Here is a 459594-nt window from a genome sequence, read left to right as displayed (position 1 = left end):
TTTTCAATACCAATAGTCCGGACCTCGATGTGGCGATGCTCAGGAGCGGCCATTCTCTTAAGCAAAGCGGCGGAATGACGGTCTACAAAATCAGCGGTGGCGACCACAAAGGTCTTCAAGATTTTCTCGATGGACTCGCAGGACAAGCCGGTTGGCAGTATGCGTACACGCCAGCCAGCCAGCTAAACGCAAATGTTCAGAAGGCAAAACGCTAAGTCTCTGAAGTACGGGGCGCCCTGATTGGGCGCCGCACTCTTCATGCGAGCAGACGCTGAATATGCTCCTGCAACGTATCCAAATCAAACGGCTTTGCCAGGATAGGCGCATTGCGCGTTATCGGGCTGTGGCAGTCGAGAATCTCCTGCGGGTAACCGCTGATAAAGATCACTTTCAGTTCCGGACGCAACTTGATTGCAGGCTCGGCAATCTGCACGCCGGAAATCCCACCCGGCAGGCGATAATCGGTGACCATCAAGTCCAGGTGCGGCTTGGTCGCAAGGATTTCGAAGGCCTGCTCCCCGTCGATCGCCTTCAAGACCCGGTAGCCCAAGCCTGCCAGGTACTCGCCCAGCACAAACATAATGGATTCGTCGTCCTCGACGATCAGTACGACATCTTGTGCATCTTCACTCATGGGAAGCCTTTGTCCGGTCAATTGCTGCAGTTACGACCATGGGGTCACGCAGAGGTTGCGTTGGGGTGACGATTGATTTCACTCGGCCACTTCCAGGGGCAGGCACACCCGGAACAGGGCGCCCTCACCTATCTGGCTCTCGACCTCAATCGTGCCGCCATGGGCCGCCACAATCTGTTCGGAAATAAACAGGCCCAGGCCCAGGCCGGCGGCGGAATGGTTGGCCGAAACCCGTTCGAACTGCTGGAAAATACGCTTCTGGTTTTCCTCGCTGATACCAATGCCATGGTCGCGCACCTCTACCCGCGCTTCGCCATGCTCGGTATACACCCGCACCTGCACCGGGCTCTTGGCCCCGTAGCGCAAGGCGTTGGTCAACAGGTTGGTGATCACCTGCTCGATACGGAACTCATCCCAATAACCTTCCACAGGGCTCTCGGCCTGCAATTGCATGGACGACTCGGCGGCCGCCACTTGCGGCGCGAAGTTATCGACCAGGTTGCGCACCAGTTGCGCCAGGTCGATGTGTGCCGGGCGAATCGACAACTTGCCGGTGCGGATGCGCGAAACGTCGAGCATGTCTTCGATCAGGCGGATCAGGCTCTGGATCTGGCGCTCATCGCGGTCAACCATGGCGTGCATCTTGTCCAGGGTGAACGCCGCGGCGTTGTCTCGGGCCAGGTGCATCTTGCGCAATTGGGTCTCCAGGATCAGCCCGTTGAGGGGCGTACGCACTTCGTGGGCGACAATCGACATGAAGTCGTCACGCATGCGCACCGCTTGTTCCAGCTCAGCCTGGGTGGCCTGCAGACGCGTGAGCAACAGCTCCTGCTCGCGACGGCTGCGTTCCAGTTCCTCGACTTGCAGCTTCATCGCCTTGCTTTGGCGATACAGGTCGACGAACACATTGACCTTGCTCTTGACCGCATGGATATCCAGCGGCTTGTGCAGGAAGTCCACCGCGCCGCTTTCGTAGCCTTTGAAGGCGTAGTTAAGTTCGCGGCCAGCGGCGCTGACGAACACGATGGGGATGTTCTTGGTCTTTTCAGTGCCGCGCATCAGTTCGGCCAGTTCGAAACCGTTCATGCCAGGCATCTGCACGTCGAGGATCGCCATGGCGAATTCATGTTCCAGCAACAGGGACAACGCCTCGTCGGCACTCAATGCCTTGAAGACCTGGCGATCCTCACGCTTGATCAGCGCCTCGAGGGCCAGCAGGTTTTCCGGCAGATCATCAACGATCAGCAGTTTGGCCTGGACAGTACTTAACATGGGAAAGGTTCCAGGGAAGCCAGCAATGAGCCGATTCGGCTCAAGGAAAGAATATAGTCAGGTGTGTGCAAGGCCAGGGCCGCCAGGGGCATGACGGCGATGCGTGCCTCTTGTGGGTCCTGCACGATGGTAATGCCACCCGATTGCTTGACGTGGGCCAGGCCGCTTGCGCCGTCCTGGTTGGCACCGGTCAACAAAATGGCGAGCAGGCGGGGCCCATACACATCGGCCGCCGAGGAAAACAGGTAGTCGATGGCGGGTCGGGAATGGTGCACCCGGTCTTCCTGGCTCAGGGACAGGCTGCGGTCCTGCTCGACCGACAGGTGATAACCAGGCCCGGCAAAGTACAAGGTACCCGCCTCTACGGCTTCTTTGTCCCGGGCCTCCTTGACCGGGATGTTCAGCCGCCGCGCAAAGACTTCCGCCAGTTGGCTGCGGCGCTCATCCGGCAGGTGCAGCACGGCAATGATCGGCAGGCCGAAGCTGCTCGGCAGCTGGCCGAAAATACTCAGCAACGCCTCAACGCCGCCGGCGGAAGCGCCGACGACGATGGCTTCGATCCCACGAATCGGGGTGTCTGGCGCGTCGCTCATGATTTGCGGTAGATCCGTTCCTGCTTGACCAAGGGCTCGAATTGCTTGCTGTAGGCGGAAAAATCCAGAGTTTCCTTGCTGCCCAGCACCAGAAAGCCGCGATGACACAGCGACTCATGAAACAAGCCAAACGCTCGATCTTGCAATTTTTTATTGAAATAAATCAATACGTTACGACATGAAATTAATTGAGTTTCTGAGAATACGCTGTCGGTCGCCAGGCTGTGATCGGCGAAGGTTACGTTCTCGCGCAATGTCTTGTCGAAGATCGCGTAATCGTAAGCCGCTGTGTAGTAGTCGGCAAATGAACGTTGCCCGCCGGCCTGCTGATAATTGGCGGTATAGGCGCGCACGTTCTCCAGGGAAAAGATGCCCTGCTTGGCTTTCTCCAGCGACGCCGGGTTGATGTCGGTGGCGTAGATGATGGTGCGCTCCAGCAAGCCTTCTTCACGCAGTAGGATGGCCATGGAGTACACCTCCTCCCCCGTGCTGCAGCCAGCGATCCAGATCTTGATCGACGGGTAGGTCTTGAGCAACGGCACCACTTCCTGGCGAATCGCCAAAAAGTGCGACGGGTCGCGAAACATCTCGCTCACCGGGATGGTCAAGAACTGCAGCAACTGCATGAACGCGGCCGGGTCGTGCAATACGCGCTCTTGCAGTGCGGAGATGGTCGCGCAGTCGAACTGGCGCAAGGCATGGGCCACACGGCGTTTGACCGACGCGCCCGAGTAGTCGCGAAAGTCATAGCTGTACTTGAGGTAAATCGCCTCGATCAACAGGCGCAGCTCAATATCGCTGCTCTTATCCAAGAAACACTGCTCCACTTAAATGCGTTCCATCTTCGGTAGCCATACGCGAATCAGTGAGAACAGGCGGTCCAGGTCAATCGGCTTGGCCAGGTAATCGTTTGAGCCTGCAGCCAGGCAACGTTCCTGATCGTCCTTCATGGCCTTGGCCGTCACGGCAATGATTGGCAGTTTTTTCCAGCGTGGGTCCTGACGGATCAAGGCGGTGGCCTCGTAACCGTCCATCTCCGGCATCATCACGTCCATCAGCACCAGGTCGATATCGTCCACTTCATTGAGTCTGTCGATGGCTTCCTGGCCGTTACGCCCGATCACCACCACCGCGCCTTTGTGCTCCAGGGCGCTGGTCAGGGCGAAGATATTGCGTACATCGTCGTCCACCAGCAGGATTTTGCGCCCTTCAAAGACCTTGTCGCGGCTGCGGGCGGTCTTGAGCATCTTCTGGCGGTCATGGGACAACTGGGATTCGACTTTGTGCAGAAACAGCGTGACTTCATCGAGCAGGCGCTCGGGCGAGCGCGCGCCCTTGATGATGATCGAGCGTGAGTACTTGCGCAGTTCGGCCTCTTCGTCCCGAGTGAGATTGCGCCCGGTGTAGACGATCACCGGCGGGAACGAGCAGATATCCTCGGTGGCCATGCGCTTGAGCAACTCGTTGCCGAGCATGTCCGGCAGCTTGAGGTCGATGATCATGCAGTCGTAGATATTGCTGCGCAGCAGGTCGAGGGCCTCCTGGGCAAAGCCTACGGCGGTGATCTCGATGTCATCGTCGCCGATCAGGCGGGCAATGCTGTCGCGCTGCAGGTCATCGTCTTCCACCAGCAGGATGCGCTTGACCTTCTGGGTCAACTTGGCTTCCAGGCGTGCGAACACGTCCTTGAGCTCTTCGCGGGTGGTGGGCTTGACTGCATAACCGATGGCGCCCATGTGCATGGCGGCTTCGACGCGGTCTTCCACGGAAATCACGTGCACCGGGATGTGGCGCGTGTTGGCGTGTTCCTTGAGGCGCTGCAGCACGGTCAGCCCGGAATGGTCTGGCAGGCGCATGTCCAGCAGGATGGCGTCGGGGATGTACTGCTCGGCAAGGCTGTAGCCCTCGTCGGCACCGTGGGCGACCAGGCAGTGGTAACCCAGCTCGTGGGCGAGGTCGAACAGGATGCGCGCAAAATTCGGCTCGTCTTCCACCACCAGGATGCAACGGGTGCTGAACGGCGCCTTTTCGCGGTCGTCGGCAAAGCGTGGGATCAGCTTGGCGTCGGCCACCGGCAATGGCGACACCTTGACGGGCGCCGGTGCCGGCGCGACCACCACTTGGCGCGGGGGCTCGATCGGCGCTGCGTCCTCGTCGCGTTCAACATACTGTTCCGGCAACACCAGCGTGAAAATGCTGCCCTTGCCCGGTTCGCTGGTCACGCTGATATAGCCGCCCAGCAAGGTGGCCAGGTCACGGGAGATCGACAAGCCCAAACCCGTACCGCCGTAACGGCGATTGGTGGTGCCATCGGCCTGGCGGAAGGCTTCGAAGATGCTTTCCTGTTGGTCCGGGGCGATACCAATGCCGGAATCGCGCACCGTGAAGGCAATGCCCTCCCCCGGCGCACGGGACACCGACAAGCTGACCTCGCCCTGTTCAGTGAACTTGATGGCGTTGGACAACAGGTTCTTGAGGATCTGCTCCAGACGCTGGCGATCGGTAAACAGCAGGGTTGGCGAGCCTTGCTGCACGTCCACCTGGAAGCCCAGTTTGCGGTCCATTGCCAGCGGCTCGAACATGCCGCGCAGGCCATCCACCAGGCGCTCGACGCTGGCGTTTTCCGGGCGTACTTCCAGCTTGCCGGCTTCGACCTTGGAAATATCCAGGATGTCGTTGATCAGGTTGAGCAAGTCATTGCCGGCCGAATAGATCGACTCTGCAAACTTGACCTGCTCGGCACTGAGGTTTTCCTGGGGGTTATCTGCCAGCAGTTTGGCCAGGATCAGCGAGCTGTTCAGCGGTGTGCGCAGCTCGTGGGACATGTTGGCCAGGAATTCGGACTTGTACTTGCTGGAACGCTGCAACTCATCGGCGCGGTCTTCCAGCTCCAGTTGGGCCTGGTTCAGCTCGATGTTCTTGCGGTCCATGGCGTCGCGCTGTTCGGCCAGGGTCTGGGTCTGTTCGGCCAGTTGCTCGTTGGTCTGCTCAAGTTCAGCCTGCTGGGTTTCCAGGTGGGCCTGGGACTCCTTGAGGATGCGCGACTGTTCTTCCAGCTCTTCGTTGGCGGTCTTGAGCTCTTCCTGCTGCACTTGCAGCTCTTCGTTGAGCTGCTGGGTCTCGGCCAGCACTTCCTGCAAGCGCTGGCGATAGCGCGCGGCTTCGATGGAGGTGCCGATATTGCCGGCGATCAGTTCCAGCAGTTCAATATCACGCTCATCCAGTGGGCGCAGGAAACCCAACTCGACCACGCCATTGACACGGTCGTCATCGCTGGTAGGCACTACCAATACGCTACGGGTCGCGCCCTCGCCCAGTCCCGAGCTGACCTTGAAGTAATCCACCGGCACATCGTCCAGGCGAATCAGGCGATCGTGCTGGGCGGCCTGGCCAACGATGCCTTCGTCGCTGTAGATCGACTGTTCCTGTTGTTCCTGCTCGCGGGAGAAGCCGTAGGTGGCCACGCGCTTGAGGCCGCCGTGTTCTTCGCGCACGTACAGCGCCGCGACGGCCGAGCCCATGTATTGGGCGAAGAACTGCAGGATATTGCGCCCCAGCAAGTTCAGGGTCAGTTGGCCCAGCACTTGCTCGGCCAGCTCGGTCTGGCCATTGCGCAGCCAGGCGGTTTGCTCCAGGCGCCGTGCAATCTTCTGTTGTGACGCGAGGTTTGCACTGTAACTCTTTGAAAGTGAAATTAAATTCTTCCTGCCGATGTAAGCCAGAACGCCACTCAACCCCAGTACAAATACCAGGTACAACGTGACACTGATCACCGTCGTGCGGGTGACCTCGGCGTTACGGGTGATTCGGAACTGCTGTTCCATCGCCACCGCGTCTTCGTATTCCTTGCGAATCTCATCGGTAAGCCGCTTGCCCCGGCCCGCCTTGACAGCGCCCCGGAAATCGCCGCTGTTGCGCTGCAGTTCAATCATCGACTGCGCGTAGTTGTTCCATTCGGTCTGCAAGGTTTCCAAGCGCTTGAGCCGGTCAACCTGCTGCGGGTTGTCGGCTACCAGGTCCTGCAGATTGCGCAGGTCGGCAATGATCCGCGGCTTGGCCACTTCGTACGGATCAAGGAAATGCTCGTCACCGGTGATCAGGAAGCCGCGCATACCTGTTTCCAGGTCAACCGTCAGTTTGGACGTCTCATTGAGGTTGTTAATGACGCGGTCGGTGTGCTCCACCCACTGGATCACCGAGAGCAAATAGGTAATCAGGCAGACGAAAAACACCGCGCTGAGCACGCCCACGCCCAAAGGCAGGGCCACGTTTCGGCTCAGCAGGGTACGAAAGCTTTTTTCATCGACGGACGACGCGGGTATCATGGGCATGCCTTGGCCAAATGCGGAAAAGCCGCAAGTTTGCCCGAACAACCTGGCTAAAAGCTATGTTTGTGCGTTGATTGGCCGCGGATGCGGTCAAGCGCATGGCGCCGGCCCCTTTGTGAGTCAGCACGCAAGCTGACGGGACTTTTTGCGCCGCTAAGGTCACAATGCCAGCAATTGCTTCGGAACTTGCTGGCATTGTTATCACTCACAATCTTGTTGCCTTTAAGCCCAGCGCCCTCACTGTTCAGGAAAGTTCACTATGTCCCACGCCTCCACCATCCTTGTAGTCGAAGACGACGCCATCGTGCGCATGCTGATCGTCGATGTCCTCGAAGAGTTGGAGTTCAGGGTGCTCGAAGCCGCAGACGCTGAGCAAGCGTTGGAAGTGGTGAAAGATACTGCCCAGATCATCGACCTGATGATGACCGACGTCGGCCTGCCCGACATGGACGGTAAACAACTGGCAACCAAAGCCCGCGAACTGCGCGCCACCCTGCCGATTCTGTTTGCCAGCGGCTATGCCGAAAATATTGATGTACCCGCCGGTATGCAGGTGATTGGCAAACCGTTCTCGATCGATCAATTGCGTGACAAAGTCAAATCCATGCTGTAACGCCCCTCCCCCCGTTGTCCTTTGCAGAGATTAACGTGACGTCCGGCCAATAAAACAGGAAACTCAGCGCCTTCACGCCACGCTCTCAGATAGCATTCAGGAAGGACGCAACAACATGATTGGAAAACCGACGCGCCTGCTGTTGGCGAGCCTCTCGATTTTCATGAGCTCCGGCGCCTGGGCTGACTTCACCGCAAGCCCCAGCGAAGCCCGGGCCATCGCCAAGGAAGCCTACCTGTACGGCTTCCCCGTGGTGCAGATGTACAAGACGCTCTACACCCAGGCCGTTGATAAAGGCGGTGCCCACTTCAAGGCCCCCTTCAACCGTATCGACAACAGCGCCCAGGTGCTTACCCCCAAGGACAACGCAGTTACCACCCCGAACGTCGACACGCCCTACTCGTTCGTATGGATGGACCTGCGCAAAGAACCTTTGGTGCTGACCCTGCCCAAGATTGAAGACAACCGTTACTACTCAGTGCAGTTGATCGACCTCTATACGCAGAATTTCGCTTACTTGGGCACCCGCAGTACCGGCAATAACGGCGGTCACTACATGATCGCCGGGCCCGACTGGAAAGGTCAGCAGCCGGTGGACATCGACCGTGTGGTCTACAGCGAAAGCAACATCGCCTACGCCCTTTACCGTACGCAGCTGTTTGATGACAAAGACTTGGGCAAGCTCAAGCAGATCCAGAGTGGCTACAAGGTCCAGACGCTGAGCAGTTATGTGAAGCAACCCGCGCCTGCCAATGTGCCGAAGATCCAATGGCCCAAGCCAATGGCAACCATGACCGAAGGCCCGCAACTGTTTCGCTACCTGAATTTCATGCTGGCCTTTGCCGCGCCCCAGGACAGTGAAAAAGACCTGCTGGCGCGCTTTGCCAAGATCGGTATTGCGCCGGGCGCGCCGTTCAAGGTCAACCTGTTGACTGCCGAGCAGCGCAAGGCCCTGGAGGACGGCATCGCCGATGGCCGCGCCGAATTCGCAGCGTTCAAGAAAGCCAAGGTCGATACCCACCAAGTGACCGGCGCTGACCTGTACGGCAGCCGCGACCACCTGCAAAACAACTACCTGTACCGCTACGCCGGTGCCGAGCTGGGAATGTTCGGCAACTCCAGTGATGAAGCTGCGCACTTGAGCTACGTCATCGACAGCGAGGGCAAGCCGGCCAATGGTGCGCGCCACAGCTACACCGTGCATTTTGCCAAGGACCAGTTACCGCCAGCCGATGCGTTCTGGTCGCTGACGATGTACGACGCCAAGACTAAATCGCTGGTGCCCAACCACAAGAAGCGCTACCTGATCAATTCGCAGATGCTGCCAACCCTCAAGCTCGACGCCGATGGTGGCTTGACCCTGGCGCTGCAACACCACGAGCCCCCCAAGGCTGAGCAGAGCAACTGGTTGCCGGCCCCGCCCGGCCCGTTTTATGCGGTATTGCGCATTTACCTGCCCAAGCCTGAAGTCGCCAGCGGCCAGTGGAAGCTTCCAGCGTTGACGCCGCTTAAATAATCACGGCGAATAAAAAAGCGCGGCGGGCGATAACCCGCCGCGCTTTTTTTTGACTCAGTGTTTTTTCAGTTTCACGTAAGACTGGTGCAGGTCCGATGCCCAACCGTCGATGACGCTTTTCACATCGTCGGCCTTCATTACCTGGGAGTCATTGGCCAGCGGCTTGCCGGTGCCTTTGCGCACCACCTGGGCCAGCACTTTATTGGTAGCGCCATCGAGGAACTGCGCCTCGGTGCCCAGGGTGGTTTCCTGGTCGCGAATGCCGGTGCCGGTGCTCACTGCCGCGGCCACCAGGGCGACGGGAATAAACTCATAAGGTTTGAGGCTTTCGGTCTTGCTGCTCACGGCGGTAATCGCCGCCCTTACCACGATCACCCCTGGGCCTGGGGCATTGGCCACGGGCAGTGACTGGGCCAACTCGCGCTTGAGCGCCTGGTTGTAATAGTCGTTGATGCCGCGCAACGTGCTCTCGGGAATCCGGGAGGTGGCCTGGGGCTTGGGGTAGAACTGGGTAGGCTCGATGTACACCGCCGTTTAGCGGCTCAAGTCCAGTTGTGGATCAACCCAGCGCATCACCTCTGCCCCCGACGGTGACTTGGCTTCCTTGAGCTGGCTGTAGTTGGAGAGGAACCCTGAGTATTCATTCGGTGGCACCACCTTGCTCGCGCAACCGGCCAAACCGAGCGAGGCAACGCACAGTGTGCCGATCATTAGCCTTAGCTTCATTAGTGAACTCCCTGGCGACCATCATTGTAAGAATGAGTTATAGGTATAGCCAATACTTGGGCAGTACACCTAATTTCGCTCGGAGCACGCCAATACATGCGTCAACACATTCAGGTCAAGGATGGAAATCGGAACGCACGATTCGCCCACTTATACTCATCATGAAGTCGTCTTTTTTGTCGCCATCGAAATCGAAACGCAGCAAGGTGAGGTTATGACTGGGATAATATTTCTGGGTGACGGTGAGTTGAGGGTGGGCTGCGCGCAGGGCTGAAATATCCAATTTATCCTTGCCGCTGACAAAGTCCGTTATAGCTGTGTTTTCAAAGCTGGCGGATGAGTCGTTTGCGCCGATAACGAAGGTATTTTTACCAGGCCCGCCTGACAGCCGGTTAAAGCCAGAGTTCGCCTTGACATAGAGAGTGTCATCGCCTTCGCCGCCCTCCAGTTCGTTATCCGAGTCATTCCCAATAAGAATGTCGTTGCCAGCACCGCCAATAGCCCGTTCGATGGTGACGCCGTTGGCGATCGAGACGTTGCCTATGCCTCCCCCTACATTAGAGAAGCTGCCCGATCTCAAATTGATAACCTGATCTTGCTTGAATGCGGAGAAATCGAATGTGTCTCTACCACCGGCGTCCCACACGCAAAATACCGGTAAATCATCGACTGATTCCAATTTGAATACTTCACGGTCGGCATTTGAGTTGAATCCATACGTCGTATCTCCCGTACGCGTTTGGAGGTTCGCCCCGAATTTATCTTGCATGATGGCGATATCATCCATCATCGGTGTACTTGAATATTGATTGTCTTCGCCATGGGTTTTATTAAAGCGATGGTCTGAGCGGGTTTCCAGAAAAGGACTCCTTACCGTGTAAGCCAGCGTATTTTCCGCATACTTATTTTCCGGTGTTGCGGACGTCGGGTCAGGAAGCCCCAATTTAAAGGCCGCAGCTTTTGCAATGACGTGACGGCCAAAATTATTGGGTTTTTCCAGCCCATCGGCATGGCTCTGGGTCAGCGTTACCTGCACCCTGCCGGGCTCGTCATCGGACACCGGTGCATACCAAGGGGCTTGCCACTTAAAGCTGCCATCAACCTTAAACTGCATATGATGGGATTGTGCATTGGCAGACTCTTTGAACCGGATATTTGCAGCATCGCTGAAATTATTCAGGGTCTCACGGATGACGCCTTTTTGTGTTTCTGTGAACTGGCTGGTGGTGGCGCCCGTTTCGGGACGATTGGAGAAGTCATAGGTTACCTCTGCGGAGTCCCCGGAACGCAGTGAACCCGCAAATCCGTCTGCACGTTGTGACCTCTCTAATACTTGGTCCGTGGACAATGAAACGTGGCGATGTTTAATTTGATTGCCGCGGTCGCCTGAATGAGCAATCTCGACGACGGTCCTGTGTGCATCGCTGGTGGCGTATGCCCTTGCCAACGCAGTGTTCGGATCAATATTCATGAGGTAGTCCTAAGGGAACTGGGATTTTTCTACTCGTCTGGCGGCAGACCAGTGACCTGCGTATAGGTGGTATTGCTACGCTAAACAGTTCCAGAACTGACCTCACAATTGAGGCGCAGCTCGCCTAGTAGCGTTGGCAAACATTCACCCGGGCGTGCGGCCTTCAAATGAATCGCCTTCGTTGTGTAAGGTGAAGCCTTATCCTCTTATCCGGAGCATTACATGCGCACCATCGGCCTTATCGGCGGCATGAGCTGGGAGTCCAGTGCCGAGTATTACCGCCTTATCAACCAGCGCGTGCGCGACCAGCTTGGCCCGCTGCGGTCGGCGCAAGTGTTGATGTACAGCGTGGATTTCGGCCCGGTGGAACAGGCTCAGCATGCCGGGCGTTGGGACGATGCCGCGCTGATCCTGGAAGATGCCGCGCGACGTTTGCAGGCCGGGGGTGCTGATTGTGTGGTGCTGTGTACCAACACCATGCATTTAGTGGCTCCGCGCATTGAGGCGGCGGTGTCGATTCCCTTCCTGCATATTGCTGATGCCACGGCGACGGCGGCTCTGGCAGCTGGGACCTTGACGGTAGGATTGCTGGGTACCGCGTTTACCATGGAGCAGGATTTCCTCAAGTCCCGCCTTGCCGCCCAGGGGCTCAACGTGCTGGTGCCAGACGCGGATCAACGCAGGGCGGTGCACCGAATCATCTATGAAGAGTTGTGCGTGGGCGTCATCAGTGACGCTTCGCGCCAGGTGTATCAGCGGGTGATCCAGACACTCGCGGCACGCGGCGCCCAGGCGATCATCCTCGGCTGCACGGAAATTTGCTTGCTGATCCAACCGGAGCACAGCGCCCTGCCACTGCTGGACACCACCGCGCTGCATGCGCAGGCCGCGGTGGGGTTTGCCTTACAGGGCACAGGGATCTGTGCCAAGCGCTGATTTTGTGGGCAATGCATAACCCGTGTGGGAGCTGGCTTGCCTGCGAAGGCGGTGGTTCAGTCAAAGATTCAGTGGCTGACACACCGCTATCGCGAGCAAGCCCACACAGGGATCTGTGCCCGGCGCTGATTTTGTGGGCAATGCATAACCCGTGTGGGAGCTGGCTTGCCTGCGAAGGCGGTGGTTCAGTCAAAGATTCAGTGGCTGACACACCGCTATCGCGGGCAAGCCCGCTCCCACAGGGGATCTGTGCCAAGCACTGATTTTGTGGGCAATGCATAACCCGTGTGGGAGCTGGCTTGCCTGCGAAAGCGGTGGTTCAGTCAAGGGGTCAGTGGCTGACACACCGCTTTCATCGAAGTTGTGTAGATCCCTTTGCTTACAGGATCAAGCCGATGTGCGCAGGCGCGCCATGCTGAAGGTGTCGACAAACACACCATCACGCAGGGCATAGTCGCGCAACCGCCCTTCCACTTCGAAGCCGAACTTGCGGTACAGGTTGTGCGCGGCTTCGTTGTCGGCGTAGACCGTCAGTTCCACACGGCGCAGGTTCATCCAGTTGTCGGCCACCTCCAGCGCGGCCGCCAACAGCCGCGAACCGACGCCCTTGCCCTGCCACGCGGTCGCCACGCCCATACCCAATGAGCCAACGTGGCTCTGGCGTACGCGCAAGCACTGCTCAAGCCCCAGTTGACCAATCACCTCAGTGCCCTGCACCGCCACCAGTTGCAGGCGCCGCTCGTTATCCATTACCAGTCGCTTGCGCCACATCTCAACCGACTGAAAAGGCATTTGCAGCACCTGACGGCAAACAGCCGGTTCATTGTAGAGCGCGGCGACGCCCTCCAGGTGGGCCTCGGTAAAACGCTGGATCACGATAGACGGTTCAGGCACGTGCATTGCTTTTCATCCTATGAAAGACAGGTGGCTGACCAGTGTAGAAGTTAAGTCGCCCATCTGACGAGCCGGAGTTTTCCCACCGGCCAACCAACACCATCCTGCATCTGAACGATGGCGATCCCTGCGCGCAGCGCCGATACTCAGCCCAGGCCCTGCCCCGTCAACCCGACGCTTTGGCCTTCACCCTGTGACGAGAACAACAAAAAAAGTCCCACAGAGGAACACCCATGAACCGTCTCGATCCCGCGAGCCTGTTACAGGCTTTTAGCACCCTGACCCTGGACCTGCAACGCCTGGCCCAACACCAGGACATCGAACACTTTCAACACCATGCCCTGGCGCGCCTCAACCAATTGCTGGCCTTCGACAGCGCCTGGTGGGGGCGCTCGGCGGTCATCAACGGGGTGCCGCACGAGCACAACAGCTTCCTCTACCAGTTGCCCCCCGACTATCTGGCGGACTGGCAGTCGATCCGCCATCTGGACGTGACCGTCGCACGGGTGCATGCCTCGCCCGGCGAGGCAGTGATCATCGATATGCGCGACCCCGCCAGCGGCAGCGCCTTGAACTGGTTGGGGCAACGCCACGGCTTGGGTGAATTGCTCTGTGTGATCCATATCGACGCGCAAACCCACCTCAGCCACCACCTGACGCTCTACCGCCAGCCCTCCGCGCCCACGTTCAACGCGCAGGATTGCCAGTTGCTCAATAACCTGATGCTGCATCTGGTGGCGGCGGTCTCGGCGAACCAGATCCGTACCTTGGTGGCCATGCGTGAAACCCTGACCAGCCCGCGCAATCTCGCCCTGGCGGTGTGCGACCCACGGGGAGTATTGCAATGCGCCGAGCGCGGGTTTGTCGACCTGCTGCTCAGCGAATGGCCGCAATGGTGTGGCCCCACCCTGCCGGTGCCGCTGGACGAGCGCGGGCATGACGGTAAGCACATCCATATCCAGGTGTCCCCCGTGGGCGACCAATTGCTGCTGGCCGCGCGCGTCAACCGCGCCCTGCCCCAGCTCAGCCCACGGGAAAACGATGTGGCCCAAGGCTTTGGCGAGGGCAAAACCTACAAGGAAGTGGCCCGCGACCTTGGCCTCTCACCCAATACCGTGCGCCACCATATTCGCGCCATCTACATCAAGCTCGGCGTCAAGGACAAAGCACGCATAGCGCACCTGGTGCACGCCCCGCCCGACTGACCCTGCCCGTTTCTCCCACGGTTTACCACGGTCGTTTTTTAACGGTCACGGGCTGCTGTTGCCCTTTTTTCGGCCTTCTCACACGAGACGCTTCTTCATGACTTCCACATGCTTACGTAACTTGACAGTGCTGTGCGCCACCCTGCTCAGCCTCGACAGCCAGGCCGCCGACCTCAACGCCCGCGACTTTTTCGCAGCCCCACCGGGTACCAGCCTGGGTGTGTTGTACCTGCCCGCCACACGTGCCGGGGATTTCTATGGCCCCGCCGACAGCACCGGCAAGGCCGACCTGCGGGTCAACGCCGTGGCTTACCGCCAGGTGTATTTCACCGACGCCTGCGGCACGCTGTGCACGCCGCAATTCATCCTGCCCTTTGCCGACATCAACGCACGCCTGCCCGGCGCAAACCAGCGCAGCCGCGAGCGCGGCCTGGGCGACCCACAGGTGGGTGGCACGCTGTTTTTCGTCAATGACCCCGCCTCGCGTACCTACAGCGGCCTGTTGAGCCTGATCACCGTGCCGGTGGGTGAGTACCACAGCCAAAACCCGGACGTGTCCCCCGGTGCCAATCGCTGGGGCGCCACCTTTGTCTACAACTACACCCACGGCATCGGCGACAAATGGGTACTGGAAGCCAACCTGGAAGCCCAGCTCTATGGCCGCAATGACGATTACTTCGGCAGCGAACTCAAGCAAGCGCCGCTGTATCGCTTACAGGCCTTCGCCTCGTATGACTTCAGCGCCGCCACTTACGGCGCATTGCGCCTGATCCAGGCCGACGGTGGCGCGCTACGCCTCAACAACCGCAGCCTCGACGACACCCACAAGCGCTATACCCAAGTCGGCTTCGAATTCGGGCATTGGCTCGACCGGCAGAACCAACTGATGGTCAGCCTTTCGCAAAACGTTGCGGCTTCCAATGGCTACGCCGGCACCGAGGCGTTGTTACGCCTTGTGCACGTGTTCTGACCCCTTTCCTGGAGCTTGAAAATGCCCATTTCCACCCCTGCAATAACGGCACGCTTGGCGGCGATCGTACTGTTTGCCGCCATCACCCCGACCATCCTGATGACCGCTCCCGCCGTGGCCGCGCAGTTGGCCAGCCAGTGGCAACTGAGCCCTGCGCGCATTGGCGACTTGTTTTCCGTGGAGCTGGGCGCCATGAGCCTGGCGACCTTCCCCGCCTGGTGGTGGCTCAAGCGGGTTGACTGGCGCACCGCCGCCCGGGTCGCCGCGCTGTTGTTCATTGCCGCTAACCTGCTGTCGATGCTCGCCGACACCTACGCCGTGCTGCTGGTGTTGCGCGGTGCCAGCGCCCTGGCCGGCGGCTCGTTGATGATCCTCTGCCTGGCCAGTGCCGCCACCACCGCCAACCCCAGCCGGGTGTATGGCTTGTGGGTGATGGGGCAGTTGGTCGTCGGTGCCCTCGGCCTGGTGGCGCTGCCTGGCTTGTTCGAACGGTTTGGCTTGAATGCCTGCTATCTGATCCTGGCAGGGTTGATGACCCTGCTGCTGCCATTGGCGCGGGCTTTTCCCGCTGGTAGCCCAGCGTTGCCGGCCAACCGCGAGCCGGTATTGCCCGGCTCACGCTGGAAAGCCGCCCTGGGGGTTGGCGCGGTCCTGGCCTTTTACATCAGCCTCGGGGGCGTATGGACCTTTATCGGTGCCTTGGGCGCCAGTGCCGGGATTTCGGCGCAGCACAGCGGCGAAATCCTCGCCATTGCCACCGTGATGGGCATTGCCGGGGCCGCAAGCGCCTCACTGATCGGCGCTCGCCTGCCGCGTGGTGCGCTGTTGTTGCTGGGCTACACGTCAATGGCAACAGCGGTGCTCCTGTTGCTCGGCCAGCCTGCATTACTGCGGTTCGCCCTGGCCGCGCTGCTGTTCAAGTTTACCTGGACCTTCATCCTGCCGCTGATCCTGGCCTGCCTGGCCGACCTCGATCACAGCGGCAAGCTGATGAACGCCTCCAACCTGGTCATCGGCGGAGGCCTGGCCATCGGCCCGGCGCTCGCCGGCCGCCTGATCGAAGCCAGCGGCGGGTTCAGCCTGTTGCTGCTCGGTGCTGCCGCTATCACCTTGCTGTCCCTGGTGATGATCGTCGCCAGCCGTCCCCACTCCGCCACTGAACTGGAACCGGTATGAACCTGACCACCGCATTTTTTTTCGACGAAATGAGCCTCTGGCACAGCGCCGGCGCCCATGCGCTGACCCTACCCGTGGGCGGCTGGGTGCAGCCGCCAGCCGGCAGCGGGCATGCCGAGTCACCGGAGACCAAGCGGCGTTTGAAAAGCCTGTTGGATGTCTCCGGACTCAGCCGCCACCTGCACCAGCATAGCGCGCCGCCCGCCAGTGAAGAGGACCTGCTGCGCGTCCACAGCCGTGCTTACCTGCAACGTTTCAAAGCCTTGAGCGATGCCGGCGGCGGTGAGCTTGGCCCCCAGGCACCGATAGGACCCGGCAGCTATGAGATCGCGCAACTGTCCGCCGGTTTGGCCCTGGCCGCCGTGGAAGCGGTGCTCAAGGGCCAGGCGCACAACGCCTACTCGCTGTCGCGGCCACCCGGGCATCACTGCCTGGCAGACAGCGCCATGGGCTTTTGCTTTCTCGCCAACATCGCCATTGCCATCGAGGCCGCCAAGGCCCGCAACGGGCTGGGCAAAGTCGCCGTGATCGACTGGGATGTGCACCACGGCAACGGCACGCAGTCGATCTTCGAAGAACGCGCCGATGTGTTGACGATCTCCCTGCACCAGGACGGCTGCTACCCGCCCGGTTACAGCGGCGAGCAGGATCGCGGCCGGGGTGCAGGCCTGGGCGCCAACATCAATATCCCGTTGCCGCCAGGCAGTGGTCACGCCACCTACCTACAGGCCATGGAGCGCATCGTACTGCCCGCCCTGGAGCGCTTTGAGCCGGAGTTGATCATCGTCGCCTGCGGTTATGACGCCAACGCCGTCGACCCGCTAGCGCGCATGTTGCTGCACAGCGAATCGTTCCGGCTGCTGACCCGCGCCCTGCGCCTGGCCGCCGAACGCCTGTGCCACGGTCGCCTGGTGCTGGTGCACGAAGGCGGCTACAGCGAAGCCTATGTGCCGTTCTGCGGCTTGGCGACCCTGGAGGAACTGAGCGGCGTGCGCACGGCGGCGCAAGACCCGATGCTTGAGTTTGTGCAATTGCAGCAACCCGGTGCGGCGCTGCAGGGGTTTCAAGAGCAGTGGGTGGAGCGGCTGGCGCGCGGGGTCAGCGAGTAGCTGCCAAACGCCATACCCGCGCAATGTCCGAGGCCCGCTCGCGCAACAGGCGCGGGGCCTCGTGGCAGGCCTGCTCAAGTGACATCGGCCCCGACGGCAAGGCGAACGCTGCGTCCACACCGTGGGCGTACATCTGCTCGTAGCCGTCGCCCAAGGTGCCCGCGATCACGATCACCGGCACGCCCTGTCGCTGAGCAATGCGTGCTACGCCAAACGGGGTTTTGCCACGCAGGGTCTGGGCGTCGAAGCGGCCTTCGCCGGTGATGACCAGATCGGCGCCACGCACCGCTTCATCGAGGCCAACCAGTTCAGCCACCACCTCGACCCCCGGACGAAACTGTGCACCGAGGAACGCCTTGGCGGCAAAACCCAGGCCACCGGCGGCGCCGCTGCCGGGTTCGTCGCGCACATCCTGGCGCAGCACCTGGGCGCAATGGTCGGCGAAGTGGCCAAGGGCAGCGTCCAGTTGTGCCACTTGCTCGGGGCTCGCACCTTTTTGCGGGCCAAAAATCGAAGACGCTCCGTGAGGGCCGCACAGGGGGTTGTTGACGTCGGCGGCGATTTCAAAACGCACCTGTGCCAGGCGCGGGTCGAGTTGTTCAAGGCTGATATGGGCCAGGCGTGCTAACGCCAACCCGCCCGCCGGCAGTGACTGTCGTTCGCTATCCAGTAGCTGCACGCCAAGGGCCTGCATCGCCCCCGCCCCGCCATCGTTGGTGGCACTGCCGCCAATCGCCAGGATAATGCGCTGCGCCCCGGCATCCAGCGCGGCGCGGATCAACTCACCGGTGCCGTAGGTCGTACTTGAACACGCGTCGCGCTGCCCCGGCGCGACAAGTTGCAAGCCGCTGGCCTCGGCCATCTCGATCATCGCCGTGTGGCTGTCGGCCAGCCAGCCCCAACGCGCTTCGACGGCCCCGCCCAGCGGGCCTCGGACCGTTTGCCTGCGCAGTTCACCCTTACACGCGGCGAGTACCGCATCCACCGTGCCTTCACCGCCATCGGCCATCGGGCATTGAAGCACGTGCGCATCCGGCCAGACCTGGGCCCACCCCTCGGCAATCGCCTGGGCGACGCCTGCGGCACTCAGGCTGTCTTTGAACGAGTCGGGGGCGATCACGATTTTCATGGGCTTTCTCCGGTTTTTATAACGCCCATGCTGCCAGTTGGTTGGGGCAATGACGCGGGGCCGATGCACAAGTGTGGGGCGGGTTTGTTGTTCATTCCCACAAAGTGAAACGCCGCGATAAATAAACGCCAAACCTATGGGCCCGCTTGTTTGATCTATCTGTCAGTAACGACTTGCAGCAGTGTAGGACGCATCTTTAATGCGCACGCTCCCTTGAGGCTCGCAATTGCACGCTAATAGAGTGTGGCCCAGAAGATTCCAGACAATATCAATTCGGGGGCTCCACGCCGGCCCGCAACAACGCCCTCGACTCAGGGAGAACTTCATGGCCGACACCCCTCAAATGCCACGCATAGCGCCGCTCTCTTATAACGCCCGGGGCAACCCGGTACATACCTGGACCCTCACGCCCAGCCATATCACCGACCCGGTGCATTGCATATTGCCGCCGGATGGGGTGCTGCCGGTGATTTTTGTGCCGGGGATCATGGGGTCGAATTTGAAGAGCAAGCCGGAGAAAGGAAAGGGAAAGAATAAGGCGGCTCCCGTCTGGCGGTTGGATGCGGGGTTCATGGGTAAGAATATGTGGTTGGCCCTGAACTGGATAAACAAAAAGGCGGGTATACGACAGCAACTATTGCACCCCGCCAGGGTAGAGGTCGATAACAAAGGCGCAGTTGCCGTCGATTATTTCGCACGAGTTGGCGGCGCGTGGTGGCTACCGCATGCCAGTGCATGCCTGTGGTTACAACTGGCTGGACTCCAACGAGGAGGCCGCGTCAAGGCTGGCTGAGCGTATTGATGAACTCATGCAGCAGTACGGTCGCAACTGCCAACAGGTGATTTTGGTTACCCACTCCATGGGCGGGCTGGTGGCACGGCGATGCGCGCAGCTACCGGGTATGGCCGACAAAATTGCCGGCGTCGTGCACGGCGTGATGCCCGCCATCGGGGCGCCGGTCGCTTACCGTCGCTGCAAGGTCGGCATGCGCGACGAAGACCCCATTGCCGGCGCGGTCATTGGCCCCACCGGTCAGGAGGTCACCGCTGTATTTGCGCAGGCACCCGGTGCCTTGCAATTGCTGCCCACCCAGGACTATGCCCCGGGCTGGCTGCGGCTGATTGACGAGCGCGGAGCCCCGGCTATGCCGCGTCAACCGGTAAAAGATCCTTATGAAGAGATTTATCTACGCCGCGACCGTTGGTGGGGATTGTTGCGTGAAGAGTGGTTGGCACCGAAGGATGGGGATCCGATCACTTGGGAGACATTTGCGATAAACATAAAGAAAGCGAGCAGCTTCCATCAACGCATTGCAGGGTCATACCACCCTCAAACCTATGTTTACTATGGAAACGACGATAAATATCCCAGCTTCGAAACCATCACCTGGGAGATGCGCCGAGGGTCTCGCCTCAACGGCCCCTATGCTTCAAGCCCCGACGCCTTCACGGTGTCCAGCTTGCAAATGCCCGAGGTGCGTGACGACGGGCGAAGCCCGCTGTACGTAGGCGGGCAAGCCGAAAGTGTAATGCCCCCACGCGGTGACCCCAATGCGCCAGTAAAGACCGTACAGACCAGCTATTGGGAACTGCATTGCCGTATGCAGGACGGCGCTGGCGACGGCACCGTACCGGTGAGCTCCGGCCGCGCGCCGATCAGGCAGGTCCGCCAAGGTTCTGTCCGCCAGCAAGTGCAGGCCCCAGGGTTCGACCATGAAGCGTCCTACGCCAACCCGCTCACTCAGCAATTCACCCTCTACTCCCTGATCAAGATTGCGGCGAAAGCCAAGAGGCCTCTATGCGCAGGCTGACCGTTTTTTTTACATGCCTGCTACTTGGATCGGTTGCAGGGTGCACCACCTTCAAACAACCCAGTGAACAGGAGAAACAAACCGTGCACGAATTGACCAGCAACATGCGCACCTGGGCGCTGGGCCGTGGGCTGATAGATTTGCCCGCCAGCTGGACGGGGGGCGGGGATGTGAAGTTGTACTACGGGCTGGGGGCCGATCATGCATCCGTTGAAGTGCGGGTGTTAGGAGAGGGAGTGACGCGAGAGCGGTTTGATGCTGCTGTGTACGAGCGAGCGAGTCGGATTGCTTCCGTAAAAAACTACAATCATTCCGATGTGTCGATGCTGGTATCGGCGAAAGTCGTAACGGCACAACATAGGTTATTGCAGTACTACGAGAGCGTTGAAATTGCAGACTGGTTCGTGCATGAGTCCCATCTGTTGATTGGTGACGTTTACGTCATGCTCCGCGCTGACTCCTTCAATGGTAATACCGCCCCTGTTGAAGATCGTCTGTTAAAACTTTCAAAAGAGATCTTCAAAGTCACCCCTGAAACCGCAGGCGCAGGCTTTGCACTGGACTCCATTGTCATTCGCAGTCATCACGATCAGGAGATCGCTAGTTTCGACTTTAGCCCACCAGCCTCAGATGTCTCGCTGAGTATCTATATCAACGCTCTGTCGCCTGATGATGAAGAACGCTTGCACGTGCGCACTCCCAAAGACGGGCAAATTTTTCTCGCAGGGGATTACGAAAATTTGCGGGCAAGGAAAATTACGTTGGCCGGCATGCAAGCTGAAGAGTCCCTCATCGGCTTCAGCGATGACACTCACCGTCAAATACTCTTTGTGAGCGAAAACTACCGGGACAATCCTTCGCTGGCTCGGCCTGGCATGAGCATCCGTTTGTCGGCGGGTGGCATGAAAGGAGAGCCCGTTGATCCCAACGAACCCGAAGACCTGGTGCGCTGGACCCTTCCCCAATTCGCCAACAAAGGCTACGAACGGCCTCTCTGGCAACAACCCGCGTCACCAGAACCCGTCAACCCCTCACTCACCGACTACGAAGCCATGGCCGTGTGGGACGCCATCCTCAAATCCGTACGCATCCGCTACGGCTCGGTCGTGCCCAAGCCGGACCCTTGGGCCAACATTCGCGGGCCCAGTGCCGATGAGGTTGCCGAAAACAAGCGCATCCTCGATGAGTTCATTGCCAGTTTTGAAAAACGTAAGCCGTGACATTGGGAGAACAGCTAATAACACGAATTTTAGCGTTCGCTCTGGGGCAGCAGTTGGACGCCCAGGTACAAGGCAAGCATCCCGTCGAGGGTCAGCGGGTCTACGCCGCTGAGTTCAGCGATGCGCTCCATGCGGTAGCGCAGGCTGTTGCGGTGAATGCCCAAGGCGTCGGCACACGCCTGGCTTTGCCCATCGTGTTCGCACCAACTGCGCAACGTGGCGAGCAGTTGCCCGTTGCTGTCCTTGGCCAACACCTTGCGCAACGGGTTGAGCAGCTCATCCAGGGCGTCGTCGTTGCGATGACGCCACAGCATCACCGGTAGGCGGTAACGGTTGAGGGTCAACAGGCGTGATTGGGGCAGGATATCGCGGCCATAGGCAAGCAGGTCCCCCACCCTTCGGTAACAGCGGCGCAGCCCCGCCAAGCCTTCCGCTTGCCCGCCGATGGCCACGCGCAGGATGTTCCAGCCCTGGCCGTCGAGCTTTTCCAGCAAGCGGGGATTATCGACCTGCGCCGCGGCGGGTCGGCACCACAGCAAGGAAAACTGCGCAGAACTGACGCACCAACTGTCCGGGTAACGGCTGGCGAGCCAGGCGCTCAAAGCCTCCGCCGTTTGGCCCGGGCCCAGTTCAAACAGGTACGGCGTGCGCGCCAGTTGTGGCTTGAGCCCAAGTTGCTGGGCTTCGTCCACCAGGCGCGGGGAGTCGCCGCTGTCGGCCAACAGCAGGGCCAGCAGATCATCGCAACGCTGGCGCCGCCATTGTTGCTCGGCTTGCTGGTGGCGTTGGCTGACCAGCATTTCAGCGGTCATGCGCACCAGTTCGGCATAGGTGCGCAGCCCATCCGGCTCACCGGTGATGCCCAGCACGCCGATCAGGCGTTGATCGTGCAGCAGCGGCAGGTTGATGCCCGGCTGTACGCCCTTGAGATGCTTGGCGGTCTGCCCGTCGATTTCCACCACGCGCCCATTGGCCAACACCAGTTGCGCACCTTCATGGCGAGTGTTGATACGCTCCGGCTCGCCGCTGCCCAGGATCAAGCCCTGGCTGTCCATGACATTGACGTTATGGGGCAGGATCGCCATGGTGCGATCGACAATCTCCTGCGCCAGGGCATGATCCAGCTCGAACATGGGGCTAATTTCCTGAAAAAGGTTGTTCACCGGCACAGCGCAAAGATGGCTTGACTGTGCGCCAGCACAAAGACAGTTGCCCGTCACGTCACCGAGACTGTCAGGGCGGTCAACGTTACCCTCGCCCCGCGAAAAATCATAATAAAGAGAGAATCCCATGTCACAGAGCGCCACTGCCGCACTGGCCAGCGATGACGATAAAAACGCCATCTACAAGCGCGTTACCCTGCGCCTGATCCCCTTCATCTTTATCTGCTACCTGTTCAATTACCTCGACCGGGTAAACGTTGGCTTTGCCAAGTTGCAGATGCTCGATGCGTTGAAATTCAGTGAAACCGTGTACGGCCTGGGGGCCGGGATTTTCTTTATCGGCTACGTGCTGTGCGGCGTGCCGAGTAACCTGGCGCTGACCCGGTTCGGCCCGCGGCGCTGGATCGCGTTGATGATGATCGTGTGGGGCACGCTCTCCACATGCCTGCTGTTTGTGACCACGCCCACGCATTTCTACACCTTGCGGCTGTTTACGGGTGCCGCTGAAGCCGGCTTCTTTCCAGGGGTGGTGTTGTACCTTTCGCAGTGGTTTCCGACCTTTCGCCGCGGTCGGATCATGGCGCTGTTCATGTCCGCCATTCCGGTGTCCGGCTTGCTCGGCAGCCCGTTTTCCGGCTGGATTCTCAATCACTTCGCCGCAGGCCAAGGTGGCTTGGCGGGCTGGCAGTGGATGTTCCTACTGCAAGGCATTCCGACCGTAATCCTCGGCGCCCTCGCCTATTTCTTGCTCAGTGACAGCTTCGCCAACGCCAAGTGGCTCAAGCCCCATGAGCGTGCAGTGCTGGAAGCCGACCAAGCCACGGACCTGGCGAACAAACCCAAAACCACCAGCGACTCCCTGGCCGAAGTGTTCAAGAACCCGGCGATCTGGGCGTTCGGCCTGATCTACTTCTGCATCCAGAGTGGTGTGTATGCGATCAACTTTTGGCTGCCGTCGATCATCAAGAACATGGGCTTTAGCGACAACTTGGTGATTGGCTGGCTCAGCGCGATTCCGTATCTGCTGGCGGCGGTGTTCATGCTGCTGGTGGGCCGCTCCGCCGACTTGCGCAAGGAGCGCCGCTGGCATTTGGTGGTGCCGATGTTGATGGGCGCCCTCGGCCTGGTCATTGCGGTGAACTTCGCCACCACGCCGGCCATTGCCATTCTCGGCCTGACCATCGCCACCATGGGCGCCCTGACCGGCCTGCCGATGTTCTGGCCAGTGCCCACCGCGATGCTCAGCGCGGGTGCGGCGGCGGGTGGCTTGGCGTTGATCAACTCCATGGGGCAGATGGCGGGATTTCTCAGCCCGTATATCGTGGGTTTTGTGAAGGATGCCACCGGGTCCACGGATGTGGCGTTGTACCTGCTGGCGGCGGTGATTGTGGGTGGGAGTGTGTTGGCGTTGCGGATGACGCGTACGCTCAGGGCCTGACGCCTTCAAAGTGGGAGGGAGCTTCTCCCTCCCACTTTGGTCATGTATTTACAACAGCCCGCCACCGTCGATATCAACCACTGCCCCGGTCATAAAGCCATTTTCCATAGCCAGCACATACCCCGCCGCCACTTCTTGCGCCTGTCCCACCCGCCCAACCGGCAACCCCTGGCCCGCCTTGGCAAACATCGCCAAGCGCTGCTCTTCGCCAAGCCCTGCGTAGGCCGGTGTGTCTATCACCCCCGGGCTGATCACATTGACTCGACGCGGCGCCAGTTCTTTCGCCAGTTGCTTGCCCAAGGCCTCGGTCGCAGCGTTAATGCCCGTCTTGATGAACTGCCCTGGCGCCAACTTGCGCCCCAGTTGGCCCGAGGTCAGGGTGATGCTGCCCTGTTCATGCATAAAGGGCAGCGCGTGTTGAATGGCGCGTAGTGCGCCCCAGAGCTTCACATTGAAGTTGTCCTGGGCTTCATCCAGGTCGGTTTCAATCAAAGCCTTGGCCCGTACTGAAGGCCCCGAGGTGTAGACCAGATGGTCAAACCGCCCCACGGTTTCGAACAGTTGCTTTAAAGAGGCGCTGTCGGTGACGTCCACCGGCTCGCTGTGCAGGCCGTTGGCGGAACTTGACGCCAAGCGGCGCCCAGCCAAGACCACCTTCGCGCCGCGCGCCAAGGCTGCCTGGGCCACTGCCGCGCCGATACCGCTGCTGCCGCCGATAACGATGATGGTTTTGCCGCTCAGAGAAGAGGTCATGAGAAAACTACCCGGGTCAGAAAGTGAGCGTTCATCTTCCCAGCTTGGTAATCGATGAAAAATCCGGGTAAAACGACAAGATCTTTAAAGGATTTTTATCAATGAGCTCGATTCTTGACCTTGAAGTCTTCGTGCGCAGCGCCGACACCGGCAGCCTGACGGCCGCCGCCCGTGGCCTGGGCCTCACGCCAGCAGCGGCGAGTATTGCGCTCAAGCGCCTTGAGACCCGCCTCGGCATCCGCCTGCTCGCTCGCTCCACGCGCAGCATGCGCCTGACTGAAGAAGGCCGGCGTTACCTGGACAGCGTGCGGGTGGCGCTGGAGGCGTTGTCGGAAGGCGAGCACGCCATCAAGCAACAAGGCCAGAGCCTCAGCGGTTTATTGCAGTTGGCCGCGCCCTCGGACTTTGGCCGCAATGTGCTGCTGGGTTGGCTGGACGAGTTCAAGCTGGAGCACCCTGATATCCGCTTGCAACTGTTGCTCAACGACAGCAATGCCGACTTGTTTCGCGACACCGTCGACATTGCCTTGCGCTTTGGCGTGCCGAGGGACTCCAGCCTCGTGGCCCTGCCGGTGGTACCCGATCACCATCGCATTGCCTGCGCCAGCCCTGAGTACCTGGCGCGCCACGGCACACCGCTTGAGCCCGAAGACTTGGCCCACCACAGTACGCTGCGCTATATGCGCCGGGGCCAGGCCAATAGCACCTGGTATTTCCGCCAGGGGCCGTTGCTTCAAGAAGTCGAGGTGAGCGGTGACTACCTCAGCGATGACGGCGAGATTGTCCGCCGCTGGGCGTTGGCGGGGCATGGCATTGCCTATAAGGCCAACCTGGATGTGGCCCGTGATATCCAGGCTGGGCGGTTGGTACCCCTGCTACCCGACTGGCAAGGCGAACCCGCGCCGTTCAACCTGATGTGCCCGCACCGCCTGCAAGTGTCGGAACGCGTGAAGGTTCTGCATCGATTTTTACAGGCCCGCTGCGTGACTTTGCTACGCACATGAAGAAATGCGCCCAGGGCTTGTTCCAGAGCGCTCGGGTCTGGTATTGCATCACTTACATTTTGCCTGCCATGAGGAGCTTTGCATGATTTACCGCACATTGGGCCACTCCGGGTTGAAGGTCAGCGCTCTGACCCTCGGCACCATGATGTTTGGCGAACAGACCAGCACCGAAGATTCGCTGCGCATCATCGACAAGGCCTGGGACCAGGGCATCAATTTCATCGACACCGCTGATGTGTACACAGGCGGGCGCTCCGAGGAAATCGTCGGTGAGGCGATTGCACGCAACCGCCACGATTGGGTGGTGGCCTCCAAGGTCGGCTTCGGCCCTGCCGATGGCGTGCCCAACCGCAGCGGTTTGAGCCGCAAGCGTATGTTCACAGCCCTGGACGCCAGCCTGGCACGCCTGGATACCGACTACCTGGACATCTACTACCTGCACCGCGAAGACCACGACACGCCGTTGGAGGTGACCGTATCAGCCATCGGTGACCTGATCCGCCAGGGCAAGGTCCGCTACTGGGGCCTGTCCAATTACCGGGGGTGGCGCATCGCAGAAGTGATCCGCGTGGCTGAACGCCTTGGGGTTGATAAACCCATCATCAGCCAACCGTTGTACAACATCGTCAATCGCCAGGCCGAGGTGGAACAGATTACCGCTGCAGCGGCTTATGGGCTGGGCGTGGTGCCTTACAGCCCGCTGGCCCGAGGGGTGCTCAGCGGCAAGTACGCACCGGACGTCACGCCTGAACCCGGCAGCCGTGCCGCGCGCCAGGACAAGCGCATCCTGGAAACCGAGTGGCGGGTTGAATCACTGCGCATTGCCCAGCAGATCCAGCAATACACCCAAGGGCGTGGCGTAGGGATTGTCGAGTTCGCAATCGCCTGGGTGCTGAACAATGCGGCGGTGAGCTCAGCGATCGTCGGGCCACGGACCGAGGCGCAGTGGGACGCCTACACCGGCGCGCTGGCGGTGAAGATCAGCGCCGAAGACGAGGCGTTCATTGATTCGTTGGTTACGCCGGGGCATTCGTCGTCGCCGGGGTTCAACGATGTCGGGCATTTTGTATCCGGTCGGTTGGCGCGCCTGTAGACTGCCGACGGAATAATCGGCTTTCGTGAGGACAGCGTGTCTAAAGGTGTGGTGTTATCGGTCTTGGCCTCGGTGTTGTTTGCGGTGATGTATTACTTCACATCGCTGCTTACTCCCCTGAGTGGCCTGGAAATTTTCGGCTGGCGCATGTTGCTGACCGTGCCCTGCATGACGGTGTTCATGATTGTCAGCGGTGAGTGGCGCAGGGTGTGGGAACTGCTGCGCAGGCTGGCGGCTAAGCCACGGCTGATTGGCGGCGTGCTGGTGTCTTCTGCCCTGCTCGGCGTGCAGTTGTGGCTGTTCATGTGGGCGCCGCTCAATGGGCGCAGCCTGGACGTGTCGGTGGGGTATTTCCTGCTGCCGTTGACCATGGTGCTCACCGGGCGCCTGGTCTACGGCGAGCGTCTGTCACGGCTGCAACAGATCGCCGTGGTGTTTGCCGCGCTGGGCGTGTTGAACGAGTTGTACCAGGCCGGTGGTTTTTCCTGGGCCACACTGGTGGTGATCATCGGCTACCCGGTGTACTTCGTGGTGCGTAAGTACCTGAGCACCGACCATCTGGGTGGGCTGTGGCTGGATATGGCGTTGATGCTGCCGGTGGCCTGGTGGTTTGTACAAAGCGGTGAACAAGGCTTTGCCGTGCTGGATGGGCACCCAAAGCTCTATGGATTGATTCCCATGCTGGGCCTTATCAGCGCCTCGGCGCTGGTGAGCTATATCATTGCCAGTCGCTTGCTGGCGTTCAGCCTGTTCGGGCTGCTGAGCTACGTGGAGCCGGTGCTGTTGCTGGCGGTGGCGTTGCTATTGGGTGAAGGCATCCAGGGTGGGCAATGGCTGACCTATATCCCGATCTGGCTGGCGGTGATGGTGCTGGTGTATGAAGGGTTCAAGCACTTGGTGCGTCAGCGCCGGGCTTGATGGGCGGCTTAGCGTGAATGTCGATTGCGGGGTTTCCCTACCCCTTTGTCGATTGAGTCAGACCCTGACTTCGGTCGTCGGCACTTCAGGTGTGCCGACGACTCGTTCAATGACGTTGGCTGTATTTTCCAACCTGTCTCGCCACGTACCGTAATAGGGAATGTTGCTTTGGATTTGGCTGCCTGCGCTTTCCAGCTAAGCATCCATCTCGGCCTGATCGACTCCAAACAGCTTGCCGATACGATTGTCGCGGTTCAACTCAAGCAATGTTCCTTTAACCGGGTCTTTCACGATGGTTTCGATGGAGTGGGCCACATCGTCAGGAACACCCAGCGCTTTCAGCGCGGTGGCAAGGCCATACCCAGGGCTTCTGAGTTGCTTCAGGAATTCGTCGTAAAGACCGTTTAGATTATTGGCACCCACATTGTCCAGGGCGGCACTGGCTATTTTTTTGCGGAACTCATTGAAAGTCATGGATTCAAGCGGTTTATTTTCGTTCAACCCGTTTTGAACGAAATAATGTCTGCGCGCCTTGGCGTCCTTTTTTTGGCCTGCGCCTTGCAAATTTCCATAAGCGTCGTAGCTATAGACGATGGCTTCCCCATCTGGCCGGTACCCGACATAAAACGCCTTGCCATCTGGTGCAAGTTTATAGAGCTGCGTTCGCACCAGACCGTCGACCGGAGCGGGTGGCACCGAAGCATCTTTGTTCAACCGTTCGAAAATATCACCCTTCTCATCGCCAAAACTGCCCACGACTGCATTGATGTCGCCATCAGCGAACTCGCCAAACTTCTTGTTAACCCGGTCCTCCTGCTTCGGCGCTTTATCACTGGCAAAATGCTGGGTAAATCGCTTGCGCTCGGTCGGGTCGTTGGCCACACCCTTGAGCCAGGCAGTCATCTCCTCTGCATTTTTGAACTCATGAAACGATGTCACGTCATCTTCGGGCATATACAGGACGAGATTAGGCCCCTCTTCTGTACGCGACACGCGCTTGATCACCATCATGTCGTTGGACTGAACGCCATCAACGGCAAATGTCGAAACCTGCACCTTTGGACTTCCCGGTTTGTTGGGTGACACAGCTGCCTTCGTCAGTTGATACCCTTCGGCGCTGAGTGTGCCGCCCAAGTACTCGGTTTCACCGTCATCGAGAAACTGTTTACGCGCCTGATCGACCGGGTCTGCATGACCGGTTGAAGGAACATTGCGCACAGGCACAGCCTGCTCCGTTGATATAGAGGGGCTGATCGGGCGTTGAGGGGTAGGAGCATTCACATTCATAAGAGGGCCTCTTCATAGTGGAAACGCAGGTTTTTCTGCGTCCTGCCCTCTGAGTGATATCTCAAGAAACATCTGTTCCCAATAAACCGCAGGCTATTTGCAACACGATGGATCAGGCACAAAAAAACCCGGTAAAAACCGGGCTTTTTTGCTTTAGCCAGTCATCAATCGGCGGTCAGTACACCACGACGCACCTGGTCGCGCTCGATCGACTCGAACAACGCCTTGAAGTTGCCCTCGCCAAACCCATCGTCGCCTTTGCGCTGGATGAATTCGAAGAACACTGGGCCCATCAGGGTTTCCGAGAAGATCTGCAGCAGTAGACGCTTGTCACCGGCAACCGACGAGCCATCCAGCAGGATGCCACGCGATTGCAACTGGTCCACCGGCTCACCGTGGTTCGGCAGGCGGCCTTCAAGCATTTCGTAGTAAGTGTCGGGCGGCGCGGTCATGAAGCGCATGCCGATCTTCTTCAGCGCGTCCCAGGTCTGGACCAAGTCGTCGGTGAGGAACGCGACGTGCTGGATGCCCTCGCCGTTGAACTGCATCAGGAACTCTTCGATCTGCCCGGCGCCCTTGGACGATTCTTCGTTCAACGGGATACGGATCTTGCCGTCCGGCGCGCTCATGGCCTTGGAGGTCAGGCCGGTGTACTCGCCTTTGATGTCGAAATAACGCGCTTCGCGGAAGTTGAACAGCTTCTCGTAGAAGTTGGCCCAATAGATCATGCGCCCGCGATAGACGTTGTGGGTCAGGTGGTCGATGACCTTCAGGCCAGCGCCTACCGGGTTGCGATCAACGCCTTCGAGGTACACGAAGTCAATGTCGTAGATCGAGTTGCCTTCGCCGAAACGGTCGATCAGGTACAACGGCGAACCGCCAATGCCTTTGATCGCCGGCAGGTTCAACTCCATTGGGCCGGTGTCGATGTGGATCGGCTGGGCACCCAGCTCCAGGGCACGCTTGTAGGCCTGTTGCGAGTCCTTGACGCGGAACGCCATGCCGCACACCGACGGGCCGTGCTCGGCCGCGAAGTAGGAAGCGAGGCTGTCGGGTTCGTTGTTGAGGATCAGGTTGATCTCGCCCTGGCGATACAGGTGCACGTTCTTGGAGCGGTGGGTGGCCACTTTGGTGAAGCCCATGATCTCGAAGATCGGCTCCAGGGTGCCTGGGGTGGGCGAGGCGAATTCGATGAATTCAAAGCCCATCAGGCCCATTGGGTTTGCGAGTTGGTCGGTCATGTTCGGTGCCTCATCATTCTTGTAGGTAGCAATTGATTAGTTGCGAGCAAGGATGAGGCTGGAGGGTGGCGCACAAGAGAGGCCCCGCACGCTGCGGGCGAGGAAGTCACCAAAGATGAGGGGGGAGCCAAGTAGCTTCATGGTGTCATCAGTCTCTGACGGCCGAGGCTTGCGTGAGCGCAAGTCCATATTCTTGTATGCGTAAACTGATTCTACACAGCGTAACCAGGTTTGTCCGTACTCTTATCAAATCCCCATTGCCCTGCCCCGCGCAAGGGGTTTGTTGCACAGGTAGATGCCCAGCAGGATGATTGCACCGCCCAGTAACATCAGCATCGTCAATGGTTCGTCCAGCAGCACTGCGCCGCAAATGACCGCCGTCAATGGGTTGAGGGCGATGAACACCCCGGAGCGTGTGGCACCTATGCGCCGTATGCCATCGTAATAGCCGATATCCACGATGCGAAGCGAGTCGCTCTTGATCTGCTTTTGATCTCAGGCGCCCCGTTAAACCACGCTGGCCGGAATTCGACAGGGATTTGGGGGGTAAACCGGCAGGGATGCCGGTTTAGCCGCCCCGCGCCATGGATGGCGCGTGGCGGCGGCCCCCCAAATCACTGGCGGATTACGGGCACACCGAGCCTAGGCGAGGTGCCGAGTGGTGGGGCAAGAGCGTTTTGCTTACTTTTGCGCTGTTCAAAAGTGAGCCGCCGTCAGGGCGGAACCCTAAGTGGCCGTTACCGCAGCAATGGATATGCACACAATCCGTTGACTGTGAGGCCGTCTTCGCAGGCAAGCCAGCTCCCACATTTGGACTGCGGTGCGTCAGGTAGATAAGCATCGGCTATCAGGCCGTCGCGGGAGCAAGCTCCCTCTCCACAGGTTCAGCGTCATACCAAAGTTGTGTAGATACTTATGCGCCGATGAGGCCATGACCTTGCAAGCACTCTGCGATGAACCCTTTATCCTGACTGAAGCCGGCTCGTCGGAGTTGGTGTTGCTCAGCACGTTGGAAGCGGTCAGCCGGGGCGATGGTTTGAGTGTGGTTGCGCAGGCTTCACTGCCGGAACATGCCGATTCGCGTTATGTGGCGTTGCCATTGGCGCCGCGGGTACCGCGTCGGATCGGGCTGGCGGTGCTGGATCGGCGTCAGTCTTCCCCGGCTGCCCTGGCATTCATCGCGCTGGCACAAGGGCTGTACCCCTCGCCTACTTAGTTACCGGCCTATGCGCTGCGTCCTCTCATGCGTCGCGCCATAGTCATCCAATGTGGTGAAGCGCAGCGTCGGCGTACCTCGCCACGGTACAACCCAACCCGGCATGATCAACTCGGCCGTTGAGCGCGGAGCCAGCATCGGTGGGTTTTCATGGCGGTATTCGACGCCCTCAAGATTGAGCGCCACGCTGGACAAGGTCATATGAAAGGCACTCCGGTTGCGCACCCGCAGCACCGGGCGGTCGTCTGCCAGTTGCCATTGCAGCGCCGCCACGGCATCTTCCACCCTGCCTGGCAACGCGTTGGGGCGCAGGAACAGTTTGATGCGCGTGCGAAACGCCAATTGCAGTTGATGGCTCGCCGCGTCAGTGGGCCGGATCCCCAGCACATTCAGCCAATACACCACTTCCTGAGGATCGGCCGTGGCAGTCTGCGGAACCGGATGATAGATCACCCGCAATGCGTGCGATTTGCCCGCTTCCATTCTCAGGATCGGTGGCGTGACGGTAAACGGCACGTCACTGCGTTCCGGCGTAGCCTGGGGGTCGCCTTCATCGATCCAGACTTGCACCAGCCTCGGGCTGTCCGCCTCGTTACGCAGGTTGAGGGTTACCCCCCGTGCCGCGGCCGGGTAAATGAGCCGGGTGCGATCAATGACGATTTCGGCCTGCGCTTTCGCCATAGATGCCGCCAGTGCCAGCCCAAACACACAGTTCAATAAGGCTCGGATCATTACGCCGACTACCGATAGGCCAAAGTGAAGGTCGCCAGCCCGTTGGCCGTGCCTGGGCGGACGGTGGCGCCGGTTTGTATGTAGCGTGCGGTCAAGGGAATCTGGAAGGTGCCGTTGCCGGTGCTGCCTGCCAGCCATTGATTCGGCGTGCCGATAGCGGCGGCGTCGGGGCCGTAGCTGATCAGGCGATTGCCAAACAGCAGTTGCAGCGCCACGCCCTTGGCAGTGGAGTTGGCGGTCAATGTCAGTTGGTCACTGCGATTGGCCGGTTGGGTCTGGTCGGTCAAGGTCAACAGCACATCGCTGTCAGCGCCCCCGCCACCAGCGCATTGCAAGGTGATGGTGCGGGTGGCATTGCCGGCCACGCTGCCAATGCCCTTGAACGCCCTGCTCTCCACCGCCCCCAGCGGGATTGCCACGGAGGGCGTGGAGACCGTGCAGGTGGGCTTGCTCGGCGGGCCTACTTCAATACTGCCGAAGTTGAACGCGTGGTGTGTCTCGCTGGTGTACAGGTACAAGCCCGCGAAGGTCTGCGGCGCAATGGTGCCGCCCTGGATCGGGCCGGTTACTACCAAGAACAAGCGTCCGCGCAAGCCCCACGTAGGCAAACCGGGATGGATCGGGCCACGCAACACTGTGACTCCGGTAGTCACGGTTTGCATCGGTCCGACGTCACGGTCCTGCGCCATAAACGCAAACCCGACACCTTGCACGCCGGTCAGATGAACCGGCATGACGACCCCTGAGTGGAAGAAATTACGTCCCGTCCAGGGAATCTCCCGAGCAATCCGCGTGGACGACCAATAGCGAACAATCAGGTTGGGCGGATAGGTGCACCTCAATCCGTGCGCTACCTCGACGGGGTAGCCATCCGGGTTGCCCAGGGCTTGGCCGACCACAGGGTTGGCGGGCACCGTAATGCGCGGCACCGACAGCACCGTCGGCGGCGCAGGCGTACACGTCGCCTTGGCCTGGGCATGGGGCGCGCTGGCGAGGGCGATGCAGGTCACCATGACAAGCCCTGCCAGACGTTGCGTACAGATGCTGATCATCGGCTGCTGACCTCTTCGTTGGCGGTGTTGGGGTGGCACCGGCTGACCAGTTGGTCGGCATTTTCCTGGCGGTGCCCCGGTGGCCGCGGTGGCAGACGGTATGGGATATAGCAGCGGTCACTTGCCGCCTCGGTCCAACGCACGGTCAGCGTGCCCTGGTCGGCCACGCCGCGCACAAACGCCTTGCCGGCTTGCCCAATCACCCCGACTTCCCTGCCCTGCTCGTCGAACACCTGAGCGGCAAAAGGCAGCGGCTGACCGTTGCGATGGGTCGCCTTGATCACCACCGCACGGCCACTGACGGTCTCGAACTTGACCAGCGACACTGCGCCCCCTGTCGGTACCACCGAGTGATTCGATTCCTTGAGCTCCACATCCATGGCCATGCCTTCGGGGTCGATATCCACGTCATTGGGATGGTAGGCCCGCAAGCTCGGCAACACGCCATAGCCGTATGAGTCGATGCGTACACCCCCACCGATCTGCGCGCCCTGGGCATCCGGTGCATACACCAGTGCCGACGCTTCACCGAGGCTTTGCGAGAGGGTCACGCCACCGCCATGGGCAATCAGCCCGCCGTCGGCGCTCATGGACACTTGTGCGTTGTTGCCACTCTGGCCGTAACCGGCGCGCAGGTTGGCCGTGCTGCTGCGATATCCGGCGTAGGCATTGAAGCTGGAACCGGCCTGGCTCCCCGTGCCCTGGCTGCCGGCCAGGCCGTAGTGCCCCTCTGACGCCTCGCCGAGCAAGCCATTGATACCCACTTGCTGTTGACTGCCCTTTGATTCGCCGGTGTCGCGCGACAACGCGCTGCTCAGGGTCGGCGCCGATGTGCCCTGGCCCAGCGGCATCGACAGGGTTAGCGCCAGACGATTATCGACGCGACCGGGTTGCAACGCGCGGCCGAAAAAGATCGCGTCACTGTGGTCACGATGGCTGGGTGGGTCGGCGTCGCTGACCCTTGAGCGCTGCGCCGAAATGTTCCAGTTGAGCCGCTTCCAGCGTGATCCATAGCTGAGGGTGAAGGATGTCTGGCGACCTTGCCGGCTCGCCCAGTAGTCAACCGAACTGCCGTACAGGCTCAAGGTGCCTTCGCCCAGTTGCTGGCTGATCGTCAGGTCGAGCCGGCTTTTCTGCCGGGCATAGCCCTTGATGTTCCCCTGCTGACGCGCCAGTTCCTGCACATTCAAAGCATCCGGCAGGCTCAGGTAGCCGGCCGTGGAGAAGCGGTAGGCGCCCAGCGCAAAATGGGTTCCGGAAAACGGCAGGTTCTTGTTGTAGGCCAGGCCCCAACTGTGTCCGCCAACCACCCCGTTGCCCTCGATGCGGGTGCGCGAATGCGTGGTGTCCAGGGCAAATGCGCCGATGGGCGTACTCATCGCCAACCCGGCCTTGCCCTGAAAGTAACCTTTGGAAAGCGTGCTGCCGCCATAAAGGCTCAGGCCATCGGTAAGGCCATGCTGCAAGGTGCCCTGAAATAACAGGGGGCTGTCACCGCTGACTCCGCGTTGCTGCACCTGGCCCAAGGTCGTGCTGTAGTGGGTGGCGCCCTGACGCAATAACTGTGGGGCCACTGAATACGGCACGACAAAGGTGGTGCGGCGCCCGTCCACCTCGGTGACGCTGACATTCAGGTCGCCGCCGTAGCCCGTGGGGTAAAGATCGTCGATGACAAAGGGCCCTGGGGCAACCTGGGTTTCGTAGATCGTGTAGCCGTTCTGGCGCACCGTTACCGAGGCGTTGCTGTCGGCGATGCCGCGTATCTGCGGTGCATAGCCTTGTTGCGACGGCGCCAGCATGCGGTCATCGGTCGACAGGGTGATGCCCCGCACTCGCACGCCGTCGAGGACCTGGCCGTTACTGAAGCTGTCGCCAAGGGTCAGTTGCGAACGCCAGGCCGACAAGGGCCGTTGCAGGTACGTGGCGGTGTGTTGGTAAGGCAACAGACCGCCACGGGAAGTCCAGGCCTGGCCGCCTTGGTGGCGCAGGCGCCAGTCGCCGAGGTTGACGCCGCCGTTGAGGCCCAGGTAACCCCGACCTTCCCCCGCCCCCGAAGTCACCGCTGCGGCGCTGAAGGTGTAATTGAGCAGCGCAACGTCAAGCCCCTTGTCCCAGCGGGCCGGGTCAACGTAACCGCGTGCGGCACGGCTGAGGTGAGCTTGGGGAATACTGACGTCGAGTGTAAGGGTCTCGATGTCGAGTTGGCTGCTGGCCAGGGGGATCCATTGGGTAAATTCACGGCACTGCGTGTCGGCGCTGCGTTCGTCAGGTGGCAGCACGACTCCGAGTTGGGCAAGTTCCAGCGCGCTCACGCAAGGCTGGACATCGTCCTGCCCCTTCCGGGATACAAAGCTGATTTCACGGCGCCCCACGGATTGCCCATTGAGCATCACATCCACACGATAGACGCCAGGCGCCAGTGCATTGCCCGTATTGAAACGCGAAATATCCACCGCAGTGGACAAGCCGGTGGTAAACGCCTCGATATCAAACAACAGTGGCGCGGCCTCGGCCGGCAAGCATAAGGTCGTGAACACACCCAGCGACACCATCAGCCGCGAGTTGTACAACAGCCAGGCAAACACGGGATGCCCCGTAAATGGCAGGTAAACAGACATAATCAAAACTTCAGGGGCGCTCGCTGCGGCGCGGAGAATGCGCCGTAATCATTGATGTATTTGAAATGCACCTGGGCGTCGGCGGGGATCGTCGGCAGGCTGCCGCGTACAGGCAGTTCGAGGCTGGCACCTGGTGGCACCATGCCTTCTTGTACCGGTATCAGGTGGGCGTCAGGCCGAGGGCCCAGCGCCAGTGCCACCTCGTTGAAGGTCACGTGGAAGGCCGTAGGGTTGTGTACGCGCAGTACGGCTGCGCGCTCGGTGCGCCTCAGACTCCAGCGCAGTTGCGCGGGGGCCTGGTCTGCACTGCCAGGCAAATGAGGGGGGCGAAAAAACACTTTGGTGCGGATACGAAAAGCAAACTGCAGGTGGTTTCCTTCAGGGATTTGCTCGTCGAGCTCGGCCGCGTTGACTTTAGGGGGGATTTCCAAGGCATTGAGCCAGAACAATGATTCTCGATCTGACGGCAGCGGCTCCTGGGTGTAGACCAGCCGCACCCCCTGGCTTCTACCCGGATCCAGGCGAAACACCGGGGGCGAGAGGCTGAACGGCACGTCGCTATGTGCGGGATCTGGAGTGGCATCGCCTTGATCCAGCCACACCTGGACCAGGCGCGGTGCCCGTTTATCGTCGTTGGTCAGGCGCAGGGTGATTTCACGGCGCTGCTGGGGGTAGATATGCCGTGTGCCATCGATCACCACACCCGCGTGGGCCGTGGACGGTAAGCCGGCGAGGAGTGCAAAGGTGAGGCTCGCCAGTAATGTGCGAGAAAGCATGAGTCCATCCTTCAAGGCAGGGCCTGGCGCATTGCCAGGCACCATGGCCTTGATCAGGGGAATGTAACGGAATACAGCACTTGCGTGCTGATCGGGCCGGCGGTCGCTGCCCCCGTGGCGAAGTACTGAGCCGCAAATGGCAGCGTCACCGCGCCGCCGTCTGGCACCGTCGCGGTACTCGAACTCAGGCCCAGCCGCAGGTCCAGGGGCTGGTTGGTGACGCCATCCACAATCTGTACTTCCACGAACTTTGCCGGTTCCGGCGTTGCCGGTGCCTGATTGACCAGGTTACCGGTCGCCGGGTTGATCGCCGGGCTGCTGCTCTCGAATAACACCGCGACCACCGTGTCCTTCGGGCAACTGCCGACTTGGATAAAAAATGGCTTTACCCCTGCCGTCTGCCCGGCTGCCTTGAGTGCGCTGGCCTGGACCTTGTGCAGCGCAATGGCAAAGTCCGGCCCGGCGCCAGGTGCAGCGCCTGCCCCGCCACTGATGCTGCAGGTGGTGCCAGTGATCTCACCGGTCAGGGTGATAGTGCCGTCCGCCGCGAACGCCGGTAGAGCGACAACGCTGTTAGCCATCAACCAGGCAACGGCCAGTGCGATTTTTTTCATTGCTGCAAATTCCTGTGGAGTCGTTAAAAGGCTGCAAGGCGGCTGCCGACATTCGAAAGGCACGCGCCGACCGTCCCGCCAAAATTGGGCTAGCACGGCACTGAGAGAGGCTGGAGGGATACGGTCCTGAGTCTCTTACTTCTTGCAACGATGTTTATGTTGCCTAGATGAAATCCCCGCCACAACTGACCGAACGGCTAGGTCAACCCGCTCAAAACAACTGAGCAGGCCTGCGTATTGCCATCTATCATCGGCATATCTCACTCTTTTTCTCGCGACTGACCGCCCCTATGCCCCTGACCGTCAAAGGCCCACGAAGCCGAGCCGCACGCTATTTCATCAGTGCAACCAGCGGCGTGTTGCCCATCTTGCTGGGGGTTGTGATTCTGTATTGGCAAGCCGAGCGCACCCTTGAACAAAGCACGGCGCAAACCGCTCAAGAAGCGGTGCGCCAGTTCGACTTGATGCTCGACAACACCGCCATCGCTGCCCAGGCGTTGCTGCCACTGGCCGGTAAGCCGTGTGACAGCGCCACCAAGTTGGCGCTACGTGAACAAGTCACGCGTCGGCCGTTTGTGCGGGCCACCACGCTGTCCTGGCAGAAAAACATCTATTGCAGCTCGTTGTTTGGCGGTCGCTACCAATCGCCCGTCAACCCCGACGACTACGTGGATGGGCGCCTGTGGTTGATGAAAGGCAACCCCGTCACACCCGATACCGCCCTGCTGGTGTACCGCCTGGTCCAAGGCGATCAAGGTGCGTTTGCCTCGGTTGACGGTTACCACCTCACCAACGCCTTGCGCTTGATCAGCCGTTACGCGTATTTGGTATTGCACGTCGGCCCGAACTGGCTGGGTGCCGACGGCAAAGTGCATCAAGGCGCGTTGCCGACATTTGCCGTGGCGCCACAGCGCCTGGCTTCCGAGCGCTATCAATACAGTGTCGAGGCCGGAATGCCCGAGGGTGAAGTCTGGCGCTATATGCAGGCGCGGTATCCGGCCCTGTTCAGCCTGGTGGTGTTTTTCGGGATATTGGCGGGGCTGCTCGCTCACTGGCTGCAAAAACGTTCGTCAGCGCCAACCCACGAGTTACAACGCGCCTTGGGGGCCAATGAGTTCATCCCCTATTTCCAACCGGTGGTACGCGGTGACACCCGCCAATGGGCCGGGTGTGAGGTGCTGATGCGTTGGAAGCATCCCAAAGAAGGCCTGGTGCGCCCGGACCTGTTTATTCCCCTGGCCGAAGACTCCGGCCTGATCGTGCCAATGACCCGTGCCCTGCTGCGCCAGACCGCCGCGCAACTGGCGCCGCATGCCGCGCGCTTCAGCCCAGGCTTTCATATCGGCGTGAATATCACTGCGCGCCATTGCCAGGACATGGCGCTGGTGCAGGACTGCCGGGAATTCCTCGCCGCGTTCCCACCCGGCCAGGTCACCCTGGTGCTGGAGTTGACCGAGCGGGAGCTGATCGAACCCACCGAGACCACCCGCCGCCTGTTCGAGGCGCTGCATCAAATGGGGGTCATGATCGCCATTGATGATTTTGGCACCGGCCACTCCAGCTTGGGCTATTTGCGCAACTTCAATGTCGACTACTTGAAGATCGATCAAAGCTTTGTCGCCATGATCGGTGCGGATGCGCTGTCTCGGCATATTCTGGACAGCATCATAGAGTTGTCGGTCAAGCTGGATCTAGGCATTGTTGCCGAAGGCGTAGAAACAGCCCAGCAGTGTGAATACCTCGTGGCTCAAGGCGTGGATTTCCTACAGGGTTACCTGTTTGGCCGACCATTACCCTGCGATGAATTCATTAAATCGTTGGGCATCGTGGAATAGCCTTGCGCGACCGATGATGAAAGATTGGTCTTTCTTTAAAAGACATGATTTACTCGGGCTGAATTAACTACTACAATTTTTTCTGCCTGTGCAGAACTCGCAGAAGGGTCTTTTTCGTTGACGTGGCTTAACGTTCTTGGCTTATAGCTTTGTCTGCAGTTGATATCAGCAACTACATTATTGGAGTACAGATTTTGTCCAGACTCGCCGAATTTCGCGCAGCAGAAAAAGCCCTTCAAGAGCAGCTTGCACAGCTGGAATCCTTGAAGAACGACGCTGGCCTGAAGAAAGAAATCGAATTCGAAGAAAAGCTCAAGACGCTGATGGGCAAATACGACAAAAGCCTGCGTGATGTGATCGCTATCCTCGATCCAGCGCCACGCAAAGGCGGCGCACCGGCCGCTGCCGCGCCTAAACAGCGCCGCGCACGGGTGGTCAAGGTTTACCACAACCCGCACACCGGCGAGCTGATCGAGACCAAAGGTGGCAACCACCGCGGCCTCAAAGCCTGGAAAGAAGAGTACGGCGCTGCCACTGTAGACTCCTGGCTTCGCGGCTGAAACATGTACTAAAAAATAGCCCCGCCTACGCGGGGCTTTTTTTGCTCTAACGGTTCGGAATCGAACTTAACTCAGCGTTCATGTTGTTCAAATTCGCTCAATTTGAGCGCGTCAAAGTTTCAGACTGTTACGCACCAAACTGACTTCCTCCTTGCTCGCCTCGTACGCTTGCGCCTGCCCGGCGTATGAAAAAACATAGGCTTTGTCGACATCCAGCGCACCGACTAATGTTTGCGACAATACGTGTCGACCATTCTCGGTAATCACGCAGGTAGTTTCCAACGCGTCAAGCCGACTCAATGTCGTGGAGTGCATTTTGCTGCACACGCTTTGATAACCGCCGCGGGCAAAGTCTTTCTGGATCGACTTGCGCATCTCCAGCAACACGCCAGCAAGATTAACTTTATGACCGGCCTCAATTGGCGTTCCGGTCAACTCCATGACCATCAACGTGGCGCCATTTTCATCGTTCTTGATCGCTCGCTGCCGGGACACTGCTTGGGGTTTGGCAGGGGGCTCGCCGTCAGGCACGACTTCTTCGACCTGCCAACCGCTGGGCCAATGGACCTCCGGTTCGGCGGCCAGCACAAACGGGCTGCCCAACAACACGCACACAGCACTCAACAGCGGCCTACGAAACTCGATCATTGCGAAAAACATCCAAGGTTCCAGCGGCAAAGTGTGCGGCCCGGCGCGCGCTGACCGCAAGGGTTGAGCGCGCTTTTTCATTTGGCGCAGCCGGTGCGCCTTGCGTATCATGGCCCGCCTGCATGGAGGCAGGCCGCAAGCCAATGGACCGCTCATCTCACATTTTTTCTGGAGGGCCCATGAGCCTGCACGAATTGAACACCTTCCCGGGCGTCACTGCCCAACCCGACAACGCCACGGTGAACTTCGTGTTCAACCACACCATGTTGCGGGTCAAGGACATCACCAAGTCGCTGGACTTCTACACGCGTATCCTGGGTTTCTCCCTGGTCGAAAAACGTGACTTCCCGGAAGCCGAATTCAGCCTGTACTTCCTGGCCCTGGTGGACAAGGCCCAGATCCCGGCCGACGCCGCCGAGCGTACCCAGTGGATGAAGTCGATTCCGGGCATCCTCGAACTGACCCACAACCACGGCACCGAAAACGATGCCGACTTTGCCTACCACAACGGCAACACCGACCCGCGTGGCTTTGGCCATATCTGCATCTCGGTGCCGGACATTGTCGCAGCGTGCGAACGCTTCGAAGCCTTGGGCTGTGATTTCCAGAAGCGCCTGACGGATGGCCGCATGAAGAGCCTCGCGTTCATCAAAGACCCGGATGCTTATTGGGTCGAGATCATCCAGCCGGCGCCGATGTAATAAGCACTGCGTGACGCGGAGCGTCACCGGATGCATTCCCACGCGGAGCGTGGGAACGCGCGGAGCGTGGGAACGAGAAAAACCCCATGATCGCTCATGGGGTTTTTCATTTTCAGCTCAGCATTTATGCCGGAGCAGAAGTACGGATCAGGTGATCGAACGCGCTCAACGAAGCCTTGGCGCCCTCGCCTACTGCAATCACGATCTGCTTGTACGGCACGGTGGTTACGTCACCGGCGGCGAACACGCCAGGCAGTGAAGTCTCGCCACGGGCATCGACAATGATCTCGCCACGCGGCGACAGTTCTACGGTGCCTTTGAGCCAATCCGTGTTGGGCAGCAAGCCAATCTGCACAAAGATGCCTTCCAGCTCGATGGTCTTGAACTCACCGCTGTCACGGTCCTTGTAGGCAAGGCCGGTGACTTTCTGGCCATCGCCCTTGACTTCACTGGTCAATGCGCTGGTGATCACATCCACGTTCGGCAGGCTGTAGAGCTTGCGTTGCAACACAGCATCGGCGCGCAGCTTGCTGTCGAATTCAAGCAAGGTGACATGGCTGACGATACCGGCCAGGTCAATGGCCGCTTCCACGCCGGAGTTACCGCCGCCGATCACCGCCACACGCTTGCCCTTGAACAGCGGGCCATCGCAGTGCGGGCAGAAGCACACGCCACGGGCTTTGTATTCCTGCTCACCGGGCACGCCCATCTCTCTCCAGCGGGCGCCTGTGGCCAGGATCACGGTCTTGGACTTGAGGGTGGCACCGCTTTCGAAGCGAATTTCGTGCAGCTCACCGGCATTTTTTGCCGGTACCAGGCTGCTGGCGCGCTGCAGGTTCATGATGTCCACGTCGTACTGACGCACATGGGCTTCCAGTGCGCTGGCCAGTTTCGGCCCTTCGGTTTCCTGTACCGAGATAAAGTTCTCGATGGACATTGTGTCCAGCACCTGGCCTCCAAAGCGTTCAGCCGCCACACCAGTACGAATACCTTTACGTGCCGCGTAGATGGCAGCCGAAGACCCTGCGGGGCCACCGCCAACTACGAGGACGTCGAAGGCGTCCTTGGCGCTGATTTTCTCCGCGGCTTTCTCGATACCGCTGGTGTCGAGCTTGGCGAGGATCTCTTCGAGGCCCATACGGCCCTGGCCAAAGTTGACCCCGTTCAAGTACACGCTCGGCACCGCCATGATCTGGCGCTCATCGACTTCGGCCTGGAACAGTGCACCATCAATCGCAACATGGCGGATGTTGGGGTTCAGCACCGCCATCAGGTTCAGCGCCTGGACCACGTCCGGGCAGTTCTGGCACGACAGCGAGAAATAAGTCTCGAAGCTGAACTCGCCTTTGAGGGCGCGGATCTGTTCAATCACCTCGACACTGGCTTTCGACGGGTGGCCACCGACTTGCAGCAGGGCCAGCACCAGCGAAGTGAATTCATGGCCCATGGGGATGCCGGCGAAACGCAGGCTGATATCGGCACCCGGGCGGTTGATGGAGAACGATGGCTTGCGCGCATCATTGCCATCGGTGTTCAGGGTAATCAGCGTGGAGAGGCTGGTTACGTCCTGCAAAAGAGCAAGCATTTCCTGGGATTTCGCACCGTCGTCGAGGGAGGCGACGATCTCGATCGGCTGGGTGACCCGTTCCAGGTATGACTTCAACTGAGCTTTAAGATTGGCATCCAACATACGGGCGATTTCCTGTTCATTCGGTTTATTGCAGACAAAAAAACGCCCGAGCGAATCTCGCCCGGGCGTTTTGAGGGCGGATGCAGCTTACTTAAGTGCGGATACCCGCCCTTGATACGCGTTCACAGACTTAGATCTTGCCGACCAGGTCCAGAGACGGCGCCAGAGTGGCCTCGCCTTCTTTCCACTTGGCTGGGCAGACTTCACCTGGGTGGGCAGCAACGTACTGAGCGGCCTTGATTTTGCGCAGCAGCTCGGAAGCGTCACGGCCTACACCGCCGTCGTTCAGCTCAACGATCTTGATCTGACCTTCTGGGTTGATCACGAAGGTGCCGCGGTCTGCCAGGCCAGCTTCTTCGATCAGCACGTCGAAGTTGCGGGAGATGGTCAGGGTTGGGTCGCCGATCATGGTGTACTGGATTTTGCCAATGGCTGGCGAAGTGTTGTGCCAGGCAGCGTGGGCAAAGTGGGTGTCGGTGGAAACGCTGTAGATTTCGACGCCCAGCTTCTGGAATTCGGCGTAGTTGTCAGCCAGGTCTTCCAGTTCGGTTGGGCAAACGAAGGTGAAGTCGGCTGGGTAGAAGAATACAACCGACCACTTGCCTTTCAGGTCAGCGTCGGTCACATCGACGAAGCTGCCGTTTTTGAAAGCGGTGGCTTTAAACGGTTTTACTTGGCTGTTGATGATAGGCATCGTTGACTCTCCGTCAGGGGTTAAGAAGTTGATGAGATGAATCCTACCGGCTCTTTCGGTCGATGGCTCATTGGCAAACCTGATGCTGACGATTGGCTTTCTCTATCAGGTGACGGTATTAATAGAAGAAATCTCAAATCAGCGGTTGGGTTGCCAGGGTCATGCCCAGAAACGGCGTCGCTTCAACATAGCGCATCGCGGATTTCATGTCGTTCCAGCCGACGTAACTCATCAGCGACTTCAAATCCCAGCCGCTGCGGTGCGCCCAAGTGGCAAAGCCCCGGCGCAGGGAGTGGCTGGTGTATTGCTCGGCGGGAATGCCTGCGCGCTCAAGGGCCTGGCGCAATAACGGAATCACGCTGTTGGGGTGCAAGCCCTCCTCACCCAGGTTGCCCCAGCGGTCAATGCCGCGAAATACCGGCCCGCGTACCAACGCCGAGGCACTGAGCCACTCGCTATAAGCCTGCACCGGGCACAGACGCAGCAACGCCGGGGTCTGGTAGGTCTTGCCGAGGTTTTCGCGATCACTTTTGCTGCGCGGCAAGTACAGGCTGATGCCAGCGCCCGGCACGGCTTGCACATGCTCAATGCTTAATCGGCACAGCTCATCACTGCGAAACCCGCGCCAGAAGCCCAGCAGAATCAGCGCAGCGTCGCGCTTGGCCCGCAGCAAGCGCGGTTGGTCGTGATGCTCGCTGGCCTGTTTGGCTTCAATGTCCAGGGCGGCGATCACCTGTTCCAAATGCTGGAGTTGCAAAGGCTCGGCCTGCCGCTCCCGCACCGGGTGCACGGCGCGGATGCCCTTGAGCACCTTGCGTACCACCGGCGCCTTCGTCGGGTCGGCAAACCCTTGGCTGGTATGCCACTGCGCCAAGGCCGAGAGCCGCAGCTTCAAGGTATTGACTGCCAACACTCCCGCATGCGCCACCAAGTAACGCGCCACGCTGTCGCTGGTGGCCGGCAGGAACCCTCCCCAACTGACTTCGAAATGCTCGATGGCCGCACGGTAGCTGCGGCGCGTGTTGTCACGGGTGGCGGCGTTGAGATATCGGTCCAGGTCGCTCATAGGCGTCTATTCGTACTGCTGACAGATGGATGGCGGAGGAAAACACAGGTGACACGGGATAATACGCCAATATCCCATCTGTTAAATCATGAATTTCAACGAGTTTTTAACCATGTTATAGTATGTATATACATACCATGTACCACAGTACTAAATCGACGGAGACTCCATGGCTCGCGGCGGCATAAACAAAGCAGTAGTGCAGACGGCACGCCTGGCGATCCTCGCTCGTGGCGAAAACCCAAGCATCGATGCGGTGCGTATCGAAATGGGCAATACCGGCTCGAAAACCACCATTCATCGCTACTTGAAAGAGCTGGACGAAAGCGAGACGCGCCAGACCATCACCCAAGCGCCAATTGACGATGAGCTGGGCGAACTGGTCGCACGCCTGGCCCAACGCCTGAAAGAGAAGGCCCAAGAGCCGATCGACCTGGCCCTGGCGCAATTCGAGCAACACAAAGCCGCCCTGCTCGCCCAGGTAGAAACCCTGGAAGAAGCGCATACCCAGCTCAAACAGCAATTTGATATCCAGGCGGCAGCCCTGGCCGAAGAAAGCGCGGCGCTGCAAACCGCCAGCACCAGCCTGCAGACCGAGCAAACCCGTAATGCCGGGCTGAGCCAGGCGTGCAGCGACTACGAGCTAAGGCTCAACGACAAAGACGAGCAGATTCGCTCACTGGAAGAAAAACACCTGCACGCCCGTGATGCGCTTGAGCATTACCGCAATGCCATCAAGGAACAGCGCGAGCAGGAACAACGTCGCCATGAAGGCCAGTTGCAGCAGGTTCAGGCCGAATTGCGCCAGGCACAGCAAAGCGCGCTGGTGCGCCAGGATGAAATCACCCAGTTGCATCGCGATAACGAGCGTCTACTGAGTGAGCAGCGAGTGACCGCCAAGGAATTGAATGCGCTGCAGGAGCAAACTCGCCAGGACCAGGCGCTACAGCTGAAACTCAAGGAGCAGCTGAGTCAGATCGACAGCGAGCGCACCCTGCTCCAGGAACGCCTGCGCGTGGCCGTGCAAGACAGCCAATCACGCCAGGCCGCACTGCTGGAACACCAGCAGCACAACAAGGCGCTTGAGCTGGACCTGGTCAAGGCCCAGGCAAGCATCGAGGCCCTGCGCCTGGCGGCCGTCGTTGCAACGGCGCCAGAGGCAGCAGAGCCAACCTGATCAATCCGCCACAGGCGTGCGCATGGTGACGAATTCTTCCGCCGCCGTAGGATGCACGCCGATGGTTTCGTCGAAATGCTGTTTGGTCGCGCCCGCCTTGAGCGCGATCGCCAGCCCTTGCACGATTTCACCCGCATCTGGGCCGACCATGTGGCAACCCAGCACTTTGTCGGTGTCGGCGTCGACCACCAGCTTCATCAGGGTCTTTTCCTGGCAATCGGTGAGGGTCAGCTTCATCGGCCGGAAACGGCTTTCAAAGACCTGCACGTTGTGGCCGTTCTTGCGTGCATCCTCTTCCGTCAGACCGACTGTGCCAATGTTTGGCAGGCTGAACACCGCCGTCGCGATATTGGCGTAATCCACCGCGCGGTATTGCTCGGGCTTGAACAACCGCCGCGCCACGGCCATGCCTTCAGCCAGCGCCACCGGCGTCAGCTGCACACGACCAATCACATCGCCAATCGCCAGGATCGACGGCTCGGCGGTCTGGTAGAGATCATCCACCGCGACGAAACCGCGCTCGTCCAGTTTGACCCCGGTATTTTCCAGGCCCAGGTTATCCAGCATCGGACGGCGGCCGGTGGCGTAGAACACGCAATCGGCTTCCAGCACGCGACCATCCTTCAAGGTGGCTTTGAGGCTGCCGTCGGCTTGCTTGTCGATACGTTCGATGTCGGCATTGAACTGCAAGTCCAGGCCGCGCTTGGTCAGTTCTTCTTGCAGATGTTTGCGCACCGAACCATCAAAGCCGCGCAAGAACAGGTCACCGCGATACAGCAATGAAGTTTGCGCACCCAGGCCGTGGAAGATTCCGGCGAACTCAACGGCGATATAACCGCCGCCCACCACCAGCACGCGCTTGGGTAGCTCTTTAAGGAAGAATGCCTCATTGGAGCCAATGGCGTGCTCGCGCCCTGGAATCTCAGGGATCTGCGGCCAGCCACCGGTGGCGATCAGGATGTGCTTGGCAGTGAAGCGCTCACCGTTAATCTCCACCTGATGGGCATCAACCAGGCGTGCGTGCCCTTCGTGCAATGTCACGCCGCTGTTGACCAACAGGTTGCGATAGATGCCGTTGAGGCGGTTGATCTCGCGATCCTTGTTGGCGATCAAGGTCGCCCAATCAAAGTTCGCCTCGCCCAGGGACCAGCCAAAGCCGCTGGCCTGTTCAAAATCTTCGGCAAAATGCGCGCCGTACACCAACAGCTTCTTTGGCACACAGCCGACGTTCACACAGGTGCCACCCAGGTAGCGGCTCTCCGCCACAGCCACCTTGGCGCCGAAGCCCGCGGCAAAGCGCGCCGCGCGAACACCGCCGGAACCGGCGCCAATTACATACAGGTCAAAATCGTAGGCCATTTCACTCTCCTCGGCAGGACACCAGCATACCGACTTACATGGGGCTGAAAAACGGAAAAGCCACCCGAAGGTGGCTTTCGCTTAAAACGTACCGGCAAGCGTGAATCAGTAAGCCTTGCCCGTCTTGTAGAAATGCTCGTAGCAGAAGTTGGTCGCTTCGATGTAGCCCTCAGCACCGCCGCAGTCGAAACGCTGGCCCTTGAACTTGTAGGCAATCACGCAACCGTCTTTGGCTTGCTTGAGCAGAGCGTCGGTGATCTGGATCTCGCCGCCCTTGCCTGGCTCGGTCTCTTCGATCAGCTTGAAGATGTCCGGGGTAAGGATGTAACGACCGATGATCGCCAGGTTCGACGGTGCATCTTCCGGTGCTGGTTTCTCGACCATGTCACGTACGCGGATCAGGCCATCGCCAATATCGTCACCGGCGATAACACCGTACTTATTGGTTTCGGTAGGGTTGACTTCCATCACCGCAACGATGGTGCAACGGTATTTCTGGTAGAGCTTGACCATCTGGGTCAGCACACCGTCGCCTTCCAGGTTGACGCACAAGTCATCCGCCAGGACCACGGCGAACGGTTCGTCACCGATCAGCGGGCGGCCGGTAAGGATGGCGTGGCCGAGGCCTTTCATTTGAGTCTGACGGGTGTAGGAGAACGAGCACTCGTCGAGCAATTTACGGATACCGACCAGGTATTTTTCCTTGTCAGTGCCTTTGATCTGGTTTTCCAGCTCATAGCTGATGTCGAAGTGGTCTTCCAGCGCGCGCTTACCACGACCCGTGACGATGGAGATCTCGTTCAAACCGGCATCCAGAGCCTCTTCCACACCGTACTGAATCAGTGGCTTGTTCACCACTGGCAGCATTTCTTTGGGCATGGCTTTGGTCGCTGGCAAGAAGCGAGTGCCGTAACCGGCTGCTGGGAACAAGCATTTCTTGATCATATGAGTCCTTACAAAGGGCTGTGCGTACGGAATTCGGCGCAGTCTAATCAGGCCGCAGTCACCTTACAATGGGTCCTGCTGGCGTTGCGATGTCATCATAGAGAAAAAATGTCGGCGTAAGTTCCGCTGATCCTGCAAAGCGCATCACCAACGGTCGGTCAGAACCCGACTTGGCCCCTTGTTTAAAGGGCTGCAATGGTTTTAGCACGCTTTTGCCCCCCTGGCACTGACCTGCAACAACTTGCGCCCTGCCCCGGCAATTGGCGTTATCATGAGCGCCTTGAACCAAGACCACGAGATTGCCAACAGATGTCAGAACCCAAAGGTGTAAACGGCTACCTGATCACGAAGCGAGCAGACGGCTGGCACTTGATCAATTTTCACGGCGACAGCGTTGCCGGCGTATTCGAGACCGAAAGCATGGCGATTGCCGTAGCCGAGGTGTTTGTGGATGAGGCAGGCCATGCATCGAGCAAGCGGCCGAAAACCAAGTAAGCCTCGTTGCTCTGCGAAAGCCCCGTTAAGCGGGGCTTTTTTGTGGCTGTTGACCCGCCAGCCTCACGGCCTCTGCGCCCGTAACCCGGTTAGTTGTTTCGCGCCATTAATGTCTATTGATTTTCACTGTATGTCATCCCATTCTTACAGCTATAACCCCAACTAAATTATTCTCATTTAGCAGCGTGTAGTTCATTTCTTACAGCCAAAATCAAAGTTTTGGCAAAGTGCCACATTCTTCCTATAAGTCGCGATACTGCCTGCCCACATCAATAAGCGAATGTGACGACTTACTTTTTCAAGCCGCCATCACACAATTGCTTCCGCCTCAACCGTGCGCCCAAATGGCAATACAACTAATTGGAAAGTTTTAACTTCTGATTGGTACTCGATTGGCGATCAGCCGAGTTTGCTGCCGGCCACTCTTGAGGTGAAACGTCAGCCCCACGCCAACGGGTGGCGGGGCTCTTCCATGACATTTTTATGTGGGCATCTGCAAATGAAAACTACGTTCAAAACTGCACTGTTAACCATCGGCCTGTTCGCGGGCTCCATGTCCGGCGCTCAGGCGGCAGATGGAACGGTTACCTTTCTGGGATCGGTCCACTCGGGTGCCTGCTCCATCAAGCCTGAATCGGTAGATCAGACCATTCACCTGGGCGCCATCGCCAAGCATCAATTGCAGGCAGGCGGTAAGTCCGAAGCTCGCCGTGTGCTGATTGAACTGGAAGGTTGCGACCTGACGAATCTGACTGATAACACCGTGACCACGACGTTCACGGCTGCGCCATCAACTGACGTACCTGGCGCAATCGGCACCGTCGGTACCGCAGGCCGCGTCGGCATCATGATGACCCACGGCGGCAGCCCTATCCAACTGGGTGTGGCAACCACGCCCCAGGCCATTTCCACCGGTGACAACACGCTGGAATTCGGCGCCTTTGTTCAAGGCGCGGCGACCGGCGACATCGTGCCGGGTGACTTCAGCGCGGTCACTAATTTCACCTTGGCTTATCAGTAAGTAGCCCCCCCGCCACTTCAGGGTGGCGGGGGGAACGGGTGGGAGATAACGGTGAAAAAACTCATAAGTCTGGCGATGAGCTCGTCACTGGCGGTGGTCATCAGCCCTTGGGTGTTCGCGCAGGAGCCTGCGCAAGGTGAAGGGGTCATCACGCTCGGTGGCAGGGTCGTTGACTCGGCGTGCGGGTTGGAACTGACCAGTGCCGATCAAACCATCGAGATGCCCGCCGAGCCCATTGGGCGGCTGTTGCGAAACGCGTTGGGCGAGCCACACCCCTTTGATTTGCGCCTGGTCAACTGCTCATTGACGCGCCCGGACCCTTTACGGCCGGGTGCAACGCTACCTGACTGGGAGCATTTGCGGGTCACGTTCGACGGCCCGCGCGACCGCGACGGTCGCTCTTTTGCTGCCTTCGGCGATTCACAGGGTGTTGCCTTTCACATCTGGGATTCGGCCGGCCAGGAGAGCGTGCCGGGCGAGCCGATGGCGCCGCATCCCTTGGCCGAAGGCGACATGACACTTCACTACACGTTGCGGCTGGTGGGCAACGGGTTGCCCTTGGCGCCGGGCGCTCACCGCGTCGCCGTGCGGTTCAAGTTGGAATACTTTTGAACATTGATGGGTTGCTTTCATGCTGAATGCGTCGAAGATCAAACATACGCTGCGCCCCACGTTGGTTGGCGGGCTGATGTCACTGGCAGGCACAGCCTTGGGTGCCGGGGATATCGAATTCAATACCGACGTTCTTGACCTGAATGATCGCACCAATATCGATTTGTCGCGGTTTTCGCGCAGCGGTTTCATTCTGCCCGGCACCTACACGATGCTTGTGCAGATCAACGGCCAGGCGCTTTCCGAGCAGTCGGTGGCTTTTTATCCCCCTGATGATGACCCGAAGGGTAGCCAGGCCTGCTTGTCCGCATAGCTCGTGGCGCAACTGGGCCTGAAGGCGATCGAAGCAGCCAGGCTCACTCGGTGGAAAGGCGACGAGTGCCTGGACCTTCAAGGCTTGCCAGGTGCCGAGGTCAGTGCAGACCTGGCCACCTCCACATTGAGCATCAACCTGCCCCACGCCTACCTTGAGTACAGCGCCCTCAACTGGGATCCGCCTGCACGCTGGGATGAAGGCGTACCGGGACTGTTGATCGACTACAACCTGACGGCGCAGTCCAACGCCCAGAAAAACGAGCGCACCCGCAACCACCTCAGTGGCAACGGAACGCTGGGGGCCAATGCCGGGGCCTGGCGCCTGAGGGCCGACTGGCAGGGCCGTGTCGACAGCGCAAGGGACCGTTCCGCCGGGGAACAGAAGCTGGAGTGGAGCCGCTACTACGCTTACCGCGCCATTCCTGCCTTGAGGGCGCGGCTGGTGGTTGGCGAAAACTACCTGTATTCGGACCTGTTCGACAGCTTCCGCTTTACCGGTGCCGCGTTGACGTCAGACGAAAGTCAGCTGCCCCCCAACCTGCGCGGTTACGCACCTGAAGTGGTGGGGTTGGCCAAGACCAACGCCAGGGTGGTCGTCAGCCAGCAAGGGCGCGTGCTGTATGAAACCCTGGTGGCGGCCGGCCCCTTTCGTATCCAGGACCTCAATGATGCCGTCACCGGTACGCTGGATGTGCGGGTAGAGGAGCAAGACGGTTCGGTACAGACCTTCAAGCTCAACACCGCAGGCGTTCCTTACCTGACGCGCCCTGGGCAAGTTCGATACAAGCTGGCGAGCGGGCGGCCTTCGGATCTCCAATATGGCGCTGACGGTAACTTTTTCGGCACTGGGGAGTTCTCCTGGGGCGTGAGCAACGGCTGGTCGTTGTTCGGCGGCGCCATCACCGACAACAACTACCGGGCCGCCACTATCGGCGCAGGCCGCGACCTGTTGGCATTGGGCGCGTTATCCCTGGATGTCACCCAGTCCCGGGCTGAGGTGTGGAATCAAACGCTCTCGGGTAAATCCTACCGCCTGCAATATTCGAAGAACTTTGAACAATACGACAGCCAGATCACCTTCGCCGGTTATCGGTTCTCCGATAAGAACTTCTTGAGCATGAGTGAATATTTAGACGCTCGTCATTACGGCAGGAACGGGGAACTGGCGGGCCGCGGGCAATACGACGAATTCGGTCAATATGCCGGTGAATTCAAACCTATTGGTGGCAGCAAAGCGCTGTATACAGCGACCGTTAACAAACAATTTCGCGACTTGGGCGCCACGGTCTACGCCAGTTATAACAAACAAACTTACTGGTCGCGGCCGGCTACCCAGCGCTGGAACTTGTCGGTGTCCCGCTACTTCAATGTGGGCACCGTCAAAAACATGAGTTTGTCGCTCAACGTTTATCGCACGTTGGATTACAACTACAAGGATAACGGCATGGCGCTGACGGTCAGCCTGCCATTGGGACGCAGCGGCACGCTGTCGCTGGACGCCAGCCGGGCCGCAGGCAAGAACGGCTTTTCCACGCGTTACAGCGACCGCCTCGATGAGCGCAACAGCTACCAATTGACCGCCAGCGATAATTCGGCCAGTGGCTATCTGAGCCACATGGGTGATCAAACGGACCTGACACTTGCCGCCAGCCGGCAACAAGACAGTCGCACCAGCCTCAGCCTGTCAGCCCGCGGCGGTGGCACGCTCACGTCTCACGGCGCAGCCCTGCATCGCACCAACAGCATGGGCGGCACCCGTTTGATGGTGGATACCAGCGGCGTGCCTGACGTGCCGGTGCGGGGTTACGGCTCGCCGACCCGCAGCAACGCCTTCGGTAAAGCGGTGATCGCCGACCTGAGCAGCTACCAGCGTACGGCAGCCAGCGTCGATCTGGAGAGCCTGCCGAGCAATGTCGAAGCCACTCAATCTGTCACCCAACTGACCCTCACCGAAGGCGCCATCGGTTATCGCGCCCTGGACGTGATTGCCGGTGAAAAAGCCATGGCGGTGCTGCGCCTGCCCGATGGCAGCTCGCCGCCCTTCGGTGCGACGGTCCAGAACGCCAAGCAGCAGGACACCGGCATCGTGAATGACGGCGGCAATGTCTACCTCAGCGGCATTCAAGCCGGTGAACAGATGGTCGTCAGTTGGGGCGGGAATGAGCGCTGCACCCTCACCCTTCCCGACGTCTTGCCCGCTGACGGCCTGAGCAACGCCCTGCAACTGGACTGCCGAGTCGCAGCCACCGATCAACCCTTGTCCGCGCCGGCAGAACTGACCGGCAAGCACCCCGTCACGGAGACCACATCCTCATGACCCTGTACAAACGCTTCACCCTCTCGACCCTCACCCTGCTGACGCTCGCCATGAGCCACAGCAGCCACGCTGCAATTGGCCTGGACCGTACCCGCGTGATTTTCGACGGCAGCAAGGACGCCACCAGCGTGAACATCACCAATAACAACACCCAATTGCCGTACCTGGCCCAAGGCTGGATCGAGAATGAAGAGGGCCAGAAACTCACCACACCCTTGATCGTGCTGCCCCCGGTGCAGCGCCTGGAACCGGGCAAGCAGAGCCAGGTAAAAGTCCAGGCGCTGCCGGCGGCCAAGTCGTTGCCCCAGGATCGAGAGACGGTCTACTACTTCAACCTGCGGGAAATTCCGCCACGCACCGATAAGGCCAACACCCTGCAAATCGCGCTGCAGACCCGGATCAAATTGTTCTACCGGCCTCAAGCCATTACGCCCAGCCAGCAAGACCCGTCCAACCCCTGGCAGGAAAAGCTGACCCTGACCCGGCAAGGCGAGCATTACCGGGTGAATAACCCGACGCCCTACTACGTGACCCTGGTGGATGCGCGCAGCACCAAAGAGGGCAAGACCGTGGCCGGTTTCGAGCCGGTGATGGTGCCGCCCAAAGGCACGCTGATCCTAGGCCCCACCGCCAAAGCCCTGGGCCCTACCCCTCACTTGGCCTACGTCAATGATTACGGCGGCCGTCCGCTGCTGGCCTTCACCTGCAGCGGCGAGACTTGCAAGGTCAACCTGCAAGCAGCACTGCCCAAACAGTAAGCCTGTCGCTGGAGTCAGCCATGAAGTCTCATTACATAACGGCATTGGGCGGCCTGTTACTGGCCCTTGGAGGGAGCGCGCAGGCCGAGGATATCGAGGGCATGAATGGCGTGCTGAATATTTCCGGCTCCATGCACGAAACCCCGTGCAGCCTGGAAATGACCTCGCTGCATCAGACCATTGAACTGGGCGACGTCTCCACCAGCCAGTTACTTCGGCCTGGTGATCAGGCCAACCAGGTGGCCTTCCAGTTGCGCTTTACCGAGTGCAACCGCACCGCCGGCAGTATCCGCAGTGAACGCACCGGCAACCTGACCTGGAGCGCCTTTCAACCGGTGCTGTCGGTAGCCTTTATCGCGCCTGCCGATGACGACGATTCGCGCCTGGTCAAAGTGCAAGGCATCACCGGCCTGGGGCTGCAACTGACCGACGCCCTGGGGCGGGACGTACAACTGGGCCAACGCGGCGAACCGCTGTTCTTGCCCCTGGGCGGTAACACCAAGACCTGGAACGTTCGGCCTACGCGCACCGCTGCGCCATTGACCAGCGGGGCATTCCGGGCCGTGGTGGATTTCAGGCTCAATTATGAGTAAGGGCAGAACAATGGCTAAGTCATACGGCCCCTGGGCCGTGTTAATGGGCAGCGGTTTGCTCTGGGCGCTCAGCCTGGGTGCGCAGGCCGAGACCAACCTGACCATCCGCGCGGTGATCATTGCGCCGCCGCCGTGTGTCATCAACAGCGGCAGTACGCTCGACGTGCCTTTTGGCAATGACCTGCTGACCTCGCGAGTCGACGGGGTCAATTATCGCCGTGGCGTGCCGTACACCGTCACCTGCAGCTCCCCTTTCAGCAACGCGCTGACCCTGCAACTTCGGGGCACGGGTGCCGCATTCGACAGCCGCGTGCTGGTCACCCGCAAGCCTGATCTTGGGGTAAAGCTGTTCATCAATGGCGCCGATTGGCCGCTGAACAGGGTGGTGAACTTCACCTATCCCAACGTGCCGGTGGTACAGGCGGTACCCGTCAAACGCCCGGGCAGCAAGCTGACCGGAGGCGCATTCGATGCGGCCGCCACTCTCGTGGTCGATTATCAATGAAGAGGAATGACCAATGATCTGTTGGCCGCAGCGAGCGTTGCTCGCCTTGTGCTCCCTGGGCCTGTGCAGCGTTGCATCGGCCAACCTGACGTTTAGCGGCACGCTCAACGAGCCTCCCCCGTGCACGATCGATGCGGGCAACACCATCGAGGTGGATTTTGGCGATGTCGGGATCAAGCGCGTCGACGGTGTGCAGTACCGAAAAGGCGTGGGCTACACCATCAACTGCGGCACCGACACGCTGCCATGGGCGTTGAAATTGAGTGTCAACGGCACGGCAACCACCTTTGACGGGGCGGCGGTACAGACAAGCGTACCGGCGCTGGGTATTCGGATTTTCCAGAACAACCTGCCTTTTTCACTCAATACGCCACTGGATATCAGCCTGTCATCACCGCCCGTATTGGAAGTGGTGCCGGTCAAACAGCCCGGCGCAACCCTGGCGCCCGCAAGGTTTAGCGCGGTGGCCACGCTGTTGGCCGAATACCAATAGGAGTCGAATCAATGGGACATTTACACCGTGCAGCGCTGGTATTGGCCTTGAGCCTGGCCGCCGACGCCCAAGCAGCGGACAACCTGAGTTTCAAGGGCAACCTGGTCCAGGAGGCCTGCACCCTGCGACCGGGCGACGAGGCCGTCACCCTGGAACTCTGGGACGTTACCAGCAAGCACCTGTATATCAACACCCGTTCACAGGGCAAGGACTTCAGGCTGCACCTGGAGAACTGCGACACCACCATTGGCGCCACGGTCAGCATCACCTTTGGCGGCAGGGAAAACACCGCGTTGCCCGGCATGCTAGCGCTGGATGGCGGCAGTGGCGCCTCAGGCATCGGGGTGGGCATAGAGACGCCGAGCAACAAGCCACTGCCGCTGAATTCGCCCAGCGATGCGCAGGTACTGATAGATGGCAGCAATGTGATCGCGCTTAAAGCCTTTGTGCAGGGCGAGCCGCAAGCCATCAGCGACCAGACCATCGGCCAAGGCGCGTACAGGGTGACCTCGACTTTTACGTTGGACTATCCGTAGCCGTTGCTGGCCTGAAAACCGCCGGGGCAAACCTTAACTCTCTGCCGGATGGTCACTCGCAGTGACGTTCGCACAGAGGCGCAATGAGAGATCAAAATGAAACGACTCTATGGAGCAATAGTGCTTCTCGTCCTGCTGGGTGTGACCACGACCGCGCGAGCAGCGGATTGCCGCGTGAATGGCGGCAATTGGCAATATGTTGGCGACGGCGGGATCCTGAACCTGGAGGTCCCCGTCAACGTGAGTGTCGGCTCGGACAACACCCGTATCCTTCTCGAAGGCGCGTGGCTGGAATGCCGATTTACGCCCTCACCTGCCCACCCTACGCGTATAGATTTTTGGGGGACATCGGCGCAAGCTGGCGCCCCCTGGGTGCCTGGGCCGAAATTCAACAATCAAGGCACCGGTCTACGCATAAACGGCGCGTTTTATAACACCCCGGTGCCGTTTAATATTCGGATCGCGACCATGCCCAACAACTTTGTGGCGTATCCCATCTATGTAACCCCCTATATCCTGCTGCGCAACGACCCCAGCAACCCGATCAGCGTGGTAATAGGTGACATTCTGGGCGCACTGAATCTGCACCAGACGAATAATTACAGCTTTGGAAGCACGCGGCTCGTCCTCACGTACAAAGCCGCCAACAACTTCGGCATCTCGCCGTCAACCTGCACCATCAACAATAACAACCCCATCGAGATCAACTTCGGCAATGTGCAACAGCGGGCGATCGGCACCGACCCCCTTACCACCTCGGTTCGCGCCAACCGCAGGCTCACCTATTCATGCCCCAATGGTGGGATCAACACCGACATCACCATCACCTACAAAGGCATTTCGACGTCGTTCGACGACAGGCTATTGGTGATGAGCAACCCGAACGTGGGCACCGCCCTCGTGCGTGCGGGCTCAGCGGTGAGGGTCAACGGTTCATTCCGGACCCGCATCACCAACAGCATGGGAGGCGATGATGTGACCTTTTCGCTCGTACGACGAGCGGGCGTCTTCCCTGCTGCCGGGGCGATCAGCGGAAGTGGCGTGCTGGTAATGGGCGTGCCATGACTGTTACAGACTGACTTACAGGGTGTGCAAACGCAGTACGGGTAACCTGCGACTGCACACCCGATGGCAGTTCGCTATAATCGCCGCCAACGCCCCACGACAGTGTCAGCGCCCTCTATTCCCTCTCGACGAAGATCCCTTATGAACAAAATCCTGGCACTGACCGCGGTACTGGCACTCGCCGGCTGCACCACCGCTTCCGACACCTTGCTGAAAAATGGCGAACAAGGGTTGACCATCGACTGCTCGGGCGAGGCCAATTCATGGGCCAGTTGCTACGAGAAAGCGGACGCATCCTGCGCGGGCACCGGTTACCGCATCGTCGGCACCAATGGCACGCCGGCGCTCAAGGAAAGCGACAAGACCCTGGGCCAGGACGTGGGCAACTTCAAAGGCCGCAGCGTGGTGGTGGTCTGCAAGTAATGCTGCTACAGGTGCACTTCGGCGAACTTGATCCCCAGGCCACGCAGGAGTTCGATCAGGTCATCCAGGCGCGCGAATGACTCGACCTCATCCTGCTCGTCCACCAGGAAGTAGCTGCGCCCGCCGCTCTTCTTGAAAAATACGATCCACTCGCCCAAGTCGGCGGGGTTCTGGATGACATGGGTGGCCGAAATCTGCCCTTCGGCATGGCGGGCTTTGACGTGTTCTCGTTTCATAACGGGCTTTCCAGAAAAACAAATGCCGCTCAAACCCAGGGTTTGAGCGGCATCTTTGTAGTGAATGCCCGACAGTTTAACGGATGCAGGCCGTCCCTGCAGGGTGATGGCTTTTTTTATCGGGTTTGAGGGGTGGGCCTGTGGCTCAACCGGAAATGCACTCTTCCCCTGCCTTCTTCACGTCGCCCGGGCGGATGGGCACATTGGACATGCTTTCATAAAGCTTGATGCTGCTACCGCTGGAGCGGTCTTCGATTTCAAAGATTGCCGAAGGGTCTGCCGAGAATTTCTGCGGCACGATCACCTGAATGCCGTCTTTATGGGGCTCGATCTGCGGCGGCCGACGGGTCGCCTCCAATTTGCGCACCACACACGCCGCATATTCCTGCGGCTTCTTCCCTGAGATGACCACCAATGTTGGCGGGGTCTGCTTGATATCTGCAACCGAAGCACACCCACCTATTGCCAAGGCCAGCACCAACACACTCCACTTCATACAAAAACCTCCGATAAAGACCCTACGACAGCGGGGATGGTAATTTTCTCCCACCAACGTAGGATTTATCTGTGATAACTCGGTAAATAACTGTTTTAAATTGTCGAAGTCGTCGACGACGGCCCGATAATAAACGCGCTGGGGCTGATAAACTCCATCTTAACCTACGTATCGTTCTGATTTTTCAGAAAAAGCCCTTCTGGAGACACCCCATGAAATTCATCCACCAGCGTGAGCACCTCAATGAGGGAGACATTGTCGTCATCGAATGCTCGCAGACCTGCAATATTCGCCTGATGAGTGATGCGAACTTTCGCAGCTTCAAAAACGGCGGTCGCCATACCTACCACGGCGGCGCATTTGATAAATTCCCGGCCAAGATCACTGCACCGAGCACCGGCTTCTGGAACATCACCCTGGATGTGGTGACCCGTCGCGCCATCAGCGTGACCCGCAAGCCTGCGTTGTCCCACAAGATCCGTATCGTTCGTCGTACCAGCAGCAAGCTGAGCTGACCCGAACACCTGACAGGAAAAAAGCTGTGACCACCACAACCAAATACGTCATCAAGTACAAGCTCAACGGCGAACGCCGCTTTGAATTTGCCCAGCTGCACAGCAACAGCGTCGAAGAAGCCAAGCAAGCCTTGGCGAAAATTCATGATGCCAGCGACGAAATCACCGACATCAATGTGAGCAAGGCGCTGTAAGCCATGCCGGGCCCTACCGCCGATTTGTTTGCCGATGATGCCCTGCAACAGCCTGCCGGGCGCGAGCAAATTGGCGAAGAATCCTACGTACTGAGGGGCTATGCCCTGCCCTGGATCGAGCGGTTATTGCCTGAACTGCGGCGTGTCCTGGCTCAATCACCGTTTCGGCAGATGGTCACCCCCGGCGGTTTTACCATGTCGGCGGCGCTGAGCAGTTGCGGCGAGCTGGGCTGGACCACCGACGCCCGCGGCTATCGCTATAGCCCACTCGACCCGCGCAGCCAGCAACCCTGGCCGGCCATGCCCGACACGCTGCGCCAACTGGCGGTGGCGGCGGCCACTGAAGCGGGCTTCGACGGTTTTTTGCCCGATGCCTGCCTGGTCAACCGTTACGTACCGGGAGCGAAGATGTCCCTGCACCAGGACAAGAACGAGCGTAACTACAGCGCGCCCGTGGTCTCGGTGTCCCTGGGGCTGCCAGCGATTTTCCTGTTCGGTGGCCATGCGCGCAGTGATAAAACCCAGAAGGTCTCGCTGTTCCATGGTGATGTGGTGGTGTGGGGCGGCGTTGATCGCCTGCGCTTTCATGGCGTGATGCCGATCAAGGACGGCGTGCATCCGATCATGGGCCCGCAGCGCATCAACCTGACCTTTCGCACCGCTGGGTAATTTGACCGCAAGCTTCGGAGTGTCGGGCGCGAGCGGCGGGCTTAATCTGCTCCGGAACCGTCAAGAGTGCAGGCCATGAACAACGAACACGATCCGCGCTGGGCTGCCATTATTGCCCGTGATGCCAAGGCTGACGCGCTATTTGTCTACGGCGTGAAAACCACTGGTGTTTATTGCCGCCCCAGCAGCGCCTCGCGCTTACCGCGCCCGGAAAATGTCGAGTTCTTCGACACGCCGGCGCAGGCCGAGGCCGCCGGTTATCGCCCGAGCAAACGCGCTGCTGGCGACCAGACCCAATTGGCCGCACACCATGGACAGTTAGTGGCCGAGGCCTGCCGGCAAATCGAACAGGCCGAAAACCCGCCTAGCCTGGACATGCTCGCCCGATGCGCCGGGTTGAGTCCGTTTCACTTCCACCGCGTATTCAAAGCCAATACCGGGTTGACCCCCAAGGGTTACGCCAGCGCCCTGCGTTCGCGCAGAGTGCGCGACGGCCTCAAGGGCCAGCATTCGGTGACAGACACCCTGTACGACGCGGGCTTTAATTCCAATAGCCGCTTTTATGAAGCCGCCGACCAAGTGCTCGGCATGAAACCGCGAGACTATAAAGGCGGCGGCGCCAATAACACCATCCGCTTTGCCGTTGGCCAATGCTCGCTGGGGGCGATTCTGGTGGCGCAAAGCCAACGTGGCGTGTGTGCGATTTTATTGGGCGATGATCCGGGCAAACTGGTGCGCGACCTGCAAGACCAGTTTCCCAAGGCTGAGTTGATCGGCGCGGATCAGGGTTTCGAACAACTGGTCGCCCACGTCGTCGGCTTTGTCGAGGCCCCTGCCCTGGGCCTGGATTTGCCCTTGGACCTGCGCGGCACGGCCTTTCAGGAACGGGTGTGGCAGGCGTTGCGGGAAATCCCTGCGGGCAGCACCGCCAGCTATGCGCAGATTGCCGAGCGTATCGGCGCGCCCACCTCCTTTCGCGCCGTGGCCCAGGCCTGTGGTGCCAACCACCTGGCGGTGGCGATTCCCTGTCATCGCGTGGTGCGCAGTAATGGCGAGCTGTCGGGCTATCGCTGGGGCGTAGAGCGCAAGCGCCAGTTACTGGAGCGCGAAACCCAGCCCCACAAAATGCCGCTGTCGTCCAGTGAATAAAACAGACTGGCCGGGTGCCGATTGCCCTGCTAAAACAGCGAAAAGCCCGACTAACGCTGGAGACGCACCCCATGAGCACCTGGCCAGACACCCGCATTCTTGACCTGTTGGGCATTGAGGTGCCGATCATCCAGGCGCCGATGGCTGGCGCCACCACCACCGCCATGGTCATCGCCGCCCAGCAAGCCGGCGCCCTGGGCTCCATGCCTGCCGCAGCCTTGAGCCTGGAGCAACTGCGCGACGCCTTGGCTCTCATTCGCCAGGCCAGCAACGCGCCACTCAACGTCAACTTCTTCTGCCATCAACCGCCCGATGCCGATGACGCGCGGGACCAGGCTTGGAAGGCCTTGCTGCAACCCTACTACCATGAGCTGGGCGCCGACTTCGATGCGCCAACCCCGGTGTCCAACCGCGCGCCGTTCAATGACGCAGCCTGCCAGGTGGTGGAAGAATTTCGGCCTGAAGTGGTGAGTTTTCACTTTGGCCTGCCAGACAAATCCTTACTCGACCGAGTAAAAGCCACCGGTGCCAAGGTGCTGTCATCGGCCACCATCGTCGAGGAAGCCGTGTGGCTGGAACAGCACGGCTGTGACGCGATTATCGCCATGGGCCTTGAAGCCGGTGGGCATCGTGGTCTGTTTCTCAGCGATGACCTCAACAGCCAGATCGGCTTGATGGCACTGTTGCCACAGATGGTCGACGCGGTCAGCGTGCCGGTGATTGCCGCCGGCGGAATCGGCGATGCGCGTGGCATCGTCGCCGCCTTTGCCCTCGGCGCTTCGGCCGTGCAGATCGGCACAGCCTACCTGTTCACGCCCGAAGCCACTGTAAGCGCTTCCCATCATCACGCGCTGCGCCATGCCCAGGCCAGCGAAACCGCGCTGACCAACCTGTTTACCGGCCGCCCGGCGCGGGGCATCGTCAACCGGGTGATGCGTGAGCTGGGCGCCATCAACCCGGTGGCGCCGGCGTTTCCTAAAGCCGGTGGCGCGTTAATGCCGCTCAAGGCCAAGGATGAAGCCGGTTTCAGCAACCTGTGGGCAGGCCAGGCCCTGAGGCTGGGCAAAGACCAGTCCACCTATGACCTGACACGCCAATTAGCCGAGCACAGTTTGAGCAAACTCACCCGCATCTGATCTGAGCAGCAACTTGGCACTGTACCGGCAATGGCCAACCGCTATATATTCCCATACATAGCGGTAAGCCTGCCGTACACCTTCAAGGAGTTGCCTCATGATCACCCGCGTTTCACGCCTGGCCCCCCTGCTTGCCGCCTTTGCCTTGGGTACGGCCCATGCCGATGAAGTGCAGGTGGCCGTGGCCGCCAACTTCACCGCCCCGATCCAGGCGATTGCCGCCGACTTCGAGAAAGACACCGGCCATAAACTGGTCGCGGCTTACGGTGCCACCGGGCAGTTCTACACCCAGATCAAAAATGGCGCGCCGTTTGAAGTGTTCCTCAGCGCCGATGACACCACCCCGCAAAAACTCGAAAGCGAAGGCGCTACCGTCAAGGGCTCACGTTTTACCTACGCGGTCGGCACCCTGGCGCTGTGGTCAGCCAAAGACGGCTATGTGGATGCCAAGGGCGAGGTGCTGAAGAAAAATGAGTTCAAGCATTTGTCCATCGCCAATCCCAAGGCTGCACCCTACGGCTTAGCCGCCACCCAAGTGCTGGCCAGAGAAGGCTTGACTGACAAGGTCAGGGACAAGCTCGTCGAGGGCCAGAACATCACCCAGGCTTATCAGTTTGTTTCCACCGGCAACGCCGAGCTGGGTTTTGTCGCCTTGTCGCAGATCTACAAGGACGGCAAAGTCACCAGCGGTTCGGCGTGGATTGTCCCGGCCGCCATGCATGACCCGATCAAACAGGACGCCGTGATCCTCAACAAGGGCAAGGACAGCGCCGCCGCCAAGGCCCTGGTGGACTACCTCAAAGGCCCGAAAGCGGCTGCCGTTATCAAATCCTACGGTTACGAGCTGTAAATGCCCCTGTCGAGTGCTGATTTTTCTGCGATCTGGTTGACCATCAAGCTGGCCGCACTGACCACCCTGATCCTGTTGATCATCGGCACACCGATTGCCCTGTGGTTGTCGCGCACCCGTTCCAAGTGGCGCGGCCCCATCGGCGCAGTGGTGGCGCTGCCGTTGGTGTTGCCGCCAACGGTCATCGGCTTTTACTTGTTGTTGGCCATGGGGCCCAACGGCTACGTCGGCCAGTTCACCCAGTGGCTGGGCCTGGGCACCCTCACCTTCAGTTTCGCCGGGCTGGTGATTGGCTCGGTGATCTACTCCATGCCCTTTGTGGTGCAGCCGCTGCAGAACGCGTTTTCGGCCATCGGCACGCGCCCGCTGGAAGTGGCCGCGACCTTGCGCGCCAACCCGTGGGACACGTTTTTTACGGTGATCCTGCCGCTGGCACGCCCGGGGTTTATCACCGCCTCGATCCTGGGCTTTGCCCATACCGTCGGTGAGTTCGGCGTGGTGCTGATGATCGGCGGCAATATCCCGGACAAGACCCGTGTCGTCTCGGTGCAGATCTACGACCACGTCGAAGCCATGGAATATGCCCAGGCCCATTGGCTGGCCGGGGCCATGGTGGTGTTCGCCTTTCTCGTGTTGCTGGCGCTCTATTCCAGCCGCAAAACCAAGATGGGCTGGAGCTGATCGCCATGATGGATATACGCCTGCAGCTGAAGTACTCCGCCTTCACGCTGGATGTGGACCTGCAATTGCCCGGGCGTGGCGTGAGCGCGCTGTACGGGCATTCCGGCTCTGGCAAGACCACCTGCCTGCGCTGCATCGCAGGTTTAGAACGCGCCGAACACGGTTTTGTGCAAATCAACGACGAGGTGTGGCAAGACAGCCGCAAAGGGCTGTTTGTGCCGCCGCATAAACGCGCCCTGGGCTATGTGTTCCAGGAGGCGAGTTTGTTTCCTCACCTGTCGGTGCGCGCCAATCTGGAGTTCGGCCTCAAACGTATCCCACGCCCGCAACGGCGCGTGGACATGGCTCAGGCCACCGAACTGTTGGGCATCGGGCACTTGCTTGAGCGTCACCCGCAACACTTGTCTGGCGGCGAGCGCCAGCGCATCGGCATCGCCCGCGCCTTGCTCACCAGCCCCAAGTTGTTGTTGATGGATGAACCGCTGGCGGCCCTGGACAGCCAACGCAAAAGCGAGATATTGCCTTACCTGGAACGCCTGCACGACGAGCTGGACATCCCGGTGCTCTACGTCAGCCACGCCCAGGACGAAGTGGCGCGGCTGGCTGATCATATCGTCTTGCTCAGCGACGGCAAGGCCTTGGCCAGCGGCCCTATCGGCGAAACCCTGGCGCGCCTCGACCTGCCCCTGGCGCTGGGCGACGATGCCGGCGTGGTGATCGCCGGCAGCGTCGTTGCCTACGACGCGCATTATCAGTTGCTCACCCTGCAGTTGCCCGATTGCCCGTTGCAGATGCGCGTGGCCCACGCCCCGCTGGCGGTGGGCAAACCGCTGCGGGTCAAGGTCCAGGCGCGGGATGTGAGCCTGAGCCTGCAGGCCGAAGAACACAGCAGCATCCTCAACCGCTTGCCGGTGACCGTCACTCAAACCATCGGCGCGGATAACAGTGCCCATGTACTGGTGCGTCTGGACGCTGGCGGCACGCCGTTACTGGCGCGCATCACGCGCTTCTCCCGCGACCAGTTGCAACTGCATCCGGGCCTGACGCTGTGGGCGCAAATCAAGGCAGTGGCGGTACTGGCTTAAGCATTTGGCACGACCGCAGGGCGCTGCGGTCAATCAGACATACCGGCCTGATTTGTTGCCAAGGAACCCGCCCCATGCCTGACTCTTCGTTACCCGCCGACCTGCCCCGCGACCTGCATTATGTGGATGACACCCAGCCCGGCATCCGCCGTAAAAAAGTGCGAGGCAAGTTCCAGTATCTGAACGCCAAGGGCGAGCGCATTACCGATGCCGATGAAATCAAACGCCTGAACGCCTTGGCGGTGCCACCCGCCTACACCGATGTGTGGATCTGCGCCGACCCTCGCGGCCACCTGCAAGCCACCGGCCGCGACGCCCGTGGCCGCAAGCAGTACCGTTACCACCCACGCTGGCGCGAAGTGCGCGACAGCGACAAGTATTCGCGCTTGCAGGCCTTTGGCGCCGCCTTGCCCAAATTGCGCAAACAGCTCGAAGCACAAATCGCCGAGCCGGGGTTTACCCGCGAAAAGGTATTGGCCACGGTGGTGATGTTGCTGGACGCCACGCTGATCCGCGTCGGTAATACCCAATATGCCCGCGAAAACAAATCCTACGGCCTGACCACCCTGCGCAACCGCCATGTGGACATCAAAGGCAGCGAGATCCAGTTTCAGTTTCGTGGCAAGAGTGGCGTGGAGCACCAAGTCAGCGTCAAGGATCGACGCCTGGCCCGGGTGGTCAAGCGCTGCATGGAATTGCCGGGGCAGAACCTGTTCCAGTACCTGGATGAAGACGGTGAGCGGCATACCGTCAGCTCCCAGGACGTCAACGACTACCTGCACCATCTTACCGGCGAAGATTTTACCGCCAAGGACTACCGCACCTGGGCCGGCACGGCGATGGCGCTGGCGGTGTTGCGCGAGTTAGCGTGGCAGCCCGAATCCGACGCCAAGCGGCATGTGGTGGCGATGGTCAAGGATGTCGCCCGGCAGTTGGGCAACACGCCAGCGGTGTGTCGCAAGTGCTATATCCACCCGGCGGTGCTTGAACATTTCAGCCTCGGCCAATTGTCGAAGCTGCCCAAGCCGCGAGTGCGCAAAGGCCTGAAAGCCGAAGAAGTCGCGCTGGCGATGTTCCTGGAAAAACTCGCCGAAGACTTGCCGCGAAAAGTTAAGGTGGGTTAGGCTCTGCCTCCCTTCTGACTCACGGGATGACCGCCGACGTGAACATCTAAGCCTTCCAAAATGTATCTGCAACGAGCCGCCTGGCGCGCTTGTTGGCCTGTTCGACATTTTTTTGGAGGTGCTGATGACTGACGTCAAACGGCTGCCCGCGCTTGTTTCCCTGCAACACCTGTCTTTCCAGTTCGCCAATGGCGAGACCTTGCTGGCCGACGTGAACCTGTCCATTGATCAAACGCCTACCGGTATCGTCGGGCGCAATGGACGGGGCAAAAGTATCCTGGCGAAGTTGATGGCCGGCGTGCTGCTGCCCTCCTCCGGCACCCTGAAAAAAACCGCCAATGTTGCCTATGTGCCCCAGGCTGTCGCCGTTCAACCAGGGCAAACCATCGCCGATATCACCGCAACTGCCGCGGCCCTGGCTGCCCTTGAGCGCATGGCCCAGGGCGATGCACGTCTCGGTGACCTGGAGCTGATCGACGACCGCTGGGACCTCGCCGAACGCCTGCGCCAGGCGCTGGATGCAGCGGGTTTGCCGACCCTCAGCGCCAGTACCCCGGCCGATCAACTCAGCGGCGGCCAACTCGCCAGGGTCGCGCTGATCGGGGCGTTGTTGGCGGCGCCGCAGTTACTGATTCTGGATGAACCCAGCAACCACCTTGATGCTGCGGGGCGCGATTGGCTGTTGCGTGTGTTGCGCGATTGGCGCGGTGGCCTGGTGGTGGTCAGCCATGATCGACAGTTGCTCAACGTCATGGGCCGCATCATTGAGCTGTCGCCCCTGGGCATTCAGGCCTACGGCGGCAACTACGATGCCTATCGCCAGCAACACGATACTCACCAGCAGGCCGCGATTGCCGCGTGGGAGCAGGCGCGTCTGGCCCGCAGCCGCGAACGTCGGCGCCTGCAAAAAGATCACGACGACCTGCAGCGCCACGCCGCACGCGCACGTAAACAGGCCGAGACCGCCAACGTCGACCGTTTTACCAAGGCCCGCTGGAAAAGCGCAGCCAAGGAGATTGTCAGCACGGTACGCAGTGCCCATCACGATCACAAAAACCAACTCGACGCCCAAGTGCGCCAAGCTTACGAGCGCGTGGTGGATGAGACGCCCACACTGCTCGCATTACCAGGCTCAACCGTCCCGAATGGCCGCCAATTGCTGGTGCTGGAACAGGCGCAATTACCCTGGCTTGATCCCCTGGCACCCGCCAGTTACCTGACGCTCAACCTGACAGGCCCGGTTCGCGTTGCCGTGCGTGGGCCGAACGGTTGCGGCAAATCGACCTTGCTCAAACTGCTCGCCGGCCACTGGCGGGCGGTCAGTGGCGAGTGCAACGTCGCGGTGCCCAGCGCCTATATCGATCAGCACCTGGCGCTGCTGGACGACCGACGCAGCCTTGTCGAGCAACTTAACTTGCTCGATACGCCATTGGCCGAAGCCGAGCTGCGCACACGTCTGGCGTTGTTGCAGCTGGACGCGCTGCGGGTCACGCAGCCGGCAGGGCAACTCAGCGGCGGCGAGCGTTTGAAAGCCGCGATGGCGGTAGCCTTGTGGCGTGAAGCACCGGCGCAGTTGCTCCTGTTGGATGAACCCACCAATCACCTGGATCTGGAATCGGTACTGGCGTTCGAGCAGGCCTTGAAGGGCTTTACCGGCGCGCTGCTGGCCGTGTCCCATGACGAGGCATTCTTGCAGGCGATCGAGCCGACTCACCATCTGACGTGGCACGCCACCGGCTGGCAACTGGAGCGTGTCTGAGGTCATTGCGCGGACAGGCAAAGCGTCCTACGGTAGTGGCCGGATAATCTCACCGAGGAAACCGGCCCCATGCTGCCTTCATCCCGCAAGCCTTACGCCAATGCCACGCTCGCCCATCGACAGCGCTGGCGTGGCCGCGTGGGCTTGATGCTGGTGGCCTGCCTGTCGGTGCTGGCGGGCATGACCGATGCCATCGGTTTTATGGCCAGCGGCGATTTCGTCTCGTTCATGAGCGGTAACACCACGCGCCTGGCGGTGGCCATCAGCGCGGGCGACCTGGGGCTCACCGGGCGGCTGGTGTTGTTGGTCGCTACCTTCGTGGTCGGCAATGCCTTGGGCGTATTGGTCAGCCGTTTCAGCAAGCGCCACGCGTTGCCCTTATTGCTGTGCATCGGCGCCTTGCTCTGCGCTGCGGCGTTGTGGCCTGCCACCGACACCTTGCCTGCGTTGCTCGCGGCCATTATTGCCATGGGCATGCTCAACGCGGCCGTCGAGGAGGTGAACGGATTACCGGTGGGGCTGACCTACGTCACCGGGGCGCTGTCACGTTTTGGTCGCGGGCTGGGCCGCTGGTTAATGGGCGAGCGCCGCAATGGTTGGCGCGTGCAACTGATTCCGTGGGCCGGGATGTTTATCGGCGCGGTGATCGGCGCCCTGCTGGAACAGCAAATGGGCCTGCGTGCACTGTGGGTCAGTGGTGCGTTGGCCGGGGCCTTGGGGGTGGTGACACTGTTGATTCCGCGACGCTGGCACTTGGGTTTCATGCCCCGTTGAGGTTGGGGGTGGAGGAGCTCGTTCGACGTTTAAGCCTCGACATCCGTGTACCGGTAAAGAGCCATCACGTCGAACGAGCGAGTGAATCATAAGCCAATGCCCGGCGGCTGTCCCGCCAGGCGTTTCGGAATATGACTAAGGCAACCGACTTACAGACAAGTGGCTAGTGCTGCCAAGCGACGTTTAGCCGGCATAGTGTCCTGTGCGGCATAGTAGTTGACCTTGGAGCCCGCGCCGGAGCTAAGTACATCGACAAAGTAATCGCCACCGGTGGTGTACACCGTGAAGCCACCCGCCTCGGTCGCTTCCTTGAAGCCGCCGGCATCGACGCCGAACACGCTTTCATCCTGCCAGCCGAACTGGATGCACTGGGCAACCACCAGGGTGGCTTTATCTGACGCCAGGGTTTTGTAAGGGCTGCCTGCGCGCGCCTCTTTCATCTTCGAACCGGCGCAACCGGCCAGGGCCGCCAGTATCAATGCGCCCATTACCACTTTGTGCATGCCATTGCTTCCTTGGAAAAACCGTGACTCTACCATTGTGCCGAGGCCAACTGACGCGCCCATGAACTTTGTTTCACTGTGAAGAGCCAACACGCCGCCTATAGTTGGCAGGCTCATTTTTTAGAAGTCTCCCTTCTGCCCGCCACCCCGCGGGCTTTTTTTTGCCTGGGTATCAGAGCCACCAACGCAGCAGATAGAACAGCGCCATGCTCAATAGCACGGTGGTCAATACGCTGCGTGTCCAGTACATCAACGCCACGGCGCAGATCCCGGCCAGCAGGTAAGGGTTGGTCGGGCTCAGGTTGAGCTGATGGTCCGCCAGGAAAACAATCGGCCCGCAGATCGCCGTGAGCATGCCCGGCACGGCGAAGCCCAGAAATTCACGCGCGCCGCGATTGAGCCGCACCGGCAAGCGTGGCTCGATAAACAGGTAACGGTTGAAGAACACCACCAGGCCCATGGCCACAATCATCAGGTAAATCATCGTTGCCCCACTCCCAGCCGCTTGCAGGCAAACCCCGCGCTCATCCCCAATACACCCGAGACCACCACCGCCGATTCCCAGTGCAGATAACTCAACCAGACCGAGCTCAGCAACGCGACCGCCACGCATACCACCGTGGGTACATCGCGCACCACCGGGGTGATCAAGGCGATAAAGGTGGCGGCAATCGAGAACTCCAGCCCCAATTGATCGAGGCCGGGAATGCTCTTGCCCAGCACGATGCCGGCGAGGGTGAAGAGGTTCCAGATCAGGTAAAACGTCAGGCCGACGCCCAGGGCGTACCAGCGATTGAAGGTCTGGCGGTCATAGTGGTTGACCAGGGCGAAGAACTCATCGGTCAACAAAAACCCCAGGCTCATGCGCCAGCGGGTGTTCAGCGAAGACAGGGTAGGACGCATGTGCATGCCATAGAGCAGATGCTGGGAGGTCAGCAGCAAGGTGGTCAGCACAATGGAAATCAGGCTGGCACCGCTCTTGACCATGCCAATGGCTACCAATTGTGCGGCACCGGCAAACACAATGGCGGACAAGCCTTGGGCTTGCAGCGGGGTAAATTGCGCGTCGATGGCCATGGAGCCGGCCAGCAACCCCCAGGGCGCACATGCCAGGGACAAGGGAATGACGGCGATGGCGCCGCGGGTGAAGGCGTAATGAGGTAATGCAGTGGGCATGGAAACGGCTCATCGACAGACAGTCGACAAGCATGCCAGCACCAACGAAGGCGTGTCTTGAACGATCTTGCTCAGGCGAGCTTTACCGACACCTGCTCTACCGAATCTCGCGCTTCGCGCAATTCGTAGGCATCCTGGTTCAGTCGGTGGATGGTATTGAGCAGGCGCTGGCGCAGCACTTCATCGCCGAGTTTTTCCACGGCGCGCATCAGGTCGAACGCCGCGGTTTCGTTATTTTCCGCGACGGAATCCAGGGTCTTGCGCAGGTTGCGGGTGGCTCGGGTCACGCGGGGTCTTCCTTCATCAGCAATGGGCAGGCACGTTAGGACATTTGTGTTTCATTTTAATTTCAAACAGTTGTGGTGGTTTTACAGGCGTTTGATCCATATCAACTGAAACAAGATTTGACCGGGACATACAGAAATACGTATAGACGCACTGCGTCTGAATGCAATGGGCGACAGACCACAACGGGCCAGCCTTGCTGGTGAGCCATCGGAGCTTTTATTCATGCTTGTCGCAATTGCGATTTTCCTCGTCACCATCGTGCTGGTCATCTGGCAACCCAAGGGCCTGGGCGTCGGCTGGAGTGCCACCCTGGGCGCGATCCTGGCGCTGGCGTGTGGGGTGATCAGCCTGGCGGACATTCCGGTGGTGTGGCACATCATCTGGAACGCCACCGGTACCTTTGTCGCGCTGATCATCATTAGCTTGTTGCTGGACGAGGCCGGCTTCTTCGCCTGGACAGCCCTGCATGTGGCGCGCTGGGGCCGTGGCCGCGGGCGGCGGTTGTTTGCTTATATGGTGCTGCTGGGTGCGCTGGTATCGGCGCTGTTTGCCAATGACGGTGCGGCGTTGATCCTGACGCCTATCGTGATGTCGATGCTGCTGGCCTTGCGCTTCTCTCCGGCGGCGACCCTGGCCTTCGTCATGGGCGCAGGGTTTATCGCCGACACCGCGAGCCTGCCGCTGGTGGTGTCGAACCTGGTGAACATCGTTTCGGCAGACTATTTCAAGATTGGCTTCAATGAATACGCCGCGGTGATGGTGCCGGTGAACCTGGTCAGTGTCGCCGCCACGCTCGCGGTGCTGCTGTGGTTTTTCCGCCGGGATATTCCGCAGACCTACGACCCGGCCGACCTGGATGACCCCGCCAGTGCCATCCATGACCGTGCGACCTTTCGCGCCGGCTGGTGGGTGCTGGGTATTCTGCTGGTCGGTTGTTTTGCCCTGGAACCGCTGGGCATACCCATCAGTGCGATTTCGGCGGCCTGTGCGGTGCTGCTGCTGGTAATTGCTGCCAAAGGTCATCAGATTTCCACGCGCAAAGTGCTTAAGGAAGCCCCGTGGCAGATCGTGATTTTTTCCCTGGGCATGTACCTGGTGGTGTATGGCCTGCGTAACGCCGGCCTGACCGATTACCTGGCGACCTGGCTCGACACCTTCGCCACCTACGGCGTGTGGGGCGCGGCCATGGGCACCGGGGTGCTGACGGCGCTGCTCTCCTCGGCCATGAATAACCTGCCGACTGTGCTGATTGGCGCGTTGTCCATCGAGTCCAGCCAGGCCGTGGGCGTGGTCAAGGACGCGATGATCTACGCCAATGTGATCGGCAGCGACCTGGGCCCGAAAATCACGCCTATCGGCAGCCTAGCCACTTTGCTGTGGCTGCACATCCTGGCGCGCAAAGGCATCACCATCACCTGGGGTTACTACTTCAAGGTCGGGATCGTGCTGACCTTGCCCGTGCTGCTGATCACCCTCGCCGCCCTCGCTTTGCGCTTGAGCCTCTAAAGGAGCGCCCCATGAGAGTCCTGTTCATGTGTACCGCCAACAGTTGCCGCAGCATCCTGTCTGAAGCGATGTTCAACCACTTGGCACCGTCGGGCTTCAAGGCGATCAGCTCTGGCAGCTTCCCCAAGGGGCAGGTGTTGCCACGCAGCCTGACCACGTTGCAGGCGGCGGGCATCAGCACTGACGGCCTTTACAGCAAAGGCAATGACGCCTTTGAAGACAGCCCGCCGGATGTGGTCATCACCGTGTGCGATAAAGCGGCCGGTGAAGCGTGCCCAGTGTATTTCGGCCCAGCGGTGAAGACGCATTGGGGCTTGGAAGACCCTTCCGAGGTACAGGGTAACGAGGCGCAGGTAGAGGCGGCATTCAAAGCCACCCTCGACATTATCGCTGCACGCTGCGAGGCGTTTTTTGCGCTGCCCTTTGCGAGTTTATCGTCGGATGAATTGAAGACTGAACTCCACCGCATTGCCTCAACACCACAGCCCTTGTAGGAGCGAGCTTGCTCGCGAAAAATTCATAGACACCGCGCTCATCCAGAAAACACGCGTTATCGTTGACGCTTTTCGCGAGCAAGCTCGCTCCTACAGGGGGCGCTGATTCTGTGGGCAATGCATGGCCAGTGTGGGAGCTGGCTTGCCTGCGATAGCGGTGGTTCAGTTGAAGATTCAGTGACTGACACACCGCCTTCGCGGGCAAGCCCGCTCCCACAGGGGATCTGTGCTAGGCGGTGATTTTGTGGGCAATACATAACCAATGTGGGAGCTGGCTTGCCTGCGATAGCGGTGGTTCAGTTGAAGATTCAGTGACTGACACACCGCCTTCGCGGGCAAGCCCGCTCCCACAGGGGATCTGCGCCGGGCGCTGATTCTGTGGGCAATACACGACCAGTGTGGGAGCTGGCTTGCCTGCGAAAGCGGTGATTCAGTTAAAGATTCAGTGACTGACACACCGCCTTCGCGAGCAAGCCAGCTCCCACAGGGGATCTGCGCCGGGCGCTGATTCTGTGGGCAATGCATGGCCAATGTGGGAGCTGGCTTGCCTGCGAAAGCGGTGGTTCAGTTGAAGATTCAGTGACTGACACACCGCCATCGCGAGCGTTCCTACAGAGGACGTGGTATCCCCCTCCCGGACTGACGTATGCTCTGGCACTTTCTCGAAAGGAGCTGAGTATGCTGTCGATCTTTGTTTATGCGCTGGTATTCGGCTTCGTATTTTGCCTCTCCCCCGGCGCCGTACTGGCAGAGACCCTGCGCCGCGGCTTGCTCCATGGCTTCACACCGGCCTTGCTGGTGCAGTTCGGCTCGCTGGTGGGCGACGCCGTCTGGGCCGTGATTGGCCTCACCGGTATCGCACTGCTGATCCAGCATGATGCAGTGCGGGTACCACTCACAATCATCTGCGCGCTGTACCTGGCCTGGTTGGGCATCCGCAGCCTGATTGATGCCTGGCAGTTGCCCGCAACCGACGACGCCCCTGCCAGCTCAGGCAAAAATGCGTTGGCGGTGGGCGCGGCGATTTCCCTGGCCAACCCTAAGAATATTGTCTACTGGGGCGCTCTGGGCAGCGCACTGTCGGGGATTGTCGGCACCACCCCCAGCCACGGGCAAACGCTGATGTTTTTTGCCGGCTTCATGCTGGCGTCGGTGCTCTCGTGTTTTCTGACTGCCGCCTTGGTAAACCTGCTGCGCAAAAACGCATCACCGACGTGGCAACGCGTGAGTTATGCGGCCTGCGGTTTAGTATTGATCTATCTGGCGCTACTCGCCGCGCAAGGTATATGAAGTTATTCAACCTACAACTTACGCGCGGCTCTTATCTGAACGAACTCTGAACACCGGATAATTTAATTAATCATACGTTGACATTCACTGATGCCCTGAGTAGATTGCCCGTGCCCGCAACTGGGGCCTTTTTTAAACCTCACAAAAGAAGCCAATGGACACAGTATCTAGTCGCTGTCCGAGCACCGCCTCTGCGGGCATCGGGCGCCAAACCCAGAATATGACAGGACTCGCGTTCCAGGTCCGGTAAGCTGCGCTAGAGCTTGATGCTCCACCGTAACTGCCTCACCGGTCGCCCGTCCGGTCCCGAGGTGTGTTATGACCTTCCAACTCCTTGTTTTGCCCGATACACGCACACTGGTGGCCGCCCTGCGCGCCAAGCTGTGCCGAGCACCCGTGGGCTTTTCGCCAACCCGCTCGACCTTTGCCATACCCTCCCCTCAAGTGCGCCCGGCCCCGCCGCTGGCGCACTGGCGTATCAGCCCTGAAAGCGGCCACCTGGTGCAGCACTGGGATCACGCCGACCCTCTAGACCCACAGAGACCCAAGGTTTCCAGCCTGGCGCAAGCGCGCTTGCTGTTCGGTCTTTACCTGAGCGCTCGCGCCGCCTGACCTGGCTGGAAACAACAACTTTCTTATTGATGACCCTGGAGTTCGTTATGAACAGGTCCAGTAGTAGCCCGCTGCACGTTAGTTAATTAACGCGCCGTTAGCGGGCCCTTCAGAAGTTATGTGAACACCTTATTTAAACCGATCGCGAAGTTTGCGGCTCGGCATGCTTTCGCTCGCCTGTCTGCAGGTAAGTACCGGGTATGTTTTGTCGAGAATTGGCGACAGGAGTACAGACAATGAGCGCCGTAAAAAACACGCCTCTGCACAAGAAAAATGGCACCGCCGCCGACACCAAGCTGTCGATGCGTGCCGCCCGTGAAGCCCACAATGGCCTGGCGGCCACCCTCGCCAATGTACGGGCCACCCAGGACGGCCTGACCGAACTGGACGCCTCGGCGCGCCTGCAACGGGAAGGCTATAACGAAGTCGCCCATGACAAGCCGCCGCACGCGATCATCCAGTTCCTGCAGGCATTGAACAACCCGTTCATCTACGTGCTGTTGACCCTGGGCGGCATCAGCTTTGTGACTGACTGCTGGCTGCCGATGCAGGAAGGCGAAGAAGCCGACCCGACCAAGGTCGTCATCATCATGACCATGGTGTTGCTCAGCAGCCTGCTGCGTTTCTGGCAGGAACACCGTTCGGCCAAATCCGCCGAGGCCCTCAAGGCCATGGTGCGCACCACCGCCACCGTGCTGCGCCGCGAGCAGGTTGGCGCCCAGCCCACCTTGCGTGAAGTACCGATGCGTGACCTGGTGGCCGGCGATATCGTGCAGTTGTCTGCCGGCGACATGATCCCCGCCGATATCCGCCTGATCGAGTCCCGCGACCTGTTTATCAGCCAGGCCGTGCTGACCGGCGAAGCCTTGCCGGTGGAAAAATACGACACCCTGGGCGATGTCACGCAAAAATCCGCCTCCACCCTCGCCGCCGACCAGGGCAACCTGCTGGACTTGCCGAACATTTGCTTCATGGGCACCAACGTGGTCAGCGGTCGCGCCAAAGCAGTGGTGGTGGCAACGGGGCCGCGCACTTACTTTGGTTCCCTGGCCAAGGCGATTGTCGGCTCGCGGGTGCAAACCGCCTTCGACCGGGGCGTGAACAGTGTCAGCTGGCTGCTGATCCGCTTCATGCTGGTGATGGTACCCATCGTGTTTTTCCTCAACGGCTTCTCCAAGGGCGATTGGGGCGATGCCTTCCTGTTTGCCCTGGCGGTAGCCGTCGGCCTTACCCCGGAAATGCTGCCGATGATCGTCAGCGCCAACCTGGCCAAGGGCGCTACGGCGATGGCCAAGCGCAAAGTGGTGGTCAAGCGCCTCAATGCGATCCAGAACTTCGGTTCGATGGACGTGCTGTGCACCGACAAGACCGGCACCCTCACCCAGGACAAGATCATCCTCGAGCATCACGTCAATGCCTTCGGCCAGCGCGATGACGCCGTGCTGTCCCTGGCGTGGCTCAACAGCTTTCACCAGAGCGGCATGAAAAACCTGATGGACCAGGCGGTGGTGCAGTTCTCGGAACAGAACCCCAAGTTCCAGGTGCCGTTTGCGTACAGCAAGGTCGATGAATTGCCGTTCGACTTTGTCCGCCGTCGCCTGTCGATCGTGGTCAAGGATGCCGCCGGTGACCAGTTGCTGGTATGCAAGGGCGCGGTGGAAGAGATGCTGAGCATTTCTACCCATGTCATGGAGGCCGGCGAAGCCTTGCCCCTGGATGACCGCCGTCGTGAAGCGCTACTGGCGCTCGCCAATGATTACAACGAAGACGGTTTCCGCGTGCTGGTGGTAGCGACCCGCAATATCCCTAAAGCGCTGGCACGCCAGCAGTACACCACCAGCGACGAACGCAACCTGGTGATCCAGGGCTTCCTGACCTTCCTGGACCCACCGAAGGAAACCGCAGGCCCGGCCATTGCGGCGCTGCAACAGATTGGCGTGGCGATCAAGGTGTTGACCGGCGACAACGCCGTGGTCACCAGCAAGATCTGCCGCGAGGTTGGCCTGGAGCCCGGCCAGCCGCTGCTGGGCGTGGAAATCGAAGCCATGGACGACGCCACCCTGCTGCGCCGCGTGGAAGAACGCACGGTGTTCGCCAAGCTCACGCCGCTGCAAAAATCCCGCGTGCTCAAGGCGCTGCAAACCAACGGTCACACCGTCGGCTTCCTCGGTGACGGTATCAACGATGCGCCGGCGCTGCGCGATGCCGATGTGGGTATTTCGGTGGACAGCGGCACCGACATCGCCAAGGAATCGGCCGACATCATCCTGCTGGAAAAAAGCCTGATGGTGCTGGAAGAAGGCGTGCTCAAGGGCCGCGAAACCTTCGGCAATATCATGAAGTACCTGAACATGACCGCCAGCTCCAACTTCGGCAACGTGTTCTCGGTGCTGGTGGCCAGTGCGTTCATTCCATTCATGCCGATGCTGGCGATTCACCTGCTGCTGCAAAACCTGATGTACGACATCTCCCAGCTGGCCCTGCCGTGGGACAAGATGGACAAGGAATACCTGGCCAAGCCGCGCAAGTGGGATGCGAAAAACATTGGCCGCTTCATGATCTGGATCGGGCCGACCTCGTCGATCTTCGACATCACCACCTTTGCGCTGATGTGGTACGTGTTCGCGGCCAACAGTGTGGAAATGCAGACGCTGTTCCAGTCCGGCTGGTTTATCGAGGGGCTGCTTTCGCAAACCCTGGTGGTGCATATGCTGCGCACCCGCAAGATCCCGTTCTTCCAGAGCACGGCTGCCTGGCCGGTGTTAATGATGACCTGCATCGTGATTGCCCTGGGCATCTACGTGCCGTTCTCACCGCTGGGCACCCTGGTGGGCCTGCAACCGCTGCCGCTGGCGTACTTCCCATGGCTGGTGGGCACCTTGCTGGCTTACTGCTGCGTCGCCCAACTGATGAAAACGATCTACATCCGCCGCTTCAAGCAGTGGTACTGACCCTCCCCGCCGTTCAAACGCAGGCGGCCGCCCGGTCGCCTGCGTGCAATACAAGGATTTACTCATGCGCGTGTTGATCTGTGCAGGTCGTCATTACGCCGACACCAAAAAGTCCCGCCACGTGCTGGACGCTTACCACCGCCTGCGCCCGGTGCAGGTGCTGATCCACGGCGGCAACCAGTTCCTGGGCAGTGAGATTGAGGAATGGGCACGGGAAATCGGTATCGACGTGGTGCGTTACCCACCCAATTGGCAGCGCCACGGCAAACAGGCCGAACGCCAGCGCAACCATTTCATGCTGGCCGATAGCCGCCCCGACCTAATCATCGCCCTGCCGGGTGGTGACGATACCTCGGAGCTGGTCTGCCAGGCCAAAGCCAGCGGCATTTCGGTGCTGACCGTAGAAAGCTGAATTCAAGCGAGGTGCATCATGCACAAAAAATACACGCCGGCGCGCCGCGACGGGTTTACCAAATATCGCGCACGCCACGCTCGCCACACCCTGCTGTTACTGCCGCCAGCAAAGCGCCGTGCATTGCAGCGCAACTTGATCTTTATCGGCATAACGCTAGGCCTGGTCTTTGTCGTCGCGTTGATTTCAAAAGCGCAAGCCGCAGGCGGCGCTTATGTGGTTGATGACGGTGCGATCAACGCGCCGGGGGAATGCAACATCGACGCCTGGTACAGCGCCCAGCGGCACGCGGGCAGTACCCACAACAGCAACGTGTCGCCCGCCTGCACGTTCAGCGCCATGCCTGCCGTGCAATGGGGCGCCGCGTTGTCACGGGCCACGGATGCAGGCAAAGGCGAGACGCAGATCAGCCCGCAAGCCAAGGTGCAGGTGCTGTCACGGCAAGACTTGGGCTTGGAACTGGCGGTTGCTGTCGGGGCGCATGTCGCGCTGGATCGCCATCACGGGTTTGATGGCGCAGACCTGAACATCCCACTCACATGGCAACCCCTGGCGCCCCTGCGCCTGAACCTGAACGCCGGCTGGAGCCACGCCTACAACGACGGTGATCAACAACACCGCCTGACCTGGGGCACGGGGTTCGAATATCAGTTGGCAGACGCGCTCACACTGATTGGCGAGCGCTATGGCCAGGAAGGCGGCGAACAGGCCTGGCAGGCTGGGCCGCGTTTGCACATCGGCGAATTTGTCGACGTGGACCTGCTGGTCGGGCGCAGCCTGATTGGCGATCGCGCCCAGTGGCTGACCACTGGGGCGACGCTGAGGTTCTAGGCTTTGGCCTGCTGCTCCAGATGCACCTGCAATTGCGGGTCGATTTGCAACTGACCGGCCAGGTCGTCGAGGTAATTACGCTCGGCGTCCTGTTGGTCATCGACCAGCATCACGCTCGCCAGGTAAATCTCCGCAGCGATTGCCGGGTCATTGGCATACTCGGCAAAATCGGAGGCATCCAGGGGCTTGGCGACTTCGGCGTCGAGCCACTGCTGCAATTGTGGGTCGTCGGTATGACGGCCGATCTCGGCAGAAATCATCTCCTTCTCTTGCGCATCGATCCTGCCATCCGCCTTGGCCGCCGCGATCATCGCACGCAGTACGCCGTGGCTATGGGCTTCGGCTTCAGGCCCTTCAAGCTGGTCAACGGTCTGGATAGCTTGCTGCGGTGCCGAGGCCTGTTGGCGTTGCCAGGCTTGGTACGCCTGGAACGCCGCCATCCCCAGGGACGCCAGCGCCGCGTAGTTCATCCCACCGCCGCTACGCGTCTGGGCAGTACCACCTACCGGCGCGCCGCCCAACAAGCCACCCAGGCCACCTAATAAACCACCCAAACCGCCGCCCGCCGAAGACGCATTGCCGGTGCCGGCGCCCTTCAACAACCCTCCGAGCAACCCGCCCAGGCCGCCGCCCGAAGCCCCGCCGCCTTGCTGCCCTGCACGCAACAGTTGTTCCAGTAGATCGCTGGTATTCATGGTGTCGCCCTCCGGGGCGCAATAGTGGCGTTGATCAAACATAGTCCTCCCCTGATGGAACACCATGACCGTCGGGCGGGCAAGCTTTATGATGACGCCATCACGCCGACAACGGAGAACCGCGGTGAATCGCATCGAGCATATTGCGTTGATGGCCACCTACAACCAATGGATGAACCGCAAGGTCTACGACGCCGCCAACACCCTGACGCACGCACAATTGACCCTGGACCGCCAGGCGTTTTTCGGCTCGATCCTCGGCACCTTGAACCACCTGATGCTGGGCGACACCGTCTGGCTCAAACGCTTTGCCGAACACCCGGCCAACTTTGCGGCCTTGGCGCCACTCAATGGCATCGCCACGCCCGGCGACCTCAAGCAATTGGCTTTCGCCAGCCTCGCTGAATTATCGGCCCATCGCGCCTGGCTGGATCAACTGATCATCGATTGGGCCAACAGCCTGCACGAGTCCCACCTCGACCAACGCCTGCGCTATCACAACATGCGCGGCCTGGCCGCCGAGAAGCCCTTCTTCGGCCTGCTGGTGCACTTTTTCAACCACCAGACCCACCACCGCGGCCAGGTGACGACACTGCTGAGCCAGGCGGGTGTAGATGTGGGGATCACCGACTTACTGGCCCTTATTGATTGAAGGCCGACAAGGTCAATGTGGGAGCTGGCTTGCCTGCGATTGCAGCGCCGCGGTGTGACAGACATACCTGGTGCCTGCATCGCAGCATAGGTATCTACACAACTTTGCAGACCGTAGCAGCCGACGGTAACCACGATGCGAAGCGAGCCGCTCTTGATCTGCTTTTGATCTTAGGCGCCCCGTTAAACCACGCTGGCCGGAATTCGACAGGGATTTGGGGGGTAAACCGGCAGGGATGCCGGTTTAGCCGCCCCGCGCCATGGATGGCGCGTGGCGGCGGCCCCCCAAATCACTGGCGGATTACGGGCACACCGAGCCTAGGCGAGGTGCCGAGTGGTGGGGCAAGAGCGTTTTGCTTACTTTTGCGCTTTTCAAAAGTGAGCCGCCGTCAGGGCGGAACCCTAGGTGGCCGTTACCTAAATAACGGATATGTACCCGGTCCAACTGTGTTGACTGCCAGGCCGCCTTCGCGAGCAAGCCCGCCCCCACAGTAGAATCGCGGGGTGTCAGGAAGATAGATGTCGGCTGTCAGGCCGCCATCGCAGGCAAGCCAGCTCCCACACTAATCACTTCACCTTGCTGCTCAAATTCTCCACACTGCGCTTCAACTCATCCAGGCTACGCTTGAGCCCGTCGATCTCGCCTTTCTGCCGCTCTATCGTGCTCTTCTGCTCATCCACCGTCCGCTTGAGACTCGACAGCTGGCTGTCACTGCTACTGGCACTCGAACCGTCCTTGCGCTTGAACTCATCAAACGCACGCTCCTGACCTTCCACCTTGCTTTTCAAGCTTTGCAGTTCGCTTTGACTCTGTTTTTGCCCAGCCTGCAGCGCCTCGATAGCACCCACGGAAACACCCGACGGCTTCAACACATAGGCACCGCCCACGTCCATCGAGCCGGCCGTCAACTTGTCTGAAGACGACGCACCAAACTCACCCCACCGCACCGCACTCCCCGCCTGCGCCGGGCTGAACACGGCAGTGCCCAACAAACCCGCCACACCCACGGCCATGATCCAAGCCTGCTTACGGACACTGAGCATCAAACAACTCCTTGGGAAACGCCAAAGTAGCATATCGCTATGACTGTCATTTATGGGGCTTGTTCCTGCGTTGCGTGCGTTCATCAGGACTTGGCACAAAGGCCCTGTAGATCACTGATCTGCCAAGCTTTTTCCTGCGCATCTTTATGCGGGAAAAGCGGCTTGGAGGTTGCGCTGAAGCGGCTGGATCTATATATTCCCAACCCTGTTACACCGCGCTACCGCCCGAATGGCGAAACTGGTAGACGCATGGGACTTAAAATCCCCCGCTCGTAAGGGCGTCCCGGTTCGATTCCGGGTTCGGGCACCATAGATATCAAGGGCTTGCCAGGGAAACCTGGGCAGGCCCTTATCTTTTCCGCTCCGCAATTTAAAACCCCGCTCGCCAATCCCTTCCCCGGCGTCCAGCCAAACAAAATCAGGCACTCCTTCTCGTACGCGTTGACGGCTGCAAAACGATAAGCCAGAAAAAACCCCACAGCATCAACGACGCTGTGGGGTTTTATCGCCAACCTTACCGATACCGCATCAAACCACGCTGATCATCTCTGCACTCAACTGCGCCGCATTGAACCCCACCAGGGTGACACTGCTGTCCCCCGCCAGAATTACGCTGTCACTGCCATGCTGGGTAGTGGCTCCGAGCACAGCATCGGCATTGGCAAACAGCGACTTGGCGAACACCAGCAGGTCCTGCCCGTTCTGGTGAATGTTGAAGTCGCTGATCACGTCGTGGCCGAACCCGCGTTGATCGAAAACAAACAGGTCGCTGCCCACGCCACCGCTGAGTTGGTCATTGCCCAGCCCGCCGATCAAGACGTCATTGCCGCTGGCGCCATACAGCGCGTCGTTGCCCGTGCCGCCCAGCAGTGTGTCGTTGCCCTCGCCGCCGTGCAGCAGGTCATTGCCGGCGCCACCGTCGAGCCGGTCATTGCCGTTCTGGCCGAATATCAGGTCACGCGCGGCGGTGCCTTTGAGGGTGTCGGCCAATTGGCTGCCTTCGATGGATTTGGCATACGCCTTATCGGCGCCGAACAGGCCTTCGAAGTCGAGTTTGCCACTGGTCACCGTATAGGCCGGCGTGAGGACCTCGCCAATGCCACCGAAGAGCCCGCCGAACACGGGCACGTGGCCGAGGCTGTTGGCCAGGCCGGTTTCGAACTCCACGTGTTCTACGCCGTGCAATTCCTTCAGGCCGTATTGGCCGCTGCTGTCGTTGAGAAACAACGTGCCATCGCTGAGCTTCACCGCTTCGTAGGAAGACGCGGTGCCTTTGAGGAAGACTTTGTCGTTGCCCTCACCGCCGGCGACAATATCGGTACCGGTACTCACGCGGAAACTGTCGTCACCCTTGAACCCGTCGAGGAAGTCATCGCTGCGCCCGTCCTGCAGCTTGTCCGAACTGTCGGTGCCCAGCAGGAAGGCCGGTGTGCCGTAGTGGTTGGAGGTGGCGGTCTGTTTGTCGCTGACCCAGGTAAAGCTGCGGCTGATGGCGTCGAGGTTGCTGATGACGATGGTGCTGTCGCGTTCGATGTAATCGTAGAAAGTCGATTGGGCGATACGCTGGATAGGGTTGATGAAAATGCCTTCCAGGTGCGCGGCCCACCCTGACAGGTTGGCAATCGAAAACGGACCATTGGGCCAGGTTGGTAGCGCGTAGATCGTGTCGAACAGCACGATGTTGTCGGTGGTCGAGGTGTAACTGGCGTCACTGCCTTGAAGCGCGTCGATGATGGCGCTGCCCACGTCAGTCTCTTGCCCCGTGAGGCGGTGGACCACATCGTTTTCAAAGCCGAAGTTAAAGATTCCGTCGCTGTTGCTGGACTTGGGCGACTCCATGCCAAAGTAGTCCGAATCCTTGAAAAAGCCGTCTGCCAAAGTGTCCTTGCCGATATACATGCTGTTGGTAACCGAGCCACCCTGGCTGTAGCCGGTTACCAATACATCCTTGCCGCTCAGGTTGTGGTCGGTGGCGTAATCCTTGATTGAATTGAGCAGGTAGTCGTAGCCGTTGATATAAGAGTTATCGATCATCGCCGGCCAACCCAGCAGATCAATTGGCGAGTTGGTGCCGGCAATGGAAAAACCCATTTTGACTAATTGGCCGCTGTCATCGTATTGACCAAACACTCTGGCTTGAGAACCAAAGACGCCGTCGCCGGTAAAACTTCCAGTGATGTCGGTGTGGCTGCTATCAACCTGCAGTTCGCTCGCGCCGATTTCACGCCAGCCCTTGGGCAATGCGAAGGTGTTGCCCTCGCCCAGCACAAGCCCCGGAATGTTGTAGAGCGCGCCTACGGTGGCAACACCGCTGGTATAAGTGGCGAGGGTCCAGGCATCTGAAATCAGGACGCGGGCGTCTTGCCCCTTGTAATCGAATATAGCCATGTCAGTACTCCTTGAGCCCAGCGATCAACACCGAAAATCAACGGTAATACCTGATGCGTCGGGCTAAACAATATGCATTGAAGTTGTTGTTGTGCATTCTGTTCAGGCTGCTTCGTTGCTTAATATCGAGGTTAACCATTAAGGAAGCTCGTCAACACTAGCCTAGAAGTGCCGCCTTAAAATGACCGACTATCGGATGGCAAGGGTATGTACTCAGGGATATAGACGACAAAAGCGCCATAAGCGCTGTTTGTCGAACAAGAAGTGAAGTTCCGTGTTGTTCGTGACTAATGAGTCAAAGACAATTAAGCCCTTATAGCAAGTTGTGAACTGCAATAAGGGCTCAAGCAGTTCAGGTTTCTCTGGAACTCAGGAAGAATAAACCTCAGCACGTTGGCATACAGGCTGCTTGAACCTGGGCAATTGCTGACGGGCCAGTTGTGCCTGCACGCCCGCGACCGCTTCAAGCACTCTTTGCGCCCAATGCTCATCCTGCGGGTCAACCACCACCACGCGAAAGCCATGGTCGTTGCCTTCAAGGCGCACGCCCTCGGAATCGTCCACGTGCAAATCAATATCGAAGGCCGGCGGAAATTTCGACGGGGTGTTCGACAGCCCATGCACCGTGAGGGCGTGGTTATGCCGCTCGCTATTCACTACGCCGTCGACACGGATGCCGTACAGCATCAGCCAACGCCTGATGTAGGAAGGCGCCCTGCCCGATGAGGTGTAGACCCAGATACTGCAACCCTGGCGCCGCAGCTCCCGTGTCAACGAACGGGTGCCGATACGCAGCGGTTCTCCCCACCAACGATGCGCGCAGGCCGGCAGCCAACTGCTCTCGACATCAGCGTGGTCAAGCTGGCAGGCAAGCGTGTCGTCAATATCAAAGGAGATGCGTACGCGCGGGCGCTTGGCGGCACGCGTGAGGACCGCTTGCTGGACGGCTTGCACGGCTCGGCTGGCGAGTGTTGGATACCAGCGCATTAATGGCCTCCCTGATAGATAGGCTGTGGTGTATCGCTCAAGAAAAACGCCTTGGGATCCGGGGCCTGTTCCTCCAGGAAGGCGGCGTACTTTTTCTTGATCTTGGGCAATTCATACAACGCCTTGACCCCATGTTTGGCCGAGTTGCGGATTACCGAGGAAGGATTGAAGTAACCCTCGGCATTTTCCAACGTCAGCACAAACGGTGGCAACCCGGCACGCATCAGCAGATAGCTGACGATCAGCGAGCCACTGCGGTTGTTACCTTCGATGAACAACTGCGGCTTGCTGAGGATGCGCACATACACGCCGGCCGCACGCTTCCATACCGATTCACTGCGATACGCGCAGTACCAGTTGAACAAGTCCTTGATACCGCCTTCAACGTTGTTGAAGAAGTGCTCTTCGGTGGCGGCCAGGTGCTGCGCGTATTCCACGCGGCGCGCCGGGTCGCTACCGCAGAGCACGGTGGCGTTGATCTCCAGCATCAGGTCCAGATGATGAAGGTCAAACAGGTCAACGCCCCGTGCGACATAGTCGTCAACCAGCGCATAGCCTTCAAGCACGTTGAGCAGCACTTCGTCGGTCAAGGGGTCGCGCGGCTCGGTAAATTGCGTGCTGAGCTCGGCAAAGCGGCTCTGCACTTTACGGAGCGCGCGTTCAATCGCTGACAAATCAAGACGATGCGTTGCAGACATTGGCATTCCTGGGCTGACGGTGGCGCACGTGCGGTTTTTATCGAACATAGGGACTCAGCTGAACTTGCCGCTGATGTAATCCTCGGTCATCTGTTCACGCGGGCTGCCAAAAATCTGCGCAGTCGGGCCCATTTCCACCAGGTAGCCGGTACGCGTGCCCTGGGAAATATCCACCGAGAAAAACGCTGTGGTGTCCGCCACGCGAATGGCCTGCTGCATGTTGTGGGTGACCAGGGCGATGGTGTAATCCTTCTTCAGCTCCACCATCAGTTCCTCTACCCGGCGAGTCGCAATCGGGTCGAGTGCCGAGCACGGCTCATCGAGCAACAGGACTTCCGGCTCGGTGGCGATAGCGCGGGCAATACACAGCCGTTGCTGCTGTCCACCGGAGAGCGACAGGCCGCTGACCTTGAGCTTGTCCTTGACCTCGTCCCATAGCGCCGCGCCTTGCAGGGCGTGTTTGACGCGGTCACCGAGGTCGCCTTTGTAGCGGTTCAGGCGCAGGCCGAAGGCGACGTTGTCGAAGATGCTCATGGAGAACGGGTTAGGCTGCTGGAACACCATGCCGATGTAACGGCGCACCACCACCGGGTCTACACCCTTGCCATACACATCCTGCCCCAGGAAATGCACGTGGCCTTCGAAACGAAAGCCTTTCACCAGGTCGTTCATGCGGTTGAGGCTGCGCAGTACTGTACTTTTGCCGCAACCGGACGGGCCGATAAAACCGGTGATCTTGTTTTTCTCGATCGGCACATGGCTGTCACGCACCGCCATGAAATTACCGTAGAAAATCCGGTCCAGCTTGCAGTCCATGACCACAGGCGATTGGGTGACAAACGGAGCGGCTATTTGCGCAGTTGAGACGTTCAAGATTCAGATGCTCCCGTTCTTAATACTTAGGCTTGCCGAAGATACGGCTCACAATATTCACGACCAGCACGATCATCACCAACACCAACGAGGCCGCCCAGGCGAGCTCCAGCTGGTTGTCGAAGGGCATGCCGGAAAAGTTGTAGATCAACACGGCAAGGGAAGCCGTGGGGTTCATCACCGCCAGGTCGCCGTCGTGGTAGATCCAGTAGTTGCTGAACAGCGCGGTAAACAGCAACGGCGCGGTTTCGCCTGCGGCACGTGCCACGGCAAGCATTACGCCAGTGAGGATCGCCGGCAGGCCGGTCGGCAAGATGATCTTCCAGATCACTTGGGAGCGGGTGCAGCCCATGCCGTAGGCGGCGTCCTTCATGATCTTGGGCACCATGCGCATCGACTCTTCAGCCGTCAGCACCACAATGGGCAGCATCAATACCGCCAGGGCCACGCCGCCTGCCGGTGCCGAGTAGGTGCCGGTAGTCATCACCACCAAGGCGTAGGCAAACACGCCGGCCAGGATCGAAGGCAAGCCGGTGAGCATCTTGGCGGCAAAGCGTGCAGCGTTGGCCAATTTGCTGTCCGGCCCCAGTTCGGCCAGGAAGATCGCGGCCATGATGCCGACCGGCACTGCGATCGCCGCAGCGATACCGACCATCACAAAGGTGCCGGCCATGGCGTTGCCGAAACCGCCGCCCGTCTCGAAGCCGGTGGGCGGCAGTTCGGTGAACACCTCCAGGCTCAGGCGTGCGCCGCCACGGGTGATCAGCATGTAGAGCACCGAAATCAGCGGCACACTGGCCAGCAGCGCGCCAAACCATACCAATGTGGTCAACACCAGGCTGCGCAAGGCGCGGCCTTCGAACTTGCGCTGCAGGCTAGGTACCGCGGTGATAGGGGATGTGAGATTCGTCATCATCGATTACCCCGTTGGGCGTAGAGCATGATCATGGAACCAATGACGTTCACCAGCAGGGTGATGAACATCAAGACGAGGGCGGCGTACATCAAGACCTCCACCTCGTTGGGCCCGGCTTCGGGGAAGTTCAGCGCCAACAAGGCTGCCAAGGTATTGGCCGGCGCGAACAGCGACAGGGAAATGTTGTTGGCGTTGCCCACCAACATCGCCAGCGCCATGGTTTCGCCCAGCGCACGGCCGAGGCCGAGTACCAAGGAGCCAAAAATACCGGTGGCGGCAGACGGCACCATCACCTTGAGGATCGCCTCCCAATGGGTGGTGCCCATGCCGTAGGCGGCCTGCTTGGTTTTCATCGGCACGCTGGTGAGCGCGTCCTGGGACACAGCGGCAATCGTCGGCAGAATCATGATGGCCAATACCAGCGCCGCCGGCAGCAACCCCGGCCCGCTCAAGGACGTGCCGAAAAATGGTATCCAACCCAGTTCGCTGTTCAACCAGGTGGTCAGTGGCCGAATGGCCGGGATCACCACATAGATGCCCCACAAGCCGTACACCACGCTGGGGATCGCTGCGAGCAGTTCAACGATGGTGCGAAACACGGCGGCCAGCTTGGCCGGCAGAAAGTCCTGAGTCAGGAAAATCGCCATGCTGACACCGAAAAAGCCTGCAATCAGCAGCGCGATAAAAGCGCTGTAGAGCGTGCCCCAAATGGCCGGCAGGATCCCGTACTTGCCCTGGTTAACGTCCCAGACACTGCCAAAAAGCACATCGAAGCCGTGCTTTTCCATGCCCGGCAAGGCCTTGCGCCCCACCTCGAACACCAAGGCTGCGACCAACGCCAGAATCAGTATCACCCCGATTCGCGCGAGCCCACGGAAGGTGCGATCGACCAGGAAGTCTTTGGCCGAGGGAGGTTGGCAGGCAGAATCCCGATTAACCGGTACGACGAAAGGTTTGTTCATTGGCTAATTCCGGAACAGGGGGGAAACGCCCCCGGCGCGGCAAACAGCCCACACCGAGAGCGGCCTCACGGGTGTTACTGAATGTTGGCGGAGGCTTTGCGAACCTGCTCTACCACCGATGGCGGCAGCGGGATGTACCCCATCGAGTCGGCGATTTTCTGCCCCTCGGTCAGGCTGTACTCAACCATTTCGCGCATGGCCTTGGCCTTGGCGGGGTTGCCGTTGTCCTTGCGGAAAATCATCCAGGTGTACGAGGTGATCGGGTAAGACTTGGCACCGTCCGGGTCCGGCAACCAGGCCACCAGGCTTTCCGGCATCTTCACGGCGGCCAGGGCCTCGGCGCCGCTTTCGGCGTTTGGCACTACGTACTGGCCGGCCTTGTTCTGCAACTGGGCGAAGTCAACCTTGGCCAGTTTGGCGAAGCCGTACTCGATGTAGCCAATCGCGCCTGGGGTCTGGCGTACGGTAGCGGTCACACCATCGTTCTTGGGCGATTTGATGAATTTGTCGCTGGCCGGCCAGTTGACGGTGTTGCCCTCCCCCAGCGCGGTTTTGAATTCAGGGTTAATGGTGGACAGGTGCTTGGTAAATACCGCTGTGGTGCCGCTGGAGTCTGCGCGTACCACTACAGTGATTGGCGTGTCGGTGAGCTTCAGGTCCGGGTTGGCAGCAACGATCTGTGGGTCGTTCCACTTGGTGATCTTGCCCAGGAAGATATTGGAGTAAACATCGCGTGGCAGCTTGAGGCCCTTGGGATTGCCCGGCAGGTTATACGCCAGCACGATTTCACCGGCGGTCATTGGCAGCAGTTGCACGCCTTCGGCGACCTTGGCGATGTCTTCGTCTTTCATGGCCGAGTCACTGGCGGCGAAGTCGACGGTTTTATTCAGGAAGTCCTGCACACCTGCGCCGCTGCCCTTGGATTGGTAATCCACGGTGACGCCAGCGGTCTTCTTGCTGAAATCCTTGAACCAGGTGAGGTAGATCGGTGCAGGGAAGCTGGCGCCGGAGCCGGTGAGGCGTACGTTCTCGGCGGCGAAGGTCACGGAGGAGGCACACAGGGATACCGTAATGGCGAGTGCTGCGGACTTCATCAAGCTTTTCATTAAAAGGAACTCGTTGTGGTGACGGGCTCCCGAACTGTGAAGCAGGGTTGTTACATTTTTATGAAAATTGAATGGCGAGATGGCGATTTGTCCCACTTTGCCGCCACAGGGCTGAATTTTTAGGACGTGGGTTAGTAACAAAATAAGACTAGAGTGCTGTCTTCCTTCTAGCGGCTCTGATCCAGTGGCAGGGAGCTTGGTCCCGCGACGACCGGATAGCCGACGCTGTTCTAACTGACGCACCGCGATCCAAATGTGGGAGCTGGCTTGCCTGCGATGGCGGCCTGACAGTCAACGCAGTTAGACCGTGTACATATCCATTCCTGCGGTAACGGCCACCTAGGGTTCCGCTCTGACAGCGGCTCACTTTTGAAAAGCGCAAAAGTAAGCAAAACGCTCTTGCCCCACCACTCGGCACCTCGCCTAGGCTCGGTGTGCCCGTAATCCGCCAGTGATTTGGGGGGCCGCCGCCACGCGCCATCCATGGCGCGGGGCGGCTAAACCGGCATCCCTGCCGGTTTACCCCCCAAATCCCTGGCGAATTCCGGCCAGCGTGGTTTGACGGGGCGCCTAAGATCAAAAGCAGATCAAGAGCCGCTCGCTTCGCATCGTGGTTACCGTTTGCTGCTACAGCCTACAAAGTTGTGTAGATACCTATGGCCATCGCAGGCAAGCCAGCTCCCACATTTGGACCTAAGGGTGTCAGGGAAATAGGTGCTCTACTGTCACCCCCAGGGCTAGCGGCAGCCTGCCATCAGGCTCACTTGCCTTCAGTCAACGCGTTGTAGCTGGTGAACAGGTTGCGGTAGTCCGGAATGTGGTTGGAGAACAACGTCCCCAAGCCCTCGATGTCGTTGCGCCAGTCGCGATGCAGCTCGCAGGCCAGGCCAAACCAGGTCATCAGTTGCGCGCCGTTGGCCGACATGCGAGCCCAGGCCGATTGCTGGGTCAGTTCGTTGAAAGTGCCGGAGGCATCGGTGACCACAAACACTTCAAAGCCTTCGGCCAGGGCCGACAGCGCCGGGAACGCCACGCACACTTCGGTCACGACGCCGGCAATGATCAATTGCTTCTTGCCGGTGGCCTTGATGGCCTTGACGAAATCTTCGTTGTCCCAGGCGTTGATCTGGCCTGGGCGCGCAATGTACGGCGCATCCGGGAACAGCGCCTTGAGCTCGGGCACCAGCGGGCCGTTGGGGCCGGTTTCGAAACTGGTGGTGAGGATGGTCGGCAACTTGAAGTACTTGGCCAGGTCAGCCAGGGCCAGCACGTTATTCTTGAATTTGTCCGGGTCGATGTCACGGACCAATGACAGCAAGCCGGCCTGATGGTCGACCAACAGCACCGCGGCGTTGTCTTTGTCCAAACGAACGTAAGGTGTAGACATCTTCATACTCCTGATAAATAGAGGCAGCGCCCAACATGGGCTTACCGCAAAAGGCCCCAGCGTATTTAGGTGCGCTGTGAGTCTAGTACTTCGTGGTTGTTTGCCACTTCCTGGGCCTTGATGTAGCTCTCGATCAGAAGCTGGTAGTGCGGCATGGCCTGGGTGTAGACGTTGGCCCACTCCTGGGCATCCGGGCGGTTCCAGGAACCTTGCAGCTCCGACAGCGTGCCCATGATGTCGATCGGCACGACACCGGCCTGGGCCAGGCGTGCGACGGTCAGGTCGGTGGCCAGCCTGGAGTGGTTGCCCGAGGCATCGACCACCGCGAACACCTTGTAGCCTTCATGCACCGCCGCAATGGACGGGAACGCCAGGCATACGCTGGTCAGGGTGCCGGCGATTACCAGGGTCTTCTTGCCGGTGGCTTTGACGGCAGCATGGAACTCAGGGTTGTCCCACGCGTTGATTTCGCCACGGCGAGCCACATACTGCGCGTGCGGCGCGGCTTCGTGGATTTCCGGAATCAACGGGCCGTTGGGGCCCTGCGGCACCGAAGCGGTGGTGATGACCGGTATTTTCAGCAGGGTTGCGGCCTTGGCCAGCGCGATGGCGTTGGCACGCAATTGAGGAACATCAATGTCCTTGACGATCTGGAACAGACCACTCTGGTGGTCGATCAGCAACATGGCGGTGTCAGCGGGGTCAATCGTTGGCTTTTGACCATTGAAGTTTGCAGCGTTACCTGATGCAGTCATTTGCATTTCCTCTTGCTTGGCGATACCTCCCTGGCGTGTGCGCCGGAGCTGCGCCCGGCTGTGCCTGTACTTCCTGTAAAGACACGCTTGGGCAGCGACCTGGACGTGTGTCAGCTGGCCCACCCAAAAAAACAGTGGGACCACCTTAGTCATCGCGTTCGGGGTTAGGTAGTAGCTGAAACGGGCCGCTCCATCCCAGAAATGGAACAATGCCACTGCACCGTGGCAAGGGCACTTGGACGTGCCGGTCGTTACAATGCGATCATCGGCTCATTTCCAGGCAGGTGCCTTCATGGACATCAAACAACTTAAATTCCTGATCGCGCTGGAGCAGACCCGCCATTTCGGCCAGGCCGCCGCCCGCTGCAACATCACCCAGCCCACCCTGTCGATGCGCCTGCGCAACCTGGAGGAAGAACTGGGCCTGGAGCTGGTGACCCGTGGCCAACGCTTCGAAGGCTTCACCCAGGCCGGCGAACGCGTTCTGGCCTGGGCCAGGACCTTACTCGCCGCCCACGACGGCCTGTTCGCCGAAGCCGCTGCGTGTCGCGGCCAGTTGGTCGGTAACCTGCGCTTGGGCCTGGTGCCCCTGAGCGGCTTCAACCCGATCAGCTTCATCCAGGGCTTGTCCCACAGCTTCCCGGAACTCAAGTTCAGCCTCACCTCCATGAGCTCGGACAAAATCATCGAAGCCCTGGGCACCAACCAGTTGGACCTGGGCGTGTGCTACCTGGACCACGTCAGCCCCAACTACCTGGAGTTTTTCGAACTGGGCGAGACCCGTGTCGGCCTGCTGTACGACACCCGCCACTTCCACTTCGAAGGCACGCAGATGAGCTGGGAAGAAGCCGCCGAGCTGCCCCTGGGGATGATCAGCAATGGCATGCACTACCGAAAATCCATCGACTTGAGTTTCCGCAGCCGCGGTCTCGATCCCCAGCCGATTCTGGAAAGCGACTCCACCTATCAACTGTTCCAGGCCATTCACGAAGGCTTCTGCTGCGCGATCATGCCGTTGGACAGTGGCCTGGAAAGCCCCATCGAGAACCTGGCGTTTATTCACCTGCCGGATGCCAGCGTCCTAGCGCCCTTGGGCATGGTGATGCGCAAGACCGAACCGCGCTCGGCCATCGCCGAGAAATGCTTTGCCGAGGCCAGGCAGTTGTTTGCACCCAACACCCAGGCTTAGCGGACCTGGGTTTGCAGCGCGCACAAAAAAGGCGCTCCGCAGAGCGCCTTTTTACCGCCGATTGTTTTACTGCAAGCTGACCTGACGCAGCTCGGGCTTGGCCTCGCCACCAATCATGATGCGTTTTGGCTTGGCCTCTTCAGGCACTTCACGCAGCAGGTCGATGTTGAGCAAACCGTTGGTCAGGGATGCGCCACGTACTTCGATATGGTCGGCCAAGCGGAACGACAACCGGAACGCACGTTGGGCAATGCCCTGGTGCAGGTAAGCGACCTTATCGTCGGTTTCGCGTTTTCCGCCGGAAACCGTCAATACACCCCTCTCGACCTGGATATCCAGATCCTCCTCGGTCAGGCCAGCGACGGCGATGACAATGCGGTACGCGTCGTCACCGTGCTTTTCCACGTTGTGAGGTGGATAGGAATTCGGAGCCTCGCTGCGCAGCGCCGACTCGAACAGGTCATTGAAGCGATCAAAGCCCACCGATTGACGGAACAGTGGGGCCAACGACAGGGTAGTAGCCATTTTAAAATCTCCTGAGTTTCTCCAAGTGATTTAGTACGCGACCCGGATTCGGCATCGCGTGATCAAAAATTTATGGACGCGCAAAAGGAATTCAAGAGGGCTGAAAAAAATTTTTTGTGCAAGGAGCTATCACCGAACCCCTGGTGCGGTGGCCTGTGCTCTAATCACACTGCCAGGCGTGCTTTAACCCGTGAGCGCCTGAGACAGCCCTTGAGGTACAAAAAATGAAAATGACATTCCCGGCCCTGGCATTGGGCATCCTGATCTCCCAAGGCGCTCTGGCCGCTGGAGATGGTACGGCGGCGCTGGGAGGCGGTGTCGGCGGTGTGTTGGGCAATGTGGTGGGCCAGCAGCTCGGTGGCTCGACTGGCGCAGCCATTGGCGCAGGCGTAGGTGGCGCCGCCGGGAGTGCGGTGGGTGCGCAAAAGGGTAACAAGACCGAAGCGGCGATTGGCGGCGGTTTGGGCTCGGCGGGCGGTTCGCTGATTGGCAATCGCCTGGGCGGCTCCACCGGTTCGACCATCGGCGCGGGCGTGGGCGGCGCAGCCGGTGGCGCGCTGGGTAATAATCTGGCCGATGACGAGAGCGGTCATCGTTCCGGTGGTGGCAAGCACAAAGGCAACAAACATAAGCACAAGAACAAGCACCACTGATCGTCTGGCACGACTTGCCATGTAGGAGCGAGCTTGCTCGCGAAAAACTCACAGACGCCGCTTTTATTCAGGAAGCTCGCGTTATCGTTGACGTTTTTCGCGAGCAAGCTCGCTCCTACAGTAGGCGATGACGTTTACGGTTTGCCAGGGCCAATATCCCTTTACATCGGCGTGCTGCTCACCACCCGCAACGCCAGCCCTTCATAAGCGTCCAGCGTGATCGTGAACGCGCCCTCCTCGGTCAAATCGCCTTCCACCCGCTCATTGATGATATCCACCACCGGCCCCGGTGCGATGTTGGGCAGGTGCAGGGTTTCGGTGATTGGCGTGGCACCAAAGTTCAGCGCAGTGATTTGCGTGCCCTTACCCGCCGGCAGTTCGTGAACCATGATCAGCAAGCCGGGATGCTCGACATCTGGCACCAGGATCTGGCGGCTGGCGGCGATGTCGTAGGCGCGGCGCACGGCGAGGATTTTTTGCAGTTGGGAGGCAAAGGACTCCGGGTCCTGCAGTTGGCTGTTCAGGCTGCCATACAGGCTTTTGGAACGCGGCATTTGCCCCGCCGACAGTTCGGCGTCGGGGTTCAGGTCTACCAGATCATAGGCGCCACGGTGGATCCAGCGCGTGTCGCCATCGGCCATCAGGTGCGCCACGTCTTCGGCCGCCAACGGCAACGCGCCCACCAGGTCCCAGCCGGACAAGGCAAACACCCCAGGTTGCATGGCGTTGTACATCACCAGCAGCAAGTGGATCTGGCGAATCTGCTGGATATCCGTCGGGGTGATCGCCTCCAGGTCACGAATCCCCAGGGCTGCGGTGATGATGCTGGCGGTGGTGCAGGACACGCCGTTGGTGACGAACTTGAGGTTATACGGCGCATGTTCGCCGGTCAGGCGTTCGTACATCTGCTCGCGGATATGCTCGCGCAGGATGTTGCCGGGAAAGGTCTGGCCCTGGAACAGGAAGCTGTCATGGGCGTGCAGCGTCCAGAAGTGCACCAGCTCCAGGGTCAGTTCATCGTGGTTCTGTAGCGCGTGAATCAGCGAGCCAGGGTCGATGCCGAGGCTGTGCATCTGCCGCAGCATCAGGCGCAGGAACTCGGTGTCGCCCATCAACAAAGCATGCTGGTAGGCCGGCCGGGTGATGAAGTCATAGGACAGGTCGGCGCCGCCGTGGGACATGGATGCGATGTCGTCCACAGTGAGGTTGAGCTCCTGAAAACTGAACCCGCCCGCCTTGCGAATGGCGCCGCCGAGCAACTGATTGCCGGTGATCGACAGCGGATGGCTTTCGGACCAGGCCGTGCCATCGAGCTTGCGCTCCACGCCGAGAAAGCCGTTGGCGTCCAGGCGCAGGATTTTCGCGCCCATCACATCAATGGCGTGCAACGCATCACCAATGATCATCTGCTGCGCAGCAAACGAAGGGTCAAGCCAGTTCAGCGACGGCTGGCCTTCCTTGAAGTAATGCAGGTACACCCAGCGTCGCGGCTTGCCATCCACGCCGAGCACCACCGGGGTGGCGCTCCAGTCGGTTTCCTTGACGCCGGGCTCGAAGAAAATCACCCGCTGCAATTGGCCGACGATGTAGTGCTTGTCGCGCAGTGCGTCTACCTGGGAGGGGCTGAGGTTTTGTGCATCACGCCCGTCGGCCACGTCAGGCAGCAACGGCCAGTCTTCCTCGCGGATTTCGACCATGTGGTAGAGGCCCGGATAGTCCTCATAGGCCATTTCTGCCAGGCGAAAATCCGCGCCTTTGCCGGTGTGGGACGGGATCACATCGTCGATGATCACCGCATTGTGCGCGGCAGCCATGCGCGTCAACGCCTGTAACTGCGCCTCTGTGCCCAGTTGCGGGTCGATGTCGAAGCTGATGCGGTCGAAATTGCCGTCGATGGTCGGGGTGTGCTCGGTGCCAGACAAACCACCGGACTTCTTCAACGGGCCGTTGTGAATGCCCTGGATACCGATTTTGGACAGGGTATGCCACAAGGTTTCGTCGCCCAGCGCTTCCAGCACGGTACCGCCTTCGCGGGTGACAATCGACGCGGGGTAGGCAGTGAACCACACGGACGACAAGGCCGAAGCGTCACGCGGCCGTGTCTGGGCATAGGGCTGCTGCCACAAGCGACCTTGCCCCGAATACAGCTTGGCCCGCTGCCGCGCTGCGTGGAGCATGGAATGTTGCACCAGCCAGTTCACATGATCGTTGTTCGCCGCGGTCATAAGCTCGGTACCTGTCGTGGTGAAAAGTGTCGGTGTAAGCATATGAGGGGCGCGGGCGGCATTCGTTGCATCGCATTAGAACGCTTACCCTTTAGGAGCGAGCTTGCTCGCGAAAAACTCACAGGCGCCGCGTTCATTCAGGACGCCCGCGTTATCGTTGAGGTTTTTCGCGAGCACGCTCGCTCCTACAGAAGACATTCACCTGCGCTGCCGCCTTGTGTGGCTTGCCGGTACTGCCTTGGAGTGAAGCCTGTAGAGGATTTGAACTGCCGGGTAAACGCGCTGTGGTCGGTGTAGCCGCATTGCAGCGCCACCTCGGTAATCGGCAGCTCGGTATGCAACAACCGCCGGGCATGTTCCAGCCGGACTTTCTGGATCATTTGCCGGGGCGTGAGGTGAAACACGCGCTTGCAGTAGCGCTCCAGTTGCGCCACAGAAATCCCGGCGATGCGGGTCAATTCACCCAGGGTGACGCGGCGGTTGAAATGGCTGCGGATGTGTTCGTCCACCGCCGCCAGGCGCTGATAGGCCGGGTGGGTTTCACTGGCCGATTGCAGGTCTACCGAGATCCCGGCCAGGCCGATGATCGCGCCGAGCTGGTTGTACAGCGGCCACTTGTGGGTCAGGCACCAGCCGGGTTCGCGGGTGCCGTAGAGGTGCAATTCGAGTTGATCCTCCAACACCAGGCCTTGCTTCAGCACGCGCCGGTCCTGCTCGGTATAGCCGGGGCCCAATTGCGCGGGAAACACTTCAGCGCTGGTCTTGCCCAGCAACGGTTGCAGTTGCTTGAGGCCGCAGCGTTGCACCAGGGTGCGGTTAGCGAGCACGTAGCGGGCGTCGATGTCCTTGATGAAAATCGCGGCATTGGGCAGTACATCGAGCATCGGCAGCAACTGCTCTACCCCGCTCAATAGCTGCTCGATGCTGTGGGGTCGGCTGCCCTGGAAAAGGCTCGCGAACGCGCTCTGCAACATGACTTTATCTGCCCCTTTATTCGTCGACAGCCCGCAGATTGCGCCATGGGACGAGCGCTGTCGAGCGCGGCAAATTGTGCTGAATTCGTCATCCATCGCCGCATAAAACATCAATCCTCAGCCAGGCCTGTGGGTTCAGGATAGCGCCACTGCATGCCTATCCAATAACTCACAAGAAGGCGCCGCTATGTCAGGCCAAGGCAAGTTCAAGAAACAGCTGTCACTGATGGACCTCACCTTTATCGGGCTGGGGGCCATCTTCGGTTCGGGTTGGTTATTCGCTGCCAGCCACGTGTCTGCCATCGCAGGCCCGGCCGGGATTTTTTCCTGGTTGCTCGGTGGTTTCGCCGTGCTGTTGCTGGGCATTGTCTACTGCGAACTCGGCGCCGCCCTGCCCCGCGCTGGCGGCGTGGTGCGCTACCCGGTGTACTCCCATGGCCCGTTGCTGGGTTACCTGATGGGCTTTATCACGCTGATCGCGTTTTCCAGCCTGGTGGCGATTGAAGTGGTCGCCTCGCGCCAATATGCGGCAGCCTGGTTTCCCCAACTGACCAGGGCCGGCTCCAGCGACCCGACTACCTTGGGCTGGCTGGTGCAATTTGCTTTGCTGTGCCTGTTCTTCGTCCTCAATTACCGCAGCGTGAAGACCTTTGCCATCGCCAATAACCTGGTGAGCGTGTTCAAGTTCATCGTGCCATTGCTGGTGATCGGCGTGCTGTTCACCTTCTTCAAGCCGGAGAACTTCCAGGTGCATGGCTTTGCGCCGTTCGGCTTGTCGGGCATCGAGATGGCCGTGTCCGCAGGCGGGGTGATCTTTGCCTACCTGGGACTCACGCCGATCATTTCGGTGGCCAGCGAAGTGAAAAATCCACAGCGCACCATCCCCATCGCCCTGATCCTCTCGGTGCTGCTGTCGACGGCCATCTATGTGCTGCTGCAAACCGCGTTCCTCGGCGGCGTGCCTACCGAAATGCTCGCCAATGGCTGGGCCGGCATCAGCAAGGAACTGGCCCTGCCTTATCGCGATATCGCCCTGGCGCTGGGCGTGGGCTGGCTGGCCTACCTGGTGGTGGCCGACGCGGTGATCTCCCCCAGCGGCTGCGGCAACATCTACATGAACGCCACCCCGCGCGTGGTGTATGGCTGGGCGCAGACCGGCACCTTCTTCAAGGTCTTCACGCGCATCGATGAAAAGTCCGGCATCCCGCGCCCGGCGCTGTGGCTGACCTTTGCCCTGTCGGTGTTCTGGACCTTGCCGTTCCCGTCCTGGGAAGCGCTGATCAACGTGGTGTCCGCTGCCCTGATCCTCAGTTACGCGGTGGCCCCGGTGACCGTCGCCGCCCTGCGCCGCAATGCACCCGACATGGCGCGCCCGTTTCGGGTCAAGGGCATGGCGGTGCTGGGCCCGCTGTCGTTCATCATCGCTGCGCTGATCGTGTACTGGTCGGGCTGGAACACCGTGTCCTGGCTGCTGGGCCTGCAAATCCTGATGTTTGTGGTGTACCTGCTGTGTGCACGCTGGGTGCCGACCGCGCACCTGAACCTCAAGCAACAGGTGCGTTCCTCGGCGTGGCTGATCGGCTTCTACGCCGTGACCATCCTGCTCTCCAAACTCGGCAGCTTTGGCGGTATCGGCGTGATCAGCCACCCGTTTGACACCCTGGTGGTGGCGGCCTGCGCCCTGGGCATCTACTACTGGGGCGCCGCCACCGGCGTGCCCGCCCACTTGGTGCGCCTGGAGCAGGAAGAAGACGAAAGCGAAGCCGTCAGCGACGTGCACTACAGCGCCCCACTGTCCCCGACTACCCACTGATGGAGCGCCTTATGAAACGGCTGCACGTGATTGACTCACACACCGGCGGTGAACCTACACGCCTGGTCATGAGCGGTTTCCCCGCGCTGGTTGGCGACACGATCGCCGACCAACTGGACCACCTGCGCACCCACCACGATCAATGGCGCCGCGCATGCCTGCTGGAGCCCCGAGGCAATGATGTACTGGTGGGCGCGCTGTACTGCGCGCCGGTCACACCGGGAGCGACCTGCGGGGTGATCTTCTTCAACAACGCTGGCTACCTGGGCATGTGCGGCCACGGCACCATCGGCCTGGTTGCCTCACTGCACCACCTGGGGCTGATCCAACCGGGCGTGCACAGCCTCGATACGCCGGTCGGCCCGGTCGCGGCCACCTTGCACGACGACGGCAGCGTGACCCTGCGCAATGTGCCCGCTTACCGCTATCGCAAACAGGTGCCGGTTGAGGTGCCTGGGCATGGCGTGGTGCTGGGCGACATTGCCTGGGGCGGTAACTGGTTTTTCCTGGTGTCGGACCATGGCCATGAGTTGCAGATGGATAACGTGGAGGCCCTGACCGACTACACCTGGGCGATGCTCAAGGCTCTCGAGGCCCAAGGCATTCGTGGTGCAGACGGTGCGCTGATCGACCATATCGAACTGTTCGCCGACGACGCCCACGCCGACAGCCGCAACTTTGTGATGTGCCCTGGCAAAGCCTATGACCGCTCCCCCTGCGGCACCGGCACCAGCGCCAAGCTCGCCTGCCTGGCCGCCGACGCAAAACTGGCCGCAGGAGAACCCTGGGTACAAGCCAGCATCACCGGCAGCCAGTTCCTCGGCCGCTATGAGTGGGACGGTGAACACGTACGCCCCTTCATCACCGGCCGCGCCTACATGACCGCCGACAGCACCCTGCTGATCGACGAACAAGACCCGTTTGCCTGGGGCATCTGAGCCCTTGAACAATTCAACTGAAACCGGAGTTAGCACCATGAGCGACAACATCTTCACCGGCTGCATGCCCGCCCTGATGACCCCTTGCACCGCCGAGCGCCAACCGGACTTCGACGCCCTGGTGGCCAAGGGTCGCGAGCTGATCGACATCGGCATGAGTGCCGTGGTGTATTGCGGCTCCATGGGCGACTGGCCGCTGCTCACCGAGGCCCAGCGCCAGGAAGGCGTGGCGCGCCTGGTGGCGGCGGGTGTGCCAACCATCGTCGGCACCGGTGCAGTGAACAGCCGTGAAGCCGTATCCCACGCAGCCCATGCCGCTAAAGTTGGCGCCCATGGTTTGATGGTCATTCCCCGCGTGCTGTCCCGAGGTGCTTCGGTCACTGCGCAAAAGGCCCACTTTGCAGCGATCCTCAACGCGGCCCCCAACCTGCCGGCGGTGATCTATAACAGCCCCTACTACGGTTTCGCCACCCGCGCCGACCTGTTCTTCGAACTGCGCCGCGAACACCCGAACCTGATCGGCTTCAAGGAGTTTGGCGGTGCCGCCGACCTGCGCTACGCCGCGGAAAACATCACCTCCCAGGACGACGATGTGACCCTGATGGTCGGCGTCGATACCCAAGTGGTCCACGGCTTTGTCAACTGCAACGCCACCGGCGCCATTACCGGCATCGGCAATGCACTGCCCCGCGAAGTGCTGCAACTGGTGGCCCTGAGCAAAAAGGCCGCCAAGGGCGATGCCAAGGCGCGTCGCCAGGCCCGTGAGCTGGAAGCTGCGCTGGCGGTATTGTCGTCGTTCGACGAAGGCTGCGACCTGGTGCTGTATTACAAGCATTTGATGGTGCTCAACGGCGACCAGGGTTACGCCCTGCACTTCAACGAAACCGACGGGCTCAGCGCTGCCCAGCGACGCTATGCCGAGCAGCAGTACGCACTGTTCCGCCAGTGGTATGCCAACTGGTCGGCAGAACAGAACGCCGCTTGATTCTTTGTAGGAGCGAGCTTGCTCGCGAAGATCGTTAACGATAACGCGCTCACCCTGAATGAACGCGTTGTAGGCACGTTTTTCGCGAGCAAGCTCGCTCCTACAACACCTCTTTTGTTTTTCAGGATGCCCCCATGACTCTGACAGGCAAGCTGCTGATCGGTCAGCAATCCATCTCCGGCCATCGCGATGCGATCCGGGCGATCAACCCCGCCACCAACACCCCGCTGGAACCCGCCTACGCTGGCGGGGATGAGCAGCACGTCGAACAGGCCTGCGCACTGGCGTGGGCCGCGTTCGACGCTTACCGCGAAACCACCTTGGCAAATCGTGCCACGTTGCTTGAAACCATCGCCACCCACATCGAAGCCTTGGGTGATGAGCTGGTCGAACGCGCCTGCGCCGAAACCGGCTTGCCTCGCGCACGCATTGAAGGTGAACGCGGCCGTACCTGCGGCCAACTGCGCGCTTTTGCCCGCACCGTGCGCCTGGGCGAATGGCTCGACGTGCGCGTCGATACCGCACAGCCCCAGCGCCAACCCCTGCCCCGCGCCGACCTGCGCCAGCGCCATATCGCCCTCGGCCCCGTCGCAGTGTTCGGTGCCAGCAACTTCCCTCTGGCCTTCTCCGTGGCGGGCGGCGATACCGCATCGGCACTCGCCGCCGGTTGCCCGGTGATCGTCAAGGCGCATAACGCGCACCCCGGCACCAGCGAGCTGGTGGGCTGCGCCATCGCCCAGGCGGTGAAACATTGTGGCTTGCCGGAGGGTGTGTTTTCACTGCTCTACGGCGCGGGTAACGAGGTGGGTATCGCACTGGTGAGCGACCCGCGCATCAAGGCCGTGGGCTTTACCGGTTCGCGCAGTGGCGGCATTGCCCTGTGCCAAGCCGCGCAGGCACGCCCGGAGCCGATCCCGGTGTTTGCGGAAATGAGTTCGATCAACCCGGTGTACCTGTTTTCTGCTGCGCTTGAAGCCCGCAGTGAAGCCTTAGCCGAAGGGTTTGTGGCTTCGCTGACCCAAGGCGCCGGCCAGTTCTGCACCAACCCTGGCCTGGTGATCGCCCTGCAAGGCGTCGCTCTGGACCGCTTTATTCAGTCTGCCAGTGACAGGCTCTCGCGTTGCTCGGCCCAGACCATGCTCACACCGGGCATCTTCAACGCCTACGAAACCGGTGTGAAGACCCTGGCCCAACACGCCAACATTGCCGCCAACGGCTTGCCAGCAACCGGGCCGAACCAGGGCCAGGCCCATTTGTTCGTGACCCAGGCCGAGGCGTTCCTGAACAATGAACACCTGCAAGCCGAAGTCTTTGGCGCCGCCTCGCTGGTGGTGCAGTGCCGCGATGTCGAGCAAATGCGCCAGCTGTCCGAACACCTGGAAGGCCAACTCACCGCCACCCTGCAAATGAATGACACCGACCTGCCACACGCACGGGCACTGCTGCAGGTACTGGAGCGCAAGGCTGGGCGCCTGCTGGTCAACGGCTGGCCGACTGGCGTAGAAGTGTGCGACGCCATGGTGCATGGCGGGCCCTTTCCGGCGACTTCGGATGCGCGCAGCACCTCGGTGGGCACGGCGGCGATCCTGCGGTTCCTGCGCCCGGTGTGTTACCAGGACTTCCCGGACGCCTTGCTGCCCACTGCCCTGCAGCACGACAACCCGCTGCGGCTGCGGCGCCTGCTCGACGGCCAGCGAGAAGCATAACCATGGCCGAACCCAATCAAGCAGACATCGTAGTAGTCGGCGCCGGCATCATCGGCGTCGCCTGCGCCTTGCAGTTGGCACGCCAAGGCCGGCGAGTCGTGGTGGTCGACGCGCAGGCACCCGGCATGGGCGCCTCCTACGGCAACGCCGGCCACCTGGCGACGGAGCAAGTCTTCCCCATCGCCGACCTGTCGATCCTCAAGCGCTTGCCCGCCATGCTCCTGGACCCAATGGGCCCGTTGCGCCTGGACTGGGCCTACCTGCCCCGCGCCCTGCCCTGGTTTATCCGCCTGCTGCTGAACCTGCGGCGAGCACCTTACCAACGCACCGTGGCGGGCCTTCGCGCCTTGAACGAAGGCAGCCTGGGCGCGTGGCAACGCTTGTTGCAATCGATTGGGCAAGCGCAACTGCTGCGCGAAGACGGTTCGCTATTGGTGTATGAGCGCGCCGAATCCCGCGCTGCACTGGATGCAGTGCAGCGCCGCATGACTCAGCAAGGCGTCGCCGTGGACTTCTGGAGCGGCGACGCAGTGCGCAAGGCTGCGCCGCAACTGAGCGACGCCCTACAAGGCGGTTTGTTCTTCCCGGCTACCGGGCACTTTCTGGACCCGTACACGGTGGTTGGCGAACTGGTGAACGCGGCCAAGGCCGAGGGGGTGAAATTTCTTCAGCAGCGGGTTCTGGATGCGCGCCTGGAGGGCAGCGGCGTTTCCCTGATGACCGACCAAGGCGTACTGACAGCGCAGCACGTGCTGATCGCCTGCGGCGCCCACTCGGCCAAACTCACCGCTGCACTCACCGGCAAACAAGTGCCACTGGACACCGAACGCGGTTACCACCTGATGCTGCCCCACGAACAACAGCGCCTGCCATTCGCGGTCACGTCGCTGGAGCGCAAATTCATCATGACGCCCATGACCGGCGGCCTGCGCCTGGCCGGCACGGTCGAATTCGCCGGCCTCGACCGCCCGGCCAATATCCAACGGGCCTGGCAGTTGCACCGGTTGAGCAAAGGGCTGTTCCGACATGACCTGAGCGACAGCGAAGCCACGCCCTGGATGGGGTTTCGCCCGTCCCTGCCCGACTCGCTGCCGATCATTGACCGGGTGTGCGAGGGCAAGGTACTGCTTGCGTTCGGTCACCAGCATCTGGGGCTGACACAAGCAGCGGTGACGGCCGAACGGGTTGGGCAGCTTGCGGCGGGTGAGCGGGTGCCAGAGCTACAGCCTTATCGGCTGGATCGTTTCTGAACCATGCTGTTGTAGGTGCGAAATGTTGAATAACGCATCAGCCGTTTCTTGAATTTCATCGCGCATCCATAGTTTGTGCAACCAATCGGCGGGGATAGCCTGGACGCCATAATACGCCCCCGCCAGTTGCCCAACGATTGCGGCAGTAGTGTCTGCATCATCCCCAAGGTTGGCGGCGGTGAGTATCGCGTCAGCAAAGTTGGAGGTCTGATCGAAACACCAGAATGCGGCCTCCAGCGAAGCCACCGCGTAACCTGAGCCAACGATTTGAGCAGAGGTTTTATCGCGATAATCGCCAGAGGCGATAGCCTTGACCTTAGGGGCCGACAGCACAGTGTGGGAAAAGCTCAGCACCTGCTTCTTTGGAACACCGCTCAGGGCATTGCTGATAGCCTCGGCCAGCAGCAGGCAGCACTCGATAGCCTCCTGCGCGGCATGAGTAGTTCGCGAGCTTTGCTCGGCAAACAGGTGGATGTGCGCCCTATCTGGAAAGTAAAACAACACCACAGGTGCGAGGCGCATCATTGAACCATTGCCGGCCGAATACGGATGCGTTGAGCCCGCAAAAGCGTTGCCACTTTGCTCAAATTGCTCCAGCGCTTCGCGAACCGTCATGCCGATATCAAAACACTCTCCGGTAGAACTCAAGTAGCCCCACTTCCACCAATTCAGGTAACGCCCCATCTGGTCCACCGCGTCAAAACCGCCTTTGCGCAACAGGCTTTCGGCCAGACACAGTGCCATGGACGTATCGTCAGTCCATTGGCCAGGCTTGAGACTAAACGGACCGCCGCCTAGCATATCCGTCACGGGAGAAAAGCTGCCACGGGGCATGAATTCAACGGTCGTCCCTACAGCGTCGCCACACGCCAGCCCAAGTAGGCTGCCGCGATAACGATCCAAAAGCGTGATGTCCATTGCCACTCCTTGTGAAAATCTTTCTACACACGCCAGGCTACTTGACCAACCGCTTCTCCTTCGAGGGGCGATAGCCGAAATACGCGCTGTAGCATTTGCTGAAATGGCTCGGCGAGACAAACCCGCACGCCACCAGCACATCCACTTGGGATAACTCGGTGTGCTGCAACAGGCGTCGCGCCTCAGTGACGCGCAGTTCCATGTAGTAGCGCTGCGGCGTGGTGCCCAGCTGTTCTTTGAACAGGCGCTCCAGCTGACGGCGGGAACGGCCGGCGTAGACGGCGAGTTGATCGAGTTCCAGGGGTTCTTCGAGGTTGGCGTCCATCAACTTCACCACCTCGCGCAACGGCGCGCTGACACACATATTTTCAGTGGGTTTGATACGGCGGTAGCGCGACTCTTCGAACGCCAGGATATCTTCGATGCCTTCGACCAAGGCTTTGCCATGCAGGCTCTTGATCCAGTCCAAGGCCATATGGAAAGCCCCCGAGGGGCTGGACGCGGTGAGGCGGTCGCGGTCGATCACGTAGGGCTCGCTGGTGACCTGCGCCGCCTTGGACACTTCGGCCAATGCCGGGCGATGTTCGGGATGGATGGCACAACGGTAACCCTGCAGCAGCCCCGCACGCCCGAGGAACCACGAGCCGTTCCACAAACCGGCGAGTCGCACGCCCGCTTCACCCGCGCTGCGCAGCCAATGGATAAATGGCTCGCTGGCCTTGAGTTCGGTACGAAAACCACCGCAGATCACCAACAGGTCCAAGTCCTGCAAGCTCGCCAGCATCAGGTTCGCATCCGGGCGAATGACCAGGCCCAGGTCGCTGATGACTTCGCCCTCACCCCAGCCGAAGGTGCGCGTAGCGAACAGATCGGGGCGCAACAGGTTGGCGGTCACCAGCGTATCGAGGGTCTGGGTAAACGCCGGCAAGGAGAAGTGTTCGAGCAGCAGGAAACCGACACGGGAGACCGAGGTTGATTGCTGGGGGTTATCACTGAGGTAGCGCAGGTTCTTGCCTTGCATGCCACCGCTGAACTGGCGTCTTTCCATCGAGGGTCGGCCCATGCTTATTGTTGTGCAGTGGGCGCTATCTTAGGGGCAAATGCCGTGTCTGTCTCAGGTGGCGCTCAAGGCGTGCACCGGCCATGGCGCTGATCTTGATAAAAGCTGTTCGCTTGAAAAGCCACGGCCCAGGCGCTGCGCGGTGATCTGATACGGTTTTTTCTTTTCGATCTGCGCCTGTATTGAAAAGCCCTTAAGGCGGACAATAGCCCCATCCCGACATTCCTGTCGTCCCCTTCCCCTCGGAGGCCTTATGACCAAGATGGCAATTTTCCTGTTTGGCTTTTTGGTGTTGACCATTGGCATCGGCATGTTGGCGACCATCTCGCCGGTCTAAGCCCGCATTAGTGTGGCGAGGGAGCTTGCTCCCGTGACGGCCTGACAGCCGACGCCTATCTCCATGACACCCTGCAATCCAACTGTGGGAGCGGGCTTGCCTGCGATGGCGGCCTATCAGCCGACACTTCTCTACCTGACACCCCGCGGTCCAAACTGTGGGAGCGGGCTTGCTCGCGAAGGCGGCCTGGCGGTCAATACAGTTGGATTGTGTACATATCCATTGCTGAGGTAACGGCCATTTAGGGTTCCGCCTGACGGCGGGTCACTTTCGAAAAGCGCGAAAGTAACCAAAGCGCTCTTGCCCCACCCCTCGGCACCTCGCCTAGGCTCGGTGTGCCCGTAATCCGCCAGTGATTTGAGGGGCCGCCGCCACGCGCCATCCATGGCGCGGGGCGGCTAAACCGGCATCCCTGCCGGTTTACCCCCCAAATCCCTGTCGAATTCCGGCCAGCGGGGTTTAACGGGGCGCTTCAGATCAAAAGCAGATCAAGAGCAAGAGCAAGAGCGACTCGCTTCGCATCGTGGTTACCTACGCCACCTCAGCCCAAAAACAGCATCGGATACAGTGACAACACCAACAGCCCGGCCATGGACCAGTTGAACATCCGTAACCAGCGCGGCTCACGCAACAGGTTACGCAAGCCGCTGCCACACCCCACCCACACGCACACACTCGGCAGGTTGACCACTGCAAATACCAGGGCGATCACCAGCACATTGGTGACATAACCCTCGGCCGGCGTGTACGTGGTGATCGCCCCCAGCGCCATGATCCAGGCCTTGGGGTTGACCCACTGGAAGGCCGCCGCACCGAGGAAGGTCATCGGCTTACCGTGTTCATCCGGGTTGTCAGACATGCCGCCCGCATTGGCAATCTTCCACGCCAGGTACAACAAATACGCGGCGCCGACATAACGCAACAATGTGTAAGCCCACGGGAACAGCTTGAACACCTCGCCCAAGCCCAGCCCCACACAAATCACCAACAGCATGAAGCCGATACTGATCCCCAGTGCATGGGGCATCGAACGGCGAAAGCCGAAATTCACGCCTGAGGCCAGCAACATGGTGTTGTTGGGCCCTGGGGTGATCGAAGAGACGAAAGCGAACAGCACGAAGGCTGATAACAGGCTGGTAGACATGAACATGGCGCGGCATCCAAGCGGTGGTGATGTGCCTGCGACAGTAGTGGGTTATGGCGCGCTGCGCCCCGTACAGCTAGGGGTGTATCGAGGCATACACTTGCACAGCCTTCATCGAGAAGTTGCGCTTACCGAGGCGCATCCGGAACCGGTGTGGGAACCTGCCATGCCGGTTTTTTGCCCTCCTGACTGTCGAAAACACGCCGAGCCTTACGAAAGTCCTCCACGTTTTCCACCACCCAGGTCCAGATAGGCGACATGCGAATCAAAAGCTCTCGGCCCAGGGGCGTCAGCTCGTACTCGACGCGGGGCGGAATCTCACCGAACTCGCGCCGAACCAACAGGCCGTCGCGCTCCATGGCGCGTAGGGTCTTGGTCAACATGCGCTGAGTCACACCTGTCATCTGCCGTTTTATCTCGGCATGACGCATCGCACCGTACACACCCAGCGCATGCAGAATGCCCAGTGACCAGCGGCTACCGGCGTGAGCCAGGACTTCACGCCTGACGCCATCGTCCTCTTCCCTGAGCGATTGGCAGATAACTTCTGCCTGGCTGAGCGTTTCATGATCGGTCATTTCTACCCCTGGTATCACCCGTGTGCCTTCTTATGAGCGCTGCCGAATCGTGCCAGCATGGGCTCATCTTATCGCCAACAGGTCTGCGGAGAAATCATGCCTGAAATGACCCCACTTCCCTCTCAATCGATCCTTGTTCTAGGTGCCGGCGAGCTCGGCCTGCCGGTTTTGCGCAACCTGGCGCGTGAGGCCAAACGCGCGCCCGGCTCCGCCCTCAGCGTGTTGCTAAGGGAGTCGACCATCAACACGCAAGTGCCCGAAAAAAAGGTAGAGATCGATGAGCTGCGCGGCCTGGGCATTCAGATGGTCGCCGCAGACCTGGTGAACGACTCAATCGATCAACTTGCCAAGGTCTTCGCACGCTTCGATACCGTGATCGGCTGCGCGGGCATGGTCGCGGGCCGAGAAACCCCGATGAAGCTGGCGACCGCCGCGCTCAAGTCCGGCGTGAAGCGCTACTTCCCGTGGCAGTTCGGCGTGGATTTCGAAGTGATTGGCCGGGGCAGCCCCCAGGATCTGTTCGATGCTCAGCTCGATGTGCGCGAGTTGCTGCGCGCCCAGGACAACACTGAATGGGTCATCATCTCGACAGGCATGTTCACCAGCTTCCTGTTCGAGCCGGTGTTCGAGGTCGTCGACTTCGACAACAACACAGTCAACGCCCTGGGCAGTCTGGAGAACAGCGTGACGCTCACCACGCCAGACGACATCGGCACGCTGACAGCGCAAATCGTGTTCTTCGAACCGCGCCTGCGCAATCAGATTGTCTACCTCGCCGGCGACACCGTGACCTATGAGCAGGTTGCGAGCATGCTGGAGCGTGTTCTGGATCGCCCGTTCAAGCGCAACGTGTGGACGGTTGACTACCTCATGCAGGCACTGGAGCAAGACCCCACACACCACATCAAGAAGTACCGTGCCGTATTCGCACAAGGTAAAGGTGTGGCCTGGCCTAAGGCGGTTACCTTCAACGAGCAACAGTCGATTCCGGTCACCACTGCCGAGCAGTGGGCTCGGGAAAACCTTGCAGACCATTGAAAGTCGGATTGTGAGGCCAGCCGTAAAGGCTGGCACAGGTGAAGGGACGGTTAGCGGCTTTGAGCTTCACGCTGCTGCCCAGAGGTATGTTGTTTTTTTACATACTTTCGCGACCTGAGCTCGTATTGATGGTGAATAAACCAGGCGACCAACAACAACCCGGTGACGCCAAAAACCAAGACCAATAGCTCTAGCGCAGTACCTTCATGTGAAAACATCTTTCGTTCCTCGTCCTGAAGCCGTGTGACCGAAAAACAGCCACACCGAAATTATTTGTAATAATTCAAACATTTTCAGGGTAGTCGGCAAAAGTTCAGGTGACAACCCCCAATCGGGCTATAACCCTTGATCTAGACGTGTCACTCGTCGAAAAACAGGTAAACCACAGGCAAAAAAAAAACCCCGTAGACGCTAATCTACGGGGTTTGCGCGAGCTTATTTGCTGCCAGAAGCGTCCTGCTCGACCACCATATCCAACACGTAGACCGTCGAAGGGGCATCCGCTGGCGGATTCTTCCATTCGTACTGCTTGACCCGCAACACAGTGCGCACGCCGTCATGATGCACAAAGCCTTCGATAGGCTGGTACAGCGGATGCCAGGTGTCTTGGGTCGCCAGTTGCAGGCCTGCGTCGTCATAGCGACGCTCGCGCACTTGCAGGCATTGATAGTTCGGGATCAAAGGGTGGCTGCACTTGACCGTCTTGGCCGCCACTTCCAGAAACTTGACCTCACCCTCGCTACCGTAGCGGGTCTGCGGGGTGGCCTCACCTTGCAGCTTGAGCACCGAGCCGTCCGCTGTCGTCAGTTGCAGCATCGGCGCCATGTTGTCGCCGGTGATCACCGCGCGCAGATCGCCCTTGAACAGGCGCCCTACTTGGGCGTCAAGGTCCATCAGGCTCTTGTCACAGGCCATCAACGTAGAGGCCAGTGGCTGCACCTTCACAACCCCGTCCTGATAGCGATAGCCGCCGAACTGCCGATTGCAGCCGCCGCTGATGCTCAGGTTTTTGTCACCGAAGGCAACGCGCAACTTGCGCTCGATGCCTTTGTTCATCGCCACAAGAGGCTTGCCCGACGCATCCGTTGCCGAGACCAGGCTCCAGTCGTAAGCAGATAAGGTTGGCTGGGCTACAGCGGCTGAGGTAGTTGGCATCGAAGGTGATTCTTCATGGCTTTTGGAAGGGGCGGCACAGCCTTGGATGAGTGCAGCACACACGGCTACAAGAAGAATTTTTTGTTTCATGGGTCACTCTGTCAGCTTTGATGAGTGCGGGCGTTATCTTGCGCTGGCAGGATAAGCGCGCGGCTAAAACGGCGTGAGGAGGTCGCTTGAGACCTTACTGAGCCTAGACCCAATGCGTGCTTGGCGGACCTCGTCCTTGGCCGATAGCAATCGGACATCATTTGCTTCGATCAGTTTCACGCAATGAGGGCGACGGCGGTAATGATTCGTTGCGTTCGATGGGCGCAATTCTGTACTCAGTTGCCTATACCTGTAGCTTATCTCAAGGATGTACCGATGCCTCGGCCAAAAGCAGTCAGTCATAACCGGCCGGCTGCCCTTGATGTAGCTGTGTTGTCGCCCTATCTTATTGGCATTCATGGAGGATTCTGACTGATGCCACGTGTGGGATTGATACTGACACCCGGTTTTGCGGACTGGGAATACGCTTTCATTGCTGGAACTGCGTCTGCGTTTTACGGGATCGACGTCAGGTTTTTCGCTTCTGCTACGGGGCAATTTCGCTCGCAGGGTGGATTGGCGGTAACGGTCGATAGCAGTTTGCAACAATGTCTGGACTGGAAGCCGGACGTTGTAGTCGTGATTGGAGGAATGGTCTGGGAGCGTGCAGAAGCACCCGATATTCGAGAGTTTCTTCATGCGAGCCGTTCAAATGGAGCGACAATTGCCGGTATCTGCGGGGGAACGCTGGCACTTGCCAGGGCCAGCCTTCTCGACACCGTTGCTCATACATCGAACAGCGCTGACTTCCTGCAACAGAATGCCGTAGGTTATGAGGGGCGCGCGCTTTATCGAAGCAGTCCAGTGGCTGTGGTTGCAGACCGCGTCATCACTGCTCCAGGCCCTGCACCCGTTAGCTTCACCTGCGCAGTGTTCGAAGCTGCCGGGCTATCTTGCGAGACCACTTCTCAATTCAGATCAATGTTGGCAGCGGAGCATCGGTGACTGCGCCGCCTTACAAAACAGCCGGCTAGGTGATGTGTTCGAGTGGCCGCCCATGGACAATTTTTGCCTGTTATGAACGGCTGAAATCGCCATTCAAGAAACCGGATCCCGAGAACGTCTTATCCAAGAATACTGGAAGGATTTAGCCTCGACTTGATGGCTTCGCCGCCGATAGCTGCCCAGATCAGCGCTGTGGCAATAAGTACAATGTTGGAGCACCTGAATCTGTTCAATACTCACACCGCTCGCCACCAAGTGGCGCAGCGCATATTTGCGTAGATCAAACCAGGCTTCATTATGTGTGATCTCAGGTTCGACCCAAGGCGCACTTGCCGGTGGCGCACGATGGTGGGTCCACGGCGCAGAATCGTTTTGCCAGAGATGGCTGTCGGCATGTTCAATATCTTCGACAAACTTCCTGCTCACCTCATAACAACAAGGGCCGATAGATGGGCCTATCGCTATTCTCAATCCCGTAAGAGAAGCACCTTCTTTCTCTAGCCGGCTGATCGAATGACCGAGAATGCCTGCTTTCAAACCCTGCCATCCGGCGTGGATTGCCGCTACAAGTGGTTGATCAACCGAAGCAACCAGAACCGGCAAGCAATCGGCAGTGATGATCGCTATCGCACCCTGGGCTCCTCTCGAGAATAGTGCATCGGCGACAGGACGTTCATCTCGCCCTTTCCCGTCAGCATCGACGATGTGCGTACCGTGAACCTGAGCACAGTAAAGTGTTCCTTCCGGCAGCGTTAAATTTCCCGAAGTCTCGAAACCGTGGTCCACGCCAGGGATCTCGAACAGCAACGAAGACAGGTAGGTCATGGAGCAGATCCTATCGATGGCAATCCGGGTACCGGCATATCATCCGTAAGAGGAATGGGTCAAGTTCGCATAGAACTCTGTGTTCCGGATGAGGTGAGCGCACGTTTAACGGCGTCTCAAATTTGCTGAAAAAAGGCAGGGTTGCGCAAACGATCCGAAAAATTGCGGAAGCGATGACTAAATCGAAGGCAATAAAAAACCCCGTAGACGTTAATCTACGGGGTTTCTAAGAGTGGAGGCCGAGGTCGGAATCGAACCGGCGTAGGCGGATTTGCAATCCGCTGCATAACCATTTTGCTACTCGGCCTCAAACGATCAATGCCCTTGTTGCTGACATTCACCGCATACAAACTTGAGTGGGCTATGTGAAGCTTGCCTCTACTCTAACTCATTGAATACATTGAAGTTTTTAATGCTTCGTTGCGTTCGATGGGCGCCATTATGTACTCATTTGCCTAGGCCTGCAACCCCTTGATTTCAAAAAATATTCTGCCTTGGCATCAAGGGGTTGCGCGTCTGCCCTACTCCTTCACCGTGTGGATTTGGTAGTGCGGGTCGGCCTTGATCTGGGCCTCGGTGAAGGGCAATGGGCGCAGTTTTTTCTGGGAGAAGGCTTGGGTCTGGTCCTTTGAGTAGGCGGACGCTGGGTTGCTGGACTCGGAGAATGCCAATACGCCGAGCGCGTTGGGGCCTTTGTCGTCGAAGGTGACGATTTGCAGGTAGCTGGTGCCGCTGACGACTTCGCGTTTGCCGTCGGCACGGGGCACGGTTTGCATGGCGTTGTAGATGCCCAGTTCTTGCGGGCCGCCGTGCATTGGGGTTTGGCCGGAAACTTGGATATCGCCCCAGCGGGTCTGGCCCAGTTTGCCGACCTCTGCGCTGGAGGCCAGCATGGCTTCGCGCAGGGCTTTGGCGACCGGGGCGCGGTCGATGGCGAGGCCGCTTGGGGTGGTCAGGGGGTGGGCCGGATCGAAGGCCACGCGCCAGGCGTCGGGGAGTGGCTGCAAGTGCTGCATCAGGTTGATGAAGTGCACCAGGCCTACGCCGCTGTCGAGGTTGGCGCGCTGGTCCCAGTTTTTCAGGCTGGTGCACAGCGGTTGCAGCGCATTGGCGTCGGTGCCGAGTTGGTTGGCGCAGAATGTCAGCAAGTCCGGCATGACTTGGCCTGCCAGGTACACCTCGTTGTCCATGACCATATTTTGCAGGTCGGTGATGCTGATCGGCTGTTTCTCAAGGGTTTGCAGGCGCTGGAGCGCGAAGCGCGCGCGCGGGCCGAGGCCGATGTGATCCTGGCTGATCACCGGCGAGAAGCCACTCAGCGGGGCCTTGGGGTTGGCCATCCAGGCAGAATCATTGGAGTGCTGCACGTAGTCGGTGCGTTGCAGTTGGGGCAACTGGTCGGCCGGGAAGATACCGGGCTGGGCCGCGCGCGGGTCGATGTCCCAGGCGCAGGCGCTGTGGGCGCCGTCGAGCACGATCATTTGCAGGCCGGCCCGTGGGTCGCTGCAGGTTGCCAGCTTGGCGGCGCTGACGTTGGGCACCACCGACAAGTTCATGTACAGGCTCTGGCCCTGGTCATCGGCGGCCAGGGTGTTGACCCAGGGGATACCTTGCAGGGTGTGCACCGAGTTTTGCAATTCCTTGAGGCTGCCAGCGCGGTTCATGGCGTACCACTGTTGCAGCACCCGGTCGTTGCCCAGGTTGGCGTCGCGCAGGCTGAAGGCGTAGTGGCTGTCCCAGTCGAGCTTGCCGGGCCATTGCACCACGGGGCCAAACTGCGAGCTAAAGACGGTGTGGCTCACCGCCTTTAGGCTGCCGTCGGCTTGCTTGACCTGTACCGTTACCGCCGTTTTATCCAGGGGGATGGACTTGCCGTCCAGCAGGTAACGGGTGGCGTCCTTGGGGTCGAGGGTCAGGCGGTACAGGGTGAAATGCTTGGATGTGTCCACGGTATGGGTCCACGCCACATGCCGGTTGAAGCCGATGTTCACCACGGGCAACCCTGGCAGTGCGGCGCCCATCACATCCAACTGGCCAGGGATGGTCAGGTGCATCTGGTAAAAACGCATGCCGCCCACCCAAGGGAAATGCGGGTTGGCCAGCAGCATCCCACGGCCATTGAATGAGCGGTCACGGCCCACGGCAACGGCATTGCTGCCTCGGTCCAGGGTGAAGCGCTGCTGGTTGGTTGCGGCCTGTGCAAAGGCTTTGGTACCCAGTTGCACACTGGCGGTAGCCAGGGGTGGTGCAGCCCCCACCAAGGCTTCGGCGAATTGACCGACGCCCCCTTCTACCAATAGCCTACGGGTCAACTTGACCAGGTCTTCCTTCACCAAGGGCCGTACCCAAGCGGCCTGGCACTGCGCGGGGGCGCCCTGCTCCTTTAGATAACGATTGTAGCCAGCCACGTACCCTTCGATGCGCTGCTGCATCGCTGGCGTCTGGGCTTTCCAGAATGCCGCCACGGCCTCGGGTGTATTCAGCCAGTTGAAGAACACATCACTGGCGAGGTTGTTGCGCTCCTCCAGGGTCGCTTGGTCCGGCCCGAAAAACCTGGCGCGCTGGCCATTGACCGTGGTCACCTCATTGGCCAACAGGCACAGGTTGTCCTGGGCATAGGCGTACCCCATACCCACCCCCAGCCCGCGCTCATCAACGGCGCGAATATGCGGCACGCCATAACTGGTACGGCGGATATCCGCCGACGCCTGCGTCATTTGTTCCCGTGCCGATGCGGCCAGGCTCAGCCCCAGCAACAGCCCTGCCACGCCCACTCTGGACAACCCGTTGGAAATAATCACGCCGACTCCACAGTCAAATTGAACACCCTCACACGGGATGGTTACCCCACCGTAAGAACGCACATCGACCGGAATAATTTAGCCGCACACGGCTGTATATCGTCAGCGCTTGAAAAGTGACAAACCCGATACCGACAAATTTTCTACATCCGTCGTTTCATGATTTGCGTCACTCGTTCGTCTTATTACTCAAGAGCACCATCTTTTTCCTGATCAGGCTCTGAAAAGGAGTTTTTGCATGTATAACCCTCAAGTGCCCACGGATGGACATTCAAAGGCCACAGATACTCACTTTGGCAAAGGCACACAGGCGTTCGGCAACGCGCCCGAACAGCAGGGCAACCAGCGCATCCGCCATTTGCTCAAGTGTTTCGGTTTGCGCACCAGCCTGATCCGGCTGAAGGTCATCGACGCCCTCCTCACAGCCGCCGACAACCAGCGCACCCTCGGGGTCCGCGGCGTGCACAGCCACTTGCTGGAGCTGGGCATTCCGTTGTCGTTTCTAAGCGTGCGCGAGGTGCTCAAGCGTCTGTGCAGCGAGGGCGTGATCACCCTCAACGCCGACAAGAGCTACAGCCTCCATGAAGAGGCTGCCAAGGTCCTTGAAAGCCGTGCCTGACTGACGCCCGTCAGAAGTTAGGCTTGACCTTGCGGCGCATGATGCCGTTGATCACCACGACCACCACGGCAATCGCAATCGCCAGGTACTGAAAGGTTTTTTCGCTGATCACGCCTGTGTTCTGCAGATAAGACAGGCCGAACATCGCCCCCAGTACCGCCAGGGCAATCAGAAGCGAGTATTTCAAGCGTTGCTTTTGGGTCATGACAAGTTCCTGAACTTGAGAATGTATCCACTGTGTATCGCCGCGCATGCCAAGCACATACCCAATTCTGGGGATGGCACGGGGTCGGCGGGGTCTTATGTTACAGGCGATCAATAGTTTTGGCTTGTCCGGCGCCTGACTGACTCTGTAAGGCTCCCTTGAGGATCATTAAATGCTTCGACGACTCGTGCTGCTAGTTCCCCTTCTGATCATGCTGAGCATCAGCGGCTGCTTCTTCTTCCCGCGCGGCGGTGGTTGGCATGATCACCACGATGACGGCGGCCGCGGTTACGAACGGCGCTGATCCCCTCCATCAAATTTACCTGACCCTACGTAGACACTGCGTGCGGCAAGCTGGGCAGCCCAGCATTGCCGCCACGGGCGGTACATATTCGTAAATAACATTTCAGCGGGCCTGCTCGGAACCTTCCGACGCTTTCACCCCAATTATCCGAGGCCCAACTAAGGAAGAATCATCCCTCGGATTACCATCAGGACGCCTGGGCCAATGCAATCGGAATAACTCACTTGCTGACAGGTATCGCCCACCCTCGCCTGCGCCGAGACGTCTGCGTCGATGAAACCACCCAGGCTTCTCACACCCCACAAATCTCACCCTCGGCCCAAACGCCTTCTGCTCCTGAGGTAGAGGCTATCGTGCCGGCCAGCGCGACTCGCTCTGACCTGATCAAGGGCCTGCAAATAACTGATCAACGCCTATTGCTCAATCAATACCAGCAACTCAATCAGGACATCCAGGCACTGCTGCTACGCCAGCCGACGCTCAGCAGTGTTATCGAGCAGCAACTCGCCCGCAGTTTAGGCATTACGCCTCCCCTGGACGTCTCGTCGCTGTATGTACACCGCTATCACACCGATGAGCAGGGCCAGCGCACGTTGGTCTCGGTGGAAGGCATCACCGAGGCGCTATTCAAGGCGTTGCGCCAGCTCAAGACATCTCCCGACGCTGAGCCCTCGACCAGTACCGTCGGCATGGAAGTCGGCTTTTACCGCAGCGATTCGCCAAGCGAAAGCACCCAGCAATTGCAGACTCGCGACACCCTGCTTTCAATTGCACAAACCATCGAAAAACAACTGCCCCTGAGCCTTGCCCGATTCTGGACCGAGCCACGCACGGGCGAACCCAACCCTGAGTCCCCCCAAAACGAGTTGCTGGCTATCCACCGAGAGATGCTCTCCACTCTGGCGGCCTTGGGAGTGGAAGACGGTGCGTTGACGCCCGCAGCCAAATCTTTGATCGACAAGGCATTCGAATACCCGACCCTGGAGGCTCGGGAACGCGCGATGAAAGAGGGAGACCGGCCTGGCGTCTACCCGCTCAAGCTCGAGGTGCCACGCCCGGCCGGCAGCCTGTTGGCGGGTGCCTTCCTGATCACCAGCAGCGATGGGTCGTCAGCGACACGCCCATTCAATAGCGCGCAAACCGATCGGACCCTGCTGCCTGGCCAACAGCAAGGGCTGACCGTGCTCTACACCCCCCGCGATGGCTACGAAACATTCGACAGCCCGGCCAAGGCACTTGCGGCACTGCGTCAACGCATCAACGACGACCCCGATGCCGCGCAGCAATTACTACAGAGCCTGCCTATAGAAGTTCAGCGGAGCTTGAAAGATGACTGGCAAACTCATCTGAGCCAGAACCTCTCCCCGGTGAAGGTTGACGTGATTGCAGCAGGTGTACCGCAATTGTTGGAGCGCCAGCGACAACAGGTGAGCAACGAACTACAAGCGCTATATGACTCGCAAAGCCAAGAACCGATATTAGTAGACCCTTGGCGACACCTGTTGACTGAGAGAGGCCTGCATGAAGCCGCCGACCTAGGGTGGCATTTCGACGGCGATAACGCCTTGTTGACGCGCACGCAATGGCTGGACAGCCGATCACACAATCAGGACGCTCGCCAGGCGCTGGACCAAAGCCTTGGGAACCAGAAAAACTGGCAATACCTGGCTCAAACACTCAACGAGTCCATCCAGACATTGCCGGAAAAACCCACAGCGCGGGACGTGTCGGCCATTTTGAAAAAAACGCCGATGAATATCGCGCCAGACTCCGGCCATTACCAATCCTATATACGCGCACCTGGCATGTCCGTAAGCGTTGAAGCGTTCCTCACTGAAAACGGCTTGCCATTGCCCAAGACCCTCGACGACCTACTGGCCTTGGCGCAAACCGCGAACGTTCGAGCGCAGCAGCACCCCTTGGGCAATTTCGCAGGCGCCCTGTCATGGCCACTGCCCCTGAGTGTTGAAAACCAACGCGAACTGTTCAACGTGGTCGCATGCAACAGCGCCGGCCTGGAGGGCTTGCCGTTGCAAAATCCCAGCTGGGGCGCATTGGACTACCTGGCCAGCGCCGTATCGCTGTCGCCAACCGACATGCAAGACCCCGCCAAAGCGCTGGAAAAACTGCTCGGCTCGCCCCGTTACAAGGCCTTGGGCGAAGCGATCCAAAACAAGATCAATGGCATAGCCACCCACAGCAGTATCAACGATTACGTATTGGCGGCGATCCATTTGGGGCTTGATCACGAGTCCATCGACCACCCCAGTGGAAGCCGTGTCGCAGGCTTCGATCTCGCTGCCGATACATTCTGGAACAAGCCGCCCTCAGACATTATCAGCGCCCTGGCGGAGCACCTGAGTACCAGCGGCAAGACCTCCACGCAGACAGCTGCATTGGGCGCGCGCTTGCTGTTGGGACGTGTCGCCCCTCAGTTCTTGGTCAAAGATATTCCTGCCATCGTCACTGTCGGCAGCATGGCGTGGGCGAATCTGTGCCTGGCAGTCGCCCGCATCGAAGCACAAACGCCTGGCAAGGCTGCGTCGATGAGTTTCGGTGAAGTCATGCTGGCAGCCGAAGACACACCGCCGGCCAGCGAAGCGGTACAGAAAGCGGTGCTGATGGACTGGGCAGTCGCCAATCAAATTACCCATGTCGACCCAAGTGGGGATTACACCCAAGAGAACATCGAATACGCCCGTACGGTGTTCAACCGGCAACTGGATGCTTTGAAAGTCATGTCCGAACGGCTTGAAACACCGATGCCCAATCGAAGGGCCATGGCATTGGCTCTGCTCAAAGAGAAATTCGGCGGTGATATCGATTTTGAAGAAAAATGCCTGCGCATCAACTACGGGCATGAATCCATCGGCCCTCGATTCGGCCCCGCCCATTCAATGCTGGACCTCACCATGGAAGGGATGAAACTCGATGAGTATTGGCAACGCACGGATGGCGCCACAATCAGCAAGCAAACGTTTGACGACTTTGTCGCGCTCACTCGTGATAAAGCTCAATACAACGTTGTGAGCGAGTTCAACAAAAAATTCACCGAGGTCACCAACCTTTACAAAGACATCAACAAAGATCTGGTGATGAACGCTATCACGCACTTGCCTCTGGAGGACCGAACCCAACTTAACTACGGCAAAATCCGGTTCTTCAAAGAAAATTCCTACAGGGTCTCTTACATTCCATTTGTCGGTGAAAAACTGTTCCATTCGAGCGCCACGATTCGAGTGCAAACCGAGCTCAATGGGAAAAAGCAGTCGTACTTGTTTGACACCGAGAAAGGCACCATTCAAAAAACTGGATCACACCCAGCCGACCACAAACCCGTCACTTTCTCGGACGAAGTCATCAGGGTCGAGGAGTATTCTCCTAATCCAGCCAATACCTCTTTCGAGCATGAGAAACCGCTGTATCACGGCAGTAATCAGAACCACTTCCAAAACCATCGAATTCAGGAGGTGGCAGAAACGGTCGTGAAGGGTCTGGGGATCGACAGTGACGCCGTCAGGCGCCTGGCCGAAGGCAGAACGGCCAGGGAACAACAGCGTGACACCCTCACCACGATAGGCGAATTTTTGCTGGATCTTATCCCCCTCAGATCCGCCATTACCCATTTTCGCAACGGCAACATAAAGGACGGTGCCATAGACTTGACGTTTGATTTGTTCGGCTTCCTCACTGCGGGCGTGGCCATGGTCGGAAAGTTGGCAAAAGCCGTCGGAAAAACCGGCAATGCGCTCGCCAAAGTCGCCCGCAGCGGCCGAATCATTGGGGCGACCGCCTTCAGCGCATTCAACCCGCTGGGTGGTCTGGGTGACTTGACGATAGGCGCAGGCAAAGTACTGATGGAAGGTGCAAGCGCCGCCCGCGCGGGTGTTCAACGAGTGCGCGGCATGGCCACAGGCGGTGAGCTGGTTAAAGCGAGCACGCGTTATGAAGCTGCGGCGACGGGCTTGTTCAAAGTCGGTGAGCAACAGGTGCAAGGTTCGGCCATCAAGCACAACGGCAAATGGTATGCCTACGATGCGATGACACAAAAGCCCTACGGCGCGGCCAGGGAGTTTTCCCCGGCGGATCTACTGATGCCGCCCTCGCCTAACCTGCATGATACGACGACGAGCAGCCGCAATGGCGTACGTCATAACCCACTAAGCAGGGCGTCTCGCCCCTCCAAGGCCGTCAAGAGGGTGCCGCTACCCGAGGACGAATACGCGACGAGCCGCAGCACGAACGGTTATCTGGTCCTGGATCATTTCACACCCAATAGAATTAAACAGACACGGGAAAAGTTTGTATTGGAGAAAAGCGGTTATTTACAAGACGCGGCCAAGGGCGAGAGGCCGCGCGCTGCAACAGTGCCTGATATCGAGGATGCACTGACGCCCAACCAGACATTTGAAAAGGCGTTGGAAAATACCGATGTACTGGTGCTGGGAGAAGATCACACTGAAGTTGCAGGCCTGATTGCACTACGCGACGGAATGAAAACATTCCATGAAAAGGGCGTCAGCGCCATTTACCTGGAAGGTACGACACTCGACCCGTATGGCCTGCTAGACGATCGTTCGTTCCGACACGCTCTGAAGCGACGACCCGGGGGTGAAAAAATCTATGAGGAACTGATAACGGAAGCCGAAAAATATGGAATCGAATTACTGCCGCTTGAGCACAAGTTTTTGACAAGGCACTCCGATACTCCTGGCTATTTCGAAGGCCTGGGTAAACTTGATAAAAACTCCCCCGAGTATCTGGCATTGTCCAAGCAACGTCTTGAGGAAGTGAACTATTACGGTGCCAGGCAGATAATGAAAAATGAACTCGGCGGAAAATCCGTGGTGTTGGTAGGCCGCTCGCATATGAATACGGCCGAGGGTGTTTATGGTATCGCGGAGTTAACCGGTGGCATCGGTATTGGCGTCTATCAAAAATCGGATATCGCCCACAGTGGAGGCCGTAAAGCGGGCGCTACCCGTGACACCTCAGTGAGAATATCCAGCAGAGATGACACTGTCGGCGATTTGCAGATTGACATAAAAGCGTAAGCACCGGGTAAACCGTTGGGGCTCGCGCCCCAACGTGGCACGTCGGCTGCTTCACATGGCGACGTTCAAGCCATCAACCGCCATGCACCCACCGCTGGTGCAACCCACGCGCAAACGCATCCAGCGCAAACCCCAGCACCCCGATCACCAGCACCATCGCCATCAACTCCGAGTAAGCGAGCCGATCACGGGTGTCGAGAATGTAATACCCCAGCCCCGCACTGACCCCAAGCATTTCGCAAGGCACCAGCACGATCCACAGGATACCGATGGCCAAGCGTACGCCGGTCAGCACATGCCCCACCACGCCTGGAATGACCACCCGGCGTAACGTCTCCCAACGCGTGGCACTCAAGCTCTTGCTTAACTGCAACCAACGCGGGTCGAGCTGACGTACGCCCGCTGCGGTGTTGAGCATGATCGGCCAGACGGCGGCAAAGGCCAGCAGGAAGTAGATTGGCTGGTCGCCCACGCCCATCAGCATCACCACGATCGGCATCCAGGACAGCGGCGATATCATCCGCAGAAACTGGAACGCCGGCGTGGTCGCCGCCTCCAGGTTACGCGAACTGCCCACCAGCAACCCGAGCGGTACGCCCACCAACAACGCGAGAAACAACCCGACAAAAATACGCTTCAGGCTCACGGCGATATGCAGGTACAACTCACCGCGCCCGAGCAATTCCCACAGACTGCTGGCGGTGGCCGCCAGGGAAAAGCGCGCCGACAGGCCATCGGCCTCGCCAAACACGTTCACGCCCAGCCACCACAGCAGCAGCAAACCCGCCAAGCCACTCAGCCCCAGCCACCAGCCGGGGATTCTGCTGTTGTTCAAACGCCGATCTCCTCGTGCCGCTCATAGCCTTCCGGCAAACCGAAGGTCTGCATGCCGCCCACGGCTTCGATCGCGTTGCGCACGAAGCGGTCGTCTACCAGGTCCTTGGCCACGAAGGCTGGGTCCAGGCCGGCGAGGAATTTTTTGTCGCCTTCGATCAAGGTGTCCTTCAAGCGCCGCACCAGTTCTTCGGTGTAGCTGGGGAACGGGTACGGTTGGAAGTCGATGCGATGCTCGTCCCAGTTGGCATGCTGGATCGCGCCGCTTTTCAAATAGGCGTCCCGGTCGCTGGCAGCCGGCGCCAGAACTTTGCTCAACACCGGCTCGGCATGGGGCGTGTAACGGTTATCGCCGCTCTTGGACAGTAGCAGCGCCGCCTCACCGCGGTGGTCACGGGTCCACACCTGAGCCTTGACGATGGCGTTCACCACCTTTTGCGACCACTCCGGGCGGTTGGCCAGGTCGTGCTCATGCATGAACACCACGCAGCAGGCATGGTTGCGCCACACGTCGCCAGTAAAGCGCTGCACACGACCGACCTTGAGGTTTTCTGCCAGGGCGTTGAACGGTTCGGCGACGATGTAGCCGTCGATGCGTTTGCTGGCCAAAGCCGGAGGCATGTCCGAGGGCGGCAACACGATCAGGTTGACCTCATTGGCGGCAATCGAACTGCCGGTGGCGCGAGTGACCGGGGTGAGGCCGTTATCGCGGAACAGTTGCTGCACCACCACGTTATGGATCGAGTACCAGAACGGAATCGCCACCGACTTGCCGCCCAGTTGCTTCACGTCGGTAATGCTTGGCGATACGGTCAAGCCTGAACCGCCCACATGGTTCCACGCCACAACTTTGGCTGGCACCTTACTGCCATAGCGCGCCCATACGGTCATCGGCGACAACAGGTGTATGACGTTGACCTGGCCGGAGATAAACGCCTCGATTACCTGGGCCCAACTGCGCAACAACACCGGGCGCTCGGCCTTGATGCCTTCGGCTTCGAACAGGCCGTTGTTGTGGGCCACCAGCAGTGGCGTGGCGTCAGTGATAGGTAGGTAGCCAATGCGCACCGGCGCGTCGGGCTCGTTGGCGGCACGCGCCTGCAAGCTGCTCAGCAGAGGCAAGGCGCCGGCGGCACTGAGCACAGCGGAAAGCTTTAGAAAGTCACGGCGCGAGTGGGTCAGGTCATCCAGACACATGGGTAAACTCCTGTTGTTCAAGGGGGTTGGGTTGAGGGCGGCTCGCCTGCCGTAAGGTTTTCAAAATCTCGATACGCAGCGCACCGATGGCCTCGACCTGTTCTTCCCGAGGGTGCGGCAAATCAATAGCCCACTCGCCCAGCGTCCGCGCCGGGCGGTTACCCAGTAGCAGGATGCGGTCCGACAGCAGCAGCGCTTCGTCGATGTCGTGAGTGATCAATACCGCCGCCGAGCCCTGCTCACGATTGACCTTGAGCAACAGGTGCTGCATATCGGCGCGAGTCACTTCATCCAGCGCGCCGAAGGGTTCATCAAGCAGCAACACTTGCGGCTGACGCGCCAGGCAGCGAGCCAATGCCGTGCGCTGGGCCATGCCACCGGACAATTGCGCCGGGAACTGCTGGCGCGCAGGTTCCAGCCCTACCGCCGCAATGGCGTGGTCGACACGCCGGCGGCGCTCTTCAACACTCAAGTGCGGTTGGCGGGCGAAATCCAGGCCGAAGGCAACGTTCTTTTCCAGGGTCAGCCAAGGCAGCAGGCTCGGGTCTTGAAAGGCCACCACCACGCGCGGATGCGGGCCGCTCAATGGCTCGCCCAATACCTGCATACGGCCCGCCTGAGGTGCCTGCAAGCCGGCCAGCACCCGCAGCAGGCTGGATTTGCCCACGCCGCTAGGGCCCAGGATCGACACCACTTCGCCCGGTTGCAAGTGCAAGTCGAAGCCTTGCAGCACCGGCCCACTGCCATACCCCAGGCAAATACCCTGGGCCGTCAATACCGCCTGGCTCATAGATTGGCCTGGCGATGCAGCTCGGTACGCAGTTGCACCAGGCTGGGCGTTACGATCGGCACAAAGGCCGACTCGCGCCAGCGCCGGGCAAAGCCGCTGCCGTGGGCGGTCAAATAGGCCTTGCCACCGCTGGCTTGCAGTTCAAGCTGCACGGCGCTGGCGGCGGTTTCGGCCAAGGCGATGCGCAGCTTGAACAGCGGTATAGGCTCGGCGGTAAAACGCCCGGCCAACAGCCCGTTTTTAAGCTCGCTGACCAGATGATCCAGGGTCACGCGCAGGGCTTCCAACTCTTCGCGCAGTACGGTGCGACTGGCACCCAAATGGTGAGCCACTTCGGCTAGCGAACGCCGGGCCAAGCCAATCGACATGCCGCACTGCAAGCCCAGGAACGCCGGGCGTACCGCGGGCAGGAACTTGCGCGCATCCTCGTGCAGCAACCACTCGCGACTCAGCTCCACGCCTTCCAGGCCAAGCGCTGCGGTGTTGCTCGATTGCAGCCCGAGCAGCTCCAGGTCGCGTGAACGCTGCAACCCGGCCACCGAATCCGGAATCGCAAGGATAAACGGCGCGCCGCCGCCCGCATGCTCGATGGCCGCTGCAGCGACAAAGCCATTCTTGCGCAAGTTGGTCACCCAATGCAGGCGACCGTTGAGGGTCCAACCGTGGTCGTTGGGCTCGGCGCTGATCTGCAACGTTTCGATACCCGACAGAAACTTCATCGCATTCGACAGCCCGGTGGCACCGGCCAACTTGCCGCTGAGCAGGTCTGGCATCAGTTGCTCGCGCAGGCGCTGATTGGGGCTCTGCAGCAAGTACTCGATAAACGAGCGCTGGCCCCAGCACACAAACGCCGCCGCCAGGGAATGGCTGGCCACATTGGCGATGGCCTCGACCGCCCCCGCCACATCACCGCCCAGGCCGCCCAATTGAGTGGGCACGCCGATTTTCAGAATATTGGCTTCTGCCAGCCGCGGCAGCACTTCCTGTGGATCGCAACTGCCCACGTCCAGGGCCTGCGCTTGAACATCGAGCCAACGGCTCAAGATTGGGTCAAGCATTCATGTCTCTCCTTTTACAGCAGGTGGGCCAACGCCGAATCAGTTGGCCGGTTTTTCCCAACGGTATTGCGCCAGCTCCGGGTTCAGCGGGGTGCGGGCAAACACGTTAGCGAAGTTGCACAGGGTTGCCAGGCTGACACCCAGGATGACTTCCAGCGCGTGGCCGTCGGTGTAGCCGGCAGCGCGGAACGCTTCGAAGCCTGCGTCACTCACATCCCCACGGGTGGCGATCACTTCACGGGTAAAGGCGGCGAGTGTCTCATAGCGTGCGTCAGGCAATTCACCGCGGCGGCGCAGGGCCTCGATCACTTCCTCCGGCAGCTTGGCTTTGTTGCGGGCAACTGCGGTGTGCCCGGCGACGCAGAAATCACACCCGTGGCTGGTGGCGGCAATCAGCTGCACCACCTCACGGTCGGCCAGGCTCAGCTCGGCCTTCGCATTCAAGCCGGAGACGGTGATGTAGGTTTCCAGCGCAGCCGGTGCGTTGGCCAATACCCCCAGCAGGTTAGGAATAAAACCCGAGCCTTTGAGCGCGTTTTCCAGGAAGGGTTTGGCGGCCTCCGGGGCAGTTTCGGGGGTGAGCAGCGGTACGCGGGACATGAAGTGGACTCCTGTTGGGTTTGAATGCCCCAGTCTGTTGGTTCTAAAAAAAGCGCTCAATAGGCTAAAGTAGCGATTACTTGCTCTTGAGTCTTTCCATTAGATGAATTCGTCCAGCGTCCTTGTCGATTGGTTATTAGATAGCCTCGAACTCAACACCAGCTTGTTTCACGTCGGCCGCTATTGCGGTGACTGGCACGCGAGCACCCACGGCCTGGCACAGGCGAGCTTCCACTTGATCGTGCAGGGCGAATGCTGGCTGCATATCGACGGCGATCCAAGGCCACAACACCTGAATAATGGTGACGCGGTGTTTCTGCTGCGAGACTTTGCTTTTCGCCTGTCCGGCCAAGCCACGGCAGCCGGCGCCCAGGAGTGCCCACGCCGCGCAATGCTGCCCCTCGACAGTACGGCCACCGACGGAGTGGGATTAGTCTGCGGTTTCTTTCACTTCCAATCCGGCTTGTCGACACTCATTGTCGACACCCTCCCCAGCTGGATCATCCTGCGCGCCGGCGACCCGTCGCTGATGGCTGCACGCAACCTGTTCGAATTGATCCTGCAAGAATGCGCACGCACGCCGGCGCCCTCTTCCGCTTTGCTGGAGCGCCTGTGCCACCTGCTGTTCCTGTATGTGTTGCGTCAGCAAGTGCTCGACAACACCGAGCTTGGCGGCCTGGCGGCGCTAGGCCGGGCTCCTGCGTTTGCGCATTTGCTGGAGCAATTGATCGCCCGCCCCGCCGAGCCCTGGAGCCTGGAAAGCATGGCGGACTGCACGGGGTTGTCGCGCTCGGCGTTTTTCAAGCGCTTCAGCGAATTGTGCGGGCAGTCACCCGGGCAAGTACTGCTGATGATCCGCATGCGCCACGCCTGTGGGTTGCTCAAGGCGGACCAGACCGTGGCCGAGGTGTCGCTGGCGGCCGGGTATCAGTCGGTGGCGGCGTTTACCCGAGCCTTTCATAAAGTCACCGGGCAACAGCCTGGCGCCTATCGCAGGGCGCAAGCCTAGCCGTGTAAACCCGTGCCGGGCCGGGCGCACAACTGCACCAGCCAATCGACAAACACCCGCACCCGCTGCGACAACTGCCGATGGGGCGGGTACAACGCTGTCAGCGCCATTTTCGGTACTGCTACATCGGCCAGCACCTGCACCAACGTGCCCTCGGCCAGTTGGCGCAGCGCGTGATAACGTGGCGCCTGGATCAGCCCATAGCCGGCTTCGCACGCAGCGAAGTAACCGGCGGAGCTGTTTACGGCAACCACCTTCTTCAGGTTGATCGGGCGCAACTCGCTGCCCAGCAGAAATTCCAGGCCAAACCGTTTACCGCTGGCACTGGAAACGTACTCGACCATTTGGTGACCCGCCAACTGCTCAAGGCACAAGGGCGTGCCCATGCGCGCAAGGTACGCGGGGCTGGCCAGGGTCAGTTGTTCCATCATCGCCAAGGGGCGCGCCACCAGCGATTCGTCCAGGGCCGGACCACCGCGCAACACGCAATCGACGCCTTCGCGTATCAGATCTACCGGGCGGTCGTTGAGGCCGATCTCCAGTTCGATCTGCGGGTACAGGGCGGTGAATGTGGGTAAAGCCGGAATCACGATCAAACTGCCAATGCCTGAGGGCATATCGATACTCAAGGTGCCGCGGGGGTTCTGGCGCTGCGTGGAAAACACCGCCTCGGTTTCCTCAAGATCGGTCAGCAACTGCACACAACGTTGGTAGTACGCCGCGCCATCCAGGGTCGGGCTGACGTGGCGTGTGGTGCGCTGCAGCAGTTGCACGCCGAGATGGGCCTCCAATTGCTTGATCAAAATGGTCACTGAGGCGCGTGGCAATTGCAGGCTGTCGGCGGCCTTGGCAAACCCGCCCAATTCGACAATCCGAGTAAACACGCGCATGGCGTTAAAACGATCCAAAAGAGTGCTCCTGCAAGGATTGTTTAGATATTACAAACAGTGATAGCACTTTTAGCGGGTTTATCTGCATTTTTTCAAGGGCAACAATGGGCCCTCATCACAAGGAGCGCCCCTATGCACACTCGACAACTCGGTAAAAACGGCCCGCATGTGTCTGCCATTGGCCTTGGCTGCATGGGCATGACCGATTTCTACACGCCCGGCACCGACACCACCGAGGCCACTGCAACCTTGCACCGCGCCTTAGAGTTGGGCGTCAACTTTCTCGACACCGCTGACATGTACGGCCCGCACACCAATGAGCAATTGATCGGCAAGGCCATCGTTGGCAAGCGGGACCAGGTCTTCCTGGCCAGCAAATTCGGGATCGTGCGCGACCCCGCCAACCCCGTAGTACGCGGCGTGAATGGCCGGCCCGACTATATCCGCAACGCCATCGACGGCACCTTGCAACGCCTCGGGGTGGATACGCTGGACCTGTACTACCAGCACCGCATCGACCCGGACGTGGCCATCGAAGAAACCGTCGGCGCCATGGCCGACCTGGTGAAACAGGGCAAAGTTCGCTATCTGGGCCTGAGCGAGGCGTCTGCCGTTACCCTGGAACGAGCGCATAAGGTCCATCCTATCAGCGCCCTGCAAAGTGAATATTCGCTGTGGAGCCGTGACCAGCAAGACAACGGCTGCCTCGCCACCTGCCAACGCCTAGGCATCGCGTTTGTGCCGTACAGCCCGTTGGGCCGTGGCTTTCTAACCGGCGCGCTGAAAAGTCCGGATGATTTCGGTGCTGATGATTACCGGCGCTTCAGCCCGCGCTTTCAGGGCGAGAACTTTGCGAAAAACCTGCAGCTGGTCGAACAGGTCAAGGCCCTGGCGGCAGACAAAGGTGTGACGGCCGGACAACTGGCGCTGGCCTGGGTATTGGCCCAAGGCGATTACATCATCCCGATTCCCGGCACCAAGCGGCGCACCTATCTGCAAGAGAATGTGGAGGCGGTGTCGATTTCCCTCAGCGCGCAAGAACTGGCTGCCCTGGATGCGATTTTCCCTGCCGATGCAGCCGCAGGACTGCGTTACCCCAAGGAAGTGCTGGCCATGCTGGATATCTAGCGCCTGCTGAAAACCTTTGTGCGGGCCGTTCTGAGCGGGATTGATGAACGGCCTGCCGACTCCCGTGCAAAGCGCAGGAGTCAGACTATTCTCACAGCTCCTAGTGTAAAAACCGCCACACAGGAGGTGTGTCATGCACGCGACTGAGCATTCGGTCCGCTTGGAGCAGATCAGTCAGGAGCGCTTCATCCAGGCGCCGATCGACGCGGTTTATGACTATGTCACCCAGCCCGACCGCTGGCACGAGTGGCACCCCACCTCCCTCAGCGCCGACACCGGCACCACCGGTTCATTACCGGTCGGCACGCGCTTTACCGAAATCATCGACCTGCTGGGCATACGCGTCCCCATGAGTTACCGCGTACAAATCGCCCGCCGCCCCAGCGAATTCAAGACCATGTTCACCTCCCTGGCGGTTGACGGTTCCATCCATTATTTCTTGCGCGCTCATCAGCGAGGCACGCTGTTCAAGCGGGTGCTGACTTACGAGACCGAACTGCAACTGGCGTCTTTGCATGAGCGCATGGTCACGTTATCGGCGATTGCATTGGACAGGCTCAAGCAAAGGCTGGAAAACCAGGGCTTCGTATAATTTAGAAACATTACAACGGCGTCACAATGCAAACACGCCCGCAAAAGCAGGGAGAATGCCCGGCTTATTGCCGCGCCTTCAGTGAGACCCACGATGAAAACCCCATTGCGACTGGCCCTGCTCAGTGCCCTGTTCACCACCACCCTGGCCCAGGCCGCCGAGCTGATCCCCATCGACGTCCACCGCGACGCCAACTGCGGCTGCTGCAAAAAATGGATCAGCCATTTGGAAAGCAACGGATTCAAGGTCAACGACCACGTTGAAGCCGACATGAGCGCGGTGAAACAACGCCTGGGCGTCGCGCCACGCCTTGGCTCGTGCCACACAGCGGTCATCGACGGCAAATTCGTCGAAGGCCACGTGCCCGCCGAACAGGTCCTGGCTCTGCGCAAGCGCGACGACCTGCTGGGCCTTGCCGCACCGGGCATGCCCTTGGGCTCGCCAGGCATGGAAGTGGATGGACGCAGCGAGGCCTATCAAGTCATAGGCCTTACCCGTGAGGGCAAAGACGTGGTGGTAGCGGACTACCCGGCTCACTGACCGGTGTTGATGGGTTACCTGGGGCTGTTCGCCGCGGCATTTGGCGCGGCGACGTTATTGCCCCTGCAATCGGAAGCCGTGTTGGTGGGCCTGCTGCTCAGCGGGCATTACAACCTGTGGCTGCTGCTGGGCATAGCGACTTTGGGCAACGTGCTGGGCTCGGTAGTCAATTGGCTGCTGGGCCGCTCGGTGGAACGCTTCAAAGAGCGACGCTGGTTCCCGGTCAGCACCAGGCAGCTGGACAAGGCTCGCGGCCATTACGCGCGCTGGGGGCACTGGACGTTGTTGCTCAGTTGGGTGCCGATTATTGGTGACCCGCTGACATTGGTGGCTGGGGTGATGCGTGAGCCGTGGTGGCGGTTTTTGCTGCTGGTGACTCTGGCCAAGGGCGTGCGTTATGGCGTGCTGGCGCTCATTACTCGGTAGTTGACCGCCCGTCGCCACTGTCATTTCTCACAGCTAGACGGTTATCACCTTCTCATATTTGCTGACCCTGTTTGGCACGTTTTCTCAAATCAGCCTGAAGGGTCACCCCCATGTCCGATAAACGCTCAGACAGTCCACCCATCCTGCACCCACCACGCATCATAGGCCTGGAGCCGCCGCCCTACAACGACAACACGGTACGCCCCCTTCCCGAACTCCTTGCTGATGTAGGGGTTGGTATACGCAGCCTCGAAAACCGTTTGTTGATTACCTTCGAGAGCTGGACCCAGAAGCGAGTCGGCGATACTTACGAATGGTATATGGGAGACCGGCGTTTTCCGGTCGCCTGGGGGGAAATTTTTGCTGGCCAGGAAACGCAGCCACGCTACCAACTGTCGGTACTACGCGAGCATGTACCGTTAGGTAGGGTGTTCCCCTGCTATGGCCTGGTCAGGCGTAGCGGGTCTGGCACTGAAATCACATCGCAGGAAGAAACCTGGTTCTTGAAAGATACCCGGCCAGGTGGCGTGGATCAGGACCCAGGCCTCCCCTACCATTCGGCGCTGATCCTTCACCTGCCAGAGGACCTGAGTGACCCAAATGCCGAGCTCGACAGCGTCCGCGCAAAAGAGGGTGTGCTCATTACCATTGATCACTACCCCGAAGCATATGTAGGTGACACCATCGAGTTGTATTGGAACGGCCATTTGGTGGAGCTGTCGTTGGACGCGGATCAGGCTGAGGGGCTCAAGCCTATCGAGGTGTTTGTCAAGCCGGATGTCATCACCTTGGGCGGTAGCGGCCTGCTGAGTATCCGATTCCGGATCTATGACTTGGTGCTGAACTTCTCAGGGGAAGTGCGGCAGTGGTCTCAGGTCGTAAACCTGAAAAGTAACCTGGATCCAAACGCATTCATGCGCCCCCACTTCTTGGTGGATGGCGCAGACATTGATCGTAATGACGTCGATTTCGATCAGTACGCACAGAGTCACTTCGAACTCGAAGTGATTGTGCCCACACGACTCTCCAATGGCGCCACAACGCCAGCAGGCGCTCAGATCGTAGCCACCATCGAGGGCACACGCGCAGATAAAACGAAAGTCACCGTCACACTGCCAGCGTTTGCCGCCCGGCCCGGGCGTTCGGCCTATACCACCGTCGAGAACAGCATCCTCGAAGACCTGATCAACGGTTCGATGAGAATTTCCTACAAACTGCAATTCCCGCTGGGCACTGAGATTGGCTATTCCGCAGGTCTGACTGTCACAGTTTTCGGTACTGTTTCCAACATGCCTGCGGTTGAAATCGAGGAAAACGAGGGCGGCTTGATTGATCCGACCGAGCCCTACCTCAAAGTCAACTTCCCGGTCTTCACACCTTACAATCCGAACTATCACGTCACCTTGCGCTTTGAGGCCCACCAACCCGGCGGCGGCCTGGTGTTTTATGAACAAACCCAGCAGGCGGGTGACCCTCCACCGCCCACAAAATTTCGGATTGTGTCCCCTAAAGATTTCTTACAGTTTGACGGGCTCGGGCCGATCGACGTCTTTTATCGTGTCAATGATGGTGTGACCACGGTACAGGACGCCGGTGTGCTGACGGTGCGTGAATCCGAGCACCTGATAGTAGAAATAGGCGAACGTAGCGCCGACCTGCCTGCGCCGCAGATTGAAGGCGTAGATGAAAATGGCAACCTCGATCCGACCGATGTAATTTTCCAGGTCAATGCCACTCTGCCCTATGCCTTTATACCAGGTGACACTGTGGTGTGGCGCTGGGTTGGCTCTGGTGTAGATGGCAGCACAGGCGGCACAATTAACGTCGTTGTAGCAGGAGAGATTTCGTTTGCGGTAGCTCGAAAGTATGTCGACTTGAATAACAACGGCACCATTCGCTTTAGCTATTCCCTCATACGCGGCAACCAACCACTGCGCTCTGAAACACTTGACGTGACAGTCGGTAAAGCAATAGGTGTACTGCCAAGGCCGGAAGTGCTTGAAGCCTCGCGATACCCAGACCAACTAAGACCGGAGGCCGCAACAACCGGAGCGACGATTGAAGTATCGTTCCTGACCATGTCGCCCAGCGACCGGGTCATGGCAGTGTTCAGTGGCACACCGGGCATCGGCACTTATGAAGACACTCAGAATGGCAACACCTCAAGAACGTTGCACTTTGACGTACCGAGCGAAGTGGTAGGCGCTAACATTCTTTCCGAAGGTCGCTTGATTACCGTGCAGTACTTTGTGCTGCGCGGCACACGGAGAATACCGTCGCCCATACTGGATCTGCTGTTACTGCCCCTGACCACGCTACCGACCCCCACCATCGAAGGGCATGATAGCCCGGTACTGGTGGTTTCCCAGCTCACTGGCCAGGAGCGCACCCTGATCAATATCTGGCTCTTCATTCACCGTTTTCAGCGGATATGGATGACATATAAAGGTATCTACAGCGATGACATGCCTTACCGTGAGGATACGTACAGCGAGAATTTAGTAACGCCTGAGGGCGAGAGTCTGGGCATCATGCCTCCCACGCCGCCGGATCTGCGCAGGCTCAAGGATGGATCGACGCTGACCATCGATTTCTGGGCCAGTTTTGATCGTAGTACCAACAAAACCAATGCAGTGCACTTCCGTCAACGCACGTACACCATTCAGGCACTATCAGGAGTTTTGCCGCACCCCTTTATCAATGGCACCACCGATACCGGGCCGAATGTGACAGTCGACCCGCTGCCAATTGAACACAATACGACGGTGACCGTACGGTATACCGGTATGAGTGGCCAAGATTTCATCACGCTTGTATGGACTTTTGCCGACGGCAGCAGTCATTCGGCTGGTCTGCCTGGGCTGGATGGCGGCACCGTGGTGTTCAATCTCACCGCTGATAAAGTCTTGCATCGCAGCGTATACAGTACGGTATGCCTGACATATTCCGTGGCGCGCACAGGCGTGCCTGATCCGATTGCGTCGCAGGTGCAGACGGTTTGGGTCAATGCAATTCCTGCGGCAGACTTACCGCAGCCACTCGTCAACAATGTCAACGACGGAGACACGCTGGACCTGGCGAGTTTTGCTGGCGACGCCAAGGGGTCAGTAAGTAAATGGCCTTTGAGCGATGAAGATCAACTGACGTGGATGGTGTTGAGCGCTGAGGGAATTGAAGATTTAACCGTGTTCGAGGGCAAGGCGATTAACGCCACGGAGGCTGCGAATGGATTGAAAGATCAAGCAGTGCTGCGTAGTTGGTTGGCCAGGGTGCCGAATAACAGCCAGATCACGGTCAAATTCTGGGCGGCTTATAACCGCATTAACGACAAAAGCCGTGCAGTGGCTTTCCCCAGCACCCAATACACCCTTGCTCTCGGTAATACACTTATCGTCTGGCCAGACAGAATCAGGCACAGTTCGTATATGTATAGGTTGGGAGATTACCCCAACATTGTCGCTACCAGCACGTCACGCAATACGACACAAGTGAACGTATCAGGCGGCACCGCGCCCTATCGTTTCTCGTCCAGTAAAAGTAATGTGGCCGCTGTCGATGCAAATGGAGCGGTCTCAACACGGGGTAATGGGGTAGCGATTATCAGCATTACCGACTCGTCAAGTCCGCCACAGGTCAGGACAGTTACTGCCTCGATTGAAAACGTGATCTGGGTTTACAACAATGGCTCGGGAACGTTCGATCAAATGTTTAACAGTGCCGTTGATAGAAACATGTCATTGCCTTATCTTGAGCAACAAAAGTTAATGCAAGAGCAGTATGCTGGTCGTTGGCCAATGGCAAATAATTACTATTGGTCGCGCTCACGTCAGCGTGAAGAATTTGGGATTGAGTTCTTTTGGACGACCAATCTGGCCTCGGGGGTAACGGCATGGTTCGCCAATGTTCCCAGCAATACTTTTAATGCGGTAGCTATAGACCAGTTTAAATACGAAGATTAGCCGGAGTGATGAAAAGGGACGAATCTATTCTATTTATGGGTTCGTCCCTAGCCCCGATAAATTCCGGGAGCGTTAAAGCAGTTACGCCTCAAAGCGGACGCCAACGACTTGCCCGTCCACAGCCCTGCTGCTAGATGTTAATTTTCACTTAATCCCCTCCCGACAGCATCCGATTACTCCATTCGGAACCCCGCCCATGACTTCAGTCCGCGCCCTATCCATCGCTACCCTACTGAGCCTCAGCGCCTCCTACGTGTTCGCCTCCAGCGAAGGACGCGTCTACGGCCCTGAACTCCAAGGCTTCCAATACCCTCACCCTCTCCAACATTTCAGCTTCCAATCCCAAGGCAAATCCCTGCAAATGGGCTACATGGACGTCCCCGCAACCGGCACTCCCAACGGTCGCAGCGTGGTGCTGATGCACGGCAAGAACTTCTGCGGTGCCACCTGGGAAGGTTCGATCAAGGCGCTGAGTGACGCCGGTTACCGCGTCATCGCCCCGGACCAGATAGGTTTTTGCTCCTCCAGCAAGCCCGACCATTACCAGTACAGCTTTCAGCAACTGGCGACCAACACCCATCAACTGCTGGAAAAGCTCGGCATTCAAAAGGCCACGGTGATCGGCCATTCCACCGGCGGCATGCTCGCCACGCGCTATGCGCTGATGTACCCCCAGCAAACCGAACAGCTTGGGCTGGTGAACCCCATCGGCCTAGAAGACTGGAAAGCCTTGGGCGTGCCTTACCAGAGCGTCGACCAGTGGTATCAGCGCGAGCTGAAGCTGAGCGCCGACGGTGTACGCAACTATGAGCGCAGCACCTATTACGGCGGGCGCTGGAAACCTGAATACGAGCGCTGGGTGGACATGCTCGCAGGCCTGAACAAAGGCCCGGGGCATCTGCAGGTTGCCTGGAACTCGGCGTTGATTTACGACATGATCTTCACCCAGCCGGTGTACTACGAGTTCAAGGACTTGCAGGTGCCCACCCTGCTGCTGATCGGCACCAGCGACACCACCGCCATCGGCAAAGATGTGGCGCCGCCGGCGGTCAAGGCCAAAATCGGTCATTACGAGGTACTGGGCAAGCAGGTGGCCAAGCTGATTCCCCGCGCCACGTTGGTGGAGTTCCCCGGCCTTGGCCATGCGCCGCAGATGGAAGAACCTGAACAGTTTCATAAAGCCCTGTTGCAGGGGTTGAAGGCCCTTTAATTCCACCTTTTCGAGGCCCGCGTGCATGTCGATACAGATAGCAGTGATGGATGATTGGCAGCACGTGGCCAGTAACGTGGTGGATTGGTCGACACTGGACAGCGTAGGCAAGGTGCATTTTCTCCACGACTACCCCGCCGATACCGCCACCATGATCGAGCGCTTGAAGGGATTCGAAGTGATTTGCCTCATGCGCGAACGCTCAACCTTTGACAAAGCCTTGCTGCAAGGGCTGCCCAAGCTCAAATTGCTGGTGACCGGCGGCATGCGCAATGCCGCCATCGACCTTTCCGCAGCCAAGGCCCTGGGCATTCAGGTGTGCGGCACCGACAGTTATAAGCACGCCGCCCCGGAACTGACCTGGGCGTTGATCATGGCCTCTACGCGAAACCTGCTCGCCGAAGCCAACTCGCTGCGCGCAGGTGGATGGCAGGTCGGCCTGGGCGGCGACCTGCATGGCAAGACCCTGGGCATCCTAGGGTTGGGCAGTATTGGCCAGAAAGTCGCAAAGTTCGCCCAGGTGTTTGGCATGCGGGTGATTGCCTGGAGTGAGAACCTCACGCCTGAGCGTGCGGCGGAATCTGGGGTGACCTGGGTCAGCAAGCGCGAGCTGTTTGAGCAGGCGGATATCCTGACCATCCACCTGGTGCTCAGCGAGCGCAGCCGTGGCCTGGTGGATGCGCAAGCCTTGGCCTGGATGAAACCCAGCGCGCGGCTGGTGAACACCGCGCGCGGGCCGATTGTGGATGAGCAGGCGCTGGTGCACGCGTTACGCAGCGGTCGCCTGGCCGGGGCAGCGCTGGATGTGTATGCCGAGGAACCGCTGCCGGCTGACCATCCATTTCGCCGCTTGCCCAATGTGCTGGCTACGCCACACGTGGGGTATGTGAGCGAGCAGAATTACCGGCAGTTCTATCAGCAGATGATCGACGATATCCAGGCTTGGGCCAGCGGTGTGCCCATTCGCGGGCTCAGCTGACGCACCATTAAAGTGCAATCTTGGTGGCTCGCGAAAAACGCCGACGATAACGCGGGCATTCTGGTGTTACGTGGCGCTCTCTGGTTTTTCGCGAGCAAGCTCGGTCCTACAGGGGGCAGGGTGGCATATCGTTAAAAGTTTTTTGTCCTACAAAATCTGCATGAAAACCCAGCAGGCGCTGGGATCTGTCCTAGACTCATGACCGATGGGTCCGTTCCAAAACAAAAACCCCGCAAAAAATCTAAACTTTCGAAACCTGCCGCTGGTCAAGTTTTAGGTAAGGGCGAGCACGCGCGCTTCAGGCCGAATGCCCGCTCATCCAATCTTTTTTAGCCGACGTTGCAACTGGCATACGCCTTGCCAGCTTGTATAGCGCTTGTGTGCCTGGCCGCAGGATGCGGTCACTCGGAGCTGATGGCAGCGGGCCATTAGCCAACCAACAGATGGGAGTGCATTATGATCAGTGCCGCAGTAGATACTCAGGGAGAGCGTTTTAGTCAGCCGGCAGGAGGGCCAAAGTCTTTGGCCGACCTGCCCAACACTGTGCGGCCGGTCGTGAGTCAGAATCCGAATCGAAAGAAAGTCTTGTTTGTCACCTCCGAGTTCGCGGACCTGGTGAAAACCGGTGGCCTGGGCGACGTCTCCGCTGCCCTGCCCCGCGCCATGGCCCACCTACATGATGTGCGGGTGCTGATTCCGGGTTACCCACAAGTGATGGAAAGCGACAACCCGATTCATATCGTCGGTGAACTGGGCGGCCACGCTGCGTTGCCACCGTGCAAGATCGGGCGCATGGACCTTGCGGACGGCCTGGTCATTTACGTGCTGATCTGCCCCGAACTGTATGAGCGCGAAGGCACGCCCTACGGCGCCAACAACGGCCGCGACTGGCCGGACAATCATATTCGCTTCGCCCGCCTGGGCCTGGCCGCCGCCGACATGGCCGCCAACCTCGCGCAAATCCACTGGTGCCCAGACCTGGTGCACGCCCATGACTGGCCTGCGGGCCTGGCTCCGGCGTACATGCACTGGCGTGGGTCACGCACGCCCACCCTGTTCACCATTCATAACCTGGCCTACCAAGGCGTGGTCAGCCTGGCCTCGACGCCAGAGCTGGGCATTCCGCCCCACGCCCTGCAACAAGAAGGCATGGAGTTCTACGGCAAGATGTCGTTCCTCAAGGCGGGAATGGCGTATTCCAGCCATATCACCACCGTGAGCGCCACTTACGCCCAGGAGATCACCACCCCGGAATTCGGGTGTGGCCTGGATGGCTTCCTCGCCAGCAAGACTCAACAGGGGCTGCTCAGCGGCATTCCCAACGGTATCGACGAAAGCTGGGAAACCTCTACCGACACGCACCTGATCCACAACTTCAATATCGGCGACTGGGAAGGCAAGGCTATCAACGCCGCCCATGTGCGCGAGCTGTTTGAGCTGCAGCCATCGAGTGGCCCGCTGTTCGCGGTGGTCTCGCGCCTGGTCTACCAGAAAGGCCTGGACCTCACCGAAGCCGTCGCCAGTTTCATCGTCGAAAACGGCGGCCAGATTGCGATCATCGGCCGTGGCGAACCGGAAGAAGAGCAGGCCATGCGCGAATTGGCACTGCGCTTCCCAGGCCAAGTGGGCGTACGCATCGGCTTCAATGAGACCGATGCCCGCCGCATGTTTGCCGGCAGCGATTTTCTGCTGATGCCGTCGCGCTACGAGCCTTGCGGCCTGAGCCAGATGTATGCGCAACGCTTCGGCTCGTTGCCGGTGGCGCGTAATACCGGCGGGCTGGCGGACACCATTGAGGATGGCGTCACCGGCTTCCTGTTCAATGAATCCACCGTGCAAAGCTACGAAGAGGCGCTGCGCCGCGCCTTCAAGGTGTTTGCCTTCCCCGGTCTGCTCAATGCCATGCGCAGCCGTGCCATGACCCAGCCGTTCAACTGGTGCCAGGCCGTGGAACCCTACGCCGAACTCTACGAACAACTGGTGGCCAAGGCCCTGGGGAAATCGAACAAATAGCGATTGGAACAACTAAGGGAGGTCTTCATAGATGCCGTTACGGACTCTGGAAACCTGGCCCCACGGCGCAATCATGCTGGACGCGCACCGCACGCGCTTTGCGTTATGGGCGCCAGACGCATTTTATGTCAGCGTTGAATTGGAACAGGGTAAAACCATCGTCATGCTGCCCCAGGCCGGTGGTTGGTTCGAAGTCGAAGTCGCGTGCCCTGCCGGCACGCTCTACCGCTTTAATATCGATGGCGAAAACACGGTGCCCGACCCTGCTTCCAGGGCCCAGGCGCTGGATGTGCATGGCTGGAGCCGGGTGGTTGACCCCCTCGCCTACCAATGGCGCCACAGCCAGTGGCAAGGCCGCCCCTGGCACACGGCGATCATCTACGAGCTTCACGTCGGTGCCATGGGCGGCTACGCTGGCGTCGAGAAACACCTGCCGCGCCTGGCCGAGCTGGGCGTCACCGCGATTGAATTGATGCCTCTGGCGCAATTCCCCGGCGAGCGCAATTGGGGCTATGACGGCGTGCTGCCCTACGCACCCCACGCCACCTACGGCACGCCCGAGCAACTCAAGCAACTGATCGACAGTGCCCATGGCCACGGCTTGGCGGTGATCCTCGATGTGGTCTACAACCACTTCGGCCCCGATGGCAATTACCTGGGCCAGTACGCCCAGGGTTTCTTCCAGGAAGACGTGCACACGCCCTGGGGCGCTGGCATTGATTTCGAGCGCCGTGAAGTGCGGGATTTCTTCCTCGATAACGCCCTGATGTGGCTGCTTGAATACCGTTTCGACGGCCTGCGCCTGGATGCTGTGCACGCCATCGACAACCCCGGGTTTCTGCAAGAACTGGCGCAACGGGTACGCCAGCAAGTGGACGGCGGGCGCCACGTGTGGCTGATGCTGGAAAACGAACTGAACCAGGCCAGCCTGTTGCAGCACGATTTTGACGCGCAATGGAATGATGACTTTCATAATGTGCTGCATGTGTTGCTCACCGGTGAAACCGACGCCTATTACAGCGACTTTGCCGAACAGCCCACCGCCAAGCTGGCGCGCTGCCTGGCCGAGGGGTTTATCTATCAGGGCGAGACCACCCGCCATGGCCATGCACGCGGTGAATCCAGTGCGGATTTACCCCCCAGTGCCTTCGTGGCGTTCCTGCAAAACCACGACCAGGTCGGCAACCGCGCCTTGGGCGAACGCCTGCACCAGCTGTGTTCGCCCGAGGCGCTGAAAGCGGCGACTGCCCTGCTGTTGCTGTGCCCCATGATCCCGATGCTGTTCATGGGCGACGAGGTAAATGCCGCCGAGCCCTTTCTGTTTTTCACCGACCATCATGGCGAATTGGCCGAGGCCGTGCGTGAAGGCAGGCGCAATGAGTTTGCCGACTTCGCGGCGTTTCACGACCCCGAGCAACGCCAGCGCATCCCCGACCCCAACGCGCTGCAAACCTTTTTGCAATCGATGCCCTCCTTCGTCGAAAACGACCACACCCAGCTCTACCGCCACCTGCTGAGCCTGCGTCACGCGCACGTGGTGCCGCACTTGCCCGGCACCGTGGCGCTCGGGGCGCACGTGCTGGCCGACCGCGCCGTCACCGCGCGCTGGCGCCTGGGCAATGGCCGTGTGCTGCAGATCGACCTGAACCTGAGTAAGCAGCCCCTGGACCATCCGGCGCCCCAGCCGATTATTTTCCAAACGCCTGCCCAGCAAGGTGCGCACTTACCGCCCTTGAGCGCACGCGTTTGCTTATCCCCTGTTGGAGAAATGCTTTGAGCGAAGCGAACCTGGAAATTCTCGCCAGCCGCGCGGGCCTGGCCGTCGATTGGATCGATGCCAACGGTCGCCCGCAGCATGTAAAGCCTGACGCCCTGCGCGCCGTTCTCAAAGGCCTTGGGCACCCGGCCGACAGCGATACCGAGATCGACGCCAGCCTGCAGCAACTTGAGCAGGCGCAGCAAGACACCCACCTGCCACCCTTGATGACCACCGACAGTGGCGCGGGCCTGGACCTGGCGCGTTACTTCGCCCCGGACACCCCGTGCCGCGTCAGCCTGGAAGGCGGCGAAACCCTGGAGCTGCGCCTGGACGGCGAGGCCGTGCTGCCCGGCGTCATTGCCCTCGGCTACCACCAGGTGCATATCGACGGGCAAACCTTCACCCTGGCCGTCGCGCCCAGCCATTGCTACAGCGTGGCCGACGCGGTCGACAGCCAACCCGCTCGCGCCTGGGGTCTGAGCGCCCAACTGTATGCCTTGCGCCGCCTCGGCGATGGCGGTTTTGGCGACACCCTGGCCCTGGAACACCTGGTGCGTTCAGCCGCCGAGCGCGGCGCCGACGCCGTGGCAATCAGCCCGATGCACGCGATGTTCAGCGCCGACACCGAGCGCTTCAGCCCTTATTCACCCTCCAGCCGCCTGTTCCTTAACAGCCTGTATGCCTCGCCGGCGTGCATTCTCGGTGAACGTGAAGTGCGTAACGCCATCGAGGCTGCCGGCTTGGCCGACGAGCTGCATGCCCTGGAACAGCTCACGCTGATCGACTGGCCTGCCGCCGCCAAAGCCAAGCAACGCCTGCTGCGAACGCTGTATGAAGACTTCCGCCACGGCGCGCATCCCCAGCATGCCGACTTCCAGAGCTTCCGCCAGGCCGGCGGCGAAGCCCTGGAAAACCACTGCCGCTTCGAAGCGATACAGGCCCAGCGTGCCGCCGCTGGTGAGGACCTGGACTGGCGCCAATGGCCCGAAGCCTGGCGCACGCCGCAAAGCCCGGCCCTGGCGCAGTTCGCCGAAGACAACCGCGATGAAATCGGCTATTTCGCCTTCACCCAATGGCTGATCGCCCGCAGCCTTGAGCGCGCGCAACAAGCCGCCCGTGGCAGCGGCATGGGCATCGGCCTGATCGCTGACCTGGCAGTGGGTGCCGACGGTGGCGGCAGCCAGGCCTGGAGCCGCCAGGATGAACTGCTGGCCGACCTCACCGTGGGCGCGCCACCGGACATTCTCAACCGCGCAGGCCAGGGCTGGGGCATCTCGGCCTTTTCCCCCGAAGGCCTCAAGCGCAATGGTTTTCGCGCCTTTATCGAAATGCTGCGGGCCAACTTCGCCCATGCCGGCGGCTTGCGCATCGACCATGTGATGGGCTTGCAACGCCTGTGGGTGATCCCCCTGGGCGCATCACCCCGCGAAGGTGCCTACTTGTATTACCCGGTAGACGACCTGCTGCGTCTGCTCGCCCTGGAATCGCACCGCCACCAGGCCATCGTCCTCGGTGAAGACCTGGGCACCGTGCCCGACGGCCTGCGCGAGAAGCTCAGCGCCCGCTCGATCCTGGGCATGCGTGTGCTGCTGTTCGAACAGAACCATGACGGCCAGTTCAAGCCCATCCTCGATTGGCCCGACAACGCCTTGGCCACCACCAGTACCCACGACTTGCCCACCCTCAATGGCTGGTGGCACAGCCGCGATATCGAATGGAATATCCAGCTCGGCCTGATCGATGCGCCCACCGTGGACCAATGGAGCGAACACCGCCTGCGCGAACGCCAGGCACTGCGCCAAGCCTTGAGCCAGGACCCGCAGAACTTCATCGATGAGATCCGCAACGACACCGACCATATGATCGACGCCAGCGTGCGTTACCTGGGCCATACCCGCGCGCCCCTGGTGTTGTTGCCCCTGGAAGATGCTTTGGGCATGGAGGAGCAAGCCAACCTTCCAGGTACCCTCGACACCCACCCCAATTGGCGCCGCCGTTTGCCCGGCGAAGCCGCCAGCCTGCTCGACAATGACAGCGCCGCGCGCCGCCTCGAACTGCTGGCCGTGGCGCGCAACCAAGCCTATGAGCGTGACCGATGAACGCACTGCCCCTGCGCGCCACCCAGCGCCTGCAATTTCATAAAGGTTTCACCCTCGATGACGCGGTGCCGCTGGTGCCGTATTTCGCCCAACTGGGCATCAGCCACCTGTATGCCTCACCGCTGTTGAGCGCCCGCGCCGGCTCCATGCACGGCTACGATGTGGTCGACCCGACCCGCGTCAACCCGGAGCTGGGTGGCGAAGCGGCGTTGCGTCGCCTGGTCGCCGCGCTGCGTGAGCACGACATGGGCTTGATCCTCGATATCGTCTCCAACCATATGGCCGTGGGCGGCGCGGATAACCCTTGGTGGCTGGACCTGCTGGAGTGGGGCCGCCTAAGCCCCTACAGCGAGTTCTTCGACATCCAGTGGCATTCTCCCGACCCGCTGCTCAAGGGCCAGTTGCTGATGCCCTTTCTCGGCAGCGATTACGGCGAAGCCTTGCAGAGCGGCACGCTCCCGCTCAAGTTCGACGCCGCCCAGGGGAGTTTCTATGTCGAGCATTACGAACACCATTTTCCGATTTGCCCCCGGGACTACGGCCTGATCCTGGGCAACGATGAGTTACTCAAACCGCTGGCCGAACGTTTCGCCGCCCTCGCCTATCAGCACGACGCCTACGCCGAAGCCGCCACGCTCAAACAAGCCTTGGCCGAACGCGCCAGCGAGCTGCTACCCGCTATTGAACAACGCCTGGCCGCATTCGACAGTCGCCAGCCCGAGGGCTTCGAGCGCCTGCATCACCTGCTTGAACAACAGACCTATCGCCTGGCCAGTTGGCGCACCGCCGCGGACGACATCAACTGGCGGCGCTTCTTCGACGTCAATGAGCTGGGCGGCCTGCGGGTCGAGCGCGCAGCGGTGTTCGAAGCCACCCATGGCAAGATTTTCGAGCTGATCAGCGCGGGGCTGGTCGACGGGCTGCGCATCGACCACATCGACGGCCTCGCCGACCCTCGTGGCTATTGCCGCAAATTGCGTCGGCGGGTGGATGCGCTGTCACCCCAGCGTCACCTGCCGATCTTTGTCGAAAAGATCCTGGGCGAAGGCGAAACCCTGCGTGAAGACTGGCAGGTGGATGGCACCACCGGCTACGAGTTCATGAACCAGTTGTCATTGCTGCAACACCATCCCGAAGGTTTTACGCCGCTGGCCGAGATGTGGACGCGTTACAGCGACCGGCCTTCAGCCTTCGGCGAAGAAGCGCGGCTGGCGCGCCAGCAGATCCTCAATGGTTCGTTGGGCGGCGACTTCGAAAGCGTGGCCCAGGCCCTGCTGCAAGTGGCCCGCGATGATGTGATGACCCGCGACCTGACCCTGGGCGCCATTCGCCGGGCCTTGCAGGAACTGATCGTGCATTTCCCGGTGTACCGCACCTATATCAGCGCCAAGGGCCGCAGTGCGGACGATGACAAGGTGTTCCAGCAGGCCATGGAGGGTGCGCGCAGCACCCTCAACGAAGGCGACTGGCCGGTGCTCGACCACCTGGAGCAATGGCTCGGCGGCCAGCCCTGGCGCAATCGCCCGGTGGGCCGCGCGCGCAAGATGCTCAAGCATGCCTGCGTGCGCTTCCAGCAACTGACCTCGCCCGCCGCCGCCAAGGCCGTGGAAGACACCGCGTTCTACCGTTCGGCAGTGCTGTTGTCGCGTAACGATGTGGGTTTCAGTACCGAGCAATTCAGTGCGCCGCTGGCCGATTTCCATGCAGCCAATCAACAGCGCCTGAAGACCTTCCCTGGCAACCTGCTGGCCACCGCTACCCACGACCACAAACGCGGCGAAGACACCCGCGCACGCCTGGCGGTACTCAGCGAGTGCGCCCCCTGGTATGCCGAACAGGTCGAGCACTGGCGCCGCCTGGCCGAACCTTTGCGCGAGAGCGCCGAGAGCCCCTCGGCGGGTGATGAGCTGATTCTTTATCAGGTGCTGCTGGGCAGTTGGCCGCTGGAGCCCAACCCCGATCTGGAGGCGTACCAGCAACGCCTGTGGCAGTGGCAGCAAAAAGCACTGCGCGAGGCCAAGTTGCAGAGCAGTTGGAGCGCGCCCAACGACGCGTATGAACAGGCGGTGGACGGGTTCCTCAAGCGCCTGCTGCTCAGTGAGGCCGGTGCGCCGCTGCGCAGTGCCCTGGACAGCGCCGCCCAGGCCATCGCTCCCGCTGGCGCCCTGAATGGGCTGGCGCAAACCTTGCTTCATCTGACCGTGCCGGGTGTGCCGGATATTTACCAGGGCGATGAGTTCTGGGACTTCAGCCTGGTCGACCCGGACAACCGTCGCCCGGTGGACTTCGCTGCGCGCCAACGTGCATTGCAGGCACCACCGGACATCGGCGAACTGTTGTTCAACTGGCGCGACGGGCGTATCAAACAGGCAGTGATCGCCCAGGTGCTGGGCCTGCGCAAAGCCTGCCCCGAGCTGCTGCGCCATGGCAGCTACACACCGCTGGAAGTGCTGGGCCAACACGCGGAACGCGTGGTTGCGTTCTACCGTGAACATCAAGGCAAGCAGTTGCTGGTGGTGGTGCCGCGCTGGACTTATCTGCTGCTTGAAAACGGGATGTTTCCCCAGATTAATGCGCAGGTTTGGGGCGATACGCGGGTGAAATTACCGTTCGCCGCCCCTGCACAAAACTGGAAGGGACTTTTTCAAACGGGCGTAGTCACACCCAACAAGGAGCTGTTGATCAGCGCTGCCCTGGGGGATCTCCCGGTCAATGTCTTTATCAATCCTGATAATCAAGAAAGCTGAAAATTTTCTGTGAGGAGTTTGTGATGAGTAAAGAAGACAAACGCATTCGCGAACTGGCGCATCAGATCTGGGAGTCTGAAGGCAAGCCCGATGGCGCCCATGATCGCCACTGGGAGATGGCGCGCAAGCTGGCCGAAGCCGAGGCGCTGACGCCAAGCAAGCCCAAACCGGCCGCCAAGCCAAAAACCGCGCCCAAGGCTGCGGCCAAGCCCAAGCCGGCTGCGCCTGCCGCCGCCAAGCCTGCGGCAAAGAAACCCGCCGCGCCGAAGAAGCCCAAACCGCCCGCCCCATGATTTCTCGGGCCTGCAGCACGCAATGCGCGCTGCAGGCCCTTTTCCGTCCATGCCATGCGCTGAAGCACCGTCAGTACGGCGGCGTTCGGCCCGAAAAAAGACCCCTTGCAGGAGCAACTCGATGAGCAAACCCGACAACACCACAGCGACGCCGGATCATGAGCCGTCGCGGATCCGTGAAGGTTTGCCCTTCCCCCTCGGCGCCACCTGGGATGGCCTGGGTGTGAACTTTGCGCTGTTTTCCGCCAACGCCACCAAAGTGGAGCTGTGCCTGTTTGACGATACCGGCGAGGTTGAGCTGGAACGCATCGAACTGCCCGAATACACCGACGAAATCTTTCATGGCTACCTGCCCGATGCTCACCCTGGGCTGATCTACGGCTACCGCGTATACGGCCCGTATGACCCGGCCAATGGTCACCGTTTCAACCACAACAAGCTGCTGATCGACCCCTACGCCAAGCAACTGGTGGGCGAACTCAAATGGTCCGAAGCGCTGTTTGGCTACACCATCGGCCACCCGGACGACGACCTCAGTTTCGATGAGCGCGACAGTGCGCCCTTCGTGCCCAAGTGCAAGGTCATCGACCCGGCGCACACCTGGGGCAACGACCAACCGGTACGGGTGCCGTGGGACCGCACGATCATCTATGAAACCCACCTGCGCGGCATCAGCATGCGCCATCCTTCGGTTGGCGAATCAGTGCGAGGGACCTGCGCCGGCTTGATGGAAGATGACGTACTCAAGCACATCCGTCAGTTGGGCATTTCCTCGGTCGAGCTGTTGCCCGTGCACGCCTTCGTCAACGACCAGCATCTGCTGGAAAAAGGCATGACCAACTACTGGGGCTACAACAGCATTGCGTTCTTCGCCCCCGACCCGCGCTACCTGGCCAGCGGCAAGATCGCCGAGTTCAAGGAGATGGTCGCGCACCTGCACGAGCAAAAGCTGGAAGTGATTCTGGACGTGGTCTACAACCACACCGCCGAAGGCAACGAGCGCGGCCCGACCCTGTCCATGCGCGGCATCGACAACGCCTCTTACTATCGGCTGATGCCCGACGACAAGCGCTTCTACATCAACGATTCGGGCACCGGCAACACCCTGGATCTGAGCCATCCGTGCGTGCTGCAAATGGTCACCGACTCCCTGCGTTACTGGGCCACCGAGATGCACGTGGACGGCTTCCGCTTCGACCTGGCGACCATCCTCGGGCGCTACCGCGATGGGTTCGATGAGCGCCACAGTTTCCTCGTGGCTTGCCGCCAGGACCCGATCCTGCGCCAGTTGAAACTCATCGCCGAGCCCTGGGACTGCGGCCCCGGCGGCTACCAGGTGGGCAATTTCCCGCCAGGCTGGGTGGAATGGAACGACCGTTTCCGCGACACCGTGCGGGCGTTCTGGAAAGGCGACGACGGCCAACTCGCCGACTTCGCCGGGCGCATGACCGCTTCGGGCGAGATGTTCAACCACCGTGGGCGCAGGCCGTACAGCTCGGTGAACTTCATCACCGCCCACGACGGCTTCACCTTGCACGACCTGGTGTCGTACAACGACAAACACAACGAGGCCAACGACGAAAACAACCAGGACGGCAGCAATAACAACCTGTCCTGGAACCACGGTGTCGAAGGCCCTACCGACGACCCCGAGATCAACGCGCTGCGCCTGCGCCAGATGCGCAACTTCTTCGCCACCCTGCTGCTGGCCCAGGGCACGCCGATGATCGTCGCCGGGGACGAGTTCGCTCGCACTCAGCACGGCAACAACAACGCCTATTGCCAGGACAGCGAAATCGGCTGGGTCAACTGGGACCTGGACGATGACGGCAAGGCCCTGCTCAAGTTCGTCAAGCGCCTGATCAAGTTGCGCCTGGCGTACCCGATCCTGCGGCGTGGGCGCTTCCTGGTGGGCGACTACAACGAAGACATCGGCGTGAAGGACGTCACCTGGCTGGCGCCGGATGGCAACGAGATGACCACCGAGCAATGGGAAGACAGCCAGGGCCGTTGCCTGGGCATGCTGATGGATGGCCGCGCCCAGGAAACCGGGATTCGCCGCGCCGGGGCCGACGCCACCTTGCTGCTGGTGGTCAACGCCCATCACGACCTGGTCAATTTCCGCCTGCCGCCGGTGCCGGAGGGCGAGTTCTGGACCTGCCTGCTCGACACCAACGACCCGGCTGTGCGTGGCCAGGAGCGCTTTGATTTCGAGCACGAGTACGCGGTCACCGGTCGCTCGCTGCTGCTGTTTGAACTGCAGCACGAAGGCGAGGTGTGAAATGGCCTTGCACGGTTTCCTTCGGGGCTACCGGGGCTATGCCGACACGCAAGCCCTGGGCAATGCGCTGAGGGCCCTTCAAGAGGAAGGCCTTGATCAACTGCCGTTGCCGGGCAGCGGCGATACCCTGGCCCGCTTGAGCCAATTGGCTCAGGTGGCCGGGCATGACCTGCGCCTGTGCAAGTTGTTCGAAGGCCATACCGATGCGCTGGCGATCATTGCCGAACTCGACAGCCCCTTGCCGCCGCTGGGCAGCACCTGGGGCATGTGGGCAGCCGAGCCGCCGACCGCCAAGGTGCGCGTGCGCCGCGACGGCCAGCGATTGCTCGTCGAGGGGCGCAAAGCCTGGTGTTCCGGTGCGGCGGTGGTCAGCCACGGCTTGCTGACGGCCTGGGACGAAGAGGACCGCCAGCAACTGGTGGCCGTGGCGATGGATCAGCCCGGCATCACGGTGACGGATGAAGGTTGGAAGGCGGTGGGCATGGCGGCGACCGGTAGCGTCGACATCCTGTTCAGCGCCGCCAGGGGGATTGCCGTGGGTGGCCCGGGCGACTATCTGTCTCGCCCGGGCTTCTGGCACGGCGGCATCGGCATCGCCGCGTGCTGGTACGGCGCGGCGCAACGCCTGGGTGAAGTGCTGCGCGCCCAATGTGCCACGCGTGCGGAGCCCCATGCGCTGGCCCACCTCGGCGCGGTCGACAGCGCCTTGAACAGTGCCGCCTGCGTGTTACGCGCCAGCGCCGCGCAGATCGACCGCCAGCCACGCGCCGATGCGCGGCAACTGGCGCAACAGACGCGCGCGTGTATCGAAGATACGGTGGAGCAAGTGATCCACCATGTGGGCCGTGCGGTCGGCGCCGGGCCGTATTGCAAGGACCCGCACTTTGCCCAGTTGATGGCGGATTTGCCGGTGTATGTGCGGCAAAGCCATGCCGAACGCGACTTGGCCGCTTTGGGCGAACACGTCGCTGGCGCGCCTACAGGGAGATGGGAGCTATGAGGCCCAATCCGATTGTTGGCCAGGGCACACCGTTAAGCCACTGGCAAAACTCTGAACGGTTGGCCGAGTTGCCACACATCAGCGTGGCGCAGTTGGTGCCGCCAGGGCATCGAGCGGTGATCGTCGCCCCGCACCCGGATGATGAAGTGCTGGGAAGCGGCGGCTTGCTGCAAGGGTTGGCTGCATTGGATCGCCCCATCCAGTTGATCTCCGTCACCGACGGCAGCGCCAGCCACCCTGGCTCCCGGCGCTGGCCGGTGGAGCGCTTGAGCGTGGTGCGCCCGCAGGAATCAGCCCAGGCCCTGCACCGCCTTGGCTTGCCGCTGCACAGTTTGAAATGGCTGCGCGGCGGGTTTGCCGACAGCCATGTGGCCGAGCGCGAAACCCAGCTGTGCGAGTTTATCCAGCGCCACCTCAAGCCCAACGACGTGGTGTTCGCCACGTGGTGCGAGGATGGGCATTGCGATCATGAAGCCGTGGGCCGCGCCAGCGCCAAGGCCGCCAAGGCCGTGGGCGCAGTGTTGTGTGAACTGCCGGTATGGACCTGGCACTGGGCCACCGCCGAAGACCACAAAGTGCCCTGGCATCGGGCGCGCAAAATCCCGCTGACCGCCGAGCAAGTGGCGCGCAAACGCCATGCGATCCACGCCTTTGCCAGCCAATTGGAGGGCGACCCGCAAATCGGCCTGCCTCCGGTGCTGGCGCCCTATGTGGTGGAGCGCTTGCTGCAACCTTTTGAAGTGGTGTTCGTATGAGTGTGGCAACCCCCTACTTCGACCAATTGTTTGCTGGCAATGACGACCCCTGGGCTTTTCGCCAACGCTGGTACGAACAACGCAAGCGCGCCCTGACCTTAGCCATGCTGACACGGCCGCGCTATGCGTCGATATTCGAGCCGGGCTGTGCCAATGGCGAACTGAGTGCCGAGCTGGCGCCACGTTGCGACCGCCTGCTGTGTTGCGACACTGCAAGCGCTGCGGTGCGGCTGGCACAGGCGCGGCTGGAGCGTTTTGCTCATGCCCGCGTGGAGCAGCGCCGCCTGCCGGAGCAATGGCCCAGCGGGCAGTTCGAACTGATCGTATTGAGTGAGCTTTGTTACTACCTTGATGCAAATGATTTGAATCGTCTGATCGATTGCGCCCTCGCCTCCTTGACCGCTGACGGTCAACTCCTGGCCTGCCATTGGCGAGCGCCCATTGACGGTTGCCCGCAAACCGCCGAACAGGTGCACACCGTGCTGCAACAGCGTCTGGGTGGAGCACCGTTGGTGCAGTACCAGGACCCGGACTTCCTGCTCGACCTGTGGAGCCTCGACGGCACCTCGGTCGCTCGCCACGAGGGCTTACGATGATCGGTATTCTGATCCCGGCACATAACGAAGAAGCCTGGTTGGATGATTGCCTGAGGGCTGCGCGAATCGCCGCCGACCATCCTGGCTTGCTGGGTGAAGCGGTACAGATTCTGGTAGTACTCGACAGTTGCAGCGATGCCAGCGCGGCGATTGCCCAGGCGCACCAGGTGCATTGCCTGCACGTGCAGGCCCGCAATGTGGGGCATGCCCGCGGCGTGGGTGCACGGTACTTGCTGGAGCAAGGCGCGCGGTGGATTTCCTGTACCGACGCCGACAGCCGCGTCGCCCCTGACTGGCTGGTGGCCCAACTGGCTCAAGGTTGTGACGCGGTGTGCGGCACAGTCACCGTAGACGCCTGGAGCGAAGGCTTCGACCCGGCGGCGCAGATCCGCTATCACCAGGCCTACCAGGCCCGCGACGGGCATCGGCATATCCACGGTGCCAACCTGGGCGTGAGTGCCCGCGCCTATGTAGAGGCCGGAGGGTTTGAACCGCTGGAATGCCACGAGGATGTACAGCTGGTGCGTGATCTGGAGCGTTGCGGCGCCTCCATCGCCTGGAGCCATGCACCACAAGTGGTGACCAGTGCACGCCTGGATTGTCGGGCTGAGGGTGGGTTTGGGGACTATTTGAAGAGCTTGATGCAGGCTGGGTGAAAACGAAAAAGCGTTTAACCGCAGGGGGCTGGGGCGCCGTCATCGCAGGCAAGCCAGCTCCCACAGGGATCTATGCCAGGCGCTGATTTTGTGGGCAACACATGACCTGTGTGGGAGCTGGCTTGCCTGCGAAGACGTCGGCCCAGCAAACATCGCATCCAAAGTTGTGCAGACATCCATGCCTGTCTATGCTCCTAACGCCTCGCACAGCACTCACCCCAGCGGAGCCTGCGGTGAAGACAAGAGCGTCGTCCCGTCAACGGGGTACGACCCGGTATCAACCGACAAGGATGTGACACCCATGAAGCCTGCCTCCTTAAGCGAAGGCCGCCGCGGCCCCGCGCAAATCTGGAACAGTGCGCCGCAGTTGGCGCAAACCCCCATCATCTCCCTGAACACCCTGGTACCGCGCGGCGCTCGCGTGGTGGTGATCGCCCCGCACCCGGGCGATGAAGTGCTGGCGTGCGGCGGTTTGCTGCAACTGCTCAGCACCCAGGAGCATCCACTGCAATTGATCTCCATCACCGATGGCAGCGCCAGCCATCCGGGCTCTCAAGTATGGCCGGCCAGCCGCTTGAGCGTGGTGCGCCCCCAGGAAAGCGCCGAGGCCCTGCGCCGATTGGGCATGCCCTTGCACAGCCTGAAATGGATTCGTGGCGGGTTTTGTGATGACGCCCTGGCCGCCCGTGAACAGCCCATGAGCCAATTCATCGCGCGCTACCTGCAACCCGGCGACGTGGTGTTTACCACCTGGCGCAACGACGGCAATGACGACCACGATGCCGTTGGCCGCGCGAGTGCCAAGGCGTGCAGCCTGGTGGGTGCGCAGTTGTATGAACTGCCGATCTGGGCCTGGCATTGGCCAGCCCGGGAAAGCGCGGTAATACCCTGGCAACGTGCGCGCAAGGTCCGCCTGGACACCTGGGCCGTCGCGCGCAAGCTGCACGCCGCCCATGCCTACGCCAGCCAACTGGTGGGCGACCCGCAGATCGGCTTACCACCGATGCTCGCGCAAATATTGCTGGAACGCATGCGCGAGCCCTACGAAATCCTGTTCACCTGAACACCCCCCTGTAGGAGCGAGCTTGCTCGCGAAAAACCTCAACGATAACGCGGGCTTCCTGAATAAACGCGGCGCCAGTGAGTCTTTCGCGAGCAAGCTCGCTCCTACAGAGTTGGGGCTTTTACCTACAGACTCAATCTGCCAAACTGATGCGAATAATTATCAACAGATTTATTATTCGCCACGGACGGCGCTTGGGGAGCCCTACTTTCATGTCTGTGCAACAATGCGGCGGCAACGTTTTTACACCCAGTCTGATGGCAATCACTATCGCTCTAGCAACCTCCAATGCGGCCATGGCCGCCGACGCCGAAGCCCCGGCCACCATTGAGCTGGGCGCCACCCAGGTCTCCGGCCAACAGCTTGGCGCAACCACCGAAGGCAGCGAGTCGTACACCACCGGCTCGATGAAGACCGCAACCAAACTGCCACTGACCCTGCGCGAAACCCCGCAGGCCGTCACCGTGATCACGCGCCAGCGCATGGATGACCAGGCCATGACCAGCATCAACGACGTGGTCAATGCCACGCCGGGGCTGTTCCTCAATTACTCCAACGGCCCTGGGCGACAAGGCTTTACCGCACGCGGTTTCGACATCGACAACCTCATGTATGACGGTATACCCAGCGGCTACAACGGTGCCTCGGTAGGCGCCCAGCCGAACCTGGCAATGTTCGACCGTGTCGAAGTGGTGCGCGGCGCTACCGGCCTGGTGACCGGCGCGGGCAACCCTTCGGCCGCCATCAATCTGATCCGCAAGCGGCCACTGGACGAGCAGAAAGTCACGCTCACCGGCGCCGTCGGTAGCTGGGACGACTACCGTGGCGAACTCGACGCCTCCAGCCCACTCAATGACAGCGGCACCTGGCGCGGTCGCGTCGTCACCTCTTACCGGGATGCCAACAGCTTCATCGACAAGGCTGAACAGGATCACGGCCTGTTCTATGCCGTCACCGAAGCCGACCTGGGCGAAGACACCACCCTGACCCTCGGTTACTCGAACCAGAAGGACAAGACCAACTACTTCTGGGGCGCTTCGATGGTCGGCCTGGATGGCCGCCACCTGGACCTGTCGCGCTCTTACAACCCAGGCACCGACTGGGAGAACAAGGACCAGGAAATCAACACCGTTTTCGCCGAGCTGCGCCAGCGCCTGGCCAACGACTGGAGCCTGCAGGTCAACGCCAACTACGCCGAACAGAACGCCTTGTTCTCCGGCTCCTACCAATCGCGCTGGACCAACAACACCCTGGCCCGCACCGTGTACCAGGCCAGCTACGATGAAAACCAGGCCGGGCTCGACGCCTTTGCCAGCGGCCCGTTCGATGCGTTCGGCCGTACCCATGAACTGGTGGTGGGCGCCAGCAAGCGCATCTACGACATGACCACCCACAACTACAGCCCGTACGACCTCAACTGGCCGATCAACGCCGGCAAGCCGAACTTCACCCGCACCAACAATGTGCGCGAAGTCACCACCCAAGACGGTTTCTACCTGACCAGCCGCCTGAGCCTGGCTGACCCGCTGAAGCTGATCCTCGGCGCTCGCCTGGACTGGTATGACTACGACAACCGTGATGCCGCCGGCGACTACAAGGTCACCCGCAACCTCACCCGCTACGCCGGCCTGATCTACGACCTGGACGACCAGCATTCGGTCTACGTGAGCTACAGCGACATCTTCACGCCGCAAAAAGAAAAGAGCACAGCCGGCACCCCACTCAAGCCCATCGTCGGTAAAAATTATGAGGTTGGCGTCAAAGGCGAATACTTCGGTGGCACGCTCAATGCCAGCGTGGCGCTGTTCCGCGTCGACCAGGAAAACCGCGCCGTGCCGGTGGTGGTGCCCAATTGCCCGCAGGCGTCCTGTGCCGAAGCCTCGGGCGAAATCCGCAGCCAGGGTATCGACTTCGAACTGCAAGGCGCCTTGACCGAAAACTGGCAGGTCGGCGGCGGCTATACCTATGCGCGCACCCACACCATCAAGGACGACGCCAACCCGCAGAAGGTCAACAAGCAGTTCGATACCGACATCCCGGAACATCTGTTCAAAGTGACCACCCGCTACAACTTCCAGGGCCCGCTGGAAAAACTCCGAGTCGGCGGCAATATCTCCTGGCAGAGCCGCATGTACAACGACATCAAGCTCGCGGACGGCAGCAACTATCGGCTCCAGCAAGGCGGCTACGCCGTCACCGACTTGATGGCGGGCTATCGGGTCAATCAGCACCTGGACCTGCAGCTCAACGCCAACAACATCTTTGATCGCCACTACTACCAGTCCATCTCCAACTCAGTGACTTATGGCGGCGACTCCTATGGCAGCCCCCGCAACATGATGCTGACTGCCAAGTACAGCTTCTGAGCCTCACGGCAACCTCGGCTGCCCGTTCGGGCAGCCGTTCTTAAAGTCGCGCACCCGCATGCCGATAACGCGTGGGTAACCGGCGACAATCCTGAACATCTGCTTGACTCCACAGCGGCGCGCCTGTGTGGCACACCGCGTGCTTGCTTGACCTCGACGCCCCCTCTCATGGAGTAAGAGTGAATGCCCGTCCGTTTTCTAGAGCACTATCGCAAGGCCGACCGCATCATGCTGGCACTGATCTGGCTGATGTTGCTGTTCTCCCTCGGCCTGGCGTTCTGGCACGACACCCTCATGCAGGCCGTGATCGTCGGTGGCGGCACCGGCGTGGTGCTCACAGCGCTGTACCGCGTCATCGGCGGCACCCGCGTGATGCGCTGTGCATTGGGCGCCGGTTTGATGGTGATGGCGGCGTTGCACATCAACCAGGCGCACGGGGTGATCGAATCCCACTTCGGCATTTTCGCGCTGTTGGCAGTGCTGACCTTCTACCGTGACTGGCTGCCCATCCTGGTAGCGGCGCTCACCATCGCGGTGCATCACGTGGTGTTCCATGCCTTGCAGCATCAGGGCTTCCCGGTGTTTGTGATGGAGCATCACGGCGGCTGGACGATGGTTTTCGTCCACGCCTTTTATGTGGTGATGGAGACCGTCGCCCTGCTCTACCTCGCCGTCCATAGCCAGGCCGAAGCGGTAGAGAGCCAGGAAATGCTGGAGAAGATGCTCGCCGTCACCTCGCAGTTCACCGTGGAAACCGCCCAAGGTGAAGGCAAGGCCCACGTGTCCCTCGCCAAGCGGTTCGACCACTTCCTGCAGCAACTCACCCACCTGATCGACGGCGTCGCCCGCGACTCCCATGGCCTGGGCGAACTCGGCCAGGAACTGGCCAGCGCCAGCGGCACCCTGGAAAAAGGCGCACGGCATCAATTGGCACAGATCGGCGAGATGACCGGCTCGATGCAGCGCATGGAACACGCCATGGGCCACATTACGGTGCAAGTCGAACAGGCAGTGGAACACGCGGGCCAGGCCAGCCAGCAGATTGTGCGCGGCCAGGAAAGCGTCGGCCGCGCCCAGCATGAAATCAGCCAACTGGCTTCGCGCATCAACGGCACGGAGTCGACTGTGGAATCCCTGGCGGTGCAGGCCGAACAAATCGGCTCGGTGCTGGAAGTGATCAGCAGCATCGCCAACCAGACCAACCTGCTGGCCCTCAACGCCGCCATCGAAGCCGCCCGCGCCGGCGAGCAAGGCCGTGGCTTTGCCGTGGTGGCCGATGAAGTGCGTAGCCTGGCCCAGCGCACCGCCCTGTCCACCCAGGAAATCAAAAGCATCATCGAGGGCCTGCAACACGGCAGCCGCCAAGCCGTCGAAGCCATGCACGCCAGCCGCGAAGGTGTAGAGCGCTGCGTTGCAGACAGCCAAGAGGCCGTGGACATGCTACGGGCGGTAGGCGAGGACATCGCGCACATCGACCAACTCAACGGCCACATCGTCACCACCACCCGCGAGCAGACCTCGGCCAACCTGGAGATCGTCGAGCGCTTGCAATCGGTGCAAAGCATCGCCCAGAACACCGCCGACGACGTCGAGACACTCGCGCGCAGCAGCGAACGTCTGCCACCGATCGCGGTGCGGCTGGATGCGTTGGGGCGCAGGTTTCATCCTTGAGCGTGTGGGAAATGGGCAGGCACGGATACGCTACACTCGCGGCCTAAGATACGAGCCACGGAGGCCACCATGAGCACTGCCGGTAAAGACAGACAGATCGACAATATCGAATTCAACGTAAGCGACATCGCCCGCAGTAAAGCCTTCTACGGCGCTGCATTCGGCTGGACGTTCGTCGACTACGGCCCCACCTACAGCGAATTCAGCGATGGCCGGCTCACGGGCGGTTTCACCACCGGCGAGCCTGTGCGACCGGGCGGGCCCTTGGTTATCTTGTATGCCGATGACTTGGACAGTGTGCAGCAGCGGCTTCAACAGCTGGGCACGGTGATTACGCGCCAGACGTTTTCGTTTCCAGGAGGCCGCAGGTTCCACTTCACCGATCCAGATGGGTATGAACTGGCGGTGTGGAGCGTTGCGCTGTGATCCAGCGCTTTAGCTGTATCGTTGAAGCGCGACAGCTCCGACGGAGAATAAATTGTGTTGAGGGAGTCTTTTCTAGATTCAAAGCTGTTGCAGCTTGCGCTGCAAGCGGGTCATTAGCCGATTGACGATCAGCTTGTGCGCCGGCCCCACCGGCAGCATGTAGAGGCGCCCAAAGGTGTTGTGGGTGATCACCGATGAAGTGATCGTAAGCACATGATCAGCAAGTGAAAGGCAAATCATCACATCCAGGTGCCGGTCACGCTCGGTCAGCACCAGCCTATCCGGCGCGCAGTCCTCCACCAGGAAAAAATCAAGCCGCTCACCCGCTTGCACCGTCACGCGCCGATTGCCGGAGAACCCGCCGATGCGCTTTACGCCAAACCTTGAAGAAATCCCATCTCTGATCCGAAAGGCCAATTTTAACAGCGGTCCCGTTTCGGCGGTCATGATGTTCCAGGCATCCAGCGCGCTGATCTCAGTCGACAATGGCACCGACCTGCAATCGTAATAATTGAGTTCAGACGGTGCACCCAACGTGTGACTGACAGAGTGAGTCGCCAAGATTTTTTCGTCCATGATCAAAACCGGGATTGGCATCATAACGCTTCAAGCGAAATGCTGCGCTAAGCTAGACAGGGTCTGTGGAACTCAAGCGGAGTACCCATTATGGAATACGACGAAAAACGGATTGAGGAAACCGTACTTGCCCTGCTGACCACCTTCAGTTTTGATAAGGGCAACTCATGGAAAGGTTACGACTTTCAGATAATGAACCGACTCCATGAGCAAGGCTTTATCCGAAATCCGGTAAACAAAAGCAAATCCATTTGGCTGACGCCGGAAGGCTTGGAACGGGGCCGGCACATCGCAGATCAATTGTTTGGTGCAGCACCTGAAGCCGAGCGCTTATCCAACCCGGACACCTGAAGCGCTAGCGGAGCTTAAGCCCAGCCACGAATTGTTAAACCGCGCTTTATGCCGTTATCCTCCAGCCCCCCGACCTGCCAACCCGGAGCCGCCATGGACCTCGCCACCCTCGCCCTCTTCCTCCCCGCCTGCTTCGCCCTGAACATGGCCCCCGGCCCCAATAACCTGCTGTCGGTGAGCAACGCTACCCGCTACGGTTACCGCACTTCCTGCCTCGCCGGTCTCGGTCGCCTGTTGGCCTTCGCTGGCATGATCGCCCTCGCTTCCGCCGGGTTGGCGGTGGTGCTGCAAACCTCAGAGTTGTTGTTCTACGGGATCAAGATTCTCGGCGCTGCGTATCTGTTTTACCTGGCGTATCAGCTATGGCGCGCAGACCCGCAGCAGCAGGTAGAAACCGCGACGAGCAAGGTGGGCCTGTGGGCCTTGGCACGGCAGGAGTTTCTGGTGGCGGCGGGCAACCCCAAAGCCATCCTGATCTTCACCGCCTTCCTCCCGCAATTCGTGGTGCCCGGCCAACCCGTCACTGCGCAATTTGCCCTGCTGGGTGTGATGTTCCTGGCTTTGGAATGGGTCGCCATCAGCGCCTATGCCTATATGGGCCTGCATATGCGCCGCTGGTTTGCCGAGCCCAAGGGCACGCGTCTGTTCAATCGCTGCTGCGCGGGTTTGTTATCAGCGGCGGCGGCGGTGTTGTTGACTGCGCGCAGGGCATGAGTGAGGTGGGAGTGCCCCTGGCAGCCGACGCCGATCTAACTGACGCGGCGCGATCTAAATGTGGGAGCTGGCTTGCCTGCGATGGCGGTGGTTCAGTTGAAAATTCAGTGACTGACACACCGCCTTCGCGGGCAAGCCAGCTCCCACAGGGGATCTGTGCCAGGCACTGATTTTGACGGCAATGCATGACCAATGTGGGAGCGGGCTTGCTCGCGAAGGCGGCCTGGCAGCCGACGACGATTCAACTGATGCCCAAGTTGCGTAGATACCTGTGCTATCTCAACGGCAAACCATACCTCACCTCCACCAGCGCAACACCGCCCCTTTCAAGATCGCGCTCAGTCCCGGCCTCCTCCACACACCCGCCCGGCGATAAAATCGAATAGCCCGTTCATTACCGGCCAAGACCCACAGCGTTAAACGCTCATAGCCTTGCGCCAATAGATCCTGCAAGCCGGCTTTCCACAAGGCCAGCCCGACGCCGGTGTACCAATGCTCGGCGAGCACGTAGACAGCCATGACCTCACCTACATTTGCCTGCACAGCGTCTTCATCACGGCTGGCGCCCACAGCTATCCAGCCAACCACTTGCTGGCCCACCTCGGCAACCCATACCGTCGACGCGCCCAAGGCAAGCGAGCGAACCCAATGGGCTTCGCGCCTAGTCAGGGTTGCTTGCAACCCGCTCAAGAACTGGGAGGGCATCAAGTCACGATAGGCGTCTTGCCAACTGCTGATATGCACTTGGGCAATGGCTTTTGCGTCGGCGGGTAAGGCCCTGCGAATCATGGAAGTGCTCCTGAAATACGGTTATTTCAGTATGCATGCCCGTCGATGACAGAAAGCCCTGCGCTGAACACCGCCCAATATCAATACCAACCCCAATGTAGGAGCGAGCTTGCTCGCGAAAAACTTCAACGATAACGCGGGCTTCCTGAGTGAACGCGGCGCCTGTGGGTTTTTCGCGAGCAAGCTCGCTCCTACAGTTGCAGGGCGATTCCGGCGTCGATGAAGCACGCCGAGCCCCACGTGAAAGCTCCAGCCAACATCAGCCCTTGGTCAAATCCACCAAAGGCGTCTGCCGCACCTCAGTCTCCCGCCCACCCTGAATCTCGCTGACCTGCTTCAAAGCCTTATCAACAGCCGCCTTATCCGCCAACAAGCTGTAGCTGATACGGAACTGCTTATGTTCCTTCGCCCCGATCGTAGGCACCAGGTTCAATGGCCGCTGATAACGACGGTTGTACGAAAAACTCGTCCCCGGCTCCAACCCCGTCACATAACCCTGCCCTTGGGTATCAGTGTTCTTCCACAGCGAAAACACCGGCAGTGTCTGCGTATTGAAACCCACCGAAACCCCCAGGCTGCCGGCCTTGTTATGCAACACCGTCAAGGTATCGCCCTTGGCATCGGCATACGGCACCACGTTGTAGACCGTTTCGTCATAGTCCTTGGTCGGCGCACGGTAGGTTTGCCAGTCGGCCAGTTCGCCCTTGGCCTTGTCGTTAAACGGCGACACCTGCTTCACTGGCGCAACGAAACGCGCGCCCTGCTCCAGGAATGGGGTGCTGAAGTTACTGTGATACAGCGCCTGATATTCCTTCGGATAATCGCCATTGTTGGTCAGCGTGTCGTTGAGGGCGAACACCACACTGCCGGGCTCGGTGACCAGTTCGGTCGCAACAGAAAAATCGACCTTCTTGAACGCCTGCTCTTTCAACTCGCCGCGCAGGGTGATGGCGTACGGCGGTTTTTCATCGATATGCAGGGTGACTTTATTCGCAGGAATATTGGCCGCCCGCCCGTGCAGGGTCAGCAACTCGCCGTTGTCGATGCCAGGGTGCCCGACCCATTCGTAGCCGCAGCGGGTGACCAGCTCATTGAAACCCTCCAGCCAACCCAAACCACCACGGCCATTGAGTTCGATAAAGGACGGATTCACCACTTCCTTGACCGGCGAATCCCAACCCATACGCACATCGCCAACCGACGCCTGCAACACGTTCATGCCACGCGTCGGCACTACCGAGAGCTTCATCGTGCCGTTATCGATATCCACGATGCTCACGCCCTCCTGTCGGCCACCGTGCAAAGTGCGCAGGGTAACGCTGAAGGGTTTGTCGGTTTGGATGCCGAGCTGCTGGCTGGTGACCTGCCAGTTCTGGGCGGCTTTGTCGGTATCGAGCAGCACGTAATCCCAGGCCATGGCGTGGGAGGCGGCAGAGAATGCGCTGAGGGCAACGATGAGTTTTAGCGGGGTCATGGCGGTGGCCTTTATTGGAGTTGTTTGCGTTTTATAAACTCGATGAAACGTTTCAGCAAGCTTAAAAGACGAGACCGTGTGTGGAAAGGCCATGAAGCAGGTGGAACAGATCAGGAGGTCAAGGCGATGCGCTTGCGGGCAGGCTGGAACGAAAACGCGAGTGGGCGGTGTATGAGCTTTGGTCCATCCGTGCCGGATACAACCTTGCGTTGACTCATTGGCTGCAATCGGCCAGAAGCGGACGCTCTCCAGAGTCCCTATACATAGTTGATTGCCAAGCTAATCCCTAAGCTCGAATTGCTGAAACCCCACGCGCCTGACGTAAACCCAAAAGTCATCCTTTGGCTCATATTGCTCCATGCAAACACTTTGATCCTGGCACAGTTCATCTTCGTCGATCAGGATGCGATCCCAATCGAAGTCAGGGTTCTTGGAAATGGTATAGCTAGGGTAAGGTTTGTCGAGATCGAAGTGGATCGAGTACACGAACAACGGAGATTCCCACGGCATGTGGGTTTCGTACAACCGCATCAGTTCGGGCATCTGTGCTTTACAGTGCTGTTCGGCAAACCTCAATGCCTGGGGCAAATCATCCCACGTAGCCTTGACCGCGCGTTGCGCAGCGGCGAGCCTGGCGTAAGGTGGCTCGTCATTGTGGTGCTGGACGTAAATCAATCGGCTGCCGAACTGGAATTCGCATTGCCAGACACCCGAGGGAGCACGCCAGTGACCAAGCATGGATTCGGTCAGTAGATTGATGTCCATATCGGTACCACAGATGGAAAGGTGCTCAGTTTACCCTCTCAAATATCAGCCTGGGAATGCGCAGGCGTTTGGGCTATTTGTCCGACATCCATGGGGTGTGACCGGCAGCAATGGGTCGAAAACTGCCGATCGTGAACGGCGGAAATCGACCCGAAGCGTGGTAATCCACAATTTCTGGCTCTAGGCAGTGCCAGCAAACGTCTCGGTTAGGCGTTTGATTGTTCCAGGCAGCTTGCATAGTGCTGTATCGCCATTCGATACCCATCAGTGCCGAACCCTGCGAGCACGCCTTTGGCAACGCGTGACACGTAGGAAAAGTGCCTGAAATCTTCACGCCTGTGGACATTTGAGATATGAACCTCAATCACCGGTACCTCGGCTGCAATCAATGCATCGTGGATGGCTGCCGATGTATGGGTCCATGCTCCTGGATTGATCACAATCCCCGCTATCCTTCTACGTGCGTGGTGAATCCATTCAATCATTTGCCCTTCGTGATTGGTTTGCTGAAACTCAATTACAAGCCCAAGTCCTTCGCCGTACTGACGACACGTCTGCTCAACGTCGGCCAATGTTTCCGACCCATACACCTCGGGCTCTCTCAATCCCAACATGTTCAGGTTAGGGCCGTTCAAAACCAGGATGGTTTTCATCATTTAATCCTCGCGAGTCGCTTCAATTCTTTACGGTACCCATGGCTGCCAGACGTGCCTTATGATATTCGCCGGCTTCTGTGGATTGGGCATCGCGGTTACCGAGGTCGGCTGTAGGAATTCGAGAGGTCTCGGGCGCGCACCAGGCCGCGATACCAGCTAGCAACGTGCACACACAGGCGATCCCACCGACAATCAAGGGTATGTTTTCAGTCCCTGGGCCTGCGATCAGGGCAAACAGAGCAGGTAACATTGCGGTGATGAACAGTCCGCTGTTTTGCGAAATTGCCATTCCCGACACGCGGTAACGTGTTTCAAATTGCTCTGGGAAGAAGGATGGGAACACCGCGTTGTAGCCCTGGTAGATCATTCCCCACATCAGCAGTGAGGCGCCGAAAGCGAGCGGGAGGCTGTGAATGCTGATTGCGTATAAATAAGCAAAGGACATCAGCCCGCAACCAAAGGCGCTTGCGATGATCAGAGGCCGGCGCCCAACCTTGTCAGAAAGATTGCCCACGAAAGGGATGCACAGCACCGCCACGATATTGCCAACGACCGGGATCCACAGGTACACGCTTTTATCGAAACCGATGCCATAGGCAGGTTGCACCGCATAGGCCGCTCCAAACACGGTCGTAATGACTGGAATAACATTCATCAACGAAACCCCAACGACCACCAGCATGCCTCTCCAGCTGTGTTTGAAAGCTCCGATAATCGGCGATTCAGACTTCTCATCTTTCTTTGTCTGATCTACGAATACTGGCGGTTCCTCAACTTCCCGGCGAATGATAAAGCCAGCGATCAGCACCACAGCGCTCAAAAGAAAGGGAATACGCCAGCCCCAGCTATTGAAGGCTTCATCGGACATGAAATAGGCCAGAGGCAGGAAAATGGCTGCTGCGAGAACCTGACCTGCCTGTACCCCTTGAAGTGTGTAGCTGCCGAAGTATCCTCTTCGCCCTTGGGGTGCATGCTCCAGAATCATTGAGCTGGCTCCCGAGATCTCTCCCGCTACAGCAAACCCCTGCACCAGTCGCAGTACTACAAGCATGATAGGCGCCCATATACCAATCTGGTGGTAGGTCGGCAGCAGGCCTACCGCCATGGTGGCGAATCCCATCAGGAACATGCATAGCAGCAGTACGTTCTTGCGCCCTCGAGTATCACCCCAGTGCCCCAAGAAGAACGCGCCGATAGGGCGAGCAATGTACCCAACCCCGTAAGTCGCCATAGCCGCCACGATGGCAATCTTTGGATCGGTTGAGGGGAAGAAGAGTTGTGGAAATATCAGTGCTGCCGCTTGGGCATAGATGAAAAAGTCGTAATACTCCAACGCGGAGCCGATCCAACCACTCGCGGTGGCTTTCTTGGCTTGCTTGGAACGGTGCTGCTCTGTCGCTGTTGCTGTGTTCATCTGACTACTCCAGATATTGTTTTTATAGGCCTGGCCGGGCAGCAAAAACCGCCCCTGGTACACGCAAAACAGGGCATGACTGGAAGCCATGCCGGGCTCAAATACGGTCGATTTCTATGATCGAGCCGCTTTTTGCGGCCTGTGAAATAGCCTCAGTGATGATCAGATTCCGCAGTCCGTCGCGCACGGAGACCAAAGGCGTTTCCGTGCCTCGTATGACGTTGCAAAAGTGCTCAAGCTGGATCTCAAGGGGGTCTGTGCGGTCGACAGCGCAGTGGCCCGTTTGGAAGGGCTTCCACCATGATCTGTCTTCGGCCTTCACGTAGTATTTGAGACGCATTGTGGGCACTGACAGTGAGCCGTTCTTCCCACTGATGATGTAGCAATCCTCATCCTCGTAGGACGGATAGCTAGCGTTTTCTTGCGATGTTTGTTCCCAACTGCGGGCACATCCGGTGCTATCGGAAAGCAAGAAGGAACCGAGAGCTCCATTCTCAAAGCGCAGGCCGATACACACGGTATCTTCAACAGGAAATCCACGTGCGACACTCGACTGCATTGCTTGAACAGCAACAATTTCGCCGCACAGCGAACGCAGGTTGCCGATCTCATGGATCATATTGATCAAGATAGGGCCACCGCCTTCCTGGCGTCGCCAAATGGCAGCGTCGAAATAGTCATCTGGTTTGTAAAACAGAGCGCTGCCTTGCACGGCAACGATGTCTCCAAGAATGTCGTCACGGATGATCTCTCGCGCCTTGGCAAGAATTGGGCTATGCGCTCGATGATGTCCTACGAGCAGCTTGGCGTCAGTTGCATCGGCAACAGCGAGTAACCGCCTGCCCTCCTCAACGCTGTGCGCCACCGGCTTCTCTATCAGCGCGGCAACACCAGCCTCAATGCATTGCAAAGTCTGTTCGACATGTAGGGCGTTTGGAGTGGCGAGAATTACGCCATCAGGCTTGTCCTCGGCGAAACAATCCAGAAGATTTTCATACTGCGAGGCGCCCAGTGAGTCTCGGTAGGAGCCATCAAGTTCGAACGGATCGATAACGGCTGCCAGTTCGCAAGAAGAACTCGCTTGGATGAGTTCGATATGGCGTCGACCGATGAGGCCGGCACCCGCTACCGCAATTCTGATTTTGGACATGCTTTGATCTTCGCGAGCGTTATTGTTTTAAATCTCGACGTACTGAAGTCGTGATTCGATCTGCTAGGATCAAGGCTACTATCAACGCGCAAAGCTATAATTGAGCCATATGGAAAATCAGAATTCTCCATTAGTAAATAATGATCCCTTCCTGAGGGATCTGCTTCTGTTCTCAGTCATCGCGAAACGTGGAAGTTTTAGCGCGGCCGGGACAGAGCTTGGAATTTCTCCCGCCCATGTCAGCAAGCGTGTTTTGGCGTTGGAAGAAACGCTGAGCTGCAAGCTCTTTAACCGGACAACCAGACGGGTTTCGATCACCAAAGATGGCGAAACGATGCTCGTTTGGGCCCAGACAATCATGGACAACGTCAATGGGATGCTGGAGACATCACTGGGTGACCGGGTCGAGCCCAGAGGCACTCTGCGTATCAGCACAAGCCAGCGAATGGGACGATTTCACATCGCTCCAGTTCTGGCCTTGCTTCGTAAACGCTACCCAAAATTAGAGGTGTGGCTTGAGCTGGTTGACCGTCGAACTGACCTCATTGGGGAGCAGTTCGACATCGATATCCGAGTTGGAGAAGTTAACGAGCAAAATCTGATTATTCACAAAATCGCAGATAGCCAGAGGATTCTCTGTGCTGCTCCGAGTTACCTGGAAGAGCGCGGTAATCCAAACTCTGTGAGCGAGCTTCAACGCCACGATTGCCTGTTGTTTCGTGGGAGGGATCAAAGCTTTGGTGTATGGCGGCTCGAGGGGCCAAACGGTCTTGAGTCGGTGAAAGTCACAGGGCCGATGGCGTCCAATCACAGTGATGTCGTTCGAGAGTGGGCGCATGATGGTTTCGGCATCATCATGGCATCAACCTGGGATGTGGCCCCGAGCATCAGGAATGGGACACTCATTCGCATTCTGCCTGAACATTTCCAGCCGGCGAATGTGTCCGCAGTCACTACGATTCGGGCTTCTGGCTCGATGAAGATCAGGGTATGCCTGGAGTTTCTGAGTGCACACCTGAGTTCTGGCCCTTACGCGCTACGAAATGGCTAAGTCCCAGAGGGTGTCGCTACGACCGGCAGTTATTGGCCGAAATCCGCCGTTCAGCCCCCTCCTCCCCAAAAATCCCGCCCCTCAACCCCCACACTTCTCCACCAAAAAATCCACAAACGCCCTAACCCGCGCCGGCATCGCCCCTCCCCCGACAAACACCGCATGAATCGGCTCCACATCCCCAGGATTAAACTCCTCCAGCAACGCCACCAACTCCCCCCGCCTCACCTCCTCCACCACACTAAACGCGCCAATCCTCGCCACCCCCGCCCCCAGCTTCGCCAACTGCGCCAATGCCTCACCACTATTGCCCTCAATCGTCCCCGCCACTTTCAACGAAAACTCCCGTCCCTCCACCCGAAACGGCCAATCCGGGGCCGCTCTGCGGAAGTTAAAGCGCAGGCAGTTGTGCTGCAGTAAATCCTGCGGCGTCACGGGGGTGCCATGCCGTGCCAGGTACTCCGGTGAAGCAACGATAACCTGCCCAGTAGAGCCGATAAGGCGAGCAGTCAGTGGGCTGTCGGCGAGGGTGCCGAAGCGGATGGCGACGTCGGCCTGGCCGCCGAGGATGTCTACGACTTCGTCGCCGAGCATCAGGTCGACGACGATGGCGGGATAGCGGGCGCTGAAGGCGGCGACCAGGGGGACGATGGTCATGCGACCGTGTGCCAGTGCGGCGCTGACGCGCAGGCGGCCGCGGGGCGCGCCCTGGTCGGTGATGGCGTCTTCGACTTCGGCCATGTCGGCGAGGATGCGCCGGGCGCCGCGCAGGTAGGCTTCGCCTTCGGCGGTGAAGGTGATGGCGCGGGTGGTGCGCAGCAGTAAGCGGGTGCCGATGCGCTGTTCAGTGCGGGTGATGATGCGGCTGATGGCCGATGGCGTCAGCCCCAAGGCCCTTGCCGCACCCGACAGGCTGCCGTGCTCGGCGACCATGGTGAACACCTCCATCTCTCCCGACCGCCCGCCGATGTCCATTTGTGCCTCCTGCGCAAAGCTGTAGTTCCCAACCAAGGGCTACTGCTGCAAAAGGCAGGATTGTAGCATTTGGCTCACAGATGAGGAGTCACCCATGCGTATCAATCCACCCCTTGTAGCATTGTCCGTCGGTGCCTTTGGCATCGGGGTCACAGAGTTTGCCCCTATGGGCATGTTGCCCGGTATCGCCGCTGATCTTGATGTCTCCATTCCCGCTGCGGGGCTGTTGGTGAGCGCCTACGCCATGGGCGTGTTGATTGGCGCGCCGATCATGACCCTGGCGACGGCCAGGGTACCCCGCCGCTATTTGCTGATCGGGCTGATGGCGATTTTTACCCTGGGTAATTTGCTGTCGGCGTTGGCCAGCAACTACCAGACGCTGATGATCGCCAGGCTGGTGACGTCGCTCAATCATGGGGCGTTCTTTGGGATTGGCTCGATCGTGGCCGCAAGCCTGGTGGCGCCCGAGAAGCGCGCGGGGGCTGTGGCGGCGATGTTCATGGGGCTGACCCTGGCAACCATTGGCGGCGTGCCCCTGGCGACCTGGTTTGGCGAGAACTTTGGTTGGCGCACAGCGTTCTGGGGCATCAGTGGGCTTGGCGCAGTGGTGATGGCGGCGCTGTGGTGGGCCTTGCCCAATGCGCCGGCCCCTAAAGGTGGCGGGCTGATGGCGGAAATTCGTGTGCTGGGTCGCGGGCCTGTGCTGGCGGCGTTGGCGCTGACCGTGGTGGGCTCGAGTGCGATGTTCACGGTATTCACCTACATCGCGCCGATTCTGCGAGACGTCACCCACGCTTCGACCAACTTCGTCACCGGGATGCTGGTGCTGTTCGGCATCGGGCTCACCCTGGGCAATGTGTGGGGTGGCAAGTCTGCGGACCGCTCGGTAGACCGCACCTTGATCATCTCGCTGGTGGTGTTGATTGCCGTGCTGTTGGCCTTCTCGGTGCTCATGCAATGGCCGCTGCCTGCGGCGTTGTCGATCCTGCTGTGGGGCGCTGCCAGCTTTGCCCTGGTGCCGCCGTTGCAGATGCGGGTGATGGAGGCAGCAAAGGATGCGCCTAACCTGGCTTCGGCGATGAACATCGGTGCGTTCAATTTTGGGAATGCGATTGGTGCGGCGTTGGGGGGTGCGGTGATCAATGCTGGGCTGGGCTACCCGGCGATTTCACTGGCAGGCGCGATCATGGCTGGGCTGGGTTTGCTGATGGTATTGGGGTTGAGCTGGCGTGCGCGGCGGGCCGATTCACGCTCTGGCAGAGAGGCGGTGCAAGCCTGAGCAGCATCGCAGGTTGTTAGTCTAGACTTCATGCACCTTCCAACCCGAGGAGCCTTGCGATGAACAACAAGAATACGATCTGCCTCTGGTACAACGGCGATGCCCTGGAGGCAGCGACCTTCTACGCCAACACCTTCCCCAACAGCGCAGTAAAGGCCGTACACCGTGCCCCTGGCGACTACCCATCCGGCAAGCAGGGTGATGAGTTGACCGTGGAATTCACCGTACTGGGTATCCCCTGCGTGGGCCTCAATGGCGGCCCCATGTTCAAGCACAGTGAGGCGTTTTCCTTTCAGGTGTCCACGGATGACCAGGAGGAAACCGACCGCTTGTGGCATGCCATCATCGACAACGGTGGGCAGGCAAGCGCTTGCGGTTGGTGCAAGGACAAGTGGGGGCTGTCGTGGCAGATCTCACCGAGGGTGTTGGTCGATGCGGTTACCAGTAAAGATCCTGCCGTCGCCAAGCGTGCGTTTGAGGCGATGATGAAAATGACCAAAATCGACATCGCTACCATCGAAGCCGCGATTGCCGGGAACTGAACTGTGGGAGCGGGCTTGCTCGCGAAGGCGATGTATCCGCTAGCACATGTGAAAACTGACCCACCGCTTTCGCGAGCAAGCCCGCTCCCACATGAAGGCATAGGTATCTACATAACTCTGCAGCTCTCAACGGTAACCACGATGCGAAGCGAGTCGCTCTTGATCTGCTTTTGATCTTAGGCGCCCCGTCAAACCACGCTGGCCGGAATTCGACAGGGATTTGGGGGGTAAACCGGCAGGGATGCCGGTTTAGCCGCCCCGCGCCATGGATGGCGCGTGGCGGCGGCCCCCCAAATCACTGGCGGATTACGGGCACACCGAGCCTAAGCGAGGTGCCGAGTGGTGGGGCAAGAGCGTTTTGCTTACTTTTGCGCTTTTCAAAAGTGAGCCGCCGTCAGGGCGGAACCCTAAGTGGCCGTTACCGCAGGAATGGATATGTACTCGGTATAACTGTTTTGACTGTCAGGCCGCCTTCGCGAGCAAGCCCGCTCCCACAGTTGGGTCGTGGGGCGTCAGGTAAATAGGTGTCGGCTGGCAGGTCGCTATCGCAGGCAAGCCACACAGTTTGATCGCGGGGCGGCAGGTAGATAAGTGTCGGCTGTCAGGCCGTCGCGGGAGCAAGCTCCCTCGCCACAGGGTCAGCGTCGCACCAACGTTGTGTAGATACCTATGACCATCGCAGGCAAGCCAGCTCCCACATTGGATCGCGTGGCGTCAGGTAGATAGGTGTCGGCAATCCGGCAAGCCAGCTCCATCGTTGGTTTTCAGCGCAATCCTGGATTGCGCGCCCTCCCCCCATGCGGCAAAAAAAGTCATCCAACGGACGCCCGGTTGCGACACCGGCGATACCGGCCTATGTTCCAAGCCATGCTGTTTTTTTACTGTCCCTCGCCCTACGCCCATCCCGTAACCAGGAGACGACATGCCCACGCCTTCACGCCCTGCCGTACTTGAGCTAATCGGCAACACCCCGCTGGTCAAAGTCAGCCGCTTCGATACCGGCCCCTGCACGCTGTTTCTCAAACTGGAATCGCAAAACCCCGGCGGTTCCATCAAGGACCGCATTGGCCTGGCGATGATCGACGCTGCCGAACGCGACGGTCGTTTGCGCCCTGGCGGTACCATCATTGAAGCCACCGCCGGCAATACCGGCCTGGGCCTGGCGCTGGTGGGCCGGGCCAAGGGTTATCGGGTGGTGTTGGTGGTGCCCGACAAGATGTCCACGGAAAAGGTCCTGCACCTCAAGGCCATGGGCGCCGAGGTGCATATCACCCGTTCCGATGTGGGCAAGGGCCATCCCGAGTATTACCAGGACGTGGCAGCGCGCCTGGCCAAGGATATTCCAGGCTCGTTCTTCGCCGACCAGTTCAACAACCCGGCCAACCCCTTGGCCCACGAGACCAGCACCGCGCCGGAGATCTGGGCGCAGACCCAGCACGACGTGGACGCCATTGTGGTGGGCGTCGGCTCGGCCGGCACCCTCACCGGTTTGACGCGGTTCTTCAAGCGCGTGCAACCCGAACTGGCCATGGTGCTGGCCGACCCGGTCGGTTCGGTGATGGCCGAATACAGCCGCAGCGGCAAGCTGGAAACCCCTGGTTCCTGGGCCGTGGAAGGTATTGGCGAAGACTTCATCCCTTCGATTGCCGACCTGTCCAGCGTGCGCCACGCCTACTCCATCAGTGATGCAGACAGCTTCGACCACGCCCGCCAATTGCTCAAGGCCGAAGGCATCCTCGGCGGCTCATCCACCGGCACACTGCTCGCCGCGGCCTTGCGCTACTGCCGCGAGCAAACCGAGCCCAAGCGCGTGGTCACCTTCGTCTGCGACACCGGTACGCGCTACCTGTCGAAGGTTTACAACGACCAGTGGATGAACGACGCCGGCCTGTTGCAGTACAAGCACTACGGTGACCTGCGCGACCTGATCGCGCGCCGCTTCGAAGACGGCCGCGTGATCAGCGTAAGCCCCGACGACACCCTGCTCACCGCCTTCCAGCGCATGCGCCTGGCGGACGTGTCGCAACTGCCGGTGCTGGTCGATGGCCAGACCCTGGTGGGCGTGATCGACGAGTCCGACATCCTGCTGGGCCTGCACCACGACGCCGCAGATTTTTCCATGACCGTCGCCAGCGCCATGACCAACACCCTGCACACCCTGGCCCCCAACGCCAGCCTGGCCGAACTGCAGGCTGAACTGGATCGCGGCCTGGTCGCCATCATTGCCGACGCCGCAGGCTTTCATGGCCTGATCACCCGCGTCGACCTGCTTAACCACCTACGGAGATCCCTTGCATGAGCCAGCCCGATAAAAGCGCGTTTGCCACCCGTGTGATCCACGCCGGGCAGTCACCCGACCCGACCACGGGCGCGCTGATGCCGCCGATCTACGCCAACTCCACCTACCTGCAAGACAGCCCCGGCGTGCACAAGGGCTTTGACTATGGCCGTTCCCATAACCCCACGCGTTTCGCCCTGGAACGCTGCGTGGCCGACCTTGAAGGCGGCAGCCAGGCGTTTGCGTTTGCCTCGGGGCTGGCGGCAATCTCCACCGTGCTGGAACTGCTGGATGCCGGCGCGCATATCGTCTCGGGCAACGACCTGTACGGCGGCACTTTCCGCCTGTTCGACAAGGTGCGCCAGCGCAGTGCCGGGCACCGTTTCAGCTATGTCGACCTCAGCGACTTGTCGGCGTTTGAAGCGTCATTGCAGGACGACACGCGCATGGTCTGGGTCGAAACCCCAAGCAACCCGCTGCTGAGCCTGACCGACCTGCGCGCCGTGGCCCGCATCTGCCGTGCCCGCGGGATTATCTGCGTGGCCGACAATACCTTTGCCAGCCCCTGGATCCAGCGCCCGCTGGAGTTGGGCTTCGACCTCGTGGTGCACTCCACCACCAAATACCTCAATGGGCATTCTGATGTGATCGGTGGTATCGCTGTTGTCGGTGACAACGCTGAATTGGCCGAACGCCTGGGTTTCCTGCAAAACTCCATCGGCGCCATCGCCGGGCCGTTCGACGCCTTCCTGACCCTGCGCGGGGTAAAAACCCTGGCGCTGCGCATGGAGCGCCATTGCAGCAATGCCCTGGACCTGGCCACCTGGCTGGAGCAACAGCCGCAAGTGTCACGGGTTCACTACCCGGGCCTCAAATCCCACCCACAGCACGACCTGGCGAAACAGCAGATGCGCGGCTTTGGCGGGATGATTTCAGTGGACTTGAACAGCGACCTGGCCGGCGCGACGCGCTTTCTGGAAAACGTGAAGATCTTCGCCCTGGCCGAGAGCCTGGGGGGCGTGGAAAGCCTGATCGAGCACCCGGCGATCATGACCCATGCCAGCATCCCGGCGGCGACGCGAGCGCAATTGGGGATTGGCGATGGGCTGGTGCGCTTGTCGGTGGGGGTTGAAGATGGGGAGGATTTGCGCGCCGACCTGGAGCAGGCCTTGGCCCACATCTAACCGCCATGATCGTTCCCACGCTCTGCGTGGGAATGCAACCCAGGACGCTCTGCGTCCCCAAGCGTGACGCAGAGCGTCACCGGATGCGTTCCCACGCTCTGCGTGGGAACGATCAGTGTGGGTCAGCCTTGGGTGATGTTGGCTCGCGCCGTATGCAGCTTCTTGTAGCTGTCGATCAAGCGCAAGTGCCGGTCCAGGCCTTCCAGCTTCATGCTGGTCGGCGTCAACCCGTAAAAGCGCACGCTGCCGTTGACCGAACCGATCACCGCGTCCATGCGCTCATTACCGAACATGCGCCGGAAGTTGGCCTCGTAGTCAGCCAGTTCCAAGTCGTCATCCAACTCCATCTCCAGCACCGCGTTCATCGCCTGGTAAAACAGGCCGCGCTCAACGGTGTTGTCGTTGTACTGCAGGAACATCTCCACGCACTCCTTGGCCTCTTCATACTGCTGCAAGGCCAGGAAGATCAGCAGCTTGAGCTCCAGGATGGTCAGTTGGCCCCACGCCGTGTTGTCATCGAACTCGATGCCAATCAGCGTGGTGATATCGGTGTAGTCGTCCAGTTCGCTTTCTATCAGGCGCTCGACCAACGCCTGCAACTCTTCCTCGTCGAGGCGGTGCAGGTTGAGGATGTCTTCGCGGAAAAACAGCGCCTTGTTGGTGTTGTCCCAGATCAGGTCGTCCACCGGGTAGATTTCCGAGTAGTCCGGCACCAGGATCCGGCAGGCGGTAGCGCCCAGGTGCTCATACACCGCCATGTACGACTCCTTGCCCATGCCTTCGAGGATGCCGAACAGCGTGGCGGCTTCCTGGGCGTTGGAGTCTTCGCCCTGGCCGGAGAAGTCCCACTCGACGAATTCATAATCAGACTGAGCACTGAAGAAGCGCCACGACACTACGCCGCTGGAATCGATAAAGTGCTCGACGAAGTTGTTCGGCTCGGTGACCGCCTGGCCTTCGAAGGTCGGCTGCGGCAGGTCGTTCAAGCCTTCGAAGCTGCGGCCTTGCAGCAGCTCGGTGAGGCTGCGTTCCAGCGCCACTTCCAGGCTGGGGTGCGCGCCAAACGAAGCGAACACGCCGCCGGTGCGCGGGTTCATCAAGGTCACACACATCACCGGGAATTCACCGCCCAGGGACGCATCTTTGACCAGCACCGGAAAGCCCTGGGCTTCCAGGCCTTCGATGCCCGCCAGGATGCCTGGGTACTTGGCCAACACGTCGGCCGGTACGTCCGGCAGCGCAAATTCGCCTTCGATGATTTCGCGCTTCACCGCCCGCTCGAAAATCTCCGACAGGCACTGCACCTGGGCTTCGGCCAAGGTATTGCCGGCGCTCATGCCGTTGCTCAGGTAGAGGTTTTCGATCAGGTTGGACGGGAAATACACCACCTCACCATCGGACTGACGCACGAACGGCAGCGAGACAATGCCACGGGCCTCGTTGCCGGAGTTGGTGTCGAACAGGTGTGAACCACGCAGCTCGCCCTCGCGGTTGTAGACTTTCAGGCAGTAGGCATCAAGGATTTCACTCGGCAGCTCATCGTTGGGGCCCGGCTGGAACCAACGCTCGTCGGGGTAATGCACGAACGGCGCGTTGGCCAGGTCCTCGCCCCAGAACTGGTCGTTGTAGAAAAAGTTGCAGTTCAGGCGCTCAATGAACTCACCCAGCGCCGACGCCAGCGCGCCTTCTTTCGTCGCGCCTTTGCCGTTGGTAAAGCACATCGGTGAATGGGCGTCGCGGATATGCAGCGACCACACGTTGGGCACGATATTGCGCCACGAGGCGATCTCGATCTTCATGCCCAGGCCGGCGAGAATCGCCGACATGTTGGCGATGGTCTGCTCCAGCGGCAGGTCCTTGCCGGCAATGTAGGTGCCCGCCTCGGACGTGGAATTGGGCATCAACAACGCCTGGGCATCGGCGTCGAGGTTCTCGACTTCCTCAATCACGAATTCCGGCCCGGCCTGCACCACCTTCTTCACGGTGCAGCGGTCGATGGAACGCAGGATGCCTTGGCGGTCCTTGTCGGAGATGTCCGCGGGCAACTCGACCTGGATCTTGAAAATCTGGTTGTAGCGGTTTTCCGGGTCGACGATGTTGTTCTGCGACAGGCGAATATTCTCGGTGGGAATATTGCGCGTCTGGCAGTACAACTTCACAAAGTACGCCGCACACAACGCCGACGAAGCCAGGAAGTAGTCGAATGGCCCCGGTGCCGACCCATCGCCCTTGTAGCGAATGGGCTGGTCGGCAATGACCGTGAAGTCATCGAACTTGGCTTCAAGCCGAAGGTTGTCGAGAAAGTTGACCTTAATTTCCATGCGGGCACACCAGAATAACGAGCTAAACAAATTGGCCGCCATTATGAAGCGTTTCGCCGGGAAGTCTCAGGGTTTTGCGTATCGGCTGCCGATCGGTGCTAACGTCCAACCTGTGGGAGCGGGCTTGCTCGCGAATACGGTCTATCAGTGACTTGTGTATCAACTGACAGCACGCATTCGCGAGCAAGCCCGCTCCCACATTTGGACTGCGTGATACCCGCTGGATAATGTTCACCTCTGCCAGGACAGGCCATGGAACCGATAGCGACGAACGCCGCACTGTTGATCATCGATATGCAAAAAGGCATGGCCGATCCCACCCTTGGGCGCCGCAACAACCCAGACGCTGAGCTGCACATACAGCACTTGCTCAATGCGTGGCGCCAGGCGCAACGCCCGATCATTCATGTGCGGCATATCTCCCGCTCTGACGCTTCGGTGTTCCGGCCAGGCCAACCTGGCTGTGAGTTCCAGGATGCGTTGCACCCCCTGGCCCACGAACATGTGGTGGAAAAAAACGTACCGGATGCATTCAGCGCCACGGGCCTGGAGCGCTGGCTACACGTGCGCTCGATCCAGCAGTTGGTGATCGTTGGCGTCATCACCAACAATTCAGTGGAATCCACCGCACGCTCGGGAGGCAACCTGGGGTTCGACGTGATCGTGGCGGAGGATGCGTGTTTTACCTTCGACCAAACCGACTTGTCGGGGCGGCTGTGGGCCGCTGAAGACGTGCATGCGCTGTCGCTGAGTAACTTGGCCATGGACTATGCCAGGGTGTTCCAGACGAGTGAAATCCTGGCCAGTCATTAACAAAGCAGACATGCATCAGGGCAAACGCACGCTGGCGGCCGCTTGCGGGCCTGAGCGGTTAAAACACCCCAGCATCCTCCAGCATTTGCGATAACGCCTGCGGCCATACCGTATCGCTCGTTGCGCGCAGCGCCTCTGCCGACCACCAGCGATGGTCCGCCATCACCTGGGCCTCCTGCTGCGTCCACTCGGCCCTGGATAACGCCTCGCTGGGCGCATGCACAACGAAGTACCGCTCAACCGCCAGCACCGTTTCGCCGCAGGGTAGCATCAAGGTCACGTTGCGCTCTGCTACACATTCCCCGACGCTGCTCACCGTGATCCCCGTTTCTTCGCGCAACTCACGAATCGCGGCACTGTGAAAGGTCTCCCCGGCCTCAACGCCACCGCCCGGTGTGGCCCAGTAATCCTGGCCGGCCAAGGCGCCTTCTTTGTGCACGAAGCGAAACAGCAACACTTGCTGTGCAGGGTTTATGACCAGTAATCGTGCGGCTTTGCGTTCACGCATCTGATTGATTCCTTTCTATGACGGCCGAATTCATCCAGCTCAGAAACGCCCGCAGGCGTGTCGTAAATGCCTCGCCCTCGGCGCTCGGGTTGCGTGCCTCAAACAGGAAATAGGCGATTTGCACGCGCATGGTCGGGTAATGCTGAACAAACAGCCCGACGTACTCTTCCAGGGTTTGCGGCCAGGTTTGCGCATCTTCCGCTCGCAGAGTGTGGGTGGCGCGGATCAAGGCCCGCGACGCTTCCCGCTGCAAGCGATGGCGTACGTGCTCAGTGCTGGCCTGTTCGATACCTACCAGATACCCCGTGAGCGCCTGTTCAAAATCGCCGTTGACCGCCAGGGCGATGGCGCGAGACGGGCGAAACGGTTCGAAGTGCAGCGACAGGTCTTCGCCCCAGAGACAGCAGCAATGATGTTTGAGCCAGAAGCCCCAACGGTTTCGGTTCTCGGGCGCCAACACCTGGGCGCGGTGGCCGATATCAAAGTCGATCTTGGTGACTTGGGGATGCCGCTGCTCCAACGCGAGTCGGGCCGACTCCAATTGTTCAAGCACGGGCGCATCCGGTGGCTCGACCAGTATCAGGGAAAGGTCAAGATCAGAAATGCCGATCTCACCTTCGCCCCGTGCGATGCTGCCATACAGGTAAATCCCGTGCAGCCCCAGTTCAGGCCGGGACAAGGTAGCGCAGATGTCCGTCAGCAGGGGCTGGAACTCGGGTTGTATAGGCCCATCGGCAACGGTGAGGATATAGCCGTCGACATCAATGCCTGCAGGTTTTTGAGTGTTCACGATGCGATCTTGCCGCAGAGCAGATGCGGAGTGGGCATAACGCTATTCCTCATATCGGGCCAGGAAGGATGAGTCATATAGCCGCTGTGGTAAACGTATCTACATAACTTTGTGGGCTGTAGGCACAGACGCTAACCACGATGCGAAGCGAGCCGCTCTTGCTCTTGATCTGCTTTTGATCTTGATCTTAGGCGCCCCGTTAAACCACGCTGGCCGGAATTCGACAGGGATTTGGGGGGTAAACCGGCAGGGATGCCGGTTTAGCCGCCCCGCGCCATGGATGGCGCGTGGCGGCGGCCCCCCAAATCACTGGCGGATTACGGGCACACCGAGCCTAGGCGAGGTGCCGAGTGGTGGGGCAAGAGCGTTTTGCTTACTTTTGCGCTTTTCAAAAGTGAGCCGCCGTCAGGGCGGAACCCTAGGTGGCCGTTACCTAAATAACGGATATATACCCGGTCCAACTGTGTCGACTGCCAGGCCGCCTTCGCAGGCAAGCCAGCTCCCACAGTTGGATGGTGGGGTGTCAGGTAGATAGATGTCGGCTGGCTGGCCGTCACGGGAGCAAGCTCCCTCGCCACAGGTTCAGCGTCGCACCAAAATTGTGTAGATACCTAGGCATATGCAGGGGAACGCCGGATCGAAACACACCTCGAAACGCCCTCCCAGTGAACTTTCTCACAAGCGCCATGCTCCTTTCCTATGCGAAGTCAGCGCGCCCTGAGTCCAGGGTGCAGAACGATAAGGAGCCGCCACCACCATGACTACCCTCCCCACTTACCCCGTCGTCAGGCCCGGGCCGTTGCACGGGACTTTGCTTGCCGGCACCGTGCCGTTGTTTCTCGGAGCCTTGCTCAGTGATATCGCCTACGGCCAGACCTACCAGATTCAATGGGCCAATTTCGCCTCCTGGCTGATCGCAGGAGCCTTGGTGTTCTGTGGTTTTTCCCTGCTGTTTGCACTGGTCAACCTGGTGCGTGCCGAACACAAGGGCGGGCGCCCGGTGGCGTACTTCCTGCTGTTGCTGGGCACTTGGGTGCTTGGGTTGGTCAATGCCTTCCAGCATGCCAAGGACGCCTACGCCATGATGCCCACCGGCTTGATGCTGTCGGCGATCGTCACCGTGCTGGCGATTGTCGCCACCTGGATCGGCTTGACCAACCTGCGCTCAGGAGCTGCCCGATGAAACCACTCAACACACTGACCCTGCTCAGCGCCGCCCTGTTGCTGAGTGCCTGCGGCGGCGAAGGTGACAAGACCCAGGCGCGCGGCCCAGACCCCAAGCTGCCTGAGCAACAAAGCAGCCTGTTGCCGAGCATGAAGATTGCCGAGCCCACCCCGTGGGGCGATCAAAAGCCCAAGGTGCCCGAAGGCTACAGCGTGACCGCTATCGCCACTGACCTGGCGATCCCACGCCAGACCCTGGTGCTGCCCAACGGCGATATCCTGGTGGCCGAAGGCCGTGGCGGCAGCGCGGCCAAGCTCAAGCCCAAGGACGTGATCGCCAGTGTGATCAAGGCCCAGGGCAACACCAAGGTCAAGGGCGGCAACCGCCTTACGCTGCTGCGTGACGCCGACGGTGACGGCACCTATGAACTCAAGACCGTGTTCGCCGATAACCTCAACGCCCCCTACGGCCTGGCATTCGCCGACGGCAAACTGTATGTGGCCAACCAGGATGCACTGGTGCGTTTTGACTACGCCGACGGCCAGACCAAGGCCAGCGCCCCGCCGGTCAAAGTCACCGACCTGCCGGCGCAGATCAACCATCACTGGACCAAGTCACTGGCCGTGAGTGAGGACGGGCGCCAGCTGTATGTGGGCATCGGTTCCAACAGCAACATCACCGAGCGCGGCATGGAAGTGGAGATCGACCGCGCAATGGTCTGGCAGATCGACGCGGCCACCGGCGCGCACAAACCCTACGCCACGGGCCTGCGCAACCCAACGGCGCTGACCATCCAACCGGGTTCCGGGCAACTGTGGACGGTGGTCAACGAGCGCGATGAACTGGGCCCCGACCTGGTACCGGACTACCTGACGTCGGTGCGTGAAGGTGCCTTCTACGGCTGGCCCTACAGCTACTGGGGCCAGAACGTCGACCCCCGCGCACAACCGCAAAACCCGGCCAAGGTGGCCGCGGCGATCAAGCCCGATTACAGCCTGGGCTCCCACGTGGCCGCGCTTGGCGTGGATTTCTCCATCCCCGCCCTGGGTGAAAAATTCGCTGACGGCGTGTTTGTCGGCGAGCACGGCAGTTGGAACCGTGACAACCCAGTGGGCTATAAAGTGATCTTCGTACCGTTCAGCAACGGCAAACCGGCGGGCGAGCCCATCGACTTTGCCACCGGCTTTCGCGGCGACGACGGCAAAACCCGTGGCCGCCCGGTTGGAGTGACCGTGGATCCCAAAGGCGCGCTGATCATTGCTGACGACTTGGCCAATACTGTTTGGCGAGTCACACGTAACCAATAATCGAGGAACGACGCAACGGGGTAGTGAGACTGATGTATAGGCTGTCTGATCCAACCTGCTGTTCGGCTGTCAGGCTGACATCGGGCGCACACAAGGTCTGTGCCAGGCGCTGATTCTTTGGGCAATACATAACCAATGTGGGAGCTGGCTTGCCTGCGATTGCGGTGGTTCAGTTAAAGATTCAGTCACTGCCCCACCGCCATCGCGGGCAAGCCCGCTCCCACAAGCCCACCGTCGTATATTTGATACCTAACCGTTACCGCAACACAGCAGCAGCCCCGCTACACGCCTGCCCCGCCCGCTCGCAGATCTCCCACCCGCCACCCAGCGCCTTATAGATCCCCACCACCGCCAAACGCTGTTCCGTGCGCGCTGCGGTCAACGCGCGGCGGCTGGTGAAGTCGGCACGTTCGGCCTCAAGCACATCCAGGTACACGCCCTCGCCTTGCGCAAACCGCTCGCGCGCAAAGCTGGCGGCCTCACGATTGGCGGCCGCCTCCAGCAGCCGCAAGCCCAGGGTGTTGCCGGCCGTGCGGTTGGCCTGGAATGCATCATCGGTTTCCTGCAAGGCCCGCAACACAGTCTGGTCATAAGCGATCAAGGCCGCCTGGGTGCGCGCCTCGCTGGCGGCAATCCGCGCACGTACGCGCCCGGTGTCCAGCAGCGACCAGCGAATCACCGGCGCGATAAAGTTCGACTGCATGCCCGCATCGCCCAGGGCGCTGAGGCTTCCGGCCAGCAAACCGATGGAGCCCTGCACCTGAATGTCCGGATACAAGCCAGCGGTTTCCACGCCGATCTGCGCGGTCGCGGCCGCCAGCGTGCGTTCGGCCGCAGCAATGTCGGCGCGGCGCGCCAGCAAGCCGGCTGGGTCTCCCACCTGCAGCGTGCGCAGGTTCAAGGTTTCACGCCCAGGCCGGGCCTGCGGTGGCTTGAACCCTTGAGGCGCCTGCCCCAACAACACCGCCAACGCGTTGGTTGCCTTGGCGCGACGTCGTTCCAGGTCAGGCGCGACCGCCTCCACATTGCGCAACAAGGCTTCGGCGCGCAGCCGGTCGAATTCGGTGGCGGCGCCGACGCTGACCATCTGCCCCACCAGGCCCAGGCTGTCGCGCTGGCTCTGGCTGATATCCGCAACCACGGCCTGTTCGGCTTCGATGCCTTGCAGGTCAAACCAGGTGGCCGCAACAGTCGCCGCGACGCTCGCTTGCACGTTGCGCAATAACGCCTGACGCGACCCCGCCTCGGCCTGGGCCGCCTCCACCGAGCGACGCACGCGGCCAAACAAGTCGATTTCCCAGGCCGCATCCACCGCCGCGCGGGTGGTTTCAATGGAGCGCTGCTCGCCGAACGGGGTCTCGACCTCGCTGCGCTTGCGGTGCTCGTAGCCCAGGGCGGCGCCGCCGCTGGGCAGGAAGCCTTGGCGGCTTTCACGCAGCAGCGCCTTGGCTTCGTCCAGGCGCGCGGCGGCGATGCCAATGTCGTGGTTGGCCGCCAGTGCCTGCTGGATCAATTGGCTCAGTGCCGGCTCATCAAACACCTGCCACCACTGCACCTCCACCTCGCCCGGACCCAGCCCGGCGATGGGCGCGCCAAAGCTCGTCGCCCGCTGCGCAGCAGGCAGCACCGGCGCGGAATAGTCCGGCCCCACCGAACCGCAACCGGCCAGCAGGGTCAACGACAACACAAAAGCTGGATACGCCTGTTTCATGATGCGCTCTCCTTTAGCTGCACCTTCGGGCTCGCCCCCTGACGCTGCACACGCAGCGCCAGGCTGCGCATCACCACATAAAACACGGGCGTGAGGAACAGGCCGAACAGCGTCACCCCCAACATCCCGGCAAACACCGCCACCCCCATGGCATGGCGCATCTCGGCGCCTGCCCCACTGGCAAACACCAGCGGCACCACGCCGGCGATGAACGCCAGGGACGTCATCAAAATAGGCCGCAGGCGCAATTGGCAGGCGTGGATCACCGCCTCCAAGGGGCTGGCGCCTTCAGCTTCGAGGCTGCGGGCAAACTCGACGATCAGGATGGCGTTCTTCGCCGCCAGGCCCACCAGCACCACCAACCCGATCTGCACGAACACGTTGTTGTCGCCGTCTACCAGCCACACGCCGAGGATTGCGCTGAGCAGGCACATGGGCACGATCAGCAACACCGCCAACGGCAGCAGCCAACTGTTGTACTGCGCGGCAAGGATCAGATACGCCAGCAACACACACAGCGGGAAAATAAACAGAGCCGATGACCCGGCGAGCTTTTGCTGGTAGGTCAGGTCCGTCCATTCATAGGTCACGCCCTCGGGCAGTACCTCCTGGGCCAGACGCTCCATGAGCGCAACCGCCTGCCCGGAACTGACCCCTGGCATCGCGCCGCCAGAGATATCCGCCGACGGATAGCCGTTGTAGTGAATCACCCGGTCAGGCCCCGAGCTCGGCGTGACCGTGACAAACGCCGACAACGGCAGCATGTCCCCAGCGGCGTTGCGCACCTGCAGACGGCCAATGGCTTCGGCCTGCATGCGGTGGTCCGCATCGGCCTGGGCCGTGACTTTGTAGGTGCGGCCAAACCGGTTGAAGTCGTTGACATACAGCGACCCCAGATAGACCTGCAGCGACTCGAACACATCCGCCAGGCGCACGCCCTGGCTCTTGACCTGGGTGCGGTCGATGTCGACATTCAGTTGCGGCGCGTTGACGTCCAGGCTGGTCATCAACCCGGCCACCTGGCCTGACTCGGTGGCTTTGGTCATCAGCATTTGGGTCTGCTGCACCAACGCCTCAAGCCCCACTCCGCCACGGTCTTCGACCTGAAGCTTGAAGCCCCCAGTCACCCCGAGCCCCGGTACCGGCGGCGGTGGGAACACGCCGAGGAAACCGTCGGGGATGCTCGCAAACTTGGCTTGCAGGCGCCCGGCAATAGCGACCGCTGTCATATCCGCCGAGGTGCGTTCTTTGAACGGATCAAGCATGACGAACATCACCGCCGCATTCGGGACGTTGACGAAGCCATTGACCGACAGCCCCGGGAACGCCACCACACTCTCGACCCCCGGCTCGTCCAGGGCGATTTTCGACATTTGCCGCACCACCGCATCGGTACGCTCCAACGAGGCCGCGTTGGGCAGTTGGGCGATGCCGACCAGGTAGTACTTGTCTTGCATCGGCACGAAGCCGGCCGGTACCGCGTTGAAGCCAAACCAGGTCAGCGCGAGCAAGCCGCCGTAGGCCAACAGCGCCACGCCGCGACGGCCGACGACCTTGCGCACGGTATTGCCATAGGCTTGCGGCGCACGCTGGAACGGCCGGCCCAGCACCTCCAACAGCCGCGTGGCGCGACCGCGCAGGCTACGCGGGTCATGCACCACGGCGGCATGCCGTGGCCGCAGCAACAGGCCGGCCAGCGCCGGGCTGAGGGTCAACGAGTTGACCGCCGAGAGGATGGTGGAAATCGCGATGGTCAGCGCAAATTGCCGATAGAACTCACCTTGCAGGCCACTGAGAAACGCAGTGGGAATGAACACGGCCGCCAGCACCGAGGTGATCGCAATGATAGGGCCAGTAACCTCGCCCATCGCTCGCCGCGCAGCCTGCATCGGCTCCTCGCCGTTCTCGATATGGCGCTCGACGTTCTCCACCACCACAATGGCATCGTCGACCACGATGCCAATCGACAGCACCAGGCCGAACAGCGACAAGGTGTTGAGGGAGAAGCCCATCAGGTGCATGACGGCGAAGGTGCCGATGATCGACACCGGCACGGCCATCAAGGGGATCAGCGACGCGCGCCAGTTGCGCAGGAACACCACCACCACGATCACCACCAGCAGGATCGCTTCCATCAGCGTGATAGCGACCGATTCCAGGGAAGCGCGCACAAACACGGTGGGGTCATAAGCAATCCGCGATACCAATCCTTCGGGGAAGTTGGTTTGCAGGCGCTGCATGGTATCGCGCACCGACTGCGCCACATCCAGCGCGTTCGCCCCCGGGCTCTGGATGATTTGCAAAGCCACCGCAGGCTCGCCGTCCAACAGGCTGCGCAGCGCGTAGGCATCGGCGCCCATCTCGATACGGGCCACATCGCGCAAACGCGTGACCTGGCCGTTATCGCCGGTGCGAATGATGATGTCGCCAAACTGTTCTTCGTCGGTCAGGCGCCCCAGGGTATTGACCGTGACTTGGAAGGCCGCAGTGGAATCCGGCGACTGGCCGACCGAGCCCGCCGCCACTTGCACGTTCTGCTCGCGCACGGCAGCAATCACATCGCCGGCGGTCAAGCCACGGGCGGCGATCAGGTCCGGGTCGAGCCACAGGCGCATGCTGTATTCACCCGCGCCCCACACCAGCACATCGTTGATCCCCGGCAGGCGCGACAGCTCGTCGCGCACCTGAAGGTAGGCGTAGTTGGAGATGTACAGCGGGTCATAACGCTGGTCGGGGGACAGCAGGTGGACCACCATGAGGATGTCCGGCGAGGTCTTCTGCGTGACCACGCCCAGGCGCTGCACCTCTTCGGGCAAGCGCGGCAGAGCTCGCGACACACGGTTTTGCACCTGGATCTGGGCCATGTCCGCATTGGTGCCCTGGGCGAAGGTCGCGGTCAGGATCATGCGGCCATCGGTGGCCGACTGCGAGGTCATGTAAAGCATGCCCTCGACCCCGGTGATCACCTGTTCCAGCGGCGCTGCCACTGTCTCGGCAATTACCTGCGGGTTGGCCCCCGGATACGACGCGGTCACTTGCACCGTAGGCGGCGTGACGGCCGGGTATTCGCTCAACGGCAAATGGAAGAAGGCCACGATGCCGCCGATCATCATCAACACCGACAGGACGATGGCGAAGATCGGTCGGTCAATGAAAAAGCGTGGGAAGCTCATTGCACGCCCCCCACTGCCAGCGGCGCCTCAAGCGGCTTGCCCTCGATGCTGGCAGCCAGTGGTGTTACCTGCATGCCGGGGCGCACCAGGCCTTTGACGACAATGCGCTCGCCCGGTTGCAGACCCTGTTCGACGACCCGCAGGCCGTCAACCACCGGGCCCAGTTCGACTGGGCGGTATTCGGTCTTGTCACCTTCACCGACGACCAGCACATAACGGCGACCCTGGTCGGTGCCGATGGAATGGTCGGCAATCAACACCCGGGGTTGCGCCGCGCCGGTGTCCAGCTTGACCTTGGCAAACAGCCCAGGCGTCAAGCGCCCATCCGGGTTCGCCACCACCGCACGTACGCGAACCGTACCTGTCTTGCGGTCGGCCGAGTTGGCCAGAAAGTCCACGCGCCCGGCCCGTGCATAGGTGGTGTCGTTGAGCATCGCCACCATGACCTTGGCAGCGTTTTCGCCCTTGGTCCCGGCGTGCTGCCGCGTCGCTGCCAACGAATGCAGGTAGGTGCGTTCGTCCACGTCGAAGTACACATGCAAGGGGTCGATGGAGACAATTGTGGTCAGGGGTGTTTCCCCACGGGTGACATAGTTGCCTTCCGTCACCAATGCGCGGTCGATGCGCCCGCTGATAGGCGCGGTGACGCGGGTGTAACTCAGGTCCAGTTGGGCCGTATCCAGCGCAGCCCTGGCCGCCTCAACCTGAGCCCTGCCGGCATTCAACGAGGCAATGGCGGTGTCGAGGCGATCACGTGCCACCACCTTCTTGGCGTACAACTGCTCGGCGCGGCCATGCTCGGCCTGGGCCAGTGATGCATTGGCCTCTGCCTCGCGCAAACGCGCCTTGGCGGCGTTCACTGCCGCCTGGAACATGCGCGGATCGATCACAAACAACGGGCTGCCCTTGGCCACGAACTGGCCTTCGGGCACGCTGACACTTTGCAGATAGCCACTGACTCGCGGGCGCAATTGAACCTGGTCGATGGCGGTCAACGAACCGGTGTACTCCACAAACGGCGTCACCGCCCGCGCCACCACCTGGGCCACCGGCACGCCGGGTGGTTGGGCGGCTACGGCTGGCGGCGCCTTGTCCGAGCATCCGCCCAGCGTTAACGCTACGGCCAACGCCCCGGCAATCAGGCTTACTGGTTTGGTGTACATCGTTCACCCTCCTTGGAATTTTCAAGACAAATCGACACGTGGGGTTTTTATCCGGCTTGCCATACTGGGAAGGTCAAGCGCTATAAAACCGGGGGTGTGTTTTGTCTGAGAAATATCTGGAGGGTTAAACAGGTAGGAGCGAGCTTGCTCGCGAAAAACTCACAAGCGCCGCGCTTATTCAGGAAGAACGCGTCATCGTTGACGTTTTTCGCGAGCGAGTTCGCTCCTACAGAGGAGCTCCATCAGGTCCAGGCGACCACCAGCAAGCCTGCGCCCAACACCAGGCACAACGGCGAGTAAAAATACGTATCCAGGCGAGCAAACTTCGACCCGCCGACCTTTTTGAAAAACCCCACCAGCTCCGAATCCCCTATAGCTCGGGCAAACATCAGCACGGCAATCGCACTGATGCCCCACTGCAACGCCCCATGGGACACCGGCGAGAAATACAGCCCGGCGCGCAGGCACACCAGCAAGGCAATCGCCACCAGCCCCATCGCCACCAGGAAGGTGCCCAGCGCCGACGGTTTGAACGCCGGCCGGGGCCCGCTGGCAAACTCTCCGGGCAGTTGCGGGATAGCGGCCAGGCTACCGAGCTTGCCACCCGCAGCCCAATACAGATGCACCATGCTGATGAAGGTAAAGACCCCGACGATCCATCGCGCAATCACAAAGCTCATGGCCGGCGCTCCCTAAAAATGTGCGAATGAGGATAGTCGCCCTGAGATTTTTTGCAGGCATTTCGTCGGTCGCTGATGATAAAGTGCCGCCCCATGAAACTCGCCCGTGCCGACCGCTCGCTCATTGCCTGGATGCTCTACTGCTGCGTCCTGTTCAATGTGTTCGCCTGCAGCATTGGGCATGGGCAGATGGTGGGGATGCAGCTCAACGGCATCAGCGGCCAGTTCTGCACGGTCGACCCACGCACCCAGGCGCCGCTGCCCAGCAATTCTACGGATGAGAGCCTGCCCACGCTGTCGAAGGCGTTTGGTTGCCCGCTGTGTTCTACCGGCGGCATGGGCCCGGCGCTCAACTCCCACCTGAATGTGGCCGTGCTGCCGCAACCCCATGCGCCGCCTGCTGCGGTGGTGCTTGCCGCTGACATTCCTGCCCGCTTCACCTGGCCTGCGGCTAATCCGCGCGCGCCACCTGCCTTCGCCTGATCCCTGCGCTTTCTGATCTGCATTGCCTCGTTTCCGTAAGGAGTACGGGTGGCTGTGCGTTGTTTTCGAGCCAAGTTTTCAGGATTCAACCATGAAACATTTACCCCTGTTGGCGGGCCTGTTCGGCTGCCTGCCTGTTTGCGCCTCGGCCCTTGAGCTGGCGCCGACCACCATTGATGGCGAGCAAAGTGCCGAGCCAGGCCTGGCCCTGGACCAATCCAGCGGCATGGCCTCGCGCCTGGGCCTGAGCGTGCGGGAAACCCCGGCGTCAGTGGCCATCGCCAACCGCAACGATATCGAGCGCCACGGCGCCAAGACCTTCCGCGATGCGGCCAATACCCTGCCCGGCGTCAACGCCAGCGCGCCGCCCGGGTTTGGCGGGTTTGTCTCGTACCGAGGGTTTACCAGCAGCCAGATCACCCAGATGTTCAACGGCATCAATATCGCCACCGGCCTGGCGCGGCCGGTGGATGCGTGGATCTACGACCGCGTCGAACGGGTGGGTGGCCCCTCCTCCTTGATCAACGGCGCAGGCTCCGTGGGTGGCTCGCTGAACTACGTGACCAAGCTGGCAAGCCGCGAGGAACAGGCCGTCGAAGGCCAACTGAGCTATGGCAGCTACGACACCGCTGGCATGGCGTTCGGCCTCAACCATGCGCTGACCGAACCCGGCGCCGAGGTGCAGCATTACGCCCGCCTGGATGTGAGCCGCAACACCAACCACAGCTACATCGACCGCGACCAGCGCGATGCCTGGAGCGTGGCGTTTTCACTGCTCAGCGACCTCACCCCCAATCTGTCCCACACCCTGGCCCTGGAATATCAGGACGAACATGAAGACAGCCCGTACTGGGGCACGCCGGTGCTCAACCCCAAGGCGGGTGAACTGAAGATCGACAAGCACAACCGCTTCAATAACTACAACGTCGCCGACGGGCGTTATGAGCAACGCACGATCTGGGCACGTTCAATCATCGACTACCGGATCAACGACAGCACCACGCTGAAACACACGCTTTACCACCTCGACAGCCAGCGCGACTACCGCAACCTGGAGACTTACCAGTACAACGCCGACAACAGCGCGGTGAACCGCTCGACGGCCTACCAGGTGCGGCATCAGGGCGAGCAGAACGGCAACCAGTTCGAACTGCGCCATGACACCAGCGTGTTCGGCCTTGCCACCACCTGGTCCGGCGGTTTTGAGTACAAGGTCAACAGCACCACCAACAGTCCCTTGAACGTGCCGGGCAAAAGTAGCGTGGACCCGAACCACTACGACCCAGGGCGCTTCTATGATATTCCCGGTACCCAGCCAGGTTTCGTCAAGGACAAAACCAACCAGGTGACCACCAAGGCACTGTTTGTGGAGAACCGCCTGGGGCTGACGGACAAGCTCTCGCTGCTGACCGGGCTACGTTATGACGCTATCGACCTGGACGTGACTAACCATCGCACGATCACCGCCACCAACCCGCGGCACTTCAAGCGCAGTTGGGAGCCGGTAACGGGTCGGGTGGGCCTGACCTATCAGTTCATCCCGTCTGCCAATGTCTATGTGCAATACAGCACCGCCGTCGAACAGCCCAATACCACGACCCAAGTGTTCGACGTGTCCACCGGCAAGCAATGGGAAATCGGCAGCAAGTTCGATTACCTGGAAGGTCGGGGCTCCGCTACGGTCGCGGCCTACAAGATCGAACGCAAGGATTTTGCCGTCACCGACCCGCTGGACCCGACCAACAGCATCCCGGTGGGCGCGCAGTCGTCCAAGGGCATCGAACTGGCCAGCTCGTTGCGCATCACCCCGAGGCTACTGGCCGAAGGCAACTTCGCCTGGGTGGATGCGCAGTATGATGAGTTCAACGAAAAAACCGCCAGCGGCGCCGTGGTGTCGCGCAAGGGCAATACGCCAACCAACGTGCCCAAGCGCGTGGGCAACCTGTGGCTGACCTACGACTTTGCCGAGGACTGGCAAGGTGGCGTGGAGGCGCGCTACGTTGCCCAGGTGTATGCAGACAATGCCAACACCCAGACCGTGCCGGCGTATACGCTGTTTGGCACGTTCCTGCGCTATAAGCTGGATGCGAACACCTCGGTCACCGGGCGGGTGCGTAACCTGACCAACGAGGTGTATGCCGAGTTTGCCCATGTGTCGCCGGCGTATTATCTGGGGTCACCGAGGACCTTTGAGCTGGCTGTACAGACCAAGTTCTAACGCTGCAACGACCGTTGACTTGAAATGCAATTGAATGTGGGAGCTGGCTTGCCTGCGATGACTGAGTGTCAGACAACCTATTTTTAGGCTGACCCACCGCTATCGCAGGCAAGCCAGCTCCCACATTTTGATCTTCACTGGATACAAAGACCGTCGCTTACTTGAGGCTCGCCTCGACCTTCTGCGCCACATCGTCCGTCAACCAGGCCTTCCACACCTGTGGATGTTCCTTGAGAAACGCCTGGGCCACTTCCCTAGGAGGCGTGTGACGCTCACTCATCGTCGCCAAGGCTTTATTGAGCGGATCGATGGGAAACTCGACCTTCTCGAAGAACTCGGCAATTTGTGGATGTTCCTGCTGGAACGGCGTCGATACGCCAATGCTCAACTTGGACGCCAACGAGCGTGTCGGCTTAGGGTTCGGGTTGTCGGCATCGGTCAGGGTCTTCCACGCGTCTGCATCAAATGGCGGCTCTTGCAGCTGGATCAATTTGTAGCGCCCCATCAATGGGGTCGGCGACCAGTAGTAGAACAGCACGGGCTTGCCCCGGCGAATCGACGAAGCAATCTCCGCATCCAGCGCCGCGCCCGACCCGCTGCGGAAGTTCACGTAGCTGTCGTCCAGGCCATAAGCCTTGAGCTTCTGTTTGTTGACCACTTCGGAGGTCCAGCCGATGGGGCTGTTGAGAAAGCGCCCCTTGCCTGGGGATTCAGGGTCTTTGAACACGTCCTTGTAACGCGCCAAGTCCTGTACGCTTTTCAAATCCGGTGCCAGGGGTTTGAGCCCTTTTGACGGGTCACCCTTGACCACGTATTCCGGCACCCACCACCCTTCGGTGGCGCCTTTGACGATATCGCCCAGGCCCGCCACCTTGCCTTCGGCTTCAGCCTTGACCCACACCGGGCTGCGGCCTGCCCACTCCTCGCCGATCACCTGGATATCATTCTTGGCCAGGGCGGTTTCCAGGGTGATGGTGGTGCCCGGCAAGGTGTCGGTGGGCAGGTCATAGCCCTTCTCGACGATAAAACGCAGGACTTCTGTGATCAGGCTGCCGCTTTCCCAGTTCAGGTCGGCAAAATGCACCGGCGCCTGGGCAGCCGATACCGGCAATGACAGACTCAGGGTTGTCAGGCCCGCCGCCAACAGTGACTTCAATCCTTTCATGCCTTTGCACCTCGCGTTTTCGCAGTCATGGCGAACGGCTTTGCTGCGAATGCGCGAAGCCTCTGAATAGTTAAGTCAACTCAACTGTAGTAGAGGTTCCAAAGGACAAAGAGGCACAACGTGTTTAGCGCCTACTCGCTGGCCTTGAAGGTCACCAGCTCACCCTTGCGCCACTTGGCGGCTTTGCCCGTCACGGCCTTCAGGGTTTTGGTCAACCCTTCCTGCAATTGCTCATGGGCGGCGAATACCAGCATTACGCTGTGGCCTTCCTTGAACACAATGCCCTGGCCTTCGTTCGATGACACAAAGGCATAGTCGCCGAGGCCGTAAACGGTCAACTTGATATCGCGAAACCTCAATTCGAACTTGCCACCTTCGCGGCTCGGCAACACCGAGGCGCGGAAATGGTCACCCACTTTGAGTTCCAGGCGCGGCTTGTCATCCACGACCAGCGCCGTTTCGGTATCGATCTCGGCGATATAAATACCTTCCGGCGTCTGTTCAGTGATGTAGACAAACCGAGATTGAAACTGCTTGACCAACTTAGCGCGCAAATCACCCAGCACGAATAACGCGTGCATATCCAGATTACTGACTGCCAAGGAAACGCCCCCACATCAAAAAAGCGCTGGCCGCCGAAGCGAGCAGCACAAAAAAATCGCCGTTACGACACGATCACAGCGTCATTAAAAAACTGAAGAGAACGCGTAAGGCTAGTACAGACATCTGCGGACGACCTCATAAAGGGTCACCCGGTGGTACAGCAAATCACAGGTTCAACGACCCGAGAATACAGGTCGACCAACTTCAGAGAATAACCCGATTAAAAATGCAGTTTTCCGACACTCAACACAAAAAAATACGCAAGGCATGGAACCAGTCGCGAACTGCCGACGACAATACTAAAACAGCAACAGGGGTCAAAACCACCGCAAATGCTAACCACAGGCCAATAAGATCGATCGACAGGAGCTGAGCATGCAACGACGTCAACACGACGCTACGTCTTTCCACACTCGTTCATCATGTCCAGACGAACGCCAATACTACTGCTTGCTTAACCTTGACGGGTACTCCAATTCAGTGCTGTACCAAGTTGTACCGGCAGGAAAGAATTTTTTTCATATTCTTGAAGTGCCCAGCGGCAGGATCAAGGGTTTTCGCAGCGATCACAACAAGGCCTGTGAACTGGCCAAGACTCTGGAAGCAAAGCTGCACGCTCGTTGCGGTCAGGTCGTTTCGTCACCTGGCTGACTTTACTGCGCCACCGCCCCTCAACAACTGCCATACTGGCCCGTCCATTGAAGTTTGCCCCCTGCGGGTCAGGTTTCATCAACGCAGTTACCTTGAAGGGAAAGCTATACGTGACGGAATTTGATATTGGCGAATTTATTATCCACGGTGATGCGAGGGAAGTAGACGGCGAGTTTCAAGCGGTCATCATCATGCGGGCCAAACCGCCGCTGAACAAGGTCACCGCGCACCAGGTGGAAAAAGACCGCTGGTTCAAAACCGCCGACGCAGCTGCCGTGGCAGGCAAAGAAGCGGCCCAGGCGCTGAAAGCCGCCGTGGATTGCGGCGCGCTCAATTCCTGACAATCCGATAGAACTCTGGCGTCCCCTACCCCTCACATGCATGACGATAAGCCCGCATGGAGAACGTTATGGACACCACCCCCCCAACCCTTGAAACCCTGTTCGAACAACTGGGCCTGGATTCCAGCCAGGAAGCTATCGAGCGTTTCACCGCTGAACATCGCCTGCCCGATGAGGTAAAACTCATCGACGCGCCGTTCTGGAGCGAACAGCAGGCGAACTTCCTCAGGGAGCAATTGCACGTCGACGCAGAATGGGCGCCCGCCGTGGATGACCTCAATGCACTGCTGCATGAGCCTCCCCGCATGTGATCAATGCAGGCTGTCTGACGTTTCACTGCGCAACAGCGCTTGCCAGGCAGCCTGGCATTCCTGCGCCTCATCCCGGCTGGCGAATGCCGTACCGCGCTGCTCACCGTTGAGCAACACCACCCAGCAGGCTCGCTGGCCCATGGCACGCAGAGTTTCGGGTACGCCACTGCCGATCATCACGGCCACATCGACTTTGTTTTGCATGGAGCTTCTCCGTAGCATTAGTTAGCTGGCTAACAATGTTGGCCATGCTACGGTTTTATACCAGTTGGAAAAAGCTATCTTCGGAATAGCTTCATTGCATAAACAGCAACAATGTAGAGACCGGGGCGGCCAGCTCGAGAGCCGCCCCCATTCACCGCATCAGGCTTGACGCTGGTGCTTGTCGATCTGCTCGTGGCGCTCTTGCGCTTCGATGCAGTACTTGGTGGTGGGGCTGATCAGCAGGCGCTTGAGGCCAATAGGCTCGCCGCTGTCGTCACACCAGCCGAAGGAATCTTCCTTGATGCGCTCCAGGGCGCGCTCAAGTTGCGGCAGCATGCGCTGGTCGCGGTCAATGGCATTCACCAACCAGGTGCGCTCTTCTTCCACGGAAGCCGCGTCAGCCGGGTCGGCCGGGGTGTCCAGGCTTTCAATGGCGATACGGTTCTGCTCAATGCGCTCGTGGTGTTCCACTTTCATGTCTTGCAGCAACTTCTCGAAAAAAGCGTGCTGTTCGGCATTCATGTAGTCATCCGCCGGCATGGCCAGCAACTTTTCCTTTGTCATTGATTTCTCTATAAAAAATACGTGCATTAAGGCGAATAAGGGAGCGTTCCGCAAGGCCTGTGCAGGTCTCGGAAGGGCGCCGTCCATTTCAAGCGCCACCCGGCACTCAATTTACGAGGGGCGGCAGTCTAAGGCCGACTTGAGGGCGCAGCAACTGAAAAGACAGGCATTTTTTCCCGATCAACCCCCAAAAGCACCAGGACGGGCTTGGCGAATGGTCATCGGAGTGCGTTTATAGCAAGAAATTCAGTGTAGTGGAGCTATATAGAAGACAAACGGTTGAAAGGGCCTGCCCCCCCTGTAGGAGCGAGCTTGCTCGCGAAGCATTCAAGGACACCGCGTTCAATCAGATAGCCCGCGTTATCTTTGCAGCTTTCGCGAGCAAGCTCGCTCCTACAGGGGGCAGGTACTCAGCGCTTGAGCTTGCGCTTGTTGCGGTATTGGTCGATCACCACCGCCACCACAATGATCAGGCCCTTGATGATGTCCTGGATATACGCATCCACCCCGACAAAGGTAAACCCGCTGGCCATCACCCCGAGGATCAGCGCGCCGATCACTGTGCCGGTGATGCGCCCCACCCCGCCCGCCAGGCTGGTACCGCCGATCACCGCAGCAGCAATCGCATCCAGCTCGTAGGACATGCCCATGCCGGCCTGCCCCGTCGCTGCACGTGCCGAGGCCACCACGCCGGCCAGGCCCGCCAGGAGACCAGCGATGCTGTAGACAATGATCAAGTGGCGCTTGACGTTGATCCCCGAGGTACGCGCCGCCTGCATGTTGCCGCCAATGGCATAGGTGTACTTGCCATACTTGGTGTAACGCAGGGCAATGTGGAAGATCACTGCCACCACCAGGAAGATAATCACCGGCATGGCGCCATGGCCGATTGCTGTGTAGGAGTCCGAGAGCATGCTCACCGGCTGGCCTTCGGTGTAGTAGCGCGCCAGGCCACGGGCCGAGACCATCATGCCCAGGGTCGCGATAAACGGCGGGATGCCGGTGACCGCGATAATGCTGCCGTTGATCGCCCCCGCTAAAAGTCCCACGCCCAAGCCCATCGCCACCGGGATCCACACCGGCAAGTCGGTGAGGGAAGGAAACACCGCCCGGGAAAAGTCAGAGGTTTGCGCCAGGCTGGCGGCAATCATCGCGGACAAGGCCAGCACCGAGCCGGACGATAAGTCGATACCCGTGGTGATGATCACCTGGGTCACACCGATGGCCAAAAGGCCAATGATCGACACCTGCAGGATCATCAGTACCAGGCGCTGGGAGTTCATCAGAAAGCTCTGGTCGCGCACGATCCAGCCGAACAATTCAAACACCAGGCCGATACCGATCAGCACCAGGAAGATACTCAGCTCGGTGGGCATGCGTCGACGGTTCTTGACCGGTGCGGTTGCCGGCTTGTTGTCTGTTATTGCGTTCATAACCCATCACCTTCTTATTCTGTAGATCAGTGGACTGCGGTCATCCCGGAAGCCAACTGCATGACTTTTTCCTGGGTCGCCTCGGCGCGATCCAGGGTGCCCATCAGCTCACCTTCGTGCATCACCATCACCCGGTCGCTCATGCCGAGCACTTCGGGCAGTTCGGAGGAAATCATGATCACCGCCATGCCTTCGCTGGCGAGGAAGGCGATCAAGCGATAGATCTCGGCCTTGGCGCCCACATCGATGCCACGCGTTGGTTCATCCAGGATCAGCAAGCGGGGGTTGGTCATCAACCAACGCGCCAGCAAGGCCTTTTGCTGGTTGCCACCGGACAAGGTGTCGATGCATTGCTCCAGCGAAGGGGTTTTCACCCGCAGCTTCTTGCACATATCTTCACACAGGGCGCGCAAGGCTTTCTGCTGGATAAAACCGTTGCCCGAATAGTGTGGCAACACCGCCATCTCCATGTTCTCCAGCACCGACAGGCACGGGAACAGACCGCTGAGCTTGCGGTCCTCGGTCAACAGCGCAAAGCCTTTCTCGATGGCCATATGCGGGTCGGTAATGCGCACCGCCTTGCCGTCCAGGGTGATTTGCCCGCTGGAGCTTGGGGTGATGCCAAAAATGGTTTCCGCCACGTTGGTGCGCCCGGAGCCCATCAGCCCGGCGATACCGAGGATCTCCCCGGCGTGCAGGTCGAACGATACGTCCTTGAATACGCCGTCCAGGCTCAGGTCGCGCACCGACAGCAGCAGGTCACCAATCGGCGTCTCGCGCACCGGGAACAACTGGCTCAGCTCACGCCCGACCATCATCGAGATCAGGCTGTCGCTGTTCATGCTGTCGGCCCGTTGCAAACCGATGTATTGGCCGTCGCGGAATACCGCCACTTCATCGGCGATGGCGAACACTTCGTTCATCTTGTGGGTGATATAGACGATGCCTTTGCCCTGGGACTTGAGGTCGGCAATGATCGAAAACAGGTGGGCCACTTCCTTGTCAGTAATGGCCGAGGTGGGTTCATCCATGATCAGGATGTCGGAGTCATAGGACACCGCCTTGGCAATCTCGACCATCTGCCGTTCGGCAATGCTCAGGTTGCCGACCTGTTCTTCCGGGTCGAGGTTGATGCGCAGGCGCGCCAGCAACTCGGCAGTGCAGCGGTGCATTTCGCGGTGGTTGACCATGTGCAGGCTGTTGAGCTGTTCGCGGCCGATCCAGATGTTCTCGGCGATGCTCATATGGGGCATCAGGTTGAGTTCCTGGTGGATCATCGCGATCCCGGCCTTTTGCGCGGCCAGCGGCGTTTCAAAGGTGATCGGCTTGCCACGCAGGCGAATCTCGCCGGCGTCGGGCTGGTAGATGCCGGCGATGATCTTCATCAGCGTCGACTTGCCCGCACCGTTCTCGCCCATCAACGCCAGCACGGTGCCGGGGCGCACCCGCAGTTGCACATCGTCCAGGGCTACGACACCGGGAAAGCCTTTACTGATGTTGAGGATTTCCAGCAGGTAGGGTTCGTCCAGCGCCAGCGCCGGGTGGGCGGCGGGCTGCGACGTGGCGGCTTGAGCAAGCATAGGGAGGTACTCCATCTGCAGGGCGGCCGTGACCGCCCTGCCAGCTTTTGTTGTTATGTCGGGGCTACTTGAAGTCTTTGACGTTGTCCGGGGTGATCAACTGGAACGGGATCACCACGTTCTGCTCGACCGGCTCGTTCTTGGCCATCTTGCGCGCCGCTTCCACCGAACCCACCGCCTGGCCCTTGGCGTCCTGGAAGGCCGACACGGTCATGTCGCCCTTGGTGATCGCGTTCAAGCCATCGGGCGTGCCGTCGACACCGGCAATCAACACGCTGCCTTTTTCCTTGCCGGCCGATCGCAGGGCCATGGACGCACCGATCGCCATCTCATCGTTGTTGGCCAGCACCGCATTGAACTCCCGGCCCTGGGTCAGCCAGTCGTTGACCAGGGTCATGCCCCTGTCACGCAACCAAATGCCGGTTTGTTCCTGTTCGATCTTGATGTCCGGGTACTTGGCCAGCACTTCCTTCACGCCCTTGGTGCGGTTGGTGGTGGAGTTGTTCGCCAGGTCGCCCAACAGGATCACGATCTTGCCCTTGCCGCCGAGCTTTTCCGCGATGTACTGCATTTGCAGGCGCCCGGCCTCGACGTCATCGGAGGTCACGGCTACCACGTCCTTGGGCAGGTCTTTCTGGTCTGGGCGACGGTTGACGAACACCAGCGGAATGCCCGCCTTGGTGGCGGCACTGATGATGTTCTTGGTCGACGCGGTATCGACCGGGTTAACGATAATCGCATCGACCTTCTGGCTGATGAAGTTCTCGACCTGGCTCAACTGCTTGACCACATCGGCGCGGGCATCTTCGAACTGCAGTTGCACGCCATCGCCTTTTGGATAGGACTTGGCTTGCTTGTCCATGTCCTCGCGCAGGTAAGTGAGGAAGGTGTCATCGAACGCGGACATCGTCACGCCCACCTTGAGGTCGGCGGCGCCGGCAACGCCACTGGCCAGCAGCATGGACAGGGCCAGGGCGGTAAAACGGATCGGGGTCTTCATGAACGGTCTGTCTCCACTTTCTTGTTGGTTTTGTTCGACGTAGCGTTGATCAGGACTCGGCGGTCAGTCGCACCACCGGCGCGCCAGGAATGCAGCACACCAGCGCGCCCTGGTTTTCGACGCACAGTACATTCAGGAAGGAGAAGTAGAACGGCCGGGCGCGGGGCAGTCCGCGTGGCGCTTGGAGGGGGCGTAAAACTCGCAGTACAGCGTTGAAGATTTTCATCTGACGGTACCTGGTTGTTTTTGATCTTGTTTTTGTTGAGTCGCCCGTTGGTTCCGGGACGTACTTTATGCAACCTGGAAAAGACTGTATTAGAAAATAATTTCCATATCAACTTGTTATAGAATTTTATTCTATTTTTGTCGAAACCACCTGCTGGCGCTCGGCGCTCAGCCGCGCGGCGTCCAATATACGGGTGGTTTCCAGGGCATCATAGGCGTTGACCGGCAGCGGCCCCTGCCCCATCACGGCGGCTTGCAACTGGCGGTAGAACTGGGTCCAGCAGCCTTTCTCCGACGGCACCCGCTCACGCTCCGACCCTTGTTCAAACCAGCCCCAGCGTCGGTGTTCCTCAGCGCCCCAGTGTTCACCTTCGGTTTTCGGCGACTTGCCGGCCAGCAGCGCTTCTTCCTGGCCGTCCAGGCCGTCGACGGTGTAGCAACCCAGGCTGCCACTGACGCGAAAGCGCGGCGCCTGGCTGTTCTGCAACGCGTTGCCCCATAGGTGCGAAATCACGCCGTTGGCGTGGGTGAGGGAGACAAAGAAGCCGTGGTCCACGGTGGGATGTTCAGGGGTGTAGTGCAATTGGGCGAATACCCGGTCCACCGGGCCGAACAGTTGCAACGCCTGGTCCACCAGATGGCTGCCCAGGTCGCGCAGCCAGCCGCCACCGCTGGCATTGCCGACGGCCTGCGGGCTGTAGCGCTCCACGCGGGATTCAAAGCGGGTAATGGTGCCCAGGGCGCCGGCGTCGATCAGTTTGCGCAGGGTCAGGTAATCCGAGTCCCAGCGCCGGTTCTGATAAACACTGAGCAACGAGCCCTGGCGCTCGGCAGCGGTAATCAGGGCCTGGGCTTGTTCGGCGTTGGCGGCAAAGGGTTTATCGCTGACCACCGCCACCCCATGCTCAATCGCTTCCAGCACCAAGGCCGGGCGACCTTTGAGCGTGGTGGAAATCACCAGGGCATCGACGCCGGCTTCGACGATCTGGCCGATGGAATCGAAGGCTTTGACACCGGGAAGATCAGTACTCAATTGCTGGCAACGTTCGGGTGAACGCGTCACCACACCGACAAAGGTGGCGCCAGGCAGGGTGGCGATCAGCGGCGCATGAAAAAAGCGCCCACCGTGGCCGTAGCCCACTAGTCCGATTCGCATGCTTAACTCCTTATATGAAGTGCAATCCATTCCTAATGTGTGCGGGCTTGCTCGCGAATGCGGTGTATCAGCTAAGGCATTTGTATCTGATAGACCGCATTCGCGAGCAAGCCCGCTCCCACACAGACTGCATTCCAATGTTGGATAGTGGTTAGCCGTAGAAGCGCGGGCGATCCGGCAGGCTGACTTTCACAATCTGCCCACTGCCCTGGGCTTCAATGCACGCATCCGCCGCCACCGCCGCCGCAAACCCATCCCACGCCGACGGCCCGCCGACTTGCCCGGCCAGCACGCTGTCGATAAACGCCTGCAACTCCACGTCATAGGCACCGATAAACCGATCCTTCCAATCCATCAGGATTGCGTTGGACAGCTTCGCCTCGCTGCGCAGTTGCACCTGGGACGGCTCCGGCAACTTGGCGATGCCGCTCTCCCCCACCACTTCACACTGGATGTCGTAGCCGTATTGGCAGTTCACAAACACTTCCACGTCGATACGCGTGCCTTTGGCGGTTTCCAGCAGCACGATCTGCGGGTCACGCAGGTGCGCCAGCGCCTTGCTGGTCTTGCGTGGGAACACCACCTGCACGGATACGTAGTCGTCGTTGAGCAGCCAACGCAGCACGTCCAGCTCATGGATCAGGGTGTCGGTGATCGCCATGCCGGTGTTGTAGTTCTCGCCCACCGTGGGGTTGCGGTGCGCGCAGTGCAGCATTAACGGCTCGCCGATCTGGCCGCTGTCGATCACCGCCTTGAGGGCGCGGTAGCCTTGGTCGTACGGGCGCATGAAACCGACTTGAACCAGGCGTTTGCCGTGGGCCACTTCGGCCTCGACAATGTTGCGGCAGCCCTCGGCCGTCACCGCCAGGGGTTTCTCACAGAACACCGGTTTGCCGGCGGCAATCGCGGCCAGCACAAATTCTTCATGGCTCGGCCCCCAGGACGTCACCAGTACCGCTTCGACCTCTGGTGAGTTGATCAACGCATGGCCGTCCGGGTACACCTCGGCGTCCAGCTTCAAATCCGCCACCACCTGGGCCGCCTGCTCAAGGTTGATATCGGTGACGGCCACTACCTGGCTGTTGAGCAAGGCCTGGCTGCAACGACGAATATGGTCCCGGCCGATGGCGCCCGTACCGATCACTCCAAGCTTCAAAGACATGCAAACACTCCTCTTGTTGTTAGTACTGCCGGGCCTTGGCCAGGTGTTCATTGAGTTTTTTTGCCGCTGCATTCGTGCGTTCACTGGTGGACACTTGCGCCACCCCCACCCGCCACCACGACAGGTAGCCGTGGACCATGGTCTTGGGCAGCACCTTGATATCGATGAGCGTGGAGACGGTTTGCGTGCGGGCATCGGCCAGCGCCGCTTCCAGCTGTTCCAATGTGCTGACCTTATAGGTCTTGCAGCCATAGGCCGCCGCACTCATGGCGAAATCCACCGGCACCAGGCCACCGTCGAGCTTGCCGCTTTCGGGGTTGCGGTAGCGGAACTCGGTGCCGAAGCTGTCCATGCCATTGCCGATCTGCAGGTTGTTGATGCAACCGAACGCCATGTTGTCCAGCAGCACCACGTTGATCTTGCGCCGCTCCTGAATCGAGGTGGCCAGCTCCGAGTGCAGCATCATGTAGGAGCCATCGCCAACCAGGGCGTACACCTCCTTGCTTGGCTCCGCCAGCTTCACGCCCAGGGCGGCGTTGATCTCGTAGCCCATGCATGAGTAGCCATACTCGACGTGGTAGGTGTTGACGCCCTTGCTGCGCCAGGCGCGCTGCAAATCGCCGGGCAGGCTGCCGGCGGCGGCGACGATGATTGCGTCATCGGCCAGGCGCGCATTGAGCACGCCGAGCACAGCGCTCTGGGTCAGGCACGAACCGGTCAGCTCGATGAATTCGCGCAGGACGGCACGGTCCAGGTGGTCGTCGACTTCGGGGACGAACTCATCACCCAGGTATTGCACCTGATGCACGCGGTCGACTTCGGCATCGAGTTGCGCCTTGGCGTCGGCGATCTGCTCGCCCCAGCCCGAACGGTAATCGCCCAGGGCAGTGGCCAGTGCTTCAAGGGCCACTTTTGCATCGGCCAGCACTTGCACGCCGTCCAGCTTCAAGGCATCGGCTGGGCTGATATTGAGGTTGAGAAACTTCACCTCGGAGTGCTTGAACAGCGATTTGGACGAGGTGGTGAAGTCGGTATAACGGGTGCCGATGCCAATGATCAAATCGGCCTCGGGCGCCAGCAGGTTGGCCGCCAGGCAGCCGGTTTCGCCGATACCGCCGACATTCAGTGGATGGCTGGACACCACGGCGCTCTTGCCCGCCTGGGTTTCGGCGAAGGGAATATCGAAACGCTCGGCAAAGGCTTGCAACGCTGCGTTGGCACCAGAGTATTTGACCCCGCCGCCGCAAATGATCAGCGGCTTGCGCTTGCCGCCAAACGCCGCCAGCGCGTCGCCGATCATGGCGCTGGTGGCCGGGCGTCGGTCGATGCGGTGCACGCGTTTTTGCAGGAAGTAGTCGGGGTAGTCCCAGGCTTCGGCTTGTACATCCTGGGGCAAGGCCAGGGTCACCGCGCCGGTTTCGGCCGGGTCGGTCAGCACGCGCATGGCGTGGATCGCCGCGGTCATCAGTTGCTCGGGACGGTTGATGCGGTCCCAGTACTTGCTCACGGAACGGAAGGCGTCGTTGGTGCTGATGCTCAGGTCGTGGAACTGCTCGATCTGCTGCAACACCGGGTCGGGCTGACGGCTGGCGTAGACATCGCCGGGCAGCAACAGCAAGGGGATGCGGTTGGCAGTGGCAGTCGCTGCGGCGGTGAGCATATTGGCCGCGCCCGGCCCGACCGAGGCTGTACACGCATAGATCTTGCGGCGAAGGTGTTGCTTGGCAAACCCGATGGCGGCATGGGCCATGCCTTGCTCATTGCGGCCCTGATGCACCACCAGGTCGCCGCTGTCCTGCTCCAGGGCCTGGCCGAGGCCCAATACATTGCCATGCCCGAAAATAGTGAATACCCCGGCGACAAACTTGCTCTGTACGCCGTCGACTTCGATGTATTGGTTGTCCAGGAACTTCACCAGGGCCTGGGCCATGGTCAATCTTGTTGTGGTCATGTTCGCACCTTGTATGAATGCAAATCTGTCGATCAGCGGCTTTCCAGTGTGGGAGCGGGCTTGCTCGCGAAGGCGGTGTGTCAGTCACCTGATTCATTTGCTGGCCCGCCGCATTCGCGAGCAAGCCCGCTCCCACAGGTTGGCCGGTGTCAGGTCAGGGGCTTTTGCAAATACGCCATGCTGCTGCCCAACGCCTGCCGGATATCCGCCAACCCATGCACGCTTTCGGCAAACGGCTCGAACGACAAGTAGCCGCTGTAACCGGTGCTCAGCAAGGTCTCGATCTGCGCCGCATTGCCGAGGATATCGTCCTCGCCCACCAGCACGCGGTGGCCATCGCGGATCGAGTCGAGCGGCGCCTCGCGGTCTTCCACGCCCGAGATATGCACCAGGCCGGTCAGTTCCGGGAAGAACTCATGCTCGCCGGCCAGGTGATGGTGGAAGGTGTCGTGTACCACCCGGAATACATCCAGGCCACCGATGGCCTTGATGGCGTCCACTGCCACGCGCTTGCGGCGCAGAGCGGATACCGTAAAGCCCAGGGGCTCGATGAAACCGAGAATCCCGTACTCGCGCAGGATCAACGCCAGTTCGCTCAACGCCGTGCGCAAACCGGCGGCGCGCTGCGCGTCGTTGCGCGTATCGCCAGGCTGATTGAACGGGCACATCACCAAGCCTTCGGCCCCGCACTCACGGGCGTAGGTGGCCAGTTCGATTGCCTGGGCACGGCGCTCGTCGTTCCACACATCAAAGGGGTACAGCGCGTTGATCGACAGCACCTTGATGCCCTGCGCTGCGCACAACTCGCGCACGCGGCTGGCGGGCGTGCCGTATTCGATTTCGCGGTTCTTGAGGTCGTTGCGGATCTCAATGGCCTCGCAGTTAAGGGCCGCCGCCAACTGAATAAAATCCGGCAAAGACAGGTTGGGTGCGACCATGCGGTTAAGGGCAAAACGTAGCGGCGACTTCATTGTTGTTGTTCTCCGTCCAACACCGTTTAGAGGTCCAGCAGCCAGCTGTGCTGCGGGTCGTTATGGAAATGCCAGGCGCGCTTGGGGCCAGCCATCACGTTCAGGTAATAAGACTCGTAGCCGTACGGCACGCTGACCGGGTGATAGCCCTTGGGCACCACCACCAGGTCGCTGTTTTCCACGGCCATGGCCTGGTCGATGCTGCGATCGTCGGTGTACACGCGCTGGAATACAAAGCCCTGGGGCGGGTTGATCTGGTGGTAGTAGGTCTCTTCCAGAAAGCTCTGGTGCGGCAGGTCGTCGGTGTCGTGCTTGTGCGGCGGATAACTGGAGGAATGCCCCGACGGCGTACGTACTTCCACTACCAGCAGCGAATGGGCCGGCTCGCTGTCGGGCAGGATGTCGCACACGTAGCGGGTGTTGGCGCCTTTGCCGCGCACACTGCGCTTGCACTGCTCGGGTCGGATCAAACGCGGGGCAAAACCCGTAGCACCCGGCGCTGCGCAGACGGCAATCTGCACATCGCTCAGGGCCGTGACCCGGGCATCAGTGCCCGGCGGCAAATAGGCGGCGAACGGTGACTTGTCTTCGAACACCGACTGGCGATCACCCAGGTTCTGCCAATTGAAGCCTTCGCCTTCAATATTCACCCGACCGCTGAGCAGCACCAGGCACAGCTCCTGATCCCCCGCACTGACCGGCAGGGTTTCGCCCAGGCTCAGGCGGTACGCGGCAAAGCCTACGTACTCCAGGCGCCCCGCTTCCAGCGCCACCATGGTTTGCCCGCGTTTGCTGCTTTTGACCAACAAGCTCATCACTCAAGTCCTCTGGTTGAGAAGCGCACGCAGGGTGTCGTAACCCTTCTTCGCGTAGATATAGCTGGGCGCCACGGCCGGGTCCTGCTCGGCTTCCACCACCAGCCAGCCCTTGTAGTTCGCTGCGATCAACACATCCAGCAACGGTGCGAAGTCGATATCTCCATCGCCGGGCACGGTAAAGGTGCCGTTGACGATGCAGTCCGGGAAGCTCCACATCTGGTTGCGCGCCAGTTGCACCACGGGTTTGCGTACGTCCTTGAAATGCACATGGCAGACGCGGTCGATATGCTTGCGCAGCACCTCGATGGGTTCACCGCCGCCCATGTAGCAGTGGCCCGAATCGAACAGCAGGCCGACTTCCGGGCCCGTGCGTTTCATCAACTGGTCGATGTCGTCGGGGGATTCGACGTAGGCGCCCATATGGTGGTGGTAGGCCAGACGCACGCCCTGGGACAAGGTGAAACGCGCCAGTTCAGTGAGTTTGTCGGCGTAAGCCTGCCAGGCCTGTTCACTGTGAAAACGCGGGCGCTCGATCAGGCGGATGCGCGAACCCTGGATCGAGTCGGCCACTTCGCCGTATACCAGCACCGAGGCGCCGTTGTGTTTGAGCAGTTCGACATGGGCGGCAATCGCCTCGATTTCTTCAGCCACCGAACGCCGGGCCAGGCGGCTGGAGTACCAACCGGACACCAACGCCAGGTCATAGGGGCGCAGCACGTCAGCGACGCCCTGGGCATCCTTTGGGAACTTGCCGTTGAGTTCAAAACCTTCGTAGCCGATGTCCTTGCCTTCGCTCAGGGCCGTGCTCAGCGGGGTTTCACCGCCGAGGGCCGGGAGGTCGTCGTTGCTCCAGGAGATCGGGTTGATGCCAATTCGGATTGCGGGCATGGCTGCACCTTTATTATTCAAGTCGCTTCTCAACTGTAGGAGCGAGCTTGCTCGCGAAAAACGCAAGGGCAGCGCGTTTCGCCAGAATGCCCGTGTAATCGTTAACGATCTTCGCGAGCAAGCTCGCTCCTACAGGTATCGGTCATGCATCAGGTTCGGGCGTTGAGCCAGGCGTTGATGAGCTGTTCGAAGGTCTGCTGCACCTGCTGGATCAGCGTTTCGTCATCAATCTCCCCCGCCATCCACGCCCGGCTCGGCTCGTGGAAGATCGTGCGGCCCACGGCAAACCCACGGCAGGTGCTGCTCTGGCTGGCTTGCTTGAAACCATCAGCGAGAAATTCGGGCGAAGCATTCAGGCCCAGCAACACCACGCCACGGCAGTAGGGGTCGCGTTCCTGGATCAGTTCGTCGAGCTTTTTCCAGTCTGCGGCCGACTGGGTTTCGATCTTCCACCAGGCCGGGTAGATGCCCAGGTTGTAAAGGCGCTTGAGGCTGCGGTAGAGCACGTCCGGGTAAGTGGACGGGTGATCCTTGGGCGGGATGACTTCCAGCAGCAGTTCGTGGCCACTGACCAGCGACGCCTCGTACACCGCCTTGAGTTGCGCTTCCTGTTCCAGGCGCAGCATCGGCTCGTCATCGGGGTGAAATTGCACCAGGCACTTGATGATCTGTTCCTGAGGCCAGGCAATCAGGTTGCTGCCAATCGAGCGCCCGTGCTCGAACGCCAGGGGCCGCGAGTTCTGCACTTCCACCGGGCGAGCGATCCACCAGCCGCGACCGCTGGCGGCGTTGAGTGCATCCTGGCCAAAGCGTTGGTCGGCGAGCAGGCCCACATCGGCCTCGACGCCCTGCTCGCTGAGTTTGCGCTCCACGCGTTCGATGGCCTGGATAAACAACTGCTTGATGTCGCTGATACGCTCAGGGGCCTGGCCGCCTTTTTGCGCCAGTTCCACCAATTGCCAACGGTGGTCGAAGGCAAACACGAACAGTTGCTTCCAGGCCTTGCGCGGCACCGTGACACGGTGCAGGCGTTGCAGGGTCACGTCCTGGTCCGGCCGGGTGATGGGCACCGGGCTGTTGAACAGGTAATCGAGTTCGGCGGGCGTCGGCATCGCCGGCGCACAGGCGTGGCGTGACACCACCAGGCCGCCACAGGCATTGGCCAACTGGCTGCAACGTTCATCGCTGGCGTCATTGATCCAGCCGCTGAGAAAGCCCGACATAAAGGCATCACCGGCGCCCAGCACGTTGAGCACTTCAACGCGCACACCGGGGTAGATCGCCCCGTCTTCCAGGCGCGCGGGAATCGCGCCGTGGATCACCGTGCAGCCCTGGGGGCCGAGCTTGACCACCAGGGTGGCTGGGGTCAGTTCACGCACAGTGCGCAGGGCCGTGAGCAGGTCTTCACTGCCTCCGGCGATGAGGAATTCTTCTTCGGTGCCGACGATCAGGTCGAAACGCGGCAGGATCTTCTGCACGTGCTGGCTGACATTCTGGTCGGCGACGAAACGGGTTTCGCCATCAGCCTTGCCCGCCAGGCCCCACAATACGGGGCGATAGTCGATATCCAGCACGCGCTTGACGTTGTGCTTGGCCGCGTAGTCCAGGGCCTGGAGGCTGGCTTTGTACACGCCGTCGGTGGAGAAATGCGTACCGGTGATCAACAGCGCCTTGCTGGAGGCAATAAAGGTTTCGCTGATGTCTTCGGCGCGCAGAGCCATGTCGGCGCAGTTTTCGCGGTAGAACACCAGGGGGAAGGTTTCACGGTCTTTTAGGCCCAGCAGCACCAGGGCGGTGAGGCGCTCCGGGTCGACCTTGATGCCGCTGACATCGCAGCCTTCGCGGGCCAGGGATTCCACCAGGAAACGGCCCATATGGTCATCGCCTACCCGGCTCAGCATTGCCGACTTGAGCCCAAGCCTGGCCGTGCCGAAAGCGATATTGGCGGAGGAACCGCCGAGGTACTTGGCGAAGCTGGACACATCTTCAAGCCGCGCACCGACTTGCTGCGCATAGAGATCGACGCCCAGGCGCCCGAGGCAAATCAGATCCAATTGACGCCCACTGGCAAAACGAGTCTGGCCCATGCTGGCTCCTGTTATTTTTATCAGCCTGCGTTGTGCCGCCGTGGCGACGGCAAACGCTCTTGGTGGGAGCAGACTAGAACGTCCGGAGGCAGCAATCAATATTTATTCCATAATTATTTTATGTGGAATATTTTTTCCAATACTTCAGGATAGAGGCACGCCAGCGCCCGTGCATCGTTTCAGCAGGCCACGCGGGCCGTGATGCCGGGGTATTTTTTTGCGCCTACCCTGTAGACTTGCGCCACCTATCAGCGCATCAGACGAACACGCCAGAAGGATTGCCCATGTCCCGCACCGATCCCGAGACCACCCTGGAAGAAACAGTCGCCAGCCCTCCGGTCAATGCCGAACGCCTGTTGCAGCTGATCACCGACGAATACGAGAGCCTGCCGCGCCAGCTCAAGCGCATCGCCAGCTACATGAGCCAGCAGAGCGACCGGATCATGGTCGACCGCATCAGCGACATCGCCCGCGAGTGCGAAGTGCACCCCTCGGCCATCGTGCGGTTTTCCCAGCGTTTCGGCTTCAGTGGGTTCAGTGAGATGCAGGCGCTGTTTCGCGAGGCGTATACCCACAAGACCACGCCGGTACAGAACTACCAGCAGCGCATCCGCAGCATGATCGCCAACAAATCGCAGAAGGCCAGCGGCGGCGACCTGGCGCGCGAGTGCGTCAACGCTACCCTCTCGGGCATCGAACGCCTGGGGCTTGAGCTGGACGATGCGGCTTTCGAGAAAGCCGTGGACCTGGTGGTCAATGCCGACAACATCTACGTGGTCGGGGTGCGCCGCTCTTTTGCGGTGGCCGACTACCTGGTCTACAACCTGCAGCACACCAACAAGCGCATCCATTTGATCTCGGGGCTAGGTGGCAGTTATCGCGAGCAGATGCGCAGCGTGCGCGCCAATGACCTGGTGATCGCCATCAGCTTCACGCCCTACGGCAAAGAGACCCAGCACTGCTTGCGCATCGCGCAGCATCACCAGGCCAAGACCCTGATCATCACCGACAGCAACCTGTCGCCCCTGGCCAAGCGGGCGAACGCGGTGCTGTTGGTCAATGAAGGTTCTTCGTTTGCTTTCCGCTCGTTGAGCGCCACGCTGTGCCTGTGCCAGGCGTTGTTCATTGCGGTGGCGTATCGGTTGGAATTGAAGGTGGATGAAATCCATGAGCAGGTAGGATTCGACGACTGATAAGGCTTGCCCTATCTGCCCTCTGTAGGAGCGAGCTTGCTCGCGAAAAACCACAACGATAACGCGTACTCCCTGAGGGAACGTGGCGCCTGTGAGTTTTTCGCGAGCAAGCTCGCTCCTACAAGGGGGAGCGAGCCAGGAGTGGGTTTAGTGCATGAAAATCGCGATCAGGATGATCACCGGAATCGGCACGCCGAGGAACCACAGCAGTAATGAGCGCATCATGTTCTCCTTGAATTAACGAACGTAGTTTTCGGTTTCGACGTACACCACGGCATCCCGGCGGCGACCGCCGAAGGTGGCAGCAAAGCTGGCGAAGAACGCCCCGATGAGCAGCGCTACAAAGGTCCACAGCGAGGTGTAGGCCGCCACTTTCGCCGCGGTCTCAGCAGCCTGCTTGGCCTTGAGCTTGGCGTCTTCAACGGCTTTGCGCGCATCGCCGTACACCTTGTCGATACGGGCTTCGGCATCGGCCTGGCTCAGGTTGGTACGCTGGCTGATCAGTTGAGCCAGGTAGGCGCGATCTTCCGCTGCCAGTTGGCCATCGTTGCTCAATGTACGCGTCAGGATGCGACCGACCACGGCATGCGCCGCATCATCGCTGACCGCCGCTGGGCGATCATCGCGGAACAGGCTGTCGACGTAATAACCGAAGTCACCGCTGTCGGCACCCTTGGCCGCACTGCCCGCCGCCTGGGTGAGGCCGCTGGCCGCGCCCGAAGCCACACTCGCACCCGCTTTCACGCCGCCGCTGACCACACTGCTGACCGAACCGACCACCAGCATCGCCGTGATCAATGTGGCCACTGCCCACGCCAGGAAACCATGGGCGGTATCGCGAAAGTACACCTCGTCGCCGTGCATATTGGCCCACTTCACTCGCAGCCGACCGGCGATGTAACCGCCCAGGCCAGAAGCGACGATCTGGGTGAACGCCAGCCAGACAATCGTGGAAATGCCAAGGCCCTTGGCGCTGATACCGCTGTCCGCCCACGGCGACACCGCCGAAAAGCCCAGGCCGAAACCCAGCAACACCAGGATCAATGACAAGGCGGCCGCCGCAGCGGCCCCGGCAAAAATCGCCCCCCAGGAAACCCCGGAGAGCGTGCTTGACTCTTGCAGCGTGGATGAGGATGTGATCATTGTTATTTTGCTCCAGGCACGAAAAATGATGTTACAAGTCTCAAAACGGACAGTGCAGGCAGCGTGCCAGTCGCCGATAAAATTAAATTCCTTTGATTTCAATTACTTATTTAAATTGAACTTAGCCACATCATGCAGGTTGCAATAAACGATGCTATCAGGCGGGCGTAATGCACTCCCCTGTGGGCTGGCTTGCCTACGATATCCATAGGTCTCTACACAACTTTGTAGCCTGTAGCAGCCACCGGTAACCACGATGCGAAGCGAGCCGCTCTTGATCTTGATCTGCTTTTGATCTCAGGCGCCCCGTCAAACCACGCTGGCCGGAATTCGACAGGGATTTGGGGGGTAAACCGGCAGGGATGCCGGTTTAGCCGCCCCGCGCCATGGATGGCGCGTGGCGGCGGCCCCCCAAATCACTGGCGGATTACGGGCACACCGAGCCTAAGCGAGGTGCCGAGTGGTGGGGCAAGAGCGTTTTGCTTACTTTTGCGCTTTTCAAAAGTGAGCCGCCGTCAGGGCGGAACCCTAAGTGGCCGTTACCTAAAATAACGGATATGTACCCAGTCCAACTGTGTTGACTGTTAGGCCGCCTTCGCGAGCAAGCCCGCTCCCACAGTTTGATTGTGGGGTGTCAGGTAGAGAAGTGTCGGCTGGTAGGCCGCCATCGCAGGCAAGCCAGCTCCCACAGTGTTCGATGTAGTGTCAGTTTCAGGAAGATGAAGTTTTATTTAGGAAACATTCAGCAACTTCTTGGCAAAATGTCGCCACTTCTAGTGTGAACGCTCACCAGGTAATCCTATGACCCGCATTTTGACCATCGAGGATGACGCCGTAACGGCCCGCGAGATTGTCGCCGAGCTGAGTAGCCATGGACTGGACGTAGATTGGGTGGACAACGGCCGCGAGGGCCTGGTCCGCGCCGTGAGTGGTGATTACGACCTGATCACCCTCGACCGCATGCTGCCCGAACTCGATGGCCTGGCCATCGTCACCACGTTGCGCACCATTGGGGTGTCTACGCCGATCCTGATGATCAGCGCCCTCTCCGATGTCGACGAACGCGTGCGCGGCCTGCGTGCCGGCGGCGATGACTACCTGACCAAGCCGTTCGCCTCGGATGAAATGGCCGCCCGTGTGGAGGTGTTGCTGCGGCGTAAAAGCACGGTCCAGGAGTTCGAAACCGCCCTGCGCGTGGCCGACCTGGAACTGAACCTGATCAGCCGCGAAGCCAGCCGTGCCGACCAGCCGCTGACCCTGCTGCCCACCGAATACAAGTTGCTTGAATTCCTGATGCGCAATACTGGGCAGATCCTGTCGCGGATGATGATTTTCGAGGAAGTCTGGGGCTATCACTTCGACCCAGGCACCAACCTGATCGACGTACACATTGGCCGTCTGCGCAAGAAAATCGACCCACCGGGCCTCACGCCGCTGATCCGCACGGTACGAGGCTCGGGTTATGTCATTGCTGAACCCCTCTAAAGGCTGGCGCTCTTCCAGCAGCCGCTTGCTGGCGCTGTACAGTTCGTTGTTCGTGGCCTGGAGCTGCATCCTCATGGGGGTGCTGTACTACGAGGTGTCGGGCTACCTCAGCGACTTGTCGCGCCATTCCCTGCTGCAACGCCAGCACCTGTTCCAGCGCTTTGACGGCGAAGAGCTGGTGGAGGCGCTCACCACAAGCATGACCTTCGACATGAAGGGCGTGGACGCCTATGGCCTGTTCGATGAGCAATTTCGCCCCTTGAGCGGGCCGATCCGCGCCGTACCACCCGATCTGCCGCTGGACGGCAAAATCCACGCCCTGACCAATTGCGTGCAATCCGATGACCCCAAACTGCCCAAGGACAGTTGCGACGCGGTGGCCACCCACACCGAAGACGGCCGCTGGCTGGTGTTGGTGCGCGCCAACGGCTCGTTGTTCGGGGTCACGCGGATCATCTGGCACGCCCTGCTGTGGGCGCTCTCTTTGACCATCATCCCCGGCGCTGCCGGCTGGCATCTGCTGCGCCGTCGCCCGTTGCGGCGCATTCGCGGGATACAGGCCAGCGCCGAGGCCATTGTCGCCGGCGACCTCACGCACCGCCTGCCGCTGTCCGACCGACGCGACGAACTGGACATGCTCGCGGCCATCGTCAATGCCATGCTCGACCGCATCGAAAAACTGATGAACGAGGTCAAGGGCGTGTGCGACAACATCGCCCACGACCTGCGCACCCCGCTCACCCGCTTGCGCGCCCAGCTGTACCGCATCAAACAACAAGCCGAAGAAGACTCGGCCCACGCGGTAAAACTCGATGACGCCATCGCCGAAACCGACACGCTGATGGCGCGCTTTCGCGGGCTGCTGCGCATCTCGGAACTGGAAGACCACCAGCGCCGCTCGGGCTTCCTGGTACTGGACCCGCTGCCGTTGCTGCGCGAGCTGCATGACTTCTATCTGCCCCTGGCCGAAGAAGGCGAACTGGAGCTGGTGTTACAGGCGCCCGACTCACTGCCGTGGATTACCGGTGACCGTGCGCTGCTCTTCGAAGCCCTGGCCAACCTGCTGAGCAATTCGATCAAGTTCACCCCGCCCAAGGGCAAGGTGATTCTGCGGGCGGTCAATGACCTGGGCAGCACGCGCATCGAAGTGCTCGACTCCGGGCCAGGCATTCCAGCCGCCGAGCGCGCGTCGGTGTTCCAGCGTTTCTATCGGGTCGATGAGAGTGATCAGCAAGGCGGGTTTGGTTTGGGACTGTCGATTGTGGCGGCGATCATCAACTTGCATGGCTTCAAGCTGGAAGTCGGCACCAGTGAGCTGGGCGGCGCCCGCTTGGTGCTCGAATGCCGCCAGCAACTGATGCCGGAATAGAACCCTAACGCAATGTAGGAGCGAGCTTGCTCGCGAAAAACTCACGGGCGCCGCGTTTATTCAGCAAGCGCGCGTTATCGTTGGCGTTTTTCGCGAGCAAGCTCGCTCCTACATAGGTGATGAGTATCAAGGCATCTGGCGCTATAACACGCTGCCCATGGCCTTGATCAACGCCGGGTCACGCGCATAAATATCCGGCGCGTAAACCAACTCGCCCTGGCGATCCACTTCCACGGTCCAATACCCCAACAGCACTGGTACCGGCGTGGCCAGCCTGAACTCATGGGTCTCGCCGGTCGCCAGCAGCTCATCGGTGCGGGTGCGTTCGGCCGGTGTTACCAGCAGGTCGCGCAATAACAACGGTTGCTCGACCCGCACGCATCCCGAACTGAACGCCCGCGGGCCCTTGGTGAACAAGGGTTGGCTGGGGGTGTCGTGCAGGTACACCGAATACGGGTTGGGAAAGCGCATCACAATCTTGCCCAACGGGTTACGCGGGCCGGCCTGCTGGCGCAGCAGGATATTGCCCGGGCGTGCCCAGTCGACCTGGTCGGGGGTCAACGGATGCCCTTCGGCGTCGAGCACTTGCAGGTTTTGCTGGCGCAGGTATTCAGGATTGAGACGGATGGCCGGCAGTTTGTCCTCGCGCATGATGGTCGGCGGGATGGTCCAGGTGGGGTTGAGGGTCAGCCGGGTGATGCGCGACTTGAGCAACGGCGTCTGGCGTTCGGCACGGCCTACTTGCAGACGGGTTTGCCACACCGGGATGCCGCTCTGGTACACGCTCAGTTGCGCAGCGGCCACATTGACCACGACGCCTTCAGGCTCCAGGTCCTGGGCCAGCCAGCGGAAACGCTCCAGGTTGATGCGCAGCTGTTCACGACGCATCGTCGGGCTGATATTGAGTTCGGCCACGGTGCCGGCACCGATCACACCGTCGGCCTGCAACGAGTGGCTGAGCTGGAAGGCCTTCACCGCCTTGACCAGTTCGCCCTGATATTGCTTGCCGTTGCCGCTGGGCAACTGGGCCAGGTAGCCACCGCTGTGCAGGCGCCGCGCCAACTCCGGCACGCGGGGGTCGTTCATCCCCGGGCGCAACAGCGCGCCCTCGGCGATCGGGTCCCACTGGGGCAGCGGTTGCTGGCGCACGCCGGCATAGGCATTGCGCAGGCTGCGGTACAAATCGGCGCTGGGCCGCGCCTGATCGAAGGCTTGGGCCATGTCGTGCAGGCCGGTGGCGGCGAACGCCAGTACCTCGGTATTCGGGTCGCCACTGGGTGGCTGGGAGTGCCAGAGGGGCTCAAAACGCGATTGCTGCAGGCGCCCGTAGTGCAAATCCTGCAGGGCTTGCAGGTACTGCTGGCTGTTGGCGATATCGCTGCACAGTACGTTGGCCGTTGCATCCGTCGCAGGCAAGCTATAGTGGGTGGGGTCCAGGCCATCGTCGGCAAGCATCAGCAACTGGGCATGCAAGGCTTGCCGGCGTTCGTCAGCCGCCCATAGCGGGGCATCGCCCTGCTGCTGGTAAAAGGCTTGCAGGCGCGCCAACGCGGCGGCATCGATACGCGGCGCAAGCTGCGGGCAGACACTGGTCAACTGCGCCAAGGCCTGTTGCAGCGGCGCCAGCGCGACCGGCGCGGGGGTGGTGACGGGCAAGGGTTCAACCGGCAGCGTTTGGGCTGTAGCGACCAATGGTGCAACGAGCAGGCAAATGCTCAAGTAACATGCGTGTTTTTTGAACAATTGACTTAGCTCCACTCCACAGCGGGGACTCGACTGTAGATGCTGACTTTTATACGCAGGCACAGGCTAACCAGCCTGGGCTTGATCACCGGGTGCCTGGCTTTATTGAGCAATGTTGCGCTCGCCGCCAATGGCACCTCTCCTTCCCTGTATAGCAGCCTGGCGCGCTCGGCTCCAGAACTCAATCCCACCGTCCTCAAAAGCGCCCTGAGCGCCGTGCAGTGCGCGGTCAATAACGGCGAGGAACGTTCCGATCGCCTAGCGGTTATTGACTACTCCCAGCCCTCGACCGCCCGTCGCCTGTGGATCTTCGACCTGCGCAAAAAGACCCTGGTTTTGCGCGACCTGGTGGCCCATGGCGCCAAGTCCGGGGAAAACTTCGCCACCCAGTTCTCCAACCTTGAAGGCAGCCATCAGTCGAGCCTGGGGTTGTTCCGCACCCAGGAAAGCTACCTGGGCGCCCATGGTTACTCGTTGCGCATGGACGGTTTGGAACCCGGCTTCAATGACCAGGCCCGCGACCGCGCCATCGTGATCCATGCCGCCGACTACGTCAGCCCGTTGTGGAGCAAGCGCGAAGGCCGTATCGGCCGCAGCCAGGGTTGCCCAGCCGTGCGCCCGCAAGTTGCCCGTCAAGTGGTGGACAAGCTCAAGGACGGGCAGTTCATGTTTTCGTGGTACCCCGACCAGCGCTGGCTGAAGTCATCGACCTACCTCAATTGCAAACCCCAACAGGTGGCGAGTAGTCGTACAATCCGTGGCGGATAGCCTGTCCCCATAGATAAAAGAGAGCGTCGCATGCTTCTACACACCTCCACCTGGATCGAAATCGGGCAGTTCCTGGAACGCAGCCGCACGGTGGTGATTCCCATCGGCTCCAACGAACAACATGGCCCCACCGGCCTGTTGGGCACTGACTGGATGTGCCCGGAGATCATCGCCCACCACGCCCAGAAGCACGCTGACATCCTCGTCGGCCCGACCTTCAATATCGGCATGGCCCAACACCACCTGGGCTTTCCCGGCACCATCTCCCTGCGCCCTTCCACCTTTATCGCTGCGATTGGCGACTGGGTGCGCTCGCTGGCCGGGCATGGTTTCGAAAAGATCCTGTTCCTCAACGGCCACGGCGGCAATATCGCCACGATTGAAGCGGCGTTCTCAGAGCTGTACGCCGAAGCCAGCTTCGCCCGCCGCCCGGCCGGTTTCGCGCTGAAGCTGGTGAACTGGTGGGACCTGGAGGGCGTCACTGACCTGGCCCAGCGTCAATTCCCGGTCGGGCATGGCAGCCACGCCACGCCGTCGGAAATTGCCGTGACGCAGTGGGCGTATCCGGACTCGATCAAGTCTGCCGAGTACTCACCGCAAATCGCCAACACCGGCCCGATCCGCGAAGCGCTGGACTTCCGTGCGCGCTTCCCTGACGGCCGCATGGGCTCGGACCCGGCGTTGGCCACCGTGGAGAAAGGCGGTGAGTTGGTGGCGTTGGCGGCGCAAGGGCTGGTCAAGACTGTCGACAGCTTCAGCAACGAAGCCAAACCCTGATCCAAATGAGGCCAATACCCTGTAGGAGCGAGCTTGCTCGCGAAAGACGTCAACGATAACGCGGGCTTCCTGAATAAACGCGGCGCCTGTGAGTTTTTCGCGAGCAAGCTCGCTCCTACAGGGGGTCAGAGGTTGCCCCCCGCCCACATTTGGGTTTGCATTGTGTGCCGGGGTTTATTTGCAATCCTGCGCGGCCTGCTCAAGCCGTGACGGCTTGATCGCCGAAGCCAACGGCTTGCGCTCATACAGGAACACCTTGGTGCCGTCCTGGGACTTGTAGGCCTCCAGCACATCATCGGCGGCAATCTTGCTGGTCAACAGCACCTTGGCGTGACGCGAGTTCTGGGTGACGGTCGAGGTGATGCCGTGCTTTTCCAGCTTGGGCAGCACGCATTGCACATAGCCGTCGGGGGTTTTATCGGTTTGCAGGGTCAGCGATGGGGCATTGGGCGCCGTGATACAGCCGGTCAGCAATAACGAAGCACAAGCCAGGGCCGGGGCGAAGAAAGAGCGCATATACATTCCTGAAAATAACCAATAGGGTTCACAACCATTCGCGGGTCAACCTGCGCGAACCAGGGCCTTGAGCGACGCATCGAACTGCCTCAGGGCATCTTGCTGTACATCGCGTTGTTGCTCGATCAGTGCAGCAATCTCTGGCGCCGCCTTGTCGTGCACCCACACGGACGGCACGTGCTTGTCCACCGAGCCTTCGGCTTTGGCGATAAACTGCAGGTTCGCATCAAAGAAGCGTGCGACAAAGCGTGCTTCGACCCGGTCATTACGCTGGGTCAGCAATTGGTTATGGGCATCGAGCACCACCACCACATCCGGGTGCGCCTGCACCAGGGCATCCAGGCTGCTATAGACCGTCACCGAGACAAAAGTGCCCTGCAACGAGTGCATCAACCAGTCGATCGCCAGTTCCGGGTCGGAGCTGTTGACGAACGCCTCGCGAATCCGCCCATCCAGCGCGTCCTTGGCGCCGTTCAGCGCCATGGCGTGGTAGCGTTCAAGGTAGCTGAGGTTGTCGCGGGTGTTTTCACTGAACAACACCCCCACCGACTGGCCACGCTGCAGGGAGTCTACGCTACCCACCAGTGGCAGCAAATGGCCTGTACGCACTTCATCGGCCATCGCCGGGGTGGTCATGACCGCGGTGCCCAGCATCAGGGCCATCAAAGCCAACTGGATAATCGTCCTCATCGCGCATTTTCCTTGGGCTGCGTCTCGATGTGCAGATTCTGCGCGTTTGGCGAAAAAACAGAACTTGTGATCCTTGATGGTGACTATCATTTGAACCGATAGTGTCAGGCCGCCCATAAAATCTATAAGGACCCCGCCATGAAGCCCTACCAGAAAATCTTCGATCGTATCCGCGAGGCAGTACTGCCAGAGTTTCGCGAGCGAGTCGCCGACTACCTGGTCGAGTACGAAACCGTGTTGCTGGACTCAGACGCCGACGCCGCGCAAAGCAGCGCCAGCGCCCATCAACTGCGCGGCTACTTGCGCGGCTTGAACACCATGCGCGTGCTGGGCATGGCCGATTGGGAAGACCTCGACCGGCGGGTTGCCCAGCAGGCAGAGTTAAAGCGCGGGGCGTCGCAGCTCGACCCACTCGCGCACTGACGGCCGCTGCCACTGGCGCTGCGCGTAGGCCACCAACTGCGCCGGCACAGCGTCACCGTTGAGGATCAGGCGATTGAGCATCACCGCCAGGTCCACATCGGCAATCGACCACTGGCCGCACAGGTACTCGCGGTTATCCGCCAGCAAGGCTTGCGCGGCGCTGATCAACTTGGTCGCGGCGGCTTGAGCCTCTGCTGACAATGGCGGCCTCTTCTGCCCACAGAACACCACCAGCGTCGAGCGCTCCTGGCGAATCGGCAGCAGGTCGCTGCGCAGCCACGCCTGGACCTGTCGCGCCCTCGCCCGCTGCTGCACATCCGCCGGGTACAGGCTGGTTTCGGGGTAGGCCTGGTCCAGGTACTCGGTGATGGCCGAAGATTCCGACAGCGCAAAATCACCGTCTACCAGGGTCGGCACGCGCTGGGTCAGGGAGCGCAAGGCGAAATCTGTCGCCTGGTTCTGCCCGGCATCGAGGTCCAGGGTGAGGGTCTCGAATGCCAGGCCTTTTTCGCGCAAGGCGACAAACACCGACATGGCATAGGGGCTGGTAAACAGCGAATCAACGTAGAGGTTCAGCGGGCCTTGGCTCATGGGCAATCTCCTGGGGTGAGCAATAACGCTACGAGATCCGGGCCGATAAAGACAATGCAGGGTTTTTATGGGGGCATTCCTGGCGGGAATAGCGCCGGTAGTGGCAATATTATGGCTACCGCTGATTTTCAAGGAAGGAACAGCACATGAAACAAGCAGTTGTGGTTATCCACGGTATCGGCGAGCAGCGCCCAATGGACACCTTGCGCGGCTTTGTCGAAGCGATGATCCCCACGGACACCCCCGAGGGCAAACCTCTGTACTGGAGCAAGCCGGATCGGCTGTCGCGCAACTTCGACCTGCGCGTACTGAAGTCCTCGGGCCGCACCTCGACGGATTTCTATGAGTACTACTGGGCCCACAAGATGCAGGGCACCAAGCTCGGCCATCTGCTGGGCTGGCTGTGGGACATCTTCAAGCGCCCGCGGCGCGACATTCCCGACGCTATCGTGCCGATCTGGCGCAGCACGCGCTGGACGGTGCTGGTATTACTGCTATTGATTGCCAGCGGCGCACTGGCCGCAGCCTGGGGTCAGTTGCCCGTCAACGACAACCCCTTCGCGCTGATCCCCCTGCTGCTCGCGGCCATGGGACTCGGGCTGCGCTATTCGGCGCTGGCGTACCTGGGAGACGCCGCACGCTACTTAAGCCCCAACCCGCAGAACGTGGTGGTGCGCGAGCAGATCCGTGCTGATGGTGTAGACCTGCTGCGCGCCCTGCACAATCAGGGTGACTACGAGCGCATCATCGTCGTGGGCCACAGTTTGGGCAGCGTGATTGCCTACGACATCGTCGGCTACCTCTGGCACGAATACCACGACCAACTGACCCAACTGAACCCCAGCAACCGTGAGCTGGCGGCCCGTTTTGCCAACCGCGAACCGCTGCAACCGGTGGTCAAGGAGGCCCTGCCCGCAGCCGGCGCCTTGCTGGACGGCAGCCTGGGCAGCCTGATGAATTTTCGTCAGCAACAGGCCGAGGCGTTTGTCGAACAGCGCGGCCTGGGCAACCTGTGGCGCATCACCGACCTGGTCACCGTCGGCAGCCCGATGGCCCACGCCAGCCTGTTATTGGGCCGCAGCGTCAGTGACTTCCAGCAGCGCATGGAACGCCGCGAAGCCCCAGCCTGTCCGCCCACCCAAGACACCCAAGGCTACGGCTACAACGCCCGCCAACCGCTGATGCTCGGCCAAAAGCCCTTCACTCCGCACTACCTGCACCACGCCGCAGCCTTTGCCGTCACGCGCTGGACCAACCTGTACTTCCCCGCCCCCTTCGGCGTATTCGGCGACATCGTCGGCGGCCCGGTCAAGCCGGTGATGGGCGGCGGCGTGCTGGACTTGCCGGTGACCGTGGGCAATGGCAAAGGCTGGCTGGCCAGATCCTGGCTCAGCCACACCCATTACTGGAGCGAACGCGGCGGTACACAGGGTTACCTCGACGCGCTGGGCAAGGATGAACAGGCGATCACCCAAGGCCCGCGCCCTTCGGCCACTGAAGCGTTGCGTTGGGCGATTGACCTTAAGGGGGTGCGGCGGTTTCGCAGTGTTGGCGCCCAGCAAAGCCTGGCGCCAGAACACGCCTAACCGGCGAATCCACCGGCCTTGAGGAAGGCGAGCTCTTCATCGGTGCTCGCCCTGCCCAACACCCCATTGCGATGCGGAAACCGCCCGAACCGCTCGATGATATCGGCATGCTCCTTGGCCCAGTGGTAAGTGCTGGCATCCAACTGCTGGTTCAGGGTAAGGGAGCGTTGCTGGTCCTGCGGGTCTTCCGAATGTTCAAAAGGCAAATAGCAGAACGCACGTAACTGAGGTTCAACCTGTTGATCCAACCCCGCGTCCACCATCTTTCGCGCATACAACCGGGCCAGCGGGTCGGTGGCGAACATGTGCGCCGTGCCGCGAAAGGCGTTGCGGGGGTACTGGTCCAGCAGGATCAGTAGCGCCAGCGCGCCATCCGCCGTGGTCAACCAGTCTTCGAGTTCACGCCGCGCCGCCTGCATATGGGTGGCGTGGAAGCTGTCACGAAAGGCTGTATCGAACGCCTCGTCCTTGGCGAACCAGCGCTTGGGCCCCGCCTGTTTCCAGAACGCGATTACCGCTTCGGCCGATTGAGGGGTCATGCTTACCTCGCTTAATGTTATAGAATAACGTCAATATTGTGCCTGCGTGTGATCCTTAACTTATGACTGACGCTATGACTTTACGCAAACGCCTGCTGTCCATCGACGCCCTGCGCGGCCTGGTGATCCTGTTTATGTTGCTGGACCACGTGCGTGAAACCTTCTTGCTGCACCGCCAGGTCAGCGACCCCATGAGCATCGACAGCACCGAGCCTGCGTTGTTTTTCAGCCGCACCCTGGCCCACCTGTGTGCGCCGGTGTTTGTGCTGCTCACCGGATTGTCGGCATGGCTGTATGGCCAGAAATACCAAGGCCGTCGCGACGTGTCGGCATTCTTGTTCAAGCGCGGGCTGTTTCTGGTGGTGCTGGAGTTCACCCTGGTCAACTTCGCGTGGACCTTCCAACTGCCGCCCAGCGTGATCTATATGCAAGTGATCTGGGCCATCGGCATCAGCATGATCGCCCTTGCCGCGCTGGTCTGGCTGCCGCGTGCCTGGCTGATCGGATTGGCGCTGGTGATTATCGCCGGGCACAACCTGTTGGATGGGCTGCACTTTGCAGCGGGTTCGATGTGGCATGTGCCGTGGACGATCTTGCATGAACGCAACTGGATTGAAGTGTCTGACAACCTGCGCCTGCGCACCACCTATCCGGTGCTGCCATGGATCGGTGTGATTGCCCTGGGTTACGGCCTCGGGCCATGGTTTGCCAATGCCGCGCTGCCGGCTGTGCGTCAGCGTTATTTGCTGATTGCGGGGGTGGGCGCGTTGGTGGGCTTTGGGCTGTTGCGCGCGCTCAATGGCTACGGCGAACAGCCTTGGCAGGTGTATGACAGCGGCGTGCTGACGCTGATGAGCTTTTTCAACATCACCAAGTACCCGCCTTCGCTGTTGTTCCTGGCGTTGACCCTGGGGATTGGCTTGCTGTTGCTGCTGGCATTTGAACGCGCCGGGCATAAGCGCTGGATCGGCGTGCTGGCAGTGTTCGGCGCGGCGCCGATGTTCTTTTATCTGTTGCACCTCTACGTATTGAAAATCCTCTATGTCGCCTGCGTCGCGTTGTTTGGCCTCAACCATGGCAATTACTTTGGCTTCGACGGTATCGGTGCGGTGTGGCTGGCAGCGCTGCTGTTGCCGATTGCCCTGTACTTGCCGGTGCGTTGGTTCGCCGGCCTGAAAGCCCGGCGGCGCGACCTGGCGTGGCTCAAATACCTCTGACCTGATGCAGGGGGCAAATATTGCCCCCTTCCCTTGTAGGAGCGAGCTTGCTCGCGAAAAACTCACAGGCGCCGCGTTCATTCAGAAGATACGCGTAATCGTTGGCGTTTTTCGCGAGCAAGCTCGCTCCTACCGTTTGACTCGGCACGCAGTTGGCGAGCGGCGGTGACCATGTGGATGAGCGCCGCCTCCGTTTCCGGCCAGCCTCGCGTCTTCAAGCCGCAATCGGGGTTCACCCATAGACGCTCTGCCGGAATCCGCTTGGCGGCCTTGCGCAGCAAGTTGGCCATTTCCGAGGCATCCGGCACCCGTGGCGAGTGGATGTCGTAGACGCCCGGGCCGATCTCATTCGGGTAGGCGAAGGCTTCGAACGCGTCGAGCAGTTCCATGTCCGAGCGTGAGGTTTCGATGGTGATCACGTCGGCATCCATGGCGGCGATGGACTCGATCACATCGTTGAATTCGCTGTAGCACATGTGGGTGTGGATCTGGGTTTCATCGCCCACGCCACTGGCACACAGGCGGAACACTTCGGTGGCCCAGTCCAGGTAGTGCTGCCACTGCGCCTGGCGCAACGGCAAGCCTTCACGAAAGGCCGCTTCGTCGATCTGCACGATCTTGATGCCGGCCGCTTCCAGGTCCACCACTTCGTCACGAATCGCCAGGGCCAGTTGCCGGGCCTGCATTTCGCGGCTCAGGTCTTCCCGTGGAAACGACCACATCAGCATGGTTACCGGGCCTGTGAGCATGCCCTTCATCACTTTGTCGGTAAGGCCTTGGGCATAGCGAATCCACTCCACGGTCATGGCTTTGGGACGGCTCAGGTCACCGACAATTACCGCAGGTTTCACGCAGCGCGAACCGTAACTCTGCACCCAGCCAAAGCGGGTGAACGCGTAGCCATCCAGTTGTTCGGCAAAGTACTCGACCATGTCGTTACGCTCGGCTTCACCATGCACCAGCACATCCAGGCCAAGGTTTTCTTGCACCTCAACGGCATGCTTGATCTCACTGTGCATGGCTTCGACGTATTCGGCGTGGCTCAACTTGCCGGCCTTGTAGGACTGGCGCGCCAGACGGATCGACGCGGTCTGTGGGAACGAGCCGATGGTGGTGGTCGGGAACAACGGCAGGTTAAGCCCGGCCCGCTGTTTTTCGATGCGCTGGGCAAACGGCGACTGCCGCTGGCTGTCCTGTGCGGTGATGGCCTCTACACGCGCTTGAACAGCAGGCTTGTGAATGCGTGGCGATGCAGCGCGAGCTGCCTGAACGGCGCGGCTTTCTGCCAGGGCGGCGAGTACGTCAGGTGCTGACGGTTGGTCAACCGCCTTGGCCAGCAGCGCCACTTCCGCGCACTTTTGCACGGCAAAGGCCAGCCAGCTTTTCAGTTCGGCATCCAACTGGTCTTCGCGCTCAAGATCCACCGGGCTGTGCAGCAGCGAGCAGGACGGCGCGACCCACAGGCGATCGCCCAACTTCTCATGGGCGTGCTGCAAGGTGGCCAGGGCTTTTTCCAGGTCGCAGCGCCACACGTTTCGGCCGTTGACCACACCCAGGGACAGCACCTTGTACGCTGGCAGGCGGTCGAGGATGGTCGGGTACTGGTCCGGCGCACGCACCAGGTCGATATGCAAGCCATCCACCGGCAAGTTGGCGGCCAGGCCGAGGTTTTCTTCCAGGCCGCCGAAGTAAGTGGCCACCAGTTTTTTCAGCGGGTCGCGCTGGATCAGGTTATAGGCGCGCTCAAAAGCGTTCTTCCACGCCTGGGGCAGATCAAGCGCCAGGATCGGCTCATCGATCTGCACCCACTCCACGCCCAATTCGGCCAGGCGCTGGAAGATCTGACCATACAGCGGCAGCAGTCGCTCGAGCAGGTCGAGCTTGTCGAAGTCAGCGCCCTTGGCCTTGCCCAGCCACAAGTAGGTCAGCGGGCCGATCACCACCGGCTTGACGCGGTGCCCCAGGTCGAGCGCTTCCTGGACCTCTTCGAACAGTTGGTCCCACGCCAGGTGGAATTGCTGATCGACGCTGAACTCCGGCACCAGATAGTGATAGTTGGTATCGAACCACTTGGTCATCTCCTGGGCATGGGCACCGCCGCAGCAGCTGTCGCTGACGCCACGGGCCATGGCGAACAAGGTATGCAGAGTGGCCTGGCCATCGGCCGGGCGGAACCGCTCAGGGACCACGCCGAACATCAGCGAGTGGGTCAGCACCTGGTCGTACCAGGCAAAATCACCCACCGGCAACAGTTCGATGCCGGCTTGCTGTTGCAGCGCCCAGTGGGTGCTGCGCAAATCACGGCCAACAGCGCGCAGGCCGGCTTCGTCGAGCTCACCCTTCCAGAACGCTTCCTGCGCTTTTTTCAGTTCACGATCGCGTCCAATGCGTGGAAACCCGAGGGAATGAGCGACTGCCATGACTTACAACTCCGATGGTGTGATTGATGGCGGTCATTGTCGGCAGTGGGGCGTCTTGAGACAAACTCATTTTGTTCTAGATCATCACAAGATTTACTCATGTTTAGGTGGGCCTGATTTTAGCGGCGCTACGGTAGAGGTTGTGGTGCCAGGGCCGGCGTCATCGCGGCCTCGCTTAGGCTCGAGCGCTCCCACAGTTTGGGCGGGGTGATTCTTATGAACGGTCATACTTACGCCCTATGCTTAACGTGGCGCGCAAAATCCGCCGGCTAACCTTTCGATCTGTTCCAAGTGCGGGCACAATGCGTGTCCTTTTTTGGCAGGCACCGCCGCAGGCTCTCAAAAATGATCAAAACGCCGTACTACCTCATCGATAAACAGAAGCTTCTGGTCAACATGCAGAAGATTGCCTACGTGCGCGAACAGTCCGGCGCCAAGGCTCTGCTGGCGCTCAAGTGCTTTGCTACCTGGTCGGTATTCGACCTGATGCAGCAATACATGGACGGCACCACCTCGTCGTCGCTGTATGAGTTGAAGCTTGGTCGCCAGAAGTTCGAAGGTGAAGCGCACGCCTACAGCGTGGCCTGGGCCGACGATGAAATCGAAGAGATGCTGGAGAACTGCGACAAGATCATCTTCAACTCCATCAGCCAGCTGCAGCGTTTTGCCGAACGCAGTGAAGGCAAGACCCGCGGCCTGCGTGTGAACCCGCAGGTGAGCAGCTCTGACTACCTGCTGGCCGACCCGGCGCGCCCGTTCAGCCGCCTGGGCGAGTGGGACCCGGTGAAGATCGATGGCGTGATCGACCAGATCTCCGGTTTCATGTTCCACAACAACTGCGAGAACGGCGACTTCAGCCTGTTCGACAAGATGCTCGGCACCATCGAAGAACGCTTCGGCGCGCTGTTGCATAAGGTCAAGTGGGTCAGCCTCGGCGGCGGCATCCATTTCACCGGTGAAGGCTATGCGCTGGACGCGTTCTGCGCGCGGCTCAAAGCCTTCTCCGAGAAGTACGGCGTGCAGGTCTACTTGGAACCCGGCGAAGCGGCGATCACCAACAGCGCCTCCCTGGAAGTCACCGTGCTCGACACCCTCTACAACGGCAAGAATCTCGCCGTGGTAGACAGCTCCATCGAAGCCCACCTGCTGGACCTGCTGATCTACCGCCTCAACGCCAAACTGGCGCCGAGCGAGGGTGAACACACCTACATGGTGTGCGGCAAATCCTGCCTGGCCGGGGACATCTTCGGCGAGTATCAATTTGATCGTCCGCTGGCCATCGGCGATCGGCTGTCGTTCATCGACACCGCAGGCTACACCATGGTCAAGAAAAACTGGTTCAACGGTCTGAAAATGCCGTCCATCGTAGTGAAACAACTCGACGGTACAGTCGAGGTGGTTCGTGAATTTGGTTACGACGACTACCTGTCCAGCCTGTCCTGAGCTGGCGGATAAAGGAGAGATAAAGCAATTGAAAAAGAACGTTCTTATCATTGGTGCAGGAGGTGTCGCCAAGGTGGTGGCCCACAAGTGCGCGCAGCACAACGACGAACTCGGTCGTATTGCTATCGCGTCGCGCAACATCTCCAAATGCCAGGCCATCATCGACAGCGTCAAGGCCAAGGGTAGCCTCAAGGTTCCCGCCGATATCCAAGCCTTCGCGCTGAACGCCCTGGACGTGGAAGCGACCAAGGCCCTGATCCGCGAGACCGATTCGCAGATCGTCATCAACGTCGGCTCCGCCTTCCTCAACATGTCGGTACTGCGTGCCTGCATCGACACGGGCGTGGCTTACCTGGACACCGCCATCCACGAAGAGCCGGGCAAGGTCTGCGAGACCCCGCCGTGGTACGGCAACTACGAGTGGAACCACCTGCAAGAGTGCAAACAGAAGAACATCACCGCCATCCTTGGCGTGGGCTTCGACCCAGGTGTCGTCAACGCGTACGCCGCGCTGGCGCAGCAACAGCATTTCGACCGCATTGATTCGATCGACATTCTCGACGTCAATGCCGGCTCCCATGGCAAATACTTCGCCACCAATTTCGATCCGGAAATCAACTTCCGCGAATTCACCGGGCAGGTGTGGAGCTGGCAGAACAGCCAGTGGACCAGCAACACCATGTTCGAAGTCAAACGCACCGACGACCTGCCGGTAGTCGGTTCGCAGAACCTCTACCTCACCGGCCACGATGAAGTGCACTCGCTGTCGAAAAACCTCGACGTGCCCAACGTGCGTTTCTGGATGAGCTTCGGCGAACACTACATCAACGTGTTCACCGTGCTGAAAAACCTCGGCCTGCTCTCCGAACAGCCGGTCAAGACTGCCGAAGGCCTGGAAGTGGTGCCGTTGAAAGTGGTCAAGGCCGTGCTGCCCGACCCGTCTTCGCTCGCCCCGGGCTACACCGGCAAGACCTGCATCGGTGACCTGGTCAAAGGCACCAAGGATGGCCAGCCGCGTGAGATGTTTATCTACAACGTGGCTGATCACGAAGAGGCCTATGCCGAAACCGACAGCCAGGGCATCTCCTACACCGCAGGCGTACCACCGGTAGCCGCTGCGCTGCTGGTGGCGCGTGGCGAGTGGGATGTCAAGCACATGGCCAACGTCGAGGAACTGCCGGCTGAGCCGTTCCTCAAGGCGCTGGATGTGATGGGCTTGCCGACGCGGATCAAAGACGAGCACGGTGATCGGGCCTGGGATGCGACTGCCTGATAGGCCATAGCTGACCGAGCAAAAGAATGCGCCCCTAGGGGCGCATTTTTTGTTTGGGCTCACCCACAGTTCAAAGAACAATACAGATTCAAAATGTGGGAGCGGGCTTGCTCGCGAAGGCGGTGTGTCAGTCACTGAGTTTTCAACTGAACCACCGCTTTCGCAGGCAAGCCAGCTCCCACATTGGCCATGTATTGCTCACAGAATCAGCGCCTGGCACAGATCCTCTGTGGGAGCGGGCTTGCCCGCGAAGGCGGTGTGTCAGTCTCTGAGTCTTCAACTGAACCACCGCTATCGCAGGCAAGCCAGCTCCCACACTCGTTTTGTATTGCCCACAGAATCAGCGCCTGGCACCGATCCCCTGTGGGAGCGGGCTTGCCCGCGAAGGCGGTGTGTCAGTCAATGATTTTTCCACTGAGCCACCGCCATCGCAGGCAAGCCAACTCCCACAATGAGTCGCCGGTGTATCCGGGGCTTCGGTTCATTCCAGGTTCCGCACCGGACTATTCAGCGCCCTTGAGCACTGCAACAGCACCGGGGCTCACATTGGCGCAGGCGTGGCCTGGTATAGCTTGTTGGATCGGTTGAACCTCAGTTAAATCGCCAATCACTCTTACAACTGTCAACTCCAACAGGTTACCGCCTAGGGGAATGCCGTTAGTCTGAGTGAGCCCGTCATCGATTGGCTCACCCATTCACCATGTGCGAAAGGATTCGTCCATGAAACGGCAAACCTCTTCAAACACCCTCACGGCACGCTTGGCTGGCCTGGTCTACAGCACCTGCTGCTACCTGGTGTTCTTATTCACCCTGCTGTACATGATGGGCTTCGTAGGGGCTGTGGTCGTGCCCAAACACATCGACTCCGGCGCGCGCATCGACTGGGCGCTGGCACTCATGATCAATGCGTCACTGATCATTGTGTTTGGTGTCCAGCACAGCACCATGGCGCGTAAACGTTTCAAGCGCTGGCTGGCAGTCTTCGCCCTGGCAGCGGTGGAGCGTTCCACCTATGTGCTGCTCTCCAGCCTGATGCTCGCGCTACTGTTCTGGCAGTGGCGGCCTATTACGCACACCGTTTGGGAGATTGACGCCGACTGGGCCAAGGCACTGTTGACCGGCCTATACTGGCTGGGCTGGGGCATTGTGGTGCTGGCAACCTGTTTGATCAGTCACTTCGAGTTGTTCGGGCTGAAGCAGGCCATTGATCGCTGGCGCAACGCCCCACCGTCAGGCCTGACATTCCGGACGCCGCTGCTCTACAAAGTCGTGCGTCATCCGCTGTACCTGGGCTTCCTGATCGCCTTTTGGGCAACGCCGCATATGACCGTGGGGCATCTGCTGTTTGCGCTGGGGATGTCGGCGTATCTCTTCATCGGCGCCCGTTTCGAAGAACGGGATTTGGTGGCGCTGTTTGGTGAGCGGTATCGGCGCTATCAGCGTGAGGTGGGCATGATCGTGCCACGCCTCAACAAACCCCGCCGCTAACCCACTGTAGGAGCGAGCTTGCTCGCGAAGATCGTCAACGATAACGCGGGCAACCTGGATGACCGCAGGGCCTGGGCGTTTTTCGCGAGCAAGCTCGCTCCTACAGTGGGGTAAGGTCTCGGACCTTTCCCACAGTTGTTTCAGGTTATCGCTCGGAACTTCACTGACTAACCTCTGGGCCGTCGCTGCCAATTCAGCGGCCGGATTTGACCGTCCGACTCCCAACTGCATCTGTGCCACATCGAATCAGGCGTTTTCTTTACGCCTGCTGTATCGTGTCGCGGCAGCTGTACGCGGGATACCTCCGGGTATGCCGGGCTCCTTGGGACCGGTCGGTCAACCCGCGTATAGCTGCCACCCTAATTCGTTTGACCGCGAACGGTGGCAGCTCCATATCCCTTGGAGTTTCACCATGATCAAAGACAGCCCCAACCCACCAGAACAACTCTTCAATGTGCGCCCCGGCCTAGGCACCGAAACCCTGCTGATCAACGCCTCCCAGGATCTAGCCTCCATCAGTGACATCGCTACTCATCTAGCCTTTGAGATCGACGGTACCCAACGCAACGTAGCGCTGGGCATCTGCCGCATGCTCGAAGGTGTGCAGTTGCTTGTGGACAAGGCGCTGGATGACACCCACCCAGCCACTTGATCTGATGCTCGCGCCGCGCCCTTAACCACTGTAGGAGCGAGCTTGCTCGCGAAGATCGTCAACGATAACGCGGGCAACCTGGATGACCGCAGGGCCTGGGCGTTTTTCGCGAGCAAGCTCGCTCCTACAGTGATCGATGGCACTGAAAAACCGCTATCGCAGGCAAGCCAGCTCCCACAAGAACAATCTCAAAACACCGACCACCCAATCCGCTCACTCAACAATTCCAACGCCTTCATCCCCGCCAGCGAATTGCCTGCTGCGTTCAACTCCGGCGACCACACGCACACCGTAAACTGTCCCGGCACCACCGCAACAATCCCGCCGCCGACTCCGCTCTTGCCCGGCAGGCCCACGCGGTAGGCAAAATTGCCCGCCTCGTCATATAGCCCGCTGGTGGCCATGATCGAATTCACTTGCTTGGTCTGGCGCGCCGTCAGCACCTGCTCGCCACTGTGGGCACTCACGCCTTCGTTGGCCAGAAAGCTGAACGCTCGGGCCAGGTCCAGGCAGCTCATCTGCAACGCGCAATAGTTGAAGTAGCTGTGCAGCACTGCGTCCACATCGTTATGAAAATTGCCGAACGACTTCATCAGGTAGGCCATGGCCGCATTGCGCGCACCGTGCTGGGCTTCCGATTCGGCCACGACGCTGTTGACCAGGATCTGCGGGTTGCCCGACAGGCGCCGGACAAAATCGCGCATCGACAGAATCGGCACGGCGAAGCGTGACTGGTTGATGTCGCAGATCACCAGCGCGCCAGCGTTGATAAAGGGGTTGCGCGGGCGGCCACGTTCGAACTCCAATTGCACCATGGAGTTGAACGGCTGCCCCGAGGGCTCATGGCCCAGGCGTTCCCAGATGGTTTCGCCACCATGGTCGATGGCCTGCACCAGGCTGAAGACCTTGGAAATGCTCTGCACCGAAAACAGCGTGTCGGCATCACCGGCGCAGTAAGCCGCGCCGTCGTTGCCGTAGACCGCAATGCCAAGTTGGTGAGCGGGCACGTCGGCCAGCGCGGGAATGTAATCGGCAACTTTGCCGAGGCCGATCAAGGGGCGCACTTCGTCGAGAATCGACTCCAGCAGCGCCTGCATAGCTTGTCCTGTCATCTTTGTTTGAATCAGTGATAAACGAGGCGCGGAGGATACTTCAGTGGGCGCGCAACACCCACACAATCTCTACCACCCGCTCGGCAACCACCACGTAGATCAGGATCAACAACAGTTGCAACGCCAAGTGATAACGCAACTTGGCCAGCCGGCGAATGCCGTCGCTGACGTTCAACAACATCAGCAGCGTCGACAGCACAATCAAGCCCCACCCCGCGACGCTGGAAGCAAACAGACCGATCAGCAAATCGTGCGGCCCCACCAGCGCGTTGGTCCCCGCCGCAAACAACAGCGCGCAGACCAACAGGTTCTTGACGTTGTCGAAAATCTGCGTGCTCAAATCGTTTTCCAGCAACGCCAGATACCGTGTCCATAACGTGCGCATGCTTGATTACCGAGTGGGAAGGCTCGTCAATCAAGGTAGTTCAATTGTGGACGCTGTCGAGCTCTGGCCAGACTTAGAAATGCGCCACATCCGACACTTCTGCGTCCAGCACATCCTGGGCCAGCGCCCAGGCGCGGTCCTTGGACTCCACCACCAGCAGCGGGTAGCCCCAGGCTTTGCCGAACGTCACGGCGAAGGGCTTGAGAGCCAGGCGCTTGGCGGCGCTGGGCTCCACCTGGATCATGCCTTTGACGTAGGCGCGCAAGGCCGCTTTGTTTTTCTTCATCCAGATAGAGGCGCGCTTGCGCTCTTCGTGGGCGTGTTCGTGATTGTTTTCATCCACGGCTTTTTCGTGCAGCAGCAAGAAGGGCTGCTCACGGGCCAACAAATGTTCGAAGGTCAGTAAGGCATCTTCCGGCCCGCCGTCGTCAGGCGCGTCGAACAAGATTTTCACCACGGGGAAAGTTGAACTGTCGAGTCGCATGGCAAAGCTCCTTGGATGAGATTGGTTCTCATAATAGAGCGCAGGACGCTGGACAGCATTGCACACAATAGCCAGAATATTTCGCAATCCAGCCAAGGCAGTTCCCACCATGGTTCATCACCGCCTCGACCAGTACGACCCCTGCCGGGTTCGCGACGCCGCCGCCATCCCTCGCTCGATAGTGGCCGTGGGCGCTTCGAGTACCTCCGAACGCTGGGAACATACCCCTCACCACCATCAACACGGGCAGTTGATCTACACCTTGCGCGGCGTGGTGCATTGTGTGATCGAGGCGGGTATATGGATCGTGCCGCCGCAATGCGCGTTGTGGATTCCCGGCGGAGTGACCCACGCGGCCCGTGGCGCTGGCGAAGCAGACGTGTATTGCCTGTTGATCAACCCGGACGCTGCCAGCGCCCTGCCCCAGCAATGTTGCACGCTGTCGGTGTCGCCATTGCTGCACGAATTGATCGGCAAGGCGGTGAGTTTCCCGCAGCTCTACGACGAAGACGGCGCCCAGGGCCGGCTGGTGGCGACGTTACTCGACGAGTTGGCCCTGGCCCCCATCGAGGCCCTGCATTTGCCGATGCCCCAGGACCCTCGCTTGCATCGGCTGGCCAACAGTTTATTGGCCAACCCCGGCGACAAATCCACCCTGGGCGAATGGGCCGTGCGCATCGGCATGAGCGAACGCAGCATGACCCGCCTGCTGCTGGAAGAGATCGGCCTGAGCTTCGGTCGCTGGCGCCGGCAGTTGCATGTGATCCTTTCACTGCAACGCCTGGCCAACGGCGAGAGTGTGCAGAGCGTGGCGCTGGACCTGGGTTATGAAAATGCCAGCGGGTTTATCACCATGTTCCGCAAGGCCATGGGCCAACCGCCGGCGCGTTACCTGGCGGACCGCACGGGCGCGCCGAGCCCGGCAGCGCAACCCAGCATTGCGATGCGCGAGGCTGTTTGATCGTTCCCACGCTCTGCGTGGTAATGCCTCGTGTGCCGCTCCGCGTCACGCTTAGGGACGCAGAGCGTCCTGGGCTGTGTTACCACGCGGAGCGTGGGAACAATCCAACTCAGTTCTTGTAGTCGGTATCTGTTCGCTCAAGCTGGCGCACCAGCGCATTCCAATGCCGCGCTACGCCTGGGCCTTCACCGTTGCTGAATACCTTGGCCTGCTGCTCAACCTTGGCCACCACCTCTGCCGGTGGGAAGATCAACTCGGCATTCCCCGCCGCCTGTGCCGCGATCTGGATATTGCAGGCCCGCTCCAGGCTTTGTAGTTGCTGGAAGGCATGCTCGACGCTGACGCCGCCCGTCAACAAGCCGTGGTTACGCAGGATCATCACACTCTTGTCGCCCAGATCCGCCACCAGCCGTTCACGCTCATCCAGGTCCAGGGCCACGCCCTCATAACCGTGGTAAGCCACACGCCCCGAGAACGCGATAGCGTGCTGGGAGATGGGCAACAGCCCCTGCTTTTGCGCCGACACCGCAATACCATCGCGGGTGTGGGTGTGCAGCACCGCTTGCAAGTCATGGCGTGCGCCGTGGATGGCGCTGTGGATCACGTAACCGGCGTAGTTGATCCCCAGGCCCATGGGGTCATCGACAATGGTGCCGTCCAGATCGACTTTGACCAGGTTGGAAGCGCTGATTTCGTCGAACAACAGCCCAAAAGCATTGATCAGGAAATGCGCCTCGGGCCCTGGCACCCGCGCCGAGAAATGCGTGTAGATATGATCGGTCCACTTGTATAACGCCGCCAGTCGATAGGCTGCGGCCAGCTTGACCCGCACCTCCCACTCTTGCGGTGTGACTCGCTGGCGCACATTGCTGGAGACACTGGAAATCGGCGTGACGCTGCTCATGGCAAATCTTCCTGGATGGCCTAAGGGGGCTTACAGGCAAGACTAGGGGATGGTCATAAATAATAAAAAGCACATTTTAATCTAAGCTAATTATTATATTTATTTATAAAAAAGCAGCAGTGGCAGCTTTCAGGCCGCCACGGGAGCAAGCTCCCTCGCCACCGATCAACTCAGCAGGTTCAACGCCCGTTGTTGAGCGTCTCGTTGATTGCACCCGTTTGCCGTTCAATGTCCTTGATCGAGGTCGGCGTCACGACTTTGTCGATGGTTTCGGTCTTGGGATTCGCAGGTTCAAGCGTCTGCCCTTTGGTGGCCTCGGCATTACCTTTTTGCGCGTCTTCAGAGCTGATGGGTTCGGGGGTTTTATCGGTAGTCTTATGAACGGTCACAGTGCAATCCTCCTGGCAATGGCGGGCCGCTGAGATGACGGCCCTGTGCAGCAGAACCCTGCGAATCCGGATTGGTTCAAGTCAATTGTCCTCCCTCACCACTGGGCAAAAAAGCGTAAAAAATTTTAAACCTTTTACGCCCCTCTCCATTCAACAGTCAGGTAACGGCATCCCGCCATTTCCAAGGAGAGACACCATGAAAACTCGACTGATGAAACCGATGGGCCTTACCTTCATGCTGATCGCAGGCTCGATGTCCACCGCGATGGCGGCGACCTCCAACGACTTCGTCGACAGCGCCGCCGAGGGCGGTATCACCGAGGTGGAAGCGGGCAAGCTGGCCCTGGAAAAAAGCAGCTCGGCGGACGTGAAGACCTTTGCCCAGCATATGGTTACCGACCACACCAAGGCCAATCAGGAACTAATGGCCCTGGCGAAAAAACTCGATATCGAAGTCCCCGATGACGCCGCGCTCACCGACCAGGCGAAGAAAGCCATTCTGGAAATGCGCGATGAGTCGTTCGACAAGGCCTACGCCAACAACCAGGTAGCGGCCCATGAAAAAACCGTCGAACTGTTCAAGAAAGAAGCTTCCTCCTCGGACAATCCCGAGTTGAAAGCCTTCGCCTCCAAGACCCTGCCCACCCTTGAAGCGCACCTGAAAATGGCCAAGGAACTGCAAACCAAATACGCCCATTAATCGATCCATGACCCAAGGAGACACTCGACCATGAGCTCGCAACTCAACGGCAAGCACATCCTCGTCATCACATCCAACACAGGCATTGAGCGCGACGAGCTGCTCAAGCCGCTGGAGACACTGCGTGGCTACGGCGCGACCGTGACGCACGCCTCCAGCAAAGGCGGCACCACCCAGACATTTGTCGGCGACACGGAAAAAGACCAGACCGTGGAATCCGACGTGCAACTGTCGGATGTGGTCAGCGCCGATTTCGATGCGCTGGTCATCCCGGGCGGCACGGTGAATGCCGATACACTGCGCCAGGATGCCGCCGCGCTGCGCTTGATCAATGAATTCGTGCAGGCCGGCAAGACCATCGCGGCGATCTGCCACGGGCCATGGACACTGATTGACGCCGGGGTGGTCAAGGGTAAAACCCTCACCGCCTATAAAAGCGTGCGCATCGACCTTGAAAACGCCGGCGCTGCCAGCGTGGTGGATGCCGAGGTCAAGGAGTGCCAGGCCAATGGCTGGACCTTGATCACCTCGCGCACGCCCGACGATCTGCCGGCGTTCAATCAGGCGTTTGCCAACGCCGTCGGCGGTTGATCGGTTGATCGGTTGATCGGTTGACCGCAATGAACACAGGCGCCCCATGGGCGCCTGTTTTTTATCACTCACCGCTTCAGCTTTTACGCTGCTGCGCCATCTCACGCTTGGGCCCGAACATCGCCCATGCAATCAGCCCCAGCAACGGCACGAACACCAGCACCACCACCCACAACCCCTTGGTCTCCCATCCGCCAGTACTGCGTAAAACGATATTGATCGCCCAGAGTTCCAAGAGCAGCAGAATCACCGCCAACACGATCCAGATATATTCTATTTGCATGATTCACCTCCTGAAGTCTAAGCGTTAGGTCAAGCAGATGCGCCAAGGGTTCCATTGGATTTTCAAGCCACGCTTTAAGGCCTGCGCCGTTGCGCTGGAGCGTCAGCGCCGGTTGGGCGTTGTGCAATGTCGCCGCAACCCGACCATGCAAGCTGCACGACAGCAAAGCGCATAAGAAAACCCAACCAATTGATTTTAAACATATTTTTAGATCCTTAAAATTGGTACGCCTGATGCAACCCTCCTCACCACGAGGCGTGCGCTTCGATACGCCCGAACACCATCCGTGAGGTTTTATATGAATGCCATCGACCTTCTCAAAGCCGACCATGAACGCGTCAAGACCCTGCTGACCCAGTTGAGCGAATCCACTGAACGCGGGGTAAAAAAACGTACCGAGTTGCTGGCCAAACTCGAAATGGAAATCACCCTGCACACCCAGCTTGAAGAAGAGATCCTCTACCCCGCGTTCAGAAAAGCCGGGGGCAAGGAGCAGGACATCATGTACCACGAAGCCAAGGAGGAGCACCGTACCGTCGACTCGCTGGTACTGCCGGACTTAAAGAAAACCGACCCATCGTCCACCGAGTTTTCCGGTCGCGTCAAAGTGGTCAAGGAGCTGCTTGAACACCATATCGAAGAGGAAGAAACCGAGATGTTCCCACAAGTTAAAAAGCTCTTGGGTAAAGCCCTTCTCGAGGAGCTGGGGGCTGAGATGGAAGCGATGAAGGCCGCGCACAAAAAAACCATGGCGAGAAAACCTCTGGCGGCGTGATGGCCTTCGGCTCGCTATCAGGTTCGGCGCTTCATGGCACCGGCAGCCAACCGCTGAAGGTGCCTTGCGCATTCAATGGGCACCAGGCGAAATCCCAGGCGGGCGCCGGCAATGCCGGCTGCTGCGTGGCTATCGAAGGGCGGCCCTTCCAATCGAACAGGGTGCAATCGCGCCAGCTCAGAACAATGCCTGCCGCCGGGCTGTCGTCGTTGAGCACCCAACGCGCGGCCGCGGCGGCCATGAAGGCTTCGATCGGTTCCTCATCGATCTGCGTGCGGTACGCCGAACTCAGTAACCAGCGGCATACGTTCAGATGGTAGGTCCAGTCCAGCGGCGGCTGGTTGCGATAGGCCCAGGTCATGAAGGCGCGAAACAGGTTCAAGCCCTCCGGTGGGTCGAGCTTGAGCAGCGCCGGGCAGATATCAAACAAGCTATGCCAATGAGGCAGCAGGCGCGCGTCCAGATGCACGAAACAGCGCGAATTAATAGGGTAATCAGGCAGCGCCGGCTGCGCACGCAGGCGCCGCGACGCCTTGCTGACCAGGCGGCTGGCGCCGGCAGGCAATTGAGGGTTCATAAAACGTACTCACCATCGTGACGAGAGAATGCCTCCTGGTGACAGGAAGCCCAAGGCACACGTCAGGATGCGGGAGAAGCGCGAGGGTTGGCCGAAGGCCACGAATAGCGAGGAGGCGCCTTGTTGCGCCGCTCATGGGCGACACGTGGGGTTTGCGTGAGACCGAGCAGCCAGGCCAGGCCGATCAGGAACACCAGGGCGACGGTAACCGCGTTGCACACCGGGCAGGCAAAGTAGTTCGAGATGTTGCTGGAAGACGGGGTTGCCAACCCTTTGTCGGAAATGGGCGACTGGCCGCCGTCCACCGAACAGAACAGCCCACCGATGCCGTTGAGCTGCTGGCCCATCATCTGGCCATGCCCCAAACCGCAGGCGAACAGGTTCATCAGCACGCAGAAGTACAGGGCCCAGGCGATCAGTGAGCGGTCAGAGTGGCGCAATTTCATGGCGGCGACTCTACCACCGAAGCCACAAAAGGACGAAATGCGCCGCGCCCCTGTGGCAGAACGTCGCAGATTACGCGCACGGGCCAGGGTTGCTAGACTCTGCACCCTTCTCGTTACTCCTTTTCAAAGCCTGGTGGGGCAGCTCTACTGCCTTGCAGGCGTTTCACAGGATGCACAGTTGATGAGTACGTTATTCACCCGCCGCAAAGTGCTGACCGGCATGGGCCTGTTGGGCCTGGGCAGCCTGCTGGGCGGCTGTGACTACAGCCCCAAGCTGAACTTCAAGTACGGCAAGGACCTCAGTGACAAGATCATGGGCCGCACTTTCAAGCTCAAGAATACTGACGGCGAAACCGTCACCTTGAGCTCGTACCGCGGCCTGATGCCGGTGGTGTTCTTCGGCTTCACCCAGTGCCCGGCCGTCTGCCCGACCGCCCTGGCCCGCGCCGCCCAGGCCAAGAAACTGATGGGCCGCGATGGCAAGATCATGCAGGTGGTGTTCATCACCCTGGACCCCGAGCGCGACACCCCCGAGATTCTCAACAATTACGTCAAGGCCTTCGACCCCAGCTTCGAAGCGCTCTACGGCACCCCGGAAGAAATCGCCGTGGCCGCCAAGGAGTTCGGGATCTTTTATGAAAAGATCCCCGCCGGCGACACCTACACTCTCTCCCACACCGCCACCAGTTTCGTGTTCGACACCCGTGGCAACCTGCGCCTTGGCTTGCAGGCATCCCTTACCGCTCAAGAGTGCGCAGAAGACCTGCTCACCGTCATGGAGGTCTGCTAATGACTGCCGTTCAACACCTCAAGCGTCTCACCCTCGGCCTCACCCTGCTGGGCCTCGCCGCCCACGCCAGCGCCCAAGTACAAGTGACCGACGCCTGGGTGCGCGCCTCCGTACCGGGCCAGCCATCCAGCGGTGCCTTCATGACCCTCACCGCCGACAGCGACAGCAAACTGCTGAGCGTCGCTTCGCCAGTGGCCAAGGACGTGCAGATTCACGAGATGAGCATGAAGGACGACGTGATGCGCATGGGCCCGGTGGATGCGGTGGCCCTGCCGGCAGGAAAAGCCGTCAAGCTCGACCCGAACGGCTACCACGTGATGCTGATGGGCCTGAACGCTCAGATCAAGGAAGGCGACCAGGTGCCGCTGACCCTGACGGTGCAAGATGCCAAGGGTGAAAAGCAGGCTGTCGAAGTGAAGGCAACGGCCCGTGGGTTGGATGGTATGGACCATAGCAAGATGGACCATAGCAAGATGCATTGAGTAGGCCGCTTTTTCTCCCACGTCCCCACGATGCGAAGCGAGCCGCTCTTGATCTGCTTTTGATCTTGATCTCAGGCGCCCCGTTAAACCACGCTGGCCGAACGCAGGCTTGAATTCGTGGGTAACCCGGCAGGACGCCGGGTTAGCCGCCCCGCGCCATGGATGGCGCGTGGCGGCGGCCCACGGATTCAAGACTGTGTTCGGGCACACCGAGCCCAAGCGAGGTGCCGAGTGGTGGGGCAAGAGCGTTTTGCTTACTTTTGCGCTTTTCAAAAGTGAGCCGCCGTCAGGGCGGAACCCTAAGCGGCCGTTATCGCAGCAATGGATATGTACACAATCCAACTGCGTTGACTGCCAGGACGCCTTCGCGAGCAAGCCCGCTCCCACAGGTTGATCGCAGGGTGTCAGGTAGATAGGTGTTGGCTGTCAGGCCGCTATCGCAGGCAAGCCAGCTCCCACAGTTGGATCGTGGGGTTGAACGCTTTCGGTACGCAATCCCTCGAGCCCTTGACCGATGGCGCTGAACTGACCCAATTGCGCGCTGCATTCAAGCGCAATTCATAACCCGCAACCGCTTCACCATCGGTACACACGCCAGCACCAACCCGGACGGGGAGCGATACACCGCCTGCTCATCGCCCACATACCCGCACGCTCTATAAAAACTCACCGCGTTCAGCGTCGCATCCAGCACCACCTGCTCAATCGCCTGCTGCTGCGCCACGTGCTCCAAGTGAGCAAGCATCGCCTTGCCAAACCCTCGCCCGCTGAATACGGGCAATACAAACAAGGCGCCGAGTTCATGGTTGGCAAGATCCAGCATGCCAGTGGCAACAGGTTCGCCATTGAACCATCCCATGTAGAACTGTTTTTCCATCAGCGCGCCGTAACCATCACTGGCCCGACCTCTGGTCCAAAGCGCCATTTGTTCAGCGCTATAAGCGCCAATGCATTGGCCGAGAATGGCCTCACGACGAATCTCAAACGCACGCTCGGCGTCGTCCGGCGTGGCACGTTTTATCTCCAGCATCGCAAGCTCCTTCCATGACCTCAAACTGCCATTAGCCCATTTGTGCTAATCGACCCTACCTCACCGCGGCGCTATATTCCGCGGCACTTCCAACGTTCTCACCAACACCGCGCATTCAGTGCGCGTGGGTTTGTTGCGCGTTGGAAAAACCAAAACAACCCCAAGGAAGAAGCACCATGAAACTCCTCTCCCCTGTCACTCGCCTTGCCCTGTTGGGCGCCCTGATCATCGGCGTCGCCGGTTGCAGCAATATCAAGCCTACCGAAGACCATCTCAAGAAGCTGTCGGAAACCAATCTGGGCGAACCCGTAAAGCGTATCTCCAATGTGCGCAGCGATTCCATGAGCACCTACTATGTAGCCAACACCGCGTCCGGCGAATACAACTGCTCCGTGCCCAGCGGGGCCAGCGGCGGCCTATTTGCGGTCGCCAGTTTTGGCCTGATGAAGCCTGCCGCCTACTGCCAGCCAAAAGGCGCGCGCGGCAATGCAATGACGCCGTTCATGCAGTAATTTTTTCCTGGCTGAGCTCACGCAGGGTGCCGCGCAGTTCCGTAGGGCGTACCGGTTTGGACAGAATAGCAATCTGACGGTCGTGCAACGCCGCTTGGATTTTCTCCACGTCGTGCCCGGTAAGGATCAGCGCTGGCACCGCCCAGCCACGTTGCTCGCGTAGCTGGTCGATGCATTCGATGCCGGTGGCATGGTTGCCCAGGTCATAGTCGGCGACGATGATGTCACAGTCGCTGACCAAACCCTGCCCCGTGGACTCGGCCTGCACTTGGCACCCCCAGCGCTCAAGCAGGGCCTGGGTGGCGAGCAGCACGTTGTAGTCATCTTCCACCAGGCACACCTTAAGGCCGGTGAGCAGGCCGGCTTGGCGTGCATCGTCGCGCAACGCCGGTTGGCGCGGCGCGGCCGCCAGGGCCAAGCCATGCAAGCTGACAGAAGTGCCATGGCCAACGCGCGAGCGCAGGCTCACCTGCAACCCCATCAATTGCCCCAGGCGCTTGACGATGGACAGCCCCAGGCCCACGCCTTCAACGTCCTTGTCACGCAGTTGACGCACGCGATAAAACTCTTCGAAGACTTTTGAAAGATGCTCCCTGGCAATCCCCCGCCCCTGGTCGTGTACCTCGATTACCAAGCCGTTATCGCGCACACGCACACCGATCAGCACCGGTCGCTGCGCGCCGTATTTGAAGCAATTGGAGAGCAGGTTCTGCACCATGGTCGCCAGCATGCCCGGATCGACCAACACCCAATGGGCGCAGGGGCGCAAGCGCAACTCCACCCCCGCCCAGCGTGCAGCCTCGGCGTTCTGGCGCACCAGGTCGGCGAGAAATTCGCCCAGGTGGATCACTTGGTACTTGGGCAACAGGCGACCGTTGTCGAGGGTGTAGAGGTCGAGAATCGAACGGAACAATTGCGAGACGTTAAGCAGAGAACGGTCGATATTGTCCACCAAGCGCTGTTCGTCCTCCCCCAAGCGGGCTTCGCGCAGGCAGGCGGTGAACAGGCCGATGGAGTGGATCGGCTGGCGCAGGTCATGGCTGGCCTGGGCGAGAAAGCGGGATTTTTCCAGGTTGGCAGCGATCGCTTGCTCGGAGGCCTTGCGCGTGCGCTCCAGCAGAATATGCGCATACACCGGGATCACCGTGCTGGTGATCATCAGCATCAGCACCATGAACGGCTGCGCCTGCCACAGCGGCGTAAGCTGATACACGATCAACAACGCCAGCAACGCCAGCGCCGTGGCAATCGCCAGGTAGCGCGAACCGTAGCGCATGCCATTGCCCAGGTTCACCCAGACCATCACCGCATACAGCGGCAACGCCGCTTCACCCCCCACCACCAGGCCGAACGAAGTACCGGTGTAGTCGTGGATCATGCCGAAGATCCGCCGCGCCGGGTAATGCCCGGGCCAGCGTGCGATCACCTGGCGAAGCACGATGGACGCCAGCAGGAACACAAAGATATAGAGGATCACCGGCAGGTAGGTGTCCAGCGATTGCCCAGGTAGGAAACCCAGTAGGCTTATATACACAATGGCGATGGTGGCCACCACGATGCGCAGGTTAGCCTGATCGAGTTCAGAGTTGGTCTCAAGACTCATCGTCATATCCCTGACCTATCATCTGTAGGAGCGAGCTTGCTCGCGAAAAACGTTAACGATAACGCGTTTGACCTGCAAGTACGCGGTGCCTGAGCCTGCTTCGCGAGCAAGCTCGCTCCTACACCGACGGTAAATAAATTAGCATGCCTGGACGAAGGCCTTGCCCCAGGAAGGAGCACACAATGACCGGCCGAATCATCATCGCCGACGACCACCCCATGTTTCGTGAAGGCATGACGCGCACCGTGCAGCGCCTGCTACCGGGCGCGGTGGTGCAGGAGGCCGGCGACCTGGCCACGGTGAATGCGTTGCTGTGCGAAGCGGGCGAGGTCGATACCTTGATCCTGGATTTGCGCTTTCCCGGCCTGACCTGCATCAGCCAACTGGCCGAACTGCGCCAGCAACTGAAACGCACCACCTTGGTCCTGGTGTCGATGGTCGACGACCCCGCGCTGATCGAACAGGTCATGGCCCTGGGCGCCGACGGCTTTATCGGCAAGAACATCGCCCCGGATGAGATCGGCCAGGCCCTGCTGGCGATCCGCGAGGGCGAAGTGCTGGTCAAGTTCGCCCCTTCAGGCCTGCTGCCGCTCGACACCCACACCCTCACCCCACGTCAGCAGGAAGTGCTGCGCCTGATTGCCCAGGGCAAGACCAACAAGGAAATTGCCAAGGCCCTGAATATCTCGCCGTTTACCGTGCGTATCCATGTGTCGTCATTGTTGCGCAGCCTGAATGTCCCCTCACGCGCTGCAGCTGCGGTGAAGTATTCCGGCGAGTTCTAGGCGCCTGCGCTGCTCAACGCTGCGTGGGAATACGAATATCGCCTCCACGGCATTGGCTTTTCACACTGCGCGGGCAACCTGCAAACGCCAGGTCCTTGGTCAGGCACACCCGCACTTCCGACAGCACCTGACCCTTGCAGATCACCGCCATCCCGTGGTTGCCCATGCGTGGGTTGCTCTCGCGAAACAGCGCTTCGATCTCTTTGGCCTGCAATGACGGCGGCGTATTGAACGGCTGCAGCTGCTGCGGGATCACCACCGCACCAAGCGCCACATCGGTCTTCTCCAGATACTCCAACGGCGGCAGCCCACTGCAGGTGCCATGCTTGGCCCACTCATGCTTGAGCAATGCACGGGTGGGAAACAGCGCCGCGCCCTTATCCATTTCTGCCTCGCTCAAGTGCGTCTGCGGCGTACAGGACGCCGGCCACCCTCCCCGCACGTATTGCGGCCACAAACCGTGCAACACAAAACCGTAGCCCTTGCCCGAGCATTGCTCGTTGCCTGGGTGCGTGAGGCAAAACGTGGGTGACCACGATAGCGACAGCACATAAAAATCAAACTCGCCCGACTGCCCTTGGCTGCGTGGCGCCGCCGTTGCCGCGGTGGCGATCAGCAGCCACAACACCATCCAGTATTTCATCCCGGTATTCCTTCAAAAGAGTGAAGCCTTACGCTATCGCCACGACTAGGGATGCTGGGAGTAACGGTGTAGCACCTTATCCAAGATGATATCGGTCTTCAGCGCCTCGATGGCCAGCGAGGGATGCTCGGCCTCGCCACGAATATGCGCGTTCATGTTCAGCACATGGTGCCATTGAATATGGGTGTGACACGGCACTTCCAACACTTCGGTGGTCTCGCCTTCAAGTCGCAGCGGTTGGTCGTCGAACACCGAAAATTGAATACGGCCGCGACTGCCGATCAGTTCGACACGGTCTTCGCGGCGGTCTGCCACGAAGTTCCAGCAGCCCATGCCCAGCGCACCGCTGGCGAATGTCCAACAGGCTGTCACTGCGTCTTCTGCCGCGTAGCGTCCCGCCTGTCGCGCCGAAAAGCCTGAGACCTCAACGATATCGCCAGCCAGGTACTGGAACAGGTCAAACCCATGGCTGGCCAGGTCGGCAAAGTAACCGCCACCGGCAATGGCCGGGTCGGTGCGCCAATTGGCGGCGTCGGTGTCTGTTGCGGCAGCTGGCTTGCACAAGGTCCAGGTCAGGTGGCGCAGCTCACCGATACGGCCGTCCTGCAGCCAGGTGCGCACTTGCTCAAAACGCGGCAATGAACGCCGGTAGTAAGAAACAAACAGGTGCAGCCCGGCGCGCTCAAAGGTGCGCTGCATCAACGCGCTCTGTTCAGCATTCAGCGACATCGGCTTTTCGACGCAACAATGCTTGCCCGCCGCGGCCACCCTCAGGGCGTACTCAAGGTGACTGTCGGGCGGGGTGGCGATGTAGACCGCCTCCACCTCGGGGTCATCGATCAAGGCCTGGGCGTCGGTATAGCTGCGGGCAATGCCATGGCGCGCTGCATAATCGCGCACCGCCTCGGCACGCCGCCCCATCACGGCTACCAATGCCGAACCCGGCGCTTTATAGAAAGCCGGTCCACTCTTTAACTCAGTGACACTGCCACAGCCGATCATGCCCCAGCGTATGGTCTGCATTAAATGCCCTCGTTCCAATTCGTCAATCGGGCAGTATCCACATACCGGCCCCGGCGCGCTATAACCACTTAGCATGACAATTGCATTACACTTTTATGACATTCATCCGGCACGGGGGCACACTCGATGAAAATTAGGGCAACCGTCATTTGCGAACATGAGGGGCACATCCTCTTCGTGCGCAAGGCCAGATCAAAATGGGCATTGCCCGGCGGGAAAGTGGAAGCAGACGAGCGCCCGGTAGGCGCGGCGGAACGCGAATTAGAAGAAGAAACCGGGTTAAACGTGGACGGCTTGCTGTACCTGCAGGAGCTCAAGGCCCGCGACACCGTCCACCATGTGTTTGAGGCATCGGTAGTCAATATCGACGAGGCACGGCCGTGCAACGAGATTGTCGATTGCCAGTGGTACGCCTACAGCGCCCTGGATGAGCTGGACACCACAGACGCCACGCGCCACATCGTCAAATCCTTCCTGCGGCGCCTCTGACGCCCTGGACAGAACCCACCGCAGCAAACCCACGGCGCCCGGCCTTTATCTCGGTACGCAACTCACCAATCAGGTTGGAGATGGCACGGATGCTGTCCAGGCCCTCGGGCGATACGCAGGTCAGCAGCAAGTCGACACGGCCGGACATGGGCTCGAACACGCTGATGCGCAGTGAGCCGTCGCTGTTAACGCAGCACTCACACGCAAGCGGCAGGAAGCCTGAGGCCATGATGCGGTTGAATTCGGTGATGGAAATCATGATCAGCCCCCCCGTCCCTGGGTTCTACCCGATTGAGGTGATGCAAGCAGCATAGATAAGGTTTTGCCGGCCACCGGACAATTAATGCAAAAGTGTTAGCCAGCCCTCATTTTGTCGGGCCTGGCGGGCCATGAACTGCAAACCAGGATTAAATCGCAGGCAAAAAAAATCCCAAGTAGCTGATGGAAACTTGGGATTTAAAAATGCATAAACCGTGGGAGGTGAACGCCCGGCTATATTAACGACTGTAAAAACATGTAACAAGATTATTTTAATCCTTTCGTCGGATTGAAAGTGTCGTAAGCCCTTCAATAACCACATGTTTTTTAAGGTAGAAGGCTGTAGCCATGCCACTTTGGTGCAAGTAACGGCTATAATCCCACGTATAAAAAAGGGTTATTAATCCGGTGCACTTTTAAGTAACTGTTCACTTAACTGTTTGCACGTTTCTTCAAGCGCCTCGCGGCTGGAAGCGGTGGCACCCACCACGGCCTCCAGGTGACGACACAGCGTCAGGCGTTCCGTGGCCTCTTCGCGTTGGCGGTCGACCTTGGCGTTAAGGTGAATGAAATAGAACCCCAGTAACACCGCAACAACCAGCACACCCACCGCGAAGTAGCGCAAGCTGTTGGACGATGGAGGCTCTGGGGCATTCATGGCCTTATGGCGCCCTGCTCTTTTCATAGCGCACATCATCGCCATCGACCGGCCCCACGACGGACCAGCCCAGGCGCTGATAGAACCCATTGGCACGGATTTCATCACGCCCATCAGTTACCAGGTACAGCGTGTCGTGGCGCTCAAACAGCGCCGCCTCGGCCACCGCCATCAGTTGACGGCCCAGGCCAAGCTTCTCGTGTGAGGGCAACACGAACATCGCGAATACTTCGCCTTCATCCAGATCGACCATGGAAAACCCCGCAGCCTGGCCGTCCACTTGCGCAATCCAGCCGCAAGGGGCTGCGTGCAACGTTTCGCGCAACACCTGTGGGGTAATCCCCAGGTCAGCCATCTGTTCCAGGCTCAGGTGGTTTTGCACCACCGCGGTGCGAATCGCGCACAGCGTGTCGACGTCATCGGGTGTCGCCGCTCGAATCAGCACTTGCATACAGGCCTCCATGAAGAAGTGCGCCATTGTATGCAAATACTCACACAGGGTTTGTCGTGGATTTGTAAAGGCCTCACAGCGGGTGCGGGGCTACGAATTACTTGCGCGCGACCTTGTAGCGCAGGCAATCCTGATAAAAGCTCTGACGAATCGCCTCCGGCTTGAGCCTTGAATGACTGTCATAAGTCTGCTCGGTGATACCCATGGCCATCATGCGCATCCACGATTTGTTGAACTTGAGGGTCTGGATCTTCTGCCGGGCGGCGTACAGCGAAACGCCGGATAACTTGAGCTCCTGAGCCCTGGCGGCCGTGCCGGCGCCCCAACTGCACATGTACTTGTCACCTTCGCGCAATTCCCTGGCCTGCGCGACAGTCGCGCCGCCGGCCAGGGAGCAGGCAATCAGCATCATTCCCACAGAGCGCATTTGCATCCTCACCTAACCACCTGAAAATAAAAGTGATTTTGGCGAGGATTTTGTTACAAAGGGGCCATTAAATTGCCTTACTGCGCAAAGCGACTCGCGGATGCTTCCTATCAAGGCTTGAGTTCGAACAGCGCCGGCATTGGCGGCCACTCCGAGGGCACTTTGCGAAAGCGGCTAAACCCGGCCGCTTGCGCCATCTGGCGGGCACGCTTCTCGCCCATGAACGCCCCCAGCCCCGCCCCACCATGGGACAGTGAACAGGTCATGCAATAGAGGGTGCTCTGCGGGTACATGACGCGCCCGAACAGGTTCATGTTCTCGTGCAGCTCTTCGGACAGGTTGAGCTCCACCATCAGGTAAGTGCCGTCTTCGGCCGTTGCTGCGCGTAAATCCTTGAGCATCTGCTGAGGGTCGGTGGCATCGTGGATCACCACAAAGGTGGTCACGAAGTCGAATTGCTGGCCGCGCAAGGCATCGGAGTCGTTCACCTCGAATTGCACCCGGTCACCCACACCAGCCGCCTCGGCGTTGGCCCGCGCCAACTCGATGGAAGGCAAGTGGAAGTCGCAGCCGACAATGCGCGCCTCAGGATAGGCCTTGGCCATGGTGATCGCCGCCAGGCCCGCGCCGCAGCCAAAATCCAGCACACTGCCGCCGGTCTTGAGCTTCTCTTCGACGCCATCCAGGGACGGGATCCAGTGCTGGACCAGGTAGTGCTTGTACCAGGGCATGGTCATGCGCTCCATGCCTTTCCAGGTTTCCAGCGGGAACGCCTCTTCAGCACAACCACCACCATGACGGAAGGCCTCGATGACCTTGGGCGCCATGCTCACGAACGGCACGCTCAGTTGAATGATGCCGCCGGCGAAATACGGCGAGTCTTCATCGGCCAGCACTGGCACAAATTCAGCTGGCATCTGGTAGCGGCGAGTTTGCGCGTCGTAGGTCACGTAATTGCCGGTGGCCATGCTGCCCAGCCATTCGCGCAAGTAACGCGCGTTGTAGCCGGTCTTGTGCGCCAACTCCTCTAGGGTCACCGCGTGGCCGTCGGCCAATGCCTTGAACAAGCCGAGCTGGTCGCCGATGTAAAGCATGGCACCGCGCAGCGTGTTGCCGTAATCCTCCATGATGCGCGCCGAAAATTGCTGGACCTTGGCTTTATCAACTTCCATAACGTTGGACATCTGTCGCTCCTTGGTGAATTTACAAGTCTGTTCAGAGATCAATGATCAGTGGCCGGCGAGCTTGGCCAGCACGTTGTCAACGATGCGTTCGGACATGCCCAGGTGAGTCCGGGGTTCGAACAGCCGCGCCAGGGCGCCGTCATTCATCACCGCGAGCACCCGCGCATCGGCCTCGATCGCCTCGCGGATCGACACGTGGTTGCGCTGGCTGGCCTGGGACACTTCGAAGATGATCTGGTAGGCGCTGCTCTTGCCCAGCTTGCGCGCCATTTCGAACACCACGGCTTCGGTGCAGATGGCATCACCATAGGCCTGGGCGGTGCCTTCCATCTTCTGCACATTCACGGTGAGCCCGTCGATGGTCTCGGTCAGAATCGAGAGTGCCATCAGCGCATAGTGGGAAACGTCCGCGACCGCGCACCACTCCAGCCGGGTACCGCGGTAATCGCGCTCATGCTCAAGAATCATCGCGTCCAGCGCGAGCATGACCTGGGCCTTGGCCAGCCGCGCCAACACCACCACCTGCTCGCAACCTTCAGGGTTGCGTTTGTGCGGCATGGTGCTGCTGCCGATCTGCTGGTCGCTCCAGCCCACTTCCACTTCAGCGATTTCCCAGCGATTGAGCGTACGAATTTCATCGGCTACGCGAGCCAACGAGGCGGTGACCATGGCCAGGGTGCTGACGAACTCCGCAACGCGGTCACGGGACACATGCCAGCCCGCCAGGGGTACTTGCAGCGACAAGCGCTGGGCAAAACGCTCCAGCATCGGCATGGCGTCCGGGCCGAACGCCGCCATGGTGCCGACCCCGCCGAACAACTGCACCACCAGCACCCGCTGGCGCGCCTCGGCCAGGCGCTGACGGTGGCGCAACAGCTCATCGATCCAGCCGGCGACCTTCAGCCCGAAGGTGGTTGGCAAGGCGGGAATCGAGTGGGTCCTGGCGACCATCAGCGAGTCACGGTGCGCATCAGCCAAGGTCGACAACTTGCCCAGCAAGGTCTCCAGCGCCAAGTCCATCGCATCAAGCACATCGCGCATTTCCAGGGACTGAGCGGTGTCCTGGATGTCCTGGGTGGTAGCGCCGTAATGCACGTATTCACGGGCAGTGGGGCTGCAGTTTTTTTGCAGGGCGCTCAGCAATGGCATCAGCGAATGCCCAGTGGCCGCCACGCCCTCGGCCAGTTGGCGCACATTGATGCCTGACAGCAATGCGGCCTTTTCGATCTCCAGGGCCGCCTCGCGCGGGATGATGTTGACGTCGGCCTGGGCCATGGCCAGCGCGGCTTCCACGTCCAGCCAGCGTTGCAGGCGACAATGACTGCAGAAGATCTTGCGGCTCTGCGGGCCGGCATAACCCGAACCGTGGGTTTTCGAGTCAAGGATATGGCTGTGTTCGTGGCGGCATTGCTCGCCGTCATGATCAAAGCCCGGGCGGTCCGACCGTGCGGTGCAAGATGCACGGGCGGTCACTTCCAATGTTTGCGCATCCATCACATACCCTCCATCGCGTACTGGGACTGACTGGTATTGCCTGGGGTTGCCTTCGTCGCTTCAAGGCCATGGCCGCAAGCGCGAGGCAGTGCTTTAGTTGCCACCAAATCGACCATCTCGGCCGCCAGCCCCGTGTAGGTCGTCGGGTCAAGCAGGTCATCGAGCGTTTGCGGGCTGAAACAACCCTGCAGGCGCGAGTCGCCAAGCAGTGCGTCGCGAAAGCAGACGCCTGTGTCTTGGGCTTGCAGGGCGATGTCGTGCACCAGGTGGTGGGCCGTCTGCTTGCCGCACCGAGGCGCCAGCGCGAGCATCACCCGCTCCGACAGGATCAGCCCGCCCAGTAAATCCAGGTTGCTGCGCATGCGCGCTTCACGCACCTCCAGCCCCGCCAGCAGCAAGCCCTCCATACGGGCGAGCAAGGCGCCGGCGTAAATGAACAGCTCCGGCAAGGCCGCCCATTCGATGCGCCAGGTGGTGCCGTCACGCTCGTGCAACTGGAACGCGGCGTCGGTCAGCGCAACCATCTGCGCGCGCACCAGCCGCGACAGCGCGCTGATCAGGTCCACCGTCGACGGGTTTTGCTTGTGGGGCATGGTGCTGCTCCCCACCTGCCCTGCCCGCCGGCCTTCGCGCACTTCGTCGATCTCGGTGCGCTGCAGGTGGTAGATCTCATTGGCGACACGGCCCAAGGTTGCCGACGCCTGCACCAGCAACCACGCCGCCTCCAGGATGCGGTCGCGGGCACTGTGCCAACTGCTCAACGGCGCCGCCAGGCCAAGGCTTTCCAGGGTGCGGCGCTGCACATCCAAACCCTGCGGGCCAAGCCCGGCCAGGGTGCCCACGGCGCCGGTCAGGTTACCGACCATCACCCGCGCATAGGCTTCGTCAAAGCGTTCAAGGTGCCGATCGAGCTCATCGACCCACACCGCCACTTTGTAGCCAAACGTGGTGGGCAATGCCTGCTGTCCATGAGTCCTGGCGACCATCGGCGTGTGCTTGTGGCGCAAGGCGAGCGTGAGCAAATGCCCACGGATCCCGCGCAAACGCTGCACCACCAGGCCCCAGGCATCGCGGATTTGCAGGATGAGGCCGGTGTCGAGGATGTCCTGGGTGGTGACGCCGTAATGCACGTACTCACCCAACCCATCGGCGCATAACCGCTGCAAGGCGCGTAGGGTCGGCACCAGGATGTGCCCGGTTTCCAGGCTCTCGCGCCCCAACGCGTCGAGGTCCAGCAGTTCCACGCTGGCTACCCGGGCAATCTCCCGGGCGGCCTCCTGGGGGATGATGCCCATCTGCGCCTGGGTCGCCGCCAGCGCAGTTTCAACATCGAGCCACTTCTGCACCTGATTGGCATCAGAGAAGATCGCGGCAAATTCCGGGGACGAGTAAGCGCCCCCGTGGATACGGGATTCAGTGATATGACTTGGCATGTCGAGTTACTCGCGTTGTCCTAAGGAGGGCTACTTCACGCGTTGCACTTGTTCCCAGACTGCATCGTAGTAAGCCCGCTCCAGCCGGAAGTGCTCGGCCAGGGACGTGAGAAACGCGTTCTGGAACCCGAGGTCCGGAATACGCCGTGAGATCAGCGCCCATTCACGCTTGGCCCGTGGCGGCACCAGGCTGATATGCACTTCGTAGTACTCCGCGTCATCCTGGCTCAAGCCCGCATTGCGCAGGGCGTTGTACAACTTGCCGTGGTTGCCCGGCACCACCAGTTCGGTGATGTAGAACACCGCCAGGCCCCAGCCGACATCGGGGTTGCGGAAGCAACGTGCGCGGTTGTTGAGGTAGGCGATTTCCTCGGGCATCGTCGAAAGAGCCTCGAAATCGGCATTCAGGCCTACGGCGGCGAGTAGCTTGGCCAACAGCTTCGGGTGGGAACGCTGCTCATCCTCTTCGCCCAACTCGCCGTAGAGATAACGCGCCAGGGCAGCCGCTTCGTCCACGTCAGTCAGGTTGACCAGCAGGTCGGCGGCGTCCCGGTACAGGCGGTAAGTACGGAACCATTGGTGGCGCAAAAACACCTGCAGCTGCTCGCGAGAGGCTTTGCCTTCAAACACATACTGCGACATCGGATGGTTTTCCCGCGACTGCGCGGCAATCTGCTCTTCCAGGCGTTGCTGGAAACCGGCCTCGGACAAGGGCGATGCCAGGTCGGCTGACGGCATGAAACGCTCTTGCACACTATAGACGGCATTGGCCAGCCAGCGCCGGGTCGAGGCGGTGGCCACGTCATCGCTCAGCGACAGGATGTACAGCAACTGCTGGCACTGCGCTGCATTGGCGGCGTCGCCACGTTGGCCGCTCTCGCACAGGGCGCGCAGCATATTGGCGGCAATTTCGATGCGATTGAACGTCGCGTCCGGCTTCAAGGCTTCCGCCAACAGACGGGCTTCGGCCGTGTGGATATTCTGCAATTGCGGCAGGGAAAAATTACGTGGGCTCATCATGTGCTCCATTATTTTTGTTCTGGGATCGCAGGTCGTTCAGGCAGACAGGCGTTGGGCCTGCATCTGCTGCCACAAGCTGTCGAAGTAGGCCTTGTTGATTTCGAAGTGGCGCTTGAGTGCACGCATAAACGTGCGCTGAAAGCCCTCCTCGCTGGCGAACTTGGCAATCAGGGCCCACATTTCCTCGGTGTCGATCTCATCCTGGGTGCCATGCAAACGGTGGAATTCGCTGGGCTGCTCTGGAACGTCGAGGCGCTGCAACAGCTCGTAGATGCGCCGATGGTTGACGCAACTGACGGACTCGACCGCATAGAGCAGCGCAAGGCCCCAGGCGACATCCGTGTGGCGCACACAGCGAATGCGATTATTGAGGTAGGCCTTTTCCAACGGATGCAGCGCGGGAAAGTCGATGGCCAGCGGAATATCGAAATACTCCATCAGATGAGCCAGCATCGCCGGGTGCGAACGCTCCGGCGTCTCAGCCCCTGCTTCACCGTAGAGGTTGCGGTAAAACACCGAGGCATCTTCGATGGCTTCGAAGCGAAAGGCCAGTTCGGCCAGCAGGCTGTAGAAATTGTAGGAACGGGTCCAGTGATGCTCCAGGAAGAAGCGCACATCCTGCACCGGCGGCGTCCCTTGGAACAGATGCACCGACATCGGGTGATTGACCCGGCTGCGTGCAGCGATTTCAGCGTCAACCTGCTGACGGAACTCCTCCACCGGCAACGCGGTGAAGCCCGGCACGTCGGCGGCGAACTCATCTTCGACGCGGTAAACCTCGCTGGCCATCCAGCGCCGGGTCGGTTCGGTGCGCGGGTCACCGGGAATGTGCAATTGCAGCAAGGCTGACTGATAGTGCGCGTAGGCGTCGGCGTCTCCCGACAGGCCTTGCCGAGCCTGTGCGAGCAGCGCTTCCAGCGCGCGGGTGACCTGGGTGTAATTGGCGCCAGGTTCCAAGGCATTCGCCATCAGCCGCGAGGCGTTGGTGAAGAGATCGGAATCCGAGCGTTGTTGCAGGGCAGCAGTATCCATTGATAACCCCTGAATCTTGTTTTTGTGGTTGGGCGTACTCGGAAAAAAGCCTAAAGGTTCCCGTAGTGGCAAGGTCAACACCTGTAGGAAAATTCTTTCAAAGGCGTGGAGATAGGCCGATAGCGCCACCCAACCACAGGTATAAACACAACCCTGCAGCCCCCAACGGTAACCACGATGCGAAGCGAGCCGCTCTTGATCTTGCTCTGCTTGTGATCTTGCTCTGCTTGTGATCTTGATCTGGCTTTTGATCTTAGGCGCCCCGTTAAACCACGCTGGCCGAACGCAGGCTTGAATTCGTGGGTAACCCGGCAGGACGCCGGGTTAGCCGCCCCGCGCCATGGATGGCGCGTGGCGGCGGCCCACGGATTCAAGCCTGCGTTCGGGCACACCGAGCCCAAGCGAGGTGCCGAGTGGTGGGGCAAGAGCGTTTTGCTTACTTTTGCGCTTTTCAAAAGTGAGCCGCCGTCAGGGCGGAACCCTAGGTGGCCGTTACCGCAGCAATGGATATGCACACAATCCAACTGTGTTGACTGTCAGGCCGCCTTCGCGAGCAAGCCCGCTCCCACATTTGGATTGTGGGGGTGTCAGGTGGATAGGCGTCTGCTGGGAGGCCACCATCGCAGGCAAGCCAGCTCCCACAGTTGGACCGCAAGGTGTCAGTTAGAGAAGCGTCGGCCATCACACCAACGCCCTGCGCTCCCGCACAAAGCGTGGCAACTGATCCCCAGGCAGCGCCTTGCTGAAATACCACCCCTGAATAAACAACTCAGGCCCATGACTCAAGAACGCCAACTGCTCAGCCGTCTCCACCCCCTCTACCACCACACCCAAATCCAAGGCCTCGCAGAAGCGCAACATACCGGTCAGCACCTGGGCGCCTTTAGGGTCACGCTGGGCCACCACAAAACTGCGGTCAATCTTGATGAAATCCACAGGAAACTGATGCAAGTAACTCAGCGCAGAAAACCCAGTGCCAAAATCATCCAGATAGACCTTGGCCCCCATGCCCTGCAGCTTCTGGATGGTCTGGCGAGTGGCCGGGATATCACTGACCAGCGCGTCTTCGGTAATTTCCACTGACACCTGCCCTCGGGCCTGGGCAAGAATTTCCACCAGGCGGTCGCCATAGGCGGCGTCCTTGAGCGTGGCGCTGGAAATATTGATGGTCATCGGCAGTTCAAAACCCACCTTCAGCCATTTCTGATACTGACGCACGGCCTGGGACGCCACCCACACATCCACGTCCGGCATCAGCCTGGCGTGCGCCAGCCATTGCAGGAACTCCCAGGGCGAATGCACCGTGCCCTGGCTGTCCCGGGCACGCATCAGCGCCTCGCAGCCGGTGCACAAACCGGTGCGGGTGGAGACCTGGGGTTGAAACTCAAGGTAGAACTCGTAATCACTGATCTGCTGGATGCGGTTCAACTCAGCGGCCTGGCGGGCCAAGGTCTGGTGAGTTGCCAGCACCGGGTCGAACTCCAGCAGGCGGCCTTTCTCTTCGAGGCCGCGAAACGTCATGTCCAGGGATTTGAGGTACACCGTACCGCCATCGCTGGACTGGCGATGAATCGCCCTGACGTAGGGCGCATACACCAGCGTACCGGCCGTCAGCAGAACGACCTGCAACACCACCGCCGCCACGTCGCCGTGGGTGCTGAGGTAGGCATTGAGCAGCACCGGGGCGGTAAACGGCACGCTGGCCACCGCGGGCGACACCCAACCCAGTTGAACCACCATCAACGCCACCATCGCGTTGAACGCCGGTACCAGTAGAAACGGTATGAACAGGCGCGGGTTGAGAATGATCGGCAAACCGAACAACAGCACCTCGCTGACATTGAATAACGACAACGGCAAACTGGCCACCGCCAGCAAGCGCATGGACTGGCTCTTGGAAAACAGCAGGATCGCCAACAGCAGGCATAAGGTTGCGCCCGAACCACCGATAAAGGCAAAACTGCCCAGCAAGCCGTTGTTGAGCAGGTACAGCACCGGCTCCCCCGCCGCCAACGCTACGCCATTGAGCGCCACCGCCTGGTCCAAGGCATCGAATAACGGCTGCATGGCATACACGCCGTGAATGCCGAAGAACCACAGCAGCGAATTCATCAGAGTGACAAACAACCCACTGCCGTAAGGCGCCTGCAACGCATCAAGCACCTGCGGCCCCTGGATTTGCGCCACATGGGGGATCAACAGCAGCAACGACAACACCGCCACCAACGCCAAGGCTGTGAGTGCGCCAGGCACCACCATGTTGATGGTGCCCTTGAGGTTATGGCCGACCAGGTCTTGGTTGACCAGGCGCGTCCAACGAAAGCGATGCAGCCAGGCAATGGCCGGCACATTGATCAAGGGCGAAGCAATGGCAATAAACAATAAAAACGTGGCCGAAGCACGTGGGTACTCACGCAGCACGAAGGTGGCGACCACCACATGGGCCAGGCACAGAAACGCGACCGGCAGCTGTGGCAGACGGTGTTGAATCGCCAACATATAACCGATGGAGGCCGCGACCAGCAGTGGGATCACCGAACTGATCTGTTTATGCAACTCCGCCAGGAAACTCACCACCTGCGGATCGAAACCCAGCGCCTGGGCGCATTCGGACAGAATCAGGAAACCGGCGGACACCAACAGGCACGGCAGGATCCACAGCAGTCCTTCACGAATCGCTCGCAACGACTCCGTACTGGCCAGGACTGCCAGGCGCTGGGTCAGGAAAAGTTTGAACAGGGTGTGCGCCATGGGCCGTCCTCTGCCTGTCACCGACTGCCGCTGAAGATCAGGGCCGGAAACACCCGCTAACGCTACACGCCCTGATAGCCGAAGCGAAAGCCTTTATGCCCGTCCCCGCCCGGCTTTTTTGCCAGTGAATGCCGGGTTGCTAGACTAAATCCTTACAGATTTATCGAACTTTCTGACTTGAATCATCCCCTAAGGCTGTCTGAGTCGGTATCATCCGCACGTTTTGTGCGTGTTATACGATGTTACAACCTGTCTGATAATGGGTACGCACTCAGGGAATCTTGCCTGGAACGACAACAGGCCAAAGGAGAGAACCTCACTATGCAAGACAAGCGCTCAAGTAACATGCGTCCTCTATTTGTCACCATCCTGCTGTGGTTGTGCAGCGTGGTGTTGCTGTTTGTGATCAAGAACGTCATTGAGTTGTTTACCGGGCCTGTGGCTGAAACCTGGGTAGACCTGGCCCTGGTGCTGGTCGCCTACCTGATGTTTTTCTTGCTCGCGCCGTTGCAGAACTGGATGCGGCGCAGGTCGCGCAAGCGTGCTCGCCATCACCTCAACGCACGCACGTCCGATAGCAGCTCCCACCCTTCTCATTAAGGTGTCTACCTATGTCGGCACCTAACGACACTCACCAGCTCGCACTGGACAGATTCCTGCGCGAACAACCGCAGGTCGCTGCCGAGCTGGACAGCCTTAACCCACTGGTAGCCCAGGCCAGGGGCGAAACCCTGGCGCAGTATCGCGCCGAACGGCTGCATGAGGCTTTCGAAGCGTACGCTGAACAGCAAAAACTGTTCGCCTGGGAATTGACCCTCAAGCTGACGGCCGACTCCACCGAAACCTTCGAGGCTCAGCGCCGCGAAGTGCATAAAGAAGTCGCGCAAATGGCGGGCATGGACTGGGCGCAGTACTGCCAGTTGCACGGCTTGGCCGTTTGACCTTTGCCCTACATGCACCAGCGTGCTCGGTTACGCCCCATGACGTGACGCAACTCGGCGACCGTTATGCTTCGGTGCTGCGGGTCTATCGCCAACGCGGCCTGTAACGCTGCCCAGCAATGCCTGGGCAACTGCGCGGGTCGGGGCAGCCGGTCTGTAAAGGCGCGCTTGCCAACGCGACTGCCGTGGGCCAGTTCGTACAGGATGCAGGCCACGCCGTAAAGGTCGGCGGCAGCGGTCAGCGCACCGCCGGCCAACAGTTCCGGGGCGGCGTAGGCAGGTGTCCAGGCATTGAAACGACTGCGGCTGACACTCGGCAACCCTACGGCAGCCTCTGCTTGAGCATGGCCCAGGCCAAAATCGAACAAGCGCACGCCCTCCTCGCCCACCATGACATTGGCGGGTTTGACGTCACCGTGCAGAACATCTTGCTGGTGGGTGTAAACCAGCGCATCCAGTAACTGCAAGGCGATAGGGCGCAACTCCCGCCAGGGCAAGCCATAGGGGCACTCCAGCAGCAGGCGGTCCAGCGTCACCCCTTGTAGCAACTCCATGGTGAAAAACGCGACGTGGCTGTGTGTATCGACCTCAAACGAAAACACCCGTACCACACGCTCATGCCGAAGGCTGCGGGCCAAGGCAAACTCGCGGTACAACAACACATGGGCGTCGGGGCACTGGGAAATGGGTTCGTCGAGTAGCTTGATCGCTACCTTGGAACAGGGTTCGCCCAACTGCTCGTGCAACAGGTCGCGCGCGCGGTACACCCTGCCCATACCACCGCTGCCCAAGACACGTTCAAGGTGATAACGCCCAGCCAATAAACGGGAAGATGAAGCTGTCGAGTTCAAGGCTGCACCACGACCGCGGTCAGGTCATCACGTACCGGCCTGCGCAACGCCCCTGCAAATAGCCGTTCCACTGCCCGTTGAGGCGTGCCCATGCTCAACGCCCGCCCCAGGTCAACGTGGCTGAGGCCCTGATACAAGCCATCACTGCACAACAAAAACACGTCCCCTGGGCGGGTGCGCAGTTCCAGTACTTCAAGGTGCAAACGCGAGCGCGCGCCAACGGCCCGGGTCAAGGCCCTGGCACCCGGGTAGGCCTGGGCTTGCGCCGCACTCAACTGCCGCTCGTCCATAAGGCGCTGCAGCAGCGAGTGGTCCTTCGACAACTGATAAAGGCTCTGGTCGCGCCATAGATAGCAACGACTGTCCCCCGCCCATAGGCAGGCTGCCCGGCCCTTCTCCAGCAACAGGGCAACCACGGTGCTGCCCATCGTCACGTCACCGCTTGCACCAGGCTCTGTCCATGCGCGCCTCACCCCTTGGTTGACGTCCTGCAACCTGTGGCGAACCGCCTGGATACGTTGGTCAAGGTTGCCGTTCGCCGACACTGACGCCAACTGGCTGACCACCCACTGGCTGGCGACATCCCCGTGCCGATACCCGCCCATGCCGTCCGCCACCGCCCAGCAACCCGCGCGCGGGTTGTCCAGGAACGCATCCTCATTGCGCAACCGCGCCTGGCCTCGCTGCGTGCGCCCGGCGCTGCGCCACGGGGCTTCCATCGGAGTCACAGCTGCTCCGGCAGGCGAAAGGTGCGCCATGTGTCCATGTCAAACGGACCGGGCGTACGCTGGCTGGTGAGCCGGTAATTGGCGCGCAGGCCGGCGAGGTCTGCCTTGAGGATCTGTATATTTCGGCCACTGGCGGGCTCTTTCTGCAGCAGATCCAGAAACCGGAACAACGACCACGCCCCGGTGTTCTTTTCGATACCCAAGGGTCGCTGCTCCGTGCCTCTCTCCAGAACGAGGCTGCTGCGCCCATTGTCTGCATCGGTGGGCCAATGGAACGCCATGGGTACGATCGGACCGTGGCGATACTCCAATTGCTGGTCGCCAAACCGCAGGATCGCACGGCTGACCGATGGGTCCAGGCTGTAGGGCGCCAAGGTGAATCGCACAGATAACTCCCCCGCGTCTTCGGTAAAAAAGCCGCGGCGGATGACCTGAGTTTTCATCAATTGCTCCAGCAGCGCACGCGAAACCGGCAAACTCTGGCCATCCAGCCCACGCAGTCGGTAGCGGCTGCCGTCGACGCTGATAAAAGGCCGCAGGTAGCCCTCATAAAAGCGCGCCATTACCCCGCGTGGCTTGAAGAACTCCTGAAAATCGTGAAGGGCGACCTCACTGCTGGCGTGCGCATTGAATGGGTAACGTCGGCCTATCGCCTTGGCGTAAAGGCTATGCACCTCGCTCTGATAACGTTGGTTGACGTGCACATAGGCCTGTTCCAGCAGATGCCGCCAACTGTCATCGGCCACACCTTCGAGCCAGCCGGCAACGGGCAGCGGCAGGCGCGCGGCGGCGTCACGCAGATTGCCCAATGCATCCTGCTGGCCCTCCATGCGCTGCCTGGCGCGCAGGAAAGCCGCCTGCTCGGGTGCGCTGTCACGGTTCAATGCCGTCAGTTGCAGGTGTACTTCATCCAGCAGGCGCAACGCCTGAGTCAGCTCTACGCCGGGGTTTTGCTGCTCATCCAGCAATTGATGCAAAGGCTCAAAGCGGCGCTGCAAGGCGCGCCGCGGCGCCTCGACAATAGCCGTCTGCCCTGCCGTCAACCGCGACTTGGCCATCTCGCCCAGGTCTACCGACTGCTGGGCCACTTTGTCCAGCAGCCCATGGCCTGGCAACAGGCGCGTGTTTTCACGCACCTGTTGCAACAGACGAATCAAGGGCGATTGCGCTGACGTCAGGTTCATCAGTTGCTCGGCATCCTGGCGCAGGTTGTCGGTCTCTTGCAGCCTGACTCGGCCAAGCGCATCGTTCCAGGCATCGGCATACTCGCTGAAATAGCGCTGCTGCAATTCAGCCATCAGGCGCCGCAAGTCCTGAGGCCCCAGGTCGGAGCCCTGCCCGAGTACCCAGTTGTCCTGGGTGATGGCGTTGACCAAGCGCGGGCCCTGCGCCTCGAAGTACTGCACATAGCGTTTGGTATAGAACCCCGGCACAGGCGGGTCGACAGCGGCGAACACCTTACCCTCGGCCAGCCGCAACGGCTCCAGGCTGCGCGCTTGTTCGCGCAATACCCGATAGACCCCATCGGCCAACGATTCGCCCCTCAGCGCTTCACGGGCCTGCGCCACCCGCTCTTCGTTGAGCGGCACCACAAACGGTTGCTCCAGCAGCCGGGCAAGGTGCGTATTAAGGCGCTTCTGTGTCGGCATATCCCCGGCAAACCGCACCGACCAAAGGCTTGCGATATGTTCTGCCAGCCAGGTCGTGTCACGGCGCTCGCGCAGATTGAGCATCAGGTAGGCACGCAGGTCGTCGAGCAGTCGTTCCCTGTCCCCCAGGCTAGCGAGTACCTGTTCTTCCAACTGGGCGGCTATCCAGGCCAGCAATAGCTGTTGCAGCGCCTGATCATAGGCTTGATCGACGCGGGGACGGCTCAGTTCACCCTGATACAGCCCGGTGCGCTCCACCAGGCGTACATCTGCCGGCCCCGGAAAAACCTGGGTCGCCGCCAGTCGCGCGTCCAACAGCGCCAACAGCGCCGTGCTTTCATCGTTGGCCGCAAGGGCGAGCGGCGGGTGTGAGGTCAGCGCCGCCAATTGCGCCAAGCGTTGGTGGTTGACGGAGTAACTGTGCCCCCATAGCCCGCCGACACCGCCAATAACCAGCGCCGCAGCCATCGCCTGCGCGCCCTGGCGCCAACGCAGACGTTGCTGTTCCTGAGCCTGCAAACCCGCAAGGTCGGCCTCGGCGAAGATCACCTGGCTGAACAGGCCCTGCACAAAGCGCGGGTGCCTGCCATCGGCGCAGGTCAAGAAGAACCCTCGCAAACCGTTGATGGGTTGGTAGCGATGAGCGCAAAACGCCATGTCAACGAACAGGCTGACGCGCTCCCCCATTCGTGCTGCCTGCTGGGGAAACTCCAGCATCTGCCCACGTCGCTCGACATTGCGCTCCTGATGCAATCGCCCAATCAGTTCACTGTTCAAGCGTTGCAATAATCGCTCGACCGCCTGACGAACCAGCGTCGTGTCAGTCCCCTCTGCGCAGGCATGCAGGTGCTGCCCAAGCACACTGTCGGCACTTTCTCCAAGGGGTGAGTCGAAGTACTCAGCGAATCCCGGCAACTGGTCGGCGTGGGTCAACACCAGGTAAATCGGCACATCCACATGCAGCGTCTGTTGGATCTCCTGCAAGCGCGAATGTACGCGGCGGGCATGATGATCCAGGTCGTATTCAGTGGCGCTCGCCAGCGTATCGGCCGATAACGTCACCACCACACCGCTGAGCGGGCGCACTCGGCGACGCCGCCTAAGCAGTTGCAGCAAGGTAGCCCAACCTGCGGCGTCCACTGAACGGTCGGGCTGGGTAAGGTAGCGTCCCGGGGTGTCGATCAGGACACTTTCGTCGCCGAAATACCAGTCACAATGGGCACTGCTACCGATCGGCCGCGCTTGCGCGTGATCCAGCGCCAGCGGTAAGCCCGCTGCCGCCAGCAACTGCGTCTTGCCACTGCCCGGTTCACCGATCAACAGGTACCAAGGCAACTCATGACGCCAACGTGCGTTACGCTCTCCATAATGGCGGGACGTCTTGAGCAGGTGCACGGCTTTCTTGAACCGACTGCGCAGGTGTCGGCGTTCGTCCTCCACCCCCGTCATCGGCTGCTGGCGCGCCTCGCGCTCCGGCCTTTGGCGCCAGGCGGCAAAACCGGGCCCCGCAAACGCCATCGCCAGTCCCCATAGCAAGAACACACTGCTGATGGTGACCAGCCGCGCAGTCGCCCCGGCCCAGATACGGTGGTCATCCACCGCCAGCAGCGGCCCCAAAAACCACACCATTGCCGCACAGGACAGCACCAGCAACAGGCTCCACACCCAAATCCTGCCCAGCACGGTGCCCATCCCCTTGAAGAATGCGATCATTCAATGCTCCCAGCGTTTACAAAGGCGTGCGGAGCAGATCCGACGCCGACAGTTGAAGGGGTTGCAGCGCGTGCGTACGCTCGTTGCTCAGTACCCAGGCAAACCCTGTGTACATCGCCAGCACACATACCAAGGTGAGGCCGACCCACCAAGTGGCAGGGATGACACGCACCCGCTTGCGCCGTTCGGCCTTTGGCTGGGCAGGCAGTAGCGCTACCGCCGCCGGTTCCCCACGTACATGCCTGATCTGGCGATACAACGCATCGCGCACCGCCTCAAGTTGCGACACGCCCCGCTCCATCACCCGGTATTTGCCTTCGAACCCCAGGGACAGGCACAGGTACAGCAACTCCAGCATCGCCAGGTGCTTCACCGGGTAGCGCGTGAGGCGCTCCAGCAACTGGAACACTTTTTCGCCGCCAAAGGTTTCGTTATGAAAGCGGCTCAACAGGCTCATCTTCGACCATTCGCTTTGCGCCCCCCACGGGGTCGTCACCACCGCCTCATCGATCACGCTGCACAACACATAGCGTGCCGACATGACCTGGCTGTTCTCCACGCCGCCCTGCAAGGCGCGGGTTTCGAACTGAGTCACCGCCAACGCTAACCGATCGTTGAGTGTGCCCAGGTTTTCACGGCCGGAGCAGACCCTGAGTCCTATAACTTCAAACAATACCGCCCAGGCTGCGGCAACCAGCGGGTTGAGCCCTGCCTGAAAGCTCTGGGTATCGAGCCTGTGGCCGGCGTAGATCATGCGGTCTTGCAGCTGTTCGTAGCGCGGCGGCGACGGGAAATCCGTCAACGGCCCCTGGGCAGGCTCATGAGTCTCCCGGTCGAGCAGGACGGTTTTTTCATCCTGGGTGTATTCACTGTCCATGGCATTCAGTTCCTGATGGCCCAGAAGTCGAGTTCAAGCCCGGTGAATTCACCCCCTACGTGGAAAGCGAAACCACCCGACTGCTCCAGCTGCGCGATATCACGGGGGCTCATATCGAGCATGAAATAGGTCTTGCCGGCATGGAACGGAATCTGTCGCGGCGCCACTGGCAAGGGTTTGACCTTGATACCGGCCAAGTGCAGGTTGACCAACTCGCGTATGCGCTCAACCGGCGCGACTTTCAGGTGTGCTGGCAGGCGCTGGCGCAGTTCCTGCGCCTCACACTGCGCAGTGGCTGCCAGGATGAAGGTGGCGGTGCCCAGCAGTTTCAACTCGCTGACCGGGCATACCAGAACGCCGTATTGGCGTGGCTGCAATGTCAACTCGATCGCCTGTTGCTCCAGCACCACCGACAGCGCCATGCGCAACTGCGCCATCAGAGCGCGAAAACTGGCGCCCTGATCACCGTGTTGGTAATGAACATCCAACTGCGCGCGTTTGCTGTCAGTGGTGAAGGTTGATAGCTCCCCAAGCAGCGACACCAGCGCACGGAACACCGCTTCGGGCCGCACCCGCGCCTGGCTCAGGCAGTGGCGCAGTTCCAGCTCGCTACGATTGATCACTTGCAGCATCAGGAAATCGGCGATGTGCGTGCCTGCGGCTGTGCTTTCGCCACGAATGCGCGCCGCGATGGCATCGCCCCGGCTGGCAAGCAGACCAATTACCTCCTTGAGGCACGACGCCACGTACCCGTGCTCCTGCACGAAGATAAACGTCGGGATGAACGCCGTATCCAGATTCACGCCGCCTTCACTGCTGGCGTCCAGTACCTGGGCCACCTTGAGCTTGACGAAGTGCTGGTCACCCGGCTGTTCACCCAGCATAAGACGTAAATCCGGGCGCGCGCAGTGGATTCGGCAACGCGTATCCACGCCCACGTTGGAGTCTCCCACTTCCACTTCACAGCTGAGGTAGCGCGCCAACACCTCGCTTTGCGCAGGCTGGCGGACCTCAAGGTGACTGCCGCTGGCCAGCGGCAGCGCCAGGTAAACCCCTTGCGTGCCTGCATCCTTTGGCACCTGCAGCACCAGCGGCTCCATGGCGGCATTCAATTCAAACAGGCTGCCGTCCGGTAACACGCCACTGGCCTGGTTGACCACCAGTTTGCCCAGCTTGAGGTACTGCGTATTGAGTTCGAGCGTGAGCAAACCCCAGGTGTCACTGCCCAGCAGGCGGGTCTGATTGAGCTGCTGCTGGTAATAACGGTCGTTGTGCTGCAAGTGCTGTGGCCGCAACAGCATGCCTTCCTGCCAGATGACTTTATGAACCTGCATGTTATTGCTTCTCCGCAGCAGCGAGCGGCTCAGCAACACGTATACCGCCCTGGTCCAGCACCAGCTCGGCACGGTTGCGTTGCTGCACCGTCAAGGGCACCAGCCGCCGCCATTGCACATGGGGCAAGTCTCGATAAGCGGCCAGCACGCCCACAAAACGGCTCTCAGGAGCGATGCGCAGTTTGAGCGCCAGCCGGTCACCCGGGCGCAGTTCAACCTCCTCGCTGCCGACCCAGTCCTTGGGCAGCGCCTGCTGGGCGTTGCCATACAGGCTGAAGAAGTCGGCATGTTCAAAGGCGACGCCATGGCGCAGTTCGATCAACTGCACCACCACGGGAGAAGGACGACCGTGCAGGTCCGGGTTGACGTGCTCGCTGGCGGTCAGCACCACATCCAGCTTGGTCAGCGTGGAGAATGGTGAGACGGCACTGCAGCCCGCCAACAGCCCGCACAAGAGCAACAGCGAAACAAGGGTGGCTCGATACATGACTATCATCCTGGAAAATCCATGTGCAGGCTGGAGAGCAGGCGCAACTGCTCCTCATAGGCTTTGGCGAAGTCGCCGCCCAACGGGCGATCGTTCAGCTGTTCTTGCGCCACTACACGCTGGTAGTGACGCTGGTAGGCCCGCCAATGCCCGCCATCGGGGAAAAACCCGGCCGATTTGCCCTGGGACTCAAAGCACCCCAACAGGTGGCTGGGCTCAAAAGCCGCGCGGGCGTTACGTATGGCGCTTCGACAAGCGGCCAGCAGCGCAACCTGATGCACCTGCAGTTCTCGGTGCACCTGGGCAATGGCGCGCACGGCAGGCAGTTGCCCCAACTCCCGGGTATCGAGCATCGCGGCCAACGCAGCATCGGTATCGCTATGCATTTTCAAGGGGTTCTGGCCCATGCCCTGACTGGCGAACGCCGCCGTACCCAATTCGTTATTCAGTTCTTCCCGAGTGCGCAAACCGTGTTGCAGCCCTTCGATCGTCACCCGAAACAAGCGTGCCACCTTGATCGCCAGCGCCTCCCGGGCCGGCGTGTCGAGGGCCGTAAGGTCGACGCCCAGGACCGCTGCAAATTGTGACCAGAACACCTCGTCGGTTGACGGCGTCATCGCAACAGCGGGTACGGCGGCAACCTCTATCGAAGGGGCTTGCTGACGCGGCAAGGCCACGTGCTCGCTATCGGCCCCAAAGTGATCTGCCCATATCGCTTGCTCATCGGCGCTCTTGTTCAAGGCCTCCAGATCATCCGAGGTGGACTGCATCTGGCGATCAATGTCCAAGCCGTGCAGCGGGTCCAGCGACAGGAAAGCGTCATCGGGGATCGGTACTGCCGCGGTCGTCAGCAACTCGTCGCAAGGTCGCGTCGATTCCAGCAGGCGCGCACGTATCGTCAACACCCCCAGCTCGAAGACGTCACCGTCACTGATCAATCGCGCCTGCCCCTTGCGCAGGCGTTCGGGACTGTTGGCCAGTCCTATACCGTTGCGGCTGATATCCGTGAGGAAATAACGGCCTTCACGGTAACCGATCAACCCATGATGGCTGGAGAGTACGCGGCTGGCGTCAGGGATCACCCAGTCACATCCAGGGCCGCGCCCGATCACGCCGCCTGCACCGTCAAATACTTTGCGGGCCAAAAGTAGGCTCTTGTCGCTTTCGCACGCGCAGACCTCAAACACAAGCTGCAGCTTCATGCCCTCTCCTTTCAGCGGCCACGAATGATCGCCTGCGGATCACCCAAGGGGTGGTACTCGGCATCATCGAACACATAGTTGGCGTTACAGCCCCCCAACAAACACATCACCAGCACGACGACGTGCCACGGACGATCAGGCATCAGGCTTCTCCCCCAGTAAAAATCGAGTGCGTCATTCAGCGTTCCTCCCGGGCATCACCAAAGGGAATGTTCAAACGGGCCAGGCGGTAAAGCAGGGTACGCCGGGCGACCCCAAGCTCCCGCGCGGTTCGGGTGCGATTGCCGTGGTTCTTGTGCAGGCAGTCGAGCAGGAACGTGCGCTCCACTCGCTCCATACGTTGGCGCAGCGTCACGTCATCGGGAGTGGCCGGCTTTGGTGCCAGGGGCAGCGCCAGGTGCTCGGGCCGAATCACGCGGTCGTCACACAACAACACGGCGCGCTCCACCAGGCATTTGAGCTCGCGCACGTTGCCGGGAAAACCGTGGCTGGAGAGCTGATCGAGGGCGGTATTCGACCACTCGACAGGTGGCCTGCCCAACGCTGCGCACACCTTGACCGTGAAATGGCGCGCCAGTTGCAGCACATCGCCGTCTCGCTCGCGCAGGGCCGGCAAGGTGATGGGGAACTGCGCAAGGCGGTAATAGAGGTCTTCACGAAAGCGCCCTTCGGCGACCATCGCCGCGAGGTCGCGGTGGGTCGCGGCAATGATTCGCACGTCGACCTTGTGTGCCGCACTGGCACCCAGCGGGCGAACCTCACCCTCCTGCAATACCCGTAGCAATTTGGCTTGCAAGGGCAGCGGCATATCGCCGATCTCATCCAACAGCAACGTACCGCCATGTGCGGTGTCGAACAGCCCCGCGTGATTGCGTTCGGCACCCGTGAACGCGCCTTTGCGGTAACCGAACAGCTCGCTTTCAAGCAACCCTTCCGGGAACGCCGCGCAGTTTTGCACCACAAACGCCTTGGCCTTGCGCGGCCCGGCCGCGTGAATGGCCCGGGCCACCACTTCCTTGCCTGTGCCGGTCTCGCCCTGCAGTAGCACGGTGTAAGGGGTGTTCAAGACTTTACTGATCAGCCGGCACGCCTGCTCCATTGCCGCACTGGTGCCAATCAGGCCGTATGCACCAGCCAAGGGTGTGTTGCATTCGGGCTGTGTGCCAACGTTGGGCTGCCCATCGCGCAGTACGCGCAACTGATTGACGGCGAAGCTGCCCAAATGCCCCAAGGAGGGAGCGTAGCCTTGCAGCTGGGCCGGGTGTTGGCTGGCGCATACCAGCACACCAGTCATGCGTTCGCATCGGTTGAACAGCGGCACGCTTAATAGTGCCCGCCAAGGTGTCGCCAATGCTGGCAGGAAACCCGTGTCATGGCCGCTGCCTTGCACATCCTCCAGGCTCAACGCTGTGCCCTGGGTCAAGGTGTCGTGCAGCAACTGTTGGGAATGCTGACCAGGCCGTGAAGGCACTACGGCGAGCGACGGAACCTGGGCAAGATGTTGGGCGATCAGTTCAAGCCCGCCGGTCACTTCATCGAGCAGGTACAACTGGCTGACGTCGCACTGGCTCAGCCGGGCCACCGCGCGGACACATACGTCAGGTAACGCGTGTTCATCACGCTCGAACCCCAAGCGTGCGAAACAGGCAGACAGTGCGTCGATCATGTGTTGCAAATCCCTGTTCATCATGTCCATTCATTCCTTGTGAAAATTGCCGGTTAGCGTGACGACGCCTTCGGCCCGCTCGCGCCCCAACCAGGTGGTCCAGCCCAAGCGGCAAACCGTGTTTTCGCCAATGTGCAGGGCTCTGATCTGCGCCTGTGCCATTACCAAACGCAGGTCGTATTCCAACGGATCGCGCAGGGTCAGGCGCACCAGCGAGCGCAGCGGCTCACAGGCCTTTCCCGTGGGCAGGAAGTCGTGAAAACGCTGCCACCCCAACGCGCGGACATGCACCCTGAACTTGCCACTGCGGTCAGCGACGCGGCGCCCCAGCACAAGGTCCTCGCCAAGCACACTGTTGGCCCGTCCAAGGTCATTGCGCTGTACCTGGCTGACCTCGACCTGGCGTTCAACCCACTGCTCGATAAACAACGCGTCGTGCTTGAAGTAGTAACGCAGGACCGACTCGATCAACGCCGCCGAGTGCACACGCACACTCAGCAGGCCCAGGTAGGGCAGCAAGCGCTTGCAATCGAGCTGGCAAGCGCCACGGATCGCGGCACCACCCAGCCCCGTCAAGGCAAACATCTGCTCGGAAAAACCGTCATTGGCGCCTGCCCGGAAACACGCCCGATAGCGGTATTTGCGCCAGATCGGGAGCATCAGCCGGTGCAGGCGATGATGGAACAGATCGAGGAAGTCTCGAGTCGGGTTGCCGCCCGGCTGTTCGGCAAATGCCTGCTCACCATAAAACGCAGGCAGTGGGGACCCGGCGCCAAATAACCCCAGCACATTGAGGCGCAGGCGTGCGCGCAAATGTCCGTGTTCCATAAAGAACTCCACTCGGTCAATATCGTGCGCGGCAAACCCCAAGCCAGGGTTGGCCTGGAACTCCAACTGGTCGTACAGCGCGTCCTCATCCAGCAGCGGATGAGCCTCACGCAATCGCTCGGTGACCTGCAAAACCGCCTGGAACAGCGTGTATTCACGGATACCCCGGCAAAGTTGATTTAGAGCAGGGGTTGCTGCCCGATCCGGGATGGCCATAGATACACGTCTCCTTGTGTGCTGATGACACGCAACTCGTGATGGGAATTGAGGCTGGCATAAAGCGCAAAGAACTGATTGAGGACCGAAGCGAATACAAACAAGTCGCCCTGACCGACAAAGCCCTGGGAATCGACGGTCAGATCGACCCGCACACCTCGCACGGGCAACCCACGATGCAGGCGATCAATCGCCTCATGACGGATGGCGCGCAACGCCCCCAGTCTTTTCTGGCTGACCTTCAGCGCCTGGCGATCGTAATAACGCGGCAGGTCGTAGGTTTCGAGAATCACTCTCAAGGCGTTGATATCGGTCAACGACAAATAGTTGAGCGACATGTTGCTGATGAGCTTCCACAGAAAATTCTGGTCCAGGGGCGGCGAGTAGCTCGCCGTTGGCGCGGTGATATTGCCGAACGTCAACGACTCCGGTGTCTGTTCGCCTGGCTGGTTGATGTCGCCTGCACGTAATTGCCGTGGCAGGTTGCAATTGGTACAGGTCAGTTCGACCGACAGGGTTTCCTGGCCCTGTTCGCGGCGATTGCCGAACCCCATCCAGGTGTCGAGCCCGGCATGTTGGACCGACGAACGTTGGCGAATGCTGTAGCTGGGCGGTGCCGCCAGAGGCTCACTGTTGCAATCATGTTCAAACGACTCGAACGGCACGTAGGTTTGATAGCCCAAACCACCGGGGCGCCAGCCTGTGACCTTATCCACGGAAAATACGCTGGCATTGCCTGGCGTGTATTCCCCAGGCACCAGGAGGTACTCGTCCTGTTTACCGTCCAGGCGAATGGGAACGGCATCCTGGGTAAACAGGTTGACGATGGGCGTGCAATACAGCTTCACGTTATCCAGGGTAGGACGCAGGGGCTCACGGCCCTGGGTGCGAAGTTCGAAACGCATCACCAGGCCGTGCGCCTGCCGGAGTAACTCGTGAGGCAACGTGTGCAATACCTCCAGGCCTACGACATCGACAAACAGGTACTTCTCGGGAAACGCGAAGTACTCCTGCAAGTGCCGATACCCCTCCAGGGTGTTCTGCGGATAAGGAATCAACGCCTGGTCTGGGGCAAACCCCACCGGCCGGACCTGGTTGGCATTGAGCCGCAGCGTCATGGGTTGGCCATCGCCGGCGTTGATCGGCAGACCATCGTGATCCACGAGCTGCAGGCTGATGCCCTCCAGGTGGCGCAATAGGCTCAGATACAGGCCCTGACTGATGTAATGGTCACCGGCCAGGTGCAGTCGCAGCGAATCGAATATCAACTCACTGAAGCTGCCGTCGACACTCATGCGCAGGCGCAAGTCCAACCAGGCCCCTTCGCCCTGGCATCTGTATTCCAGGCCATTGAGCTGCAACGGCATGACGTCGGTGGCATAACAGGTGCGGAACCGGCAACGCTCTCCCTGGATGGGTGCGCTTTGCACAGCAGTGTCCCGGGCCACCCGAACGCTGGGGCCGGCACGTTTCAACGGGTCGAATTGCAGGATGCTGAAGGCCGGTATCGGCCTCATGTAATGGGGCCAGAGCAGGTGCATCAATGAGTGCGTCAACTCCGGCAGTTCGTCATCCAGCTTCTGGCGCAGGCGCCCGGTCAGGAATGCAAAGCCCTCCAGCAAGCGCTCGACATCCGGGTCCTGGCCGGCTTCGCCAAGAAACGGCGCCAGGGCGGGATTACGCTCGGAAAAACGCCGCCCCAGTTGGCGCAGCGCGCTGAGTTCGCTTTGGAAATAACGGTCAAGCGCCATCGGCACAAACCTCAACCCGCCCGGTATCGGTAAGGCGCGCGTGGAACACCACGGGATGCAGGGCACCCTCAATTATCCGCTCAGCCTCAATGGCGAATGCCAGGGACAAGGAGTCACGCACAACCGGCAGCAGCCTGACACGTACATTCGTCAGCCGCGGCTCATACGCCTGGATAAACCGTTCGATATGCAGGCGCGACTGACTCAAGGATTCATGCAAGCTGAGCCGCATGTCATTGAGGTCAGGCAAGCCATAATCAGGCAGCGTCCGGACACTGCCCGCACGAGTGCTGAGCATTTTCCCCAAATGTGCGGCAATGGACGCCACGGCGGCGCCCGGGTTGGACGCACCACGCTCAAGGCGTTCGAAAAGGCTGTTGTGCTCAAGCATGCCCTGGCCTCTGCTCATTCTTTATCGAGCTTGCCGACCAGGGACAACGTGAAGTCTGCCCCCATGTATTTGAAATGCGGGCGTACCGTGACGTTGACCCGATACCAGCCAGGCTCTCCCTCGACATCGCTGACCACAATGCGCGCGGCACGCAAGGGGCGACGCCCACGCACCTCGGCACTGGGGTTTTCCTGGTCCGCGACGTATTGGCGAACCCATTTGTTGAGTTCCAACTCCAGGTCCGTGCGCTCTTTCCATGCGCCCAACTGCTCCCGTTGCAGCACCTTGAGGTAATGAGCCAGACGGTTGACCACCATCATGTAGGGCAATTGAGTGCCCAAGCGGTAATTCAGCTCTGCCGCCCTGCCCTCCTCACTGATGCCAAAGGATTTGGGCTTCTGCACGGAGCTGGCGGAAAAAAACGCTGCGTTGTCGCTGCCCTTGCGCATGGTCAAGGCGATGAAACCTTCTTGTGCCAGTTCGTACTCACGCCGGTCCGAAATCAGCACCTCCGTAGGAATCTTGGTTTCGATCTCGCCCATGCTCTGGAAATGATGCAGCGGAAGATCTTCAACCGCCCCGCCGCTTTGCGGGCCAATGATGTTGGGGCACCAGCGAAAGCGCGCAAAGCTATCGGTCAGGCGAGTGGCGAAGGCGTAGGCGGTATTGCCCCACAAGTAATGCTCGTGGCTGTTAACCACATTCTCCTGGTAGGCGAAGGTCTTGACCGGGCACTCAAGGGGGTCATAAGGGGTGCGCAGCAGAAAGCGCGGTACGGTGAGGCCAATATATCGGGCGTCTTCGCTCTGCCGGAAACTTTGCCATTTGGCAAACTGCGGGCCTTCGAAATGGTCCCGCAGATCCTTCAGGTCGGGTAACCCGGTGAAGCTTTCCAAGCCGAAGAAACTCGGCCCCGCCGCAGCGATAAAGGGTGCGTGGGCCATGCCGGCGACGCTGGATGCGTATTGCATCAGTTTCACATCGGGTGCGCTGGGCGAAAGAAAGTAGTTGGCAATGATCGCGCCCACCGGCTGGCCGCCAAACTGGCCGTATTCGGCGCTATAGACGTGTTTGTACAACCCGGACTGGGTAATTTCCGAGGAGTCTTCAAAATCATCCAGCAGGTCCTGGCGCGAGACATTCAACAGCTCGATCTTGATGTTCTCGCGAAAATCGGTGCGCTCAACCAGCAACTGCAAGCCTCGCCACGAAGCCTCCAGTGCCTGGAACTCCGGGTGGTGAAGAATCTCATCCATTTGCTCGCTGAGCTTGGTATCGATCTCGGCGATCATCCGGTCGACCAGGCGTTTTTTTACCGGTTCGTCACAATTGTGTGGCTTGACCAGCTCTGCGATAAACGCCGACACCCCGCGCTTGGCGATGCCATAAGCCTCGTCGTCGGCGCTGAGCAATGTCTGGGAAATGATGTTATCGAGGATGCTACCGCCTTCGATAACCTGTACGGGTTGCGGGCCGTGTTGAATCGTGGTCATGGTGTCAGTGTCCTTTTACTGAAAATGTCAGGCTTGGGGCCTATCCAGCCCCAATTCGGCGAGCACTCGTGCGCGCGAGTCGCCATTGGCCAGCGTCCGCTCGATAGCGTTGCGAAAGCTGGGCGTATTACCCAGCGGGCCCTTGAGCGCCACCAATGCCTCACGCAATGCCATCAATTTTTGCAATTGCGGGATCTGCTCCACCAGGTTCGCGGGGTTGAAGTCCTTCATCGCGCTGATCCGCACCTGGACCGGCAACTCTTCCACGTCGGTTGCCTCCTGGAGGCGGTTGGGCACGCTCAGCGTCAGGCTCAATGCTTGCTTGGCCAACACCTCGTCAAAGGTGTGCTTGTCGATGCCGATGGGCTTGCGATCTTCAAGTTTGCGCGGGTCCGGGCGCAGGGAAAAATCCCCCAGCACCAGCAGCTTCAACGGCAGTTCGACGTCTTCCTGAGCGCCACCGACGGCGGGTTTGAAGGTAATGTTGATGCGTTCCTTTGGGGCTACCGAACCGTCTTTGGCCATGGTGCTTTTCCTTTTTGATGAGGCACTATTCAAGTACTGCTTCCAGGTCGAAATGGCACAACCGGCGATGCAGGGTGTCTTTTGCGTCTTGTACGGATTGGTTTTGTGGCAACAGGTCGTAGCAGCGATACAGCAGCTGGCCGACTTGCACGGCCAGCTCCGGCTCCCAACTTTCCAGGCCCGTGCGCTGTAACTGCAGGTCGAGTTGTTCCAACTGGATCCTGGCCAGGTCATGCTTGCCGGCCGCCACACACAACCTGGCCAGCGCCAGGTGCCAATGAAAGCGCGCTCGATCACCGCACGCCGCCAGCAGCCCTTGCTTGAGCACACCCACTGCAACCTTGAGGCCGTCCTTGCGCAGGCAAGGCATCACCGCTTGCAACGCCGCTTCCCAAGGCTGGGCGACGCTGTCGACGACAACACTGGAGGGCTCAGGCTTGCGTATGTGACGCATCACGTGAAGCGCGATCCACTCACCTGTCGCGGGGTCAGCAAAGGGCGTGCCGTCCTCGAACCGATACTCAGGCAGGTTCGGCAGGCGATGCAGCAGCAGAGCGAATTGCATTTCCAGTTCGGTCATGGCCAGCTCTGCGTGCAAGGCCTCCAGGCACTCCCAGACCATGCGCAACCCATCGAACCAGAACATTGCACCGGCCAGGCTGACCTCAAGCTCAAGCAACAGATCGGCGTAATGGCCTTGGCTGAAGCGGTCTTGATAGCGCTTGCGCTTGTCGCCAGCCAATGGGCGCAGCGCCGTGACCCGCTCACTATTGGCATCGGGATAATTGACGAGCATCAACCACGCCAGGGTTCGGCCCAGGCGCAAGGCACGCGGGTCGGTGGCATCCTGACGCAACCACCAGGCACATAAAGGCCGAGCCTGCTCCTGCAATGCGCGCAGCCGTTTGTGCGCGTCTTTTTCGTTATTGAGCGGTTGCTCGGGCTCTAGCAGCGCAGTTCGCGTTGGCTTGACCTGGGCAATGACGCCCGCGACGCCGCCAGGTTCGGCTGTAGCCTGGGCCAAACGCGCCGACAGCTGCCGGCGAACCGGCAACAGCAACGGCGCCTCGCTGCCAAGCTGTTCGCCCCATAGCCGATCAAGACATTCCAGGTGTTCCAGCAGCGCTTGGCATAAAGGTCGTTGATCCTCGAGTGGGACGTTATGCGCACACGCTTGTTCAAGGCGCGACACCAACCAGCCAAACGCCGCAATGCGGGTACGCAGCTTAACGGGATAGACCTGCGCCCAATGATGCTCGCAGAGTTCACGCAACACACCGAGTCCCGCCAGCAACCCAGCAAATGAATCACGCTGGTACAGGGCCCAGGCCAACCAGGCGGCGACGCGCAGATCCTTTGAATGCTCACGCAGAATGCACTCACTGATTTCGCTGATCTTCTGCCAATCCGGCAGGCCCGCCCCATGAATGGAGTGCGCCTTGCCCAGCTCGGCTTCCAGCACTTCAAACTCACTTGAATAGCGCATATCACTGCCAACAAAACTGCTTGGCGAGCACGCTGTCCGTGCAAGTTCTAAGTAATAGGCATATTGCTTTTCTGAATAAACCATTTTGGGCTGCACACAACCATCCAAGGCAAAGTAGGCAAAATTAACATCATTGTTAAACCGCCCTTGAACTTCCGCTCAAAACACATTGAAGTGAGCGAACCTTAGCCACGAAAAAAACAATCAGCAAGTAACAGAACGGAACTTAAGAAACATCCTACACCGCCTGAAAATAAAGGCCTGCGCAGCTATTTGCGCAGCCCACCCAAGCGAAACCCATCATCCACAGCCTAAAACCATGCATTTACAAAACATATGACGTGAGCAACTAAATGCGCATATGCGCGCAACTAATTACGCTAAAAACCACCCACAGCACTACAGCAAACGCTCAATAAAGTATGCTGAGTCTTTTTCGCCCTTATTTCATTGAGCCTCACACTTTCAGGCACGCTTCTTGTTATAGGAACCTGCCCGGTCAGCGCTCTCGCTGCCCGGCAATACCTACTCAATCAGGCAAGGAAACCCGTCATGCCCACACCCGCGTACCTCTCCATCACCGGTGTCAAACAAGGTTTGATTACGGCAGGCACATTTACCCAGGACTCGGTAGGCAACATTTATCAGGAAGGCCATGAGGACCAGATTCTGGTGCAGGCGTTTGCTCATCAGGTAATCATTCCCCGCGACCCGCAGTCGGGCCAGCCGACCGGTCAGCGCGTGCATAAACCGCTGATGATCAGCAAGGTTTTCGATAAATCCTCACCCTTGCTGTTCAGCGCCCTGACCACCGGCGAAGAAGTGTCCTGCCGCCTGGAGTGGCTGCGCACCTCCTCGGCCGGAACCCAGGAGCACTACTTCACGATTGAACTGGAAGGCGCCACCATCGTCGACATCCAATCGCGCATGCCCAACTGCCAAGACCCAGACAACGCCCACTTCACCCATCTGGAGGATGTGCACTTCACCTATCGCAAAATCATCTGGACTCACGAAGTCGCCGGAACGTCCGGCTCGGACGACTGGCGCAGCCCAGTGACGGGTTAAACGAGCAGTAACGACGGTAACCACGATGCGAAGCGAGCCGCTGTTGATCTTGATCTGCTTTTGATCTTGATCTCAGTCGCCCCGTTAAACCACGCTGGCCGAACGCAGGCTTGAATTCGTGGGTAACCCGGCAGGACGCCGGGTTAGCCGCCCCGCGCCATGGATGGCGCGTGGCGGCGGCCCACGGATTCAAGCCTGTGTTCGGGCACACCGAGCCCAAGCGAGGTGCCGAGTGGTGGGGCAAGAGCGTTTTGCTTACTTTGCCGCTTTTGCAAAGTGAGCCGCCGTCAGGGCGGAACCCTAAGCGGCCGTTACCGCAGCAATGGATATGTACTCGGTATAACTGCGTCGACTGTCAGAACGCATTCGCGAGCAAGCCCGCTCCCACATTTGGATCCTGGGGTACCAGGTGGATAGGCGTCGGCTGGGAGGCCGTCATCGCAGGCAAGCCAGCTCCCACATTTGGATTGTGGGGTGTCAGGTAGATAGGCGTCGGCTGGGAGGCCGGCATCGCAGGCAAGCCAGCGCCCACATTTGGATCCTGGGGTACCAGGTGGATAGGCGTCGGCTAGCAGGCCGGCATCGCAGGCAAGCCAGCTCCCACAGGTTCAGCGTCGCGACACACAGGCCCCATCCCAACCGGACAAACCAGCTCAATCGCAGTATGGTTGCCCTCTCACCACTCCCCAGGAAACACCGGTAATGCTGTTTGTCGTCATGCTCGGGGGCAAGCACCCGCAGGCCAGGATCGAAGTACACGATGTGGTATTCGCAGTGGCCGACACCCTGCAAGCCACCTATCCGCAATTACGCGACGCCTGGTTTGGCAGCCCCAAAGGCGTACACATCGATTCATGGATGGCCGTCGATGGCGTCGACGGCTGGAAGGTTGAACTGAGCCACCTGGCGCCCCACAGCGATGCGCCGCGCTTGTACTTCATCAACCTCGGTGGCTACGAGGCTAATAGCTTCGGCGAAGCCCATCACTACCTGCTGGTGGTCGCCCATCACAAACAAGAGGCCATGCGCAAAGGCAAGCAACAGATGCAGAGCCACTGGTCCCAGGCCCACACCGACGCGGTGCTGGATATCGACGATTGCCTGCCCATCGACCTGGTGGACGGCCGCTATATTCACCTGGTGCAAGCGGCGCACCGACCGATCGTGCAGCGCAACGACTATCTCGTGCTGCCTTGAACCGGCATGGCCTAAACAGTGGCGACTTAAAACCCAGTGGAACTTTGCCGAGAAATAACCGCCTGAATCCGGTACGCTCACCGTTTTTTACTCTAGGAGTTACTCACCATGGCCAAAGCCACCGCCCGTCACATCCTCGTTGCCACTGAAGACAAGTGCAACGAACTCAAAGCCCAAATCGAAGGCGGCGCTGATTTCGCAGAAGTCGCTAAAGCCAACTCCAGCTGCCCATCCAGCCGCCAAGGCGGTGATCTCGGTTCGTTCGGCCCAGGCCAGATGGTCAAGGAATTCGACACCGTGGTCTTCAGTGCCCCGGTCAACACCGTGCAAGGCCCGGTGAAGACTCAGTTCGGCTACCACCTGCTGGAAGTCACCAGCCGCCAGGATTGATTCAATCTGCGCTGATGCTATAAACAACGGCCCGCCCTTTGGTGGGCCGTTGTGCATCTGATGACTGGCGATGCCCAGGCCGTTAGCGTACAAATCCTTATTATTCTTTACCCGGCGCTCAAGGCTGATAATGCGATTGGCTTTTTCATCTCTGCTCTGTTCCACCCTGGCATTGCTAATGGCCAGCACTGCGGTGATCGCGGCCCCGCAAACCTACTTGACGGTATACGGCGAGCCGGCCAAGTACGCCGAAGGTTTCAGCCATTTCGACTACGCCAACCCCAACGCCCCCAAGGGCGGCAGCCTGCGGCGTTCGGCGCTGGAGGTGGGGCGCTTTGACCATGTGCTGCCCTATATCGACAAAGGCATCGGCGTGTCCCAGGTCGACGGCTGGGTGTACGCGCCCTTGGCGTTGCGCTCGCTGGATGAGCCTTACACTGTCTATGGCCTGGTGGCGCAAAAGATGGAACGCGCAGGCGACGGCCTGTCGCTGCGCTTCTACCTGAACCCCAAGGCGCGTTTTGCCGATGGCACGCCCATTACCGCGCAAGACGTGCGCTACAGCTTTGACGTGCTGATGACCCAAGGTAGCCTGCGCTATCGCACGTTGTTTGCCGACGTCAAACACGTCGAAGTCGAAGGCGAACGCCAGGTGCGCTTTGACTTTTCCAGCAACGAAAACCGCACCCTGCCCCTGGATATCGCCACCTTGCCGGTGTTCCCCGAGCACTGGTGGAAGACCCGCGACTTTGCCAACGGCGGCGGCTACGAAGCCCCGCTGGGTAGCGGCCCTTACAAGGTCAGCAAGATCGACTCCGGCAGCACCATCACCTTCACCCGCGACCCCGACTGGTGGGGCAAGGACTTGCCGGTCAGCCGTGGCCTGTACAATTTCGATCACTTGAGCCTGGAATACTTCGGCGACACCGAAGTGGCACGCCAGGTGCTGCGCGGCGGTGCCTACGACTTCAACCGTGAATTCTCTGCCACTGGCTACTCCATCGGCTACAACGGCCCGGCCCTGGACGATGGCCGCTTGCAGCGCGCGCATCTGGCCAAGGAGATGCCGCAGCCGGCCCAGGGTTATGTGTTCAATGTGCAAAAACCGATGTTCAAGGATCGCCGCGTGCGCCAGGCCCTGGCGATGCTGTGGGATTTTGAATGGGCCAACCGCCAGATGATGCGCAACCTGTACATTCGACAGCAGAGCTATTTCTCCAATAGCCCATTGGCCGCCAGCCAGTTACCCACTCCGGAAGAACTGGCGATCCTCGAACCCCTGCGCGGGCAGGTTCCCGACGAGGTGTTTACCCAGGTGTTCAAGGCCCCGGTCACCGACGGCAGCGGCATGATCCGCGATAAACAGCTGCAAGCCTTGGCCCTGCTGGAAGACGCCGGCTGGAAACCTGTGGGCGACAAACTCGTCAATGCCCAGGGCGAGCCGCTGGAATTCACCTTTCTGAATGTGCAGAACGGCCTTGAGCGCCTGTTGCTGCCCTACAAGCGCAACCTGGCGCAGATCGGCATCACCCTGAACATCCGCCGCATCGACTCCTCGCAATACGTCAACCGCCTGATGGCCCGCGACTACGACATGATCGTCACGGGCTTCCCGGTGACCACCTCGCCCGGCATGGAGCTCTATAACTATTTCGGTTCTGCCGCCGCGTTCGATTCGGGCGCCAACAACTACATCGTGCTCAAGGACCCGGCCGTCGATACGCTGATCCATGGCCTGGTCAAGGCCGACACCCAGGCGAAGATGCTCACCTATGCCCACGCCCTGGACCGCGTACTGCAATGGAACTACCTGTGGATCCCCAACTATTACCCACCGGGCACCTCGGCCGCGTGGTGGAACCGTTTCGGGCGCCCGGCCATCGAGGCAAAAAACGACGAAGCCCTGGAAAGCTGGTGGGAAGTCAGCCCCACCCCGCTGACGAACGAACAAATGCAGGCTGAGTTGAAAAAACGCGGAGAGGCCCACTGATGTTTGCCTATATCGTACGGCGCCTGCTGCTGATCATCCCGACGCTGGTGATCATCCTGTTGGTGAACTTCGTAATCGTGCAGGCCGCGCCCGGCGGGCCGGTGGAGCAAGCCATCGCGCACTTGCAAGGCATTGGCGGCGGTGGTGTGGCGGGCGCATCCGGCGAAGGCATCAGCGGCTCGCGGGCCAGCCGCGGCCTGGACCCGAAGCTGATCAAGGACATCGAGAAACAATACGGCTTCGACAAATCCGCGCCGGAACGCCTGTGGTTGATGCTCAAGAACTACGCCCAACTGGACTTCGGCAACAGCTTCTTTCGCGGCGCGACGGTGACCGACCTGATTTTGGAAAAGATGCCCGTCACCATTTCCCTCGGCCTGTGGGCCACGCTGATCACCTACCTGGTGTCGATCCCGCTGGGCATACGCAAGGCCGTGCGCCATGGCAGCAGCTTTGATATGTGGAGCAGCACGGCCATCGTCATCGGTTATGCGATGCCGGCGTTCCTGTTTGCGATGTTCCTGATCGTGGTGTTCGCTGGCGGCACCTCGCTGAACTGGTTCCCGGTACGCGGGCTGGTCTCGGAAAACTTTGCCGAACTGAGCACCGTGGGCAAGATCGCCGACTACTTCTGGCACTTGGTACTACCGGTCACGGCATTGGTGATCGGCGGCTTCGCCACCTTGACCATCCTCACCAAGAACTCGTTCCTCAATGAAATCACCCGCCAGTACGTGGTCACCGCCCGCGCCAAGGGCTTGAGCGAACGCCGGGTGCTATACGGTCACGTGTTCCGCAATGCCATGCTGCTGGTGATCTCGGGGATTCCCCAGGCGTTTATCAGTGTGTTCTTTGCCGGCTCGCTGCTGATCGAGGTGATCTTCTCCCTCGATGGCCTGGGCCGCATGAGCTACGAGGCGGCGGTGTCCCGGGACTACCCGGTGGTGTTCGGTTCGCTGTTTATCTTCACCCTGTTCGGCCTCTTGATAAAACTCATCGGTGACCTCTGCTACACCCTGGTGGACCCGCGTATCGACTTCGCCGCGAGGAACGCCTGATGCTCAACCTGTCTCCCGTGGCCCGTCGGCGTTTCGAGCGTTTCAAGAAAAACAGGCGTGGCTGGTGGTCGCTGTGGCTGTTTATCGGCCTGTTCATACTGACCCTGGGCGGCGAGTTGATCGCCAATGACAAACCGCTGGTGCTCAGTTTCAAGAACGAGCTGTATTTCCCGGTGTTCAAGCGCTACACCGAGCAGCAGTTCGGCGGGCAATTGCCGTTCCAGGCGGATTACCGCAGTGACTATGTGCAAAAGCTGATCAAGCAGGATGGCGGTTGGATGCTGTTCCCACCGATTCCGTTCAGCGATGACACCCCCAACTACGAACTCACCCGCCCTGCCCCGAGCCCGCCGTCGGCGGTGAACTGGCTGGGCACCGATGACCAGTCCCGCGATGTGTTGGCGCGGGTGATCTTTGGCGCACGGGTGTCAATCCTGTTTGCCCTGGCCCTGACTGCCATCAGCGCCGTCATCGGGATTGCCGCCGGCGCGCTGCAGGGGTACTACGGCGGCTGGGTGGACTTGCTCGGGCAACGCATCCTGGAGGTGTGGTCTGGCCTGCCGGTGCTGTACCTGCTGATTATCCTGTCGGGGTTTGTCGAGCCGAATTTCTGGTGGTTGCTGGGGATCATGGCGCTGTTTTCCTGGCTGGCCCTAGTGGACGTGGTGCGCGCCGAGTTCCTGCGCGGGCGCAACCTGGAGTACGTCAAGGCCGCACGCGCCCTGGGCCTGGGCGACGGCAAGATCATTCGTCGGCACATCCTGCCCAACGCCATGACCGCGACCCTCAGCTATTTGCCGTTCATTTTGACCGGGGCGATTTCCACCTTGAGCGCCCTGGATTTCCTTGGCTTCGGCATGCCCGCCGGCAGCGCGTCCCTGGGTGAGCTGATCGGCCAGGGCAAGCAGAATCTGCAAGCGCCGTGGCTGGGCTTGACGGCGTTTTTCACCTTGGCGCTGATTCTGTCGTTGCTGGTGTTTATCGGCGAGGCACTGCGTGATGCCTTCGACCCCCGCTCATGAGTGACTGCGTATGAACCTGATCGAAATCCGCGACCTGTGCGTCGCCTTCAACGGCCAGACCGTCGTGCGTAACCTGAGCCTGGACGTGCGCCCCGGCGAGTGCCTGGCGCTGGTGGGCGAGTCGGGCTCGGGCAAGTCGGTGACGGCCCATTCGATCCTGCAACTGCTGCCGCAAGCCGGCACCGAAACCCTGGGGTCTATCAAGTATCGCGGCCAGGAACTGATCGGCGCCTCACCAAGCACCCTGCAAAAATTGCGCGGCAACCGCATTGCCATGATTTTCCAGGAGCCGATGACCTCGCTGAACCCGCTGCACAGCATCGAAAAGCAGATCGGCGAAACCCTGCTGCTGCACAAGGGCCTGGGCGGCAAGGCGGCGCAGGCGCGCATCCTCGAACTGCTGGAACTGGTGGGCATCCAGAAACCCCAGGAACGGCTCAAGGCCTACCCCCATCAATTGTCCGGCGGCCAGCGTCAGCGGGTGATGATCGCCATGGCCCTGGCCTGCGAGCCCGAACTGTTGATTGCCGACGAGCCCACCACGGCGCTGGACGTGACGGTGCAGCGCAAGATCCTGTTGCTGCTCAAGTCTTTGCAACAGCGGTTGGGCATGTCGCTGCTGCTGATCAGCCACGATCTGAACCTGGTGGGCAGTATCGCCCAGCGGGTCTGCGTGATGCGGGCCGGGGAAATCGTCGAGCAGGCCGACTGCCAGGCCTTGTTCACCGCACCGCAGCACCCCTACAGCCGCCTGCTGCTGGACGCCGAGCCCTCGGGCGATGTGCTGTGCAGCGAGCCGCGTGAGACGGTACTGGAAGTGGATGACCTGAGCGTGCAATTCCCCCTCGGCGGCGGGCTGTTCCGCGCCAAGACCTACCTGCGCGCGGTGGACGGCATCAGCCTCAGCGTGCAGCGCGGCAAGACCCTGGGGATTGTCGGTGAGTCCGGTTCCGGCAAGTCGACCCTGGGCCAGGCGATCCTGCGCTTGCTCGACTCCAGCGGCAGCATCCGCTTTCAGGGTGAGGCCCTGGACCCGCTCAACCATCAGCAGATGCGCCCATGGCGCAAGCAGATGCAGGTGGTGTTCCAGGACCCCTATGGCAGCCTCAGCCCGCGCATGTCGGTGCAGCAGATCATCAGCGAGGGCCTGGAAGTGCACGCACCGTGCAGCCTGGCCGACCGCGAAGCGCAAGTGATCCAGGTGCTCAAGGACGTGGGGCTGGACCCTGCCAGCCGGCATCGTTACCCCCATGAGTTTTCCGGTGGCCAGCGCCAACGCATCGCCATTGCCCGCGCCCTGATGCTCAAGCCCGCGCTGATGCTGCTCGACGAACCCACCTCGGCGCTGGACCGTACGGTGCAGAAACAAGTTGTGGCGCTGCTGCGCGAGCTGCAGGACAAATACGGCCTGACCTACCTGTTTATCAGCCATGATTTGGCGGTGGTGCGCGCCATGGCCCATGACATGATCGTGGTCAAGGATGGCAAGGTGGTGGAGCGTGGCGCCAGCCATGATGTGTTCGAATCGCCCCAGCACCCGTACACCAAAGAATTGCTGGCTGCAGCGCACATCCCCTTGTGATGATTAACAGGATTCTGCCTCCATGAGCACTAGCCTCAAGGACTACCAACAGGTTCGCGGCCTGGCCATCCAGTCACTGTTCGAGATCATCGAGCAGTCCAGCGAAGGCACGGTCATCGTCGACCGCGATGCGAATATCGTGTGGATGAACGAGCGTTACGCCAAGCGTTTTGGCCTCAAGAGCGCCGACCAAGCCATCGGCCAGCCGTGCGAGCAGGTGATTTCCAACAGCCTGCTGCGCCAGGTGGTGCGCAATGACCGGCCGATCCTGCTGGACATCCAGGACACCCCCAAAGGCCCGCTGGTGGTGATGCGCCTGCCGATCCACGACGAGGCCGGGGCGGTGATCGGCGCAATTGGCTTTGCGCTGTTCGATGAACTGCGCAACCTGTCGCCGCTGATCGAGCGCTACCTGAGCATGCAACAGGAGCTGGCCTCCACGCGCTCACTGCTGCGCTCGCGGCAGAGCAAATACAACTTCGCGCACTTTATCGGCACCAGCGCGGCGAGCCTTGAGGTCAAGCGCCGGGCGCGGCGCAGTGCGAGTGCCGAGTCGCCGGTGTTGCTGCTCGGGGAAACCGGCACCGGCAAGGAGCTGCTCGCCCAGGCCATCCACGGCGCATCGCCTCGGGCGCACAAAGCCTTTGTGAGCATCAACAGCGCGGCGATTCCCCATGACCTGCTTGAAGCCGAGTTTTTCGGCACTGCACCCGGTGCGTTTACGGGTGCCGACCGCAAGGGTCGCCCCGGCAAGTTCCAGATAGCCCAGGGCGGCACGCTGTTTCTCGATGAAATCGGCGATATGCCGCTGCCCCTGCAAAGCAAATTGCTACGGGTGTTGCAGGAAAAGGAATTCGAACCGGTAGGCTCCAACGAGATGCTGCACAGCGATGTGCGGGTGATTGCCGCGACGTCCATGGACCTGGAAGCGGCGATCAAGCGTGGCGAGTTTCGTGCGGATTTGTATTACCGCCTCAACGTATTGCCGATCCAGGTACCGCCGTTGCGTGAACGCCTGGAGGATATTCCGGCATTGAGCGAGGCGATCCTTGAGGAGTTGCGCAGCCAGCACGAGCTCGACCGCGATGCTTTGGCGCTGTTGGCCCAGCACGCCTGGCCGGGGAATATCCGCGAGTTGCGCAATGTGCTGGAGCGGGCGGCGCTGTTGAGTGATGACCTGATGCTCAATGCCAGCGACCTTCGCGCAGCGATTGGCACGTTCAGCCCGGTACAACGGGGCGCGGTGGCGGCGGTCGAGGGTGAAACCTTTGCGGCGGCGCGGGAGCGCTTTGATCGGGAAGTGATTGCGGGGGCGCTCAAGGCCTGTGACGGCAATGTGGTAGAGGCGGCCAAGCGGTTGGGGCTTGGGCGGTCGACGTTGTATAAAAAAATGCTGGTGCTTGGACTAACTTAGTCTCAAATTAGAGACATCATTCCCAACATCAAGACAATCTTATGTGGGAGCTGGCTTGCCTGCGATAGCGCTCTAACAGTCATCCCTTTCAAGGTCTTCGGTAAAATCCCCTGAAATTTCATTCAGGGATCCCAAACGATGTGGGCCGATGTTCTAGCGCGTTTCGAGAAAAAAGCACCCGCCAGCGTCATGGCCAAATTGGCGCTGGAACAAGCTATTGCACCTGAGTGGGTCGATCAGGTCTTCGAAGAACATCGGCAACGGCAGTATTCTCGTGAACTACTGTTCTCGACCATAATCAAGCTGATGTCCCTTGTTTCATTGGGCTTGAAGCCATCCCTGCACGCCGCTGCGCGGCAACTGGAAGATCTCCCTGTCAGCTTGGCGGCGCTTTACGACAAAATCAGTCGTACAGAACCCGAGCTATTGCGCGCTCTGGTCACCGGTAGTGCGCAACGACTGACTCCAACCATCAAAGAACTGGGCTGCACGACGATGCTGCCGGACTGGCAGGTTCGCGTGGTAGACGGCAATCACCTGGCATCCACTGAGAAGCGTCTGGGGGCTTTACGCCAGGAGCGAGGTGCGGCTCGTCCCGGTTTTTCGGTAGTGGTCTACGATCCTGATCTCGATCAGGTCATCGACCTTCAGGCATGTGAGGATGCCTACGCCAGCGAGCGTGTTTGCGTGTTGCCTCTGTTGGCTAATGCTGAACCGGGCCAGGTGTGGCTGGCTGACCGACTCTACTGCACGCTCCCGGTAATGGAAGCTTGTGAGCAGGTCCAGACGTCCTTTGTCATTCGCCAGCAAGCCAAACATCCACGCCTGATTCAAGAGGGTGAGTGGCAAGAACCCGTGCCCGTGGAAACAGGCACTGTGCGTGAGCAGATCATCCAGGTCAGAGGCGGTTACCAATGTCGGCGTGTCGAACTGACGCTTCATTCGCCAACAGACTCGGGTGACAGCAGCTTGATGTTCTGGAGCAACCTGCCTGAAAGCGTCAGCGCTGAGCAGATCGCGCAACTCTATCGCCGCCGCTGGAGCATTGAAGGTATGTTCCAGCGACTGGAAGCGATCCTGGAAAGTGAAATCGAAACTCTCGGCAGCCCAAAGGCCGCCTTGCTCGGGTTCACTACGGCAGTGTTGGCCTACAACGTCCTGGCTGTACTCAAGCGAAGCGTGGAGCAAGCCCATCGGGAGACCCAGCCTGATGGCTGGGAAGCCTCGATCTATCACTTGGCGGTCCAGGTCAGGAGTGGTTATGAGGGAATGCAGATTGCACTGCCCTCGGAATATCTTCCCGCCATCCCTGTGGAAAAGTTGGCCCAGCGTTTGTTGGAGCTGGCCAGAAACATCCAACCCAAACAAGTTGCGAAAAGTCCCCGCGGCCTCAAGGTGCCTAAACCCAAGACATGGGTGCAAGGCACGGCGGTGAATGCGCATGTTTCAACGGACAGGGTAATCAAGGCTGCCAAAACGAAAAGACCTTGAAAGGGCTGGCTCTAACAGTGCCCTACAAGCCAGCTGAACCACCGCTATCGCAGGCAAGCCAGCTCCCACAAGGATCTCCACTCGTCTCTCGATTGAGACTGTCTTCTGAAAAACCGTCGTCAACAGCCAATAAATCTTTATATATCAACAAGTTATAAATATGGCACACATCTCGCTATAGCTCCCTCCCAAAGCGTCACCCACAACAATAACAATCCGATGGAGACACACCATGAGTGTGATCATTGCCCTGGCCGCGCTCGCGCTGCTGATGCTGGCCGCCTACCGTGGCTATAGCGTTATCCTGTTCGCCCCCATCGCCGCCCTTGGCGCTGTGCTGCTCACCGACCCGTCCGCCGTCGCCCCTGCCTTTACCGGGGTGTTCATGGAAAAGATGGTCGGTTTTATCAAGCTGTATTTCCCGGTCTTCCTGCTCGGTGCGGTGTTCGGCAAGCTCATTGAGCTGTCGGGGTTTTCGCGCTCGATCGTGGCCGCTGCGATCCGCTTGCTCGGCACGCGCCAGGCGATGCTGGTGATCGTGCTGGTCTGCGCCCTGCTCACCTACGGTGGCGTGTCGCTGTTCGTGGTGGTGTTTGCGGTGTACCCGTTTGCCGCCGAGATGTTCCGCCAGAGCAATATCCCCAAGCGCCTGATCCCGGCAACCATCGCCCTTGGTGCGTTCTCGTTCACCATGGACGCCCTGCCCGGCACGCCGCAGATCCAGAACATCATCCCCAGTACCTTCTTCAACACCACCGCCTGGGCGGCGCCGTGGCTGGGGCTGATCGGTACGATCTTCGTGTTCTGCGCCGGCATGCTCTACCTCGCACGCCAGCGCAACAAGGCCCAGCGTGCCGGTGAAGGCTATGGCACCGAGTTGCGCAATGAGCCGGAAACCGCCGACAACCTGAGCCTGCCCAACCCGTGGCTCGCGCTGTCGCCGCTGATCCTGGTGGGGGTGATGAACCTGTTGTTCACCCACTGGATCCCGCAGTGGTACGGCAAGACCCACAGCCTCAGCCTGCCGGGCATGAGCGCGCCGGTGACCACCGAAATCGCCAAGCTAACCGCGATCTGGGCGGTGCAGGCAGCGTTGCTGGTGGGGATTATCGTGGTGCTGGTGTTCGGCTTTTCGGCGATCAAGAGCAAGCTGGCCGAAGGCAGTAAAAGCGCGGTAAGTGGTGCATTGCTGGCGGCGATGAATACCGCCTCGGAATATGGGTTTGGCGCCGTGATCGCCTCGCTGCCGGGTTTTCTGGTACTGGCGGACTGGCTCAAGGGCATCCCCAACCCGCTGGTCAACGAAGCGATCACCGTGACCTTGCTGGCCGGTATCACCGGCTCTGCTTCCGGGGGCATGAGCATCGCGCTCGCCGCGATGTCCGAGAGCTTTATTGCAGCCGCCCACGCGGCCAATATCCCCCTTGAGGTGCTGCACCGGGTCGCGGCCATGGCCAGCGGCGGCATGGACACCCTGCCCCACAACGGCGCGGTGATCACCTTGCTGGCGGTCACCGGGCTGACCCACCGCGAAGCCTACAAGGACATTTTTGGTATCACGATCATCAAGACCCTCGCGGTGTTCGTGGTGATCGGTACTTTCTACGCCACCGGCATTGTGTGAGGTTTTCATGACGACTTTGAATGGCAAGACCGCCCTGGTCACCGGCTCCACCAGCGGCATCGGCTTAGGGATAGCCCTGAGCCTGGCCAAGGCCGGCGCCAACCTGATTCTCAACGGCTTTGGCGACGCCAGCGCGGTGATCGCCCAGGTGCAGGCGTTTGGCGGCAAGGTCGGGCACCACCCGGCCGACGTCAGCGACCCCGCGCAGATCGCCGACATGCTCGCCTACGCCGAGCGCGAGTTCGGTGGCGTGGACATCCTGGTCAACAATGCTGGCATCCAGCATGTGGCGGCGGTGGAAGACTTTCCGGTGGAACGCTGGGACTCGATCATCGCCATCAACCTGTCCTCGGTGTTTCACAGCACTCGGCTGAGCTTGCCGGGCATGAAGGCCAAGGGATGGGGGCGCATCGTCAATATCGCCTCGGTGCACGGGCAAGTCGGCTCAGTGGGCAAGGCGGCGTATGTGGCGGCCAAGCATGGGGTGATCGGCCTCACCAAGGTGGTGGGCCTGGAAACCGCCACCAGCAATGTGACCTGCAACGCCATCTGCCCGGGCTGGGTGCTGACGCCACTGGTGCAGAAGCAGATTGATGATCGTGTGGCCACCGGGGTCGACCCACAGCAGGCACAGCAGGATCTGCTGGCGGAGAAGCAGCCGTCACTGGAGTTTGTGACGCCGTCGCAGTTGGGCGAGCTGGTGTTGTTCTTGTGCAGTGAAGCCGGTGCCCAGGTGCGCGGCGCGGCCTGGAACATCGATGGCGGCTGGCTGGCCCAGTAAACCCGTGATGATCGTTCCCACGCCCTGCGTGGGCACGCAGACCGGGGCGCTCCGCGCCCCAAAAGCGGACGCAGAGCGTCCAGTCAGGCATTCCCACGCGGAGCGTGGGAACGAGAAGAGGCAGCTTATGTCCGACATCCTCTGGCAACCCTCCCCGGAACGCATCGCCAACACGCGCATGGACCAGTTCCGCCGCTTCATCAACCAACGGCACGGCGTACAGCTCCACGACTACCCCGCCCTGCACCAATGGAGCATCGACCAGCGCCCGGACTTCTGGCAGGCGATTGTCGCGTTCTTTGACGTGCAGTTTCGCAGCCCGCCCAGCGTCACCCTGATCGAAGACGTCGAGATGCCCAGCGCCCATTGGTTTCCCGGCGCCACCCTGAACTTTGCCGAACACCTGTTGCGCCGCCGCGATGATCACCCTGCTGTGGTGGCTGTCAGCGAAGACGGCCAACGCGAACAATTGAGCTATGCCCAACTGGCAGAGCACGTTGCCGGCCTGCAAAAAAGCCTGCGGGCGGCCGGGGTCGGCATGGGTGACCGGGTGGCCGCGTGTATGCCCAACACCTGGCAAACCCTGGTGGGCATGCTCGCCACCACCAGCCTCGGTGCTATCTGGTCGTGCTCCTCGCCAGACTTCGGCACCCAGGGCGTCATCGACCGCTTCGGCCAGATCGAGCCCAAGGTGCTGATCACCTGCGCAGGCTACCGCTATGCCGGCAAGCGCATCGACCAGAGCGCCAAGCTCAATGAAATCCTTGAGCGCCTGCCCTCCCTGCAACAGCTGATCATCGTGCCGTACGCCAAGCCCGAAGCGCAGGCTGGGGACTACACCACCCACGCCCACGTCGCGCTGTGGGACGACTTCTACAAAGCCTGTGGCGAACCGGAATTTGTCGCGGTGCCGTTCGATCACCCGCTGTATATCCTTTATTCCAGCGGCACCACCGGCATCCCCAAATGCATCATCCACGGCACCGGCGGCGTATTGCTGACGCACCTGAAGGAACACGGCCTGCATGCCGACCTGAACCGCGATGACTACCTGTTCTACTACACCACCTGCGGCTGGATGATGTGGAACTGGCTGGTGTCGGTACTGGCGATCGGCGCCACCGCGGTGCTGTACGACGGCTCGCCGTTCCACCCCGGCCCCGAACGCTTGCTCGACCTGATCGATGCGGAAAAAATCAGCGTGTTCGGCACCAGCCCCAAATTCCTCGCCACCCTGGAAAAGTCCGGGCTGCAACCGCGCCTGAGCCACGACCTGGGCAGCCTCAAGGGCCTGATTTCCACTGGCTCGCCACTGTCGCCCCAGAGTTACGACTACGTGTACCGCGAGATCAAGGCTGAGTTGTGCCTGTCGTCGATGTCCGGCGGAACCGACATTGTCTCCTGCTTTGTGATCGGCAACCCGGTGCTGCCGGTGCGGCGCGGTGAGATGCAGTGCAAGAGCCTGGCCATGGCCATCGAAGTGTGGGACGACCAGGGCCGGCCCCTGGTCGCAGAGAAAGGCGAACTGGTGTGCACCCGGCATTTCCCTGCCATGCCCATCGGGTTGTGGAACGACCCGCAGCAGCAAAAACTGCGCGCTTCGTATTTCAGCCAGTTCCCCGGCGTGTGGGCCCAGGGCGACTATGCCGAGCAACGCGCCAACGGCAGCCTGTTGATTCATGGGCGTTCCGACGCGGTGCTCAACCCCGGCGGCGTGCGTATTGGCACCGCCGAGATTTATCGCCAGGTGGATAAAATCCCGCAGGTGCTGGAAAGCCTTGCCATCGGTCAACGTTGGCAGGACGACGTGCGCGTGGTGCTGTTTGTACGCCTGGAGGACGGGATCGAACTGGACGAGGCGCTGCAACAGCAGATCCGCCAGGTGATTCGCGCCAACACCACACCGCGCCACGTGCCGGCGAAGATCCTCGCTGTCACGGATATCCCCCGCACCATCAGCGGCAAAATCGTCGAATTGGCGGTGCGCAATGTGGTGCATGGCGAGCCGGTTAAAAACACCGATGCCCTGGCCAACCCCCAGGCGCTGGAGCAATTTCGCGACAGGGCTGAGCTGGCCGATTAGATGAAAGGTTTCAGCGTTGACGCAGCGTTTTGAAGAAAAACCCTCAAGGCATGCTATTTTTCGGGGGTAGTCACCCGTTGTCGTTCCTTGGGACAATAGGTGTTGTCATTTTTCAAAGCGTCACGCTCAGGGCTTTTTATGAATGGAACATCCACCGGTAGCGAAGCCGCTGCGTTGATCAAGCGGCTGGACTGGGCACAAAGCCCACTCGGTGAGGCCAGTGAGTGGCCGCAAAGCCTGCGCACTGCCGTCGATATCGTCGTGCATTCGCCCATGCCGATGGTGCTGCTGTGGGGCCCGCAGCTCACGCAACTCTATAACGATGGCTTTGCCCACCTGATTGGCAGCAAACACCCCGGCGCCCTGGGCCAGCCGGCGCACCACACTTGGCCGGAGCTTGAAAGCTTCGCCGCGCCGGTCTACGACGCGGTGCTCGGCGGCCAGGTGCGCACCTTCAGCGAGCAACGCTTTGTGCTGCACCGCCAGGGCTGCGATACCGAAATCTGGCTGGACCTGACCTACAGCCCGGTGCGCGACGAAAGCTGCCGGGTGGCCGGCATTCTGGTCACAGCCATTGAAACCAATGAGCGGCGCAGTAAAACCCTCGAACTGCAACAGCGTTCCGAAGAAAGCCTCAAGGCCCAGCACAACACCGAGCAACGCCTGCAACTCGCATTAGCAGCCACCGACGCGGTGGGCACCTGGGATTGGGATATCGGTGAAGACCGTTTCATTGCCGACGCCCATTTCGCCTACCTGCATGGCGTCGACCCCAACGATTCAAGCCTGCTGCCCATCAGCGCCTACCTGCACGGCGTGCATCCCGAAGACCGGGGCACGGTGACGCGCAGCATCAAGCATTGCATCACCCATGGCACCGAGTACGCCGAGGAATACCGCCTGCAACAGGCCGATGGCCAGGTGCGCTGGGTGTTCGCCCGTGGCCGCTGCTACAAGGATCATCACGGCAGGCCGGCGCGGTTCCTCGGCGCCGCGCTGGACCTCACCGAGCGCAAAAACACCGAGCAGGCCTTGCGCCAGAGCCAGACCGAGCTGCAACTGATCATCAACGCCATGCCCGTATTGATCGGCTACGTTGACCACGACCAGCGCTTTCGCCTCAACAACAGCGCTTACCTGGAGTGGTACGGCAAGACGCCCCAGGAACTGTACGGCAAGACCATCCGCGAAGTGCTCGGCGACGAAGTGTATGCCGGGCGCGCAGACAAGATCGCCGCCGCGCTCAAGGGCAAGGCGTGCAGCTTCATGACGGTGACGCCTCATCGCGATGGCCGCCCGCGCCATGCGTTGATGAAGTACCTGCCGCGCTTTAGCAATGACGGCTCGGTGAATGGTTTCTACATCTTTGTGATCGACGAGACCGAACGCAAGCTCACCGAAGAGGCTCTGCGCCACCTCAACGAGAACCTTGAAGAACGCGTGGCTCAGCGCACCCAGGCGCTGGCCGAGGCCAACCAGCGCCTGCAAAACGAGATGTTCGAGCGCGAACGGGCCGAAGATGCCCTGCGCCATGCGCAGAAGATGGAAGCGGTCGGCCAGCTCACCGGCGGTATCGCCCATGACTTCAACAATATGCTCACCGGCATCATCGGCAGCCTGGACCTGATGCAGCGTTACATTGCCGCCGGGCGCAGCGACGATATCGGCCGCTTTGCCGATGCCGCCGTGTCCTCCGCCCATCGTGCCGCCGCCCTTACCCACCGGCTGCTGGCGTTCTCGCGGCGCCAGTCGCTGGACCGTCGCCCTACCGACCCCAACCAACTGGTGGCGTCCCTGGAAGACCTGTTCCGGCGCACCAAGGGTGCGCATATCGAGCTCAAGGTCCAACTGGGCAAAGACATCTGGCCGGTGAACACTGACGCCAGCCAATTGGAAAACGCCCTGCTCAACCTGGTGATCAACGCCCGCGACGCCATGCCCGACGGCGGCGAGCTGCTGATCGAAACCGCCAACAGTTACCTGGACGGCACCGACATCACCACCCTGGAACCGGTCAAGGCCGGCGATTATGTGATGCTGGGCGTGAGCGACAACGGCAGCGGCATGGCGCCGAAAATCCTCGCCAAGGCGTTCGACCCGTTCTTCACCACCAAGCCCATCGGCCAAGGCACTGGCCTTGGGTTGTCGATGATCTACGGCTTTGCCCAGCAGTCCGGCGGCCACGTGACCATCCAGAGCGAACCGGGCCAGGGCACCTGCGTGCGCCTGTACCTGCCGCGTTTGTATGGCACGGCGCTGGAAAGCAGCCTGCCCACCAGCCTGACCGAAGCACCCGTGGCCCTGGCCGGTGAAGCGGTGGTGGTGGTCGAGGACGACCCGGCGGTGCGTATGCTGGTGGTCAATGTGCTCGACGAACTGGGCTACACCGCGCACCAGGCGGCGGATGCGCGTGCGGCGCTGCCGTTGCTGGAGTCGGATTTGCGTGTGGACCTGTTGGTGACCGACGTTGGCCTGCCCGGCATGAACGGCCGGCAACTGGCGGAAATCGCCCGCCAGCATCGCCCCGGCCTGCGCGTGCTGTTCATGACCGGTTATGCCGAGAAAGCCGCCGAGCGCCAGGGGTTCCTGGAAGACGGCATGGACATGGTCGCCAAGCCCTTTTCCATTGACCTGTTGGCCAACAAAATCCGTAGCATGATCGGCGCCGAGACCTGAGTTCAGGCATAATCGCGCGCCGTCGCACAGCTGGTAGAGCCCCATGAAAGCCCAAGCCCGTCATATCCTGGTGAAAACCAGCGAAGAAGCCGAACAACTCAAGCAGCGCATTGCCAAGGGCGAAGCCTTTGATGTGCTGGCCAAGAAGTACTCCACCTGCCCGTCGGGCAAGCGCGGCGGTGACCTAGGCGAAGTGCGGCCCGGGCAGATGGTGGGGGCCATTGATGCGGTGATCTTCAAGAAGCCGGTGAAGGTGGTGCACGGGCCGATCAAGAGCAAGTTTGGGTATCACCTGGTGCAGGTGTTTTACCGCGATTGATGGGGCTGCTTCCGATCGTTCCCACGCTCTGCGTGGGAATGCCTCACTGAACGCTCTGCGTCCACTTCTGGGACGCGGAGCGTCCCGGGCTGCCTTCCCACGCGGAGCGTGGGAACGATCAGTGACGGGGGATCAGCGCCCCCGGCACCTGAATCACCCGGCTCGCCAACCGATGCCCCGCCGAGGCAGCTTCTTGCGGCGAGCCACCTTTGAGCCGACAAGCCAAATACGCCGCGCTGAACGAATCCCCCGCCGCCGTGGTGTCCACCACCTTCTCCACCTTCAACGCCGGCACCGCAAAGCGCTCCCCCGCGCAACGAATCAGGCACGCATCCGCTCCGCGCTTGAGCACCACTTCTGCAATCGACGGGTACGCCGCGAACACCTGCTCGCTATCCTCATAACCAAACAACGCGCGTTCGTCATCCTCGGTGAGCAAGGCAATGTCCACCTCGGCCAGCACCCTGCGATACGCCTCACGGGCCGTTTGCACATCGGCCCACAATCGCGGCCGGTAGTTGTTATCGAACACCACCTTGGCCCCGCGCTGGCGGGCTTCGATCAGCACCTGCAGTAAGCGCTCACGTCCGATATCTCCCAGCACCGCCAGGGTAATACCGCTCAAATACACCACGTCATAGCCCGGCAAAGCCGCCAGGACCGGCTCGGCGGCCGGCGTAGTGAAGCAGTCGCGCACGGCCGCTTCGTTGCGCCAGTAGAGGAATTTACGTTCGCCCTGGGCATCAGTCTGGATGCAGTACAAGCCCGGCAGGCGCCCAGGCAGGCGCTGGACCATCCCCAGGCCAAGGCCTTCGGCGTGCCAATGCTCACACATGGCATCGCTGAAGCTGTCATCGCCCAGGGCGGTGACGTAGTCAACGCTGCCGGCATCGCCCAGTTCGCGGCGCAGGTACACCGCGGTGTTCAGGGTGTCGCCGCCGAAGCTCTGGTGCAGGCTGCCGTCGGCGCGGTGTTGCAGTTCGATCATGCATTCGCCGATGAGGGCGATGTGGGGGTGGGTGTTCATGGCAGAGTTCTCTGGTGTGCTGGAGGGCCCCATCGCGGGCAAGCCCGGCTCCCACACTTGACCCTACTCCAACTGGAGGAATGCAGTCGAATGTGGGAGCTGGCTTGTCGGGTCGCCGCATCGCTGCGATAGCCGCGACGCGGTCTAGAAGCAGGTACGCAGAGACTCAACCACCTGCAACTGCTCATCCACCAGGCACCCCACCTGCCATTTATCAAAGGTCAGGCAAGGGTGGGACGTACCAAAGGAAATGATGTCGCCAATACGCAATTCAACCCCGGGCGCCACGGTCATGAACGCATGCTGGTCCATCACCGCCGTGACCTTGCACCCGCTCACATCATCACCTTGCGCCGGCACAATCCCGGCCCTGTAGCGCTTGAGCGGCACCGGCAAGCCGGCGTCGTAGGCCACGTCGCGCTTGCCCAGGGCAACCACCGCAAAACCAGGCTCCGGCAACGACTGCACATGCGCCCAGACTTCCATTGCCGGGCGCAGGCCCTCGTTGAGGTCGCTGCGGCGTTCGAGTACGCAGCACTGCGCTTCTTTGTAGATGCCATGGTCGTGGGCCACGTAACTGCCAGGGCGTAACACGCTGAGGAAGCGGCCGGCGGCGTTCTGCGTTTCGAACGACTCGGCGATCAGGTCGTACCAGGCCGAGCCCGATGCGGTGATGATTGGCTTGGGCAGGTCGAACAGGCCGCTGTCTTGCAGCTCGACCGCCAGGCTCACCAGGCTGGCGGCAAAGTCGCGAATGCCACTGACGGCATGCTCGCCGTGGATCACGCCTTCGTAACCCTCGATACCGGTCAACGCCAATGCCGGCTGGGCCTGGATCGCCTTGGCCAGCTCACGCACTTCTTGCTCGCTGCGACAACCGCAGCGGCCACCGACCACCCCGTACTCGATCATCACGTTAAGGCGCTGGCCACGGGCGGCGAAGAACAGGCCCAGGTCGGCAACGTTGTCCGGGTGATCGACCATGCAATGGAAGTCAAAATCCTTATCGGCCAGCAGGTCGGCGATCAAGGCCATGTTCGGCGCGCCCACCAACTGGTTGGCCATCAGCACACGACGCACGCCGCTGGCGTAGGCGGCGCGGGTCTGCACGGCGGTAGCCAGGGTGATGCCCCAGGCCCCGGCCGCGATCTGGCGCTGGAACAACGCGGGCATCATGCTGGTCTTGCCGTGGGGCGCCAGCTCGGCACCGCTGCTGCGGACAAAGTCCTGCATCCAGCGGATGTTATGTTCCAGGGCGTCGCGGTGCAGCACCAGGGCCGGCAGGCTGACATCGCGAACCACATGGGCACCGACGGCGGCGGCACCTTTTTCAACGGCATTGAGGGCAGACATGGAAAACTCCTATTCGTTGATGCGCCGGGCCAGGCTGTTGGCGCTGTCGATCAGTACCCGGCGATAGTCGTGGTAGTTTTTGCTGGCATCGGCCCGGGGGGCGACGATGCACAGGGTCGCGATGCTGATGCCCTGGGCATCGCGCACCGGGGCGGCAAAACAATGGGTGAAGGTGTCGGCCACACTGTCGAAGGAGAAGAACCCATCCAGGCTGGCCTGGCGGATCTGCGCCAGGAAAGTGTCCAGCGGCAGGCGCAGGCCGTCCGGCAGGATGAAGTCGTCGGGATCGATCAGGTCGACGATCTGCTGATCGCTCAAATGCCCCAGCAACAAGCGCCCCGAGGCGGTCCAGGGAATGGGGGCGTTTTCACCGATATCCGAAGAAATACGGAAATGCCGCTGGCCCTCGCGCATCAGCGCCACCGTGTATTTGCGCCCGTTGAGCAGGCACATCTGCGCGGTTTCGTGGGTCTGGCTGACGATCTCCTGCAAGGCGTGGTCGGCCTCGCGGGTCAGGTCGAAGTGGCGCAAGTGTGCCTGGCCGAGGAAATACAGCTGACGGCCCAGGTACACGTGGCCGTCCTTGCCCACGGTCTCCAGGATGCGCCGCTCCAGCAACGACGCCACCAGTTCGTAGACCGTGGATTTGGGGCTGCCGATGCCGCTGGCAATATCATTCGGGCGCAGGGGCTGGCCGATTTCCTTGAGAAAATCGAGGATATCGAACGCACGGTCCAGGCCTTTGGCGCGGCGTTTGATGGTGTCTTCGGTCATGGCGGTTCTGGCCCCGTCAAGTTGTTGGGTACGACACAATTCCCCTGTGGGAGGGGGCTTGCCCCCGATGAGGGAGTGTCAGTGAATACATTTTTGACTGACACACCGCTATCGGGGGCAAGCCCCCTCCCACAATTGATTTGTCGTGGGTTTAAAGTGGGTATTCAGCCCTTTTTCTTGTAGGCCACGCAATCGATCTCGACTTTGCAATCGACCATCATGTTGGCCTGCACGCAGGCGCGCGCCGGGGCGTGTTCCGGGGTGAAGTACTCGCCGAACACCTTGTTGAAACTCCAGAAGTCCCGTGGGTCTTCCAACCATACGCCCACCCGTACCACGTCCTTGAGTTCGTAGCCGGCTTCTTCGAGGATCGCCACCACGTTGCGCATCGTCTGGCGGGTTTGCTCGATGATGCCGCCATTGATGATTTCACCGTCCACCGCAGGTACCTGGCCCGACACGTACAGCCAGCCATCGGCTTCCACAGCGCGGGCGAACGGGCGTGGCTGGCCGCCACCTGCGGTGCTGCCGGTGCCGTAACGAGTAATGCTCATAAAGTTGCTCCTTGTTAAAAACGAATGTTCTTGAGAAATTCCGCCAGGCGCGGCGACCGCGGCCGCTCGAAGATGTCCTTCGCACTGCCCTGCTCTTCAATGCGGCCCTGGTTCATGAACACGATCTGGTCCGAGACCTCATAGGCAAAGCGCATCTCATGGGTGACCAACAACATGGTCATGCCCTCCTCCGCCAACCCCTTGATCACGCTGAGCACTTCGCCCACCAACTCCGGGTCGAGGGCCGAGGTGACTTCATCGAACAGCATCAGGCTGGGGTTCATGGCAATGGCCCGGGCAATCGCCACACGCTGTTGCTGGCCGCCGGACAGTTGGCCGGGAAAGTGATTACGGCGCTCCAGCAGGCCGACGCGGTCCAACCATTTTTCGGCCAGGGCTACCGCCTCATCCTTGCTCATCTTCTTGACCTTGAGCAAGCCGAGGGTAACGTTCTGCAGCGCGGTCAAGTGCGGGAACAGGTTGAATTGCTGAAACGCCATGCCGGTCATTGCACGGTGCTGGGCGATCACCCGCTCCGGGTGGCGTACGCGCTTGCCGCCGACATCGCTGTAGCCGATAGACTCACCATCCAGGGTGATCTGCCCGCCTTGGAACTCCTCCAGCAAGTTCACGCAGCGCAGCAAGGTGGTCTTGCCCGAGCCGCTGGAGCCGATCAACGTCACCACATTGCCGCGCTGCATGGACAGGTCGACGCCCTTGAGCACTTCCACCTGGCCGTATTGTTTACGCAGGCCACGAATGTCCAGCAGCGCTGGGTTGGTTTGAGCTTGGTTCATGGCAAGGCCACCCGCTTTTCAATGTAGCGCCCGAATAATTCGATGGCGTAGTTGATGACAAAGAACAGAAACCCGGCGAACAGGTAGAACTCCAGGGTCATGAAGGTACGCGCGATCACCTGCTGGGTACTGAGCAACAATTCCGCCACGCCGATCACTGACAGCAACGTGGAGGCCTTGACGATTTCCGTGGAGGAGTTGACCCAGGTCGGCAAGATCTGCCGCAGCGCCTGGGGCAACAGCACGTAGCCCAGGGACTGGTAAAAGGTCAGGCCAATCGCCTTGCCTGCTTCCAATTGCCCACGGGGAATGGCTTGCAGCGCGCCGCGCACGATTTCCGACACATGGGAGCCACAGAACAAGGTCAGCCCAACCGCACCGGCCTGGAACGCACTGATTTGCCAGCCCAGGGCCGGCAGCATGTAGAAACACGCCAACACCAGCACAAACACCGGCGTGCCACGGATCAAATCGACGTACAGACGGAACGGCGCGCGCATCCAGAATTTGCCGTAGGTCAGGATCAGCCCGGCGACGATGCCGATCAGGGTGCCAAAGACAATCGCCAGCGCCGAGACCGCCACACTGGCCTGGAAGCCAGCCCAAAGGGTCTCGCGGGCAATCCACAATTCATGCAGCCAACTGGGGGATTCGTACATGGGGACCCTTCCTCAGCGACGGATAGCCAAACGCTGTTCCAGGTAACGGAGCAGCATGGCAATCAGGTAACAGGCAGCCACGTAGAGCGCGGTCGTGACCAGCCAGGTTTCAATCACCCGGTAGCTTTCGACGTTGATCTTGCGGGCGTAATAGGTCAGCTCCGGCACCGCGATCGCAGCGGCCAGGGAGGTGTCCTTGAACAGCGAGATAAAGTTGTTCGACAGCGCCGGCAGCACGTTGCGCAGCATCACCGGCACGGTGATGTAAGCGCGGATCCGCCACTCGCCCAGGCCGATGGCCAGGCCGGCTTCACGCAAACCCTTGGGAATATTCACCAGGCCTGCGCGGAACACTTCGGTGAGATAGGCACCGGCATACAGCGACAAGGTGATGATGAACGAGGGGATCTTATCCAGGCGAATACCCAGGGAGGGCAAGGCGAAGTAGATCAACAGGATCAACACCAGGATCGGGGTGTTGCGCACCACCGTCACGTACACCGAGGCAAAAATACGCAGCGCGCGGTGCCTGGAGAGCATGGCAAACGCCATCAACAGGCCGATCACGCAGCCGATGGCGATCGACAGCAACGCCAACTGCAACCCCAGGCCGAGCCCCGCCAGCAAGGTGTCGAAATCACGCCAGACGGCGGCAAAGTTCAACTGATAGTTCATGGTCAGCAGCACCTGAAGGGGGCGCGCTCAAGCACGCCCCTATTGTTGCGGGTCACTTGAATTCCACGGGAAAACCAATCGCCGGTTCTGGCAGGTCCACGCCGAACCACTGCTTGAACGACGCTTTGTAGGTGGGGAACTCCACACCGGTCATGGCTTCGTGCAGCGCGGTATTGACGAAGTTCAGCCAGTCCTGGTCGCCGCGCTTGACCGCGCAGGCGTAGGTTTGCGGGCTCCAGGCATAAGTGGGGCTGCGATAACGACCGGGGTTCTGCACCATCAGGTATTTGACCGAGGATTGGTCGGTGGCGGCGGCATCGGCGCGGCCTGAGTTCACGGCCTGGTACATCAGATCAACGCTGTCGTACTGGTCGACCTTGGCCTTGGGCAGCGCCTGATGCACCAGCTCTTCGGCATACACGTTCTGCAGCACGGCCACGGTAACGTCATCGCCCGCCGCCTGCAGGTCTTCGATTTCCTTGTACTTGCTGTTGTTGGGCAACAGCAGGCCGACGCCTTCACGGTAGTACGGCAGGGTAAAGGCTACTTGCTGTGCGCGGCTGGCGGTAACGGTGATGAACTGGCAGCTCATGTCGACCTTGTCGGTGAGCAGGTTGGGAATGCGTGCGTCGGACGACTGCACCACAAACTCCACCTTGCTCGGGTCATTGAACAAGCCTTTGGCCACGATGCGGCCGATGTCGATATCAAATCCCTGCAACTTGCCATCCGCTCCCTGGAAGTGCCACGGCGCATTGGTACTGCCTGTACCTACGATCAAGTGCCCGCGCTTGAGCACATCATCAAGCTTGCTGTCCGCCGCCTGCACCACGCTGGCGAGGCAAGCCGATGAGGCGACAAGAAAAACACACGCTTTGAATACGGAAGGTCGGTGATGCATGACAAGCACTCCAGGGATTGTGTATTCCGCTATACCGGAACTTGGTATGTAACAACGGAATAGACAGCAGAAAGTGTGCCACAGACGCCGGAGGAAACCTATGGGGGCAAGAAATGCGTTAGGGATCAGGGAGATAGTGATTGGAGCGGTAAGCAGCGTTGCGCCGTCATCGTAGGGCTGTGCTACGCAACGCCCCACAAGGGTGTTACGCCGCACCCAGACGGGTCGCCTCGAAGTGCCCCGCACCTGTGAAGGTTGACAGTAGACGGTGACAACCCACTGGCCTAGCGTGGGCAAAAACCAACACGGCAGGCAGGGGGATCGACATGGGAGTCGCCACGCGCAGAATTTCCAGCGCCAAAGAGTTTGGATGGGTGCTGAACACGCCCCGCCCAGTGTTTATTCTGTTTTTTTCAGAGCAATGCCCCGCTTGCGCGCAGGCATGCCATTTATTCGAACAGACCGCGTGGAAGCATCCGTGGATCGTCAGCCTGTTACTCGACTGCGCCCATACGCCGAGGCACCCTGACGTGACAGGCACCCCGACGCTGCTGATCTACCTGAAGGGCGCCCTGGAACAAAAACACAAAGGCTTCGGCCCTCTTGAAGAACAAGAGCAGTACGTGAAGGACATCTTCAACCGATATGACCTGAGCAAGGGCGCAAGTGCACCTGCGTCACTCGACGCTCCTCCACTTCAGCCACCGTCAAACGCCAGCCTTCATGCTCCAGGCTATCGCCCACCACCGGCAGGCGGTCAAGCAGGCTCATCACCAAACCCGCCAAGGTCTGATAATCCTCGGTCGCCACCGCCTTGAAGCCCGTGCGCTGACGCACCAGATTAAGGTTCAAGGCACCATTGGCACGGAAACCTTCGCCGTCCTCGACAATGTCCGGCCCTTCGATTTCGCTGGCATCGGGCAATTCACCGGCGATGGACTCCAGGATATCCGTCATGCTCAACACCCCCATGAAGTCGCCGAATTCGTTGATCACGAAGGCGATGTGGGTGGACTCCTGGCGCATCTGCTCCAAGGCATTGAGGATCGAAAAACTCTCCAGCAGGTTGATCGCACGACGCGCCAGGTGCTCCAGGTTCGGCTCGTTGCCGGCCAGGTACTCCTTGAGCAGTTCCTTCTTGTGCACAAAACCCAGGGGCTCATCCACTGCACCGTTACGGATCAACGGCAGACGCGAGTAGGACGAATGCATCAGTTTCAGACGGGTCGCCTCGGGGTCGTCCGCCAGGTCGATGCAGTCAACCTTGGCCCTTGGGGTCATCAGGGTGCGAATCGGCCGCTCGGCCAGTTGCAGCACGCCGCTGATCATCACCCGTTCACGTCGGTCAAACAGCGGGCCCTGCGCAGCATCCGGCTCACCCAGCAGGTCGGCGACCTCTTCACCCACCTCTTCCACCGCCAGGCTGCGACCGCCCAACAAGCGCATCACCGCATGGGCGGTACGCTCACGCACTGGCAACACACCTTGGGCCGATTTCTTGCGACGGGCGCGGGCGATCTGGTTGAACACCTCGATCAGAATCGAGAAACCAATGGCCGCGTACAGGTAGCCCTTGGGAATATGGAAGCCCAGGCCTTCGGCGGTCAGGGCAAAGCCGATCATCATCAAGAAGCCCAGGCACAGCATGATCACGGTCGGGTGCGCATTGACGAAACGGGTCAGCGGCTTGCTCGCCACGATCATCAGGCCGATGGACACGATCACTGCGATCATCATCACCGCCAGCTCGTCGACCATGCCCACAGCGGTAATCACTGCGTCTAGGGAGAACACCGCATCCAGCACCACGATCTGCGCGACGATCGGCCAGAACATTGCGTAAGCGACGTTGCCCTTGTGTTGCGCCACATGGCCTTCAAGGCGCTCATGCAATTCCATGGTGGCCTTGAACAGCAGGAATATACCGCCGAACAGCATAATCAGGTCACGCCCGGAGAAGCTCTTGTCGAACACCTCGAACAGCGGCTGGGTCAGGGTCACCAACCAGGAAATACTCGCCAACAGGCCCAGGCGCATCAACAGCGCCAGGGACAAGCCGATCAACCGCGCACGGTCACGCTGCTCCGGCGGCAACTTGTCTGCCAGGATCGCGATAAACACCAGGTTGTCGATACCCAGCACCAGTTCCAGCACAATCAAGGTCGCAAGGCCAAGCCAGGCCGTGGGATCCGCTAACCATTCCATTTATAAATTCTCTGTCTTTAAAGGGTTCAGAACGCCAGGCACGGCAAAGTGCGGTCAGAAGACCGGGACAAGGTTAGTTGACGGAATACGGGGTGCTTGAGCGGAAACAGCGACAGCGGTGGTCTTGGGGAAAGACGACTGGGAGGCTCCGAGAGGGTGTTCATGCAAGTCCTGAAATGACAAAAGGACTTGAATCCTACATTCGAAATACAAATTTCCCACAGCGCAAAACTATTACAAAACCTGTAAACCGCTATCAGAAGCACAGCAACTCTTGTGGGAGCTGGCTTGCCTGCGATGCGGGCACCTCGGTGCATCAGGTAGACCGGGTCGATGCAATCGCAGGCAAGCCAGCTCCCACAGAAAGCCTGCCCCCCCCTGCCAGATAGACGACTCATCAGGTTTTGCGAGTGGCATCATCCAGCGCCAAGATGGTGTGGGCATTGGTGACGGTGGTCGCCAGCGTATTGATCACGCCCGAGCGCAACGCCCCCAGGGTCGCCGCCGCCTTGGTGTTCTCACTGGCAATCGCCACCACATCCGGGATGCGAAACAGCTCCTGCACCGTCAACCCGATCACGCGCCCCTGGATGGCGTTGACCGCCGGCTGGCCGTGTATGTCGATAAAGTCATAGCCCATCATGTCGCCCACGGTGCCAGACAAACGCGCCTGGGCGATTTCCTGGGGCGAGAACCAGCCCATGCGCACCATGTTGCTGTTCTCGCTCATGTCGCCGATGCCGATCAGGGCAATATCGGCACGCCGGGCGCGGTCAAGGGTCGAACGCACCGTGTCGTTGTTGATCAGCACCCCGCGCAGCTCGGGGTTGGCCACCAGGGCCGGGGCGTACAGGCTTTCACTCTCGCCACCAAAGCGCAGGGCCAGGCGTCGGCAGATGTGGTCAGGGTTCATGTACTCGCCGGCCTTGAGCGAACCGCCGATGGCACACACGAAGGTGCAGTTGCGGGTCACCGGCAGAAACACGTTGTCGGCCACCGCGCCGACGTTACGGCCCATGCCCACGGCCACGATCATGCCGTCGCCCAGGGTCTTGTTGAGGTAGTTGGCCACCAGGCTGGCGACCGCCGAGCGTTGGGTGTCGGGGTCGCTGTGGTCGACGGCGATCAAGGCGCGGTCGAGCTTGAAGCGCTCTACCAACGCCCGCTCCAGCTCGTTGTTCATCGCCGGATGCTGCAACACGCGCACCTCGACAATCCCTTCATCGCGCGCACGCTTGAGCAGGCGGCTGACTTTGGCCCGCGACAGGTCAAAGCGCTTGGCGATGGCCTCCTGAGTGACGTTCTCAAGGTAATAGAGCATCGCCACTTCGGTCATCTGATCGATATCACTGGCCATGCGCTGGGTACTGTCACTCATGGGGACGGGCTTCCGTTTCGGCGTCAAAGGCGCATTCTCCCGACTCTTGCCCCGCGCCGTCCACTACTGATGCCCATCGCGCTCAATCGCATTGATGCGCTCGACCTTGGCCCCGGACCGCGCCGCTTCGAACTCCGAGGCCAAAAACGCGCTGACGATGCTTTTGGCCAACTCCGCGCCGATGACTCGCGCACCGATGGAGAGGATTTGCGCATCGTTGCTCTTGCGCGCCCGCTCCGCCGAATAGGTGTCATGGGCCTGGGCCGCACGGATGCCCAGCACCTTGTTGGCCGAGATGGCCATGCCTATTCCGGTGCCGCACACCAGCACGCCGAGGCGCTGTTGCCCGGCATTGATGGCAGTGGCCACGGCCAGGGCAATGTCCGGGTACAGCACCGGCGCCATGGAATGCGTACCGAAGTCGGTCACTGGGTACCCCAACCCCTCGATATGGCGCTTCAACAGCTCTTTGAGCTCAAAACCCGCTTCATCACATCCGATAGCCACCGGAAAAGGTGTGTTCATGGCGCCAAACTCCACTGATCAAATGATCATTTAGTGAAATATCTCTCACGCATTTCGCAAGCATTCGCCCCTTCCTGTCAAGCGAGATTTAACTGACCCGTCAGTCAAAGCCCCATATAAAGGCAATAATCGCATCACAGATGAGAATCACACCTTTCAAGTGAAAGAGATTGACTGATCAGAATTTCATTTGATACACATATGATCACAGCGAAACATGACTGTGCGACCTAATAAGAATTCACAGCACGAGGACACGCCGATGGCCACGCCATTACTGCTCCAGGCTGAACACGTCGCCAAGGCTTATGCCGGGGTGCCTGCCCTGCGTGACGGGCGCCTTGCTCTGCGCGCTGGCAGCGTCCACGCCCTGTGCGGCGGCAACGGTGCTGGCAAGTCGACTTTCCTGGGCATCCTGATGGGCATCACCCAGCGTGACGCTGGCAGCATTCTGCTCAACGGCGCACCGGTGCAGTTCAATCGGCCAAGTGAAGCCTTGGCCGCGGGGATCGCGATGATCACCCAGGAGCTCGAACCCATCCCCTACATGACCGTCGCCGAAAACATCTGGCTGGGCCGCGAACCGCGCCGCGCCGGTTGCATCGTCGACAGCAAGGCCCTCAACCGCCGCACCCGTGAACTGCTCGAAAGCCTGGAGTTCGACGTCGACGCCACCAGCCCCATGCACCGCTTGAGCGTGGCGCAGATGCAACTGGTGGAAATCGCCAAGGCGTTCAGCCATGACTGCCAGGTAATGATCATGGACGAGCCCACCTCGGCCATCGGCGAGCGCGAGGCCGAAACCCTGTTCAAGGCCATTCGCCGCCTTACCGCACGCGGTGCCGGCATCGTGTACGTGTCCCATCGACTGAGCGAACTGGCGCAGATCGCCGATGACTACAGCATCTTCCGTGATGGCGCCTTTGTGGAAAGCGGGCGCATGGCCGATATCGACCGCGACCACCTGGTGCGCGGCATTGTCGGCCAGGAACTGACGCGCATCGACCACAAGGTGGGCCGCGAATGCGCGGCCAGCACCTGCCTGCAAGTCGACCACCTGAGCCGCAACGGTGAATTCCACGACATCAGCCTGCACCTGCGCCGTGGCGAGATCCTCGGCATTTATGGGCTGATGGGTTCCGGGCGCAGTGAATTCCTCAATTGCATCTACGGCCTGACCGTGGCGGACTCCGGCAGCGTTACCTTGCAAGGCAAACCCATGCCCATCGGGCAGCCCAAGGCAACCATCGACGCCGGCATGTCGCTGGTCACCGAAGACCGCAAGGACAGCGGCCTGGTGCTGACCGGCAGCATCCTGTCCAACATTGCACTGTCGGCCTATAAGCGCCTGTCGAGTTGGTCGCTGATCAATGCGCGCAAGGAAGCACAGCTGGCCGAGGAGATGGTCAAGCGCCTGCAGATCAAGACCAGCTCCCTGGAGCTGCCGGTGGCGTCCATGAGCGGCGGCAACCAGCAAAAGGTGGTGCTCGCCAAATGCCTGTCCACGGAGCCGGTGTGCCTGCTCTGCGATGAGCCCACCCGCGGCATCGACGAAGGCGCCAAACAGGAGATCTACCACCTGCTCGACCAGTTCGTGCGCGCCGGCGGCGCAGCCATTGTGGTGTCGTCGGAAGCCCCGGAACTGCTGCATTTGAGTGATCGCATCGCCGTCTTCAAAGGCGGCCGGCTGGTCACCATCAGCACCGACACCGCCCTTTCCCAGGAAGCCTTGTTGAGTCTTGCCTCATGAATGCCAAAACCATCGTCGCCCCCGTTACCGCCGCGCCGCGCAACCGCCTGCGCCTGTCCCTCGACCGCTTTGGCCTGCCGCTGGTGTTTATCCTGCTGTGCGTGGTGATGGCGTTTTCCAGCGAATACTTCATGACCTGGCGCAACTGGATGGACATCCTGCGCCAGACCTCCATCAACGGCATTCTCGCCGTGGGCATGACCTACGTGATCCTGACCAAGGGTATCGACCTGTCGGTGGGATCGATTCTGGCGTTCGCCGGCTTGTGCAGCGCCATGGTCGCCACCCAGGGTTACGGCCTGTTGGCGGCGGTCAGCGCGGGGATGTTTGCCGGCGCGATGCTCGGCGTGGTCAATGGTTTTATGATCGCCAACCTGTCGATCCCGCCGTTCGTGGCCACCCTCGGCATGCTCAGTATCGCCCGGGGCATGACCTTTATCCTCAACGACGGCAGCCCGATCACCGACCTGCCCGACACCTACCTGGCCCTAGGCATCGGCAAGGTCGGCCCGGTGGGCGTGCCGATCATCATCTTCGCCGTGGTCGCGCTGATCTTCTGGATGGTACTGCGCTATACCACCTACGGCCGTTATGTGTACGCGGTGGGCGGCAATGAAAAAAGCGCGCGCACCTCCGGCATTGGCGTGCGCAAGGTGATGTTCTCGGTGTACGTGGTCTCGGGCCTACTCGCCGGGTTGGCCGGCGTGGTGCTGTCGGCACGCACCACCTCTGCCCTGCCCCAGGCCGGGGTTTCCTATGAGCTGGACGCGATTGCCGCAGTGGTGATCGGCGGCACCAGCCTGTCGGGCGGTACCGGCAGCATTGTCGGCACCTTGTTCGGGGCACTGTTGATCGGCGTGATCAACAACGGCCTGAACCTGCTCGGTGTGTCCTCCTATTACCAGCAGGTCGCCAAGGGCCTGATCATCGTGTTCGCAGTCCTGATCGACGTGTGGCGCAAGAAGAAACGCTGAAGAACGACCCATAACAATAACCGGAGTTCTACTTATGAAACTGGGTACCACCCTGGCCGCTGCGGCGGCCCTCTCCCTGCTCGCCAGCAGTATCGCCCTGGCCGCCGATGGCAAGCCCTACAAGATCGGCGCGGCCGTCTATGGCCTCAAGGGCCAGTTCATGCAGAACTGGGTCCGCGAGCTCAAAGAACACCCCGCGGTCAAGGATGGCACCGTGCAGTTGACCGTGTTCGACGGCAACTACGACGCCCTGACCCAGAACAACCAGATCGAAAACATGGTGACCCAACGCTACGACGCGATTCTGTTCGTGCCGATTGATACCAAGGCCGGCGTCGGCACCGTCAAGGCCGCCATGAGCAACGACGTGGTGGTCATCGCCTCCAATACGAAAGTAGCCGATGCCAGCGTGCCGTATGTGGGTAACGACGACGTGGAAGGCGGCCGCCTGCAGGCCCAGGCCATGGTCGACAAGCTCAATGGCAAGGGCAACGTGGTGATCATCCAGGGCCCGATTGGCCAGTCGGCCCAGATCGACCGGGAAAAAGGCGAGCTGGAAGTGCTGGGCAAGCACCCGGACATCAAGATCATCGAAAAGAAAACCGCCAACTGGGACCGCGCCCAAGCCATGACCCTCACCGAAGACTGGCTCAACGCCCACCCCAAGGGCATCAACGGCGTGATCGCCCAGAACGACGACATGGCCCTGGGCGCCGTGCAGGCGCTGAAGTCCCATGGCCTCACTTCCAAGGATGTGCCCGTGACCTCTATCGACGGCATGCCGGATGCGATCCAGGCGGCGAAAAAGGACGAAGTCACCACCTTCCTGCAGGACGCCCAGGCCCAGTCTCAAGGCGCATTGGACGTGGCACTGCGCGCCCTGGCCGGCGAGGACTACAAGCCACAGTCGGTGATTTGGGAGCGCTATGCCAAGGACCTGAAATGGGCCGATGGCACGGCCAAGAACTACATCCTGCCCTGGGTGCCGGTGACCAATGCCAATGCGGATGCGCTGTACAAGCAAGTCAGCGGCGGTAAGTAGCCAGTGGCTTGAAACACCGTCCACTGTGGGAGCTGGCTTGCCTGCGATGCAGGCACCTCGGGGCATCAGGTAGACCGGGTCGATGCAATCGCAGGCAAGCCAGCTCCCACATTGGACCGAGTTCTACCTTTTGATCTGTATGGGGAGTCATTCATGTCTGGTTTCTGGAACCAAGCCTTCGACCTCAGCGGTCGTTGCGCGGTGATCACCGGTGGCGCCGCCGGCATTGGCCTGGCCTGCGCCACCTTGCTGGCGGAACGCGGCGCCCGAGTGGCGTTGCTGGACCGCGACCCGGCCGTGGTCGAGGTGGCCGCCGGCCTGGGTGCCGGGCACCTGGGTATTGCCGTCGACCTCGGCCAGATCGGCCAGATACAACCCACCATCGACCGCGTATTCGCCCACCTCCAACGCCTGGATTACCTGATCAACAGCGCGGGTGTGGTGCTGCTGGACAAAGCCATTGAGGTGACTGAAAGCGCCTGGGACACCACCCTGGACATCAACCTCAAGGCCAGTTTCTTCGTGGCCCAGGCCTGCGCCAGGCATATGCTCGCCCAAGGCAGCGGCCGCATCGTCAACCTGGCGTCCCAGGCCGCCGTGATTGGCCTGGACCGTCACGTCGCCTACTGCGCCAGCAAAGCCGCGATCGTCGGCATGACCAAGGTGTTGGCCATGGAGTGGGCGCCGCAGGTGAACGTCAACGCCATCTCCCCCACCATCGTCGAAACTGCCCTGGGCAAAAAAGCCTGGGCCGGCGACGTAGGTGAGCGGGCCAAATTGCAGATCCCGGCGGGCCGCTTTGCCCAGCCGGAAGAAATCGCCGGGCTGGCGCTGTACCTGCTCAGCGATGCTGCGCAGATGATCACCGGTGCCAACATGGTGATCGACGGCGGCTACAGCATTCAGTAATTCATCGTTATGTCGTGAGGTTTTGTCATGTCCACCGTCACCGAACGCACACCTGAACAACTCGCCCCAAGCATCCCGAAAACCATGCAGGCCGTGGTCTGCCACGGCCCGGAAGACTACCGCCTGGAAACCGTCGACGTGCCCATCCCCGGCCCCGACGAGATCCTCACCAAGGTCGAGCTGTGCGGCATTTGCATGGGCGATATCAAGACCTATCGCGGCGCGCCGTCGTTCTGGGGCGACGCCGAGCAACCGCGCTACGTGAAGCCACCGATGATCCCCGGCCACGAGTTCGTGTGCCGCGTGGTCGCCCTTGGCCCGGGCGCCGAGAAGCGTGGCGTGGCCGTGGGTGACCGGGTGATCTCCGAGCAGATCGTGCCGTGCTGGGGCTGCCGCTTCTGTAACCACGGCCAGTACTGGATGTGCCAGAAGCACGACCTGTATGGCTTCCAGAACAATGTGCAGGGCGCCATGGCCCAATACATGATCTTCACCAAGGAAGGCATCATCCACAAAGTGCCGGAATCCATCGCCCCCGATGAAGCGATCCTGATCGAACCCCTGGCCTGCTCGCTGCACGCGGCGGAGCGCGCCAACGTCGACCATGACGACATCGTGGTGGTCGCCGGTGCCGGCACCCTGGGCCTGGGCATCATCGGCGCGGTGCGGTTGCGCAACCCCAAAAAGCTCATCGTGCTGGACATGAAACCCGAACGCGCCGCCCTCGCCCTGCGGATGGGCGCCGACGAAGTGTGGAACCCGGCCGAGGTGGATGTGCTGGCGAAAATCCGTGAGATCACCGATGGCTATGGCTGCGACATTTATATCGAGGCGACCGGGCACCACAAAGCGGTAAACCAGGGCCTGGCGATGCTGCGCAAGCTGGGGCGCTTTGTCGAATTCAGCGTGTTCAATGACGAGGCCACGGTGGATTGGTCGATCATCGGCGACCGCAAGGAGCTGGATATTCTCGGCTCGCACCTGGGCCCGTATATGTACCCCAGGGCCATCGACTTTATCGGCAACCGCAAGATCGACATGCGCGACGTGGTGACCCACAAGTTTGCGCTGGCGGATTTCAAGGAAGCGTTTGCGGTGATGGAGCGCGGCGATAAATCGCTGAAGGTTGTGCTCGAACCCTGAAAGTTTGCCCAACCGCTTTTACTGTAGGAGCGAGCTTGCTCGCGAAGAACTCAAGGCCGCCACGCTGAATCAGACAGCCCGCGTCATCGTTGGCGTTTTTCGCGAGCAAGCTCGCTCCTACAGTTAATAAAAACAACAGGAACCCGCGTTATGAATCGAGTCATCAACGATCCCGACCAAGTGGTCGAAGACATGCTGCGCGGCATCCTGGTCGCGCACCCCCAATTGCGCCAGTACGAGAGCAACCCACGGGTCATCGTCAAGGCCAAGCCCTCAGCCCAAGGCCGCGTCGGCATTGTCACCGGCGGCGGCTCCGGGCATGAGCCGGCGTTCCTCGGCTATGTTGGGCCAGGCCTGGTGGATGCGGTGGCCGTCGGCGAGATTTTTTCCTCGCCCACCGCCAAAAGCTTTTTCGACGCCTTCCGCGCCGCCGACCATGGCGCAGGCGTTGCCTGCCTGTATGGCAACTACGCGGGCGACAATATGAACGTGAAGCTGGCGATGAAAATGGCCGCCAGCAAAGACATGCGCATCCGCACGGTGGTCGCCAACGACGACGTGGCGTCCGCGCCCAAGGCCGACATCGCCAAGCGTCGCGGCGTGGCCGGGGAAATCTTCATGTGGAAGATCGGCGGTGCCGCCGCTGCCCAGCATTACGACCTGGACGGCGTGATTCGGGTGGCACAGAAAACCGTCGACCACTGCCGCTCGATTGGTATCGGCCTTACACCCTGCACCATCGCCGCGGTGGGCAAGCCCAACTTTCAGATTCCCGACGGCCAGATGGAATTGGGTATCGGCCATCATGGCGAACCGGGCATTGAAGTCATCCCGATTGAACCGGCCGCAGCCATGGCCGAGCGCATGCTGGCGCCGATCCTCGCCGACCGCGATTTCAGCCAGGACGACAGCGTGGTGGTGCTGGTCTCAGGCCTCGGCGCCACGCCGGTGATGGAGCTGTATATTTTCTACGCCGAGGTCGAAAAGCAGCTCAAGGCCAAAGGCTTGAAGATTCACCGCTGCTACGTGGGCAACTACTTCACGTCCCTGGAAATGATGGGCGTGACCTTGACCCTGCTCGGCCTCGACGCTGAGCTGAAAACCCTGATCGACCAACCCTGCCGCTCCATCGGCATGACCCAGGCGGAGTGAACCATGAGCCAGTATTTTTCCACCCATGATGGCAGCGCCATCGTCGCCGACCTGGTCAGCGTCATCGTGGCCAACCGTGAGTACCTCAGCGAAGTCGACGGCGCCATAGGCGACGGCGACCATGGCATCAACATGGCCAAGGGTTTTGCCCATTGCGGCCGTACGATCGAAGGCCGCCAACTGACCCTGGCCGAAGCCCTGGACGAACTGACCCTGAGCCTGATGGAAGGCATCGGCGGCTCTATGGGGCCGTTGTATGGCAGCCTGTTTATCGGCATGGCCGACGAAGTGCGCGGCTGTGACGACATCGACGCCGCCACCTTTGCCCACCTGCTACGCGGCGGCTTGACCTCGTTGCAGGACATCACCGAAGCGGGGGTGGGCGACAAGTGCCTGATGGATACGTTGATCCCGGCGGTGGAAGCGTTTGAACGGGCGCAGGCGTCGGGAGCGTCGTTCAACGATGCACTCGATGCGATGAAAAGCGCTGCTTCTCAGGGGCGGGATTCGACCAAGGACCTGGTGGCCAAGATTGGCCGGGCCAGTCGTTTGGGAGAGCGTTCGCTGGGGGTGCTGGATGCGGGGGCGGTGTCGTGCTGCCTGATCCTTACGCAGTTGGCGGACTCTATCCAACCTCGCCTTGTCTGATCTCACCTGTAGGAGCGAGCTTGCTCGCGAAAAACGTCAACGATAACGCGCGCTTGATGAATGAACGCGGCGCCTGTGATTTTTTCGCGAGCAAGCTCGCTCCTACAGGGTATTACGGGTTACCAGAACCGCTGCTGAGTCAAGCGGCTCCACCAGGTAAACAGCACCCGGTCCACCGAACCGCTGGCCGCCAGGCCAACGCGCTCTTGCAGGCTCTTACGCTCGGCATAGTGCAGGTGGAACACTTCGGCAGTTTTTGCCTTGGTCGTCAGGTATTCATCGCTGGTTTGCAGCTCATCGACCAATTGCTTGTCGAGCGCGGCAACACCCAGCCACACTTCACCGGTCGCCACCTCGTCAATCGCCAACTGTGGGCGGTAACGCGAAACGAAGTTCTTGAACAACTGGTGGGTAATGTCCAGATCTTCCTGGAACTTCTCCCGGCCCTTCTCGGTGTTTTCGCCGAACACTGTGAGCGTGCGCTTGTACTCACCGGCGGTCAGCACTTCAAAGTCGATGTCGTGTTTTTTCAGCAGGCGATTGACGTTGGGCAACTGCGCCACCACGCCAATGGAGCCGAGAATGGCGAACGGTGCGCTGATGATCTTCTCGCCGATGCACGCCATCATGTAGCCGCCGCTGGCCGCCACTTTGTCGATGCACACGGTCAATGGCACGCCGGCCTGGCGGATACGCGCCAGTTGCGAAGAGGCCAGGCCATAGCTGTGCACCATGCCGCCGCCGCTTTCCAGGCGCAACACCACTTCATCCTTGGGCGTGGCCAGGCTCAGCAGCGCGGTGATTTCATGGCGCAGGTTTTCGGTGGCCGAAGCCTTGATGTCACCGTCGAAATCCAGCACGAATACCCGTGGCTTGGCCTCGGGCTTCTTCTTGTCTTTCTTCTTTTCGGCTTTGCTTTCAGACTTGCGCAGGGCCTTGAGCTGGTCTTTGTCGAGCAGGCTCGACTCCAGACGCTCGCGCAAGCCCTTGTAAAAATCATTCAGCTTGCTGACCTGCAATTGGCCGGCGGATTTACGACGACCTTTGCTGCGCAGTGCTGCAAAGCTGATCAGTACCACCAGAATAGCGACCACCAGGGTGACGGTCTTCGCCAGAAAGCTCGCGTATTCGGCCAGAAAATCCATATGTCTCCTTAAAAAAAGCACTGCGCCAGGCGCGGATGGCCCCAGCATACCGACGCCACCGCGAAGGAGCCAGTGATCAAACCGCCAGCAGGCGGGCTCCAACGCGCTTTTAAAACAAGCGTATGTTTTTTCATTGACAGCTCGCAGGCATCCTCATAACCTCGCCAGACTTTCAACGTACCGGGAAAACGGACGTGGGCAGCATTTATCTGATTCGACATGGCCAGGCCTCCTTTGGTGCAGACGACTATGACGTCCTCTCGCCCGTTGGCGTGGAACAAGCGCAAGTGCTCGGTCGCCACCTGGCAGACCTGGGCATTGCCTTTGACCGCTGCATCGCCGGCGACCTGCGTCGCCAGCAGCACACCGCCAGCGCCACGTTCGATCAGTACCGCGCCCTGGGCTTGCCGGTGCCAGCATTGGAAACAGACAGTGCGTTCAACGAGTTCGACGGCGAAGCGATTATTCGCGGCCTGTTGCCCGACCTGCTCGGCAGTGAACCGGATGCCGTGCACATCCTGCGCAATGGCCCGCAGAACCGCAGCGAGTTCCAGCGCATTTTCGCCCTGATCATCGAACGCTGGCTGGCCGGCACCTATGACCCACCGGGGCTGGAAAGCTGGCTGGGGTTTGTCGAGCGGGTCCAGGGTGGCTTGCAGCGCATCCTTGAAGCCGCGAACCACACCGACAAAATCGCCGTATTCACCTCCGGCGGCACCATCACCGCCCTGCTCCACCTGATTACCCGAATGCCTGCCGCCCAGGCCTTCGACATGAACTGGCAAATTGTTAACACCTCGCTCAACCACCTGAAGTTCCGTGGTCGCGAGGTGGCACTGGCTTCCTTCAACAGTCATGCCCACTTGCAACTGTTGAAGGCGCCGCAGCTCATCACTTTCCGATGAACTGCGGCCAACCGTGACCCCAAGGTCACTGGACTCTACCCTTAAGGATCGAAACCATGACTGACGTAGCTAAAGCAGTAGAAGCAATGAAAGCCAAATTCAACCCAAGCGCTGCCGAAGGCTTGGACCTGGTATTCGGTTTCCGTATCGACGACACCAAGAATTTCTCGCTGGTAGTCAAGGACAAGACCTGCGAACTCAAAGAAGGCGAAAACCCTGACGCTCAGGTCACCCTGGTGATGGACAGCGAAACCCTGGAAGGCATCGTCGATGGTTCCACCGACGGCATGCAGGCCTTCATGGGCGGCAAGCTGCGCACCGAAGGCGACATGATGCTGGCGATGAAGCTGAGCGAGCTGTTCCCTTCCTGATTCACGGGCAACCTTGAATGCTGATCCCGCCTCACCAGGCGGGATTTTTTTTGCCTGCATTCTCGCAGTGAATAAAGCCCTCTGTGGGAGCTGGCTTGCCTGCGATGGCATCCACTCCCTTTTCCGGACACACCGCGGCGCCTGTATCGCAGGCAAGCCAGCTCCCACAGAAAAGCAAATCCGCAGGGGTGCTCAGGGTTTTGGTTGCAACAGTAACGCCACCAACGCACTCCAGCCGGTCTGGTGTGAAGCCCCCAACCCTCGCCCTGTCTCCCCATGAAAATATTCATGGAACAACACCAGGTCACGGCTGGCCGGGTCCTCCTGCAATTGCGCATACCCCGCCATCGACGGCCGCACCCCGTTTTCATCCCTGAGAAACAACCGCGTCAGCCGCTCGCTGAGGCTGTCAGCCACCTCCTCCAGTGACGCCAGATACCCACTGCCCGTCGGGTACTCCACGGAAAAATGCTCCGCGTAATAGCGATGAAACTCGCGCAACGATTCAATCAGCATGTAGTTCACCGGCATCCACAGCGGCCCGCGCCAATTGGAGTTGCCGCCGTACAAGCGTGAGTCGGATTCACCGGGTTGGTAACTGGCACACAGGGTGTCGCCATTCATCTTCAGCGCCAGGGGCTGCTCAGCAAAGGCCTTGGACAGGGCGCGCACGCCAAAGGCCGACAAGAATTCCTGTTCATCGAGCATGCGCCGCAGCAAATCCTTGGTGCGTTCACCGCGCAGCAACGCCAGCAACAGGCGGTTGCCCTGCCCAGGTTCAGTCCAGCGCGAAACCAGCTTGGCCAGGTCCGGCCGGTGATGCATAAAACCCAGCAGGCGCTCGCGCAAGCCTTCCAGGCCCTCATGCTCGCGCTGTTCCAGCACCAGCACCGCGAACAGCGGCATTAACCCGACGATGGAGCGCAGGCGCACCGGTTCGCTCTGGCCATCAGGGCGGTGCAGCACGTCGTAGAAAAACTGGTCCTGCTCATCCCACAAGCCTTCGGCGCTGTCATCGACGCGGTTGATGGCACCGGCGATGTAGAGGAAATGCTCGAAAAACTTCACAGCAATGTCCACATACACCGCATTGCGCTTGGCCAGTTCCAGGCCGATGCGCATCAGGTCCAGGGCATAGGCCGCCACCCAGGCGGTGCCGTCGGCCTGGTCCAACTGGTAGCCCGGCGGCAACGTGGCCGAACGGTCGAACAAGGCAATATTGTCCAGGCCCAGGAAACCGCCCTGGAACAGGTTGCGGCCCTCGGCGTCCTTGCGGTTGACCCACCAGGAGAAATTCAACAACAGTTTGTGAAAGATCCGCTCCAGAAAATCCATGTCACCCACGCCGGTCAGCGCCTTGTCCTGCTGATACACGCGCCAGCTGGCCCAGGCATGCACGGGCGGGTTGGCGTCGTCAAAGCGCCATTCGTAGGCCGGCAACTGGCCGTTGGGGTGCATGAAGCGGTCCTTTATCAACAACAACAGCTGTTGCTTGGCGTAACCGGGGTCGATCAGCGCGATGGCCACCGCCTGGAAGCCTTGATCCCAGGAGGCGTACCACGGGTATTCCCAGGTGTCGGGCATGGAGAGGATGTCGAAGTTGGACAGGTGCCGCCAATGGGTATTGCGGATGTGCAAGCGCTCGGGCGGTGGCGCCGGCTGGGCCGGGTCACCGTCGAGCCACTGGTTCACGTCAAAATAGTACAACTGCTTGGACCACAGCAGGCCGGCCAGGGCCTGGCGTTGCACATTGCGCGCATCGTCATCGGCAAGGTCCTGTTGCAAGACCGCGTAGAAGTCATCGGCCTCCTGGCGGCGCTGTTCGAACAGCTTGCGCGCATTGACATCGGGCGCGTCCACAGGCGCAAAGCGCAGGTAAAGGGTTTTGCTTTCCTGGCCCGCCAGTTCAAGGGTGAAATGCGCGGCCACTTTGGTGCCCGCGTCCCGGCGAATGGCCGACTCAAGCCCGCCCACCACGTAATCGTTGATCCCATCCTTGAACGGTCCCGGCGCCGGTTGCCCTTCCAGTTTGGGTCGGTTGGTCTGGTTTTCACAGAACAGCCATTGCACCTCATCCTGGCCCCAGGCGCTGAGGTGGCGATCATCGAGTTCATGGTGGCGGGCCAGCACTCGCTCGCCGTCCAGCGTCAAGCTGGGCTTGGGTGCATCGAGGGTCCAGCTCCAGTCATTGCGCGCCCAGAGCTGAGGCAGTACCTGCAGGCGTGTGGGTTGGTCCGAACGGTTATGCACGGTGACGCGCATGAAGATATCGTCGGGCTGATGCTTGGCGTATTCGACGCAGATGTCGCAGTAGTGGTTGTCTGCAAACGCACCGGTATCGAGGATTTCATACTCGGTATCCGTCAGCCCACGACGGGCGTTTTCGGCGATCAGGTCGGCGTACGGAAAGGCCGCATGGGGGTATTTGTAGAGCATGCGCATGTAGGCATGGCTCGGTACGCCATCGACGAAAAAGTACAGTTCCTTGACGTCTTCACCGTGGTTGCCTTCGGCGTTGTTGAGGCCGAACAGGCGCTCCTTGAGGATTGCGTCGCGCTCGTTCCACAGCGCAAGGCCCAGGCACCAACGTTGGGCCTTGTCACTGAAACCGGCCAAGCCGTCCTCGCCCCACCGATAGGCGCGGCTGCGTGCGTGCTCATGGGGGAAGTAGGCCCAGGCATCGCCGTCGGCGCTGTAGTCTTCGCGCACCGTGCCCCATTGGCGTTCACTCAAGTACGGGCCCCACTCGCGCCACCGCTCGGCGTGTTGCGTTGCCAGGCGCTGGCCTTCAATGGTGCCCAGCAGGTTGGTTGCGGGTTTGGCCGTCATCGGGTCCTCCTTCACCTACACAGTGAGGCGCAGTGTAGAGCGCAATGACGCCCGCTTGCACATGAAGACTTGGACGCAGGGTCAACTCATTCATTTGCAGAATGAAGTCCAGAGGAATCTTCGTTTGCAAGCCAGCCGGCGGCTCAACAAAATCAGGCAAAGGCCACGTTCATCGCTCCAGTCATCAGGAATTTTTCTATGCACGCCACCGCCCATGTCAGCCCCGACGAGATCCGCAAGGGTTTTTCCAAGGCCATGTCCGACATGTATCGAGATGAAGTGCCCTTGTATGGCGCGCTGCTGGAATTGGTGGCCGAGACCAATGCCCGCGTGCTCGACAGCGAACCGGCCCTGGCGCACCAACTGCAACGTACCGGCGAAATCCAGCGCCTGGACATGGAACGCCACGGCGCCATCCGCCTGGGCACCGCTGCGGAACTGGCAACCATCAGCCGTTTATTCGCGGTGATGGGCATGCAACCGGTGGGCTACTACGACCTCACCCCCGCCGGCGTGCCCGTGCATTCCACCGCCTTTCGCGCCGTGCATGAACACGCGCTGCAAACCAGCCCGTTTCGCGTGTTCACCTCATTACTGCGCCTGGAACTGATCGAAAACCCCGACCTGCGCGCCTTCGCCGAAAACGCCCTGGCCAAGCGCTCGATCTTCACCGCCGAAGCCTTGGCCTTGATCGAACAAGCAGAAACCCAAGGCGGCTTGAATGCCAGCGATGCCGAGGCCTTTATCCGCCAGGCCCTGGAGACGTTCCGCTGGCACCACACTGCCACGGTCACCGGCGCCCAGTACCAGCAACTCAGCGACCAGCACCGCCTGATCGCCGACGTCGTCGCGTTCAAGGGCCCGCACATCAACCACCTCACCCCACGCACCCTGGACATCGACCAAGTGCAGGCCGCCATGCCCGGCAAAGGCATCACCCCCAAAGCCGTGATCGAAGGCCCACCCCGGCGCCAGTGCCCGATCCTGCTGCGCCAGACCAGCTTCAAGGCCCTGGACGAACCCATCGCCTTCACCGACGCCCACGGCAGCCACAGCGCGCGTTTCGGCGAAATCGAACAACGCGGCGTCGCGCTCACGCCCAAAGGCCGCGCCCTGTACGACCAACTGCTGAACGCCGCCCGCGATGAACTCGGCGCGTTTCCCACTGAGGCCAACGCTGAGCGCTATGTGCAATTGATGGAACAGCACTTCCAGGCCTTCCCCGATAACTACCCGCAGATGCGCGAACAGGGCTTGGCGTATTTTCGCTACTTCGTCACCGACAAAGGCCTGGCAGCACGCGGCCAGGCCCGCACATTGGAGGCGATGGTCAATGCCGGCCATGTGGCGGTGGAACCGCTGGTGTACGAGGATTTCCTGCCGGTCAGTGCGGCGGGGATTTTCCAGTCAAACCTGGGGGATGGTGCGCAGAGTCACTACGCGGGCAACTCCAACCGAGCGGCCTTCGAACAGGCGCTGGGCCGCAGGACGATTGATGAGTTGCAGTTGTATCAGCAGACGCAGCAGCGCTCTATGGATATATGCGTTGAAACGCTGTTGAAATGACTGAACGCCAGGCGCCACGGCCTTAATGGTAACCACGATGCGAAGCGAGTCGCTCTTGATCTGGCTCTTGATCTGCTCGTGATCTTGATCTCAGGCGCCCCCCCAAATCACTGGCGGATTACGGGGACACCGAGCCTAAGCGAGGTGCCGAGTGGTGGGGCAAGAGCGTTTTGCTTACTTTTGCGCTTTTTAAAAGTGAGCCGCCGTCAGGCGGAACCCTAAGGGGCCGTTACCGCAGCAATGGATATGTACACAATCCAACTGTGTCGCCTGTCAGGCCGCCTTCGCGAGCAAGCCCGCTCCCACATTTGGATTGTGGGGTGCCAGGTGGATAGGCGTTGGCTGGGAGGCCGGCATCGCAGGCAAGCCAGCTCCCACAGGCAGCATTTTCATGCCGACCGATTCGGCCCTGTATTGCAAAATTCTGAGGATGCCCACCCGGCTCAACAACGCAATCCTTGCGCCGCAACAAGCCCCAGAGCCGAGTGGACGGGGCGCATCATAAGGAGTGAAACGGCACTTGTCCTCCAGACAATTCTGAACAAATGTGCACATTCCAAATGTGTGACGAGGGATTGCTCAACCCAGCCGCCCCACAATTTCGTCTTTGACCAATAGCCGTTTCTTCTTCAGCTTTTCCACATCCTCATCGCTGGCACTGGCTTTTTCCGCTTTTAGCACCTCAGCGTCGGCGTCGTCGTATTGAGTGAGCAGCGCATCCAACCGTTTGTCCTGCGCCCTGCGTTCGTGAACAACTTCCTTGCTCAACCCCAAGTCCTGATACAGGTCGTGTTTCACTGGCATGGCGTACCTCCACAGATTGATCGATGGTCTACGCCCTTGAAGCTAGCCCATTCCAACCGGTCTTGTCATGTTCGGGGTCAATACATTCCCGTTCGTCGCAGCGCACACGATAGGATCAAACCTTTGCCCCACCCTGCCCTCCACTGTAGATCGCCATCCCAGGGAGAACGGTTTTATGAATCACGTTGCCACTGCTGCCGACACCCAATGCATCAATACCCTGCGCACCCTGGCCATGGATGCCGTGCAGAAGGCCAACTCGGGGCATCCGGGCACGCCCATGGGCCTGGCGCCGGTGGGTTATACGTTGTGGAGTCGCTTCCTGCGTTATCACCCCGAGCATCCCGACTGGCCCAACCGTGACCGTTTTGTGCTGTCGGTGGGGCATGCCTCGATGCTGCTGTATTCGCTGTTGCACCTGGCCGGTGTGGTGGAGATCGATGCCCATGGCCAGCGCTCGGGCCAGCCGGCCGTCAGCCTGGACGATATCAAGCAGTTCCGGCAGATCGGCTCCAAGACCCCAGGCCATCCCGAATACCGCATGACCACCGGCGTGGAAACCACCACCGGCCCGTTGGGCCAGGGCTGCGCCAACAGCGTCGGCATGGCCATGGCCGAGCGCTGGCTGGCTGAGCGCTTCAATCGCGACGGCCAGGTGCTGTTTGACTACGATGTCTACACCCTGTGCGGTGACGGCGACATGATGGAAGGCATCAGCAGCGAAGCCGCGTCCCTGGCCGGGCACTTGAAGCTCGATAACCTGTGCTGGATCTACGACAACAACACCATCAGCATCGAGGGCCACACTGAGCTGGCGTTCAGTGAAGACGTGATCCAACGCTTCCAGGCCTATGGCTGGCACACCGTGCACGTCACCGATGCCAATGACTTGCAGGCGTTGAGCGTGGCGCTGGAAACGTTCAAGGCCAATACCGGCGCCCCCACCCTGATCGTGGTGGACAGCGTGATCGGCTACGGCTCACCGCACAAACACAACACCGCGGCGGCCCATGGCGAGCCACTGGGCGAGGACGAGATTCGCCTGACCAAGGCCGCCTATGGCTGGCCGCAGGATTCAAGTTTCCTGGTGCCCGAAGAGGCTCGCACAGTGTTGCGCGACGCCCTTTACGAACGCGCCGAGCCGCTGTACGCCGAATGGAACCAGACCCTGGCGGCCCTCGACCCGCAACGGGCCGATGAACTGCAACGCATGCGCGCCGGGGAAATGCCCGAGCAATGGCAAGCACACCTGCCCAGCTTTGCCGCCGATGCCAAAGGCGTCGCCAGCCGCGCTTCGGGCGGCGAGGTGTTGAATGCCTTCGCCCAACAGATCCCCTGGCTGCTGGGCGGTTCGGCAGACCTGTCGCCCTCGACCAAGACCAACCTCACCTTCGACGGTGCCGGGCGTTTCAGCGCGGATGACTACAGCGGGCGCAACCTGCACTTCGGTATCCGCGAACACGCCATGGGCGCGATTGCCAATGGCATGGCGCTGTCCTACCTGCGGCCGTACACCTCGACCTTCCTGGTGTTCAGCGACTACATGAAACCGCCGATCCGCCTGGCGGCGATCATGGAGTTGCCGGTGATCTTCGTGTTTACCCATGACTCCATCGGCGTCGGCGAAGATGGGCCGACACACCAACCTATCGAACACCTCACCCAATTGCGCGCCACCCCGGGGCTGTTGACCCTGCGCCCAGGCGATGCCAATGAAACCCTGGAACTGTGGAAGGTGGCACTGGCACAAACCCATCGGCCCAGCTGTATGGTGTTATCGCGCCAGGCACTGCCGACCCTCGACCGCAACCACTATGCCCCTGCCTCCGGTGCGGCCAAAGGTGCCTATGTGTTGGCCGGCGCGGATCAACCGCAAGTCATCCTGATCGCCACCGGCAGCGAAGTCAGCCTGGCGGTGGCCGCGTATGAGCAGCTCAAAGACCAAGACATTGGCGCTCGCTTGGTGTCGATGCCCAGCTGGGAGCTGTTTGAAGACCAGGATCAAGCCTACCGCGACAGCGTCCTGCCACCGGCGGTAAAAGCCCGCGTAGTGGTGGAGCAGGCAGGGCCCTTGGGGTGGGACCGCTACGTCGGGCAGACCGGCGCCAAAGTGGTGATGCACAGCTTCGGCGCCTCGGCCCCGTTGGCCAAGTTGCAGGAGAAGTTCGGGTTTACCGTGGAGAATGTGGTGAAGCTGGCCAAGGAGCAGATCCAGCACAACAAACGTATGTAAGGGGAACACCACAATCCCCCTGTAGGAGCGAGCTTGCTCGCGAAGAACTCAAAGGCGCCGCGTTCATTCAGGCAGCGCGCGTTATCGTTGACGTTTTTCGCGAGCAAGCTCGCTCCTACAGGCTAGATAAGGCGCGGTGCGGCTGTGTGTGCTCTTGGCAACCTGGTGGGGCGTACCGCACGCCACCACCTTCCCGCCCAGGTCCCCGGCCCCCGGGCCGATATCAATCACCCAGTCACTCTGGGCCACCACGCGCATTTCGTGCTCCACCACAACCACCGTATGCCCTGCCTCCACCAAGTGATTCAACTGGCTGAGCAAACGATCGACGTCCTTGGGGTGCAAGCCGGTGGTCGGTTCGTCCAAGACATACAAGGTGGCGCCCCGGGCGTTACGTTGCAGCTCGGTAGCAAGCTTGATGCGTTGGGCTTCACCGCCGGACAGCTCGGTAGCCGGCTGCCCCAGGCGCAGATAACCCAGGCCGATATCGCGCAGCACGACTAACGAACGCAGAATGCCCGGTTGCTCGGCGAACACCTGCACCGCCTGCTCCACCGTCAGCCCCAGCACCTGGGCGATGTTCAAGCCCTGCCATTTGATCGCCAGGGTATCGGGGTTATAGCGCGCGCCGTGGCAGGTCGGGCATGGCGCGTACACGCTGGGCATGAACAGCAATTCAACGCTGACAAAACCTTCACCCTCACAGTTCGGGCAACGGCCCTTGGCGACGTTGAAGGAGAACTGCCCGGCATCGTAGTCGCGCTTCCTGGCCGCTGGCGTGGCGGCGAACAGTTTGCGCACGTTGTCGAACAGCCCGGTGTAGGTCGCCAGGTTGGAGCGCGGCGTGCGGCCGATGGGCTTCTGGTCCACCTGCACCAGGCGCTGGATGTGTTCCAGCCCGGCGCTGATGCGCCCGCCACTGGCTTGCGGTGCGGCATCCTCCAGGCTCGGTTCGTCGTCGCTTTCCAGCACGCGCCCCAGGCCCGTGCCCACCAACTCCAACAGCGCCTGGCTGACCAGGCTGGATTTGCCCGAGCCGGAAACTCCCGTCACTGCGGTGAAACAGCCCAGCGGGAAATCCACGTTCAAATTGTTCAGGTTGTTTCGCGTCACGCCCTCCAGCTTCAGCCACCCGGCCGGCTCGCGGCTTGGCGCATTGGTCGGGCCAGGTTGAGCAAACAGGTATTCGCGGGTCTGCGAGGCCTCGACATCCGCCAACCCTGCGGGCGGCCCGCTGTACAGCACTTGCCCGCCATGCTCGCCGGCAGCCGGGCCCACGTCGATCAGCCAGTCGGCGCGGCGCATGGTTTCCAGGTCATGTTCCACCACAAACAGCGAATTGCCTGCGGCTTTCAAGCGATCAAGCGCAGTGAACAATGCCTCGCCATCGGCCGGGTGCAGACCCGCCGAAGGCTCATCGAGCACATAAATAACGCCGAACAACTGCGAACCCAATTGGGTGGCCAGGCGCAGACGCTGCAGCTCGCCGGACGACAAGGTCGGCGTGCTGCGCTCCAAGGACAGATAACCCAGGCCCAGCTCGATCAACGTATTGACCCGCTCGAGCAAGTCCTGGGCAATGCGTTGGGCCGCCAGGCGTTTTTCCACCGACAGCTTCATGGTGTCTTGCCCCGCTGCCACCGGCCGCAGCAAGTCAGCCAATTGGGCCAGGGACAGTTGCGACAACTCGCCGATATCCACCCCGGCAAACTTCACCGACAGCGCCGCCTGGGTCAGGCGTTTGCCCTCGCACAATGGGCAAGCACTGCCTTGCATGAACTGCGATACACGCTTTTTCATCAGCGCGCTTTGGGTGTGGGCGAAGGTGTGCAGGATATAGCGCCGGGCGCCGCTGAAGGTGCCTTGGTAACTGGGCTCCAACTTGCGTTTCAACGCCTCGCGGGTCTGTTGCGGGGTGAAGCCGGCGTACACCGGTACGGTGGGGGTTTCTTCGGTGAACAGGATCCAGTCGCGCTGCTTTTTCGGCAAGTCGCGCCATGGGATGTCCACGTCATAGCCCAGGGTCACAAGGATGTCGCGCAGGTTCTGGCCCTGCCACGCCAACGGCCAGGACGCCACTGCACGCTGGCGGATGGTCAACGACGGATCGGGCACCATCAGCGCCTCGGTCACTTCGTACACACGGCCCAGGCCATGGCATTGCGGGCACGCGCCTTGAGGCAGGTTCGGCGAGAAGTCCTCGGCGTACAACATGGCCTGCCCTTTCGGATAACGGCCGGCGCGGGAGTAGAGCATGCGGATCAAGCTCGACAAGGTGGTGACACTGCCCACCGACGAGCGCGCACTGGGTGTACCGCGTTGCTGTTGCAGGGCCACAGCAGGCGGCAAGCCTTCGATGCTGTCTACATCCGGCACGCCGACCTGGTCGATCAGGCGCCGCGCATAGGGCGCCACCGATTCGAAATAGCGGCGCTGGGCCTCGGCATACACGGTAGAAAACGCCAGGGACGACTTGCCGGAGCCAGACACGCCGGTAAACACCACCAGGGCGTCCCGGGGAATATCCACATCGACATTACGCAAGTTATGTTCACGGGCGCCACGCACCCTGACGAAGCCCGTTTGCTGGGCGGTGAGCGGCGGGATGTTGCGCGGTGATGTCATGGGCAACCTTGTCTTGCGCTTAGCACCCTGCGCACGCGTTGGGTCAGGGCATCGGGGCTGTAGGGTTTGCTCAGCAGGTGGATATCGGCGCTGAGCAGATGATTGGAAGACAGAATGTCGCGGGTGTGGCCGGAGGTAAACAGCACCGGCACCGGCGGGTTCTGCGCGCGGGCCCAAGTGGCCAGGTCGGTGCTCTTGACCCGGCCGGGCATCACCACGTCGGTAAAGATCAGGTCCGGCGACACGCCGCGCTGCAACACTTGCATCGCGCGGTCGCCATCCTCGGCGGTCAGTACGGTATAGCCCGACTGCTGCAGCAACTCGACCACCGTCAGGCGTACGCCTTCATTGTCCTCGACCACCAGGATGGTTTCCTGGCCGCTGCCTTGCGGATCCGCATCACTGTCGTCGTCGAAGCATTCAGGCTCCAGGCAGTGGGGAAAATACATCTGCACCACCGAGCCCTTGCCCTCCTCGCTCCACATGTCCACATGCCCGCCGCTTTGGCGCACAAAACCGAACACCATGCTCAGGCCCAGGCCGGTGCCGTGGCCTTCGCGCTTGGTGGTGAAGAAGGGTTCGAATGCACGCTTGAGGGTTGCCTCGGACATGCCCACGCCGGTGTCGGCCACTGCCAGGCGCACGTACTCGCCGGGCTTGATGCTTTTACCCACGCAATCGTCCGGGTTGAGGATGACGTTTTCCCCGGTGATGCGAATCACGCCCTCGCCCTGCATGGCATCCCGGGCATTGATCGCCAGGTTGAGCAGCGCATTTTCCAGCTGGTTGCGGTCGACATTGATGCACCAGGAATCCTGGGGCAGTTGCACGTCGATATGAATGGTTTCCCCCAGCGCCCGTTGCAACAGCTCGCCCAGGCCGGCGTAGATGCGCTGCGGGTTGTACACCGCCGGCGACAAGGGCTGGCGACGGGCAAAGGCCAACAATTGCGAGGACAGCTTGGCCCCACGTTCCACGGCGGCGATGGCCGCGGTGACGCGACGTTGCACCTGGGGGTTGTCCGGTTCATGCCGGGCGAGCAAATGCAGGTTGCCGGCGATCACTTGCAGCAAGTTATTGAAGTCATGGGCCACGCCACCGGTCAGGCCGCCAATCGCTTCCAGCTTCTGTGACTGGCGCAACTGGTCTTCGGCGGCCGACCGCGCCTGCACTTCAGCGGCCACGCGTTGCTCCAGATTATGGGTGAGCTCCTGGCGCACCCGCTCGGACTTCACCAGCTCGGTGGTTTCCACCACAATCGCCAGCACCCCGGCCGGCTGCTGGTTGTCCCCGGCCACGGGGCTGTAGTAGAGGTCCAGCCACGCGCTTTCCGGTTGGCCGTGACGCGATAACACCAGCTCCTTGTTATTGAACGACAAGGTGCCGCCCGCCAGGCACGTATCCACCACATGTCGATTGAACTCGGCCACTTCCGGCCAGCCCAGTTCTACCGGTGTGCCCAACAGGTAGGGATGGCGCCCGCCGGCAAATACCGAATAGCTGTCGTTGTAGATCATGTACCCCGCCCGCCCCCACAGCATCACCATCGGCACGGGTGAGGCCAGCATCATTTGCACGGTGCACGCCAGGCTCGTGGACCACTGATCCAAGGGGCCAAGGTCGGTACTGGACCAGTCAAACGTGCGAATCCGCTGGGCCATTTCGCCGGCCCAGCCTTCACAGCCGTGGGGGTTGGATAAAAATTGCATGATTGGGCTCTGTGCGGGGACAAGACAGTCGCAAGTTTTGGAGCGCGCCAGCGGTGGATGGTTTCATCTTGAATACACAGGAATACAGAAACTACTGAACTCAATGAAAATCCCGGCTGCGCACCACAATCCCCTCCAGCAGCGGCGTCAAATCGGTGAGGCGCCCCGCGATCAAATGCCGCACCTCGCCCACCGCCTCCCAACGGCCGTCCACCTTGAGCAAACGCGAGCCCACCAGCGCCTGGCGCTGACGCTCGGCCAGGTCGCGCCAGACCACCACATTGAGGTTACCGAACTCATCTTCCAGAGTGACAAAGGTCACGCCGCTCGCGGTGCCTGGGCGCTGGCGGCCGGTGACCAGCCCGGCGACGCTCACGTTGCGCCCATGTTCCACCATCAGCAACTCCTGGGAACTGCGGCAGCGGCGCCGGCGTAACTCGGCGCGCAACAACGCCAGGGGATGGGGCCCCAGGGTGGTACCGAGGCTAGCGTAATCGGCGTGCAAGTCCTCGCCTACCGTGGGCTCGGGTAATGCCACCCGCGTTTCATCGGGGCTCGGCAGGCCGGCAAACAAGCCCAGTTGCTGATGCACACCGGCCACGTCCCAGCGCGCCTGATGGCGGTTGCCGGCCAGGGCGCGCAAGGCCCCGGCGTCCGCGAGCAGCGCCTGGGCACGTGCATCCAGGCCGGCGCGGGCGTCCAGATCAGCGATGTCGCTGAACTGTCGACGCTGACGCACCGCTTCGATACGCCGCCCATCCTCCTCGCGAAACCCCGAGATCATGCGCAGGCCCAGGCGAATCGCCGGTTGCTGGCCGTCAATGGGCTCCAGGCTGCAGTCCCAGTCACTGGCCTGCACATCCACGGGGCGGATCTGCAAGCGATGGCGCCGCGCGTCCTGCAGGATCTGGTCCGGGCTGTAGAAGCCCATGGGCCAGCTGTTGATCAAGGCGCAGGCGAAGGCCGCCGGCTCATGGCATTTGAGCCAGCAACTGGCATAGGTCAGCAAGGCGAAACTGGCGGCGTGGGACTCAGGGAAGCCATAGCTGCCAAAGCCCTTGATCTGCTCGAAAATCTGCGCGGCAAAGGCCTCGGTATAGCCGTTTTTGAGCATGCCGGTGCGCAGGCGCTGCTGATGGGGTTCCAGGCCGCCATGGCGTTTCCAGGCGGCCATGGAGCGGCGCAACTGGTCGGCCTCGCCGGGGCTGTAGTCGGCGGCGACCATGGCGATTTGCATCACCTGTTCCTGGAACAGCGGGATGCCCAGAGTGCGCTCCAGCACGGCTTTCAATTGCGGCGACGGATAGATCGTGGGTTCTTCATTGTTCCGCCGCCGCAAGTACGGATGCACCATGCCGCCCTGGATCGGCCCGGGGCGCACAATGGCAACCTCGATCACCAGGTCATAAAACGTCTGCGGCTTGAGCCTGGGCAACATCGACATCTGCGCCCGCGACTCGATCTGGAACACACCGATGGTGTCGGCCTTGCTGATCATGGCGTAGGTGGCCGGGTCTTCCTTGGGAATCGTGGCCAGGCTCAAGTCCCGGTGACGATGCCGGCGCAGCAAATCGAATCAGCGGCGGATCGCGCTGAGCATGCCCAGGGCGAGGATGTCCACCTTGAGCAAACCGACGGCGTCGAGGTCGTCCTTGTCCCACTGGATAATGGTGCGCTCGGCCATGGCCGCATTTTCCACCGGCACCAGGGTGTCCAGCGGGTATTCGCTGATCACAAAGCCGCCAGGGTGCTGGGACAGGTGCCGGGGAAAACCGATCAGTTGCTGGGTGAGCGTCAAGACCCGGCGCAGCAGTGGGCTGTCCGGGTCGAAGCCGCTTTCACGCAGGCGCTCCAACGGTGGCGCTTCATCGCTCCAGCGCCCGCAGCAATCGGCCAAGGCGTTGATCTGGTCTGCCGGCAGCCCGAGGGCCTTGGCCACATCACGTACTGCGCCTGTGGCGTGGTAACTGCTGACCACCGCCGTCAAGGCTGCACGGGTGCGGCCATAGCGCTGGAACACGTATTGCAGCACCTCTTCGCGGCGTTCGTGCTCAAAATCCACGTCGATATCCGGCGGCTCGTTGCGCTCTTTGGACAGGAAACGCTCGAATAGCAGGTTGGTCAGGCTCGGGTTGATTTCGGTGATGCCCAGGGCAAAACACACCGCCGAGTTCGCCGCCGAACCACGGCCCTGGCACAGGATCGAACGGCTGCGGGCGAAGCGCACAATGTCATGCACGGTGAGGAAATAGCTTTCGTAACCCAGCTCGCTGATCAGCTGCAGCTCACGCCGGATTTGCTGCAAGGTCTTGTCGTCGATGCCTTCGGGCCAGCGCTGGGCGATGCCTTCTTCGGTGAGGGTGCGCAGCCAGGATTGGGCATCATGGCCCGCGGGCACCAGCTCGCGTGGATAGTGATAGCGCAACTGGCCGAGGTCGAAAGTGCAACGCCGCGCGATGACGAGGGTTTCGTCCAGCAAGGCCTGGGGGTACAGCGCCGCCAACGCGTCGAGGCTGCGCAGGTGGCGTTCGCCATTGGGGTGCAGGCGCGTGCCGGCTTCGGCCACCGGCACATGGTGGCGGATGGCGGTCATGGTGTCTTGCAGGGCCCGACGGCCCCGCGCATGCATATGCACATCGCCACAGGCCACGGCAGGGATTTGCAGGCTGTGGGCCAGTTGCAAGCGCTGTTGCAGATGGCGCGCATCGTCCTGGCCACAGTGCAGGTGCACCGCCAGCCACAGGCGCTGGTCGAAGGTACGGCGCAGCCAGTCGAGGCTGGCCTGGGTGTCGCTGTCTTGCGCCACCCACAACGCCAACAGGCCGGGCAGCGGTTGCTCGAAATCTTCCTGTAGCAGGCGATAGCTGCCCTTTTCAGCCCGCCGCCGCGCCAGGGTGATCAGTCGGCACAGGTGCTGGTAACCGCTCAGGTTCTCCACCAGCAGCACCAGTTTCGGGCCGTTTTCGATGTGCATTTCACTGCCGATAATCAGCGGCAAGTCCACGGCCTTGGCGGCTTGCCAGGCGCGCACGATGCCCGACAGCGTGCATTCATCGGTGATCGCCAGGGCGCTGTAGCCTTGGCCCTTGGCGCGCTCGAAGAGCTCCAGCGCACTGGAGGCGCCGCGCTGGAAGCTGAAATTGGACAGGCAGTGCAGCTCGGCATAACTCATGCGTCACCCCTCCCCTGTAGGAGCGAGCTTGCTCGCGAAAAACCCGAGGGCACCGCGTTCATCCAGGTTTCCCGCGTTATCGTTGACGGCCTTCGCGAGCAAGCTCGCTCCTACAGAAGGTGGCGGCTCAAGGGGGCTCATGCAAACCACCCTTGCAACCACAGCCCATCGCCTTGCCCCACCGCGCGATAGGCCCAACCCTGCTGGCCGGCGCGGGTCTGGACCAGGTAATAGTCGCGGCGCACATCGGCGCCATCCCACCAGCCGGACTCGATGCGCTCCGGCCCCATCAGGATCTGTACACCGTGTTCGGCCAGCAAGGTCGGTTGTGGCAATAACCAGCCTGGGCGCCGGACCTTGTTCAAGCTCGGGCACGGCTGGCTGTCAGTCGCGGCCTGCCAGGCACATTCGGGGCGGTGGTCGGCCTGAAAACGCAGGCCCTGCACCGCCTCATCCCCCAGGCGCGCACGCAGGCGTTCGCGCAATTGCTCCCACGGCAGGGTTTGTTGCGGGCGGTCGTCGAACAGGTCCTGGCGTTGCGGCACGAACACCGGCAAGTCCTCGGCCACCAGGCGCACACCCCGCACCGGCGCGGTGACCTGTACCTGTTCCAGGCGCCCACGGGCCAGTTCGAACAGCATCGAAGGTTCGCGCTCGGCGCTGAGCAGGCCCACCTTGATCACACTGTCGTGTGCCTGGGCATGTTCCAGGTGCAGGTCAAAGCGCTGCACGCCACTGTCGCGGCCGCACAGGAACGCCGACAGGTCGCCGGTCAAGCGCCGCAAGGGGAACAACAGCGCCTGGTGGGATTGCACGTCGAAATTCAACTCGATGCGTGCATCGAACTGGTCGGGCGGTTGATAAAAATCCAGGGCCAATGGCCGCTGCCCGCTCAGGGCGTCGAGGTGCTTGAGCAGGCTGGCGTCAAAGCGTCGCGCCAGGGTATGCCGGGGCAAGGCCTGCACCTGGGCCAGGGCGCGCAGGCCCATGCGCGACAAGGCGGTGGCGGCCTGGGGTTCAAGGCCCGCGCGGTCGATAGGCAACGACGCCAGGGCCTGCATCAAAGCGCTGTCATCGGCCACGGCCAGGCCGTCGTAGCCGTTTGCCAATACCCGCGCCGCCGCCGGGTTGGGCGCAGCGACGATGCGATGACGAAAGCCAAGCTCGGTCAGCTCTTTGCGCAAACGCGCTTCGAGTTGCGGCCAGGGCCCGAACAGGCCCAGGCTCGATTCGATCTCGAACAACAAGGCCCGTGGGTAATACAGGCTGACCTGGGAACTGAAACGATAGGCCCAGGCGGCCAGAAACTGCTGCAGGCGCTCGATCTCCAACGGGTCGTATTCGACACAGGCAAACTGCTTGGCCAGGGCATGGGCTGCCGTCAACGATTGCCCGGGGCGCAGGCCCAAGGCGCGGGCGGCGGCGTTGACGGTTTGCAACACGCGCCGCTGCGGCGTGCCGGCCAGCAGCGCCAGCGGCTGCTCGGGTTCGGGGTGCACACGCTGTGCCCCGTCCAGCGCCAATTGCGGGAAGACAATACACACCCAACGCATGGCAACCTCAATGCCCCGCCAGGGCAATCGGCGCCGGATGGGCCAGCCCGCCACGGCACTTGAGCACCCGCACTTGCGCGGGCCTGGCCTCGACCGCCAGGCGCAGGGCGGCGGGCGAGGCATTGATCGCCTCGCTCAGGGAGCGCCAGGCAAACGCCAGGGTCTGCCCGGTTTCGGCCGCTACCTGCAAACGCCGCAAGGCACGATCATCGGCCTTGCGCGGCCAGCACAACACCGCACCGCAACTGCCCGAACGCAGGCATTGCTCCACCGCCCACAGCGCGTCGCGCTCCTCGGCCCGGATAATGGACAACTGACGCACATCCACCCCGGCGTTCTGCCACGCATGGGGATAGGGGGTATAGGGCGGCGCCACCAGCACAATGCGCTCGCCTAGGGCCGACAAGCGCGCCAGTGTGGGCAGCACCAGTTGCAACTCGCCCACCCCGTCCTGGGCCATCAGGATTTCACTCAAGGCCGATTCCGGCCAGCCGCCACTGGGCAGCACCGCATCCAGCGCCGCCAGCCCCGTGGGATGTACGCTGGCCGGTGGCGCGGCGGGCCGGCCCTTCCAGACTCGCCCGCCATTGAACAGCGAGTCCAGGGCAACCACGGCGCCCATCAGCCTTGCCTCACCAGGCCGCAGAACACGCCTTCGATGGCCAGGTCCTGCTCGGGCCCGACCACGATGGGTTGATACGCCGGGTTGCGCGGCAACAGGCGAACCCTGTCGCCGTGGCGCTCGAAACGCTTGATGGTGACGTCGCCGTCCAGGCGCGCCACCACAATCTGTCCGTTCAAGGCTTCGGCAGTGCGACGCACGCCCACCAGGTCGCCATCGAGAATGCCATCTTCAATCATCGAATCGCCCTGCACTCGCAGCAAGTAGTCGGGGGTTTTGGCGAAGGTGGCGGGGTCCAGTTGCAAGCGGCTGTGCACCTCGGCATCGGCGCCAATCGGCCGACCGGCCGCCACACGGCCAAGCACCGGCACATCCAGCCACTCGGGGCGCGCCGGTTGGTTGAGCAAGCGAATGCCACGGGCCTGGTTGGGGTTGACCTCGATAAAGCCGGCTTCAGTCAGCGCCACCACATGCTTGCGGGCGACGCTGCGCGAGGCGAAGCCGAACGCCTCGGCGATCTCGGCGAGGCTGGGAGGCTGGCCTTGTTGCGCGATGCGCTCGCGGATGAAGGTCAGGATGGCAGTGCGGCGGGGAGTCAGGTTAGTCATGGAGTACATTTGTACTCCTGTGGGAAATTTCTGACAATAACCGTCAGTCTGCTCGTTGCCACATACCTGCGGGCTTGCTCGCGAAAGCGGTGGGTCAGTTGTCACATGTGCTAGCGGATACACCGCCTTCGCGAGCAAGCCCGCTCCCACATGAAGGCATAGGTATCTACATAACTCTGTAGGTTGTAGCCGACGACGGTAACCACGATGCGAAGCGAGCCGCTCTTGATCTTGCTCTTGATCGCTTTTGATCTTAGGCGCCCCGTCAAACCACGCTGGCCGGAATTCGACAGGGATTTGGGGGGTAAACCGGCAGGGATGCCGGTTTAGCCGCCCCGCGCCATGGATGGCGCGTGGCGGCGGCCCCCCAAATCACTGGCGGATTACGGGCACACCGAGCCTAAGCGAGGTGCCGAGTGGTGGGGCAAGAGCGTTTTGCTTACTTTTGCGCTTTTCAAAAGTGAGCCGCCGTCAGGGCGGAACCCTAAGCGGCCGTTACCTAAATAACGGATATGTACCCGGTCCAACTGTGTTGACTGCCAGGCCGCCATCGCAGGCAAGCCAGCTCCCACAGTTTGATTGCGGGGTGTCAGGTAGATCTGGGTCGGCTGCCAGGCCGTCACGGGAGCAAGCTCCCTCGCCACAGATTTAGCGTCGTACCGAAGTTGTGTAGATACCTATGCACATGAAGGCATACCTCACCACCCCTCTTTCAACATCCGCAACTCCAGATGCTGCAACAACATAATCGTCTTGCCATCCACAATCTCCCCACTCTGCACCATCGCCAGTGCCTGCTCGAAGCCCAGCTCCAGCACCTCGATATCCTCGCCCTCTTCTTCCAGGCCACCACCCGCCCCCACTCGGTCACCTGGCTGATATTCGCCGATAAAAAAGTGAATCCGCTCGGTTACCGATCCCGGGCTCATGAACGCCGCGTAGATTTTTTCCACATGCCCCACGCGATAGCCGGTCTCTTCCTCGGCCTCCAGGCGGATGCGCTCTTCGGCGCTGGCGTTGTCGAGCAAACCGGCTGCCGCTTCAATCAGGTAGCCGGGGTAATCGTTGACGAACGTAGGCATACGGAACTGGCGAATCAGCAACACCGTGCGTTGTGCGCGGTTGTACAACAGGATGGTCGCCCCGTTGCCCCGGTCATACACCTCGCGGGTCTGGGCTTGCCAACTACCGTCGCGACGGCGCAGGTCGAAGCTGTATTTCTTCAGCAGGTACCAGTTGTCCGAGAGGGTTTCTTCGGCGGTGATGCGCACGGGGCTGTTATTCATGTGTGGGCCTTTACAGGTGGGGCAGGTTCAAGCCGTCCACCCTATCAATCCGCACGAGGATTGTTCAATGCTGTAACACTTTCATCGGCCACGATCGTCGCATTAATGCCTGCCCACCCAGGCCATCTGGTAAAACCCGTGCTTCACCTTTGTTCTGGAACCTTCATGTCTTCTGCTTCTATCCCTCGCCGGGGCCTGCGCTGGTTTGTCTGGCTGTGCATGGCGGTGTTGATCGTCGGCCTGCCAGTCGGCTGCGCTGTGCTGCAACACAAAGAGCGCGAACTTGTGTTTCGCATCGAGCCGGGAACCGCCGGCTGGTACACCGGCTTGCCCAAGGCGGTGCAGGAATTTGAACTCAAGCCCGCCAGTTTCAAAGCAGGGCAAAACATTCATGGCTGGTGGTACCCGGCAACCAACAAAGACGCGCCCGCCATCCTCTACTTGCACGGGGTACGCTGGAACCTCACGGGCCAATTGTTTCGCATCGAGCAATTGCATGCCCTGGGCTTTTCGGTCCTGGCCATCGACTATCGCGGCTTTGGCCAAAGCCAGGGCGACCTGCCCTCGGAAGCCACGGTGTACGAGGACGCGCGCATTGCCTGGGAGCGTTTCCAGACCCTGCAACCAGACCCCAGCAAGCGCCTGATCTACGGGCACTCCCTGGGTGGCGCGGTCGCCATCGACCTCGCCGCCGAGCTGGGCAAGCAGGTGCCGCTGCCGGTGCGTGGGCTGGTGATCGAGTCCACCTTCACCTCCCTGGCGGATGTCGCCACGGCCGTTGCCAACACCTCATTGCCGGTGCGCTGGTTGCTGTCGCAGAAGTTCGATTCCATCGACAAGATTGCCGACATCCACATGCCGCTGCTGGTGGTCCACGGCCTCGACGACCGCTACGTACCGCCGCGTTTCAGCCAGCAGTTGTTCGAAGCCGCCCAGCAGCCCAAGCACCTGTTGCTGGTGCCAGGCGCCAGCCACAACAACAGCATGAACCTGGCTGGGCGCAGTTATGGCCAGGCGCTGGAAAACCTGATGCGCACCAAGATGCCCGCCCAGGTGGTGACACACTCCACAGGCCGCGATAACGCCTCGTAAATACGCTTTTCGACACTGGGTTCGCGCTTGGCTGTCAAGCGCAAACCCTGGCCATGTTGGCCCGAAATGCAAGTTGATCAAATAATGATCTTCGCGGAAATCGCCAACGCTGCCGGGCCTTCGCAAAGTTATCCACAGAGATACCCACGGTTTTCGTGGACAACTCTTTTTATATTTTTGCGTTTTTTTTGCTCAAGCCGTGCTTCCAGGAAAGGTACCGGGCAACAGGATTTCGCGATTCACCTCGCGTATATCCTTATAGCCACAGAGCGCCATGGACACGTCCAGTTCGCGGGCGATGATATCAAGCGCCTTGGTCACGCCCGCCTCGCCCATCGCCCCCAACCCATACAAATGCGGGCGGCCGATCATGGTGCCCTTGGCGCCCAGTGCCATGGCCTTGAGCACGTCCTGGCCGGAACGGATCCCCCCATCGAGCCACACTTCAATGCGGTTGCCCACGGCTTCGACAATCGCCGGCAATTGGCTGATGCTCGACGGCGCGCCATCAAGCTGGCGGCCACCGTGGTTGCTCACCACCAACGCATCGGCACCGCAATCGGCCGCCAAGCGTGCATCCTCCACATCGAGAATGCCCTTGATGATCAGCTTGCCGCCCCAACACTTTTTGATCCACGCCACATCGTCCCAACTCAGGCGCGGGTCAAACTGCTGGGCGGTCCACGACGACAGCGAACTCATGTCGGCCACGCCCTTCACATGCCCGACAATATTGCCAAAGCCGCGCCGCTGAGTACCCAGCATGCCCATCACCCAGCGCGGCTTGGTCATCATGTTGAGGATATTCGGCAGGGTCAGCTTGGGTGGCGCGGACAGGCCGTTGATCAAGTCTTTGTGGCGCTGCCCCAGAATCTGCAAATCCAGGGTCAGCACCAATGCATCCACCCCGGCAGCCTTGGCGCGCTCGATCAACTGCTCGATAAAACTGCGGTCGCGCATCACATACAGCTGGAACCAGAACGGCTGGCCGACATGCTCGGCGATGTCTTCCAGCGAACAGATACTCATGGTCGACAAGGTGTAGCGCAGCCCGAATGCGACAGCGGCACGGGCAGTGAGGATTTCACCATCGGCATGCTGCATGCCCGCCAGGCCGGTCGGTGCCAGCGCCACGGGCATGGCCATGTCCTGGCCGATCATACTGGCGCGGATCGAACGCTCGTCGATATTGCGCGCCACCCGTTGGCGGAACTTGATACGTGCAAAATCCGTTTCGTTGGCGCGGTAGGTGCTCTCAGTCCAGGAGCCGGAATCGGCGTAGTCGTAGAACATGCGGGGCACACGCTTTTGCGCCAGCTTGCGTAAGTCTTCGATGGTTGTGATCAACGGCATCGGGTCACCTCTCCCTGAACTGAACACAGAGAGTAACCGGCAGGAGCGTAGGCAACCAGCCGTTGCGTTTAGAGGGTCTGGCGATTAATCTCGCACAAACCCGCAATAAAGCGCACAAACATGCACAACACCCATCAAGCCATCGACCTGCCTTCCCTGCGCAAGCAGAAGATTCTGTTGTTGCTGGAACGCGACGGCAAGGTCACCGCCTCCGAGTTGGTCGAGCATTTTGCCGTGTCCCAGGACACCATCCGCCGCGACCTCGGCGAACTCGCCGCCGCCGGCCTGTTGCAACGCGTACACGGCGGCGCCCTGCCCCGGCCCAAGGATACCGGCAAGGATTTCTTTACCCGTGTCGGCGAGACCGACGAGGTCAAGCGCCACCTCGCACGCGTAGCGGCGGACCGGGTTAAAGACGGCCAGATTGTGCTGTTCGATTCCGGCTCCACCACCTTGCAGATCGCGCAGTGCTTGCCCCATGCACTGCACCTGACCGTGGTCACCCCCTCACCGATGATCGCCATCGCCCTGGCCGACCATCCGCACGTGAAGATCATCCTGGCCGGCGGCCCACTCAACCCAGCCACCCTCTCCACCGGCGGCCATGAAGCGGTGCGCCTGATCCAGAGCGTCAAGGCCGACCTGTTGTTCACCGGGGTTTGCGCACTGCACCCGCAAGTGGGCATCACCTCGCTGCACTTTGGTGAAGTGGCCGTCAAGCAAGCCTTGCTCGACAGCGCGTCCCACGTCATCGCCGTGACCACCTCAGACAAGCTCGGCGCAGTGGAACCCTTTGTGGTTGCGCCGTGCAGCCGTATTCATACGCTGATTACCGAGCGGGACGCGCCGGATGTGCAGGCGTATGAACAGCTGGGGCTGCAGGTGCAGCGAGTGGACGTGCAGTGATGCAACCCTTGCTCGCTCCTACAAAAAGGGCAAGCCAGCCATCTAGGAACGGTAACCACGATGCGAAGCGAGCCGCTTGTGATCTTGATCTCAGGCGCCCCGTCAAACCACGCTGGCCGGAATTCGACGGGGATTTGGGGGGTAAACCGGCAGGGATGCGGGTTTAGCCGCCCCGCGCCATGGATGGCGCGTGGCGGCGGCCCCCCAAATCACTGGCGGATTACGGGCACACCGAGCCTAGGCGAGGTGCCGAGTGGTGGGGCAAGAGCGTTTTGCTTACTTTTGCGCTTTTCAAAAGTGAGCCGCCGTCAGGGCGGAACCCTAAGGGGCCGTTACCGCAGCAATGGATATGTACACCATCCAACTGTGTTGACTGTCAGTCCGCCTTCGCGAGCAAGCCCACACAGTTGGATTGTGGGGCGTCAGGTAGATAGGTGTCGGCTGGGAGGCCGTCATCGCAGGCAAGCCAGCTCCCACAGTTGGATCGTGGGGTGTCAGGTGGATAGGCGTCGGCTGGCAGGACGTCAGGCAGCGCTGCGAATCTTGTGCAAAGCATCCGCCACCCATTGACCAAACGCATCCACCGGCCCTTGCAAGTTGCCGAGAAAATGCGGATAGATCAGCCACAAATCCATCACCGGCTTGAAATCCTTGAGAGGCATCGCCGCCAAGTGCTCGCGATGAGCACTACGTTCCAGCAACGGACGTGGCACCAGGCCAAGGCCCAGGCCATCAGCCACCAGCCCCAGTTGCAGTTCAGTGCCAAAGGTTTCCAGGTTCACCCGCAGCGCCAGGCCCTGGTCAGACAAGGTGCGCTGCAACCCCGCACGGAACCCGCAGCCGTCCGGGTTGAGAATCCAACCGCTCTGGTACACGTCCGCCAGCTTGCAAGGTTTCTTCGGCAACTGCGCCTTGGCACAGACCACCACCAACTCCATCTTGCCGATGGACTCACCCACCAGGTTGTCCGGGAAGATCTTGCCCGCAGGGAACAACGCCACCGCCGCATCCAGTTCACCGCGCTCGATCTTGCCGACTAATTGGCTGCCCCAGCCGGTGGCAACCTGGGCGCGCAAGTCGGCGTATTCGCTGCGCAGGTGCTTGAGCGCGTCCAGCAGCACCACATCGCCGATGGTCTGCGGTACACCCAAGCGCAGCACGCCGGTGGGCGGAGCATCGGTGGCCACCAGTTCGCGCAGGGCATCCATCTCGCGCAGGATCAACCGGCATTGTTCATAAACGCGGGTACCGATCAGCGTCGGCTTGAGCGGCTTGGTGTTGCGGTCGAACAGCTCCACCCCCAGGGCCTGCTCGAAGTTCTGCACGCGGCGGGTGATGGCTGGCTGGGTCAGCTGCAACGACGCGGCGGCATGGCTGATGGACTGGCAACGAATCACTTCGACAAAGGCATCGATATCGTCAATTTTCATTTGGGCCGCACATACAGATCAGTCATTAAGATGTGCGTGAAGCATAGTGGCCGCACACAGGTCTGGATAGCCCACCCTGCGATCAATAACGTCTAACACTATTCAAACCGGTTCTAAATTACCTTCGGCTATAAGCTAATCATTAAAAAATAGCATATTAAAAATAAACATTATGCTTATATAAAAGCACACCAACAGCCCGATGGAATGGTCATGACCCAGGCCCGACACCCCGAGAGACTCAGAGCCTTCATAGGCGCCCTGGCGGAATTGATCGACGGCAACCCGCGTGAAGGCGACCTGCTGCACCGTGGCGGCAAGCTGCTGGCGCAACTGGTCAGCCACGATGATTGGCTGCCCGACGAGTTCGCCCAGCCCGACCCGGAGCGCTACCAGCAATTCTTGCTGCATGCCGATTCGCGCCAGCGCTTCAGCGTGGTCAGCTTTGTGTGGGGGCCAGGGCAACGCACGCCGATTCATGACCACAGGGTGTGGGGGCTGATCGGCATGTTGCGCGGGGCGGAGTTTTCCCAGGGGTTTGCCCGGGCGCCGAGCGGCAGCCTGGTAGCGCAAGGCGAACCCGTGCAATTGCTGCCGGGCCAGGTCGAGGCGGTGTCGCCCAAGGTCGGCGATATTCATCAGGTCAGCAATGCCCACGACGACCAGGTGTCCATCAGCATCCACGTATACGGCGCCAATATCGGCGCGGTGCGCCGGGCGGTGTATCAACCCGACGGCAGCGAAAAACTGTTTATCTCCGGTTATTCCAACGCCTATCTCCCGAACATCTGGGACCTGTCCAAAGAAAAGAGCCCTGCCCTATGACCACCCTATCGACCCGCAGCTTTGCGCAGATTCGCCAAGCCCTGTTGGCACGCGAAGAAGTCGCCCTGATCGACGTACGCGAAGAAGCGCCCTTTGCCGAGGCCCATCCGCTGTTCGCCGCGAATATCCCCTTGTCCAAGCTGGAGCTGGAGGTGTACGCGCGCATTCCACGCCGCGATACCCAAGTCACCCTGTACGACAACGGCGAAGGGCTGGCCCAGCGCGCCGCCGAACGCCTGGTTGCACTGGGCTACACCCAGGTCAGCCTGCTGGAGGGTGGGCTGGACGGTTGGCGCCGGGCCGGTGGCGAGCTGTTTATCGACGTCAATGTACCGAGCAAGGCGTTTGGCGAACTGGTGGAGAGCCAGCGCCACACACCGTCCCTGGCCGCCGAAGAGGTCCAGGCCTTGCTCGACAGCCAGGCCGATGTGGTGGTGCTCGATGCACGGCGTTTCGACGAATACCAGACCATGAGCATCCCCACGGGCATCAGCGTGCCGGGGGCCGAGTTGGTGTTGCGCGCCCGTGAGCTGGCGCCCGATCCGGCCACGCGCATCATCGTCAATTGCGCCGGGCGCACTCGCAGCATTATCGGCACCCAGTCGTTGATCAATGCCGGCCTCCCCAACCCGGTGGCGGCCCTACGCAACGGCACCATCGGTTGGACCTTGGCCGGGCAGACCCTCGCCCATGGGCAGACGCGCCGCTTTGCACCGACCTCGGAAAACCATCGCCAGTTGGCCGCCCAAGAGGCCCGTGGTGTTGCCGACAAAGCCTCGGTAAAACGTGCAACCCTCAATGATCTGCAGCGCTGGCAACAGGACGCGACACGCACCACTTACCTGTTCGATGTGCGCACCATAGAAGAATTCGAAGCCGGCCACCTGCCGGGCGCCCGCGCCACCCCGGGCGGGCAACTGGTGCAGGAAACCGACCACGTTGCCAGTGTGCGCGGTGCGCGCCTGGTACTGGTGGACGACGACGGCGTGCGCGCCAATATGTCCGCGTCGTGGCTGGCCCAGTTGGGCTGGCAGGTGTACGTATTGGATGACCTGCAAGCGGAGCACTTCAGCGAGCGCGGCGCATGGGTCGCGCCAGTACCGCCAGCGCCCCAGGCCGAACTGATCAGCCCCCACACCCTTGCCGACTGGCTCGGCCATGGCGACACCCTGGTGCTGGACTTCACCGCCAGCGCCAACTACGTGAAACGTCATATCCCCGGCGCCTGGTGGGTGCTGCGCGCGCAACTGCCAGAGGCTCTGGCCAAGGTACCGAGCGCCCAGCGCTATGTGTTGACCTGCGGCAGCAGCCAACTGGCGCGCCTGGCGGTGCCGGAAGTCGAGGCGCTCACCGGCAAGCCGGTCTTTTTGCTGCAGGACGGCACGGCCGGCTGGATCCAGGCGCAACTGCCTCTTGAGTCAGGCGAAAGCCACCTGGCGTCCCCGCGTATTGACCGCTACCGCCGCCCTTACGAAGGCACCGACAACCCACGGGAAGCCATGCAGGCTTACCTGGATTGGGAGTTCGGCCTCGTGGAACAACTGGCCCGCGACGGCACCCATGGTTTCTACGTGATCTGATTCACCGCAGCACCGTTTCGCTCAACCGACCCCTTCTCCAGGCGGAGGTACTTTCCTTTACCTAACGCCTGGAGTTTTGCCCATGCTGTACGCCATTGCATTCAAACGCCTGTTGCTGGGCACTGCCCTCGCCTTCGGCCTGCTTTCCACCGTCCAGGCTGGCGACCTGCAACCGCTGCGCGTGGCCAACCAGAAATCCACGATCAAGGCGCTGCTGGAAGCCTCGGGCGAAAGCCAGAACGTGCCCTACGAGATCAAATGGTCGGAATTCCCCTCGGCCTCGCCCCTGGGCGAAGCGCTGAATGCCGGTGCCGTGGATGTCGGCGCCCTGGGCGATGCCCCTTATGTGTTCGCCCTTGGCGCCGGCGCCTCGATCAAGGTGATCAGCATCATCCATGCCGAAGGCCGTAACACCACCGCGCTGCTGGTGCCCAAGGATTCACCGATCAAGACCGCGGCCGACCTCAAGGGCAAGAAAATCGTCACCGGGCGCGGCTCCATCGGGCATTACCTGGCGATCAAGGCCCTGAACGATGCCGGGCTGACCACCCAGGATGTGCAGTTCATCTTCCTGCTGCCCGCCGAATCCCGGCTGGTGCTCGACAACGGCACCGCCGATGCCTGGGCGACATGGGACCCTTACACCACCGTGGTCACCTCACAAAGCAAGGCTCGCGTGTTGGTCAGCGGCAAGCACCTGCTGAGCAATCACCTGTACTTCGCCGCCACCGGCCAGGCCATTGCCGACAAGCGCGTGCAACTGGACGACTTTGTCGCCCGCATTGATCGCGCCTACGCCTGGGCCAACACCCATCCCGAGGCATACGCCGCTGCCCAGGCCAAGATCACTGGCCTGCCACTGGCCGTGCATATCGAAGTGGCCAAAGACACCCACCTGTCCCCCGTCACGATTGACGATACGGTGATCCACGGCCTGCAAGCCACCGCCGACACCTACGTAAAAGAAGGCCTGCTGAGCAAACACATCGACGTCTCCCAGGGCTTCGATTCCAGCTTCAACGCCAAGCGTATCCCCCTCGAACAAGCCTCGCGCTAAGGAGCAGAACATGAGCAAGCCACGTCAATTGAAACTCGGTGCCATGGTGCACGGCGTCGGCCACGGTTGGGGCGAATGGCGCCACCCGCAGGCACAACCGGACGCCAGCACCAATTTCGGCTTCTACAAGCAGCAGACCGCACTGGCCGAAGCCGCCCGGTTCGACTTCGTGTTCATCGCCGACAGCCTGCATATCCACCCCAAGTCCAGCCCCCATTACCTCAACCGTTTCGAGCCGCTGACGATCCTCTCGGCCCTGGCCGCGCTGACCACTCACATCGGCCTGGTCGCAACCGTGACCGTCAGCTACACCGAGCCTTACCAAGTGGCACGCCAGTTCGCCTCGCTGGACCATATCAGCGGCGGCCGCGCCGGCTGGAACGTGGTCACCTCGTGGCTGAGTGGCACCGCCGATAACTTCGGCAAGGCCGAGCACCCGCCCCACGCCGTGCGTTATCGCATCGCCAAGGAGCATTTGAATGTGGTCAAGGGTCTGTGGGATTCCTGGGAGGACGACGCCTTTGCCTATAACAAGCACAGCGGCGAATTCTTCACCCCGGGCAAGTTGCATGCGCTTAACCACAAGGGCGAATTCTTCTCGGTCAAAGGCCCGCTGAACATCGCGCGCTCGCGCCAGGGCCAACCGGCGATTTTCCAGGCGGGCACTTCGGAGGATGGGCGTAACTTTGCCGCTGAAAACGCTGATGCGATTTTCGTGCATGTGGAAACTATCGACGAAGGCAAGGCCTACAGCGCCGACTTGAAACGCCGCGCCAAGGGCTTTGGCCGTGACCCGGACAGCCTGTCGATTTTGCCGGGTATTCGCCCGATTGTCGGGCGTGATGCCGCCGAAGTGGAAAGCCGCTACCAGCAAGCCGTGGCGTTGGTCACCGTGGAAGACGCCATCGTCGCCCTCGGCCGGCCGTTCAACGACCATGATTTCAGCCAGTACCCGCTGGATGCGCCCTTCCCCGAACTGGGCGACCTGGGCGCCAACAGCCAGAAAGGTGGCTCCGAGCGTATCAAGCAACTGGCCCGTGACGAAGGCCTGACCCTGCGCGAAGTGGCCCTGCGTTTCTCGCGGCCCCAGCGCGACTTTGTCGGCACCCCGGGACAGGTCGCGGACGCGATCCAGACCTGGTTCGAGAGCGGCGCCAGCGATGGTTTCATCATCAATTCGGTGCTGCCGGATGGCTTGCAGTATTTCACTGAGCTGGTGGTGCCGGTGCTTCAACAGCGGGGGTTGTTCCGTACCGAGTACAGCGGCCATACGTTGCGCGACAACTTGGGTCTCAAGGTACCAGCGAACCGCTACAGCGTGATCGAAGCCACCGAACAAGCCCTGGCCTGAAGGCTCTCCCCTGTAGGAGCGAGCTTGCTCGCGAAAAACTCAAAGGCGCCGCGTTTATTCAGGAAGTACGCGTTATCGTTGACGTTTTTCGCGAGCAAGCTCGCTCCTACAGGTGTTCAGGGCTTGCCACCCTGCCACACTTTTGCCCGAGTACAGACCTATGACTCAACCGTCTCTCAAGGCTGTGGAAGCCGTCGATTTCGACGCCCTGCTTGACCACCTCAGCGCCGAGCTGGCCAGTACCGCGCCCCTGTATGACGAAAGCGGCGCCTTCCCCCACGCCAATTTCAGGCTGTTGCACCAACACCACCTCATCGCCCTGACCGTGCCGAAAAAACTCGGCGGCGGTGGCGCCAGCCTGGCCCAGGCGCGCAAGGTCATCAGCGCCATCGCCAAGGGCGAACCGTCCACGGCATTGATCCTGGTGATGCAGTACCTGCAACACGCACGCCTGCAAGACAACCAGAGTTGGCCCGCACACCTGCGCGTGCAGGTCGCGCAAGAGGCGGTGCAAAACGGCGCGCTGATCAATGCCCTGCGTGTCGAACCCGACCTGGGCACCCCGGCCCGTGGAGGTTTGCCGGCCACCACCGCGGTGCGCACCGCCGAGGGCTGGCGGATCAGCGGGCGCAAGCTCTACTCCACCGGCAGCCATGGCCTGAGCTGGTTCAGCGTGTGGGCGCGCAGCGACGACGCCGACCCACTGGTAGGCGCCTGGCTGGTGCCCAAGGCCAGCCCCGGTGTCAGCATCATCGACACCTGGGACCACTTGGGCATGCGCGCCACCTGCAGCCATGAGGTGGTGCTCGACAACGTTCTGGTGCCCCTGGACCATGCGGTTAGCGTCAGCCCCTGGAGCGCCCCGCAAGCGGAGCTGGATGGCGAAGGCTTCCTGTGGATGTCGGTGTTGCTGTCGTCGGTGTACGACGCCGTGGCTCAGGCGGCGCGGGACTGGCTGGTGCACTGGCTGGACGAGCGCAAGCCGTCAAATCTCGGCGCGGCATTGTCTACCCTGCCGCGTTTTCAGGAGACCGTCGGCCATATCGACACGCTGCTGTTTGCCAACCGCAGCCTGCTCGACACTGCCGCTGCGGGCCACACGCCAACGGCCAATGCCGCACAGGTGAAGTACCTGGTGACCGGCAATGCAATCCGTGCGGTCGAGCTGGCCATCGAAGCCTCGGGCAATCCTGGCCTGTCACGCCATAGCCCACTGCAACGGCATTACCGCGATGTGCTGTGCAGCCGCGTCCACACTCCGCAAAATGACGCCGTGCTGCAAGGCGTCGGCAAAGCGGTGTTCAACCAGCGCCAAAAGGAACGCACATGAGCCAGGTAATTGTTGCCAGCCAACTGGACGAAGACTTCAACCAGGTGATTCGTGAGCGTCTTGCGCCACTGCACCCCCAAGCCCAGGTAATCGGCGTGCCGGTCGGTGTGCCCAGTGACTTGCCGCCCCACGCCAATATCCTGCTGCTGCGCCCGATCAATGTGCGTGGCTACACCGCCCCCGACACCCCGCCACCGGGCTGGCCCTACGGCGCACGGTGGGTGCACCTGGTGTCGTCGGGTATCGACTTCTACCCCCAGTGGCTGTTCAACGGCCCCCCCGTGACCACTTCCCGCGGCAGCGCCGCCGATAACCTGGCCGAGTTCGCCCTGGCGGCGATCTTTGCCGCGTCCAAGCATTTGCCGGATATCTGGGTAAAGGATGCTCAATGGCAGTTCACCGCGCTGCGCCCGCTCAAAGGCACCACGCTGGGCCTTTTGGGCTTTGGCGCGATTGGCGCAAGCCTGGCGCAAAAGGCCCTGGCACTGGGGCTCAAGGTCGTGGCGCTGCGTCAAAGCACAACGCCGTTCGGCCTCGATGGCGTGGAAGCGGCCAACGACATCCACGACCTGTTTGCCCGCGCCGATCACCTGGTGGTGGCGGCCCCCTTGACCGAAGCGACGCGGCATATCATCGACCGTAATGTACTGGCCAGCGCCAAGCCGGGGCTGCACCTGATCAACATTGCCCGCGGTGGCCTGCTCGATCAGCAAGCGCTGTTGCACGCGTTGGATAACGGCCAGATCGGCCTGGCTTCCCTCGACGTCACCGAGCCAGAGCCACTGCCCGACGGGCACCCGCTGTACAGCCATCCGAGGGTAAGGCTGTCGCCGCATACTTCGGCTATTTCGACCAACAGCAAGGAAGAAATTGCGGATACGTTCCTGGCAAATCTGGAACGGTATGTGGCGGGCCTTGAGTTAAGGAACCTCGCGAATGCTTGACGGCTTGCTCGCGAAGGCGGCGTGTCTGTCACTGAATCTTCAACTGAACCACCGCCAGGAGAAACTCATTTGATGCGGTAGTGGAAGGTATTGCGCACCGCCGGCACGGCAACAGCCTTGCCATCGACGATTCTCGGCTGGTAGCGAAAAGTATTGGCCGCCGCCAATGAGGGCCGAATGAACAACGGGTGGCAGCCGTCGAGCACCTTGGGGTTTTCCACGTGACCCTGGGTGTTGACGGTGTACTCCACTGAGCAGTCGCCTTCGATGTTCTTGTCCAGGGCGCGTTCGGGGTAGTCGGGGGCGGCCTTGCTCAAAGGCTGGTATTGGCGACTGTCGAATGCAGGGGCAGGCGCAGGCACGGGGGCTTGGGCTTTTTCCGCAGCGGCACGCGCCTGGCTCAGGCGTTGCTGTTCCAACTCACGATTGCGCTGCTCGGTCGCCAGGCGCTGCTGTTGTTGCTCCAGTTTCTTTTCTTCCACCCGCTTGCGCGCCAGGGCTGCTTTCTCGAGCTTTTGCGCCTGGAGCTGGGGATCGACCGTCGGTTTGGTCGGTACCGGGATAACAACAGGTTCTGGCAGCGCGGCAGCGACGGGCTCAGGTGTCGGCGCCGGCGTTGGCGTCGGCGCTGGTAAAACCACCAACTGCGTGTGCATCACCCGTGGCGCATCCACCCCTGGTCGTTCCGTTGACCAGCCCAGCATCAACGCCACTGCCACCGCACCATGCAGCGCCACGGCCAGACTCGCTGCCAGGCTTTTGCGCCAGAAACCATCGTTGTTAGGCGCAAAGCCCAATGCCGGACTGCGCATGCTCATCGCCGTCATTGTGGGGCCTCGGTGACGAGCCCAAGATGGCTGACACCGCCCTTCTGCAGCACCGCCATGGCCGCCACCACACGGCCGTAACCGGCATTGTCGTCAGCGCGGATATACACCTGGGTATCGCTGCGCGCCGCCACCACCTGCATGACTTTGGCGCTCATTTCTTCCAGCGTCACCGCACTGTCGGTCTGCTGGCGGGTATCCAGCTCGTCACCCAGGTTCCAGTAGTAGCCACCGTCGGCCTTCACCGATAACGTCAGGATCTGCTGGCGCGTATCGGTAGCCAGCGCCTCGGCGGCGACCTTGGGCAGTTCGATCTTCACGCCCTGGGTGAGCATGGGCGCGGTGACCATGAAGATCACCAGCAGCACCAGCATCACGTCGATGTAGGGCACCACGTTCATCTCGGCCTTGGGCCCGTGCTTGCGTTGCGGCCTGGTCAACATCGCTTTGCTCCTTGTTCAGGCGGCCACGGCCAGGTTGTTCGAGGTACCGCGCAGCGTGCGGTGCAGGTGCACTTGCAGCTCATTGCCAAAAGCGTAGTAGCGCGTAAGCAAGGTCTGGCTGCGTGCCGCAAAGCGGTTATAGGCGATCACTGCCGGAATCGCCGCAAACAGGCCAATGGCCGTGGCAATCAAGGCTTCGGCAATGCCCGGTGCCACGGTCGATAGCGTGGCCTGCTGCACTTGCGACAAGCCAAGGAACGAATTCATGATGCCCCACACAGTCCCGAACAGGCCGATATAGGGGCTGACCGACCCCACCGTCGCCAGAAATTGCAGACCCTTTTCCAGCTCCAGTTCCTGCTCGGTGATCGCTACTTGCAAGGCGCGCTCCACCCCCTCGAGCACGGCCGGATCGTGGTGGTGCAGGTGCTGGTATTCCTGCATGCCGGCAATAAAGATCGGCGCGACACCGCCCTCGCCTGCCTGCACGGTTTCGCGATACAAGGGCTGCAGGTCCGACGCCACGCGAAAGCGCGCCAGGAAGCCGTTAAGCTGCCGTTCCAGGCCACGCAGCACACCGCTGCGCTGAATGATCAGGTACCAGCTGAGCAAGGACGCCAACAGCAAAGTGATCATCACGGCCTTGACCAACAGGCTGGCGTCGCTGATCAAACTCCAGATCGTCATATGTTCCATCGTCGCGTGCATGGTGAAGCTCCTATTCGATTAAAAACGGATGACTGCGTGATGACAGCTCAAGGCAATTTCAACGCGCGGCTCACCTCGGCCCAGGGCACGAACTTGAAGTTCTGGGCTTGCTCGGGCATGCGCTTGCGCCCGTCCTGCACCACCAGCATGCCCTGGCTCCATGGCCCACCGAGGTTGACGGCAGTGACCTCCAGGCCATCGGTTTCCGAGGCGCCATCAATGCCGGCGGCCGCATTGAGGCCAACGCGCAAGGCGCCGCGCACAGCGAATGGCGGCTCGGCGTCCAGCACCAGGTAGCTGTCATTGCCTTGGCTGGAGACCACCAGGTAATCCCGTGCGGGGCTTTGATACAGCGCCAGGCCTTCGACGTCCGCGTGCAGTTGCGCGCCGACTTTGATCACCGAAGTGAGCGTGGCCGGTTGCTCGGCACGGGCATCCATCGCCCACACGCCCACATCTTCCTCACCGATGAACAAGCGTTGGCGCTGGTCATCGGCCACACAGCCCTCGGGTTGGCTATCGACCTTGAACTGGCGCACCAACTCGCCCTGCACACGGCCAGCCGGTGCACTCAGGCGGTATTGCAGGAAGGTGCCGTCCTTGTCATTGGCAAACGCGTAAAGCTCGCCGCTGGCGGGCTGGTACAGGCAGATGCCGTAGATCTCCTTGAGTGGCGTGGGGACCTCACCGGCTTCACGCAGCTCGCCGCTCTGACGGTCGATGCTGAACAGGCTCAGGCTGTTGCGGTCGCGGTTACTCGCCACGGCCAGGTCGACGGTGTGCGTACCCAGTTTGAAGCCTGGGCGTAGGTCGACATTGTTCAGGCGCCCCACTGCCAGCTCCTGCAGCAACTTGCCGTCGAGATCGTAGGCCAGCAGGCCCTGTTTCTTGTTGGTCCCCAGCACACGACTCTTGGCGGGCGTGTCCGGGTGAATCCAGATGGCCGGATCATCCGCCGCGTCGCCTTGGCGACCCACGGGTTCGGTCTGGCGCAGGGCGGCGACTTGCGCAAGTATCGGCGCAACCGGCACCGGCGTGGCCTGCCAGTCAAGGCGGCCCTGATAGAGCTGCTCGCTGTCGTCGTCCCGCACCAGCACCTGCCGGCCCTGTATCACCAACTGCTCCGGTTCCTTGAGGCCCGGCAAAGCCAGGCTGGGTTGCTCAACCCAACGTTCCCCGACTTGCTGGAACAGGTGCAATTGCGCGGTTTTCGGGTCCAACGCGAGCATCCCGCCCGGCACCAGCGCCATGGTGCCTGCTTCCCGCGCGGGGTCGTCGAACAGCGCCACGGGCGTGCGTTTCACCTCAGCTTCCGGGTGCACCGGGTAGGCCCACCAGCCGACGTTTTGCTCGTTCACCACCAATCGCTCGGCCGCATCATCCACTTGGCAGTACTGCGCCGATGGCGGCAGTGGCAGGCTGCGAACACGCTGCGCCTGGGCCAGCAGGGTCGAACCATTGCCCACCAGCCACTGCTCGCCCTTGCCCTCTTCACCGACCAGGAACACAAACAGGTTGGCCGCCGAATCGCGATAGAGGCACAGGCTATTTACCGCAAAGTCGCGGGTCGGCACGTACAGCGGCGCACCCCAGGTTTTGCCGGCGCCATCGAGACCGATCAGCAAGGCCTGCTGGCGGTCGTTGTCGAGGCTGGCGATCAGCGATTGAGTGCCGGCGACGCGGGTGTCGAGGCTGCTGAAACGGCCCTTGAACCGGGCCAGTTCGGCGCCTTTATCGTCGAGCAACAACAGGCCGTCGCGGGCACTGGCGGCCACGCGCTGGGTACCGTCGGGCAGGAAGGCCACGGCTTGGGCATTCAGGCTGGGTGCCCAAGGGGTCAACGCCAGCTCGGTGGCGAACGCATTGCCGCTGGTTACCAGCGCAACCAACAGGCACAGCTTGGAAATTCTCATGAACAGGCAATCCTTCGAAAACAATAGAGATCCCGTTTGGGACGGCTTGCCCTGATGCCCTGTAGGAGCGAGCTTGCTCGCGAAAAACGCACAGGCGCCGCGTTCATTCAGGCAGCACGCGTTATCGTTGAGGTTTTTCGCGAGCGAGCTCGCTCCTACAGGGGGGGGCAACGGTTAGAAATGGGTGAAGGTCAGGCCCAGCTTGTAGGTGGGGCCGTACTCTTCGTACTGGCCGTTGTAGCTGCGGTGGCCGGTGTAGACGAAGTACGACTCGTCGGTGAGGTTCTGTGCCTCGAAGCTGACCTGCAGGTTTTTGGTCAGTGAGTAGCGCGCGCTGAAATCGACGAAGGTTTGCGCGTCGACGTGCAGGTCATGGGCCTTGTCGTTGATCGACGCCAGCTCGTACAAATAAGCCGATTTGTAGTTGGCCGAGAGGCGCAGGCTGAGCTTGTCGTCTTCCCAACCGAGCATCAGGTTGCCGACCGTGTCGGACTGGTTGGGCAGGCTGATGTTGCGCTTGCGATTGCGCCCGCTGGCACTGTCGAAGCCCTCGATGTCCGCGCTGGAACGGCTGAAAGTGCTGTTGGCGCCGATCATCAGGCCGTTCCACGGCGCAGGCAGCCAGTCGAACTTCTGTGAATAGGCCAGTTCCAGGCCATAGAGCTTGGCGCTGTCGCCGTTGGCAAAGGTGTGCGCCTCGGCGAAGTTGGCCCAGGCACCGGTACCGGCCACGTCGGTGTTGTAGACAAAGTTCTGGATGTCTTTGTAGAACACGAAGGCCGACACGGTACCGGCACGGCCCATGAAATGCTCGATGCCCAGGTCCAGATTGCTTGATTCCAGCGGCTTGAGGTCTGGGTTGCCGAAGGTGGCTTCGTCATCGTCAATCACAAAACCCGGGGCCAATTGGCCAAAGGTCGGACGCACCACCGATTTGGTCCAGGCGGCGCGTACCTGGGTGTTCTTGTCAATCTGGTAGCGCGCATGCAGGCCCGGCAGCCAGTGGTGATAACGGCGCTTGGTCTCGGTGGCGCTGAACTGGCCGTCCGTGGCGCCGGTGCCCTTGGCTTCGAACTCAGTACCCTCGTAACGCATGCCGGCGATGAAGCGCCAGTCGTCAATATCGACGGTGTTCATCAGGTAGCCGGCGTTGATGTCTTCGCGAATGGTGAAGTCGTTGACCGTGGATTCGGTGGGGTCATAGAAGTCATCGCGATTGAGGCCACCGATCAACTGGCGGATATTGCCAGCGCTGATGCCTGGGCCAAAGCGGCCGAGGCGGTAGTCGACGTTGCCCTTCTGGAACTGTGTGAGGTTGAGTTGGTCGTCGCTCAAGCCCTGTTCATCCAGGTCCTTGTAGACCCAGGCCTCCAGGTCATTGTCCTTGTGGCGCCGGCTGACCTTGCCGCCGAACTTGAACTGGGATGCGTAACCGCGCAGGTCATAGTCGCGGGCCAGGTCCAGGCGCAGGTTTTTCTCGGTGTCCTGGGTGTGCTGTTTTTCCCAGTCGACTTTGTCGAGGCTGAAATTAGCGGGGTCGTAGAAACCGCTACCCACGATCGGGCGCGGCTTGGACTTGTCGTAGAAGCCGCTGTCGGCAAAGTCACCGCCGTCGAAGGTCGCACCGGCAATATGCCCCGGGCTGTCTTCGCTGGAACGGCTGTAACCAGCCTGGCCGCTCAGGGTCCACAGGCCGAGCATGCGTTCACCGCCCACTACGTAGGATTGGATTTCTTGGGTTTCCTCGCGGTTCTTGAGCTTGCGTTTACCCTCGGCTTCGCCCAATTCACCGGGCGCCTGCGGGTCAGCGAACTCGAGGCTGGCGGCGTTGCGGGTTTCGGTGTCTTTGTAGCGACTGTAGAGCGTGCGCAGGTAGTAGCTGCTCACGTCATCGGGCTTGTAATCGAAGTTAAGGCCGCCACCGGCGCGTTCACGACTGATGTCGTAGTCGCGCTGCTCGAATTCGTTGAGCCGGGCGCCGTTGCTGAAGTCCCAGGCGCCGCCGGTTTCGACGTTGTCCGAGCCAAAATCACGCTTCTGCCAACTGAGCGCCGCGGCCACGCCAAAATTGTCGATACCGTCGCCGAGACTGAACCGGTTACTGGCGGCGCCGGAGAATTTCGGGCTGGTCTGGTGCGTGTTCTTGTCGTAACTGGCCTCGGTGCTGCCGGTGTAGAACAGGCCTTTGTGATCGAACGCCGACAGGCTCTTCACATCAACGGTGCCGCCGAGGGAGTTGGCGTCCATGTCCGGTGTGAGCGTCTTGATCACCGACAACGACTGCACCAATTCCGAAGGCAGAACATCGAGGGCCACGGCACGGCGCTCGCTCTCGGGGGATGGCACCAGCGTGCCGTTGATGGTCACGCTGTTGAGGTCCGGGCCCAGGCCGCGCACGCTCACAAAGCGCCCCTCGCCCTGGTCACGCTCAACACTGATGCCCGGCAAACGCTGCACCGCCTCGGCAACGTTCTCATCCGGCAACTGCGCGACGCCGTCAGCATGCACCACGCTCTTGATGCTGTCGGAAGAACGCTGCTCCTTGAGGGCGCTGTCGATCGCAGCGGCTTGGCCGACCACATCGACATGCTCGGTAGTGGCCGCTTCGGCAGCATTGACCCGCTCGCAGGCTATCGCCAGGGCCAAGGCGGTAAGCGTAAAGCTGACGAGCCCGGTGCGCTTGTACATGAAACCCTCCCCAAGAATCCGTTGGCGCCAGGCAAGAGGCCCGGCAACTGGGAGGGCACGCTAGGGATGGGGCGTGACGGTTCTGTGACAGGGTTGCGGGCAGAGCCTGTCAAAGCGGGGTTTACAAGCTTGTGGAGGGCTCAAATGAGCTGAAATGACCTCGGTCAGAGGTGGGAGCTGGCTTGCCTGCGAAGGCGGTCGACAGTAACCACGATGCGAAGCGAGCCGCTCTTGATCTTGATCTGCTTTTGATCTTGATCTCCGGCGCCCCGTTAAACCACGCTGGCCGTAATTCGACAGGGATTTGGGGGGTAAACCGGCAGGGATGCCGGTTTAGCCGCCCCGCGCCATGGATGGCGCGTGGCGGCGGCCCCCCAAATCACTGGCGGATTACGGGCACACCGAGCCTAAGCGAGGTGCCGAGTGGTGGGGCGAGGACCTTTTGGTTACTTTTGGGTCCTTCCAAAAGTGACCCGCTGTCAGGGCGGAACCCTAAGTAGCCGTTACCGCAGCAATGGATATGTACCCAATCCAACCGTGTTGACTGCCAAGCCGCCTTCGCGAGCAAGCCCGCTCCCACAGTTGGATGGTGGGGGGTCAGGTGGATAGGTGTCGGCTGAGAGGCCGTCATCGCAGGCAAGCCAGCTCCCACATGGGGTCCATGTTCAGCATGAAAAATGCACCGAGGGCATGAGCTGATTCGACCCTCCCACCCCGTCATCCAACCGTCACATCCATCTGCTGTGCTGGCGCCCATTACTCATTCGCCCAAGGACCCGTGGCCATGTTTTCCGTGCTCAAACCCCACCGCTGGAAACTCGCGTTGCTACTGATCGCCGCCAACCTCGGACTGATCCTGCACCTGGCCTGCGGCGAGCTCAAAAGCATCAGCGAATGGGTATGGCTGGATATCATCGGCGAAGGCGGTTCGGCGCTGCTCGCGCTGATCTGGCTGGGCCTGGTATTGAAAAGCCGCCCCGCCGGACGAGTCACCCAATACCTGGCACTGGGGCTGTCGTGCATCTTTTTTTCCTGGTGGATCGACAGCCTCGACGAATTCATCCGCCTGCCTGACAGCATCTCCTGGGATCACTGGCTGGAGTCAGGGCCCATGCCGGTGGGCATGATCCTGCTGACAATTGGCATCTACCACTGGCACCACGAACAACTGGCGATCAGCGCACAGATGGAAAAACGCGAGCGGTTGTTTCGCGAGCATCGGCTGTTCGACAAACTCACGCCCCTGGCCGGTGCCGACTACCTCAAGCGCCAACTCGCCGACAGCCTGCGCGACAGCCAAGAGCAGCAACAACCGCTGTCGCTGCTGGCCTTGGACCTGGACAACTTCGCCGCCATCAACCAGGCCTACGGGCATGCCGAGGGTGATGCGGTGCTACAGGCGGTCAGCCATGTGCTGTTGCTGAACCTGCGCCGCCAGGACCTGTTGTGCCGCCTGGCAGGCGATCGTTTTGTGGTGCTGCTGCCCAACACCGGCGAGCGCCAGGCCCAGGGCCTGGCGCTGGAGTTGCAACACGCGGTGCAGAGCCTCGCCCACAAGACCCGGCAACAGGGCGAACGCTTGCAACTGGCGGCCACCACAGCGGTGGTGATGGCCTTGCAAGAGTCACCCCTTGAGCTGCTCAAGCGGCTGAATATGGGCCTGGCCCGGGCCAAGCAACCCCTTGCGAAAAGCGCCTGAAATGGCCGTGAAAACCAGCTGGTATGAAAACGACAGCCGCTTCATCCCCGGTCATTATCAACCCGCCACGTTGATCGACCTGGGCTTGTCCCGGGACATCGACAGCCATCGCCTGCTGCGCGGCACCGGCTTGTTCCACGAAGACATCCTGGCCGGCAACGCGCGGTTAAGCCCGCAGCAGTTCCTGGGTTTGATCGGCAACAGCCGCAAATTACTGGATGCCGATGACAGCAGTTTCCTGTTTGGCCAGCGCCTGCTGCCCGGCTACTACGGCGCCGCGAGCCATGCGCTGGGGCATGCACAAAACCTGCATCAGGCGCTGGATATCCTGGTCCAGCAACAAGTGCTGCTCAGCCCGCTGGTCACGCTGCAACTGGAGCTGGATGAGCACCACGCCTACCTGTACTGGTTGGACAGTTGCGGCGCTGGCGAACATTGGCGCTTTCTGCTCGAAGCCAGCATGACTTCGCTGGTCGCCATGAGCCAATGGCTCAGCGGCCAGCGCTTGCCGTGGGTGTGCAGTTTCAGCCATGCCGAACCTCGGTATGTCGAGCAATACTGGGTGCATCTGGGCGAACACACGCGCTTCGAACGCCCGCTGGATATGATGTGCCTCCCCCGTGAATACCTCACCCACAACTGGCCGGGGGCTTCGGCCACGGCGGGCCAGGTCGCGCGCCAGCAAGCCGTTGAACAAATCGAGCAACTGGGCTTTGCCACAAGCTTTCTGGACTGCCTCTACGGCTACCTGCGCGAACACGTGCGCCAGCCACCGAGCCTGGAACAGGCCGCGCACACCTTCGCCATGAGCCCGGCCACGCTAAAGCGCAAGTTGCAACGGCACGACACGGGTTATCAGCAACAGGTCGACCGGGTGCGCAAGCACGTGGCGTTGCACCTGTACCAGGCAAAGGGCTTGAGTAACGAGGAAGTGGCGGCGTACCTGAACTTCAACGATGCGGCGAATTTTCGGCGCTCGTTCAAGCGGTGGACGGGCAGCACGCCCAACCTGATCCGCCAACTGTTCAGCAGCCGCTAGCCAGGCGTTCGCGCAGGAACTCCACCAGCGCTTGCACCGGGCGTGAACTCTGGCGGTGCTGCGGGTACACCGCCGACAGGGTCAAGGCCTCAGGCGCGAAGTCTTCCAATACCTTGACCAAACGGCCGTCCTTCAAGGCCTCGCTGACAATGAACGTCGGTAGATAGGTAACACCCAAACCGGCAATCGCGGTGTCGCGCAGCAGGTCACCGTTATTGACACGCATGCGCCCGCTGACGCTCAAGGCTTGCAACTTGCCTTTGAAACGCCATTGCACCTGGCGGCCGTGGCCGTAAGGCAGGCAGTCGTGCGTGGTTAAATCTTCGGGTTTCAATGGCGTGCCCCGCAGTGCCAGGTAGTCGGGGCTGGCGCAATATACCCGCTCGATAGCGGCAATCCGCCGAGCGATCAGGGTGGAGTCTTCCAGGGTGCCGATGCGCAGCACCAGGTCGTAGCCCTCGCCGATCAAGTCCACCGGGCGGTCGCTCAGGTCGACTTCAACGCAAACCTGCGGGTGCTGGCGCAAAAACAACGGCAGCAGGCAACCCAGGTGCGCCATGGCGAACGACAAGGGTGCACTGAGGCGAATGGTGCCTCGCGGCTCGCTGTTCTGACCGGCGATGCCCTGCTCCACTTGCTCCACCTCACCGAGCAGGCGCAAGGCCGACTCGTAGTAACTCTGGCCCAGCGGCGTGACGTCCAGGCGCCGTGTGGAGCGGTTGAGCAAGCGCACGCCCAGGCGCTCTTCCAGTTGGATCAGGCGGCGGCTGACGAATTGCTTGGACAAGCCCAATTGCTCGGCGGCGGCGGTAAAACTGCCGGATTCCATGACCTGGCAGAACAGGCGCATGTCTTCGAAGGGGTTCATTGTCGCTTCTCAGGGGACGATGGGCTGTTTTATAGCCTGTCAGTGGCCACACCACAAACCAAAATGTGCACCCAATCAAATGTGGGAGCTGGCTTGCCTGCGATAGCGGTGCATCAGCCAGCAATGCTGTTGACTGATACACCGCTATCGCAGGCAAGCCAGCTCCCACAGGGTTTTGCGGTGTTTTACAGAGCAGGTTACTTGGCTGCGAACGCCGAGTAGCTGTTCATCAGGTTGCGGTAGTTAGGGATGCGCGGCGAGAGCAGGTTGGCCAGGCCTTCCATGTCGTTGCGCCAGTCCACTTGCAGCTCGCAAGCCACGGAGAACCAGTTCACCAGTTGCGCACCGGCGGCAGTCATGCGAGCCCAGGCGGCTTGTTGCACGGTTTCGTTGAAGGTGCCGGAAGCATCGGTGACCACGAAGACCTCAAAGCCTTCGTCAAGGGCACACAGGGTCGGGAACGCCACGCACACATCGGTGACTACACCGGCAATGATGATCTGCTTGCGGCCGGTCGCCTTGACGGCCTTGACGAAATCTTCGTTGTCCCATGCGTTGATCTGGCCAGGGCGCGGGATGTACGGCGCGTCGGGGAACAGTTCTTTGAGCTCAGGCACCAGCGGGCCGTTGGGGCCGCTTTCAAAGCTGGTGGTCAGGATGGTCGGCAGGTTGAAGAACTTCGCCACGTCGGCCAGGGCCAATACGTTGTTCTTGAACTCGTTGGGGGAGAAATCCTGCACCAGGGAGATCAGGCCGGTCTGGTGATCAACCAACAGCACAACAGCATCGTCTTTGTTCAAGCGCTTGTAAGTCATGGGTAACTCCTTTGGGGATGGGGTGTTTTTCAAAAAGCAAAGCAGGAGCAGCCGAACGCACCCCAGAAACCCTGGAAGTCGCTGACGGGCACGCTGGAAAGGCGCGCTTTTTCATGGCTGTGGGCATGCACACCACAAGGGCCGCTGCACTGGTGAACCTGGGCCTGCATCGGCGACGTCGAGCGCCAGTGCCCTGGCACCTTGGCCACCGGCGACCAGTCGGGCAGCACCGGTACCCGTGGCGGGGCGAAATCTTCGAAGTCGCCAGCGCCGTACACGACCTTGCCGCCGACCACTGTCAGCACCGACTCGATCCACTTGATGGCTTCTTCCTCGACACTGAAAAAGTCCGCCGACAACGCGGCGACATCCGCCAGTTGACCGACCTTGATCTGGCCTTTCTTGCCCTGCTCGGACGAGAACCAGGCGCTGCCGTGGGTGAACAACTCCAACGCGGTAAGGCGCGGCAAGCCCTCGGCGTGCAGCTCCAGGCCGCCGACGGTACGGCCGCTGACCATCCAGTACAGCGAGGTCCAGGGGTTGTAGCTCGACACGCGGGTGGCATCGGTGCCCGCCCCTACCGGCACGCCTTCGGCCAGCATGCGCTTGATCGGCGGCGTGGCTTCGGCGGCCTTGGCGCCGTAGCGCTCGACAAAGTATTCGCCCTGGAACGCCATGCGATCCTGGATCGCAATACCGCCACCGAGGGCACGCACACGCTCAATGTTTTTCGGGGTGATGGTTTCGGCGTGGTCGAAGAACCACGGCAAGCCATTGAACGGGATGTCGCGGTTGACCTTCTCGAACACGTCGAGCATGCGCGAGATGGACTCGTCGTAAGTAGCATGCAGACGGAACGGCCAGCGCTGTTCCACCAGATGGCGTACCACCGGCTCCAGCTCCTGTTCCATGGTCAGCGGCAGGTCCGGGCGGGGTTCGAGGAAGTCTTCGAAATCCGCCGCCGAGAACACCAGCATCTCGCCGGCACCGTTGTGGCGCAGGTAGTCATCGCCCTGGTGCAGGGTGACGCTGCCGGTCCAGTTCTTGAAGTCGCTGAGTTCTTCCTTGGGCTTCTGGGTGAACAGGTTGTAGGCGATGCGCACCGTCAACTGTTGGTCCTTGGCCAGTTGCTCGATCACCGCGTAGTCATCGGGGTAGTTCTGGAAACCGCCGCCGGCATCGATGGCACTGGTCAGGCCCAGGCGATTGAGTTCACGCATGAATTGGCGGGTGGAGTTGACCTGGTATTCCAGGGGCAATTTCGGGCCTTTGGCCAAGGTCGAGTACAAAATCATCGCGTTAGGCCGTGCCACCAGCATGCCGGTGGGGTTGCCGTTGCTGTCGCGCACGATCTCACCGCCCGGCGGATTCGGCGTGTCCTTGGTGTAGCCAGCCACCCGCAGGGCTGCGCGGTTGAGCAAGGCGCGGTCGTACAAGTGCAGCACGAACACCGGCGTGTCCGGGGCGGCCTGGTTGAGCTCTTCCAGGGTGGGCATGCGCTTTTCGGCGAACTGGAATTCGTTCCAGCCGCCCACTACGCGTACCCATTGCGGCGTGGGCGTGCGGTCGGCCTGGTCCTTGAGCATGCGCAAGGCATCGGCCAGGGACGGCACGCCTTCCCAGCGCAGTTCAAGGTTGTAGTTCAACCCGCCACGAATCAGGTGCAAGTGCGAGTCGTTGAGGCCGGGAATCACGGTGCGGCCCTTGAGGTCGATGACCTGGGTGCCGCTGCCGCGCAGGGCCATGGCTTCGCCATCGGTACCCACGGCGACAAAGCGCCCTTGGTGGATGGCCACGGCGGTGGCGCGTGGGTTTTCCCGGTCCACGGTGTGGAACTGGCCATTGAACAGAATCAGATCGGCGTTCATAGGGTTTCCTTTACAGAGGCTTCAAGCCAGGGAGCGAACAGGCGGGTGGCCGCCGGCATCAGCAGGTACACCACCAGCAACACGATGGTCAGGGTGACCAGGAAGGTGGAGACCACGTAATTGGACAGAAACGGGTGCAATCGCAGGATCGGCCCCCAGATAAACGGCAGCAACAAGGTCTGCGGCAGGATCACAAACAGGCTGACCACCGCCTGCTTCCAGCGCGGCGGCTTGGCACCGCCCTCGGCCTGGGGCGCGAACCAGAATTCATTGGCCGCGCCGATTTCGGTCTGGTCGCCGTCCGCAAGCATGGGCGCGGCTTCATCGATCAGGGCCTGGCGTTGCGGGGAGCCGAGCCACAGCTCAAGGGCGTTGGTGGAGCTATAGCGCAGTACGCAAGTGAACAGCGCCATGCCGTTTTGCTGGCTGCGCACCACGTCAACACCCAGGTGCCCAGGGCGTTCGCCCGCGATGCGCACGATGCGGCGCAGCCAGGCTTCGTACTCAACTTCAAAGCCGGGTTTGACCCGGTGCTTGACGACCAGGGTGACGACTTCGTCGGGGCTGGTGTTGACGGTTGAATCCATGGCTGAGTGCTTCCCCGGGGTATTGAACGATGGGGAGAGTCTGGCCCGTTGAGCGGTGGGGAGAATTGGATGTATGTGCTGTTTGGCTTTCAGTGAGCGCTGGCATGCCACAAGGGCCTGAAAACAAAACAGTAACGGCCTCCCCCGGTACCGCCGGTGACCCCGTGCGCCCTACCAACAGGCTGACAGATCGCGGGGCGAATTTTTATTCGGTTGGCATTTGGGTTTTCCCCAGTGCAAGGTTTACCGATAGCCACCCATTCACGGCCGTCTCTCCGGCCTCGGCGAACACGTGCTCCAGTAACTTCACTTGCTCGCGACGCAATGACTGTTCAAGACGCAGCCCAGCATCGGTCAGTTCGAGCAACCGTTTACGCTTGTCGCTCTGCGACTCGATACTGTTTACCAGGCGCATTTCGATCACCTGGCGCAGTGGCGTGTTCAGCGCTTGCTTGGTCACTCCGAGCAATGCGAGCAACTCCTTGACGCTCAAGTTCGGATAGCGAGAGATAAAAAACACAATGCGCTGGTGCACGCGACTCAAGCCGCGGCGCTCAAGCATACCGTCGGCCTTGGCAGTAAAGGCGCGGTAGCCGAAGAAGAACGCTTCCATGGCCTGCTGCTGGGAATCGCGATTTTTAAGGTCAAGCATGTTGACTTATCCTTTCCAGTCGTCGTAATTTCGGTCAAGCAGTTTGACTAATTCTAATAAACCTTTCCAGCGGTGACCTTCATGGCTTTTTCCGAACGTGTTTCGCGCCTTAAAAGTTCTTTGATCCGTGAAATCCTTGCCGCTGCCCAGCGTCCGGAAGTGATGTCGTTCGCGGGAGGTCTTCCGGCTGAGGTCATGTTGCCAAAAGTCGATTGGGCTCAGATGCCCGTCTCGATGGGCCAGTATGGTACGAGTGAAGGTGAGCCAGCTTTGCGTGAAAGTTTGGCCACTCAAGCGCGAGCGCTAGGTGTGCCATGCGAGACAAGTCAGGTCCTGGTCGTCAGTGGTTCCCAGCAAACTCTCGATCTGGCTGCAAAGCTCTATCTCGACAAGGGCACCGAGATTCTGCTCGAAGCGCCAACCTACTTGGCCGCGCTCCAGATTTTTCAGCTCTTCGGTGCTGATTGCATCACCGTCCCGCTGGAGGCTGATGGCCCGAACCTGGAGACACTGCGCTCTCGCCTGGAAAAACACCGGCCGGCATTTATCTACTTGATCCCGACTTTTCAAAACCCATCTGCCGTACGCTACAGTGAGGCTAAACGCGACGCCGTGGCGGCTTTGCTTGATGAATTCGGTGTGACGCTGATCGAAGATGAACCCTACCGGGACCTGACTTTCGACGGCGGCAGTGCCACGCCGATTGTAGGTCGCCTGAAAAAGGCCAGCTGGATTTACACCGGTACTGTATCGAAAACACTGCTGCCTGGTTTGCGGGTCGGTTACCTGATTGCCAGCCCTGATCTATTCCCGCATTTGCTACGGCTCAAACAGTCTGCCGACCTGCACACCAACCGCGTGGGTCAATGGCAAGCGTTGCAATGGATCGGAACAGAACGCCTTGCGCACCACTTGGCTGAATTACGGGACTTCTACCGGCTTCGGCGGAACGCTTTTCAGATAGCACTGGAAACCCATTTTTCCGATCTGGCCGATTGGAATGTGCCACAGGGCGGGCTATTTTTCTGGCTGACCTTAAAGCGGCCCCTGGATACCCGCACGCTGCTCAAGGCCGCGCTTGCAGCAGATGTGGCGTTCATGCCAGGCGAACCATTCTTTCCAGATCCGGACAATAACCCAGGGTATTTGCGGCTGAACTTCAGTCACATCGATCCAGCACGACTGGACGAAGGCCTCAAACGCCTGGCCGCTGTGGTGCACAATGCCCAGCAAGAGCAAACACAACGCGCGTAACCGCATCGTCTACACCTTATAAAAATGTAATGGATAGCCCACAGCTCGCTGGAGCACTCTAGCGCTGTGAGCGCGTTGGCTGGCAGGCCGCCGCCGGAGGAAGCTCTCCCGCCATATGCTCCGCAATCCTGCCCCTCAGCCACCGCTCCGCCGGGTCGTTGTCATGCACCCCGCTCCACACCATCGACAGCTCCGCCGCATCAATCGCAAACGGCGGGTCCTCGGCGCGCAGACGTGTGCCTTCGGTCAACGCGCACGCGGCGTAATCCGGCACGGTGGCGATAATCTGCGTCCCCGCCAGCAACGCCCGTAACCCGCTGAACTGCGGCACCGCCAGCACCACGCGGCGCGAGCGGCCGATGCGGGCCAGGTCCAGGTCGATATTGCCGCTCAGGTCACCGGAGAACGACACCATCGCATGGGGCCTGGCGCAGTAGTCATCCAGGGTCAGCGGCGCCTCGCCGTCATCGCCGCGCAGGACCTTGCAGGGGATATCGCGCAGTTTCTTGCGCTTGGCATTGGCCGGCAAATCGGTGGTGTAGCTGACCCCCACGGAAATTTCACCGCTGGCCAGCAGCGAGGGCATCAACAGGTAATTGGCGCGGCGCACCACCACGATGATGCCCGGCGCTTCTTCGCGCAGGCGGCTGAGTAACGACGGAAACAGCCCGAACTCCGCATCATCGGACAGGCCGATGCGAAACACCGCGCAGCTGGTGGAGGGGTCGAAATCCTTGGCGCGGCTGACGGCGCCCGAAATGGTGTCCATGGCCGGTTGCAGCTCCTTGAGTATCGCCAGTGCACGCGCGGTGGGTTCCATGGCGCGGCCGTTGCGCAGCAGCAACGGGTCGTCGAACAAATCGCGCAAGCGGCCCAATGCGGCGCTCACGGCCGGTTGGCCGATAAACAGTTTTTCGGCGACCCGGGTCAGGTTTTTCTCGAACATCAAGGCTTCGAAAATCACCAGCAGGTTCATATCGACACGGCGCAGATCGTTGCGGTTCATGGGCGCTATCCAAACGTTTTCCAGGGGGCCAGGGAAGCATGCCCTGCACACCAGGGATTGCATAGCTGTGCTGTCTTTTCCTGCACCGCACCTGGCGAAATTAACAACGATTAACTCGTCAGCCAGGCGGCCCGGCAACAAGATGAAGCGCGTCTACACTGCACCCATCCACCGGGAACGTTCCCATCGACTGCGGATATTTGTCATGGCCCGACTCGAGCAATATGCCCCCCGGTTGCCCGCCACCGGTGGCCTGTGCCCCCGGCGTGAGCGCATCGCCAAGCAACTGATCCTTGCCAACCTCGGCGAAAGCCTGGCGATCGCCGACCTGGCCCAGGCCTGCGCCTTGTCGCGCAGCCACTTTTCCCGCGCCTTCAAATGCACCACCGGGCTGTCGCCCCAGGAATGGATTCGCCAGCAACGCATCCAGCGCGCCAAGGAATTGATTACCGGCTCGTCCCTGAGCCTCACGCAGATCAGCCTGGAATGCGGCTTTTGCGACCAGGCACACTTTTGTCATATGTTCACCCGCAGCGAAGGCGTCAACCCGATGACCTGGCGAAACCACCACTCGCGCAGCAAACCTGATGTGATCGCTGCCTAGTGGTCTGCACGTACCTGGAATATGCTGGCCGCTCTCTTCCTCCAGAACCTGGGCAGCCATGAATGACTTGAGCGACCAGGCCGTGCATTTCGGCCCCTACCGCATCCATCCGCGCCAGCGCCTGGTGCTGGAGGCCGGCCGCCCGCTGCGCCTGGGGCGGCGGGCGGTGGACATCCTGCTGATCCTGCTGGAGCACGCAGGCAATGTGGTGAGCAAGCAGGAGTTGATCGCACGGGTCTGGCCCAAAAGTGTGGTCGAAGACGGCAACCTGCGGGTGCACATGGCCGCGTTGCGCAAGGCACTGGGTGACGGCCAGGCCGGGCAGCGCTATATCGTCACGGTCGCCCAGCGCGGCTACAGTTTTGTTGCGCCACTGAGCATCGAACCCATGACGCTGCCCACCGACGGTGCGCCCCAACGCCCCAGCCATAACCTGCCCCTGCGCCGCACACGCATGATCGGCCGCCAAGCGCTGATCGACGCCCTGGTGCAACAACTGCCGCAGCAACGTTTCATCACGCTGACCGGTGCCGGTGGCATCGGCAAGACTACCGTGGCCTTGCGCGTCGCCGAATTGCTGATCGGGCATTACCGCGACGGTATTCACCTGCTGGACCTGGCGCCGCTCAGTGCAGCGTCCATGATCCTGCCCAACCTGGCCGCCCTGCTCGGCCTGACACCGGGCGAAAATACGGCCCTGGCCAGCCTCGCTCGCAGCCTGCAGGCACGCCAGATGCTGCTGGTGATCGACAACTGCGAGCACCTGCTCGACGACATCGCCCTGATCAGTGAAACCCTGCTGCGCCATGCACCGCACCTGCACATCCTCACCACCAGCCGCGAAGCCCTGCGCGCCGAAGGTGAATATGTGCAGCGCCTTGAACCGCTGGCCTGCCCGCCCGCCACCGGCAACCGCGCCCAGGCCCTGGGTTACCCGGCCATGCAATTGCTGATCGAGCGCGCCATGTCCCACCAGGAGAGCTTTGCCCTCAGCGACGCTGAACTGCCCCTGGCGATTGATATCTGCCAGCGCCTGGACGGCATTCCCTTGGCCATCGAACTGGTGGCCGCGCAAATCGAACGGTTTGGCTTGCCGGGCCTGTTGGTGCAGATGGAAGACAACTTTCGCCTGCTGACCCGCGGGCGACGCACTGCCCTGCCCCGCCAGCAGACCCTGCGCGCCACGCTCGACTGGAGCTTTGACCTGCTCACCGAGTGCGAACAAATCTGCCTGCGCCGCCTGGCGGTCTTCCGGGGCGGCTTTAGCCTGGTCAGCGCAGCGGCGGTGATCGCCGGGGAGCAAGTGGCCCCCGCCGAAGTGCTGGGCTCCATCACGCAACTGGTGGCCAAGTCGTTGTTGAATGTGGAGGCCAGCGATGACGAAATGGTCTATCGCCTGCTGGACATCACCCGCACCTATGCCCTGGAAAAGCTCAGCCAGGCCTGCGAGTTGCCCGCCACGCGAGAACGCCATGCCGCACGCTGCCTGGCGCTGATGGAACAGGCCCAGGCCGACTGGGACTTGATCGCCACGCAGCCGTGGATCGACCGCTATGCACCGCTGCGCGAAGACGTGCGCGCCGCTCTCGACTGGGGCTTTGCCGATAGCGGTGCGCAGTTGCTGGCTATCCGCCTGACGGTCAGCGCAATGCCCCTGTGGCAAGAACTGTCGTTGCTGCGTGAACACGGCGGCTATGTGGATCAGGCGCTGGCGCTGATCGATCAGGTCACCGCGCCTTGCACCCAATTGACCCTGCAACTGCAATTGGCCCTGGGCAGCCTCTCCTATCACGCCATGGGCGCTGCGCCTCGGACCATTGCAGCATTCGAGGGGGCCGCACGTCTGGCCGAGGCGCGCCAGGATCGTGCCGGCCAGTTGCGTGCGGTCTCCGGGCTGATGGCGGTGAACCTGTGTGCCGGGCGCTACGGTCCAGCGCAGGAGCTGAGTGTGCAGTTCGAACGCCTCGACCCACGCAACGAGCCGTTGCTGGACCTGAGCGCCCAGCGGCTGCGTGCGCTGGGCCAGCATTACACCGGTAACCAGGCCCTTGCGCGGCACCACGCCGAGCAGGTGCTGCAGCGTATGTCCCAAAGCGGTCACGTGAACCGCTTTGCCCTCGGGGTTGGCGTGCAATACGACCAGAGCGTCGCCTCCTTGACCGTGCTGGCGCGAATCCTGTGGTTGCAAGGCTTTGCCGATCGCGCCTGGCGCACCGCCAGCCAGGCATTGGAGTTGGCGCTGCAGATCAACCACGGCACCTCGATCTGCTACACCCTGGCCCTGGCCGGGGTGGTGATCGCCCGCTACAACGGCGCCGAAGACGATGCCCAAGCCCTGCAACGGCTGCTGCTGGAGCAGTCGCACCAGCATTCGGTGCAGTTGTTCCAGACCTGGGCCGGGCATTACGCCGGTATTCTTGGCCACCCGGATTGGCAAGGCCTGGGCCTGATCCAAGACACCTTGATCACCTTCGGTACCCATGCGGTGGATGCGCCCACCCTGGAGCGCGCGCGCAGTGGTGCGGCGGGCTGGTGCGCCCCGGAGATTCTGCGGGTGTACGCCTTGCAGCTAGAGGATGAGCACGCCGCCGAAGCCCTGCTGCTGGAAGCGCTGGGCCTGGCGCACCAGCAAGGTGCCCTGGCCTGGGAGCTGCGCTGCGGCGAATCCCTGGCGCAATTGTGGCAACAGCAGGGGCGCATTCAGCTCGCCAGGGATTTGCTCGGTTCAATCCATGCACGCTTCAGCGAAGGCTTTGACACCCAGGATCTACTGCGCGTGCGCTGCCTGCTCGACGAGTTGCAGGACAAACGGCCGGCCTGAGAACGCGCCCAGGCAAGGCGCGTAGCCTTGCTGCAAACGCTCGACCTGACGCGGGTCGCGCAGTTGCCCCAAAGCGTAGCTGCGCACACAGTTGAGCAGCCGATAGCGCGCTGGGCCCAGGCCGGGCTCGACGCTCAGCAACGAGACGTTGACCAGGCGTGCCAGCAGGTAAGACAGGTCGGCATGTTCAAGCTCGGTACCGGCCACCATGTCACTCAGGCCAGGTAAGGTGACCGCCATCTTGAACAGGCTCAGTTGCAGAAACAGCCAGCACTCCGGCAGGCTCAGGCGCTCGTAGCTCCAATCCAGGGCCGCGGTGAGTGAGCGATGGCGCTCCACCGCCGTGCGCCGCCCGCGGGCCAGCACTTGCAAGCCCGTGCGTACTTGCATCTGCACACCGCCGATGCCCAACGCATCCACCTGGGCGGCCGCCAATTCCAGGGCCAGCGGCAGGCCGTCCAGGCGCCGACACAGGTCGCGCAGCGGCGCCAAATCCTGGGGCCGCAAATTAAACCCCTGCTGATTGGCACGCGCACGGGCAACGAACAGCTGCACCGCAGGACAGGCCATCGCCTGTTCGACATTGGCCGACGGCGACGGCACCGCCAGCCCAGGCACGCGTACCACCCACTCGCCAGGGGCCAGCAAGGCTTCGCGACTGGTGATCAGCACGCTGATGCCAGGCGCCGTCTCGCGCAGCGCACGCAGCAGCTGTCGACAGGCGCCCAGCAGCAGGTCGGCGCCGTCGAGTATCAGCAGCAACTGGCGCGAGGCCAGGCGCCGGCCCAGTTCGTTGAAACTGTCGGGCGTGGAATGCAACTGCAGTACCCTGGCGAGGCTGCCGAGCAATTCGCTCGGCGCTTGCACAACGGCCATGTCGAGCCACCATACGCCGTCGCGATAACGCGGCAATCCCCGCTCGGCCAGGGCCAGGGCCAGTGTGCTCTTGCCAATGCCGGCTACGCCGGTGAGGGTCAACAAGCGCTGCACGGCCAAACGCCGCGCCAGCACGCCCACCAGTTCATCGCGCCCCCACACCGGGCTCAGCCGCGCCGCCAGGTTGTGCTGAGGCAACGGCGTCGGCAGCGCGTCCTGCGCAGGCGCAGCGAAGCAGTAACCGCGCTGGGGGTGATTGAGGATCCAGCGTTGGCCGTCCAGGGCGCGACGCAATGCGGCAATGTGCACGCGCAGGTTGCTCTCTTCGACGACGCTGTTGGGCCACACCCGCTCGATCAAGGTCGCCTTGCTGATGAAATGCCCGGGGGCTTCGAGCAGTACCGCAAGAATATCCAAGGCTCGCCCGCCCAGTGGTACCGGCCAGCCCGCCTTACTGACCAGGCGCTGCTGCCGATGAAAGGTGTAGGGGCCAAAGCTCACCGCCGTAGCATTTTGCATGTCCGTCACAGCGCTGAAACACCCGTGCTTGAGTGCCTGCGCATCCTTTTTCCATGGGCTCGACGCTATCTTGCCAGTTGGCGATGACAGGACAATGCTGGCACGGGGAGCGATACGGACAATCGGGTGCCTGAGACGGACATGCTGTCGTTAACTGAACTGTTGTCGGTATTGGGTAGGGTTCAAACCGAGCTTTTCGCTGAACAGAAAGCGCATATGCCGCACGCTGCCAAAACCTGCGTGGAAGGCCACGGTCTTGAGCGGCAGGTCGGTGGTTTCCAGCAAGTGTCGGGCCCGGTCGATACGGGCGCCTTGCAGAAACGCCATGGGCGTCATCTGCACGTCCTTGGCGAACAGCCGCGCAAAGTGGCGCGCGCTCATGCCTGCCAGCTCGGCCATGGACTCGATGGTAAAGGGCTGATCCAGATGCGCCAGCACGTGGTTCTGCACACGGGTGATCGGGGTCTCTTGCGGCGCCACGGCAGCAGTCATCGGGCTGAACTGGGCCTGGCCGCCCTGGCGCTTCATCACCACCAGCAGCACCTTGGCCACGTCCACCGCCACTTGCTTGCCATGGTCCTGGGCCACGACCGACAGGGCCAGGTCGATACCTGCGGTGACGCCACCAGAGGTGATCAGGCGCCCGTCCTGCAAATAGATGCGATCGGTCTCGACAATGGCGTTGGGAAACGCCTTGATCAACCGCTCGGTGTAGTGCCAATGGGTGGTCACGCAGTGCCCGTCGAGCAAGCCTGCGTGGCCGAGCACAAAAGCGCCGGTGCAGATCGAGCCAAAACGCCGAGCCCGTGGCGCCGCCGCTTTGAGCCAAGGCAACAACGCGGGATGGCATTCGTTATAGGCGCCGGGGCCGCCGGGCACCAGCAGCAGGTCATAGGCCGCCTGGGCCTGTTCCAACAGCAGATCGGTCTGCACGCTCACGCCGTTGGACGCCCGCAACGGGCCGGGCTCGGTGCCGATGGTCAGGATCTGGTAGTGATCGGCCGCCGGCAAGTAGCGGTTAGCAATCGAAAACACTTCCAGCGGCCCGGCCATGTCGAGCAGCAGGAAGTCCGGGAACAGCGCCATGGCCACGGTTTTCATAAGCGGGAAATGTCCATCGAAAAGGAGTGCGGCGAGCATTATGGCACGACTTTAACTGTCAACCTGAAAGCGACAGTTATTCTATTTTCATCTTCTTAATCAATCATTCGTTAACCATTAACCTTCTCCTCAACGCAAGCGCCCTGCATCTCGCAGCCCGCGCTCACTTGAGGACTGGACCATGCTGACCCTTCGCAAAGCTTCCGAACGCGGCGCCGCCAATCACGGTTGGTTGAAGTCGTTCCACACCTTCTCTTTCGCCAACTACTGGAACCCCAAGGAGCAGGGTTTTTCCGACCTGCTGGTGATCAACGATGACCGCGTCGCCGCAGGCAAAGGCTTCGGCCAGCACCCGCACCGCGACATGGAGATCTTCTCCTACGTGCTTGAAGGTGCGCTGGAACACAAGGACACCCTGGGCACCGGCTCAGTGATCCGCCCCGGCGATGTGCAACTGATGAGCGCCGGCAGCGGCGTGGCCCACAGCGAGTTCAACCATAGCCAGCGTCATGGCGTGCACTTCCTGCAAATCTGGATCGTGCCCAACGAAGCCGGCGCCAAACCGCGCTATCAGCAAGAGCATTTCACTGAAGCGCAAAAACGTGGGCGCTTGCAGTTGATCATCTCGCCGGAGGGCGCCAACGGTTCGCTGAAAGTGCGCCAGGACGCACGGGTGTATGCCGGCCTGTTCGACGCTGACGAAAGTGCCCGCCTGGAACTGGCACCGGATCGCTACGCCTACATCCATGTGGCGCGCGGCAGCGTGGAACTTAACGGCCAGCGCTTGCAGGAAGGCGACGGTGTACGCGTACGGGACGAACGCCAGATCCGCCTGAGCCATGGTGAAGACGCCGAAGTGCTGGTGTTTGACCTGCGCCCCAACGAACTGCCGCAAATGCCATGACGGCCGCAGTGATGGTCCCGCCAGCGGGACCATCGTTGGCGTCGATAGTCACCATCAGCGCAATGAAGTTCTCTTAAAAAATGCAACGCGTAACATCAAACCCATGCCAAACGGCACCCAACTAAAACACTCGGAGCACACCATCATGAAACGCCAACTCTTGCTTAGCCTCGCTTTCTCGGTACTCGCTGCAAACGCTTTTGCCCACCCGGTTGTCGCTGAAGGCGGCGCGGATCGCCTGATAGAAACCCGCGTTGCCGAAGGTGGCGCGGATCGCCTGCAAGAACGTGGCCTGGCTGAAGGCGGTGCCGATCGCCTGCAAGAACGTGGCCTGGCTGAAGGCGGTGCCGATCGCTTGCAAGAACGTGGCCTGGCTGAAGGCGGTGCCGATCGCCTGCAAGAACGTGGCCTGGCTGAAGGCGGTGCCGATCGCCTGCAAGAACGTGGCCTGGCTGAAGGCGGTGCCGATCGCCTGCAAGAACGTGGCCTGGCTGAAGGCGGTGCGGATCGCTTGCAAGAACGCGGTCTGGCTGAAGGCGGTGCCGATCGCCTGCAAGAACGTGGTCTGGCTGAAGGCGGTGCCGATCGCCTGCAAGAACGTGGTCTGGCTGAAGGCGGTGCCGAGCGCTTGCTGAGCACCCACGTATAACCCCGCACTGTTGGCGGGACACCCCAAACCGGCCTGATCAGCCGGTTTTTTTTCGTCTTCAATTTCTACATCACACTCCCCCCCGTAACCACGATGCGAAGCGAGCCGCTCTTGATCTTGATCTGCTTTTGATCTCAGGCGCCCCATCAAACCACGCTGGCCGGAATTCGACAGGGATTTGGGGGGTAAACCGGCAGGGATGCCGGTTTAGCCGCCCCGCGCCATGGATGGCGCGTGGCGGCGGCCCCCCAAATCACTGGCGGATTACGGGCACACCGAGCCTAAGCGAGGTGCCGAGTGGTGGGGCAAGAGCGTTTTGCTTACTTTTGCGCTTTTCAAAAGTGAGCCGCCGTCAGGGCGGAACCCTAAGTGGCCGTTACCGCAGCAATGGATATGTAAACAATCCAGCTGTGTTGACTGCCAGTCCGCCTTCGCGAGCAAGCCCGCACAGTTGGAGTGCGGGGTGTCAGGTAGAGAGGCGTCGACTGGCAGGCCGTCATCGCAGGCAAGCCAGCTCCCACAGTTGGATCGTGGGGTGTCAGATAGAGAGGTGTCGGCTGACAGGCTCCCACAGTTGAATCACGGGGCAGTCAGAAACTTCTTGCGATACGCCGCCGGCAGCATCCCCACCCGTTGCTGAAACAACCGCCTAAACGAATTACTGTCCTCATAACCCACCGCATACGTGATGCTGTCGAGCGTCATCCGTGTCGACTCAAGCATCTGCTTGGCACGCTCCAGACGCAGGCTCTGCAGATAACCAATCGGCGTACACCCCGTGGCTTCCTTGAAGCGCCGCTTGAAATTACGCACCCCAAAGCCAAAGCGCTGGGCAACCTCGTCGATCACCAATGACTGCGCAAAGTGTTGCTCCAACCAATGCTGCACACGCAGGATCTGCGCATCACCGTGGCTCTTGGGCAGCGACCACATCGCGTAGGCCGACTGCTCAGTGCGCCCAGCATCGATCAGCAAATACTTGCCACAGGTATGAGCCAGCTCCGGCGAACCGAAACGGCGGATCAGGTGCAGCATCAAATCCATTGCCGCCGTAGCGCCCCCGCAGGTGATCAGGCGATTGTCTTCGCAGAGGATCTGCCCCTCATCCAGGCTGACCTGGGCATACCGACGCCGGAAGAACCCGGCAAATGCCCAGTGAGTCGTCGCACGCAAGCCGTGCAATAACCCGGTCTCGGCCAGCATGAAGGCCGCCGTGCACATCGAAGCCAACACAGCGCCCTGCCCATGCTGCTCACGCAACCAGGGGCCGTAGGCGGCGAACGTCGGCAGGGCTTCCTTGAGGGTAAAGAGAAACCCGGGAATCAGCACCAGGTCGGTGTGCGCGATCTGCGCCAGTGAACCGTGCACCTGCAGGCATTGCCCACCCCATAGCGTCACCGGCTGGCCGTCCAGGGACGCGAGCGTCACCTCGAAGGGTGGGCTTTGCGCGAACAGATTGGCCGCACTGAGCATTTCCATGGCCAGGGTGGCACTGGCAGCGGAACACTGATCGGCCAGGAGCAAGGTAACGTGCATGTAAGAACTCCGACTTGCACTTTTCGCATGTAATAAGTCATTTACGCATCTACCTTAGCCGATTCCGCCCCCGTACAGTGCGGCCATTGATCAACTGTCTGGCGTCTTTATGAATCTCTGGTTTCGATTACTGCACATGCTGTTGCGCCGCCCCTGGCGCAAACCGGTTCACGGCCTGGCCACCACGGTGGTGCGCATGCGCGTCTGGCCGCTGGACCTGGACCTGAACCGGCATGTCACCAATGGCCGGTATTTCACCCTGGCCGATGTGGCACGCATGGATTTTGTGCTGCGCACGGGCGCTTTTCGCGTGGCGCTGCGTCACAAGGCTATGCCGATAGTTGGCGATACCTGGGGCAAGTTCCGTCGGGAATTGAAGCTGTTCGAGGCATTCGACGTGCACACCCGCATTCTCGGCTGGGACCACAAGTGGAACCTGATGGAGCACCGCTTCGTCAGCAATGGGCGGGTGGTCGGCGTGGTGGTGATGCGCGGGCTGTTTCGCTCCGCCAAGGGCACCCTGCCCCCGGCTGAATTTATCCGCGAGCTGGGCTTGGACGACACTTCACCGCCGATGCCGCAATGGTTGTGCGACTGGGCACGCAGTTGCGATGAGATGAGTGCGCAATTGCGCGAGGAAGAGCAGGTTTAAAAACCCCGGCTAAGCCTCGCGTTTGAGCTTCAAATGCCGCGCATACCATGGCCGCTGCGGTACACGTTTGAACAGGCCCTTGAGCAGCTCTTCATCGGCACCGAAGGTAATGCGCAGGGCCAGCTTCATGATCTCCGGATCCATTTCCATCGAGCGCCCCTGCTGCAGCCCCGGCGTGGTGCTGCAGCCGTGGGTGTCCGGGCCCAGCCACGGGTCGCCTATTTCGACCCAGCGGCCTGGCGCGAACCAGGCCACGCCGTTGACTTCCAGTCGGCTCACCTCGCCTGGGTTGAAGCGCTCGTGGGCACGAAACCAGTCTTCAATGCGGTCATCGATCCAGCCGTGGAAATGCCAGAACACCGGGTTTACATGGGATGAAAACGGGTCGCCCAGAAAGTCGTTCTCCGGCGCATACCAACGTGCGGCAAAGTCTGCGGGGTCACGGGCGAAGGGTACCGGGGCGCCGTTGGACGGGTCGCGGGGCACCGAGGCCCAGCGCATATGCAGCCAATCGTGCAGGCCCAGTTCCATTTCCGAGCCCAGTTGGCCCAGGCTCAACTTGGCCAGGTAGCGCGGATCGCGGTACTGGGATTCCCACACCTGGAAGTTGCTGTGGTAGGTCTCGGCCGCCTTGATATCGCTGACCCACTGGGTGTAGTCGGCGTCATCCGGCGCCGACCAACAGGGCGGCAGCGCGAAACCGTCGTGGTTGTCGAAGTAGCGCACAAAGCCCAGGCGATCGCGCTCCAACGGCGGTTGCGGCTCGGGGAAGTGCGGCCAGGACGGCAAGTCCTGCATGGAGCGTGCGGTGCCGAGCATATGGCGGTGCATGAAAAAGAAGTCGATGCCCGAGCCATTGCGGTCCTTGCGCTTGCCGCGAGCGTCGCGCTCCTGGCCACGGGGCCCGGGCTGCCAGCCGATGCCGCGCAGGGCTTCGCGTTTTTCTTCGGAGAGCTTGTGCCACTGGTCGCGGGTGGCGTGCCACAGTTGGTGGAACAGCCGGTGCTCGGGAGAAATCAGCCAGGCCAGCAAGGTCGGGTTGAGGCCGATGCGCTGGCGGGCTTCGGGGAACAGTTGTTTGTGGGCGATAAAACGGTTGTCGCGTTCGGTCAGCGCCAGGGGCCGCTCAAGGTCGAGGATGTACCCGCTGAGGGTGGCGCTGCCGGCATTGCCGAAATCGGCCCAGACTTCATCCAGGGTCATCTTGAATTCATAGGCCGGCGCGCCGCCGGCTGAATCGCGGTCGATCAAGCGCCAATAAAGCACGGCGCTCTCGCCCGTCAGTAGGTCGCCCAAGACGCGGTAACGCGGCTCGCCGTCGGCGCGCAATTGCTCGGCGGTGTCCAGGTAACCGCGCAGGCCACGCCCACGGGGGGCGATGTCGAGCAGCAACTCCAGGCCTTGCAGCGGCAGGCCCGCAAGGCCGGCATCGCGGCCTTCCAGGCGCAGGCTCCAAACGCCCCGCAGGGTGTTCGCCAGGTGCTGGCCCTGGGTGTCGGCGAGGTCGACCGTGGCTTCGCCGGGGGTGATGGGAAACGCTTCTTCCCGTGTCAACTCGCGATGGGCATAAAAGGCCGCGGGCACGGCTGCACCAGTCAGCGCCAGGCCTGCGATGAACCCACGTCGAGAGATTGTCATTGGCTACCTTAGGAAACGGCTTGATCAGAGCTAGAACGTTTGCAGCCCGACGAAATTTACCGCCCTGCCCCCGCCACCTAAATTTCCCCCGCCATCGCTCGTTCCTCCCTGATAGCAAAGGCCTCAACTGACTGAGATGGCAATGACAAAATCACGTTCGAAAAAGGCGCTGTATATCGGCCTGCCGCTGGCCCTGGCTATCGGCGCCGGGGCGGGCTTTCTGGTCTGGGATCAGTGGTTCAAGGGCAACGCCGGCTACCCGCTGGAGGTGATCAAGCAGGCCAATGAAATGCAGGATCGCCTGTTGTCATTCGACAGCCACATCACCCTGCCCTTGGATTTCGGCACGGCGGGCAACGAGGCCGACAAGGATGGCAGCGGCCAGTTCGACCTGGCCAAGGCCGCCCGCGGTCGATTGTCGGGCGCCGCACTGACGATCTTCGGCTGGCCGGAAATCTGGAACGGCGATAACGCTCCGCACAAACCCACCGATGGTTTTGTCGAAGAGGCCCGCCACGAGCAGGAGGTGCGCTATAAGATCATCTCCGGCATGGTGCGTGACTTTCCCAACCAGGTGGGCATCGCCTACATCCCGGACGATATGCGGCGCCTGCACGGCGAAGGCAAGTTCGCGATTTTTATCAGCATGCTCAACGCCTACCCCCTGGGCAATGACCTGAACCAGCTGGACCTGTGGGCCGCACGCGGCATGCGCATGTTCGGGTTCAGCTACATCGGCAATAACGCCTGGTCCGACTCGTCGCGCCCGCTGCCGTTTTTCAATGACTCCCCCGACGCCCTTGAAGGCCTGTCGCCGATCGGCCAGCAAGCGGTGCATCGCCTCAATGACCTGGGGGTGATCATCGACGTGTCGCAGATGTCGACCAAGGCCCTGGAGCAGGTCGCGCAGTTGAGCCGCACGCCGATGGTGGCGTCCCATTCGGCGCCTCGGGCGTCAGTGGATATCCCGCGCAACCTCAGCGACAAGGAACTGCAACTGATCAAGAACAGTGGCGGCGTGGTGCAGGTGGTGGGCTTCCCCGCCTACCTGCGCCCCTTGAGCCAGCCGACCCAGGACAAGCTCAATACCTTGCGCGCACGTTTCGACCTGCCGCCACTGCCGAATCTGGCCATGGCCCTGATGCCCGGCGATGCAATCATTGCCGCCTGGCCCGAGCAACGCTTCGGCCAATACGCCAGCGCGCTGTACGGCATTCTCGAGGAAGAACCCAAGGCCACCCTCAAGGATCTGGGCGATGCCATCGACTACACCGTGCGCAAGATCGGCATCGATCATGTCGGCATTGCCTCGGACTTCAACGACGGCGGCGGCCTCCAGGGCTGGGAGAACGTCGGCGAGGTGCGCAACGTCACTGCCGAACTGATCCAGCGCGGCTACTCCGAAGCCGATATCGCCAAGCTGTGGGGAGGCAACTTCCTGCGGGTGTGGGACCAGGTACAAAAAGCCGCCAAGCCATTGGCCAATCGCTAACTACCATGAAGTAAGTCCATGACCGACCGCCGTACATTTCTCAAGCAGGCCGGCGTCTTTGCCGCGAGCCTGCCGCTGGGCACCGCGTTGCTGCCTCAGGCAGTGGCCGCCGTTACGAACGACCCATGGACGGGATTGAAACAGCTGTTCAACCAGGACCCGAGCTACCTGCACTTTTCCAACTTCCTGGTGGCCTCGCACCCAAGGCCTGTGCGCGAGGCCATCGAGCGCTACCGCCAGCAGATCGACCGCAACCCTGGCCTGGCCATGGACTGGGACCTGCAGGAAACCTGGAAGCGTGAGGGCCAGGTACGCGAGTGGGCCAGCCGCTACCTGAACGCCACGCCAGCGCAGATCGCCCTGACCGGCAGCACGTCCGAAGGGCTGGCGATGATCTATGGTGGGATCAAGGTGCGTGCCGACCAGGAAATCCTCACCACGGTGCATGAGCACTACGCCACCGCGTTCAGCCTGGATTTCAGGGTGCGCAAGGAGCGGACCCAGGTACGTAAAATACGCCTGTTCAACAACGCCCATCAGGTCTCGGCCGACGAGGTGCTGGGCAATATCCAGCGCAATATTCGCCCCAATACGCGCGTGCTGGGCATGACCTGGGTGCAGTCCGGCAGCGGCGTGAAATTGCCCATCGGTGAGATCGGCAAGCTGGTGGACGAACACAACCGCAACCGTGACGAGCCAGATCGCCTGCTCTATATCGTTGATGGCGTGCACGGCTTCGGCGTGGAAGACCTCGACTTCCCGAGCATGCAGTGCGACTTCTTCATCGCCGGCACCCACAAGTGGATGTTCGGCCCGCGCGGCACCGGCCTGGTGTGCGCCCGCGAGACCGAAAACAAATACGTCACACCGATGATTCCGACCTTCTCCGAAGACAAGGACTTCGCCACGACCATGACGCCCGGTGGCTACCACGCCTTCGAACATCGCTGGGCCGCCGATGAAGCCTTCAAGTTGCACCTGCAACTGGGCAAGGCGCCGGTGCAAGCGCGTATCCATGCCCTCAACACCGAACTCAAGGACCAACTGCTGGCCCACCCGCAGATCGAACTGGTCACGCCGCGCAGCCCCGAGCTGTCAGCGGGTTTTACCTTTTTCCGAGTCAAGGATCAGGACAGCGATGCCGTCGCGGCCTACCTGATGAAAAACCGCGTGGTGGTGGACGCGGTGGACCGTGACGTTGGCCCGGTGATTCGCACCTCACCGGGCCTGCTTAACAACTCCGATGAGATCCAGCGCTTCATGGCCCTGCTGAGCCAGCGGTTATGACCCCTTTTCCCTTTGAACGAGATGCCTCCATGATTCCATCCCAACTCAAACCCCTCACCGCACTGGCACTCACCGCCCTGTGCGGCGCCTTGCTACCCGGCCTGGCCCAGGCCGCTACCCCACAACCTGGCAAGGTGTTCAAAGACTGCAAGGACTGCCCGGAAATGGTGGTGCTGCCCGCCGGCACCTTCACCATGGGCACGCCCGAAGACGAAGTGGGCCGCGAGCCCGACGAAGGCCCGATGCATGAGGTGACCTTCGCCAAACCGTTCGCCATGAGCCGCTTCCATATCACCGCCGGCGAATGGGACAGCTACGTGCGCCAGACCGGAGTCAAGATTGCCAATGGCGACGACCGCCCCGGCCGCGAATGCATCGCCAGCAAGCCGCGTTACCCCCAGGGGCCACGTCAGCCGGCGGTGTGCATGGACATGGACGACATCAAGCAGTACGTGAGCTGGTTGTCGAAGAAAACCGGGCATAAGTACGACATGGTCAGCGAAGCCCAGCGTGAATACGCCGCCCGCGCCGGCACCAGCGGCCCGTTCCCCTTCCCGTTCGACGAAGGCAAGGGCTACAGCATCGCCCAACACGCCAACACCTACGGCCCCGCGGACGGCTACAGCTATTCGTCGCCCGTGGGCAGCTACCCACCGAATGCATTTGGCATGTATGACATGCACGGCAACGTGTATGAGCGGGTGGCTGACTGCGAGCACCCCAACTACGTCGGCGCGCCAACGGATGGCAGCGCCTGGGTGGAGCCCAACTGCGAGGCCTACCAGATTCGCGGCAATGACTGGGGCGAGGCGCCGGTGTTTTCACGCTCGGGCAATCGCAACAACATCTACCCGCAGACGCGCGGGGATTGGATCGGCTTTCGCGTAGTACGCGAGCTCTAACACCTTGTAGGAGCGAGCTTGCTCGCGAAAAACGTCAACGATTACGCGTGTTTCCTGAATAAACGCGGCGTCTGTGAGTTTTTCGCGAGCAAGCTCGCTCCTACAAGGTTCCAGCACGCATGTTCAGCCTTGTTTGGCCAACAGCTCCAAGCCTTCATGCAGCGCCGGGAACAGGCTGTTGTTGAAGTTGTTCCAGCGCAGTTCAAGGATGGTGTCCTCAGGCGAAATCTCGGTCTTGAGCACGTCGTGGAACACCTCTCCCGAATCGATGCCGTTATCCACGTAGTGGAATGACGCACCGGTCCAATACAACGGCTCGCACGCCTGCGTCGCTTTGCTCGCCCAGTCGGTGATTGCCTGCCCACGTGCGCCGTACAGCGCATTCCAAGTGGCGTACGCCCCACGGCGTTCGTACGGCGACTCGAGGCGGGTGATGCCCGGATGAATGTTCATGATGCGCCGCGCAAACGGCGCACCTGGGCGCACCAGTTCGTCGAGGATCACCAGCAAACCATCCAGCACCACGATGTCAGCCTTCAACTCCACCAAAGTGTCATGCAGGCGACGCTCGAAATCCTGCTTGCCGGCGACATGCTCGGCGCTGCCCCGTGGCAGGCGACGATAGGTTGACGGCACGCTCAGCAGCAGGTCATTGACCAACGTGCCCTGCACACGTAAATCCGCCGGATACAGCCACTGACGCCCCGGCTGGTAAGCAAAGCCATAGTCCGCCACCAACTGCTGGTCACGCGGGTTTTGCTCATCGTCGTCATACACCACGCCCACCAGGTTGTAAGCCTCGCCCAGCGGCGTGTCGTTGAGCGAGCCCACCAGAAACTCCAGCACCGATTTCATATAGCGCTCGTGGTCTTTATAGGCCACCGGCTGCCCCGCCTTGTCGGCGGCGGCATTTCTCAGGGACCAGACATACACCAGGTTCTTTTTCGTCATGTGTTTCGCTCTCGCTCAAAGGGCCACGCACGGCATTGATGCACGTGCGCCTACAGAACAAGAACGAACCAGGCCCCGGGCAATTTATCGCCCACGGCCACCGCCCGGCACGCCGCGCTAAATAGTCACGGCACAGCTTCGTTTGTCATGGGTAAGGGTCTGTGTGCCCAGCCCCCCTCTTTTTCACTTTCCGGGAAGTATTTATGACCGACCCCAAGCGCGGCGCCTTCAAAGGTTTGCTCGCATTGCTCAGGCCCTTTCGTACCATCGTGACGGTCTCCGTCGCCCTTGGCATGGCGGGTGGCCTGGCCATTACCTTGCTGCTGGCGACGATTAACACTGCGCTGCATTCGTCTACCGGCATGACGCACGGTGTGATTCTGACCTTCGCTGCGCTGTGTGCGCTTGCCCTGGTCAGCTCGATCGTCTCAGATATCGGCACCAACTACGTCGGCCAACGCATCATCGCCGCACTGCGCAAGGAGCTGGGAGAAAAGGTGCTGTCAGCACCTATCGAACAAATCGAACGCTACCGCACCCACAAACTGATTCCGGTGCTGACTCACGACGTCGACACCATCAGTGATTTCTCCTTTTCTTTCACCCCGCTGGCCATCGCCAGTACGGTGACTTTGGGCTGCCTGGGATACCTGGCGTACCTGTCGGTGCCGATGTTCCTGATGATGATCGTGGCGATTTTAATCGGCACGTCCGTGCAGTACGTCGCACGCTCTGCTGGGATCAAGGGTTTTGAAGCAGCTCGCGACCAGGAAGATGAGCTGCAACGCTACTACACCGCAATCGCTTCTGGCGCGAAGGAGTTGCGCATTCACAGGCCTCGCCGCTACCGGATGAATACCCATCGAATCCAGGCTACCGCTGATCGCATCAGCGATATCCAGGTTCGCTCGGTGAACATCTTCATTGTGGCCAAGACCTTCGGCTCCATGCTGTTCTTTGTGGTCATCGGCTTGGCGCTGGCGTTCCAGGCGTATAACCCAAACCCCGACCCGGCTGTGATTACCGGCTTTGTGCTGGTACTGCTGTATATGAAGGGACCGCTTGAACACGTGGTCACCGCCTTACCGATCGTCAGCCGCGCGCAGATCGCGTTCTCGCGCATCGCTGAATTGTCCGACCGCTTTTCGTCGCCCGAACCGCATTTGCTGCTCGAAGACAGCGAAGCACCAAAACCGGTGGTCCACAGCCTGGAACTGCGCGACGTAAGCTACAGCCCCCCACCCGTGGAAGGCAGCGAGCCGTTCCACCTGGGACCTGTCAACCTGAGCATCAAGCAAGGCGATATCGTGTTTATCGTCGGCGAGAACGGCTGCGGTAAAACGACGCTAATCAAGCTGCTACTGGGGCTTTATCAACCGCAGTCGGGCGAGATCCACCTTAACGGCGAGGCAGTGATCGCTCCTACCCGCGACGATTACCGCCAGTTGTTTACAACAGTGTTCGCCGACTATTACTTGTTTGACGACCTGGTTCAGGGCGGCGGGCAGCAATCGATGGACAGTGCGGCCCAATACCTGGAACGCCTGGAGATTGCGCACAAAGTGACCATCAAGGACGGCTCATTCAGCACCACCGACCTCTCCACAGGGCAACGCAAACGTCTCGCCTTGGTCAATGCCTGGCTGGAAGAGCGTCCGGTACTGGTGTTCGATGAGTGGGCTGCAGACCAGGATCCGGCTTTCCGGCGAATCTTCTACACAGAGCTGTTGCCGGATCTCAAGCGCTTGGGCAAGACCATCATCGTCATCAGCCACGACGATCGCTATTTCGATATCGCCGACCAACTGGTGCGTCTACGCGCGGGCAAGGTGGTGCCTGAAATGGAACCCGCTTGAATTTTTTTTCCGGTTTAATGAAGGAGGAACGTCCCATTAAAGTTAATGAGAACCAACCTCAATAAATACCTATAATCTGCTAACCAAAAATACAGAAGTGAACGCATCCATGTCAGTACGACTCGGTCTCAGCCCCCTGAGCAAAGCGCTGTCCATGCGACGGGCCATGAGCTTTAACTTGAAACCCTGTACGCTTGCCCTTGCGATCTCCCTGCCCATCGCCGGTTACGTACAAGCCCAAGAGATCGACGTCAACATTCCAGCCCAGCCACTGGGAGCGGCGCTGCAGGAGTTTGGCCGCCAGACCAATCTGCAGGTGCTCTACAGCCCGACGGATGTGCAAGGCAAAAGCAGCAATAGGGTAAAGGGCAAGCTGGCACCGACCCGGGCTATCGCCGCCCTGCTCCAGAACACCGGCGTCAGTTACGGGCTGCAGGGCACTACCATCACCATTACGGCCCGTGCCAGTGAATCTTCCACGCTGGAATTGGGTGCAACCCAGGTTAGCGCCAACCAGTTGGGTACGGTGACCGAAGACTCAGGCTCCTATACGCCGGGCACTATCGCCACCGCTACGCGAATGGTACTGACCCCACGAGAAACACCTCAGTCGATCAGTGTTATCACACGCCAGCACATGGATGATTTTGCGCTGACCTCTATCGATGATGTGATGCGTCATACGCCAGGCGTCACTGTATCGAGGCTCGACAGCGAGCGGACCCAATACTTCGCACGTGGGTTTTCGATCGAAAACTTTCAATATGACGGCATCCCAACCCTGCGTAACGCGGCTTATTCGTCTGGCCAGACCCTGACGGACATGGCGATCTACGACCGTGTTGAAGTACTCAAGGGTGCCAATGGCTTGTTGTCCGGCGCCGGGGCCCCCGGGGCAACGCTCAACCTGATCCGTAAAAAGCCAACCAAGGACTTCAAGGCCAGCCTCGAATTGGGGGCGGGCAGCTGGGATAACTACCGTTCCCAGGTCGACGTCAGTGGGCCACTCACACAAAGCGGCAATATCCGCGGCCGTGCGGTGGCTGCTTATCAGGACAAGCACTCGTTCCTGGACCACTATGAACGCAAAACCAACGTGTATTTCGGCACGATTGAAGCCGATCTCAGTGAAGATACCCTGCTGACTGTCGGATTCGATTATCAGAACAGCGACCCATCCGGCGCAGGATGGGCAGGCAGCCGTCCGTTGTTTGACCGTAGCGGTAACCGCATCGACGTAAAGCGTTCGTTTAACAGCGCTGCCAAGTGGAGCAGTTGGGAGCAGTTCACCCAAAGCGCGTTCGCCACGCTGGAGCACCAATTTGCCAATGACTGGGTGGTCAAGGGCCAATACACCCATCAATTCAGTGGTTACGACGCACAGATGGGGTCGATCCAGACAGGCCCATTCGTAGCCACCGGCATGTCGACGCTTTATGCGAACAAATTCACCGGTGATACCCGCGCCGATTCCGGCGATATTTACGCCAGCGGCCCGTTCAGCTTGGGTGGTCGGGAACACGAACTCGTGGTGGGCGCCTCTGCGTCTAACTCCCACTGGAAGGGCAAAAACTACGCCAACCCGATTCACGCTAATGAACGAATCGTCGACTTCTGGAACTTCGACGGTGATTTCCCCAAACCCGACTGGGGCGCAGTGACCCAGAGGTTCGATGAAACCACCCGACAAACTGCCGGCTACGCGACTGCACGCTTGAACCTTACCGATGATTTTAAAGTGATCCTCGGCAGTCGCGTGGCCAATTATTGGTTGACAGGCACCAGCGACAGTACGGAAACCGGCAAACTGATTCCCTATATCGGCGCCACTTACGACCTCAACGACAACTTTACCGCCTACGCCAACTACACCGAAATCTTCTACCCACAGACGGCGCGCGACCGGGACAACAAGGTACTGGAACCCGATGAAGGCAAGAACTACGAACTCGGTGTGAAAGGCGAGTTCTTCGACGGTGGGCTGAACACCAGCCTGGCCTATTTCGAAGTGCATGAATCCAACCGCGCGGAATCTGACACCGAATACAACGCCAACCCGACCAACCCAGCGATCAACGATGCCTCCAGAGGCATCAAAGCCAAGACCAAAGGTTTCGAAGCCGAGCTGTCCGGTGAACTTGCACCTGGCTGGCAAGCCCAGGCGGGCTATACCCACAAGGTCATCCGGGACGAGCACGGTGATAAAGCGTCAACCCTGGAACCCCAGGACCAGATCAGCTTCTTTACCACGTACAAGCTCAGCGGCCCGCTGGACCGCTTGACCATCGGCGGCGGCGCTCGCTGGCAGGGTAAAACCTGGCAATCGGTCTACAACAGCGCGAAATCTCGATCCGAAGACGTTCGCCAGGAAGCCTACTGGGTGGTCGACGCCATGGCCAAATACCAGTTCACCGACAAAGTCTCCACGACACTGAACGTCAACAACCTGTTCGACAAGCATTACCTCACCAACATTGGCTTCTTCAACACCGGCTATTACGGCGATCCGCGCAATGTCATGCTAACCACTCGCGTGGACTTCTGACTCCGGCGCTGCCGTTCGAGCAACCCAACCCCCGCTAATCGGCGTAATGCCGTTCAGTTAAGGCTTTTTGTAGGAGCGAGCTTGCTCGCGAAAAACTCACAGGCGCCGCGTTCAATCAGGAAACACGCGTTATCGTTGAGGTTCTTCGCGAGCAAGCTCGCTCCTACAAAGGGCGATATACGCTTAAGTGAACAGCATTACGCCAATCGGCGGGGGTTTTGTTTGGCCCCGCCAAACCTGGTCACTATCTGAGACTGCAAGAGAAACACCGGTACGAAGCCGGTGTTCCAAGCCCGAACGCCAGGCCTCACTTGCGTATGACGCGCTTTACCGCGGATACAAACGAAGCGATGAACTCAGGGTTGTGGACGATCTTGTCATGGGTCGTATCGATCACCACCGAAGCCTCAACCCCATGGCCAATGCCTGCTTCAAGCGCCGTGCCAATAACGTGGCGATCCACTTCGGACTTGCTTTGAGCGGCCCACCAACAGCTCACTGGCGCGGCAATGCTCACGTAGTCGGCCTCTTTCAATCGCTCATCCAGCGCAAGTTTCAAAGCCCATGAAACATCCAGCTCTCCACCCTGCTGCAACTCACTGCGCAGGCTGGTGAACGTCTCGCCCAGGAACGAATCGGCCCACTCACAGAACATCGCCCACTGTTGATCAGCTGTGGCGCCGCCGTGCTCGACATCCCGCCAGGCATGGGCAATGGCCTGTGCAGCATCAGGGAACATCACCGCCAGCAATGCCACACGCCGGTCCACTAACGTATCGCTGATTGCCGCTGGCTCGGCAATGGGACTCAAGGATTTTTCCCTTTCCCAGAACGCCGTGACACGCAAGGGTGGAGGCGCATCGATACACCCCACAAACGCGACTTCCGCGCCCTGCTCTTCCAGGACCGCCGCCACCTGCAACGCCAGATTGCCTCCCAGCGACCAACCTCCGAGGTAATACGGCCCCTGCGGCTGAGCCACCTGAAGCTGCCGGGCATATTCGTCGACCATCGCATCCCAGGTCGGCACTTCGCTCAACGGATCAACCAATGCACGGCAAATGACGCCGCGTACCGGCATCTCCAGGCGCAGCGCCATGCCAATGGCTTTATAGCAGTGTGCCGAACCGAAGCTTGGATGAAACAGGAACAATGACGGGACACCCTGATGGCCGTTCAGCTCAACAATCAGCGAATGATGAACCCCATCCGGTGCATCGCTTGCCAGAGCCCTGACGGTGGGGCGTGTCATCAGTTGGTTGACCGTGAGCACCAACCCGCAGTGAGCAGCCAGGCGTTCTTTCACCACCAGAAGCAGCAACGAGTGCCCACCCAGCTCGAAGAAGTTATCGTCAAGGCCCACACGCTCAACACCCAGCACTTGCTGCCAAACCTGCGCCACCTGTTGTTCCAGCGCTGTGAGCGGCGGCGCATAGTCGCGGTGCTCTGTACCCGCTTCAGGACGCGGCAGCGCCTTGCGCTCCAGTTTGCCGTTGGGGCTGAGCGGCATTTTCTCCAACAACACCCATTGGGCGGGCACCATAAAGGCCGGCAGGTGGATTGATAAATAGCCGCCAAGGGCTTCACGCCACTGAGGCACAGTCTCGTCAAGTACCACATACCCAACCAGTTGAGTGCCATCGAGCGCCACGACTGCCGCTTCACGTACCAGTTGATGTTCAAGCAGGCGTGCCTCTATCTCACCCAGCTCGATGCGCAGGCCACGCAGCTTGACTTGATGGTCGATACGCCCGGCGTATTCGATCACCCCATCAGGGCGGTAGCGCGCCAGGTCGCCGGTACGATACATCCGCTGCCCCACCCCGAAAGGGTTCGCGACAAAACGCTCGGCCGTCAACGCAGGCCGACGGTGATATCCGCGCGCCAGCCCTTTCCCCGCCAGGTATAACTCGCCGAGCACGCCGACGGGTACAGGCTCCAGGTTAGCGTCCAGTACATGGCAACCCAGGTTTGCGATGGGTTTGCCAATGGGCACGGCATCTTTGCCCTCATCGACACAGGTCCAGTGGGTGACGTCGATGGCCGCTTCCGTGGGGCCATAGAGGTTGTACAACCGGGTCTTGGGCAGCTTCGCAAATACCTGGGACTGCGCGTCGACGGGAAGTGCCTCACCGCTGCAAATGATGCGCTGTACACTGGTGCAACGCCCCACTTGGCCGTCCTGCAAGAAGGCTTGCAGCATCGACGGCACGAAGTGCAACGTCGTGACACGTTCGCGCACGATCAGGTCGACCAACTTTCTCGGATCGCGATGATCGTCGGGCAGCGCCACCACCAATCGGGCGCCGCTGAGCAAAGGCCAGAAAAACTCCCACACCGACACATCAAAGCTGAACGGTGTCTTCTGCAGCACGGTATCGCTGGCGTCCAATGCATAGGCTTGTTGCATCCAAAACAAGCGATTGGCCAGGGCTGAATGACTATTTCCCGCGCCTTTAGGCTTGCCGGTCGAACCCGAGGTGTAGATCACATAGGCAAGGTTTTCACCGCCGACCGCCACGTCGGGGTTCACCTGGCTGTATGCACTCAGCCAGGCGTCATCAAGATCCAGGTCAATACGCACCACATTGTCGGCCGTCGGCAGATTCACGTGCGACTGGCTCAACAGCAGCTCTACCGCACTGTCCTCAAGCATGTAGGCCTGACGCTCCTGGGGATAGTGCGGGTCCACAGGCACATAGGCGCCCCCGGCCTTGAGGATGGCTATCAAGGCCACGACCATCTCAACGGAGCGCTCCATCGCCACGCCCACCAGACTATCGGGGCCGACACCGTAAGCGATCAAGGCATGGGCCAGGCGGTTTGCGCGATGATTCAAGGCCGCATAGGTCAATTGTTCTGTGCCAAACACCAGGGCAGGCCGGTCCGGAGTACGTTCGGCGTGCTCTTCAAAGCAATGATGCACCTGCTCGAGAGGGTAATCAGTGGCGGTCGCATTCCAGGCATCGACCATCTGCCAACGCTCTTGGGCATCCAGCAGTGCCAGCGAATTGATCGAAGCGTGCGGCGCCGCAATCATTTCATTCAATAGGCGCTGCCAGTGATGCGCCATGCGTTCGATGGTTGTGGCCTCGAACAGGTCGGTCGCATAGCCAAATGAAGCCTGGATACTCGAACCCTCCTCGCAGACATTCAAGCTGAGGTCGAACTGCGCCGTGCGGCTTTCCCACTCCAACCCTTCCAGTATGAGACTGGATGCCTGTGCCTCGCTGTCGCTGCCGGCCCCTCGGTTCTGATGATTGAACATCACTTGGAACAACGGGTTGTAACTCAAGCTACGCTCAGGACGCAGTGCTTCAACCAACTGTTCAAAGGGTAAGTCCTGATGCGCCTGGGCCTCGAGTACCCGCTGACGAGCCTGGCGCAACAGCGTCAGAACAGTGGTGTGCTCGTCGATATCGGCTTTCAACACCTGGGTATTGACGAAGAACCCGATCAGACGCTGCGTCTCCACCCGGTTACGGTTCGCTGTCGGCACACCTACACGGATATCCCGCTGCCCGCTGTAGCGATACAACAGCGCCTGGAAGGACGCGAGCAGCAACATGAAACTGGTCGCCCCCTCGCGCTGGGCCACAGTTCTGACACCCGCAGCCAGTGCGTCATCCAGTACCAGCTCCAGGGACGCGCCGCGATAGCTCTGTACAGCAGGACGCGGGCGATCCAACGGCAACTCCAGTACGGGTTGCTCACCACCGAGCAGCTTGAACCAGTATTCCAGTTGCCGCTCCTTCTCCCCTGCTTCCATCCAACTGCGCTGCCAGAGGGCGTAGTCTGCGTACTGGATCGGCAAGGCGGGCAAGTCAATCCCATGTCCATGGCTGAGAGCGGTATACGCCTGCACCACTTCTTGCACCATGACTTGCATCGAACCGCCGTCGGAGATGATGTGGTGCTGCACCAGCACCAACACGTGCTCCTCCTCGGCCAGGCGCAGCAATGTGATGCGTAACAGCGGGCCTTGTTCAAGATCGAAGGGGCGCGCAATCTCTTGTTCAATCCGCGCTTTGAGGTGGCCTTCATCGATCTCCTCAGGTGCCAGGACGATCGAAAATCCTGGCAGCACCGCCTGCTGCGTGACCTCACCGACCCGTCGAAACCGCGTGCGCAAACTTTCGTGTCGCGCGATCAGGTACTCAAAACTCTTCTGTAGCGCGGCGATATCCAGGCGTCCCTTGAGTCGCAAGGCACTGGGAATATGATAAGCGGCACTGTGCGGGTCCAACTGCCAGAGGAACCACTGACGCTCCTGGGCGTACGAGAGCGGCAATGCAGCCGCTTCAAGCCGCACTTGCGGAATAGGCAGGTTCGCGGGGGAAACACCCTCCTGCAACATCCTCTGCAGATAAACCTTGCGCTGCTCCAGCCCCAGGCCGATAAAGCGCTTCATGATTTTCTGAGCCATCTGGCTATCCATTACACCTCCTCCATTTCGTCGAGGAGCGAATCCAGGAACGACAATTTTTCTGTACTGACACGGGTGCCCTGCCCCTGCAGGTGGTCTGCTAGCAGTTTGAACTGAGCATGCTGGAACAGCTCATGCACGCTGATCTTCACCCCCAATTCCAACTGAATGCGTGACATCACATTGATCACCAATAGCGAGTGCCCGCCCAGCTCAAAGAAATTGTCGTTGAGGCCTACCTGTTCGACGTCCAGCACGTCTTGCCAGATCCCTGCCAACTGTTTCTCAAGATCGCTTTGAGGTGCTACATACTCGCTCTGCGATACTTGGTTACCAGGCTCGGGCAACGCTTTGCGGTCCAGCTTTCCACTGGGGCTCAACGGCATGCTGGGTAGGCGCACGAAGTATTTGGGCACCATGTAGTCCGGCAGTTGTGCCTGCAGGGCGTCGCGCAGTGTCTGGTTGTGCTCGGGTTCGTCAGAGGCCGACGGCTGGGCAACGTAGTAGCCAACCAATTGGCCGCCGCCGCTGCCCGAGCGCAGAATCACTTCGGCGTGCGCCACTTGTGCCTGACGCAGCAGCAAGGCGCGCACTTCCTCCAGCTCCACACGGAAGCCGCGAATCTTGATCTGCTGATCCAGGCGTCCCAGGTACTCCAAGGCGCCATCATCCCCCCAGCGCACTCGGTCGCCTGTGCGGTACAAGCGCCCTCCCGCACTGCCGAATGGGTCGGCAATAAAACGCTCGGCCGAAAGCCCCGCACGCCCGAGGTAACCGCGAGCCAAGCCTTCTCCGCCAACGCACAATTCTCCGGCAACGCCGGCAGGCACCGGGTTCAGGTCACCGTCCAAGACCCGACAAACCACATTGCCCAAGGGCCGGCCGATCGGCGAACGCGCGCCGTCCTCCAAAGAGCATGCCCACCACGTTGCATTGATCGTCGTTTCAGTCGGGCCGTAACGGTTGTGCAGCTCAACGGCCGGAAGGGTCCGCAGGATCTGATTGCGCAGTTCAGCACTCAGCGCTTCGCCACCAGAGAACATTCGGCGCACATGCACGCACTGCGCAACACCCGGCGTGTCCATGAACAGCTGCAGCAACGAGGGGACGAAGTGCAACGTGGTTACGCCGAATGCCTGGATCAACTCCATCAGGCGCACCGGGTCCCGGTGTTCGCCCGGCGCCGCTATCACCAGCCGGCTGCCGCTGATCAATGGCCAGAAACACTCCCATACCGATACGTCAAAACTCATCGGGGCCTTTTGCAGCAACACATCGTCGGCCTGCAAATGGTAGGTTTCCTGCATCCACGCCAGACGTTGTGCCAATGCGTCATGTGTCACCCCCACCCCTTTAGGGTTGCCAGTGGTGCCTGAGGTGTAAATCACATACATCAGGTTCTGGCCGCTCACCGCAACCTGCGGATCGGCATCGCCGCCGGCACTCAACCAAGCTTGATCACCGTCCAGGCTCAGGCACTGCACGCCTTCAGCCGGCGGTAGGTCCAGGTCCGACTGAGTCAGCAGCCATTTAACGCCACTGTCCTTGAGCATGTAGGCGAGGCGTTCTTGCGGATAGTCCACGTCAAGCGGCACGTACGCGCCGCCAGCTTTGAGAATCGCCAGCAAACCCGCCAGCATGTCGAAAGAGCGCTCCAGCGCGATACCCACCAGCGAGTCAGGACCCACGCCTTGTTTTATCAATCCGTGCGCGAGGCGGTTGGCGCGCCGGTTCAACGCATCGTAGGTCAATTGCTGGTCGTCAAAGATCGCTGCGATTGCCTTTGGCGTACGGCGTACTTGCTGCTCGAATTGGTGCTGGACAAGACTGTAAGAGCCGCTATTGACCCCTCCATTGCCTTGCGCCATCAGCGCCCGGTGCTCCGGCGCTGTCAATAGCGTCAATTGCGCCAGCGCCTCCTGCGGCCTGGCAACCATTGCCATGATCAGATGCAGTAAATGTTGATGCAGGCGTTCAACCGTAGTCGCCGCAACTTGGCCAAGGTCATAGGTGTAGTGCAGGCTAAGCGTTTCACCGGAACCGACGGCAATCGACAAGGGGTAATGCGTCTGCTCGCGACTCTTCACCTCGCCGAACCGAACCCCCAGCGGGGCACCCTGCTCCAGGACCTCTGATACCGGATAGTTCTCAAACACCAGAATGGTGTCGAACAACGCCTCACCGCCCAATCCGGCCAGGCGCTGTAGCTCGAACAACGGCGTGTGCTCGTGCTCGCGCAATGCAAGATTCTGTCGCTGGACTTGCTGCATCCATTGCGCCGCGGTCATGTCTGGCCGAGGTGTTGCCACAACCGGCAGTGTATTGATGAATAAACCGACCTGCTGCTCCACGCCGCGCAGGTCCGCGGGACGTCCCGAGACGGTGGCACCGAAGGCCACGGTGTCCTGCCCAGTGTAGCGTTGCAACAGTAATAGCCAGGCCGATTGCACCAAGGTGTTGAGCGTAATCTTCTGCCCCTGGGCAAATGCTTTTAGCCTGGTCATCTGCGCCACTTGCAGCTCATGCGCGTACTCCCCAAGGCACGATGCAGTCTGCTCCGTGTTGCGCGGCAGTGCCTGGAACAACCGTGTCGGTTCGTCCAGATTGGCCAGTTGCGTCTTCCAGAAGGCTTCGCGCAGGGTTTTATCCTGGGACTGCACCCACTCGATGAAGTCGCGGTAGCGCGTGAGCTGAGCTTGCGGAGTCACGCCTGCGTAACGCTCCAGTACTTCGCCGAGCAGCTGGGAACTGCTCCAGCCATCCATCAAAATATGGTGGCTGGTGTAGATCAACTGACAACGCTGCGGCCCGGTGTGGGCCAGTGCGATACGCACCAGCGGCGGATGCTCCAGGTTGAAACCTTGTACGCGTTGCGCGTCGGCCAGACGGTCCAGCATCTGCTGCTGCCCGGCGCCCTCAGGACATTCGGTTTCAATAAACGGCAACTGCACGTGGCGATGCACGACTTGCAATGGATGCTCCAGGCCGCCCTGCCAGATAAAGCCAGTACGCAGGATGTCATGGTTATCCAACGCGGCCTGCCAGGCATCGCGAAAGCGCGGAACATCCAAGCCATCTACGTCCACGCGCATCTGGTTAACGTAATCACCCGCCTGCGGTTCATACAACGCGTGAAACAACATGCCTTGCTGCATGGGCGACAACGGATAGACGTCTTCGGCGCCCGCCAATTCGAACTGCTCCAGTTGCGCTTGAGTGAGCGCGGCCAGCGGGAAGTCGGACGGCGTCGCCCCCTGATGGGATGACAGGCAGCAATGCTCGATCAGTTGCTTGAGTTCTTGTGCATACGCGTCAGCCAACCGCTGCACAGTGGCTTCACTGAACATTTCACGGCTAAAGCTCCAACTCAGGTTCAGCTCACCGCCGTAGACCTGGCCGTTAATCTCCAGCCAGTTACCCAACTGGGCCTGCTCGCTTTGTTCAGGCCCAGCCTCCTCGCCCGTCGGAGTAAAAAAGGCCCCCGTGGCATCCTCTTCGAAGGTCCCGTCGAACTGGCCCAAGTAGTTGAACGTAATGCGCGGCTGTGCCAGCCCGCTCAACACCTGCCGAGCATGATTATCACCCAGGTAGCGTAGCGCGCCGAAGCCGATGCCTTTGTCCGGCACCGCGCGTAACTGCTCCTTGATCCCCTTGATCGAATCCGCAAGGTTCGCCGCCGGCGTCAACGCCAATGGGTACATACTGGTGAACCAGCCGACAGTGCGGGTCAGGTCCATATCGTCGAACAGATCTTCACGGCCATGGCCTTCCAATTTGACCAGTAGCGAATCACTGCCTGTCCAGCGGGTAATCACGCGGGACAAGGCGGTCAACAGCAAATCGTTGACCTGTGTGCGATACGCCGCTGGCGCCTCTTGCAAGAGACGACGGGTAAAGGACTGATCCAGGTGGGTGGTCACAGAAATTGCCAGCGCGTTATTCAGGCCACCCTGCGGGTTGTCGCATGGCAGACCGGCATCGGCGCCCTGCAATTGTGTTTGCCAGAATCGCAGCTCTTCCTGCAATGCCGGGCTCTGTGCATGGGCCTGCAAGCGTTTTGCCCAGGCCTGGGTTGAACTGGTCTTGGCCGGCAATGCAATTGCCTGCCCGCTTTGACGCTGGGTATAGGCGGTCTGCAGGTCCTCGAGCAGAATGCGCCACGAAACGCCGTCCACCACCAGGTGATGGATCACCAGCAATAGTCGTTGGGACGCATCCGGCAACTCAACCAGCACCGCACGCATCAACGGTCCTTGCGCCAAGTCCAGACTGCGTTGTGCCTCCCGGCCTAGAGACTCAAGCGCCCCAACAGTTTCCAAGTGCCTGTGCCAGAGCAGATCGCCGTATGAGGCTACATCGCGATACTCAGCCTTCCAATGGCCCGATAACTGACTGAAGCTCAGGCGCAATGCGTCGTGATGCTCGATCAACGCCAACAACGCAGCGTTCAAGGTCGCTTCATCCAACCGTGTACCGGGGCGTAGCACCACGGACTGATTCCAGTGGTGACGTTCGGCAATGTCTTCCTGGAAAAAGTACTGATGAATCGGCAACAGCAGTGCTTCACCCGTGGCCAAGCCTTGCTCGATGATGAGCCCCTGCCCACCTGTCTGAGCGACGGCCGCCAGGCTCTGTACCGTTTGATGCTGGAACAGATCCTTGGGGGTGAAGCGAATACCGATCTGTCGGGCACGGCTGACCACCTGGATCGAGATGATCGAGTCGCCGCCCAACTCAAAGAAGTTGTCATTCAACCCCACACGCGGCAGGCGCAGTACATCGGCCCAGAGGCTGGCAATCTGCTGTTCCAACCCATTCTGTGGCGCCACATACACCTGCTGCAATTGGCTGGCATCCGGCTGTGGCAAGCCTTTGCGGTCGAGCTTGCCGTTGGGCGTCAGCGGCATTTGTGCCAGAAACATGAAATGCGCCGGCACCATGTAGTCCGGTAAGCGAGCCTTCAGTACACGACGCAAGGCATCACGGAACTCAACCTCGTTAGCTTGAGTGGCGGCAGGCACCACGTAGGCCACCAGTTGCTTTCCATTCGGCCCCTCTTGGGCGACCACTACGGTTTCGCCCACGCTGTCCTGTTCACGCAGACGCGCTTCGATCTCACCCAACTCAATACGGAAACCCCGGATCTTCACCTGATGGTCAACACGCCCCAGGTAATCCACCACGCCATCCGCACGCCCACGGGTCAGGTCGCCGCTGCGATACACGCGGCTGCCCGGTTTGCCGAACGGGTCCGGTACGAAACGCTCGGCAGTCAGTGCCGGACGCTCCAGGTAACCCCGGGCCACGCCCTCACCGCCCAGGTACAGCTCGCCGGCCACGCCGATGGGTTGCAGGTTCAGTTGCGCATCCAGCACGTAGCCACTGCGGTTGCCCAACAAGGTGCCGATGGGCGCGTAGACGGCGCCACATGGGTCGCCTTTACGGGCCTTCCACAGCAGTGGCGTAACCACGGTTTCGGTCGGGCCGTAGCCGTTGAACAGGTATTTGGGTTTCAGCGCGCGCCACGCCAGGTCATAGCTGGCTTGAGCAACGGCATCACCACCAAAGCAATACACCCGCACCGGCGGTGGGTTGCCGTCGCGCTCGGCGTGTTCGGCCAACTGTTGCAGGTACACCGGCGGGAACACCGCCATGGTCACGTTGTGGCGATGCATCTGCTCGTAGGTGTATTCCGGCAGCCATAGGCTGTCATCACGGATCAACACGCTGGCGCCGTTGATCAGCGGGTGCATCCAGCCTTCGTGGGAGCCGTCGAAGGCAAACGACATGAAGTGCAGTTCGCAATCGCTTGGTGAGGTTTCATAACGCTCGCCAGTGGCGATGATATGCGCCACCAACGGCCCGTGGGACACCGCCACGCCCTTGGGCAAGCCGGTGGAACCGGAGGTGTAGATCACGTAGGCGAGGTTGTCACCGTCCAGCGCCACATTCGGCGCTGTATCGCTGTAACCGGCCCATTCTTCGGTGCGATCAATGGCCAGGGTATCCAGGCCCTCAGGGACCGGCAGTTGCTGCAACGCACGGCTGTGGGTCAGCAGCAATTGCGCACGACTGTCTTGCATCATGTACAGCAGGCGATCACGTGGGTATTCGATATCCAGCGGCACATACACGCCACCGGCTTTCATCACCGCCAGGAACGCCACCATGCTCTCGGCACTGCGCGGCATGGCGATGGCCACCCGCACTTCCGGGCCGACGCCACGGGCAACCAGGGCATGGGCCAGGCGGTTGGCCTGGCGATCCAGCTCGCCATAAGTCAGGGTTTGCGCGTCGAATTTCACGGCAATTGCTGCCGGATTCTCGCGGGCACGGTCGGCCACGAGCTCGTGCACCAGGCGCTGGGCCGAAAAGCCTGAGTCGGTACGATTGCAAAGCTGCAGGATATGCTGCTGCTCGTCGACACCGAGCAGGTTCAACTGGCCAATCGTCTGCTGCTGATCGGTAACCAACGCCCGCAACAGGTTTTGCCAATGACGAGCCATGCGTTCGATGGTGGCAGCGTCAAACAGATCGGTGCTGTAACCCAGGGAGGCCCAAAGCCCGTCACGGCTGTCATGAGCATCCAAGTCCAGATCAAAGTGAGCCGTGCGGCTTTCCCAAGTGAGGTTTTCAAAACGCAGTTGCGTGAATGTCGGCGCATCGACGGTGGGTCCGTCGGCCTGGTAATTGAACATCACCTGAAACAGCGGGTTGAGGCTCAGGCTGCGCTCCGGTTGCAACGCCTCCACCAGTTGCTCGAACGGCAGGTCCTGATGAGCCTGGGCTTCCAAGGCGCGCAGACGTACCTGAGCCAGTAACTCGCGCACGGTGGTATGCCCGTCAATGTCAGCCTTGAGCACTTGGGTATTGACGAAAAAGCCGATCAGACGCTCGGTCTCAACCCGGTTTCGATTGGCAATCGGCACGCCGACGCGGATGTCTTGCTGGCCGCTGTAACGATGCAAGAGGGCTTGGAAGGAAGCCAGCAGCAGCATGAACATCGTCACGCCTTCAGCCTGGGCCACCCCTTTAAGGTCTGCAGCGAGCGTGGCCGGCAGCAACACCTCCAAACGTGCACCACGATGGCTTTGCTGGGCCGGACGCTGATGATCGAACGGCAACTCAAGGACCGGCTGTTCACCGCCCAACAAGTCACGCCAATAGCTCAGTTGCCGCTGCTGTTCCCCGGCCTCCATCCAGTCGCGCTGCCATAGGGCGTAGTCGACGTACTGGATCGGCATTTGCGGCAGCTGCAGGTCCCGGCCTTGACTGTAAGCGGCGTACAACTGCATCAGCTCCTCGACCATGACTTGCATCGACCAGCCATCGGAAACGATATGGTGCTGCACCAACACCAGTACATGTTCCTGCGCAGACAGGCGCAGCAAGGTCACGCGCAACATCGGCCCCTGCTGTAAATTGAACAGCCGTGCGATCTCCGCTTCGACCCGCATTTGCACATCGGCCTCTTCCACCTCGGCCAACACGATAGAGACAGGGGCGCACGCTTGAATGACCTGCACGGCCCCCTCGTCCGTCTGCTGCACATGTGTGCGCAAGCTTTCGTGGCGTGCCACCAGGGCATCAAAACTGCGCTGCAAGGCAGCAATATCGAGTTGGCCGTGCAGGCGCAATGCGCTGGGGATATGGTAAGCAGCGCTGTCAGGGTCCAGTTGCCACAGGAACCATTGGCGCTCCTGGGCATATGACAATCGCAACGGCTGATCACGATTGGCCACTCGCATCGGCGGCGCCGACGGCGCTGCGTGCGCCGTGTCAGCCACCACGCTGGCCACAAAGCCTTGCAGACGCGGCTGCTCGAACAGGCTGCGCAGCGGCACATCACGCCCAAACAACTGACGCAACTGCGAGATGACTTGCATCGCCAGCAACGAATGCCCACCCATTTCAAAGAAATGGTCCGTCAACCCCACTCGCTCGACGCCCAGAATCTTGGCCCACACGGCCGCCACTTGCTGTTCCAGCGCAGTCACCGGTGCGACCCATGCCTGCTGTAACTGGCTGACATCCGGTTTGGGCAGGGCTTGGCGGTCGAGCTTGCCGTTGGGGTTGAGCGGCATGTGTTCCAGGAACATCAGATGCGCTGGCACCATATAATCAGGCAGTTGCTCGCGTAGCACGCGTTTAAGTGCGTCGGCGTCTTGGGGGTCGGCCACCAAATAGGCAACCAGCTGGTTATCGGCCGCCAGAACCAGGGCTTCACGCACGCCCTTTTGGGTTTGCAATAGCGCTTCGATCTCTCCAAGCTCGATGCGAAAACCGCGAACTTTTACTTGGTGGTCTACCCGGCCTACATACTCGATAACACCGTCAGCGCGGTAACGCGCCAGGTCGCCGGTGCGATACAGACGAGCGCCGCCACCACCCAATGGGTTAGGCACAAAGCGTTCGGCGGTCAGCGACGGGCGGTTCAGGTAAGCACGGGCCAGGCCGCAATGGCTGGCGATATACAACTCACCCACTGCACCCAGTGGCGCCAGGTTCAGGTCGCGGTCCAACACATACAACCCACGGCCCGGCAGCGAGCGGCCAATCGGACTGGCTGTGCCAACGATGTCTTCACCCGTCGTACAGTCCAGTACGCTTGAGACCACGGTGGCCTCGGTCGGGCCGTAGGTGTTGAGCAGCCGTACATGCCCCAGACCGGCTTTCAACCATTGAGCCGGGCCTTCCAGCGGCATCGCTTCGCCACCAATATGGACCTGACGCAGCGCGCCATACGAACGTGGCCCCGCCGCCAGGCAGTCAAGCAGGAACAAGTTCCAATAGGCTGTCGGTAAGTCTGCCAGGGTAATGCCCTGAGCGATGATTTCAGCATACAGCCGTGCGCTGTCCCACAATTGGGCGCCACGCAAGACGACGGTGGCCCCATGGGTCAATGCCGGGTAAAGCTGCTCGACGAAGCCATCGAAGTTCAGGGTCGAGAATTGCAGCACGCGATCATCAGGCACCAGACGGGAATAATCGGCGGCGATGCTGGAAAACTCAGTCAGCGCCGCATGATTGATCGCCACGCCCTTGGGTTTGCCGGTGGAGCCGGATGTGTAAATCACATAGGCGAGGTTCAGTGGGTCCACTGTCACCTGCGGGTCATTTTGCGCACAGCGTTGCAACGCCTCTTCGGCGCGATCTATGTCCAACCGTGCAACATCACCAGGCAACGCCAGCTGCTGCGTGGAGTGGCTCAGCACCAAACGTACATCACTGTCTTGCAGCATGTGCAAAAGGCGCTCGCGTGGGTATTGCGGATCGAGTGGCACATACGCACCACCGGCCTTGAGGACCGCCAACAGGCTAATGATCATGGCAAACGAGCGCTCTACCGCGACCCCAACCATCACCTCGGGGCCGACGCCCTGGCCGATGAGGTAGTGGGCCAACTGGTTGGCCTGGCAATTCAACTGGGCGTAGGTAAGCGACTGATCGTCAAGGCAGAGCGCGACGGCCTGCGGCCGCTGCTGCGCCTGCACTTCAAACAAGCTATGAACACAGCTTGCAACTTCTGACGCGGCGGCGCTGTTGTTCCAGTCGCCCAACAGTTGCCGCTGCTCTTGACTGGCCAGCATCACCAGCTGGTCGATACGCTGCTGCCCAGCATTGGCGAGCGTATGCAGGAGGGTTTGCCAGTGCATCGCCATGCGTTCGACGGTGGCCGGTTCAAACAGGTCGGTGGCGTAAGTCCATGAGGCGCAGAGTTTTTGATCGACTTCCTCGGTGTCCAGGCTGAGGTCGAACTGCGTACTCTGCTCTTGGAACGACAGCGCCTGCACGGCCAGGCCCGGCAATAGATGCCCGCCACTGGATGCGCGCCCCTGGACCTGGTGATTGAACATCACTTGGAATAAGGGGTTATGGCTCAGGCTGCGCTCAGGTTGCAACGCCTCCACCAGTTGTTCGAACGGCAGGTCCTGGTGGTTCTGAGCCTCCAGCGAACGCTGTTTGACCTGGGCCAGCAACTGACTGAACGTCATCTGCCCATCCATATCAGCCTTGATCACCTGGGTATTGACGAAGAAGCCGATCAGGCCCTCAGTCTCGCCACGGTTTCGGTTGGCGTTAGGCACACCCACACGGATATCGGATTGACCGCTGTAGCGATACAGCAAGGTTTGGAACGAAGCCAGCAACAGCATGAACAGGGTGACGCCCTCGCGTTGCGCCAAGGCCTTGAGGCTGGCGGCCAATGCAGGCTCCAGCACAACATCATGGCGTGCGCCCCGGTAACTCTGCCGGGCTGGGCGCGGATGATCCAAAGGCAACTCCAGCACCGGTTGCGCGCCACCCAACTGTTGGCACCAATAAGCAAGCTGACGCGCTTTCTCTCCGGCTTCCATCCAGCTGCGCTGCCACAGGGCATAGTCGGCATACTGGATCGACAACGGCGCCAACTGACACTCAAGGCCTTGGCTGAAAGCAGCGTAGAACTGCATCAGTTCTTGCACCATGATCCCCATTGACCAGCCATCCGAGACAATGTGGTGCTGCACCAGCACCAGCACATGTTCGCGTTCGCTCAGGTGCAACAGGCTCAGCCGCAATAACGGACCGTGCCGCAAATCGAATGGCCGCATAATTTCTGCCTGCACATTGGCCTGCAACTGCGCTTCGTTCACAGCGCGCTCAGCCATCTCTATGTGCGCATGTTCCAGTACCACTTGGGAGCGGCTTTCACCGTCCAGATTCAAGCGCGTACGCAAGCTTTCGTGGCGCGCCAGCAAGCTGTCGAAACTGCGCTGCAACGCCTGCTTGTCCAAACTGCCGCTGAGGCGCAATACGCCAGGAATATGGTAAGCAGTGCTTTCTGGGTCCAGTTGCCAGAGAAACCACTGGCGCTCCTGGGCATAGGACAGCGGCGTAGCCTGGCCGGCCTCGCGCACCGAGGCAATCGGCAGCTGAGCGAAACTCATGCCCCGGGTTTGCAGGCGCTGATAAAACTGCTGGCGCTGCTCCAGAGGCAAGCGAAGAAAGCGCGACACCAGGTCGATATTTGGGTTGGAAAGCATGGTTCAAATCGCCTCTAGTTCGCTCAAAAAGTCACGAAGATCATCAAAGTCTGCCGCGGTGCCGGCGCGGAAAGTGGCAGCAGCCTGGACATAGGCGCGCAAGGAATCGGTCTGGAACACTTCCACCAGCGGCACTTCCAAGCCCAGCTCGGCCTGGACGCGGGACGTGATCTGGATAGCCAACAAAGAGTGGCCGCCGATTTCGAAGAAGTTGTCGTTCAGGCCCACTTGCGGCAGGTGCAGGATGTCGGCCCAGATCGCAGCAATCTGCTGTTCAAGCTCGGTTTGCGGCGCCACGTAGTGTTGTTGCAGTTGGCTTGCGTCCGGCTCGGGCAGGCTACGGCGGTCGAGCTTGCCGTTGGGCGTGAGTGGCATCTGCGCCAGGAACACGAAGTACGCTGGCACCATGTAATCCGGCAGGCGTGTTTTCAGAGCGCGGCGCAGGGCGTCGCGCCATACGGCTTCGTCACCCACCGACTCTACCGGTACGACATAAGCCACCAATTGCTTACCGGTCGGGCCGTCCTGAGCCACCACCACGGTTTCACCGACATTGTCCTGTTCACGCAAACGCGCCTCGATTTCCCCCAGTTCGATACGGAAGCCCCGGACCTTCACCTGATGGTCAACACGCCCCAGGTAATCCACCACGCCATCCGCACGCCCACGCGTCAGGTCGCCGCTGCGATACACGCGACTGCCCGGCTTGCCGAACGGGTCCGGTACGAAACGCTCGGCAGTCAGTGCCGGACGCTCCAGGTAACCCCGGGCCACGCCCTCACCGCCCAGGTACAGCTCGCCGGCCACGCCGATGGGTTGCAGGTTCAGTTGCGCATCCAGCACGTAGCCACTGCGGTTGCCCAACAAGGTGCCGATGGGCGCGTAGACGGCGCCACATGGGTCGCCTTTACGGGCCTTCCACAGCAGCGGCGTAACCACGGTTTCGGTAGGCCCGTAGCCGTTGAACAGGTATTTGGGTTTCAGCGCGCGCCACGCCAGGTCATAGCTGGCTTGAGCAACGGCATCACCACCGAAGCAATACACCCGCACCGGCGGTGGGTTGCCGTCGCGCTCGGCATGTTCAGCCAACTGTTGCAGGTACACCGGCGGGAACACCGCCATGGTCACGTTGTGGCGATGCATCTGCTCGTAGGTGTATTCCGGCAGCCATAGGCTGTCATCACGGATCAACACGCTGGCGCCGTTGATCAGCGGGTGCATCCAGCCTTCGTGGGAGCCGTCGAAGGCAAACGACATGAAGTGCAGTTCGCAATCGCTTGGTGAGGTTTCATAACGCTCGCCAGTGGCGATGATATGCGCCACCAACGGCCCGTGGGACACCGCCACGCCCTTGGGCAAGCCGGTGGAACCGGAGGTGTAGATCACGTAGGCGAGGTTGTCACCGTCCAGCGCCACATCCGGCGCTGTATCGCTGTAACCGGCCCATTCTTCGGTGCGATCAATCGCCAAGGTATCCAGGCCCTCAGGGTCCGGCAGCTGCTGCAACGCACGGCTGTGGGTCAGCAGCAATTGCGCACGACTGTCTTGCATCATGTACAGCAGGCGATCACGTGGGTATTCGATATCCAGCGGCACATACACGCCACCGGCTTTCATCACCGCCAGGAACGCCACCATGCTCTCGGCACTGCGCGGCATGGCGATGGCCACCCGCACTTCCGGGCCGACGCCACGGGCAACCAGGGCATGGGCCAGGCGGTTGGCCTGGCGATCCAGCTCGCCATAAGTCAGGGTTTGCGCGTCGAATTTCACGGCGATTGCTGCCGGATTCTCACGGGCACGGTCGGCCACCAGCTCGTGCACCAGGCGCTGGGCCGAAAAGCCTGAGTCGGTACGATTGTAAAGCTGCAGAATGTGCTGTTGCTCGTCAGCACCGAGCAAGTTTAACTGGCCAATTGTCTGCTGCTGATCAGCAATCATTGCCTGCAACAGGTTTTGCCAGTGCAGTGTCATGCGTTCGATGGTGGCGGCATCAAACAAGTCTGTGGTGTAGCTCAGGGAAGCATTCAACTGGTCCTCGGACTCCTCAATATCCAGGGTCAGGTCGAATTGCGCTAGCGCTTCATCCCAGCTCACCGGGCTCATGTGCAACTGCGCCAAGCGCTGCAAATGGCGGCCGGACAGGCTGATATGGTGGTTGAACGCCACCTGGAACAATGGGCTCAGGCTGAGGCTGCGTTCAGGTTGCAGGGCCTGCACCAGTTGCTCGAACGGCAGATCCTGATGGGCCTGGGCCTCCAACGCGCGCTGCTTGACCTGTGCGAGCACTTGGCGAACGGTGGCATGCCCGTCGATATCCGCCTTGAGTACTTGGGTGTTGACGAAAAAGCCAAGCAGGCGTTCGGTCTCGACACGGTTGCGATTGGCGATCGGCACGCCGACACGGATGTCCTGCTGGCCGCTGTAGCGATGCAGCAAGACTTGATAGGACGCCAGCAACAGCATGAACAGCGTGACGCCTTCGCACCGGGCCAGGTGCTTGAGGCTATCGACCAACGGCGTCGGCAGCGCGATATTCAAACGTGCGCCGCGATGGGTCGGCACGGCTGGACGCTGGTGATCAAACGGCAACTCCAATACTGGCTGCTCACCGCCGAGCAGATCGCGCCAGTAATCGAGTTGACGAGCCTTTTCCCCAGCCTCCATCCAGTTGCGTTGCCACATCGCGTAGTCGGCATATTGGAAAGGCAGCGGCGGCAGGTCCAACGCCTGACCTTGGCTGAACGCGGCGTAGAGTTGCACCAGTTCGTCGACCATTATTTGCATCGACCAGCCGTCAGAGATGACGTGATGCTGCACCAACACCAACACGTGTTCCTCTGGAGCCAAACGCAACAGGCTGATGCGCATCAGCGGGCCCTGGCGTAGATCGAATGGCTGGGTGATCAACGCTTCGACCATCGCCTTCAACCCTGCCTGATCGGCGTCCATTGAGGCTATCGGAATGCGTGCCTGCGGGCTGATGACTTGTACCGTGCCCTCGGCGGCCTGATGCAGATGAGTACGCAGGCTTTCATGACGCATCACCAGCGTATCGAAGGCGCGCTGCAAGGCGGCCTTGTCCAGGTGCCCGGTGAGGCGCAGAGTGCTCGGCACATGATAGGCGGCGCTCGCGGGGTCCAGTTGCCACAGGAACCATTGACGCTCCTGGGCATAGGACAACAGCAAGGGCTGGTCACGCGATACCGCCGTCATCTTGGGTGCCGAGTCACTCTCGTAGCCCAGGGCAGTAACGAAATCCGCCAGCAACGGCTGCTCGAACAACGTCTTGAGCGCCACCTCGATACCCAAGCCATGGCGCACGCGGGACACAACCTGCGTCGCCAACAGCGAGTGTCCGCCCATTTCGAAGAAGTGATCACTGAGACCAACCCGCTCGCAACCCAGTACCTGCGCCCAGATCGCAGCGACTTGCTTTTCCACGACACTCACCGGTGCAATCCAGTGGGCCAGTGGCTGGCTGACATCGTGCTTGGGCAGTGCAGCGCGGTCCAGTTTGCCGTTGGGGCTCAGGGGCAACCGATCGAGCAATACCAGATGCGCGGGCACCATGTAGTCCGGCAATTCCTTGCGAAGGCGAGTCTTTAGCTGTTCACGCAAGGCGTCCCACGCTGGTTCGGACAGCGTCTGTTTCGCCACAATGTAGCCCACCAACTGGTTATCAGCGGCGATCACCAAGGCTTCGCGCACACTGGCCTGGGCCAGTAGTCGCGCTTCAATTTCGCCTAATTCAATACGGAAACCACGCACTTTCACCTGGTGGTCGATGCGCCCCACGTACTCGATCATGCCATCGGCGCGGTAGCGTGCCAGGTCGCCGGTGCGGTACAGGCGCCCCGCCCCACCGGTGCAGAATGGATCGGGGATGAAACGGTGCGCCGTCAGGCCGGGGCGATTGAAATAGCCGCGCGCGAGCAACGGCCCACCGATCACAAGTTCGCCCGCGACCCCCACCGGCACCGGATTGAGGTTGGCGTCCAGCAGGTAGATGGCGCGCCCATCAAGCACCCGCCCGATAGGCATCATCGACGGCAAGGCTTCACGCCCTTCCACGTAGGTTGCGCAATCAAGCGCGGTGACGGTCACCGTCGCCTCAGTCGGACCATAAGTGTTGAGCAGCCGCACAGGCTGCAAGCCTGCTTCGCGCCAAGCATTCAGCCCTTCCGGTGGCATCGCTTCGCCACCAATGTGCAATTGGCGCAAGCGCCCGTAATCGCGCGGGCCCCGCTCGGCAAAATCGCGCACCAGTTGCAACCAGTAGGCAGTGGTCAGGTCGACCACGGAAATGTCGTGGTCAAGCAGCTGCTGGTAGAAGGTGTCGCTGTCCCACAGCTCGCCGCCACGTACCACTACAGCTGCACCACAGCACAAGGCCGGGTACAACTGCTCGACGAAACCGTCGAAATTGAAGGTGCCAAATTGCAGCACACGATCATGAGGCGCCAGTGCAAACAACTCACTGAACACTTCCACATGCCGTGCCAGGGAAGCATGGTCGATACCCACACCTTTGGGCCGGCCGGTAGAGCCTGAGGTGAACATCACATAGGCCAGGTTGCCGGGCTGGGCACGCGGCGATGGATTTTGCGCGCTGTAGTCAGCAAGCCAGCCGGGCGCATCTTCCAAGCACACCAGGGCCAGGTTGTCGGTGATCGGTAATCCTTCGACCAGTGGCTGCTGGGTCAGCAGCAGTTTCAGGCCGCTGTCCTCGATCATGCATTGCAGGCGATCGGCCGGGTATTTCGGATCCAGTGGCACATAGGCGCCGCCGGCCTTGAGCACCGCCAGCAGGCCTATAATCATTTCCAGGGAACGGTCCACCGCGACACCCACTAAGCTGTCGGCTGCGACGCCCAAATCGATCAGCCGATGAGCGAGGCGATTGCTGCGCATGTTGAGCTGGGCGTACGTCATGCGTCGCTGATCAAGGATCAGCGCGACGTTATCCGGATAAAGCTGCGCCTGTTGCTCGAAGCGCTGTAACACGCTGGCCTGTGCCGGTTGAGCGACGTGACGCGGATTCCAGTCATGGACCACACGCAGATGTTCATGGGCAAGCAGCAAAGGGATAGCGCCGAGGGCTTGCTGAGGGGAGTCGACAAACTGCTGCAACAGACCTTGCAGGTACGCCGCGATGTGTTGCACCGCATCGGTGGCAAAATCCGCGCACAGGTACTCCACGTGCAGGTTCAAGCGCTGGCCGCCATGTACGGTAAGAGTCAGTGGGTAGTTGGTACGTTCCTGATGGCTGACGCCGCTGAAGCGTAGCCCGCCCTCGTGCGACTGCTGCAGACTCTTGGCCACCGGAAAGTTTTCGAACACAACCAAGGTATCGAACAGCGCTTCACCGGCCGAACCCGCCCAGCGCTGGATATCAAACAGCGGTGTGTGCTCATGCTCGCGCATTTGCAGGTTAAGCGCCTGTATCGTGCTCACCCAGTCGATGACACTCTGCGCCGGATTGGCCGCCGCGATCAGCGGCAAGGTGTTGATGAACAGGCCGACCTGCTGCTCGACGCCCACCGACTGCGCCGGCCGCCCCGATACCGTCACCCCGCAGGCCACGCTGGCCTGGCCGGTATAGCGTTGCAGCAACAATAACCACGCTGATTGCACGAGCGTGTTGAGCGTTACTTGATGAGTTCGGGCGAAGGCGACCATGCGTCGGGTCTGTTCCTCATCCAGTTCGCAGTGAACTTCCCCATATTCACCGGCACTCTGCACTGCGGTCCTGGTCACGCTGCGCGCAAGGTGCGTCGGTTCGTCCAGCTGCTCCAAGCGTTGACGCCAGAACCTCTCCCCCGCCATCGGGTCCTGTTGCTGCAACCAGGCAATGTGCTGGGAAAACGCCGCGCCAACCGGCGGCAAGGTCTGGCCCTTGCAGGCTTGCAGTACCTCGTTGAGCACCAGCGCGTTACTCCAGCCGTCCATCAAGATGTGGTGGCTTGTGTAAATCAGGTGCCAACGATCTTCGGCGCTACGAACCAGTGCCACCCGCAATAATGGCGGCCGGGCCAGTTCGAAGCCTTGGCGGTGATGTTCGGTGGCCAGGCTATCCAATGCTGCGCCAAGGTCTTCACGCCCGCGCCAGTCGTATTCGGTAAACGGCAGGCTGACCTGACGATACACCACTTGCAGGGCCTGCCCCTGGTCGTCCTGCCACACAAATGCAGTGCGCAACATGTCATGCCGCGCCAGTACCTGCGCCCAGGCGCTCTGGAACTGCGCCACATCGATACCCTGCACATCGGCGCGCAGTTGACCGACGTAGATATCACCCTCGCCCTGCCGATAGAGGCTATGGAACAACATGCCCTGCTGCATCGGCGAGAGCGGATACAGGTCTTGCACCTGGCGTGCCGGCAGCGCCAGCTCGTCCAATTGCTGTTGGGTCAGTCGGGCCAAGGCTACATCGGCCGGAGTGAGAGCGCCTTGTTGCGGGTCGATGCAATGCGCAATCAATGCCAGCAGCTCTTGCCGATAATCATCCGCCAGCCGCTGAACAGTCGCCGCCTCGAACATCTCTCGACTGAACCCCCATTGCAGCGACAGCTCACCGCCATAGACCTGTCCTTCCACCGTCAACCAGTTGGCCAGCGGTGCCTCTGGATCCTGGGCCTGGCCACTGCCCTGGCTGGCCGGCACGAACAGTGCCGATTCGTTGAACTGGCGGTCGAACTGGCCCAGGTAGTTGAACGTGATGCGCGGCGCGGCCAGGGTCGACAACGCTTCGCGGGTGTCAGGCGTGCCGAGGTAACGTAACAGGCCGTAGCCAATGCCTTTGTTCGGTACGGCGCGCAGTTGCTCCTTCACCGACTTGATCGCCGCCGACAGTTCGCCTTCGGCCTGCAGGCGCACCGGGTACAAGCTGGTGAACCAGCCGACGGTGCGGCTCAGGTCGATATCGTCGAACAGGTCTTCACGGCCGTGACCTTCCAGCTGGATTAGCGCAGCCGGTTGCTCGCTCCAACGGCTGATCACCCGCGCCAGGGCGGTCAGCAACAGGTCATTGACCTGGGTGCGATAGGCCGCTGGTGCGTCTTGCAGCAAGCGGCGGGTTTGCTCGGCATCGAGGCGCGTTTCCAGCTTGGCGCCCAGGCGGTTTTGCAGGCCGCCTTCGGGGTGATCACACGGCAGTTCCGCGTCGACGGACTGAGCTTGCCAGTACGGCAGTTGCTCATCGAGGGTCTGCGCGTGGCTGTGCAACTGTTGCGCCCAGTGCTGGTAGGCACTGGTTTTCGCCGGCAGTGCCTGTTCGCGGTAGGCCTGTTGCAGGTCTTCAAGCAGGATGCGCCAGGACACGCCATCCACCACCAGATGATGGATCACCAGCAGCACACGTTGGCTGCCATCGGCCATGCTCATCAACACGGCGCGCAACAGTGGGCCTTGGGCAAGGTCAAGGCTGCGCTGGGCTTCATCACACAGCGCCGCCAACTCGGCGTCGGTGCTGGCCTGGCATTGCCACAACAGCGGTTCGCTGACGTAGGCGGCATGGCTCTGCTGCCAGCCGTCAGCCTGCTGCACAAAACGCAGGCGCAAGGCGTCGTGATGCTGCATCAATCGCGCCAGCGCTGCTTCCAGGCGTGCCGGCTCAAGCATCTCGCCGGGTACCAGCAACAAGGATTGATTCCAGTGATGCCGCGCCGGGATCGGCTGGTCGAAAAAGCTGTGCTGCACGGGCGTCAGCATGACCTCGCCGCTGACCGGGCCCTGGTCGATCAGGCTGACCTGCTCGAAGCTGGCCGCCAGCGCCAGGCTGCGGATGCTCTGGTACTGGAACAGGTCACGCGGACTCAGGCGAATACCGGCCTGACGGGCGCGGCTGACTACTTGGATGGAGATGATCGAATCGCCGCCCAGCTCGAAGAAGTTATCGTCCTGGCCGACCTGCTCAACGCCCAGCACATCGCTCCAGATGGCGGCCAGGGCTGTTTGCAGGTCGCCTTGTGGCGCCACAAACGCCTGTTGCAATGCCCCGTCCGGCACTGGCAACGCCTTGCGGTCGAGCTTGCCGTTGGCGGTCACCGGCAGCTTGGGCAGCGCAATGAAATGCGTCGGCACCATGTATTCCGGCAAGCTGCTAAGCAACCAGGCCTTGAGGTCCGTTGGCGCCTCGCCTGCGTGCACCAGATAGGCGACCAACTGCTTGCCGCCATGTACCAGCACCACGGCTTCGCGCACGTGTGGATGCTGCATCAGGCGTGCTTCGATTTCGCCCAGCTCGATACGCAAGCCACGCAACTTGACCTGATGATCGAGACGGCCAAGGTATTCGATCACCCCATCGGCACGTTGGCGCACGCGGTCACCGGTGCGATACAGGCGTTCGCCCGTCACGAACGGGCTAGACACAAAACGTTCGGCGGTCAACGCCGGGCGTCGGTGGTAACTGCGCGCCAGACCAACGCCGCCCAGGTAGAGTTCACCGCTGACGCCAGCCGGCACCGGGTTGAGTTGCGCGTCCAGCACGTAGGTGCCGAGGTTGGCGATCGGGCGGCCGATGGGCACGCTGTCGGCGCCTTCGTCGATGCAGGTCCAGTGCGTGACGTCGATGGCCGCCTCGGTCGGGCCATAGAGGTTGTACAGCGCCGCAGTCGGCAACTTGGCGAACACTTGCTGTTGCGCATCCAGGGGCAAGGCTTCGCCGCTGCAGACGATACGCGTGAGGCTTGCGCACGCCTGTACGCCCGGTTCATGGATAAACGCCTGCAGCATCGAGGGTACAAAGTGCAAGGTGGTGATGGCGTGCCGGCCAATGGTGTCAATCAGGCGCGCCGGTTCACGGTGCTCCCCAGGCGCCGCGACCACCAGGCGTGCGCCGGTCATCAGCGGCCAGAAGAACTCCCACACCGACACGTCGAAGCTGAACGGGGTTTTCTGCAAGACCGCGTCATTGGCACCCAGGCCATACGCCTGCTGCATCCAGCTCAAGCGGTTGACCAAGGCGCGATGGCTGTTGCCGGTGCCTTTGGGCTTGCCGGTGGAGCCCGAGGTGTAGATCACGTAGGCCAGGTTAAGGGCATGCAAGGCCACATTCGGCAATTCGCTGCTGTAGCCGTCGAGCCATAGCGCCGGCTGGTCCAGGGCAATCACCTGGATACCGGCGACGGGCAGCGACGCCAGCAGGCTCTGCTGGCTGAGCAGCAGTTGTATGCCGCTGTCTTCGATCATGTAGGCCAGGCGTTCCTGGGGGTACTCAGGGTCGAGGGGCACGTAGGCGCCACCGGCCTTGAGAATCGCCAGCAGGCCAACCACCATCTCGATGGAGCGCTCGATGCAGATGCCCACCAGCACGTCCGGCCCTACGCCCTGCTCGCCCAAGGCATGGGCCAACTGGTTGGCGCGCGCATCCAGTTGGGCGTAGGTCAAGGTGGTGCTACCGAACACCAGCGCCGGTGCATCAGGGCTGCGCCGCGCCTGGTCTTCGATCAGGTGATGAATGCCGCGTTCGGTCGGGTACGTCTCGGCGGTCTGGTTCCAGCTGTGAACGAGCCGTTGCTGTTCATCCGCATCAAGCATGGGCAATTCGCCGATGCGCTGTTCGCCATCGAGCACCATGGCCTGCAGCAGGCGGGTCCAATGCCGGGCCATGCGCTCGATGGTGGGCGTATCGAACAAGTCATTGGCGTAGGTCAGCGCGGCATGCAGGGTGCCGGACTTTTCGTAGGTGTCCAGGGTCAGGTCGAACTGGGTGGTGCGGCCTTGCCATTCCACCAGGGCCAATTCCAGCCCCGATGCGGTACTGACCGAGGCGATGTCGGCGACTACCGGCTGATGGTTATACATCACCTGAAACAGCGGCGTGTGGCTCAGGCTGCGCTCGATTTTCAGCGCTTCAACCAGACGTTCAAAGGGCAACTCCTGATGGGCCTGGGCGCCCAGGGCATGCTCCTTGATACCTTGCAGCAACTCGGCAACCCGCGTTTGCCCGGTCAGTTCGGTGCGCAACACCTGGGTGTTGACGAAGAAACCGATCAGCCCCTCGACTTCGGTTCGATTGCGATTGGCAATCGGCACACCGACGCGGATATCGCCCTGGCCGGTATAGCGGTGCAGCAGCACATTGAAGGCGCCGAGCAACAGCATGAACAGGGTGACGTTGTGTTTTTGCGCGCAACTGCGCAGTTGCACGGCCAGCGCCGGCTCAATCGCGAAGTTATGCCGTGTGCCCTGGTAGCTGGGCATGGCCGGGCGTGGGTGATCAGTGGGCAGTTCCAATACCGGATGCACATCACCCAGGCGAGCCTGCCAGTACTCCAACTGACGCGCCTGCTCGCCCGCTTCCAGCCAGCGGCGCTGCCACAGGGCGTAGTCGCTGTACTGGATGGGCAGCGCTGGCAGTTGGGGCGTTTCGTTGCGTTCATGGGCGTCATAGCAACGGATGAATTCGTCGATCAGCACGTTCATCGACCAACCGTCGGAGACGATGTGGTGCAGGGTCAGCAGCAGCACGTGTTCCTGCTCGGCAAGCTTGAGCAGTTGCAAGCGCAGCAGTGGCCCATGTTCCAGGTCGAACGGCAACAGCGATTGACGGGTGGCGGCGGCGTTGACGGCCTGCTCCCGCGCGTCGACGGCCAAGGCGGTGAAGTCCAGGTGCTCGACGGTCACCGACGGCTCCACCGCCACCTGCGCCAGCCGCTCATCGGCCTGACGCTGGAACACTGTGCGCAGGGTTTCGTGCCGCGCCACCAGGCTGGCGAACGCTTGCTCCAGCGCTGGCAGGCTCAACACGCCACTTAAACGCACCGCGCCGGGCAAATTGTAGGCGCCGCTGGCCGGGTCCAATTGCCATAGAAACCACATGCGCTGCTGTGCGTAGGACAGCGCCTGGCGGTCCTCCACCTCCACCCCTGCCGGAATCGGAAACCTTGAAAAATCCACGCCTTCTTTCTGCAAGGCTTGCAGGAACAATTGGCGTTTTTCCAGGGGCAGCCCGATAAACCGGCGAGCAAGTTTCAAGGAGTCTTCAGCATTCATTTCTTGGAATCCGGGGCAATAGGCGGGAAGCACAAAGGCACGTCGTCCCTATAAAACGAACCGGGCGGGGAAAAATTAGCGAGGGGATGGGTGGCGCCGAGGGAGCTGTCATCAGGGGTTACATCAATCCCCGGGAAGCAACGCGAACCTGAGCTAGGATTGACGAACACCACTTTTTGCAACTACATTTAGTTACACACAGGGAACGCCGTGTCCAAAAATGAAAAGCTGCTCGCCAAACCGCTCAATGAGCACATGGCATTTACCTGGTCTGAGCTCGTCACGTTATTACGCCGATTGGGATACACACAGATTGAAGGGGCCGGAAGCCGGGTCAAGTTCGACATTGGCGACCCCAGTGCAATGATCACCCTGCACAAGCCTCACCTCGGCAACGAACTGAAACACTACATTCGGCGCCAGATCATCGAACAATTGAAATCAGGAGAACTGATTCAGTGAACAACCAACTGAAACACAAAGGCTACATCGGCTCCATCGAAGCCAGCCTCGAGGACAACTGCCTGTTTGGTAAAATCCTGTTCATCAAGGCATTGGTGAGCTATGAAGGCAAAACTGTGGCTGAACTGGACGCAGCCTTCCGTGGCGCGGTGGATGATTATCTCGCTACCTGCCAGAGCCTGGGGCACACGCCGGAGAAACCGTGCAAAGGTTCATTCAACGTACGCGTCGGGCATGACTTGCATTTGGCCGCTGCCCTGGCGGCAAACCGTAAGAAAGTGACATTGAATGATCTCACGCGTCAGGCGCTGAACGAGTTTCTGCAGCATCATTACCCAGAGCCATGCCCAACGATTGGCTGACTAGCCCAACCGCCGGTAACCCAACACCGCCGAGCCCGCTACCACCGCCCCCGCCGCCAGCGCCACCCAGAACCCGCTGGTGGCGCCAAAGTGGTCGATCATCCACCCCGAACTGGCGGCGCCAATGGCCACGCCGATGCTCAGGCCGGTAATCAGCCAGGTCATGCCTTCGGTCAGGCGGCTGGCCGGGACGATCTGCTCCACCATGGCCATCGACACAATCAAGGTGGGCGCGAAGAACAGCCCGGAGATAAAGATCGCAGCGGCCAAGCCGGGAATATTGCTCACCAGCAGCAAGGGCAAGGTGGTCAACGCCGTGGCTACGCCGCAGTACAGGAACTGGCGTGGCAACGATGCCTTGAGTTTGAGGGCACCGAAGGCCAACCCGGCCAGGCACGAACCAATGGCATACACCGACAGCACGATACTCGCCGCCGCCGGCTGGCCCTGATACTGGGCGAAAGCCACGCTGACCACATCCACCACGCCGACGATCACGCCCATGGCCAGCAGCAGAATCATCAGGATCAATACCGACGGCGAAGCAATCAGCCAGCGACCGTGCGCCCCCTGATGCGCGTGTACCGGAGGCTCGGTTTGCCGTTGCAGCACAAAGGTGGTGACGCCCACCGCGAGCAACAGCGCCGCTACCAAGGGCCCGGCTTCTGGAAACACCGCCACGCTCAACCCCACCGAAATGGGTGGGCCGATGATGAAGCACACCTCATCGAGTACCGACTCCAGGGCAAACGCGGTTTGTAGCCTGGGCTGGCCACGGTACAACTCGGTCCAGCGCGCCCGCACCATGGCCGACATATTGGGCATGCAGCCCGCCAGCGCGGCGAACAGAAACAGCGTCCAATTCGGCGCCTGCAACCGCGTACACAACAGCAACATCAAGAGCGCGCCGCCGCCAATCAGCGCGGCAATCGGCAGCACCCTGCCCTGGCTGTAGCGGTCCACCCAACGCGACACTTGCGGCGCGCAAATCGCCGTGGCCAAAGCAAACACCGCCGCCACCGAACCGGCCAGGCCATAGCCGCCATGCACCTGGGACAACATGGTGATCAGGCCGATGCCGGTCATGGATATCGGCATACGCGCCAGCATGCCGGCGAGCACGAAGGCCCGGGCACCGGGGGCCTGGAATAATTCGGCGTAGGGGTTCGCCATGACGTTAATGCCTTCTTTGCTTCAAGTTGCGCAGCTTTTTATCACACCAACCGCTTGATCTGCTTATGCCGCCACACCAAGCGGTAATAGGCGATCTGCAACACCAGCATCGCCAGGTAGGTCACCGGAAATGCCATCCACACCCCTTCCAACCCGAAGTGGGCGTTGAACAGATAGGCCATTGGCAGTTCCACGCAGAGTACACAGAAGATCGAGATCGCTACCGGCATCAGCACCACGCCGCTGGCGCGCATGATGCCGCCGATCACCGCCTGGAAGCCGAATACCAGAATGCTCCAGAGCATGATGTGCAGCAGGTGTTCGGCCCGCACCCGTGCGCTGTCGTCGGTGATGAACAGGCCCAGCAACCAGTGGGACAACCCGTAGCCGAGCACGATCAAGCCACCGGTGAGGCACAGGTTGATCACCAGCCCAGTGCGCAGGATCGGCCCGATGCGCTCCAGGCGCCCGGCGCCAATCGCCTGGGCACCGAGGATCGAGGCGGTGATGGCAATCGACAGCGCTGGGAACTGCACATAGTTGACGATCTGCGTCACCGCGCCATAGGCCGCCGTGGCCTGGGAACCGTGGCCGTTGACCAAGGCCAGGATGACCAGCTCCGACAGCGACAACACCACCATCTGCAAGCCCGTCGGCAGGCCGATGCGCAGGACTTTGCCGAGGATGACGCGGTCCAGGCGCAAGGCGGCAAGCAGCTCGCGGTCTGGCGCCATCACGTGGTTTTTGTGGCGCAGGCGCAGGACCAAAAACAGCATCGCCAAGGCGTTACCCACCAGCCCGGCATACACCGCACTCTGGATGCCCATGGGCGGCAGGCCGATCCAGCCGCGAATCAGCGCAGGTGTCAGCAGCAAGCCCACCAGGGTGGAGACCATCAATGCCAGGAGCGGCGAAATCGTGTCGCTAACCCCGCGCAGCAGTTGGGTATAGAGGATGAACACCAGCAGCAACGGCATGATCAACATCATCATCTGGGCGTAGCCCACCGCATCGTCGAGCACGTCCACCGGGGTGCCCAACGCTTGCAACGCCGGGCGCGCAAACAGGCTGCCCAGCACGGCGGCCACCAGGCCCACCAATGCGCCCAGGGTCAGAGTGGCACCAGTGATCGCCTTGACCATTCCGGTCTCCTGGGCGCCCCATGCCTGGCCGATCAGTACCGAGGCGCCCGCCCCCAGGCCGATCACCAGAGCGATAAAGAAAAACACGATGGGAAACATCCCCGACACCGCAGCCAACGCCTGGGTGCCCAGCATTTGCCCAACGTAAATGCCGTTGAGGGTACCGGAAAAGCTTTGCAGGAAATTGGACAGCACCATCGGTGCCAGGAACAACAGGTAGATTTGCCACAGCGGACGTTGCAAAGGGTTTTGCATGAAAAACGGGGCCTCGAATGACGAAAGCGTCTCAGGGTTATACCGTAACTGGATCCAATATGCTGTTGTGAAGGCTCGGGTTAACCCCCAAAGGTCTGCGAAGGCCTGCGCAACGTCGGATCAAACGGATTGAGGCGCGGCCCGATGGCCGCCGCCTCGCGCTTGAGCAACTCCACCACCATCGGCAGGCGGCTCGGCCCCAGGCGGTCGCTGATGGTCGCCACGCTCAACGCCGCGACCGCATACCCGTCGCGGTTGAGGATCGGCACCGCCAGCCCCGCCATGCCTTCCAGCACACCAGTGTTGCGTGCCGCGTAACCGAGGTGGCGCACGTTCTCCACTTCGGAGCGCAGCAGCACTTCGTCATACAGGTGGAAGTCCTTGAGCCGTGGCAGGTTGTAGCGGATCACCGTCTCGCGCTCTTCCTCCGGCAGAAACGCCAGGATCGCCAGGCTGCCCTGCCCCACGCCCAGGGCCACGCGCCCGCCGATATCACCGGTGAAGGTACGGATCGGGTAAGGACCCTCGCTGCGGTCCAGGCAAATGGCGTCAAAGCCTGAGCGCGCCAGCAGGAACAGCGAGTCCCCCAGCGAAGCGCTCAGGCGCAACAGGCTGGGGCGCACCAGGTCACGCAGGTTGCCGGTCTTGCCTGCGTTGGCCGCCAACGCGAAGAACTCCAGGCTCAGGCGATAGCGTTTGCTGCGGGCATCCTGCTCGACCATGCCTTCGTCCATCAGGCTACGCAGCAGGCGATGGGTGGTGGGTTGGGACAAGCCCACCTGTTGGGCGAGCTGGGTAACCCGCTCGCCACCCTCCGGTACCTCCCCCAGCGCTCGCAGCACGGCAAACAACCGGGACACGCTGCCCGCACCGATATCCTTACCGTCGTTATTCCGCTCAGTGGAATCCATAACACCTAATCTCGTTAATAATTCTGCTCAATGAATAAATCTTAAAATAGTAGTCCACTGAGTGAAATTCTATCTTCCGCCCATCCTAGTCTTCGTCCTAATCTGCGTCCACAGGGGCGAAATGAACAACAACCGGCAGCCGACTTGAGATCGAGCGCCAACGCACCGGCACCACTTTTCGCATCTGCCCAAAACAAGAAAGCGCGTTTTTGACGCGACTGAATAAAGGTGGAACGCAAACATGGCATTTCTCCAACTCAAGGCCTTGAGCAAACGCTATGGCGCCGTCGATGCGGTGGTCGCCACTGATCTGGCGGTGGAACAAGGCGAATTCGTTTCCCTGCTCGGCCCTTCAGGCTGTGGCAAGACCACCACCCTGCAAATGATCGCCGGTTTCGTCGACGTCAGCGGTGGCCAGATCCTGCTCGACGGTCGCGACATCACCCACGCCAAGCCCGCCAGCCGTGGCCTGGGCGTGGTATTCCAGAGCTACGCGCTGTTCCCGCATATGAGCGTGCGCGACAACGTCGCCTTCGGCCTGAAGATGCGCAAGGTGCCAGCGGCCGACATCGCCACCCGCGTCAACAGCGTGCTGGAGCTGGTACGCCTGGCTCAACATGCCGAGCGCTACCCCCGCGAGCTGTCCGGTGGCCAGCGCCAGCGGGTGGCCCTGGCCCGTGCGCTGGTGATCGAACCGCCGGTGTTGTTGCTCGATGAGCCGCTGTCCAACCTCGACGCCAACCTGCGTGAAGAGATGCAGTTTGAAATCCGGCGTATCCAGTGCGCGGTGGGCATCACCACCTTGATGGTGACTCATGACCAGGCCGAAGCCCTGTCCATCAGCGACCGCGTGGTGGTGATGCAGGCCGGGCGCGTGACCCAGATCGACGCGCCCTACAAGCTCTATGAACACCCGCGCACGCGCTTTATCTCGGACTTCGTCGGCAAGGCCAACCTGCTGGCCGGCGACTACGACGCGCTCGGCATCCCTCAAGTGCGCCATGACGGTGGCAAAGGTGAACTGACCCTGAGCCTGCGCCCGGAAAAAATCCAACTGGTGGCCGCGGGCACCGGGCGCATGCAAGGCGCAGTGCTGGACCGCTACTTTTTCGGCAGCCAATGGCTGTACCGCGTGCACACCGCCCTGGGCGAAATCACCGTTGTGCGCAGTAACGACGGCAGCGCGCCCTTGGCTAACGGCGCGGTGGTGGGCCTGCAATGGCAGGCCGATTTGCTGCGCGTACTGGCGGCCGATGAGGTGCACCCATGAGTCGCGGCTACCTGCTCTCGCTGCCTGCACTGGTGCTGTTTGCCGGGCTTTTGATCATGCCGCTGGGCCTGACCCTGGTGCTGTCGTTCAATGTGTTCGACTACCAAGTGGGCGTAAAGGCCGATGAGTGGACCTTGGCCCATTACGGGGCGCTGTTGAGCGACGCCTACTTCTACGAGATTTTCTGGCGCACCTTCTGGATCAGCGCCCTGGTGACACTGCTGTGCGTGGTGATCGGCGTGCCGGAGGCCTACATTCTCAGCCGCATGGGCACGCCGTGGCGCTCGATCTTCCTGATCGTGATCCTCACGCCGCTGCTGATCTCGGTAGTGGTGCGTGCGTTTGGCTGGAGCCTGCTGCTGGGTGCCGACGGGCTGATTAACCAAATGATCCAGGCCCTCGGCGGCAGTCCGATGAAGCTGCTGTATACGCCCTTCGCCGTGATCATCGCGTTGGTGCACGTGATGCTGCCGTTCATGATTATCCCGGTGTGGACCTCGCTGCAAAAACTTGACCCGTCGGCCGAACAGGCAGCGTTGTCCCTGGGCGCCAGCCAGGCCACGGTGATGCGCAAGATCGTATTGCCCCAGGTGATGCCCGGTGTGCTGTCCGGCACCTTGATCGTGTTCGGTTTGGCTGCCAGCTCCTTTGCGATCCCCGGCCTGCTGGGTGGGCGGCGCCTGAAGATGGTCGCCACCGTGGTGTACGACCAGTACCTCTCGGAACTCAACTGGCCCATGGGCGCGACCCTCGCGGTGGCGCTGCTGTTGGTCAATCTGCTGATCATGCTGAGCTGGAACCGCATGGTCGAAGGCCGCTACAAAAAGTCCCTGGGGGTTTAAGCGCATGTCTAGAAACGGTCCTTTGGCCCTCGGTTTCCATGCCATGGTGGTGCTGTTCATGATGGCGCCACTGGTGGTGGTGTGCCTGGTGGCGTTCACGCCAGAGAACACCTTGAGCCTGCCCACGTCGGGCTTCTCCCTGCGCTGGTTTCGCGCGGTGTTCGAACGCGCCGACTTTATCCAGGCGTTCTATAACAGCCTGATCCTGGCCTTCACCGCCGCCACCCTGGCGACCCTGATTGCGGTGCCGGCGGCCCTGGCGATCAGTCGCTACTCGTTTGCGGGGCGCAACTTCTTCAGTGCGCTGTTCCTGTCGCCCATCATCATTCCGCACCTGGTGCTGGGGGTGGCGATGCTGCGCCTGTTTGCGCTGATGGGCGTGAACGGCAGCTTTACCTGGCTGATGCTCGCACACGTGGTGATCATTACCCCCTATGTGTTGCGCCTGGTATTGGCGGCGGCCATTGGCATTGATCGCAGTGCCGAGCAGGCCGCCGAATCCCTAGGCGCTGGGCGCTTTACGCTGTTCCGGCAGATCACCCTGCCGATGATTTTGCCCGGTGTGGCCGGTGGGTGGTTGCTGGCGTTCATCAACAGTTTCGATGAAGTGACCCTGTCGATCTTCGTCAGCTCGCCGGCCACGCAAACCCTGCCGGTGCGCATGTACGTGTACGCCACCGAGTCCATCGACCCGATGATGGCGGCCGTGTCGGCGCTGGTGATCGCATTGACGGCAGCGACCATGATTGTGCTCGACCGGGTCTACGGCCTGGACCGCGTGCTGGTGGGGAAACACTGATGGCCTTGTTCAAGCGACTGAGCGAAACCCAACGCCCTGCCCTGGCCTTCACCCTCGATGGCCAGCCCGCCACGGGGTTGCTCGGCGACACCCTGCTGACCGCCATACTGACCTGCGCCGAGCACCTGCGCGGCAGCGATTTCAGTGCCGAGCGCCGCGCCGGGTTTTGCCTGATGGGCGCGTGCCAGGATTGTTGGGTGCGCCTGGCGGATGGGCGGCGGGTACGCGCCTGCTCGACCCTGCTGGAAGAAGGCCAGGCGATCAGCCGTGATCCGGGGCGCCAGCCATGAAGCCGGTAGTGATAGTGGGAGCAGGCCCGGCGGGAATCAGTGCGGCGCGCACCTTGCTCGACCATGGCATCACACCGTGCCTGGTGGATGAGAGCCCGCGCGGTGGCGGGCAGATTTATCGGCGCCAACCCCCAGGGTTCCAACGCACTGCCCGGCAGATCTACGGATTTGAAGCGCGCAAGGCCCAAGCCGTGCACCGCACCATGGATGAACTGGCAGCGCTGATCGACTACCGGCCGGACACCTTGGTGTGGAATGCCGAGAATGGTCGTCTGGACATGCTCAATAACGGGCGCGCCGACAGCCTCGAATACGCGCAGGTCATTGTCGCTACCGGCGCCACCGACCGCATCCTGCCTGTGCCGGGCTGGACGTTACCCGGCGTCTATAGCCTGGGCGCGGCGCAAATCGCCTTGAAGTACCAAGGCTGCGCGATAGGCGAACGTGTGGTGTTTTGCGGCTCCGGGCCGTTGCTCTATTTGGTTGCTTACCAATACGCAAAGGCCGGTGCCAAGGTGCTCGCTGTACTCGACAGTGCACCGCTGAGCGCCCAATGCCGTGCCTTGCCGGCGCTGCTCAGGCAACCGGCGACCCTGGCCAAGGGCATGTATTACCGCGCCTGGCTGACCGCCCACGGGATTCCCGTGCATCAGGGCGCAATGCTCAAGCAGATCGATGGCGACCAACGGGTACGCGGCATTCGCTGGGGCGACCAGACCCTGCCATGCGATGCGGTGGCCTTCGCCCATGCCCTGCGCAGCGAAACGCAATTGGCGGACTTGCTCGGCTGTGAGTTTGCCTGGAGCAGCCTCAACCGCGCCTGGTTGCCACAACGCGACAGCGCCGGGCGCAGCAGTGTCGAAGGGGTGTACCTGGCGGGCGACGGCGCCGGAATAATGGGCGCCGATGCTGCGCAAATGGCCGGCGAGTGTGCTGCGCTGGCGCTGCTGGAAGATACCGGCGTCGCAGTCGACCCGCACCGCCGCGTCACACTGGAACGGCAGTTGGCGCGTATCCAGTGCTTTCGCCAGGGCCTGGAAACCGCGTTCCCCTTCCCCGAGCACTGGGCCGCGCAGGCGCCCGATGACCTGATCCTGTGCCGCTGCGAAGAGGTCAGCGTCGGCGAGGTGCGCGCCGTGGTGGATGAAGGTCACTGGGAAATCAACCGGGTCAAAGCCCATTGCCGCGTCGGCATGGGCCGCTGCCAGGGGCGAATGTGCGGGTTGGCGGCGGCGGAAATCGTTGCCGAGCGTAGCGGGCGTGACCTCCCCCAAGTTGGGCGCTTGCGGGGCCAGGCGCCGATCAAGCCGCTGCCGTTTGGCGTGCAGGTGCAGCCATGATCGACGTCATCGTCTTGGGGGGCGGCATCGTCGGGGCTTCGGCGGCCTTGATGCTCGCCCAGAAAGGCCAGCGTGTGGCCCTGGTAGAACGGGATTTTTGTGGCTCGCATGCGAGCGGCGTCAATTACGGCGGCGTACGGCGCCAGGGGCGGCCCTTGCATCAGTTGCCGCTGTCGCAACGCGCCCATCAACTGTGGGCCGACCTGCCCGGGTTGATTGGTATCGAGGGTGAATACGTGCGCTCCGGGCATTTGAAGCTGGCACGCAGCCTTGGGGATTTTGCCGCACTGCAAGCCTACGCCGAGCAGACCCGTGGCTTCGACCTGGGCTTGCAGCTGCTGGACCGCAGCGAGTTACGCAGGCGTTTCCCCTGGGTGGGCGACGTGGCAGTGGGCGCCTCATTGTGCCCGGACGACGGGCATGCCAACCCGCGCCTGGTGGCCCCGGCCTTTGCCCGTGCCGCCCAGCGCCACGGCGCTGCGGTGTACGAGCAAGCCGAGGTAATCGGCATCGAGCACGACAGCCGGCTGTTCCAGGTGCACTGCGCTAACGGCCTGCACTTGCAAGCGCCATGGCTGCTCAACTGCGCGGGCGCCTGGGCCGGCAAGGTCGCCGCGCAATTGGGCGAGCCGGTGCCGATCATCTCGGCGCACCCGGCGATGCTGGTCACCGAGCCGCTGCCGGGGGTGATGACCGTCAGCACCGGCGTCGAGGGTGGCGGCATCTATGCGCGGCAAGTCGCCCGTGGCAACTGCATCCTCGGCGGCGGGCGCGGCTTTGCCCTGGGCCCGCAGCAGGCCAGGCCGGGCCAGGCGGCGGTGCTGGAGATTCTGCGCAATGCTGGCGAACTCTACCCCTTTCTTCAGGGTGCCCAGGCCATTCGCACCTGGAGTGGCACCGAAGGTTACCTGCCTGACCACGAACCGGTGATCGGCCCCAGCAGTACCCAACCCGGCCTGCTCCACGGTTTCGGCTTTGCCGGCGCCGGGTTCCAGCTCGGCCCCGCCGTCGGTGAAGCCTTGGCAGAGATCGTCTGCGACGGCAGCAGCCGCCAACCCATCGAAGCGTTTTCCATCCGTCGTTTCCAAGCCTGAGAGGAAAAAACCCATGCAATCACGTCTCGCGTTGTCCTGCTTGTCCCTCGCCTTGCTCACCGGCACGGCCCATGCCGCACCCACGCTGTACCTGGGCATGAACGGCGGCACCATGGAACGGGTGTACGCCGACAAGGTGCTGCCCGCCTTCGAAAAGGCCAATAACGTCAAGGTCGTGATCGTACCTGGCACTTCCTCGGACATCCTCGCCAAGGTTCAGGCCAACAAGGCCAACCCGCAGATGCATGTGATGTTCCTCGACGACGGCATCATGTACCGCGCCATCTCCATGGGCCTGTGCGACAAGCTCGCGCCGAGCCCGCCGCTGGAACAGATCCCGGCCAAGGCCCGCATCAAGGACGAAGCCGTGGCCGTGACCCTGGGCGTCACCGGCCTTGGCTACAACGCCAAGATGTTCAAGGACAAAGGCTGGGCCGCGCCCACCTCATGGATGGACCTGGCCGACCCGCGTTTCAAGGACAAAGTGGTGTTCCAGTCCCTGGCTTCCTCCACCTTCGGCCTGCATGGCTTCCTGATGTTCAACCGCATCCAGGGTGGCGATGAAACCAATGTGGAACCGGGCTTCAAGGCCTGGCCTACGAGCGTGGGCCCCAACGTGCTGGAATACATCGCCAGCTCCGCGAAGATCTCCGAGATGGTGCAGACCGACGAGGCCGCGATCTTCCCCCTGACCCCGACCCAGGTCGCCACGCAAAAGCTGCTCGGCATACCGATGGAGTACGCGCAGCCCAAAGAAGGTGCGGTGGTGCTCAACGTGGCCGAATGCGTGATCGCGCGCAATGACCAGCCAGAACTGGCGCAAAAGCTCGCAGCATTCCTGCTGACCGCCGAGGCCCAGGCGCCGGCGTTGGAAGAAGGTGACCAGATCCCGTCGAACCCGACTACCCCCACCACCGACAAAACCCGGGCGCGGGTGGAAGCCATGCAGGGTTATTTGCAAACGGCCATTTCGATTGATTGGGACCAGGTCAACCAGGCACGGCCAGAGTGGAATGCGCGGTGGAGTCGCTCGATTGAACGTTGAGGCTTAGCCTTGCGCAATCAGGGCCAGTTCTTCGCGGGTGCGGCTGATGTGTGCACCGGCCTTGAGCAATTCGTCGACGGCCTGTACACCGCCCTCCTCGCTGATGCTGCGGCACGCCGGCAAATGCAGAACGACGTGCAAGCCGGCCTTGAGCAATTGCAACGCGGTAGTCTTGACGCAGTAGTCCAGCGCCAAGCCGCCGACGATCACACGAACCACGCCGTGGGCCTTGAGGTACTCGATGACGCCAGTGGACAGCTTGTCGTGCAGGTCGTGATAACAGGCGCCATAGGGGTGCAGGTCGGGTTCGACACCTTTCCAGATGAAGTAGTCGTAGTCATAGGGCGTGGGCAACTCATCAAGCAAGGAGAACCCCTCGGTGCCCGGCACACAGTGGCTGACCCAGGTCACATCGGCATGGGCCAGGCCAGTGGGTTGCAGCATCTCGCTGTGCTGCGCGACCACCCAGGGCGCGTGGGGGGTGTGGGCGTCCTTGCTGCCAATGCGGTGGCCGGCGAGGCTGGCCATGTAGTTGAGTTCGGCGCCAATGTGGTCGCCACCGGCTACCGGCAATTCGTTGGGGCATAAAGGTGTGAAGCTCTTCTGGGCGTCGACGTCGAATGAAGCGATGGCGGCTTTCGAAAGGCTCATGGTCGTTCTCTGGTGGTCTGCACGTACGACCGCCTCAGGGCGAGCGTAGAAAAGGTGAAGTATGGGACAGTTTACTGCGTGGATCGATGCGTTGCTGACTCACCCTATTCTCAATAACGCTGAAGCTCAAAGGTGGGCTTGCCTGCGATGACCACAGGTATCTACACAACGCTGTAAAGGTGGACGGTAACCACGATGCGAAGCGAGTCGCTCTTGATCTGCTTTTGATCTTGATCTCAAGCGCCCCGTTAAACCACGCTGGCCGAACGCAGGCTTGAATTCGTGGGTAACCCGGCAGGACGCCGGGTTAGCCGTCCTGGGCCAAGGATGGCCCATGACGGCGGCCCACGGATTCAAGCCGGAGTGAGGGCACACCGAGCCTAAGCGAGGTGCCGAGTGGTGGGGCAAGGGCGTTTTGCTTACTTTGCCGCTTTTGCAAAGTGAGCCGCCGTCAGGGCGGAACCCTAAGTGGCCTTTACCGCAGCAAGGGATATGTACACAATCCAACTGTGTTGACTGCCAGGACGCCTTCGCGAGCAAGCCCGCTCCCACAGGTTGATCGTGGGGTGCCAGGTAGATAGTTGGCGGCTGTCAGGCCACCATCGCAGGCAAGCCAGCTCCCACAGTTGGATCAGCGTCAACCGCTAGTTCATCCAATTCCCGCCATCAACGTTATAGGTCTGGGCCACCACATAGTCGGCCTCCGTCGACGCCAGGAAGATCGCCATGCCGGTCAGGTCTTGCGCCGTGCCCATCCGCCCAAACGGCACCTCATCGCCTACACGCTTTTTCTTCTCGCCAGGCGCCAGCCCTTCATGCCTGGCGAACAACGCATCCACCCCATCCCAATGCTCGCCGTCCACCACACCGGGGGCGATGGCATTCACGTTGATGCCCTGCTTGATCAGGCTCAACCCCGCCGATTGCGTCAGGCTGATCACCGCCGCCTTGGTCGCACAATAAACCGCCACCAAGGGTTCGCCCCGCCGCCCAGCCTGGCTGGCCATGTTGATGATCTTGCCGCCATGCCCCTGGCTGATCATCTGTCGGGCTGCGGCCTGCAGGGTGAACAAGGTGCCGGCAACGTTGATCGAAAACAGCCGTTCAAAGCTGTCACGGGTGATGTCGACGATGGGGGCCAGGTCGAACAAGGCGGCGTTGTTGATCAGGATATCGAGCTTGCCGGCGTGGCTCACCACTGTGGCGATGGCTGCGTCGATGGAGGCTTGGTCGGTGACGTCCATCGCCACGGCGTAAGCCTGGGGGCCCAGTTCGGCGGCAGTGGCCTGGGCCCTTTGCAGGTTGATGTCAGCAATGGCCACCGTGGCGCCTTCAGCGATGTAAGCCTGGGCAAACGCACGGCCAATACCCCGCGCCGATCCGGTGATCAGCGCGCTTTTGCCTTCGAGTCGTTTCATGGGAGGGTCCTGTAAAGGTTATTGCCGGTAGCCGGTGAGTGCCGCCGAGAACAGCTTGCCGACCTTTGTTGTTGAGCTTCGATTACAGCAGCTTGGCCTGCCATCTCACAAACGACTGGCGAAGGCTCGGCTGATACTTTTTTAACCGCAGGCATAGGATCAAAAAAGTATCAGCTTCAGGCGAAACCGGGGCTAGCGCACCGATTGCCAGTGCGGGTATTTTGGGGCGATTGCACCCTCACAAGAGGCAGCACCATGCCCATCAGCCCCGCCACCCTGTTCGAGCACCGCCCTGCGGAACTTGAGGTGATCCTGCCCGAACCGGAACATGGCTTTCGCTGGTTCGAACATGACTATCCCTATGAATTGGCGCGCTGGAACCATCACCCTGAATTCGAAATACACCTGATCCGCCAAGGCAGCGGCAAGTTGGTGGCGGGCGACTATATCGGTGCGTTCGGCGCCGGGCATGTGGCACTGATCGGCCCTGGCCTCCCCCACGACTGGATCGGCGACCTGGCCTCCGGCGAACACCTGCACGGGCGCGATGTGGTGCTGCAATTCGACGGCGCCGCCCTCCTCGCCCTGCGCACCACCCTGCCTGAGCTCGGTGATTTACAGCCACTGTTTGAACGGGCGCGCCGGGGCATCGAATTCACCGGCGAGACCGCATCGGGGGCGGCACGGCTGATGGAGGCCATCGGCAGCGCCCAGGGCTTGCAACGCCTGACCCTGTTCCTGCAACTGCTCGACACCCTGAAGAATGCTCCGCCTTCACAGGCCAAAACCCTGGCCAGCCCTTGCTACGCACCCACTTTGGACGCGCGCAGTGCCCAACGCATCAACAAGGCGTTTGACTACCTGATGCGGGAGCTGACCGGCGATGTACGCCTGTCGGACATCGCCCGGCAACTGGACATGAGCGAACCGGGCTTTTCGCGGTTTTTCAAACGCAACACCGGTCACGGTTTTATCGACCTGATGCGCAAGTTCCGCGTGCAGCGTGCCTGCCGCTTGCTGTTGCACAGCCAGATGTCAGTGGCGGACATCTGCTTTGAGGTGGGCTACGCCAACCTGTCGAATTTCAACCGCCACTTTCGTATCGAAATGCACCAGACGCCGAGTGAGTACCGGCGGCAGGCCGCACTTCAAGTATTCAACTGAGCCAGTGCCTTCTGTGCCAGGCGAGCAACCTGCAACTCATTCATGGCACGCTCGCGCTCCTGGTCTTCCAGAAACCAGGCGGCGGACAACCCGGCATGAGCCACTACCCATTGCAACAATCGCGGACGCGAGAGGCTGGCCGCCTGGGCGATAACCTCGACCTGGCGGCTGAAACGCAGCGGGTCGCTACTGGTCGGCAAATCCGGGTTGCAGATCAAATTAGCGTAATCGTAACCGCGCTCGCCCATCACCCGCTTGGGATCAATCGCCAGCCAGCCCCGCGGGCCAAAGTCGAGGATATTGTCGTGATGGCAATCACCGTGCAGTACCACCACCTCCTGTTGCGCAGCCAGCAATGTGCGGGCCATCGTCGCGCAGTCGCGTAAGTCGCCGCCCTCCTGGTCGGCGGCGTGCCACAAGGAACTGAACCACTCATCCAGCCCAACCAACCCTTCAGGCGGCGACGCACGAGGCGCATGCAGTCGGGCCAGGGTGGCGCAGGCTATCTGGCTGGCTTCATCGTCCTGGCCATTGAGGGCCATGCGCATCAAGGAACCTGGCCCCGTGGCGCGCTCCATCAACACGGCGGTGTGGTCATGGGCGAATACGCGTGCCGCGCCGTCACCTGCCCACCAGCTCAACAGGCGGCCGCCGAGTTTTTCTTCAGGGGTATGGGCAATTTTCAGCATCGCCGGCACGCCTTGCCAGCGCACCGGCAAGAGGTGGCTGCCCGGTGTGACGATAGGCTCTCCATCGGCACTCAGGTTCCAGGCACGCAGGTAGTGTTCGAACATCGGGTTCCTCCACAGGGTTGGCGCGTCAGGATGACAGAAAACCCACTGTTTTCCTGACCAAAGCGTCGGCAAATTCGTCTTTTTTCTAAACAGTTCAAGCCATTGAGCCAAGTTGGTACAGCCTGTGCAAACGTTTGCGGAACGAACTTGACCGCCAAGTTCACTCCTACCCGTCTGATCGGGCTTAAACCGCGTAAGAATAAGGACTTTCAATGCACCCCACCTCAAAGCCTCGCGCTTGTCTTGGCGCTTCTTTGCTACTGGCCGCCGTTACGGGAGTACTCAGTGCACCCATTTTGGCGCAGGAAAAGCCCGTGGATGACTCAGCACAGGGCGAAACCCTCAGCCCTGAAGCCAACCCCCCGGCGAAAAAAGGCGTCTATTTGTCCGAGTGGTTCAACCAGGACCTTACGCTGATCGGCAGCAAAGACATCAGTTTCGGCCCCAAGCCCCAGGATGACGTCTACCTGGAATACGAGTACTTCGGGCGCAAAGGCCCCTTTGAGTTGTACGGCTATATCGATGTGCCGAAGATCCTCACCATCGGTAACAGTAATGACAAAGGCGTGTGGGACCATGGCTCGCCGGTGTTCATGGAGCATGAACCGCGGATCTCCATCGACTACCTCGCAGGACGCAGCCTGGCGATCGGCCCGTTCAAGGAATGGTATGTGGCCTTCGACTGGATCTACGACCACGGCAGCCGCAAGGAAAACCGCGCCAACACCCTGTACAGCGGCCTGGGCACCGATATCGACACCCACTCGCGGGTCAACCTGTCGGCCAACTTCTACGGGCGCTACCAGTGGGAAAACTACGGCGCCAGCAATGAGTATTCCTGGGACGGCTACCGGGCGCAGATGAAGTACATCGTACCCATAGGCAAGTTCGACAACGGCGCCTCGCTGACCTACATCGGTTTTACCAACTACGATTTTGGCTCGGACCTGCACAAGGACAACCCGGCGCGCACCGCCAACTCCCTGGTGGCCACCAACGTGTTGCTGTACTCGTTTACCCACCTGCGCTTTACCCTGGTCGGCCGTTACTTTCATAACGGCGGCAACTGGGAGGACGGCAGCGAGTTGAATTTCGGCGAAGGCAACTTCCGCGCACGCTCCGACGGCTGGGGTTACTACGCCGGCGTGGGCTACCAATTCTGATCAAGGAGCTGTAGATGAACGCATTGACCCGTATCTCGCTGGCCGCAGGCCTGGCCCTATTGCCCCACGTGGTGCTGGCGGATAACCCGACGCCGATCAAACCCAAGGTGATGCTGATCACCATGTTCGCCCCCGAGGCGCAAACCTGGATCGACCGCCTGGCCCTCAAACAAGAAGTGCGCGTACCGGGCCTGTCCGCCGAATACCCGGTAATTCGCTGCAACGCCCAGGACGTGTGCCTGTTGGTGACGGGCATGGGCCAGACCAACGCGGCCGCGTCCACCCTGGCGCTGGCACTGTCGCCCAAGTTCGACCTGCGCCAGAGTTACTTCCTGGTCGCCGGGATCGCCGGCATCAACCCCAAGCACGGCACCATCGGCACCGCCGCCTGGGCTCATTACCTGGTGGAGTTCGGCACGCAGTGGGAGCTGGATTCACGGGATGCACCCAAGGACTGGCCGACGGGCTATATCGGGATCAACACCAAGGGCCCCAACGAAAAACCCCCGCTGGACTACAAGACCGAAGTGTTTGAGCTCAACCAAAAGCTGCAAGCCAAGGCGTTTGCCTTGTCGCACAAGGTGGAACTGACAGAAAGCAAAGAGTCCGCCGCCTGGCGCAAACACTACCCCGCCGCCCCCGCCAACCAGCCGCCGCAAGTCACGCGTTGCGACACCCTGGCGGGCAACACCTGGTTTTCCGGTACCCGGTTGAGCGAACGTGCCGAAGTCTGGACCCAGTTGCTCACCGACAACAAAGGCGAATACTGCACCACCCAACAAGAGGACAACTCCACCTACGAAGCGCTGCTGCGCGCCAGCCGCGAAGGCTTGCTGGATATCCAGCGCCTGGCCGTGGTACGCGCCGGCTCCGACTTTGACCGGCCTTATCCGGGCTACAGCGAAGTGGACAACCTGCTCAAGTATGCCGACCAGGGTGGGTTTGTACCGGCGCTGGAAAACCTGTATCGCACGGGTAATCCGTTGGTGCAGGCGATTGTGAAGAACTGGTCGGCTTGGGAAAAAGGCGTTCCCGAGGTCGAGTGAAGATGATCGTTCCCACGCTCTGCGTGGGAATGCCGCTTTTGACGCTCTGCGTCCGCTTTGAACGTTTGGCGCAGAGCGCCGCTGGATGCATTCCCACGCGGAGCGTGGGAACGATCAGGGTAGGAAAATGATTTTGTCGGGGCTGCCGCTGTTCACTTCTGCATAGCACTGAACCCCGTCCACCAACGCCACTTCACGCAACCCCGTAGGCAGCGGCAACAGGCCTTCATCAAAGAAGCGCCCAAACGCCTCCAACATCACCGCGCATTGTTCGCAGCTATAGAGCAACGAGTTAACCCCCACCACCGAACCACCCTTGCGGTACAGCGCCAGGGCCGGTAACTGCACGTGGCCGTCAACCGGGGCGGCGATGATGGCGATGCGGCCGAACGGTGCCAGCCCTGCCACCGCGGCAGGCAGCCAGAAACCGGTGGTGTCAAAGATCACGTCGGCGCCGCCCTTGAACACAGCCTGCACTTGCGCGCCCAGAGCCTCTGGCTTGCCCAAGGCAATCGCGTCCAACCCTTGAGCCTGCAACAACTCGAGCTGATCGGCCTTGCGCACAGCCGCCAGCACCTGCGCGCCGCGTATCTTCGCCAACGCCAGCGCCGCACTGCCGACCGCACCGTTGGCGCCAATCACCAGCAAGCGCGTGCCCTGGCCAACGCCACTGCGTTCCAGGGCATCCCAGGCGGTGGTATAGGGCACGCCGAGGCTGGCCGCCTGGGCAAAGCTCAAATGCGCGGGTTTGTGCGCCACGCCCTTGGCGGATACGCGCAGGTATTGGGCATGGGAACCGTCAGCGAAAAAACCCAGGTCGCGACCGGTGCCCCAGACTGCCTGGCCGAGCAGTGCCTGCGGGCCCTCCACCACCACGCCGGCAAAATCACGCCCTGGGATGCGTGGCAGCGTGGTGTAGGGGAAGCGGCCAAGCACGTTTTTCACGTCGCTGGGGTTCAGGCCCGCAGCGTTAATCTGCACCAGCACTTCGCCGGCAGACGGCACCGGCACGGGCACCTCCACCAGGCTCAGGTGGGCGAGGTCGCCGGTGGCGGTAAATTGCAGTGCGTTCATCGAGGGCATCCGTCGAAGGGAAAAGGGATCAGGACAACCAACCACTGACCAACTGTCGCGCCATGGGCCAGAGCTTTTCACCGAGCAGCATGCCCATCAGGCCGACCAGTGCGATAGCGGGCGGTGCCGGTGAGCGGAAGTCCAGCACGCCGTAGATCACGCCGACAAACAGGCCGATGGCCAAGGAAATCAAATAGCTCATGAAGGCTGCGCCCGGTGGATTGATGGGCTCAGTCTAGGGCGCGCCTACCGTGGGTATCGGCCAAGTGCTTCAGGATTTCGGCCAACTCCGGTACTGCGACGGCGACACGCCCAGTTCGCGTCGGAACATGTCGCTGAAGCTGCTGGGCGAGTAACCCAGGGTGCGCGCTATGCCGCTCACCGACTGGCCTTGGATCAACTCCGCAGCCGCCGTGGCCAACTGCACCTGACGGCGCCACTGGGCAAACCCCATACCCAGGTGCTGCTGGAACAACCGCGCCAGGGTACGCACGCTGGCGCCCGCCGCCTCGGCGTGCTGCTCGAACGGGATGTCCAGGGAGGGCGACGCCATGACCGCCTGGCACGCATTGATCAGCCGACGATCCGCCGCCACCGGCATGGCAATGCGAATAGACGAGCGACGTGCGCGTTGCAACTCCAGCAGGGCCAGGCCTACGACAGCCTTGTAGTAGGCCGCATCGCCGTGATCGCCCTGCTCCACCAATGTCACGATCAACTCCCGCAACAAACGGCCCACTTCGATCACCTGCACCTGGCTGTCCAGCGTCGCCGCCAACGCCGGGCGCAGGTAGATATTGCGCATTTGCAAATCGGAGACCACGCGGATCCCGTGCTCCACCCCCGGCGGCAACCACACCGCGCGCTGGGGCGGCACCACCAGGGCCTCATGGGGCGTCTCGACCCACATCACCCCGCTCATGGCGTAGAGCAGTTGACCCCAATCGTGACTGTGCGGCTCTACGTACAACCCACGCGGGTAGGTACGCGCCAACGGTTGCACGGGAACGGCGTGATCAGTGAGGTCGGGAGGCGCGGCCAGGGCCATGGCGGGTACACATCAATCAAGGACGGGCGACCATGGTAAAGACTGGTCGCCTGCAAACGAACTGTTTTTACTCATCCTGCAGGCACCGGGTGCCCGGGCCTGCAGGTCAATCCTGTCAACCGTGGGCCGACTTGGCGCATTCGCAGCCCGTCGCTGCGGCGCATGGCTCACCGTGCGCATGGTGCTCGGCACAGCCCTGGCAGCAATAGCCCTTGCCGTCTTTCATGATTGCGTCAGCGCCCAATACACATTTGCAGTGAGGGCAAGCACAGGTTTGATCTGGCATGGTCAGACTCCTTTTTCATGGTCGTCCGATGCAGCGAGCGCCGCACCTTAAGCAGTGACCTTGGGCAAGCAAGCATGGTTCAGCGCCGTCAGTCGGCCCGGCGGCTATTGCTGCGGTACATGAACACCAACGCCAGGGCGAGCAACAGCATGGCGAGGATACGGCTGCCCGACAGCTCGATCGCCGGGTTGCCCAGCCAGCCAAAGTTGTCGATCAACATGCCCATGCCCAATTGCCCGACGATCACCGCCACCGTGGCGACGGCCGTGCCGACCACAGGTACCGCGCCGACCATCACCATCATGTACACCACGCCAAACAGGGCACCGGTCAATTGCCACTTGGGCACCTCCAGCAGGCTGACGGCCTGGGCCGGCTCGAAGAAAAATATCAACAGCGCCGTGGTCAGCGCGCCCACCGCGAAGGTCAACAGACTGCTGCGCAACACCCCCACAGTCTGGCCCAGACGCCCATTGATAGCGGCCTGCACACTCAGCACCGCACCCGCTGCAATCACCAGCACCAACAACATAAACAGATTCATCGCCTTAACCTCGTGCAATCAGAATCAATGCCGCCACAATCAACGCCAACGCGATCCAGCGCTCACCATTGACCCGTTTGCGCGCCGTGCCGAACCAGCCGAAGTGGTCGATCAACACGCTCTTGCCCACCTGGCCCGAGAGGATCGCGATCATGGTCATCGCGATACCGATATGCGGTGTGGCCAGGGTTAGCACCACCACGTACATCGGCCCCAGAAACCCGCCGATCAGCTGCCAGCGCGGCAACTGCGTGAATGCCGGGCCCTTTTGCGGGCCGCTGAACAGCAGCAGTAAAAACAAAATCGCCGTGCCAACGCCGAAGATGCTCAACGTCGCCCACAAATGCCCGACCTGCGCGCCCAATGGCCCGAGCAACCCGGCCTCCACCGACAGGCCCATGCCCGCCAGAATTACCAACGGCAACAGCAGCAGCCGTAGAAGGTTATTGCTCGGCCTGGCCTGCGCCAGCCCCTCGGTAGAACGTGCCTGCATACATCACCCGCGTATCAAGAAAGAAAAACATGGCGCGTATTATCCGGTGGCCGTGCTGTGCGATAAATGGGAGCATGCGTACAACACCTTTGCGCAAAACGCACAGCCTGGAGAGATGATGCAGGGCTTGAATGAACTGAGTTTCAAGGCGCTACGCCTGTTTGTGGCCGTGCTGGACCAGGGCAGCTTTTCTGAAGTGGCCCGCCGCGAAGGCCTGGCGCCCTCCTCCATTTCGCGGCAGATCCAACTGATGGAACAGGCCGTCGGCCAGCAATTGCTCTATCGCCATACGCGCGCCGTCAGCCCCACCGAAGCCGGCCGCCTGTTGGGCCGTCACGCACGCTTGCTACTCGAGCAGTTGGAGACGGCGAACCAGGCCCTGCAGGAGCAAGACAGCGAACCCAGCGGCCTGGTGCGCATCAACGCGCCCATGGTGTTCGGCCAGCGCCACCTTTCACCCTGGCTGGGAGCGCTGTGCCGGCGCTACCCGAAGTTGCAGCTGGATATCCAGCAGACCGACACCTTCGTCGACCCGCTGCAAGATGGCACCGACCTGCTGTTTCGCATCGGCGTGCTCAACGACTCGGGCATGCAGGCGCGCATCTTCGCGCCGCAACGCTTTCGCATCGCGGCCAGCCCTGCCTACCTGGCCCAGCACGGCACGCCGCGCCACCCCGACGAACTGGCGCACCACCACTGCCTGGCCTACAAAGGTATCACCGGCCAGGAGCGCTGGTTCTTCCGCCGCGGCCAAGGCGACTGGACACCCTACAGCGTCAGCGGCCCCATCACCGGCAACCACGCCGACACCCTCACCCACGCCGCCGAACAAGGCCTGGGCCTGGTGGTATTTCCGTCCTGGCTGATTGGCGAAAGCCTGCGCGCCGGTACCTTGCAGGCGGTGCTCGGCGAATACGAAGTGGCGACAACCCTGGAGCCCCAACAGATCGCCGCGTTGTGGCCGGGCAGCCGCAGGCTCTCGCTGAAGGTGCGCACGGTGATCGACTATTTCGTGGAGTGTTTTGGGACGGTGCCGTATTGGGATCGGTGACGGAGGTTGGCGCTGCTGAACGGCGCCAGTGAAGGAATATTCCTAGTAGGGAAAGTAGGCTCGTTCTGATTTTGGGGGCCAGTATTTCTGGGGACGGTGCGCTGGGGCAGACTTTGGCAACGTCCACTACCGAGATACCGACATGAACGCTACGTGTTCGACACTGACTGTCTCACTCAGCCAAGCAAAAGCCGATTTTTTGAAATTGGCTCATCAGGCCAGCACTGGCCAGGTGATAACTATCACCAGAAATGGAGTGGCATTTGTCCAGCTTTTGGCTGTGCGAAAGGCTCCTCAACGCCGGATAGGAGCGATGAAAGGGAAACTGATTATTCCTGATGACTTTGATACACCGCTTCCTGACAGCCTGCTTCGGGAGTTTGAGAAAAAGAGCACATGACTCAACCCTAGCTCAGAACAACCACTGCCCAATCAACCAAGCATTCGCCCCACTGATGACCGCGAACAGAAACCACGCCAGCAGCCGTGTGGGTAGCCGGTTGACGAACGGCCCCATCAGTTGCTTGTCGCCGGTCATGCGGATCAACGGGTACAACGCAAAGGGCAACTGCAGGCTCAGTACCACCTGGCTGAGAATCAGCAGCTTGCCGATGGCATCGTCGCCCATCAGCCATACCCCCAGGAACGCCGGGATCAGCGCCAGCCCACGGGTAATCAGGCGGCGCTGCCAGCAGGGTATGCGCAGGTTCAGGTAACCCTCCATGATCACTTGCCCGGCAATGGTGCCGGTAAAGGTCGAACTCTGGCCCGAAGCCAACAAGGCGATACCGAAAAGGATGCTGGCGAAAGCACCGCCGACCAAGGGGTCGAGCAGGTGATAGGCGTCCTGGATTTCCACCACATCGGTATGGCCGGTCTTGTAGAAAGCAGCTGCGGCCAGCACCAGAATCGCGGCGTTGACCAACAGCGCCAAGGCCAGGGAGCCGATGGTGTCGATACGCGCCAGCTTGACCGCGTCCTGCTTGCTCGCCAGGTCCTTGCCGATCAGGCGGGTCTGCACGATAGAGGTGTGCAGGTAGAGGTTATGGGGCATGACCGTAGCGCCGAGGATGCCGATGGCCAGGTACAACGGCGCCGCATCGCTGATGGCCGACAGTGACGGGGTGAACCCGCTGAGCACATCCGGCCAATAGGGTTTGATCAGCACCAGCTCGATGAAAAAACACACGCCGATGGTGGCGACCAGCGCCAGCATGATCGCTTCAAGGCGGCGAAAACCACGATTTTGCAGGGCCAGGATCAACAGCGTGTCGAATGCCGTGATGACAATGCCGGTGGTCAGCGACACGCCGAGCAACAGGTGAAACGCCAGGGCGCAGCCGAGCACTTCGGCAAGGTCGGTGGCGATGATGGAGATTTCCGCCAACACCCACTGGGTGCGAGCAGAACGCTGGCTGTAGCGCTCACGGCACAGTTGCGCCAGGTCCTTGCCGGTGGCGATGCCCAGCCTTGAACACAGGCATTGCACCGCCATCCCCGCCAGGCTGGCCAGCAGCACCACAAACAACAGGCTATAGCCGTAGCGTGAACCGGCTTCAATGGCCGTTGCCCAGTTGCCGGGGTCCATGTAGCCGATGGAGATCAACAGGCCGGGGCCAGCGAACATCAACACCCGTTTAAAAAACGAGGCCTTGGGATCAACAGCGACAGAGCCGGCCACTTCCGGCGGGCAAAACGGAGCGGTAGCGATTTTTGGCAGGCTGAATTTCACGCGGTATTCCAGGCAAATACACAAGACTTGGGCAGCAGCTTATCAGTCGGTGGCGACCGTGCGCATCACCGTCTCCCGTGGCAGGTCAAACGCTTCCACCACTTGCACCACCAGATCCAGCTCCTGGTTAAGCGCCTCGCGCTCCATGCGCTGACGAATCACGCCGATCACCAATACCGCCAAGGTGGTGATCGAATACGCCGGGCCGGAAAACGCCCGAACACCGCTGACCAGCAACATCGCCGCAGCCAGCGCCTGGCCCACCACCGGAATCGCCGTCGCCGCACCGCGCCGCAGGATAAACCCGGTGAGCCCGGCCAACGCCGTGCCGCTCAAAGCTGCGGTAGCCGAACGGCCCACATCCAAGCGGTTGAACAACCCCTGCTCTTTTTGTGCAGCGGCCTGGAGCTCGGCCTCGAACGCCTGACGATCAGCGCGGCTGAGTTTGTCCTTGTACTGCTCGATCAGTGTTTCTGCGACCTGCCCTTCGATCTCTGCCAGCGCCACATGCTCAAGTGGTTGGTCGAACTTGATGCCCAGGCGTTGCGCCACGTCTTCGGCAATCTGGCGATAGCCCACGCCATGGCCACGGGCCAGGTTCATGAAGCTGTCGCCGCCCATGCGCTGCAACTCAATGGCCAGTTTCAACGGTTCGCGCACACTGGCATCAATCGCGGCACTGCGCTTTTGCGCCATCAGTTCGGCAAGAAACTTCAGCTCCTCCGGCCGCGCTTGTACCAATGCCGGGTACAGGTCCACGTCCGCTTCGGCAAACCGCACGTCACTGCTGCGCGAGTCCACACGGATCATGCCGCGCCGCTCCTGCAGCAGGTCGGTGTACTGCACCACCGTCTTCAACTGCGGCCAATAGGCGGCATGATCGAAGCTGGCCAGGTGCACATTGGTCACCTTGGCCTTGAGGGCCGGCGTCACGTCAATCGCATAGCGGCCAATGCAACGCTCGGTATCGGGCTTCATGGCCAGCGCCCAGTCCTTGCTCGAATGGCAGTTGATCAACCGCCCCTTGAGCGGCGCCGACACCTTGTCCCAGGGGCTCGAGGTACAGATCGCGCCGCCCATCAACAACAGGTTATTCAACGGCAGTTCGCGAGCGATCTCGGGGCTGGCCAGCAGGCTCTTGACCAGAATGCGCGCGCCCAGGGAATGGCCGATCAGGTTGATGCGTCGAACCGGCAGCGACTGGTGGTGCAGGTAACCGGCCAATTCTGGCAACAAGGTCTTGGCCACTTCATCCACCCGCGCCTCGACGCTTTTGTAATGGTCAAGGAAATAGGCAATGGCCTTGCCCACGCCCACCGTCGCCGCGCCCAGGCCGCCACCGCCGAGCAATGAGGCGAGCACGTCCTTGAACGGTGCAAACAGGTTTTCCAGAAAATGCCCCGCCGGCCAGAACAGCATCAGGTTGGTCGAGCCTTCGATAGCCGCCAACTGTTGCTTGAAATTGCCCAGTTGCTGGCGGTTGAAGAACGCAGAGTAACCGTGAACATAGAGATTGAGCACATCCCCCTGGGGCTCGCCACACAGGACGAACGTGGGCTTGCGGGTGCGGTGCATTTCATCCCACTGGTGTTGCATAGAGCGGCGACTCCGGGTGACGGGATGGCGATAGTAACAAACAGAGGCGATCAGAAAGGTGAATCCTGACCGACGTTTGCATAAGGGCCTGGCCAAAACAGTATTCAACCAAGACCAAACACTGCGCGACTGCTTAAACTGACTGGCGGGACATGGTAAAACAGGGCCCAGCCCCTTCACCGGAGACCGCCACCATGACAGGCAAACTTGAACAACCCGAGCAATTGAGCGTGGTCATGGGCGCAAACTTCTGCACCTTGAGCCAAATTGAGCAACTGACCAGCGCATGACCGCACTCTCCCCGCTTGGCCAACCCCGCACTCTGGTGTTCCTGACCTACCCGCACATGGGCCTGCTCGACCTGACCGGCGCGCAAACGGTGTTCTGGGCCGCGACCAAGGCCATGGCCGAGCGCGGTTTGCAAGGTTATGTGTTGCACAACGCCAGCCTGGCGGGCGGGCTGATGCCGACCGCCGAGGGCTTGAGCGTCGACACCGTCGCCTTGGCACAGTTTGACCCCGCTGCCATCGACACCCTGGTGGTACCCGGCGCGCCGGCCATTGAGCAAGCCATGCTGGAAAATACCGCGCTGGTGGACTGGTTGCGCAACGCCTCCGGCCAGGCGCGACGGACCGCCTCGGTGTGCAGCGGCACGTTTTTGCTGGCGCTGGCGGGCTTGCTGGAGAGGCGCCGCGCGGCAACGCATTGGGCCATGTGCGAGCTGCTCAAGCAACGTTTCCCGAGCATCGAGGTGGACGTGGACGCGATCTTCGTGCAGCAAGGCCAGGTGTGGACCTCGGCGGGCGTCAGCGCCGGGATCGACCTGGCGCTCGCGCTGGTGGAGGCTGACTGCGGGCGCGAAGTGGCGCTGCAAGTGGCACGCGAATTGGTGGTGTTCCTCAAGCGCCCCGGTGGCCAGGCGCAGTTCAGCCAGGTGCTGCAAGCGCAAACCGCCGACAGCGCCAGCTTTGATGCGCTGCATGCGTGGATCAGCGACAACCTGCGCGACAGCGACCTCAGCGTCGAGCGCCTGGCCGCGCAGAGCCATATGAGCCCACGCAACTTTGCCCGGGTCTATAAGCAAAAAACCGGTCGCACCCCGGCCAAGGCCATCGAACTGTTTCGCATGGAAGCGGCGCGCCGCATGCTCGAAGACTCCCAGCGCAGCATCGACCAGATCGCCGGGCTTTGCGGGTTTGGCGATGAGGAACGCATGCGCTGCACCTTCCACCGCCACCTGGCCATCTCACCCCGCGACTACCGCGAGCGCTTTTCCCGCTAGGCCGGCAGAGGTGGCAGTCATCCAGGGTTATATGTCCTTTCGGACAGGCCCTGCTGCTTTTACAGTGATCCGGCAATGCCTTGCGGCTTATCTGGTCTCTGGAGCAACCCCATGAAACAACATATTCTGATCATTGGCGCCGGGTTCGGTGGCGTGTGGAGCGCCTTGAGCGCGGCTCGGCTACTGGATAAACACGACCGCAACGATGTGCGCATCAGCCTGCTCGCACCCCAAGCGGAGCTGCGTATCCGCCCGCGGTTCTACGAGCCCGATGTACATACCATGCTGGCCCCGCTTGATGCGCTGTTCGACGCCGTAGGCGTGACCTTTGTGCAAGGCACCGCCGACAGCATCGACGCCACTAATAAGCAAGTGACCTACCGCAACGCGGCCGGCATCCCGGCCACCCTCGCCTACGATCGCCTGGTAGTGGCCGCCGGCAGCCGCTTGAACCGCCCCGGCATGGACGGCATCGAGCATGTGTTCGATGTGGATCAGATCGAAGACGCCGCGCGCCTTGAGGCCCATATCAAGGCCCTCAAAAATCTGCCCGACAGCCCGGCCCGCAATACCGTGGTGGTGGCCGGCGGCGGCTTTACCGGTATCGAGACCGCCACCGAAATGCCGACGCGCCTGCGGGAGGCGCTGGGTGAAACGGCCAACATCCGTGTGATCGTGGTAGACCGCGGGCCACAGATTGCCGCGTCGATGGGCGATGGTATACGCCCTTCGATCATCGAAGCCAGCCAGGCACTGGGGCTTGAATGGATACTGAACACCTCGGTCGCCTCGGTGGACGCCGGTGGCGTGACCCTGGCGGATGGGCAGCGGATTGAATCAAGCACCGTGATCTGGACCATCGGCTTTCGTGCCAACCCGCTGACCGAACAGGTGAGTGCCACCCGCGATCCCCAGGGCCGCCTGCACGTGGACGCCAACCTCAAGGTCAAGGGCCAGGCCGCCATCTTTGCCGCCGGCGACGTGGCCTACGCCGCCACAGACGAGCTGGGCAACTTCGCTGCCATGTCCTGCCAGCACGCCATCGCCCTGGGCCGCTACGCCGGCAACAACGTCGCCGCCGATCTGATCGGCGTAGCCCCCATGGCCTACAGCCAACCCAAATACGTCACCTGCCTCGACCTCGGCGCCTGGGGCGCGGTGTACACCGAAGGCTGGGACCGTCAGCTTAAGCTGGTGGGCCAGGAAGCCAAGGACCTCAAACAGCAGATCAATAGCGTGTGGATCTACCCACCGGCGGCGGATAGAAAGGTGGCGTTGGCGGCGGCGGATCCGTTGATCCCGGTGGCGTAGGATCGAAGGCAAGCCTCAATGCCAGTCAGTTAAGCGAACACAATGCTCAAGGCAATGAAGATCAACTGTGGGAGCTGGCTTGCCTGCGAAAGCGGTAGTGCAGTAACAGATGCAGTGACTGACACTCCGCCTTCGCGAGCAAGCCCGCACACAGTTTGATCGCGGAGCATCAGGTAGGTATGTGTCGTTTATCGGACCGCCATCGCAGCATAGGTATCTACACAACTTTGTGGGCTGTAGCAGCAGACGGTAACCACGATGCGAAGCGAGTCGCTCTTGATCTGCTTGTGATCTTGATCTCAGGCGCCCCGTTAAACCACGCTGGCCGGAATTCGACAGGGATTTGGGGGGTAAACCGGCAGGGATGCCGGTTTAGCCGCCCCGCGCCATGGATGGCGCGTGGCGGCGGCCCCCCAAATCACTGGCGGATTATGGGCACACCGAGCCTAAGCGAGTTGCCGAGTGGTGGGGCAAGAGCGTTTTGCTTACTTTTGCGCTTTTCAAAAGTGAGCCGCTGTCAGAGCGGAACCCTAAGTGGCCGTTACCGCAGGAATGGATATGTAGCCGGTATAACTGTGTCGACTGGTAGGCCGCCATCGCAGGCAAGCCAGCTCCCACATTTAGCCTGCAGTTATCCGGATCAGCTTGGCGTCGGGGCACCACCCTGCCCAAACCGCCGAATCGCCAGGCAATACCCCACCAACGCCAACCCCGCCAGCAAACCGCCCGCCGCGCCGATCCAGGCGAAGCCGAAGTGGCTGCCCACCCAACTGCCCATCAACGCGCCACCGCCGATGCCGATGTTGTAGATCCCGGAAAACATCGCCATGGCCACATCGGTGGCGTCCGGTGCCAGCACCAGCACCTTGGACTGCATGGCCAGGCCAAAGCCCATGATCGCCATGCCCCAGAAAATGCTCAGCCCCACGAGGTAAGACTCGGCGCCGCTCAACGGCAGCATCAGCGCCAGGCACGCGGCCAGGATAGACACCGCTCCGATCACAAACAGGTGGGGGTTGAAGCGATGCACCAGGCTGAACAGCAACGAGCCGATGATGCCAGCACCACCGAACACCAGCAGGATCAGGGTCACAGCACTGCCGCCCAGGCCGGCGACGCCTTCGACGAAGGGTTCGATGTAGCTGTAGGCGGTGAATTGGGCAGTGACGGTCATCGCCGTCAGCACGTAGAGCGCCACCAGCGCCGGACGCTTGAACAACAGCGGCAGGCTGCGCAGGGAGCCGGAGTTCTGGCTGGGCAGCAGCGGCAAGGTGCGCGCCAGCCAGAACACCAGCGCGGCGGCGAACGCGGCGATCACCAAAAAGGTAGTGCGCCAACCCATGGCCTCGCCCAACAGGCGGCCCAAGGGAATGCCCAGCACCATCGCCAGGGATGTGCCGGTGGCCAGCAAGCCAAGGGCCTGCACCTGCTTGCCCTCTGGCGCCAGGCGTACAGCCAGGGAAGCCGTGATCGACCAGAACAACGCATGGGCCAGGGCGATGCCGACCCGACTGACCATCAGCAAGCCGAAACTGGTGGCGACGCTGGAGAGGATATGGCTGGCGATAAACAGACCGAACAGCACGATCAGCAATTTGCGCCGTTCGACGTTGCGGGTCAGCAGCATCACTGGCAGCGAGGTCAGCGACACGATCCACGCATAAATGGTGAGCATCAGGCCGACGCTGGCCACGGGCATGTCAAAGCTGGCGCCGATGGCGCTGAGCAGCCCGACGGGGACGAATTCGGTGGTATTGAACACAAACGCGGCCAGCGCGAGGGCGATGACCGGTTGCCAGTTGGCTTGGGGGGTTGCGGCTGAAAGGCTCATTGACGGGCGCGGTACTCTGACGATGATCAAGCGGCCACCCAGGACAAGCGCCGCCGCCGAGCATTCTATAGGTTTCTCGCACCGCTGTTGCTGCGGATCGTCGCCCGAAGGCCTACGGCGAAGTCATGGTAATGATGTAGTTGCCTGACTGGATGAGCTTGCCGGCGCGGTCTACCAACACGTAACGCTGATCGTAATAGCGCCCCTCGCCGCTGTCCGCCACCAGCCGCACATGGGGTGCGTCGACACTGACCACCGGCGCGACACTGCGCACCTCGATGCGGCTACCACGAGTGGATTGGGCACAGCCGCGCAGTTCCATCACCGAACCGCTGCGCGCATTTGTCGCACACCCTGACTCGACAATCGCGCCGCTGAACCTGATGGTGCCCTGCCCCACGGTTTGTGCGGCGCCGCAGGTACTTGCCCACAGCCCCAGAAGGCCAGTCATTACCGCTACACGATGAACGTTCATGCCGACACTCCTTCTTGGGTTAGTTAAGAAGTAAGTCGTCGGCACGCCGGTTAACTTGAGCTTATTTACCCGCGAATGAGAGGTGCGTCACGGATCCACCTGCCCCATCAACTCAGGAATGCTCTCCGGCCGCTGGGCATAGCGTTGGGCCAACGCCGCGCAGACCATCAACTGGATCTGGTGAAACAGCATCAACGGCAGGATCAACACGCCCATGCTCGCCCCGGCAAACAGCACCTGTGCCATCGGCACGCCCGTCGCCAGGCTTTTCTTCGAACCACAGAACAAGATGGTGATGCGGTCCTCCTGGTTAAAGCCAAACGCCTTGCCCAGCACCGTGGATGCCACCAGCACCAGGGCCAGCAGCACGCAGCAGGCCACCACCAAGCCGCCCAATTCCCACAGCGGGATCTGGTGCCAGATGCCTTCGTTGACCGCCTCGCTGAAAGCCCCGTAGACCACCAGCAGAATCGAACCTTGATCGACAAATTTGAGCCAGGCTTTGTTACGTCCGACCCAGCCACCGATCCAGCGGCTGGCGATCTGCCCGGCAATGAACGGCAGCAACAACTGCACGCTGATTTTAACAATCGCATCCACTGTGGAGCCGCCATCTCCGTGCACGTTGAGCAGCAGCGCTACCAGCAGCGGTGTCAGGAAGATACCGAACAGGCTGGACGCCGCCGCGCTGCAGATAGCCGCAGGGATATTGCCGCGGGCCAGGGACGTAAAGGCAATCGCCGATTGCACGGTGGCCGGCAAGGCGCAGAGGTAGAGCATGCCCATATACAGCTCGTTGCCGATCAACGGCGACAGCAGCGGCTTGAGCGCCAGGCCCAGCAGCGGGAACAGCACGAAGGTCAGGCTGAACACCAGCAGATGCAGGCGCCAGTGGCCGGCACCGGCGACGATGGCCTTGCGCGACAGCTTGGCGCCATGCAGGAAAAACAGCAGCGCGATGGCCAGGTTGGTGACCCAGCCGAACGCCACGGCAGTCTGGCCGCTGGCGGGCAGCAGTGAGGCGAGGATCACGGTGGCGATCAGGGTGAGGGTGAAGTTGTCGGGCAGAAACCGGGGCCGGGTCATAAGCAATTCTTCCAGGGGTTGCCAAGAGCGTCGCGACGACTCTAACGTAACCACCTGTTACCGACTAACGCCAATGAGCCAGTATATGCCGCCTAAAGGACATGAAAAAGCCGTTCGCCGCAGCGTGCCTGGGCTTTCCAGCCTGCCACGGCCGGTGTACGGGCGCACTGAGTCCTTGCCCAATCGGGCGCTGACGCGACGGCACAGTCATCCGTGGGTGCAGTTGTCCTACGCGATTTCCGGGGTATTGGAGATCCAGACCAGCGTCGGACGTTTCGTCGCACCACCCCAGCGCGCGGTGTGGATCCCGGCCGGCATGCCCCATCGGGTATTCAGTTCGCCCCATACGGAAATGCGCAGCTTGTACCTCGATTGCAGCGTCACCGCCTGGGCCGCCGAGCGTTGCCAAGTGCTGGAGGTGAGCAGTTTGTTGCGCGAGTTGATCCGCAACTTCAGCCAACTGCCGGTCGAATATACCGAAGACGGGCCAGACGGACGCCTGGCCCAGGTACTGCTCGACCAACTCGCCGCCGCGCCCCAGGTGGATTTGATGTTGCCGCTGCCTCACGACCCGCGGCTGCGGCAGATCTACCGCAGCCTCAACCTGCACCCCGAGCAACAGACCACGTTGGGCGAGTGGAGCCGCAAGCTGGGAGTCAGCGAAAAAACCCTCAGTCGGGTGTTCCTGAGTGACACCGGGCTGACGTTCCGCGCGTGGCGCCAGCGCCTGCGCCTGTTAAGCGCCCTGCCCGCCCTGGAACAAGGCGAGCGGGTGACGGATGTGGCATTGGGCTGTGGCTATGAATCGACCTCAGCCTTTATCAATGCGTTTCGTCAGCAGTTTGACTCCACCCCCGGTGAATTCTTCCGCTGACCCTTTCCCACGATGCAAATAATCCCCAAACCCACGCTCGGCTGGTATTGTGCCGCGCTTTGAAACACAGCAACCGACTGCGAGGAAATGGACGTTGAACACTGACGAAAAAATGACCGGGGACCTGTTCGAGGTTGATAAGCGCCTGTCACTCAAGCCCGTGGTGGACTTCAACGCCTACCTGCGCAGCGCCTTCGGCGACGGCCCTTGCACCTGCGTGCGCTGCACGGCCAGCGGTGGTGATGAAAGCGGCTATGAGTTCCAACACACCTTCACCTTCGAGGGTAAGCCCGTGCACCGCCGCTTCGCTTCGACGGCGGGCAGTGATGTACTGATGGCGTTGAAAAAGGCCTGGTTGTCGTACACCAAGGCCGAGCTGCCGCTCAGTGGTGTGTTGGCGCTGGATACGGTGAAGGAATTCGTCGAGCCGCAGTTGCACAAACGCCTGGCGCCGTTGTTTGTGGCCAGTGGGCTGGTCAAGGATGTCGACGGCGAACTGCGCATCCAGCCGCAAGCCATGGCCTGACACAGGCTAATGTTGGGGGGAACACATCTTTCTAGGCAAAGAAGATCCAATGTGGGAGCTGGCTTGCCTGCGATAGCGGTAGTGCAGTAACAGATGCAGTGACTGCCACACCGCCATCGCAGCATACAACTCTGTGGGCTGTAGGCGCAGTCGGTAACCACGATGCGAAGCGAGCCGCTCTTGATCTGCTCTTGATCTTGATCTCAGGCGCCCCGTCAAACCACGCTGGCCGGAATTCGACAGGGATTTGGGGGGTAAACCGGCAGGGATGCCGGTTTAGCCGCCCCGCGCCATGGATGGCGCGTGGCGGCGGCCCCCCAAATCACTGGCGGATTACGGGCACACCGAGCCTAAGCGAGGTGCCGAGTGGTGGGGCAAGAGCGTTTTGCTTACTTTTGCGCTGTTCAAAAGTGAGCCGCCGTCAGGGCGGAACCCTAGGTGGCCGTTACCGCAGGAATGGATATGTACACAATCCAACTGTGTTGGCTGTCAGGCCGTCTTCGCAGGCAAGCCAGCTCCCACAGTTTGATTGCTGGGTGTCAGGTAGATTGGCACCGGCTGTCAGGCCGCCATCGCAGGCAAGCCAGCTCCCACATTGGTCAGGTATTGCCCACAGAATCAGCGCCTGGCACAGATCTCCTGTGGGAGCGGGCTTGCCCGCGAAGGCGGCGTGTCAGTCACTGAATATTCAACTGAACCACCGCTATCGCAGGCAAGCTCCCATATTTTCCCGGGTATTGGCCTAGAAACCAGGAACGCCTTGTACGCGCAACTCAGGCGTCAGTTCGTCCAGCGGTTCGGTCAGCGGCCGCTCGTTCCCACCCGGCAGCAGGATCACCTTGCGGCATTCCTCCTCGGCTTTATCAAACAGCTCATACCCCCGCGCCGCCTGCTCCAAGGGCAGCCTGTGAGTGATGATCGCCTCCGGGTGCAGATGCCCCAGCTCGATATGCTCCAACAACTCCGGTAAGAACCGCTGCACATGGGTCTGGCCCATCTTGAAAGTCAGGCCCTTGTCGAAGGCATCGCCAAACATAAAGCCATGGATAAACCCGGCATACACCCCGGCAACGCTCACCACGCCACCGCGGCGTACAGCGGCGATGCACTGGCGCAGGGCCTTGCCGCTGCTGCCCTCGATCTTGAGGGCCGTGAGCAGGGTTTCCGTGGTGCTGCCCTTGGCCTCGAAACCTACCGCATCCACCACGCCATCGACGCCGCGCATGCCGGCGGTCTGGCGGATGATGGTGTCAGCCGGGTCCTCGTCTTCTTCGAAATTGATCGGGATCACACCGTACATTTTCTGCGCATAGGCCAAACGGTACGGATGGTCGTCGACCATGAAGATCTGCTCGGCGCCCAGCATCTGCGCGCACGCCGCACTGAGCAGGCCCACCGGCCCGGCGCCATAAATCGCCACACTAGAGCCTTTGCCAATGCCCGCATTGGTCACTGCCTGCCAAGCAGTAGGCAGGATATCGGAAAGGAACAGCACCTTCTCATCCGCCAAAGTGCCAGGCACCTTGAACGGCCCGGTGTTGGCCTTGGGCACCCGCACCCACTCCGCCTGGCCGCCGGGAATGCCGCCATACAGACGGCTGTAGCCGAACAGCGCGGCCCCCGGTGGAATGGCTTTTTTATTCAGTATCGCACCGCGCCCATCGTTGGTGGTTTCGCAGGCAGCAAATTGCTGGAGCTGGCAGAAAAAGCAATCGCCACAGGCAATCACGAACGGAATCACCACACGGTCGCCAGCTTGCACAGCGGTGACGGCCGGGCCGGTTTCTTCGACGATGCCCATGAACTCATGGCCGAAGATATCGCCGTGCTCCACGGTCGGGATCTTGCCGCGATACAGGTGCAGGTCCGAGCCACAGATCGCGGTGGCGGTGACCCGCAGAATAATGTCGTCGGGTTGTTCAATGATCGGATCGGGCACGGTATCCACCTGCACCTTGTGTGCGCCCTGGTAAGTCATCGCTCGCATGCTCTGCGCTCCTGCCGTTGAGGGGTTACTAATTAAGGACAGAGCAGCCCCTCAGTGTTCCTTCGACGTAGAGCGACACCCGATCAATGGTCGCCGCGCGTCTGGGCCAACAGCAGGTCGACTACCTGGCGCACGCTGGCAAGCGCATCGGCGCCGCTGGCCTGGGCCTGGGCGTGCCAACGCAACTGTTCGGTCGCGCTGTTGCCGCGTTGCAGCAAGGCATCCAAGGTGTCGAACAACAGCGGCTCGCCCATGGCCTCTGCGGTGGCGGCAAAGGTCTGTCGGGCGTATTGCAGCCATTGCTCAGCGCTGCCCAGGGTGCCGGTGTCGTCCAACGCAAAGGTGCCAGCAGCCCCATACCGCTTGGCCTGCCAGCGATTTTCCTTGAGCAGCCAGCGCGCTTCGGTACTGAACCTGGCGCCAGGGCGTTGCATCGCGCAGGCATGGGTGACCATCACTCGAAACAACGTGGCGAGGGCCAAGGCATCAGACAGCCGTGGGCAGGCGTCAGTCATGCGCAGTTCCAGGGTGGGGTAACGCGCCGCGGGGCGGATGCCCCACCAGCCATTGCCATCGGCCTTGATCGCGCCAATGCGCTGCAACAGGGCCAGGTAGCGCAGGTACTCGGCCCAGTCGCTAAAGTGCTCCGGCACGCCCATGCGGGGCCACTCGTCGCACGCGGCCTGGCGGTAGCTCATAAAGCCGCTGGGTGCGCCGTCCCAGAAGGGGGACGAGCAACTGAGCAGCAGCAACAACGGCAACCACGGCGACACCTGGTTCATCACCGCGATGCGGTCCAACGCCTGCGGCACCTGCACATGCACATGCAGCCCGCACAACACACTGCGCCGCGCTACGTATTGAATATCGTCGAACAGTTGCCGGAAATGCGCCTGATCGGTCGGCCGTTGCCCACGCCAATCGGCCAGCGGGTGGCTGCCGGCGCACACCACACCGAGACCGAACTCAGCCAGGGATTGCGCCAGGTTGCCGCGCCCAGTCGAGAAATAATCCGCCGCTTCGGCGCTGGAGGTAAACACCGGCGAGGCCGCCTCGATCTGACCTTGGAACATCTCAAAGGAGAAGCCCGCGCCAATCGCTTCGCGGCAGGCCGCCAGCACCGCCGCAGACGGCTCGCCGACCATCTGACGGCTGTGCAGGTCGGTGATGAAGTATTCCTCTTCAATACCAAAGGTGAGCATCGGCATTCAGCGCAATCGGGTGACAGTCAGCGCGACCACGGCAATGCGCTCCACCTGCTCATAGCCTGGCTTTTCCAGTTCTTCACCAAAAACGTCCGGGTCCAGTTCGCGGTAGGTCCAGCCGTAGGCGTCGCTGCCCAACAGTGGCTTGACCGCCTCCAGGAAGGGATCGCTGCCGGCCACCATCGCCACCCCGGTATACAGCAGCAGGCTCCCGCCCAGGGCCAGGCGCCCGATGGACTCACTGACAATGCGCAATGACAACTGCTCGCCCAGGGCGCCACCGCCATGGCGATAGGCGCGCTGACGGTCATCTTTCATGTACGGCGGGTTGGCGACGATCAGATCGAACTCGCCCTCCACACTGGCTAGCACGTCACTGTGGTAAACGCTGAGGTTATTCAACCCGGCCAGCTCGGCATTCACCGCGGTCATGCGCAGGGCGCGCGGGTTGATGTCCACTGCCAGCACCTGGGCGTCATGCCGGGCTTTAGCAATCACCAGCGCGCCGACGCCAGCGCCACAGCCGATGTCTACGGCGCGCTTGAGGGGCTCGAAACGCTGTTGCAGGTAGCCTTCGATTACCTGGGCAAAGCGGTAGCTGTCGGGGCCGAAAAACACCGCGTCCGCCTGGTCGGTGGGATAAGGCGAATGAGCGAACAACAGACCGTCGAGGCTCGACCAACGCACCGTGCTGCGCCATAGCGCGCCGTGTTTTTCGATCACGCCCGCTTGCTGCAACTCCTCACGCAAGGCCTCGGGCAACAGACCTTGATCGAACGGCATCGACCACCCGAACACATCGCGCAGCGTCATTGCCAGGGGCGTCGCCAGCCGCCGGTAGACACGCTCGTGGGTCAAGGGCGTTGGTGTGATAAAGCGATAACCGCCCTCCTTCAACCCCCGGCCCAGGTTCAACAAGGCACGATCAGCCAGTTGTTGCGCAGACATAGGCACATTCCTTAGCGCAGGCGCGCACGCAGTTGGATAAAGCGGCGAGTGGCATACAGCCCGGCAGGCGTGCAATGACGGCGTGCCGACAGCCATGGGATCAGCGCATTGAGCTGTTGCACATCGGGCAAGTTGCACAACGACTCCGCCAGGGCCTGGGTATCCGGGTCCGCCGGTCGATGCTGCTCGCGGGAAAACCGGCTACCGCGTCCCGGCCGTACGGGCGCCACGCGTTCGCTGGCCACCCATTCACCGGCGATCCAGTCATGGATCAGTTGTTTTTCATAACCGCTGAATACCCCGAACATCGCGGCGCCAGCGCCCTCGATCAATTGCCAGAAGCGGCTGTTGGCGGGGTCCTGGTTGTGCTGGATCCAGCCTTTGTCTTCCAGGGCCTTGAGGAACGCGCCGATCTGCCCAGGCCGGGCCAGCCATTGGTTGACGGTCTGGCCTTCGAAGCGGCAATAGTCCGAATGCATGTGCTGGCCGAAGGCGCGCTTGCGTTCGAGCATCGCCACCACTTGGTCCTGCAGGTTGAACTGTTTGATGACAGACGTGGTACCCAGGCCCAGATCATTCAGACGGTAGCCTGCGGCCACCCGGCGATAGAAGTCTGCCCTGCCCTCGCCCAGTGGCAACAGGTTCAGCACCGATTGTGCGGCCTTGCAGGCGTGGCCACTGCTGGCGTTGTCGATGGTGACATGCAGCGTGAAGTAATAAGGGTCGATGCCCAACTCACTGAGTTCATAGGCGCTGATCAACAGGTGCAGCGGCAGTTGCTCGTAACCCAGGTTGAAGCCAATGACCTCCGGCAGGAACTCGTCGGCACACACACCCAGCGCCAGTTGCAGCGCGCCTTGCAGGTAATGGTCATCCTCAAGGCCGGCTTCGCTGTCGGCATCGTGTTCGCTGAGCAACTTGCGGTAGATCACCACATGGTTCTGCGCGGCTTCACCGTCGCCCAATTCTTCCAGGTAAGTGGTGAGCAGGCCGTCAAAGCGCTGGTCTTGCCAATAGCGCAGCAAGCCGTAGAGCCAGGCACCGTCCACCTGTTTGGTCGGCGCCACGCACTGCAGGAAATACAACGCATGGGCCTTGTTCTGGAAATACCGCCGCGGCCCACCGTTTCGGCGCTGTTCCAGATAATCGGCATAGGCCTGGGCCACCTCGGCGCAGCGCTGCTCGACCCAGGCCAGCAGCTGTTCGGGCGCCTCTGGCAAGTCGCAATCGGTTGCCTCTACCAGGGCCAATTGATCGTGCAGGTATTCACGCGCCAGTTCGGCGGCGTCTTGGGTTTCGCCATGCAGCTGTTGGTAGACCCGTTGATGGCGGCCCTGGGCCGAATCAGTGAGAGAGGCCGGCTGGCCAGACAGCGCTGTAAGGAGTGTCATGATGGCAGTTTCCGCAAAGTCCGTTACAACGGGCCTCCCACAAGGTGGCCCCGCAAGAGCGCTTGAAAAACATGCGCTTCTAAGATGCAGAACCTTGAGAGGTGCGGAAAATTCAGATGGGATTGTTAACCTGGAGACAAGCGGTCGCGGTGTTATTGCGATGGGGGCATTGGATCAATAGTCGTGCCCAACGCGATATGAGGGGAAATCAGGGATACTCCTGCCGAGCGTGCAACACGTTGACTATCTCGATGCGCTCCGCCGTTACTCGATACACCAGGACGTAATTGGGGTGAACGACGACCTCCCGAGTGCCGGGCACACGCCCGTTCGGATACAGGTAAGGATGCTCGGTCAGTGGCAGAGGCGCACCTTCAAGGCGTGTCTTGATACGGCGCGCAGCCCCAGGATTCTCTGCTGCAATGAAAGTAACGATGTCAATCAGGTCGCTGATAGCCTCATCAAGCCAAACAACACTCAACATCAGGCTTTGACCCTCTGCTTGCGTTCTGCTTCAAGAATAATCGCCTCAACCCTCGCCATGACTTCGTCATGGGGTACACCGGGTCCGGGGTTGGCCAAGCTTTTTTCGACTTTGGCGCGAAACCAAAGATCATGGCTACTTGCCTGCTCCTCAGTTTCAAATTCGGAAACAATTGGGGAAAGTGGAACACCCATGAGATGACCTCCTGTATGAATGCTCAGCAGTTTAGTCCCAAGCTAGCAGGCTGTCTCGGACCACCAGATGAAATGCAGGTGGCTCACCCACAAACAAAAAAACACAACGGCACGCCAGCGTGCCGTTGTGTTCCGCTCATTCAGCGAAATTACTTACGCGCCGCCTCCCACTGCTTGAGCAGGTCGTTGTAGTTCACGGTTTCGCCCTTGGGCTTCTCGTTGGCCAGTTTCGGCTTCGGCGCACCCGGCTGGTCGAACCAGTATTGCGCGTCACGCTCGGGGTTCATTTTCGGGCCGCACACCGGTTGCACCTTGGAGCGTTCCAGGCGCGTCATGATCGCGTCCTGCTCCTTGGCCAGGTTGTCCAACGCCTGTTGCGGGGTTTTCTCGCCGCTGGCCGCTGCGGCGATGTTGCTCCACCACAGTTGCGCCAAGCGCGGGTAGTCCGGCACGTTGGTGCCCGTCGGGGACCATTCGGTGCGGGCCGGGCTGCGGTAGAACTCCACCAGCCCCCCGAGTTTGGGCGCCATGTCGGTCATGGCCTGGGAGTTGATATCGGACTCACGAATCGGCGTCAGGCCAACGATGGTTTTCTTCAGCGACACGGTTTTGGAGGTCACGAACTGCGCATAGAGCCAGGCCGCGAGTTTCTGCTTCTCGGGTGTGGACTTGAGGAAGGTCCAGGAGCCTACGTCCTGATAGCCCTTCTTCATGCCTTTTTCCCAATACGGCCCGACCGGCGACGGCGCCATGCGCCACTTCGGCGTACCGTCGGCATTCACCACCGGTAAGCCCGGCTTGACCATGTCGGCGGTAAACGCGGTGTACCAGAAGATCTGCTGAGCAATGTTGCCCTGGGAAGGCACCGGGCCGGATTCGGAGAAAGTCATGCCCGCCGCTTCCGGTGGCGCGTAGGCTTTCATCCAGTCCACGTATTTCTGCGTGGCGAATACGGCTGCCGGGCCGTTGGTGTCGCCGCCACGGGTGACGCTGGAGCCCACCGGGTGGCAGTCCTCCACACGAATGCCCCACTCGTCCACCGGCAAGCCGTTGGGCAAGCCCTTGTCGCCGCCGCCGGCCATGGAGAACCAGGCATCGGTGAAACGCCAGCCCAGGGACGGGTCTTTCTTGCCGTAGTCCATGTGCCCATAAATGCGCTTGCCGTCGATTTCCTTGACGTCTTCGCTGAAGAACTTGGCGATGTCTTCATACGCGGACCAGTTCACCGGCACACCCAGGTCGTAGCCGTATTTCTCCTTGAACTTGGCCTTCAGCTCCGGCCGCTCGAACCAGTCGGCGCGGAACCAGTAGAGGTTGGCGAACTGCTGGTCGGGCAACTGGTAGATCTTGCCGTCCGGCGCGGTGGTGAACGACAGGCCGATAAAGTCTTTGAGGTCCAGGGTGGGCGAGGTGAAATCCTTGCCTTCGTTGGCCATCAGGTCGGTGATGGATTCGGTCTTGCCGTAGCGAAAGTGCGTACCGATCAAGTCGGAATCGTTGACCCAGCCGTCATAGATGTTCTTGTCGGACTGCATCTGGGTTTGCAGCTTCTCCACCACGTCGCCTTCCTGCAGCAGGTCGTGGGTCAGCTTGATGCCGGTGATTTCACTGAAGGCCTTGGCCAGCACCTTGGACTCGTACTCGTGGGTGGTGAGGGTTTCCGACACCACGTTGATCTTCATCCCACGGAACGGCTCCGACGCCTTGATAAACCACTTCAACTCCTCCAGCTGTTGGGCTTCGGTAAGGGTCGAGGGTTTGAACTCGCTGCCGATCCATTTTTTTGCGGCATCTTCATACGCATCGGCCCAGGCCGAAGCGCTCAAACCACTGAGGGCCAGTACGGCAGCCAATGAAATGCTATGTCGCAGCTTATTGTTTTTATTCAACATAGAGACCTCCAGGTTAATTTCAAACGGGGCTATCGGCAACCACCTCCCTTGTAGGAGCGAGCTTGCTCGCGAAGAACGCAAAGACACCGCGGGCTACCAGGAGCACTGCGTTATCGTTGACGATTTTCGCGAGCAAGCTCGCTCCTACAGAGGTGTGCACAGCTAGCCCCAACGCATCACACTCAACAGCCATACCAGGGAGAGCGCGGACGCCACCCAGATGCTCCAGTCGGTAACGCCAATGACCAGCAAATGCAGGTAGGCGCTGCCGAGCAGACCGATAAACAAGCGATCGCCACGGGTGGTGCTGATCGGCAGCAACCCGCGCCGGGGGATACTCGGCGAACGCAATTCCCAAGTGGTCATGCCCGCCAGAATCAGGGCAATACCGCCAAAGAACAGCGCTGTGGGGGTGGTCCAGGCCATCCATTCCATCATCGACTCCTCTAGACCCGGCCCAGGGCAAAGCCCTTGGCCACGTGGTTGCGAACAAACCAGATCACCAGCATGCCCGGCAGGATGGTCAACACCCCCGCCGCTGCCAGCACGCCCCAATCAATGCCGGAGGCCGACACCGTGCGGGTCATCACCGCTGCGATGGGCTTGGCGTTGACCGAGGTGAGCGTGCGCGCCAGCAGCAGCTCGACCCAGGAAAACATAAAGCAGAAAAACGCCGTAACGCCGATACCGGAGCCAATCAGCGGGATAAAAATCTTCACGAAAAACTTAGGAAAACTATAGCCGTCGATGTAGGCGGTTTCGTCGATTTCCTTGGGTACACCGGACATGAAGCCTTCCAGGATCCACACCGCCAACGGCACGTTGAACAGGCAATGGGCCAAGGCCACGGCGATGTGCGTATCGAACAGGCCAATGGATGAATACAGCTGGAAAAACGGCAGCAGGAACACTGCCGGCGGCGCCATACGGTTGGTGAGCAGCCAGAAGAACAGGTGCTTGTCACCCAGAAAACGATAGCGCGAGAACGCATAGGCTGCCGGTAGCGCCACGCTCAGGGAGATCACCGTGTTCAGGCTCACGTAGTACAGCGAGTTGAGGTAACCGGTGTACCAGCTTGGGTCGGTGAAGATCACCTTGTAGTTGGCCAGGGTGAAATCCTGCGGAAACAGGGTCAGGCCGCCGAGGATTTCGGTGTTGCTCTTGAAGGACATGTTCAGCAGCCAGTAGATCGGCACCAGCAGGAACAGGATGTATATCAGTAATGGAATCAGCTTGCGTTTGCTCATGTTGGCGGCCTCAGCGGTTGGCGTCGGAATGAGTCATGGCGGTGTAGAACAGCCAGGACACCAACAGGATGATCAGGAAGTACACCAGGGAAAACGCCGCCGCCGGGCCCAGGTCGAATTGGCCGACGGCCATCTGGGTAAGCGTCTGACTCAGGAAGGTGGTGGCGTTACCCGGCCCGCCGCCGGTGAGCACGAAGGGTTCGGTGTAAATCATGAAGCTGTCCATGAACCGCAGCATCACCGCGATCAGCAGCACGCTTTTCATCTTCGGCAACTGGATATGTCGGAACACCGCCCAAGCCGATGCACGATCAATCCGCGCAGCTTGGTAGTACACGTCCGGAATGGCCCTTAAACCTGAGTAGCACAGCAGCGCCACCAATGAGGTCCAGTGCCACACATCCATGACCAGCACGGTGACCCAGGCGTCCATGGTGTTGGCAGCGTAGTTGTAGCTGATGCCCATGGCGTTGAGGGTCGAGCCCAGCAGGCCGATGTCGGCACGGCCAAAAATCTGCCAGATGGTGCCGACCACGTTCCACGGAATCAGCAACGGAATGGCGAGGATGATCAGCACCAGCGAGGACCAGCGGCCCTTGGTGGGCATGGTCAGGGCGATGGCGATGCCCAACGGGATCTCAATGAGTAGCACGCAGGCCGAGTAGATGAACTGGCGCAGCAGCGAATCGTGCAGGCGTGGGTCGAGCAGCACCTGCTTGTACCAGTCGGCCCCGACGAAATAGCGGCTGGACTGATCGAAAATGTCCTGCACCGAATAGTTGACCACCGTCATCATCGGGATCACCGCACTGAACGCCACCAGCAGGAACACCGGCAACACCAGCCACCAGGCCTTGTTGTTCTGCACCTTGTTCATGGCGCCACCTCCAGCAGGTAATCGTCGGCGTAGAGCATCAGCCATTGCGCGGGGAAACTGATGGAGGCCTTGCCTTCCGGCACCGGCTTGTCCTCGGCCAGGCGCACCTTGAGCGTGGCGCCGTCGAGGTTGAGGGTCATGATCTTGTAGGTGCCGAGGTCTTCCACATGGACGACGTCGGCTTGCAGGGCGTCAGGGTTGTGCTCGTCCCACACGTGGATAAATTCCGGGCGGATACCAACCTGGAGTTTTTTGTAGTCAGTGGTGTTGAGACGTTGCTGCAACGCTTCGGACAGTGGCAACAGGGTATTGGCGAACCCTACACCGCCAGACTTGGCCTGCACCTCGATCAGATTCATCCCAGGGCTACCGATGAAATAACCGACAAAGGTGTGGCTGGGCCGCTCGAACAATTCACGCGGCGTACCGAACTGCACGATCTGCCCGCCATACATCACCGCGATCTTGTCGGCGAAGGTGGAGGCTTCCAGTTGATCATGGGTGACATAGACCATGGTGATATTGAACTGCTCATGGATCTGCTTGAGCTTGCGCCGCAGTTTCCACTTCAGGTGCGGGTCGATCACCGTCAGCGGCTCATCAAAGAGAATGGCCGACACGTCATCGCGTACCAGGCCACGGCCCATGGAAACTTTCTGTTTTTCGTCGGCGGTGAGGTTGCGGGCTTTTTTGCTCAGCAGGTTTTGCAGGTCGAGGACTTCGGCGATCTCCTGCACCTTGCTATGGATTTTCGCCTCGGCCATGCCCTGGTTGCGCAGCGGGAACGCCAGGTTGTCGAACACCGTCATGGTGTCGTACACCACCGGGAACTGGAACACCTGGGCGATATTGCGTTTCTCCGGGGTGAGCTCGTTGACCACCTGGGTATCAAACAGTACCTGACCTTCGGACGGGCTAAGCAGGCCGGAAATGATATTGAGCAGCGTGGACTTGCCGCAGCCTGACGGCCCGAGCAAGGCATAGGCTCCGCCCTGCTCCCACACATGGTTCATTTCCCGAATGGCGTAGTCTTCTGGCCCCGCGGGCGCAGGGCTGTAGCTATGGGCCAGGTTGCGCAAATGGATCTCGGCCATCAGGCAACCCTCGCGACACGGCGCCCGGGGGCCTGGACCAAGCGGCCCTGACCATCGAACACAAACAGTTTGTGGGTGGGGATATACACGCGGATCGGCGCGTCGACATCGTACTCATGCACCCCCGGCAGGTGCAGCACCAGCAGGAAATGCTCACTGCGCACATGCAGGAAGGTTTCCGAGCCGCTGATCTCGGCGACTTCCACGGTCACCGCCAGCTCCAGGTCATCATCGTTGCTGGGCACCAGGCTGATATGGCTGGGGCGCACGCCAAAGCGGAAATCGCCTTCGCCGATGGGCCGCAGGTCAACATTGAGTGGGAAATGCACGAAATTGGCGAAGCTCACTTCGTTGCCGCTGATGCGCCCTGGCATCAGGTTGATCGGCGGCTCGGAGAACAGCTCAGCGGCGAGCACGGTTTGCGGCTGGTGGTAGACCTCGGCGGCCTTGCCACTCTGGATCACCCGCCCCTCGTGAAGAATGGTGGTGGTGCCGCCCAAGGCCAGGGCTTCGTTGGGCTCGGTGGTGGCATAAATGGCGATGGTGTGGCGCGCCTTAAACAGTTCGCGCATTTCCTGGCGCAGCTCTTCGCGCAGTTTGTAGTCCAGGTTGACCAGCGGTTCATCGAACAAAATCAGTTCGGCGTCCTTCACCAAGGCGCGGGCCATGGCGGTGCGTTGCTGCTGGCCACCGGACAGCTCCAGGGGGTGGCGCTGCAGGAATTTCTCGATGCGCAGCATCTTGGCGGTTTCCAGCACCTTGCTCTGGATCACCTCATTGGACACACCGGCCTGGCGCAACGGCGAGGCGATGTTCTCGAACACGGTCATGGTCGGGTAGTTGATGAACTGCTGGTAGACCATCGACACATTGCGCAGGCGCACCGGCTTTTGCGTGACGTCCACGCCGTTCATCAGGATACGGCCGCTGTCGGGCTTGTCCAGGCCGGCCATCAGGCGCATCAGGCTGGTCTTGCCGGACAGGGTGCGACCGAGCAGGACGTTGAAAGAACCGGCTTCGAACCGCAGGTTGGCGTCGTCGATCCAGGTTTGGCCGTCGACAACGCGGGAGACATGTTCCAGGGTCAATGACATGACACGACCTTTTTTATTATTGGAATGAATCTGGTCCATTGTCAGAGCGAGTTTCGTGCCAAAACCGCAAGCGCTTGATGTGTAAGGAAATGGGTGAATCATGATGTTCAGGAGTGAACAATCCGGCTGAACAACTGAACACTGCCGGGGTTGACAATGAACAGTTGTGAACAACACTCTCATAACCAACACAGACTAAATGTGGGAGCGGGCTTGCTCGCGAATGCAGTGGGTCAGTCAATCATCGGTCGACTGATACACCGCATTCGCGAGCAAGCCCGCTCCCACAGTTTGAATCGGTTTCTTCAGTTAGATATGCAAAAACAATAACAATAAAAATGAAGGTCGCACGATGGCCGAACCCTTGACCCACGACACCCTTATCCAGGAATCCTGGCGCCGTTGCCGCGCCTATGGCCTGGACCACCAGAGCGCCCCCAGCTTTGACCAACTGCCCGCCGAGGGCATTCGCCAACTGCTGGAAAGCCAGCATTCCCTGGTACAGACCACCCACCAGGAAGTGTTGCCCTACTACGAAAACATTCTCAGCAATTCCAACTGCCTGATCATGCTCGCCGACAATCAGGGCCAGGTGCTGACCTCGTGGGGTACCCAGCGGTTTATCGAACCCACGCTGGCCCGTGGCTTCAGCCCCGGCGCCAGTTGGATGGAACGCGCCAGCGGCACCAATGCCATCGGCACCGCGCTGGCCTGCGCCCAGGCCGTGCATATTGAGCACGATGAGCACTTCCTCAAGGCCAACCGCTTCATGACCGGCTCCGCAGCGCCGATTTTCGACGCCCAGCGCGAAATCATCGCCGTGCTGGATGTGTCCAGCGACAGCTACCTGCCGCCCTCCCACACCCTGGGCATGGTCAAGATGATGAGCCAGACCGTGGAAAACCGGCTGATCCTCAACCTGTTTCGCGGCGAACACTTCCAACTGACCTTCAACACCGGCTTGAGCAACCTCGACAGCCAATGGGCCGGCCTGCTGATCTTTGATGAAAGCGGCCAGGTGCTGTCGGCCAATCGGCGTGCAGATAACCTGCTGGGCATCAGCCTGTCGCGGGTGATGATCGACAGCCTGTTCAAGGTCTCGCTGCTGGAGTTGCTCAACCAACCGGAAGGGCTGCCCTTCGCCTTGCACGCGGCGGGACGCAATAGGTTTCAGTGCCTGTTGAAGCGGCCCAAGCAGATGCCGGTGCAGGCCCGGGTGTTCAGCCAACCGCCGCCGCCAGCACCGACCTCGATCAACCTCCAGACCCTGCATTTTGGCGATGTGCGCGTGGAAAAAGCCGTGCGCCAGGCCGAGCGCCTGCTGGAAAAAGACATTCCGTTGTTGATTCACGGCGAGACCGGCGTGGGCAAAGAGGTGTTCGTCAAAGCCCTGCACCAGGCCAGTTCCCGCAGCCGGCAGGCGTTGATCGCAGTGAACTGTGCGGCGATTCCCGCAGAGCTGGTGGAATCGGAACTGTTCGGCTACGAAAAAGGCGCCTTCACCGGCGCCAACCAGAAAGGCAGCATCGGCCTGATCCGCAAGGCGGACAAGGGCACGCTGTTTCTCGACGAGATCGGCGATATGCCGCTGCCGACCCAGGCCCGCCTGTTACGGGTGCTGCAAGAACGCTGCGTGCAACCGGTGGGCAGCAGCGAGGTGTTCCCGGTGGATCTGCGCATCATCTCGGCGACCAACCGCGCCTTGCGCGAGCTGGTGCAGGCTGGGCGCTTTCGCGAAGACTTGTACTACCGCATCGGCGGCCTGACCCTGGAATTGCCGCCGTTGCGCGAGCGTACCGACAAGCAGGCGCTGTTCCAGCAACTGTGGCAGCAACACCGCGAGCCGACGCAATGGGCCGGGCTGAGTGCCGAGGTGCTGAGGCTATTTGAGCAACACCTGTGGCCGGGGAATTTACGCCAGGTGAGCAGCGTGTTGCAGGTGGCGTTGGCAATGGCCGAAGAGCAGCCGATCCGCGCAGAGCACCTGCCCGATGATTTCTTCGTGGATTTGCAGGCGACGCTGCCGCAGTCCAAACCCGAACACCTGGATGAACGCCTTGACCTGAACCAGCGCCTGGAAGCCGTGGGCGGAAATATTTCCCACCTGGCGCGGGAGCTGGGGGTGAGTCGCAACACCCTGTACAAGCGCCTGCGCCAGCACGAAGGCTGATTTAACGCCAGCTCCAGGAAACGCCGGTGTAGATACCCCGCCCATCAGCGGGGGTTGAACGTGCAGCGTCCATGCCGTTGTCGTCGTAGCCCGGCGTGACGGTGTTGGCGTAGCGGCGGTTGGTGAGGTTGCGCAGGTCGACCCAGGCTTGCCAGTCCTGCTTGGGCGCGTCGTAGCCGAAGGTGGCGCCGAGGGTGGTGTAGGCCGCCGCGTAATAGGAATTGGCGTAGTCCACCGCTACCCGTGAGGCATGCTCGGTGTTGAAGCTTGTGTAGAAACCCGTCGGGTGGCTGTAGCGCAATTGCGCCTGGTAGTAGTGCTTGGGAATGCCGGGCAAGGTGTTGTCGCCGAAGCGGTCGTCATCGCGGTAGTGGAAGTCGCTGAAGGTGTAGGCCTGGCGCAGGTCGAGCTTACCGCTGCGGCCGCCGTCCCACAGCGGGCTGAGCAGGCTCAGCTCCACACCCTGGTGCACGGTGGGGCTGGCGTTGGATTCGGCGATGATGGCGCTACTGTTGGCGGTTTGGGCCTGGGTTTCCACGGAGAGCAATTCGTGACGCACTTCGGAGCGGTAGAGGGCCAGGTCCCACTGGCCGAGCCATGCTTCACCGCGCCCGCCGATTTCCAGAGTGGTGGCGGTCTGATTACGCAGCTTCACGCCTTCGCGCTGTAACCCCGTGGCTGCCCCACTGCCCTTGCCGAAATATTTGTTCGCCCCCCAGATCATCGACCATGCGTGCGGTGGCTCTACCGAGCGGCTCAGGTTGCCGTAAATCTGCAGCTGCGGGGTGAAGTCGTAACGCAGGCCAATGCGCGGCGCGTAATCCCAATCATGCTGACTGATCGGCGCCTGGCCGTCGGGATACGTGACCTGGGTTTCGCGGCGCGTGTAGATGGCGGCGAGGCCGGTGGTCAGCCACAGATCCTCCACCAGTTCCAGCTCATTGCCTACATGCAGCACGGTATCGGAGCCCAGATAGCTGTAGTCGCGGGTCTTGGTGCCCGGGGCATAAATGGCGGTGTTGCCCGCAGGGATGCGGACGTATTCCGACGCGCCATTGTTCGGCATCGCCTGGGTGGTACGCAGGCCCACGGTGGTGGTGCTGGCATGGCCGAACAGGCTGTCCTGGCGGATGTAATTCAGGGTGCCGCTGATATCGGTGTAGGCGACCTTGAGGCGGTTGGTGCCTTCGCGCAGGTCCATGGGGTAATCGTGGTAGGCCAGTCCGACCTCGACCCGTGAATTATCGTCCAAGCGCAAGGTGGTTTTGTTGGCGATCCAGGTGGAGCCCGGTTGCAGGCGTTTTGAATCGCGGGCGGCATTGAGGCTGTTGGCGGCACGCGGATCATGGCTGATCTGGTCACGCGTGAGCCTGCCGGGAGAATCGTTGGTGGTTTCGCGATAACGCAAATAGAAGCGCGTTTCCAGGTCCGGGTTAAAGCGGTAGCCGAAGTTGGCAGCGATGCCCTTGCCGCTACCGGCGCTCTGGTGCTGATAACCGTCGGATTCCGAATCGGTGAGGCTGATGTAATAGTCGGCGTCCCCCAGCACTTGCCCCGAACTGACTTCACGTTGAGCATAGCCGCGACTGCCGACCTCATAGCGCACTTGCAGCTTGGGCGCGTCCAAGCCGGTGCGGGTGACGTAATTGACCGCACCGCCCAAAGCCAATGCACCCTGATCGAACCCGTTGGCGCCACGCAGCACCTCTACCCGGCTTTGCCACAGCGGGTCCTTCAGCTCATAAGGCGTACCACCTGGGCCGGTAAGCGGCAGGCCGTCGAACATTTCATACAGGCCGGAGGCATGGGCACCGGGGGCGCGGTTCAGGCCCGAGCCACGGATGGACACCTTCACCCCTTCGTTATTGGCCGCTTTGGCGTACACACCAGCCTGGTATTTGAAGACATCCTCGTTGCTGCTGACCCGCCCCTGTTGCACGCTGTCCATATCGATGTAATTGGTGCCACCGGGCACGCTTTTGAGCTGCGCCTGGGCGATTTCTGCGGCGCTGGCCTCGGCCGTGGTGACTTCAACCGGCGCCAATTGCAGGCCTTCGGCCTGTACCAGCGAGCTGAGGGTCAAGGCGGCAAAAATAAACGGGGGGTGGCGCAGCAGCATTGGGGGCAGGTCCTTGGAATCCGGGAACGTGCCGGGCCAAGCCCACCACGCGAACAGTGATGGGAAGGCAGGCACGCCCGTCGAGTCACTCCTTAATGACGGACAGGGGCGTATCAAAAACAGGGATGAATCATTTAGCCATCGGTAGTTGCCAATGCCCGCAGCAGATCATCTGCATCCGACCCCGGCGCAAAGCGAAAGCCATACATTTCGTCAGTGGCGAGAATCTCCCCCAAGGTGTCGCGCAACTGGGCTTCCGTGGGCGAGTCACGCAATAACTTATGCGCCGGCAGCAATAACTCGGCAGACACGCCCTGGGCCGTCGCGGCGTCGATCACCGCATAGAGGATAAACCGCAAGCGTATTTCGCGATCCGTGGGCCAAACCGTTTTTCGTTTACCCAAGGTAGGGCCTCGTGTTTAAGAAAAATCCGAGGCTATTGCCCGCAGGCAAGCGTTTCAAGCCACAGGAGGCAAGATAGGCCGCTTCCTACAGCGGAAAGGGAAACACCGCACTGATTGGTCGATGCGACGGGCCTCACTGCACCGGCAGGAAATTCATCAGCAACAAGCTTTGTGCGTAATTGAGGCCGATACGTCGGTAACGCTCATCGAGGATTTGGGTCAGCAGGTCCAAACGCGCGACGATCTTGCCGAACTCAACAGCAAAACTGAGGTTACTGCCCTCCTCCGATATTTCATTGGAAAACAACAGCAACACGCCATTGGCATCCTGACGCTGGCTGAGCAGCCAGGTGGCCTTTTCGATATTGCGCGCGGCATTGCTGACAAACTGCGGGTTGATCGAGTCGGTCACATAAAACTGCGTGCGCCCGCCGTGGGCGGTCACGAGCATGCTGCCAATCGCATAGATGAACGCGCCGACGCGGTCGCCGCGAAAGTCGGGGCTCAGGGAATAGCTCAGGGCAGCCAGGTCACGCCGGTCACCCAGTGCGGGCAAGGGTTGCCGATTTTCGATGGCCTTGCGGATTTGCCGGGCGGCGGTCACCGCATCCGGATAGCCCGATTGACGCCATTGGTTGGGGTTGCGCAGGTAGAGCTTGCTCATCAGCAAGTAGAGGCTTTGCAGGTTGTCACGCATGCCCAAGGTGGCCATGCGGTCGACGCTGGTCTGGAAGAACTCATCGGGCTTGCCATCGCTGAACTGCCTGGCGATATCGCGGCCCTGTTGTTGGCTGCAGCCTGTTGCGCAGAGCGCGAAAACCGCAACAAGCAGCAGCGGCCATCGGGAGGTGGAAACAGTTGACGTTCGATCCATCGGCACCGTGTCTGATCTGTGGGCCACGCGCAGGAGTCGGGTGGCTGGGACAGGGGTAGATCAGCAAAATGCAAAAAAGTGCAGCGGTGCGGGTCGGATCAGCATAGGACTACAGCAACGAGGTGAACGAGACCACGCTACCCGAGCCATCAAGCGCCCACTCTGTAGGAGCGAGCTTGCTCGCGAAAAACTCACAGGCGCCGCGTTCAATCAAGAAACACGCGTTATCGTTGACGTTTTTCGCGAGCAAGCTCGCTCCTACAACCGCATTACGGCACAGGGCCGGGCTCGTTTGCCTGAACGCCTTCAGGTGTCGGGATGTTCACTTGCTACGGAATCGGCCGCGTCTACATCCGACATGTCTTCCTCAAGCGGTGCCTCGTCGTCCGGCGGCAGCGGGACATTGTCCTCATCGCGCCGAGGGTCATGCCCTGTCTCGTTATCGGTGCCCCGGGTAACCGCTTGCTGGGAAATGTTGCCTGGGGCTTTTTCGTTGATTTCCATGCTGGCTCTCTCCGTTTATCGCTCGGGATATCCGTGCTTAAGATTGAGAGGTAGCAACGGATGAAGAGTGCCGGATGTTAGACGAATGGCGGTTCGTCTTTGAAAGGTATGAATGCGACAAACAGCATTTGTTTGATTATCAGCACACCCAGACCCCAGAAACGCAAAAGCCCCGCTTTCGCGAGGCTTTCGTGTAAATCTTGGCGGGAAACCAGGGATTCGAACCCTGGAGACGCTATTAACGTCCGCCGGTTTTCAAGACCGATATGTAAACTCAAGCGGGCCGGTGTGTTGAAGGCGGACAGCGTTCCATAACTCGCAGTTAGCTACCAATCTACAAGCCTTATTCTGCAAGGGGCGCGATTTTAGTTTGGGAACTGTTTTTGCTCCCACCCGGCGCTTGCAGCTTGAACAGAACCTGCGGAGGCTCTGACGATGAAATCGTCGCCCCCCGCTTACCGGTTTCACGCCGTATCAAAGTTGATTGGGCCGGTTCCAACCACCCACTCGTCACCCAGGTAGCGTGGCTTCAATGGCATACGCCCAGGCATATCCTGGTGAATATGAAGCCAGTACCCAGACCGATCAGACTTTGCAACGATCTCAACCACAAACTGACTTGCGTCGTCGACCGACCATTTAATGGCGGCGGCCATTTTTGCGTTGTTGCTTGTAGATCGAGAGGCCATAGCGAATACCTTTCAGAGGAAAGGTATCGATAGGCTAACCCCAGTTCACAAAAATAAAACTGCCATTTGTCGTCTTCGCCGATGGATGCCGTATCCATGCCTAAGTGGTTATCTTTTAAACCGATCCTTTCTTCGAGTGCAGCACAAACGCTCGTAAATGAGTCAATGCGGCCGTTTCAGGGGCCAGGCCACGCAGAGTAGTAGCCCGGTGACTACCATCAGGAAGGTAAACAATCAGCTCATCTCCTTCCACGTAGTAGCTGCTGGTGTACGTAACTCCGCCATGATCAAAACTGATTTCTTCTTCCATAAACCGCACCTGTATTAGTGAGCGTTCAACCGTGCTACCAAAAGCTTTCTATCTGCCTGGTCATCTAGGACGTGCATTTTTCTATGACAATTAGGGCAAAGCGCTACAGTATTTTCCACCGTATCGGCTCCACCGTGTACGAGCCATTCAATGTGGTGCGTCTCGAGATAGGGAGCGCCATCCCTCCTATTGAATGGTGCAGCTTCCTGGCATAAATCACACTGCCCCTTTGACCTGCGCTTTGCATGCTCTGCGACCCAGGGTGAGCGTTGATACTGCGTAACTCTGGTATTGCGCTTTCCCACATTGACTCGACCCTGCCGCCGAGCAAGAACCTCAACCTCGCCGTCACTCAATTTACGAGCCCTCTTTTCTTTGAGCTGGCTCAGTTGTTTCAGCGTGGTGTCTGGAATTGCCGGCGGAACACCCGACTTTAAGCGCAGTGGGAAGATCCAAACGAAACGTTCTTGATCTTCTACATCCAGCTGCATCTCCTGGTAAGGCTTGTCAGCCAGAAGCACCTCACCGATATAGGTATAGGTCTTGGCCGTAAAAACCTCGAACAAATGAACGCTAATGCCATTGAAACCCGACTCATTCAACGTCCTGTTTTGGTTGAACTCCAACGACTGGCTTCCAATTTGCCCCATGCCTGTGTAATGCAGCACATCATCAACCCAGCGATCGTCATAAATTGACGCCACGTGATTGGAGACAATAACAAGGGTGTTGGTCCGATTCGACCGGCGCATTCCTCCTTGAGGACTGCAGAGAAAATGTAGAATCAGATCGTCGTTGTTGAGGTTGGCACCTGGCGCAGGGGGAGCAAAATTAACCATATTGTCGGATGATCTCTTCGGCAATGGGGATATCGGCAGGAGCTAAGTCGTAGCTCAGCAGTTCGTAAGGCCCCACCCACTCATATAAGTCATGGACCTGTAAGGTGAACTGCGTAGATTTCAGTTCGACCAAAATGGCGATTAGCTCGATGGTGCCGCCGGGGTAGCTATAGGTCGTGGTAATGAGAATTTCGCCTGCGACAGAAGCAACGCATAGCTCCTCATCTAACTCTCGGACGATGCATTCTTGAGGAGTTTCCCCCTGCTCAACTTTTCCACCAGGGAACTCCCACATGCCCGCAAGGCTCTGCCCTGGAGCCCGACGAGAGATAAGGATTTTTCCATCGAGATAAACGACCGAGGCGGCCACCTGTTTTTTCATACTGCGGGCCTTTTCGCCAAGTCCGAGGGACACATAGAAGCCAGATCGCCATCATCACATCGGATTTACTCAATCGCAAATTATTGAGTGCCATTGCACACGGTCTCTCCGCTATTGGCTGGCGCGGCAACTGAAAATAGCGCCTGAATCGTATTCGCAACGCCTGGAATGACGACTCAACTTCACGGTATAACCACTCCTTCTTTTTTGATAGGAGAGCCCTCGCTCTGAGATCAGCCCAATGCCCACTGGCAACGCACCTGCAACCGAAAACAGTCGACGACATGGCGTGTTCCGTAAACCAATGCGGTGACAGAGGGAATGGGGAAGCGTTAAAGTAGAAAAATTTCACTCAAGGGTAGTCGCAAATGAAAATTTTTATTAGTTGGTCCGGGGATACCAGTAGACGAATTGGCGAAGCATTCAGAAACTGGCTACCAATGGTGCTGCAAACTGTCAAGCCTTATTACACGCCATCAGATATTGATAAAGGCATGCGATGGTCCACTGATATAGCAGGAGAGCTTGAGTCGTCCTCAGCAGGTATTTTTTGCGTAACCCCGGAAAATATAAACAGCCAGTGGCTGATGTTTGAGGCTGGCGCAATATCCAAACAGGTCGGGAACTCTTTAGTCTGTCCAATTCTGTTCGGAATGGAAACAAGCGACTTATATGGCCCATTAACTCAATTCCAAACAACCCTATTCAACAAATCCGACATTAGAAAGCTAATTTTTAACTTAAACAAATCTAACGAAGGGAACGTTCTGGTCGAAAATATCCTAAGCCATGTCTTTGACCAGTTCTGGCCAGATCTTGAGCAGCAGATTCACGAAATACTTAAAGCAAGCCAGGAAAACACACCCACTCAAACTAAGCCTCGCGATGAAAGAGACCTACTTGAAGAAATTCTTGATATAACCAGAGCTTTAGCCATACAGAAAACCGGTGGTTTCAAAGCGCACGACGAACTTAACATGCTAGTATCTGACTTCTTGGCAAGCTTCTCAGCAGTTTTTGGTATGGACTGGGAACACACCAAAATATGTCTGGAACATGGAGACATGTTCATAAGAGAATATGGATCTTTTATTACACCAATGGTCGCAGATGAAGAAAATAATTGGGCAAATCGAGCATCTCTCCTTAGAGCCTATCGCACACTTATTGAATACATTGAAACTCACAAGATAGATATACGTACTAATTTTTAAACTGCAGCCCAGTTGCCAGAGCTTAAATTCAAACCCAACTGTGTAGGGGATGAGGGGTAAGCTCGTGGTTGCTGCCTCTAATGCCCGTCTACATCAGGTTGTATAAATGGCATAACGCGAGCAGAGTAAGGTGTTCGCAGGCAGCAATCGGCCAAACGCAGCCCGTGGACACCCTAATGGCGAAACAGTAGCTTATGTTGCTAGCGGGCGAGAAACACTCAACAGCGGATCATCCCGCCCATGCCGCGTTTCACTTTGGACGATGTCGAGAAATGGGACCGAAAACTGAAGAGTTGATCTGCATTCTTGATCAGCTTGCAATCGTGCTCGAAAGCGATGGAGCCACCCGCTGGAGCTTTTGGATGCGTAAGGCAAGGGCACTATTGCTGGATTCTGATTACTCTGGGATTGAGTATCTACTGTCAGCCTATGGCGGAATGGGCTCATTAAATGATCTCATTCTTGGTCAAAGCTATGTCGATGGCGTCCTTTCTTGGAATCCAGGTCATGTCGAGCTAAACGAAAAATTCATTGAGTTGCGCAACAACGCCCAACAGCTCGCCAACGCAATAAAACTGTCTCAAACTTGATCAGGCACCCAAACAATGCCCCCGCAGCCACGTTTGTGCATTCCCTTCGCGTCAAACCTTAGACGGCAATAGATGAACCCAACTCTCGACACGGCAGCCAATGGACATCTGACACTCAGTTTCAACGAGTTGTCAGACGCTTGTTGGCTTTCGCTAGCTGAAAACCTGATCAAACGCCGAGGATTCAAACGATTGGGTTCATCTGTCATAGGCGTTGATGAAAAAATTCACCAGAATTTCCAATGTGCTGAGTTCAGCCTCGCAGCTGGCTGGGACAATTGGTCTGGGCATTATTTGCTATCAGACTCAGTGGCGGGCGATGTTTTTCTGCAGAAGCTATTCGACTATCTCAGCTCCTGACAGGCGACTCAAGTCATTCGCTCCGCTTACTGGGAATGCGCGCCTGGGCGTTCGAGAACGTCTGCAATGGGTCGGTTCCGGTCTTTCTCGAACGGCTACAATCGACCCACATCAGACGTCGAGGGCCCTAGTTATGTGCCGCTCAGCAAACGATTTCGCACCGTGCTTCAGCGGCCTGTACTCGTAATGTCAGACCAGACTCGAAGCGCATGACAAGGTGATGATCTGGTTGGATGTTATCTGTGAGGTAGAAGGTTTGTGTCTCAGCACTGGACTCCACCGCCCCAATCGAATGAAGAACATTACCGTCACTGTCAACCGGGTTTCCATCCCGGCCACTCGCTGAAAAGTAGTCAACCTCATGGAAGCTGATAGTAATCTTGCGTGCTTCTTCAGGCGGCACCCCAGCGTCACTCCGTCGAGTAAAGCTAAGTACAACCGACCGATCCACGATGTCGTAATTAATGGCGCTGGCTTGATAGAAGTTATGCAGATCGTATGCACGGCCGTGAATCTCAACCTCGATATGCCCGAACACGAAACCATGGAATTGCATTGATTAGCCCCTATGATACTAACGGTATGCGTGCATCGTACTGCATCATCGCAATGGCCGCTTTTGGCCGTTTGCTGCCTGTCGTGACGAGCAGCAAACGGCCAGAAGCAGACATTCAAACCGCTAGCCAAATACACTGTCGAGAAGATCGCATTCAGAAATTTTGGTGCAAGTGTGAAGCCAAGGAAAAGGGAGGATTCATGAGTCTTGATCTATGCTTGGAAGCTGATAATACGCTCACAATTTCGACGCTGAGCAAAGCACTTGCGAATGCTGGTGCCTGGGAAATAGAGGTCGCAGGAAATGGGCTATACGCTGAATTTAACTCGGGACTTAAATTGAGTACCAAAGACGTACTCGATGACCCTACGATTTATGCTGAGAATACAATGGGTATCGCCTTCCCTGTCGCGGTGCGTTGCACCATCAGAATAAAAGGGCCCGAACCAGAGGGGGAGTCGGCTATGGAAGATTTGGATAAAATCGCTCAGTCCATATTTCAATCGTGTTCGGCCTTCTTTCTTATTAGCTTTCAGTTCGAACAAACCTTGTACTGGCGAGATGCGACAGGACTGCATCGTCCTTGAGGTAGGTGCCTGCGCGTCCTCTTTCAAACATTTCTGAATGGTGTTTTTCGGACGAAAGCGGCCCTGAATTGAGGAGCTGCTTTTGGCCGTTGCTGCTCCTCGGGGTAACAGGCCAGATGCTAAGACGGAACGTATCGGAAGAGTGTTATGACAAACAGCAAAAAGCCGCAACACTGCACGATCTGCGCACGCCTACTCGACAATCCGGAAGATCCCCTATCAGGCAATACCGGCGGGGATTGCTGGGCATGCATAGGCGCTATCGAGGCGGAAATGGGATGCGCAGAGTCGCTCGACTACGTACGCCAAGAATACGAGGCAGGACTTCGGCCTGGCTGGATCGATCCGTTCAAGCCATAACTCGAAAGCTGGATTACGACTGCTTTGAGTCGTAAGCAGCCTCTCGCTACGTCGCATCGCTCACACCCCGATTGTGTAGGAGTATGTGGAGAATTTTAGGGGATAGGCCCGTGCTCGCGGGTTGCGACGCCCGCTTAAGGCAGGTTGCATAAGTGCATAATGGGCATTAGATGGCATAGAATGGCGTATGGTTTGCCCCATTTTTGCCCCAGATATGCTCGAGCTCGCTTTGTTTCCTGCGGGTGCCCCTACGATCTTTAATCTATACACCCCTAAAACTCTTTAATCCGAGCCTACAGCCACCCTGCATTTGGTACGCTAGCACCTCACACGTGCCAAGAACCAGGGAGCGGCCCTCATCAATGCCAGCCAATAAAAAACACCATTACGTCCCGAGGGTATATCTTAAAAACTTTTCATCTAACGAAAAGACAATAAATTTATACAACTTGAGCAGAGACATTGTTATTCGTGAGGGAAAACTAAAATCCCAATGCTATCGCGATTATCTTTACGGCGAGGAAGACAAACTGGAAAAAGCTCTTGGACTGGTTGAAAACCAAGCAGCTAAACTATTCCGAAAAATTCGAAGAGAGCTGAAACCACCTCAAGCTGAAAGCAATGACTTCGTAAATTTTC

The 459594-nt window shown here is 60.6% G+C and carries 399 protein-coding genes, 2 tRNA genes and 7 pseudogenes (2 of these 408 only partly in view); 193 read left to right on the top strand and 215 right to left on the bottom strand.

Annotated elements, in window-relative coordinates; translation table 11 throughout:
• On the top strand, positions 1–215 hold the 3' portion of the coding sequence (locus tag CRN80_RS23690; RefSeq protein WP_098951456.1) for a hypothetical protein. 4525 nt of this gene lie to the left of the window's left edge; the window shows 215 of its 4740 coding nt (coding positions 4526–4740); its start codon lies beyond the left edge, outside the window; the stop codon is at positions 213–215.
• Positions 216–256: 41 nt separating this feature from the next.
• Here CRN80_RS23690 and CRN80_RS23685 read toward each other — a convergent pair whose 3' ends face one another.
• From CRN80_RS23685 to CRN80_RS23665, 5 genes are all read right to left on the bottom strand, one after another.
• Positions 257–634: a response regulator gene (locus CRN80_RS23685; RefSeq protein WP_032897270.1), complete on the bottom strand. Its 378-nt coding sequence runs from the start codon at positions 632–634 to the stop codon at positions 257–259.
• A 78-nt stretch (positions 635–712) separates the two neighbouring features.
• Positions 713–1906, bottom strand: a complete 1194-nt coding sequence (locus tag CRN80_RS23680; protein ID WP_032897268.1) for a hybrid sensor histidine kinase/response regulator — start codon at positions 1904–1906, stop codon at positions 713–715.
• Positions 1900–2499: a chemotaxis protein CheB gene (locus tag CRN80_RS23675; RefSeq protein ID WP_032897266.1), complete on the bottom strand. Its 600-nt coding sequence runs from the start codon at positions 2497–2499 to the stop codon at positions 1900–1902. Before CRN80_RS23675 ends, CRN80_RS23680 begins: the two co-directional genes overlap by 7 nt.
• Complete coding sequence (locus tag CRN80_RS23670; RefSeq protein WP_171905487.1) at positions 2496–3326, bottom strand: protein-glutamate O-methyltransferase CheR; 831 nt, start codon at positions 3324–3326, stop codon at positions 2496–2498. The genes CRN80_RS23675 and CRN80_RS23670 overlap by 4 nt, the downstream gene beginning before the upstream one ends.
• Positions 3327–6824, bottom strand: coding sequence for a response regulator (locus CRN80_RS23665; RefSeq protein WP_098951455.1), 3498 nt, complete (start codon positions 6822–6824; stop codon positions 3327–3329).
• A 262-nt stretch (positions 6825–7086) separates the two neighbouring features.
• Here CRN80_RS23665 and CRN80_RS23660 point away from each other — a divergent pair, with 262 nt between their 5' ends.
• Together CRN80_RS23660 and CRN80_RS23655 are read left to right on the top strand one after the other, a co-directional pair.
• Positions 7087–7440, top strand: coding sequence for a response regulator (locus CRN80_RS23660; protein WP_032897262.1), 354 nt, complete (start codon positions 7087–7089; stop codon positions 7438–7440).
• Between the two features lie 115 nt (positions 7441–7555).
• Complete coding sequence (locus CRN80_RS23655; protein ID WP_032897260.1) at positions 7556–8956, top strand: DUF1254 domain-containing protein; 1401 nt, start codon at positions 7556–7558, stop codon at positions 8954–8956.
• A gap of 54 nt (positions 8957–9010) precedes the next feature.
• Here the strand turns inward: CRN80_RS23655 and CRN80_RS23650 are convergent.
• Together CRN80_RS23650 and CRN80_RS23645 are read right to left on the bottom strand one after the other, a co-directional pair.
• Positions 9011–9682: pseudogene (locus CRN80_RS23650) on the bottom strand (DUF3313 domain-containing protein).
• Between the two features lie 115 nt (positions 9683–9797).
• A complete protein-coding gene (locus CRN80_RS23645; RefSeq protein WP_098951453.1) occupies positions 9798–11153 on the bottom strand; it encodes a M10 family metallopeptidase C-terminal domain-containing protein in 1356 nt (451 codons plus the stop codon).
• Positions 11154–11375: 222 nt separating this feature from the next.
• Between CRN80_RS23645 and CRN80_RS23640 the strand changes: the two genes are divergently transcribed.
• Entirely contained in the window at positions 11376–12089 is a 714-nt protein-coding gene (locus tag CRN80_RS23640; protein ID WP_098951451.1) for an aspartate/glutamate racemase family protein, read from the top strand.
• A 387-nt stretch (positions 12090–12476) separates the two neighbouring features.
• On the opposite strand, the gene CRN80_RS23635 is transcribed toward CRN80_RS23640, so the two are convergent.
• Complete coding sequence (locus CRN80_RS23635; RefSeq protein WP_098951449.1) at positions 12477–12989, bottom strand: GNAT family N-acetyltransferase; 513 nt, start codon at positions 12987–12989, stop codon at positions 12477–12479.
• Between the two features lie 227 nt (positions 12990–13216).
• Between CRN80_RS23635 and CRN80_RS23630 the strand changes: the two genes are divergently transcribed.
• From CRN80_RS23630 to CRN80_RS23615, 4 genes are all read left to right on the top strand, one after another.
• Complete coding sequence (locus CRN80_RS23630) at positions 13217–14188, top strand: helix-turn-helix transcriptional regulator (protein ID WP_098951448.1); 972 nt, start codon at positions 13217–13219, stop codon at positions 14186–14188.
• Positions 14189–14285: 97 nt separating this feature from the next.
• Entirely contained in the window at positions 14286–15158 is an 873-nt protein-coding gene (locus CRN80_RS23625; RefSeq protein ID WP_098951446.1) for a transporter, read from the top strand.
• A 21-nt stretch (positions 15159–15179) separates the two neighbouring features.
• The gene (locus tag CRN80_RS23620; RefSeq protein ID WP_098951444.1) at positions 15180–16334 is read left to right on the top strand and encodes an MFS transporter; all 1155 of its coding nucleotides are present in this window, start codon (positions 15180–15182) and stop codon (positions 16332–16334) included.
• Positions 16331–17443, top strand: a complete 1113-nt coding sequence (locus CRN80_RS23615; RefSeq protein ID WP_098951443.1) for a class II histone deacetylase — start codon at positions 16331–16333, stop codon at positions 17441–17443. The genes CRN80_RS23620 and CRN80_RS23615 overlap by 4 nt, the downstream gene beginning before the upstream one ends.
• On the opposite strand, the gene CRN80_RS23610 is transcribed toward CRN80_RS23615, so the two are convergent.
• Entirely contained in the window at positions 17433–18572 is a 1140-nt protein-coding gene (locus CRN80_RS23610) for a glycerate kinase (RefSeq protein WP_098951441.1), read from the bottom strand. The two genes, CRN80_RS23615 and CRN80_RS23610, sit on opposite strands and share 11 nt — an antisense overlap.
• Positions 18573–18897: 325 nt before the next feature.
• Between CRN80_RS23610 and CRN80_RS31845 the strand changes: the two genes are divergently transcribed.
• The 3 genes from CRN80_RS31845 to CRN80_RS23600 are packed head-to-tail and all read left to right on the top strand — an operon-like array spanning position 18898 to position 21603.
• Positions 18898–19365 (top strand): hypothetical protein, encoded by a 468-nt coding sequence (locus CRN80_RS31845; protein WP_256588545.1) that lies wholly within the window; start codon positions 18898–18900, stop codon positions 19363–19365.
• Positions 19298–20383, top strand: coding sequence for a triacylglycerol lipase (locus tag CRN80_RS23605; protein ID WP_256588544.1), 1086 nt, complete (start codon positions 19298–19300; stop codon positions 20381–20383). The genes CRN80_RS31845 and CRN80_RS23605 overlap by 68 nt, the downstream gene beginning before the upstream one ends.
• On the top strand, positions 20371–21603 hold the full coding sequence (locus CRN80_RS23600; RefSeq protein WP_098951440.1) for a T6SS immunity protein Tli4 family protein: 1233 nt from the start codon (positions 20371–20373) through the stop codon (positions 21601–21603). Before CRN80_RS23605 ends, CRN80_RS23600 begins: the two co-directional genes overlap by 13 nt.
• A gap of 29 nt (positions 21604–21632) precedes the next feature.
• On the opposite strand, the gene CRN80_RS23595 is transcribed toward CRN80_RS23600, so the two are convergent.
• Positions 21633–22736 (bottom strand): sugar diacid recognition domain-containing protein, encoded by a 1104-nt coding sequence (locus CRN80_RS23595; RefSeq protein ID WP_098951438.1) that lies wholly within the window; start codon positions 22734–22736, stop codon positions 21633–21635.
• A 157-nt stretch (positions 22737–22893) separates the two neighbouring features.
• Here CRN80_RS23595 and CRN80_RS23590 point away from each other — a divergent pair, with 157 nt between their 5' ends.
• On the top strand, positions 22894–24204 hold the full coding sequence (locus CRN80_RS23590) for an MFS transporter (protein ID WP_098951436.1): 1311 nt from the start codon (positions 22894–22896) through the stop codon (positions 24202–24204).
• A gap of 48 nt (positions 24205–24252) precedes the next feature.
• On the opposite strand, the gene CRN80_RS23585 is transcribed toward CRN80_RS23590, so the two are convergent.
• On the bottom strand, positions 24253–24957 hold the full coding sequence (locus CRN80_RS23585; protein WP_098951435.1) for an SDR family oxidoreductase: 705 nt from the start codon (positions 24955–24957) through the stop codon (positions 24253–24255).
• A gap of 101 nt (positions 24958–25058) precedes the next feature.
• Between CRN80_RS23585 and CRN80_RS23580 the strand changes: the two genes are divergently transcribed.
• The 3 genes from CRN80_RS23580 (at position 25059) to rarD (ending at position 27972) form a co-directional block, all read left to right on the top strand.
• Positions 25059–25961 carry a LysR family transcriptional regulator gene (locus CRN80_RS23580; RefSeq protein WP_098951433.1) on the top strand — a complete coding sequence of 301 codons (903 nt, stop codon included), beginning with the start codon at positions 25059–25061 and terminating at the stop codon, positions 25959–25961.
• Positions 25962–26043: 82 nt separating this feature from the next.
• Positions 26044–27054, top strand: coding sequence for an aldo/keto reductase (locus CRN80_RS23575; protein WP_044273895.1), 1011 nt, complete (start codon positions 26044–26046; stop codon positions 27052–27054).
• Positions 27055–27090: 36 nt separating this feature from the next.
• Positions 27091–27972 (top strand): EamA family transporter RarD, encoded by an 882-nt coding sequence (gene rarD / locus CRN80_RS23570; RefSeq protein ID WP_098951431.1) that lies wholly within the window; start codon positions 27091–27093, stop codon positions 27970–27972.
• 57 nt (positions 27973–28029) lie between these two features.
• On the opposite strand, the pseudogene CRN80_RS23565 reads toward rarD, so the two are convergent.
• From CRN80_RS23565 to CRN80_RS23555, 3 genes and pseudogenes are all read right to left on the bottom strand, one after another.
• Positions 28030–29190: pseudogene (locus tag CRN80_RS23565) on the bottom strand (dermonecrotic toxin domain-containing protein).
• A gap of 233 nt (positions 29191–29423) precedes the next feature.
• Complete coding sequence (gene hppD / locus CRN80_RS23560; protein ID WP_032897233.1) at positions 29424–30500, bottom strand: 4-hydroxyphenylpyruvate dioxygenase; 1077 nt, start codon at positions 30498–30500, stop codon at positions 29424–29426.
• Positions 30501–30746: 246 nt separating this feature from the next.
• Positions 30747–30953 (bottom strand): annotated as a pseudogene (locus CRN80_RS23555) (EamA family transporter); the annotation flags it as partial.
• A gap of 460 nt (positions 30954–31413) precedes the next feature.
• On the opposite strand from CRN80_RS23555, the pseudogene CRN80_RS23545 reads away from it, so the two are divergent.
• A pseudogene (locus CRN80_RS23545) lies at positions 31414–31716 on the top strand (LysR family transcriptional regulator substrate-binding protein); the annotation flags it as partial.
• Here CRN80_RS23545 and CRN80_RS23540 read toward each other — a convergent pair.
• The 5 genes from CRN80_RS23540 to CRN80_RS23520 are packed head-to-tail and all read right to left on the bottom strand — an operon-like array spanning position 31717 to position 37508.
• A complete protein-coding gene (locus tag CRN80_RS23540) occupies positions 31717–32397 on the bottom strand; it encodes a molecular chaperone (RefSeq protein ID WP_169918344.1) in 681 nt (226 codons plus the stop codon).
• Positions 32398–32456: 59 nt separating this feature from the next.
• Entirely contained in the window at positions 32457–33500 is a 1044-nt protein-coding gene (locus tag CRN80_RS23535; protein ID WP_098951426.1) for a fimbrial protein, read from the bottom strand.
• Positions 33497–36118: a fimbria/pilus outer membrane usher protein gene (locus tag CRN80_RS23530; RefSeq protein WP_098951424.1), complete on the bottom strand. Its 2622-nt coding sequence runs from the start codon at positions 36116–36118 to the stop codon at positions 33497–33499. The genes CRN80_RS23535 and CRN80_RS23530 overlap by 4 nt, the downstream gene beginning before the upstream one ends.
• Positions 36119–36120: 2 nt before the next feature.
• Positions 36121–36894: a molecular chaperone gene (locus tag CRN80_RS23525; protein ID WP_098951422.1), complete on the bottom strand. Its 774-nt coding sequence runs from the start codon at positions 36892–36894 to the stop codon at positions 36121–36123.
• A gap of 53 nt (positions 36895–36947) precedes the next feature.
• A complete protein-coding gene (locus CRN80_RS23520) occupies positions 36948–37508 on the bottom strand; it encodes a fimbrial protein (RefSeq protein WP_032897223.1) in 561 nt (186 codons plus the stop codon).
• 290 nt (positions 37509–37798) lie between these two features.
• Between CRN80_RS23520 and CRN80_RS23515 the strand changes: the two genes are divergently transcribed.
• Together CRN80_RS23515 and CRN80_RS23510 are read left to right on the top strand one after the other, a co-directional pair.
• Positions 37799–39343 carry an EAL domain-containing protein gene (locus tag CRN80_RS23515; RefSeq protein ID WP_032897221.1) on the top strand — a complete coding sequence of 515 codons (1545 nt, stop codon included), beginning with the start codon at positions 37799–37801 and terminating at the stop codon, positions 39341–39343.
• A 194-nt stretch (positions 39344–39537) separates the two neighbouring features.
• Complete coding sequence (locus tag CRN80_RS23510) at positions 39538–39903, top strand: histone-like nucleoid-structuring protein, MvaT/MvaU family (protein WP_003191298.1); 366 nt, start codon at positions 39538–39540, stop codon at positions 39901–39903.
• A 111-nt stretch (positions 39904–40014) separates the two neighbouring features.
• Here the strand turns inward: CRN80_RS23510 and CRN80_RS23505 are convergent, their stop codons facing one another.
• Entirely contained in the window at positions 40015–40551 is a 537-nt protein-coding gene (locus tag CRN80_RS23505; protein ID WP_098952676.1) for a DUF4946 domain-containing protein, read from the bottom strand.
• 179 nt (positions 40552–40730) lie between these two features.
• Between CRN80_RS23505 and gloA the strand changes: the two genes are divergently transcribed.
• A complete protein-coding gene (gene gloA / locus CRN80_RS23500; protein ID WP_098951420.1) occupies positions 40731–41252 on the top strand; it encodes a lactoylglutathione lyase in 522 nt (173 codons plus the stop codon).
• Between the two features lie 124 nt (positions 41253–41376).
• On the opposite strand, the gene ahpF is transcribed toward gloA, so the two are convergent.
• From ahpF to CRN80_RS23485, 3 genes are all read right to left on the bottom strand, one after another.
• Positions 41377–42942, bottom strand: coding sequence for an alkyl hydroperoxide reductase subunit F (ahpF, locus tag CRN80_RS23495; protein WP_032897220.1), 1566 nt, complete (start codon positions 42940–42942; stop codon positions 41377–41379).
• Between the two features lie 130 nt (positions 42943–43072).
• A complete protein-coding gene (gene ahpC / locus CRN80_RS23490; protein ID WP_003191303.1) occupies positions 43073–43636 on the bottom strand; it encodes an alkyl hydroperoxide reductase subunit C in 564 nt (187 codons plus the stop codon).
• Between the two features lie 133 nt (positions 43637–43769).
• Positions 43770–44702 (bottom strand): site-specific integrase, encoded by a 933-nt coding sequence (locus CRN80_RS23485; RefSeq protein WP_032897218.1) that lies wholly within the window; start codon positions 44700–44702, stop codon positions 43770–43772.
• A 169-nt stretch (positions 44703–44871) separates the two neighbouring features.
• On the opposite strand from CRN80_RS23485, the gene CRN80_RS23480 reads away from it, so the two are divergent.
• Entirely contained in the window at positions 44872–45879 is a 1008-nt protein-coding gene (locus CRN80_RS23480; protein ID WP_098951419.1) for a DNA-binding protein, read from the top strand.
• Here the strand turns inward: CRN80_RS23480 and gorA are convergent, their stop codons facing one another.
• Positions 45880–47238 carry a glutathione-disulfide reductase gene (gene gorA / locus CRN80_RS23475; protein ID WP_032897214.1) on the bottom strand — a complete coding sequence of 453 codons (1359 nt, stop codon included), beginning with the start codon at positions 47236–47238 and terminating at the stop codon, positions 45880–45882.
• Positions 47239–47343: 105 nt separating this feature from the next.
• Entirely contained in the window at positions 47344–48183 is an 840-nt protein-coding gene (gene galU, locus CRN80_RS23470) for a UTP--glucose-1-phosphate uridylyltransferase GalU (RefSeq protein WP_003173830.1), read from the bottom strand.
• Positions 48184–48492: 309 nt separating this feature from the next.
• On the opposite strand from galU, the gene CRN80_RS23465 reads away from it, so the two are divergent.
• From CRN80_RS23465 to CRN80_RS23415, 11 genes and pseudogenes are all read left to right on the top strand, one after another.
• Positions 48493–48678: a hypothetical protein gene (locus CRN80_RS23465; protein WP_003191311.1), complete on the top strand. Its 186-nt coding sequence runs from the start codon at positions 48493–48495 to the stop codon at positions 48676–48678.
• A gap of 499 nt (positions 48679–49177) precedes the next feature.
• On the top strand, positions 49178–49699 hold the full coding sequence (locus CRN80_RS23460; RefSeq protein ID WP_032897213.1) for a fimbrial protein: 522 nt from the start codon (positions 49178–49180) through the stop codon (positions 49697–49699).
• A 51-nt stretch (positions 49700–49750) separates the two neighbouring features.
• Positions 49751–50311, top strand: coding sequence for a fimbrial protein (locus CRN80_RS23455; protein WP_032897212.1), 561 nt, complete (start codon positions 49751–49753; stop codon positions 50309–50311).
• A gap of 19 nt (positions 50312–50330) precedes the next feature.
• Positions 50331–52943: pseudogene (locus CRN80_RS23450) on the top strand (outer membrane usher protein).
• Positions 52940–53701, top strand: a complete 762-nt coding sequence (locus CRN80_RS23445) for a fimbria/pilus periplasmic chaperone (protein ID WP_098951417.1) — start codon at positions 52940–52942, stop codon at positions 53699–53701. Before CRN80_RS23450 ends, CRN80_RS23445 begins: the two are co-directional and overlap by 4 nt.
• Before the next feature lie 20 nt (positions 53702–53721).
• The gene (locus CRN80_RS23440) at positions 53722–54294 is read left to right on the top strand and encodes a fimbrial protein (RefSeq protein ID WP_098951415.1); all 573 of its coding nucleotides are present in this window, start codon (positions 53722–53724) and stop codon (positions 54292–54294) included.
• Between the two features lie 10 nt (positions 54295–54304).
• On the top strand, positions 54305–54799 hold the full coding sequence (locus CRN80_RS23435; RefSeq protein ID WP_098951414.1) for a fimbrial protein: 495 nt from the start codon (positions 54305–54307) through the stop codon (positions 54797–54799).
• Positions 54800–54812: 13 nt separating this feature from the next.
• Positions 54813–55292 carry a fimbrial protein gene (locus CRN80_RS23430; protein ID WP_098951412.1) on the top strand — a complete coding sequence of 160 codons (480 nt, stop codon included), beginning with the start codon at positions 54813–54815 and terminating at the stop codon, positions 55290–55292.
• Between the two features lie 11 nt (positions 55293–55303).
• Positions 55304–55828, top strand: a complete 525-nt coding sequence (locus CRN80_RS23425; RefSeq protein ID WP_032897202.1) for a fimbrial protein — start codon at positions 55304–55306, stop codon at positions 55826–55828.
• Positions 55829–55924: 96 nt separating this feature from the next.
• The gene (locus CRN80_RS23420; RefSeq protein WP_098951410.1) at positions 55925–56893 is read left to right on the top strand and encodes a fimbrial protein; all 969 of its coding nucleotides are present in this window, start codon (positions 55925–55927) and stop codon (positions 56891–56893) included.
• 141 nt (positions 56894–57034) lie between these two features.
• Positions 57035–57316 carry a hypothetical protein gene (locus CRN80_RS23415; RefSeq protein ID WP_032897198.1) on the top strand — a complete coding sequence of 94 codons (282 nt, stop codon included), beginning with the start codon at positions 57035–57037 and terminating at the stop codon, positions 57314–57316.
• Positions 57317–57321: 5 nt separating this feature from the next.
• Here the strand turns inward: CRN80_RS23415 and CRN80_RS23410 are convergent, their stop codons facing one another.
• Entirely contained in the window at positions 57322–57552 is a 231-nt protein-coding gene (locus CRN80_RS23410) for a hypothetical protein (protein ID WP_032897196.1), read from the bottom strand.
• A gap of 145 nt (positions 57553–57697) precedes the next feature.
• Entirely contained in the window at positions 57698–58048 is a 351-nt protein-coding gene (locus tag CRN80_RS23405; protein ID WP_003191317.1) for a hypothetical protein, read from the bottom strand.
• Positions 58049–58260: 212 nt separating this feature from the next.
• On the opposite strand from CRN80_RS23405, the gene CRN80_RS23400 reads away from it, so the two are divergent.
• The 11 genes from CRN80_RS23400 to CRN80_RS23350 all read left to right on the top strand — a co-directional run bounded on the left by CRN80_RS23400 (position 58261) and on the right by CRN80_RS23350 (position 67984).
• On the top strand, positions 58261–58563 hold the full coding sequence (locus CRN80_RS23400; RefSeq protein WP_003191319.1) for a DUF1883 domain-containing protein: 303 nt from the start codon (positions 58261–58263) through the stop codon (positions 58561–58563).
• A gap of 26 nt (positions 58564–58589) precedes the next feature.
• Positions 58590–58757: a hypothetical protein gene (locus CRN80_RS31285; protein ID WP_098951408.1), complete on the top strand. Its 168-nt coding sequence runs from the start codon at positions 58590–58592 to the stop codon at positions 58755–58757.
• 3 nt (positions 58758–58760) lie between these two features.
• Positions 58761–59426, top strand: coding sequence for a DNA oxidative demethylase AlkB (gene alkB, locus CRN80_RS23390; protein WP_032897194.1), 666 nt, complete (start codon positions 58761–58763; stop codon positions 59424–59426).
• Between the two features lie 75 nt (positions 59427–59501).
• A complete protein-coding gene (gene ada, locus CRN80_RS23385) occupies positions 59502–60575 on the top strand; it encodes a bifunctional DNA-binding transcriptional regulator/O6-methylguanine-DNA methyltransferase Ada (protein ID WP_098951406.1) in 1074 nt (357 codons plus the stop codon).
• A gap of 71 nt (positions 60576–60646) precedes the next feature.
• Positions 60647–61711 carry a nitronate monooxygenase family protein gene (locus tag CRN80_RS23380; protein WP_098951405.1) on the top strand — a complete coding sequence of 355 codons (1065 nt, stop codon included), beginning with the start codon at positions 60647–60649 and terminating at the stop codon, positions 61709–61711.
• Positions 61712–61808: 97 nt separating this feature from the next.
• The gene (gene modA / locus CRN80_RS23375; RefSeq protein ID WP_047710915.1) at positions 61809–62561 is read left to right on the top strand and encodes a molybdate ABC transporter substrate-binding protein; all 753 of its coding nucleotides are present in this window, start codon (positions 61809–61811) and stop codon (positions 62559–62561) included.
• The gene (gene modB / locus CRN80_RS23370; RefSeq protein WP_098951403.1) at positions 62562–63242 is read left to right on the top strand and encodes a molybdate ABC transporter permease subunit; all 681 of its coding nucleotides are present in this window, start codon (positions 62562–62564) and stop codon (positions 63240–63242) included.
• A 5-nt stretch (positions 63243–63247) separates the two neighbouring features.
• Entirely contained in the window at positions 63248–64327 is a 1080-nt protein-coding gene (modC, locus tag CRN80_RS23365) for a molybdenum ABC transporter ATP-binding protein (protein ID WP_098951401.1), read from the top strand.
• Positions 64328–64401: 74 nt separating this feature from the next.
• The gene (locus tag CRN80_RS23360; protein WP_032897185.1) at positions 64402–65451 is read left to right on the top strand and encodes a DNA topoisomerase IB; all 1050 of its coding nucleotides are present in this window, start codon (positions 64402–64404) and stop codon (positions 65449–65451) included.
• Between the two features lie 124 nt (positions 65452–65575).
• The gene (locus CRN80_RS23355; RefSeq protein ID WP_098951400.1) at positions 65576–67210 is read left to right on the top strand and encodes an ABC-F family ATP-binding cassette domain-containing protein; all 1635 of its coding nucleotides are present in this window, start codon (positions 65576–65578) and stop codon (positions 67208–67210) included.
• 69 nt (positions 67211–67279) lie between these two features.
• The gene (locus CRN80_RS23350) at positions 67280–67984 is read left to right on the top strand and encodes a YoaK family protein (RefSeq protein WP_098951398.1); all 705 of its coding nucleotides are present in this window, start codon (positions 67280–67282) and stop codon (positions 67982–67984) included.
• Positions 67985–68133: 149 nt separating this feature from the next.
• Here the strand turns inward: CRN80_RS23350 and CRN80_RS23345 are convergent, their stop codons facing one another.
• From CRN80_RS23345 to CRN80_RS23330, 4 genes are all read right to left on the bottom strand, one after another.
• Complete coding sequence (locus CRN80_RS23345; RefSeq protein ID WP_056783319.1) at positions 68134–68487, bottom strand: hypothetical protein; 354 nt, start codon at positions 68485–68487, stop codon at positions 68134–68136.
• Between the two features lie 172 nt (positions 68488–68659).
• Entirely contained in the window at positions 68660–68971 is a 312-nt protein-coding gene (locus tag CRN80_RS23340) for an AzlD domain-containing protein (RefSeq protein WP_098951396.1), read from the bottom strand.
• Positions 68968–69663 (bottom strand): AzlC family ABC transporter permease, encoded by a 696-nt coding sequence (locus tag CRN80_RS23335; RefSeq protein ID WP_014718528.1) that lies wholly within the window; start codon positions 69661–69663, stop codon positions 68968–68970. Before CRN80_RS23335 ends, CRN80_RS23340 begins: the two co-directional genes overlap by 4 nt.
• 71 nt (positions 69664–69734) lie before the next feature.
• Positions 69735–69950: a hypothetical protein gene (locus CRN80_RS23330; RefSeq protein WP_003191339.1), complete on the bottom strand. Its 216-nt coding sequence runs from the start codon at positions 69948–69950 to the stop codon at positions 69735–69737.
• A 223-nt stretch (positions 69951–70173) separates the two neighbouring features.
• On the opposite strand from CRN80_RS23330, the gene CRN80_RS23325 reads away from it, so the two are divergent.
• The 7 genes from CRN80_RS23325 to CRN80_RS23295 all read left to right on the top strand — a co-directional run bounded on the left by CRN80_RS23325 (position 70174) and on the right by CRN80_RS23295 (position 78047).
• The gene (locus CRN80_RS23325; protein WP_032897175.1) at positions 70174–71457 is read left to right on the top strand and encodes an arsenic transporter; all 1284 of its coding nucleotides are present in this window, start codon (positions 70174–70176) and stop codon (positions 71455–71457) included.
• A gap of 11 nt (positions 71458–71468) precedes the next feature.
• Positions 71469–71951: an arsenate reductase ArsC gene (locus CRN80_RS23320; protein WP_098951394.1), complete on the top strand. Its 483-nt coding sequence runs from the start codon at positions 71469–71471 to the stop codon at positions 71949–71951.
• A 678-nt stretch (positions 71952–72629) separates the two neighbouring features.
• Positions 72630–73241, top strand: a complete 612-nt coding sequence (locus tag CRN80_RS23315) for a LysE family transporter (protein ID WP_032897173.1) — start codon at positions 72630–72632, stop codon at positions 73239–73241.
• 318 nt (positions 73242–73559) lie between these two features.
• A complete protein-coding gene (locus tag CRN80_RS23310) occupies positions 73560–73853 on the top strand; it encodes a hypothetical protein (protein WP_098951392.1) in 294 nt (97 codons plus the stop codon).
• 236 nt (positions 73854–74089) lie between these two features.
• A complete protein-coding gene (gene mgtA, locus CRN80_RS23305; RefSeq protein WP_098951390.1) occupies positions 74090–76804 on the top strand; it encodes a magnesium-translocating P-type ATPase in 2715 nt (904 codons plus the stop codon).
• A 64-nt stretch (positions 76805–76868) separates the two neighbouring features.
• Positions 76869–77216: a DUF2493 domain-containing protein gene (locus CRN80_RS23300; protein WP_003191350.1), complete on the top strand. Its 348-nt coding sequence runs from the start codon at positions 76869–76871 to the stop codon at positions 77214–77216.
• A gap of 18 nt (positions 77217–77234) precedes the next feature.
• Positions 77235–78047 carry a hypothetical protein gene (locus CRN80_RS23295; protein WP_032897170.1) on the top strand — a complete coding sequence of 271 codons (813 nt, stop codon included), beginning with the start codon at positions 77235–77237 and terminating at the stop codon, positions 78045–78047.
• Here CRN80_RS23295 and CRN80_RS23290 read toward each other — a convergent pair.
• Positions 78044–78742, bottom strand: a complete 699-nt coding sequence (locus CRN80_RS23290) for a tellurite resistance TerB family protein (protein WP_032897916.1) — start codon at positions 78740–78742, stop codon at positions 78044–78046. The genes CRN80_RS23295 and CRN80_RS23290 overlap by 4 nt on opposite strands.
• A 124-nt stretch (positions 78743–78866) precedes the next feature.
• Between CRN80_RS23290 and CRN80_RS23285 the strand changes: the two genes are divergently transcribed.
• Complete coding sequence (locus tag CRN80_RS23285; protein WP_098951388.1) at positions 78867–79394, top strand: DinB family protein; 528 nt, start codon at positions 78867–78869, stop codon at positions 79392–79394.
• A 566-nt stretch (positions 79395–79960) separates the two neighbouring features.
• On the opposite strand, the gene CRN80_RS23275 is transcribed toward CRN80_RS23285, so the two are convergent.
• Complete coding sequence (locus CRN80_RS23275) at positions 79961–80437, bottom strand: hypothetical protein (RefSeq protein WP_098951386.1); 477 nt, start codon at positions 80435–80437, stop codon at positions 79961–79963.
• Between the two features lie 223 nt (positions 80438–80660).
• Here CRN80_RS23275 and CRN80_RS23270 point away from each other — a divergent pair.
• Positions 80661–80747, top strand: a tRNA-Leu gene (locus tag CRN80_RS23270).
• Positions 80748–80965: 218 nt separating this feature from the next.
• Here the strand turns inward: CRN80_RS23270 and CRN80_RS23265 are convergent.
• The 9 genes from CRN80_RS23265 to CRN80_RS23220 all read right to left on the bottom strand — a co-directional run bounded on the left by CRN80_RS23265 (position 80966) and on the right by CRN80_RS23220 (position 90509).
• Positions 80966–82825, bottom strand: coding sequence for a calcium-binding protein (locus CRN80_RS23265; protein ID WP_098951384.1), 1860 nt, complete (start codon positions 82823–82825; stop codon positions 80966–80968).
• Positions 82826–83194: 369 nt separating this feature from the next.
• Positions 83195–83812, bottom strand: a complete 618-nt coding sequence (locus CRN80_RS23260) for a hypothetical protein (protein WP_032897162.1) — start codon at positions 83810–83812, stop codon at positions 83195–83197.
• Positions 83812–84510 carry a hypothetical protein gene (locus tag CRN80_RS23255; protein WP_032897161.1) on the bottom strand — a complete coding sequence of 233 codons (699 nt, stop codon included), beginning with the start codon at positions 84508–84510 and terminating at the stop codon, positions 83812–83814. Before CRN80_RS23255 ends, CRN80_RS23260 begins: the two co-directional genes overlap by 1 nt.
• A gap of 54 nt (positions 84511–84564) precedes the next feature.
• On the bottom strand, positions 84565–85326 hold the full coding sequence (pstB, locus tag CRN80_RS23250; RefSeq protein WP_019817112.1) for a phosphate ABC transporter ATP-binding protein PstB: 762 nt from the start codon (positions 85324–85326) through the stop codon (positions 84565–84567).
• A 76-nt stretch (positions 85327–85402) separates the two neighbouring features.
• Positions 85403–86296, bottom strand: coding sequence for a phosphate ABC transporter permease PstA (pstA, locus tag CRN80_RS23245; protein WP_014718563.1), 894 nt, complete (start codon positions 86294–86296; stop codon positions 85403–85405).
• Entirely contained in the window at positions 86296–87261 is a 966-nt protein-coding gene (gene pstC, locus CRN80_RS23240) for a phosphate ABC transporter permease subunit PstC (RefSeq protein WP_098951383.1), read from the bottom strand. Before pstC ends, pstA begins: the two co-directional genes overlap by 1 nt.
• 74 nt (positions 87262–87335) lie before the next feature.
• The gene (gene pstS, locus CRN80_RS23235) at positions 87336–88367 is read right to left on the bottom strand and encodes a phosphate ABC transporter substrate-binding protein PstS (RefSeq protein WP_098951382.1); all 1032 of its coding nucleotides are present in this window, start codon (positions 88365–88367) and stop codon (positions 87336–87338) included.
• Between the two features lie 760 nt (positions 88368–89127).
• Complete coding sequence (gene ycaC / locus CRN80_RS23225; RefSeq protein WP_003191542.1) at positions 89128–89754, bottom strand: isochorismate family cysteine hydrolase YcaC; 627 nt, start codon at positions 89752–89754, stop codon at positions 89128–89130.
• Between the two features lie 65 nt (positions 89755–89819).
• Positions 89820–90509 carry an isochorismatase family protein gene (locus CRN80_RS23220; RefSeq protein ID WP_032897157.1) on the bottom strand — a complete coding sequence of 230 codons (690 nt, stop codon included), beginning with the start codon at positions 90507–90509 and terminating at the stop codon, positions 89820–89822.
• A gap of 292 nt (positions 90510–90801) precedes the next feature.
• Between CRN80_RS23220 and CRN80_RS23215 the strand changes: the two genes are divergently transcribed.
• Positions 90802–91698: a LysR family transcriptional regulator gene (locus tag CRN80_RS23215; RefSeq protein WP_003191544.1), complete on the top strand. Its 897-nt coding sequence runs from the start codon at positions 90802–90804 to the stop codon at positions 91696–91698.
• A 66-nt stretch (positions 91699–91764) separates the two neighbouring features.
• Here the strand turns inward: CRN80_RS23215 and CRN80_RS23210 are convergent, their stop codons facing one another.
• Positions 91765–92223 carry an Hsp20 family protein gene (locus CRN80_RS23210; RefSeq protein WP_003191546.1) on the bottom strand — a complete coding sequence of 153 codons (459 nt, stop codon included), beginning with the start codon at positions 92221–92223 and terminating at the stop codon, positions 91765–91767.
• Between the two features lie 224 nt (positions 92224–92447).
• Here CRN80_RS23210 and CRN80_RS23205 point away from each other — a divergent pair, with 224 nt between their 5' ends.
• Positions 92448–92876 carry a glycine zipper domain-containing protein gene (locus tag CRN80_RS23205; protein WP_034135058.1) on the top strand — a complete coding sequence of 143 codons (429 nt, stop codon included), beginning with the start codon at positions 92448–92450 and terminating at the stop codon, positions 92874–92876.
• A 161-nt stretch (positions 92877–93037) separates the two neighbouring features.
• Here CRN80_RS23205 and treS read toward each other — a convergent pair whose 3' ends face one another.
• Entirely contained in the window at positions 93038–95101 is a 2064-nt protein-coding gene (treS, locus tag CRN80_RS23200) for a maltose alpha-D-glucosyltransferase (protein WP_098951379.1), read from the bottom strand.
• Positions 95102–95286: 185 nt separating this feature from the next.
• On the bottom strand, positions 95287–96075 hold the full coding sequence (locus CRN80_RS23195) for an AraC family transcriptional regulator (protein WP_032897151.1): 789 nt from the start codon (positions 96073–96075) through the stop codon (positions 95287–95289).
• Between the two features lie 187 nt (positions 96076–96262).
• Here CRN80_RS23195 and CRN80_RS23190 point away from each other — a divergent pair, with 187 nt between their 5' ends.
• The 5 genes from CRN80_RS23190 to CRN80_RS23170 all read left to right on the top strand — a co-directional run bounded on the left by CRN80_RS23190 (position 96263) and on the right by CRN80_RS23170 (position 102767).
• The gene (locus CRN80_RS23190) at positions 96263–97888 is read left to right on the top strand and encodes an APC family permease (protein WP_098951377.1); all 1626 of its coding nucleotides are present in this window, start codon (positions 96263–96265) and stop codon (positions 97886–97888) included.
• Positions 97889–97899: 11 nt separating this feature from the next.
• On the top strand, positions 97900–98826 hold the full coding sequence (locus CRN80_RS23185; protein WP_098951375.1) for a 4-hydroxyproline epimerase: 927 nt from the start codon (positions 97900–97902) through the stop codon (positions 98824–98826).
• A 37-nt stretch (positions 98827–98863) separates the two neighbouring features.
• Positions 98864–99811: a dihydrodipicolinate synthase family protein gene (locus tag CRN80_RS23180; RefSeq protein ID WP_032897145.1), complete on the top strand. Its 948-nt coding sequence runs from the start codon at positions 98864–98866 to the stop codon at positions 99809–99811.
• Between the two features lie 134 nt (positions 99812–99945).
• Positions 99946–101517 carry an aldehyde dehydrogenase (NADP(+)) gene (locus tag CRN80_RS23175; protein WP_098951373.1) on the top strand — a complete coding sequence of 524 codons (1572 nt, stop codon included), beginning with the start codon at positions 99946–99948 and terminating at the stop codon, positions 101515–101517.
• 2 nt (positions 101518–101519) lie between these two features.
• Positions 101520–102767 (top strand): FAD-binding oxidoreductase, encoded by a 1248-nt coding sequence (locus tag CRN80_RS23170; protein WP_098951371.1) that lies wholly within the window; start codon positions 101520–101522, stop codon positions 102765–102767.
• Here the strand turns inward: CRN80_RS23170 and CRN80_RS23165 are convergent.
• The 5 genes from CRN80_RS23165 to CRN80_RS23145 form a co-directional block, all read right to left on the bottom strand.
• Positions 102738–103685, bottom strand: coding sequence for an ADP-ribosylglycohydrolase family protein (locus CRN80_RS23165; protein ID WP_098951370.1), 948 nt, complete (start codon positions 103683–103685; stop codon positions 102738–102740). The two genes, CRN80_RS23170 and CRN80_RS23165, sit on opposite strands and share 30 nt — an antisense overlap.
• Before the next feature lie 37 nt (positions 103686–103722).
• Positions 103723–104706, bottom strand: a complete 984-nt coding sequence (locus CRN80_RS23160) for a GlxA family transcriptional regulator (protein ID WP_098951368.1) — start codon at positions 104704–104706, stop codon at positions 103723–103725.
• A gap of 93 nt (positions 104707–104799) precedes the next feature.
• Positions 104800–105057: a hypothetical protein gene (locus CRN80_RS30970; protein WP_138183568.1), complete on the bottom strand. Its 258-nt coding sequence runs from the start codon at positions 105055–105057 to the stop codon at positions 104800–104802.
• A gap of 566 nt (positions 105058–105623) precedes the next feature.
• Entirely contained in the window at positions 105624–106232 is a 609-nt protein-coding gene (locus CRN80_RS23150; protein ID WP_044274166.1) for a LysE family translocator, read from the bottom strand.
• Between the two features lie 122 nt (positions 106233–106354).
• Positions 106355–106804: a helix-turn-helix domain-containing protein gene (locus tag CRN80_RS23145; RefSeq protein WP_044274169.1), complete on the bottom strand. Its 450-nt coding sequence runs from the start codon at positions 106802–106804 to the stop codon at positions 106355–106357.
• 96 nt (positions 106805–106900) lie between these two features.
• Here CRN80_RS23145 and CRN80_RS23140 point away from each other — a divergent pair, with 96 nt between their 5' ends.
• The gene (locus CRN80_RS23140) at positions 106901–107842 is read left to right on the top strand and encodes an aromatic alcohol reductase (protein WP_098951364.1); all 942 of its coding nucleotides are present in this window, start codon (positions 106901–106903) and stop codon (positions 107840–107842) included.
• Between the two features lie 435 nt (positions 107843–108277).
• Here CRN80_RS23140 and CRN80_RS23135 read toward each other — a convergent pair whose 3' ends face one another.
• Positions 108278–108997: an META and DUF4377 domain-containing protein gene (locus tag CRN80_RS23135; RefSeq protein WP_256588538.1), complete on the bottom strand. Its 720-nt coding sequence runs from the start codon at positions 108995–108997 to the stop codon at positions 108278–108280.
• Positions 108998–109462: 465 nt separating this feature from the next.
• On the opposite strand from CRN80_RS23135, the gene CRN80_RS23130 reads away from it, so the two are divergent.
• A complete protein-coding gene (locus tag CRN80_RS23130) occupies positions 109463–110032 on the top strand; it encodes a DJ-1/PfpI family protein (protein ID WP_032897123.1) in 570 nt (189 codons plus the stop codon).
• A 93-nt stretch (positions 110033–110125) separates the two neighbouring features.
• On the opposite strand, the gene pgeF is transcribed toward CRN80_RS23130, so the two are convergent.
• The 3 genes from pgeF to CRN80_RS23115 all read right to left on the bottom strand — a co-directional run bounded on the left by pgeF (position 110126) and on the right by CRN80_RS23115 (position 113658).
• On the bottom strand, positions 110126–110857 hold the full coding sequence (gene pgeF / locus CRN80_RS23125) for a peptidoglycan editing factor PgeF (protein WP_098951361.1): 732 nt from the start codon (positions 110855–110857) through the stop codon (positions 110126–110128).
• A gap of 233 nt (positions 110858–111090) precedes the next feature.
• Positions 111091–111164: transfer RNA gene (locus CRN80_RS23120), tRNA-Cys, on the bottom strand.
• Positions 111165–111378: 214 nt separating this feature from the next.
• Positions 111379–113658 (bottom strand): acylase, encoded by a 2280-nt coding sequence (locus CRN80_RS23115; RefSeq protein ID WP_098951359.1) that lies wholly within the window; start codon positions 113656–113658, stop codon positions 111379–111381.
• A gap of 238 nt (positions 113659–113896) precedes the next feature.
• On the opposite strand from CRN80_RS23115, the gene CRN80_RS23110 reads away from it, so the two are divergent.
• On the top strand, positions 113897–114277 hold the full coding sequence (locus CRN80_RS23110) for a hypothetical protein (protein WP_003191568.1): 381 nt from the start codon (positions 113897–113899) through the stop codon (positions 114275–114277).
• A gap of 10 nt (positions 114278–114287) precedes the next feature.
• Here the strand turns inward: CRN80_RS23110 and CRN80_RS23105 are convergent, their stop codons facing one another.
• Positions 114288–114482, bottom strand: coding sequence for a hypothetical protein (locus tag CRN80_RS23105; RefSeq protein WP_014718591.1), 195 nt, complete (start codon positions 114480–114482; stop codon positions 114288–114290).
• Between the two features lie 172 nt (positions 114483–114654).
• Here CRN80_RS23105 and CRN80_RS31840 point away from each other — a divergent pair, with 172 nt between their 5' ends.
• Together CRN80_RS31840 and CRN80_RS23100 are read left to right on the top strand one after the other, a co-directional pair.
• A complete protein-coding gene (locus CRN80_RS31840; RefSeq protein ID WP_256557817.1) occupies positions 114655–114786 on the top strand; it encodes a hypothetical protein in 132 nt (43 codons plus the stop codon).
• A 224-nt stretch (positions 114787–115010) separates the two neighbouring features.
• Positions 115011–119840, top strand: coding sequence for a membrane-targeted effector domain-containing toxin (locus tag CRN80_RS23100; RefSeq protein WP_138183567.1), 4830 nt, complete (start codon positions 115011–115013; stop codon positions 119838–119840).
• 73 nt (positions 119841–119913) lie between these two features.
• Here the strand turns inward: CRN80_RS23100 and CRN80_RS23095 are convergent, their stop codons facing one another.
• Genes CRN80_RS23095 through CRN80_RS23075 form a run of 5 tightly spaced genes read right to left on the bottom strand, consistent with a single transcriptional unit; the run spans position 119914 to position 124319 of the window.
• Positions 119914–120675 carry an ABC transporter permease gene (locus tag CRN80_RS23095; protein ID WP_098951356.1) on the bottom strand — a complete coding sequence of 254 codons (762 nt, stop codon included), beginning with the start codon at positions 120673–120675 and terminating at the stop codon, positions 119914–119916.
• The gene (locus CRN80_RS23090; RefSeq protein WP_098951354.1) at positions 120672–121871 is read right to left on the bottom strand and encodes an ABC transporter substrate-binding protein; all 1200 of its coding nucleotides are present in this window, start codon (positions 121869–121871) and stop codon (positions 120672–120674) included. The genes CRN80_RS23095 and CRN80_RS23090 overlap by 4 nt, the downstream gene beginning before the upstream one ends.
• Positions 121858–122661, bottom strand: coding sequence for an ABC transporter ATP-binding protein (locus CRN80_RS23085; RefSeq protein WP_098951352.1), 804 nt, complete (start codon positions 122659–122661; stop codon positions 121858–121860). The genes CRN80_RS23090 and CRN80_RS23085 overlap by 14 nt, the downstream gene beginning before the upstream one ends.
• Positions 122658–123719: an acyl-CoA dehydrogenase family protein gene (locus CRN80_RS23080; protein WP_003191576.1), complete on the bottom strand. Its 1062-nt coding sequence runs from the start codon at positions 123717–123719 to the stop codon at positions 122658–122660. Before CRN80_RS23080 ends, CRN80_RS23085 begins: the two co-directional genes overlap by 4 nt.
• 39 nt (positions 123720–123758) lie before the next feature.
• Positions 123759–124319 (bottom strand): carboxymuconolactone decarboxylase family protein, encoded by a 561-nt coding sequence (locus CRN80_RS23075; protein ID WP_032897108.1) that lies wholly within the window; start codon positions 124317–124319, stop codon positions 123759–123761.
• Between the two features lie 103 nt (positions 124320–124422).
• On the opposite strand from CRN80_RS23075, the gene CRN80_RS23070 reads away from it, so the two are divergent.
• Positions 124423–125328: an AraC family transcriptional regulator gene (locus CRN80_RS23070; RefSeq protein WP_098951350.1), complete on the top strand. Its 906-nt coding sequence runs from the start codon at positions 124423–124425 to the stop codon at positions 125326–125328.
• Here the strand turns inward: CRN80_RS23070 and CRN80_RS23065 are convergent.
• Positions 125325–126236 (bottom strand): LysR family transcriptional regulator, encoded by a 912-nt coding sequence (locus CRN80_RS23065; protein WP_098951349.1) that lies wholly within the window; start codon positions 126234–126236, stop codon positions 125325–125327. The genes CRN80_RS23070 and CRN80_RS23065 overlap by 4 nt on opposite strands.
• A 114-nt stretch (positions 126237–126350) precedes the next feature.
• On the opposite strand from CRN80_RS23065, the gene CRN80_RS23060 reads away from it, so the two are divergent.
• The 21 genes from CRN80_RS23060 (at position 126351) to CRN80_RS22960 (ending at position 154777) form a co-directional block, all read left to right on the top strand.
• Complete coding sequence (locus tag CRN80_RS23060; RefSeq protein ID WP_098951347.1) at positions 126351–127346, top strand: aldo/keto reductase; 996 nt, start codon at positions 126351–126353, stop codon at positions 127344–127346.
• A gap of 133 nt (positions 127347–127479) precedes the next feature.
• A complete protein-coding gene (locus CRN80_RS23055; RefSeq protein WP_098951345.1) occupies positions 127480–127938 on the top strand; it encodes an SRPBCC family protein in 459 nt (152 codons plus the stop codon).
• 93 nt (positions 127939–128031) lie between these two features.
• Positions 128032–128478: a DUF411 domain-containing protein gene (locus tag CRN80_RS23050; protein ID WP_032897098.1), complete on the top strand. Its 447-nt coding sequence runs from the start codon at positions 128032–128034 to the stop codon at positions 128476–128478.
• Positions 128479–128481: 3 nt separating this feature from the next.
• Entirely contained in the window at positions 128482–128904 is a 423-nt protein-coding gene (locus tag CRN80_RS23045) for a YqaA family protein (RefSeq protein ID WP_032897096.1), read from the top strand.
• A gap of 110 nt (positions 128905–129014) precedes the next feature.
• On the top strand, positions 129015–132863 hold the full coding sequence (locus CRN80_RS23040; RefSeq protein ID WP_098951343.1) for a hypothetical protein: 3849 nt from the start codon (positions 129015–129017) through the stop codon (positions 132861–132863).
• 196 nt (positions 132864–133059) lie between these two features.
• Complete coding sequence (locus tag CRN80_RS23035; RefSeq protein WP_098951342.1) at positions 133060–134073, top strand: alpha/beta fold hydrolase; 1014 nt, start codon at positions 133060–133062, stop codon at positions 134071–134073.
• Positions 134074–134098: 25 nt separating this feature from the next.
• Positions 134099–135052, top strand: a complete 954-nt coding sequence (locus CRN80_RS23030) for a D-2-hydroxyacid dehydrogenase family protein (RefSeq protein WP_098951340.1) — start codon at positions 134099–134101, stop codon at positions 135050–135052.
• A gap of 456 nt (positions 135053–135508) precedes the next feature.
• Positions 135509–137065 (top strand): glycogen synthase GlgA, encoded by a 1557-nt coding sequence (gene glgA / locus CRN80_RS23025; protein ID WP_078467083.1) that lies wholly within the window; start codon positions 135509–135511, stop codon positions 137063–137065.
• Positions 137066–137096: 31 nt separating this feature from the next.
• Complete coding sequence (gene treZ, locus CRN80_RS23020) at positions 137097–138842, top strand: malto-oligosyltrehalose trehalohydrolase (protein ID WP_098951338.1); 1746 nt, start codon at positions 137097–137099, stop codon at positions 138840–138842.
• Positions 138839–140923, top strand: a complete 2085-nt coding sequence (gene malQ, locus CRN80_RS23015; protein ID WP_032897086.1) for a 4-alpha-glucanotransferase — start codon at positions 138839–138841, stop codon at positions 140921–140923. Before treZ ends, malQ begins: the two co-directional genes overlap by 4 nt.
• Positions 140920–143670: a malto-oligosyltrehalose synthase gene (locus CRN80_RS23010; protein ID WP_098951336.1), complete on the top strand. Its 2751-nt coding sequence runs from the start codon at positions 140920–140922 to the stop codon at positions 143668–143670. Before malQ ends, CRN80_RS23010 begins: the two co-directional genes overlap by 4 nt.
• 23 nt (positions 143671–143693) lie before the next feature.
• Entirely contained in the window at positions 143694–143963 is a 270-nt protein-coding gene (locus tag CRN80_RS23005; protein ID WP_003191595.1) for a DUF2934 domain-containing protein, read from the top strand.
• A 121-nt stretch (positions 143964–144084) separates the two neighbouring features.
• On the top strand, positions 144085–146244 hold the full coding sequence (gene glgX / locus CRN80_RS23000) for a glycogen debranching protein GlgX (RefSeq protein ID WP_032897080.1): 2160 nt from the start codon (positions 144085–144087) through the stop codon (positions 146242–146244).
• 1 nt (position 146245) lies between these two features.
• A complete protein-coding gene (locus tag CRN80_RS22995; protein WP_098951334.1) occupies positions 146246–147244 on the top strand; it encodes an acyl-CoA dehydrogenase family protein in 999 nt (332 codons plus the stop codon).
• A complete protein-coding gene (locus tag CRN80_RS22990) occupies positions 147241–147999 on the top strand; it encodes a PIG-L deacetylase family protein (RefSeq protein ID WP_098951333.1) in 759 nt (252 codons plus the stop codon). The genes CRN80_RS22995 and CRN80_RS22990 overlap by 4 nt, the downstream gene beginning before the upstream one ends.
• Entirely contained in the window at positions 147996–148595 is a 600-nt protein-coding gene (locus CRN80_RS22985) for an SAM-dependent methyltransferase (protein WP_098951331.1), read from the top strand. The genes CRN80_RS22990 and CRN80_RS22985 overlap by 4 nt, the downstream gene beginning before the upstream one ends.
• Positions 148592–149251, top strand: coding sequence for a glycosyltransferase family 2 protein (locus tag CRN80_RS22980; RefSeq protein ID WP_056783580.1), 660 nt, complete (start codon positions 148592–148594; stop codon positions 149249–149251). The genes CRN80_RS22985 and CRN80_RS22980 overlap by 4 nt, the downstream gene beginning before the upstream one ends.
• A gap of 301 nt (positions 149252–149552) precedes the next feature.
• Positions 149553–150314 carry a PIG-L deacetylase family protein gene (locus CRN80_RS22975; RefSeq protein ID WP_098951329.1) on the top strand — a complete coding sequence of 254 codons (762 nt, stop codon included), beginning with the start codon at positions 149553–149555 and terminating at the stop codon, positions 150312–150314.
• A gap of 212 nt (positions 150315–150526) precedes the next feature.
• Positions 150527–152680: a TonB-dependent siderophore receptor gene (locus CRN80_RS22970; protein ID WP_098951327.1), complete on the top strand. Its 2154-nt coding sequence runs from the start codon at positions 150527–150529 to the stop codon at positions 152678–152680.
• Positions 152681–152863: 183 nt separating this feature from the next.
• On the top strand, positions 152864–154351 hold the full coding sequence (locus tag CRN80_RS22965) for a methyl-accepting chemotaxis protein (protein WP_098951325.1): 1488 nt from the start codon (positions 152864–152866) through the stop codon (positions 154349–154351).
• 69 nt (positions 154352–154420) lie between these two features.
• Positions 154421–154777, top strand: coding sequence for a VOC family protein (locus CRN80_RS22960; RefSeq protein WP_032897068.1), 357 nt, complete (start codon positions 154421–154423; stop codon positions 154775–154777).
• Between the two features lie 78 nt (positions 154778–154855).
• On the opposite strand, the gene CRN80_RS22955 is transcribed toward CRN80_RS22960, so the two are convergent.
• Positions 154856–155377, bottom strand: a complete 522-nt coding sequence (locus CRN80_RS22955; RefSeq protein ID WP_098951323.1) for a DUF2867 domain-containing protein — start codon at positions 155375–155377, stop codon at positions 154856–154858.
• Between the two features lie 66 nt (positions 155378–155443).
• Between CRN80_RS22955 and CRN80_RS22950 the strand changes: the two genes are divergently transcribed.
• The gene (locus tag CRN80_RS22950; RefSeq protein ID WP_032897066.1) at positions 155444–155704 is read left to right on the top strand and encodes a DUF6429 family protein; all 261 of its coding nucleotides are present in this window, start codon (positions 155444–155446) and stop codon (positions 155702–155704) included.
• A gap of 93 nt (positions 155705–155797) precedes the next feature.
• Positions 155798–156418, top strand: coding sequence for a LysE family translocator (locus CRN80_RS22945; RefSeq protein ID WP_098951321.1), 621 nt, complete (start codon positions 155798–155800; stop codon positions 156416–156418).
• Between the two features lie 274 nt (positions 156419–156692).
• On the opposite strand, the pseudogene CRN80_RS22940 reads toward CRN80_RS22945, so the two are convergent.
• The 6 genes and pseudogenes from CRN80_RS22940 to CRN80_RS22915 form a co-directional block, all read right to left on the bottom strand.
• Positions 156693–157207, bottom strand: a pseudogene (locus CRN80_RS22940) (N-acetyltransferase family protein).
• A 259-nt stretch (positions 157208–157466) separates the two neighbouring features.
• The gene (locus CRN80_RS22935; RefSeq protein WP_098951319.1) at positions 157467–158681 is read right to left on the bottom strand and encodes an aldose 1-epimerase family protein; all 1215 of its coding nucleotides are present in this window, start codon (positions 158679–158681) and stop codon (positions 157467–157469) included.
• A 279-nt stretch (positions 158682–158960) separates the two neighbouring features.
• Positions 158961–159446, bottom strand: coding sequence for a hypothetical protein (locus tag CRN80_RS22930; protein WP_098951317.1), 486 nt, complete (start codon positions 159444–159446; stop codon positions 158961–158963).
• Between the two features lie 206 nt (positions 159447–159652).
• On the bottom strand, positions 159653–160102 hold the full coding sequence (gene aroQ, locus CRN80_RS22925) for a type II 3-dehydroquinate dehydratase (RefSeq protein ID WP_032897054.1): 450 nt from the start codon (positions 160100–160102) through the stop codon (positions 159653–159655).
• Between the two features lie 19 nt (positions 160103–160121).
• Positions 160122–161516, bottom strand: coding sequence for an MFS transporter (locus CRN80_RS22920; protein ID WP_098952674.1), 1395 nt, complete (start codon positions 161514–161516; stop codon positions 160122–160124).
• A 97-nt stretch (positions 161517–161613) separates the two neighbouring features.
• Entirely contained in the window at positions 161614–162666 is a 1053-nt protein-coding gene (locus tag CRN80_RS22915) for a Gfo/Idh/MocA family protein (protein WP_098951315.1), read from the bottom strand.
• Positions 162667–162775: 109 nt separating this feature from the next.
• On the opposite strand from CRN80_RS22915, the gene CRN80_RS22910 reads away from it, so the two are divergent.
• On the top strand, positions 162776–163717 hold the full coding sequence (locus tag CRN80_RS22910; protein ID WP_069558916.1) for a LysR family transcriptional regulator: 942 nt from the start codon (positions 162776–162778) through the stop codon (positions 163715–163717).
• A gap of 81 nt (positions 163718–163798) precedes the next feature.
• On the opposite strand, the gene CRN80_RS22905 is transcribed toward CRN80_RS22910, so the two are convergent.
• A complete protein-coding gene (locus CRN80_RS22905) occupies positions 163799–164692 on the bottom strand; it encodes a LysR family transcriptional regulator (RefSeq protein WP_098951314.1) in 894 nt (297 codons plus the stop codon).
• 94 nt (positions 164693–164786) lie between these two features.
• Here CRN80_RS22905 and CRN80_RS22900 point away from each other — a divergent pair, with 94 nt between their 5' ends.
• From CRN80_RS22900 to CRN80_RS22880, 4 genes are all read left to right on the top strand, one after another.
• Positions 164787–165971 carry an MFS transporter gene (locus CRN80_RS22900; RefSeq protein ID WP_032897045.1) on the top strand — a complete coding sequence of 395 codons (1185 nt, stop codon included), beginning with the start codon at positions 164787–164789 and terminating at the stop codon, positions 165969–165971.
• 59 nt (positions 165972–166030) lie between these two features.
• Positions 166031–166513 carry a VOC family protein gene (locus tag CRN80_RS22895; protein WP_098951312.1) on the top strand — a complete coding sequence of 161 codons (483 nt, stop codon included), beginning with the start codon at positions 166031–166033 and terminating at the stop codon, positions 166511–166513.
• Between the two features lie 922 nt (positions 166514–167435).
• A complete protein-coding gene (locus CRN80_RS22885; RefSeq protein ID WP_060764260.1) occupies positions 167436–168812 on the top strand; it encodes a cystathionine beta-synthase in 1377 nt (458 codons plus the stop codon).
• Positions 168809–169975: a cystathionine gamma-synthase gene (locus tag CRN80_RS22880; RefSeq protein ID WP_098951308.1), complete on the top strand. Its 1167-nt coding sequence runs from the start codon at positions 168809–168811 to the stop codon at positions 169973–169975. Before CRN80_RS22885 ends, CRN80_RS22880 begins: the two co-directional genes overlap by 4 nt.
• 122 nt (positions 169976–170097) lie before the next feature.
• On the opposite strand, the gene CRN80_RS22875 is transcribed toward CRN80_RS22880, so the two are convergent.
• Positions 170098–172296, bottom strand: coding sequence for an OsmC domain/YcaO domain-containing protein (locus tag CRN80_RS22875; protein ID WP_098951306.1), 2199 nt, complete (start codon positions 172294–172296; stop codon positions 170098–170100).
• 252 nt (positions 172297–172548) lie between these two features.
• Here CRN80_RS22875 and CRN80_RS22870 point away from each other — a divergent pair, with 252 nt between their 5' ends.
• Positions 172549–173109 carry a cysteine hydrolase family protein gene (locus tag CRN80_RS22870; protein WP_098951304.1) on the top strand — a complete coding sequence of 187 codons (561 nt, stop codon included), beginning with the start codon at positions 172549–172551 and terminating at the stop codon, positions 173107–173109.
• A gap of 58 nt (positions 173110–173167) precedes the next feature.
• Here the strand turns inward: CRN80_RS22870 and CRN80_RS22865 are convergent, their stop codons facing one another.
• Together CRN80_RS22865 and CRN80_RS22860 are read right to left on the bottom strand one after the other, a co-directional pair.
• On the bottom strand, positions 173168–173617 hold the full coding sequence (locus CRN80_RS22865) for an NUDIX hydrolase (protein WP_098951303.1): 450 nt from the start codon (positions 173615–173617) through the stop codon (positions 173168–173170).
• Positions 173610–174407, bottom strand: coding sequence for a nucleotidyltransferase domain-containing protein (locus CRN80_RS22860; RefSeq protein WP_098951301.1), 798 nt, complete (start codon positions 174405–174407; stop codon positions 173610–173612). Before CRN80_RS22860 ends, CRN80_RS22865 begins: the two co-directional genes overlap by 8 nt.
• Before the next feature lie 757 nt (positions 174408–175164).
• On the opposite strand from CRN80_RS22860, the gene CRN80_RS22850 reads away from it, so the two are divergent.
• Together CRN80_RS22850 and CRN80_RS22845 are read left to right on the top strand one after the other, a co-directional pair.
• The gene (locus CRN80_RS22850; RefSeq protein ID WP_098951297.1) at positions 175165–175590 is read left to right on the top strand and encodes a DUF2231 domain-containing protein; all 426 of its coding nucleotides are present in this window, start codon (positions 175165–175167) and stop codon (positions 175588–175590) included.
• On the top strand, positions 175587–176879 hold the full coding sequence (locus CRN80_RS22845) for a sorbosone dehydrogenase family protein (RefSeq protein WP_098951295.1): 1293 nt from the start codon (positions 175587–175589) through the stop codon (positions 176877–176879). The genes CRN80_RS22850 and CRN80_RS22845 overlap by 4 nt, the downstream gene beginning before the upstream one ends.
• A 256-nt stretch (positions 176880–177135) precedes the next feature.
• Here CRN80_RS22845 and CRN80_RS22840 read toward each other — a convergent pair whose 3' ends face one another.
• From CRN80_RS22840 to CRN80_RS22825, 4 genes are all read right to left on the bottom strand, one after another.
• Positions 177136–178590: an efflux transporter outer membrane subunit gene (locus CRN80_RS22840; RefSeq protein WP_098951294.1), complete on the bottom strand. Its 1455-nt coding sequence runs from the start codon at positions 178588–178590 to the stop codon at positions 177136–177138.
• The gene (locus CRN80_RS22835; protein WP_098951292.1) at positions 178587–181763 is read right to left on the bottom strand and encodes an efflux RND transporter permease subunit; all 3177 of its coding nucleotides are present in this window, start codon (positions 181761–181763) and stop codon (positions 178587–178589) included. The genes CRN80_RS22840 and CRN80_RS22835 overlap by 4 nt, the downstream gene beginning before the upstream one ends.
• Positions 181760–182926 (bottom strand): efflux RND transporter periplasmic adaptor subunit, encoded by a 1167-nt coding sequence (locus CRN80_RS22830; RefSeq protein WP_098951290.1) that lies wholly within the window; start codon positions 182924–182926, stop codon positions 181760–181762. Before CRN80_RS22830 ends, CRN80_RS22835 begins: the two co-directional genes overlap by 4 nt.
• A 242-nt stretch (positions 182927–183168) precedes the next feature.
• Positions 183169–183606, bottom strand: a complete 438-nt coding sequence (locus CRN80_RS22825) for a DUF3995 domain-containing protein (RefSeq protein ID WP_003191649.1) — start codon at positions 183604–183606, stop codon at positions 183169–183171.
• A 93-nt stretch (positions 183607–183699) separates the two neighbouring features.
• Here CRN80_RS22825 and CRN80_RS22820 point away from each other — a divergent pair, with 93 nt between their 5' ends.
• On the top strand, positions 183700–184089 hold the full coding sequence (locus CRN80_RS22820; RefSeq protein ID WP_032897017.1) for a DUF2946 domain-containing protein: 390 nt from the start codon (positions 183700–183702) through the stop codon (positions 184087–184089).
• Between the two features lie 91 nt (positions 184090–184180).
• The gene (locus CRN80_RS22815) at positions 184181–186307 is read left to right on the top strand and encodes a TonB-dependent siderophore receptor (protein WP_098951288.1); all 2127 of its coding nucleotides are present in this window, start codon (positions 184181–184183) and stop codon (positions 186305–186307) included.
• Between the two features lie 157 nt (positions 186308–186464).
• Here CRN80_RS22815 and CRN80_RS22810 read toward each other — a convergent pair whose 3' ends face one another.
• Both CRN80_RS22810 and CRN80_RS22805 read right to left on the bottom strand, forming a co-directional pair.
• Complete coding sequence (locus tag CRN80_RS22810) at positions 186465–187472, bottom strand: ABC transporter substrate-binding protein (RefSeq protein ID WP_098951286.1); 1008 nt, start codon at positions 187470–187472, stop codon at positions 186465–186467.
• A 131-nt stretch (positions 187473–187603) separates the two neighbouring features.
• On the bottom strand, positions 187604–188053 hold the full coding sequence (locus tag CRN80_RS22805; RefSeq protein ID WP_044274081.1) for a hypothetical protein: 450 nt from the start codon (positions 188051–188053) through the stop codon (positions 187604–187606).
• Positions 188054–188450: 397 nt separating this feature from the next.
• On the opposite strand from CRN80_RS22805, the gene CRN80_RS22800 reads away from it, so the two are divergent.
• The 3 genes from CRN80_RS22800 (at position 188451) to CRN80_RS22790 (ending at position 189378) form a co-directional block, all read left to right on the top strand.
• Positions 188451–188726 (top strand): hypothetical protein, encoded by a 276-nt coding sequence (locus CRN80_RS22800; RefSeq protein WP_098951284.1) that lies wholly within the window; start codon positions 188451–188453, stop codon positions 188724–188726.
• Between the two features lie 110 nt (positions 188727–188836).
• On the top strand, positions 188837–189067 hold the full coding sequence (locus CRN80_RS22795; RefSeq protein WP_003191661.1) for a hypothetical protein: 231 nt from the start codon (positions 188837–188839) through the stop codon (positions 189065–189067).
• A gap of 68 nt (positions 189068–189135) precedes the next feature.
• On the top strand, positions 189136–189378 hold the full coding sequence (locus CRN80_RS22790; protein ID WP_098951282.1) for a DUF2789 domain-containing protein: 243 nt from the start codon (positions 189136–189138) through the stop codon (positions 189376–189378).
• On the opposite strand, the gene CRN80_RS22785 is transcribed toward CRN80_RS22790, so the two are convergent.
• The 13 genes from CRN80_RS22785 to iolC all read right to left on the bottom strand — a co-directional run bounded on the left by CRN80_RS22785 (position 189379) and on the right by iolC (position 203417).
• A complete protein-coding gene (locus CRN80_RS22785; protein ID WP_098951280.1) occupies positions 189379–189582 on the bottom strand; it encodes a hypothetical protein in 204 nt (67 codons plus the stop codon). It abuts the gene before it with no gap.
• Positions 189583–189741: 159 nt separating this feature from the next.
• Entirely contained in the window at positions 189742–190146 is a 405-nt protein-coding gene (locus CRN80_RS22780; RefSeq protein ID WP_003191666.1) for a TraR/DksA C4-type zinc finger protein, read from the bottom strand.
• A gap of 410 nt (positions 190147–190556) precedes the next feature.
• A complete protein-coding gene (locus CRN80_RS22775; RefSeq protein WP_003191668.1) occupies positions 190557–191579 on the bottom strand; it encodes an ABC transporter permease in 1023 nt (340 codons plus the stop codon).
• 26 nt (positions 191580–191605) lie between these two features.
• Positions 191606–193159, bottom strand: a complete 1554-nt coding sequence (locus CRN80_RS22770) for a sugar ABC transporter ATP-binding protein (RefSeq protein WP_032897009.1) — start codon at positions 193157–193159, stop codon at positions 191606–191608.
• Between the two features lie 64 nt (positions 193160–193223).
• Positions 193224–194159, bottom strand: coding sequence for a sugar ABC transporter substrate-binding protein (locus tag CRN80_RS22765; protein WP_014718766.1), 936 nt, complete (start codon positions 194157–194159; stop codon positions 193224–193226).
• Positions 194160–194208: 49 nt separating this feature from the next.
• Entirely contained in the window at positions 194209–194385 is a 177-nt protein-coding gene (locus CRN80_RS31280) for a hypothetical protein (protein WP_003191673.1), read from the bottom strand.
• A 126-nt stretch (positions 194386–194511) separates the two neighbouring features.
• Complete coding sequence (locus tag CRN80_RS22760) at positions 194512–195540, bottom strand: Gfo/Idh/MocA family oxidoreductase (protein ID WP_098951278.1); 1029 nt, start codon at positions 195538–195540, stop codon at positions 194512–194514.
• Positions 195541–195691: 151 nt separating this feature from the next.
• On the bottom strand, positions 195692–196702 hold the full coding sequence (locus CRN80_RS22755; protein WP_003191675.1) for a Gfo/Idh/MocA family protein: 1011 nt from the start codon (positions 196700–196702) through the stop codon (positions 195692–195694).
• A 19-nt stretch (positions 196703–196721) separates the two neighbouring features.
• Positions 196722–198653: a 3D-(3,5/4)-trihydroxycyclohexane-1,2-dione acylhydrolase (decyclizing) gene (gene iolD / locus CRN80_RS22750; protein WP_098951276.1), complete on the bottom strand. Its 1932-nt coding sequence runs from the start codon at positions 198651–198653 to the stop codon at positions 196722–196724.
• A gap of 149 nt (positions 198654–198802) precedes the next feature.
• Positions 198803–199624 (bottom strand): TIM barrel protein, encoded by an 822-nt coding sequence (locus CRN80_RS22745; RefSeq protein WP_098951274.1) that lies wholly within the window; start codon positions 199622–199624, stop codon positions 198803–198805.
• Positions 199625–199650: 26 nt separating this feature from the next.
• Complete coding sequence (iolB, locus tag CRN80_RS22740; RefSeq protein WP_032897000.1) at positions 199651–200439, bottom strand: 5-deoxy-glucuronate isomerase; 789 nt, start codon at positions 200437–200439, stop codon at positions 199651–199653.
• 3 nt (positions 200440–200442) lie between these two features.
• Positions 200443–201330: a myo-inosose-2 dehydratase gene (gene iolE / locus CRN80_RS22735; RefSeq protein WP_098951272.1), complete on the bottom strand. Its 888-nt coding sequence runs from the start codon at positions 201328–201330 to the stop codon at positions 200443–200445.
• Positions 201331–201479: 149 nt separating this feature from the next.
• Positions 201480–203417 carry a 5-dehydro-2-deoxygluconokinase gene (gene iolC / locus CRN80_RS22730; RefSeq protein ID WP_032896997.1) on the bottom strand — a complete coding sequence of 646 codons (1938 nt, stop codon included), beginning with the start codon at positions 203415–203417 and terminating at the stop codon, positions 201480–201482.
• A 284-nt stretch (positions 203418–203701) separates the two neighbouring features.
• Here iolC and CRN80_RS22725 point away from each other — a divergent pair, with 284 nt between their 5' ends.
• On the top strand, positions 203702–204610 hold the full coding sequence (locus CRN80_RS22725; RefSeq protein WP_003191682.1) for a MurR/RpiR family transcriptional regulator: 909 nt from the start codon (positions 203702–203704) through the stop codon (positions 204608–204610).
• A gap of 237 nt (positions 204611–204847) precedes the next feature.
• Here CRN80_RS22725 and CRN80_RS22720 read toward each other — a convergent pair whose 3' ends face one another.
• Entirely contained in the window at positions 204848–205753 is a 906-nt protein-coding gene (locus CRN80_RS22720) for a hypothetical protein (RefSeq protein WP_014718774.1), read from the bottom strand.
• 801 nt (positions 205754–206554) lie between these two features.
• On the opposite strand from CRN80_RS22720, the gene CRN80_RS22710 reads away from it, so the two are divergent.
• Positions 206555–207238 (top strand): response regulator transcription factor, encoded by a 684-nt coding sequence (locus CRN80_RS22710; RefSeq protein ID WP_003191687.1) that lies wholly within the window; start codon positions 206555–206557, stop codon positions 207236–207238.
• Positions 207216–208607 carry a HAMP domain-containing sensor histidine kinase gene (locus CRN80_RS22705; RefSeq protein ID WP_032896996.1) on the top strand — a complete coding sequence of 464 codons (1392 nt, stop codon included), beginning with the start codon at positions 207216–207218 and terminating at the stop codon, positions 208605–208607. Before CRN80_RS22710 ends, CRN80_RS22705 begins: the two co-directional genes overlap by 23 nt.
• A gap of 141 nt (positions 208608–208748) precedes the next feature.
• Here the strand turns inward: CRN80_RS22705 and CRN80_RS22700 are convergent, their stop codons facing one another.
• Positions 208749–210350 (bottom strand): murein L,D-transpeptidase, encoded by a 1602-nt coding sequence (locus CRN80_RS22700; RefSeq protein ID WP_098951269.1) that lies wholly within the window; start codon positions 210348–210350, stop codon positions 208749–208751.
• Between the two features lie 39 nt (positions 210351–210389).
• Between CRN80_RS22700 and CRN80_RS22695 the strand changes: the two genes are divergently transcribed.
• Together CRN80_RS22695 and CRN80_RS22690 are read left to right on the top strand one after the other, a co-directional pair.
• Positions 210390–211118 (top strand): murein L,D-transpeptidase catalytic domain family protein, encoded by a 729-nt coding sequence (locus CRN80_RS22695; RefSeq protein WP_098951267.1) that lies wholly within the window; start codon positions 210390–210392, stop codon positions 211116–211118.
• Between the two features lie 30 nt (positions 211119–211148).
• Positions 211149–211895 (top strand): creatininase family protein, encoded by a 747-nt coding sequence (locus tag CRN80_RS22690; RefSeq protein WP_044274105.1) that lies wholly within the window; start codon positions 211149–211151, stop codon positions 211893–211895.
• 174 nt (positions 211896–212069) lie between these two features.
• On the opposite strand, the gene CRN80_RS22685 is transcribed toward CRN80_RS22690, so the two are convergent.
• Complete coding sequence (locus CRN80_RS22685) at positions 212070–212411, bottom strand: hypothetical protein (RefSeq protein ID WP_032896991.1); 342 nt, start codon at positions 212409–212411, stop codon at positions 212070–212072.
• Positions 212412–212456: 45 nt separating this feature from the next.
• A complete protein-coding gene (locus CRN80_RS22680) occupies positions 212457–213101 on the bottom strand; it encodes an ATPase (RefSeq protein WP_098951265.1) in 645 nt (214 codons plus the stop codon).
• Positions 213102–213239: 138 nt separating this feature from the next.
• Here CRN80_RS22680 and CRN80_RS22675 point away from each other — a divergent pair, with 138 nt between their 5' ends.
• A complete protein-coding gene (locus CRN80_RS22675) occupies positions 213240–213524 on the top strand; it encodes a hypothetical protein (RefSeq protein ID WP_098951263.1) in 285 nt (94 codons plus the stop codon).
• Here the strand turns inward: CRN80_RS22675 and yfcF are convergent.
• The gene (yfcF, locus tag CRN80_RS22670) at positions 213483–214115 is read right to left on the bottom strand and encodes a glutathione transferase (RefSeq protein WP_098951261.1); all 633 of its coding nucleotides are present in this window, start codon (positions 214113–214115) and stop codon (positions 213483–213485) included. The two genes, CRN80_RS22675 and yfcF, sit on opposite strands and share 42 nt — an antisense overlap.
• A 146-nt stretch (positions 214116–214261) precedes the next feature.
• Here yfcF and CRN80_RS22665 point away from each other — a divergent pair, with 146 nt between their 5' ends.
• On the top strand, positions 214262–215701 hold the full coding sequence (locus CRN80_RS22665; protein WP_098951259.1) for a hypothetical protein: 1440 nt from the start codon (positions 214262–214264) through the stop codon (positions 215699–215701).
• Here the strand turns inward: CRN80_RS22665 and CRN80_RS22660 are convergent.
• Entirely contained in the window at positions 215698–216240 is a 543-nt protein-coding gene (locus CRN80_RS22660) for a DUF924 family protein (RefSeq protein WP_098951258.1), read from the bottom strand. The two genes, CRN80_RS22665 and CRN80_RS22660, sit on opposite strands and share 4 nt — an antisense overlap.
• A gap of 62 nt (positions 216241–216302) precedes the next feature.
• Here CRN80_RS22660 and CRN80_RS22655 point away from each other — a divergent pair, with 62 nt between their 5' ends.
• A complete protein-coding gene (locus CRN80_RS22655; RefSeq protein ID WP_098951256.1) occupies positions 216303–217457 on the top strand; it encodes a DUF1624 domain-containing protein in 1155 nt (384 codons plus the stop codon).
• Positions 217458–217534: 77 nt separating this feature from the next.
• Here the strand turns inward: CRN80_RS22655 and metE are convergent, their stop codons facing one another.
• Positions 217535–219877 carry a 5-methyltetrahydropteroyltriglutamate--homocysteine S-methyltransferase gene (gene metE / locus CRN80_RS22650; RefSeq protein ID WP_098951254.1) on the bottom strand — a complete coding sequence of 781 codons (2343 nt, stop codon included), beginning with the start codon at positions 219875–219877 and terminating at the stop codon, positions 217535–217537.
• Positions 219878–220222: 345 nt separating this feature from the next.
• Between metE and CRN80_RS22645 the strand changes: the two genes are divergently transcribed.
• The 4 genes from CRN80_RS22645 (at position 220223) to CRN80_RS22630 (ending at position 224733) form a co-directional block, all read left to right on the top strand.
• On the top strand, positions 220223–221320 hold the full coding sequence (locus tag CRN80_RS22645) for a carboxynorspermidine decarboxylase (RefSeq protein ID WP_032896982.1): 1098 nt from the start codon (positions 220223–220225) through the stop codon (positions 221318–221320).
• A 28-nt stretch (positions 221321–221348) separates the two neighbouring features.
• Positions 221349–222593: a saccharopine dehydrogenase family protein gene (locus CRN80_RS22640; protein WP_098951252.1), complete on the top strand. Its 1245-nt coding sequence runs from the start codon at positions 221349–221351 to the stop codon at positions 222591–222593.
• Positions 222594–223313: 720 nt separating this feature from the next.
• Positions 223314–224081: a methanethiol S-methyltransferase gene (mddA, locus tag CRN80_RS22635; RefSeq protein ID WP_098951250.1), complete on the top strand. Its 768-nt coding sequence runs from the start codon at positions 223314–223316 to the stop codon at positions 224079–224081.
• A 412-nt stretch (positions 224082–224493) separates the two neighbouring features.
• A complete protein-coding gene (locus tag CRN80_RS22630; protein ID WP_098951248.1) occupies positions 224494–224733 on the top strand; it encodes a DUF6124 family protein in 240 nt (79 codons plus the stop codon).
• A gap of 188 nt (positions 224734–224921) precedes the next feature.
• On the opposite strand, the gene glsB is transcribed toward CRN80_RS22630, so the two are convergent.
• The 3 genes from glsB to CRN80_RS22615 all read right to left on the bottom strand — a co-directional run bounded on the left by glsB (position 224922) and on the right by CRN80_RS22615 (position 226714).
• A complete protein-coding gene (glsB, locus tag CRN80_RS22625; RefSeq protein WP_003191719.1) occupies positions 224922–225830 on the bottom strand; it encodes a glutaminase B in 909 nt (302 codons plus the stop codon).
• Between the two features lie 55 nt (positions 225831–225885).
• A complete protein-coding gene (locus tag CRN80_RS22620) occupies positions 225886–226230 on the bottom strand; it encodes a hypothetical protein (RefSeq protein ID WP_003191720.1) in 345 nt (114 codons plus the stop codon).
• A gap of 73 nt (positions 226231–226303) precedes the next feature.
• Complete coding sequence (locus CRN80_RS22615; RefSeq protein ID WP_098951246.1) at positions 226304–226714, bottom strand: hypothetical protein; 411 nt, start codon at positions 226712–226714, stop codon at positions 226304–226306.
• A 109-nt stretch (positions 226715–226823) separates the two neighbouring features.
• Here CRN80_RS22615 and CRN80_RS22610 point away from each other — a divergent pair, with 109 nt between their 5' ends.
• Positions 226824–227675, top strand: a complete 852-nt coding sequence (locus CRN80_RS22610) for a helix-turn-helix domain-containing protein (protein ID WP_098951244.1) — start codon at positions 226824–226826, stop codon at positions 227673–227675.
• Positions 227676–227784: 109 nt separating this feature from the next.
• Here CRN80_RS22610 and CRN80_RS22605 read toward each other — a convergent pair whose 3' ends face one another.
• On the bottom strand, positions 227785–228579 hold the full coding sequence (locus tag CRN80_RS22605) for a class II aldolase/adducin family protein (protein ID WP_078803246.1): 795 nt from the start codon (positions 228577–228579) through the stop codon (positions 227785–227787).
• A gap of 179 nt (positions 228580–228758) precedes the next feature.
• The gene (locus CRN80_RS22600) at positions 228759–228968 is read right to left on the bottom strand and encodes a hypothetical protein (protein ID WP_098951242.1); all 210 of its coding nucleotides are present in this window, start codon (positions 228966–228968) and stop codon (positions 228759–228761) included.
• Positions 228969–229164: 196 nt separating this feature from the next.
• On the opposite strand from CRN80_RS22600, the gene CRN80_RS22595 reads away from it, so the two are divergent.
• The gene (locus tag CRN80_RS22595) at positions 229165–229668 is read left to right on the top strand and encodes a DUF4142 domain-containing protein (protein ID WP_098951241.1); all 504 of its coding nucleotides are present in this window, start codon (positions 229165–229167) and stop codon (positions 229666–229668) included.
• 30 nt (positions 229669–229698) lie between these two features.
• Positions 229699–230259: a type 1 glutamine amidotransferase domain-containing protein gene (locus CRN80_RS22590; protein WP_098951239.1), complete on the top strand. Its 561-nt coding sequence runs from the start codon at positions 229699–229701 to the stop codon at positions 230257–230259.
• Positions 230260–230335: 76 nt separating this feature from the next.
• Here CRN80_RS22590 and CRN80_RS22585 read toward each other — a convergent pair whose 3' ends face one another.
• Positions 230336–230542, bottom strand: coding sequence for a hypothetical protein (locus CRN80_RS22585; protein WP_032896961.1), 207 nt, complete (start codon positions 230540–230542; stop codon positions 230336–230338).
• A 298-nt stretch (positions 230543–230840) separates the two neighbouring features.
• On the opposite strand from CRN80_RS22585, the gene CRN80_RS22580 reads away from it, so the two are divergent.
• Complete coding sequence (locus CRN80_RS22580; protein WP_098951237.1) at positions 230841–231317, top strand: hemerythrin domain-containing protein; 477 nt, start codon at positions 230841–230843, stop codon at positions 231315–231317.
• A gap of 31 nt (positions 231318–231348) precedes the next feature.
• Here the strand turns inward: CRN80_RS22580 and CRN80_RS22575 are convergent, their stop codons facing one another.
• Both CRN80_RS22575 and CRN80_RS22570 read right to left on the bottom strand, forming a co-directional pair.
• Positions 231349–231894 carry a putative natural product biosynthesis protein gene (locus CRN80_RS22575; RefSeq protein ID WP_098951235.1) on the bottom strand — a complete coding sequence of 182 codons (546 nt, stop codon included), beginning with the start codon at positions 231892–231894 and terminating at the stop codon, positions 231349–231351.
• 62 nt (positions 231895–231956) lie between these two features.
• The gene (locus CRN80_RS22570) at positions 231957–232340 is read right to left on the bottom strand and encodes a DUF2946 domain-containing protein (RefSeq protein WP_098951234.1); all 384 of its coding nucleotides are present in this window, start codon (positions 232338–232340) and stop codon (positions 231957–231959) included.
• 181 nt (positions 232341–232521) lie between these two features.
• Between CRN80_RS22570 and CRN80_RS22565 the strand changes: the two genes are divergently transcribed.
• Positions 232522–233130 (top strand): SCO family protein, encoded by a 609-nt coding sequence (locus CRN80_RS22565; RefSeq protein WP_003191741.1) that lies wholly within the window; start codon positions 232522–232524, stop codon positions 233128–233130.
• A complete protein-coding gene (locus CRN80_RS22560; RefSeq protein WP_032896953.1) occupies positions 233130–233612 on the top strand; it encodes a copper chaperone PCu(A)C in 483 nt (160 codons plus the stop codon). The genes CRN80_RS22565 and CRN80_RS22560 overlap by 1 nt, the downstream gene beginning before the upstream one ends.
• Before the next feature lie 547 nt (positions 233613–234159).
• Here CRN80_RS22560 and CRN80_RS22550 read toward each other — a convergent pair.
• Complete coding sequence (locus tag CRN80_RS22550; RefSeq protein WP_098951232.1) at positions 234160–234642, bottom strand: GNAT family N-acetyltransferase; 483 nt, start codon at positions 234640–234642, stop codon at positions 234160–234162.
• A gap of 176 nt (positions 234643–234818) precedes the next feature.
• Here CRN80_RS22550 and CRN80_RS22545 point away from each other — a divergent pair, with 176 nt between their 5' ends.
• A complete protein-coding gene (locus tag CRN80_RS22545) occupies positions 234819–235154 on the top strand; it encodes a hypothetical protein (protein WP_032896950.1) in 336 nt (111 codons plus the stop codon).
• On the opposite strand, the gene CRN80_RS22540 is transcribed toward CRN80_RS22545, so the two are convergent.
• Positions 235144–236757 carry a hybrid sensor histidine kinase/response regulator gene (locus CRN80_RS22540; protein WP_098951230.1) on the bottom strand — a complete coding sequence of 538 codons (1614 nt, stop codon included), beginning with the start codon at positions 236755–236757 and terminating at the stop codon, positions 235144–235146. The genes CRN80_RS22545 and CRN80_RS22540 overlap by 11 nt on opposite strands.
• A gap of 182 nt (positions 236758–236939) precedes the next feature.
• On the opposite strand from CRN80_RS22540, the gene CRN80_RS22535 reads away from it, so the two are divergent.
• Positions 236940–237542 (top strand): response regulator transcription factor, encoded by a 603-nt coding sequence (locus CRN80_RS22535; RefSeq protein WP_032896946.1) that lies wholly within the window; start codon positions 236940–236942, stop codon positions 237540–237542.
• Between the two features lie 13 nt (positions 237543–237555).
• On the opposite strand, the gene CRN80_RS22530 is transcribed toward CRN80_RS22535, so the two are convergent.
• Entirely contained in the window at positions 237556–238185 is a 630-nt protein-coding gene (locus CRN80_RS22530; RefSeq protein WP_098951228.1) for a ribonuclease T2, read from the bottom strand.
• A gap of 45 nt (positions 238186–238230) precedes the next feature.
• Positions 238231–239208, bottom strand: coding sequence for a Gfo/Idh/MocA family protein (locus CRN80_RS22525; RefSeq protein WP_098951226.1), 978 nt, complete (start codon positions 239206–239208; stop codon positions 238231–238233).
• A gap of 126 nt (positions 239209–239334) precedes the next feature.
• Here CRN80_RS22525 and CRN80_RS22520 point away from each other — a divergent pair, with 126 nt between their 5' ends.
• The gene (locus CRN80_RS22520; RefSeq protein ID WP_032896941.1) at positions 239335–239697 is read left to right on the top strand and encodes an NUDIX hydrolase; all 363 of its coding nucleotides are present in this window, start codon (positions 239335–239337) and stop codon (positions 239695–239697) included.
• On the opposite strand, the gene CRN80_RS22515 is transcribed toward CRN80_RS22520, so the two are convergent.
• The 10 genes from CRN80_RS22515 to CRN80_RS22465 all read right to left on the bottom strand — a co-directional run bounded on the left by CRN80_RS22515 (position 239672) and on the right by CRN80_RS22465 (position 250405).
• The gene (locus CRN80_RS22515) at positions 239672–239956 is read right to left on the bottom strand and encodes a DUF1652 domain-containing protein (RefSeq protein WP_050499511.1); all 285 of its coding nucleotides are present in this window, start codon (positions 239954–239956) and stop codon (positions 239672–239674) included. The genes CRN80_RS22520 and CRN80_RS22515 overlap by 26 nt on opposite strands.
• A gap of 399 nt (positions 239957–240355) precedes the next feature.
• On the bottom strand, positions 240356–240613 hold the full coding sequence (locus tag CRN80_RS22510; protein WP_098951224.1) for a hypothetical protein: 258 nt from the start codon (positions 240611–240613) through the stop codon (positions 240356–240358).
• Between the two features lie 4 nt (positions 240614–240617).
• Positions 240618–241064 carry a GNAT family N-acetyltransferase gene (locus CRN80_RS22505; RefSeq protein ID WP_098951222.1) on the bottom strand — a complete coding sequence of 149 codons (447 nt, stop codon included), beginning with the start codon at positions 241062–241064 and terminating at the stop codon, positions 240618–240620.
• A gap of 97 nt (positions 241065–241161) precedes the next feature.
• Complete coding sequence (locus tag CRN80_RS22500) at positions 241162–241491, bottom strand: hypothetical protein (protein WP_032897908.1); 330 nt, start codon at positions 241489–241491, stop codon at positions 241162–241164.
• A gap of 110 nt (positions 241492–241601) precedes the next feature.
• Positions 241602–242675: a class I SAM-dependent methyltransferase gene (locus tag CRN80_RS22495; protein WP_044273072.1), complete on the bottom strand. Its 1074-nt coding sequence runs from the start codon at positions 242673–242675 to the stop codon at positions 241602–241604.
• A 45-nt stretch (positions 242676–242720) separates the two neighbouring features.
• Positions 242721–244169, bottom strand: coding sequence for an adenylosuccinate lyase family protein (locus tag CRN80_RS22490; RefSeq protein WP_032896933.1), 1449 nt, complete (start codon positions 244167–244169; stop codon positions 242721–242723).
• The gene (purB, locus tag CRN80_RS22485; protein WP_098951220.1) at positions 244169–245602 is read right to left on the bottom strand and encodes an adenylosuccinate lyase; all 1434 of its coding nucleotides are present in this window, start codon (positions 245600–245602) and stop codon (positions 244169–244171) included. The genes CRN80_RS22490 and purB overlap by 1 nt, the downstream gene beginning before the upstream one ends.
• Before the next feature lie 30 nt (positions 245603–245632).
• Positions 245633–246619 carry an HOASN domain-containing protein gene (locus CRN80_RS22480; protein WP_032896929.1) on the bottom strand — a complete coding sequence of 329 codons (987 nt, stop codon included), beginning with the start codon at positions 246617–246619 and terminating at the stop codon, positions 245633–245635.
• Between the two features lie 39 nt (positions 246620–246658).
• Entirely contained in the window at positions 246659–247654 is a 996-nt protein-coding gene (locus CRN80_RS22475; protein ID WP_098951218.1) for an HOASN domain-containing protein, read from the bottom strand.
• A gap of 681 nt (positions 247655–248335) precedes the next feature.
• Entirely contained in the window at positions 248336–250405 is a 2070-nt protein-coding gene (locus CRN80_RS22465; RefSeq protein ID WP_098951217.1) for an EAL domain-containing protein, read from the bottom strand.
• Positions 250406–250750: 345 nt separating this feature from the next.
• Between CRN80_RS22465 and CRN80_RS22460 the strand changes: the two genes are divergently transcribed.
• Both CRN80_RS22460 and CRN80_RS22455 read left to right on the top strand, forming a co-directional pair.
• Positions 250751–251005 (top strand): hypothetical protein, encoded by a 255-nt coding sequence (locus CRN80_RS22460; RefSeq protein WP_223816885.1) that lies wholly within the window; start codon positions 250751–250753, stop codon positions 251003–251005.
• Positions 251006–251016: 11 nt separating this feature from the next.
• On the top strand, positions 251017–251346 hold the full coding sequence (locus CRN80_RS22455) for a DUF6388 family protein (RefSeq protein ID WP_003191771.1): 330 nt from the start codon (positions 251017–251019) through the stop codon (positions 251344–251346).
• Between the two features lie 8 nt (positions 251347–251354).
• On the opposite strand, the gene CRN80_RS22450 is transcribed toward CRN80_RS22455, so the two are convergent.
• The 15 genes from CRN80_RS22450 to tssA are packed head-to-tail and all read right to left on the bottom strand — an operon-like array spanning position 251355 to position 268627.
• Positions 251355–252197 (bottom strand): serine/threonine-protein kinase, encoded by an 843-nt coding sequence (locus CRN80_RS22450; protein ID WP_003191773.1) that lies wholly within the window; start codon positions 252195–252197, stop codon positions 251355–251357.
• Positions 252194–252916: a PP2C family serine/threonine-protein phosphatase gene (locus CRN80_RS22445; RefSeq protein WP_098951215.1), complete on the bottom strand. Its 723-nt coding sequence runs from the start codon at positions 252914–252916 to the stop codon at positions 252194–252196. The genes CRN80_RS22450 and CRN80_RS22445 overlap by 4 nt, the downstream gene beginning before the upstream one ends.
• Positions 252917–252921: 5 nt before the next feature.
• The gene (gene tssM, locus CRN80_RS22440; RefSeq protein ID WP_098951213.1) at positions 252922–256287 is read right to left on the bottom strand and encodes a type VI secretion system membrane subunit TssM; all 3366 of its coding nucleotides are present in this window, start codon (positions 256285–256287) and stop codon (positions 252922–252924) included.
• Positions 256288–256303: 16 nt separating this feature from the next.
• Positions 256304–257164 carry a type IVB secretion system protein IcmH/DotU gene (gene icmH, locus CRN80_RS22435; RefSeq protein WP_098951211.1) on the bottom strand — a complete coding sequence of 287 codons (861 nt, stop codon included), beginning with the start codon at positions 257162–257164 and terminating at the stop codon, positions 256304–256306.
• 5 nt (positions 257165–257169) lie between these two features.
• Positions 257170–258498, bottom strand: coding sequence for a type VI secretion system baseplate subunit TssK (gene tssK / locus CRN80_RS22430; protein ID WP_098951209.1), 1329 nt, complete (start codon positions 258496–258498; stop codon positions 257170–257172).
• A gap of 1 nt (position 258499) precedes the next feature.
• The gene (gene tssJ / locus CRN80_RS22425; protein WP_032896913.1) at positions 258500–258985 is read right to left on the bottom strand and encodes a type VI secretion system lipoprotein TssJ; all 486 of its coding nucleotides are present in this window, start codon (positions 258983–258985) and stop codon (positions 258500–258502) included.
• Between the two features lie 5 nt (positions 258986–258990).
• Positions 258991–260187, bottom strand: coding sequence for a type VI secretion system-associated FHA domain protein TagH (gene tagH / locus CRN80_RS22420; protein ID WP_098951208.1), 1197 nt, complete (start codon positions 260185–260187; stop codon positions 258991–258993).
• Positions 260188–260198: 11 nt separating this feature from the next.
• Positions 260199–260330 (bottom strand): hypothetical protein, encoded by a 132-nt coding sequence (locus CRN80_RS22415; protein ID WP_032896909.1) that lies wholly within the window; start codon positions 260328–260330, stop codon positions 260199–260201.
• A gap of 35 nt (positions 260331–260365) precedes the next feature.
• Positions 260366–261877, bottom strand: a complete 1512-nt coding sequence (locus tag CRN80_RS22410) for a sigma 54-interacting transcriptional regulator (protein WP_098952672.1) — start codon at positions 261875–261877, stop codon at positions 260366–260368.
• Between the two features lie 6 nt (positions 261878–261883).
• Entirely contained in the window at positions 261884–262897 is a 1014-nt protein-coding gene (tssG, locus tag CRN80_RS22405; protein ID WP_098951206.1) for a type VI secretion system baseplate subunit TssG, read from the bottom strand.
• Positions 262861–264648: a type VI secretion system baseplate subunit TssF gene (tssF, locus tag CRN80_RS22400; protein ID WP_098951204.1), complete on the bottom strand. Its 1788-nt coding sequence runs from the start codon at positions 264646–264648 to the stop codon at positions 262861–262863. Before tssF ends, tssG begins: the two co-directional genes overlap by 37 nt.
• The gene (tssE, locus tag CRN80_RS22395; RefSeq protein WP_098951202.1) at positions 264638–265039 is read right to left on the bottom strand and encodes a type VI secretion system baseplate subunit TssE; all 402 of its coding nucleotides are present in this window, start codon (positions 265037–265039) and stop codon (positions 264638–264640) included. The genes tssF and tssE overlap by 11 nt, the downstream gene beginning before the upstream one ends.
• 14 nt (positions 265040–265053) lie before the next feature.
• On the bottom strand, positions 265054–266532 hold the full coding sequence (gene tssC, locus CRN80_RS22390; RefSeq protein ID WP_056788160.1) for a type VI secretion system contractile sheath large subunit: 1479 nt from the start codon (positions 266530–266532) through the stop codon (positions 265054–265056).
• Positions 266533–266559: 27 nt separating this feature from the next.
• On the bottom strand, positions 266560–267057 hold the full coding sequence (tssB, locus tag CRN80_RS22385) for a type VI secretion system contractile sheath small subunit (RefSeq protein WP_098951200.1): 498 nt from the start codon (positions 267055–267057) through the stop codon (positions 266560–266562).
• Between the two features lie 25 nt (positions 267058–267082).
• Complete coding sequence (gene tssA, locus CRN80_RS22380) at positions 267083–268627, bottom strand: type VI secretion system protein TssA (RefSeq protein WP_169918279.1); 1545 nt, start codon at positions 268625–268627, stop codon at positions 267083–267085.
• Positions 268628–269095: 468 nt separating this feature from the next.
• On the opposite strand from tssA, the gene CRN80_RS22375 reads away from it, so the two are divergent.
• From CRN80_RS22375 to CRN80_RS22300, 14 genes are all read left to right on the top strand, one after another.
• Positions 269096–269611 (top strand): Hcp family type VI secretion system effector, encoded by a 516-nt coding sequence (locus CRN80_RS22375; protein ID WP_014718214.1) that lies wholly within the window; start codon positions 269096–269098, stop codon positions 269609–269611.
• A 702-nt stretch (positions 269612–270313) separates the two neighbouring features.
• A complete protein-coding gene (locus tag CRN80_RS22360) occupies positions 270314–270808 on the top strand; it encodes a DUF1543 domain-containing protein (protein ID WP_098951194.1) in 495 nt (164 codons plus the stop codon).
• Between the two features lie 108 nt (positions 270809–270916).
• Entirely contained in the window at positions 270917–271198 is a 282-nt protein-coding gene (locus CRN80_RS22355; RefSeq protein ID WP_003208024.1) for a peptidylprolyl isomerase, read from the top strand.
• 130 nt (positions 271199–271328) lie between these two features.
• Positions 271329–273188, top strand: a complete 1860-nt coding sequence (locus CRN80_RS22350; RefSeq protein WP_098951193.1) for an extracellular solute-binding protein — start codon at positions 271329–271331, stop codon at positions 273186–273188.
• Positions 273188–274246 (top strand): microcin C ABC transporter permease YejB, encoded by a 1059-nt coding sequence (locus CRN80_RS22345; protein ID WP_005788805.1) that lies wholly within the window; start codon positions 273188–273190, stop codon positions 274244–274246. Before CRN80_RS22350 ends, CRN80_RS22345 begins: the two co-directional genes overlap by 1 nt.
• Positions 274246–275268 carry an ABC transporter permease gene (locus CRN80_RS22340; protein ID WP_032896898.1) on the top strand — a complete coding sequence of 341 codons (1023 nt, stop codon included), beginning with the start codon at positions 274246–274248 and terminating at the stop codon, positions 275266–275268. Before CRN80_RS22345 ends, CRN80_RS22340 begins: the two co-directional genes overlap by 1 nt.
• A 10-nt stretch (positions 275269–275278) precedes the next feature.
• Entirely contained in the window at positions 275279–276850 is a 1572-nt protein-coding gene (locus CRN80_RS22335; protein ID WP_098951189.1) for an ABC transporter ATP-binding protein, read from the top strand.
• A gap of 22 nt (positions 276851–276872) precedes the next feature.
• Positions 276873–278264 carry a sigma-54-dependent Fis family transcriptional regulator gene (locus CRN80_RS22330; protein WP_098951187.1) on the top strand — a complete coding sequence of 464 codons (1392 nt, stop codon included), beginning with the start codon at positions 276873–276875 and terminating at the stop codon, positions 278262–278264.
• A 189-nt stretch (positions 278265–278453) separates the two neighbouring features.
• Positions 278454–279755, top strand: coding sequence for an IS4 family transposase (locus CRN80_RS22325; RefSeq protein ID WP_098952670.1), 1302 nt, complete (start codon positions 278454–278456; stop codon positions 279753–279755).
• Positions 279756–279987: 232 nt separating this feature from the next.
• On the top strand, positions 279988–281379 hold the full coding sequence (locus CRN80_RS22320) for a GntP family permease (protein ID WP_003191810.1): 1392 nt from the start codon (positions 279988–279990) through the stop codon (positions 281377–281379).
• A 7-nt stretch (positions 281380–281386) separates the two neighbouring features.
• Positions 281387–282160, top strand: coding sequence for a 3-hydroxybutyrate dehydrogenase (locus CRN80_RS22315; RefSeq protein ID WP_003191811.1), 774 nt, complete (start codon positions 281387–281389; stop codon positions 282158–282160).
• Between the two features lie 127 nt (positions 282161–282287).
• Positions 282288–284243 (top strand): acetoacetate--CoA ligase, encoded by a 1956-nt coding sequence (locus CRN80_RS22310; protein WP_098951185.1) that lies wholly within the window; start codon positions 282288–282290, stop codon positions 284241–284243.
• A 138-nt stretch (positions 284244–284381) separates the two neighbouring features.
• Complete coding sequence (locus tag CRN80_RS22305; RefSeq protein WP_098951183.1) at positions 284382–286919, top strand: PAS domain-containing protein; 2538 nt, start codon at positions 284382–284384, stop codon at positions 286917–286919.
• 43 nt (positions 286920–286962) lie between these two features.
• Positions 286963–287238 carry a peptidylprolyl isomerase gene (locus tag CRN80_RS22300; RefSeq protein ID WP_003174397.1) on the top strand — a complete coding sequence of 92 codons (276 nt, stop codon included), beginning with the start codon at positions 286963–286965 and terminating at the stop codon, positions 287236–287238.
• 118 nt (positions 287239–287356) lie between these two features.
• Here the strand turns inward: CRN80_RS22300 and CRN80_RS22295 are convergent, their stop codons facing one another.
• The 11 genes from CRN80_RS22295 to rpiB all read right to left on the bottom strand — a co-directional run bounded on the left by CRN80_RS22295 (position 287357) and on the right by rpiB (position 298086).
• A complete protein-coding gene (locus tag CRN80_RS22295; RefSeq protein ID WP_098951182.1) occupies positions 287357–288265 on the bottom strand; it encodes a sugar kinase in 909 nt (302 codons plus the stop codon).
• 144 nt (positions 288266–288409) lie between these two features.
• A complete protein-coding gene (locus CRN80_RS22290; protein WP_098951180.1) occupies positions 288410–289618 on the bottom strand; it encodes an amino acid deaminase in 1209 nt (402 codons plus the stop codon).
• Positions 289619–289627: 9 nt separating this feature from the next.
• Positions 289628–290392 carry an IclR family transcriptional regulator gene (locus CRN80_RS22285; RefSeq protein WP_003191821.1) on the bottom strand — a complete coding sequence of 255 codons (765 nt, stop codon included), beginning with the start codon at positions 290390–290392 and terminating at the stop codon, positions 289628–289630.
• 164 nt (positions 290393–290556) lie between these two features.
• The gene (locus CRN80_RS22280; RefSeq protein ID WP_032896881.1) at positions 290557–290946 is read right to left on the bottom strand and encodes a RidA family protein; all 390 of its coding nucleotides are present in this window, start codon (positions 290944–290946) and stop codon (positions 290557–290559) included.
• Positions 290947–290960: 14 nt separating this feature from the next.
• Positions 290961–291743, bottom strand: a complete 783-nt coding sequence (locus tag CRN80_RS22275; RefSeq protein WP_098951178.1) for an amino acid ABC transporter ATP-binding protein — start codon at positions 291741–291743, stop codon at positions 290961–290963.
• Entirely contained in the window at positions 291740–292402 is a 663-nt protein-coding gene (locus CRN80_RS22270; RefSeq protein ID WP_034135844.1) for an amino acid ABC transporter permease, read from the bottom strand. The genes CRN80_RS22275 and CRN80_RS22270 overlap by 4 nt, the downstream gene beginning before the upstream one ends.
• Before the next feature lie 12 nt (positions 292403–292414).
• Entirely contained in the window at positions 292415–293077 is a 663-nt protein-coding gene (locus CRN80_RS22265; protein WP_003191828.1) for an amino acid ABC transporter permease, read from the bottom strand.
• A 52-nt stretch (positions 293078–293129) separates the two neighbouring features.
• The gene (locus tag CRN80_RS22260) at positions 293130–293978 is read right to left on the bottom strand and encodes a transporter substrate-binding domain-containing protein (RefSeq protein WP_098951176.1); all 849 of its coding nucleotides are present in this window, start codon (positions 293976–293978) and stop codon (positions 293130–293132) included.
• Positions 293979–294614: 636 nt separating this feature from the next.
• Positions 294615–296183, bottom strand: coding sequence for a TerC family protein (locus CRN80_RS22250; RefSeq protein ID WP_098951174.1), 1569 nt, complete (start codon positions 296181–296183; stop codon positions 294615–294617).
• Positions 296184–296580: 397 nt separating this feature from the next.
• Entirely contained in the window at positions 296581–297561 is a 981-nt protein-coding gene (locus CRN80_RS22245; RefSeq protein WP_003191835.1) for a sugar-binding transcriptional regulator, read from the bottom strand.
• A gap of 63 nt (positions 297562–297624) precedes the next feature.
• Entirely contained in the window at positions 297625–298086 is a 462-nt protein-coding gene (gene rpiB / locus CRN80_RS22240; protein ID WP_044274312.1) for a ribose 5-phosphate isomerase B, read from the bottom strand.
• A 262-nt stretch (positions 298087–298348) separates the two neighbouring features.
• On the opposite strand from rpiB, the gene CRN80_RS22235 reads away from it, so the two are divergent.
• The 7 genes from CRN80_RS22235 (at position 298349) to dhaL (ending at position 305704) form a co-directional block, all read left to right on the top strand.
• A complete protein-coding gene (locus CRN80_RS22235; RefSeq protein ID WP_098951172.1) occupies positions 298349–299836 on the top strand; it encodes a sugar ABC transporter ATP-binding protein in 1488 nt (495 codons plus the stop codon).
• A complete protein-coding gene (locus CRN80_RS22230) occupies positions 299833–300810 on the top strand; it encodes an ABC transporter permease (protein WP_003191840.1) in 978 nt (325 codons plus the stop codon). The genes CRN80_RS22235 and CRN80_RS22230 overlap by 4 nt, the downstream gene beginning before the upstream one ends.
• Before the next feature lie 34 nt (positions 300811–300844).
• On the top strand, positions 300845–301852 hold the full coding sequence (locus CRN80_RS22225) for a substrate-binding domain-containing protein (protein WP_098951170.1): 1008 nt from the start codon (positions 300845–300847) through the stop codon (positions 301850–301852).
• Between the two features lie 153 nt (positions 301853–302005).
• Positions 302006–302761 carry an SDR family oxidoreductase gene (locus CRN80_RS22220; RefSeq protein WP_098951169.1) on the top strand — a complete coding sequence of 252 codons (756 nt, stop codon included), beginning with the start codon at positions 302006–302008 and terminating at the stop codon, positions 302759–302761.
• 27 nt (positions 302762–302788) lie between these two features.
• Positions 302789–303904 (top strand): zinc-binding dehydrogenase, encoded by a 1116-nt coding sequence (locus CRN80_RS22215; protein ID WP_098951167.1) that lies wholly within the window; start codon positions 302789–302791, stop codon positions 303902–303904.
• 150 nt (positions 303905–304054) lie between these two features.
• Positions 304055–305056: a dihydroxyacetone kinase subunit DhaK gene (locus CRN80_RS22210; RefSeq protein ID WP_032896864.1), complete on the top strand. Its 1002-nt coding sequence runs from the start codon at positions 304055–304057 to the stop codon at positions 305054–305056.
• 3 nt (positions 305057–305059) lie between these two features.
• Positions 305060–305704, top strand: a complete 645-nt coding sequence (gene dhaL / locus CRN80_RS22205; RefSeq protein ID WP_098951165.1) for a dihydroxyacetone kinase subunit DhaL — start codon at positions 305060–305062, stop codon at positions 305702–305704.
• 119 nt (positions 305705–305823) lie between these two features.
• Here dhaL and sohB read toward each other — a convergent pair whose 3' ends face one another.
• Together sohB and CRN80_RS30940 are read right to left on the bottom strand one after the other, a co-directional pair.
• The gene (gene sohB, locus CRN80_RS22200) at positions 305824–306849 is read right to left on the bottom strand and encodes a protease SohB (protein ID WP_098951163.1); all 1026 of its coding nucleotides are present in this window, start codon (positions 306847–306849) and stop codon (positions 305824–305826) included.
• Between the two features lie 8 nt (positions 306850–306857).
• Positions 306858–307070 (bottom strand): hypothetical protein, encoded by a 213-nt coding sequence (locus CRN80_RS30940; RefSeq protein ID WP_138183563.1) that lies wholly within the window; start codon positions 307068–307070, stop codon positions 306858–306860.
• Here CRN80_RS30940 and CRN80_RS22195 point away from each other — a divergent pair.
• On the top strand, positions 307044–307754 hold the full coding sequence (locus CRN80_RS22195; protein WP_047711066.1) for a histidine phosphatase family protein: 711 nt from the start codon (positions 307044–307046) through the stop codon (positions 307752–307754). The genes CRN80_RS30940 and CRN80_RS22195 overlap by 27 nt on opposite strands.
• Positions 307755–307810: 56 nt before the next feature.
• Entirely contained in the window at positions 307811–308125 is a 315-nt protein-coding gene (locus CRN80_RS22190) for an SCP2 sterol-binding domain-containing protein (RefSeq protein WP_014718185.1), read from the top strand.
• A gap of 192 nt (positions 308126–308317) precedes the next feature.
• On the opposite strand, the gene CRN80_RS22185 is transcribed toward CRN80_RS22190, so the two are convergent.
• Positions 308318–310954 carry a glucosidase gene (locus CRN80_RS22185; RefSeq protein ID WP_098951161.1) on the bottom strand — a complete coding sequence of 879 codons (2637 nt, stop codon included), beginning with the start codon at positions 310952–310954 and terminating at the stop codon, positions 308318–308320.
• A gap of 198 nt (positions 310955–311152) precedes the next feature.
• Here CRN80_RS22185 and CRN80_RS22180 point away from each other — a divergent pair, with 198 nt between their 5' ends.
• A complete protein-coding gene (locus CRN80_RS22180) occupies positions 311153–312520 on the top strand; it encodes a VOC family protein (protein ID WP_098951159.1) in 1368 nt (455 codons plus the stop codon).
• Between the two features lie 579 nt (positions 312521–313099).
• Here CRN80_RS22180 and CRN80_RS22175 read toward each other — a convergent pair.
• Positions 313100–313324, bottom strand: a complete 225-nt coding sequence (locus CRN80_RS22175) for a DUF465 domain-containing protein (protein WP_014718181.1) — start codon at positions 313322–313324, stop codon at positions 313100–313102.
• A 175-nt stretch (positions 313325–313499) separates the two neighbouring features.
• On the opposite strand from CRN80_RS22175, the gene tkt reads away from it, so the two are divergent.
• Positions 313500–315557 (top strand): transketolase, encoded by a 2058-nt coding sequence (gene tkt / locus CRN80_RS22170; protein ID WP_098951158.1) that lies wholly within the window; start codon positions 313500–313502, stop codon positions 315555–315557.
• Positions 315558–315638: 81 nt separating this feature from the next.
• Here tkt and CRN80_RS22165 read toward each other — a convergent pair whose 3' ends face one another.
• From CRN80_RS22165 to CRN80_RS22130, 7 genes and pseudogenes are all read right to left on the bottom strand, one after another.
• A complete protein-coding gene (locus CRN80_RS22165) occupies positions 315639–318182 on the bottom strand; it encodes an excinuclease ABC subunit UvrA (protein ID WP_098951156.1) in 2544 nt (847 codons plus the stop codon).
• Positions 318179–319891, bottom strand: coding sequence for an ATP-binding protein (locus CRN80_RS22160; RefSeq protein WP_098951154.1), 1713 nt, complete (start codon positions 319889–319891; stop codon positions 318179–318181). The genes CRN80_RS22165 and CRN80_RS22160 overlap by 4 nt, the downstream gene beginning before the upstream one ends.
• 100 nt (positions 319892–319991) lie before the next feature.
• Positions 319992–323063, bottom strand: a pseudogene (locus tag CRN80_RS22155) (error-prone DNA polymerase).
• Positions 323064–323200: 137 nt separating this feature from the next.
• A complete protein-coding gene (locus CRN80_RS22150) occupies positions 323201–324616 on the bottom strand; it encodes a DNA polymerase Y family protein (RefSeq protein ID WP_098951153.1) in 1416 nt (471 codons plus the stop codon).
• Positions 324617–324623: 7 nt separating this feature from the next.
• A complete protein-coding gene (gene imuA, locus CRN80_RS22145) occupies positions 324624–325238 on the bottom strand; it encodes a translesion DNA synthesis-associated protein ImuA (RefSeq protein ID WP_003191873.1) in 615 nt (204 codons plus the stop codon).
• A complete protein-coding gene (gene lexA, locus CRN80_RS22140; protein ID WP_020301598.1) occupies positions 325238–325855 on the bottom strand; it encodes a transcriptional repressor LexA in 618 nt (205 codons plus the stop codon). Before lexA ends, imuA begins: the two co-directional genes overlap by 1 nt.
• Before the next feature lie 689 nt (positions 325856–326544).
• Positions 326545–327132 carry an NUDIX domain-containing protein gene (locus tag CRN80_RS22130; protein ID WP_098951149.1) on the bottom strand — a complete coding sequence of 196 codons (588 nt, stop codon included), beginning with the start codon at positions 327130–327132 and terminating at the stop codon, positions 326545–326547.
• A 165-nt stretch (positions 327133–327297) separates the two neighbouring features.
• Here CRN80_RS22130 and CRN80_RS22125 point away from each other — a divergent pair, with 165 nt between their 5' ends.
• Positions 327298–328224: an alpha/beta hydrolase gene (locus CRN80_RS22125; RefSeq protein ID WP_032896836.1), complete on the top strand. Its 927-nt coding sequence runs from the start codon at positions 327298–327300 to the stop codon at positions 328222–328224.
• A gap of 192 nt (positions 328225–328416) precedes the next feature.
• Here CRN80_RS22125 and CRN80_RS22120 read toward each other — a convergent pair whose 3' ends face one another.
• Positions 328417–329577, bottom strand: coding sequence for an alpha-hydroxy acid oxidase (locus tag CRN80_RS22120; RefSeq protein WP_098951147.1), 1161 nt, complete (start codon positions 329575–329577; stop codon positions 328417–328419).
• A 120-nt stretch (positions 329578–329697) separates the two neighbouring features.
• Between CRN80_RS22120 and CRN80_RS22115 the strand changes: the two genes are divergently transcribed.
• The gene (locus CRN80_RS22115) at positions 329698–330483 is read left to right on the top strand and encodes a DeoR/GlpR family DNA-binding transcription regulator (protein ID WP_032896832.1); all 786 of its coding nucleotides are present in this window, start codon (positions 329698–329700) and stop codon (positions 330481–330483) included.
• 524 nt (positions 330484–331007) lie between these two features.
• Here CRN80_RS22115 and CRN80_RS22100 read toward each other — a convergent pair.
• Complete coding sequence (locus CRN80_RS22100) at positions 331008–331913, bottom strand: LysR family transcriptional regulator (RefSeq protein WP_032896831.1); 906 nt, start codon at positions 331911–331913, stop codon at positions 331008–331010.
• Positions 331914–332126: 213 nt separating this feature from the next.
• Here CRN80_RS22100 and CRN80_RS22095 point away from each other — a divergent pair, with 213 nt between their 5' ends.
• The 6 genes from CRN80_RS22095 to CRN80_RS22070 all read left to right on the top strand — a co-directional run bounded on the left by CRN80_RS22095 (position 332127) and on the right by CRN80_RS22070 (position 339000).
• A complete protein-coding gene (locus tag CRN80_RS22095) occupies positions 332127–332738 on the top strand; it encodes a cysteine dioxygenase (protein ID WP_032896829.1) in 612 nt (203 codons plus the stop codon).
• Entirely contained in the window at positions 332735–334318 is a 1584-nt protein-coding gene (locus tag CRN80_RS22090) for a rhodanese-related sulfurtransferase (protein WP_098951141.1), read from the top strand. The genes CRN80_RS22095 and CRN80_RS22090 overlap by 4 nt, the downstream gene beginning before the upstream one ends.
• 82 nt (positions 334319–334400) lie before the next feature.
• Positions 334401–335375 (top strand): ABC transporter substrate-binding protein, encoded by a 975-nt coding sequence (locus CRN80_RS22085; protein WP_098951140.1) that lies wholly within the window; start codon positions 334401–334403, stop codon positions 335373–335375.
• A gap of 10 nt (positions 335376–335385) precedes the next feature.
• The gene (locus CRN80_RS22080) at positions 335386–336726 is read left to right on the top strand and encodes an LLM class flavin-dependent oxidoreductase (RefSeq protein WP_098951139.1); all 1341 of its coding nucleotides are present in this window, start codon (positions 335386–335388) and stop codon (positions 336724–336726) included.
• Positions 336727–336886: 160 nt separating this feature from the next.
• Positions 336887–338056, top strand: coding sequence for an acyl-CoA dehydrogenase family protein (locus CRN80_RS22075; RefSeq protein WP_098951138.1), 1170 nt, complete (start codon positions 336887–336889; stop codon positions 338054–338056).
• Positions 338053–339000, top strand: a complete 948-nt coding sequence (locus CRN80_RS22070) for a D-isomer specific 2-hydroxyacid dehydrogenase family protein (RefSeq protein ID WP_098951136.1) — start codon at positions 338053–338055, stop codon at positions 338998–339000. The genes CRN80_RS22075 and CRN80_RS22070 overlap by 4 nt, the downstream gene beginning before the upstream one ends.
• A gap of 65 nt (positions 339001–339065) precedes the next feature.
• Here CRN80_RS22070 and CRN80_RS22065 read toward each other — a convergent pair whose 3' ends face one another.
• The 5 genes from CRN80_RS22065 to CRN80_RS22045 all read right to left on the bottom strand — a co-directional run bounded on the left by CRN80_RS22065 (position 339066) and on the right by CRN80_RS22045 (position 345579).
• Positions 339066–339827: an energy transducer TonB gene (locus CRN80_RS22065; protein ID WP_098951135.1), complete on the bottom strand. Its 762-nt coding sequence runs from the start codon at positions 339825–339827 to the stop codon at positions 339066–339068.
• Positions 339824–340270 (bottom strand): protein TolR, encoded by a 447-nt coding sequence (gene tolR / locus CRN80_RS22060; protein WP_098951133.1) that lies wholly within the window; start codon positions 340268–340270, stop codon positions 339824–339826. Before tolR ends, CRN80_RS22065 begins: the two co-directional genes overlap by 4 nt.
• A gap of 15 nt (positions 340271–340285) precedes the next feature.
• The gene (gene tolQ / locus CRN80_RS22055; protein WP_032896820.1) at positions 340286–340978 is read right to left on the bottom strand and encodes a protein TolQ; all 693 of its coding nucleotides are present in this window, start codon (positions 340976–340978) and stop codon (positions 340286–340288) included.
• A gap of 47 nt (positions 340979–341025) precedes the next feature.
• The gene (locus CRN80_RS22050; protein WP_098951131.1) at positions 341026–342891 is read right to left on the bottom strand and encodes a phytase; all 1866 of its coding nucleotides are present in this window, start codon (positions 342889–342891) and stop codon (positions 341026–341028) included.
• 174 nt (positions 342892–343065) lie between these two features.
• Positions 343066–345579, bottom strand: coding sequence for a TonB-dependent receptor (locus CRN80_RS22045; RefSeq protein ID WP_098951130.1), 2514 nt, complete (start codon positions 345577–345579; stop codon positions 343066–343068).
• A gap of 784 nt (positions 345580–346363) precedes the next feature.
• Here CRN80_RS22045 and CRN80_RS22035 point away from each other — a divergent pair.
• The gene (locus CRN80_RS22035; protein ID WP_098951128.1) at positions 346364–347278 is read left to right on the top strand and encodes a GGDEF domain-containing protein; all 915 of its coding nucleotides are present in this window, start codon (positions 346364–346366) and stop codon (positions 347276–347278) included.
• A 1-nt stretch (position 347279) separates the two neighbouring features.
• On the top strand, positions 347280–348317 hold the full coding sequence (locus CRN80_RS22030; protein ID WP_098951127.1) for an AraC family transcriptional regulator: 1038 nt from the start codon (positions 347280–347282) through the stop codon (positions 348315–348317).
• Here the strand turns inward: CRN80_RS22030 and CRN80_RS22025 are convergent.
• The 5 genes from CRN80_RS22025 to CRN80_RS22005 all read right to left on the bottom strand — a co-directional run bounded on the left by CRN80_RS22025 (position 348304) and on the right by CRN80_RS22005 (position 353107).
• Positions 348304–349185, bottom strand: coding sequence for a LysR family transcriptional regulator (locus tag CRN80_RS22025; RefSeq protein ID WP_056783867.1), 882 nt, complete (start codon positions 349183–349185; stop codon positions 348304–348306). The genes CRN80_RS22030 and CRN80_RS22025 overlap by 14 nt on opposite strands.
• A 197-nt stretch (positions 349186–349382) precedes the next feature.
• Positions 349383–350000: an isochorismate family cysteine hydrolase YcaC gene (gene ycaC, locus CRN80_RS22020; RefSeq protein WP_003191905.1), complete on the bottom strand. Its 618-nt coding sequence runs from the start codon at positions 349998–350000 to the stop codon at positions 349383–349385.
• A 29-nt stretch (positions 350001–350029) separates the two neighbouring features.
• Positions 350030–351868 carry an amidohydrolase gene (locus tag CRN80_RS22015; RefSeq protein WP_098951125.1) on the bottom strand — a complete coding sequence of 613 codons (1839 nt, stop codon included), beginning with the start codon at positions 351866–351868 and terminating at the stop codon, positions 350030–350032.
• Positions 351865–352455, bottom strand: coding sequence for an antibiotic biosynthesis monooxygenase (locus tag CRN80_RS22010; RefSeq protein ID WP_098951123.1), 591 nt, complete (start codon positions 352453–352455; stop codon positions 351865–351867). The genes CRN80_RS22015 and CRN80_RS22010 overlap by 4 nt, the downstream gene beginning before the upstream one ends.
• A 205-nt stretch (positions 352456–352660) precedes the next feature.
• Complete coding sequence (locus tag CRN80_RS22005; RefSeq protein WP_032896805.1) at positions 352661–353107, bottom strand: MarR family winged helix-turn-helix transcriptional regulator; 447 nt, start codon at positions 353105–353107, stop codon at positions 352661–352663.
• A gap of 81 nt (positions 353108–353188) precedes the next feature.
• On the opposite strand from CRN80_RS22005, the gene CRN80_RS22000 reads away from it, so the two are divergent.
• A complete protein-coding gene (locus tag CRN80_RS22000) occupies positions 353189–354361 on the top strand; it encodes a PLP-dependent aminotransferase family protein (protein WP_032896804.1) in 1173 nt (390 codons plus the stop codon).
• A 58-nt stretch (positions 354362–354419) separates the two neighbouring features.
• Here CRN80_RS22000 and CRN80_RS21995 read toward each other — a convergent pair whose 3' ends face one another.
• Positions 354420–355367, bottom strand: coding sequence for a LysR family transcriptional regulator (locus tag CRN80_RS21995; protein ID WP_050499506.1), 948 nt, complete (start codon positions 355365–355367; stop codon positions 354420–354422).
• Between the two features lie 205 nt (positions 355368–355572).
• On the opposite strand from CRN80_RS21995, the gene CRN80_RS21990 reads away from it, so the two are divergent.
• Positions 355573–355971, top strand: a complete 399-nt coding sequence (locus CRN80_RS21990; RefSeq protein WP_003191911.1) for a helix-turn-helix domain-containing protein — start codon at positions 355573–355575, stop codon at positions 355969–355971.
• Between the two features lie 58 nt (positions 355972–356029).
• A complete protein-coding gene (locus tag CRN80_RS21985) occupies positions 356030–358792 on the top strand; it encodes a winged helix-turn-helix domain-containing protein (RefSeq protein WP_098951121.1) in 2763 nt (920 codons plus the stop codon).
• On the opposite strand, the gene CRN80_RS21980 is transcribed toward CRN80_RS21985, so the two are convergent.
• Both CRN80_RS21980 and CRN80_RS21975 read right to left on the bottom strand, forming a co-directional pair.
• On the bottom strand, positions 358739–360187 hold the full coding sequence (locus CRN80_RS21980) for a winged helix-turn-helix domain-containing protein (protein WP_098951120.1): 1449 nt from the start codon (positions 360185–360187) through the stop codon (positions 358739–358741). The two genes, CRN80_RS21985 and CRN80_RS21980, sit on opposite strands and share 54 nt — an antisense overlap.
• A 150-nt stretch (positions 360188–360337) precedes the next feature.
• Positions 360338–361288: a GlxA family transcriptional regulator gene (locus tag CRN80_RS21975; protein WP_032896801.1), complete on the bottom strand. Its 951-nt coding sequence runs from the start codon at positions 361286–361288 to the stop codon at positions 360338–360340.
• A gap of 181 nt (positions 361289–361469) precedes the next feature.
• Here CRN80_RS21975 and CRN80_RS21970 point away from each other — a divergent pair, with 181 nt between their 5' ends.
• Together CRN80_RS21970 and CRN80_RS31830 are read left to right on the top strand one after the other, a co-directional pair.
• Positions 361470–362192 carry a pirin family protein gene (locus tag CRN80_RS21970; protein ID WP_034127388.1) on the top strand — a complete coding sequence of 241 codons (723 nt, stop codon included), beginning with the start codon at positions 361470–361472 and terminating at the stop codon, positions 362190–362192.
• Between the two features lie 145 nt (positions 362193–362337).
• Positions 362338–362841, top strand: a complete 504-nt coding sequence (locus CRN80_RS31830) for a hypothetical protein (protein ID WP_098951118.1) — start codon at positions 362338–362340, stop codon at positions 362839–362841.
• Positions 362842–363420: 579 nt separating this feature from the next.
• Here the strand turns inward: CRN80_RS31830 and CRN80_RS21955 are convergent.
• Positions 363421–364377, bottom strand: a complete 957-nt coding sequence (locus CRN80_RS21955) for a GlxA family transcriptional regulator (RefSeq protein ID WP_098951115.1) — start codon at positions 364375–364377, stop codon at positions 363421–363423.
• Between the two features lie 109 nt (positions 364378–364486).
• Here CRN80_RS21955 and CRN80_RS21950 point away from each other — a divergent pair, with 109 nt between their 5' ends.
• Positions 364487–365029 (top strand): thioesterase family protein, encoded by a 543-nt coding sequence (locus CRN80_RS21950; protein ID WP_032896798.1) that lies wholly within the window; start codon positions 364487–364489, stop codon positions 365027–365029.
• Positions 365030–365038: 9 nt separating this feature from the next.
• Here the strand turns inward: CRN80_RS21950 and CRN80_RS21945 are convergent, their stop codons facing one another.
• Positions 365039–366667 carry a PvdJ/PvdD/PvdP-like protein gene (locus CRN80_RS21945; protein ID WP_098951113.1) on the bottom strand — a complete coding sequence of 543 codons (1629 nt, stop codon included), beginning with the start codon at positions 366665–366667 and terminating at the stop codon, positions 365039–365041.
• A 142-nt stretch (positions 366668–366809) separates the two neighbouring features.
• On the opposite strand from CRN80_RS21945, the gene pvdM reads away from it, so the two are divergent.
• From pvdM to CRN80_RS21930, 3 genes are read left to right on the top strand one after another with little or no spacing between them, the layout of a single operon-like run.
• Positions 366810–368159, top strand: a complete 1350-nt coding sequence (pvdM, locus tag CRN80_RS21940) for a pyoverdine-tailoring dipeptidase-like protein PvdM (RefSeq protein WP_098951111.1) — start codon at positions 366810–366812, stop codon at positions 368157–368159.
• Between the two features lie 18 nt (positions 368160–368177).
• A complete protein-coding gene (locus CRN80_RS21935) occupies positions 368178–369446 on the top strand; it encodes an aminotransferase class V-fold PLP-dependent enzyme (protein ID WP_098951110.1) in 1269 nt (422 codons plus the stop codon).
• A gap of 29 nt (positions 369447–369475) precedes the next feature.
• Positions 369476–370348, top strand: a complete 873-nt coding sequence (locus CRN80_RS21930; RefSeq protein ID WP_098951108.1) for a formylglycine-generating enzyme family protein — start codon at positions 369476–369478, stop codon at positions 370346–370348.
• Between the two features lie 123 nt (positions 370349–370471).
• Here the strand turns inward: CRN80_RS21930 and CRN80_RS21925 are convergent, their stop codons facing one another.
• Complete coding sequence (locus CRN80_RS21925) at positions 370472–371299, bottom strand: N(5)-hydroxyornithine transformylase PvdF (protein WP_044274493.1); 828 nt, start codon at positions 371297–371299, stop codon at positions 370472–370474.
• A 203-nt stretch (positions 371300–371502) separates the two neighbouring features.
• Here CRN80_RS21925 and CRN80_RS21920 point away from each other — a divergent pair, with 203 nt between their 5' ends.
• Together CRN80_RS21920 and CRN80_RS21915 are read left to right on the top strand one after the other, a co-directional pair.
• Entirely contained in the window at positions 371503–373155 is a 1653-nt protein-coding gene (locus CRN80_RS21920) for a cyclic peptide export ABC transporter (RefSeq protein ID WP_032896790.1), read from the top strand.
• Positions 373156–373309: 154 nt separating this feature from the next.
• Positions 373310–375700, top strand: a complete 2391-nt coding sequence (locus tag CRN80_RS21915) for a TonB-dependent siderophore receptor (protein WP_098951106.1) — start codon at positions 373310–373312, stop codon at positions 375698–375700.
• Between the two features lie 307 nt (positions 375701–376007).
• Here the strand turns inward: CRN80_RS21915 and CRN80_RS21910 are convergent, their stop codons facing one another.
• From CRN80_RS21910 to CRN80_RS21900, 3 genes are all read right to left on the bottom strand, one after another.
• Complete coding sequence (locus tag CRN80_RS21910; protein ID WP_098951104.1) at positions 376008–380138, bottom strand: amino acid adenylation domain-containing protein; 4131 nt, start codon at positions 380136–380138, stop codon at positions 376008–376010.
• The gene (locus CRN80_RS21905; RefSeq protein ID WP_371861813.1) at positions 380138–391057 is read right to left on the bottom strand and encodes a non-ribosomal peptide synthase/polyketide synthase; all 10920 of its coding nucleotides are present in this window, start codon (positions 391055–391057) and stop codon (positions 380138–380140) included. The genes CRN80_RS21910 and CRN80_RS21905 overlap by 1 nt, the downstream gene beginning before the upstream one ends.
• A 99-nt stretch (positions 391058–391156) precedes the next feature.
• Positions 391157–402154, bottom strand: a complete 10998-nt coding sequence (locus CRN80_RS21900) for a non-ribosomal peptide synthetase (RefSeq protein WP_098951101.1) — start codon at positions 402152–402154, stop codon at positions 391157–391159.
• A 210-nt stretch (positions 402155–402364) separates the two neighbouring features.
• Between CRN80_RS21900 and CRN80_RS21895 the strand changes: the two genes are divergently transcribed.
• Together CRN80_RS21895 and CRN80_RS21890 are read left to right on the top strand one after the other, a co-directional pair.
• Positions 402365–402616, top strand: a complete 252-nt coding sequence (locus CRN80_RS21895; protein WP_098951099.1) for a type II toxin-antitoxin system HicA family toxin — start codon at positions 402365–402367, stop codon at positions 402614–402616.
• A complete protein-coding gene (locus CRN80_RS21890) occupies positions 402613–402978 on the top strand; it encodes a type II toxin-antitoxin system HicB family antitoxin (protein ID WP_014718824.1) in 366 nt (121 codons plus the stop codon). The genes CRN80_RS21895 and CRN80_RS21890 overlap by 4 nt, the downstream gene beginning before the upstream one ends.
• On the opposite strand, the gene CRN80_RS21885 is transcribed toward CRN80_RS21890, so the two are convergent.
• From CRN80_RS21885 to CRN80_RS21875, 3 genes are all read right to left on the bottom strand, one after another.
• The gene (locus CRN80_RS21885) at positions 402979–404151 is read right to left on the bottom strand and encodes an MFS transporter (RefSeq protein WP_098951097.1); all 1173 of its coding nucleotides are present in this window, start codon (positions 404149–404151) and stop codon (positions 402979–402981) included.
• 41 nt (positions 404152–404192) lie between these two features.
• The gene (locus CRN80_RS21880) at positions 404193–405548 is read right to left on the bottom strand and encodes an MATE family efflux transporter (protein ID WP_098951096.1); all 1356 of its coding nucleotides are present in this window, start codon (positions 405546–405548) and stop codon (positions 404193–404195) included.
• An 80-nt stretch (positions 405549–405628) separates the two neighbouring features.
• The gene (locus CRN80_RS21875; RefSeq protein ID WP_098951094.1) at positions 405629–406459 is read right to left on the bottom strand and encodes an IclR family transcriptional regulator; all 831 of its coding nucleotides are present in this window, start codon (positions 406457–406459) and stop codon (positions 405629–405631) included.
• Between the two features lie 241 nt (positions 406460–406700).
• Between CRN80_RS21875 and CRN80_RS21870 the strand changes: the two genes are divergently transcribed.
• Genes CRN80_RS21870 through CRN80_RS21840 form a run of 7 tightly spaced genes read left to right on the top strand, consistent with a single transcriptional unit; the run spans position 406701 to position 413139 of the window.
• On the top strand, positions 406701–407729 hold the full coding sequence (locus CRN80_RS21870; RefSeq protein ID WP_098951092.1) for an ABC transporter ATP-binding protein: 1029 nt from the start codon (positions 406701–406703) through the stop codon (positions 407727–407729).
• Positions 407726–408571: an ABC transporter permease gene (locus tag CRN80_RS21865; RefSeq protein WP_098951091.1), complete on the top strand. Its 846-nt coding sequence runs from the start codon at positions 407726–407728 to the stop codon at positions 408569–408571. The genes CRN80_RS21870 and CRN80_RS21865 overlap by 4 nt, the downstream gene beginning before the upstream one ends.
• 4 nt (positions 408572–408575) lie before the next feature.
• A complete protein-coding gene (locus CRN80_RS21860) occupies positions 408576–409370 on the top strand; it encodes an ABC transporter permease (protein WP_044274510.1) in 795 nt (264 codons plus the stop codon).
• Positions 409370–409660, top strand: a complete 291-nt coding sequence (locus CRN80_RS21855; protein ID WP_098951089.1) for a (2Fe-2S)-binding protein — start codon at positions 409370–409372, stop codon at positions 409658–409660. Before CRN80_RS21860 ends, CRN80_RS21855 begins: the two co-directional genes overlap by 1 nt.
• Positions 409657–411000, top strand: coding sequence for an FAD-dependent oxidoreductase (locus CRN80_RS21850; RefSeq protein WP_098951087.1), 1344 nt, complete (start codon positions 409657–409659; stop codon positions 410998–411000). Before CRN80_RS21855 ends, CRN80_RS21850 begins: the two co-directional genes overlap by 4 nt.
• A complete protein-coding gene (locus CRN80_RS21845; protein ID WP_098951085.1) occupies positions 410997–412094 on the top strand; it encodes an FAD-binding oxidoreductase in 1098 nt (365 codons plus the stop codon). Before CRN80_RS21850 ends, CRN80_RS21845 begins: the two co-directional genes overlap by 4 nt.
• A 13-nt stretch (positions 412095–412107) precedes the next feature.
• Positions 412108–413139, top strand: coding sequence for an ABC transporter substrate-binding protein (locus tag CRN80_RS21840; protein WP_032896768.1), 1032 nt, complete (start codon positions 412108–412110; stop codon positions 413137–413139).
• 3 nt (positions 413140–413142) lie between these two features.
• On the opposite strand, the gene CRN80_RS21835 is transcribed toward CRN80_RS21840, so the two are convergent.
• Both CRN80_RS21835 and CRN80_RS21820 read right to left on the bottom strand, forming a co-directional pair.
• The gene (locus tag CRN80_RS21835) at positions 413143–413790 is read right to left on the bottom strand and encodes an isochorismatase family protein (protein ID WP_032896766.1); all 648 of its coding nucleotides are present in this window, start codon (positions 413788–413790) and stop codon (positions 413143–413145) included.
• Between the two features lie 644 nt (positions 413791–414434).
• Complete coding sequence (locus tag CRN80_RS21820; protein WP_098951084.1) at positions 414435–415208, bottom strand: L-iditol 2-dehydrogenase; 774 nt, start codon at positions 415206–415208, stop codon at positions 414435–414437.
• 255 nt (positions 415209–415463) lie between these two features.
• Here CRN80_RS21820 and CRN80_RS21815 point away from each other — a divergent pair, with 255 nt between their 5' ends.
• The gene (locus CRN80_RS21815) at positions 415464–416372 is read left to right on the top strand and encodes an AraC family transcriptional regulator (protein ID WP_098951082.1); all 909 of its coding nucleotides are present in this window, start codon (positions 415464–415466) and stop codon (positions 416370–416372) included.
• Here the strand turns inward: CRN80_RS21815 and CRN80_RS21810 are convergent.
• Entirely contained in the window at positions 416357–417166 is an 810-nt protein-coding gene (locus CRN80_RS21810) for an aminoglycoside phosphotransferase family protein (RefSeq protein WP_098951080.1), read from the bottom strand. The genes CRN80_RS21815 and CRN80_RS21810 overlap by 16 nt on opposite strands.
• Positions 417167–417378: 212 nt before the next feature.
• On the opposite strand from CRN80_RS21810, the gene CRN80_RS21805 reads away from it, so the two are divergent.
• Positions 417379–418329, top strand: a complete 951-nt coding sequence (locus CRN80_RS21805) for a nucleoside-specific channel-forming protein Tsx (RefSeq protein ID WP_098951078.1) — start codon at positions 417379–417381, stop codon at positions 418327–418329.
• Positions 418330–418343: 14 nt separating this feature from the next.
• Complete coding sequence (locus CRN80_RS21800; protein ID WP_098951077.1) at positions 418344–419375, top strand: purine nucleoside permease; 1032 nt, start codon at positions 418344–418346, stop codon at positions 419373–419375.
• A gap of 114 nt (positions 419376–419489) precedes the next feature.
• Here CRN80_RS21800 and CRN80_RS21795 read toward each other — a convergent pair whose 3' ends face one another.
• From CRN80_RS21795 to CRN80_RS21770, 6 genes are all read right to left on the bottom strand, one after another.
• Positions 419490–420449, bottom strand: a complete 960-nt coding sequence (locus CRN80_RS21795) for a zinc-binding alcohol dehydrogenase family protein (protein ID WP_098951075.1) — start codon at positions 420447–420449, stop codon at positions 419490–419492.
• Positions 420450–420477: 28 nt separating this feature from the next.
• The gene (locus tag CRN80_RS21790; RefSeq protein ID WP_080751109.1) at positions 420478–420651 is read right to left on the bottom strand and encodes a DUF1427 family protein; all 174 of its coding nucleotides are present in this window, start codon (positions 420649–420651) and stop codon (positions 420478–420480) included.
• A 69-nt stretch (positions 420652–420720) separates the two neighbouring features.
• Positions 420721–421497 carry a helix-turn-helix transcriptional regulator gene (locus CRN80_RS21785; RefSeq protein ID WP_098951074.1) on the bottom strand — a complete coding sequence of 259 codons (777 nt, stop codon included), beginning with the start codon at positions 421495–421497 and terminating at the stop codon, positions 420721–420723.
• 115 nt (positions 421498–421612) lie between these two features.
• Positions 421613–421783 (bottom strand): putative metallothionein, encoded by a 171-nt coding sequence (locus CRN80_RS21780; RefSeq protein WP_019816816.1) that lies wholly within the window; start codon positions 421781–421783, stop codon positions 421613–421615.
• Positions 421784–421871: 88 nt separating this feature from the next.
• Complete coding sequence (locus tag CRN80_RS21775; RefSeq protein ID WP_044274535.1) at positions 421872–422327, bottom strand: DMT family transporter; 456 nt, start codon at positions 422325–422327, stop codon at positions 421872–421874.
• A gap of 4 nt (positions 422328–422331) precedes the next feature.
• On the bottom strand, positions 422332–422820 hold the full coding sequence (locus tag CRN80_RS21770; protein WP_032896751.1) for a DMT family transporter: 489 nt from the start codon (positions 422818–422820) through the stop codon (positions 422332–422334).
• A gap of 118 nt (positions 422821–422938) precedes the next feature.
• Here CRN80_RS21770 and CRN80_RS21765 point away from each other — a divergent pair, with 118 nt between their 5' ends.
• Together CRN80_RS21765 and CRN80_RS21760 are read left to right on the top strand one after the other, a co-directional pair.
• Positions 422939–423871: a LysR family transcriptional regulator gene (locus CRN80_RS21765; RefSeq protein ID WP_098951072.1), complete on the top strand. Its 933-nt coding sequence runs from the start codon at positions 422939–422941 to the stop codon at positions 423869–423871.
• Between the two features lie 142 nt (positions 423872–424013).
• A complete protein-coding gene (locus CRN80_RS21760; protein ID WP_032896748.1) occupies positions 424014–424271 on the top strand; it encodes a type II toxin-antitoxin system Phd/YefM family antitoxin in 258 nt (85 codons plus the stop codon).
• A gap of 12 nt (positions 424272–424283) precedes the next feature.
• Here CRN80_RS21760 and CRN80_RS21755 read toward each other — a convergent pair whose 3' ends face one another.
• Both CRN80_RS21755 and CRN80_RS21750 read right to left on the bottom strand, forming a co-directional pair.
• Positions 424284–425603: an Nramp family divalent metal transporter gene (locus CRN80_RS21755; RefSeq protein ID WP_003191984.1), complete on the bottom strand. Its 1320-nt coding sequence runs from the start codon at positions 425601–425603 to the stop codon at positions 424284–424286.
• 42 nt (positions 425604–425645) lie between these two features.
• Complete coding sequence (locus CRN80_RS21750; RefSeq protein WP_098951070.1) at positions 425646–427199, bottom strand: DUF726 domain-containing protein; 1554 nt, start codon at positions 427197–427199, stop codon at positions 425646–425648.
• A gap of 286 nt (positions 427200–427485) precedes the next feature.
• On the opposite strand from CRN80_RS21750, the gene CRN80_RS21745 reads away from it, so the two are divergent.
• Entirely contained in the window at positions 427486–428481 is a 996-nt protein-coding gene (locus CRN80_RS21745; RefSeq protein ID WP_098951068.1) for a GlxA family transcriptional regulator, read from the top strand.
• Between the two features lie 111 nt (positions 428482–428592).
• Positions 428593–429792 carry an NAD(P)/FAD-dependent oxidoreductase gene (locus CRN80_RS21740; RefSeq protein WP_098951066.1) on the top strand — a complete coding sequence of 400 codons (1200 nt, stop codon included), beginning with the start codon at positions 428593–428595 and terminating at the stop codon, positions 429790–429792.
• Between the two features lie 640 nt (positions 429793–430432).
• Here the strand turns inward: CRN80_RS21740 and CRN80_RS21730 are convergent.
• From CRN80_RS21730 to CRN80_RS21720, 3 genes are all read right to left on the bottom strand, one after another.
• A complete protein-coding gene (locus CRN80_RS21730; RefSeq protein WP_078467624.1) occupies positions 430433–431623 on the bottom strand; it encodes a sugar transporter in 1191 nt (396 codons plus the stop codon).
• A 112-nt stretch (positions 431624–431735) separates the two neighbouring features.
• Positions 431736–432098 (bottom strand): type 1 fimbrial protein, encoded by a 363-nt coding sequence (locus CRN80_RS21725; protein WP_032896739.1) that lies wholly within the window; start codon positions 432096–432098, stop codon positions 431736–431738.
• An 87-nt stretch (positions 432099–432185) separates the two neighbouring features.
• Positions 432186–433184, bottom strand: a complete 999-nt coding sequence (locus CRN80_RS21720; protein WP_098951063.1) for a bile acid:sodium symporter family protein — start codon at positions 433182–433184, stop codon at positions 432186–432188.
• 85 nt (positions 433185–433269) lie between these two features.
• On the opposite strand from CRN80_RS21720, the gene CRN80_RS21715 reads away from it, so the two are divergent.
• Positions 433270–434058: a helix-turn-helix domain-containing protein gene (locus CRN80_RS21715; RefSeq protein ID WP_032896737.1), complete on the top strand. Its 789-nt coding sequence runs from the start codon at positions 433270–433272 to the stop codon at positions 434056–434058.
• A 94-nt stretch (positions 434059–434152) separates the two neighbouring features.
• Positions 434153–434584: a hypothetical protein gene (locus CRN80_RS21710; RefSeq protein ID WP_032896736.1), complete on the top strand. Its 432-nt coding sequence runs from the start codon at positions 434153–434155 to the stop codon at positions 434582–434584.
• A 742-nt stretch (positions 434585–435326) separates the two neighbouring features.
• Here the strand turns inward: CRN80_RS21710 and CRN80_RS21695 are convergent.
• The 12 genes from CRN80_RS21695 to CRN80_RS21640 all read right to left on the bottom strand — a co-directional run bounded on the left by CRN80_RS21695 (position 435327) and on the right by CRN80_RS21640 (position 446997).
• Positions 435327–436571, bottom strand: a complete 1245-nt coding sequence (locus CRN80_RS21695) for a zinc-dependent alcohol dehydrogenase (protein WP_098951060.1) — start codon at positions 436569–436571, stop codon at positions 435327–435329.
• 83 nt (positions 436572–436654) lie between these two features.
• The gene (locus CRN80_RS21690) at positions 436655–437773 is read right to left on the bottom strand and encodes a carboxylate-amine ligase (protein WP_098952669.1); all 1119 of its coding nucleotides are present in this window, start codon (positions 437771–437773) and stop codon (positions 436655–436657) included.
• 6 nt (positions 437774–437779) lie between these two features.
• Positions 437780–438724: a class I SAM-dependent methyltransferase gene (locus CRN80_RS21685; protein ID WP_098951058.1), complete on the bottom strand. Its 945-nt coding sequence runs from the start codon at positions 438722–438724 to the stop codon at positions 437780–437782.
• Positions 438725–438735: 11 nt separating this feature from the next.
• Complete coding sequence (locus CRN80_RS21680; protein WP_098951056.1) at positions 438736–440115, bottom strand: iron-containing redox enzyme family protein; 1380 nt, start codon at positions 440113–440115, stop codon at positions 438736–438738.
• Positions 440116–440323: 208 nt separating this feature from the next.
• Positions 440324–440599: a type II toxin-antitoxin system RelE/ParE family toxin gene (locus CRN80_RS21675; protein ID WP_044273978.1), complete on the bottom strand. Its 276-nt coding sequence runs from the start codon at positions 440597–440599 to the stop codon at positions 440324–440326.
• A complete protein-coding gene (locus CRN80_RS21670; protein ID WP_044273976.1) occupies positions 440599–440793 on the bottom strand; it encodes a hypothetical protein in 195 nt (64 codons plus the stop codon). The genes CRN80_RS21675 and CRN80_RS21670 overlap by 1 nt, the downstream gene beginning before the upstream one ends.
• A 149-nt stretch (positions 440794–440942) precedes the next feature.
• Positions 440943–442685 carry an ABC transporter substrate-binding protein gene (locus CRN80_RS21665; RefSeq protein WP_003192009.1) on the bottom strand — a complete coding sequence of 581 codons (1743 nt, stop codon included), beginning with the start codon at positions 442683–442685 and terminating at the stop codon, positions 440943–440945.
• A gap of 162 nt (positions 442686–442847) precedes the next feature.
• Positions 442848–443120: a DUF2160 domain-containing protein gene (locus tag CRN80_RS21660; RefSeq protein ID WP_014718862.1), complete on the bottom strand. Its 273-nt coding sequence runs from the start codon at positions 443118–443120 to the stop codon at positions 442848–442850.
• 11 nt (positions 443121–443131) lie between these two features.
• Positions 443132–443932: a carbohydrate ABC transporter permease gene (locus tag CRN80_RS21655; RefSeq protein WP_003232361.1), complete on the bottom strand. Its 801-nt coding sequence runs from the start codon at positions 443930–443932 to the stop codon at positions 443132–443134.
• 10 nt (positions 443933–443942) lie between these two features.
• Positions 443943–444809 carry a carbohydrate ABC transporter permease gene (locus CRN80_RS21650; RefSeq protein ID WP_005789024.1) on the bottom strand — a complete coding sequence of 289 codons (867 nt, stop codon included), beginning with the start codon at positions 444807–444809 and terminating at the stop codon, positions 443943–443945.
• Positions 444806–445903, bottom strand: coding sequence for an ABC transporter ATP-binding protein (locus tag CRN80_RS21645; RefSeq protein WP_098951054.1), 1098 nt, complete (start codon positions 445901–445903; stop codon positions 444806–444808). The genes CRN80_RS21650 and CRN80_RS21645 overlap by 4 nt, the downstream gene beginning before the upstream one ends.
• Positions 445903–446997 (bottom strand): ABC transporter ATP-binding protein, encoded by a 1095-nt coding sequence (locus CRN80_RS21640; protein ID WP_003192018.1) that lies wholly within the window; start codon positions 446995–446997, stop codon positions 445903–445905. Before CRN80_RS21640 ends, CRN80_RS21645 begins: the two co-directional genes overlap by 1 nt.
• A gap of 352 nt (positions 446998–447349) precedes the next feature.
• On the opposite strand from CRN80_RS21640, the gene CRN80_RS21635 reads away from it, so the two are divergent.
• Positions 447350–449167 carry a sigma-54-dependent Fis family transcriptional regulator gene (locus CRN80_RS21635; protein ID WP_098951053.1) on the top strand — a complete coding sequence of 606 codons (1818 nt, stop codon included), beginning with the start codon at positions 447350–447352 and terminating at the stop codon, positions 449165–449167.
• A 1-nt stretch (position 449168) separates the two neighbouring features.
• Here CRN80_RS21635 and CRN80_RS21630 read toward each other — a convergent pair whose 3' ends face one another.
• From CRN80_RS21630 to mutT, 7 genes are all read right to left on the bottom strand, one after another.
• On the bottom strand, positions 449169–451286 hold the full coding sequence (locus CRN80_RS21630) for a TonB-dependent receptor domain-containing protein (protein WP_098951051.1): 2118 nt from the start codon (positions 451284–451286) through the stop codon (positions 449169–449171).
• 134 nt (positions 451287–451420) lie between these two features.
• Positions 451421–451690 (bottom strand): hypothetical protein, encoded by a 270-nt coding sequence (locus CRN80_RS21625; protein ID WP_032896723.1) that lies wholly within the window; start codon positions 451688–451690, stop codon positions 451421–451423.
• A 133-nt stretch (positions 451691–451823) separates the two neighbouring features.
• Complete coding sequence (locus tag CRN80_RS21620; RefSeq protein WP_098951049.1) at positions 451824–452564, bottom strand: hypothetical protein; 741 nt, start codon at positions 452562–452564, stop codon at positions 451824–451826.
• Positions 452565–452870: 306 nt separating this feature from the next.
• A complete protein-coding gene (locus CRN80_RS21615; RefSeq protein ID WP_032896718.1) occupies positions 452871–453068 on the bottom strand; it encodes a hypothetical protein in 198 nt (65 codons plus the stop codon).
• 804 nt (positions 453069–453872) lie between these two features.
• Positions 453873–454067 carry a hypothetical protein gene (locus tag CRN80_RS30930; RefSeq protein WP_138183561.1) on the bottom strand — a complete coding sequence of 65 codons (195 nt, stop codon included), beginning with the start codon at positions 454065–454067 and terminating at the stop codon, positions 453873–453875.
• A gap of 14 nt (positions 454068–454081) precedes the next feature.
• The gene (locus tag CRN80_RS21605; protein ID WP_256588530.1) at positions 454082–454906 is read right to left on the bottom strand and encodes an HNH endonuclease; all 825 of its coding nucleotides are present in this window, start codon (positions 454904–454906) and stop codon (positions 454082–454084) included.
• On the bottom strand, positions 454899–455288 hold the full coding sequence (mutT, locus tag CRN80_RS21600) for an 8-oxo-dGTP diphosphatase MutT (protein ID WP_098951043.1): 390 nt from the start codon (positions 455286–455288) through the stop codon (positions 454899–454901). Before mutT ends, CRN80_RS21605 begins: the two co-directional genes overlap by 8 nt.
• Positions 455289–455656: 368 nt before the next feature.
• On the opposite strand from mutT, the gene CRN80_RS21595 reads away from it, so the two are divergent.
• From CRN80_RS21595 to CRN80_RS30925, 3 genes are all read left to right on the top strand, one after another.
• Positions 455657–456502 (top strand): TIR domain-containing protein, encoded by an 846-nt coding sequence (locus tag CRN80_RS21595; RefSeq protein ID WP_098951042.1) that lies wholly within the window; start codon positions 455657–455659, stop codon positions 456500–456502.
• Between the two features lie 272 nt (positions 456503–456774).
• Entirely contained in the window at positions 456775–457092 is a 318-nt protein-coding gene (locus CRN80_RS21590) for a hypothetical protein (protein WP_098951040.1), read from the top strand.
• 72 nt (positions 457093–457164) lie between these two features.
• Complete coding sequence (locus CRN80_RS30925; protein ID WP_138183560.1) at positions 457165–457452, top strand: hypothetical protein; 288 nt, start codon at positions 457165–457167, stop codon at positions 457450–457452.
• Between the two features lie 142 nt (positions 457453–457594).
• On the opposite strand, the gene CRN80_RS21585 is transcribed toward CRN80_RS30925, so the two are convergent.
• Positions 457595–458008, bottom strand: a complete 414-nt coding sequence (locus CRN80_RS21585) for a hypothetical protein (protein WP_098951038.1) — start codon at positions 458006–458008, stop codon at positions 457595–457597.
• Positions 458009–458034: 26 nt separating this feature from the next.
• Between CRN80_RS21585 and CRN80_RS21580 the strand changes: the two genes are divergently transcribed.
• Entirely contained in the window at positions 458035–458595 is a 561-nt protein-coding gene (locus tag CRN80_RS21580; protein ID WP_256588528.1) for a hypothetical protein, read from the top strand.
• A gap of 722 nt (positions 458596–459317) precedes the next feature.
• Positions 459318–459594: the start of a DUF4238 domain-containing protein gene (locus CRN80_RS21570; protein WP_098951036.1), read on the top strand. Its footprint extends 839 nt past the window's final position; 277 of the gene's 1116 nt are visible here — the first part of the coding sequence; it begins with the start codon at positions 459318–459320; its stop codon lies beyond the right edge, outside the window.

The organism is Pseudomonas sp. FDAARGOS_380, from assembly GCF_002591235.1.
Lineage (GTDB): Bacteria > Pseudomonadota > Gammaproteobacteria > Pseudomonadales > Pseudomonadaceae > Aquipseudomonas > Aquipseudomonas salmasensis.
This window is presented reverse-complemented; position numbering and strand designations above follow the sequence as displayed.

What these genes read in the sequence shown, in the direction of transcription:
- CRN80_RS22285 (WP_003191821.1), bottom strand. Translation starts at nt 290,392, where the DNA reads ATGACCGAAGACACCATCAAACGCCGCGCCAAAGGCCTGGACCGTGCG.
- CRN80_RS22770 (WP_032897009.1), bottom strand. Translation starts at nt 193,159, where the DNA reads ATGCTTGCTCAAGCCGCCACGTCGCAGCCCGCCGCCCACCCGGCGCTG.
- CRN80_RS21880 (WP_098951096.1), bottom strand. Translation starts at nt 405,548, where the DNA reads ATGCAAAACCCTTTGCAACGTCCGCTGTGGCAAATCTACCTGTTGTTC.
- CRN80_RS21945 (WP_098951113.1), bottom strand. Translation starts at nt 366,667, where the DNA reads ATGACAATCTCTCGACGTGGGTTCATCGCAGGCCTGGCGCTGACTGGT.
- CRN80_RS21900 (WP_098951101.1), bottom strand. Translation starts at nt 402,154, where the DNA reads ATGAATGCTGAAGACTCCTTGAAACTTGCTCGCCGGTTTATCGGGCTG.
- CRN80_RS23430 (WP_098951412.1), top strand. Translation starts at nt 54,813, where the DNA reads ATGATCTGTTGGCCGCAGCGAGCGTTGCTCGCCTTGTGCTCCCTGGGC.
- CRN80_RS23535 (WP_098951426.1), bottom strand. Translation starts at nt 33,500, where the DNA reads ATGATCAGCATCTGTACGCAACGTCTGGCAGGGCTTGTCATGGTGACC.
- CRN80_RS22965 (WP_098951325.1), top strand. Translation starts at nt 152,864, where the DNA reads ATGCCCGTCCGTTTTCTAGAGCACTATCGCAAGGCCGACCGCATCATG.
- CRN80_RS23190 (WP_098951377.1), top strand. Translation starts at nt 96,263, where the DNA reads ATGTCAGGCCAAGGCAAGTTCAAGAAACAGCTGTCACTGATGGACCTC.
- CRN80_RS23645 (WP_098951453.1), bottom strand. Translation starts at nt 11,153, where the DNA reads ATGAATATTGATCCGAACACTGCGTTGGCAAGGGCATACGCCACCAGC.
- modB (WP_098951403.1), top strand. Translation starts at nt 62,562, where the DNA reads ATGCCCCTGTCGAGTGCTGATTTTTCTGCGATCTGGTTGACCATCAAG.
- CRN80_RS23105 (WP_014718591.1), bottom strand. Translation starts at nt 114,482, where the DNA reads ATGACCCAAAAGCAACGCTTGAAATACTCGCTTCTGATTGCCCTGGCG.
- CRN80_RS22910 (WP_069558916.1), top strand. Translation starts at nt 162,776, where the DNA reads ATGGAAAATCAGAATTCTCCATTAGTAAATAATGATCCCTTCCTGAGG.
- CRN80_RS21905 (WP_371861813.1), bottom strand. Translation starts at nt 391,057, where the DNA reads ATGAGTTTCGCTCAGCTGCCGATTGCCTCGGTGCGCGAGGCCGGCCAG.
- CRN80_RS22705 (WP_032896996.1), top strand. Translation starts at nt 207,216, where the DNA reads ATGTCATTGCTGAACCCCTCTAAAGGCTGGCGCTCTTCCAGCAGCCGC.
- CRN80_RS22375 (WP_014718214.1), top strand. Translation starts at nt 269,096, where the DNA reads ATGCCCACACCCGCGTACCTCTCCATCACCGGTGTCAAACAAGGTTTG.
- CRN80_RS23005 (WP_003191595.1), top strand. Translation starts at nt 143,694, where the DNA reads ATGAGTAAAGAAGACAAACGCATTCGCGAACTGGCGCATCAGATCTGG.
- CRN80_RS22540 (WP_098951230.1), bottom strand. Translation starts at nt 236,757, where the DNA reads ATGAGTCTTGAGACCAACTCTGAACTCGATCAGGCTAACCTGCGCATC.
- CRN80_RS22465 (WP_098951217.1), bottom strand. Translation starts at nt 250,405, where the DNA reads ATGGCGCACACCCTGTTCAAACTTTTCCTGACCCAGCGCCTGGCAGTC.
- CRN80_RS22605 (WP_078803246.1), bottom strand. Translation starts at nt 228,579, where the DNA reads ATGAGCAGCGTCACGCCGATTTCCAGTGTCTCCAGCAATGTGCGCCAG.
- pstB (WP_019817112.1), bottom strand. Translation starts at nt 85,326, where the DNA reads ATGGACTGCAAGCTGGACCGGATTTTCTACGGTAATTTCATGGCGGTG.
- CRN80_RS21745 (WP_098951068.1), top strand. Translation starts at nt 427,486, where the DNA reads ATGACCGCACTCTCCCCGCTTGGCCAACCCCGCACTCTGGTGTTCCTG.
- iolC (WP_032896997.1), bottom strand. Translation starts at nt 203,417, where the DNA reads ATGGGCCAGACTCGTTTTGCCAGTGGGCGTCAATTGGATCTGATTTGC.
- CRN80_RS21675 (WP_044273978.1), bottom strand. Translation starts at nt 440,599, where the DNA reads ATGTTGAGTGTTGTTTGGCTTGATGAGGCTATCAGCGACCTGATTGAC.
- CRN80_RS23110 (WP_003191568.1), top strand. Translation starts at nt 113,897, where the DNA reads ATGTATAACCCTCAAGTGCCCACGGATGGACATTCAAAGGCCACAGAT.
- CRN80_RS22300 (WP_003174397.1), top strand. Translation starts at nt 286,963, where the DNA reads ATGAAAGCCCAAGCCCGTCATATCCTGGTGAAAACCAGCGAAGAAGCC.
- CRN80_RS21845 (WP_098951085.1), top strand. Translation starts at nt 410,997, where the DNA reads ATGATCGACGTCATCGTCTTGGGGGGCGGCATCGTCGGGGCTTCGGCG.
- CRN80_RS23030 (WP_098951340.1), top strand. Translation starts at nt 134,099, where the DNA reads ATGTCGATACAGATAGCAGTGATGGATGATTGGCAGCACGTGGCCAGT.
- CRN80_RS21765 (WP_098951072.1), top strand. Translation starts at nt 422,939, where the DNA reads ATGCAGGGCTTGAATGAACTGAGTTTCAAGGCGCTACGCCTGTTTGTG.
- CRN80_RS21685 (WP_098951058.1), bottom strand. Translation starts at nt 438,724, where the DNA reads ATGTCTGCGCAACAACTGGCTGATCGTGCCTTGTTGAACCTGGGCCGG.
- CRN80_RS31845 (WP_256588545.1), top strand. Translation starts at nt 18,898, where the DNA reads ATGGCCGACACCCCTCAAATGCCACGCATAGCGCCGCTCTCTTATAAC.
- tssG (WP_098951206.1), bottom strand. Translation starts at nt 262,897, where the DNA reads ATGGCCATCCCGGATCGGGCAGCAACCCCTGCTCTAAATCAACTTTGC.
- CRN80_RS22720 (WP_014718774.1), bottom strand. Translation starts at nt 205,753, where the DNA reads ATGATCACATCCTCATCCACGCTGCAAGAGTCAAGCACGCTCTCCGGG.
- CRN80_RS22085 (WP_098951140.1), top strand. Translation starts at nt 334,401, where the DNA reads ATGCTGTACGCCATTGCATTCAAACGCCTGTTGCTGGGCACTGCCCTC.
- CRN80_RS22610 (WP_098951244.1), top strand. Translation starts at nt 226,824, where the DNA reads ATGGTTCATCACCGCCTCGACCAGTACGACCCCTGCCGGGTTCGCGAC.
- CRN80_RS22005 (WP_032896805.1), bottom strand. Translation starts at nt 353,107, where the DNA reads ATGCTTGACCTTAAAAATCGCGATTCCCAGCAGCAGGCCATGGAAGCG.
- tolQ (WP_032896820.1), bottom strand. Translation starts at nt 340,978, where the DNA reads ATGCACGCGACGATGGAACATATGACGATCTGGAGTTTGATCAGCGAC.
- CRN80_RS22820 (WP_032897017.1), top strand. Translation starts at nt 183,700, where the DNA reads ATGAAACTCGCCCGTGCCGACCGCTCGCTCATTGCCTGGATGCTCTAC.
- CRN80_RS22000 (WP_032896804.1), top strand. Translation starts at nt 353,189, where the DNA reads ATGGCTTTTTCCGAACGTGTTTCGCGCCTTAAAAGTTCTTTGATCCGT.
- CRN80_RS23405 (WP_003191317.1), bottom strand. Translation starts at nt 58,048, where the DNA reads ATGAAGTGGAGTGTGTTGGTGCTGGCCTTGGCAATAGGTGGGTGTGCT.
- rpiB (WP_044274312.1), bottom strand. Translation starts at nt 298,086, where the DNA reads ATGAACACACCTTTTCCGGTGGCTATCGGATGTGATGAAGCGGGTTTT.
- CRN80_RS21800 (WP_098951077.1), top strand. Translation starts at nt 418,344, where the DNA reads ATGAACGCATTGACCCGTATCTCGCTGGCCGCAGGCCTGGCCCTATTG.
- CRN80_RS23520 (WP_032897223.1), bottom strand. Translation starts at nt 37,508, where the DNA reads ATGAAAAAAATCGCACTGGCCGTTGCCTGGTTGATGGCTAACAGCGTT.
- CRN80_RS23685 (WP_032897270.1), bottom strand. Translation starts at nt 634, where the DNA reads ATGAGTGAAGATGCACAAGATGTCGTACTGATCGTCGAGGACGACGAA.
- CRN80_RS22830 (WP_098951290.1), bottom strand. Translation starts at nt 182,926, where the DNA reads ATGTACACCAAACCAGTAAGCCTGATTGCCGGGGCGTTGGCCGTAGCG.
- CRN80_RS23425 (WP_032897202.1), top strand. Translation starts at nt 55,304, where the DNA reads ATGGGACATTTACACCGTGCAGCGCTGGTATTGGCCTTGAGCCTGGCC.
- CRN80_RS22500 (WP_032897908.1), bottom strand. Translation starts at nt 241,491, where the DNA reads ATGCGCTCTGTGGGAATGATGCTGATTGCCTGCTCCCTGGCCGGCGGC.
- CRN80_RS22935 (WP_098951319.1), bottom strand. Translation starts at nt 158,681, where the DNA reads ATGACCCCGCTAAAACTCATCGTTGCCCTCAGCGCATTCTCTGCCGCC.
- CRN80_RS23530 (WP_098951424.1), bottom strand. Translation starts at nt 36,118, where the DNA reads ATGTCTGTTTACCTGCCATTTACGGGGCATCCCGTGTTTGCCTGGCTG.
- CRN80_RS23135 (WP_256588538.1), bottom strand. Translation starts at nt 108,997, where the DNA reads ATGCCAACTACCTCAGCCGCTGTAGCCCAGCCAACCTTATCTGCTTAC.
- CRN80_RS22960 (WP_032897068.1), top strand. Translation starts at nt 154,421, where the DNA reads ATGAGCACTGCCGGTAAAGACAGACAGATCGACAATATCGAATTCAAC.
- pstA (WP_014718563.1), bottom strand. Translation starts at nt 86,296, where the DNA reads ATGACGAATCTCACATCCCCTATCACCGCGGTACCTAGCCTGCAGCGC.
- CRN80_RS23540 (WP_169918344.1), bottom strand. Translation starts at nt 32,397, where the DNA reads ATGGCGAAAGCGCAGGCCGAAATCGTCATTGATCGCACCCGGCTCATT.
- CRN80_RS22800 (WP_098951284.1), top strand. Translation starts at nt 188,451, where the DNA reads ATGCAACGACGTCAACACGACGCTACGTCTTTCCACACTCGTTCATCA.
- CRN80_RS23175 (WP_098951373.1), top strand. Translation starts at nt 99,946, where the DNA reads ATGACTCTGACAGGCAAGCTGCTGATCGGTCAGCAATCCATCTCCGGC.
- CRN80_RS22260 (WP_098951176.1), bottom strand. Translation starts at nt 293,978, where the DNA reads ATGCATCACCGACCTTCCGTATTCAAAGCGTGTGTTTTTCTTGTCGCC.
- CRN80_RS22810 (WP_098951286.1), bottom strand. Translation starts at nt 187,472, where the DNA reads ATGAAAGGATTGAAGTCACTGTTGGCGGCGGGCCTGACAACCCTGAGT.
- CRN80_RS22335 (WP_098951189.1), top strand. Translation starts at nt 275,279, where the DNA reads ATGAACCTGATCGAAATCCGCGACCTGTGCGTCGCCTTCAACGGCCAG.
- CRN80_RS23635 (WP_098951449.1), bottom strand. Translation starts at nt 12,989, where the DNA reads ATGCACGTGCCTGAACCGTCTATCGTGATCCAGCGTTTTACCGAGGCC.
- CRN80_RS21920 (WP_032896790.1), top strand. Translation starts at nt 371,503, where the DNA reads ATGACCGACCCCAAGCGCGGCGCCTTCAAAGGTTTGCTCGCATTGCTC.
- CRN80_RS23525 (WP_098951422.1), bottom strand. Translation starts at nt 36,894, where the DNA reads ATGCTTTCTCGCACATTACTGGCGAGCCTCACCTTTGCACTCCTCGCC.
- CRN80_RS22765 (WP_014718766.1), bottom strand. Translation starts at nt 194,159, where the DNA reads ATGAAGACCCCGATCCGTTTTACCGCCCTGGCCCTGTCCATGCTGCTG.
- CRN80_RS21615 (WP_032896718.1), bottom strand. Translation starts at nt 453,068, where the DNA reads ATGGAAATCAACGAAAAAGCCCCAGGCAACATTTCCCAGCAAGCGGTT.
- CRN80_RS23350 (WP_098951398.1), top strand. Translation starts at nt 67,280, where the DNA reads ATGCTGCCTTCATCCCGCAAGCCTTACGCCAATGCCACGCTCGCCCAT.
- CRN80_RS22150 (WP_098951153.1), bottom strand. Translation starts at nt 324,616, where the DNA reads ATGCGTTGGGTGTGTATTGTCTTCCCGCAATTGGCGCTGGACGGGGCA.
- CRN80_RS23170 (WP_098951371.1), top strand. Translation starts at nt 101,520, where the DNA reads ATGGCCGAACCCAATCAAGCAGACATCGTAGTAGTCGGCGCCGGCATC.
- CRN80_RS21670 (WP_044273976.1), bottom strand. Translation starts at nt 440,793, where the DNA reads ATGGGTGTTCCACTTTCCCCAATTGTTTCCGAATTTGAAACTGAGGAG.
- CRN80_RS21750 (WP_098951070.1), bottom strand. Translation starts at nt 427,199, where the DNA reads ATGCAACACCAGTGGGATGAAATGCACCGCACCCGCAAGCCCACGTTC.
- CRN80_RS22985 (WP_098951331.1), top strand. Translation starts at nt 147,996, where the DNA reads ATGAGTGTGGCAACCCCCTACTTCGACCAATTGTTTGCTGGCAATGAC.
- CRN80_RS22880 (WP_098951308.1), top strand. Translation starts at nt 168,809, where the DNA reads ATGAGCCAGCCCGATAAAAGCGCGTTTGCCACCCGTGTGATCCACGCC.
- CRN80_RS22835 (WP_098951292.1), bottom strand. Translation starts at nt 181,763, where the DNA reads ATGAGCTTCCCACGCTTTTTCATTGACCGACCGATCTTCGCCATCGTC.
- CRN80_RS22535 (WP_032896946.1), top strand. Translation starts at nt 236,940, where the DNA reads ATGACCGGCCGAATCATCATCGCCGACGACCACCCCATGTTTCGTGAA.
- CRN80_RS21695 (WP_098951060.1), bottom strand. Translation starts at nt 436,571, where the DNA reads ATGCGAGCGATGACTTACCAGGGCGCACACAAGGTGCAGGTGGATACC.
- CRN80_RS23195 (WP_032897151.1), bottom strand. Translation starts at nt 96,075, where the DNA reads ATGTTGCAGAGCGCGTTCGCGAGCCTTTTCCAGGGCAGCCGACCCCAC.
- CRN80_RS22475 (WP_098951218.1), bottom strand. Translation starts at nt 247,654, where the DNA reads ATGGATACTGCTGCCCTGCAACAACGCTCGGATTCCGATCTCTTCACC.
- CRN80_RS21790 (WP_080751109.1), bottom strand. Translation starts at nt 420,651, where the DNA reads ATGAGCTATTTGATTTCCTTGGCCATCGGCCTGTTTGTCGGCGTGATC.
- CRN80_RS21995 (WP_050499506.1), bottom strand. Translation starts at nt 355,367, where the DNA reads ATGAACCGCAACGATCTGCGCCGTGTCGATATGAACCTGCTGGTGATT.
- CRN80_RS22360 (WP_098951194.1), top strand. Translation starts at nt 270,314, where the DNA reads ATGCTGTTTGTCGTCATGCTCGGGGGCAAGCACCCGCAGGCCAGGATC.
- CRN80_RS23610 (WP_098951441.1), bottom strand. Translation starts at nt 18,572, where the DNA reads ATGAAAATCGTGATCGCCCCCGACTCGTTCAAAGACAGCCTGAGTGCC.
- CRN80_RS22865 (WP_098951303.1), bottom strand. Translation starts at nt 173,617, where the DNA reads ATGCGTGAACGCAAAGCCGCACGATTACTGGTCATAAACCCTGCACAG.
- CRN80_RS21580 (WP_256588528.1), top strand. Translation starts at nt 458,035, where the DNA reads ATGCGTGCATCGTACTGCATCATCGCAATGGCCGCTTTTGGCCGTTTG.
- tolR (WP_098951133.1), bottom strand. Translation starts at nt 340,270, where the DNA reads ATGTTGACCAGGCCGCAACGCAAGCACGGGCCCAAGGCCGAGATGAAC.
- iolE (WP_098951272.1), bottom strand. Translation starts at nt 201,330, where the DNA reads ATGCCCGCAATCCGAATTGGCATCAACCCGATCTCCTGGAGCAACGAC.
- CRN80_RS23515 (WP_032897221.1), top strand. Translation starts at nt 37,799, where the DNA reads ATGCCCCTGACCGTCAAAGGCCCACGAAGCCGAGCCGCACGCTATTTC.
- CRN80_RS21935 (WP_098951110.1), top strand. Translation starts at nt 368,178, where the DNA reads ATGACCGACCGCCGTACATTTCTCAAGCAGGCCGGCGTCTTTGCCGCG.
- purB (WP_098951220.1), bottom strand. Translation starts at nt 245,602, where the DNA reads ATGCCAAGTCATATCACTGAATCCCGTATCCACGGGGGCGCTTACTCG.
- treZ (WP_098951338.1), top strand. Translation starts at nt 137,097, where the DNA reads ATGCCGTTACGGACTCTGGAAACCTGGCCCCACGGCGCAATCATGCTG.
- CRN80_RS23465 (WP_003191311.1), top strand. Translation starts at nt 48,493, where the DNA reads ATGTCAGAACCCAAAGGTGTAAACGGCTACCTGATCACGAAGCGAGCA.
- galU (WP_003173830.1), bottom strand. Translation starts at nt 48,183, where the DNA reads ATGATCAAGAAATGCTTGTTCCCAGCAGCCGGTTACGGCACTCGCTTC.
- CRN80_RS22805 (WP_044274081.1), bottom strand. Translation starts at nt 188,053, where the DNA reads ATGCACGCGTTATTCGTGCTGGGTGATTTGCGCGCTAAGTTGGTCAAG.
- CRN80_RS31830 (WP_098951118.1), top strand. Translation starts at nt 362,338, where the DNA reads ATGAAACGCCAACTCTTGCTTAGCCTCGCTTTCTCGGTACTCGCTGCA.
- imuA (WP_003191873.1), bottom strand. Translation starts at nt 325,238, where the DNA reads ATGGGCGCCGTGGTTGCCCTGGACTCGCTGTTCAATGGCGGGCGAGTC.
- CRN80_RS22355 (WP_003208024.1), top strand. Translation starts at nt 270,917, where the DNA reads ATGGCCAAAGCCACCGCCCGTCACATCCTCGTTGCCACTGAAGACAAG.
- CRN80_RS22080 (WP_098951139.1), top strand. Translation starts at nt 335,386, where the DNA reads ATGAGCAAGCCACGTCAATTGAAACTCGGTGCCATGGTGCACGGCGTC.
- CRN80_RS22220 (WP_098951169.1), top strand. Translation starts at nt 302,006, where the DNA reads ATGTCTGGTTTCTGGAACCAAGCCTTCGACCTCAGCGGTCGTTGCGCG.
- CRN80_RS21680 (WP_098951056.1), bottom strand. Translation starts at nt 440,115, where the DNA reads ATGACACTCCTTACAGCGCTGTCTGGCCAGCCGGCCTCTCTCACTGAT.
- CRN80_RS23090 (WP_098951354.1), bottom strand. Translation starts at nt 121,871, where the DNA reads ATGTGTCTGGATGACCTGACCCACTCGCGCCGTGACTTTCTAAAGCTT.
- CRN80_RS22675 (WP_098951263.1), top strand. Translation starts at nt 213,240, where the DNA reads ATGAAGCCCTACCAGAAAATCTTCGATCGTATCCGCGAGGCAGTACTG.
- CRN80_RS22995 (WP_098951334.1), top strand. Translation starts at nt 146,246, where the DNA reads ATGGCCTTGCACGGTTTCCTTCGGGGCTACCGGGGCTATGCCGACACG.
- CRN80_RS22620 (WP_003191720.1), bottom strand. Translation starts at nt 226,230, where the DNA reads ATGCGCACGTTATGGACACGGTATCTGGCGTTGCTGGAAAACGATTTG.
- CRN80_RS22695 (WP_098951267.1), top strand. Translation starts at nt 210,390, where the DNA reads ATGCTGACTTTTATACGCAGGCACAGGCTAACCAGCCTGGGCTTGATC.
- CRN80_RS21805 (WP_098951078.1), top strand. Translation starts at nt 417,379, where the DNA reads ATGCACCCCACCTCAAAGCCTCGCGCTTGTCTTGGCGCTTCTTTGCTA.
- CRN80_RS23460 (WP_032897213.1), top strand. Translation starts at nt 49,178, where the DNA reads ATGAAAACTACGTTCAAAACTGCACTGTTAACCATCGGCCTGTTCGCG.
- CRN80_RS22645 (WP_032896982.1), top strand. Translation starts at nt 220,223, where the DNA reads ATGATCAAAACGCCGTACTACCTCATCGATAAACAGAAGCTTCTGGTC.
- CRN80_RS21820 (WP_098951084.1), bottom strand. Translation starts at nt 415,208, where the DNA reads ATGAAACGACTCGAAGGCAAAAGCGCGCTGATCACCGGATCGGCGCGG.
- CRN80_RS22050 (WP_098951131.1), bottom strand. Translation starts at nt 342,891, where the DNA reads ATGAGAATTTCCAAGCTGTGCCTGTTGGTTGCGCTGGTAACCAGCGGC.
- CRN80_RS23295 (WP_032897170.1), top strand. Translation starts at nt 77,235, where the DNA reads ATGCACAAAAAATACACGCCGGCGCGCCGCGACGGGTTTACCAAATAT.
- CRN80_RS21925 (WP_044274493.1), bottom strand. Translation starts at nt 371,299, where the DNA reads ATGACGAAAAAGAACCTGGTGTATGTCTGGTCCCTGAGAAATGCCGCC.
- modA (WP_047710915.1), top strand. Translation starts at nt 61,809, where the DNA reads ATGATCACCCGCGTTTCACGCCTGGCCCCCCTGCTTGCCGCCTTTGCC.
- CRN80_RS22900 (WP_032897045.1), top strand. Translation starts at nt 164,787, where the DNA reads ATGCGTATCAATCCACCCCTTGTAGCATTGTCCGTCGGTGCCTTTGGC.
- CRN80_RS23145 (WP_044274169.1), bottom strand. Translation starts at nt 106,804, where the DNA reads ATGACCGATCATGAAACGCTCAGCCAGGCAGAAGTTATCTGCCAATCG.
- CRN80_RS22505 (WP_098951222.1), bottom strand. Translation starts at nt 241,064, where the DNA reads ATGCAAGTGCTGATTCGAGCGGCGACACCCGATGACGTCGACACGCTG.
- CRN80_RS21810 (WP_098951080.1), bottom strand. Translation starts at nt 417,166, where the DNA reads ATGTTCGAACACTACCTGCGTGCCTGGAACCTGAGTGCCGATGGAGAG.
- CRN80_RS23180 (WP_032897145.1), top strand. Translation starts at nt 98,864, where the DNA reads ATGAGCGACAACATCTTCACCGGCTGCATGCCCGCCCTGATGACCCCT.
- ahpC (WP_003191303.1), bottom strand. Translation starts at nt 43,636, where the DNA reads ATGCCTATCATCAACAGCCAAGTAAAACCGTTTAAAGCCACCGCTTTC.
- CRN80_RS23600 (WP_098951440.1), top strand. Translation starts at nt 20,371, where the DNA reads ATGCGCAGGCTGACCGTTTTTTTTACATGCCTGCTACTTGGATCGGTT.
- pstC (WP_098951383.1), bottom strand. Translation starts at nt 87,261, where the DNA reads ATGAACAAACCTTTCGTCGTACCGGTTAATCGGGATTCTGCCTGCCAA.
- CRN80_RS22560 (WP_032896953.1), top strand. Translation starts at nt 233,130, where the DNA reads ATGACTGCCGTTCAACACCTCAAGCGTCTCACCCTCGGCCTCACCCTG.
- CRN80_RS22870 (WP_098951304.1), top strand. Translation starts at nt 172,549, where the DNA reads ATGGAACCGATAGCGACGAACGCCGCACTGTTGATCATCGATATGCAA.
- CRN80_RS23595 (WP_098951438.1), bottom strand. Translation starts at nt 22,736, where the DNA reads ATGTTCGAGCTGGATCATGCCCTGGCGCAGGAGATTGTCGATCGCACC.
- CRN80_RS30940 (WP_138183563.1), bottom strand. Translation starts at nt 307,070, where the DNA reads ATGTCGAATCAGATAAATGCTGCCCACGTCCGTTTTCCCGGTACGTTG.
- CRN80_RS23400 (WP_003191319.1), top strand. Translation starts at nt 58,261, where the DNA reads ATGAAATTCATCCACCAGCGTGAGCACCTCAATGAGGGAGACATTGTC.
- iolB (WP_032897000.1), bottom strand. Translation starts at nt 200,439, where the DNA reads ATGAGCTTGTTGGTCAAAAGCAGCAAACGCGGGCAAACCATGGTGGCG.
- CRN80_RS23660 (WP_032897262.1), top strand. Translation starts at nt 7,087, where the DNA reads ATGTCCCACGCCTCCACCATCCTTGTAGTCGAAGACGACGCCATCGTG.
- CRN80_RS22445 (WP_098951215.1), bottom strand. Translation starts at nt 252,916, where the DNA reads ATGGAAGCCCCGTGGCGCAGCGCCGGGCGCACGCAGCGAGGCCAGGCG.
- hppD (WP_032897233.1), bottom strand. Translation starts at nt 30,500, where the DNA reads ATGACCGACCAACTCGCAAACCCAATGGGCCTGATGGGCTTTGAATTC.
- CRN80_RS22950 (WP_032897066.1), top strand. Translation starts at nt 155,444, where the DNA reads ATGGAATACGACGAAAAACGGATTGAGGAAACCGTACTTGCCCTGCTG.
- CRN80_RS21620 (WP_098951049.1), bottom strand. Translation starts at nt 452,564, where the DNA reads ATGGATCGAACGTCAACTGTTTCCACCTCCCGATGGCCGCTGCTGCTT.
- tssK (WP_098951209.1), bottom strand. Translation starts at nt 258,498, where the DNA reads ATGCAGGTTCATAAAGTCATCTGGCAGGAAGGCATGCTGTTGCGGCCA.
- gloA (WP_098951420.1), top strand. Translation starts at nt 40,731, where the DNA reads ATGAGCCTGCACGAATTGAACACCTTCCCGGGCGTCACTGCCCAACCC.
- CRN80_RS23585 (WP_098951435.1), bottom strand. Translation starts at nt 24,957, where the DNA reads ATGACCTCTTCTCTGAGCGGCAAAACCATCATCGTTATCGGCGGCAGC.
- CRN80_RS23290 (WP_032897916.1), bottom strand. Translation starts at nt 78,742, where the DNA reads ATGAATACCAGCGATCTACTGGAACAACTGTTGCGTGCAGGGCAGCAA.
- CRN80_RS22130 (WP_098951149.1), bottom strand. Translation starts at nt 327,132, where the DNA reads ATGAATAACAGCCCCGTGCGCATCACCGCCGAAGAAACCCTCTCGGAC.
- ycaC (WP_003191542.1), bottom strand. Translation starts at nt 89,754, where the DNA reads ATGTCTACACCTTACGTTCGTTTGGACAAAGACAACGCCGCGGTGCTG.
- CRN80_RS23615 (WP_098951443.1), top strand. Translation starts at nt 16,331, where the DNA reads ATGAACCTGACCACCGCATTTTTTTTCGACGAAATGAGCCTCTGGCAC.
- CRN80_RS22680 (WP_098951265.1), bottom strand. Translation starts at nt 213,101, where the DNA reads ATGAGGACGATTATCCAGTTGGCTTTGATGGCCCTGATGCTGGGCACC.
- CRN80_RS21775 (WP_044274535.1), bottom strand. Translation starts at nt 422,327, where the DNA reads ATGAATCTGTTTATGTTGTTGGTGCTGGTGATTGCAGCGGGTGCGGTG.
- CRN80_RS22595 (WP_098951241.1), top strand. Translation starts at nt 229,165, where the DNA reads ATGAAAACTCGACTGATGAAACCGATGGGCCTTACCTTCATGCTGATC.
- CRN80_RS22570 (WP_098951234.1), bottom strand. Translation starts at nt 232,340, where the DNA reads ATGAAATTGCGCCACTCTGACCGCTCACTGATCGCCTGGGCCCTGTAC.
- CRN80_RS21990 (WP_003191911.1), top strand. Translation starts at nt 355,573, where the DNA reads ATGGCCCGACTCGAGCAATATGCCCCCCGGTTGCCCGCCACCGGTGGC.
- CRN80_RS22210 (WP_032896864.1), top strand. Translation starts at nt 304,055, where the DNA reads ATGAATCGAGTCATCAACGATCCCGACCAAGTGGTCGAAGACATGCTG.
- CRN80_RS23255 (WP_032897161.1), bottom strand. Translation starts at nt 84,510, where the DNA reads ATGTCTGCAACGCATCGTCTTGATTTGTCAGCGATTGAACGCGCGCTC.
- CRN80_RS22945 (WP_098951321.1), top strand. Translation starts at nt 155,798, where the DNA reads ATGGACCTCGCCACCCTCGCCCTCTTCCTCCCCGCCTGCTTCGCCCTG.
- CRN80_RS23085 (WP_098951352.1), bottom strand. Translation starts at nt 122,661, where the DNA reads ATGAGCCAGGCGGTATTGACGGCCCAGGGTATTTGCCTGGGGTATGGC.
- CRN80_RS22180 (WP_098951159.1), top strand. Translation starts at nt 311,153, where the DNA reads ATGCACGCCACCGCCCATGTCAGCCCCGACGAGATCCGCAAGGGTTTT.
- CRN80_RS22415 (WP_032896909.1), bottom strand. Translation starts at nt 260,330, where the DNA reads ATGCCTGATCGTCCGTGGCACGTCGTCGTGCTGGTGATGTGTTTGTTG.
- CRN80_RS22350 (WP_098951193.1), top strand. Translation starts at nt 271,329, where the DNA reads ATGCGATTGGCTTTTTCATCTCTGCTCTGTTCCACCCTGGCATTGCTA.
- CRN80_RS22885 (WP_060764260.1), top strand. Translation starts at nt 167,436, where the DNA reads ATGCCCACGCCTTCACGCCCTGCCGTACTTGAGCTAATCGGCAACACC.
- CRN80_RS21955 (WP_098951115.1), bottom strand. Translation starts at nt 364,377, where the DNA reads ATGCACGTTACCTTGCTCCTGGCCGATCAGTGTTCCGCTGCCAGTGCC.
- CRN80_RS23160 (WP_098951368.1), bottom strand. Translation starts at nt 104,706, where the DNA reads ATGCAAGGCAAGAACCTGCGCTACCTCAGTGATAACCCCCAGCAATCA.
- glgA (WP_078467083.1), top strand. Translation starts at nt 135,509, where the DNA reads ATGATCAGTGCCGCAGTAGATACTCAGGGAGAGCGTTTTAGTCAGCCG.
- CRN80_RS23075 (WP_032897108.1), bottom strand. Translation starts at nt 124,319, where the DNA reads ATGTCCCGCGTACCGCTGCTCACCCCCGAAACTGCCCCGGAGGCCGCC.
- CRN80_RS21665 (WP_003192009.1), bottom strand. Translation starts at nt 442,685, where the DNA reads ATGTTGAATAAAAACAATAAGCTGCGACATAGCATTTCATTGGCTGCC.
- CRN80_RS22030 (WP_098951127.1), top strand. Translation starts at nt 347,280, where the DNA reads ATGGCCGTGAAAACCAGCTGGTATGAAAACGACAGCCGCTTCATCCCC.
- CRN80_RS30925 (WP_138183560.1), top strand. Translation starts at nt 457,165, where the DNA reads ATGAACCCAACTCTCGACACGGCAGCCAATGGACATCTGACACTCAGT.
- CRN80_RS23345 (WP_056783319.1), bottom strand. Translation starts at nt 68,487, where the DNA reads ATGCACAAAGTGGTAATGGGCGCATTGATACTGGCGGCCCTGGCCGGT.
- icmH (WP_098951211.1), bottom strand. Translation starts at nt 257,164, where the DNA reads ATGGACAGTGAATACACCCAGGATGAAAAAACCGTCCTGCTCGACCGG.
- CRN80_RS22235 (WP_098951172.1), top strand. Translation starts at nt 298,349, where the DNA reads ATGGCCACGCCATTACTGCTCCAGGCTGAACACGTCGCCAAGGCTTAT.
- CRN80_RS22160 (WP_098951154.1), bottom strand. Translation starts at nt 319,891, where the DNA reads ATGCAATTTTTATCCAACCCCCACGGCTGTGAAGGCTGGGCCGGCGAA.
- CRN80_RS23620 (WP_098951444.1), top strand. Translation starts at nt 15,180, where the DNA reads ATGCCCATTTCCACCCCTGCAATAACGGCACGCTTGGCGGCGATCGTA.
- CRN80_RS22265 (WP_003191828.1), bottom strand. Translation starts at nt 293,077, where the DNA reads ATGAACTATCAGTTGAACTTTGCCGCCGTCTGGCGTGATTTCGACACC.
- CRN80_RS22590 (WP_098951239.1), top strand. Translation starts at nt 229,699, where the DNA reads ATGAGCTCGCAACTCAACGGCAAGCACATCCTCGTCATCACATCCAAC.
- CRN80_RS21585 (WP_098951038.1), bottom strand. Translation starts at nt 458,008, where the DNA reads ATGCAATTCCATGGTTTCGTGTTCGGGCATATCGAGGTTGAGATTCAC.
- tssE (WP_098951202.1), bottom strand. Translation starts at nt 265,039, where the DNA reads ATGCTTGAGCACAACAGCCTTTTCGAACGCCTTGAGCGTGGTGCGTCC.
- CRN80_RS21645 (WP_098951054.1), bottom strand. Translation starts at nt 445,903, where the DNA reads ATGGCCGAGATCCATTTGCGCAACCTGGCCCATAGCTACAGCCCTGCG.
- CRN80_RS22550 (WP_098951232.1), bottom strand. Translation starts at nt 234,642, where the DNA reads ATGCTGGAGATAAAACGTGCCACGCCGGACGACGCCGAGCGTGCGTTT.
- CRN80_RS21725 (WP_032896739.1), bottom strand. Translation starts at nt 432,098, where the DNA reads ATGAACGTTCATCGTGTAGCGGTAATGACTGGCCTTCTGGGGCTGTGG.
- ycaC (WP_003191905.1), bottom strand. Translation starts at nt 350,000, where the DNA reads ATGACTTACAAGCGCTTGAACAAAGACGATGCTGTTGTGCTGTTGGTT.
- CRN80_RS23205 (WP_034135058.1), top strand. Translation starts at nt 92,448, where the DNA reads ATGAAAATGACATTCCCGGCCCTGGCATTGGGCATCCTGATCTCCCAA.
- CRN80_RS22175 (WP_014718181.1), bottom strand. Translation starts at nt 313,324, where the DNA reads ATGCCAGTGAAACACGACCTGTATCAGGACTTGGGGTTGAGCAAGGAA.
- CRN80_RS23215 (WP_003191544.1), top strand. Translation starts at nt 90,802, where the DNA reads ATGGACATCAAACAACTTAAATTCCTGATCGCGCTGGAGCAGACCCGC.
- CRN80_RS21740 (WP_098951066.1), top strand. Translation starts at nt 428,593, where the DNA reads ATGAAACAACATATTCTGATCATTGGCGCCGGGTTCGGTGGCGTGTGG.
- CRN80_RS23420 (WP_098951410.1), top strand. Translation starts at nt 55,925, where the DNA reads ATGAAACGACTCTATGGAGCAATAGTGCTTCTCGTCCTGCTGGGTGTG.
- CRN80_RS22125 (WP_032896836.1), top strand. Translation starts at nt 327,298, where the DNA reads ATGTCTTCTGCTTCTATCCCTCGCCGGGGCCTGCGCTGGTTTGTCTGG.
- CRN80_RS23640 (WP_098951451.1), top strand. Translation starts at nt 11,376, where the DNA reads ATGCGCACCATCGGCCTTATCGGCGGCATGAGCTGGGAGTCCAGTGCC.
- CRN80_RS22905 (WP_098951314.1), bottom strand. Translation starts at nt 164,692, where the DNA reads ATGGACATCGGCGGGCGGTCGGGAGAGATGGAGGTGTTCACCATGGTC.
- CRN80_RS21860 (WP_044274510.1), top strand. Translation starts at nt 408,576, where the DNA reads ATGTCTAGAAACGGTCCTTTGGCCCTCGGTTTCCATGCCATGGTGGTG.
- CRN80_RS22075 (WP_098951138.1), top strand. Translation starts at nt 336,887, where the DNA reads ATGACTCAACCGTCTCTCAAGGCTGTGGAAGCCGTCGATTTCGACGCC.
- CRN80_RS22215 (WP_098951167.1), top strand. Translation starts at nt 302,789, where the DNA reads ATGTCCACCGTCACCGAACGCACACCTGAACAACTCGCCCCAAGCATC.
- CRN80_RS21840 (WP_032896768.1), top strand. Translation starts at nt 412,108, where the DNA reads ATGCAATCACGTCTCGCGTTGTCCTGCTTGTCCCTCGCCTTGCTCACC.
- CRN80_RS22515 (WP_050499511.1), bottom strand. Translation starts at nt 239,956, where the DNA reads ATGATTTCCATCACCGAATTCAACCGCATCATGGCCTCAGGCTTCCTG.
- CRN80_RS22015 (WP_098951125.1), bottom strand. Translation starts at nt 351,868, where the DNA reads ATGAACGCCGATCTGATTCTGTTCAATGGCCAGTTCCACACCGTGGAC.
- CRN80_RS22035 (WP_098951128.1), top strand. Translation starts at nt 346,364, where the DNA reads ATGTTTTCCGTGCTCAAACCCCACCGCTGGAAACTCGCGTTGCTACTG.
- aroQ (WP_032897054.1), bottom strand. Translation starts at nt 160,102, where the DNA reads ATGATGAAAACCATCCTGGTTTTGAACGGCCCTAACCTGAACATGTTG.
- CRN80_RS21980 (WP_098951120.1), bottom strand. Translation starts at nt 360,187, where the DNA reads ATGCAAAATGCTACGGCGGTGAGCTTTGGCCCCTACACCTTTCATCGG.
- CRN80_RS21660 (WP_014718862.1), bottom strand. Translation starts at nt 443,120, where the DNA reads ATGGAATGGATGGCCTGGACCACCCCCACAGCGCTGTTCTTTGGCGGT.
- CRN80_RS22990 (WP_098951333.1), top strand. Translation starts at nt 147,241, where the DNA reads ATGAGGCCCAATCCGATTGTTGGCCAGGGCACACCGTTAAGCCACTGG.
- CRN80_RS22915 (WP_098951315.1), bottom strand. Translation starts at nt 162,666, where the DNA reads ATGTCCAAAATCAGAATTGCGGTAGCGGGTGCCGGCCTCATCGGTCGA.
- CRN80_RS23275 (WP_098951386.1), bottom strand. Translation starts at nt 80,437, where the DNA reads ATGCTCAGTGTCCGTAAGCAGGCTTGGATCATGGCCGTGGGTGTGGCG.
- CRN80_RS22845 (WP_098951295.1), top strand. Translation starts at nt 175,587, where the DNA reads ATGAAACCACTCAACACACTGACCCTGCTCAGCGCCGCCCTGTTGCTG.
- CRN80_RS23320 (WP_098951394.1), top strand. Translation starts at nt 71,469, where the DNA reads ATGAGAGTCCTGTTCATGTGTACCGCCAACAGTTGCCGCAGCATCCTG.
- CRN80_RS22070 (WP_098951136.1), top strand. Translation starts at nt 338,053, where the DNA reads ATGAGCCAGGTAATTGTTGCCAGCCAACTGGACGAAGACTTCAACCAG.
- CRN80_RS22580 (WP_098951237.1), top strand. Translation starts at nt 230,841, where the DNA reads ATGAATGCCATCGACCTTCTCAAAGCCGACCATGAACGCGTCAAGACC.
- CRN80_RS22480 (WP_032896929.1), bottom strand. Translation starts at nt 246,619, where the DNA reads ATGAGCCCACGTAATTTTTCCCTGCCGCAATTGCAGAATATCCACACG.
- CRN80_RS21910 (WP_098951104.1), bottom strand. Translation starts at nt 380,138, where the DNA reads ATGGATAGCCAGATGGCTCAGAAAATCATGAAGCGCTTTATCGGCCTG.
- CRN80_RS22930 (WP_098951317.1), bottom strand. Translation starts at nt 159,446, where the DNA reads ATGGACATCAATCTACTGACCGAATCCATGCTTGGTCACTGGCGTGCT.
- mddA (WP_098951250.1), top strand. Translation starts at nt 223,314, where the DNA reads ATGAAACGGCAAACCTCTTCAAACACCCTCACGGCACGCTTGGCTGGC.
- CRN80_RS22305 (WP_098951183.1), top strand. Translation starts at nt 284,382, where the DNA reads ATGAATGGAACATCCACCGGTAGCGAAGCCGCTGCGTTGATCAAGCGG.
- CRN80_RS23010 (WP_098951336.1), top strand. Translation starts at nt 140,920, where the DNA reads ATGAACGCACTGCCCCTGCGCGCCACCCAGCGCCTGCAATTTCATAAA.
- CRN80_RS22785 (WP_098951280.1), bottom strand. Translation starts at nt 189,582, where the DNA reads ATGCAAAACAAAGTCGATGTGGCCGTGATGATCGGCAGTGGCGTACCC.
- ada (WP_098951406.1), top strand. Translation starts at nt 59,502, where the DNA reads ATGAACAACGAACACGATCCGCGCTGGGCTGCCATTATTGCCCGTGAT.
- CRN80_RS23055 (WP_098951345.1), top strand. Translation starts at nt 127,480, where the DNA reads ATGCACGCGACTGAGCATTCGGTCCGCTTGGAGCAGATCAGTCAGGAG.
- CRN80_RS31840 (WP_256557817.1), top strand. Translation starts at nt 114,655, where the DNA reads ATGCTTCGACGACTCGTGCTGCTAGTTCCCCTTCTGATCATGCTGAGC.
- CRN80_RS21915 (WP_098951106.1), top strand. Translation starts at nt 373,310, where the DNA reads ATGCGACGGGCCATGAGCTTTAACTTGAAACCCTGTACGCTTGCCCTT.
- CRN80_RS21760 (WP_032896748.1), top strand. Translation starts at nt 424,014, where the DNA reads ATGAACGCTACGTGTTCGACACTGACTGTCTCACTCAGCCAAGCAAAA.
- CRN80_RS22330 (WP_098951187.1), top strand. Translation starts at nt 276,873, where the DNA reads ATGAGCACTAGCCTCAAGGACTACCAACAGGTTCGCGGCCTGGCCATC.
- CRN80_RS23360 (WP_032897185.1), top strand. Translation starts at nt 64,402, where the DNA reads ATGCCTGACTCTTCGTTACCCGCCGACCTGCCCCGCGACCTGCATTAT.
- CRN80_RS23480 (WP_098951419.1), top strand. Translation starts at nt 44,872, where the DNA reads ATGGCTCGCGGCGGCATAAACAAAGCAGTAGTGCAGACGGCACGCCTG.
- CRN80_RS22575 (WP_098951235.1), bottom strand. Translation starts at nt 231,894, where the DNA reads ATGAACCCTCAATTGCCTGCCGGCGCCAGCCGCCTGGTCAGCAAGGCG.
- CRN80_RS21730 (WP_078467624.1), bottom strand. Translation starts at nt 431,623, where the DNA reads ATGAGCCTTTCAGCCGCAACCCCCCAAGCCAACTGGCAACCGGTCATC.
- CRN80_RS21870 (WP_098951092.1), top strand. Translation starts at nt 406,701, where the DNA reads ATGGCATTTCTCCAACTCAAGGCCTTGAGCAAACGCTATGGCGCCGTC.
- tssM (WP_098951213.1), bottom strand. Translation starts at nt 256,287, where the DNA reads ATGATCGCATTCTTCAAGGGGATGGGCACCGTGCTGGGCAGGATTTGG.
- CRN80_RS23435 (WP_098951414.1), top strand. Translation starts at nt 54,305, where the DNA reads ATGGCTAAGTCATACGGCCCCTGGGCCGTGTTAATGGGCAGCGGTTTG.
- CRN80_RS22760 (WP_098951278.1), bottom strand. Translation starts at nt 195,540, where the DNA reads ATGCGAATCGGACTAGTGGGCTACGGCCACGGTGGGCGCTTTTTTCAT.
- CRN80_RS22520 (WP_032896941.1), top strand. Translation starts at nt 239,335, where the DNA reads ATGAAAATTAGGGCAACCGTCATTTGCGAACATGAGGGGCACATCCTC.
- CRN80_RS22775 (WP_003191668.1), bottom strand. Translation starts at nt 191,579, where the DNA reads ATGAACGCAATAACAGACAACAAGCCGGCAACCGCACCGGTCAAGAAC.
- CRN80_RS21835 (WP_032896766.1), bottom strand. Translation starts at nt 413,790, where the DNA reads ATGAGCCTTTCGAAAGCCGCCATCGCTTCATTCGACGTCGACGCCCAG.
- CRN80_RS23665 (WP_098951455.1), bottom strand. Translation starts at nt 6,824, where the DNA reads ATGATACCCGCGTCGTCCGTCGATGAAAAAAGCTTTCGTACCCTGCTG.
- mgtA (WP_098951390.1), top strand. Translation starts at nt 74,090, where the DNA reads ATGAGCGCCGTAAAAAACACGCCTCTGCACAAGAAAAATGGCACCGCC.
- CRN80_RS22655 (WP_098951256.1), top strand. Translation starts at nt 216,303, where the DNA reads ATGACTGACGCTATGACTTTACGCAAACGCCTGCTGTCCATCGACGCC.
- CRN80_RS22660 (WP_098951258.1), bottom strand. Translation starts at nt 216,240, where the DNA reads ATGACCCCTCAATCGGCCGAAGCGGTAATCGCGTTCTGGAAACAGGCG.
- CRN80_RS22325 (WP_098952670.1), top strand. Translation starts at nt 278,454, where the DNA reads ATGGCCAAATTGGCGCTGGAACAAGCTATTGCACCTGAGTGGGTCGAT.
- CRN80_RS21885 (WP_098951097.1), bottom strand. Translation starts at nt 404,151, where the DNA reads ATGGCGAACCCCTACGCCGAATTATTCCAGGCCCCCGGTGCCCGGGCC.
- CRN80_RS22065 (WP_098951135.1), bottom strand. Translation starts at nt 339,827, where the DNA reads ATGACGGCGATGAGCATGCGCAGTCCGGCATTGGGCTTTGCGCCTAAC.
- CRN80_RS23260 (WP_032897162.1), bottom strand. Translation starts at nt 83,812, where the DNA reads ATGCGCTGGTATCCAACACTCGCCAGCCGAGCCGTGCAAGCCGTCCAG.
- CRN80_RS22120 (WP_098951147.1), bottom strand. Translation starts at nt 329,577, where the DNA reads ATGCCGTTGATCACAACCATCGAAGACTTACGCAAGCTGGCGCAAAAG.
- CRN80_RS21715 (WP_032896737.1), top strand. Translation starts at nt 433,270, where the DNA reads ATGCCGCCTAAAGGACATGAAAAAGCCGTTCGCCGCAGCGTGCCTGGG.
- CRN80_RS22340 (WP_032896898.1), top strand. Translation starts at nt 274,246, where the DNA reads ATGCTCAACCTGTCTCCCGTGGCCCGTCGGCGTTTCGAGCGTTTCAAG.
- tssF (WP_098951204.1), bottom strand. Translation starts at nt 264,648, where the DNA reads ATGGCGCTTGACCGTTATTTCCAAAGCGAACTCAGCGCGCTGCGCCAA.
- CRN80_RS23630 (WP_098951448.1), top strand. Translation starts at nt 13,217, where the DNA reads ATGAACCGTCTCGATCCCGCGAGCCTGTTACAGGCTTTTAGCACCCTG.
- CRN80_RS22840 (WP_098951294.1), bottom strand. Translation starts at nt 178,590, where the DNA reads ATGAAACAGGCGTATCCAGCTTTTGTGTTGTCGTTGACCCTGCTGGCC.
- CRN80_RS22455 (WP_003191771.1), top strand. Translation starts at nt 251,017, where the DNA reads ATGTCGGCACCTAACGACACTCACCAGCTCGCACTGGACAGATTCCTG.
- CRN80_RS23035 (WP_098951342.1), top strand. Translation starts at nt 133,060, where the DNA reads ATGACTTCAGTCCGCGCCCTATCCATCGCTACCCTACTGAGCCTCAGC.
- CRN80_RS21640 (WP_003192018.1), bottom strand. Translation starts at nt 446,997, where the DNA reads ATGTCATTGACCCTGGAACATGTCTCCCGCGTTGTCGACGGCCAAACC.
- modC (WP_098951401.1), top strand. Translation starts at nt 63,248, where the DNA reads ATGATGGATATACGCCTGCAGCTGAAGTACTCCGCCTTCACGCTGGAT.
- CRN80_RS23150 (WP_044274166.1), bottom strand. Translation starts at nt 106,232, where the DNA reads ATGTTCATGTCTACCAGCCTGTTATCAGCCTTCGTGCTGTTCGCTTTC.
- CRN80_RS23415 (WP_032897198.1), top strand. Translation starts at nt 57,035, where the DNA reads ATGAACAAAATCCTGGCACTGACCGCGGTACTGGCACTCGCCGGCTGC.
- CRN80_RS21590 (WP_098951040.1), top strand. Translation starts at nt 456,775, where the DNA reads ATGGGACCGAAAACTGAAGAGTTGATCTGCATTCTTGATCAGCTTGCA.
- CRN80_RS22920 (WP_098952674.1), bottom strand. Translation starts at nt 161,516, where the DNA reads ATGAACACAGCAACAGCGACAGAGCAGCACCGTTCCAAGCAAGCCAAG.
- ahpF (WP_032897220.1), bottom strand. Translation starts at nt 42,942, where the DNA reads ATGTTGGATGCCAATCTTAAAGCTCAGTTGAAGTCATACCTGGAACGG.
- pgeF (WP_098951361.1), bottom strand. Translation starts at nt 110,857, where the DNA reads ATGACCTACCTGTCTTCGTTGCTGTTCGAGATCCCTGGCGTGGACCAC.
- CRN80_RS22295 (WP_098951182.1), bottom strand. Translation starts at nt 288,265, where the DNA reads ATGAACACCCACCCCCACATCGCCCTCATCGGCGAATGCATGATCGAA.
- CRN80_RS23380 (WP_098951405.1), top strand. Translation starts at nt 60,647, where the DNA reads ATGAGCACCTGGCCAGACACCCGCATTCTTGACCTGTTGGGCATTGAG.
- CRN80_RS22630 (WP_098951248.1), top strand. Translation starts at nt 224,494, where the DNA reads ATGATCAAAGACAGCCCCAACCCACCAGAACAACTCTTCAATGTGCGC.
- CRN80_RS23655 (WP_032897260.1), top strand. Translation starts at nt 7,556, where the DNA reads ATGATTGGAAAACCGACGCGCCTGCTGTTGGCGAGCCTCTCGATTTTC.
- CRN80_RS21605 (WP_256588530.1), bottom strand. Translation starts at nt 454,906, where the DNA reads ATGGTTAATTTTGCTCCCCCTGCGCCAGGTGCCAACCTCAACAACGAC.
- CRN80_RS21795 (WP_098951075.1), bottom strand. Translation starts at nt 420,449, where the DNA reads ATGAACGCACTGCAATTTACCGCCACCGGCGACCTCGCCCACCTGAGC.
- CRN80_RS23040 (WP_098951343.1), top strand. Translation starts at nt 129,015, where the DNA reads ATGTCCGATAAACGCTCAGACAGTCCACCCATCCTGCACCCACCACGC.
- CRN80_RS23485 (WP_032897218.1), bottom strand. Translation starts at nt 44,702, where the DNA reads ATGAGCGACCTGGACCGATATCTCAACGCCGCCACCCGTGACAACACG.
- CRN80_RS22755 (WP_003191675.1), bottom strand. Translation starts at nt 196,702, where the DNA reads ATGTCTTTGAAGCTTGGAGTGATCGGTACGGGCGCCATCGGCCGGGAC.
- CRN80_RS22345 (WP_005788805.1), top strand. Translation starts at nt 273,188, where the DNA reads ATGTTTGCCTATATCGTACGGCGCCTGCTGCTGATCATCCCGACGCTG.
- glgX (WP_032897080.1), top strand. Translation starts at nt 144,085, where the DNA reads ATGAGCAAACCCGACAACACCACAGCGACGCCGGATCATGAGCCGTCG.
- treS (WP_098951379.1), bottom strand. Translation starts at nt 95,101, where the DNA reads ATGACCGCGGCGAACAACGATCATGTGAACTGGCTGGTGCAACATTCC.
- CRN80_RS23210 (WP_003191546.1), bottom strand. Translation starts at nt 92,223, where the DNA reads ATGGCTACTACCCTGTCGTTGGCCCCACTGTTCCGTCAATCGGTGGGC.
- CRN80_RS21855 (WP_098951089.1), top strand. Translation starts at nt 409,370, where the DNA reads ATGGCCTTGTTCAAGCGACTGAGCGAAACCCAACGCCCTGCCCTGGCC.
- CRN80_RS22315 (WP_003191811.1), top strand. Translation starts at nt 281,387, where the DNA reads ATGACGACTTTGAATGGCAAGACCGCCCTGGTCACCGGCTCCACCAGC.
- dhaL (WP_098951165.1), top strand. Translation starts at nt 305,060, where the DNA reads ATGAGCCAGTATTTTTCCACCCATGATGGCAGCGCCATCGTCGCCGAC.
- tagH (WP_098951208.1), bottom strand. Translation starts at nt 260,187, where the DNA reads ATGAAGCTGCAGCTTGTGTTTGAGGTCTGCGCGTGCGAAAGCGACAAG.
- CRN80_RS22100 (WP_032896831.1), bottom strand. Translation starts at nt 331,913, where the DNA reads ATGAAAATTGACGATATCGATGCCTTTGTCGAAGTGATTCGTTGCCAG.
- CRN80_RS22710 (WP_003191687.1), top strand. Translation starts at nt 206,555, where the DNA reads ATGACCCGCATTTTGACCATCGAGGATGACGCCGTAACGGCCCGCGAG.
- CRN80_RS23440 (WP_098951415.1), top strand. Translation starts at nt 53,722, where the DNA reads ATGAAGTCTCATTACATAACGGCATTGGGCGGCCTGTTACTGGCCCTT.
- glsB (WP_003191719.1), bottom strand. Translation starts at nt 225,830, where the DNA reads ATGCAGGCGCTGCTGGAGTCGATTCTCGACGAAGTGCGCCCCTTGATC.
- CRN80_RS22980 (WP_056783580.1), top strand. Translation starts at nt 148,592, where the DNA reads ATGATCGGTATTCTGATCCCGGCACATAACGAAGAAGCCTGGTTGGAT.
- CRN80_RS22225 (WP_098951170.1), top strand. Translation starts at nt 300,845, where the DNA reads ATGAAACTGGGTACCACCCTGGCCGCTGCGGCGGCCCTCTCCCTGCTC.
- CRN80_RS22290 (WP_098951180.1), bottom strand. Translation starts at nt 289,618, where the DNA reads ATGTCTGCCCTCAATGCCGTTGAAAAAGGTGCCGCCGCCGTCGGTGCC.
- CRN80_RS22495 (WP_044273072.1), bottom strand. Translation starts at nt 242,675, where the DNA reads ATGTCCAACGTTATGGAAGTTGATAAAGCCAAGGTCCAGCAATTTTCG.
- CRN80_RS22095 (WP_032896829.1), top strand. Translation starts at nt 332,127, where the DNA reads ATGACCCAGGCCCGACACCCCGAGAGACTCAGAGCCTTCATAGGCGCC.
- CRN80_RS21720 (WP_098951063.1), bottom strand. Translation starts at nt 433,184, where the DNA reads ATGACCCGGCCCCGGTTTCTGCCCGACAACTTCACCCTCACCCTGATC.
- CRN80_RS23445 (WP_098951417.1), top strand. Translation starts at nt 52,940, where the DNA reads ATGACCCTGTACAAACGCTTCACCCTCTCGACCCTCACCCTGCTGACG.
- CRN80_RS21770 (WP_032896751.1), bottom strand. Translation starts at nt 422,820, where the DNA reads ATGCAGGCACGTTCTACCGAGGGGCTGGCGCAGGCCAGGCCGAGCAAT.
- CRN80_RS23590 (WP_098951436.1), top strand. Translation starts at nt 22,894, where the DNA reads ATGTCACAGAGCGCCACTGCCGCACTGGCCAGCGATGACGATAAAAAC.
- CRN80_RS22230 (WP_003191840.1), top strand. Translation starts at nt 299,833, where the DNA reads ATGAATGCCAAAACCATCGTCGCCCCCGTTACCGCCGCGCCGCGCAAC.
- CRN80_RS23310 (WP_098951392.1), top strand. Translation starts at nt 73,560, where the DNA reads ATGACCTTCCAACTCCTTGTTTTGCCCGATACACGCACACTGGTGGCC.
- CRN80_RS23220 (WP_032897157.1), bottom strand. Translation starts at nt 90,509, where the DNA reads ATGACTGCATCAGGTAACGCTGCAAACTTCAATGGTCAAAAGCCAACG.
- tssJ (WP_032896913.1), bottom strand. Translation starts at nt 258,985, where the DNA reads ATGTATCGAGCCACCCTTGTTTCGCTGTTGCTCTTGTGCGGGCTGTTG.
- CRN80_RS22250 (WP_098951174.1), bottom strand. Translation starts at nt 296,183, where the DNA reads ATGGAATGGTTAGCGGATCCCACGGCCTGGCTTGGCCTTGCGACCTTG.
- CRN80_RS22895 (WP_098951312.1), top strand. Translation starts at nt 166,031, where the DNA reads ATGAACAACAAGAATACGATCTGCCTCTGGTACAACGGCGATGCCCTG.
- pstS (WP_098951382.1), bottom strand. Translation starts at nt 88,367, where the DNA reads ATGAAAAGCTTGATGAAGTCCGCAGCACTCGCCATTACGGTATCCCTG.
- CRN80_RS22310 (WP_098951185.1), top strand. Translation starts at nt 282,288, where the DNA reads ATGTCCGACATCCTCTGGCAACCCTCCCCGGAACGCATCGCCAACACG.
- CRN80_RS23340 (WP_098951396.1), bottom strand. Translation starts at nt 68,971, where the DNA reads ATGATTTACCTGATGATTGTGGCCATGGGCCTGGTGGTGTTCTTCAAC.
- CRN80_RS30970 (WP_138183568.1), bottom strand. Translation starts at nt 105,057, where the DNA reads ATGCCGATGCCAATGGTCAACACCAAAAAGCCAAACAGGAAAATTGCC.
- CRN80_RS22975 (WP_098951329.1), top strand. Translation starts at nt 149,553, where the DNA reads ATGAAGCCTGCCTCCTTAAGCGAAGGCCGCCGCGGCCCCGCGCAAATC.
- CRN80_RS21950 (WP_032896798.1), top strand. Translation starts at nt 364,487, where the DNA reads ATGAATCTCTGGTTTCGATTACTGCACATGCTGTTGCGCCGCCCCTGG.
- CRN80_RS21780 (WP_019816816.1), bottom strand. Translation starts at nt 421,783, where the DNA reads ATGCCAGATCAAACCTGTGCTTGCCCTCACTGCAAATGTGTATTGGGC.
- CRN80_RS23080 (WP_003191576.1), bottom strand. Translation starts at nt 123,719, where the DNA reads ATGCTTGACCCAATCTTGAGCCGTTGGCTCGATGTTCAAGCGCAGGCC.
- yfcF (WP_098951261.1), bottom strand. Translation starts at nt 214,115, where the DNA reads ATGAGCCAAGGCCCGCTGAACCTCTACGTTGATTCGCTGTTTACCAGC.
- CRN80_RS22615 (WP_098951246.1), bottom strand. Translation starts at nt 226,714, where the DNA reads ATGCGACTCGACAGTTCAACTTTCCCCGTGGTGAAAATCTTGTTCGAC.
- iolD (WP_098951276.1), bottom strand. Translation starts at nt 198,653, where the DNA reads ATGACCACAACAAGATTGACCATGGCCCAGGCCCTGGTGAAGTTCCTG.
- CRN80_RS21690 (WP_098952669.1), bottom strand. Translation starts at nt 437,773, where the DNA reads ATGCTCACCTTTGGTATTGAAGAGGAATACTTCATCACCGACCTGCAC.
- CRN80_RS22510 (WP_098951224.1), bottom strand. Translation starts at nt 240,613, where the DNA reads ATGAATGCCCCAGAGCCTCCATCGTCCAACAGCTTGCGCTACTTCGCG.
- metE (WP_098951254.1), bottom strand. Translation starts at nt 219,877, where the DNA reads ATGGCAGTCGCTCATTCCCTCGGGTTTCCACGCATTGGACGCGATCGT.
- tssC (WP_056788160.1), bottom strand. Translation starts at nt 266,532, where the DNA reads ATGACCACGATTCAACACGGCCCGCAACCCGTACAGGTTATCGAAGGC.
- CRN80_RS22245 (WP_003191835.1), bottom strand. Translation starts at nt 297,561, where the DNA reads ATGAGTGACAGTACCCAGCGCATGGCCAGTGATATCGATCAGATGACC.
- CRN80_RS22410 (WP_098952672.1), bottom strand. Translation starts at nt 261,877, where the DNA reads ATGATGAACAGGGATTTGCAACACATGATCGACGCACTGTCTGCCTGT.
- CRN80_RS22025 (WP_056783867.1), bottom strand. Translation starts at nt 349,185, where the DNA reads ATGAACCCCTTCGAAGACATGCGCCTGTTCTGCCAGGTCATGGAATCC.
- CRN80_RS23070 (WP_098951350.1), top strand. Translation starts at nt 124,423, where the DNA reads ATGAATTCGTCCAGCGTCCTTGTCGATTGGTTATTAGATAGCCTCGAA.
- CRN80_RS22045 (WP_098951130.1), bottom strand. Translation starts at nt 345,579, where the DNA reads ATGTACAAGCGCACCGGGCTCGTCAGCTTTACGCTTACCGCCTTGGCC.
- CRN80_RS21815 (WP_098951082.1), top strand. Translation starts at nt 415,464, where the DNA reads ATGCCCATCAGCCCCGCCACCCTGTTCGAGCACCGCCCTGCGGAACTT.
- sohB (WP_098951163.1), bottom strand. Translation starts at nt 306,849, where the DNA reads ATGGATTTTCTGGCCGAATACGCGAGCTTTCTGGCGAAGACCGTCACC.
- CRN80_RS21975 (WP_032896801.1), bottom strand. Translation starts at nt 361,288, where the DNA reads ATGAAAACCGTGGCCATGGCGCTGTTCCCGGACTTCCTGCTGCTCGAC.
- CRN80_RS23265 (WP_098951384.1), bottom strand. Translation starts at nt 82,825, where the DNA reads ATGGCTATATTCGATTACAAGGGGCAAGACGCCCGCGTCCTGATTTCA.
- tkt (WP_098951158.1), top strand. Translation starts at nt 313,500, where the DNA reads ATGAATCACGTTGCCACTGCTGCCGACACCCAATGCATCAATACCCTG.
- CRN80_RS22185 (WP_098951161.1), bottom strand. Translation starts at nt 310,954, where the DNA reads ATGACGGCCAAACCCGCAACCAACCTGCTGGGCACCATTGAAGGCCAG.
- CRN80_RS23410 (WP_032897196.1), bottom strand. Translation starts at nt 57,552, where the DNA reads ATGAAACGAGAACACGTCAAAGCCCGCCATGCCGAAGGGCAGATTTCG.
- CRN80_RS22165 (WP_098951156.1), bottom strand. Translation starts at nt 318,182, where the DNA reads ATGACATCACCGCGCAACATCCCGCCGCTCACCGCCCAGCAAACGGGC.
- CRN80_RS21850 (WP_098951087.1), top strand. Translation starts at nt 409,657, where the DNA reads ATGAAGCCGGTAGTGATAGTGGGAGCAGGCCCGGCGGGAATCAGTGCG.
- CRN80_RS23335 (WP_014718528.1), bottom strand. Translation starts at nt 69,663, where the DNA reads ATGCCCACTGCATTACCTCATTACGCCTTCACCCGCGGCGCCATCGCC.
- CRN80_RS22665 (WP_098951259.1), top strand. Translation starts at nt 214,262, where the DNA reads ATGAAACAAGCAGTTGTGGTTATCCACGGTATCGGCGAGCAGCGCCCA.
- CRN80_RS22875 (WP_098951306.1), bottom strand. Translation starts at nt 172,296, where the DNA reads ATGGAAATTAAGGTCAACTTTCTCGACAACCTTCGGCTTGAAGCCAAG.
- CRN80_RS22320 (WP_003191810.1), top strand. Translation starts at nt 279,988, where the DNA reads ATGAGTGTGATCATTGCCCTGGCCGCGCTCGCGCTGCTGATGCTGGCC.
- CRN80_RS22690 (WP_044274105.1), top strand. Translation starts at nt 211,149, where the DNA reads ATGCTTCTACACACCTCCACCTGGATCGAAATCGGGCAGTTCCTGGAA.
- CRN80_RS23140 (WP_098951364.1), top strand. Translation starts at nt 106,901, where the DNA reads ATGCCTGAAATGACCCCACTTCCCTCTCAATCGATCCTTGTTCTAGGT.
- CRN80_RS23315 (WP_032897173.1), top strand. Translation starts at nt 72,630, where the DNA reads ATGCTGTCGATCTTTGTTTATGCGCTGGTATTCGGCTTCGTATTTTGC.
- CRN80_RS22790 (WP_098951282.1), top strand. Translation starts at nt 189,136, where the DNA reads ATGGACACCACCCCCCCAACCCTTGAAACCCTGTTCGAACAACTGGGC.
- CRN80_RS22530 (WP_098951228.1), bottom strand. Translation starts at nt 238,185, where the DNA reads ATGAAATACTGGATGGTGTTGTGGCTGCTGATCGCCACCGCGGCAACG.
- CRN80_RS21985 (WP_098951121.1), top strand. Translation starts at nt 356,030, where the DNA reads ATGAATGACTTGAGCGACCAGGCCGTGCATTTCGGCCCCTACCGCATC.
- CRN80_RS21785 (WP_098951074.1), bottom strand. Translation starts at nt 421,497, where the DNA reads ATGGCCCTGGCCGCGCCTCCCGACCTCACTGATCACGCCGTTCCCGTG.
- CRN80_RS22970 (WP_098951327.1), top strand. Translation starts at nt 150,527, where the DNA reads ATGTCTGTGCAACAATGCGGCGGCAACGTTTTTACACCCAGTCTGATG.
- CRN80_RS22685 (WP_032896991.1), bottom strand. Translation starts at nt 212,411, where the DNA reads ATGCGCTCTTTCTTCGCCCCGGCCCTGGCTTGTGCTTCGTTATTGCTG.
- CRN80_RS22745 (WP_098951274.1), bottom strand. Translation starts at nt 199,624, where the DNA reads ATGAAGTCGCCGCTACGTTTTGCCCTTAACCGCATGGTCGCACCCAAC.
- CRN80_RS31280 (WP_003191673.1), bottom strand. Translation starts at nt 194,385, where the DNA reads ATGAAAATCTTCAACGCTGTACTGCGAGTTTTACGCCCCCTCCAAGCG.
- CRN80_RS22825 (WP_003191649.1), bottom strand. Translation starts at nt 183,606, where the DNA reads ATGAGCTTTGTGATTGCGCGATGGATCGTCGGGGTCTTTACCTTCATC.
- tssA (WP_169918279.1), bottom strand. Translation starts at nt 268,627, where the DNA reads ATGGTTTATTCAGAAAAGCAATATGCCTATTACTTAGAACTTGCACGG.
- CRN80_RS22490 (WP_032896933.1), bottom strand. Translation starts at nt 244,169, where the DNA reads ATGGATGCGCAAACATTGGAAGTGACCGCCCGTGCATCTTGCACCGCA.
- CRN80_RS30930 (WP_138183561.1), bottom strand. Translation starts at nt 454,067, where the DNA reads ATGGAAGAAGAAATCAGTTTTGATCATGGCGGAGTTACGTACACCAGC.
- CRN80_RS22955 (WP_098951323.1), bottom strand. Translation starts at nt 155,377, where the DNA reads ATGATGCCAATCCCGGTTTTGATCATGGACGAAAAAATCTTGGCGACT.
- CRN80_RS21650 (WP_005789024.1), bottom strand. Translation starts at nt 444,809, where the DNA reads ATGAACAAGGTGCAGAACAACAAGGCCTGGTGGCTGGTGTTGCCGGTG.
- CRN80_RS23605 (WP_256588544.1), top strand. Translation starts at nt 19,298, where the DNA reads ATGCCAGTGCATGCCTGTGGTTACAACTGGCTGGACTCCAACGAGGAG.
- CRN80_RS22270 (WP_034135844.1), bottom strand. Translation starts at nt 292,402, where the DNA reads ATGTACGAATCCCCCAGTTGGCTGCATGAATTGTGGATTGCCCGCGAG.
- CRN80_RS21970 (WP_034127388.1), top strand. Translation starts at nt 361,470, where the DNA reads ATGCTGACCCTTCGCAAAGCTTCCGAACGCGGCGCCGCCAATCACGGT.
- CRN80_RS23680 (WP_032897268.1), bottom strand. Translation starts at nt 1,906, where the DNA reads ATGTTAAGTACTGTCCAGGCCAAACTGCTGATCGTTGATGATCTGCCG.
- CRN80_RS22545 (WP_032896950.1), top strand. Translation starts at nt 234,819, where the DNA reads ATGAAACTCCTCTCCCCTGTCACTCGCCTTGCCCTGTTGGGCGCCCTG.
- CRN80_RS23300 (WP_003191350.1), top strand. Translation starts at nt 76,869, where the DNA reads ATGCGCGTGTTGATCTGTGCAGGTCGTCATTACGCCGACACCAAAAAG.
- CRN80_RS23505 (WP_098952676.1), bottom strand. Translation starts at nt 40,551, where the DNA reads ATGATCGAGTTTCGTAGGCCGCTGTTGAGTGCTGTGTGCGTGTTGTTG.
- CRN80_RS22010 (WP_098951123.1), bottom strand. Translation starts at nt 352,455, where the DNA reads ATGGATTCAACCGTCAACACCAGCCCCGACGAAGTCGTCACCCTGGTC.
- CRN80_RS21865 (WP_098951091.1), top strand. Translation starts at nt 407,726, where the DNA reads ATGAGTCGCGGCTACCTGCTCTCGCTGCCTGCACTGGTGCTGTTTGCC.
- lexA (WP_020301598.1), bottom strand. Translation starts at nt 325,855, where the DNA reads ATGTACTCCATGACTAACCTGACTCCCCGCCGCACTGCCATCCTGACC.
- CRN80_RS22725 (WP_003191682.1), top strand. Translation starts at nt 203,702, where the DNA reads ATGTCCCGCACCGATCCCGAGACCACCCTGGAAGAAACAGTCGCCAGC.
- gorA (WP_032897214.1), bottom strand. Translation starts at nt 47,238, where the DNA reads ATGGCCTACGATTTTGACCTGTATGTAATTGGCGCCGGTTCCGGCGGT.
- CRN80_RS22190 (WP_014718185.1), top strand. Translation starts at nt 307,811, where the DNA reads ATGACTGACGTAGCTAAAGCAGTAGAAGCAATGAAAGCCAAATTCAAC.
- CRN80_RS21635 (WP_098951053.1), top strand. Translation starts at nt 447,350, where the DNA reads ATGGCCGAACCCTTGACCCACGACACCCTTATCCAGGAATCCTGGCGC.
- CRN80_RS22565 (WP_003191741.1), top strand. Translation starts at nt 232,522, where the DNA reads ATGAGTACGTTATTCACCCGCCGCAAAGTGCTGACCGGCATGGGCCTG.
- CRN80_RS21930 (WP_098951108.1), top strand. Translation starts at nt 369,476, where the DNA reads ATGATTCCATCCCAACTCAAACCCCTCACCGCACTGGCACTCACCGCC.
- mutT (WP_098951043.1), bottom strand. Translation starts at nt 455,288, where the DNA reads ATGAAAAAACAGGTGGCCGCCTCGGTCGTTTATCTCGATGGAAAAATC.
- CRN80_RS21875 (WP_098951094.1), bottom strand. Translation starts at nt 406,459, where the DNA reads ATGGATTCCACTGAGCGGAATAACGACGGTAAGGATATCGGTGCGGGC.
- CRN80_RS22850 (WP_098951297.1), top strand. Translation starts at nt 175,165, where the DNA reads ATGACTACCCTCCCCACTTACCCCGTCGTCAGGCCCGGGCCGTTGCAC.
- CRN80_RS22115 (WP_032896832.1), top strand. Translation starts at nt 329,698, where the DNA reads ATGCACAACACCCATCAAGCCATCGACCTGCCTTCCCTGCGCAAGCAG.
- CRN80_RS23580 (WP_098951433.1), top strand. Translation starts at nt 25,059, where the DNA reads ATGAGCTCGATTCTTGACCTTGAAGTCTTCGTGCGCAGCGCCGACACC.
- CRN80_RS23325 (WP_032897175.1), top strand. Translation starts at nt 70,174, where the DNA reads ATGCTTGTCGCAATTGCGATTTTCCTCGTCACCATCGTGCTGGTCATC.
- CRN80_RS22460 (WP_223816885.1), top strand. Translation starts at nt 250,751, where the DNA reads ATGCGTCCTCTATTTGTCACCATCCTGCTGTGGTTGTGCAGCGTGGTG.
- CRN80_RS23355 (WP_098951400.1), top strand. Translation starts at nt 65,576, where the DNA reads ATGACTGACGTCAAACGGCTGCCCGCGCTTGTTTCCCTGCAACACCTG.
- CRN80_RS22090 (WP_098951141.1), top strand. Translation starts at nt 332,735, where the DNA reads ATGACCACCCTATCGACCCGCAGCTTTGCGCAGATTCGCCAAGCCCTG.
- CRN80_RS22780 (WP_003191666.1), bottom strand. Translation starts at nt 190,146, where the DNA reads ATGACAAAGGAAAAGTTGCTGGCCATGCCGGCGGATGACTACATGAAT.
- CRN80_RS23130 (WP_032897123.1), top strand. Translation starts at nt 109,463, where the DNA reads ATGCCACGTGTGGGATTGATACTGACACCCGGTTTTGCGGACTGGGAA.
- pvdM (WP_098951111.1), top strand. Translation starts at nt 366,810, where the DNA reads ATGACAAAATCACGTTCGAAAAAGGCGCTGTATATCGGCCTGCCGCTG.
- alkB (WP_032897194.1), top strand. Translation starts at nt 58,761, where the DNA reads ATGCCGGGCCCTACCGCCGATTTGTTTGCCGATGATGCCCTGCAACAG.
- tssB (WP_098951200.1), bottom strand. Translation starts at nt 267,057, where the DNA reads ATGGCCAAAGACGGTTCGGTAGCCCCAAAGGAACGCATCAACATTACC.
- CRN80_RS21655 (WP_003232361.1), bottom strand. Translation starts at nt 443,932, where the DNA reads ATGAGCAAACGCAAGCTGATTCCATTACTGATATACATCCTGTTCCTG.
- CRN80_RS22280 (WP_032896881.1), bottom strand. Translation starts at nt 290,946, where the DNA reads ATGAGCATTACTCGTTACGGCACCGGCAGCACCGCAGGTGGCGGCCAG.
- CRN80_RS21595 (WP_098951042.1), top strand. Translation starts at nt 455,657, where the DNA reads ATGAAAATTTTTATTAGTTGGTCCGGGGATACCAGTAGACGAATTGGC.
- CRN80_RS22525 (WP_098951226.1), bottom strand. Translation starts at nt 239,208, where the DNA reads ATGCAGACCATACGCTGGGGCATGATCGGCTGTGGCAGTGTCACTGAG.
- CRN80_RS23575 (WP_044273895.1), top strand. Translation starts at nt 26,044, where the DNA reads ATGATTTACCGCACATTGGGCCACTCCGGGTTGAAGGTCAGCGCTCTG.
- CRN80_RS23060 (WP_098951347.1), top strand. Translation starts at nt 126,351, where the DNA reads ATGCACACTCGACAACTCGGTAAAAACGGCCCGCATGTGTCTGCCATT.
- CRN80_RS22275 (WP_098951178.1), bottom strand. Translation starts at nt 291,743, where the DNA reads ATGAACCAAGCTCAAACCAACCCAGCGCTGCTGGACATTCGTGGCCTG.
- CRN80_RS23675 (WP_032897266.1), bottom strand. Translation starts at nt 2,499, where the DNA reads ATGAGCGACGCGCCAGACACCCCGATTCGTGGGATCGAAGCCATCGTC.
- CRN80_RS23050 (WP_032897098.1), top strand. Translation starts at nt 128,032, where the DNA reads ATGAAAACCCCATTGCGACTGGCCCTGCTCAGTGCCCTGTTCACCACC.
- CRN80_RS23625 (WP_098951446.1), top strand. Translation starts at nt 14,286, where the DNA reads ATGACTTCCACATGCTTACGTAACTTGACAGTGCTGTGCGCCACCCTG.
- CRN80_RS22815 (WP_098951288.1), top strand. Translation starts at nt 184,181, where the DNA reads ATGAAACATTTACCCCTGTTGGCGGGCCTGTTCGGCTGCCTGCCTGTT.
- CRN80_RS23185 (WP_098951375.1), top strand. Translation starts at nt 97,900, where the DNA reads ATGAAACGGCTGCACGTGATTGACTCACACACCGGCGGTGAACCTACA.
- CRN80_RS22585 (WP_032896961.1), bottom strand. Translation starts at nt 230,542, where the DNA reads ATGCAAATAGAATATATCTGGATCGTGTTGGCGGTGATTCTGCTGCTC.
- CRN80_RS23165 (WP_098951370.1), bottom strand. Translation starts at nt 103,685, where the DNA reads ATGGACATCACGCTTTTGGATCGTTATCGCGGCAGCCTACTTGGGCTG.
- CRN80_RS21630 (WP_098951051.1), bottom strand. Translation starts at nt 451,286, where the DNA reads ATGCTGCTGCGCCACCCCCCGTTTATTTTTGCCGCCTTGACCCTCAGC.